This window comes from Citrobacter sp. Cpo126, assembly GCF_030332445.1.
GTDB classification, from domain to species: domain Bacteria; phylum Pseudomonadota; class Gammaproteobacteria; order Enterobacterales; family Enterobacteriaceae; genus Citrobacter; species Citrobacter portucalensis.
This window is the reverse complement of record NZ_JAOWHT010000036.1, coordinates 57672-468953: the sequence shown is the minus strand read 5'-3', so window position 1 is coordinate 468953 and position 411282 is coordinate 57672. Positions and strand designations below refer to the sequence as shown.

The window sequence follows — 411282 nt, the reverse complement described above, 5'->3', positions numbered from 1 at the left end:
GCGGCCATGTATCCCTGCGCAGGGCTCTGTACATGCCAGCGATGGTGGCAATAAGTAAAACGGAATGGGGGCGGGCGTTCCGCGACCGTCTGGCAGGAAACGGTAAAAAAGGGAAAGTGATAATAGGCGCAATGATGCGCAAGCTGGCGCATGTGTCTTACGGTGTACTGAAATCAGGTGAGCCGTTCGATGCGTCGAGACATGGGGTGATAACAGCCTGAAGGGAAGATGAATCAGGAAAAAACAGCGCCTGACGGCGCTGTGACTGGTCGTGCCTGCTATCCGTAACCGCGGAACCTGAAAAGGCTTGCAGGCGATAACAGTATCTACAGTTGTGTATCGAAAGTAGGCCGGATAAGGCGTTAAGCCGCATCCGGCACTATAAGCACCATCATTTCGCCATCGCCTTCTCGTTTTTTACCCGCAGCTTTTTCGCCCGACTCTCCAACAGCAAATAACACATCAGCGCCAGCAGTAGCGGAATAAAATAGTACAGCACGCGATACGCGAGCAGGGCAGCAATGATCGTGCCCTGAGACGTATTCTCTCCCGCCAGCAGCGCCATAAACACCGCCTCCAGCACGCCGATCCCCGCCGGAATATGCACAATAACCCCGGCAATACTGCTTACCAGCAGCACGCCAAGCACGAAGAAATAGTTAATATTCTGACCCAGCAACAACCAGATAATAGCCCCCATAACCATCCAGTTAGTCCCGGATATCGCCATCTGCGCGAGGGCAAATTTCCAGGAGGGGAGCACCAGCTTTTGGCCCTTGATGGTGATGTGACGATGTTTAGCGAAGGTGCAAAACCACAGATAAACAACAATAATCAGTAGCAGCGCTATGCCTAAAATGCGCAATGTGCCTTCATCGATATACCAGTGAGCGGGCAGTTCGACGACGCCGAAGGTAAATATAAAACCGCCCAGCAGAATATAGCCCAGCCAGTTAGTGGTAATGCTCAGCGAAAAAATCCGCGTTATTGTGCCCCCCGGCAACCCGAGACGCGAGTAGAGCCGATATCGCATCCCAATACCGCCCACCCAGGTGCTTAACGTCAGGTTGAACGCGTAACAGATAAACGACACCAGCATGACCTGGCGTTTTGCCAGCTTGTGCCCACAGTAGTAGCGCCCGAGCAGGTCATAACAGCCGTAAAGTAAATAACTGACGATCACCAACCCCACGGCACTGAGCAGGGCAATCCGATTATAATCGCGGATTACCGTCCACACTTCCTGCCAGTTGACCTTGCTGGCATAAACGACCAGCAATACGATCACCGCAATAAAAAAAAGCCATGTGAGGATCTTTTTCACTGACCGCCAGCGTCGGTGGTTTTTTGCCATCAGGTTTTCCCTCCTGCATCCTCAGTTTGTATACGGTCCTGAGTTTCCAGAGCGGGCTGCGCGGGCGGCTCTACCTCGGCCAGGTGCGGGGTATGCGCCGGAAGCCAGCCGACCAGCGCCGGGAAGTGGCGTAAAAAGTGGAAGGCCAGCACGCTCTTAGTCAGGTTCCACCAGGTGCGTTTTGGCAGCATGGATTCATCAACCCGTTTGCAGTCCTGCGCAATAATAGGGTTCAGGTTGTCGCGCAGGGTCTGGTTAAACGTGCGGTCATGAATAATCAGATTCGCTTCCAGATTCAGCGACAGGCTCAGCGGATCAAGATTGCTGGAGCCCACCGTCGCCCAGTGATCGTCCATCAGCGCCACTTTGCCATGCAGAGGTTTACGGCGGTATTCGTAGACATGGACGCCACCTTTAACCAGATAGTTGTACAGTAGGCGGGCACCCACTTTCACAATCGGCATATCCGGTTCACCCTGCACAATGAGTTTTACCCGAACGCCGCGTCGTGCTGCTTTACGCAGGGCATGCAGCAGGCGATAACCGGGAAAGAAATAGGCATTGGCAATGATCACTTCCCGTCGGGCCTGGGTCAGCATTTTAAGATAGTGGCGTTCAATATCATCGCGATGCTCTTCGTTATCGCGCCAGACGAACAGCGCCTGCGCTTCTCCGGGGCGATGATTGTCAATTGCCCGGTGATGACGTCGCCACCAGCGTCGTACGGCGCTTTGCCCGGGCAGGTTTTCCAGTACAAAGTTCAGAATGTCAGCAACGACTGGACCTTCAACGCGCACGGCGTAATCCTGCTTGGCCTCCGGGCCGTAATCCGACATATGTTCAGCGGAGTAATTGATGCCGCCGACAAAGGCAACACGGTCATCAATGACCACTATTTTTCGATGCATACGGCGAAAGAGATTGGTGCGCATTCCAAAAAGACGCGGACGCGGATCGTAGTAGCGGAAAACAACACCGGCTACGGTCAGCTCTTCAACAAAACTGTCGCTCAGATCCGGCGAGCCGTAGCCATCCAGCAGCACCTCTGCTTTGATTCCTCGTCGGGCGGCTTCGAGCAACGCGGCATGCAGCTGTTTTCCTACCGCATCTTCAAACCAGATAAAAGTCTCAAGGATAATTTTTTGCTGTGCCTGCTCAATGGCGTCAAATACGGCGGGGTAGAATTGATCGCCGTTTTCCAGCAGTTGAATTTGATTGCCTTCACGCCAGCCATATTTCATAAATGAATCTCCGCACTCAGAGGGGCATGATCGGACAAATGTCGCCAGTGACGCAGCGCAAGCGTCGTTGGGGTACTGGCATTCGCGTTTTTCACATAGATCCTGTCCAGGCGCAGCAGGGGAAACTGCACCGGAAACGTTCGCGCCGGGCGACCGTGGGCGCGGGTAAAAATCTCGTCAAGCCCAGCTTTGGCTTTCAACGGGCGATTGGCCGTTTGCCGCCAGTCGTTAAAATCTCCAGCAATCACCACGGGCTCCGCGTTGGGCAGGGCGTTAACCCAGTCTGCCAGCATCGAGAGCTGAGCCTGGCGGTGAGCTTCACGTAGGCCGAGATGCACACACATCACATGAATGGGGAGGGAGAGCATTGGCGGTACGATGCGGCAGTAAAGGACTCCGCGCTTTTCACTCGCACCGACTGACACATCACGATTTTCATAATGCTCAATGGGATACCGCGACAGCACTGCATTACCGTGATGTCCCTGCGGGTACACGGCGTTACGCCCGTAGGCGAAATCGCTCCACATCGTGTCCGCCAGAAATTCGTAGTGGCTGGTATCCGGCCAGTTCTCAATGTGCAGCGAATGCGCTTCGTGCGCCCCCATGACTTCCTGCAGACACACAATGTCTGCGCCGACGGTTCTGACGGCTTCCCGTAGCTCAGGCAAAATAAAACGCCGGTTGAAGGCGGTGAACCCTTTGTGAGTATTAATGGTGAGCACATTGAATGAAAATTGAACTCCCGATCCGCTCATGAGCCTCCCGATGGCGTCACTTCCTAAATAAAATAGTGTAGTCGTCGTCACAAAAAGATGCGGTGTTGCGGAATTTTCCGTAAAGTCCGGTACTCTGAACAATTAGTCGAAAATCCTTCAGGAGAATAGCCATGAGGTGGCAACAACGTGTTCGTGTCGCAACGGGTCTAAGTTGCTGGCAGATAGTGTTGCATTTACTGGTAGTGGCGTTGCTGCTAATGGGCTGGATGAGCGGCAGACTGGTGCATGTCGGCCTGGGATTGTGCGTCGTGTACGGCGTTACCGTTTTATTGATGCTTGCATTGCAACGTCACCACGAACAGCGCTGGCGCGACGTGGCTGATGTGCTGGAAGAGTTGACCACGACGTGGTATTTCGGTGCCGCAATGATTGTGCTGTGGCTGCTGTCACGCGTGCTGCAAAACAACGTTTTGCTGGCACTGGCGGGGCTGGTCATCCTTGCCGGACCCGCCGTGGTCTCGCTGCTGGCGAAAGACAAAAAGCTACATAACCTTGCGTCTAAACATCGCATACGCCGCTGATCCGGTCGTGGCCGCTATCACTAACAGCGGCCACAAGCTTCCCCAGACAATCTGCAGACTCGCATCTTTCAGGTAAATCTGTTTCGTGATGTCCGTAAAATGGCGGATCGGGTTTATCCACGTCAGATTCTGCAACCAGACCGGCATGTTTTCTACCGGTGAGACATAGCCCGAGAGTAAAATCGCCGGCATCATAAACACAAACACCCCGATAAACGCCTGCTGCTGGGTGGCGCACAATGACGAAATCAGCAGACCAAAGCCGACCAGCGACAGCCCGTAAATCACCATTGTGAAATAGAACAGCCCCAATGAACCGGCAAACGGGATGTGATAAGCCCAGATGCCGATCGCCAGCACAATGGTGGCCTGAAAAGTAGCCACAATTAGCGCGGGCACAGCTTTACCGATAAAAATCTGCCAGGTGGTAAGCGGGGAAACCAGCAGTTGATCCAGTGTGCCTTGCTCGCGCTCGCGGGCAACCGAGAGCGAGGTGACGATCATTACGCCGATGGTGGTGATCATGGCGATCAGCGACGGAACCACAAACCATTTGTAATCCAGATTCGGGTTATACCAGTTACGCACCACCAGCTCGCTGTTGTTCGGTTTCGGCTTGCCGTCCATCAGCTCCTGCTGATACTCCTTAACGATTTGTTGCAGGTAATTCGCGGCAATTTGCGCGCTGTTGGAGTTACGTCCGTCGAGGATAATCTGCATGGGAGCCTGCTGGAAGGTATCCAGATTACGCGAAAAATTGGCCGGGAAACGCACCAACAGCAGGGCTTTTTGCGTGTCGATGGTGGGCTGGATCTCCTGCGGGCTTTTCAACAGCAGAACATGCGTAAAGGCGCTGGCGCGGGCGAAGCGCTGGGTTAGCTCAACCGAATGTTTACCGTTGTCTTCGTTATAGATAGCGATAGTGGCGTTGGTGACTTCCAGCGTTGCCGCGAACGGGAACAGGATAACCTGAATCAGCACCGGTAAAATCAGAATGGCTCGCGTCTGCGGTTCGCGTAACAGCGATTGCAGCTCTTTGCGAATTAATGTCCATAAGCGATGAAACATGCCTGTCCTCTCAGTCCAGTTTGTAGGCCTGATAAGCTAAGCGCATCAGGCATAATGCCGGATGGCGACGTGAACGCCTTATCCGGCCTACGGCTACAATTATCCATACACGAATTTAATCCAGCCGACGTTTGGTTTTAAGCCACGTCAGGCCGATAAACATCACCGCCGAAGCGATTAAAAACAGCACGTTGATAATCAGCACCACCGGAATATTTCCCGCCAGAAACAGGCTTTGCAGGGTACTGACGAAATAACGTGCCGGAATAATGTAGGTTACCGCCCGGATGATCGCGGGCATGCTGTCTATCTGGAAGATAAAACCCGACAGCATAATCGAGGGCAGGAAGGCGGCGTTCAGAGCGACCTGCGCGGCGTTAAACTGGTTGCGGGTGATGGTGGAAATAAGCAACCCCATACCGAGTGTACTGAGCAGAAACAGGCTGGTAATGAAAAACAGGATCAGCAACGAGCCGCGGTAGGGCACGCCAAGAATAAACACCGACACCAGCATACACAGCAGCATCGCCAGCATGCCCAGAAAGTAATACGGGATCAGTTTGCACAGTAGGAGTTCGACGCGGGTGACTTCTGTCGACAGCAGCGCTTCCATGGTGCCGCGCTCCCATTCGCGCGCCACCACTAATGAGGTGAGGATGGCGCCAATCACCGTCATGATGATGGTTACCGCTCCGGGAATAATAAAGTGCTGGCTGATGGCCGCCGGGTTAAACCAGTAGCGGGTTTGTACGTCGATCAAAGGTTTGAACGATTCCCCACGATCTTCTGCCCGCTGTTGCTGCCAGATTTGCCAGATGCCTTCGACATAACCCTGCACAAAGTTGGCGGTATTCGGTTCGCTGCCGTCGGTGATCACCTGGATCGGGGCGACATCGTTAGGTCGCGCCATCTGCTGGGCAAAATCCACTGGGATCACCACCAGACCGCGAATGCGCCCGGCCTGCATTTTCTCAATCAGTTCCTGGCGATTATCGCTGATGGTGGCGTCAATATACGGCGAACCGGTCATGGTATGGGTAAAATCCAGCGCCTCTTCACTCTGCTGTTCGAGCAAAATCCCTACCCGCAGCTTGCTGGAGTCGAGGTTGATCCCATAGCCGAAGATAAACAGCAGCAGCAGCGGGATCACCACAGCAATCAGCCAACTGCTGGGATCGCGGACGATCTGGCGCGTCTCTTTCACGCACAGCGCGCGGACGCGACGCCAGGAGAGAGCGGAGTTACTCATGCGTATGCTCCTTATCCCAGTCATTGATTAGCGTGATGAACGCCTGTTCCATGGTCGGGTCCGGCGTGTCGCTGTCGGCAGCCTGAGCCTTCAGGTCGTCTGGCGTACCGCTGGCAATCAGTTTGCCGCGATACACCAGCCCGATGCGATCGCAGTATTCTGCCTCATCCATAAAGTGGGTGGTCACCATCACCGTGACGCCTTTTTCCACCATGCTATTGATATGCAACCAGAACTCACGACGGGTGAGGGGATCGACCCCGGAAGTGGGTTCATCAAGGAACAGAATGTCGGGTTCATGCATCAGCGAGCAGGCCAGCGCCAGACGCTGCTTAAATCCCAGCGGCAGTTCATCGGTGGCGTGGGATGCGATACTCTTCAGGCCAAATGCCTCGCTCATACGATCGATTTTCTCTTTCTGCGCCCGACCGCGCAGGCCGTAGACGCCGGAGAAAAAGCGCAGATTCTGTTCAACCGTCAGGTTACCGTACAGGGAGAATTTCTGCGCCATATAGCCCAGATGCTGACGCGCTTTACCGGAGCTGACTTTCAGGTCCATATCCAGCACCAGCGCTTTGCCGGAAGTGGGGACCAGCAGGCCGCACATCATTTTAAAGGTGGTGGATTTGCCAGCGCCGTTGGGTCCTAACAGACCAAAAATCTCGCCGCGCTGCACGGCAAAGTCTACGTGGTCGGTAGCGGCAAAATCGCCAAATTTCTTAGTCAGCGCTTTGGCTTCGATCACCGTTTCGCCTGGCGTGCCTTCCACGGTATGCAGGATAGCGCCCAGTGGGGACTCCGATGTTCCGGCTCCGCCGAGTAAATCGATAAAGGCATCTTCGAAGCGGGGGGCTGTTTCGTTGATGGTTATCTCCGGCATGCCGTCAGCGTTTTGGATCTGCTGAGCCGTAGCCTCTTTTTTCAGGATTAAACGGACGGATTTCCCCTGAATCATTCCGTCGCTGACCAGCGGCAGCTTTAACGCGCGTTGCAGCAGTCGGCGGTTGTTTTCCTGCGGACTACTCATCAGGAAGCTGCGACCCGCCATGGTTTGCGTAAGCTGGGTGGGATCGCCCTGGTATAACAGTTCACCTTCGTTCATCAGCAGCACATCACGGCATTGCTCTGCTTCATCCAGATACGACGTACTCCAGAGGATCAGCATGCCGTCCCCGGCCAGCTCGTGGACCATTTGCCACAGTTCGCGACGGGAAATAGGGTCGACACCCACGCCTGGCTCATCCAGCAGCAACACTTTAGGTTCGCCAACCAGCGTACAGGCAAGCCCGAGCTTCTGTTTCATGCCACCGGAAAGCTTGCCAGCCAGTCGTCCGGTAAATGGTCCCAGCGAGGTGAATTCCAGGAGTCGGGCAAAGGTTTTTTCTCGCGCTTCACCGGTGACGCTGCGTAAGTCGGCATAGAGATTGAGGTTCTCCATGACGGTTAAATCTTCGTACAGACCAAATTTCTGCGGCATATAGCCCAGCACCGCATGTAGTGCGCTGTCGTCTTTGATGGGGTCAAAACCAATCACTTCAGCACTTCCGGCATCAGGTTTTAATAATCCCGCCAGCATTCGCATCAACGTAGTTTTGCCCGCGCCGTCCGGCCCGACAAGCCCGGTCACGTAGCCTGCATGAACGGTACAGTCGAGCGGGGCGACGGCCGGTTTTTCCATTCCGGCAAAGTTTTTCGTCAGCCCTTTAAGCGTAATGACGGCGTCATTCATGCCGTGCCTCATCGCCAAACTTTATCGTTACCGGCATTCCCTGACGCAGCGCATCGTCCGCGTCGGTCACCACAATTCGCAGGCGATAAACCAGGTCGGTACGCAGGTCAGGAGTCTCGACCGTTTTCGGGGTAAATTCGGCGGTAGGAGAAACGAAGCCGATTTTGCCGTGATACGGTTTGTCCGGGCGGCCATCGGTATAAAGCAGGATCTCACGTCCTGGCTGCGCCTGGCTCAGATTTCGTTCGTCAACGTAAGCACGAACCCAAACCGGACGCGTGAGCGACAGCGTCAGTACCGTGCCCCCTTCGTTCAGCATGCTGCCGGGTTCAACTGCACGGGTGAGAAGCGTGCCGTCAGACGGCGAGGTCAGCGTGGTGTCATGCAAATTCAGCTCTGCCTGTGCCAGCTCGGCCTGAGCTTGTTCGAGCGTGGCTTTTGCCTGCTCGATGTCCTGCACACGATTACCGCTGCGATATTGCGTGAGTTTATCCTGTGCGGATTTCAGCGAAGCTAACGCCTGATCGCGAGATGAACGGGCGTTTTCCAGATCGTTGGCTGAAATGGTGCGGCTTTTCCACAATCCGACCTGCCGATTGTAAAAGTTCTGCGCGTAATCATAGGCGGCCTGCGCCTGTTTGACTGCCGCCGCGGTTTGCGCGATCTCTTCTTCGCGATACCCTGCCAGCATCAGATCGTATTGTGCCTGTGCGGCGGCAACGTTGGCTTTTGCCTGCATCAATGCGTTTTCATACGGTGCGCGGTCCAGTTCACCCAGCACCTGACCGGCGGTAATCGCATCGCCTTCGTCAACCGCCAGCGAGGCCAGCCTGCCGCCGACACGAAAACTCAGGTTGACGCTACGGATATCGACATTGCCGTATAGCGTCAGGCCGTTATCTTGCCGACTCTGATACCACCACGTTCCACCGGCAATCACGGCAACGAGGGCCGCGATAACCAGCCCGAGAACGACAGGTTTTTTCATGACTCCAGACTCCTTTGCGTTAAACCTTGCAGAATAAGATCGATGTGACAGGTGATCGTTTGGTCAATCAGCGCGGTTTTATCCTCATCAAATTGTGACCAGCCTGTACGCAACAGAATGGTTTCTTTCCCCAGACGAAAAGCCAGCACCTCGCCGAGTATGGCGTGGGTGTGCAGAATCATTTGGGTATCATTGGCATCTCCGCCCGTATAGGCGGCAATCAGGCGCGTCAGATGTGTATGTAGCGGATTGATAACCTGGTCGTGCACCAGTTGATAAGCCGCGGTGGGGGAAAGCTGTTCGCGCGAGATAAATTTGCTCAGGTTAACGGTGTCGTCCTGAGTTAACAGCATGATCATATTTTTGCAGGCGCGCAGGATCAGTTCGCGCATCGCGCCACGGTCCGGCTCAGGCTGGGCGAATAAACGCTCGGCCTCTTCAGCGTGCGGGCGAAACTGTGCACCGATAAAATCCGCAATCCACTGGGCGCAGGCGAGATATAAATCCTCTTTTGAGCCAAAATAGTAGGTGATAGCCGCAATGTTTTGCCCGGCCTGTGCAGCGATATCGCGCGTCGTGGCGTGCAGACCATACTCACCGAATTGCGCCAATGCGGCGGCAATGAGCTGGTTCTTCGCCTGTTCACCTTTGGTTGTCATGGTGGGTGTATTCATGGCACGACTCTGATCTTAATCAATCGATTGATTAAGATTATGACTGATGTGCAGCCTTGTCCAGTCCGGAGCGTTATTTTCCAGTGAAGGGATAATTTATGCGGCACATCACAAAAACTGCTACACTCCGCCCCTTCATGACATTGTGGTTTTTGTCATCTCTATTGTATGTATCTCCCTGAAAACGACACCGGTAACGGTCAGGGCGGTTCGGAGTTGTTATGTCTTTTGATTCCCTTGGTTTAAACCCTGAAATTTTACGTGCCGTTGCCGAGCAGGGTTACCGTGAACCTACCCCTATTCAGCAGCAGGCTATTCCTGCCGTGCTGGAAGGCCGCGATCTGATGGCCAGCGCCCAGACCGGTACGGGGAAAACGGCAGGTTTTACCTTGCCGCTGTTGCAGCACCTGATCACCAATCAGCCGCATGGTAAAAGCCGTCGTCCGGTTCGTGCGCTGATCCTCACGCCAACCCGCGAACTGGCGGCCCAGATTGGCGAAAACGTCCGTGATTACAGTAAGTATCTGAATATTCGCTCGCTGGTGGTCTTCGGCGGCGTCAGCATTAACCCGCAGATGATGAAGCTGCGTGGCGGCGTAGATGTGCTGATCGCCACTCCGGGTCGTTTGCTCGATCTGGAACACCAGAATGCGGTGAAACTGGATCAGGTTGAGATCCTGGTACTGGATGAAGCTGACCGCATGCTGGATATGGGCTTTATTCACGATATTCGTCGCGTTCTGGCGAAATTGCCGACAAAACGTCAGAACCTGCTGTTCTCGGCAACGTTCTCTGATGACATTAAATCGCTGGCCGAAAAACTGTTGCACAACCCGCTGGAAATCGAAGTGGCGCGTCGTAATACCGCGTCAGAGCAGGTTACTCAGCACGTTCATTTCGTTGATAAAAAACGTAAACGCGAACTACTGTCGCAGATGATTGGTCAGGGCAACTGGCAGCAGGTGCTGGTGTTTACCCGTACCAAACATGGCGCGAACCATCTGGCAGAGCAGCTGAATAAAGACGGCATCCGCAGTGCGGCTATCCACGGTAATAAATCTCAGGGTGCGCGTACGCGTGCGCTGGCTGATTTTAAATCCGGTGATATTCGCGTGCTGGTAGCGACCGATATTGCCGCGCGAGGTCTGGACATTGAAGAGTTACCGCACGTGGTGAACTACGAGCTGCCAAACGTCCCGGAAGACTACGTGCACCGCATTGGTCGTACCGGTCGTGCGGCCGCTACCGGCGAAGCGTTGTCTCTGGTGTGCGTCGATGAACACAAGCTGTTGCGTGACATCGAGAAGTTGCTGAAAAAAGAGATCCCGCGTATTGCAACGCCAGGCTATGAGCCAGACCCGTCCATTAAAGCTGAGCCGATCCAGAACGGTCGTCAGCAGCGTGGCGGCGGCGGTGGTCGTGGGCAGGGCGGAGCAGGGCGTGGACAGCAGCCGCGTCGTCAGGATGGCGGAGCGCCAAAAGCGAAGCCGCGTAATGGCGAAGGCAAACCGGCAGGTGATAAACCTCGTCCACCGCGCCGTCCGCGCAAACCGTCTGCAGCGCAGTAATTTACCTTGCTGTATGGCAGTATAAACACGCTAGCTGGCCTACACACTGTGTAGGCCGGCTAGGTCAATCACTCCCCCGAACTTTGCGATTTCAGCACGATTGAGCAGGTATATCGTCCTGCCGGGTGAATCGAAATCGTCGTCTCAAATACTTTCCCGTCCCTGTCCAGATAACGACGCACGATTCTCATCGCTGGTGAATCAGGTGCAACATTGAGGATCTTTGCCACCTTTTTTGGCACGCCGACAGCCGTAATGGTCTGGTGCACCTCATGACTTTTGATACCGTAATGGGTTTCGATCAAATCGCTGATTAGCGAGTGTGGGTCGTCACGGATGTACGTACGCAGCTTGGCGTAATCCGTGCTGGCATAACTGTCCGTCCAGCAGATTGGCGCATCGGGGTTTTGCGCATCTTCGCGAGTGCTGGCAATGTGCAGCCAACGGGAACCTGGTGGGCAGCCAATCATCTGGGACAGCTCTATGTCCGCCACAATCTCATCGATTTTCTTGATGACGCGCAGATTGTTTTTGGCTAGCAGCAACAGATCCTCAAGATGCGATAGCGGGTGATTGACGCCGTTAGCCTTAGGTTCGCGAACGCGAGTTCCCGCGCCTTTACGCCGTGATATCAGACCTTGCTCTGTTAATTCCCTTAGCGCCTCACGCATGGTGTGGCGGCTGACCTGCCATGTTTCACACAGTTCCATTTCCGTAGGAAACAGCGAACCGGGGGCAAAGGTTCCCACCGCAATTTGCTGCGCCAGTTCACGTGCTATTCGCTTGTACAGAGATTCTTTCATCGCAGTTTCATCAAAATATTAGTGATCTTTATCACGAAAATTTGTACGGACTATTCCCTACATTTCTTATGAATACTATAAATGTCCGTACATTCAAATGTACGGACATTTGTTTATGTCTGGACATTGTGGCGGCATTTGAATATCCAACAAACTGCCGTAAACACGCATCTTATCATTATCAGATTTTCCAGGGGGATTTATGGCTTCGAATGTACTTGATTCTGTTCTGTTCAGGGATTCTTTCGGCACACCGGCGATGCGCGCGGTGTTTGACGATCGCGAGCTGGTGCGCAAATACGTGGAAGTGGAAGTGGCATTAGCTAAAGCTCAGGCACGCTGCGGTGTGATACCCGAGGCTGCGGCACAGGAAATTGCTGAAAAATGTAATGCCGACACGCTCGATTTTGATTTATTGCGCCATGAAACCGAAATTGTGGGTTATCCGATCCTACCGCTGGTCCACCAGATTTCTAAACAGGCTGGCGAGTCTGGCGGTTATGTGCACTGGGGGGCCACCACTCAGGACATTATGGACACCGCAGTGGTTCTGCAAATTCGTGATGCTTTTGCGCTCATTGAGTCCGATATGGACAAACTCCGCGCCACGCTGGCCGATCTTTCACGCCGCTACCGTGATACGCCGATGGCCGGGAGAACCCATTTACAACAGGCTTTGCCCGTGACATTCGGTTACAAAGCGGCCATCTGGCTGGATATGTTTGAACGCCACGCGGAACGTCTTTCCCAGGCGCGTCCTCGTGTATTGGTCGGCGAATTTGCAGGAGCGGCCGGTACGCTGGCATCGCTGGGGGATAAAGGGCTGGCGGTACAAAAAGCGATGATGGAAGAGCTTGGGCTAAATGTCCCAACATCCACCTGGCACGTCGCGCGTGATGGTTTTGCCGAAGCGGTGAACCTGTTAGCGGTGATTACCGGGTCGCTGGGCAAGATTGCCTACGACGTAATGCTGCTGGCAGCAAATGAGTTTGGCGAACTGTATGAGCCGTTTGTTAAAGGGCGTGGCGCCAGCAGTACCATGCCGCAGAAACGCAACCCTATTTCCAGCGAGTTGATGCTGGCCTGTGCCAAAGGCGTTCGCCAACAGGCAGGGTTGATGCTTGATGCGATGGTGCAAGATCTGGAGCGTGCAACCGGGCCGTGGCATGCCGAATGGATTGCTATCCCAGAAAGTTTCGTGCTCAGCGCGGGGGCATTGCATCAGGCCAATTTTATGCTGGCGGGGCTGGTGGTCGATGAAGAGGCGATGAAACGTAACCTCGGCATGACTAATGGATTGATTGTGGCTGAAGCGGTCATGATGGGGTTGGCTCCGTATATTGGTCGTCAGGATGCACATGACGTGGTGTATGACGCCTGTCGTATCGTCAACGAACAAGGTGGACGATTGGCTGATGTGCTGAATGCGATGCCATCTGTCTCTGAACGACTGGACCCACAGTTGATTGAAAAACTGACCGACCCGGCAAATTACCTTGGAATGGCACCGGCGATGGTGGATCAGGTATTAGCAAGATACATGTCGCGGAAATGAATGCTCTCGGGCTAACGGAATAAGGATCTTTTTATGTCAACGAATTCTGTCACGGGAAAATCCATTCTGTCGTTCCTGATACCGCTGGCGATAGGCGCGATCATTTGGTTTTATCCTGTTCCTGATGGTCTGACGCCTCAGGCCTGGCATATGTTCGCGATATTTGCCGCGACCATTGCCGCCATTCTCACTCAGCCGCTCCCTTCGGGGGCGGTGATGTTGATTGCGCTTTGCGTGGTTATTTTCACCAAAACGTTGCCAGAGGCAAAGGCGCTGTCAGGGTTTGCGTCCGGTACGGTATGGCTCATTTTCTGCGCCTACGTCTTGTCTCTGGGGTTTGTGACGTCAGGACTGGGGAAACGTATTGCGTATAAAATGTTATCGCTCTTTGGCGGCAGCAGCCTGGGTATTGCTTACTCACTGGGGGTTTCCGATCTGATTATGGCCCCGGCAATGCCGTCAGTAACTGCGCGGTCCGGGGGCATAATTTTTCCCATCACGCGTTCCATCAATGATGTGTTGGGCTCCGCTCCAGGGGTAACGGGCAAACGTATTGGCGATTTCTTAACCATGGTGTGCTTCCAGTTTACGCCGATTACCGGGGCGATATTTCTCACCGGGATGGCGGCGAATCCGCTGGTAGCGAGCCTGGCGAAATCGTCATTGGGTATGGAGATAACCTGGGGCGGATGGTTTATTTCCGCAGTAGTCCCTGCGATGGTTTGTTTCTGTCTGATGCCGCTACTGGTCTATAAATTATTGGATCCTGAGCTTAAGCGTACGCCAGAGGCAAAAGCGATGGGTAAGCAGGCGTTCGGTGAGCTCGGTTCGATGAGCAGCAACGAGAAAAAGGTCGCGTTTGGTTTTGTGCTGGCGCTGGTTGGCTGGGGCACCAGTTTGATTACTGGATTGTCTGCCACATCTGTCGGGCTGGGGCTGGCTGCTTATCTGTTTGCTTCGGGTGCTGTTAGCTGGAAAAGTTTGCTTAATGACCATGCAGCCTGGGATACGGTTATCTGGTTTAGCGTCATCATTAGCCTGGCGACCGGACTTGCCGATCTGGGTTTTATTAAATGGATGACAGTAAAGTTAGGCAGCGGTATGCAAGGGTTTGGTGCGATTGAGTCCTTTATTGTGCTGGGGATCCTTTACATTTATGTCCACTATCTCTTTGCTACGGCTACCGGGCACGTAGCTGCGCTGTATGCTCCTTTCGCGGCCACGGCGATCGCTGCGGGTGCACCGCCGATGATGGTCGCTATTTGCTTCGGCATCTTTAGTAATCTGATGTGGGGGAATACCGAGTATGGTGGCGGACCTGGTCCTATTTATTTTGCCCAGGGCTATTTTGAACGACCGCGTTTTTACAAAATTAACCTCTGTGTGGTAACGGCAAATGTGATTATCATTTTTGCAGTGGGCATGCTGTGGTGGAAGCTGCTGGGATACTATTAACCGACACGTTTATTCGGCCTGCAATATACCTGACTGTAGGCCGGATAAGGTGTAAGCCGCCATCCGGTAATTTAAGCCAGAGCTGCGAAGCGCTTTCCAGAATGGGGGAAAAAGGTACATCCAACGCCTGAAATGTGCCACAATAGTGGCTGTTTATACAGTATTTCAGGTTTTCTCATGGCACTTACGGCTGCGCTAAAAGCGCAAATCGCCGCCTGGTACAAGGCGCTTCAGGAACAGATCCCCGACTTTATCCCCCGTGCGCCGCAGCGGCAGATGATTGCTGACGTCGCGAAAACGCTCTCCGGGGAAGAAGGGCGGCATCTGGCGATTGAAGCACCGACCGGGGTGGGGAAAACCCTGTCGTATCTGATTCCCGGTATTGCCATCGCGCGTGAAGAACAAAAAACGCTGGTGGTCAGTACCGCCAACGTCGCTTTGCAGGACCAGATCTACAGCAAAGATTTACCGCTGCTGCGCAAAATTATCCCCGACCTGCGTTTTACCGCTGCGTTTGGTCGCGGACGCTATGTCTGCCCGCGTAACTTAGCGGCGCTGGCCAGCACTGAACCCAATCAGCAGGATCTGCTGGCTTTTCTCGACGATGACCTGACGCCCAACAACCAGGAAGAACAAAAGCGCTGTGCCAGGCTAAAAGGCGATCTCGACAGCTACAAGTGGGACGGGCTGCGCGACCACACCGATATCGCCATTGATGACGGACTCTGGCAACGTCTGAGCACCGATAAAGCCAGCTGTCTGAATCGCAACTGTCACTACTATCGTGAATGCCCTTTTTTTGTCGCCCGCCGGGAGATTCAGGAAGCTGAAGTGGTCGTGGCTAATCATGCGCTGGTAATGGCGGCCATGGAAAGCGAAGCCGTCTTGCCGGAGCCGAAAAACCTACTGCTGGTACTTGATGAAGGCCACCATTTGCCGGATGTCGCGCGCGATGCGCTGGAGATGAGCGCAGAAATCAGCGCCCCCTGGTATCGACTTCAGTTGGATCTATTTTGCAAATTAGTGGCTACCTGCCTGGAGCAGTTTCGCCCGAAGACCACGCCGCCACTGGCAAATGCCGAGCGTCTGAACGGTCACTGTGAGGAACTGTATGAGCTGATTTCATCGCTCAATAACATTCTTAATCTGTATATGCCCGCTACCCAGGAGGCAGAACACCGCTTCGCGATGGGCGAATTGCCTACGGAAGTGATGGAGATTTGTCAGCGTCTGGCAAAGCTAACAGAAATGCTGCGCGGTCTGGCGGAACTGTTCCTCAACGATCTCAGCGAAAAAACCGGCACTCACGATATCGTGCGTCTGCATCGGGTTATTTTGCAGATGAACCGGGCGCTGGGCATGTTTGAGGCGCAAAGCAAACTGTGGCGGCTGGCATCGCTCGCGCAATCGTCAGGCGCGCCGGTGAGTAAATGGGCGACGCGCGAGGTGCGTGACGGGCAGATCCACGTCTGGTTCCACTGCGTGGGGATCCGTGTGAGCGATCAGCTCGAACGACTGCTGTGGCGTAGCGTCCCGCATATTATTGTCACTTCCGCAACGCTGCGCTCGCTCAACAGCTTCTCGCGTTTGCAGGAGATGAGCGGTCTGAAAGAAAAAGCAGGGGACCGGTTTGTCGCGCTGGATTCACCGTTTAATCACGTTGAACAGGGCAAAATAGTCATTCCGCAGATGCGCTACGAACCGTTAATTGATAACGAAGAGCAGCATATCGCGGAAATGGCCGCCTATTTTCGCGAACAGCTGGAGAGTAAAAAGCATCAGGGCATGCTGGTACTTTTTGCCAGCGGTCGGGCGATGCAGCGTTTTCTTGAGCACGTTACCGATCTGCGCCTGCTGTTGTTGGTGCAGGGCGATCAGCCGCGCTACCGTCTGGTGGAGTTGCACCGCAAACGGGTGACCAACGGCGAGCGCAGTGTGCTGGTTGGGCTGCAATCTTTTGCTGAAGGTCTGGACTTGAAAGGCGACCTGCTGACTCAGGTGCATATTCACAAAATTGCTTTTCCGCCTATCGACAGCCCGGTGGTGATCACCGAGGGCGAGTGGTTGAAAAGTCTGAACCGCTACCCCTTCGAGGTGCAGAGCCTGCCTGCGGCGTCATTCAATTTGATCCAGCAGGTTGGGCGACTCATCCGTAGCCATGGCTGCTGGGGAGAAGTGGTTATTTATGACAAGCGTTTATTGACCAAAAGCTATGGCAAGCGTTTACTGAACGCGTTACCCATATTTCCGATAGAGCAACCTGCTGTGCCAGACGTTATAGTAAAACCAAAAGAAAAAGCGAAACCCACGCGCCGCCGTCGGCGTTAACGATGCGAGCAACAGGCAAGGAGTTATCGATGGATTACCGCAAAATCATTAAAGAGATTGGGCGAGGAAAAAATCACGCGCGTGACCTGGATAAGGATACTGCTCGCGGACTGTATACCCATATGATGAACGGCGATGTACCTGACCTTGAGATGGGCGGGGTACTGATTGCGCTACGTATCAAGGGCGAAGGTGAAGCGGAGATGCTGGGCTTTTACGAAGCGATGCAAAACCACACCATTCGCCTGACTCCGCCGGTAACCAAACCCATGCCGATTGTCATTCCCAGCTATAATGGCGCACGCAAGCAGGCGAATCTGACTCCGTTGCTGGCAATTTTACTGCACAAGCTGGGTTTTCCAGTAGTGGTGCACGGCGTCAGTGAAGATCCAACCCGCGTGCTGACAGAAACCATTTTCGAACTGATGGGCATTACGCCAACGCTGCATGCGGGACAGGCACAGGCAAAGCTGGATGGTCATGAGCCGGTGTTTATCCCGGTGAGCGCGCTGTGTCCTCCGCTGGAGAAACAGCTGGCGATGCGCTGGCGCATGGGTGTGCGTAACAGTGCACATACGCTGGCTAAATTAGCCACGCCGTTTGCTGAAGATGCCGCGCTGCGTCTTTCCAGCGTGTCCCACCCGGAATATGTTTCGCGCGTGGCAAAGTTCTTCGGCGATATCGGTGGGCGCGGCCTGTTGATGCATGGTACCGAGGGCGAAGTGTATGCCAACCCGCAGCGCTGCCCGCAGATAAGCCTGATAGATTCATCCGGTGTGCGAGTGCTACAAGACCGACAGAGCGAGATGCCTGACGAGCCGGTACCGCTACCGGTAGCAAAAGATCCGGAAACCACCGCGCGCTGGATTGAGCGTTGTCTGGCTGGCAGTGAGCCTGTTCCGGCATCGTTGAAAATCCAGATGGCCTGCTGCCTGGTGGCAACCGGTGAGTCCGCCTCGCTGGCTGAAGGACTTACCCGCGTCGAGCAAAGTTTCTAAACCATTTGTTATCCCGACGGGCCTGTTGCCTGGCCTGTCGGTTCTCTCTTTTCGGCAATGTGAAATTTCTGCACGTTTATTGACCTCCAGCGCACCGTGGCGCAGCATAGTTTGTTGAAAAATAAGAAACACAACAAACACGCGACACAACAGGAGATAACAATGAACAGTGGACATCGCTTCCATGTGCCAACGCTGCACGCCTTTATCCAGGCCGTTTTTCATCAGATGGGATGCAATGATCAGGAGGCGCGGCTGGTGGCCGACCATCTGATAGCCTCTAACCTCGCCGGTCACGACTCCCATGGCATCGGTATGATCCCAAGCTATATTCGTTCATTCTCGCAGGGGCATCTGCAGATCAACCGTCATGCCAAAGTGGTAAAAGATGTGGGGGCGGTGATTACGCTTGACGGCGACTGTGCGTTTGGTCAGGTGGCGGCGCACGAGGCAATCACGCTTGGAATCGAAAAAGCGCGTCAGTACGGAATCGCTGCCGTGGCATTACATAATTCGCACCATATCGGCCGTATTGGCTACTGGGCGGAGCAATGTGCGGCGGCAGGTTTTGTCTCGGTACACTTTGTGAATGTGGTGGGGATCCCGATGGTCGCACCGTTTCATGGGCGCGATAGCCGTTTTGGCACCAATCCTTTCTGCGTCGTGTTTCCACGTAAAAATACCTTCCCACTGTTGCTGGACTATGCAACCAGCGCCATCGCGTTTGGCAAAACCCGTGTGGCATGGCATAAGGGCGAGCCGGTGGCTCCAGGATGCCTGATTGATGTGGCGGGTGTTCCCACTACCGATCCTGCGGTAATGCAGGTTTCTCCGCTGGGGTCGTTGCTGACCTTTGCCGAGCACAAGGGGTATGCGCTGGCGGCGATGTGCGAAATTATGGGCGGTGCGCTTTCTGGCGGTAAAACCACACATGAAGAGAGCCTGCAGACCAGCGCGGACGCCATCATTAACTGTATGACCACCATCATTATGAATCCACAACTGTTCGGCGCGCCGGACTGCGACAACCAGGTCGCGGCATTTGCTGAGTGGGTGAAAGCGTCGCCGCATGCTGAAGATGCCCCGATCCTGTTGCCTGGGGAGTGGGAGGTGAACACTCGCGAGGAACGGCTGGAACACGGTATTCCGCTGGATGCCGGAAGCTGGCAAGCGATTTGTGAGGCGGCACTGCAAATTGGGATGCCAGACGCCGTGTTGCAGGAATTCTGCCAACGGCTGGAAAAATAGGCAAAAAAAAGCCCGTCCAGTGGCGGACGGGCAAACAAAGGGTAACAAACAGGGTCAATGAGGGTTGGAGCATTGGGTCGTACAGGTAATCTTTCGGTTATTTATAGATAACCGCGGTACCGCTCATTTTGTCTTTGCCGATAGCGGAAGTGATGCTGTAGCCAGTTGCGCCAGCTGCATTCGCTTTCTCAGCCAGTTTGGCTTCCAGTCCGTCCAGCGTAGTGGCGCCGTCAGCAGATACCACACCAATTTTGTTCATGTTTTGCGCCTGAGTAGAGGAAACCGGCTCGGCAGCGAAAACGCCAAATGACAGGGTAGACAGGGCGATGGCAGCAACAGCAAATTTGATATTTTTCATGATTAATCTCTCGCAGGGTTGTTCTGTTAGTCAGTGTTCTTTAAGAAGACGTTGTTCCGTCGATGTGATAAGTATCACGTTTTTTTTGGTGAGAGAAAATCGAATAGAATTGACGACATCAATCAAAAAAATTGAATGACAAATAACTTATTGAATATTAATAAATTCGAGTAAGGGATTTACAGTTCTTGTCATTGCGCTTTACAGAGAAGGCGACAACGGCACATTTTGCTACACAGGGTGCAAAAAAGCGTGCTCGTAAAGGAAATCGTATGCGCTGAAACTTTTGGTAAAGATAAGTCAACGTAGCTGGCTGTCTTTCGAACCTCTGCGATTATATCCTGAAAATTATGCGCTATGTGAATCTTTATCCTGTTGGCAGGCGATGCACAAGCGTACACCAGGCACGGCCTCACGTCTGGCCTGAGGGATAGGATTGCCGCATTCTTCGCATTCATACAGACTTTCTCCCGTCGGTAACTCACCGCGAGCGCGGGCAACAGCATCTTCAATAGTATTGTTGATCTGTTCGTTAACCGCGTCGTCATTTGCCCATCCGGATGCCATGTGTACCTCCTGCTGATGTCTACAGACTAAGTATAGCGAAGGTGATGGCTGAAAAACGACCACGCGCCAGCAGTATCAGATTTCAGACCATTCACGCAGCAGGTTATGGTAGAGATTGAGTAATGACAGGATCTCGCTGCTCTCCCCATGGCGAGCCTTCAGGGATTGAATGTTTTTATCCAGTTCAAAAAGCATGGCGCGATTTTTGTTGTCACGGACCATCGACTGTATCCACATAAAAGACGCTACACGAACGCCATGGGTCACTGGCGTGACGCAATGTAGGCTGCTGGAAGGGTAAAGCACCAGATCCCCTGCCGGAAGCTTAACCGCATGCTGGCCGTAAGTATCATTGACCAGCAGTTCTCCCCCTTCATAATCATTCGGGTTACTCAGGAATAAAGTTGCGGAAAGGTCCGTGCGCATCCAGCCGTTTTGCGGATGGCTACGCACCGCACCGTCAACGTGAAAACCGTAGGTCTCGTTGTCCTGGTAGCGATTAAACAGCGGTGTGGAGAGCGTTTTCGGTAGTGCTGCGGCGAAGAAAAGCGCGCTGTTATTTACCGCAGTCTGTACCGCCTGTTGTAAAACGCCGTAGCGTTCACTTTGCGTATTCACCTGCTGGTTGTTTTTAACCTGCGCCCCCTGAGCGCCGGTGGTTGCGCGGCCATCAACCCAGTCGGCAGCGTCCAGTTGTTCGCGAAACCAGGCTACATCCTGCGCCGACAGAACGCCGGGAATGTGGTACATCATCAGTGTTTCTCCTGAAAGTGGGGCTTACGCCCCACGCGATGGATTAGAAATGCATATTGGCGGTGAGCAGGAAAGATCTTGGCTCGCCCGGATGATAACGGTATCCACTCTTGTTTATGGAGGATACATAATCGGTGTCGAACAGGTTATAGACGTTTAGTTGGAAATCGAGATTGCGATTCACGCGATAGCCCAGTTTGGCGTCAGCGACCCAGTAACCTTCAGTGTAGGATGGCGTCCCCACCGCACCATCGGAACCGCGATGCATACTGCCCACGTAGCGAGCGCCTGCGCCAACGGAGATATCATCGGTAGCCTGATACTGGTTCCACAGCGTGAACGCATGTTCCGGTGTATATGGCAGGGAAGAGGATCCATCCTGAGCAACGTTTTTACCGCTGTGGATGGTCGCGCGTTGTTGCGTGTAACCCCCAATAATCTGCCATGCGGGGGTGATGTTACCTGCTACCGAGAGCTCGTAGCCTTCAACGCGTTTCTCTCCGTACTGGGAATAGGTACCGTCGTCGTTCTGCTCAACTTCATTCTCAATATCTGTGCGGAAAATCGCGGCGGTTAACAGCAGGCGCTTATCCAGCACCTCCCATTTGGTGCCGATCTCGCTGGTTTTCGCTTTCTGCGGTTTGAAATCGGTACGGTTCGCACTGTTACCGCTGCCGCCCTGAGCAAGAGCAAAGTTGCTGCCGCCCGGCGGTTGCTGAGAAACGGCATAGTTGATGTACACGTTACCGTTATCGGTCAGGTGATACAGCGCGCCAGCTTTCCAGTTCACCAGATTGCCTGATTTGGCAGTATCTACAGTGGTGACCGGGGAACCTTTAGCCACGCCTGTCGGGCACGCGACTGCGCCGCGACCGGAAGCGCCGCAAGCGGTGGCGCTGTCATATTCAGTCCGGTAATTGTCGAGGCGAATACCACCGTTCAGCTCGAATTCACGGGTAATTTGTAGCGTATCAAAAGCGTATACACCGAAGGTATCTGTTTGCCCGTTAGCGTTGGCGCCGTTGCGAGACAATCCGCCGATATTCACATTGCTGTCGGGGTGATAGATATTCACCGGTGGTGGGGTGATCGGCGCCACGCCATAGTTGGTTTGTGTTTCGCGCGTCAGCTCCACGCCGGTGCTGATGTCGTGACCGATGGATCCCGTGTAGAACGTTGAGGTCAGGTTGGTCTGGTTGGTCAAGATCTTATTGCTGACATCCTTGGTATTTGCCAGGCGTGACCAGGTCCAGCTGTCGACGCTGCTGGTGGGTTGGGTGATGTTAGACGCGCCGCCCATCACCGCCGTCATCAGATAATCCTGTTTAATACGCGACCAGCGGGTGGTGTTGCGAATAGTGGTGCTGTCGTTCAGGTCATGTTCAAAACGCATCGTCGCGGTATCGGTTGTCGAATCGTCATAATCCGAGTTGGTACCGTAGAAATTATGCGTATCCACTTTGCCTGAATGATTCAGTGCAGAAGTCCCCGCAGAAGGTGCGGAATATCCCGGCAAGCCAATGGTAGGGATGCCGCCATCCGGCGTGTTGTGCTGGGTGACATGTAAATAGTTCAGGTACAGTCGATTCTCTGTGCCTAAGCCAAAAGCGAGAGAGGGGGCCACACCGTAGCGTTCATTCTTAACATTATCGCGACCAGCATCATGCGTTTTTTCACCCATCAGGTTTAAACGTGCGGCGGTGGTCTCGCCGATGACCTGGTTAATGTCCAGCGTACCACGGCGGAACCAGGCGCTACCGACGCTGGCCGATGCATCGATTCCTGAGTCGGTGCGTGGCTGTTTGCTGATCATATTGATAGAGCCAGTCGGTGCGCTACGTCCATAGTCGGTACCGGAAGGACCTTTGATTACTTCCACCTGTTCGGTATTGAAGGTGTCGCGCGTGACGCTGCCAATATCACGGATACCGTCGATATAAATACTGTTCGAGGTATCCGCACCACGCATGTAAACCGCGTCACCGGTGCTGGAGTTACCGTTCTCACCGGCGAAAAATGCGCCAACGCCCGGGACGTTTTTCAGCGCGTCGGTCAGATTTGTTGCGCCTTGATCCTTAATCACCTGCTCAGAAATCACCGTCATGGTGCGGGTTGTATCCGCCACCGGCCGGGAGAATTTAGGGTCGGCAGACTGTGTTGGGGCGTACAGCGAAGGTTTGGCCGCTTCAACGACCAGAGTGTCTTCTTGTTTTTTATCCTGGTCGTCCGCAGCGACAGCCTGAGCTATAGGGGACAGGCCAATGCACAGACCGGCAAAAAAAGTCAGTGAGTGAAAGCTACTGGACGGCAAGTTGCGATTTTTATCCATGTTAATGAGTGACTTATTATTGTTTGAGTGGACGGTTTCACTCACGCGAAGGGACATCTCTAAGGATGTTATACCCTGCAGGCCTCGCGGAAATGAATGTGTAATTGATAATGATTTTGATAAGCATTACTAATCAGTGCGACGTTTTAGCATTCATTACTTCAAAAATAAATACATTTGTTTACATTGGATTCAAAATTACTACACGGTGATTACAATTCGCACCGGGAATGACGTGAATTGCGGACAGAAAACTGCATTCGGGTTGAATGCAGTTGGGCTGAGATGGGGGTTACTTATAGATGGTTGCGGTGCCGTACATCTGATTTTTGCCGCCCGCAGAATCAACGACAAAGCCTTTTGCCCCTTGCTCTTTCGCTTTCTCTGCCAGCTTGTCTTCGAGGTCGCTCAGGTTAGAGGCGCCGGTAGCGGATACTGTGCCGGAAGCTTGTAGCTGACCGGTAGCTGGGCTGGTGTATGGCTGTGCAGCAAAGGAGGCAAATGTCATACCGGAAAGTACGGTAGCAGCAAGTAATGTGAGGCATTTCTTCATGGTGATATCCTCTGAAAAACAACAGGTGTGCCTGATAAGTTTAGGTCGTCAGCGGATGACATTTACCGCAAAAAATTGGTGATGAGCTGTCTGTTTTTTGAACAATTAGTAAAGCGTCAAACAGGTGTAAAAAATCAAATTTCCTTGTTGTGTGTGTTTACCGCGTGGCGTTATGCGGGTATCTTACGCCGCTGTTAAAAGGAGAATGCTATGTCCGCCCTGAAACCGGGATTACACCCACGCAACCGCCACAATGGCCGTTATGATCTTGCGACTTTATGCCAGGTTACGCCCGAGCTGACGCAATTTCTCACCCTCACGCCCGGCGGCGAGCAGAGTGTTGATTTCGCGAATCCGCAGGCAGTAAAGGCGCTCAATAAAGCACTGCTGGCGCATTTTTATGCGGTGAAAAACTGGGATATTCCAGATGGTTTTTTGTGTCCGCCGGTGCCTGGTCGTGCTGACTACATACACCATTTGGCCGATCTGTTGGGTGAAACCAACGGAACCATTCCGGCAAATGCGAGCGTGCTGGACGTGGGAGTGGGGGCAAACTGTATTTATCCACTGATCGGCGTGCATGAATACGGCTGGCGATTCACGGGTAGTGAAACCAGTAGCGAAGCGTTTAACAGCGCTCAGGCGATCGTCAACGCCAATCCGGGATTAACCCGTGCTATTCGTCTGCGTCGCCAGAAAGATGCAACGGCAATCTTCAACGGCATCATTCACAAAAATGAGCAGTATGAAGCCACATTATGTAACCCGCCATTCCATGATTCTGCGGCCTCAGCCCGTGCCGGAAGCGAGCGCAAACGCCGTAATCTGGGACAGGACAAAGACGATGCGCTGAACTTTGGCGGACAGCAGCAGGAGCTGTGGTGTGAAGGCGGTGAAGTGGCGTTCATCAAGAAAATGATTGCTGAAAGCCAGGCCTTTGGTCGCCAGGTGATGTGGTTCACCACGCTGGTGTCGCGCGGTGAGAACTTGCCTCCGCTGTATCACGCGTTAACGGATGCGGGCGCGGTGAAAGTGGTCAAGAAAGAGATGGCCCAGGGGCAAAAGCAGAGTCGCTTTATTGCCTGGACCTTTATGGATAACGATCAGCGTCGTCGTTTTATGGCGCGTAAACGCTAAAGCGTTGGCTCGGTTGGCGGTAGTGGTTCGCTTGCCGCCGACGCAGGACCATTCCCTGGTGCAGGTAACACTTGATACGTCTGTACCGGGGCGCGTATGTTGGCTAGATCGAAGTATTTCTTCACCTGGCTGTCGAGCGCAAAACGTACCGTCCACTGCTTCAGCGGCAAGGTGGTAAACGAGACCCGTAGCGTGAATGCCGTATTGGTTAATCCTACAATCCCGGCAAACGACGGCTCGCCGATAATCAACCCGCGAATATCATCTTTTTCCATCACCGCAGCAACCGCGTCTTTCAACGCCTGATTCGCTTTATCCGCATCCTCATGGCGGTCTACGTCGTAATTGGCGACGACCGATCCAATTCCACGCACAAAGTTGGCGAAGGTCGTAATCGATGACCAGGGAATGATATGGTACGCCCCGGTGTCCTGACGCACGCCCACAGAACGAATGGACATTCGTTCAACCGTACCGGTGAGTGGACCGATGGTCACCAGATCGCCGGTGTTCATGCCATTTTCAAACTGAATAAAAATCCCGGTAATAATATCTTTTACCAGCGTTTGCGAGCCGAAAGAGATAGCCAGCCCCAGCGCCCCTGCCCCGGCCAGTAAGGGGGCGATATTAACGCCAATTTCCGACAGCACAATCATGATGGTGATCGTGCTGATGATCACCGCCAGCGCATTGCGAAACAGCGTCAACAGGGTGCGGGTACGAGCGCTGGGTAGCGGGCGTCCGTGAATATCGGAAGCCAGACGGTTTTCAATCAGGCTGGCAAGGATCGTCCAGCCGATGGCGGAGAAGAATAAAATCAGCGCGATACGGATCAGAATATCCACCGTTTTTTCTCCTGCGCCGTAATGCAGCCAGTTCCAGAAGTCGAACAATCCCCAGGCATTCAATAGCAGCATCACCGCAACGCACACCGTCAGGATCCTGGCCACGCTTAACGCCGTCGACAGCCAGCCATTCAGTCGTTTTTGTAATTCCGGATAGCTGCGCTGGGTGTGTGGCGAAAGGGTAATAGTTTTGGCTATCCAGCGGGAAAACATGCCGGAAACAAAGGCGGCAATTCCAATGATTACCAGGCTGCGCAGCGTAGCGCCCATCATGAATTTCAGGCTGTTGCCCGGATCAAACAGCGAAAAGAAAAACAGCACAATGAAATAGGCGCTGGCCAGCCAGTACCATACCAACGCAAAGGCGCGGATAAACAGGCTGAAAAAAGCTAACGATCTTTCTGCCAGATTCTGTAAATGCAGCGTTATCTCTTTCTTATTTCTGAAAATCAGGTACAGCGCCCATAGCGTGATACACAGCATGATGATGACGTTGGCCATCGCGCCGACCTGCACATTGACCTGATTGGAGATAATGGGAACGGCAACTATAAGCCCGTAACCAATCAAACTGCTTAATGAACTCAAACGCCGATTCCAGTAGCGCGCACCGGTATCCTGAATGTTAAACGGACGCAGTTCGGCCACCGTTGGGCAAAATATCAGACGCAGAATGGCTTTGAAGAATTCAATCAGGGCAAAGGCATTGAGAAACAGGCTTTGCTGAAAGGCGATGGTGCGACTGCCGGCGTTCATTCTGTCGCTCAGTATCTGCCCGACAAACAATGTCAGCGCCAGCAGAAGCAAATCAATAATGAATGCGCCAACGATCATCGCCGGAAGCTGCAGCCAGTTGCTGCGTTCGCGGTTTTTCCGCCGCGCCCATTGCCCCATTTTGCGATACAGCGGCAGCGCGCACAGGCGGATCAGCCAGTAAAACCCGAACACTGACGCCGCCAGCATTAAAAAATGAGTCAGGGCATTGGTGAACGTTTGCGGGTTAAAGGTCTTGTGCGGTGCATCGGTAATATTGCGATAAAGCTGGGCAAAGCGGCTGGAGAGCGCCTCACCGTAGTGCCGGGTGACATCGGTGACGTTTTCCAGCACCGTTTTTTCTTCCGTTAACGTGGGTGGGACAATAGTTGGCACCGGTTCGGCTGGAGGAGTTGTCGCCACTTTGCGTAACTGATCGATCAGTTCTTTCCGCGAGGTGTCATTTTCCAGCACATCAGCCAGTGCGCCGTAGGCCGCTTTCTTCTGTTCAACATCCGGCTCCTTTGCCGGGGCGGTTTGTGCGTTGGTTGACGTTGGCGTGGTGACGCCAGGTATCGTCACTGCCTGAGTCGGAAGACTCAACAGACAAACAAAGATGAACAGGATCCAGCGCATGACTCCTCCCATGAGAAAATAAATTCAAAAGGATAAGTATAGATGTCAGGGCGGGAGGGACTTGAAATGAGAGGATTCTGGTGAAAAACCTCCCTTCGGGCGAAGGGAGGTTGAGCTATCAGGAAACGTGCTGCAAGAATTCCTGTAAGCGTTGGCTGGGTGGATTTTCAATCAGGGCCTGCGGATTACCGTCTTCGGCAATTCGTCCCTTATCAATGAAAATCAGGCGTGAAGCCACTTTTTCGGCAAAGCCGATTTCGTGGGTCACAATCACCATGGTCATCCCTTCTTCCGCCAGGTCCTGCATCACTTTCAGAACTTCATGGCGCAGTTCAGGGTCGAGTGCTGAGGTTGGCTCATCAAACAGCATCATTTTCGGTTTTACTGCCAGCGCACGGGCGATAGCCACACGCTGTTGTTGACCACCGGACAGTTCAGAAGGGTAGTGATGTGCACGTTCGGCCAGACCCACTTTTGCCAGCAGCTCTTTCGCCAGTTTCTCGGCCTGTTCTTTATTCGCCCCGCGTACGCGCTGCGGTCCGAACATGACGTTTTCCAGTGCCGTCAGATGTGGGAACAGGTAAAACTGCTGAAACACCATTCCGGCTTCCTGACGGATTAAGCGCTCGTCTACCTTCGGATCGTTTACTTTCAGACCATCGACGATCAGATCGCCGGAGGTTATCTCTTCCAGTTTGTTAATGCAGCGCAGCAGGGTAGATTTACCGGATCCTGACGGCCCGATAATCACCACGACTTCACCCTGCTGAATGTTCAGGTCAATATTGTGCAGCACCTGGGTTGGACCAAAGTGCTTAGAAACGTTTTTAAATTCAATCACAGGATTTTCATCCTTCTTTCCAGACGACGCAGAATGAAGCTCAGCACCAGCGTAATGATCAGATAGAACACCGCAACGGCGCTCCAGATTTCCAGTGCGCGGAAGTTACCGGCAATGATTTCCTGGCCCTGACGGGTCAGTTCAGCGACGCCAATGACAATAAACAGCGAGGTATCTTTAATGCTGATGATCCACTGGTTGCCCAGCGGCGGCAGCATACGACGCAGTGCGAGAGGTAAAATAACGTGGCGGATAGTCTCTGTGCGTGAAAGTCCAAGCGCCAAACCGGCTTCGCTGAACCCTTTATGGATTGAGAGCACGGCACCGCGGGTGATTTCCGCAATATAGGCCCCGGAGTTGATCATGATGGTGACAACGGCGGCGCTAAAGGGGTCAATGCGTAAATCGTTAAATGCCATTGGCAGAGCGAAGTAAATAAACATTACCTGCACAACGATTGGCGTACCGCGAATGACTTCGATAAACACCAGCGCTACGTGGTTGGCGATCCAACCGCCGAAAGTGCGCGCAAACCCTGCTGCAAGTCCGATTATCAGACCGCCAGCCAGACCGAGGACCGAGATCCACAGGGTCATTTTGGCGCCTTCAATCAAAAGCGGGATGGCGGGCCAGATGGCACTCCAGTCAAACTGCATATGTCGTTCCTGTTACCGTGGTGTAAATATTCAAATGCCCGTTTTGCCGGATGTGCTGTGCTTATCCGGCCTACAGGTCTCAAAAATCCAGGCGTAGGCCCGGTAAGCATCACGCTACCGGGCAACGCTGCCGGTTATTATTTAGGTTCAGTACCGAACCATTTTTTGTAGATTTCGTTGTAAGTACCGTTCTCTTTCAGCGTTTTCAGCGCGCCGTTCACTTTCTCACGCAGGTCGTCGCTGCCTTTCGGGAAGGCGATACCGTACTGCTGGGCTTCCAGCGATTCGCCTACAGCTTTGAACTGACCATTGCCTGCTGTTTTGATGAAGTAAAGAATGTTTGGTGTGTCGTGCAGTACAGCGTCTGCGCGGTTGGTGCCCAGTTCCATATATGCGTTATCGATATTCGGGAACTGACGCAGGTCTTTGGTTTTGATATTCGCTTTCGCGTAATCAACGGAACCGGTGCCGCTCTTAACTGCAACGACTTTACCATCCAGATCTTTTACGCTTTTGACGTCGTTGTTATTCGCTTTCACCATCACTAACAGACCGCTTTTGTAGTAGCCGTCGGAGAAGTCGATCGCTTTTTTACGCTCTTCGGTGATGGTGATACCTGCCAGTGCCAGGTCGATATTTTTGGTTTGCAGAGCCGGGATGATGCCGCTGAAATCCATCGGTTTCAGTTCATAATCCAGTTTCAGTTCTTTGGCCACGGCAGCCCACAGATCCACATCAAAACCAACGTATTTGTCACCCTGTTTGAATTCAAACGGTACAAACGCGGTGTCGGTTGCGACAACCAGTTTCTTGTCTGCGGCATGGGAGGACACCGCAAAAGCCAGGGTAAGTGCAGCCAGTGAAACTTTTAATACAGACTTCATAGGATTTCCTTTTATATCCACGGGGCGATCCCCTGCGAGAACATATGGCTTAATGAAAAAATCGTGCCAATTTTGCAACTCATTGTTTTAACAAGAGGGTGTCTCGTTTCTCTGCACAATAAGTAGGGCATAGCGAATAATCTGCACTGTTTTGGGGCACTCATTTGGTGCGAACCAGTCACGGTGCAAACGGTATGACTATTTAGCGTAAAAATTGTTGATAAAACAATCTTTCGTTAACGATTGTGTGAGGTGATTATTACAAATAATTTACTTTGGAGTGACGAATGATCAATGTTATGCACCATAGATGTGCAAAACCCCCGCCGGAGCGAGGGTTATATAGGTAATTCTTATGTCTGCTGTTACTCAATGTTGGCTTCGATAAACCACAGGAATTTATCGAGGTCGCGAGAAGCTGCGGTAAAGATATCCGCGGTATCTTCGTCTTTTGCTTCGCTGATAGCTTTACGTAAGCTGTTTGCAACTACGGCATAACGTTCGGCCAGCTCTTTTAAGTGGTCCTGTACGCTATGGATATCCAGCGGGTAACTTTTCAGAGGCGTTTTGCTGTTAATAACCTGAGTTGTGCCCAGTGCCACACCGCCCAACTGTACGGCGCGTTCAGCCATGGTGTCGAGGTGATCGGTCAGAGCTGTACGGAAGCCATCCAGCATTTCATGTACTGCAATGAAGTTTGCACCGCGCATGTTCCAGTGAGCCTGTTTGGTGATCAATGACAGGTCAATGAACTGGATTACTTGCTGATTCAGCAGTTCTACGGTCGCTTTCTTTTCGCTATCAGACACATCGTTGCGGGTATAAAGGAGGGCGGATGCTTTTGTTTTTACCAGTTTCGCGGTACTCATATTTTCATATCCTCTTGATATTTATGTCCCAACTCTTCAACGGAATTAAGTATAGCGCTAAATTTGGATTTTTGTTTCCGGTGTTGCCTATCACTTTAATAGTGAAGACGAGGGTGAATATAAAATATCAAATAAAATCAATGTGATGAGGGTTTTGTTACTTGCGCGGTGTTATTTTTATGTTAATTTTAAGATTAAATGAAATATGCGGATGAGAAAATTATATTTATTAGAATTATTATCACGCAGATTTACAATTGGATATTCTGCATGATTATGCAAACCATGCAGAATAATACGTGGTTAATTCACGTCGACTTGTTTTATTTGTGGCTCTTTACGAATAGTGAGCGTAGAGCCCATTGATGCGACAATAATGGCGCCCAGAGCGAGCGTCTGGATAAGCGTCAACGTTTCACCGAGGAAGATCATTCCGGAAACCGCTGCCAGCGCGGGTTCCATGCTCATCAATGTACCGAAAGTACGCGTAGGCAGGCGCGTCAATGCAATCATCTCCAGTGAATAGGGAAGCGCAGTAGAGAGGACTGCAATGGCCAGACCTAACGGCAGTATGGACCAGTGCCACAGGGCATCTCCGGCTTGGAGTGCGCCGATTGGTACAAATACCAGAGCTGCAATGAATGACCCTACTGCGACGGTTGCCGGACCGTGTTCCGCCCCGGCTCGCTGCCCGGTAAGAATATAGATGGCCCAGCAGGCGCCAGCCCCCAGCGCCAGCGCTGCGCCGGTTAAATCTACGTGAGAAACGTCCTGACCCAGAGGCAGCAGGAACCAGAGCCCGAGCACTGCCAACGCAACCCAAATGAAATCCACCGGGCGTCGGGATGAAAACAGTGCTACCGCGAGCGGGCCGGTAAATTCCAGCGCCACGGCGATTCCCAGTGGGACGGTTTGGATTGACAGGTAGAAAAGGTAGTTCATCCCGCCCAGAGACAGGCCATAAAACAGTAGCGGCAGGCGTTGTTCTTTAGCGAATCGTAAACGCCAGGGCTTAAAGAAAGCGATAAGAATGAGCGTACCCAGCGCAAGGCGCAGCGCGGTAACGCCCGGCGCACCGACGAGTGGAAACAACGATTTTGCCAGTGATGCTCCGCTTTGAATGGAGGACATAGCAATAAGCAAAACCAAAATAGGCAACCAGACTGGCGCTTTACGTGACAACCCCGGCATCCTTTCTCCTGTCAAATGATGATTACACGTCTCCATCTGTGCCACGCTTCAGCATTGTTACGACGCAGATGATTTTATGTATAGAAAAGTAAAACAGCGAGTGTAATGGAATTACGCTCAACTGGTTGAGTATTCGTTGAAAAAAAAATTGCTCAGTTCCGTACAATGGCATGAAAATGATGGATTAATAATCTGTGTGATTAGGAATGTTCTGGATGAATGTGCCATATTGTGCGCGCAATAATGGTATTTTCAGTTGAAAAAGTGGTGTTAATTGAAAGAGATAGCGGGTTTTTGAAATGTTCTGTTACATGAAAGACCCCGTTAGACATCGCGAATCGCAAAGAGTTTCCCATCAATTTTTGGTATATTTAAAACTTAAGATTTACTTGAAGCACATTTGAGGTGGTTATGAAAAAAATTGCATGTCTTTCAGCACTGGCCGCTGTTCTGGCTTTCTCCGCAGGTACTGCTGTAGCTGCTACTTCTACCGTTACCGGTGGTTACGCTCAGAGCGATGCTCAGGGCGCAGCAAACAAAATGAACGGTTTCAACCTGAAGTATCGCTACGAGCAGGACAACAACCCGCTGGGTGTCATCGGTTCCTTCACTTACACTGAAAAAGACCGTACCGATGCTTCTGGCGACTACAACAAAACCCAATACTACGGCATCACTGCTGGTCCGGCTTACCGTCTGAACGACTGGGCAAGCATCTACGGCGTTGTGGGTGTTGGTTACGGTAAATTCCAGAACGTAGAATCTTCGACTTACAACCACAGCACCAGCGACTACGGTTTCTCTTACGGTGCGGGCCTGCAGTTCAACCCGATTGAAAACGTTGCTCTGGACTTCTCCTACGAGCAGAGCCGTATTCGTAGCGTTGACGTTGGCACCTGGATTGCTGGCGTGGGTTACCGCTTCTAATCACTTCGGTGATATGAAAAATCCGCCTCTTGGGGCGGATTTTTTTGCGTGTAATGCAGGAAGGAATGTCGTTGTAGGCCTGATAAGCGCAGCGCATCAGGCATCGGTAGCAAAATGCCTTATCCGGCCGACAACGTATTATTTGGTTGAGAAAATATCGGTACCCAGATGGTTGTAGTCCACCTTCTGCAGTTTGAAGTTGGTGATGTACACCGGCCCGGCTTTTTTCTCTGAGATAAAGCGGTAGCTGTTGGTGATTTCCTTTGCGCTGATCCCTGTCCACTGCGAGAAAAAACTGAGGAAATCATTGGCGGAGCGACGGGCTTTAATCACCCGATGCGCTTTATCATCGCTCGACAGCACCATGAAAGGCACCTGGAAATTCTGCTGGAACTGATCGTCATGCGCCAGGTACTGCACCTCTTTTCCCCGCTCTTTAAACGCGAGGCCATGATCGGAGAAATAGACCATCGAGAAGCTATTACCGCTGTTACGTAACTGCTCGTAAAGCTGGCGCAGCAGGTTATCCGTCTGTGTCATTGTGTACAGATAACAAGATGTCTCTTTTGACTGGACGAAAGTCTCGTATTTACCCTGTGTTCGGTCACAGGCCTGCGGATGCGAGCCCATTAAATGCAGCACGATTAGCTGTGGCTGGGTGCGCTCGGTTGCCAGCACCTGGGCAGTCATCTTCAACAGCGCTTCGTCACGGGTGTTTTTATCCGCTTCGAAGTCACCGCTTTTGAGGAACTGAACCTCATCAGCTCGCTTCGCAATGCTGGCGATGGCCGTATCGTATTCACCAATCTGTCCCTGATTGGAAAACCACCATGTCTGGAAGCCCGCGCGGTTAGCCAGGGTGACAAAGTTATCCTGGAACTGGGGTTTATTATCCACTACCCGATTAAGCGTTAAGCCGAGCGATTTTTGCGTTGAACCGCTGGCCGCAATGTAATCCGCGAAGATATAGCCGTTAACGGAGCTGGCAAACGGGGTGTTATCCCAGTGGCCGCCAAACGCCCCTAACGCATCGCGGCGGGCGCTTTCGCCGATCACCACGACGTAGGTGTGATACTTCGGTTTAACGGCGGTTACCGTCCAGCTGTCTTTTACGCTCGACAGTTTCGCCATACGCTCTTGTTCGTCGAGCACTTCGTTGTTATTGACGATAACGTCCTTGGCGAAACGGAAAACCGGATAACCGGTATCTTTCAGCTTAAACACGCCGCCCCAGGCCAGGTTTTGTACCGGGGTAACAAAGAATGCGACAACGCTAAACAGCAAACAAATGCTGTCGAACTTATTCCAGCTGCGCTGCTGCACATCTTTTTTACGGCGTACGGCGATAACGCCAAGGGCAAAAATAAACACTCCAACCAGATAACTGTACCAGGGGAAGATGGTCAGGATCTCGGTTGACTCTTCCATATTGGTTGAGTGCAGCGCCAGTAAGGTATTGAAGTTCGGTGAGCCGTAAGCCTGGCCGAACGGAAAGTACATTGCCGCAATGAGTGAGCAAATGCCAATCAGTGCCTTCTGCGCGCGCGGCGCGCTACGCCACAGCAGCATCAATATACATGTGAAAGCAACGCTATAGAGCAGGCTAAGCGGATAGCCCAGAGCAAGGTTTATTAGCAGAGACTGTAAGAAATAGAGGCCAGTCCACGGACTAATAGCCCGACTGCGAGCAATGATTGAATCTTTGAGGGTTAAATTCATACGCCACTAATACAAAAACGCCATGTGCTTACCCTGGCGCTAAGGGTCATTGCCTGCCTGAGAGAGCGAGAAGAGGGATAGGGTCCGCATCCGCGAGCCGCAATATACGCAGGGCTGCGAAAAGATAGAGTGTGCGCAAGAGAAGGTCAACTACTACAAAGAAATTGTTTTGCGAGGGACGTGGCAAAACTGACAAAAAGAAGGGTTATTGAGACGAAAACCACCACCGTACCCGAATGACGGCAGGAAAATGAAGCGGCGTACCGCGACGCCGCATTATTTTTCTGAAGGTTTATCCTGCTCTGGTTTGCTGTTAATCATGTCACACAGCATAGAGATCAGCATCAACCGTACTTTAAAGGGAGAGTGACTAAACACGCGTATGCACCTCTTAAATTCATTCATGTAAACCTCCTGACTTCACAATCCCATCAGTCCTTGAGGGATGTCTTTATTATATACAGATATAGCACAGGCTATATTATATAGCTATTGCTAAAACGTTAATTTTTTGTGCCCACGCAACTCTGGTTTACAATGAGCGCTCTCTAATCAGATGCCGTTAACGCGTCACAGTAACGAGGAAGCAGAATGAGTCGTCGCGCAGGTATGCCAACAACAAAAAAAGTGACGCAATTGGTGAATGTCGAAGAACACGTTGAAGGGTTTCGTCAGGTCCGGGAGGCGCATCGCCGCGAACTGATTGATGACTACGTAGAGCTGATTTCCGATCTCATTATTGAGGTGGGTGAAGCGCGCCAGGTGGATATGGCTGCGCGACTTGGGGTTTCCCAGCCGACGGTTGCTAAAATGCTTAAGCGCCTTGCTTCAGTCGGATTGATTGAAATGATCCCGTGGCGTGGGGTGTTTTTAACCGCAGAAGGTGAACGACTAGCCCAGGAGAGCCGGGAACGTCATCAGATTGTAGAAAATTTCCTGTTGATGTTAGGCATCAGCCCGGAAATTGCCCGTCGTGACGCGGAGGGGATGGAGCATCACGTCAGTAAGGAAACGCTGGAGGCTTTTAGCCGGTTTACGCAACAGCAAGGAACTGGCTCTGAATGAGTTTTCCTTTATTACGTGCCTTACAGCGCGATCGTTTTTTCCAGCTGTTAATCATCGTTGGGGTTGTACTGAGTCTGTTCACGCCATTTACGCCCCGGTCCTGGCCAGGGGCAATTGACTGGCACACGATTATCACGCTTAGCGGGCTGATGTTACTGACCAAAGGCGTGGATCTAAGCGGTTATTTCGATGTGTTAGGGCGCAAGATGACCCGCCGCTTCAAAACAGAGCGCCAGCTGGCGATATTTATGGTGCTGGCGGCGGCGTTGTTGTCGACGTTTCTGACCAACGACGTTGCATTGTTTATTGTTGTTCCGCTGACCATCACCCTGAAAAAATTATGTGCCATTCCGGTGAATCGCCTGATTATCTTTGAGGCGCTGGCGGTAAACGCCGGATCGTTGCTCACGCCAATAGGTAATCCGCAAAACATTCTGATGTGGGGACGCTCAGGCTTATCGTTTACCGCGTTTACCTGGCAAATGGCGCCGCTTGCGGGGGCCATGATGCTGACGCTGGTGGTGCTGTGCTGGTTCAGTTTCCCGCATAAAGCGTTGCACTATCATACCGGTACGCGCGCGCCTGACTGGCAACCACGCCTGGTATGGAGTTGTCTGGCGCTGTATATCATCTTCCTGGCGGCGCTGGAGTTAAAGCAAGAGCTGTGGGGTCTGGCTATTGTGGCGGCAGGGTTCATGGTACTGGCGCGTCGCGTGATCCTCAGCGTGGACTGGACGTTGCTGTTAGTATTTATGGCGATGTTCATTGATGTGCATTTGCTGACGCAGCTCCCGGCCTTGCAGGGGATTTCCCACCAGATTGGCACGCTCTCAGCACCGGGACTTTGGTTAACGGCTATTGGCCTGTCGCAGTTTATCAGTAATGTGCCCAGTACGATTTTGCTGCTGAACTATGTCCCGCCGACGTTGCTGCTGGCCTGGGCGGTTAATGTGGGCGGCTTTGGTCTGTTGCCGGGATCGCTGGCGAATCTTATTGCGTTACGGATGGCAAACGACCGACGGATCTGGTGGCGTTTTCATTGGTATTCGGTACCGATGCTGATATGGGCGGCGCTGGTGGGGTATGGTTTGCTGCTGTTGATGTAATTGATGTGATGTGCCGGATGGCGGCTGGCGCCTAATCCGGCCTACTGCGTTGGTAGGCCCGATAAGCGTAGCGCCATCGGGCATATATAGCAGATTAGTTCAAACGAACCGGCATACCTGAACGGTTCTGTACCGCCTGCTCAACGACGGCTTGATCGACGTCAGACTGGCCGGTGATGCTGGTAATGCTCTTGGTCAGGGTAATCGGTACGATTTCTCCGCCTTCGAACTGTGCTTCAGTCGTAGACAGTGGGTTATGTACTTCGATGTAACGGCTGCCGTCTGGTTCGGTAGTGGCTTTTACCGGCTCATCAATAAACTGTACGCGGGTGCCGACTGGCACATTTTCAAACAGGAATTTGATGTCGTCGTTACGCAGACGCACGCAACCGTGGCTGACGCGTAAGCCTACGCCGAAGTTAGCATTGGTGCCGTGGATGGCATACAGGCGACCGATATACAGCGCGTACAGTCCCATCGGGTTATCCGGACCTGCCGGAACAACGGCTGGCAGCGGCTCGCCCGCAGCGCGGTATTCCGCATGCATTTTCGCCGTTGGCGTCCAGGTTGGGCCTGCTTTTTTACGTTCTACTTTGGTTGTCCAGTTGATTGGCGTGTCTTTGCCCAGCTGGCCGATACCGATCGGCAGAACAATTACGGTGTTGGTGCCTTTCGGGTAGTAGTACAGACGCATTTCAGCGCTGTTGATAACAATACCTTCATGCACGGTATCCGGCAGGATCAACTGCTGAGGAATGTTCAGCACGGTGCCGCCTTTCGGCAGGAAGGTATCCACGCCCGGGTTGGCTTCCAGCATGTTAGACAGACCCATCTGATACTCTGCCGCAAAATACTCCAGCGGTTGGGTGTTGCCTTCAGGAATAGTAATGACCTGGTTTTGGCCAATCAAACGGCTACCATCAGTCGGCAGCGGGTACGTGACGGCTGAAGCGGTATTACAAAAACCAACTATTGCGAGTGCCGCCGCGAAAAGCGTTGTTAATTTCATATTCATATTCATGTATGCGAGATTCAGTGCCAGGCAGGCTAGTGGGTTGAGATTTATGTAGTGTTGGGCACGCATTATATGTGCAATCTGAGCAACAAGGAATTCGGATGTGTACTAAATCACATTTTTTTCCTTTTGGTTTCACTTTTCCCCTTCCGCATGAAGACGCGATCTTCTTGTAGACTTATGGCATAATAAGCGGTTTGTCACATATTTCTTTCTCTTTCAGGATACGCCAGTGTTAGTTTCCAGCAACGTCACCATGCAGTTCGGCAGTAAGCCGCTGTTTGAAAATATTTCCGTCAAATTTGGCGGCGGCAACCGTTACGGCCTGATTGGCGCGAACGGTAGCGGTAAATCCACTTTTATGAAAATTCTCGGCGGCGACCTCGAACCGACGCTGGGTAACGTTTCCCTCGATCCTAACGAGCGCATTGGTAAGCTGCGCCAGGATCAGTTCGCCTTTGAAGAGTTCACCGTACTTGACACCGTGATCATGGGTCACGCTGAACTGTGGGAAGTGAAGCAGGAGCGCGATCGCATTTACGCTCTGGCCGAGATGAGCGAAGAAGACGGCTATAAAGTTGCTGACCTCGAAGTTCAGTATGGCGAAATGGACGGCTACTCTGCGGAAGCGCGTGCGGGTGAACTGCTGCTGGGCGTAGGTATTCCGGTAGAACAGCATTACGGCCCGATGAGCGAAGTCGCGCCCGGCTGGAAGCTGCGTGTGCTTCTGGCACAGGCGCTGTTCTCTAACCCGGACATTCTGCTGCTCGACGAACCAACGAACAACCTGGATATCGACACCATCCGCTGGCTGGAGCAGACGCTGAACGAGCGTGACAGCACCATGATCATCATTTCGCACGACCGTCACTTCCTGAACATGGTCTGTACGCACATGGCGGATCTGGACTACGGCGAACTGCGCGTTTATCCGGGTAACTACGACGAATACATGACGGCGGCAACCCAGGCGCGTGAACGTCTTCTGGCTGATAACGCCAAGAAGAAAGCACAGATTGCCGATCTGCAATCCTTCGTCAGCCGCTTTAGCGCCAACGCGTCTAAATCTCGACAGGCGACTTCTCGTGCGCGTCAGATTGATAAGATTAAGCTCGACGAAGTGAAAGCGTCCAGCCGTCAGAACCCGTTCATTCGCTTCGAACAGGATAAGAAACTGTTCCGTAACGCGCTGGAAGTGGAAGCGCTGGCGAAAGGTTTTGATGAAGGCCCGCTGTTTAAAAACTTCAACCTGCTGCTGGAAGTAGGGGAGAAGGTTGCCATCATTGGTGCCAACGGCGTGGGTAAATCCACCATGCTGAAAACGTTGGTTGGCGACTTGCAGCCGGACAACGGTACCGTTAAGTGGTCTGAAAACGCCCAGGTCGGTTACTACGCGCAGGATCATGAATACGAGTTCGAAAACGATCTGACTGTTTTCGAATGGATGAGTCAGTGGAAGCAGGAAGGCGATGATGAGCAGGTCGTACGTAGCTTCCTTGGCCGTCTGCTGTTCAGCCAGGACGATATCAAGAAACCTGCAAAAGTCCTCTCCGGTGGTGAAAAAGGACGCATGCTGTTCGGTAAGCTGATGATGCAGAAACCGAATATCCTGGTTATGGATGAACCGACCAACCACCTGGATATGGAATCTATCGAGTCGCTGAACATGGCGCTGGAAATGTACCAGGGCACGCTGATCTTCGTTTCTCATGACCGTGAGTTCGTCAGCTCGCTGGCAACCCGCGTGATTGAAATTACGCCGGAACGCGTAATCGACTTCACCGGTAACTACGAAGATTACCTGCGTAGTAAAGGCGTCGAATAAGTCTCCCGTCGTTCTCGTGTTACAGGTGTGATGGTTGCACCTGTAACACGAGATACTTAGGGATAAGGGGATATAAAATTAAACAATCCCCAGCGCGCGTTTACCGTGGATATTCAAATCCTCCAACGTGAAGCGTCCTTCCCAGTTAGTTTCATAATCCTCCCGTGGAAAATCACCCGGTGATGCACCTTTTTCCAGCGCGGCCTTCACTTTGTGGGCGTAGGCCAGATTCTTTTCGCACATCGGTGCGGCAGGAATGTACATCACGTTACCCCAACCCTGCTGATTTTCCACCGGTGCGACGGAGTGAATCACATCACAATGCCACCAGACGGAGTCTCCGGCGTCCAGTTGTGGAATGCTGGTTAACGCTTCAATCAGCAGAGGATGCCATTGCGTGGAAATCGGCAGCACCCGGCCGGGCGCGACGCCGCAAAGTTCATCTTCCGGCACATCGTCAAGCAATGGGCGTAAAAGCACATACGCCATCGCTTCAGGGATCGGGACCACATGCAACAATCCCTGACCTGGCAGCATATCGGACAGTGCAGTCCAGCCCTGGAAGGTACGGAATACCGAACATTTGGTGGTGTTATCCACCGTGTACTCTTCTACCTCAGTGCGATGCGCCGCCTGCCACGGATCGTAATCTTCCAGCTTGCCATTGAAAACATGAGCAAAGACCTGCTGATATGCCGGAAGAAGCCAGCGTTCCAGCGCGCCGGAATCCGTATGCGCGCCCAGCCCTTTGGACGTGGTTCCCGGCGGTCGACGGCGAATACGGTCAGGGTAAATAACGCTGATATCCGGGTTAAACCATTGTTTACCTTCGCTTGTAAAGGTCCACAAACGATTGAGGAACGACTGTGCATTGGCCATTTCTTCACTCTGGCGGGCCTGCATCTGCGCCTGGGACCAGTAGATGGGGTAGATTTCAGGCCGTGATGCGCTCAGAGTACCGAAGAAATTATCGCCGGGTCCTTTATAGACGTCGTCAAAGTGGTTGCGGTCCAGATAGTCCAGCATTGAGCTGTCCCATCCGAGAGCCTGTTCGCGAGGGAAATGACCTTTAATGACCGCGCATCCGCGACGCTTAATTTCTTCACGCTTCTCAGCACTTACGTGGCCCGCTTTGATATCTGCATAAGATATCACTGGCCACACCGGGGCACCTTGCGCTTTGAGGGCGTTGATTTCCGCCACGCGGGTGGCGATAGCATCGCTCAACTGATTGAAGATTAACTGAACATCCCCAAGCTGTGCCCGCAGTTGCTGTTTCATCTGCCGGATTGCCGCTTTGTGATCGGCGGGCAGCGTGTCGCTGGTAAAAGTAAAAGCCATATCCACCTCGCATTAACTTTCATTCGAAACTCAACTAACTTACAGGTGATAATATAAGTTAAAATTTAGTTAACGCAAGTTTAAAACTTGATGGAGTGAGCAAAATAGAAAAAGAGTGAAAACCGGGATGAGGGATACCCCGGTTGGCAGGATTAGACGTTAAAAGGGGAGGTGTTATCCAGCACAGCCTGAATTACGTTCAGCGCGCCCTGATGGTTATTGTCGTCGGTCTGATAGCGAGCAATCGCTTTGATATTCTCTGCCGCGTTGGCCATGGCGAAAGAGTAGTGCGCCATTTTCAGCATTTCCGCGTCGTTTCCGCTATCGCCAATGGAGACTACGTTTTGCGGTGACAGGTTCCAGCGTTTAAGCAGGCGGCTGATCCCGTTGGCTTTATGTAAGCCCGGAATGATCAGATCGATAAACCCGAAGCCGCTGGTGACGGGCTTCATGATGCCGTCCAGCGCAGCATGCAGGTGATCGATAACCAATGGGATTTGTTGGTCCGGTAAATTTAGCGAGAACTTGAACAGCACATCGTCGATATCCTGATAATCCTTTACGGGTTTCAGGCGATGGTAGTGTTTTGACATCAATGCGACAAAGGACTCCGGCGCATTTTCGCTAACGTAAGCGCTTTGCAGCCCACAAGCCACAAAGTTGAGCTGCTTATCTTTTAGCAGTTCACCAATGACAATACGGGATTCGTGGCGGGTAAGCTCGCCGTGAAACAGCTGTTTGCCATGTTCAAAGACCAAAGCCCCGTTCTCAGCGACAAAAGAAATTTCGTCTTTAAGCTCCGGGAAAAAGGAGATCAACTGGTAATACTGGTTACCGCTGGCCACGACAAATTCGATATTTCGTTTTTTCAGTTCCTGATACTGCGCCATAAAACGTGCACGATCGTATTTCTTGGCGTCGTCGAGAAAAGTTCCGTCCATATCGGTGACGATAACTTTGATGGTCATAAAGATAGGCTCCTGGCGATTACTGCAACCAGAAACATTCTAATAACAATGTGACCTGTAGCACAAATTTAATTTCGAATGAAAGTAAAAAGCCGGATGGTAGCTTCGCCTTACCCGGCTACGGGAAGAATCGTTGTAGGCCGGATAAGCGTCAGCGCATCCGGCAATGGGGAGGGTAGCGTGCCGGATGGCGGTGTGGAATCTCATCCGGCCGACATTATTGTTTACAGCATATGTTCAGTACGGGCGATGATGTCGTCTTGCGCATCCGGAGACAGGGCGGTGAAGAAGGCGGAATAGCCTGCGACACGCACCACCAGGTCACGATATTGATCCGGGTGTTTTTTGGCTTCCAGCAGCGTTTCACGGGAGACAATGTTGTACTGAATATGCCAGCCTTTGTGCTCTTCGAAGAAGGTACGCAGCAGGATCATCAGCTTTTGCTTATCGGATTCATTTCCCAGCGTGGCCGGGTTGAGCTTCTGATTTAACAGCACGCCGCCGAGAATCGAACCGGTAGGCAGTTTACCCACCGAACCAATTACCGCCGTTGGGCCGAGATGGTCCGTACCGGAAGCCGGGCTTGCGCCTTCTGCCAGCGGAGTGTGTGCTTTACGGCCATCCGGCGTTGCCATCGTTGCTGCGCCGAACGGCACGTTTGCCGAAATAGATGAGGTCCCGGCGTAGTAATTGCCGCCAACCGGGCCACGTCCGTAACGCGGATTATGATACTGTTTCAGTTCATCGATATAGGTCTGATAAGCGCGGGCCAGCAGCGTATCAACGCTATCGTCATCGTTGCCGTATTTCGGCGCGCCGTTGATCAGTCGTTGGCGTAACTGCTCATGGGTCAGACCGTCAAAATCATCGGCCAGCGCGGCGGCCAGCTGTTGTTGACCAATAGCGCCCTGTTCAAAGACCAGTTTCTTCACTGCTGCCAGGCTGTTACCGAGGTTGGCAATACCCACCTGCAAACCCGATACCCAGTCATACTTCGCGCCGCCTTGCTTAATGCTTTTCGCCCGTTCAATGCAGTCGTCTACCAGCGCAGAACACAGAATATCGTGCACGTTCTCTTCCAGCATGGTGTCGACGACATACTCAATTTCTATGGATTTACGCGTGTAGTAGCGGATCTGCGTATCCCAGGCATCCATCACTTCGTCGAAATTGTTGAAGTTACCAGCCGAGAGCGCTTTTTCCTGTGGCAGAAAGACTTTGCCACTGGTGGCATCGCGCCCACCTTCCAGTGCCGCCAGCATCACGCGGGCAAAGTTAATAAAGCTCATGCCGGTGCAACGGTAGCCCCATTTCCCGCCAACTGCGGTTTCGATACACCCAATGGCCGCATAGTCATAGGCATCCTGCGGTTCAATGCCCAACTTAATGAATTCCGGTATGACGATTTCATCGTTGTTAAAGGCAGGCATCCCGAAGCCGCAGCGGATCACCTGCACGCAGGCATCAAGGAAGTCATTACTCATCCCCGCGTGATAACGTACGCTCAGGTTTGGCTGCGTAGAACGCAGACGGCCACAGGACTCCAGAATCGCGTAGGAGAGCGGGTTGACGGCATCCATCGGCTGGCCGTTGACCAGGTTTTGACCACCAATGGTCACGTTCTGATACAGCGGACTGCCCGCTGAGGCTTTCGAATGGGAGCCGGAACGGATTTTATTCACTTCCAGCAGTTTCAGCCAGCAGCTGTGCAGCAACTCAATAGCGTGCTCACGATCCAGACTCTGGTTCAGCTCGACGTCGCGACGATAGAACGGGTAGAGGTATTGATCCATACGACCAAACGACACCGAGTGACCGTTTGATTCAATTTGCAGGATCAACTGGATGAAATAGCACAGCTGCAGCGCCTGCCAGAACGTTTTTGGCGGCTCATGAGCGATCACATCGCAGTTTTCCGCCATGGTCAGCAGTTCATCTCGACGGCTGGTGCGGGTTTCCGTGGACGCCATTTTACGCGCCAGCGCGGCAAAGCGCTCAATGTGCAGACTGACGGCTTCCAGCACGATATCAATCGCTTTCAGGAACTGATCGCCATGGAGGTCTTCCAGACATGTCAGATTGATGCGGGAGCGACGTTCATCGACTTTGTGACGCAGGCCGTCGAGACCTTTTTCCAGCAGCAGCGGGAAGTTTACCGCCAGGTGTGCGTCGCCGGAGGTCATGTTACCTTCGGCTTTGATAATACCGGTTTCCAGCAGCCCTTTCTGCTCATCAGTGAACATCCCGTAGCAGCGATCCTGCACGGTTTGACCACGCCACCATGGGCACACCTCATGCAATACACGTTTGTTCTCTTCGCTTACCGCAAAGCCTGCGCCCGGTCTGTCGGCGAGGTCGTCGATCTCTTTTTCAATCCAGGAGACGGTGTATTCCGGGAAGATAGGCGCGGCACGCACTTCGCTTGCCTGGTTACCAATGATCAGTTCGTCATGTTTGATCCAGATGGTGCGTTCCGCCAGATGATGGGCTAGCGCCAGTGCGCGACGTACCGGGATAGGCTTATCCAGGTGTTGCTGATACATCTCGGTATAGTGCTGGGCGCGCTCGGTACAAACCGGTGGTTTCACGATGTGGATCAGGGCCGTTTTATGCGCTTTGATACGGTCGCTGAGTGTGTCCAGTTTCAGAGTGGTCATGGCAATTATCCTCGTAGGGTCGCAGTTAAACCTTTAAGGCTGGCGTACTGCTGGGCAAATTCGAGCAGTGCTGGCGCATCAAGCGGTTTATCCGGTGCGTTGTAGGGTTGACTGAGTAAGTGGTATTTGTTGATGCCCAGGGTGTGGTAGGGCAAGAAATGGATCTCACCGACGTGAAGCTCATCGGCGGCAAAATCGGTAATGGCCTGAATAGCAGCTTCGTCTGCGTTAAATCCCTGAATCAGCGGTACGCGGATAATCATTTTTTTACCGGCGGCAGCCAGTTTTTTTAGATTTTCCAGTACGCGAGAGGCACGCCCATCGGTCCATTGTTTAAACGGCGCATCTGCAACGTGTTTTAGATCTGCCAGAAACAGATCGACGTCAGGTAATGATGGTTCAATATACTTCCACGGGACATGCAAACAGGTTTCCACTGCGGTATGAATGCCTGCGTCGTGGCTGGCTTTGAGCAAAGCAGCTGCCAGCTCTGGCTGCATAAACGGTTCACCGCCGGACAGGGTGAGGCCTCCGCCACTGCGGTCGTAAAACGGTTTATCTCGCAATACGGTGGCCATGATATCGTCCACGCTTTTTACCTCTCCGCAGACGGTTAACGCCTGAGTCGGACAGCAGTCGGTCAGTACGGTGAGAGCGTCATCGGTCAGTTTTTCGCGATGAATAAGTAATCCGCCCAGCGCCCGTTCAATCACCGCGGGTGCAGCCTGAGCACAGAGATCGCAACCGTCGAGGCACAAACGCGCGTCATAAAGCAGGTCCTGCGTGCGGGCGCGGCTTTCCGGATTCTGGCACCACCGACAGCCCAGGGAGCATCCCTTAAGGAACACCACGGTACGAATACCGGGGCCATCATGCGTGGAGTAGCGCTGGATATTGAAAATCATAAGCGACCTCTTTTCTTTCGTATAAAGATTAAATTACTTTCGAATGAAAGTTATATTGACATGCGTCAACTAACCGTGAGGTTTCGCCGTGCTACCTTTTATTCATGCTAATTATTCGTTTGAGGAAAGGTTATGGAACTCTATTTAGATACGTCTGATGTTGATGCGGTAAAAGCTCTGGCGCGCATTTTCCCGCTGGCAGGGGTGACCACTAACCCGAGCATTGTGGCGGCAGGGAACCAGACGCTGGAAGTACTACTGCCGCAACTGCAGGAAGCGATGGGAGGGCAAGGGCGTCTGTTTGCTCAGGTGATGGCGACCACCGCCGAAGGGATGGTCAGCGATGCGCGTAAGCTGCGGGCAATCATTGCTGATATCGTGGTCAAAGTGCCGGTGACAGCAGAAGGTCTGGCGGCTATAAAATTGCTGAAAGAAGAAGGGATCCCGACGTTGGGTACTGCGGTATACGGTGCAGCTCAAGGGTTATTGGCTGCTCTGGCGGGTGCGGAATACGTTGCGCCATACGTTAACCGCGTGGATGCGCAAGGAGGGGATGGCATTCAGACGGTGACCGACCTGCAGACGTTACTGAAAATGCATGCCCCGCACGCCAAAGTACTGGCAGCCAGTTTTAAAACACCGCGTCAGGCGCTGGATTGTCTGCTGGCGGGCTGCGAGTCCATCACGCTACCGCTGGACGTTGCTCAGCAGATGATTAGCTCTCCGGCGGTTGATGCTGCCGTCGCGAAGTTTGAGCACGACTGGCAGAGCGCATTCGGTCGCACGTCGATCTGATGCTGTTGCCGGGTGGTGCTAACGCTTACCCGGCCTACGTTCGAGCCGTTGTAGGTCGGGTAAGGCGAAGCCGTCACCCGACTTTTTTACCGACTACAAACCTCACACCCCGGGTTGCGCATCAGCTTCATTTCGCGAAACTGGCAGGTCATGGCATCGTACATGACGATTTTTCCGGATGCCGGTTTACCGTAGTTTGTCAGTAGCTTAATGGCTTCCATCGCCTGTAACGATCCGATCACGCCGATCAGCGGGGCCATCACTCCGGCTTCTACGCAGGTCAGGGCATTTTCACCGAACAGACGACTCAGGCAACGGTAGCAGGGCTCACCGTCCTGGTATGTAAATACGGTAATTTGTCCTTCCATGCGAATAGCTGCACCAGAAACCAGCGGGACTCTGGCGGCAAAACATCCGGCATTCAGCTGATTGCGGATGCTGACGTTATCCGTACAGTCCAGCACCAAATCGTGTTCGGCAATAAGCGCGTGAATCTCGCTATCGTCAAGCAGCGCATTCACCGGCGTAATAGCGATATAAGGGTTAATCCGCGCCAGCGCGTCACGGGCGGATAGCACTTTGGGTTGCCCGACGGTTGCATCGCTGTGCAGCGTCTGGCGTTGGAGGTTCGACACGGAGACCGTGTCAAAGTCGAGCAGCGTTAAATGCCCGACGCCAGCGCCCGCAAGGTACTGGGTTGCTGCGCATCCCAGCCCCCCCAGACCAACGACCAGTACCCGCGCATCTTTGAGCGCTTCCTGACCTTCGAAATCGAAGCCGCGCAGAATGATTTGCCGGTTATAGCGCATCATCTCCTGGTCGCTGAGTTCTGCCATTACAGGCCTCCAAACAGTGCGTTAAACGGCTCGACCTCAACCCATTCTCCGGCCTCAACGTTACCGCGATCGCGCTCCAGCACGATAAAGCAGTTGCCCTGGCTAAAGGAGCTAAAAATATGCGAGCCCTGGTGTCCGGTGGTGGTGACTTCCAGTTCGCCTTCCGCGGTACGCTGCAATACACCACGTTGAAAATCCAGACGCCCTGGCGTTTTCTTCAGGCGTGAGGCTGTGCGCACGCGCTGGCGCGGAGGTAACCCACAGGCGGTGTTGCCGCTGAGTTTCGCCAGCAGCGGTTGCACCAGTTGATAAAAGGTGAGGGCCGCAGAAACCGGATTACCCGGCAGGCCGCAAAACCAGCTGTTGCTCAGTTTACCAAACGCGAACGGTTTACCGGGTTTGATGGCCAGCTTCCAGAAGGCAATTTCTCCCAGCTCTTCCAGAATGGTTTTGGTGTAATCCGCTTCGCCTACCGAAACGCCACCAGAGCTGATGACGACATCGGCCTGGCTGTCGGCTTCGATAAACGCGGCCCGCAGCGCGTTGGGATCGTCGCGAATAATTCCTAAGTTGATCACTTCGCAGCCCAGCTGCTGCAGCATCAGGTGAACGGTCAGACGGTTTGTATCATAAATCTGCCCGTCGCCCAGCGGTTGACCCGGCAGTTGCAGCTCATCACCGGTGGAAAACAACGCCACGCGAACTTTGCGAACGACCGGTACTTCGGCAATGCCGAGCGAGGCCAGAACCGGAAGCTCGGCGGTTGTCAGACGAGTTCCGGTGGGGAATACCACCGCGCCGTTTGCGATATCTTCACCGCGCAGACGAATATTTTGTCCGCTGCGGACCTCGGCGGTAAAACGCACACCGTCGTCAGTTTGTTCCGTTTGCTCCTGCATCACCACCGCTTCACAACCGGCAGGCACCGGGGCACCGGTCATAATGCGGATGCAGGTTCCCGCAGGCCACTCGCCGTGGAATGGTTGACCAGCAAAGGCTTTGCCAGCCACCGCAAGAGGCTGGTCTGATTGTAAATCGGCTAATCGCACCGCATAGCCATCCATTGCCGAGTTATCGAATCCCGGCACATCAATCGGGGAGATGACGTCGGTGGCCAGAATGCGGCCAAAGCATTGAACCAGCGGCAGCGTTTCGACGGCGGTGAGTGGGGTAATACGCGAAAGCATCTGAGAGAGAGCCGTTTCAAGCGGCATCAGTCCGGCGGTAAATTCCATGAGAAGACTCCTGCGGGGCAAAATCGAATCCGCTCATTATGTCAGAAAATGGACGCGGACAGTATGCTACCTCAGGCTTAGGATCCGATCTGAGACAGGTTTTCTGCCAGAGAATAGCGCTACAGGAAAAATGCAGTATAGACTCATTATTTCTGCTTTTTTCCAGGAGGCTAAATGGCTGCGACTATCCCGAATTCAATTCGACAACAGGTGAATGCCGCCAGTGCACTGATTGCGCGGATTATAGAGGGCGACCTGGTTGCTGTTCATTTGTATGGCTCTGCTGTTGAAGGTGGCTTAAAGCCCCAAAGCGATATCGATTTACTGGTTACCATTAGGCAGCCACTGAATACCCGGCAAAGAAAAGATCTGATGCAGGGTTTTCTGGAAATATCAGCACCGCCTGGCAGCGTTGATAGCTATCGGGCGCTGGAAGTGACCATTGTGGTCAATTCACAACTTGTGCCGTGGCGATTCCCACCGTCAAGAGAAATGCAATTTGGCGAATGGTTGCGTGACGGTATTCGCGCGGGAATTGTTGAACCGAGACAGGTGGATCCTGATCTTTCGATCCTGCTGACCCAGGCCCGGCGCGCCAGCGTAGCGTTGTTCGGTGAACCCGCTGAGACGTTATTCAACGTCATCCCTTTTAGCGATGTCGTGCAAACGTTTCGGCATATCCTTGATATGTGGCAGAAACCGGGCGATTTAGAGGGTGACGAGCGAAATATCATCCTTACTCTGGCGCGTATTTGGTACAGCGTAGTTACGGGCAATATTGTCGCTAAAGATGAAGCTGCCTCCTGGCTTATACCGCAATTACCCGATGAGTATGCTGATACGCTGCAAGCCGCACGTGCAGAATACCTGGGGTTAACCAAAAAGAACTGGGCTGCGTCTATGCCATCTGTTGAACGCTTTGTGTTTTATGCAAAAAAACAGATTGCCGATCGGCTTGAATAATATATTCAACGATGTTGGAAGATACTCTTTCTGTTTAACTCATCTAAATAACCTGATGGGATGGGGCGTGAGGTACGGGCCTTAACCTTTACATGACGTCTGCATCTTTCTATATTCAAAAATCGAATCAATAAGTCACAGAAATTCTGATATTTATAACCCCGGTACCTGCCACCTAATGGACGAAAAAAATGGGTAAAGCAGTCATTGCAATTCACGGCGGCGCAGGGGCTATCACCCGTTCGCAGCTGAGCCAGGAGCAAGAGTTGCGTTATATACAGGCGCTGTCGGATATCGTTGAAACCGGCCAGCGGATGCTTGAAGACGGTCGTAGCGCACTGGATGTGGTGACCGAAGCCGTGCGCTTACTGGAAGAGTGTCCGTTGTTTAATGCCGGAATTGGCGCGGTGTATACCCGTGATGAAACCCATGAACTGGATGCCTGCGTGATGGACGGTAACACGCTTAATGCGGGAGCCGTCGCCGGAGTCAGCCATTTACGCAATCCGATTCTTGCGGCGCGCCTGGTAATGGAACACAGCCCACACGTCATGATGATAGGTGAAGGGGCTGAAAACTTTGCCATTGCGCAGGGTATGGAGCGCGTATCAGCGGATATTTTCTCGACGCCAGAACGCTATGCTCAACTACTGGCGGCGCGAACAGCGGGTGAAACGGTACTGGACCATAGCGCGAGCCCGCTGGATGAAAACAACAAAATGGGTACCGTGGGGGCGGTCGCGTTAGATATGTTTGGCAATCTGGCGGCCGCAACATCGACCGGGGGGATGACCAACAAATTACCTGGGCGGGTGGGTGACAGTCCGTTGGTCGGCGCAGGCTGTTATGCCAATAACGCAAGTGTGGCAGTCTCCTGCACTGGAACCGGGGAAGTCTTTATTCGTGCGCTGGCGGCCTATGACATTGCGGCGTTGATGGACTATGGCGGCCTGAGTTTATCCGAAGCGTGTGAACGCGTAGTAATGGAAAAATTACCGGCGCTTGGCGGCAGTGGCGGTTTAATTGCTATCGATCATGAGGGCAACGTGGCCTTGCCGTTTAATAGCGAAGGCATGTACCGCGCCTGGGGATATGCAGGCGATACGCCAACCACCGGTATTTATCGGGAAAAAGGAGATAGCGTTGCCACACAGTGATGAGCTTGATGCCAGCGACGTGCTGGCAGTCAGCAATCTGAATATTGCCTTTGAACAGGAGCAGCAGCGTGTCAGCGCAGTGCGTAATCTGTCATTTCGCCTGAAGCGTGGCGAAACGCTGGCGATTGTTGGTGAGTCCGGTTCAGGAAAGTCGGTGACGGCCCTGTCGCTGATGCGTCTGATTGAACAAGCAGGCGGCGAGGTAAGCTGCGATGAAATGCTGCTGCGACGCCGCAACCGGCAGGTTATTGAGCTGGGTGAACAGAGCGCATCACAAATGCGTCACGTGCGCGGTGCGGATATCGCGATGATCTTCCAGGAGCCTATGACATCGCTCAATCCGGTGTTTACCGTGGGCGAGCAAATTGCTGAGTCTATACGCTTGCACCAGGGCGCCAGCCATGAAGAGGCGATGGTAGAAGCGAAGCGGATGCTCGATCAGGTGCGTATCCCCGAGGCGAAGGCGATTTTATCGCGTTATCCACACCAGCTTTCCGGCGGTATGCGCCAGCGGGTGATGATTGCCATGGCACTGTCGTGTCGCCCTGCGGTTTTAATTGCCGATGAGCCGACGACCGCGCTGGATGTCACCATTCAGGCGCAGATCCTGCAACTGATAAAAGTGTTGCAGCAGGATATGTCGATGGGAGTGATCTTCATTACCCACGATATGGGCGTTGTGGCGGATATTGCTGACCGCGTGCTGGTGATGTATCAGGGCGAGGCGGTAGAAACCGGCAGCGTTGAACAAATTTTTCACGCTCCCCAGCATCCCTATACCAAAGCGCTGTTGGCAGCCGTGCCGCAGCTTGGGGCGATGAACGGGCATGAGCTTCCGCGCCGTTTCCCGCTCATTTCATTGCACGATCCCAGTCATGTCGAACCGCAAACCGAGCAGGACACCGTGGTTGAAGGCGAGCCTATCCTACGGGTACGCAATCTGGTGACGCGTTTTCCTCTGCGCAGCGGTATTCTAAATCGCGTGACTCGCGAGGTGCATGCAGTGGAAAACGTCAGCTTTGACCTGTGGCCGGGAGAAACGCTCTCACTGGTGGGGGAGTCGGGCTGCGGGAAATCCACCACCGGGCGGGCGCTGCTGCGCCTGGTTGAGTCTCAGCGTGGGGAAATCATTTTCAACGGACAGCGTATTGATACCCTTGCTGCCAGCAAGTTGCAGCCGCTGCGTCGGGATATTCAGTTTATCTTCCAGGATCCGTATGCTTCGCTCGATCCGCGCCAGACCGTGGGATATTCCATTCTGGAGCCGCTACGGGTACATGGGTTATTGCAGGGCGATGCGGGGTCAAAACGGGTTGCATGGTTGTTGGAACGTGTAGGCTTGCTACCTGAGCATGCCTGGCGCTATCCGCACGAGTTTTCCGGCGGTCAGCGTCAGCGTATCTGTATTGCACGGGCATTGGCGCTCAATCCCAAAGTGATTATTGCCGATGAATCTGTCTCGGCGCTGGATGTTTCAATTCGTGGGCAAATCATCAACCTGATGCTCGACCTGCAGCGAGAATTGGGGATCGCATATCTGTTTATTTCCCACGATATGGCGGTAGTGGAACGGATCAGTCACCGTGTGGCGGTAATGTATCTGGGGCAGATCGTTGAGATAGGCACTCGTCGGGCGGTGTTTGAAAATCCGCAACATCCGTACACTCGCAAGCTGATGGCGGCGGTTCCGGTCGCCGATCCATCCCATCACCGTCCCCAGCGCGTGCTGTTGTCGGACGATATCCCCAGCAATATTCGTAAACGTGGCGAAGAGATTTCCCCCGTATCACTCCAGTTAGTTGGTCCGGGGCATTATGTTGCGCGTCCGCTACCAGAAAATGCGCTTTCGCGTTTATAACAGGCAGGCAGGGTTTAAGGAGAATAACATGACAAAAATTGTTGCTCGAAAATGGCTGGTTGCTGTGGGAGTGGTCTCTGCACTGGCCGCATCGCCTGGCTGGGCCGCCAAAGATGTAGTGGTAGCCGTGGGGTCCAATTTCACGACGCTCGACCCCTATGACGCGAATGACACGTTGTCGCAGGCGGTAGCGAAGTCGTTTTATCAGGGGTTGTTTGGCCTTGATAAAGAGATGAAACTGAAAAATGTGCTCGCGGAGAGTTATACGGTTTCTGATGATGGGCTGACCTATACCCTTAAGCTGCGCCAGGGCGTGAAGTTTCAGGATGGAACCGACTTCAATGCCGATGCGGTAAAAGCTAACCTCGATCGGGCCAGTAACCCGGAAAACCATCTGAAACGTTACAACCTGTATAAGAATATCGATAAAACCGAAGTCGTCGATCCGTCGACGGTGAAGATTACGCTGAAACAGCCGTTCTCTGCCTTTATCAATATTCTGGCGCACCCGGCAACGGCGATGATTTCTCCCGCCGCGCTGGAGAAATACGGTAAGGAGATCGGTTTCCATCCTGTGGGGACCGGGCCGTACCAGCTTGATACCTGGAATCAGACGGATTTTGTGAAGGTTAAGAAGTTCGCGGGCTACTGGCAGCAAGGGCTGCCAAAGCTGGATACGATTACCTGGCGTCCGGTGACCGACAACAACACGCGTGCGGCCATGCTGCAAACTGGGGAAGCGCAGTTTGCCTTCCCGATCCCATACGAGCAGGCGTCGCTGTTGGCGAAGAACAAAAACCTGGAACTGGTGGCCAGTCCGTCTATTATGCAGCGTTACATCAGCATGAACGTCACGCAAAAACCGTTCGACAACCCGAAGGTGCGTGAAGCGCTGAATTATGCCATCAACCGCCAGGCGCTGGTGAAAGTGGCTTTTGCTGGTTACGCAACGCCGGCAACCGGCGTTCTCCCCCCGTCGATAGCCTATGCACAAAGCTATACGCCATGGCCATACGACCCGGCGAAAGCGCGCGAACTGCTGAAAGAAGCAGGTTATCCGAACGGCTTTACCACTACGCTATGGTCATCGCATAACCACAGTACCGCGCAGAAAGTGCTGCAATTTACCCAGCAGCAGCTGGCGCAGGTGGGCATTAAGGCTCAGGTTACAGCGATGGATGCCGGTCAGCGCGCCGCGGAAGTTGAAGGGAAAGCGCAGAAAGAGAGCGGGGTACGGATGTTCTACACCGGCTGGTCTGCTTCTACGGGCGAAGCTGACTGGGCGCTGTCACCGCTGTTTGCATCACAAAACTGGCCGCCGACACTCTTTAATACGGCGTTCTACAGCAATAAACAGGTGGACAGTGATTTAGCGGCAGCCTTGCTAACTAACGATCCGGCGCAGAAAGCGAAGCTGTACAAAGACGCGCAGGATATTATCTGGAAAGAGTCGCCGTGGATCCCGCTGGTGGTGGAAAAACTGATTTCGGCGCACAGTACCCGGTTGACCGGGTTCTGGATTATGCCGGATACCGGATTTAGTTTTGATGATGCGGATTTAAAATAAGCTATGCATTCGGCCCCTTAGCACAGGGGCCGACGAAGGGAGCCTGATGCTTAACTATGTTTTCAAGCGCCTGCTGGGGTTGATTCCAACTCTGTTGATTGTTGCGGTGCTGGTATTTTTATTTGTTCACCTGCTACCCGGCGATCCGGCCCGGCTGATTGCCGGACCGGAAGCTGACGCCGAGGTTATTGAACTGGTGCGCAAGCAGCTGGGTCTGGACCAGCCGCTGCATGTTCAGTTCTGGCATTACATGACCAACGTGTTGCAAGGCGATTTTGGCACCTCGATGGTTTCTCGTCGCCCGGTATCTGAAGAGATAGCCAGTCGTTTTATGCCATCACTATGGCTGACTATTGCCAGTATGGCGTGGGCGGTATTGTTTGGTATGACGGCGGGGATCATTGCTGCCGTATGGCGCAATCGTTGGCCGGACAGATTAAGCATGACGCTGGCGGTCACCGGGATCTCGTTCCCGGCGTTTGCGCTTGGCATGCTGCTGATGCAGATATTCTCCGTTGAGCTCGGTTGGTTGCCTACCGTGGGCGCAGACACCTGGCTGCACTACATCCTCCCGTCTATTACGCTGGGCGCGGCGGTGGCTGCGGTGTTAGCCCGATTTACTCGCGCCTCGTTTGTTGATGTGCTTAGCGAAGATTATATGCGCACCGCGCGGGCTAAAGGGGTGAGTGAAACCTGGGTGGTGTTAAAACATGGTCTGCGTAATGCGATGATCCCGGTGGTCACCATGATGGGACTACAGTTTGGCTTTTTGCTTGGTGGATCAATCGTGGTTGAGAAGGTGTTCAACTGGCCCGGGCTTGGGCGACTGTTGGTGGACTCCGTCGAAATGCGCGACTACCCGGTGATTCAGGCCGAGGTACTGTTGTTTTCTCTGGAATTTATTCTTATTAACTTAGTGGTGGATGTGCTCTACGCTGCCATTAATCCGGCTATCAGGTACAAGTAAGGATGCGATTTTTTAACTGGCGCCGACAGGCGATTTTAAATGCGATGCCCCTTGTTAAGCCAGAGCAGATACGCACACCGTGGCATGAGTTCTGGCGTCGGTTCCGTCGACAGCACATGGCGATGGTCGCTGGGCTGTTTGTATTGCTCCTGATCGTGGTAGCGATTTTTGCCCGCTGGCTGACGCCATTTGATGCCGAGAATTACTTCGATTATGACCGTTTGAATGATGGGCCGTCGATGCTGCACTGGTTTGGCGTTGACTCACTGGGACGGGATATCTTTAGCCGCGTGCTGGTTGGTGCGCAAATCTCGCTGGCGGCAGGAGTCTTTGCCGTATTTATTGGCGCGGCGATTGGTACTGTACTGGGGCTGCTGGCGGGATACTACGAAGGCTGGTGGGATCGACTGATCATGCGAATCTGCGATGTGCTGTTCGCCTTTCCGGGGATATTGCTGGCGATAGCCGTGGTCGCCGTGCTGGGCAGCGGTATTGCTAACGTGATCATTGCCGTAGCCATTTTCTCCATTCCAGCCTTCGCGCGCCTGGTGCGTGGGAATACGCTGGTGCTGAAGCAACAGACGTTTATTGAGTCTGCGCGCAGTATTGGTGCCAGCGATGCGACCATCATCTTCAACCATATTCTGCCTGGAACGGTCTCATCGATCGTGGTCTTTTTTACCATGCGAATTGGCACGTCGATCATCTCTGCCGCAAGCCTGTCATTTCTGGGATTAGGCGCACAGCCGCCGACGCCGGAGTGGGGGGCAATGCTTAATGAAGCGCGCGCTGATATGGTGATCGCGCCGCACGTGGCGATTTTCCCGGCGGTAGCGATATTCCTGACGGTGCTGGCGTTTAACTTACTGGGAGATGGTCTGCGCGACGCGCTGGACCCGAAGATAAAAGGATAAACCGTAGGCCTGATAAGACGCTTCAGCGTCGCCATCAGGCATTGCCGGATGCGGCATAAATGCCTTATCCGGCCTACGTTGGGTTACGCTAATTAAACGCGGGTGCCCCACAGATCGTATTCATCTGCGTTTTCGACCTTCACGCGGATGATATCGCCAGGTTTCACCTTGGTTTCACCATTCAGGTATACCGCGCCGTCGATTTCTGGAGCATCAGCCATGCTACGACCAATTGCGCCTTCTTCGTCAACTTCATCAACGATAACCAGAATCTCGCGGCCCACTTTCTCCTGCAAACGTTCAGCAGAGATCTGCTGCTGCAATTGCATAAAGCGGTTCCAGCGTTCTTCTTTCACCTCTTCCGGGATTTGATCCGGCAGGTCATTAGCGCCAGCGCCTTCTACCGGGCTGTATTTAAAGCAGCCCACGCGATCCAGACGCGCTTCCTTCAGGAAGTCGAGTAACATCTGGAAGTCTTCTTCCGTTTCACCCGGGAAACCAACAATGAAAGTGGATCGCAACGTCAGTTCAGGGCAGATTTCACGCCACTGCTTGATGCGCGCCAGCTGCCTGTCCACGGAGCCCGGGCGTTTCATCAGTTTAAGAATACGCGGGCTGGCATGCTGTAACGGGATGTCCAGATACGGCAGGATTTTGCCTTCCGCCATCAGCGGGATCACATCATCAACGTGCGGGTAAGGGTAGACGTAATGCAGACGCGTCCAGATCCCCAGTTTTGATAACTGTTCGCACAGATCAACCATGCTGGTTTTGACCGGCTCGCCGTTATGGAAACCGGTACGATGCTTCACATCTACACCGTACGCAGAGGTATCCTGAGAGATTACCAGAATCTCTTTCACGCCCGCATCGACCAGACGCTTGGCTTCGCTAAGGACGTCGCCAATCGGACGGCTCACCAGATCGCCGCGCATGGATGGAATAATGCAGAACGTGCAGCGGTGGTTACAGCCCTCGGAAATCTTCAGATAGGCGTAATGGCGAGGAGTCAGCTTAACGCCCTGCTCAGGAACCAGACTCTGGAACGGGTTGTGTTTTGGTTTTGGCACATAGTGGTGAACGTGCTCCAGAACCTGTTCATAGCTATGCGGCCCGGTGATTTCCAGTACCTTCGGGTGGACTTCACGGATCTGATCGACTTTCGCGCCCAGACAGCCGGTGACGATCACCTTACCGTTCTCGTTCAGCGCTTCGCCAATTGCTTCCAGGGACTCCTGAACCGCACTGTCGATAAAGCCGCAGGTATTAACGATAACCATATCCGCGTCGTCGTAGCTTGGCACAACATCATAGCCTTCGGTACGAAGTTCGGTCAGGATGCGCTCAGAATCGACGAGGTTTTTCGGACAACCTAGTGATATAAAACCAATTTTTGCCATTTTCTTATACTGTACATTGCTCGTAATCGGGGGATTATACAGATGCCTTCACGGTACATCTATATCTGATCAGCATAAGACGGAGAGAATAAAGAGCGATACCTATAAAGAGTAGATCGGTCAGTGAAAGGTGTTTAGTGAGTCTAATTCCGGCTTTAAGTGCCGCTTCTTGGCTATAGACAGTCATTATCGTAAATTTTATCTCGTCGAGCGTTACTAATGAGGTTAAATTTGAAAGATATTGTTTTGAAGTCGAAACTTGAAATGGCTAAAACTCTTTATGCTAATGGTGTGAGTTTATATTATATCTCACTTGCCACAGGCTTAAGTTGGCGTGTATTAATGACAGAATTAACGTTCATCGCCAGTCATGAAAATATTCGACAAAAAGCTAACGCTCACGTACCCAAACTTTAAATAATTCACCTGTCTATTACCATCCTACAAAATTTGAAAGGTAACGTTAATATGTATATTTCGCCACTTCCGGTCGCCACGGACTCTGATGTTGATAAACTTAGAGATGATATTGCTAATAAACTTTTATTCACTATTGGCAAAGATCCCGCAATCGCCACGAAACGGGAGTGGCTTAATGCGACGTTATATGCGGTACGCGATCGGATGGTCGAGCGCTGGCACCGTTCTAATCGGGCGCAATTCTCTCAGGATGCGCGCCAGGTATATTATCTGTCGATGGAATTTTTAATTGGTCGTACGCTATCCAATGCATTGCTCTCTTTAGGTATTTATGACGAAGTCAGAAGCGCGCTGGAGGCAATGGGGCTTGAACTGGAAGAACTGATTGACGAAGAAAACGATCCCGGATTAGGTAATGGTGGTCTCGGTCGTCTGGCGGCCTGCTTCCTTGATTCACTGGCGACGCTTGGGTTGCCGGGATGTGGATACGGTATTCGTTATAACTACGGTATGTTCAAACAAAATATCGTTAACGGTGTACAAAAAGAGTCGCTCGATTATTGGCTGGAATACGGTAATCCCTGGGAGTTTAAACGTCATAATACGCATTATAAAGTACGTTTTGGCGGGCGTGTTCAACAGGAAGGGAATAAAACCCGCTGGCTTGAAACCGAGGATATTCTGGCCGTGGCACATGATCAAATTATTTCAGGTTATGCGACGGACACGACTAATACGTTACGCTTGTGGAACGTGCAGGTGAATAGCGAAGTTAATGCGGGCAAACTGAATCAGCAGGCCGACTTTGCTACTGAAGTGGAAAACAAATACCACTTCGATCGTATCTCGCGGGTTTTGTACCCTGATGATTCCACCGATGCGGGGCGTGAATTGCGTTTACGCCAGGCCTATTTCCTGGCCTCGGCGACGATCCAGGATATTCTGAGTCGTCATTATCAGTTGCACAAAACATACGACAATCTGGCCGATAAAATTGCGATTCACCTTAATGATACGCATCCGGTACTGGCGATCCCTGAGTTGATGCGTTTATTGGTTGATCATCATCAGTTTAGCTGGGATAACGCGTTTGACGTGACCTGTCAGATTTTTTCTTATACCAACCATACGTTGATGAGTGAGGCGCTGGAGACCTGGCCAGTAGAAATGCTAAGTCGAATTTTGCCGCGCCATTTGCAGATTATTTTTGAGATTAACGATCGTTTTCTGAAGACATTACAGGAACGTTATCGTAATGACAGCGATCTACTAAAACGTGTGTCGTTAATTGATGAGTCCAATGGTCGTGTGGTGCGTATGGCCTGGCTGGCGGTAGTTGTCAGTCATAAGGTAAACGGCGTGTCGGCATTGCACTCAAAACTGATGACCGAATCACTGTTTGCAGACTTCGCGCGTATATTTCCCTTGCGTTTCACCAACGTAACCAATGGTGTGACTGCGCGTCGTTGGTTGGCGCTGGCGAATCCACCGCTTGCCAAAGTGCTGGACGAAAATATCGGTGACAGCTGGCGGACTAAATTAATGCAGTTGGGCGAGCTGAAGCAGTTTATAGATTATCCGTCGGTGAATGAGGCTGTGCATCGTGCGAAACGTGAAAATAAGCAGCGGCTGGCGCACCATATTGCCACCCACTATGGCGTGGTGGTGAATCCTGATGCGCTGTTTGATGTGCAGGTGAAACGCATCCACGAGTACAAGCGGCAACTCATGAATGTGCTCCACGTTATTACACGCTATAACCGGATTAAAGCCGCGCCGGATACCAACTGGGTACCGCGAGTGAATATCTTTGCCGGAAAAGCAGCCTCCTCTTATCACATGGCAAAACAAATTATTCGCTTGATTAACGATGTGGCGCAGTTAGTCAATAACGATCCGCAGATTGGCGGCAAACTGAAAGTAGTATTTATTCCGGATTACAGCGTCAGTCTCGCTCAGCTAATTATTCCGGCAGCCGATCTGTCAGAGCAAATTTCCCTGGCCGGGACGGAAGCCTCCGGGACCAGCAATATGAAATTCGGTATGAATGGTGCGCTCACTATCGGTACGCTCGACGGTGCGAATATCGAAATGCGCGAATACGTTGGGGAAGATAACATCTTTATCTTTGGCAATACGGCTAATCAGGTTGAAACTCTGCGACGTGATGGCTATGACCCGAGGCACATCTTTGAAAAGGATGAGGAACTTCATCAGGTGCTGACGCAAATCGGTACAGGGGTGTTCAGTCCGCAGGAGCCAGGGCGTTATAGAGACGTGTTGGATTCATTGATTAACTTCGGCGACTACTATCAGGTATTGGCAGATTATCGCAGCTATGTAGATTGTCAGGATGCGGTGGACGAGTTGTATCGAACTCCCCGGGAGTGGACGACAAAAACCATGCATAATATTGCTAATATGGGGTATTTCTCGTCGGACAGAACGGTTCAGGAATATGCCGACCATATCTGGCGCATAGCAAAAATACGCGTGTAGCCAGTATTTCTAACGCTCAGCCTCTCTGGTTTTCATAACAGGGAGGCTGTTTGCAAATCAGCCAGAATAGGTGAGAGGATTTTGTGGGTATTGCTTTCTTTGCGCGATGAGGCAAACACGCTAAATTGTGGCAAGGGAAACGGAGTGTTTATTTTTTTTAGTCCATACAGCTGAGCGTGTGTTTCAAATACCTTTTCCGGGATCACCCCTAAACAATGGGTATTGGACACAATCGTCAGAATCGCCGTAAACGATGAGGTAAGCAGGCAGCGTTCTCCGGTTCTGAATTTTTTATCCACAATACTGCGATGATAAATGATTTTCTCATTCTTAGTATTGTAACCGACCAGGTTAGCGTTTCTGAATTGCGCTTCACTGATGGTGTTACCATATAAAGAATTATTCTGCGAGGCCGCCAGTACCAGGCGCATATCGCATATTTTCTGGCATGAAAGACTTGCTGACTCTACGGCAAAGGTAGAAAAAACGGCATCTGCCTGACGCATATTCAGCAGTTCAATAATACTCTGTTCATTCAGGTCGGCGGTAAGGTGCAGGAGGCTGATATCGGCGTCAGTCTCGATTATTCTGGCGGTGACATCTGGAATAACGATAGGGGAAATAAAAGATTCCGTATAAAGCGTTAACCTTTTTTTGGCGGCAGGCGTGGAAAGCGGCATCAGCGTTGATAGCTTATCGATAATTGGGATTGTATTATCATACAGTTCATCAGAATAGACTGTCGGTAACAGTGCATTCCCGCTACGGACAAAAAGATTATCACCCATCATTTCGCGCAGTTTTCTTAATGACTGGCTGACGGCGGAAGGTGAGATGTTCAGCATGTCAGCGACTCTGGAAATGCTACCCACGCTATAGATCAAACAGAAAATGGTCAGCAGATTGAGATCTATTTTTGATAGTGTGCGTATTTTTTCTGCATCATTTGCTTTCGACATAGACCCCTCATCATCAACACCATGGCAGTAACCACATCAGGTATAGCAAAAAAAGTCAGGCGAGTCAGACACAGAGCGCCTTCGATAAGCGTACAGAATGAAGTTGTAACATTGTAAATTATGTTAATCAATTGGGCTTTATTGATGTAGGACATCTATTTGTTCAAAAAACAACCATACTATTAAGTTGCACCATAGTTGGAAAGAGGAGGAACAAAGTATGGTTGTTGACAGACTGAGAACCGATCTTCTCAACAAATTGATAAACGCCCGTATCGAACTTGCCGCTTATCTGCAGTTGAGAAAAGCGAAAGGCTACATGTCAGTTAGCGAGAGCGATCGCCTGCGTGATGTTTTTTTTGCACTGAATCGCGAATTGCACGAGCAATCACAGCTTCACGGTATGCATCTTGATCAGGAAGAGTGGAATGCCCTTCATCGTGCTGAAGGGGCGTTAGCCGCCGCCGCTGTTTGTCTTATGAGTGGACATCACGATTGTCCAACGTTTATCGCCGTTAACGCAGAGAAACTGGAAAACTGCCTGACAACGCTGACGCTAAGTATCCAGAGTTTGCAATCTTACCCAACACTGGAACACGTCTGAATCAGGGGGAGGGCGCTCCCCCTTTTCGTCAAGGTTATGTAAATGTAGCGGGATAATTCCCCTTGCTGGCTACGCTTTATGCAGAGCCATTAAGGAGGTGTTATGCGTCGACTCTTTCTCTGTGCTATTCCACTTGCGCTATTTTCCACTTATGCCGCCGCGGTAAAAGTGGAAGTGCTGCAAACTAAACTCGATCACCCATGGTCACTGGCTTTTTTACCCGATAACCGCGGTATGCTCATTACGCTCAAAGGTGGACAGCTTCGACTCTGGCAGCCTGATAAAGGGCTTTCCGACCCGCTGATCGGCGTACCCAAAGTTTGGGCAAATGGTCAGGGAGGACTGCTTGATGTGGCGTTAGCACCGGATTTTGCACAATCTCGCCGGGTATGGCTAAGCTTCGCTGAAGCCGACCGCGAAGGCAAAGCGGGCACTGCGGTAGGCTACGGGCGATTGAGTGACGATCTCAAACATCTGCAAGGATTTCAGACCGTTTTTCGCCAACAGCCAAAGCTTTCCACCGGGAACCATTTTGGTGGACGTCTGGTATTTGATGGTAACGGTTATCTGTTTATTGGCCTGGGGGAGAATAATCAACGCGCTACCGCCCAGGACCTGGATAAATTGCAGGGCAAATTAGTCCGACTGACCGACGAGGGAAAAATTCCGCCGGATAATCCGTTTGTGAACATGGCGGGAGCGCGGGCAGAGATTTGGTCGTATGGCATCCGCAACCCGCAGGGGATGGCGATGAATCCGTGGAGTGATGTGCTGTGGCTCAATGAGCATGGTCCACGCGGAGGCGATGAAATCAATATCCCCGAGAAAGGGAAAAACTACGGCTGGCCTATCGCGACCTGGGGTGTTAACTACAGTGGTTTGAAAATTCCCGAAGCAAAAGGTCAAATTGTTGCTGGCACGGAACAACCCATCTTTTACTGGGAAAAGTCGCCGGCGGTTAGTGGTATGGCTTTTTACAATAGCGATACCTTCCCGCAGTGGCGGCAGAAGTTGTTCATCGGCGCGTTGAAAGATAAAGAAGTGATCGTGCTGAGCATTAAGGGGAATACGGTCACTGAGGATGGTCGTCTGTTGCAGGAAAGGGGGCAGCGGATCCGTGATGTGCGCGTCGGACCAGACGGTTATTTGTACGTGTTAACCGACGAGTCCGACGGGGAATTACTGAAAGTGAGTCCCTGATTTGGTTAGCTGACCGGGATCATCACGATTTTTTGAAACGCCGGTCGCTCGGTCAGTTGTTGATACCAGCGTTCCAGATGCGGGCGCGGGGTCCAGCTCAGACCAACGTTGAACAGGTTATAGATGAACGGTGCAACAGCGATATCCGCCGTGCCAAATTCAGCCCCGGAGAACCATGGCTGGTCTGCCAGCGCGTTATCCAGAATGGCAAACAGGTTATCGCAAACTTGCTTACTTGCCTCAATGGCCGCCATATCGCGCTGATCGGCAGGTGTTCTGACCAGACCAAATAAGATAACCCGATGCGCAGGGCTTAGCGTCTGATTTGCCCAGTCCATCCATTTTTCACCGACTGCGCGCGCGGCCGGGGCGTCAATCCACAAACGTTTTTGTCCGTACTGAGCGGCCAGATAGCGGACAATGGTATTGGATTCCCACAGAACAACGTCTGTTTCATCATCGCGTAGCAGCGGGACCAGTCCGTTCGGGTTCAGTGCCAGATAGTCGGCATCGCGGTTACCGCCATGCTGCCCGCCCGCCAGAATTTGGTTATACGGCAGTTCCAGTTCCTCGAGCGTCCACAATACTTTTTTTACGTTGGTCGAGTTATTGCGACCCCACAGTGTAATCATAGTAACCCCGCAAATTAATTGAGCAGCTTTATGGCTGCAGATGCCATCTGACTAGCTCACATGGTGGGGTAAACCTAATATTTACGCAACAAAGTCTAAAAAAATCGTGCCAGGAGCAGCGCACCGCGGCGTTATTGCATAAACTTTAAAAACTTTACCAACTTACGGTTTCTTTAAGCTCGTTAGTGCGTTATTACTCACCGCACTTATTTTACACGTCATCCATCAGACTTTTTCTGCATGGGTTGGTCGAGGTCGCTTGGCCGGTTTTGTGTAAACACGGTGTGGTATGACGTGGTTTTTTGGAATGGATACTCGGGTGGCATTTATGACGCAATACTTCTCTTCACTTCGCAGCTTTGCTGCAGGTTCTGCACTCTTAATCCTTTTGGCGCCGACCGTACAGGCGGCGGAGCAACCGACGGCCCCGCCGAGCGTGGACGCGCGTGCGTGGATTCTGATGGATTACGCCAGTGGTAAGGTGCTGGCGGAAGGTAATGCTGATGAGAAACTGGATCCTGCCAGTCTGACCAAAATCATGACCAGCTATGTGGTTGGGCAGGCGCTGAAGGCCGGAAAAATTAACCTCAACGACATGGTCACCGTGGGCAAAGACGCCTGGGCGACCGGTAATCCAGCCCTGCGCGGTTCGTCGGTCATGTTCCTCAAGCCCGGCGATCAGGTCGCGGTATCCGATCTGAATAAAGGCGTTATCATTCAGTCAGGTAACGATGCCTGTATTGCACTCGCTGATTACGTTGCCGGTAGCCAGGAATCCTTTATTGGTCTGATGAACGGCTATGCGAAAAAACTGGGGCTGACCAACACGACTTTCCAGACGGTACACGGCCTGGATGCGGCAGGACAGTTCAGTACCGCGCGTGATATGGCGTTGCTCGGGAAGGCGTTAATCCACGATGTGCCGGAAGAGTACGCTATTCACAAAGAGAAAGAATTTACCTTCAATAAAATACGTCAACCGAACCGCAACCGTCTGTTGTGGAGCACCAACCTGAACGTGGACGGTATGAAAACCGGGACCACTGCCGGGGCGGGATACAACCTGGTGGCCTCTGCGACCCAGGGCGATATGCGCCTGATCTCCGTGGTGCTGGGAGCAAAAACCGACCGCATTCGTTTCAATGAGTCAGAAAAACTGCTGACCTGGGGTTTCCGCTTCTTTGAAACCGTTACGCCGATCAAGCCGGACGCGACTTTCGTCACCCAGCGCGTCTGGTTTGGCGATAAGAGTGAAGTGAATTTGGGCGCCGGAGAAGGGGGTTCTGTGACCATTCCGCGTGGACAGCTCAAAAACCTGAAGGCCAGCTTTACCCTGACTGAACCACAGCTAACTGCACCGCTGAAGAAAGGTCAGGTTGTGGGCACTATCGACTTCCAGTTGAACGGAAAATCCATTGAGCAGCGTCCGTTGATGGTGATGGAAGATGTGGAAGAGGGTGGTTTCTTTAGCCGCATGTGGGACTTTGTGATGATGAAATTCCACCAGTGGTTTGGTGGTTGGTTCTCTTAATCTTATCTATTGCCGGATGGCGCAATCGCCGTCCGGCAGTATCTGTTAGTACTTCAGCGTGATACGTTGTGCTTTAGCGTACTCAACAAATGCCTCGTCAGGACGGCTGTCGCTGATGATGGTATCAAAGCGTTTTAATTCCCCCATCCTCGCAGGTCGCACCTTGCCAAACTTGCTGTGATCGACCACCAAAACGTGATGCTGCGCCATCGACATCGCCCAGTGCTTCACCGGCAGTTCTTCCAGATTAAAACAGGTCGCGCCTTTTTCGATGTGAACACCTGCAGCGGAATAAAAGGCGATATCCGGACAGAGGTTGTTCAGCGTTTCCTGGAAATCGAGCGGTTTAAAAATCGCGTTACTGGCATGGAATTCACCACCACACAGAATGACGCGGCACTGCGGTTTTTCCTGCAGCACCAGAAACGTATTCAACGAGTAGCAGATTGCAGTGAAGGGCAGTTCATTGTCGATCGCTTCAATGATCCACGGCGTGGTCGTACCGCAATCGAAAAAGATGGTCTGATGCGCCTGCACGAGACTCGCCGCCTGCTGGGCAGCGCGACGCTTTTCATCAACCAGACGGGATTTTTGATCGCTGATTAAATAGTGGTTAGCGCTGCGGGGTTCCAGAACAATATAGCCCCCGAGCAGCACGACGGGAGCATCATGATTATTCAGGTCGCGACGAATGGTCATCTCAGATACGCCCAGCAACGTCGCGGCTTCTTTGAGGTGTAATTTATCGCTGCGTTTCAGCGCCTGCAGTAATTGACCAATACGCTCGTCGCGTCGAGTTTCCATAGTTCCCCTGGAGAATAGAATAAGTGCTTAGTTTCGCGCTTAATACTACTCTTTTTACCGCGGGTTAGTCACGTACCCAACCTTTACGGATGGGGAGAGCGAAGCAGGTGCGATAGCACGTCTGCAGGCCGAGGTACAAGGTTGTGCCGAACCGTTGCCAGATCATCTGGGCGCTCAGACAGCCGATCAACCCGGCCAGTAATCCGCCCAGCATATCCAGCGGCCAGTGAACGCCAAGGTAAACACGTGACCAGGCAATCGCCACGGCGACAACCATCAGCAGAGCACCCGTCCACAAGCGATGCCAGAACAGGAAGGCCAGAGCAAAGGTAAAGATAACCGTACCGTGGTCGCTTGGGAAAGAGTCATCTGCCGCATGGTGCAGGAAGTTATAGCCGATGTGGTTAACGAACGGACGATCGTGGGGGAAAAGATGCCCCATCAGCCAAGAAATCGTCAGACCGACTACCAACGCAATGGCCATTTTGATGACCAACTGGCGCTGGAGCGTAACTTGACCACGAGGTCCCCAAAGCCAGAGCACAACGGCTAACAGCGGCACAATGCTGATCAGATCTTTGGCAATGAAAATGGCGAGCGAAATTGCCCATTGCGCAGAGTCGGGTGTTGCATTGATCAAGTAAAAAAGCGAATTGTTCAGATTTTCCAGCATAACGTCCAGACTCAGTGTAATCGTTAAATAGACCCATTTGGGGAGAGCATAAAATTGCTTCCACGGGATAAAAAGCGGTCTTGTCTTATTTGCCTGTTAAATGACGATTTTTAAGACAATTAATGAGACTTATTGAGCATGATAGCGGTCTCAACTTAAATTAACCTTAAAGCAAAATGTTCTTGAGCAAATGAGTGTAAAAATGTGCGCATTTTGCTTTCAAATCACATAATTCACTATCACCAGTACGGCGCATTTATTACACTTTGCGCGATTTTTCTATAGTTAAGAGATTGCATGCAGAACCGTTTATCTTCAGGCGTCCGTTTGGGGCGTCAGGCATTACTTTTCCCGCTCTGTCTGGTGCTTTACGAATTCTCCACTTATATCGGCAACGATATGATCCAGCCCGGAATGTTGGCGGTGGTGGCGCAATATAATGCCGGATTAGATTGGGTACCTACGTCCATGACCGCCTATCTGGCAGGCGGCATGTTTTTGCAGTGGTTGTTAGGACCGCTGTCGGACCGTATTGGTCGTCGTCCGGTAATGTTAACCGGTGTGATCTGGTTCATCGTTACCTGCCTTGCAACCCTGCTTGCACAGAATATTGAGCAATTTACCTTCCTGCGTTTTTTACAGGGGATAAGCCTGTGCTTTATTGGTGCAGTGGGTTACGCCGCCATTCAGGAATCCTTTGAAGAAGCGGTCTGCATAAAAATTACCGCGCTGATGGCAAACGTGGCGCTGATTGCGCCACTGCTGGGTCCGTTGGTAGGCGCAGCCTGGGTACATGTTCTGCCGTGGGAAGGGATGTTTATCCTGTTTGCTGCTCTGGCAGCCATCTCCTTTTTTGGTCTGCAACGCGCGATGCCGGAAACGGCAACCCGGCTTGGTGAAAAGCTGTCCATTAAAGAGTTGGGCAAGGATTATAAGCTGGTGCTGAGGAACGTGCGCTTCGTTGCAGGCGCACTGGCGTTGGGTTTTGTCAGCCTGCCGTTACTGGCGTGGATTGCGCAGTCCCCGATTATTATCATCAGTGGTGAACATCTCAGCAGCTACGAATATGGTCTGTTGCAGGTGCCGATTTTTGGCGCGTTGATTGCCGGTAACCTGGTGCTGGCGCGTCTGACTTCGCGAAAAACCGTGCGTTCGCTAATTATCATGGGCGGCTGGCCAATCGCCGTTGGCCTGATTATTGCTGCTGCGGCCACGGTAGTGTCATCTCATGCATATCTATGGATGACGGCAGGTTTGAGTATCTATGCGTTTGGCATTGGCGTGGCGAATGCGGGGCTGGTGCGCCTGACGCTGTTTGCCAGCGAAATGAGTAAGGGTACTGTTTCTGCCGCAATGGGTATGTTGCAGATGCTGATTTTTACCGTCGGTATTGAGTTGAGCAAACACGCGTATCTGCTGGGAGGGAACGGCTTGTTCAGCTTGTTCAATCTGGCAAGCGGCGTACTGTGGCTGATTCTGATGGTTATCTTCCTGAAAGATAAACGGGTAGGGAATTCCCGGGAAGGTTAAGGCCCGGTTGTCCGCAATCCAGCGCAGATAAGCATAATGACGCCGATAAATTCATCATTATGTTGATAATAGAATCACGCTGTAGGCCGGATAAGCGAAGCGCCATCCGGCGGCCTGTAGCAAATTGCCGGATGGCGGCGTAAACGCCTTATCCGGCCTACCGCTCACCAAAGATCTTAACTGACCAGTATTACGGTTGTCTGGGCCTGGCGATAACTTAGTGGTGGTCGTCAATCTGATGTTCGATAACCATCCCTTCACCGACGCTTGCCACATGTCGCGCATAAGGATGTGCGCGATAGACAGGGGCCGGAGCAGGCGCTGGAGCAACATATACCGTTTGTGGTGCGGTCGTTACGCTGACTGCCTGCGGGACGCTGACGGAAGAGGGCACTACCACCACTTTATAACCGCTGGGGACATCAACGGTAACGCTCTGTGCAAATGTTGTCCCCGCAAAGCCCAGCAACAATGTCGCCATCAGTACACTTTTCTTCATGATCCGCTCGCCTGAAATATTCACTGGAAGTAATAATCCAGCGGGTTAATTTGAGGCGGATTATGAATAGATCATGCCATCATTTTGTTGCCGTCTGTGCTGAGCCGTTAATACGTAAACGGTGCTTCATTCTTTAACACGCGATCGATAACATCCAGCACGCCCTCTTCGTTGTTCGAGCCTGCACGATATTTTGCCGCCTGGACAACCGGTTCGTGAGCGTTGGCCATTGCGAAACTAAATCCCGCCTGACGCAGCATCTCAATATCATTTCCGCCATCGCCAAACACAACAACCTCGTCGTCGCTAATATTCCAGCGTTGTTGCAGCAGGCGCAGACCGTTAGCCTTATGCACGCCGGGAATTATTAAGTCGATGCTGCCGTAGCCGGTATGCACCGGTACCATAATATCGCCAATCGCCTCGTGGAGATCGGCCTGTACCTGTGGAATTCGGTCGTCGGAAATATTCAGCCCGAACTTGAAGAAAACGTCGTTAAGATTGTCAAAATTATCTACAAACTCGAGACGATGATAGTACATGGCGGAAACGTTCTTATGCTCATCGCTGTACTGCTTCAACGTATAGGCGCTGTTTTTACCACAGGCAATAATGTCGATATCGGCGCGGGTCAGTAGATGATCCACGATGGCATGGAAATCGTCTTTAGCCAGTTCGCCGTTAAAAACATCTTCTCCTTCACTGACCACCCAACCGCCGTTTTCGGCGACAAATGAGATTTCATTGGCCAGTTCGGGGAAAAAGGAAATCAACTGATAATATTGGTTACCGCTGGCGACCACAAAGCGGATCCCTTGTTCTTTTATCTGGCGGTATTGCGCCATAAAACGCTCGCGGTTATAGGTTTTTTGGTCGCTTAAAAATGTGCCGTCCATGTCGACCGCAATTAATTTGATACTCATTAGCTGTTCTCCATCACCGTAGTATTTTTGAGATCCGGTTTCGCTACCGCTTTCGCGACGACGGCGGCGACAAGCACCAGCGCCAGCACCACCAACATAGCGCTGCGCAGGCCATAGTGTTCACCCAGATAGCCCAGAAGCGGCGGTCCAACAAGGAACGCCAGGTAACCGGTGGTCGCCACGACGCTGACGCGGGTCGGGGCATCGGGGCCGGTGTCGCTGGCGGCTGAAATGGTCAGCGGGAAACCGAGCGATGCGCCGAGTCCCCACAGAATAACGGACACACCCGCCACCCAGGAGCTGTCGACAAAAATAATCAGGCTAATCCCGAGAGCGCCCATCAGCGCACTGGCGCGCACCACCGCAACGCGGCTGTAACGGTCGATGAACCAGCCACCGGTAAATCGCCCAACGGTCATACCCAGCGTAAAACCGGCATAAATCAGCGAGCCTGATGTCGGGCTAAATCCATGTCCGTCCACCATTAACAGTGGAAGCCAGTCGTTGGCGGAACCTTCAGCAAATGCCATCGCCAGCACTACAACGCCGATCAGCAATAGCTGGATATCACGATAAAAAGGCAGTCCTTTTTCACCGGAGTGAGAACCGTCAGCGGCATTTTTGCCCGTGCCGTCAGGAATAGCTTTGATGGCGATGAAAATAGGTGTGATAGCAACCATTGCAGCCAAAAGAATATGCGCGGTAGCCGGGACGCTGAAGGCGGTAAGCATCATTCCAACTCCAGCCCCTGCCAACGTTCCCAGGCTGTAAAAACCGTGCATCATCGGCAGCACGGTTTTGTTCATTTCGCGCTCAACTGCCGCACCTTCGACGTTGATGGCAACTTCTGCCGCGCCAAAGCTGGCGCCAAATACGCTCAGGCCAAACGCGAAAAGCCATGCGGAATGCAGCCAGAGCGCTACGCTGAGGATCGCCATTCCGAGGACTGCACAAGACATGGTGGTGCGGATGACCTTACGCGTGCCAAATCGTTTCACCAGCCAGGCCGAACAAAGTATGCCACTCATCGAACCAATAGAGAGCCCAAACAACACTGCACCCATTTCGGCAGTGGAGATGGAGAGGATATCTCTGATGGCAGGGGTACGCGTTGCCCAGGAGGCCATTAATAATCCTGGTAAAAAGAAGAACGTGAACAGCGCCCAGGTGCGACGTCTTAAGGCTTTGCGTGATGAGATGCCAGTCATGAATTCGAGCCAAAGAAAAGAGGGAAGGAGACAACATTAGCAAGACTGTGTACATTTGTACACAAATGCAAGAAGAGGAAATGTAGTGCGACGTGCAAACGATCCGCAGCGGCGGGAAAAAATAGTTCAGGCGACTCTGGATGCAGTAATAGCTCATGGTATTCATGGGGTTACACACCGTAAAATCGCTATGATTGCCGAGGTGCCACTGGGTTCTATGACCTATTACTTTTCGGGAATTGATGAGCTTTTGATGGAGGCATTTGGCCGTTTTACTGACAGGATGATGCTGCAGTATCAGGACTTTTTTGCCGATGTTAAGGATGCGTCGCAGGCTTGCCATGCCATTACCGATATGATTTACGGCTCTCAGGTCACAACGCCTGATAATATGGAGCTCATGTATCAGCTGTATGCTTTTGCCAGCCGTAAACCAGCGTTGAAAACGGTGATGCAGAACTGGATGCTACGCAGCCAACAAACGCTGGAGCAGTGGTTTGACCCGGTTACGGCGCGGGCGCTGGATGCGTTTATTGAAGGAATGACGCTGCATTTTGTCACGGACAAAAAACCACTGCAGCGAGAAGATATCTTGCTGATGGTGGAGCGTATTGCAGGGATACCCGCGACAGTCAGCTGTGCGTAGCGCCTCCGGTAATATTCACTACCGTCGCGGTCATGGCGCTGGCATGGTCTGAAGCGAGAAAGGTCATGACCTCAGCGATTTGTGCAAGCGTAGGCAGGCGCACGAGCATGGTACTTTGCGCCGCACCCCCTAACCATTGATCGACGGTTAAACCCATTGACTGTGCTTTGGCGGAGAAAATTTCTCCGGTATAGGAGCCAGCTGCAACAGCATCCACAATCGCATGCGAGCGCACGCCGACGACCCGGATATTTGCCGGTCCTACCTCGCTGGCGAGCGCTTTAATAAAAGCCTCTGTTCCTGCACAACCAACAATATGACCCAGATGACCAGGCATCGCCATCGGGGCCGCGGGGGCAACAACGCTGAGAATGACGCCCGCACGATTGCCGCCCATGTGCGGCGTTACGGCTTTAGCGATATTGAACTGCGCCGAGAGGAAAGGGGTGATGCCGCTCATAAACTCAGAGAGGGATAATGCGTTAATGCGTTTGCCCTGTTCGTGCATAAATCCCGTTGCGTTAACCACCACATCTATTCCACCGGTTTGCTCTACAAGGCGGGTAACTTCCTTCGATGCGTTGTGCTCGTCGAGTACATCGGTGATAAAGGTTTCGACTGTACCTCCTGCCATTCGGATAATACTGGCCGTCCGATCAAGCTTTTCCTGGCTGCGAGCACCCAAACACACATGGGCTCCTTCGCGCGCCATGGCCTGCGCAACCGTACTACCAATAGCCCCGCTGCCACCAAAAATTACTGCGACTTTGCCAGTAAGCAACATGACTAACCCCCATCCCCGATAAAGCACCGTTTTAAAGTATGTGCCATAACCGGCATGCTGCAAATTTGGGAGGTGTTTCAGAGGTGGAAGGCGATGAACGCAAATTTCAGGCAACAAAAAACCCATTTATGTAAACGGGTTAGTAAAAATAACGACTTGTAAGATAATCAATAAGTTAGTTTGGTGGGGATAGGTGGCGACTACGGGGCATTGCCAACCGCTGCCGCCATTTTGTCGCCACTAACGTTTAACTAACTAATGTCATAAGAGTGCGCGTATTAAAATACCACAACACCTTTGACGGGAGCGCCTGCACCACGGATTTCGCCGCTTCCATAAGAGACGACTTTCCCGTTTTCAAAGGTAACGTAGTAATCACCCTTATCCCATCCCCAACCAGATGTTAACCGGTTGCTGTACTGGATTTGTTCGCTGTTACCTTTAACTGCATCACCATCAGGCGTTCCAAGCAAATCAAGTACTTGTTGTTTTGTCATGCCAACCTGAACATTGTGAATTTTTTCACCAGTAGTACAGCTTGCTAAAACTGCTACGGTAAAGCCGATCATCATTAATTTTTTGAAGTTCATTTCTCAGTCTCTATGGATTGTGAGCAGTAATTATTTACCAACCAATATTATGTGATATTGATCACGCACTAGAGGACTTAATGATTCCATGAATAATTTTTAATAATCTGGTACAGGATGGGCACTCTAAATCCGGGGCATGTCAAAGTTTGTTTGTGCCATAGGCAATGTCGCCAGGGGATTAAAACGCAATGCTGTTTCCAGGTGGTCAGGTGCTAAGTGTGCGTAGCGCATGGTCATTTTTATGTCGTGATGCCCAAGGATTTTCTGCAGGGCTAGGATGTTTCCGCCAGACATCATAAAGTGTGCTGCGAACGTATGACGCAGAACGTGTGTTAGCTGGTCGGGCAGCGTCGCCCTGTCATTGTCTTTGGCGAGCAATCTGCAAGCGCTGACGCAAATGACTGGATCGACCTTGTACAGGCTGACGTGGAAGCCGTGGGTTATGTCTTCGGGGCGAGCGCGTTTCCGGCTGCGAGCGTCGGTACCCCGAACATCCGGGACAGAACTTATTGGGTGGCCCACACCAACAGCGAATACCTGGAAGCATCCCAGCAACGCGGGCCGTCAGGGAGGATTGAACTTGCAGACAGCTGCGCAGCTTTCGGGCTGGACGACTCCGAGCGCCAGCGACAGCAGGCGGGGAGGGCGAGGGATTACCGAGGGCATGTCCGGCAGCAGCCTTACGCAACAGGTAAAAATGGCTGGCTGGCCCACGCCAACAGCCAGCGACCACAAAGGGGGATATCCTGGGGGGAGAATTCGCAACGGGAAAATATCGACAGAGCGTCTGGATGTGGTGGCGCAGATTGCAGGCCCGATCCGGTTAACGGCTTCTGAAAAGATGCTGACTGGCTCAAATGCACAGATGGAAAATGGAGGCCAGTTAAATCCGGCCTTGAGCCTCTGGTTAATGGGGCTGCCTCCAGAGTGGGACGAATTCGAACCTACGGAAACGCCTTAAACGCAGAGGCGGCTGTAGTTTTCATCTGGTCTTACATGATGGGGACTGGCCAGTGAAGTTCACCAGTCTCAAAATGGTAGCGACCGGCGGCTCTGACGAGTCCGCCGTGGCCTTTCCATGGAATACCCCAAAAAAAGCGGTTAATCCGTATCTGGACCCGGCGGACGTTGCGCCGGAGTCTGCGCTTTCAAACCTCATCACTCTGTATGCTGCGGATAACGAGCAGGAGCATCTGCGCCATAAGGCGCTGAGTGATGAGGGTTGGGAGCGCTACTTCTTTAATGAATCCCGTGATCCTGTCCAGTGTGAAATGGAGCAGGATCGGCTGATTAGCCATGCCAAAATGGCCCGCGAACAGCAGCGCGTTAATCCCGATTTGGTGATTATTGCCGATGTAAGCGCCATGCCTGCCCATATCAGCAAGCCTCTGCTGGAGCGTATTAAATACTTCCATAGCCTGGGCAGAGCTAAAGCTTATTCCCGTTATCTGCGCGAAACAATCAGACCGTGTCTTGAGCAGCTGGAACGTGTGCGTGACAGCCTGGTGTCTGCGTCTTTCCGGTTCATAGCGAGCCAGGACGGGCTGGAGGGGCTGCTGGTACTGCTTGAAATGAATCAGGAGCAGGTCAAACGCCTTTCCACGCTGGTTGCGGCATATATGAGCATGTGTCTTGATGCGGCTTGCGGTGATCTGTTTGTCAGTGACGATGTTAAACCAGAAGAAATCCGCCAGGCATGGGAAAGGGGTGCTGCAGAAGCCATGCGCACTAGGTTAGTGATTCTAGCCAATGTTTTAAGATTTACATCTCACCTAGATGTTGATGAAGTCCTTCTATAACCATATGATCAGCAACGATGTTGTACCGCAAAATCAAAAAATATATAGGGAATGTATGAAAACCAATAAGATTATTTTATCAATGTCTCTTGCTGGGGTTTTGACTGGTTGCGCTCCAAATATCCCTCGTCCTGTAGGAACTCCTGTGGAGGTTATTAAACCTGCTGTAGGGCAGACAGCTACGGCATATATGGGAAACCCAATCATCAAGTCAGCAACAGGGATAAAAACTGATGTTTTGGAGCTAGGGGCTGCTAATGGAGCTATGTCATCTATTGCTGCGGGTACTTACTGTAATGTTGGCAATGGCGTATACCGTAATCATCAGAACCCACAGTCTGTGGCTTTAAAGAACATTTATGGTCAAGTTGCTGGTTATGTTGATTACGTAAGCTATAACTCTGCGAAAAACGAAATCTCACCACCAAATGGAACATCTTACACGGCTGCTGAAATATCTATCAAACGGGTACCTGATGGACTGTGCCGAGTAGATAATTCTCTTGTAAAAACAATTGAGTATAATGGTAATGCTGGCGGAGTGATGAAATTTACTTACCGTGAGTTCGCAAACGATATGGCTCGTGCAGCATTCACCACTGATTTTTCTGTAGATTCAAAAATCAGCGATGTCATTACTTACAAAGGCGCTAAGTTTAAGGTAAGGAATGCTGATAACTCGTCTATTTCGTATACAGTGATCTCAGGTTTTGATGAAGCAACTAGCTTCTAAATGAAGTCATAGCAGCACCCATGAGCGATTGTCATGTTGTGCATGCCTATGCCGCATGAAATTGCATGATCGTTTGAGGATCATCTTTGCTGAGGCCCGTCATAACTGGCGGGCGTTTGCTTATCCCATGCAGGTGCATGAAAACCTGTACATAAAGCGGGCAGGCGTGGCGGGGATACGAGCGCGCGCTGAGGTGGAGAATTGCTTGTTGTCTATTTTTTTCTGAGTAATGATTATCAAATCTTGATCAACTACATGGGTAATGAAAATGGCGATGGCGATGGCGATGGCGATGGCGATGGCGATGGCGATGGCGATGGCGATGGCGATGGTGGGGCTTGGTGCAATTGCTGCGTATCTTGGCAAAGCTGCTGGGGCCAACAGCTGACTACTTAGGTGGAGAATTAAGAGATTTTGCGCAAAAGCGCGTTGAGAACGTTGGTAAGATTTTTGCCAATGCATCACAGAAGATTTCTGAAGAAAAAGAATCTAGTGGCTCGGTGCCACCCAAAGTGTTAAGAAGTATTCTCAACGAAGGGTCTTATTCCACTGATGGCATGGGAGTGGAGTATTTTGGTGGAATACTTGCTTCTTCAAAATCAGAGGAAGGACGTGACGATCGTGGGGCTAGACTAGCTCTGAAGGTTGCTTCACTCACTGTATACCAGCTTAGAGCGCATTGTTTACTATATTACGCGCTTACTTTGGCATTAAAAGGTAAAAACTTATTTTTTTATCCTGACAGAAAAGGTATGCAGACTTTTGTTACCATGAATAGCTTTTTAGAATGTATGGATTTCAGTAAAAAAGAGTACCAACAAATAGACTCTCTTTATTCACATATTTTCAGTGGGTTAAATCAAGAAGGACTAATTGAGTAGGATTACAGTTATGGTCAAGTTGATTTCATAAAAACTAGATACCCCAAGTTAAATGAATCAGGGGTTTTATTTATCCCTACTTTAGCTGGAGTTGAGCTATTTTTATGGGCATTTGGCTATGGAGAAAAACACATTAACTATTTTTTTTGATTCTGAATTCTCACCTAGTATTAATGACATTAATTGTGATGCTTTGATGGCTAAAGCTATTATTGATTTCTAGTTACTAAGGGGCGGTTTAAATCAGCCCCTTGAATTAATAATGGTTATATTAAATTATATTGCTCAAAAGAAATGACATCATCATTCAACCAGCTATTTAATTCTATCAACCTCTTCTGCAATGGTAGTAACTCGTTCCTTACAAATACATTTGCTGCCTTCTCAACACCCCAACATTACTCGGCATAATCCCCATCATCTGCGGCGGTACGCGGTGTGCTGCCATCATGTCATCGCGGCTCACGTTCTTGATATTCAGAAACTCATCCTTTGCCGCCATTTCTGACAGTGGGATGATCTGAATGCCATCCTTTTTGCCGTTGGGTGAGTACATAAACAGGTTGCGGAAGTTACCCGGACCTTTGGCGCTTTTCATGGCCTGGCGGATGTTGTTCACGTCCTCCTGGTTCTGTGCGGCGTCAGTCATATACATGATGAAGCCTGCGTGGCTGCCGTTAATGTAGTACTTCCGGCGGAACAGTGTTGCGGACTCATTCAGCAGGGCGGAAGGGATGGCTGACAGATATTCCGGCAGGCCGTAAATCTCCTGGTTTAAATCCGGCTCCATCAGGTGAAAGATGCTGCCTTTGGTAAACCCGTAGGGCTGCGTGGTCATGCCGTATTGCACAAACCAGTAAGTGTCGAGATCGATCCCGCGTCGTGTGTATTTCGCCAGTGATGGCTCCAGCGATAGAATACCGCCCAGCCGGTTGGTCCTTTTCTCTAGGTAGGCGTTGCCAAACACCAGTCTTTCAGGTTGCTGCGCGATGGCAAAATTTCACGGGGGGAATATGAATCCTTCAATCGTTAAGCGCTGCCTTGTCGGGGCTGTGCTGGCTATCGCCGCCACGCTGCCCGGCTTTCAGTCGCTAAAAATCTCCGTTGAAGGGCTGAAACTAATTGCAGATTACGAGGGGTGTCGTCTGCAGCCGTATCAGTGCAGCGCAGGGGTTAATAAACAATGTGTTACTGACTGAAAAAAGGCTGGATGCTTGCCTGACGGTTAAGCCCCCGCAACATGTCTACGATGCGCTGGTGAGTATTGGTTTCAATGTGGGGACCGGCGCGATCTGCAGGTCAACCATGGTGTCATATATCAATCGCAAGCAGTGGTGGCAGGCATGCAACCAGCTACCGCGCTGGATTTACGTTAACGGTGTGAAAAATAAAGGTCTGGAGAACCGCCGCACGCGGGAAATGGCCTGGTGCTTAAAAGGAACTGGGGCATGACGCGCTTGCTGGCGGTAGTGCTGGCGCTGGCTATTGTGGCGCTGGGCTGGCAGTCGTGGCGGCTTAACAATGCCAGTCACACCATTGAGACGCAGAGCGCGGCGCTGAAAAGAAAAACGCAGGAACTGACGAAGAAAAACAGTCAGTTGATCGGCCTGTCTATTCTGACGGAAACCAACAGCCGGGAGCAGACGCGGCTATATGTGGCAGCGGAACAGACCACCGCTCTGCTGCGAAGCCGCCAGCGCCGGATCGAGGAACTGAAGCGTGAAAACGAGGATTTACGCCGCTGGGCTAACGCTCCTTTGCCTGCTGACATTATCAGGTTGCGCGAACGTCCGGCCCTTGCCGGAGGTGCAGCTTACCGTGAATGGCTGTCCCAGAGTGACGCAGTGCCGCCTGGAAAGGTCAGCGCCGCGCAGTAACGGTGATCTGAATGCGGTGCTGGATGAAACAGAGGCCGCCTGGGCGGTCTGTGCTGACAAAGTCGACACGATAGTTGCGTGTCAGGAGCGAGAGAGTGAACAAACCGCAGTCCTTACGCAGCGCCCTGAATAAAGCGGTTGCCTATGTCCGTGACAACCCGGACAAGCTGCACCTTTTCGTTGATAACTGCTCTCTGGTGGCAACCGGTGCCAGCTCCATGTTATGGGAATACCGCTACACCCTGAACGTGGTGATCGAGGATTTCAGCTGCCACCAGAATCTGCTGATGGCTCCCGTGTTGCTATGGCTCAGCGAAAATCAACCGGACGCCATCAACAACACGGAGCTACGCGAAAAACTGTTCACCTTTGAAGTGGATATTCTGCGCAATGATGTATGCGATATCAGTCTGAATCTGCAACTGACGGAGCGTGTACTGGTCAGTACCGATGGTGCTATCTCGACGGTTGAGGCAGAGCCAGAACCCGACGAACCAGAAGAAATGTGGACGGTGAAACGTGGATAATCTGCATCAATTGGATGAGTGGCTGACAGCGCTGCTGGCTAATCTGGAGCCTGCCGCACGCCAGCGTATGATGCGCGAGCAGGCGCAACAGCTGCGCCGGAATCAGCAGAACAACATCCGCCTGCGGCGCAATCCTGATGGCACGGGTATGAGCCGCGAAAAGTTACGGCCCGAACCAAAAAGGGGCGCATCAAGCGGCAGATGTTTACGAAGCTGCGTACGGCGAAATACCTGAAAACTGCAGCCAGCACAGACACTGCCAGCGTGCAGTTTGCGGGGCAGGTGCAGCGGATTGCCCGGGTGCATCATTACGGCTTACGTGATCGTATAAGCCGTCGGAGGCCGGAGGTGCGTTATGCAGAGCGGAAATTGTTGGGTGTAAATAGTACAGTGAAAGACGAGTGTACAATTTATTGATTAATGCGATTAAATAATTATTACGGCCTATTGAAATCCGCCAATGCTCATCTATCTTGTAAATATGATAAAAAAGTTCGCTCGGGTTCTCATATGATTAATGTGATATAAATGAGGGCTTTTTTGTATGTAATTGATGCGGTTCTTATTCCTTTCTTGAACTCATACAGCTTGCTCTGGAGTTGAATATGGCTAGATTCGCTTTCGCTGTTATTCCTATCCTTTTCCTTACTGGGTGTGCTTCAAAAACTATAGATGACAGTAATAATCTTGCTGATGCTGGAATCGTTTATTCATCCTCAATGGATAATTTTTTTGGTAAGGTTATTGGTTATACGACAGAATATAGTAATTTCGCATTATTGCATTATAGTAAGGTTCCAGTAAATCAAACACCAAGTAAGTTGTCTTCACAAATGAAGCTTGAAGATGATAAAACTATAACTGAAGCAAAAGATCTTGAAGCGATTAAAGTTCGAGTTGCATTAACATCAGGGTATTTCACGTCATTAAAGAAAATGGCCAACGATAAGTCCGATAAGGAAATTTCTGAGGAAAGTGCATCACTTGTCACGAAGGTTGACTCAGGCAATAAGGTGTTTGGGACTAATAAGTTAAGTGATGAGGATAAAGGTTACATTGATCAGATTACATCAAACGCAGCTAAAGCGTACAAGGCAGGTAAGATTAGTACATCCTTAAAACAAGCTACGCCATACATAGCAAAAGAGTTAATCATCCATAAAAAAGCTCTCGCTGCATTTAGTAGTGTATATATAGGTAATCTCAAGGATTATTCTGACAATAACTATGCTAATAGTGTAAAAGAACCATATATAAAACATGTGAAAGATCTAAATGCAGAGTCATGGGGGAAAGAACGAAAGGAATGGATAACTATTCAATCTAAATTAGCTCATTTTGACATTGTTAAAACAGCTCCAGATACAATGTTAGATCTGCTTTATAAAACTACTAATGGTGAAGGAGCTTCAATTTCAGCATTGCAAGATAGAGTCGAAATTCAGCAGTTTGCAGCATTTGTGGATTCTTTATCTACTGATACATCTGCGGGGGTTAAAAATGACTGAGCAAGAGCAGCAACTAATTCAGTATACTGTGGATAGTTTAAGGAATGTGAGGAATAAATTTTATCAATACTCTGATGCCGAGCTGACATCCATGAGTTTAAAGGATCAGGCACTGTACAGTGATAACCTTACGAAATTAATAGAGGCTATTGCCATACTGGATCATGCTAATTATCAAGCGATTATTGATGAATTTTCAAGAAACACATCAAAATTACAGGAGGCAATTGAAAGGAATAATGAGTTTTTAGCACAATCTAATAATGTGGTTCAGGTTGTTAGGGGAATTAATGAATTCTTAGCTATAGTATTGCCAATAATTTTGCTTCTTATGTGATCAAGAGAAACCATCTTGTACTGGAAGTACTAAATATATTATTAATGCCGCTTACTCAATGTCTGTGAGTAAGCGGCCTATTCATTGTGTAGATAACAAAACAATTCGGTTCAGTTGCCCAATCTAAGCGTAACAAGTCAACATTCCTTCATGAACGCACAACTCACCGAAATCATGCGCCTTATCACCAACCTGATCCGCACCGGAACTGTAACGGAAGTGGACCGGGTTAACTGGCTGTGCCGGGTGAAAACGGGCGACCTTGAAACCAACTGGATTAACTGGCTGACCTGCCGTGTCGGGAAATCCCGACATGGTGGAAACCGTCTGTAGGTGAGCAGGTAGTGCTGTTCAGCCTGGGTGGCAATCTGGAAACCGCCTTTGCCCTGCCTGCCGCCTACTCAAATCAGTTTCCGCCACCCTCAGACTCTGAGGACGGCAACGTGACGGCGTATGACGACGGCGGCTGGTTTGAATACGAACCCTCCACCGGATGCTGGTACGTGCGTGGCATCAAATCCATGGTGATCGAGGCATCAGACAGCGTCACCTACAAAACCAGTGAGTTTGTGGTGGAGGCTGACACCACGCGCATTAACAGCGAGGTGGTGATCAATGGTGGCGTCACTCAAGGCGGTGGCGCGATGATTTCCTGCGGTATCGTAGTTGATGACCATGAGCATACTGGTGTTCTGAAAGGCGGCGACAACACGGGGGGACCGGTATGACGTTGTATATCGGTATGAGCAGGAATGACGGGCAGGCCATTGCAGATACAGACCATCTGCGCCAGTCGGTGCGGGATATTCTGCTGACGCCGCAGGGCAGCCGTCTTGCCCGTCGGGAATATGGCTCCCTGCTGTCTGCTCTGATTGACCAGCCGCAGAACCCGGCGCTGCGCCTGCAGATTATGTCTGCGGTCTATGTGGCGCTGAACCGCTGGGAACCGCGCATTACGCTGGACTCCATCACTATCAACGGTAATTTTGACGGCTCTATGGCAGTTGAACTTACCGGACACGGCAATAACGGCGCACCGGTTTCCCTTTCCGTATCAACAGGAGCAGACAATGGCAGTCATTGACCTTTCCCGGCTACCGCCGCCGCAGATTGTGGACGTGCCGGACTTTGAGGCATTGCTGGCAGAACGCAAGGCCGCCTTTGTGGCTCTCCATCCGGCTGATGAACAGGAGGCCGTTATGCGCACGTTAGCGCTGGAGTCAGAACCCGTCACCAAACTGCTGCAGGAGAATACTTACCGCGAAATCCTGCTGCGCCAGCGAATTAATGAGGCTGCGCAGGCGGTCATGGTGGCCTATTCCATGGGAAATGACCTTGAGCAACTGGCAGGCAACTGCAACGTGAAGCGCCTGACGGTAGTCCCTGCCGATAATGACGCGGTACCGCCGGTCGCCGCAGTGATGGAAAGTGATGAAGCATTACGCCAGCGCATTCCTGCAGCATTTGAGGGGGTGTCTGTTGCCGGGCCGACGGGAGCCTATGAGTTCCATGCCAGAAGCGCCGACGGACGCGTGGCTGATGCCAGCGCAACCAGTCCTGCTCCGGCAGAGGTGGTGCTTACCGTACTGAGCCGCGAGGGTGACGGTACGGCAGGGGCTGACCTGCTGGCAGTGGTTGAGCAGGCGCTTAACAGTGAAAAGGTTCGCCCGGTGGCAGACCGCCTGACGGTGCGCAGCGCTGAAATTATTCCGTACAGCGTGGACGCAACGATCTTCCTTTATCCGGGGCCGGAGGCTGAGCCGGTGATGGCAGAAGCAAAAGCCAGTCTGCAGAAATACATCGCCAGTCAGACGCGGCTGGGACGTGATATCCGCCGCAGCGCCATTTATGCCGCGTTGCACGTAGAGGGTGTCCAGCGTGTGGAGCTGACGTCCTCTCTGGAGGATGTGGTACTGGATAAGACGCAGGCGGCGTCCTGTACAGAGTGGAGCGTCACCAACGGGGGTACGGATGAATAGTCTGTTGCCGCCGGGTTCGTCGCCGCTTGAGCGCAGACTGGCGCAGACCTGCAGCGGGATTTCCGATCTGCAGGTATCGCTGCGTGATTTGTGGAATCCGGCAACCTGTCCGATCAGATTCCTGCCTTATCTGGCCTGGGTGTTTTCTGTTGACCGCTGGGATGAAAGCTGGACAGAAAGCGTCAAGCGCCGTGTTGTGCAGGACGCTTTTTATATTCATCATCACAAGGGGACAACCAGCGCCGTGCGGCGCGTGGTGGAGCCATTCGGCTTCCTGATCCGCATCATTGAGTGGTGGCAGACCGGCGAAACGCCGGGGACGTTCCGTCTGGATATTGGCGTGCAGGACCAGGGCATAACAGAAGAAACCTATCTGGAGTCGGAGCGCCTGATCGGTGACGCCAAACCGTGCAGCCGTCATCTGACAGGCATGTCCATCAACCTGCAGACAGGTGGCCCGTATTTTGTGGCCGCAGCCACCTACACCGGCGAAGAAATCACGATCTACCCGTATATCAATGAAACCATTATTTCCGGCGGCACCGCATACGAGGGCGGGGCGGTCCATGTTATTGACACGATGAGAATGAACCCATGAGCGCAAAATTTTACACCCTGCTGACGGATATCGGCGCGGCGAAACTGGCAAGCGCCGCCGCGCTCGGTGTCCTGTTGAAAATTACCCATATGGCGGTGGGTAGCGGTGGCGGTGTGCTGCCCACACCAACGCACAACAGACAGCATTAGTTGCTGAGGAGCGCCGTGCAGCGCTGAATATGCTGTATATCGACCCGCAGAACAGCAGCCAGATTATTGCTGAGCAGGTGATCCCGGAAAATAAGGGCGGGTGGTGGATTCGTGAAGTCGGCCTGTTTGATGAAACTGGCGCACTGATCGCTGTGGGAAACTGCCCGTAGAGCTACAAGCCGAAGCTGGCGGAGGGCAGCGGACGCACGCAAACCGTGCGTATGGTACTGATTACCAGCAGCACCGATAACATCACCCTGAAAATAGATCCTGCAGTGGTTCTGGCAACCCGCAAATATGTGGATGACAAGGTGCTGGAGCTTAAGGTGTATGTGGATGACCTGATGGCAAAGCATCTTGCTGCTGTTGATCCTCATTCGCAGTATGCACCAAAAGACAGTCCGACACTCACCGGCACGCCAAAAGCGCCGACGGCGGTGGCAGGCAATAATTCCATGCAGCTTGCAAACATGGCCTTTGTGCAGGCAGCTATTCTTGCCCTTATTGGTGGCGCACCGGCAACGCTGGATACTCTGAAAGAAATTGCAGCAGCTATCAATAATGACCCGAATTTCAGTACCACCATTAACAATGCGCTGGCATTGAAAGCCCCGCTGGCAAGCCCGGCTCTGACCGGAACGCCAACAGTTCCTACTGCAGTTCAGTCGACTAACAATACACAGATTGCCACTACCGCGTTTGTGAAATCTGCCGTCGCCGGGCTGGTCGGTTCGTCGCCGGAGGCGCTGGAAACACTGAATGAACTGGCGGCTGCGTTGGGAAACGATCCAAATTTTGCCACCACTATGACAAATGCCCTTGTCGGGAAAATGGATAAAGCCGCTAATGGTGCTGATATTTCAGACGTTTCAGCGTTTCTCAAAAACCTTGGTTTAGGAGAGGCGGCGAAACGGGAAGTGGGAACTGAAGCAAATCAGATACCCGACATGAGTTTTTTACGCTGACGGGTAAAGGGTCTGATAATCTGCTGGTTAAAGGGCCAAACGGACTCATTATTCAGGTATTCAGGCGGAACCTCCCTAACAGCACGACTATCGGCGTTCCTCAGTCGCTCGCCGTTACCTACCCGACACCATTCCCGAATGGAGTGTGGGGGGCCTTCTGTACAAAAATGACATACGCACAAATTGTTACCTCATGCGAGAGCGTAACAAACACAGGGTTTGATGCCGTTACCTGTCTGGCGTCAGGTACCAGCCCTGACGCCAAAACGTCTGATGCTGTCTTTTTTGTGCTGGGGTACTGACTATGACCAACGAAAAATCAAAAGCTGAATCTAATCGTATTGATGGTTATATCTGGGATGTAAAAAATATTCGATTGCTGGCGTATTTTTTGAAACCGGAATATGAGGCGAACGGGATGTGGCCCGAGGAAGGTATTGATGTTGCATTATCTGTTTCAGATGAATATACAGGTCAGCCACCTGACGGGAAAGTTCTGGGGGCAGGTGTTGATGGGATGCCAGCTTGGGTTGACGCGCCGCCACCATCACAGGATGAACTGGTTAAGCAGGCCACTGCAGAAAAAGCAGCGAGAATAAACCAGGCTAATGCGTACATAAACGACAGACAATGGCCTGGAAAAGCTGTGCTCGGACGACTTGATGCAAATGAAATGAAAATGTATAACGTATGGCTTGACTATCTGGACGAGTTAGAGGCTGTTGATCCATCAAAAGCCTCGAATGTGGTTTTTCCGGCAAAGCCGTTGTTAACGAAATATTTTTAGAAGTGGGTTGACAATTATTTTATCAAGAGTGAGGCTTAAAATAAGGCTTATTAAAAATATAACAAGGGATAGGGATGTTGTTTTTAATAAAATATTGTCCACTATAAAAGGTATATTGAATTGTTTCTCTAAAACCCTAAAGACGCATACATGTATTAGATAAACACCATATGTAAGAGGTGCTATTTTTTCAATTAGCAAAGTGGCTGATTTGTTAGTGCTAATTGTTATTCTGGAAAACAACAATAATATAGCTGAGCATATAAGCAACATATTCAATCCAGAATCATAAGGGAATATGTTAAAGTTATATTTATTGACGCTTAGATACACTGTTGCAACATGAATTAAAAATAAGGCTGGTATGCTGTAAATTACAATGTTTGTGTTCATTTGAATCCTTTTCAAAAGACCGCCAATAATGAAGTATAACACCCATGTGTCTAAGTTTTGTACGGGGATTAAATGATGGTAGTATGTAAAAGATTGACTGAATGAATACGAATATAATGAATAGTAAAATAGAATTGATAAAGCTATTATTACTTTAAAACTATCGCTCTGTGGAATTTTGTTAATGATGTACTGTATCGCAGGTGCTATTAAGTACAGGCCGGTAATAGCATAAACAAACCAAAAGTGTACTGATAATGATACGGTGCTTTTCGATATTAAGATTAAATATTCAATAACACTTGTGGGCGTTCCGTTATTCCAGTTAATTATGTAGTAATGCGCAAGGGAGTATATTATAAATGGTAAGATAATAGCAGGTAATCTTCTTCTGTAGAAACTTAAAGGATTGCTGTCGTTTCTGTTAAGTAGATAGTATCCACTTAACATGAAAAATATTGGTAACCCAATACGCACAAAGGATTGGGTGAAAAGAGTTTGAATTTGAACACTCTCACTTTGATGGCTGGTAACAGTATAGGCATAATCAGGTGTAACATGAATACCTATTACAAAAATACAGCAAATTATACGTAACAGATCTAAAGATATGTCTCTTTTCATATTGTACGTGAGTTCGTCTGACTGGAAAGAAGGTGCTTAATAGTACCATCAATAGGGATATAAAAAACAATATAAATTCATGTGGGTTTGGTTGATTTACATGTTTTTCCCCATTCGAATAACCTGTTGTGTCATTTTCTATACAACCTGCACAGCGTGTGCCGCACGTAAAAGATTAGGAACATAAGCAGACCCCCTGTAAACCGGAGAGACTGCCTTATGGCTCAGGATTACCACCACGGGGTGCGCGTTGTTGAAGTCAACGAGGGCACCCGATCTATCACCACGGTGAGCACCGCTATCGTGGGCATGGTCTGCACCGGCGATGATGCTGATGCGTCCGTATTCCCTCTCAATAAGCCGGTTCTGCTGACGGATGTGCTGGAGGCCAGCGGTAAAGCAGGCGAGTCCGGCACGCTGGCCCGTTCGCTGGATGCGATTGCCGACCAGTCAAAACCCATGACGGTTGTTGTGCGCGTGGCGCAGGGCGAAACCGAAGCGGAAACCACCTCCAATATTATCGGTGGCGTCACGTCCGACGGTAAAAAAACGGGTATGAAAGCGCTGCTTTCTGCGCAGTCGCAGCTGAAAGTTAAGCCGCGAATTCTCGGTGTGCCGGGGCACGACACGCAGGCGGTTGCCACTGAGCTGATGAGTGTTGCACAGAGCCTGCGCGGGTTTGCCTACCTGTCCGCCTATGGCTGCAAGACGGTGGAAGAAGCCATTGCTTACCGGGACAATTTCAGCCAGCGAGAAGGGATGCTGATCTGGCCTGATTTCATCAACTTTGACACCGTGCTAAAAGCCGATGCAACGGCTTACGCCTCCGCCCGTGCGCTCGGTTTGTGCGCCAAAATCGACGAACAGACCGGCTGGCACAAAACCCTGTCCAACGTGGGTGTGAACGGTGTCACCGGTATTTCAGCCGATGTGTTCTGGGATCTGCAGGACCCGGCAACGGATGCGGGACTGCTGAACCAGAATGACGTCACCACGTTGATCTGCAAAGACGGCTTCCGCTTCTGGGGTTCCCGCTGCCTCAGTGACGATCCCTTGTTTGCGTTTGAGAACTACACCTGCACGGCGCAGGTGCTGGCTTACACGATTGCAGAGGGGCATATGTGGGCGGTGGATAAGCCACTGAATCCGTCACTGGCCCGCGACATTATCGAAGGTATTTGCGCCAAATTACGCAGCCTGGTGAATCAGGGATACCTCATCGGGGCTGACTGCTGGCTGGATGAGTCAGTGAACGATAAAGACTCTCTGAAAGCCGGGAAGCTCACCATCGACTACGACTACACGCCTGTGCCGCCGCTTGAAAATCTGATGCTGCGCCAGCGCATCACCGCTCGCTACCTGGTCGATTTTGCCAGCCGTGTCAGTGCATAAGGGGGATACATGGCATTACCACGCAAGTTAAAACATTTGAACCTGTTCAACGACGGGAACAACTGGCAGGGGATCGTTGAGTCCCTGACCCTGCCGAAATTCACCCGCAAGTTTGAGAAGTATCGCGGCGGCGGTATGCCGGGCGCGGTGGATGTGGATATGGGGCTGGATGACGGTGCCCCTGACCGGCTGACCATCCGGTCGCGTAGCGCAGATTTCCGTGAAACCCTCAATACACGGCGCGAAAAATCATGGCATCAGACAACGGTGGGGGAGGTGGTAAAGGAAATCGCCGCCCGGCATAACCTCAAAATGGCGCTGGGTAAAGACCTGACGGATAAGGCGCTGGATCATCTGGACCAGACCAATGAAAGCGATGCAAGTTTTCTGATGAAACTGGCGAGACAGTATGGGGCGATTGCTTCCGTTAAGGACGGGAATCTGCTGTTTATCCGGCAGGGACAGGGAAGAACGGCAAGCTGTAAGCCGCTGCCGGTTATCACCATCACGCGCAAAGTCGGTGACGGTCATCGGTTCACCCTTGCTGATCGTGGTGCCTATACCGGTGTTATTGCCAGCTGGTTGCATACGCGTGAACCCAGGAAAAAAGAGACAACTAGTGTTAAGCGTCGTCAAAAGAAAACCACCACCCCCAAAGAGCCGGAAGCAAAACAGGGAGATTATCTGGTGGGAACGGATGAAAACGTGCTGGTTCTTAATCGTACCTATGCCAACCGGAGCAATGCAGAGCGCGCAGCAAAAATGCAGTGGGAACGTCTGCAGCGTGGGGTTGCTTCATTTTCCCTGCAGCTCGCTGAGGGGCGGGCTGATCTCTATACGGAAATGCCGGTGAAGGTGACGGGGTTTAAGCAGCCGATCGATGATGCAGAATGGACCATTACCACCCTGACGCATTCTGTCAGCCCGGATAATGGATTTACGACCAGCATGGAGCTTGAAGTGAAAATAGATGAGTTCGCAATGGAATGATTAGTTCCAAATTGCGAACAATGATGTATCATTATTGCGAACTGGTTAACAATTAGGGCTGATTATTATGATGAATTGTCCTATGTGCGGGCAGGCTGCACATACCCGAAGCAGCTTCCAGGTTTCCAATGAAACCAAAGAACGCTACAACCAGTGCACTAACATCGAATGCGGGCATACTTTCGTGACGCATGAGACTTTTGTGCGCTCAGTATGCCGTCCTCAAAAAATCAGCGCAGCACCGCCTCATCCAAAGGGTATGCAGGAACAATTTGCTTACTAATACTGACCCGCCGCTGGCGGGTTTTGTACGTCTGGTGCCGCCATAACAAAAGCGCTGTCGCCATTTTGTCGCCACACATGAAAAAGAAGTTATCTAAGTGGTTGATTGGAAGGGGGATGAATTTCAGACAACAAAAAACCCATCAACCTTGAACCAAAACGGCGGGGTTGATGGGCTCCACAAATTGGGGACATCAAAGAAAAGCAGTGGCAATAGTTATGACTGACGCCTTGAAGAAAAGTTCTGCTTACCTGCAAAAATTTTTCAATTAAGGGAATATTTCAGCGCTAACCAAGGCCTGGCCAGACAATGACTATGAGTGTCCCCGCTAATGTCAGCAGAACGTTGGCAATCGCGTAGGTCCCTGCATAACCTAACGCAGGGATGTTGCTGCGTGCGGTGTCGCTGATGATTTCCATTGCCGGAGCACAGGTACGTGCGCCCATCATGGCACCAAACAGCAGGGCACGGTTCATGCGCAATACGTAAGCACCAAACAAGAAACAGATGACAACCGGAACCAGGCTGACTACCAGACCGGCAATCAACATTTGACCACCGACGGCACCCAGGCCATTACCAATGCCACTGCCTGCGCTTAAACCGACGCCTGCCATGAATACCATCAGGCCAAACTCTTTCACCATATTCAGCGCACCCTGTGGGATATAGCCAAATGTGGGGTGGTTGGCTCGCAGGAAGCCCAGCATGATCCCAGCGAACAGCAGTCCAGCCGCATTCCCGATGCCGAAGCTGAAATTACTGAACTGGAAGGTGATCATCCCGATCATCAGACCGATGATAAAGAAGGCGCAGAAGGCCAGCAGATCGGTCACCTGACTGTGAATGGAAATGAAGCCGATACGATCGGCAATGGTTTTCACGCGACGAGCATCACCGCTGACCTGCAACACGTCGCCTTTATTGAGTACGACGTTGTCATCAATAGGCATTTCAATCTGGCTACGGATCACGCGGTTCAGGAAACAACCATGGTCGGTCAGTTTCAACTGGGCCAGGCGACGACCAACGGCATTGTGGTTTTTCACCACAATTTCTTCAGTGACGATGCGCATATCGAGCAGATCGCGATCGAACACCTCTTTACCGTTACGGAAGCTGGGATCGAGGCGAGCATGGGCGTCCGGATAACCCACCAGGGCTATCTCATCGCCCATTTGCAACACCGCATCACCATCCGGGTTGGCCAGAATGCCGTTGCGACGGATGCGTTCAATGTAACAACCGGTCTGGCGATAAATACCCAGTTCGCGCAGATTTTTGCCATCGGCCCATGCCACTAGCTCAGGGCCAACGCGATAGGCGCGGATCACCGGGAGGTACACTTTACGATTGGCGTCGGTGTCCAGACCTCGTTCACGCGCGATTTGTTGGGCGCTGGTTTGCAGATCCTGATGCTGGAGTTTCGGCAAATAGCGCGCACCAACAATCAGGCTGACCAGACCAATCAAATAGGTGAGGGCGTAACCCAGGCTCAGGTTATCGAGAGCGCTTGAAAGTTGTGTCCCTGTCATTCCTGAATGGCGCAAGGTATCACCCGCGCCGACCAGCACCGGCGTTGAGGTCATCGAGCCAGCCAGCATACCCGCCGTCAGGCCGATATCCCAGCCAAATAGCTTACCCAGCCCCAGCGCGATCAGCATTGCGCTACCGACCATCACCAGGGCAAGCATTAGATAATTTTTCCCATCGCGAAAAAAAATCGAAAAAAAGTTGGGACCGGCTTCGACGCCGACGCAAAAAATAAACAGCATAAAGCCGAGATTTAATGCATCGGTGTTAATACTAAAGTGCTGCTGACCTAATAATAGGGAGACCACTAAAACGCCAATGGAATTACCTAGTTGGACTGAACCCAGACGTAATTTGCCCAGACACAGGCCCAGAGCCAGGACCACAAATAATAACAGGATGTAATTCCCATTTAACAAATCTGCGACGTTTATATTCACGGAGACTAACTTCTTGTTTACTAGTAAGCTATTGAAAGAAATGGCAATTTACGCTAATGTTTTTGCCAGAAATTAAGGGGCGATAGCATCGTACACAGCCCCGAATAATGCAGCATAACAATATATGCGGTTAGTTTAATCTCATTACGTATCAACGGCTATAAGAATCGTGTGGGTGTGTTTTTGGCATGGAATGCCGAGTTACTTTATCTGACTGGACGCCTGCGGGCGAAAAGAGTGTTCGATAGAGAATGTGTCAGGAGGAACGATTGAAACATAAGCAAAGTTGGGCGAGTGCGGTCTGCTGCTTTGTGCTCTTTATTGTGGTGTGTCTTTCATTAACGCTGAACGTGAAAGGGGCATTCAGAGCGGCAGGGCATCCTGAGGTCGGATTGTTGTTTTTTATCTTACCTGGTGCTGCGGCAAGCTTTTTTTCCCATCGTCGGGAAGTGCTCAAACCCCTGCTTGGTGCAATGTTGGCGGCGCCGTGCTGCCTGTTACTGATGCGGTTCGTTTTTATGCCGACGCGTTCATTGTGGCAAGAGCTGGCGTGGTTGTTTAGTGCGGTGTTTTGGTGCGCACTTGGCGCATTATGTTTTTTATTTATCAGTAGCTTATTCAATCAGCATCAACGGCGGAAAAAGAACTGATGACGCCCTCAAGGTGAGGGCGTAGAAACCGCTATCAGGCGAACAGATTCATGTTCTCTTTTGCCCAAGCTTCAAAATCCGTGCAGCCGCCGATGTGTTTTTGATCGACAAAAATCTGCGGAACGGTTTCAACTGGCTTACCTACCGTCTTTTCCAGATCTGCTTTGGTAATTCCTTCAGCATGGATATCAATGTAGCGGAAGTTAAAATCGTCATGCTCACTGCTTAATTTTTCTGCTAATTCTTTTGCGCGCACGCAATACGGGCACCCTGGGCGACCAAAAATAACGGCAAACATCTCTTTCTCCTCGAACTTATCAGGCCGGATGGCAATACTGGTTATGATGCCGCGATTTGTGACGGATGGAAAGCAGGTTCAGCCTGTTGCTTTGATATCCTCAAGCTATATCTGTTAAACACGGCAAGCCGGAACGTTTTATAATGGAAGCCATTTCGCCGGGAGGCCGCGTATGCGCACAATTGGTGTATTACCCAAAAGCGTATTGATGCTGGAAATAATTGGGATGGTTTTGTTATCGCTGGCGCTGCTATCGCTTAACGATTACCTCACCTTGCCCGCACCGCTTAACAGCCCGTTAGCCTGCGTGGTGATGATATTTCTGGGCGTACTGCTGATGCTCCCTGCTGCGGTGGCGTTGATGTGGCGTGTTGCTCAACTGCTGGCACCGCAACTGATGTCTCGCGCACCCGGTGATTCAACTGATTCAGAAAGAGACAAAAGAGATGACTCCAACCATTGATTTACTCCGCAGCCACCGTTCCATTCGCCATTTTACTGATGATGCCATTTCGGATGCACAGCGTGAGGCGATTATTGCCGCCGCTCAGGGAACGTCAAGCTCCAGTTTTCTACAGTGCACGACGATCGTTCGCATAACGGATAAATCCCTGCGTGAATCACTGGCTACCTTATCTGGCGGCCAAAAGCATGTGGCTCAGGCCGCTGAGTTCTGGGTGTTTTGCGCTGATTTTAACCGTCATTTGCAGATTTGCCCTGACGCGCAACTTGGGCTGGCGGAACAGCTGCTGCTGGGCGTGGTTGATACTGCAATGATGGCGCAAAATGCATTGACGGCGGCAGAGTCGCTGGGACTTGGCGGCGTGTTTATTGGCGGTTTGCGTAACAATATTGAGCCGGTCACCGAACTGCTGAAGCTTCCGCAACATGTTCTGCCGCTCTTTGGATTGTGCCTCGGCTGGCCTGCAGATAACCCGGATATCAAGCCGCGGCTGCCCGCGTCGCTTGTGGTGCATGAAAACCAATACCAGCCACTCAACAGTGATGTGTTGGCGCAATATGATGAGCAGCTCGCGCAGTACTATCTGACCCGAGGCAGCAATACCCGCCGCGACACCTGGAGCGATCATATTCGCCGTACCATCATTAAAGAAAGTCGCCCCTTTATCCTGGAATATTTGCATAAACAGGGATGGGCCACGCGCTAAAGATTTTAACCCAGTGTATGATACGCCAGCTTTTACCAGGTCATTCAGAGAGGTGCAGGGTGAAAATTGCCATTTTGTCCCGGGACGGAACGCTCTATTCTTGTAAACGCCTGCGTGAAGCGGCGATGCAGCGCGGTCACCTGGTTGAAGTTATCGATCCCCTTTCTTGCTATATGAACATTAGCCCGGCGGCATCCTCTATTCATTACAAGGGCCGTCAGCTTCCCCATTTCGACGCGGTGATCCCGCGGATTGGTTCCGCGATTACCTTTTATGGGACGGCGGCGCTGCGCCAGTTTGAGATGCTGGGTAGCTATCCGTTGAATGAATCGGTAGCGATTACGCGAGCGCGCGATAAGCTGCGTTCTCTACAGCTGCTGGCGCGTCAGGGAATTGATTTACCCATCACCGGAATTGCTCACTCTCCGGACGATACCAGCGACATGATTGACATGGTTGGCGGTGCGCCGTTGGTGGTGAAACTGGTTGAAGGCACCCAGGGTATTGGCGTGGTGCTGGCGGAAACGCGGCAGGCTGCTGAAAGCGTGGTAGATGCGTTTCGTGGGGTGAATGCCCATATCCTGGTTCAGGAATATATCAAAGAAGCGAAGGGGCGCGATATCCGCTGTTTCGTGGTGGGCGATGAAGTAGTGGCCGCCATTGAACGACGGGCTAAAGAGGGCGATTTTCGTTCTAATCTCCATCGCGGTGGTGTGGCGACTATTGCGAGTATCACGCCGCGCGAAAGAGAAATTGCGCTCAAAGCCGCCCGGACGATGGGCCTGGACGTTGCAGGCGTTGATATTCTGCGCGCTGATCGAGGGCCACTGGTCATGGAGGTCAACGCGTCTCCGGGGCTGGAAGGCGTGGAGAAAACCACTGGAATAGACATTGCCGCGAAAATGATCCAGTGGATCGAGCGCCATGCTACTCCTGAATTTTGTCTTAAAATCGGCGGCTAAGCGCAATATCGATTGCGATCGTGGTATGACACGCTCTTTTTGCGTAAGCTGCGCCGGTATTTTTTTCATCAATAGAGGTCGCACATTATTATGACATCACTGGTCGTTCCCACTCTGGATACGTTGCGTCAATGGCTCGACGACCTGGGCATGAGTTTTTTTGAATGCGATACCTGTCAGGCGCTGCACTTGCCACACATGCAGAATTTTGACGGCATCTTTGATGCAAAAGTTGATTTGGTCGATAACGTCATTCTGTTTTCTGCGATGGCGGAAGTCAGACCTTCTGCATTGCTGCCACTGGCAGCCGATCTGTCTGCGATCAATGCCAGTTCACTGACGGTGAAAGCGTTTCTGGATATGCAGGATGATAATCTGCCAAAGCTGGTGGTTTGCCAGTCTTTATCCGTTACGCCGGGCGTAACCTTTGAGCAGTTTGAATGTTTTGTTCGCCAGAGCGAAGAGCAAATATCGATGGTGATCCTCGAAGCCGGAGCGCATCAGCTGTTATTTAATGCTGAAGAAGATGCGCAAAACAGTACCGCTGAAATTCATTTCCTCCATTAATTCTTCCTGAATCTGGACATATATTGCGCAGCCGCTGCCAGAGCGGTTGCGTATTGCCTGTTTTTATTCTGCATTTAACCTTTCATTAAAGAATTATTCACCTCGATTCAGCGCCTTCCGCTTTATGTCATAGACAATTCCTGCATAAAAAATTGATAAAAGACGTTTTTTAATCTGGGCTATATCCACAATTCCTGGCTAAAGTTATTCTTGCGAAGCTTACCAACGTCATCATTTAAACAGCCCCTTGTGACCTGACCTGTGGCCACAATGTGTGTTGAATGCATAGGCGGATGCCAGCGAGCAACAGCGGCATGAGGAGAGGTCTCTCTTTTCATCGGTGCCGCATGAAAGAATATGCACGTTTCTTGCATATCATTAGAGTGTGACATTTTTGTTCGTTTGTTAACGAACTTTCAGAAGGAAAGAGATTATGACCGCCTTAAATAAAAAATGGTTATCAGGCCTGGTTGCGGGTGCTCTGATGGCCGTCTCTGCCGGCACGCTCGCTGCTGAACAAAAAACGCTGCATATTTATAACTGGTCTGATTATATTGCCCCGGATACGGTGGCTAATTTTGAAAAAGAGACCGGAATTAAAGTTATCTATGACGTATTTGATTCCAATGAAGTACTGGAAGGTAAGCTCATGGCTGGCAGTACCGGCTTTGACCTTGTCGTTCCTTCAGCCAGCTTCCTTGAGCGTCAACTGACTGCGGGCGTATTCCAGCCGCTGGATAAGAGCAAATTGCCGGGCTGGAAAAATCTTGATCCTGAACTGCTGAAGTTGGTGGGTAAACACGATCCGGACAACAAGTTCGCGATGCCGTATATGTGGGCTACGACCGGTATTGGCTATAACGTGGATAAAGTCAAAGCGGTGCTTGGGCCGGATGCGCCGGTTGATAGCTGGGATTTGATCCTCAAGCCAGAAAATCTGGAAAAACTCAAAAGCTGCGGCGTCTCTTTCCTCGATGCGCCCGAAGAGGTGTTTGCCACGGTGCTGAACTATTTGGGTAAAGACCCAAACAGTACCAAAGCGGATGATTACACCGGGCCAGCAACCGATCTGCTGTTGAAGCTGCGCCCAAATATTCGCTACTTCCACTCCTCGCAATATATTAACGACCTGGCAAACGGTGATACCTGCGTCGCGATTGGCTGGGCAGGGGACGTATGGCAAGCGGCAAACCGTGCGAAAGAAGCGAAAAATGGCGTCAATATCTCATTCTCCATTCCTAAAGAAGGTGCAATGGCGTTCTTTGACGTGTTCGCGATGCCAGCCGATGCGAAAAACAAAGATGAAGCCTATCAGTTCCTCAATTACCTGCTGCGCCCTGATGTGATTGCGCATATTTCTGACCACGTGTTCTATGCCAATGCCAACAAAGAAGCGACAGCACTGGTCAGCCAGGAAGTTCGTGACAACCCGGGCATTTACCCGCCTGCGGATGTTCGCGCCAAGCTGTTCACACTGAAAGTACAGGATCCGAAGATCGATCGTGTACGTACCCGCGCATGGACGAAGGTAAAAAGCGGAAAATAAACCGATGTTTGGGACATGACCCGGCAGGATTTTTGCCTGCCGGGCAGCGTTGAGCCCGGACACATATAACCCGGCAATACGCACCGTTATGGTGCGTTATTTGCACCGTTTCTTTGTTTTATGCCGGAGAGCACCTGAGTGAATGATGCAACCCCACGCCCACAAGCGAAAATCCGCAAAGCGCTGACCCCGCTGCTTGAAATTCGCAATCTGACCAAGTCATTTGACGGTCAGCACGCCGTTGATGACGTCAATCTTACTATCTACAAAGGTGAAATATTTGCTCTGCTCGGCGCGTCCGGCTGTGGCAAATCGACTCTGCTACGGATGCTGGCGGGATTTGAACTGCCGACTACTGGGCAAATCATGCTTGATGGCGTCGATTTAGCGCATGTCCCGCCTTATCTGCGTCCGATTAATATGATGTTTCAGTCCTACGCTTTGTTTCCGCACATGACTGTCGAGCAGAACATTGCCTTTGGCCTCAAGCAGGACAAACTGCCGAAGGCTGAAATCGCCAGTCGGGTGAATGAGATGCTGGGACTCGTGCATATGCAGGAGTTCGCCAAACGCAAGCCACATCAGCTTTCTGGCGGCCAGCGTCAGCGCGTGGCATTGGCGCGCAGCCTGGCAAAACGTCCGAAACTGCTGCTGCTGGATGAGCCAATGGGGGCGCTGGATAAAAAACTCCGAGACCGCATGCAACTGGAAGTAGTGGATATCCTTGAACGCGTCGGCGTGACCTGCGTGATGGTGACACACGATCAGGAAGAAGCCATGACGATGGCGGGCCGTATTGCGATCATGAACCGTGGCAAATTTGTCCAGATTGGCGAGCCTGAAGAGATCTATGAGCATCCGACTACGCGTTACAGCGCAGAGTTTATCGGTTCGGTAAACGTTTTTGAGGGACTGCTAAAAGAACGCCAGGAAGACGGTCTGGTGATTGAGTCTCCTGGTCTGGTGCATCCGCTGAAAGTGGACGCTGATGCTTCTGTTGTCGATAACGTCCCGGTGTATGTTGCGCTGCGTCCGGAAAAAATCATGCTCTGCGAAGCCCCTCCGCCAGAGGGTTATAACTTCGCGGTAGGCGAAGTGGTGCACATTGCCTATCTGGGGGATTTGTCTGTGTACCACGTACGTTTGAAAAGCGGCCAGATGTTGAGCGCCCAGCTACAAAATGAACATCGTTATCGTAAAGGGTTACCAACCTGGGGTGACGAGGTCCGTTTATGTTGGGATGCGGACAGTTGTGTGGTGTTGACGGTTTAAGGAGCGAAGATGAGTACACTTGAACCTCCGGCACGCGTAGATAAAGCGGGGCGATTCACGCTGTTTATGTCGCGGCTGCAAATGAAGCACGGGCGCAAGCTGGTGATCGCGCTGCCGTATGTGTGGCTATTGCTCCTGTTCCTGCTGCCGTTTCTGATCGTCTTCAAAATCAGTTTGGCTGAAATGGCGCGCGCTATTCCGCCGTATACCGACCTCGTTTCATGGGCTGATGGTCAGCTCTCCATCACGCTCAACTTAGGCAATTTCCTGCAACTGACGGACGATCCGCTCTATTTTGATGCGTACCTGCAATCGTTGCAGGTGGCGGGAGTTTCGACTGTCTGTTGCCTGCTGCTGGGATACCCGCTGGCATGGGCCGTTGCGCACAGTAAACCCTCAACGCGTAATATTCTGCTGTTGCTGGTGATCCTGCCGTCCTGGACCTCGTTTTTAATTCGCGTATATGCCTGGATGGGGATCCTAAAAAACAACGGCGTGCTGAACAACTTCCTGATGTGGTTGGGCGTCATCGACCAACCGTTGACGATTTTGCACACCAATCTGGCGGTCTACATCGGTATTGTTTACGCCTATTTGCCCTTTATGGTGCTGCCGATTTATACCGCGCTGACCCGTATCGATTACTCGCTGGTGGAAGCGGCGCTGGATTTAGGTGCCCGGCCGCTGAAGACCTTCTTTAGCGTGATTGTGCCGTTGACCAAGGGCGGCATTATCGCCGGGTCAATGCTGGTGTTTATTCCCGCTGTTGGCGAGTTTGTGATCCCGGAACTGTTGGGCGGCCCAGATAGCATCATGATTGGTCGCGTGCTGTGGCAGGAGTTTTTTAATAACCGCGACTGGCCGGTGGCTTCTGCTGTCGCCATTATTATGCTGCTGCTACTGATTGTGCCGATCATGTGGTTCCACAAATATCAGCAAAAAAGCGTGGGGGAACACGGATGAATAACTTACCGGTCGTTCGCTCGCCGTGGCGTATTTTTATCCTGGTAGTGGGCTTTACCTTCCTGTACGCGCCTATGCTGATGTTGGTTATCTATTCGTTTAACAGCTCGAAGCTGGTGACGGTCTGGGCGGGGTGGTCAACACGTTGGTATGGCGAGCTTTTCCACGATAGCGCGATGATAAGCGCCGTCGGCATGAGTTTAACGATTGCTGCGGGTGCTGCGACGATGGCGGCAATCCTTGGCACCATCGCCGCCGTGGTAATGGTGCGCTTTGGTCGTTTTCGTGGTTCGAATGGTTTCGCCTTTATGATCACCGCGCCGCTGGTCATGCCGGATGTCATTACCGGTTTGTCGCTGCTGCTGCTGTTTGTTGCGTTGGCTCACGCCATCGGCTGGCCGGCGGATCGCGGCATGCTGACCATCTGGCTGGCGCACGTCACTTTCTGTACGGCGTACGTAGCGGTGGTGATTTCTTCACGCTTGCGCGAACTGGATCACTCCATTGAGGAAGCGGCGATGGATCTCGGCGCCACGCCGCTGAAGGTCTTTTTCGTCATCACCCTGCCGATGATTATGCCGGCGGTGATTTCCGGTTGGCTATTAGCCTTCACGCTGTCACTCGATGATCTGGTTATTGCCAGCTTTGTCTCTGGTCCTGGCGCCACAACGTTACCGATGTTGGTGTTCTCCAGCGTACGTATGGGGGTGAACCCGGAGATCAACGCCCTGGCGACGCTGATCCTTGGTGTGGTAGGAATTATCGGATTTATCGCGTGGTATCTGATGGCGCGAACAGAAAAACAAAGGATCCGCGATATCCAACGTGCAAGACGCGGCTGAAAAAACTAAAATCTGCCAACCTGTCTATACGGCGCAGCTGTGGTGGTTGCGCCGTTTTCATGGAAGACGACGCGTTGGGATTTTTTAAGAAATCATCCACATCACATGCTCGCTTAAACGTCCCTGCTTTGGTGCAGGTGGCGGCGCTGGCTATTATCATGATCCGCTGTCTCGATCTGTTGATGATTTTTAATACGCTTGGGTTTCGTGGAACCAGTGAGTTTATTCATCGCAGTGTGCAGACCTGGAATTTGACGCTGGTGTTTCTGGGCAGTCTGGTGCTGCTATTTATCGAAATTTACTGCTCATTTTCGCTGGTAAAAGGACGGAACTGGGCACGCTGGATCTATCTGTTGACCCAGATTATCGCCAGCGTCTATCTGTGGGCGGCTTCGCTGGGCTACGGATATCCCGAACTGTTCAGTATTGCGGGGGAGTCCAGACGCGAAATCCTGCATACTCTGGTAATGCAAAAACTGCCGGATATGCTGGTATTGCTGCTGCTGTTTGTTCCTGCGTCCAGCAGGCGGTTCTTCCGTTTGCAATAACGTGTATAATCTTGGCCCCCGGTTAATTTGTAGGTCTTTGTATGCAGTGCGCACTATATGACGCCGAACGCTGCCGCTCCTGTCAGTGGATAACACAGCCTGTCGCCGATCAACTCTTCGAAAAAACAGCCGATCTGCAGAATCTGCTGGCCGAGTATCCGGTCGGAGAATGGTGCGCGCCGGTCAGTGGTCCGGAAAGCGCGTTTCGTAATAAAGCCAAAATGGTAGTCAGCGGCAGCGTGGAAAAACCGCTGCTGGGAATGCTGCATCGTGACGGTACGCCTGAGGACTTGTGCGACTGTCCGCTCTATCCTGCGTCTTTTGCGCCCGTATTTGCCGCGCTTAAGCCGTTTATCGCTCGGGCGGGGCTGACGCCCTATAACGTGGCGCGCAAACGCGGGGAGCTGAAATATCTGCTGTTAACGGAAAGCAGATTCGATGGCGGTATGATGCTGCGTTTTGTCCTGCGTTCTGACGCAAAACTGGCACAGCTGCGCGCGGCGCTACCCTGGTTGCAGGCACAACTCCCACAGTTAAAAGTGATCACTGCCAATATTCAGCCGGTGCATATGGCGATCATGGAAGGGGAGACAGAAATCTTCCTGACGGAACAACAGGCGCTGGCGGAACGCTTTAACGATGTGCCGTTGTGGATCCGCCCGCAGAGTTTCTTCCAGACCAATCCGGCGGTAGCGGGGCAATTATATGCCACGGCGCGTGACTGGGTGCGTCAGCTTGCGGTTAATCATATGTGGGATTTGTTTTGCGGCGTCGGGGGTTTTGGTCTGCACTGTGCTACACCGCAAATGAAACTGACGGGGATTGAAATCGCGCCAGAGGCGATTACCTGCGCGAAGCAGTCAGCGCAGGAGCTTGGATTGCAGAATCTGCATTTTCAGGCGCTGGATTCAACCCAGTTTGCTACCGCTCAGGGCGAAGTACCTGACCTGGTGCTGGTGAATCCGCCGCGTCGCGGGATTGGAAAGCCGCTGTGCGATTTTCTCTCCCGCATGGCACCGCATTATATCGTTTATTCCAGCTGTAATGCGCAAACCATGGCGAAGGATATTCGTGAGTTGCCCGGGTATCGCATTGAACGCGTCCAGCTTTTCGATATGTTCCCACACACTGCGCATTATGAAGTGCTAACGCTGCTCAGCCGACAATAACTGCCATGCCTGATGGCGCTTCGCTTATCAGGCCTACGGAGATATTCAGGGCTGTAGCAATGTAGGCCGGATAAGGCGCTTGCGCCGCATCCGGCAAATGCAACATGCGAAAAAAAAGCCCGTACTTTCGTACGAGCTCTTCTTAAAATATGGCGGTGAGGCGGGGATTCGAACCCCGGATACGTTGCCGTATACACACTTTCCAGGCGTGCTCCTTCAGCCACTCGGACACCTCACCATATTGTATTGCTGCCTGACCGCTTGGGGGGCAACGGGGCGCTACTATAGGGAGTTGCGCTAAAACGGTCAAGCAGAATTTACGTGTTAACTCTCGTTTGGTTACGCAATATACATATTCCTCCGCCCAGGCAGGCGCGGAGGAAAGGATTAGCGCTGAGAGTCCAGTTTTTCGCCGCTGGTCACGACTTCCTGAGCTTTGCTGTAGCTTTCGATCAGCAACTGATAAGCCGGGAAGACTTTGGTATACACTTCCGCCCATTCGGCGGCGTCTTCACGGTTCCAAGTGCCCTGAATTTCAGAAGCGACTGCGGCGGTATCCATCGGCACGACGCCAGCCTGAACAACACGAGCCAGGGTGATTTCCTGCGCCATTTTGCTGTAAGTACCGGAAGCGTCGATCACTGCGAAGACCTTATAGCCTTCCGCAACCGCGCTGATAGCCGGGAAAGCCATGCACACGCTGGTAATCGTACCGGCGATAATCAGCGTTTTACGACCCGTTGCTTTGACCGCTTTCACGAAGTCTTCGTTATCCCAGGCGTTGATTTCGCCTTTACGCGCCACATATTGGGCATGCGGCGCATTGGCGTGGATCTCAGGGATCAGCGGGCCGTTAGGTCCCTGCGGTACGGATGCCGTGGTAATCACCGGCATCTTCGCCAGAGTCGCCATTTTAGCCAGCGCGGCGGCACGCGCACGCAGTTCTGGCATTGGCATGTCGCCGACGGTCTGGAACAGCCCGCTCTGATGATCGATAAGCAGCATGACGGAATCATTCACATCGATGACCGGACGTGAACCATTAAAGTTTGCAGGACTGGACATATTCTTCTCCTTCGATTCAGATTTGGCCAAAGCGGCCGGAGTTAAAATCGCGTACGGCTTCAGCGATTTCTTGTTTCGTGTTCATTACAAATGGACCGTAACCTACAATCGGCTCGTTCAACGGTTCTCCAGAAAGCAGCAGCACGCTGGCGTCGCTGGAGGCTTCAATATGCAGCGTTTTCCCCTGCTGGCTCAGCACCACCAGTTGCGCTTCGCTGGCAGACGTAGTGCCGTTTACGGTGATATTCCCTTTCAATACCACCAGGGCAGTGCTCCATCCTTCCGGCTGGGACAACGTGAGCTGATGATTACGTTGCAAACGCATATCCCAGACGTTCAGCGGAGAGAAGGTATGTGCCGGGCCTTTTGTATCCTGATAGCTGCCCGCAATCACACGAACGCTCCCTGCTTCATCTGGCAGGGCGACAGTGGGGATCACATCGCTGCTGATGCCCTGGTAACCCGGAACGGCCATTTTGTCTTTTGCTGGCAGATTGACCCACAGCTGTACCATTTCCAGTTCGCCACCCTGACGGGTAAATTCAGGTGAATGGAACTCTTCGTGTAATATTCCTGCTCCTGCGGTCATCCACTGCACGTCGCCGGGGCCGATAATGCCGCCGCGACCGGTTGAATCACGGTGTTCAACTTCGCCGCTGTAAACGATGGTCACCGTCTCAAAACCACGGTGAGGGTGTTCACCTACGCCGCGTTTTTCGTTACCCGGCGTAAACGTATGTGGACCGGCGTAATCCAGCAGCAGGAACGGACTTAGCTGTTCAGCATGAGACTGGTAAGAAAACATCGAGCGAACCGGAAATCCATCGCCAACCCAGTGCGGGCGAGGTGCGGTGTAGACGCCTGTTACTTGTTTCATATGTGTCTCCTCTGTGGCGTTATCTTGATGTGAATAAGCTTATATTCATGACAGCGAGCTGAGTAGTAGCTAAAATAGTCCTCACTGTCTCATTAATAGGACAATAAAATGACAAAGCCGGATCTCAATGATTTTGCATGGTTTGTGCATGTTGTAGAGGAAGGGGGATTCGCGGCGGCGGGTCGGGCGCTTGATGAACCGAAATCAAAACTAAGCCGACGGATAGCGCAACTGGAAGAGACGCTGGGAGTTCGACTGATTCAGCGAACCACCCGCCAGTTTAACGTGACGGAAGTTGGGCAAACCTTTTACGAACACTGTAAGGCGATGCTGGTGGAAGCGCAGGCAGCGCAGGATGCGATTGCCGCGTTACAGGTTGAACCGCGTGGCGTGGTGAAGTTGACGTGTCCGGTCACGCTGCTGCATGTGCATATCGGGCCAATGCTTGCCCGTTTTATGGCGCGTTATCCTGACGTATCAGTGCAACTGGAAGCCACTAACCGCCGCGTGGACGTTGTTGGAGAGGGCCTGGACGTGGCGATTCGCGTCAGGCCCCGACCATTTGAGGATAGCGACCTGGTGATGCGTGTGCTGGCGGACAGGGGGCATCGTTTGTATGCCAGCCCGCAGTTAATCGAGCAAATGGGAACGCTACATTCTCCGGCGGAGCTGACGCGTTGGCCGGGCCTGAGTCTGGCGACGGGTAAACATGTGCATCGTTGGGAATTATTCGGGCCGCAGGGCGCACGTGCGGAGGTGCATTTCACGCCGCGTATGATCACCACCGATATGCTGGCGTTACGTGAAGCCGCAGTTGCCGGTGTGGGGGTAGTTCAACTTCCACAGCTGATGGTAAAAGATCAAGTAGCCGCGGGTGAACTGGTGGCATTGCTCGACGGCTGGGAACCGAAGCGAGAAATAATTCACGCAGTCTTTCCATCACGCAGGGGATTATTGCCGTCAGTACGCACATTAGTGGATTTCTTAACGGAAGAATATGCGCGGATGATTGAGGATTAAATACCTGACCTTGGCCCACAAAAAAGGCCGGTTAAACCGACCTTTTATTATCTGGACGCCATTCGGGCGTTAAAAACAATCAGCGACTACGGAAGACAATGCGGCCTTTGCTCAGGTCGTACGGGGTCAGCTCAACAGTCACTTTGTCGCCCGTCAGGATGCGGATATAGTTTTTACGCATTTTACCGGAGATGTGTGCAGTAACCACGTGACCGTTTTCTAACTCTACGCGGAACATGGTATTAGGTAACGTATCGAGAACGGTACCCTGCATTTCAATATTGTCTTCTTTGGCCATCTAATCCTCTGGGGTATCACTACCGTAATTTGAACCGGCAAGATAATGCCGAAGTTCTTTTAATAAGTAAAGATTTGTGCGTTTAAAACACAGCAAATCGGGTTTGGCGCATTACTCTAACCACACACGGCAAAGCCGCACTTAAAGCGCAACGTGTAAGGGAACGAGGAGATAAACGATAGGCGTTGCCTGACGCGAACTGTTCCTTAACGGCGGCGGGGTAATGGGCTAAACCAACTCTGCGCGACAATTATAACACCCCGACAAAAAATGTGCCGAAAACATTCACCTCTGAGGCGAAAATAACGTCCTGGGAACCCAGAAATGGCTCGGTAGCCGCTGCTGGCGCAGTCTGCTCAGGTGTTCAAGGTACTCCCGACGTGGGGTTTCGACGGCGCCCAGCGAAGCTGTGTGGCTATTTAATACCTGGCAGTCGATTAATTTTCCGCCCTGACGGATAAATTCAGCGCAAAAAACAAGCAGTGCGGTTTTGGACGCATTTTCCTGACGGCTGAACATTGATTCGCCACAAAATAGCGTACCTTGCGCCACGCCATACATACCGCCCACTAATTCATTTTGTCGCCATACTTCAATGGAGTGCGCATGGCCCAGCTCGTGCAGGCGATGGTAGGCGTCCACTACATCATGCGTTATCCAGGTACCTTCTTCCCGGTCGTTGGCGCAGCCTTCAATCACCTGACCGAACGCGTAATTGAGCGTCACGCGATAAGGCGAATTTTTATGAAAGCGTTTCATGCTGCGGCTGAGATGAAATTTCTCGGGCCAAAGAATGGCGCGTGGATCGGGCGACCACCAAAGGATGGGGTCGCCAGGTGAAAACCACGGGAAAATTCCGCGCTGGTAGGCCATTAACAGTCGAGCTGGACTGAGATCGCCGCCAAGCGCCAACAAACCGTTAGGCTCGCGTAAAGCGCCTTCCGGTGAAGGGAAGGCTATAGAATGGCGGGACAATTGCACCAGGCGCATGACAGCGAAACTCCACTACGCGAGTTTGATCGTTCAATAATAGCTTACAGACGTTGCTTAAACTGGTAATAACGCCCCTGCCGGGCTAGCAAATCTGCGTGATTACCTTGCTCAATAATGTGTCCGTTGTCCATCACTATTATTTGATCAAAACGTGACAAGCCGCGCAGACGATGTGTCACCATCAGCACGGTTTTATCGCGCATGACATCGCCAATTAATTCAAGCATTTGGCTTTCTGTTGTGGCATCAAGCCCTTCGGTCGGTTCATCCAGCAGCATCAGTGGGGCATCGTGCAATAAGGCGCGAGCGATAGCCAGACGACGGAGTTCGCCGCCAGAAAGCTGACGACCGCCTTCGCCTAACCAGGCATTGAGTCCATCACCCTCTAGCAGTTTGTCCAGACCGACGCGGCACAGCATTGCGGATAATGTGTCATCACTGGCGTGCGGTGCTGCCAGCAGCAGATTATCGCGAAGCGTCGCGCTGAACAGGTGCACGCGCTGTGGCACGACGCTGATGCTCTGGCGCAGCGCGGCTTCACTGAGGGCTGAAATCGGCTGCTCATTAATCAGAATTTCGCCATGCTGCGGATCCCATGCGCGGGTCAGCAATTGTAGTAACGTTGACTTACCGCAGCCAGTGCGACCGAGAATCGCAATGTGTTCACCGGGCTGAGCCTGCAGCGAAAGGGTGTCGAGCGCTTTTTGTGTTTGCCCCGGATAGCTGAATGAAACATCGCGTAGCGTGAGAGTGACCTGCTCAGAAACTGGAGAACCGGCATCCGGGAAGGTGACTTCTGGCTGCTGTTCGGTCAGTTCGGTGATGCGCAGCGCAGAGGCAATAACCTGTCCGAGATGCTGAAATGCCCCGGTGACGGGTGCCAAAGCTTCAAACGCGGCCAGCGCACAGAAGACAAACAGCGCGATCAGCGCGCCAGGCTGGGTATTGCCACCCACGCCGCCGGAGGCCATCCATAACATCACAACCACTGCCAGTGCGCCGACTAACAGCATGACCGCCTGTGATAGCGCCGTTAATTCAGACTGACGTCGTTGGGCTTCATGCCACTGCAACTCGGTGGCTTCCATTTGGGCGCGGTAACGTTCACTGGCGCCAAAGATGGTCAGTTCAGCCTGGCCCTGCAGCCAGGATGTTAACTGCTGACGATACTGCCCACGTAAATGCGTCAAACTTTGCCCGGTGCTTTTACCTGCCTGATAAAAGAGTGGGGGCAGGATAAATAAGGTCAGCAGCATAATACCGCCGAGAGTGATAGCCAGCGTGAAATCGAGAACGCTTAGCCCCAGCGTGACCACCATGATGACGACAAAAGCGCCCACAAGTGGGGAGAGCACGCGCAAATAGAGATGATCGAGCGTGTCGACATCCGCCACCACGCGGTTAAGCAATTCACCTTGTCCATAACGGGACAGGCCAGCAGGGGAGAGCGGCAGCAGTTTGCTGAAGGTATAAATACGCAAATGTTGCAGCACGCGGAACGTCGCGTCGTGGCTGACCAATCGCTCGAAATAGCGGCCCGCGGTTCGGGTGATTGCCGCACCGCGTACCCCGGCAGCAGGGAGCATATAGTTAAAACTGTAAATCCCGGTGACACCCACCACAGCAGAAGCCGACAGGAACCAGCCGGAAAGCGTCAGCAAACCAATACTTGCCAGCAGTGTGACGATCGCCAGAACGATCCCCAGGGTTAACATCCATTTGTGACGTTTATACAGCGTCAGATAAGGTAGCAAAGCGCGCATTTAAATGTCCTCCTGACGATGAGCCAGTAATGTCGCAAACGCCCCGTTGGCTGCGCTAAGTTCGGCATAAGTGCCTTGTTCAACGATCTGTCCGTCCTGCATCACCCAGATAACGTCCCAGTCGGCAAGATCTTCAAGTTGGTGTGTCACCATCAGCGTGGTCTGGCGGCGTGACGCTGCTTTCAACGCCTGCATCACGCGTTGTTCGCTATGTGCATCAAGGCTGGCGGCGGGCTCGTCAAGCAGCAACAACTGACATGGATTGAGTAAGGCGCGAGCCACGGCAACGCGCTGCGCTTGTCCGACAGAAAGTCGAGCAGCCTGATCGCCTACTGGTGTATCCACACCCTGTGGCAGAAGTGGTAAAAACTCACTGACCCAGGCGCTGTCGAGTGCGGCTTGCAGCTGTTCTTCGCTGGCATCGGGGCGAGCGAGCAGCACGTTATCGCGTAACGTGGCGGCAGGGAGCTGCGGGTTTTGTCCAACCCAGGACAGCTGTTTGCGCCAGCAATCAGGCGACAGGTCGCGCAGCTCAAAGCCGTTAATCCGCAGCGATCCCTGATAAGAGAGAAAACCGGACAGGACATTGAGCAACGAACTTTTGCCGGAGCCGCTGCGGCCAACCAGCACCGCGCGTTGGCCCGCTGGCAGGGTAAAGTTGAGCGGACCTGCAAGCACTTTACCTTCCGGCGAGGTGATGACCAGATCTTCTGCTTCAATTGAAACTGCGTCTTTTGTTGTCAGCTCAATATCACCACGCTCAGGATGTGCAAGCGGGGTTTCCATGAAGGTTTTCAGACTGTCTGCTGCACCAACGGCTTGTGCTTTGGCGTGATAAAACGTGCCCAGATCGCGCAGGGGTTGGAAAAATTCCGGCGCCAGAATGAGCGCCAGGAAGCCAGCTGCCAATGTGACGCCAGTCCCGTAGTGGCCAAAATCGAGTTCACCGAGGTAGGAAAAACCGAAGTAAACCGCGACCAGTGCGATGGACAGGGAGGTAAAGAACTCAAGGACACCGGATGACAGAAACGCCAGGCGCAGGACTTCCATGGTGCGCTGGCGGAAATCCTGTGACGCTGCGCGGATGCTTTCTGTTTCAGCTTCACCGCGGCCAAAGATTCTTAGCGTTTCCATGCCCCGCAGGCGATCGAGGAAATGGCCACTGAGGCGAGCAAGAGCCTGAAAGTTGCGGCGGTTAGCATCGGCTGCACCCATACCAACCATCGCCATAAATAACGGGATCAACGGGGCAGTTCCAAGCAGAATAAGAGCGGCTACCCAGTTTGACGGGAATACCGCCGCCACGATCAATAAAGGGACGCATACAGCCAGCGCCATTTGCGGCAGATAACGTGCATAGTAATCATGCATGTCATCAATCTGTTCCAGGATTAGCGTAGCCCAGCTCCCGGCTGGTTTGCCTTGTATCCAGGCGGGACCTGCTTGTTGCAGACGGTCAAGCACCTGGCGGCGAATCTCAAAGCGGATATGTTGGCCAGCATGAAACCCGACGCGTTCGCGTAACCAGACGACCCATGCCCGCAGGATGAAAATCAATACCAGCACAATGAAAGGGAGCAGAAGCGCCTCTCTGGGGATATTGTCCATGATCATATGGTCGAGAATTCGGGCCATGAGCCAGGCCTGAGCGACAATTAACAGGCCGCTCACGAACCCCAACAGGCGTGAAATGTTCAGCCATCGTTGGGAAATTACACTTTGCTGTTTTAACCAGCGGGTCAGCTCTTTTTGACGGGTTTTATTCATTGCACGCTTAGCAGGTGAGTTATTGGAATTTTTGGGCAGGACAATGTTACAACGAGGCAAAAATAAAGGCGACTTATAGTCGCCTTTTTTACTTTTGTTACTGATTTGTAAAACTTATTTGCAAGCGTCTGCCAGACCGTCGAGATAACGCTCTGCGTCAAGCGCAGCCATACAACCGGTGCCTGCTGAAGTGATCGCCTGGCGATAAATATGGTCCATCACGTCACCGGCGGCGAATACACCCGGAATGCTGGTTTGGGTGGCGTTACCATGAATCCCGGACTGAACTTTGATGTAGCCATTTTCCAGTTCAAGCTGACCGTCAAAAATGGCGGTATTCGGGCTGTGGCCGATAGCGACAAACAAGCCTGCAACGTCAAGTGACTCGACGTTGTCAGTGTTTTGCGTATCGCGCAGGCGCAGTCCGGTTACGCCCATTTGATCGCCGGTCACTTCTTCCAGTGTGCGGTGGGTATGCAGCACGATGTTGCCGTTTTCGACTTTATCCATCAAACGCTTGATCAGGATTTTCTCGGCGCGGAAGCTGTCGCGACGGTGAATCAAATGCACTTCAGATGCGATATTCGCCAGGTACAGCGCTTCTTCAACAGCAGTGTTGCCGCCGCCGATCACCGCAACTTTTTGGTTACGGTAGAAGAAACCGTCGCAGGTCGCGCAGGCGGAAACGCCACGGCCTTTGAAGGCTTCTTCTGAAGGCAGACCCAGGTAGCGTGCTGACGCACCGGTGGCGATGATCAGTGCGTCACAGGTGTATTCACCGCTGTCGCCGGTCAGACGGAAAGGGCGGTTTTGCAGATCAACTTTGCTGATATGATCAAAAATAATTTCAGTTTCAAATTTGGTCGCATGTTCGTGCATGCGTTCCATCAGCAATGGGCCTGTGAGATCGTGCGGATCGCCAGGCCAGTTCTCCACTTCTGTTGTTGTGGTCAACTGACCACCTTTTTCCATACCGGTAATCAGTACCGGTTGCAGGTTCGCGCGTGCAGCGTAGACCGCAGCGGTATACCCCGCAGGGCCAGAGCCCAGAATAAGAAGTTTACTGTGTTTGGTTGCGCCCATGAGATCCCCATAGTTGTTAGCAGGCAATGAGCAGGATTGTAGGGAATTTACAGGCGTAAAAAAAGAGTATGGCGATTTTGTTAACAATATGTGTAATAGCGGGAACCGATGAGCGGCAGAATTAGTCGTAATACTATAACGATTTCTACTTAAAATCGGTCAGTTATAAGGTGATAAAATGACGATTTTCCATCACTGCGAATGAATAACTGGCATGTTGTACTAAAAATCGATGTTTTGCTTTGACAATCCCCTGCTGTTTTGCGAAAACATTCAAGGAAGAAAAAAACTGTGTCATGTATATGCTGCATAATCATGCATGTAGATACCATGTTTACCGTGTTAGCGAAATCTACGCATGGTGTGGACAGATGCCATTCGTGATGTCGATAGCCGCCGACAGGCAACGGTCTTCTCACCATAAACCCAGACATTGCGAACCGAAAATCCCTCTGGGTTGCGGTTTATTTTGATGGGTAGCGACTCTGAACAGTGATGTTGGTAGAGTCAGGCAGGAGTAGGGAAGGAATACAGAGAGACAATAATAATGGTAGATAGTAAGAAGCGCCCTGGCAAAGATCTCGACCGTATCGATCGTAACATTCTTAATGAGCTGCAAAAGGATGGGCGTATTTCTAACGTCGAGCTTTCTAAACGTGTGGGACTTTCACCAACGCCCTGCCTTGAGCGTGTGCGTCGGTTGGAAAGACAGGGTTTTATTCAGGGCTATACAGCGCTGTTAAACCCGCATTATCTGGATGCATCACTTCTGGTTTTTGTTGAGATTACTCTGAATCGTGGCGCCCCGGATGTGTTTGAACAATTTAACTCTGCAGTACAAAAACTTGAAGAAATTCAAGAGTGTCATTTGGTTTCCGGTGATTTCGACTATTTGCTGAAAACACGCGTACCGGATATGTCGGCATACCGTAAGCTGTTGGGGGAAACCCTGCTGCGTCTGCCTGGCGTGAATGACACACGTACTTATGTAGTAATGGAAGAAGTCAAACAGAGCAATCGTCTGGTAATTAAGACGCGCTAACACGGAACAGGTGCAAAATCGACGCAGTTTGATTACACTCCTGTTAATCCATACAGCAACAGTGCCGGGGCAACCCGGTGCTGTTGTCCGTTTTAGCATCGGGCAGGAAAAGCCCGAAACCTGGAGAGCCGTTTTTGAGCCAGGAATACACTGAAGACAAAGACGTCACATTGACGAAGTTAAGCAGCGGGCGCCGACTTCTGGAAGCGCTACTGATCCTTATTGCCCTTTTTGCCGTCTGGTTGATGGCTGCCTTACTCAGCTTTAACCCTTCGGATCCCAGTTGGTCGCAAACCGCGTGGCATGAGCCTATCCATAATCTGGGTGGAATACCTGGAGCATGGCTGGCGGATACGCTGTTCTTTATTTTTGGCGTCATGGCCTACACCATCCCCGTCATCATTGTCGGTGGCTGCTGGTTTGCCTGGCGACATCAGGCCAGCGACGAATACGTCGATTATTTTGCCGTCTCGCTACGCATTATTGGCGTTCTGGCGCTGATTCTCACTTCCTGCGGGCTGGCCGCAATTAACGCCGATGACATCTGGTATTTCGCCTCTGGCGGCGTGATCGGCAGTCTGCTCAGCACCACGCTACAACCATTGCTGCACAGCAGCGGCGGCACGCTGACATTGTTGTGCATTTGGGCAGCGGGATTAACGCTGTTCACCGGTTGGTCATGGGTGAGCATTGCGGAAAAACTGGGCGGCTGGTTACTCAATATCCTGACGTTTGCCAGCAACCGTACCCGCCGCGACGATACCTGGGTCGATGACGAAGAGTATGAAGACGAAGAAGAGTCTGTCGACGCCGCTGATGGCAAACCCCATGAATCGCGCCGAGCTCGTATCCTGCGCGGTGCGTTAGCGCGCCGTAAACGTCTGGCGGAGAAATTTACCAACCCGCTTGGTCGTCATACCGATGCGGCGCTGTTCTCCGGCAAACGCATGGATGATGAAGACGAAATTGAATACAGCGCCCGTGGCGTGGTTGCCGATCCTAATGATGTGCTGTTTTCCGGTAATCGCGCGACGCTGCCTGAATATGACGAACTTGATCCACTGCTTAACGGCCACTCGGTGACCGAGCCTGTGGCTGCAGCAGCTGCAGCTACAACAGCCGCTCAGGCCTGGAGCGCACCGGTCGATCCGTTACTGCAAACGTCACCCGTGACCAACACTGTTATGGAGCAACCGGTCCCAACTGTGGCCTGGCAACCCGTGCCTGGCCCGCAAACCGGTGATGCCGCGATTGCACCAGCGCCTGAAGGTTATCCGCAGCCAGCCCAGTACGCGCAACCTCCGGTGCAGCAGCCATATGAGCCATGGCAACAACCGGTTGTGGAGCAGAGTCCGCAGCCGCAATATTACGCACAGCAGCCCGTTGAACCTGTTTATACGCAGCCTGTCGCGCCGCAGCCGGAACCTGTTTATCAGCCGGAGCCCGTGCTGCAACCTGTCTATCAACAGGATCCGACCTCTCAACAGAACGCCGCATTCCAGCAGCCTGGTTATCAGCTGGAGCCTGTGCAGCAACCTGTTTATCAGCAGGATCCAACTTTTCAACAGAGCACTACGTTCCAGCAGCCTGTGGTTGAACAACCAACAGTGGTGGAACCTGAGCCGGTGGTTGAAGAAGTTAAACCGACTCGTCCGCCGCTCTATTACTTTGAAGAAGTCGAAGAGAAACGTGCGCGTGAGCGTGAGCAACTGGCCGCATGGTATCAGCCGATTCCAGAACCTGCTCAGGAGCCTGAGCGTGTTAAGCCGTCTACGCCATCTATGCCGGCGACTGCATCCATACCACCCGTTGAGTCTGTTGCTGCCGTTGCACCGCTGGCCGCTGGCGTAAAAAGCGCCGCGTTAGGGGCAGGTGCCGCTGCCGCAGCACCTGTCTTTAGCCTTGCAGGCAGCGGTACGCCGCGTCCGCAGGTGAAAGAGGGCATTGGCCCGCAGTTGCCGCGTCCGAATCGTGTGCGCGTGCCTACTCGTCGTGAACTGGCTTCATATGGCATAAAACTGCCGTCACAGCGTATGGCTGAAGAGAAAGCGCGCGAAGAGCAGCTTGATACAGATGCGTACAGTGACGATGAAATGGATGCAATGCAGCAGGACGAGCTGGCACGTCAGTTCGCTCAGTCGCAGCAGCATCGTTATGGCGAAGAGTATCAGGACGAAACCCACCAGACTGATGACGAAGATTCAGCCGCAGAAGCGGAACTGGCTCGCCAGTTTGCTTCTTCTCAGCAGCAGCGTTATTCCGGTGAACAGCCTGTCGGAGCGAATCCGTTCTCCCTCGATGACTTTGAATTTTCGCCAATGAAAACGCTGGTGGATGAGGGGCCGCATGAGCCGCTGTTTACGCCTGGCGTAATGCCGGAGCCCGCGCCGCAGTACCAGGAACCAGTTGCGCCGCAGCAGCATTATCAGCAACCGGCGCAGCCAGTTGCACCGCAACAGCACTATCAGCAACCGGCACAGCCAGTTGCACCACAGCAGCATTATCAGCAACCAGCGCAGCCTGTTGCACCGCAGCAGTACTACCAGCAACCGGTGCAGCCAGTTGCATCGCAGCAGCATTATCAACAGCCAGCGCAGCCAGTTGCACCGCAGCAGCATTATCAGCAGCCAGCGCAGCCTGCTACACCGCCGCCGCAGGATAGTCTGATCCATCCGCTGCTGATGCGTAATGGGGATAGTCGTCCGGCGCACCGTCCAAGCACGCCGCTGCCATCGTTAGATCTGCTCACGCCGCCGCCGAGCGAAGTTGAGCCGATAGATACGTTCGCACTGGAACAAATGGCACGTCTGGTGGAAGCGCGTCTGGCGGATTTCCGCATTAAAGCCGATGTGGTGAACTACTCTCCTGGCCCGGTGATTACCCGCTTTGAGCTTAATTTGGCTCCAGGGGTTAAAGCAGCGCGTATTTCTAACCTGTCACGAGATCTGGCGCGTTCATTGTCGACCGCGGCGGTACGTGTGGTCGAGGTTATTCCAGGCAAACCGTATGTCGGACTGGAGTTACCGAACAAAAAACGTCAAACCGTCTATCTGCGAGAAGTGCTGGATAACGCTAAATTCCGTGATAACTCATCTCCGCTGACTGTGGTGCTGGGCAAAGATATTGCGGGCGAACCGGTGGTGGCCGATCTGGCTAAAATGCCGCACCTGCTGGTGGCAGGGACAACCGGTTCCGGTAAGTCTGTTGGGGTGAACGCCATGATCCTCAGCATGCTGTACAAAGCGCAGCCGGAAGACGTTCGCTTTATCATGATTGACCCGAAAATGCTGGAACTTTCTGTTTATGAAGGTATTCCACATCTGCTGACTGAAGTTGTGACCGACATGAAAGATGCCGCCAATGCCTTGCGTTGGAGCGTCAATGAAATGGAACGTCGCTACAAACTGATGTCGGCGCTTGGCGTGCGTAACCTTGCCGGTTATAACGATAAGATTGCTGAAGCCGCCCGTATGGGACGTCCGATTCCAGACCCATACTGGAAGCCGGGCGACAGCATGGATGTTCAGCATCCGGTGCTGGAAAAACTGCCGTATATCGTGGTGTTGGTGGATGAATTCGCTGACCTGATGATGACCGTTGGCAAAAAGGTGGAAGAACTAATCGCTCGTCTGGCGCAAAAAGCGCGTGCGGCGGGTATCCACCTGGTGCTGGCAACCCAGCGACCGTCAGTTGACGTTATCACTGGTCTGATTAAAGCGAACATCCCGACGCGTATCGCCTTTACAGTGTCCAGTAAAATTGACTCGCGTACCATCCTTGACCAGGGCGGCGCGGAATCGCTGTTGGGTATGGGTGACATGCTTTATTCTGCACCAAACTCGACGATCCCTGTACGTGTACACGGCGCCTTTGTACGCGATGAAGAAGTTCACGCGGTAGTTCAGGACTGGAAAGCGCGCGGCCGTCCACAATACGTTGATGGCATTACCTCTGACAGCGAAAGCGAAGGCGGCGGTGGCGGCTTTGATGGTGGCGAAGAACTGGATCCGCTGTTCGATCAGGCTGTGAACTTTGTTACTCAGAAACGCAAAGCCTCAATCTCCGGCGTCCAGCGTCAGTTCCGTATCGGTTACAACCGAGCGGCGCGCATCATCGAACAGATGGAAGCGCAGGGAATAGTCAGCGAACAAGGGCATAATGGTAATCGTGAAGTGCTGGCTCCGCCGCCCTTCGAATGATTGCAAAGTTAAGTAATTCAGTATTTTCTACTTTCCTCATGCTGATTTTTGGCCTGAAATGGATAGCAGAGGGATCTCCCCGTTGGGAGTGACGTATTTTGAGGAATAATGATGAAAAGAATCGCAATCACCTGTGCATTACTGTCTAGCTTTGTGGTGAGCAGCGTCTGGGCTGATGCTGCCAGCGACCTGAAAAGCCGTCTGGATAAAGTCAGTAGCTTCCATGCCAGCTTTACTCAGAAGGTCACGGACGGTAGCGGCGCGGCGGTGCAGGAAGGTCAGGGCGACTTATGGGTTAAACGCCCTAATCTGTTTAACTGGCATATGACGCAGCCTGACGAGAGCATTCTGGTTTCCGATGGTAAAACGCTGTGGTTCTTTAACCCGTTTGTTGAGCAGGCGACTGCGACCTGGTTGAAAGACGCCACGGGCAACACGCCGTTCATGCTGATTGCGCGTAACCAGGCTAGCGACTGGCAACAGTACAACATTAAGCAAAACGGCGACGATTTCGTGCTGACGCCAAAAACCAGCAGCGGTAGCCTGAAGCAGTTTACTATCAATGTTGGGCGGGACGGGACGATCCATCAGTTCAGTGCCGTTGAGCAAGACGATCAGCGCAGCAGCTATCAGCTGAAATCTCAGCAGAATGGTGCGATTGAACCTTCGAAATTCACCTTTACCCCGCCGCAAGGTGTAACGGTTGACGATCAACGTAAGTAGAGGCGTGTGAGTGAGCAATCTGTCGCTCGACTTTTCTGATAATACCTTTCAGCCACTGGCCGCACGTATGCGGCCAGAAAATTTAGCGCAGTACATCGGCCAGCAGCATCTGCTGGCTGCGGGTAAACCCTTGCCGCGCGCCATCGAGGCCGGGCACCTGCACTCTATGATTTTATGGGGGCCGCCGGGGACGGGGAAAACCACGCTAGCCGAAGTTATTGCCCGTTACGCTAACGCCGATGTTGAACGAATTTCGGCGGTCACGTCTGGTGTAAAAGAAATTCGTGAAGCGATTGAGCGGGCGCGTCAGAATCGTAACGCGGGTCGACGTACGATCCTGTTCGTGGACGAAGTTCACCGTTTTAATAAAAGCCAACAGGATGCGTTTTTACCGCATATTGAAGACGGTACCATCACGTTTATTGGCGCCACCACTGAAAATCCCTCGTTTGAACTGAACTCGGCACTGTTGTCGCGGGCGCGTGTTTATTTACTGAAATCGTTAACCACCGACGATATTGAACAGGTGCTGGACCAGGCGATGTCAGATAAAGCCCGGGGTTACGGCGGCCAGGATATCGTACTGCCACCAGAGACGCGTCGGGCGATTGCCGAACTGGTTAATGGTGACGCACGGCGAGCGCTGAATACGCTGGAAATGATGGCCGATATGGCCGAAGTTGATGATTCTGGCAAGCGCGTATTGAAACCAGAATTGCTCACTGAAATTGCCGGTGAACGCAGCGCACGCTTCGATAATAAAGGCGATCGTTTTTACGATCTCATCTCCGCATTACACAAATCGGTTCGCGGCAGCGCCCCGGATGCGGCACTTTATTGGTATGCGCGCATCATTAGTGCAGGCGGTGACCCGCTGTATGTAGCCCGTCGCTGTCTGGCAATTGCCTCTGAAGATGTGGGCAATGCCGATCCTCGCGCCATGCAGGTGGCAATTTCCGCATGGGACTGCTTTACCCGCGTGGGACCCGCGGAAGGTGAACGAGCGATTGCTCAGGCGATTGTTTATCTGGCCTGCGCGCCGAAAAGTAATGCGGTTTACACCGCCTTCAAAGCCGCGCTGGCTGATGCCCGCGAACGTCCGGATTACGACGTGCCAGTCCACCTGCGCAATGCGCCAACTAAGCTGATGAAAGAAATGGGCTATGGTCAGGAGTATCGTTACGCCCATGATGAACCAAATGCCTACGCCGCCGGAGAAGAGTACTTCCCGCAGGAAATGGCACAAACGCGCTATTATCACCCCACAAACAGAGGTCTTGAAGGCAAGATTGGCGAAAAGCTCGCCTGGCTCGCCGGACAGGATCAAAATAGCCCTATAAAACGCTACCGTTAGTGTTATCGTTGCGGTAATGTTGTCTCTGTATCCCTGTGACCGCAGGCTGTGGTCACTTTCTCCTATTTTAATTCGATAAGCACAGGATAAGCATGCTCGATCCCAATCTGCTGCGTAATGAGCCAGACGCAGTCGCAGAAAAACTGGCAAGCCGGGGCTTTAAGCTGGATGTAGATAAGCTGCGCGCTCTTGAAGAGCGTCGTAAAGTTCTGCAGGTACAAACTGAAAACCTGCAGGCAGAGCGTAACTCTCGATCGAAATCCATCGGCCAGGCAAAAGCGCGCGGGGAAGATATCGAGTCTTTACGTCTGGAAGTGAACAAACTGGGCGAAGAGCTGGATGCCGCGAAAGCTGAACTTGATACCTTACAGGCCGAGATTCGCGACATTGCGCTGACCATTCCTAACCTGCCAGCGGACGACGTTCCGGTGGGTAAAGATGAAAATGACAACGTTGAAGTCAGCCGTTGGGGTACTCCGCGTGAGTTTGATTTCGAAGTGCGCGATCACGTTACCCTGGGTGAAATGCACACGGGTCTTGATTTTGCCGCTGCGGTTAAGCTGACCGGCTCTCGTTTCGTCGTGATGAAAGGGCAGATCGCCCGCATGCACCGTGCGCTGTCTCAGTTCATGCTGGATCTGCATACCGAACAGCATGGTTACAGCGAAAACTACGTTCCGTATCTGGTTAACCATGACACGCTGTACGGAACAGGGCAACTGCCGAAATTTGCTGGCGATCTGTTCCACACCCGTCCGCTGGATGAAGAAGCTGACAGCAGCAACTATGCGCTGATCCCAACGGCAGAAGTTCCGCTGACCAACCTGGTTCGCGACGAAATCATTGACGAAGATGCGCTGCCGATCAAAATGACCGCGCATACGCCGTGCTTCCGTTCTGAAGCAGGTTCTTACGGTCGTGATACCCGTGGTCTGATCCGTATGCACCAGTTTGATAAAGTTGAAATGGTGCAGATCGTTCGCCCGGAAGACTCTATGGACGCGCTGGAAGAGATGACCGGCCATGCCGAGAAGGTTCTTCAGCTGCTGGGCCTGCCGTACCGTAAGATTATCCTGTGCACAGGCGACATGGGCTTTGGCGCATGCAAAACGTACGATCTGGAAGTGTGGATCCCGGCGCAGAACACCTATCGCGAAATCTCCTCTTGCTCTAACGTGTGGGATTTCCAGGCTCGTCGTATGCAGGCGCGTTGCCGCAGCAAATCCGACAAAAAGACCCGTTTAGTACATACGCTGAACGGTTCCGGTCTGGCGGTTGGACGTACGCTGGTTGCGGTGATGGAAAACTATCAGCAGGCTGATGGCCGTATTCAGGTTCCGGAAGTGTTACGTCCGTACATGAATGGCCTGGAATTTATCGGCTAAGCTACCTTTCTTTGCTAAAAAAGCGCCTCAGGGCGCTTTTTTTATGCCCGTTTGACGTCGGACAATAACGCCTACCTCCATAGGAGTAATACTGCCTTCGAATGAAAGTCAGTATTTATCTCTGTCTTTTCGCAAATTCAGTATCTACCAGTCTGTATATTGATATTAATGCTATATAAAAATCTATATAACGAGTATTTCTCTTTTGTTTATTGTGAGCAGCAGAGTGAGCCACTATGAAAACTAAGATCCCCGATGCCATGCTGGCAGCTGAGGTTAGTCGCCGAGGTTTGGTGAAAACGACGGCGATAGGCGGACTGGCGGTGGCCAGTAGCGCGTTTACCCTGCCATTTACCCGTATTGCAAATGCTGCAGAAGCCCTTAATCCGACACAGGCCAATGAGAAAGTCATATGGAGCGCGTGTACGGTGAACTGTGGTAGCCGCTGTCCTCTGCGTATGCACGTGGTAGACGGTGAAATAAAGTATGTTGAAACCGACAACACCGGTGATGACAACTATGACGGCTTGCACCAGGTCCGCGCCTGTCTGCGTGGTCGCTCCATGCGTCGTCGCGTTTATAATCCCGACCGGCTGAAATACCCGATGAAACGCGTCGGCAAACGTGGAGAAGGCAAATTTGAGCGCATCAGCTGGGATGAAGCCTACGACATCATTGCCAGCAATATGCAGCGTCTTATCAAAGACTACGGCAACGAGTCTATCTACCTGAACTACGGCACAGGTACGCTGGGCGGCACCCTGACACGTTCCTGGCCGCCAGGCAAAACGCTGGTAGCACGTCTGATGAACTGCTGTGGCGGCTACCTGAACCACTACGGTGACTACTCTTCAGCGCAAATCGCTGCCGGGTTGAACTACACCTACGGCGGCTGGGCAGACGGTAACAGCCCGTCCGACATTGAAAACAGCAAGCTGGTGGTTCTGTTCGGGAATAACCCAGGTGAAACCCGTATGAGCGGGGGTGGGGTAACCTATTACCTTGAACAGGCGCGACAGAAATCCAATGCCCGCATGATTATTATCGATCCTCGCTACACGGATACCGGTGCGGGTCGTGAAGATGAATGGATCCCGATCCGCCCAGGTACCGATGCGGCGCTGGTGAATGGTCTGGCGTATGTGCTGATCACCGAAAACATGGTCGATCAACCGTTCCTTGATAAATACTGCGTGGGTTACGACGAGAAAACCTTACCGGCCGACGCACCGAAAAACGGTCACTATAAGGCGTATATTCTTGGGCAGGGCAAAGACGGTATCGCCAAGACCCCGGAATGGGCAGCGCAAATTACCGGTATTCCTGCTGATCGAATCGTCAAACTGGCACGTGAAATCGGTAGCGCTAAACCGGCATATATCAGTCAGGGGTGGGGACCGCAGCGCCATGCTAACGGTGAAATAGCGACTCGTGCCATTTCTATGCTGGCAATCCTTACCGGTAACGTTGGGATTAACGGCGGCAACAGCGGGGCGCGTGAGGGCTCATACAGTTTGCCGTTTGAACGTATGCCTACGCTGGAAAACCCAGTCGAAACCAGCATCTCTATGTTTATGTGGACGGACGCCATTGAGCGAGGTCCGGAGATGACGGCGCTGCGTGACGGTGTTCGTGGCAAAGATAAGCTCGATGTTCCGATTAAGATGATCTGGAACTATGCCGGTAACTGTCTGATTAACCAGCACTCTGATATCAACCGCACACATGAAATCCTACAGGATGATAAGAAGTGCGAAATGATCGTTGTCATCGACTGTCATATGACCTCCTCGGCGAAATACGCGGATATTTTGCTGCCGGACTGCACCGCTTCGGAGCAGATGGACTTCGCACTGGATGCCTCCTGCGGAAATATGTCGTATGTGATTTTCACCGATCAGGCGATCAAACCACGCTTCGAATGCAAGACTATCTACCAGATGACCAGTGAGCTAGCGAAACGCCTTGGTGTTGAGCAGCAGTTTACAGAAGGTCGTACTCAGGAAGAGTGGATGCGTCATCTGTACGAGCAGTCGCGCAAAGCCATTCCTGAACTGCCAACGTTTGAAGAATTCCGCAAGCAGGGGATCTTTAAACAGCGCGACCCGCAGGGACATCACGTGGCCTACAAGGCGTTCCGTGAGGATCCTAACGCCAATCCGCTGACCACGCCGTCAGGTAAGATCGAAATTTATTCGCAGCAGCTTGCCGAGATCGCGTCAACCTGGGAGCTGCCGGAAGGTGATGTGATTGATCCACTGCCGATTTATACCCCAGGTTTTGAGAGCTTAAACGATCCGCTGGTGGAGAAATTCCCTCTGCAGTTGACCGGCTTCCACTATAAGTCTCGCGTTCACTCGACCTATGGCAACGTGGATGTTCTGAAAGCATCCTGCCGTCAGGAAATGTGGATCAACCCGATGGATGCACAGCGACGCGGCATTAACAACGGCGACAAGGTGCGCATCTTTAACGATCGTGGTGAAGTGCACATCGAGGCGAAAGTAACTCCGCGTATGATGCCTGGCGTGGTGGCATTGGGCGAAGGGGCGTGGTATGACCCGGACGCAAAACGCGTGGACCAGGGCGGTTGTATTAACGTCCTGACGACCCAGCGTCCGTCTCCTCTCGCGAAGGGGAACCCATCACACACGAACCTTGTTCAGGTTGAAAAGGTGTAAGGAGTAACCGATGACAACCCAGTATGGATTTTTTATTGATTCCAGCCGTTGCACCGGTTGCAAAACCTGCGAACTGGCGTGCAAAGATTTCAAAAATTTAACCCCTGAAGTCAGCTTCCGCCGCATTTATGAGTACGCGGGCGGTGACTGGCAGGAAGACAACGGCGTCTGGCATCAGAACGTCTTTGCCTATTACCTCTCCATTGCGTGTAACCACTGTGAAGACCCGGCCTGTACCAAAGTGTGTCCGAGCGGTGCGATGCACAAACGTGAAGATGGCTTTGTCGTTGTCGATGAAGATGTGTGCATCGGCTGCCGCTATTGCCACATGGCCTGTCCTTACGGTGCACCACAGTACAATGCTGACAAAGGGCACATGACCAAATGCGATGGCTGCCATGAGCGCGTCGCTGAAGGTAAGAAACCTATTTGCGTCGAGTCCTGTCCACTGCGTGCGCTGGATTTTGGCCCAATTGATGAACTGCGCAAAAAACACGGTACTTTGGCTGCGGTTGCGCCATTGCCGGGCGCGCACTTTACCAAACCGAGCATTGTCATCAAACCTAACGCCAATAGCCGCCCGACCGGGGATACCACAGGTTATCTGGCTAATCCGAAGGAGGTGTAAGATGGGAAGTGGATGGCATGAATGGCCGCTGATGATCTTCACGGTCTTCGGACAGTGTGTGGTTGGCGGTTTTATTGTTCTGGCGCTGGCGTTGATGAAAGGGGGCTTACGCCCAGAATCGCAGCAACGCGTAATTACCTGCATGTTTGGGCTGTGGGTATTAATGGGCATTGGTTTTATTGCTTCCATGCTCCACCTGGGCTCACCGATGCGCGCCTTTAACTCACTCAATCGCGTTGGGTCATCTGCGTTGAGTAACGAAATTGCCAGCGGCTCACTCTTCTTTGCCGTTGGCGGTATCGGCTGGCTGCTGGCTATGTTGAAGAAAATGTCGCCCGCATTACGCAATCTGTGGTTAGTTGTCAGCATGGTGCTGGGTGTGGTTTTTGTCTGGATGATGGTGCGCGTGTATAACACCATCGATACCGTACCGACCTGGTACAGCGTCTGGACACCGCTGGGCTTCTTCCTGACGATGTTTATGGGCGGTCCGCTGCTGGGATATCTGTTACTGAGAATTGCTGGCGTGGATGGTTGGGCGATGCGCCTGCTGCCGGCTATATCAGTGCTTGCTCTGGTCGTGAGTGCCATCATGTCGGTAATGCAGGGGACTGAACTGGCGACAATCCACAGTTCGATTCAACAGGCCTCTGCGCTGGTTCCGGATTACGGTTCGCTGATGGCGTGGCGGATCGTGGCGTTGGCGTTAGCGCTGTGCTGCTGGATAGTACCGCAAGTGAAGGGTTACCAGCCTGCCGTTCCGTTGCTTTCCGTCGCGTTTATTCTGCTGTTAGTCGGCGAGCTGATTGGTCGTGGCGTGTTCTACGGGCTGCATATGACAGTCGGTATGGCGGTGGCGAGTTAATCCATAATATGCCGGATGGCGCCTCGTGCTTTAACAAGCCTACAATATCCGTAGGCCTTAAAGCTGCGCGCTATCCGGCTACATGTCAGGCCAGGGTTTTGCCCCAGTCTTTACTTCTGCTTAGTTAACGTGTCATAGCTGGTCATCAGATTGCGATAATCCGGAATGTGATTAGAGAACAACGTCGCCAGACCTTCGACATCGTTGCGCCAGTCGCGGTGCAGTTCGCATGCTACTCCGAACCATGTCATCAATTGAGCGCCTGCCTGAGACATCCGATCCCATGCTGAATGGCGGGTAATTTCATTAAACGTGCCTGAAGCATCGGTGACAACAAAGACGTCAAAACCTTCTTCAATAGCCGAGAGCGCTGGGAAAGCGACGCAAACCTCCGTCACGACACCAGCGATAATCAGCTGCTTTTTGCCGGTCGCTTTTACTGCTTTCACGAAATCTTCGTTATCCCATGCGTTAATGTTTCCTGGGCGAGCAATGTAGGGCGCATCGGGAAATTGAGCTTTCAGTTCCGGTACCAGCGGTCCGTTTGGTCCTGTCTCAAAACTGGTTGTCAGAATGGTTGGGAGGTTGAAGTATTTTGCTAAGTCACCGAGCGCAAGCACGTTGTTTTTAAATTTATCGGGATCGATATCCCGAACCAGAGAGAGCAGGCCAGCCTGATGGTCGACCAGCAGTACTGCCGCATTGTCTTTATCAAGTCTTACGTAAGGTTTAGTCATGGTATTTCTCCTGTTCAGTATCAGTGGGGGAAATTTGATGAGTTTAAGTCTACGAAAAGAACGATATTTGGATTAGATAGATAAATAAGAACTCACTGTTCTATTTTGAAGACAATGCAGCTCAGCATCCCGCATAGAGTTTAGTAAGAAATAAAAGTAAGGGGAGTCCATGAAATTTTTCGACTGAACGTAACGCGAGATTTTTGTTTTAGATCAATAAAAACAAGCAGATGTGTTTTTGTGTTTTTTATCTATTCACATTAAGAATCAGTAATGCAAATCGATCGACCAGAAAGCGCCTCAGCCCTCTGATTCCGCCGATTGACAATGTTTTTAGCAGTGGCATGATGCGCATGAAATTTGAACTTCCTCACGGTTTTTATTCATGTCCACCTATACCCGTCCCGTCATGCTATTGTTGTGCGGGCTACTTCTGTTGACCCTGGCGATCGCCGTGTTAAACACGCTCGTCCCGCTTTGGCTCGCCCATGAAAATCTGCCCACCTGGCAGGTAGGCGTGGTGAGCTCGTCTTACTTTACCGGTAATCTGGTAGGGACGTTGCTGACAGGGTATTTAATAAAACACCTTGGTTTTAACCGCAGCTATTACATCGCCTCGCTTATTTTTGCCGCGGGCTGTGTCGGGCTGGGGATTATGGTGGGATTCTGGAGCTGGATGACATGGCGTTTTATCGCCGGTGTTGGCTGCGCCATGATCTGGGTGGTCGTGGAAAGCGCGCTGATGTGCAGCGGGACGTCACGTAATCGCGGACGGTTACTTGCCGCCTATATGATGATCTATTATGTGGGAACGTTTTTAGGCCAACTGCTGGTTAGTAAAGTATCAACAGAATTGATGAACGTCCTGCCGTGGGTGACGGGTACTATCCTGGCGGGTGTTTTGCCACTGCTCTTTACGCGCATTGCTAATCAGCAGGGCGATGAACTGCAGTCTACGCCTATTGTCTCCATGCTGAGGTTGCGTCAGGCGCGCCTGGGCGTTAATGGCTGCATTATTTCCGGGATCGTGCTGGGGTCTTTGTATGGCCTGATGCCGCTGTATCTCAACCATCAGGGGGTGAGCAACGCCAGCATTGGTTTCTGGATGGCGGTTCTGGTAAGTGCCGGTATTCTGGGGCAATGGCCGATTGGCCGTCTGGCGGATAAGCTGGGACGTCTGCTGGTTTTACGCGTCCAGGTCTTCGTGGTGATCGTCGGGAGTATCGCCATGCTGAATCAGGCGGCGATGGCGCCCGCGTTGTTTATGTTGGGTGCGGCAGGCTTTACCCTCTATCCGGTCGCGATGGCCTGGGCCTGTGAAAAGGTGGAACATCATCAGCTGGTCGCCATGAATCAGGCATTGTTATTGAGCTATACCGTGGGCAGCCTGCTGGGACCTTCATTTACTGCGATGCTGATGCAGAATTATTCAGATAGCTTGCTGTTTATCATGATCGCCAGCGTATCGTTTATTTATTTACTAATGCTGCTGCGTAAGACGGGCCATACGCCCAATTCTATTGCGCACATTTGACCTGATTTAACAGAATATGAACAGGTTCCCATACATACTGTTTATGTATGCTTTATGGGAACCTGCATTATTTAATCGCACACGTCTGCCCTGAAAATAAAGTGTGCAGAAGGTTATAGTTTTACATCCTGCCGTTTCCGCTCGCTCATTTTACCGCGCATAATCCCACGCCTCATATATTGATAATCAAAAAGCTTCCACAAAGGATTGCGTATGGCTGGTGTGCAGGAAAAACAATTGCGATGGTACAACATTGCATTAATGTCATTTATTACCGTCTGGGGTTTTGGTAACGTCGTCAACAACTATGCTAATCAGGGATTGGTTGTTGTCTCCTCCTGGATATTTATTTTCGCGCTCTATTTTATTCCTTATGCGTTGATCGTCGGGCAGCTTGGTTCAACCTTTAAAGAGGGTAAAGGCGGCGTCAGTACCTGGATTAAACATACCATGGGGCCAGGGTTGGCCTATCTTGCTGCCTGGACCTATTGGGTTGTTCATATACCTTATCTGGCGCAAAAACCGCAGGCTATTCTGATTGCGCTGGGATGGGCGCTGAAGGGCGATGGTTCGTTGATTAAAGAGTACACCGTCGTGGCGTTACAGGGGCTGACGCTGGCGCTGTTTGTCTTTTTCATGTGGGTTGCGTCCCGTGGCATGAAGTCGCTGAAAATTGTTGGGTCAGTTGCTGGCATCGCGATGTTTGTGATGTCCATTTTGTATGTCGTGATGGCGGTAACCGCGCCTGCAATTACGGATGTGCAAATAGCGACAACCAATATCACCTGGGAATCGTTTATCCCGCACATCGATTTTACCTACATTACTACGATCTCCATGCTGGTCTTTGCCGTGGGCGGTGCGGAGAAAATTTCGCCATACGTTAATCAGACACGTAATCCGGGCAAAGAATTTCCAAAAGGGATGCTCGTTCTGGCTGTTATGGTGGCGGTATGCGCGATTCTCGGTTCGCTGGCTATGGGAATGATGTTTGACTCCCGGCATATTCCAGATGACCTGATGACGAATGGTCAATATTACGCCTTCCAGAAATTGGGTGAGTATTATGGTATGGGTAATTCGCTGATGGTTATTTACGCGATTGCCAATACGCTGGGACAGATTGCGGCATTGGTATTTTCTATTGATGCACCGCTTAAAGTTCTGCTGGGTGATGCTGATCGTAAATATATTCCCGAGAGCCTGTGTAAAACCAACGCTTCCGGTACGCCGGTAAATGGTTATATTCTGACGCTGGTGCTGGTGGCGATTTTGATTATGTTGCCAACACTGGGAATTGGCGATATGAACAACCTGTATAAATGGCTATTGAATCTTAACTCTGTCGTGATGCCATTGCGTTATTTATGGGTGTTTGTGGCGTTCATTGCCGTTATTCGCCTGGCGCAAAAATATAAATCGGAATATGTCTTTATTCGCAACCGCTCGCTTGCGATGACCGTGGGGATCTGGTGCTTTGCCTTTACCGCATTTGCCTGTCTGACCGGGATTTTCCCGAAAATGGAAGCCTTTACCCCTGAGTGGACATTCCAGCTCACGCTGAATATCGTGACGCCATTTGTGCTGGTTGGGCTGGGATTGATTTTCCCGCTACTGGCGAGAAGAGGACGCTAAAGACAAGTGTGGCAGAAGAGCAGGAGATAGTGATGCTATCTCCTGCTTTGCCTCTCAAAACAACGGGGACAGTTCTTTTGGGATGGCATACTGTTTGCCATCATAACGCAGTACCCAACTGGCTTTCCCCGGTTTATCCTTTGATGCGCACTGCTCGTTGGCATCTGTATAGGCCGTTGATTCCACGTTTTTCTCGTTTACCCGAATATCGATGTACCCATTATGTGAATCAGGCGCAAGGGCAAGGATGCGTTTAATATCGTGGAATGTTCCCACACAGTTCCCGTCCCATTCACCGGTGCTATTCTCAAGTACGATTCCGTTTAATACCGCCCGTAGTTGATTATTTTCAATAACAAACAGCGATAGCGCATCTTCGCTAAAAGGATTTACACGGGAACTGCCGGTGCGGGCGACTCGTAACCCAAATGCGGTCTGATCTGGGGTAACTTTCCAGCGCGCAGTATCCAGCGCCAGAGCGGTAATTTGAATGGCATCGTCATTCATACGTTCGGGGAGGCGTAGCCGCTGTTTTACGTCGAGGCTTGTGGAATCCAGTACCAGAAGCTCCAGATCGCCAATGCGATCGTAATCGCTATATTGTTGTGCCATCAGCGGAATCGCCGCTAAGGTCAGTTCCGGGTGGGCTGGCCAGACACGGCAAATTGCGCTTTGCGGTGAGTTACCTGTGATATCGATAACCTGATTATGCTGTGTGAGTAGCTTGCCTTCCGCTGTCGGTTTTGCATCCGGCCACGCATGTTGCACAATGGCGTTGATATCACAGTTGCTGGCGGCATTTACGTATTGGGCAGATAACAGCAACATGCCAGAAATGAATAACCGCATGGCGTCCTTTCCTTTAATTCGAGTGGTTGTCGCTTAGATAGCAAAACGGCTGCCGTTCAGGGCAGCCGTTTCGTGGTGGCTAAAACTCAATACATCACTTTATGTCCATATTGCTCGAGAATGCCCTTCACGCGCTCCATGGTCTCTTTCTTCGGTGGTTTGACGCCATCCAGTTTGTACTCTTCGCCCATTGCTACCCATTTGTGTTTGCCCAGCTCGTGGTAAGGCAGCAGCTCGATTTTTTCAACGTTACCCATATCGCGGGTAAATTCGCCGAGGCGGTGTGCGGAGTCATCGTCATCAGACCAGCCAGGTACGACAACATAGCGGATCCACACTTTGATGTCTTTGTTTGACAGGTAACGCGCGAACTCCAGCGTACGATGGTTAGATACGCCGACCAGATTCTGATGGATTTCATCGTTCATCTGTTTGAGGTCGAGCATGACCAGGTCGGTGACTTCCAGTAGCTCATCGATCACCGGATCGTAGCGGCGAACAAAACCGTTGGTATCCAGACAGGTATGAATACCTTCTTTTTTACAGGCGCGGAACCAGTCACGTACGAATTCAGCTTGCAGGATAGCTTCGCCGCCAGACGCCGTCACGCCGCCGCCGGATGCGTTCATAAAGTGGCGATAGGTCACCACCTCTTTCATTAATTCGTCGACGGTGACTTCTTTACCGCCGTGTGTATCCCACGTGTCGCGGTTATGGCAATACAGGCAGCGCATCAGGCAGCCCTGAAAGAAGGTAATAAAGCGGATGCCCGGGCCATCAACAGTGCCACAGGATTCAAAGGAGTGAATGCGACCAATAACTGACATTGCGGTGTTTCTCCAGGTGTGGCCCATCCGGGGCCAGTGTTAGTGCACAGTTATTAACTGTGTCGAGTCTGTTTTGGCTGCTATCCATACTTTTCGTCTTTCAAGCTGCATCTTTGTTAGCTTCCTTCGCTCACCCCAGTCACGTACTTCTGTACGCTCCAGGGGATTCACTCCGTTGCCGCCTCAATGCAACTCGAAATCCATCGAGTATATAAGTATAGATAGCTGACAAAGCAGGCTATTAAAAAGGCCCCACTTACGTGGAGCCTTTATTGTACGCTTTTTAAAGTACGATTTCAGTCAAAACCAATTACATGGTCTGAGTGAAGGTACGAGTAATAACGTCCTGCTGCTGTTCTTTAGTCAGGGAGTTAAAACGTACTGCGTAGCCAGAAACGCGGATGGTCAGCTGCGGATATTTTTCCGGATGTTCCATCGCATCCAGCAGCATTTCGCGGTTCATGACGTTCACGTTCAGGTGCTGACCACCTTCGATGGACGCTTCGTGGTGGAAGTAACCATCCATCAGACCAGCCAGGTTGGTCTTACGAACTTCGTCGTCTTTACCCAGTGCGTTCGGAACGATAGAGAAGGTGTAAGAAATACCATCTTTAGCGTAAGCAAACGGCAGTTTAGCAACGGAGGTCAGAGAGGCAACAGCACCTTTCTGGTCACGACCGTGCATTGGGTTAGCACCCGGTCCGAACGGCGCGCCAGCACGACGACCATCTGGGGTGTTACCAGTTTTCTTACCATAAACCACGTTAGAGGTGATGGTCAGAACAGACTGAGTCGGGATAGCGTTACGATAAGTAGTCAGTTTCTGAATTTTCTTCATGAAACGTTCTACCAGGTCAACCGCCATGTCATCAACGCGAGAGTCGTTGTTACCAAACTGCGGGTATTCGCCTTCGATTTCGAAGTCGATAGCCAGACCGTCTTCGTCACGAATCGGTTTAACTTTCGCATATTTGATTGCAGACAGGGAGTCAGCAGCAACGGACAGACCAGCGATACCACACGCCATGGTGCGGATAACGTCACGGTCGTGCAGCGCCATCAGAGAGGCTTCGTAGCTGTACTTGTCGTGCATGTAGTGGATAACGTTCAGCGCGGTGACGTACTGTTTAGCCAGCCAATCCATGAAGTGATCCATGCGGTCCATAACTTCGTCGAAGTTCAGAACGTCGCCTTTGATCGGTTCAGATTTAGGACCAACCTGCATTTTCAGTTTTTCATCAACGCCACCGTTGATTGCGTACAGCATGGTTTTCGCCAGGTTTGCACGCGCACCGAAGAACTGCATTTGTTTACCAACAACCATCGGGCTTACGCAGCAAGCGATAGCGTAGTCGTCGTTGTTGAAGTCCGGACGCATCAGGTCATCGTTCTCGTACTGCAGAGAAGAGGTGTCGATGGACACTTTAGCGGCGAATTTCTTGAAGTTCAGAGGCAGTTTTTCAGACCACAGAACAGTGATGTTCGGCTCCGGAGAAGGACCCATGGTGTACAGGGTGTTCAGGAAGCGGAAGCTGTTTTTGGTAACCAGAGTACGGCCATCAACGCCCATACCACCGATTGATTCAGTTGCCCAAATCGGGTCACCGGAGAACAGTTCATCATATTCAGGAGTACGCAGGAAACGAACCATACGCAGTTTCATGACCAGGTGGTCGATCATTTCCTGTGCGTCTTGCTCGGTGATTTTGCCTGCTTTCAGGTCACGTTCGATGTAAGCATCCAGGAAGGTGGATACGCGACCGAAGGACATTGCTGCACCGTTCTGAGATTTAACTGCGGCCAGGTAGCCGAAGTAAGTCCACTGGATAGCTTCCTGAGCGTTGGTAGCCGGACCAGAGATATCGCAGCCATATTTAGCAGCCATTTCTTTGATCTGACCCAGAGCGCGGTGCTGTTCAGCGATTTCTTCACGCAGACGGATAGTTGCTTCCAGGTTTACGCCGTTTTCCAGATCGGACTGCAGAGAGACGAACTGAGCGTATTTGTCTTTCATCAGGTAGTCGATACCGTACAGCGCAACGCGACGGTAGTCACCGATGATACGGCCACGGCCATACGCATCTGGCAGACCAGTCAGAACACCGGATTTACGGCAGTTCAGAATGTCTTTGGTGTAAACATCGAACACGCCCTGGTTGTGGGTTTTGCGGTATTCGGTGAAGATTTTTTTCAGCATCGGGTCCAGTTCGCGATTGTACGCTTTGCAGGAACCTTCAACCATTTTGATGCCGCCAAACGGAATGATCGCACGTTTCAGCGGAGCTTCAGTCTGCAGACCAACAATCTTCTCGAGCGCTTTGTTGATGTAGCCAGCGTCGTGAGAAGTGATGGTAGAAGCAACGGAGGTGTCAAAGTCAACAGGCGCGTGAGTGCGGTTTTCCTGTTTAACGCCTTCCATCACGCTGTCCCACAGTGCAGTGGTCGCATCAGTTGCGCCAGCCAGGAAGGACTCGTCACCCTCATACGGAGTGTAGTTTTTCTGAATGAAGTCACGTACGTTTACTTCATTCTGCCAATCACCTTTGGTAAAACCTTCCCAGGCTGTGGCTAACTTTTCATTAAGCTCGGACATGTAACACCTACCTTCTTAAGTGGATTTTTTATTTACTGCGTGTAATGGGCATCAACAGATTAATGATGATCGTTACCACGCAGATAAATGACCCAGTATGTCAACCCGACCAACAAACCGCCGCCGATAATGTTACCGATCGTAACCGGAATCAGGTTATCGGTGATGAAATTCATCACGGTCAGGTGAGAAAAATTCTCCGGAGAAGACCCAACTGCGGTCCAGAATTCCGGGGTGGCGAAATCGCGTATTACAATACCCATAGGGATCATAAACATGTTTGCGATACTGTGCTCAAAACCGCTGGCAACAAACATTGCGACCGGTAATACCATGATAAACGCTTTGTCCATCAGGCTGCGGCCCGAGTAGCTCATCCATACGGCCAGACACACCATCAGGTTAGCCAGGATACCAAGGCTCACTGCCTCAACAAAAGTATGGTGCACTTTGTGGTCGGCTGTTTGCAGAACGTTGAGCCCCCATGCGCCGTTGGCGGTCATATACTCGCCAGAAAGCCACATGAGTAACACAAAGATCAGGGCGCCAATCAGGTTGCCGACATAAACGTTAAGCCAGTTTTTCGCTAACTGACCCCAGGTAATACGACCACTGGCTTTAGCAACGACGATCAGTACGGTTGAAGTGAAGAGGTCTGCACCGCAGACAACACAAAGGATCAGCCCCAAGGAAAAGCAGATACCACCTACTAATTTCGCCATGCCGAAAGGCATAGTACCAGTGCCGGTTGTGGCGGTGATATAGAAAACAAAGGCAATTGAAATGAATACACCGGCAGTAATTGCCAGATAGAACGTCTTAAGCGGATGTTTCGTTGCTTTATAGACGCCTGCTTCTTCGGCAACTTTGGCCATTGCAGCAGGTAGAATAAGATCAAAAGGGTTGTCAGCTTTCACACTAACTCTCTCTTTATTAAGTCGGCGACGAGATACTAACAAAGCATTATAGATGAGAATTTGATATAGATCATATCTCGCCTGGCTTATAGGCCCGTAAGACGCATGGTTTTTATGCGATTACGGTGTAACATGTTGATTATCCATATAAAAATAAATTTTAAAAATTATAAAGTGAGTTGAATTTTTTCTTTCAGCCTCCTATGGGACGGTTAATTAAAATGGAGTAATTGAGATAAAAAACCACATTAATAAGCTAATTTTTTTAATATCAACTACTAATATTTAACCTTGCCTTTACATTTATTTTTTGGTTTGACCAAAATAAAAAACGGGGCGCTTTAAGCGCCCCGTAATATAGCTCAGACAATACATTTAGCCTACTCGAGGCAAGTTGTTTGTCACTATTTTGACCAGTGTGCCGCTTTCGCGCGTTGCAATTTCTCATAGGCTTTCAGCAGAGACTGATGTGCCGGGAATGCGTGCAGATCGCTGTCTACTGGCTGAAGTCCATAAAACGGCGCTTCACCGCTCAGTGCCGCACTTGCCGCTTCAACCGCCTCAGCGCCGTACATGCGGACGAATGCGTTCAGATACTGCAGCGGCTGACGGTCTTCTTCCTGAGACAGTAGCAACAATGTTTGCAGGCAGCGATAGTAGTTTGCACGTTCCGCGCTAAAGACGGAGGCGTTAAATTCCATCGTCCATTCGGTCCACACCAGGGCCTGCTCCAGATCGCCACCGGCCAGCGCCAGCATCACTTTAAGCTCGCCAATACGCAGGGTGTACCAACCGTTATCCGCACCGGTCGCCAGACCGAGCAGCTCGCGCACGCGGGTGAAGTCGTCAAAACCTTCTTCATCCAACTGTTCAATCAGATTGAGGTAGTCTTCTTTATCCCACTCACTGCCTGGCAGAGAGAGAATGGTGTCACGCAGATGGGTGCCCATAGCGTTGTTGGCTAACCACAGATCTTCTGCCGGATAGATGTCAGACATTCCCGGAACAATAATGCGGCACGCGTAAACGCCCAGGTGCTCATAGTCAGCGATATACACTTCTTTCTCTTCAGCATTGAAGATGGCCATCAGGGTGGCGAACTCTTCTTCCGTGGTGCCGGAGAAATTCCAGTCAACGAACGGATAGTCGGCATCCTGCTTGAACAGATCCCAGGAGATCAGACCGCTGGAATCGATGAAGTGAGTTTCAAGGTTGGTATGTTCTGCCACTTCCTCATCGTCGAAGGTCGGTGGGGTGAAGACATCAAGATCCTTCAGACCACGGCCCTGCAGCAGTTCAGTCACGGTACGCTCCAGCGCAACGCCGAAATCCGGGTGTGCGCCGAAGGAGGCAAAGCAGGTACCGTTGGCTGGGTTGAACAGGACAACGCAAATCACCGGATACTTGCCGCCCAGCGAGCCATCGTAGGCAAAAATTGGGAAACCTTCCGCTTCCAGTGTGGCGATGGACTCCACCACTGCCGGATAGCGCGCCATCACCTCGGCCGGGATTTCCGGCAGGCTGATGCTTTCGGCGATAATACGGTTCTTCACATGGCGCTCAAAGACTTCAGACAGGCCCTGAACGCGAGCTTCGTTAGGTGTGTTACCCGCAGACATGCCGTTAGAAACATACAGGTTGCCGATAATATTCATCGGAATGTAGACGGTCTGGTTATCAGACTGGCGGGTAAACGGCAGGCCACAGACGCCACGCTCTTCATTACCAGACTGTAGATCGATAAGCATGCTGCCGGTCAGTTCGTTATCTGGATCGTAAAATGCACGCAGACGCGCATCCAGTAAACCTTCTGGAACATCGTCTTCTTCAGTCAGCGGGAACCATTTTTCGTTCGGGTAATGTACGAACGGGCCATTGGCGATAGTTTCGCCCAGCCAGAAATCTGCAAAGAAGTAGTTAGTCGACAGACGCTCAAAGTATTCGCCCAGCGCAGAAGCCAGCGCCGCTTTTTTTGTCGCGCCTTTACCGTTGGTGAAGCACAGCGCGCATTCTTTGTCGCGAATATGTACAGACCAGACGTTAGGGACGGGATTCAACCACGAAGCTTCTTCAATTTGAAAACCAAGGTCGAGTAATTTTTGCTGGAAGCGAGCGATGGAGTCTTCCAGAGCGGCATCTTTGCCGGGAATAAATGTTTGCGTCATGAAAATCACTTTTGTCGTACGGAAAGCGCGCAATGATACGGGTTTTCAATGAACGGCGCTATCGCCGCCGGAGCCCATGCGTAAATAAAAGCATTGGCTATGCTTTCTTACAGCCAATCACGTTTAGAGCATATTAATGAAAGCTTTCGATTTACACCGTATGGCGCTTGATAAGGTGCCCATGGATTTTCTGGGGGAAGTTGCGCTACGCAGCCTTTACACCTTTATATTGGTTTTTCTGTTTTTAAAAATCACCGGACGTCGTGGCGTACGCCAGATGTCGCTTTTTGAAGTCCTTATCATCCTTACGCTGGGTTCCGCCGCGGGAGACGTGGCGTTTTATGACGATGTTCCGATGCTGCCGGTGCTGGTGGTCTTTATTACTCTTGCTGTGCTGTATCGGCTGGTAATGTGGCTAATGGCGCATAGTGAAAAAATGGAGGACCTTCTGGAGGGCAAACCCGTCGTGATCATTGAAGACGGCGAGCTGGCATGGTCAAAGCTCAATAGCGCCAATATGACGGAATTTGAATTCTTTATGGAACTGCGTTTGAACGGCGTGGAGCAATTGGGACAAGTGAAACTGGCTATTCTGGAGACGAATGGGCAGATCAGCGTTTACTTCTTTGCCGATGAAGACGTAAAACCGGGTCTTAGCATTCTGCCTAAACATTGTACGCAGCGATTTAAGGTGGTACCTGAAACAGGCGACTATGCATGCGTACGGTGTAGTGAAGTGGTGCAAATGAAGGCCGGAGATCATCAATTATGTCCGCGCTGTGCAAATCCAGAATGGTCGAAGGCCAGCCGGGCAAAACGGGTTACCTGACAGCAAAAATCTCGGTTTTTACCCGTCAATCCGATAGATTCTGTTGTGTGACCGATGACACATTTTTACCCTTGCCAGTTTTACCCATTGCGGCGCGTGTCACTGAATGATAAAACCGATATCCACAGGAATAACTTATACCAATGTCTGTCACCGGATTATCGTCAATGACAGGATGTTGATTGGACAACAACACAACGTGGTGAGGGGAAATGGCTCAGGTCTTCAATTTTAGTTCAGGTCCGGCAATGTTACCGGCAGAAGTACTTAAACTGGCTCAACAGGATCTTTGTGACTGGAACGGTCTTGGCACGTCAGTGATGGAAATTAGCCACCGTGGCAAAGAATTCATCCAGGTCGCAGAGGAAGCGGAGCAGGATTTTCGCGATCTTCTCAGCATCCCCTCCAACTATAAAGTGTTGTTCTGCCATGGCGGTGGTCGCGGGCAGTTCGCGGGTATCCCGTTAAATATTCTGGGCGATAAAACCACCGCGGATTACGTCGATGCCGGTTATTGGGCCGCCAGCGCAATTAAAGAAGCGAAAAAATACTGCACGCCAAACGTTATTGATGCCAAAGTCACCGTGGACGGCCTGCGTGCTGTTAAGCCGATGAGTGAATGGCAACTTTCTGATAACGCGGCATACCTGCACTATTGCCCGAACGAAACCATCGATGGCATTGCGATCGATGAAACGCCGAATTTTGCCAGCAACGTTGTGGTCACGGCGGATCTGTCCTCTACCATTCTTTCCGCACCGCTTGACGTTAACCGTTATGGCGTAATTTATGCCGGGGCACAGAAAAATATCGGCCCGGCCGGTCTGACGATTGTCATCGTCCGTGAAGATTTGCTGGGTAAAGCTCATGTCTCATGCCCGTCAATCCTCGACTATACCGTGCTGAATGACAACGATTCCATGTTCAATACGCCGCCAACCTTTGCCTGGTATCTGTCTGGCCTGGTCTTTAAATGGCTGAAAAAGCAGGGCGGTGTTAATGCGATGGATAAAATTAACCAGCAAAAAGCGGAATTGCTCTACGGCGTAATCGATAACAGCGATTTCTACCGTAACGATGTGGCGAAATCCAACCGTTCACGCATGAACGTACCGTTCCAGTTGGCTGACAGCGCATTGGATAAACTGTTCCTGGAAGAGTCTTTTGCTGCGGGCCTGCACGCGCTGAAAGGGCATCGTGTAGTCGGCGGTATGCGTGCGTCCATCTACAATGCCATGCCGCTTGAAGGTGTTAAAGCACTGACCGATTTCATGGTCGATTTCGAACGCCGCCGCGGCTAATCTGCTGTACTTTTCATCCCCACAGCCCGTCTGTGGGGTTTTTATGTCTGTTTTTGAGAGTCGAGTTTCATGGAATCCCTGACGTTACAACCCATTGCGCGGGTGGATGGCACCATCAATCTGCCTGGATCCAAAAGTGTTTCTAACCGCGCTTTGCTGCTGGCTGCATTAGCCAATGGCACCACTGTCCTGACCAATCTGCTGGACAGCGATGATGTTCGCCATATGCTCAATGCTCTGAATGCGTTAGGGATTAGCTATACCCTTTCTGCCGATCGTACCCGCTGCGAGATAGTTGGCAATGGCGGTGTGTTGCACGCAGAAGGTGCAGTTGAGCTGTTCCTTGGCAACGCCGGAACCGCAATGCGCCCGCTGGCCGCAGCGCTATGTCTGGGCAGCAATGACATCGTGCTGACGGGCGAACCGCGCATGAAAGAGCGCCCGATTGGCCATCTGGTTGATGCGCTGCGCCAGGGCGGAGCCAAAATTGACTATCTGGAGCAGGAAAACTATCCACCTTTACGTCTGCGCGGTGGCTTTACCGGAGGCCAGGTTGAGGTAGACGGTAGCGTTTCCAGCCAGTTCCTCACTGCGTTGCTGATGACTGCGCCGCTGGCGCCGCAGGATACGACGATCGCAATTAAAGGTGACCTGGTATCCAAACCTTACATTGATATCACACTGAACCTGATGAAAACGTTTGGTGTTGAAATTGAAAATCAAAACTACCAGCGCTTTGTCGTGAAGGGGCTGCAGCAGTATCAGTCACCGGGTGCATATCTGGTTGAAGGTGATGCTTCTTCCGCTTCCTATTTCCTCGCGGCAGGTGCTATTAAAGGCGGTACGGTAAAAGTTACCGGGATTGGCCGCAACAGCATGCAGGGTGATATTCGTTTTGCCGATGTACTGGAGAAAATGGGCGCAACCATTACATGGGGCGACGATTTTATTGCCTGTACTCACGGCGAGTTGAACGCAGTGGATATGGATATGAACCATATTCCTGATGCGGCGATGACCATTGCAACGGCGGCGCTGTTCGCTAAAGGCACCACGACATTACGTAATATCTACAACTGGCGCGTCAAAGAGACCGATCGTCTGTTCGCGATGGCGACGGAGTTACGCAAAGTGGGCGCGGAAGTGGAAGAGGGGCATGACTTTATCCGCATCACCCCGCCTGCAACATTGCAATTTGCGGACATCGCGACCTACAACGATCACCGCATGGCGATGTGTTTCTCGCTGGTGGCGCTGTCTGACACGCCGGTGACCATTCTTGACCCAAAATGTACCGCCAAAACCTTCCCGGATTATTTCGAACAGTTGGCTCGTATTAGTACATCTGTCTGATTTTATTGCCGCACTTTCGGGTGCGGCACATTCTGACATCTTCGATTGCCTATTTATTCTACACTCAGCTTCAATGATTCTGCATTTTTCACACAAAGATAACGATCGTTGGCGTTGGCGCGTATAATGCGCGGCGTTCACGTTAATGTACGCCCGTTTAAGGAGAAAAAGATGACGGCAATTGCCCCGGTTATTACCATTGATGGCCCAAGTGGTGCAGGTAAAGGCACCTTGTGCAAGGCAATGGCGGAAGCATTGCAGTGGCATCTGTTAGATTCAGGCGCGATCTACCGCGTACTGGCGCTCGCAGCGTTACATCACCATGTTGATGTCACATCTGAAGATGCTCTGGTACCGCTTGCCTCACACCTTGATGTGCGTTTTATCTCAACAGACGGCAACCTGGAAGTCATTCTTGAAGGTGAAGATGTCAGCGGTGAAATACGTACTCAGGAAGTAGCGAATGCCGCCTCTCAGGTTGCGGCGTTTCCCCGCGTGCGTGAAGCGTTATTACGTCGTCAACGCGCATTTCGCGAATCCCCAGGTCTGATTGCTGATGGACGTGATATGGGCACCGTGGTGTTCCCGGATGCGCCGGTGAAAATTTTTCTGGACGCCTCCTCGCAAGAACGTGCGCATAGACGTATGCTACAGTTGCAGGAGAAGGGCTTTAGTGTTAACTTTGAACGCCTTTTGGCCGAGATCGAAGAACGCGATTATCGCGATCGTAATCGTGCTGTAGCGCCGCTGGTTCCCGCTGCTGATGCTTTAGTTTTGGATTCAACCCGATTAAGCATTGAGCAAGTGATTGAAAAAGCGTTACAATACGCGCGCCAAAAACTGGCTCTCGCTTAAGTGCGACCGAATTTGCAGTACCCCCGTTGCAATGGATTGACAGCGGGTATGTTAAACAACCCCATCCGGCATGGAGCCAGGTGGACGTTAAATATGAAACCTGAAGATTAAACATGACTGAATCTTTTGCTCAACTGTTTGAAGAATCCTTAAAAGAAATCGAAACCCGTCCGGGTTCCATCGTTCGTGGTGTTGTTGTTGCTATCGACAAAGACGTAGTACTGGTTGACGCTGGTCTGAAATCTGAGTCCGCCATTCCGGCAGAGCAGTTCAAAAACGCCCAGGGCGAGCTGGAAATCCAGGTTGGTGACGAAGTTGACGTTGCTCTGGATGCAGTAGAAGACGGCTTCGGTGAAACCCTGCTGTCCCGTGAAAAAGCTAAACGTCACGAAGCTTGGATCACGCTGGAAAAAGCTTACGAAGAAGCTGCAACCGTTACTGGTGTTATCAATGGCAAAGTCAAGGGTGGCTTCACTGTTGAGCTGAATGGTATTCGCGCGTTCCTGCCGGGTTCCCTGGTAGACGTTCGTCCGGTCCGCGACACGCTGCACCTGGAAGGCAAAGAGCTTGAATTCAAAGTAATCAAGCTGGATCAGAAGCGTAACAACGTTGTTGTTTCCCGTCGTGCCGTTATCGAATCCGAAAACAGCGCAGAACGCGATCAGCTGCTGGAAAACCTGCAGGAAGGCATGGAAGTTAAAGGTATCGTTAAGAACCTCACTGACTACGGTGCATTCGTTGATCTGGGTGGCGTTGACGGCCTGCTGCACATCACCGACATGGCATGGAAACGCGTTAAGCATCCGAGCGAAATCGTAAACGTTGGCGACGAAATCACTGTTAAAGTGCTGAAGTTCGACCGCGAGCGTACTCGTGTATCTCTGGGCCTGAAACAGCTGGGCGAAGATCCATGGGTAGCTATCGCTAAGCGTTATCCGGAAGGTACCAAACTGACTGGTCGCGTGACCAACCTGACCGACTACGGCTGCTTCGTTGAAATCGAAGAAGGCGTTGAAGGCCTGGTTCACGTTTCCGAAATGGATTGGACCAACAAAAACATCCACCCGTCCAAAGTTGTTAACGTTGGCGATGTAGTGGAAGTTATGGTTCTGGATATCGACGAAGAACGTCGTCGTATCTCCCTGGGTCTGAAGCAGTGCAAAAACAACCCATGGCAGCAGTTCGCGGAAACCCACAACAAGGGTGACCGTGTTGAAGGTAAAATCAAGTCTATCACTGACTTCGGTATCTTCATCGGCCTGGACGGCGGCATCGACGGCCTGGTTCACCTGTCTGACATCTCCTGGAACGTTGCAGGCGAAGAAGCAGTTCGTGAATACAAAAAAGGCGACGAAATCGCAGCAGTTGTTCTGCAGGTTGACGCAGAGCGTGAGCGTATCTCTCTGGGCGTTAAACAGCTCGCAGAAGATCCGTTCAACAACTGGGTTGCACTGAACAAGAAAGGCGCAATCGTAAACGGTAAAGTCACTGCAGTTGACGCTAAAGGCGCAACCGTAGAACTGGCTGACGGCGTTGAAGGTTACCTGCGCGCTTCTGAAGCTTCACGTGACCGCGTTGAAGATGCAACTCTGGTTCTGAGCGTAGGCGACGACGTTGAAGCTAAATTCACCGGCGTTGATCGTAAGAACCGTGCAATCAGCCTGTCTGTTCGTGCTAAAGACGAAGCTGATGAGAAAGATGCAATCGCAACTGTTAACAAACAGGAAGATGCTAACTTCTCTAACAACGCAATGGCTGAAGCTTTCAAAGCAGCTAAAGGCGAGTAATATCGAGTGCTCTAAATCCTTTGTGCTGTTAACGGCACAAAGGGTGACGAGTAGCTTGACAGATTACAGGATTCGTCCTGTAATCAATGACAAAGGGCGGCTACGGCCGCCCTTAATCAATGCAGCAGCTAATTATGCCTTTAAGGAACCGGAGGAATCATGACCAAGTCAGAATTGATTGAAAGACTTGCAACCCAGCAACCTCATATTCCCGCGAAAGCGGTTGAAGATGCAGTTAAAGAGATGCTGGAACATATGGCCTCGACTCTTGCGCAGGGCGAGCGTATTGAAATCCGCGGTTTCGGCAGCTTCTCTTTGCATTACCGCGCACCACGCACCGGACGTAATCCGAAGACCGGCGATAAAGTGGATCTGGAAGGGAAATACGTTCCGCACTTTAAACCAGGTAAAGAACTGCGCGATCGCGCCAATATTTACGGTTAAGTTTTTAGCGAGACTTAACGCCGAGAAAAGCACCCAAATGGGTGCTTTTTTCATTTCTGTCCACCTATCCTGGAATCCTCATCCCAGTTAATTTGTACGTTACAACCATCACTAAATGTCTGCGGAACTCAGGTCGTATAACGATAAATTGATGCCAGACAACCGTCGAAGAGTACTGCACACTCCCTGTAACAGGGAGGTGATTGATGAAAATAACAACGGTGAGTACCTGCGCATTACTCGGCATTCTCCCACTCATGCTATTACCTATGCTGCCAGGCATGTTGTGTATCGGCATTGTATTTTGTCTGGCATGTCTGCTCTGTTTTCTCCCCTACAAATATATGCGTTCCGCCGGACTAACCCTGCTGTTTTTTCTTTGGGGAATCCTGGCCGCGAAAGAGGCTATGTGGGCCGGTAATACGCTGCCTGCGAAAACCCAGCAAGCCATTGTGCGGATAACCGGAACTGACAATATGACAACGCACTACGGCCAGATCACCCACCTTCAGGGGAAACGAATCTTTCCTGAGCAAGGAATCGTCTTGTACGGGCAGTATTTACCCGGTGATGTTTGTGCGGGTCAGACATGGGCGATGACGTTGAAAGTCCGCGCTGTACACGGTCAATTAAACGAAGGCGGATTTGATAGCCAGCGTTACGCATTGGTACAGCATCAACCGCTGACGGGACGATTCTTGCAGGCTTCGGTAATCACACCACAATGCAGTTTGCGTTCGCGGTATCTCTCCTCGCTGAAAACGGCACTCACCGACTATCCCTGGCAGCAGGTCATACTGGGTCTGGGAATGGGGGAGCGCTTGTCTGTGTCACAAGAGGTGAAAACGATTATGCGTGATACCGGCACGGCTCATTTGATGGCTATCTCCGGGCTGCATATTGCGTTTGCTGCATTACTGACCGCAGGATTGATACGTGCTGGACAATTTTTTATGCCAACAAGGTGGATTTGCTGGCAGATGCCATTAGTGGGTGGAATTGTCTGCGCCACATTTTATGCCTGGCTGACGGGGCTGCAACCCCCGGCATTACGAACGGTTGTTGCGCTGCTAGTCTGGGGGGCGCTGAGACTTAGCGGCAGGCAGTGGAGTGGATGGTCGGTCTGGATTTGCTGTCTGGCAGCCATCGTGGTGGTGGATCCTGTTGGTGTTCTTTCGCAAAGCCTATGGTTGTCTGCATCCGCCGTTGCGGCACTGCTGTTCTGGTACCAATGGGTACCGCTCCCGGACTGGCCGCTGTCGCGTGCTGGACGTCAATTTCTGGCGCTGGCTCATCTGCAATTGGGTATTACGCTTCTGCTTCTTCCCGTGCAAATCGCAATGTTTCACGGTTTTAGTCTGACCTCGTTTCTGGCTAATTTGTTTGCCGTCCCTTTGGTCACGTTTGTTTCCGTACCCTTGATATTAGCAGGCATGATCATGCATTTAGCCGGGACGGTGATGGTTGAATCAAGCCTGTGGTATCTGGCGGATCGTTCTCTGGCGCTGCTATTTTGGGGGCTCAGAAGTCTGCCTGAAGGGTGGATCAATATTGATGCACGCTGGCAATGGCTCGCATTTTTACCCGGAATGATGATTATCGCATGGCGACTAAATATCTTGCGTACGCTACCGGTGGTCTGTTTCTCTGTGCTCCTTTTACTGAGTGGGCCGCTTTGGCGTGCACCGCGTACTGATGTGTGGCAAGTGCATATGCTGGATGTCGGGCAGGGGCTGGCAATGGTGATCGCGCGAAATGGGAAAGCGTTGCTTTACGATACCGGTCTGGCATGGCCTGAAGGCGATAGCGCAGAACATCTGATTATTCCCTGGTTGCGTTGGCATAATCTGGAGCCAGAAGGAATTATTTTAAGCCATGAGCACATGGATCACCGCGGCGGGTTGCACTCCTTACAACAAGCCTGGCCGTCGCTATGGGTAAGAAGTCCGCTGAGCTGGAAAGGTCATCTCCCGTGTTTTCGCGGAGAGCATTGGCAATGGCAAGGGTTAACCTTCAGTGCGCACTGGCCTGTGCGTGGAAATACAGACCAGGGGAATAACCACTCCTGTGTGGTTAAGGTCGATGACGGATATCAGAGTATTCTGCTGACCGGCGATATCGAATCTCCTGCTGAACAAAAAATGCTAAGTCACTATTGGCAGCACCTTCAGTCGACGGTGATGCAGGTTCCACATCATGGCAGCAATACTTCATCATCACTGGCACTCATTCAGCGGGTTGACGGGCAGGTCGCACTCGCCTCTGCATCCCGTTACAACGCCTGGCGTCTGCCGTCCTGGAAAGTGAAGCAACGTTATCGGCAACAAAATTATCAATGGCTGGATACCCCCCATCAGGGACAGATTACGCTGGATTTTTATCAAAAAAACTGGCGCATACGCAGCATGCGGGATCAGATTTTACCTCGTTGGTATCATCAGTGGTTTGGCGTGTCGGAGGATAACGGGTAGAATATGCGGCTATTCTAACAAATGCTGGTTTTTTGAATGCATAACGATAAAGATCTCTCTACGTGGCAGACGTTTCGCCGACTATGGCCAACCATAGCGCCTTTTAAATCGGGTCTGATCGTGGCGGGTATAGCGTTAGTCCTTAACGCGGCCAGCGATACCTTCATGTTATCGCTCCTTAAACCATTACTGGATGATGGTTTTGGTAAAACTGATCGCTCGGTGCTGCTGTGGATGCCGCTGGTGGTCATTGGGCTGATGATAGTTCGTGGCTTAACCAGCTATGTCTCCAGCTACTGTATCTCATGGGTGTCAGGCAAAGTGGTCATGACCATGCGCCGCCGCCTGTTTGGCCATATGATGGGCATGCCCGTCTCCTTTTTTGATAAACAGTCTACAGGGACATTGTTATCGCGTATTACCTATGATTCAGAACAGGTTGCGTCATCGTCTTCCGGTGCGCTGATCACCGTGGTACGTGAAGGGGCCTCAATTATTGGCCTGTTTATCATGATGTTCTATTACAGCTGGCAGCTGTCACTGATCCTGATTGTACTGGCGCCAATTGTGTCAGTGGCAATCCGTGTGGTTTCCAAGCGCTTTCGTAGCATCAGTAAAAACATGCAAAACACCATGGGTCAGGTTACGACCAGTGCGGAGCAGATGCTGAAAGGCCACAAAGAAGTTCTGATTTTTGGTGGTCAGGAAGTCGAAACCAAGCGCTTTGATAAGGTCAGCAACAAGATGCGTTTGCAGGGTATGAAGATGGTTTCCGCTTCTTCTATCTCCGACCCTATCATCCAGCTGATTGCGTCTTTGGCACTGGCCTTCGTGTTATATGCGGCTAGCTTCCCAAGCGTAATGGAAAATCTGACAGCAGGGACAATTACGGTTGTCTTCTCCTCAATGATCGCATTAATGCGTCCGTTGAAATCGCTGACCAACGTCAACGCGCAGTTCCAGCGCGGTATGGCGGCATGCCAGACCTTATTTACGATTCTGGATAGCGAACAGGAGAAAGATGAAGGTAAACGTGTGATCGAGCGTGCTACCGGCGATCTCGAGTTCCGCAACGTGACTTTCACTTATCCGGGACGTGAAGTACCGGCTCTGCGTAACATCAACCTGAATATTCCCGCGGGTAAAACTGTTGCTCTGGTCGGTCGTTCGGGCTCAGGGAAATCCACCATCGCCAGCCTGATTACGCGCTTCTACGATATTGATGAAGGGCAGATTCTGATGGACGGACACGATCTGCGCGAATATACCCTGGCATCACTGCGCGATCAGGTTGCGTTGGTTTCGCAGAATGTGCACTTGTTTAACGATACGGTTGCCAACAACATCGCCTACGCGCGTACCGATATGTACAGCCGTGAGCAGATCGAAAAAGCGGCACAGATGGCCTACGCCATGGATTTCATCAACAAGATGGATAATGGCCTGGATACGGTGATTGGTGAAAACGGCGTCCTGCTTTCCGGCGGACAACGTCAGCGTATCGCTATCGCCCGTGCCTTGTTGCGCGACAGCCCAATTCTGATCCTTGATGAAGCAACATCGGCTCTTGATACTGAATCTGAACGCGCGATTCAGTCTGCGCTGGATGAGCTACAGAAAAACCGTACTTCTCTGGTCATTGCTCACCGTCTTTCAACCATTGAACAAGCCGACGAAATCATCGTGGTGGAGGATGGTCTGATTGTCGAACGCGGAACCCATAGCGAGCTGATTGAGCAGCGCGGGGTGTATGCGCAATTACACAAAATGCAATTTGGTCAATGATCGCACGTATCTGGTCTGGTGAATCGCCGCTGTGGCGATTGTTACTTCCACTCTCCTGGCTGTATGGCCTGGTGAGTGGCGCGATCCGCTTATGCTACAAGTTGGGGCTTAAACGCGCATGGCGCGCGCCAGTCCCGGTAGTGGTGGTCGGAAACCTTACTGCGGGCGGAAACGGTAAAACGCCGGTGGTGATTTGGTTGGTTGAACAACTGCGACAACGCGGGATTCGCGTGGGTGTGGTGTCGCGTGGTTATGGCGGGAAAGCGACTGCTTACCCGCTGTTGCTAACCGCTGATACTACTACCGCAGAAGCGGGCGATGAACCTGTGCTGATCGCCCAACGTACCGGCGTGCCGGTAGCGGTATCCCCGGTAAGATCGGATGCGGTAAAAGCCATTTTGGCCCAACACGACGTGCAGATTATTGTGACGGACGATGGACTACAGCACTATCGTCTGGCGCGAGATGTTGAAATCGTAGTCATTGACGGCGAACGTCGGTTTGGCAACGGCTGGTGGCTTCCCGCTGGTCCAATGCGGGAACGCGCAGGTCGCCTTAAATCGGTGGATGCGACTATTGTTAACGGTGGCGTTGCGCAACCAGGGGAAATCCCTATGCGACTTGAACCGGGGCTGGCCGTTAATTTACGTACAGGTGAACGCCGTGATGTGGCGCAATTGTCCAATATTGTCGCCATGGCGGGCATTGGTCATCCACCGCGTTTTTTTGCCACGCTGAAAGCATGTGGTGCCAGCGTGCAAAAAAGCATTGCGCTGGCAGACCATCAGTCTCTGACCTACAGTGACGTCAGTGCGTTTGTAGACGCCGGGCAAACGCTGGTCATGACGGAAAAAGATGCGGTTAAGTGCCGGGCATTTGCCGATGAAAACTGGTGGTATTTACCTGTTGATGCACATTTGTCAGGCGATCGGCCTGATGTATTGCTGAATAGCTTAATCTCGCTGACTCGCTAACTGATTCACGCTGCGGCAGCGAATCATTTATGAGGCCATAAATGTCGTTGCCGCGCCTTTCTCTGACGGATGCCCGTCATCTTCACCTTGCTGCTCAAGGTCTGCTGAAAAAAACACGCCGCCGGGCAACCCCGGCAGATATTCTCGCGACCATTTTGCGCATGTCGTTACTGCAAATCGACACCATCAATATTGTGGCGCGCAGTCCTTACCTGGTGCTGTTTAGTCGTTTAGGCGATTATTCCCCCCAATGGCTGGACGACTCGTTACAGCAGGGCGAACTGATGGAATACTGGGCGCACGAGGCCTGTTTTTTGCCGCGCAGCGATTTTATGCTGATACGTCACCGCATGTTGGCCCCGGAGAATATGGGCTGGAAATATAAAGCGGCGTGGATGAAAGAACATGCGCATGAGATTGAGCAACTGCTCCAGCACATCCAGCATAACGGGCCGGTACGCTCAGCTGATTTTGAGCATCCACGCAAAGGGACCAGCGGCTGGTGGGAATGGAAACCGCAGAAGCGTCATCTTGAAGGGTTGTTCACCGCCGGGAAAGTGATGGTCGTGGAACGGCGTAATTTCCAGCGAGTGTATGATTTAACCCATCGCGTCATGCCGCACTGGGACGATGAACGCGACCCACTTTCGCAGGAAGATGCGGAAAGTGTCATGCTGGATAACAGTGCCCGCAGTCTGGGGATTTTCCGCGAACAATGGCTGGCAGACTACTACCGCCTGAAGCGCCCGGCGCTAAAAAACTGGTGCAACGAACGGGCGGAACAGCGGCAGATTATTCCTGTCGACGTTGAGGGGCTAGGAGCCTTGTGGCTGCATAGCCACCTTCAGCCGCTGCTTGAACAGGCGCTGGCGGGCAAATTAACGGCGACTCACAGTGCAGTATTATCACCTTTTGATCCGGTGGTCTGGGATCGTAAACGGGCAGAGCAGCTATTCGATTTTAGCTATCGGCTGGAGTGTTACACGCCAGCACCGAAACGTCAGTATGGTTATTTTGTCTTGCCGTTGCTGCATCGTGGACAGTTGGTTGGGCGGATGGATGCCAAAATGCACCGCAAAACAGGTGTGCTGGACGTTATTTCGCTGTGGTTACAGGATGGGGTTAAGCCTGGAGTGACGTTGCAAAAAGGATTGTTTCAGGCGATTGACGATTTTGCCCGCTGGCAACAGGCAACACGCGTGACGCTGGGACGTTATCCTGAAGGTTTATTTGCTGATGCACGCCATGGTTGGGAAATAGACCCAGCCCTTTAAGCGATTATGTTAATATTTACGGATTCACAATCCGGTCCATCTGGAGGAACTATGGATCATCGTCTGCTTGAAATCATTGCCTGCCCGGTATGCAATGGCAAACTCTGGTTTAACCAGGAAAAACAGGAACTGATTTGTAAACTGGATAACCTTGCTTTCCCACTGCGTGATGGCATTCCCGTGTTACTGGAAACCGAAGCCCGCGTTCTGACTGCTGATGAGAGTAAATCATGAGTTTTGTGGTCATTATTCCTGCGCGCTATGCGTCCACACGTCTGCCTGGTAAGCCGTTGCTGGATATCAACGGTAAACCGATGATCGTGCATGTACTGGAGCGTGCGCGTGAATCTGGCGCTGAACGTATCATCGTTGCCACCGATCACGAGGATGTCGCTCGCGCGGTAGAAGCGGTGGGTGGCGAAGTGTGCATGACTCGCGCCGATCACCAGTCTGGTACGGAGCGCCTGGCGGAAGTCGTCGAGAAATGTGGTTTTAGCGATGATACCGTTATTGTGAACGTACAGGGTGATGAGCCGATGATTCCTGCGGTCATTATTCGCCAGGTGGCTGAGAATCTGGCGCAACGTCAGGTCGGTATGGCGACTCTTGCGGCTCCGATTCACAGTGCGGAAGAGGCATTTAATCCGAATGCGGTAAAAGTCGTGTTGGATGCTGAAGGATATGCTCTCTATTTTTCACGCGCGACCATCCCATGGGATCGAGATCGTTTCGCCAAAAGTCTGGAAACGGTGGGGGACACCTTCCTGCGCCATCTGGGCATTTACGGCTATCGCGCCGGTTTTATTCGCCGCTATGTTAACTGGCAGCCTAGCCCGCTTGAGCATATCGAAATGCTGGAGCAGCTGCGAGTGCTGTGGTACGGCGAAAAAATTCACGTTGCCGTCGCAAAAGAAGTCCCGGGTACCGGCGTAGACACAGCCGAAGATCTTGAGCGCGTTCGCGCCGAAATGCATTAGTTTTTCTCACGGCACTCCCCCCATATTGAGGCGTATTTTTGGGAGGAGTGTCGTATCGTTGCGCTTTCCCTCCACTTTTCTTTTCATCAATTGATCTCATCCGGGTGACATCTGTCTGCACGACGCTCATTATGAAAGCAGTAGCATTTATGAGGGCAATCTGAAATGGAACAGTTGCGTGCCGAACTCAGCCACCTGCTGGGCGAAAAACTCAGTCGCATAGAATGCGTGAATGAAAAAGTGGATACGGCCCTGTGGTCACTGTACGACAGCCAGGGAAATCCGATGCCGCTGATGGCGAGAAGCTTCACCACGCCAGGTATGGCGCAGCAGCTGGCATGGAAAACCTCCATGTTGGCGCGCAGTGGTACGGTGCGAATGCCCGTCATTTACGGGGTCTTAACCCACGAAGAGCATCCCGGTCCCGATGTGCTACTGCTTGAGCGTTTACGTGGCGTGCCGGTGGAAGCGCCAGCCCGAACGCCCGAACGCTGGGAACATTTAAAAGATCAGATCGTAGAAGGTCTGCTGTCATGGCATCGGCAGGATAGCCGTGGCTGCGTGGGAATGGTGGATAACACGCAAGAGAATATCTGGCCATCCTGGTATCGTCAGCGTGTTGAAGTGTTGTGGACCACTTTAAATCAGTTCAACAATACCGGGCTGACGATGCAGGATAAGCGGATCCTGTTTCGTACCCGTGAGTGTTTGCCCGCTTTATTTGAAGGATTCAATGATAACTGCGTGCTGATCCACGGTAATTTTAGTTTACGTAGCATGCTCAAAGACGCCCGTAGCGATCAGCTTCTGGCGATGGTCGGACCGGGTTTGATGCTGTGGGCGCCCAGAGAGTATGAATTGTTCCGTTTAATGGATAATGCACTGGCGGAAAGTCTGCTTTGGCAATACCTGCAACGCGCGCCCGTGGCGGAGTCCTTCATCTGGCGGCGCTGGCTGTATGTGTTATGGGATGAGGTGGCGCAACTGGTCAACACCGGACGTTTTAATCGATCTAACTTTGACCTGGCCACGAAATCACTGCTGCCGTGGCTCGCCTGATGAACATGTGAACGCCTTATCCGGCCTACAATTCTGCGCTGAACACGTAGGCCTGATAAGACGCGTTAGTGTCGCTATCAGGCAACATTCCTGTCAATGTTCCGATCCCTTTAGCCACTGCCAGATTCGCCCCAACGTTTCGTAACCAACACGATCGCTATGCATCAACCAGACGGGAGAGGGGATCGCGCGCTCCCACGGATTAAGCGGTGAGTCAATCGCTAACTGGTTGGCTGGCGCGGGCAACGGATGTAGTCCGGCCTGTTGGAAGAAAATCATTGCTCGCGGTAAGTGCGATGCGGAGGTCACCAGCAGGAACGGCGCGCTGCCGATGGCCTGCTTAACCGCTGCGGCTTCTTCTTCGGTGTCTTTAGGTTTATCCAGCGTGATGATATCACCGGGCGGCACACCCAGTGACTGCGCTACGCGGGCTCCCGCTTCTGCAGTACTGACGTTATTGCTCTTTGCCGCAGCGCCGGTAAAGATAAGCTTCGATCCCGGGTTAGCACGCCAAAGGCGAATACCTTCATTCAGACGCGGAAGACTGTTGCTGATCAGGTTTGAACTCGGCGCCCACTGTGGATTCCAGGTATACCCTCCGCCCAGCACCACAATGTATTCCACTTTTTGTGTATCCTGCCAGGTTGGATAGCTATCCTCAATCGGTTTCAGCAGACTGTCGGCGACGGGCTGCAAGCTTAGAAGTAACAGTGCCAGCCAACTCAGGCTAATGCACACTTTCCCTGTTTTTTGAAAGCGGCTAAACCAGAGCAGCGCCAGGCCTATGCCCATGATAATGAGCATTAGCGGAAGTGGCAGCATCATACCGCCAATCACTTTCTTCAGCGTAAAAAGCATCCTTTTTGGTTCCTTTTTTAACCATACAGCAGGGGATCAGCAGGGATATTACACCAGGAAGGTTCATTCTCGGCGTGGGTGTGACAAAATAGCGGTTTTACTTAGTCACCCTAAAGCCAGCATGTGGAGAGCCCGATGCGGGATCGCAATTTTGATGACATTGCAGAGAAGTTTTCCCGTAACATTTACGGCACCACCAAAGGTCAGCTTCGTCAGACGATCCTCTGGCAGGATCTGGACAAACTTCTTGCCGACTACGCGGGCCAAACGTTGCGTGTGCTTGATGCGGGTGGCGGAGAAGGGCAGACAGCCATTCTGATGGCGCAGCGGGGCCATCACGTCACCTTGTGCGATCTTTCTGCTGAGATGGTGGCGCGAGCGCAACGGGCGGCAGAAGAGCAAGGTGTGAGCGACAACATGCATTTTATACATTGTGCCGCTCAGGACATCCCACAGCATTTGGATTCTCAGGTTGATCTGATATTGTTTCATGCTGTGCTGGAATGGGTGGCCGATCCGCAAGCCGTCTTAAAAACATTGTGGTCGATGTTACGCCCGGGCGGTGCTTTATCGCTGATGTTCTACAATGCAAACGGTCTGTTGATGCGTAATGTGTTGGTCGGTAATTTCGGCTATGTACAGCAGGGAATGTATAAAAAGAAACGGCGCACGTTGTCTCCCGATTTTCCGCGCGACCCTCAGCAGGTCTATGGCTGGCTGGAGGAGATTGGCTGGGAGATAACCGGTAAAACGGGCGTGAGGGTGTTTCATGATTATCTGCGTGATAAACAAAAACAGCATGACTGTTTTGATGCTTTAACAGAAATAGAAACACGTTATTGCCGCCAGGAACCGTATATCAGCCTTGGGCGCTATATTCATGTCACCGCGATTAAACGTCCGGCCCGAGCCGCAGATGCAAGGATAACCTATGAGTGAATTTTCCCAGACAGTCCCCGAACTGGTTGCCTGGGCCAGAAAAAATGACTTCTCCATCTCTCTGCCGGTAGACAGACTTTCGTTCCTGCTGGCTGTTGCCACACTAAACGGTGAGCGACTTGACGGTGAGATGAGTGAAGGTGAACTGGTGGATGCGTTCCGCCATGTGAGTGATGCGTTTGAGCAAACCAGCGAAACCATCGGCGTCCGCGCCAACAACGCGATCAACGATATGGTGCGTCAACGTCTGCTGAACCGCTTTACCAGCGAGCAGGCTGAAGGCAACGCCATTTACCGTTTAACGCCGCTCGGGATTGGCATCACAGATTACTATATTCGTCAGCGCGAATTCTCTACGCTGCGTCTTTCTATGCAGCTGTCAATTGTGGCAGGCGAACTGAAGCGCGCGGCTGATGCGGCAGCGGAAGGTGGTGATGAGTTCCACTGGCATCGCAACGTCTATGCGCCATTGAAATACTCGGTGGCGGAGATTTTCGACAGTATCGATCTGACCCAGCGCATCATGGATGAACAGCAGCAGCAGGTAAAAGACGACATCGCACAGTTGCTAAACAAAGACTGGCGGGCGGCGATTTCCAGCTGTGAAATGCTGCTGTCTGAAACATCTGGTACGCTGCGTGAGCTGCAAGATACGCTGGAAGCGGCAGGGGATAAGCTGCAGGCTAACCTGTTACGCATCCAGGACGCCACGATGACGCATGACGATTTGCATTTTGTCGATCGGCTGGTGTTTGATTTACAAAGCAAGCTCGACCGCATTATTAGCTGGGGCCAGCAGTCAATTGACTTGTGGATTGGCTACGATCGTCACGTGCATAAATTTATCCGTACCGCGATCGACATGGATAAAAACCGCGTCTTCGCCCAGCGTCTGCGCCAGTCCGTGCAGACCTACTTTGACGACCCATGGGCGCTGACCTATGCCAACGCCGATCGTCTGCTGGATATGCGTGACGAGGAGATGGTGCTGCGTGACGAAGAGGTCACCGGTGAACTTCCGGAAGACCTGGAATATGAAGAATTTAACGAGATCCGTGAGCAGCTGGCGGCGATCATCGAAGAACAGCTGGCTATCTACAAATCCAGACAAACACCACTGGATCTCGGCTTGGTAGTGCGCGAGTATCTGGCGCAATACCCACGTGCGCGTCATTTCGACGTCGCGCGTATTGTTATCGATCAGGCGGTACGCCTTGGCGTAGCGCAAGCAGACTTCACCGGACTGCCAGCCAAATGGCAGCCGATTAATGATTACGGAGCCAAGGTACAGGCGCATGTCATTGACAAATATTGAACAAGTGATGCCGGTAAAGCTGGCGCAGGCGCTGGCGAATCCGTTATTTCCGGCACTGGATAGTGCCTTACGTTCGGGCCGCCATATCGGTCTGGATGAACTGGATAATCATGCCTTCCTGATGGATTTTCAGGAATATTTTGAAGAGTTTTACAGCCGCTATAACGTGGAATTGATCCGTGCGCCGGAAGGGTTCTTCTACCTTCGTCCGCGTTCAACGACGCTCATTCCGCGTTCGGTCCTGTCTGAACTGGACATGATGGTGGGTAAAATTCTTTGCTATCTCTATCTCAGCCCGGAACGCCTGGCGAACGAAGGGATTTTTACCCAGCAAGAGCTGTACGACGAGCTGCTAACGCTGGCAGATGAAGCGAAGTTACTGAAGCTGGTGAACAACCGTTCAACCGGTTCTGACGTTGACCGCCAGAAGCTACAGGAAAAAGTGCGTTCTTCGCTCAACCGCTTGCGCCGCTTAGGCATGGTGTGGTTTCTGGGCCACGACAGCAGCAAATTCCGTATTACGGAATCTGTCTTCCGCTTTGGTGCGGATGTGCGTAGCGGTGACGATCCGCGTGAAGCACAGCGTCGCTTAATTCGTGATGGTGAAGCGATGGCGGTCGAGAACCGTCTGCAGCTCAACGATGAGCCCGAAGAGAATCAGCCGGACAGTGGAGAAGAAGAATAATGATTGAACGCGGTAAATTTCGCTCACTTACGCTGATTAACTGGAATGGTTTTTTTGCCCGTACGTTTGATCTCGATGAGCTGGTCACCACGCTGTCCGGTGGTAACGGTGCGGGTAAATCCACCACCATGGCGGCATTTGTTACGGCGCTTATTCCGGACTTAACCCTGCTGCATTTCCGTAACACCACCGAAGCCGGTGCAACCAGCGGTTCACGTGATAAAGGCCTGCACGGTAAGCTGAAAGCAGGGGTTTGTTATTCAATGCTCGACGTCCTCAACTCGCGTCATCAGCGCGTGGTCGTGGGGGTGCGTCTGCAACAGGTTGCTGGTCGCGATCGCAAAGTGGATATCAAACCGTTTGCCATTCAGGGGCTGCCGATGTCGGTACAGCCAACCCAACTGGTGACGGAAACGCTGAACGAACGCCAGGCGCGCGTACTGTCTCTACCTGAGCTGAAAGAGAAGCTTGATGAGATGGAAGGCGTGCAGTTTAAGCAGTTCAACTCAATAACCGATTATCACTCATTGATGTTCGATCTGGGCATCATTGCCCGTCGTCTGCGCTCTGCGTCCGATCGTAGTAAATTCTACCGTCTGATTGAAGCCTCGCTGTACGGCGGTATCTCCAGCGCCATTACGCGTTCACTGCGTGACTACCTGCTGCCGGAAAACAGCGGCGTACGTAAAGCGTTCCAGGATATGGAAGCCGCGCTGCGTGAAAACCGTATGACGCTGGAAGCGATTCGCGTAACCCAGTCTGACCGCGATCTGTTTAAGCATTTAATCAGTGAAGCGACCAACTATGTGGCCGCAGATTATATGCGCCACGCCAATGAACGTCGCATCCATCTGGATAAAGCACTGGAATATCGTCGTGAACTGTATACCTCTCGCAAGCAGCTGGCGGCAGAGCAGTACAAACACGTGGATATGGCGCGTGAACTGGGTGAACACAACGGTGCGGAAGGCGATCTGGAAGCTGATTACCAGGCCGCGAGCGATCACCTGAATCTGGTGCAAACCGCGCTGCGTCAGCAGGAAAAAATTGAACGCTACGAGGCGGATCTCGAAGAATTGCAGGTCCGTCTTGAAGAACAAAACGAGGTGGTCGCGGAAGCCGTTGACCGCCAGGATGAAAACGAAGCCCGCGCAGAAGCCGCTGAGCTGGAAGTGGATGAGCTGAAAAGCCAGCTTGCCGATTACCAGCAAGCGCTGGACGTCCAGCAAACGCGAGCCATCCAGTATACTCAGGCGATCCAGGCCCTAAACCGGGCGAAAGAACTCTGCCACTTACCGGACCTGACAGCCGACAGCGCCGCCGAATGGCTGGAGACTTTCCAGGCCAAAGAGCAGGAAGCCACTGAAAAACTGCTGACGCTTGAACAAAAAATGAGCGTGGCGCAAACCGCGCATAGCCAGTTCGAACAGGCTTATCAGCTGGTGGCGGCTATCAACGGCCCGCTGGCGCGCGGTGAAGCCTGGAGCGTGGCGCGTGAACTGCTGCGCGAAGGCGTGGAGCAGCGCCACCTGGCGGAACAGGTTCAGCCGTTGCGTATGCGACTGAGCGAACTGGAGCAGCGTCTGCGCGAACAGCAGGATGCCGAGCGTCTGCTGGCCGAATTCTGCAAGCGTCAGGGTAAACAGTTCGATATCGATGAGCTGGAAGCGCTGCACCAGGAGCTGGAAGCGCGCATCGCCGCCTTGTCGGACAGCGTCTCGTCTGCCAGCGAACAGCGTATGACGCTGCGTCAGGAGCAGGAACAACTACAATCCCGTATTCAGCATTTGATGAAGCGGGCACCTGTCTGGCTGGCTGCGCAAAATAGCCTGAATCAGCTTAGCGAGCAGTGTGGCGAAGAGTTTACCTCCAGCCAGGAAGTGACTGAGTATCTGCAACAATTGCTGGAGCGCGAGCGTGAGGCCATTGTTGAGCGTGATGAAGTCGGTGCACGTAAAAATGCAGTTGATGAAGAGATTGAACGTTTAAGTCAACCGGGCGGGGCGGAAGATCAGCGTCTGAACGCGCTGGCGGAACGCTTTGGCGGCGTACTGCTGTCAGAAATTTATGATGACGTTAGCCTTGAAGATGCACCGTACTTCTCTGCGCTATACGGTCCTTCGCGTCATGCCATTGTGGTACCGGATCTGTCGCTGATTACCGAACAGCTTGAAGGGCTGACGGATTGCCCGGAAGATCTCTATTTCATCGAAGGGGATCCGCAGTCGTTTGATGACAGCGTCTTCAGCGTTGATGAACTGGAAAATGCGGTGGTGGTGAAAACTGCCGAGCGTCAGTGGCGTTATTCTCGCTTCCCGACGGTGCCTATTTTTGGGCGTGCAGCACGTGAAAGCCGTATCGAAACCCTGCATGCCGAGCGTGAAGGGCTGTCTGAACGTTTCGCCACGCTCTCCTTTGACGTCCAGAAAACCCAACGTCTGCATCAGGCGTTCAGTCGCTTTATCGGCAGCCATCTGTCGGTGGCGTTTGAAGCCGATCCAGAAGCGGAAATTCGCCAACTGAATAGCCGTCGCGTTGAACTGGAACGTGCGCTGACCAATCATGAAAATGATAACCAGCAAAGCCGTATGCAGTTTGAACAGGCGAAAGATGGCGTCTCTGCGCTGAACCGCCTGCTGCCGCGCTTGAATCTGCTGGCAGATGATACGCTAGCCGATCGCGTAGACGAAATTCGCGAGCGTCTGGATGAAGCTCAGGAAGCCGCGCGTTTTGTACAGCAACATGGCAATCAGTTGGCGAAACTGGAACCTATCGTTTCGGTTCTGCAAAATGACCCTGAGCAGTTTGAACAGCTGAAGGAAGACTATGCGTATTCCCAGCAGATGCAGCGCGATGCGCGTCAGCAGGCTTTTGCGCTGACCGAAGTCGTACAGCGTCGGGCGCACTTTAGTTATTCCGACTCAGCCGAAATGCTGAGCGGCAATAGCGATCTGAACGAAAAATTGCGTGAACGCCTGGAACAGGCGGAAGCCGAACGTACCCGCGCTCGTGAAGCGCTGCGCAGCCACGCCGCACAGTTAAGCCAGTACAACCAGGTCATGGCATCGCTGAAAAGCTCTTTTGACACCAAAAAAGAGCTGCTGAACGATTTACAACGTGAACTGCAGGATATTGGCGTTCGTGCGGACAGCGGTGCCGAAGAGCGCGCGCGTATTCGCCGTGACGAACTGCATGCGCAGCTCAGCAACAACCGTGCACGCCGCAACCAACTTGAGAAAGCACTGACCTTCTGCGAAGCGGAGATGGAAAACCTGACCCGCAGACTGCGCAAGCTGGAACGTGATTATCATGAAATGCGCGAGCAGGTAGTCACCGCCAAAGCCGGCTGGTGTGCAGTCATGCGGATGGTGAAAGATAACGGTGTGGAACGTCGTCTGCACCGCCGCGAGTTGGCCTATCTTTCCGGTGACGAACTGCGTTCGATGTCGGATAAGGCGCTCGGTGCGCTACGTCTGGCGGTTGCGGATAACGAGCACCTGCGCGATGTGTTGCGTCTGTCTGAAGATCCAAAACGTCCAGAGCGCAAAATTCAGTTCTTCGTCGCGGTTTACCAGCATCTGCGTGAACGTATTCGCCAGGATATTATTCGTACCGATGATCCGGTTGAAGCCATTGAACAGATGGAGATTGAGCTGAGCCGTCTGACGGAAGAGTTAACCTCACGCGAACAGAAGTTGGCGATCAGCTCACGCAGCGTGGCGAACATTATTCGTAAGACCATTCAGCGTGAACAGAACCGTATTCGCATGCTGAACCAGGGGTTGCAAAGCGTGTCGTTTGGCCAGGTCAACAGCGTTCGCCTGAACGTCAATGTGCGTGAAACACATGCTACCTTGCTGGACGTACTTTCAGAGCAGCATGAACAGCATCAGGATTTGTTTAACAGCAATCGCCTGACCTTCTCAGAAGCGCTGGCGAAGCTGTATCAGCGTCTGAATCCGCAGATAGACATGGGGCAACGCACGCCACAAACCATTGGTGAAGAGCTGCTGGATTATCGTAACTATCTGGAAATGGAAGTTGAGGTTAACCGTGGCTCTGACGGCTGGCTGCGTGCTGAGTCTGGTGCGTTGTCAACGGGTGAAGCGATCGGGACCGGGATGTCTATTCTGGTGATGGTGGTGCAAAGCTGGGAAGATGAAGGCCGCAGATTGCGCGGGAAAGATATCTCTCCTTGCCGCCTGCTGTTCCTTGATGAAGCTGCACGACTCGATGCGCGTTCTATTGCGACCTTGTTTGAGCTGTGTGAGCGTTTGCAGATGCAGCTGATTATCGCTGCGCCGGAAAACATCAGCCCAGAGAAAGGCACCACCTACAAACTGGTGCGTAAAGTCTTCCAGAACACCGAACACGTTCACGTGGTGGGGTTGCGCGGATTTGCGCCTCAGTTACCGGAACCGCTGCCGGGGACTGAAGATGCCTCCTCGCAGGCAAGCTAAGTAATAAGTAAAAAGGCGGCTACATGGCTAATGCTCATCAGTTAAGCATGTATGATGAACATGTGATTCTTGCTCAGGGTTCCGTTCACCTCAGTGGTGTCATTTCTCTGAAGCGCAGATACCTGTGAACGTGCAAGGGAGGCTCACCGCCACCTCCCTTGCAACCCAGGCTCCCGGCGGGAAAATCGTCGCTGCGCGAGTTATTCGTCTTATGCCGTCTGCCTGTCGGGTCGGGGCCGAGCCTGCATCCATGCAGGCCATCCCCTCTGCCCGCATCCCTGCGGGCAGTCCCGGGCAGACGTCAACGCCTCATCGATTTTCAGCCGGACAGGGGTCATCGCTTCAATGCCCTGACTTTCAGTAAAAGCTGTTTTGCTGTTTAAACAAAAACGCAGATGGTCAGGTGTGGGCTGGTCCGGCTGAAAATTGCCGACGTGTTTCCGTAAGGCCGGGAGAGCCAGCATGGATGCTGGCTCAGGGCGCGCTTTGCAGGGACGCTTCCTCGCGCCCGGCCCGGTAGCCAGGAGGAATAAGCGGAGGGTATTGCGTAGCAACAATTTTCCCGCCGGGAGCCGGGATTGTAAAGGGCGTGGCGGAGAACGCCCTTTACACGTTCACGGGAATCCGTGTTTCAGAGAAACAATGAGCATGAGGTGAACGGAACTCTATTTCCGAGATAGCATGTTCTTTACCTCCGCCAGTTTACTGAAACTGAGGCGCTAACTGACTGGCATTACGGCTACATGGCCGCCTTATCTTTTTCCGAAAAGACTTCATGCCTGGTGTAATTTCTTTAGACTTCTTTACATTAGGTTAGGCAAAAAGTTTTTGATGTTTATATACTAAAGGTGAGCCTAACGCGTCACAGGCTTGCTCGTCATACTTCAGTTTGTATCGGCGTTTTACAGGTCCGACCCTCGTCAGAATAAAGGGGAATACAGACGGCCTGGCTATTCAGAGTATGATAAAGAAAACAGGGGGCAAGGGATGTTGCTTAATAAAATGTGTGGTCGTCGGCTGTCGGCAATCAGTTTGTGCCTGGCCGTAACATTCGCTCCACTGTTCAATGCTCAGGCCGATGAGCCTGAAATGATCCCTGGCGATAGCTCTGCGACCGTCAGTGAACAGCCAACAGCGTTATCGCAGCCGCAGGTTCAATCTTCTGCGACGGCTATCATGGCGGGTATTCAACCGCTGCCAGAAGGCGTGTCTGTCGATAAAGCCCGCGCCGAAATACACTCTCAACTGCCAGCAGGTTATACGCCGGTTTACATGAGCCAGCTGGAACTGCTGTATGCCGCACGCGAAATGAAGCCGATGTGGGAAAATCGTGATGCGGTAAAGGCATTTCAGCAACAGTTAGCCGAGGTCGCAATTGCCGGCTTTCAGCCGCAGTTCACTACCTGGGTTGCACTTCTGACTGACCCGGCAGTAACCGGTCAGGCGAGAGACATCGTGCTCTCTGATGCGATGATGGGGTATCTGCACTTTATCGCTAACATCCCTGTCAAAGGTAATCGCTGGCTTTACAGCGATAAGCCCTATGCGCTAACGACGCCGCCGATTTCCGTCATCAACCAGTGGCAGGTCGCACTGGATAACGGTCAACTGACTTCATTTGTGGCCAGCCTTGCGCCTCAACATCCGCAGTATGCAGCCATGCATGAATCACTGCTCAAGCTGGTGGGCGATACACGTCCCTGGCCGCAGCTCACCAGTACAGCAACGCTGCGTCCGGGGGAGTGGAGTAATGACATCCCCGCGCTGCGTGAAATTTTGCGCCGAACCGGGATGCTGGAGCCTGCCGTCAGTACGTCTGGCAAAGAAGGTCGTGGCACCTACGATCGTGAATTGGTTGATGCGGTAAAGCGCTTTCAGACGTGGCAGGGACTTGGCGCAGATGGCGCGATTGGCCCAGCCACACGTGACTGGCTGAACGTGACGCCTGCTCAGCGTGCGGGCGTGCTGGCGTTAAATATTCAGCGCTTGCGCCTGCTGCCGAGTGAGCTGTCTACCGGTATCATGGTGAACATTCCTGCCTATTCGCTGGTTTATTATCAGAATGGCAATCAGGTGCTGGCCTCGCGCGTTATTGTCGGGCGTCCCGATCGTAAAACGCCGATGATGAGCAGTGCGCTGAATAACGTGGTCGTTAACCCACCGTGGAACGTGCCGCCAACGCTGGCCCGAAAAGATATCCTGCCTAAGGTCTGGAATGATCCGGGGTATCTTGAGCGTCACGGTTATACCGTGATGCGCGGCTGGAACAGCAAAGAAACGATAGATCCGTGGCAGGTAGACTGGGCTACCATCACTGCCTCCAATCTGCCGTTCCGCTTCCAGCAGGCTCCGGGAGCGCGTAACTCGCTCGGACGCTATAAATTCAACATGCCGAGTTCGGACGCTATTTATCTGCACGACACGCCGAACCACAATCTGTTCCAGAAGGATACGCGGGCATTAAGCTCCGGCTGCGTGCGGGTGAATAAGGCCTCTGAGCTGGCAAATATGCTGCTACAGGATGCGGGCTGGAATGATACGCGCATCTCGGATGCCCTGAAGCAAGGGGATACGCGGTACGTGAATATTCGTCAGAATATCCCGGTCAACCTCTACTATCTGACCGCATTTGTCGGCCCTGATGGGCGCACGCAGTATCGTACAGATATTTACAATTACGATCTGACAGCGCGATCCAGCGCACAAATTGTGTCAAAAGCCGAGCAATTAATCAGATAAATGAAGCAGTTCGAGGAAAATGATTGTCGTAAGTTATGCTGGAAACGGGGCAAAATGGCTGTGAGCCCCGTATTTCCTGGGGTTGGGAGCCTTGACGTGGACTACTTAGCCAGATAAGGTTTCCCGCGTGCGCTAGAGCATACATACGATAACATTGACCTTGTAGACCTTAATACCATGGACAAATTTGACGCTAATCGCCGCAAACTGCTGGCGCTTGGTGGTATTGCCCTCGGCGCTGCCATCTTGCCTACGCCTGCGTTTGCAACACTCTCTACCCCACGTCCGCGTATATTGACTCTGAATAACCTGCATACCGGTGAGTCAATAAAAGCAGAGTTTTTTGATGGCAGGGGCTATATTCAGGACGAATTAGCAAAACTTAACCACTTTTTCCGTGATTTTCGGGCCAATAAAGTGAAATCCATTGACCCGGGACTGTTTGATCAACTCTTCCGTCTGCAGGGCCTGCTGGGCACGCGTAAACCCGTACAGCTGATTTCAGGCTATCGCTCTATCGATACCAATAATGAACTCCGTGCACGTAGCCGTGGTGTGGCCAAGAAAAGCTACCACACTAAAGGTCAGGCCATGGATTTCCATATTGAAGGCATCGCATTAAGTAATATTCGCAAAGCTGCGTTATCTATGCGCGCAGGTGGTGTAGGATACTACCCCAGCAGTAACTTTGTGCATATTGACACCGGCCCTGCACGGCACTGGTGATCCATAAGCTTAATGAAACAGGAGCTGTATGAACTATCGTATTATTCCGGTCACTGCATTCGCCCAGAACTGCTCGCTAATCTGGTGTGAGCAGACTCGTCTGGCCGCGCTGGTCGATCCCGGCGGCGATGCCGAGAAAATCAAACAGGAAGTGGATGCCAGCGGTCTGACGCTTATGCAGATCCTGCTTACCCATGGTCATCTTGATCACGTAGGCGCGGCGGCTGAACTGGCACAGCATTATGGTGTACCGGTTATTGGCCCGGAAAAAGAAGATGAGTTCTGGTTACAGGGACTCCCTGCTCAGAGCCGCATGTTTGGCCTGGGAGATTGTGAGCCGCTGACGCCCGATCGCTGGTTGAATGAAGGTGACAGGATAAGCGTTGGCAACGTGACGTTACAGGTTCTGCATTGTCCGGGTCATACACCGGGACATGTGGTCTTCTTTGATGAGCAATCAAAGTTACTGATTTCTGGTGACGTGATTTTCAAAGGTGGCGTAGGGCGCAGCGATTTCCCGCGCGGTGATCACAGCCAACTGATCGATTCGATTAAACGTAAACTATTGCCGTTAGGCGATGACGTAACGTTTATTCCGGGGCACGGCCCACTTTCTACGCTGGGTAACGAACGGCTACATAACCCGTTCCTGCAAGATGAAATGCCTGTCTGGTAATTCGTTTAATAAATAAAAAGGCCGCATTTGCGGCCTTTTTTGTGCGCGATAGATTACAGTACTGCGACAATCGCTTCGCACAGTGGCGCCATGTTATCTGGCGTCATTCCTGCCACGTTTACGCGTCCGGAAGCGACAGCGTAGACACCAAACTCTTCACGCAGACGCAGAACCTGCTCTTTGGTCAGGCCGCTAAACGAGAACATGCCGTTCTGTTTGATGATAAAGCTGAAGTCGCGGTTTGCACCTTTCTCTTGCAACGTATTCACAAACAGTAAACGCATGCGCTGAATGCGCTGGCGCATATCAGTCAGTTCTTGTTCCCAGATGGCACGCAGCGCGTCGTTGCTCAGAATCGTGGCCACTACGGATGCACCGTGTGCTGGTGGGTTGGAATAGTTAGCGCGAATGGCTGATTTCATTTGGCTGAACGCACGGTCAACGGTTTCAGCATCGGCAGCAACCAGCGTACAGGCGCCTACACGCTCATTGTACAGTCCAAAGTTCTTGGAGTAGGAGCTGGCAACGATCAGCTCTTTGTGCAGAGCCGCAAATGCGCGCAGACCTTCTGCATCTTCTTCCAGGCCACGGGCAAAGCCCTGGTATGCGAAGTCGAACAGCGGTAACCAACCTTTTTCGACAGACATCTGCGCCAGCGTTTGCCACTGTTCCAGCGTAGGATCGATGCCGGTAGGGTTATGGCAGCAGCCGTGGAATAGCACCACGTCGCCAGCCTGCGCTTCGCTGAGGCTTGCCAGCAGCGCATCAAAATCTAACGAGTGGTTTGCTGCATCGTAATAGTTGTATTCACAAACTTCCAGGCCTGCAGAGTTAAAAACGCTCTTATGGTTCGGCCAGCTTGGATTGCTCACCCATACGCGTTTAGCCGACGTATTTTTTGCCAGGAAATCAGCTGCCACACGCAGTGCACCAGTGCCGCCAGGGGTCTGTGCGGTACGTGCACGCTTATCGTTGATCAGCGAACTTTCTTTACCAAACAGTAATTCCTGAGTGCAGCGACCAAACTCTGGAATACCGTCAATGCTAAGGTAATTTTTGGTGGTTTCATTTTCCAGTATATATTGCTCGGCTTTTTTAACGCTGGTCAGCACCGGCGTTTTGCCTGTCTCATCTTTATATACACCGATCCCGAGGTTTATTTTTCCAGGGCGGTCATCGGCACGAAACAAATCAGCCAGACCCAAAATGGGGTCGGCAGGAGCGGCGGTAATGTTCTCAAACATGACGAGGTTCCATAGTGATTACAGAAGGGAAGTCCGCTATCAGGTTAACGGTAGATTTACAAAATGCCAACCGTTACTGACGAAAAGCTGAGGTGTTTTTTTAAGACGCAAGAATTCGCTAGCAGATATAAAAAAACAGGACCGAAGTCCTGTTTTATAGGCATTTAACAAAGAGGTCTGCTATTAGAACTGGTAAACGATACCGACTGCTACGGTGTCGTCAGAGCCTACGCCCAGTTTGTTGTCAGAATCGATCTGGTTGATGATGTAATCAACATAGGTGGACATGTTTTTGTTGAAGTAGTAAGTCGCACCCACTTCGAAGTAGTTCACCAGATCTACGTCACCGATACCTTCAATGTCCTTACCTTTAGATTTGGTATAGGCGAGGGACGGACGCAGGCCGAAGTCGAACTGGTACTGAGCAACCAACAGTACGTCTTCAGTTTTGTTAGCATAACCGTTAGAGATACGGGTAGCGTTACGGGTTTCGCTGTAGTTCGCCGCCAGGTAGATGTTGTTCGCATCGTATTTCACACCAGCAGCCCACTGCTCAGCTTTTGCACCGCGACCATAGGTCAGCGTTTCTTGCGCGTTGGTACGGTCAGCTGCGCCGTAAGCACCCACGATACCGAAGCCATCCATTTCGTAGCTTACTGAGCCGCCAACACCATCACCGTTAGAGCGACGCGCGTCATCACGCTCATTTTTGCCCAGGTACTGAACGGCGAAGTTCAGGCCTTCAACCATGCCGAAGAAGTTAGAGTTACGGTAGGTTGCGAGACCGCCGTTACGCTGGGAGAAGAACTGGTCAGAAGCAGCGGTATCACCACCGAATTCTGGCAGCATATCGGTGTAACCCAGTGCATCGTATACGACGCCGTAGTTACGACCGTAGTCGAAGGAGCCCGCGTCGCCGAATTTCAGACCGGCAAATGCCAGACGAGTTTTGTTACCGTTCTGAGCGTCACTACCACCTTCGGAGTTATTGCCGCTGAACTGGTATTCCCACTGGCCGTAACCGGTCAGTTGGTCGTTAATCTGAGTTTCCCCTTTGAAACCAAGACGGGCGTATGTCTGATCGCCGTTAGCAGCGTAGGCATTTTCACCGTTGTGCTTGGAAAAATAGTGCAGACCAACGGCTTTACCGTATACGTCTACTTTGTTGCCATCTTTGTTATAAACTTCTGCAGCGTTAGCTGCCCCGGCTACCAGCAGAGCAGGGATAACCACTGCCAGAATATTGCGCTTCATCATTATTTATTACCCTCATCGGTTTTTATATGACACCTGCCACTGCCGCCAATAAATTCCGTCAATCAAAATTTACGGAACTATTGATGAGAGTTTGGTGTCTTTATGTGTCTGACAGGCATCTTTCCATTCAAACTACCGTTTCGCTACCGTCAAAGTGCTACAAATATAAAGATTTAGTTTCAAGAAGAAAAAATGTGTAACAAGATGTTATTTTTGTGCAACTTTGTGAACAGCGTCAAACTTCGAATGCCCCTGCGCTTAAAATTCTCGTTTTTATTTCTATTTATATGATTTTCTTATGTTTAATTTTGCTAAGGTCATTTTTTATCCGTTATGCCGGAAAGTTCGGATTTTACAGGTAACGATTTTTGGACGTCTGGAATGCCGTGCGAGAGGTTAAAAAATGTACTATTTAATCAGAAAATGCTAATCCACAATAAAATTGCTGATTATTTTTTGTGCAAATGTGTTGCAATGAAATATTACGTAACAGGTGGAGGGGATTGAAAGGTTGTGTTTAACGTGAGATGGGTATCCAGATAGCACTAAAAGGGTATAAAAAAGGCCAGCAATGCTGGCCTTTGAAACAATAACGCACGTTTAGAAGGTGGCGTTACGTGGAGTACGCGGGAACGGAATAACATCACGGACGTTCTGTACGCCGGTGACGTAAGCGATCAGACGCTCGAAGCCCAATCCGAAGCCGGAATGCGGAACGGTACCGTAGCGACGCAGGTCGCGATACCACCAGTAATCCTCTTTGTTCAGACCCATTTCCAGCATACGGGCATCCAGCACGTCCAGGCGCTCTTCACGCTGAGAACCACCGATGATTTCACCGATTCCCGGGGCCAGTACGTCCATTGCAGCAACGGTTTTACCGTCTTCGTTAAGGCGCATATAAAACGCTTTGATATCTTTCGGGTAGTTTTTCACTACCACCGGCGCTTTAAAGTGCTCTTCAGCAAGGTAACGTTCATGCTCAGAAGACAGATCCACACCCCAGTAAACAGGGTTTTCGAACTGTTTACCGCATTTTTCCAGAATGCTTACCGCGTCGGTGTAATCCACCTGTGCGAAGTCAGCGTCAATGAAACGTTCCAGGCGTGAAATCGCGTCCTTGTCGACACGTTCAGCGAAGAATTTCATATCATCCGCACGCTCTGCCAGTACGGCTTTAAACGCGTACTTCAGCATCGCTTCAGCCAGGCCTGCAACATCATTCAGGTCAGCAAAAGCCACTTCTGGTTCCAGCATCCAGAACTCTGCCAGGTGACGACTGGTGTTAGAGTTTTCTGCACGGAACGTCGGGCCAAAAGTATAAATTTTAGACAGGGCGCAGGCGTAGGTTTCACCGTTCAGCTGACCGGAAACGGTCAGGAAGGCCTCTTTACCAAAGAAGTCTTTGTCGAAATCGACTTTGCCCTGATCGTTACGCGGCAGGTTTTCCAGATCCAGCGTAGAAACACGGAACATTTCACCGGCACCTTCCGTATCGGAAGCGGTGATCAACGGAGTCGATACCCAAAAGAAACCCTGCTCGTGGAAGAAACGATGCAGAGCCTGCGCCAGCGTATGACGTACACGCGCTACCGCACCAATCATGTTGGTACGCGGACGCATGTGCGCCACTTCACGCAGATACTCAATGCTGTGACGCTTAGCTGCCATTGGGTAAGTGTCAGGATCTTCAACCCAGCCCGTTACTTCAACCTCAGTGGCCTGAATTTCAAAGCTCTGTCCTTGTCCAGGAGATGCAACGACTTTACCCGTTACGATAACTGAACAACCCGTCGTCAGGCGCAGTACGTCCTGATTGTAATTGGGCAGAGAATTATTGATGACGGCCTGTACAGGATCAAAGCAGGAACCGTCATAAACGGCGAGGAAGGAGATGCCAGCTTTTGAATCTCGGCGGGTACGCACCCATCCGCGCACGGTGACTTCGCTGTCAACGGCTACGCGGCCCTGGAGTACGTCGGCTACAGGCACAACGCTCATAATATTCTCTCTGTTAATAGTCGGATATATAAACACATGTCCACCCGTAATGGGGGGATACCTATGTTACCTGGCATCTGCAATCAGACAAGCAGAATTCGTAGCTGGAGTGAAAGATTTCGGAAATAAACGCGAAAAAGGGAGCCAAAATGGCTCCCTGGAAGGCTTAACTGGCTTTTTTGATATGCGGGAGATCGAAGGCTTTGCGCAGTGCACGAACAAATGCTTTATCGTGGCAGATGGTTTTACCCGGGCTGTCAGATAACTTCGCCACCGGTTTGCCGTTACATTCCACCAGCTTGATCACAATATTGAGTGGCTTAACCTGCGGAATGTCGCATGTTAGCCGTGTCCCAATACCAAAACTCAACTGTACACGGGAAGAGAAGTGGCGGTAGAGTTCAATCGCTTTTTTCAGATCGAGATTATCTGAGAAGACCAGCGTTTTGCTTAGCGGATCAATACCCAGTTTTTCATAATGGGCGATGGCTTTTTCACCCCATTCCACCGGATCGCCTGAGTCATGGCGTAACCCTTGGTAGCGGGTAGCGAACTCAAAGCCAAAGTCGCGTAAAAATGCGTCCATGGTGATGCAATCGGTCAATGCAATGCCGAGTTGATCAGGGTATTCATTTAACCAGGCTGCCAGGGCTACGCGCTGGCTGGTGGCAAGTTCTGGACTGATTTGCTGATGAGCCTGGAACCACTCATGCGCCTGCGTACCCATTGGGGTTAATGACAGGCGGCGGGCCAGATCGTAGTTACTGGTGCCGACAAACCAGGGCTCTTGCTGCAGGCGTTTAACGATAGCCTGCTGTACTTCGCGCGAAAAACGACGGCGCGTACCGAAATCCATCAGATGGAAGCGGGACATATCGACATCTTTCGTTAAAGCAGAGAATTCTACTAGTTTGCTTTCCAGCTCATCGAGTGCCTGCGGGACGCCTGATTCGGGCGAACGGTAACGGTGCACCAGTTCACTGATAACCGCCAACAGCGGAACTTCCCACATGATTACTTCACGCCACGGACCGGTTAAGCGGATGTTCAGCTTGCCGTTATCATTGGTGACGTGAACCTGTTCCGGGTTATAGCGGAAATCACGTAACCAGGTGAGGTAATCAGCTTTAAAGAATGGCAGGCCGGAGAGCCACTGGTACTCATCCTCCTGCAGTCGCAGGTGCTGCATAGCATTCACCTGCTCACGAATAGAATCGGCATAAATACCGAGCAGGTCATCGCCACGGCAACGAAATTCAGCCGCTACTTGTACATCATAGTAGTGGTGAAAAACGGCTTGCTGCATATGCAACTTATAAGCGTCTGTATCCAGCAGCGAGTGCAGAACAGGAGAAGCGAATTGTGTCATAGGTGCGCAGTAGCATCCTCTCACGGGAGCGTTTAGTACAATAAACAACTAAGAAAACCGCTGGAGTATACCCTGTTTAGCGATTTATTGAACCCCGATCACACCATAAGCTCTCTTTCTGGTCGAGGGCAATTCGTGCCACGTGTTATGAAAATGTAGCAAAAAGGGTGTTTGTGCCTGAAAAGATGAACATTCTGCGTAGCGCGATTTACGCAACAGGAATAGACTGAAGCCGAGACTCTATTAAAGATGCTAAAGGTTTTTTTATGACACAACAGCCACAAGCCAAATACCGTCACGACTATCGTGCGCCGGATTACCAGATTACTGATATTGACTTGACCTTTGACCTGGATGCTGAAAAAACCGTGGTCACCGCAGTGAGCCAGGCTGTCCGTCATGGCGCGTCTGATGTGCCCCTGCGCCTGAATGGCGAAGATCTGACCCTGGTGTCGATCCACGTGAACGACGAGCCGTGGACAGAGTATAAAGAAGAAGAGGGCACTCTGGTCATTAGTCAGTTGCCGGAGCGTTTTACGCTGCGTATCGTGAATGAAATTAGCCCGGCGGCCAATACTGCGCTGGAAGGGCTGTACCAGTCTGGCGAAGCGCTGTGCACCCAGTGTGAAGCAGAAGGGTTCCGCCATATTACCTGGTATCTCGACAGACCCGATGTTCTGGCGCGTTTTACCACCAAAATTATCGCCGATAAAACCCAATTTCCGTTCCTGCTCTCCAACGGTAACCGTGTGGCGCAGGGCGAACTGGAAAATGGTCGTCACTGGGTACAGTGGCAGGACCCGTTCCCGAAACCGTGCTATCTGTTTGCGTTGGTAGCCGGTGATTTCGACGTTCTGCGCGATACCTTTATCACCCGTTCCGGGCGTGAAGTGGCGCTGGAACTGTACGTCGATCGCGGCAACCTTGACCGCGCGCCGTGGGCGATGACCTCGCTGAAAAACTCCATGAAATGGGATGAAGAGCGCTTTGGCCTCGAGTATGACCTCGACATCTATATGATTGTCGCCGTGGATTTCTTCAACATGGGCGCGATGGAGAATAAAGGTCTGAACATCTTTAACTCCAAATATGTGCTGGCACGTACCGATACCGCCACCGACAAAGACTACCTCGATATTGAGCGCGTTATCGGTCATGAGTATTTTCACAACTGGACCGGCAACCGTGTGACCTGCCGTGACTGGTTCCAGTTGAGCCTGAAAGAAGGCTTAACCGTGTTCCGCGATCAAGAGTTCAGTTCCGATCTTGGCTCACGCGCGGTAAACCGCATCAGCAATGTGCGCACCATGCGTGGTCTGCAGTTTGCTGAAGATGCCAGCCCGATGGCGCATCCTATCCGTCCGGATATGGTCATTGAAATGAACAACTTCTATACCCTGACCGTGTACGAAAAGGGCGCTGAAGTCATTCGTATGATCCACACCCTGCTCGGTGAGGCTAACTTCCAGAAAGGGATGCAACTTTACTTTGAGCGTCATGACGGCAGTGCTGCAACCTGTGATGATTTCGTGCAGGCGATGGAAGATGCTTCTAACGTTGATCTCTCCCATTTCCGCCGCTGGTACAGTCAGTCCGGTACGCCGATTCTGACCGTGCGTGATGACTACAATCCGTCAACTGAGCAGTACACGCTGACGATCAGCCAGCGCACGCCGGCCACGCCGGATCAGGCCGAAAAACAGCCGCTGCATATTCCTTTCGCCCTCGAGTTGTATGACAACGAAGGGAAAGTGATCCCGCTACAAAAAGGCGGGCACCCGGTGAATTCTGTACTCAACGTCACCCAGGCAGAGCAGACGTTTGTCTTTGATAACGTCTACTTCCAGCCGGTTCCGGCGCTGCTGTGCGAATTCTCCGCGCCGGTAAAACTGGAATACAAATGGAGCGATCAGCAGCTGACCTTCCTGATGCGTCATGCGCGTAACGATTTCTCTCGTTGGGACGCGGCGCAAAGCCTGCTGGCGACCTATATTAAGCTTAACGTTGCCCGTCATCAGCAGGGACAACCGCTGTCGCTGCCGGTACACGTGGCTGATGCATTCCGCGCAATTTTACTGGATGAGAAAATCGATCCGGCGCTGGCGGCAGAGATCCTGACGCTGCCTTCAGTAAATGAAATAGCCGAACTGTTCGACATCATCGATCCGGTGGCGATAACCGAAGTACGCGAAGCGTTAACCCGCACGCTGGCGGCCGAGCTGGCAGATGAATTCCTCGCCATCTATAACGCTAATCATCTTGATGAGTACCGCGTTGAGCATGCCGATATTGGCAAGCGTACGCTGCGTAACGCCTGCCTGCGTTTCCTGGCCTTTGGCGAAACCCATCTGGCTGACACGCTGGTAAGCAAGCAGTATCGTGAAGCGAACAATATGACCGATGCGCTGGCGGCGCTATCCGCGGCAGTGGCGGCGCAGCTACCTTGTCGCGACGCGCTAATGCAGGAGTATGACGATAAGTGGCACCATGACGGTCTGGTGATGGACAAATGGTTTATCCTGCAATCCACCAGCCCGGCGAAAAACGTGCTGGAAACGGTACGCGGCCTGCTGAAGCATCGCTCTTTCAGTATGAGTAACCCGAACCGAATTCGTTCGCTGATCGGTGCTTTTGCAGGTAGCAACCCGGCGGCATTCCATGCGGAAGATGGTAGTGGATATCAGTTCCTGGTCGACATGTTGACTGAGCTTAATAGTCGTAACCCGCAGGTGGCGTCACGTCTGATTGAGCCGCTGATTCGCTTAAAACGTTATGATGCAAAACGTCAGGCGAAAATGCGTGCGGCGCTGGAACAGCTGAAAGGTCTGGAGAATCTCTCCGGCGATCTGTTCGAGAAGATTGACAAAGCGTTAGCCTGAAACGTTGACCTGTAGTTTAGTAGGCCGGATAAGGCGGTAACGCCGCCATCCGGCAAAAGGCCCGGTAAGCGCTACCGGGCCTGGTTTTCTGAGCGGTTATCCATGTCGAAGGATCGGTTGTTCCGTCTCGCCGCGTTTCATAACCCGGTTCAACACTTCCGCTTCCAGATCGGCTAACCGTACCGATCCCAAACGGCGGGGGCGCTGAATATCCACCGTCAGATCCAACCCGATTTTTCCGTCCTCAATCAGCAACACGCGATCGGCCATTGCCACCGCTTCACTGACGTCATGAGTGACCAGCAGTACGGTAAAGCCGTGCTCTTGCCATAAAGAGACGATCAGATCCTGCATTTCAAGGCGGGTTAGGGCATCCAGAGCGCCGAGGGGTTCATCCAGCAGCAGCAAACCGGGGCGATGAATTAATGCCCGTGCCAGGGCTACACGCTGTTTTTGTCCACCGGACAGCGCAGCCGGCCATTCGTGAGCACGACTCTCCAGCCCAACGGCGGCCAGCGCATCTCGGGCCGCATCGCGCCACTGACCTTTCAGACCCAGGCCCACATTATCGATAACCGTCTTCCATGGCAGCAGACGCGCATCCTGGAACATCATACGCGTATCATCCTGAATTTCCGCCAGTGGGGTGGTTCCGGCAAGTAATGCGCCTGAGGTCGGCGATTCCAGCCCTGCCAGCAGACGCAGCAACGTACTTTTACCACCGCCGCTGCGGCCAACCACGGCAACAAACTGTCCGGCCGGAATATGCAAATCTAATTGATTGAGCACTGTATTGGCGGCGTATTGTTTTGTCACGGCGCTCAGCAACAGCGGTGTACCCTGGTTCAGGCGAGCGGTATTCATACGGTAGCCTCCTTTACATGGTAAGCCGGATGCCAGCGTAGCCAGACTCGCTCCAGCAATTGGGCGCTGACGTCGGCAAGTTTGCCGAGCAGGGCGTAGAGAATAATGGCCACCACGACCACATCGGTTTGCAGAAATTCGCGGGCGTTCATCGCCAGGTAACCAATACCTGCATTGGCAGAAATAGTTTCCGCCACAATCAGCGTCAGCCACATCAGCCCGAGAGCAAAACGCACGCCGACCATAATCGAGGGCAGGGCGCCGGGGAGGATCACATGAACAAACAGTGAAAAGCCGGATAATCCATAGCTGCGCGCCATTTCTACCAGCCCACGATCGATACTACGGATCCCATGCCAGGTGTTGATGTAAATTGGGAACAGCGTGCCCAACGCCACGAGAAAGATCTTGGCGGATTCATCAATGCCGAACCACAAAATCACCAGCGGGATCAGCGCCAGATGCGGTACGTTACGCAGCATCTGCACCGAGGTATCCAGCAGGCGTTCTCCCCAACGCGAAAGACCGCTGATAAGTCCCAGTGTCAGGCCAATCGATCCACCGATGGAGAATCCGATCAGCGCGCGCCAGGAACTGATGGCCAGATGCTGCCAAAGCTCGCCGCTGGCGGAAAGCGTCCAGAAAGCTTCGATAACACCTTCCGGAGAGGGCAGAATGCGAGTGGACAGCCAGCCCATTGAAGATGCGAGCTGCCAGAGCGCCACCAAACCTACCGGTAAAAACCAGGGCGCGAGGCGTAATAACCACCTGTTTTTCGGCGTTGCCATTAGCCGCTCCTTAGCTTTGCGCGACTTTGCGCGGGATAAATTCGTTTGCCACCGCTTCACCTTGTTGTTGCAGGTATTGCGGCTGCGGAATTTCCGGTATAGCAACATCCAGATGCGGGAACAGCAGCTCGCCAACCTTGTATGCCTCTTCCAGATGTGGGTATCCGGACAACACAAAGCTGTCGATTCCCAGCGCGGCATACTCGTTGATACGCGCCGCGACAGTCGGACCATCTCCGACCAGCGCGGTACCCGCGCCACCGCGTACCAGTCCAACGCCTGCCCACAGGTTCGGACTAATTTCCAGTTTGTCGCGATTACCATTGTGCAGTGCAGCCATTCGCTGCTGACCAACCGAATCCGTTCTTGAGAAGGCGGCCTGGGCTTTGGCAATGGTGTCGTCATCAAGGTGGGCTATCAGACGATCCGCTGCCTGCCACGCCTCGTGGGTTGTCTCCCGTACGATCACATGCAGACGAATACCAAAGCGGATCTTGCGCCCGAGCGCCGCTGCTTTGGCCCGCACCTGTTCAATCTTCGCTTTCACCTGTTCCGGCGGCTCGCCCCAGGTCAGATAGAGATCAACCTGCTCGGCAGCAAGGTCTTGTGCGACATCAGACGAGCCGCCGAAATAAAGTGGTGGCCGGGGTTGTTGAACGGGAGGGAAAAGCAGCTTCGCGCCGCGGACATGAATATGTTTGCCGTTGAAATCCACCGTTTCACCTTGCAGCAAGCGCCGCCAGACCTGAGTAAATTCAGCAGAGGCTTCATATCGTTCTGTGTGATCGAGGAACACGCCGTCACCTGCCAGCTCCTGCGGATCGCTGCCGGTCACCAGGTTAAATAACGCCCGGCCATTTGAGAGTCTGTCGAGCGTCGCAGCCTGACGTGCGGCAACCGTTGGCGAGGTGACGCTTGGGCGCAGCGCGACCAGAAACTTTAATCTCTGGGTGACCGGGATCATCGAAGCGGCGACCAGCCAGGCATCTTCGCAAGAGCGACCGGTTGGGATCAGGACGCCGGTAAATCCAAGACGATCGGCCGTTTGCGCGATTTGTTGCAGATAACTGTGATCGACCGGGCGCGAACCTTCTTCCGTTCCAAGATAATGACCGTCACCGTGGGTGGGTAAAAACCAGAACATATTCAGACTCATAATTTTTCTCCTGCCTGCTGAGTGGGTTGCCAGATACGCTGGCGAATATCGATTTTTTTCGGCACCAAACGGTTGTCATAAAACAGATCGGCGGTTTGTTGTTGCAGGGCAGCAACAGAGGCGTTGACTGGCACAATGGTGGTTGGCGGACGGTGATCCAGATAAGACGCAATCACCGGTTCGGGCAGCCCCATGGTTTTGGCCAGCAGGGTAATGCTTTGCTGGCGCTGACTGAGCGTTAACGCATCGGCCTGGCTAAAGGTATCCAGTACGCCAAGTACAAAAGCGCCATTTTTCTCGGCATAAGGACGGGCGGCGAGATAAAACGAACCGGTTTGCTTGAGGTCTGAGCCGTCCTTCAGTACGCGTACATCACCTTGCAGTAACGCGGCGGAATAATAGGGATCCCAGATAGCCCACGCATCCACGTTTCCTTGCTGAAAGGCCGCTCGCGCATCGGCGGGAGTCAGATACGTTGGTTGAATATCGGTAAATTTCAGTCCGGCCTGTTGCAGCGCCCGGAGCAGTAAATTGTGGGCGCTGGAGCCTTTCTGGAAGGCGACTTTATGTCCTTTAAGCTGCGCGACGCTCTGGATCGGGCTATTTTTTGGCACCAGAATCACTTCGGCTTTTGGTTTAGGCGGTTCAACGCCCACGTAAACCAGATCGGCTCCGGCGGCCTGGGCGAAAATCGGCGGAATGTCACCGGTACTGCCGAGATCGATACTGCCGATATTGAGTGCTTCCAGCATTTGCGGCCCAGCCGGGAATTCAACCCACGAGATTTTGGTCTGCGGGTAGCGTTTCTCCAGTAGCTGATGGCTTTTAGCCAGCACCATACTGACGCTTCCTTTTTGATAACCAATGCGCAGGGCATCGGGGGCCGATTCTGCGGCATGCCCCAGGGTTGACAGTGACAACAGCCCGGTCAGTGCCAGCCAGGACGTGTGACGCTTGAGAAGATCAAGCATGGGCGGCACCTCGCAGGGTGTTCAGTTGAGGGAGTTGGATATCGCGACGATGCAACGCCAGCCAGAAGGTGTCGAGCGCACTGTCCAGACGCTGCTGCAGGTTGGGCGTAAACTGCGGTTTATGTTGATAATCGATGACCTGTGAATCATCAGCAAACACACCGTGCAGGATCTCCTGAGCTTTTAACGCGCTCAGGACCGGTTTCAGGGCGTAATCGACGGCCAGTAAATGCGCTACGCTGCCGCCGGTCGCCAGCGGCAAAACCACTTTTCCTTCCAGCGCCCGCTCGGGGAGCAAATCGAGCAGCGTTTTCAGTGCGCCAGAGTAAGCGGCTTTATAGACCGGGGTTGCGACAATCAGCCCGTCAGCATCCTGCAGTTGTTCGATAAATGTGTTCAGCGCCGGACTGTCGAAACGGGCATAGATCAGGTCTTCCGGGGTAAAGTTGTGCAGATTCCAGTGAAAGATTTCGACATCCTGATCGTTTAGTTTTTCTCGGGCATATTCCAGTAACGCACTGGAGCGAGAAGGAAAGCGAGGGCTCCCCGCCAGAGTGATGACGCGCATAATTTCATTCTCCCCTTATAACTAATTGTTTGCTTTTGGTTAACATTGATAACAATTTGAGCAGTCTGGCAGAGAGATTTTGTTTATCGAAATGATTTATACGGCATAGAAAAGTTGGAAATTGAATAAAAAGGCAGAGGCGAGGAAAACGATTGCTATTTATTGCCGCAGGTCAATTCCCTTTTTGCTCGCGATCGCACATAATACGCCCCCGGTTTGCACACCGGGAATCCAGGAGAGTTCATGTACTACCCCTTCGTTCGTAAAGCCCTTTTTCAGCTCGATCCAGAGCGCGCTCATGAATTGACATTCCAGCAATTACGTCGCATTACCGGCACACCGCTTGAAGCGCTTGTGCGCCAGAAAGTACCGGCAAAACCGGTTACCTGTATGGGGTTGACGTTTAAAAATCCGCTCGGGCTTGCTGCCGGACTGGATAAAGACGGGGAGTGCATTGATGCGCTCGGCGCGATGGGATTTGGTTCCATTGAGATTGGTACCGTGACGCCACGCCCTCAGCCGGGTAACGATAAACCGCGTCTGTTCCGTCTGGTCGATGCAGAAGGTTTGATCAACCGCATGGGGTTTAATAACCACGGGGTTGATAACCTGGTTGAGAACGTTAAAAAATCGCATTTCGACGGTATTCTGGGTATTAATATTGGTAAGAACAAAGATACCCCAGTAGAGAACGGCAAAGATGACTATCTGATTTGTATGGAAAAAGTCTATGCTTATGCTGGTTATATCGCGATTAATATCTCTTCGCCTAATACGCCGGGATTACGTACGCTGCAATACGGCGAGGCGCTGGACGATCTCCTGACGGCAATTAAAAATAAGCAAAACGATCTGCAAGCGATCCACCATAAATATGTTCCGGTGGCGGTAAAGATCGCGCCGGATCTTTCTGTGGAAGAACTGATCCAGGTCGCCGATAGTTTAGTTCGTCATAATATTGATGGCGTAATTGCGACTAACACCACCCTCGATCGTTCTCTTGTTCAGGGAATGAAAAATTGCGATCAAATGGGTGGTCTGAGCGGTCGACCGTTGCAATTAAAAAGTACAGAAATTATTCGCCAGTTGTCTCAGGAATTAAAAGGTCAGCTGCCGATTATTGGCGTTGGTGGTATCGACTCGGTGATTGCTGCACGTGAGAAAATAGCTGCTGGTGCAACCCTCGTACAGATTTATTCGGGCTTTATTTTTAAAGGTCCGCCGTTGATAAAAGAAATCGTCAGCAATATCTGAATGCTACCTTAATCACAAACCAGGGCTTTATTTCTAGCCCTGGTTGTTTTATATTCCTTTACTGTTGCTTATTTAAACATTCTGAGCTTTTATTATTAGGGCAATAAACGAAGCGGCAAAAGGATACTGTCGTAACGGTGATGATTAAGGAAAGGAGAGAAACTGATGCGAATTAAACCCGACGATAACTGGCGCTGGTATTATGATGAAGAGCACGATCGTATGATGCTCGATTTAGCCAATGGCATGTTATTCCGTTCGCGTTTTGCTCGTAAAATGCTCACTCCTGATGCATTTTCTCCGTCAGGTTTTTGTGTTGATGACGCCGCGCTTTATTTTTCCTTTGAAGAAAAATGTCGCTACCTGGATTTAGCCAAAGAACAAAAAGCGGAACTGGTGCTTAATGCGCTGGTGGCGATTCGTTATCTCAAACCGCAAATGCCAAAAAGCTGGCACTTTGTCGCACACGGTATTAACTGGTCGCCGGTCGTGGGTGACGCAGCCTGTGTTGATTTAAGCGATACCGATGAACAGGTAAACCTGTTAGTGGTTGAACCGGGTGAAAACGCCGCGCTTTGCCTGCTTGCGCAACCTGGCGTGGTTATCGCCGGGCGTACGATGCAGCTTGGCGATGCGATTAAAATAATGAATGACAGGCTGAAACCGCAGGCCGTTGTTGACAGTTTCAGCCTTGAGCAGGCGGTTTAGCTCTCCAGCCTGATTGCCGTTTTGGGAACACAGCTACAGCACAGAATCGTTCCGTCGTCCCCCATCGCTGATTTCTTCAACGGGCTAACTTCGCCTTCTACCAGTCGAATTCGACAGCATCCGCAAATGCCTGCCCGGCATGAATAGGGAACCCGGATACCCTGGTTTTCCAACTGCTCAAGCAATACCTGCTGATTATTTCCGCGAAAGGTCTGTCCCTGCCAGTCAATAAGCAACGTGGCATCAGGTTGTTGTTCGGGTGTAGTTTCGTCTGATTCAGCCGCGCCGTACGCTCTGGCGGGGCCGGTTGCCAAAATTTCTACCTCATCGCCGACGCGAATAACGCCACTGTTACGCGCGATAAGATTCTGACCGAAATCGACATCGCCGTTATCTACCGCAGTGCGGAAGGTTTGCAATGTAGCAAGCGGTTCACCGGATGGATGTTTCTGGCCTTTTTCCGGGCTAACTGTCGTGAAAATACAGCGGCTACAGGGTTTTGCTACATCAAAAATGACGTCGCCAATACGAATCACTTTCCAGGTATCTTCTTCCCAGGCACCAGCTCCCGAAACTACTATATTGGGGCGAAACTGTTCCATTTTGACGCTTGCCGGACAGCGCTGTTGCAGATCGCGCAGGGATGCTTCGTTGGCCAGCAGATAGGGATAACCATCAGCGAAGGATAAAGGAACATCAACATGGCGTTTTACACGGCGCGTCAGCTGCGGGCCGACCCAGCGTAACTGCACGTTACGGGAGAAAAAGCCGCTAAGCCACTGATTGATAGCCGCTGGCGCAATACGCGCGGTAAAATGGTTTCCCCATACTTCCGTCGGCGCATCCTGGCTAGCGAAATCGGCAAATCGCACGAGCGCGCTGCTGCCATCTGGAGCTGTAAGATGCAGCCCATCGTGGAATGGGGAAGGCGTAAAACGGACCATTTGTGGGAACTGGCGGGCAGTTATGAACGTTCCGTCAGGTTCAGTGATCATAAATATGCGATCAAAGGCGAGACCGCTAATATCTGCCAGGGCATGCGTAAGCCCAATGCCGCGCATTGATTTAACCGGATGAATAAAAAGTCGGGTTAACGTGACCACTGTACAGCCCCTCGAATGAAAATAAGCCTTCAACTTTATGACATACAGCCCATATTAGCTATAATGCGCAGCAATTTTCTTGGAGTAAAAGTGACATTATGAATTCTCTGTTTGCCAGTACGGCCCGCGGGCTGGAAGAGCTGTTAAAAACTGAACTGGAAAACCTCGGCGCGCTGGAGTGTCAGGTCGTTCAGGGTGGGGTCCATTTTAAGGGCGACACGCGGCTTGTTTACCAGAGCCTGATGTGGAGCCGCCTGGCCTCGCGCATTATCCTGCCGATGGGAGAGTGCAAGGTCTACAGCGATCTTGATCTGTACCTCGGCGTTCAGGCAATCGACTGGACAGAGATATTTAACCCTGGTGCTACGTTTGCCGTCCATTTTAGCGGACTGAACGAGACCATTCGTAACAGCCAGTACGGCGCACTGAAGGTCAAGGATGCGATTGTCGATGCCTTTACCCGCAAAAATATGCCGCGTCCGAATGTGGATCGTGAATCTCCGGATCTGCGCATCAACGTCTGGTTGAACAAAGATACTGCCAGCATTGCGCTCGATCTGAGCGGTGACGGTTTGCATCAGCGTGGCTATCGCGATCGCGCGGGTCAGGCACCGATTAAAGAGACGCTGGCCGCGGCAATTGTTATGCGTTCTGGCTGGCAGCCGGGAACCCCGTTACTCGATCCGATGTGTGGTTCCGGCACGCTGCTGATTGAAGCGGCAATGTGGGCGACCGATCGCGCGCCGGGTCTGCACCGTGGATACTGGGGCTTCAGCGGTTGGGCGCAACACGACGAAGCTGTCTGGCAAGAAGTTAAAGCCGAAGCGCAGGTGCGTGCGCGTAAGGGACTGGCTGACTATACCTCGCATTTTTATGGATCCGATAGCGATGCGCGCGTGATTGAAAAAGCGCGTAGTAATGCTCGCCGCGCCGGTATCGCCGATCTGATGACGTTTGACGTGAAAGATGTCGCCAAACTGAGCAATCCGCTGCCGAAAGGACCGTATGGGACAGTTATCAGTAACCCGCCTTACGGCGAACGTCTGGATAGCGAACCGGCGCTGATTGCCCTGCACAGCCTGCTGGGCCGTACGATGAAAAACCAGTTTGGCGGCTGGAATTTGTCGCTGTTCAGCGCCTCGCCGGATCTGCTCAGCAGCCTGCAATTACGTGCCGACAAGCAGTTCAAAGCGAAAAACGGCCCGCTGGATTGTGTGCAGAAGAATTATCACGTTGCAGAGACCACTGCGGACAGCAAGCCGGCTACGGTAGCGGAAGATTATGCCAACCGCCTGCGCAAGAATATTAAGAAGCTGGAAAAATGGGCGCGTCAGGAAGGCATTGAATGCTATCGCCTGTATGACGCTGACCTGCCGGAATACAACGTTGCAGTAGATCGTTACGGTGATTGGGTCGTGGTTCAGGAATACGCACCGCCGAAGACGGTTGATGCGCAAAAAGCACGTCAACGCTTGTTCGACATCATTGCCGCCACGCTGTCAGTACTGGAAATCGCGCCAAACAAACTGGTGCTGAAAACCCGTGAGCGTCAGAAAGGCAAGAATCAGTATCAGAAGATGAATGAGAAGGGTGAATTCATTGAGGTAAGCGAGTACAACGCGCGCCTGTGGGTTAACCTGACTGACTACCTTGATACGGGTTTATTCCTCGATCACCGTATTGCGCGCCGCATGCTGGGGCAGATGAGTAAAGGTAAGGACTTCCTCAACCTGTTTTCCTACACCGGTAGCGCCAGCGTACATGCAGGATTGGGCGGCGCGCGTAGCACCACGACGGTCGATATGTCGCGTACCTATCTGGAATGGGCGGAACGTAACCTGCGCCTGAACGGATTGAGCGGTCGCGCTCATCGTTTAATTCAGGCCGATTGCCTGGGCTGGCTGCGTGATGCGAATGAACAGTTTGATCTGATTTTCATCGACCCGCCGACGTTCTCTAACTCAAAACGTATGGAAGATTCGTTTGATGTGCAGCGCGATCATCTGGCGCTGATGAAAGATCTGAAACGTCTACTGCGTAAAGACGGCACGATCATGTTCTCCAACAACAAACGTGGGTTCCGTATGGATCTCGACGGTTTGGCTGAACTGGGATTGAAAGCACAAGAAATTACCCAAAAAACGCTTTCCCAGGATTTTGCCCGTAACCGTCAGATCCACAATTGCTGGCTGATTACCGCAGCCTGAAAGGATAAATAAATGTCATTGATCAGTATGCATGGTGCATGGCTGTCGTTCAGCGATGCGCCACTTCTTGATAATGCAGAACTGCATATCGAAGATAACGAACGCGTCTGTTTGGTTGGCCGTAACGGCGCAGGTAAATCGACGCTGATGAAGATCCTGAACCGTGAGCAGGGGCTTGACGACGGGCGTATCATTTATGAGCAGGATCTGGTTGTGGCGCGTCTGCAACAGGATCCGCCGCGTAATGTTGAAGGCAGCGTGTATGATTTCGTTGCCGAGGGTATCGAAGAACAGGCCGAGTATCTCAAACGTTATCACGATATTTCGCGTCTGGTGATGACTGATCCGAGCGACAGAAATCTGAATGAGATGGCGCGGGTTCAGGAAATGCTCGATCATCACAATCTGTGGCAGCTCGAAAGCCGTATTAATGAAGTGCTGGAGCAGTTGGGGCTGGATCCAAACGCCGCACTTTCTTCGCTTTCAGGCGGTTGGCTGCGTAAAGCGGCGCTGGGCCGCGCGTTAGTGAGCAATCCGCGTGTACTGCTGCTGGATGAACCAACAAACCACCTGGATATTGAAACCATCGACTGGCTGGAAGGGTTCCTGAAATCTTTCAATGGGACAATCATCTTCATTTCCCACGACCGTTCGTTTATACGCAATATGGCGACGCGTATCGTCGACCTCGATCGTGGCAAGCTGGTGACCTACCCGGGGAATTACGATCAGTATCTGCTGGAAAAAGAAGAAGCGCTGCGCGTAGAAGAGTTACAAAATGCAGAGTTTGACCGCAAGCTGGCGCAGGAAGAGGTCTGGATCCGTCAGGGGATCAAAGCGCGCCGTACCCGTAATGAAGGCCGCGTGCGCGCACTGAAAGCCATGCGTCGCGAGCGTGGCGAACGCCGCGAAGTGATGGGCACGGCGAAGATGCAGGTCGAAGAGGCGAGCCGTTCAGGCAAGATTGTTTTCGAAATGGAGAACGTGGATTACCAGGTTGATGGTAAGCAGCTGGTAAAAGATTTCTCCGCACAGGTACAACGTAGCGACAAAATTGCGCTAATCGGACCGAACGGCTGCGGCAAAACAACGCTGCTGAAGCTGATGTTAGGCCAGCTTCAGGCTGACAGTGGACGCATTCACGTCGGCACCAAGCTGGAAGTGGCCTATTTCGATCAGCACCGCGCCGAACTGGATCCAGATAAAACCGTGATGGACAACCTGGCTGAAGGTAAGCAAGAGGTGATGGTTAACGGTAAACCTCGCCATGTGCTGGGTTATCTGCAGGACTTCCTGTTCCATCCGAAACGCGCGATGACGCCAGTGCGAGCGCTCTCTGGTGGGGAACGAAATCGCCTGCTGTTGGCGCGTCTTTTTCTGAAACCCAGCAATCTTTTGATTCTCGATGAACCAACGAACGATCTTGACGTCGAAACGCTGGAACTGCTTGAAGAACTAATTGATAGCTATCAGGGGACTGTACTGCTGGTAAGCCACGACCGTCAGTTTGTGGATAATACTGTAACTGAATGCTGGATCTTCGAGGGCGGTGGTAAAATTGGTCGTTATGTCGGCGGTTATCATGACGCGCGCAGCCAGCAATCTCAGTATGTGGCGTTTAAACAACCGGTCGCGAAAAAAACAGAGGAAGCTGTTGCTCCTAAAGCAGAAATTGTCAAACGTGGTACGAGCAAACTAAGCTATAAACTGCAGCGCGAACTGGAGCAGCTCCCCGCTCAGCTTGAAGAACTGGAAGCTAAACTGGAAAGACTGCAAGCGCAGGTTGCTGACGCCGCTTTTTTCAGTCAGCCACATGAGCAAACACAGCAGGTATTAGCTAATCTGAACGAAGCGGAACAAGAACTTGAGCAAGCCTTTGAGCGCTGGGAGTATCTTGAGTCTTTGAAGAACGGCGCATAATTTAAAGGAGCACATATGTGCGAACATCACCATGCCGCGAAGCATATTTTGTGCTCGCAGTGTGACATGCTGGTGGCGTTACCTCGCCTTGAGCATGGTCAGAAAGCGGCATGTCCACGATGTGGCACTACGTTAACGGTTGAGTGGGACGCGCCGCGGCAGCGTCCTACCGCCTATGTATTAGCAGCATTGTTCATGCTGCTTCTGTCAAATCTCTTCCCCTTTGTGAATATGAACGTCGCAGGGGTGAGCAGCGAAGTGACGTTGCTGGAGATCCCCAGCGTTCTCTTTTCTGAAGACTACGCCAGTCTCGGCACCTTCTTTTTATTATTCGTGCAGTTGGTCCCCGCGTTTTGCCTGCTGACTATCTTGCTGCTGGTGAATCGGGTGCAGATGCCCGCCAGACTTAAGGCGGGTCTTGCACGCGTCCTGTTCCAGTTAAAAAGCTGGGGGATGGCGGAAATCTTCCTCGCTGGCGTGCTGGTCAGCTTCGTTAAGCTTATGGCTTACGGCGATATTGGCGTGGGCAGCAGCTTTATTCCGTGGTGCTTCTTTTGCGTTTTGCAACTGCGCGCATTCCAGTGCGTTGACCGTCGCTGGCTGTGGGATGATATTGCGCCAATGCCAGCGATTAAGCAGGAGTTAAAACCAGGTGTGCCCGGCATTCGACAGGGACTGCGTTCCTGCTCTTGCTGCACCGCGATTCTTCCCGCTGATGAACGGGTGTGTCCGCGCTGCCAGACGAAAGGCTATGTGCGGCGTAAAAACAGTCTGCAATGGACGTTGGCATTACTGTTCACGTCGATCATGCTTTATCTTCCTGCCAATATTTTGCCGATTATGATTACCGATCTGCTCGGGTCAAAGCTGCCATCAACGATACTTGAGGGGGTGGTTTTAATCTGGAGCGAAGGCTCTTATCCGGTGGCTGCGGTTATTTTTATCGCCAGTATTATGGTGCCGACGTTGAAAATGATCGCCATTGCCTGGCTATGTTGGGATGCCAAAGGGCACGGCAAACGCGACAGCGAACGTATGCACCTGATTTATGAAGTTGTGGAATTTGTCGGTCGCTGGTCAATGATCGACGTCTTTGTGATTGCGGTACTCTCTGCGCTGGTACGCATGGGAGGGTTAATGAACATTTATCCTGCAATGGGTGCTTTGATGTTTGCTTTAGTCGTCATTATGACAATGTTTTCTGCGATGACATTTGATCCGCGTCTGTCGTGGGACCGTGAACCAGAACCAGGCCATGAGGAGTCCTGACAGCATGGAATCTAAAAGTGGGGAAGCCAAAGTGCAAAAGGTAAAAAACTGGTCGCCCGTGTGGATATTCCCTATCGTCACTGCACTCATTGGCGCGTGGGTACTGTTTTATCACTACAGTCATCAGGGGCCACAGGTCACGCTGATTACCACCAATGCCGAAGGTATTGAAGGGGGCAAAACGACGATTAAGAGCCGCAGCGTGGATGTCGGTATCGTCGAGAGCGCAACCCTGACTGATGATTTGACCCATGTGGAGATTAAAGCGCGTCTTAACTCCGGAATGGAAAAGCTGCTGCATAAAGATTCTGTCTTTTGGGTGGTGAAGCCGCAGGTTGGACGTGAAGGTATCAGTGGGCTCGGCACGTTATTGTCCGGGGCTTATATTGAACTGCAGCCCGGCAATAAAGGCAGTAAGCTGGAAAATTACCAACTGCTGGATTCACCGCCGCTGGCTCCGCCAGATGCAAAAGGGATCCGTGTGATTCTGGACAGTAAAAAAGCCGGTCAGTTGAGCCCAGGCGATCCGGTGCTTTTCCGCGGCTATCGTGTGGGCTCGGTTGAAACCAGCACGTTTGATGCGCAAAAGCGTACGATCAGCTATCAGCTTTTCATCAATGCGCCTAATGATCGTCTGGTGACCAGCAATGTACGTTTCTGGAAAGACAGCGGGATCGCCGTAGATCTTACCTCAGCAGGTATGCGCGTAGAAATGGGATCGCTCTCCACGCTGTTTGGCGGTGGTGTAAGTTTTGATGTGCCCGAAGGGCTGGAACAAGGTCAACCGGTTGAGCAGCAGGCCTCATTTAACCTCTATGACGATCAAAAAAGTATTCAGGATTCCCTGTATACCGATCATATTGATTATCTGATGTTCTTTAAAGATTCGATTCGTGGCCTACAGCCTGGTGCACCGCTGGAATTCCGTGGCATCCGCTTGGGTACGGTGAGTAAAGTACCTTTCTTCTCACCGAATATGCGTCAGGTATTTAACAATGATTACCGCATTCCGGTGCTGGTGCGTATTGAACCTGAACGTCTGAAGGCACAGCTGGGAGAAGATACCGATGTTGGCGCTCATCTGGCGGAATTGCTTAAACGCGGATTACGGGCATCGCTGAAAACCGGGAACCTGGTGACCGGCGCGCTGTATGTCGATCTCGACTTCTACCCGAAAGAGCCGCCGATTACCGGTGTACGCGAATTCAATGGTTATCAAATTATTCCGACCGTGAGCGGTGGTCTGGCGCAGATCCAACAGCGTCTGATGGAAGCGTTGGATAAGATTAACAATCTGCCGCTGAACCCGATGATTGAGCAGGCAACCAATACGCTGTCGGAAAGCCAGCGCACAATGAAACATCTGCAAACCACGCTGGATAACATGAACAAGATCACGTCCAGCCAGTCGATGCAGGATCTGCCGGCGGATATGCAAAACACGCTACGTGAACTGAATCGTAGTATGCAGGGCTTCCAGCCTGGTTCCGCGGCCTACAACAAGATGGTGGCGGATATGCAGCGTCTTGATCAGGTACTGCGTGAACTGCAACCGGTACTGAAAACGTTGAACGATAAGAGTAATGCGCTGGTATTTGAAGCGAAGGACAAAAAAGATCCAGAGCCGAAGAGGGCGAAACAATGAAAAAGTGGCTAGTGGTGATGATGGCGGTCTGGCTGACGTCATGCAGCTCCAGCGGAGAAAATAAAAGCTATTACCAGCTCCCTATCGCACAAGGCGGAGTGCAGAGCTCTGCCAATCAGGGAAACCGTCTGCTGTGGGTTGAACAGATTGCGGTACCTGATTATCTGGCCGGTAATGGGGTGGTTTACCAGACCAGCGATGTGCAATATGTGATAGCAAATAATAATCTCTGGGCCAGCCCATTAGATCAGCAATTGCGCAATACACTGGTTGCGAACCTCAGTATGCAGTTGCCTGGCTGGGTTGTCGCTTCACAACCGCTTGGAAGCACTCAGGATACGCTGAACGTTACCGTAACCGGCTTCCACGGTCGGTACGATGGTAAGGTTATTGTGAGCGGTGAATGGTTGCTGAATCATCAGGGACAACTGATCAAACGTCCATTCCACATCGAAGCTGTACAGACCAAAGACGGCTACGATGAGATGGTGAAGGTTCTAGCCAATGCCTGGAGTCAGGAAGCGACGGCCATTGCTCAAGAGCTGAAACGCATCCCTTAAGCTTAAATAATTGTAAATTATGCCGCCCCTGGTTCATTGCCCGGGGCGGTTTTTTTATTTTTTTAGCCGTGAAGATAGCTGTTCTGACTGACTATTTTTGTACAAATGATTTAGAGGCTAGCTCACAAATATGACACTGGCGTGAATTTTGCGCATTGACGAGCCTGATGTTTAGGGGTATTCGTTTAGTGTGATTGCACACTTAGTAATCACTGTTTTCTTTTCCACCAGACCCAAAAATGAGGGAAACGAGGCATGAAGAGACAAAAACGAGATCGCCTGGAACGGGCACATCAACGTGGATATCAGGCCGGCATTGCCGGACGCTCAAAAGAAATGTGTCCCTATCAGACGCTGAATCAGAGGTCATACTGGCTGGGAGGCTGGCGAGAAGCCATGGGGGATAGGGTTTTAATGGCCTGATTCTGTCTCTTTAGATAAAAGAAACCTCCGCAGAGCGGAGGTTTCGCCTTTTTGCACACCAGATAAAACGAAGAAACGTTAATGTCTGGCTGCTTCCCAGTTCTGGATTAGAACGCGGAAGTGTCCTGGAAAAGACCCACTTTCAGATCGTTTGCGGTATAGATCAGTCGACCATCAACCAGCACTTCACCATCTGCCAGGCCCATGATCAGGCGACGGTTAACGATGCGTTTGAAGTGAATGCGGTAAGTGACTTTCTTCGCGGTCGGCAGAACCTGGCCGGTGAATTTGACTTCGCCTACGCCCAGCGCACGGCCTTTACCTTCGCCGCCCAGCCAGCCGAGATAGAATCCAACCAGTTGCCACATGGCGTCGAGACCCAGGCAGCCCGGCATCACCGGATCGCCGATAAAGTGACAACCGAAGAACCACAGGTCCGGGTTGATATCCAGTTCAGCTTCAACATAACCTTTGTCAAAGTTGCCACCGGTTTCGGTCATCTTGATGACACGGTCCATCATCAGCATGCTTGGTGCTGGCAGTTGTGGCCCTTTAGCGCCAAACAGCTCACCGCGACCAGAGGCAAGAAGGTCTTCTTTCGTATAGGATTCGCGTTTATCTACCATGTTCTCTGTAAGCCTTATTTTATTGAAGCACGCAGGATAGCTAACACGTGTACGCTGAACAAGTCCGATCAGTTCGGAATAATCCAGTTCAGCCAACGTAGCGGCCATGGGAAACGGTGACGACCTTCCTGTTGCGTTGCCGTGGCAATACGCTCCTGAATGGTTTGCATCAGCGTTGTCTGGCCTTCGCCATCCCACACCAGATTTAACAACAGTGGCAGCGCATCGGTCACGTCGTCCACCGCCCAGATAGTGAATTTTTCTTCTTCTATGGCCTGTAGCAGCGCAGGCTGCAGGCTGAGGTGTCTGACGTTAGCCGAAGGAATGATGACGCCCTGTGTGCCTGTCAGCTCGCGCTGCTGGCAGATGGCGAAGAAACCTTCAATTTTCTCATTCAGACCACCGACAGGTTGTGCCCGACCAAACTGATCGACAGAACCGGTAATGGCGATACTTTGATTAACAGGAACGTCGGCGAGGGCGCTAATCAATGCGCACAGTTCTGCCATGGACGCGCTGTCACCGTCCACCTCACTGTAAGATTGCTCAAAGGTCAGCGAGGCAGAGAAGGGGATCTGTTGCTCCAGCTGGAGTTCCGACATCAGGAACGCCTGCATAATCATCATACCCTTGGCATGAATATTTCCGCCAAGCTCGGCTTTGCGCTCAATATCCGTAAACTCGCCGTCGCCAATATGCACGACGCAACTGATACGAGAAGGCTCGCCAAATGCGCGTGGGTGGCCTGGAAACTCAATCACCGACAAGGCGTTGATCTGGCCAATACGCTCGCCTTCTGTCTCGATAAGGATTTGCTCTTGCAGAATTTCATCCTGCATGCGTTCAGCCAGGAATCCCTCACGCCATTCGCGCTGAGCCAGCATCAGGCTGAACTGCTCAGCGTTGCAGGTTTCGCCCTCGCATAACGGTGCCACCTCTTTGAACTGTCGGGTGATCCACAGCGGGTTAAGCGGCAATGTATCCTGTTCACCGGTATAGCGAACGGCTTCACGGATCAGAACCTGCCAGGCATCGGGAGCGGGGTAAGGCAAATTATTGCGCATGGCAGTATGCGTGACCCATTGACACCACTGCGTCATGGTTTCGGCATCCACAATCTGCAGATTATCTTCAAACTCGCTGTAAATGGCCTGCTCAGCCAATTCTGGTTCCATGTCCTGGAAATCCGCCAGCGATTCACGCTCACCCACCAAAATCACTTTCAGTTTAAGCGGCATAGGCGGAACGGAGACAGGCAGCGGGCGAGACTCATCAAAAGCCACCCAATCAAAACGCTCGTGGCTGACAATGGCTTTCAGGCGCATCCATAACAGCGGTTGGGCCAACAGCGTGCGCAATGAGATAACCAGCACACCTCCATTGGCCTGATGTACCAGACCTGGCTGTAGCGTGATTTCACCATTGAACTGACGTAGACAGCCGAACAGTTGTTCGGCTTCGGCCCAGTCAGCGCTGACCACCTGCGTTAACGTCGCAAAATTGTCTTCCGTTTTCTCAGCTGTACGATAACGAATAGTGTGACCGGAGATGTCGTAATGACCGCCAGTCAGGCTTCCTGCATCCGTGTGCAAGGGACGTGCAGCCTTTGCAATAAGGTTGAGATACTCAAGCTCTTCCGGTGCTTTTACCAACATGAACGAGGATGTTGTCCAGTGCTGAAGAAGCTGCTCTAGCGCGAATTGTAAACGTGGCTGAGTATCACTAAGTAAGGTGTCGGTGTCGTCAGTGACGTGCGGCTGTGCAAATACTTCCTGATAACTGTCGGTATCAGGAACCAGATCACGCCATGCAAGTTTCGTAATGGTCAAAGTTGATGTTTTTTAGTCTGTTGTAAAAAACGAGATTATACCGTAACCCTCACCACTAAACACCTGGAAAGCACCGCGAAACGGTTGTGATGACGCGCGACAGTTCACAGGCTGGATATTCTTTTCTTCAGATGCCGAAAAAGCTGATATTCTGATAAGAGTTACACGGTAACATTGAGATCGCAATGAAATATCAACAACTTGAAAACCTTGAAAGCGGCTGGAAATGGAAGTATCTGGTGAAGAAGCATCGTGAGGGGGAATTAATCACCCGTTACGTCGAGGCCAGCGCTGCCAAAGAAGCCGTTGATTTATTGCTAACCCTCGAAAATGAACCGGTTCGGGTCAATAGCTGGATTGAAGAACACATGAATCCTGCGCTGCTTAATCGTATGAAACAAACCATACGTGCCAGGCGCAAGCGGCACTTTAATGCTGAGCATCAGCATACCCGGAAGAAATCCATCGATCTGGAATTTATGGTCTGGCAGCGTCTGGCAGGTCTTGCGCAGCGGCGCGGAAAAACGCTTTCTGAAACTATTGTGCAGCTGATTGAAGACGCAGAGCATAAAGAGAAGTACGCGAACAAAATGTCGACATTGAAACAGGATTTACAGGCGTTGCTGGGGAAAGAGTAGCGGTCGGCTGGTTGAATGCGTGGCTTACTTTGGATGAAAACAGATGAAAAAAAACCCCGCTATGCGGGGTTTTTTATAAGACGATAACTTAAGCCTGAGGCTGAGTTACAACGTCTTTGATGCCTTTAACTTCGATCTCAACACGACGATCCGGAGCCAGGCAGTCGATCAGTGCAGCGCGAGCTTTCACGTTGTCACAGGTGTTGCCAGTAACTGGGTTGGATTCACCCATACCACGTGCAGAGATTTTGTCAGAAGGAATACCTTTAGAGATCAGGTAATCAACAACGGACTGAGCACGTTTCTCGGACAGACCCTGGTTGTAAGCGTCAGAACCGATGCGGTCAGTGAAGCCCAGAACCACTACGGAACCGTCTTTCGGATCCAGGTTGCTCAGCTGGCTGTACATCTGGTCCAGAGCCTGCTGGCCTTCTGGTTTCAGAGTTGCTTTGTTGAAGTTGAACAGAACGTCAGACTTCAGAGTGAAGTGCTTGGTCTGTACTTCTGGAGCCGGAGCCGGAGCAACAACTACTGGAGCTGCTTCTTCCTGCTGACCGAAACGGTAAGAAACACCAACGCTCAACAGGCCGTTATCCGGACGACCGCCAACGGTGTTCGCGTCACCGATGTTGTTGGTCCACTGGTATTCCAGACGGGTAGCGATTTCAGGAGTAATTGCATACTCTACGCCACCAGCGAATACTGGGGATACACCAGTGTCGTGGTCTTTGAAGCCATCGTTGTTTTTAGCGTCTGCACGCCAAACCATACCACCCAGACGGGTATAAACGTCCAGATCGTCAGTGATTGGGTAACCCAGTTTAGCGGTCAGTTGAACGCCCTGAGCTTTGAAAGCGCCATTCTGCTCGCTGCCTTTGTATGGCATACGGCCTAACCAGTCGTAACCCATTTCGAAACCAACGTACGGGTTAACCTGATAACCACCGAACGCACCGGCACCCAGTTGGCTTTCGTGGGTCGGACCGTTGTTGTCGATACGGTTGTTGCCAATATCATGGAACTGAGACCAGCCCAGTTTAGCACCAGTATACCAGGTGTTATCTTTCGGAGCGGCCTGCGCCACGGTAGCGAAACCAGCCAGTGCCACTGCAATTGCGATAGCTGTCTTTTTCATTTTTTGCGCCTCGTTATCATCCAAAATTCGCCATGAATATCTCCGAAGAGAGATAACACGGTTAAATCCTTCACCCGGGGACCAGTTCAATAGTTACTCTACCGATATCTGCGGCTTACGCCGAGCACCCCTGGCGATGTAAAGTCTACAACGTAGTTGAAAACTTACAAGTGTGAAGTCCGTCAGGCATATGAAAAAAAAAGGCTTGTATACACAATATTTAACATTTATAGCTGAATAAATGTACTGAGGATATCCTGAAAACCGCTTCAGACAAGCGTTCAGACGAAAAACACATTACAGCTCAAAGACAAATTGAGAGATGAAAAAAAATTCCAGGATAAATCCTAATTTTACTCAATGATACAAATTCGAGTGAATTTTTAGCCCGGAATGCTGTCTGCCCGCAAGTGTCTGGGCGCGAACCGGACGCATGATAAAACCCATCGCATTACCTTCATCAGCCGCTTTGACCAGTTCGGCATGTTCATCTTCCGTTAATTCTTCCGCCAGCCAGCCAATGACAACACTGTAATTACCCGTGCGTAGCGCACGAATCATCGATTCCAGCGTATTGCAGGGGGAGAGCTGACTAATTTGCATGACTTTCGTCAATGGAAGTCCAGCTGACTGCACCCACTCCCGACTTAATTTTTGCTGAGGCGTCAGCCACAGCTGCCAGCGTGATTGTTGCCCTAACTGTTGCAGCAGGGGAAGCAGCAGCAGTTGTGTCATCATGGGCTGGTCCTCGCGATAGACAACTTCACTGATAAGCCCAGCGGTTGCGTTCTCTGATGAAACGCGCGCAATGTTGCTTGATGTGGAAGAGAACGACGATGAACGATTTGCATAGCCTGAAGTGTACATAATCAATCCAGCCCTGTGAGTTACTGTATAGATATACAGTAACCCTGCAATCAACAAAGATCAACCTTATTTTCGGAAACAGGTTCGCAATTTTTAGTCGTCGTCACGGGAAAAATAAAATTCATCTTGCCCCATACGCATAAGTTGCCTATTTTCGTCATTAACGGATCCGCTACTGAAAATCATTTTCTTACGTTATGATTTAAAAAGGATTTTTATGAAAGAGCTTTCTTATGCAAGGATCTATAAATCGCAGGAATATCTGGCTTCTCTGGGGACAATTCACTATCGCTCACTGTTTGGTGGCTACAGTCTGACGGTTGGCGATACGGTCTTTGCCATGGTCGCTAATGGTGAGCTGTATCTTCGCGCCTGTGAGCAGAGCGCCCAGTATTGTGTACAAAATTCTCCTGTCTGGCTGACATTTATTAAGCGCGGACGTCCTCTTGTACTTAATTATTACCAGGTGAACGATGCCCTGTGGCAAAACCAGCAGCAGCTGGTGTCGCTATCGCGATATTCGTTGGATGCAGCGGTTAAGGAAAAACAGAGTCGCTTTGCCCTGCATCGTCTGCGGGAATTGCCGAATATGACGTTTCATCTGGAGACTCTGTTGAATGAAGCTGGAATTAAAGATGAGGGGACCATGCGATCGTTGGGAGCACAAATGTGCTGGCTGAAACTTCGGCAAAATAACCCGGCTCTGACGGTAAAAGTACTCTATGCCCTTGAAGGCGCGGTAGGGGGGATACATGAAGCCGCGCTCCCGGCGACGCGTCGCCAGGAGCTAGTTGAGTGGGTAAGTTCTCTTACGCCGGAGCCGGGGTATTAGACGGCAGCACGTCAATTTGCTGCTGTAATCGCCGGATCTCTGGGAGCAGGGCGATCAATAGCCCAACTTGCTGAACGACCAGCGGCTCTTTACTGTCCGGGCGTGGTTCCAGGTGCTGAATTCGCTGCTTCAGCCCTTCTAACGCCTGATATACACGCTGCTCGTCAGCGGGTTGATGGTGAAGGGCATCATCAACATAGCAAACAGCGTCATCCAGCAATGCCAAAACGTCTGGATTGGTCAGCTGTTCGCGATGTGCGCCCAGCGCAGAAATATAGCTGGTAAACGTATGGTTGAGACACAGTAAACGGAACGCCGTTTCGCGGGTTTGGGCCGTGACATCCGGCTCGCTCGACATGTTTGATACCACGGAGGCGAGTTCAGCATCACGATTATGCGCATCACGGCGAGCGATACGGTAGGCCAGACGATTATCACGACCCTGATGATATTGCTCGAGAATAGCATCAAGGTAGCGGCAGTTAGCGTCAGTCGCCCGTTCAATTACCCGTGGTAGGTTACGAAAACGCCAGTCTGGCCAGATGAAACTGACAGCAGCCCAGGCGATAGCACAGCCAATTAGCGTATCGATGACACGCGGCAGTGCAACCTCAAAGCCTTCGCCGAGCAGGTTAAAGCACAGTAACACCAGCAGCGTGATAAACATGGTGGCGTGTGCATACTGGACGTTGCGAAAGGCAAAAAACAGCACACCAGTGATCACCAGGAGTATCAGCTGCCCTTCGAGAGAGGGTACAAACCACAGGATCGGTAAACCAATGGCAATCCCAACCAACGTGCCGATAATCCTGAGCGCCAGGCGATGTCGGGTGGCGTTGTAGTTTGGCTGACAGACAAACAGGCTGGTCAGCAAGATCCAGTATCCGTGATTCATGCCGGTTATCTGGATAATGGCGTAACCAACACAGAGCACTAACGACATGCGAACGGCATGGCGAAACAGAGCAGACTCAGGGGTGAAATTACGGCTCAGACGTAACCAGATATCACTGAATCCATGGGGACTGTCATCGGCAAGCTGATTTTCAGTCTCATTGCGCGAGAGTACCTGAGCCTGTTCAGACTCTATGGTAGCAAGCTGCGCGTCGATTGCCCGTAGGTTTGACAGTAAAAAACCCAGCGTATTGAGCAGGTCGGCAGGTTCACCACTGGCACGCATGCGCTCAAGTGCGGCATCTATATGGGTGAAGGCGCGCTCAAAGTGCGGATCGTGCTGGTAAGGCGTGCGCAATAAAATACAGCGAGATAATTGTGAACAGGCTTGCCCTTGCATCGACATCAACCGCTGGAAACGGAACATCACATCGCTGTGACGGAAATGATCGCGTAGCGTTTGATACTGAATATGTGAAGAGCTTGCGCGTTCATGAATATCCTGCGCCACAAAATAGTAATGTAGCGTGCGACGTGTTCCCCGTTGTCCACGGTCACCGCGCAGGCGGGTCAGCAGCGACACTTTAGTCTGATTCAGCGTTGCCATCAGTTGGCCATTCGCGAGAGCTAAATCATACAACGGTGCCTGGCTTTCATCTTCTATGTCGGGGTCAAAAAGACGCGATTTCAGTTCCAGGTAGTGCGCTAACTGTTCGTAGCTGCGTGCCAGATTGTCCTGTAAGGGGCGGATGGGGAACAGAAGATGTCCGGTGAGCGTCAGCAGGTTATACCAGATAGCGCCAGCGAGCAGCAGGATGGGTTGTTGATACCACTGATCGTAAAGCGAGGTGCCCAGCATCGTGTAAATGGCGATCAGCAATGCACCAAAAGCAATAGTTGCATAGCGCTGGCCTAATCCCCCCAGCAGAATAAAGCCGCTGGTGGAAAGCGTTAAACCAATAGCAAACAGCCATGGCCATGGGAAGAGCAGTTCAACGGAGGCTGAGGCAATAAAAAAGCACACCAGTGTGATGATTAAATTGCGCAATCGGCCCGCGAGACGATCGTCCAGATCGGTAAGTGCGGCAGCGACCATACCCAGCGTGAGTGGGATAGTCAGCTTGACGTCACCCAGCCACCAGGGTAGCGCCGTTGTGCCGCATAGCGCGATAAAAATCCGCACGTAGTACAGCCAGGTGCTGTTCCAGGTATAGCGTTTGAGCAGAGGACTTAACATAAAGGCCATCGGTCCTGATTATTCAAAACGACGACGCGCATTGGCTTCACGCGCTGCACGGGCAACTTCTACTGAAACCACCCGGCGACCCACCGGCCAGAGCGCAATGGCAGCGATTTTAAAGTTTGCAATGCCAACCGGAATACCAATAATCGTAATGCACTGAGCAATACCAGAGATAATGTGCATCAGGCACAACCACCAGCCGAAGAAAATCAGCCAGAAAATATTGAGCACGGTGCCGCCGGTATTTAACAGGACGCTTTTACCGGCCGGATTCAGTTCATCGACATGAATCGCTTCGTTACCATAGGGAAACAGCGAAAGTCGGGTTATCTCCCAGCATGAACGGGTCAAGGGTAAAGTAAAAATAAGCACGACACTGACCAGCGTTGCCAGTAACCAGGCCAGGGTGGTGGCGAACCCCCCAAGCACAAAATTTAAAATATTCAGAACAGTACGCATAAACCCTCGGTTAACTCTGGTTTTCTGTGAATTCGGCAATTGTAACGTTTTTTTGGGCTGGAGCACGTTTTCTCTGGCGGTTACACTGATAAGCAAACCTCTTCGTGTGGATCCGCTTGAGTCTTATGGAACTGAAAGCAACTTCTCTTGGAAAACGTCTGGCACAACACCCTTACGATCGGGCCGTTATTCTCAATGCCGGGATTAAAGTTTCCGGCGATCGTCACGAGTATCTTATTCCCTTCAATCAGTTACTGGCTATTCATTGCAAACGCGGCCTGGTATGGGGCGAGCTGGAGTTTGTACTCCCGGATGAGAAGGTGGTTCGTCTTCACGGTACAGAGTGGGCGGAAACCCAGCGCTTCCATCATCATTTGAATGCGCTCTGGCAACAGTGGAGCCAGGAAATGAGTGACGTTGCTGCCGGGGTTTTACAGCAGCAATTGGATGCGATAGCGGCGCGTACTAGTGAAAGTAAATGGCTGACGCGCGAACAAACGTCAGGGCTGCAGCAGCAGATTCGCCGTGCCTTTGCCGCGTTACCGCTCTCGGTTAATCGGCTGGAGGAATTTGAAAATTGCAGGGAGGCGTTACGTCAATGCCAGGCATGGTTGAAAGACATTGAAGCCTGTCGCTTACAGCACAATCAGGCGTACACCGATGCAATGCTGGAAGAGTATGCCGAGTTTTTCCAGCATATTGAATCTTCGCCGTTGAACCCTGCTCAGGCGCGCGCGGTGGTGAACGGTGAGCAATCATTGTTGGTACTTGCTGGTGCTGGAAGCGGTAAAACATCTGTGTTGGTTGCCCGGGCTGGTTGGTTGCTTGCACGAGGAGAAGCCGCACCAGAACAGATCCTGTTGCTGGCGTTTGGACGCAAAGCCGCCCAGGAGATGGATGACCGCATCCGTGAGCGTCTGCATACGGATGAGGTCACCGCACGGACGTTCCATTCACTCGCGTTGCACATTATTTCGCAAGGCAGCAAAAAAGTCCCAACGGTAAGCAAGCTTGAAAATGATGCTATCGCGCGCAACAAACTCTTTATAACAACCTGGCGTCAGCAGTGCAGTGAGAAAAAGGCTCAGGCTAAAGGCTGGCGACAATGGTTAGAAGAAGAAATGCAGTGGTCTGTACCCGAAGGTAATTTCTGGGATGACGAAAAATTACAGCGCCGTCTGGCCTCCCGGTTGGATCGCTGGGTTAGTTTGATGCGAATGCATGGCGGAGCACAGGCGGAGATGATTGCTAATGCTCCGGAGGAGATCCGTGATCTGTTCAGTAAACGCATAAAGCTAATGGCGCCGCTGCTCAAGGCCTGGAAGAGTGCCCTGAAGGATGAGAATGCCGTCGATTTCTCCGGGTTGATCCATCAGGCTATTGTCATTCTGGAGAAGGGGCGGTTTATCAGTCCGTGGAAACATATTCTGGTCGATGAATTTCAGGATATTTCCCCTCAGCGCGCCGCCCTGTTAGCCGCCTTGCGTAAGCAAAACTCGCAGACCACGCTGTTTGCCGTGGGAGATGACTGGCAGGCAATTTACCGGTTCAGCGGAGCACAGCTTTCTCTGACAACCGCATTTCAGCAAAATTTTGGTGAGGGCGATAGCTGTAATCTGGATACGACTTACCGTTTTAATAGCCGTATCGGCGAAGTCGCAAACCAGTTTATCCAGCAAAACCCACACCAGCTCACAAAACCGCTGAACAGTCTGGCGACCGGTGATAAAAAAGCCGTCACGTTGCTCGACGAAAGCCAGTTAGATCTGTTGCTGGATAAGCTGTCGGGTTTTGTAAAAGCCGAAGAGAGAATTCTGGTGCTGGCGCGATACCATCATCTCAAACCTGCCAGCCTGGACAAAGCGGCCACCCGCTGGCCCAAGCTGCAGCTGGATTTTATGACTATTCATGCCAGCAAAGGGCAGCAGGCGGATTATGTCATTGTGATGGGGCTTCATGAAGGGAATGACGGTTTCCCGGCTCCGGCTCGCGAGTCGATTATGGAAGAGGCGTTACTCCCGGCTGTTGAAGATTTTCCTGATGCGGAAGAGAGACGGTTGCTGTATGTGGCGCTAACGCGTGCGCGGCATCGGGTATGGCTACTGTTTAGCAAAGACGCGCCATCATGCTTTGTTGATGAGCTTAAGCAATTAGACGTTCCGGTGACCAGGAAACCCTGAAAAGCAGGCGGCAATTACCGCCTGCTTAGCGTTTATTTGAGGCGTTCTGCCAGATAACGGGCGTAATCCGGGATCAAGATATCTGTTGCGTCGTTGAAGTTTGGCGACTGGATAATAAAATCAGCCGTTGACACGTTGGTGGCGACTGGAATGTTCCAGACCGTGGCCAGGCGTAGCAGGGCTTTGACATCAGGATCGTGGGGAACGGCGTTGAGCGGATCCCAGAAGAAAATCAGCACATCAATTTTCCCTTCTGAAATCAGCGCACCCACCTGCTGGTCCCCCCCCATCGGGCCGCTCAGCATGGCGTTGACGTCCATTCCTGTCGCGCGTTGAATTAAGTTTCCTGTTGTTCCTGTTGCATACAGAACGTGTTTTTCCAGTAATGGCTGGTGGCGTTCAACCCAGCTCATCAACATCTTTTTGCAGTGATCGTGTGCGACCAACGCAATATGTTTCTGCGCTGGCAATGTGCGAGTCGTTAATTCCATAGTACAGCTCCCAAGTTAACCTTGTTACAGAGTACTGGAAGCACTTGACGCTGCAAGAGAAAGACAAAAAAAATGCGTATACGAACATAAATGTCACGATGGGGGTTGTTTCTCCGCCCATTGTAAGAAGTTACTTCGCGTTTGTGCGTCAGCCTGTTGAAACCAATATTTTAAGCGCTGCTCGGTCAGTGTTTGCGACTGAGGCGGCACGCGATCCAGTTCTGACACCCCGGAAAGCAGCGAACTGTCATCGGCCATCATTGTGGCAAATTGCGGTAAAGACGCATGCTTAGCCGCTTTGTTATAGCGCTCTGTTTCCATTTCATAATCTACGATTTTTGCGGTGGACGTGATTGACAGAATATCCAGCTTAACCGGTATAGGCATGGAGTCCCCATCCAGCAGTTCTACGCGCGGGGCATCATCAAAATGCGTTGCATCCCGCTCGTTGCTCAGACGTGGGAGGTGGAAATTAACCTGACTGACGAGTTGGGTATCAAAGCTGATGACCAACGGAGGCGAAATATACAGACGTTCTTCGTGGCTGGACAGGCGAATGGTTTTTTCTACGCGAAACACGAGCTGGTGCCGACCATTTTCCAGCTCAATACTGTCGGCACCACGCAGTAATGAGCTGGAGACTTTTTTTCCGTCCAGTACCAGAAGGTCAATATCATTAGACAGACGTAAAGAGGTAGCAAAAACGGTTACCGGCAAACATAGGGCAATCAAGGCTGTCACAATGCCGGCTTTCATAGGTTTCTCCTGTCCAGAAAATATCTCTATAAGATGTATCTAAATTTTTCGATAATCATGTTTACTAACATATAGACATATTTTTGAGTTTAGCTCTCATGCGCCAGTATGGGATGAATGGTTGCAAAGTCAGGTTTGTCGTACACTTTGCTAAACAGCCTGGAGGAAAACGATGAAAGAGACCGATATTGCTGGCATTTTGACAACGACCCGTACGATTGCGCTGGTGGGGGCAAGCGATAAACCCGATCGTCCAAGCTATCGGGTGATGAAATATTTACTCGATCAGGGCTATCACGTTATTCCTGTTTCACCGAAGGTTGCCGGAAAAACGCTGCTGGGGCAGCAGGGTTATGCGACGCTGGCAGATGTACCAGAGAAAGTGGATATGGTAGATGTCTTCCGTAATTCTGAAGCGGCGTGGGGTGTTGCTCAGGAGGCAATTGCCATCGGCGCGAAGACGCTATGGATGCAGCTCGGCGTGATTAACGAGCAGGCAGCCGTGCTGGCTCGCGATGCAGGGATGACGGTGGTGATGGATCGCTGCCCGGCGATTGAGATCCCGCGGCTGGGACTGGCGAAGTAAGGCTGATCTGTAGCCGAACAAAACGCACAGGCCCGATTAGCGAATCGCCATCGGGCCTGTGTTAGCATCAATTGCGCAGGCGCGGGGCCTGAAGCTGTTTTCGAATTGTTCGCGCCAGTTCATCCATCGACGGTTGCTCCGGATGTTCTTCCTGTAGCTCACTACTCAGTTGTGCTTCGGCCAGATACGTATGCACTGGCAGACCATTATCGTCTTCCATCACCACGTGATACCAGGGAGCGGCGCGAAGTTCGTCGTTAACCGCCAACTCATCGGCTGACGGTTGATCAAGCGAATATTCCGGGTCGATATCCACGACCACTCCGAGGTAACCTAACAGGGAATGGCGGACCTGCTGGCCGATACCGAATTTGCTGGCAATCATAGTCACCTCCCGGGAAATAGATACCCTTTATGTAAGGGTAATATTCCACTTTTCAAGTTACATGATGCGACAGGCAAACCCTTTCAGATACAGCCCTTCCGGGTAGGTAGCGATCACCGGGTGATCGGCGGCCTGACGGAACTGCTCTATAAATTGTACATCACGACCAGCATCTATTGCGGCATCAGCGATGATTTTCTGAAATAAATCGGTGGTCATTAGCCCAGAGCAGGAGAAAGTCAGCAGCACACCGCCAGGATTGAGCAACTGAATAGCCAGCATATTGATGTCCTTATAGCCGCGGCAGGCACCCATCAACTGGCTTTTGTTTTCGACAAATTTCGGCGGATCCATCACGATGACGTCGAATTTCTCACCACGATCGCGATAAGCACGCAGAAGTTTGAACACATCATCACGCACGAACTCAGCTTTGCTCAGATCCAGCTTGTTCAGTTCCACGTTCTGGCGGGCAATATCGAGCGCTTCCTGAGAGGTGTCAACGCTGACGACCTGACGGCATCCGCCCATTAATGCTGAGACCGCAAAGCCGCCGGTATAAGAGAAACAGTTCAGTACACGCTGATTTTCCACATAACGACGCGTGGCCAGGCGGCTGTCGCGTTGATCGAGGTAATAGCCGGTTTTGTGACCATGCTGAATATCAACCAGCAGCTTCATTCCGTGCTCTTCAATCGGCAGCAGGGCTGGCGGAAGCTCACCCGTTACTGGCCCTTGAGTCAGCTCCATACCTTCTTTTTTACGTACGGCCACATCGCTACGGTCATAAATGGCGCAGTCCGGGAAAACAATTTGCAGAGCGCTAATCAGCGCGGCGCGTTGGTATTCAGCCCCCGCACTGAGCAACTGCAACACCAGGAAGTTGCCGAAGCGGTCAATGGTGATGCCCGGCAGGCCATCGGATTCTCCGGCGATCAGACGGTAACTGTCCAGACCGTCTTTTTTCGCCAGCCAGTCACGCCATGTTTGCGCTTGTTGTAGACGACGGGTGAAGAAATCAATATCGATGGACTCAGACTTGTCGAATGTCCAGACGCGTGCACGGATCTGCGACGCGGGTGAGTACGCGCCGCGTGCTAACCATTTACCCTGATGGTCAACAATATCGATGGTTTCACCGAGGTTGGCTTTACCTTCCATACGTGCGACAGCACCGGAAAATACCCACGGATGGCGGCGCAGTAATGATTTTTCGCGCCCTTTGGCTAACACTAAACGTACACTCATAATTTACTATTCTGTCAATTCAAAGAAATGGGCGCCATTGTCCTGAGTTTTACGCATATTTGCAACGCGCGCTGTGATGATAAGGAGAACCGCAATGTCGAAAGTCTGCATAATCGCCTGGGTCTATGGCCGGGTTCAGGGGGTAGGATTTCGCTACACCACCCAGCATGAAGCACAACGGCTGGGGTTGACCGGCTACGCGAAGAATATGGATGACGGCAGCGTAGAGGTTGTCGCCTGCGGTGAAAGCGACCGGGTAGAACAGCTGATGAAGTGGTTGAAAGCCGGGGGGCCGAGCAGCGCCAGGGTTGACCGGGTTCTCAGTGAACCACATCGTCCTGGCGACGAGCTAAAGGGATTTAGTATCCGCTATTAAATACATTTCACCGGTTTCGGCAGGCCGGCAATTTTAGTCGCCTGCTTGGCCGGACCTTTCGGGAACAGGCGGTAGAGATAACGGCTGTTGCCTTTCTCTTCGCCAAACTTGTTGGCCATCGCTTTTACCAGCATGCGGATAGCGGGGGAGGTATTAAACTCCAGATAAAACTCGCGGACAAAACGCACCACTTCCCAGTGTTCCGCGGAGAGCGTAATGCCTTCGTTTTCGGCGATTCTCTCCGCCAGCGCCTCGCTCCACAGCGTGGTATCTTTCAGATAGCCTTCGCTATCGGTACTGATTTCTTTACCTTCAAAGATCAACATAATTCGTCACTGCGTTAGTCAAACTGGCGGCAGTTTACCAAAAAAGAAAGCCCCGCATAAGCGGGGCTGGATAATGCGTGTGGACATCTTAATCGCGGCTGGCGAAGCCCAGAATACTCAGCAGGCTGACGAAGATGTTGTACAGCGAAACATACAGGCTAACGGTGGCACGAATATAGTTGGTTTCACCGCCGCGGATGATATTGCTGGTTTCAAACAGGATTGCGCCTGAAGAAATCAGAATGAACACCGCGCTGATTGCCAGATGTAATGCTGGCAGTTGCAGGAAGATATTGGCAACCATACCAATCAACACCACTACAACACCCGCCATCAGCATACCGCCGAGGAAGGACATATCTTTACGCGTGGTCAGCACATAGGCCGAGCAGCTGAAGAAGACCAGCGCCGTACCGCCCAGCGCCATGGCGATAACATCACCCATGCCTGCGGACAGGTATGTATTCAGCATCGGTCCCAAGATGTAGCCCAGGAAGCCAGTGAAAGCGAAAGCTGACAGAATACCAACCGGTTTATCCGCCGTTTTATAGGTCAGGAACATCAGACCATACATACCCACCAGCGTCAGGATAAGTCCCGGAGAAGGTAACATCAGTACGGTACTGGCGGTTGCGGTGATCGCTGAAAACGCCAGCGTCAGGCTGAGCAGGAAATAGGTATTGCGCAGCACCTTATGCGTGCTGAGTAGCGATGTACGCTCGCGCGAAGAACTAATAATACGATCCATGAGTCACTCTCTTATGACAGATGTAATTAATGATGGAGGATAATGAAATCAAGAGGAATGACACAGCGGTTTTACCCATCTTTACGCATTTTAGCCCGCCAGACTTAAGCATATTATTTCAACAAAAGTTCCCGAATTAGATGTTAGCACTGTATGTGCAAAAATGTCAGATCGCTATCTACCAGGTAACTGAAAAATATTGCGTTATTCCTGAATCTCTCTGACAGTGACATCGGTGTCTACATAAAACAGAGCAATAAGGTAAAGGGAATGATTCAACATAAATCGAAGATATTGACGTTTACGCTGTTGGCTGTCTGTTTGATGTCTATAAACGGCGCGGCGAGGGCGGCAAATGTTCCCGCAGGAACACTACTGGCAGAAAAACAGGAACTGGTCAGAAACAACGGCAGTGAGCCGGCATCGCTGGATCCGCATAAAGTTGAAAGCAACGTTGAGTTTAATTTAATCAGCGATATGTTCGACGGTCTGGTGGCTGTCGAGCAGGATGGGTCTATCGAACCCCGTCTAGCCGCGTCCTGGGAGAATAAAGGCAACGCTGTCTGGACCTTCCATTTACGCCCGGGCATAACCTGGTCAGATGGATCTGCTATTACCGCACAGGATGTCGTCTGGAGCTGGCAGCGTCTGGTCTCGCCGCAAACGGCTTCACCTTATGCTTCGTATCTGGGCAACATGCACGTTGCGAACGCGGTTGATATTGCCCAGGGGAAAAAAGATCCCGCTACGCTGGGAGTCAAAGCCCTGGATGATACCACGCTGGAAATTACCCTGACGCAACCGACGGCGGCGTTTCTGGCGATGCTGGCGCATCCATCTCTGGTCCCGCTGGATAAAGTGTTGATAGGTCGTTTTGGCGATAAGTGGACCCGGCCAGAGCATTTTGTCAGCAGCGGGCCGTACAAATTATCGCAGTGGGTGGTTAATGAGCGCATCGTTGCCGAGCGTAACCCACATTACTGGGACGATCGGCATACGGTTATTAATAAAGTTACTTATTTGCCTATTAGCTCAGAGTCGGCTGACGTAAATCGCTATAAGGCCGGTGAAATCGACATTGTGTATAGCGTACCGGTTAACCAGTTCGCGCAACTGAAAAAAACAATGGGGGATGAACTGCATGTCTCGCCTCAGCTTTCAACGTATTACTATCAGTTCAATACAACCCGCGCGCCGTTTAATGATCCGCGCGTGCGCCGGGCGCTGAATATGGCGTTGGATAAAGACATCATTGCGCAAAAGGTGATGGGGCAGGGGCAGCGAGCAGCGTGGGTTATCAGCCAGCCGGAAATAGGTGGGGTGAAACTGCATGCGCCGGAGTATGCGTCATGGCCGCTCGAAAAACGTATTGCTGAAGCCAAAAAACTGCTGGCTGAAGCCGGTTTTGGTCCTGAGCATCCGCTTAGCTTAAATCTGCTCTACAACACCTTCGAAACGCACCAGCGTATTGCGATTGCCGCATCGTCGATGTGGAAGAAAAACCTTGGCGTCGAGGCGAAGCTGCAAAACCAGGAATGGAAAACCATGCTGGACACTATGCACACCGGTAATTTTGACGTCGTGCGCTATGCGTGGATAGCCGACTATGATGATGCCTCAAGTTTCCTCAATATCTTCCGGACCGGTGATAGCGAGAACACCACCAAGTACAGTAACCCCGCCTTTGATGAAGCGATGCGTAATGCGGCAAAAGCAAGTTCACTGGAAGAACGCGGTAAATATTATCAGCAGGCTGAAGACCTTTTAGGTGAGGATGTGCCCGCGATTCCGGTTTACCACTATGTCCGCACGCATCTGGTGAAGCCGTGGGTGGGGGGATTTGCGCCGGATAACCGGGGAAATTACTACACCAAAGATATGTACATCAAAAAACATTAAGCGCTATAGCCGGTATTCGTGCTGAATAAATGGTCAATTTGTTGTTATTTCAGTCGATTAACAACATTTTGGCTGTTTTTCAGGCAAACGAACACATTGGTGCTTTACAGGTCCGTTCGGGATGTTTATAGTGCGCCTCATTGGAAGCGTGGCCGAGCGGTTGAAGGCACCGGTCTTGAAAACCGGCGACCCGAAAGGGTTCTAGAGTTCGAATCTCTACGCTTCCGCCAAACATAAACCCCAAGCTATAAAATAGCTTGGGGTTTTTTCATTTTGCTCGGTTTATATTTTGCCTTCCTTTACTCGTCTTACTCGCGCAAGGGCAACTGCGCACCTGACCGGTTGAATGCTGGTGAACTGAGTAATCCCCCGCCTCGCAAGACCTACATGAGCGAACGTCTCTTCATTAGTCGTGCTATCCATAGCAAGCCCAGCATAATAGCCAGATAGCCCATAACGTAATTTCCCTGTTGCTTTCGTTCAGAAATCGTCGGGTCGGCAGCCCATGCCAGAAAGGCGGTAACATCCCTGGCATATTGCTCCTCAGTTTCAGCTTTTTTCGACGCTGGGCTCCATTGGATCTCCCCACTTGTCAGCGGTTTTGGCATGTTAATCACACCGCCAGGAAAATAGCGATTAGCCTTCAGTTCGGGATCGGCAGGCAGATAGCCGGTTAGCAGCGCGTAAACGTAATCTGCCCCCTGGTCCGTGTAGGGCAGAAAAGCATCTAACAAAAATTGTGGGAATCCGCGATCGTATGAGCGGGCACGGACGATATAGCTCAGGTCAACGGGTTCAGCGCCATTATTAAGGTAGCGTGCTTCCCGGTCGTTTAGATATGGTGATATAAAGCTGTCATTTAGCGTACCGTCGCGCTCACCTATCTGGCCGTCATCCTGAATCGCAGGAAACTGATAGCCGCTGGCGATACTTCTTGCTTCTTCAACCGTGAGTTCCAGACCACCGGGTCTGGTCAACGTCCGAAAGGTAAGGTGTTTCATGCCGTGACAAGCGCGACACTTCTCTTCATAAACCTGCAGACCACGTCTAAGCTGTTCCTTATCATATTGACCGGTAATGCCGCTGAAGCTCCATTCCTGGCGTTCAGGTGTGGCTTCCTGCGCATATGAGGAACCCAGCCCCAATAGAGAAAAGGACAGGACGCTGAATTTCAATAGTTGTTTCATCCTCAATCCTGTTTTTCCAAAAAACGACGGCAAGGTAAGACGATTAAAAACCAGGCAAACCAAATCAGTGTCGAAAGCTGGGATGCGGCACGAATCCAACCCTCTTCATTACGAAAGCCATCAAGAAGATCTGGGCCAACCAGCGCTTTCGACCCTAACCAGCCTAAAAAGCAGGCATTAATAACCCATAGCCAGTATCCGCACTTAACCAGTTTGCTGTAATGGCGAAAACGAGCTCGGGAAGTATCAAGCCAGGGCAGAAAATAGAAAATCAGTATCGAACCGCACATCGCGGCTAGTCCCACGAATTCATTCGGGAAGCAGCGCAAGATGGAGAAGAAGGGAAGGAAATACCATTCCGGCGCAACAATCGCGGGTGTAATCGTTGGGTCCGCAGCAATAAAGTTGTCGGCGCTGCTCAGATAGTGCGGTGCGAAGAATAAAAACCAGGCGAAAACCATCAAAAAAAGAGTGATTTTGATAGCATCGAGATCGGTAATTTTGTAATCGAACAACAGGCTCCTGGACTCTTTCTCGCTAAACTTCTTTTTCATCGCTTGGGCAAACGCCGACTGTACGGTACGTATATGGATAACCGTGGCGACGATAATCACGATGGGAAGAATAAAGTGGATAACAAAAAAGCGGCCAAGCATCGGTGTCCCCGGCGTATGGCTGCCGACTAAATATGCGTAAATTGAATCACCCACCAGCGGGATAGCCTGGGCAAAACGGGTAATTACAGTTGCCGCCCAGTAGCTTTTTTGCCCCCAGATAAGGCTATAACCAAGAAACGCAGTTATCATCAGCAGGATATACAGCGTGACGCTAACCATCCACATTGTCGTCCAGGGCTTGCGGTAAACGTTGTAGTACATACCACGAAAAATATGCAGATAGCAGGCAAAGAAAAAGAGCGACGCGCCAATAGCATGCATGTTGCGTAACAGCTCTCCATGGCGAACCGCGCGCATAATATGAATAATGGAGTCAAATGCCAGCTCAGCCGTCGGCACGTAAAACATCGCCAGCACAATACCCGTAAGGATCTGCACCCCGAGCATAACCAGCAGGATAGCGCCGATTGCAAATACCCAGAGTCCAGCAACAGAGCGAGGAAAAGGGATACGCCCGCGAAGCGAATAGACAAGCTCATTCCTCATTTCAGACTTCCTTCGTGCCGATACGCACGACCTGCCCATCGGAATGAATAACGTAGTCTGGGATTGCCAGGTTGGCAGTCGCGGGCCCGCGTGTCACGCGCCCGGAGGTATCAAACTCAGAACCGTGGCACGGACAAATCCACCCCTCCCCTCCCGGTCGGGCGTTGGGTACACACCCGGCATGTGGGCAATAACCTTGAACTACCAGCCATTGAGGATGGGCTGCAGAGACCCTGGCGCTGTCTGGCTGTGGGTCGATAAGCGTATCCAGGTCGGCACTTCTGGCAGTAATGATTTCATCCGTGGTGCGATGGTGAATAAGAATCAACTTTCCTTGCCATACGCGTCTGACGGTTTGTCCAGCAGCAACACCTGCAAGAGAGACATCAATCGGTTCATTTTCCCCAAGCGCTTTTTCATCCGGACCCAAGGCCGAAACCAGCGGCCAGACTGCAGCCGCGATGCCTGTTGCACCGACAAATTTTGTCAGTTTACACAGGCATTCCCTACGTTGTTCCTGGATTTCGCCGTCTGGAAGTTTATTCTCTGCCACCTCGTATACCTCCCTGAGTATCGCGGATTAACGTTTGTCGATACGCGCGTAAATTTCCTGAAAGCGCTTGTCAGCAATACCTGGTGCTTTGAACGCTCGGTAGCTTTCTGGTAACGAGGCATCTCCAACCTTAATCAGCATCACCATGCCCTGTGCGTAATGCGGTGTACATTTGATGCCGTAAAACCCGCCATTGTCATAAGTAACTTCGATCTCTTCATCTATTTTTCCCATAAATCCAGGATAGCCAGCCGGAGACAATTCAGCGATTGAAGCCGCGTTGTGGCTCTTATGTTTACGGATAAACTTCACCGTATCCCCTGGCTGGATCTCCAGATAATCTGGCTCATAGACCATTGGTCCCCCAGCCCCACGATTTTTCATCAACACTTCGTGAGTTTGTGCGAAGGCAGAAGAGGCGAAGGCGAGTAAACACAAAATTTGCAGACTCTGTTTGAGGTATTTCATTGATTCTTCCTTAAAATTCATCAGGCCGTTGATAACGAATAAAACAATTTTCACCACCCGCATCCTTTTCAATGATGGCGTTGATTCCAAACCAGGTGTGGAGGTTTTCGCGGGTAAAAACGGTGCAAGGTTTCCCCTGCATCGCCATATGTCCGGACGTCATTACGATGATGCGATCGCAGAACATCGCGGCATGATTAAGATCGTGCAGAGCGGCAATCACCGTGAGCTTTTCACGTTTAACCAGACTCAGCAGGCCAATCTGATGTTGAATGTCGAGGTGGTTGGTGGGCTCATCCATCAGCAACAACTGCGGTTGTTGCGCCAGCGCCCGGGCGATATGCAGGCGCTGTTTTTCTCCCCCTGAAAAGGTATGCCAGCAGCGATGCTGTAATTCACTGAGATCGACCTTTTCCAGCATAGTTTGCACAATATCGTCATCTTTGGCGGACCAGGGGGAGAGCATGCTAAGCCAGGGGGTTCGCCCCAGAGAAACGGCTTGTAAAGCAGTAAGACGCTCGCTGGTTTCAGCCTGTTGTTCGACCAGCGCCACCTGTTGCGCAAGATGACGCCGCGAATAATGCTGTAGTGCCTTATGCTGCAGAGTGATATACCCGGAGGTCGGCTTCAGCAAACCGGCCAGCAGTGAAATCAGTGACGTTTTGCCCGAGCCGTTGGGACCAATGATGCCGACAAACTCACCGGGCGTAACGCTGAGTGAAATATCATCAACAATCGTCTTACCTTTTACCTTCCAGCGCAGATTACAGGCTTCAATAACGGCTTGTGCAGAGGTCACAAGGGGGGATTTGAGATTCACCGTCATTTGTTCTGGTTTCCTCTAATCAGAATGATTGAAAACGCAGGGGCGCCAACCAGAGCTGTGATCACGCCTATTGGTAGAACCTGGCCGGGGAGTAACGTGCGGGAAATAACATCTGCGATAATGAGGAAAATCGCGCCGGTAAGCGCACTCACTGGCAGCAGTCGATGATGCTGGTTGCCGACCAGCAGACGAGCGGCATGCGGGATAACCAGACCGACGAAGCCGATCGCACCAACAATGGAGACCATAATTGCCGTCATGCCGGTGACGGCGGCAATCAGTACTGCACGGGTACGTTTTACTGGAATGCCCAACGATGCCGCAGACTCAGCGCCAAAGGAGAAGGCGTCGAGATGACGGGCATAACAGAAGCACAGCACAATACCGACCAGAGCGGTAGGAATGGCTAAGACAACATCGGGCCAACGTACACCGCTCAAATTACCTAACAACCAGAACATAATTCCACGCGCTTGCTCGGCATTTGCTGAGCGGGTGATGATGAGCGACGTAATTGCATTGAAAAGCTGCGAGCTGGCGATGCCGGCAAGAATGATTTGGGTTGTCACACCGCCGCCTTGTCTACCGCCAGCAGCCATTGCCAATAGTGCAACGAACATAAATGCCGTTAGCGCGCCAATGAAAGCCCCCAATGACATGCTGATAACGCCGGCCCCAAGCCCGGTGAGAGCAATCAGCACCGCTCCGGTGGATGCTCCGGCAGAAATCCCCAGTAGATAAGGTTCGGCGAGTGCATTGCGTAGCAGCGACTGTAACACTACGCCGGAAACAGCCAGGCAGGCACCGCAACTGGCAGAGACCAGCGCTCGGGTCAGGCGATAGTTCCAGACGATCCCTGCATCCAGCGCATCGACAGGATAGTGGGTATCAAAAAGATGATTTGCCAGCGTACTGAGCACATGCCGCCAGGGGATCAGCGTTTCGCCGATGGAAATCCCCGCCAGCAGTACGCAGCACATCAGCGCACTGACCCAGACGGTATGCCCACCGACTCTCACTGCAAGCAGACCAAAGGCACGACGCATCCTGCGTGGATCACTCATGATTATCTGCGTTCCTGAGTAACAGAGATGCGCTATACCGCGCAGGATATAGCGCAAAACGTAGATTAATGAGCAGCCTGCGGATGAGCTAAGCCATATTCAACCAGGGCATCAGCCAGTTTTTCTAGCCCATCAATAGTTCTGATCCCAGCATTCATTGTCTGTACGTCGATGACCGGCAGATGGTTTTCCTTAACGGCAGGAACCAGCGTGGTGACAGGATCGGACTTGAGGTATTCCATCTTGATCTTCCAGTCATCTGCCGGGAAGCGGCGACGGCTCATCTCGCCGAGCACAATGACAGAAGGATTAGCTTTAGCGATAGTTTCCCAGCCCACTGTTGGCCATTCTTCGGCAGAATCAATCACATTCTTCACACCCAGTGTTTGGGCTATCCATGCTGCTGGGCCAAACTTTCCGGCAACGTAAGGATCGAGCTGTAAATCGGCACTTGAAAACCAGAACACGGCAGAAACATTCTTATCAATACCGGTAATTTTATTTTTCGCTGCGGCTTCACGTGCTTTAAGGCTGGCAATCAGCGCTTCGCCTTTATCCTGAACATCGAAGATTTTTGCCAGATCGGCGACTTCCTGATACACCATGGTTATATCAAACATCCCTTTACGGACACCATCACCACCATCTTCGTTATCTTTCGCACAGTCAGCTGGCGCGGTGTAAACAGGAACCTTCAGTTCACTAAACTGTTCATAAGAGGCAACCGTGCCAGCTGGGCCGATTTGCCACTCAAACTGGCTGGCGACCAGATCCGGTTTTTTAGCCAAAATCCCTTCAAAGCTCGGAATATTTTGCGCAATAACGGCAACTTTTTCATTTTCTGTTTTATAGGTGTCCAGTACCGGGCCAAACCACAATGAAGTACCGACGACGCGATCGGCAAGCCCTAATGAATAGAGGATCTCGGTACTGTTCTGACCCACCGTTGCCACGCGCGTTGGTGCCTGATTAAAGGTAATATCGCGGCCGCAGTTTTTAATCGTCAGAGGATATTCAGTTTTTGCCGCGTTAGAAAAACCGGAAGCGAGCAGCAGAGCAGTGGTACCAAAAATAGCCAGAAGCGTTTTTTTAGAGGAGTAAAAGGTAGAATTAGCGTGCATTGTCATCGTCCCGTTGATGCCAGAATCTTAAGGTCTGGTCATGGCTCATTTCATTCCATATATCGGGAGGAGACATGAAGATAGATGACATTGAATCGTGAAATTTAAGAATAAAGATATGCGAAAAATGCAAATAATCCTGACTTAGCCAAAATCTTATTCATAAATACACTACTGCTTGTGTCAAATAATTCATCCCATGGACCATCCCGTCCACTCAATGGTATACATCATTGACAGCAGGTCTCCTGACTCACGGTAATCAGAATATCAGCCTTCCCATAAAGATAAACTTTACAGTGACCAGTGGCTTATTAGCCACACAAGGATATTCTGCATCCGCCTACAGTTGCGGGGGCAGTTATGGAATTGAATTAAATAATTCTCACCATATTCCTATTCATACACAAAATGTAATGAAATGCTGTCGAAAGTGACTCTAACGGCAATTGTTAACAAGGTCAACCACGGAATGTAAGAGGTAAAGAGATAATGCCGTTCTGAAAATGATCAGTAAAAACAATAGGATGTAGATGCATTCCTCTGTGTGTTGCTATAAATGAAAATAACAACAGAAAGCTAAATGAGAATTGATTGATGTTGATCAAACTACGAGCATGATTCAATCTCTGCGTATGAAACATATTGATCACCATCAAAAATGCTGCGGATTGGTGTTTGAATCATTTTTTTATGAACTCTCCATATGTACCAATTGCCATTCATCCTGCATATCCATAATCACCTTAAAATTATTACGCAACCAGAAGTGATATCCTCCGGGTAAAAAATGATGGGTGTGAAGATACAACGTTTTATATTGATGTTGCTGGCAGAATACATCTGCTAAAGCAAACAATTGGCTACCAATTCCCTGTCTACGATAGCGTTCATCCACGTAGCAACGACAAATTTCTGCCGTTTCACGCAAGTTGTAACGCCCACGCAGTTCAGTAATACGATCATTATATTGACATACCGCCAGTGTGGCGATTAATTCTTGGTTTTCACTCCATGCGCAAAGCAATAAATTTCTTTCCTGTAACAGATACTGTTGTTCGAGATCAAAGAGATCTTCTTCGGCAGAAGGCATGGATCTGCCGGCATTGAAGAATAAATTAAGATGCTCAATAAGGAACGACTGAACAGCAGGAATATCGGCGTGAGTCATCTCACTAAATCTAAATGGGATCATGGCATGCATAACTCAATCTTAGAATGGAAAACGATAATAACAATAAGCCTCCTTTAAAAACAATATTGAGCGGCAAGAGTCAGAAATGCAATTATCTTTGGCGCTATTCTGCATACGGATTATAAATGGGAATCGTAAGTCCCTGCTGCTGGCGACGGTAGTGACCACGCCGCTGAAGGGATTTGGGGGGCCACAATCGGATGGTGAGGCGCTTGCTTGTGACTGGTTCCCGTCGCAGCCGTCGCCTTCATCTGGCAGTGCGAATTTGCCATGAACAACGTACTGCTTCTTTGCGTCGGGATGCTGACGTTACTCACCGCACGCCAGAAGACCAACACGCTGTGTTCCGTTTTACCACTTACCTGCACCACTAACTCTCAAAAATGAGAGGCCGATCCTCTGAGCAGGACTTTTGTCCTCAATCACCTCACAAACGTCTGGTTACAATCCCTGCATATCTTCAATACCCATAATTCAGGAATTGTTATGACTGCACATATTAATGCCAAGCCAGGTGATTTCGCTCCAACCGTTATTATGCCGGGCGATCCGCTCCGCGCTAAATTTATTGCCGAAAATTATCTAATGGATTACCGCGAAGTCACCAATGTACGTAATATGCTGGGTTATACCGGTTTATATTTTGGGCAACCTGTTTCGGTGATGGGACATGGAATGGGCATTCCTTCAATGACGCTTTATGCCCATGAACTGGTACATGATTTTGGTGTGCAAAGAATTATTCGCGTCGGCAGTTTAGGGGCAACACAACATCATGTCAAAATGCGCGATATTATCCTGGCCGTCGCAGCCGGAACGGATTCAGTCACAAATTTAAAACGTAGCGCAGGCTATGCGATGGCAACATCCGCCTATTTTCCATTATTGCAGCAGGCGTGGACGCTGGCACAGAAGGCCGGTATCGATATTAAAGTCGGCAATGTTTTTAGCGGCGATCTTTATTACGATCCTGACGAAAATTTAATACCGGCACTGGAAAAATTCGGTGTGCTCGGTGTGGATATGGAAGTAGCAGGCTTATACGCTTTAGCGCATCAGTTTAATATTGAAGCGCTGGCTATTTTAACTGTCTCCGATCATTGCCTGACCGGAGAAGAAACAACCGCAGAAGAACGACAATTGACCTTTAACAACATGATTGAGCTGGCGCTAAATACTGCTGTTACCGCTTAGTTCCGGCTTTTAATTGAACCAATCAGAGATGGCATTATATGAAGAATAAAATAGCACTTACGCTGATTAGTTTTCTGGCAAATTTTATTATGGCAGGGTTTGCCAGTCAGTTCGGTATGCTAATCGAACCGATTGCAGTACGCTACGGTGCCGATGTGAATACCGTTGCTTCGATATTTTCGTTGCTCAATGGTGGAGCATTAGCCGGCACCATCGCCGCCTTTTTCCTGATTGAGAAAATCGGTGTGAAGCGTATGACGCTCATTATCTATTCGATAGTGTTCCTTTGCGCTCTGGTAATGCATTTAAGCCCTGGCTTATGGCCAGTGATGGTCGCCATGACCCTGGTGGGTTTTTGCGGTGGGATCGGTCTGTGCGTGGCGGGAACGATTGTGGTATCGGTCTGGCAGGATCGTATTCAAAGTACGATGCTGGTGGTGCAGGACGCCACTTTCAACGTTGCGGGCGTGGTTTTTCCGCTGATCACGACCTTCGCCCTGACGCACAATATGTCGTGGAGTTACAGCTATCTGAGCGTAGGTATGGTGGCCTTACTCACGCTGGGCGTTGTGGCGCTCACCCGCTTTACTGCCTGCGAGACGGCGTCCACGGCAGATCGGACAGACAAGGTAAAATCGGAGTGGAATCCAGGGATCATCAGCGGAGGCATTGGCCTGTTCTTAGGTATGCTGGCGCTGTACACCTTCCTGACCTGGGCACCATTATTTGTGAAGAACAAATTTGGCATTCCCTTTGAAGAAGCAGGAAATATTATTACGCAATACTGGGGCGCTGCGCTGATCGGGGCATTAGTATCAACCGTCATTGTTTCTCGGGTGAAGATACATTATTTCCTGCTAAGTATTATTCTGCTGGCTAGCATTATTACCACAATTATCGTCACGAAGGATAATATCTCTGGGCTTGATTATCTGGCATACAGTTACGGGTTTGTCTGTGCTGCGCTGTATAACTCATTTATTGCCTATGGTGTTTCTTTCGTGAAGCGTGCGAGCAGTCAGAACGTTTCTTATATTTTAATTAGCGGCAGTGCCGGGGCCATGTTTAGTCCGGCGATCAGCGCGCTCATGGAAAAAACAATGGGATTGCAGAAAATTATGTACGCGATACCGGTGTTGTATTTAATTATCTTTGTCATGTTGATGGTGACATTAAAACTCAAACGTAATTAAAAGCACTGATAACACTTACCTCTTTAATTAAATAGCCAGTCGCCACACCATTTATATGGTGGGGCGATACTCAACCTTACTCAAAGGAATTGAAAAATGCTGAAGAACAATAAGTTAATGATTAAAAAAACAATCCTGGGTGCAGTAGTGGCAATGAGCTGTATGCAAGCATTCGCGGCTGACTATACTGATGGCAACATCCGTAAAAATGATTTTAACTGGATGCAGATGAACTTAATGCAAAGTGTGGACGCGAAAGTGCCATATGGTATTCGCAATGACACCTATCTGGAACTGGAGTTTGGTGCACGCTCTGGCATTATCGATCTGTACGGTTATGTGGATTTTTTTGATATTTTGGATCGCGAGCAGGACGATCGTCACGGCGGTGATAACTTCTTTGCCAAGATATCTCCGCGTTTTTCCCTGGACGCCATTTTTAATAAAGATTTATCCGTTGGGCCGTTTAACGAATTCTATATTGCAACGGTAAATAACATTGGCGACCGGGAATTATTTGAACATTACGTTGGCCTGGGTACAGATGTGAAGATCCCGTGGTTTGGTCTGGTGGGAATGAACATCTATGCGCATTATGTTCGTGAAAACTACGGTGCGGATAACGAAGGAAAGTGGGATGGCTATATGTTCTCGACTAACTGGTCGACGCCATTCTATACCTTTGCCAACGGCAGTTATCTGAACTATCAGGGGTACTTTGACTACCAGTTCGCCGCGAATAAGATTGCTAATCAACCGTTATACAGTAATAACGCGATTGAATGGTATAACGGTATCTACTGGCATTCAGAGCATTATGCAGTCGGTTATGGCTTGAAGTATTTCCGTAACATGGCATTGATGGAAAACCACGGCGGAGCAGGGCGTACCACCGGGCTCGGTCACTATTTCAGCCTCACCTATAAGTTCTGATTGCGCCGAAATGACACACCAATGTTCTGTTAACGAGCGTTGGTGTGTCAGTCAATGATGTCATTGCCGAGAAATTTACGCAGCCCATCCAGATCCTTAATTTCCAGTCCTTGCTTCGTTCGCGTTACCAGCCCGGCATCCGTCAGCGCTTTAACCGCCCGCCGATAGACCCGGTCGGTAGTACCGAATCGCTCAGCTTCCTGGTATTTTTTATGGAAACCATCCATCGGCTGCTTGTTCTGATGCTGGCGATACAGGTCATACGCCACGTTATGTACGATAGGGTAGAGCATCCGGTGCAGGAAGATTTCCAGCATATCCTGATAATCAATCGCCATTGCACTGGCAAAAAATATCGCCAGTCTGGGGTGCTGATTCAGCGCTTCTTCCAGACGGTCACAGCTGCACACCGCTACGGTCAGTGGTTCTTCCGCGACGATATCAAGCTGGCAGAGATACCCGGTAAAAAACTCCATTTCACCAAACAGCTGCTCGTCGCATTCCATGGCGCCCAACTGGAATCGGCGACCATTCTCCGCGCTGTAACGCAGCGAAATTCTTCCGGATTGCACCATGATCAGTCGATCGACAACTTGTCCCTGGCGGTATAGATACTCATCTTCCTGGATAATCTGCGTTTCAGAGAGCAGTTCCTGAAATATCTTCTCAATCAAGGCATCATCCTGCTGCCAGATGTTGTGAAAACGACCTTTCGTGAGGGGTTTAAGCTGCATGACTCAACGTCTTATTGTTTAAGATAATTCTTATCTCAGACTGTATGCCATCTGCTGGGCAATGTCATTAAGAGCGCGGGGCGGATAATAAAAGGACCAGCACCATGCTGGTCCTGACACACTAAGGATGGCTGATAAAGCGAGACAGGCGCTGGCGCAGCAGGCGGTTTTCCTGGCGTAACTGAGCGTTCTCCTCCAGCAACGTCAGCGCAACGGCAATCCCTGGCCAGTCAAGTTCCAGCTCCTGACGCAGGCGCACCGCGCGACGCATTACTGTCAGCGCATGATCGTCAAACGTCTCGTCTTCATGAGGTTCTATCACCCCTAAGCCGACAATCTCATGCAGTTCTTCTTCTGACACACCGGTGTACAGACAAAATTCTGTAATGGTAAAAGTGACGGTAACGTTAGCCATTATGCTTTCCCCCACTCTTTGCGCGGATCAAAGGTCTTTTGTGCATCCGCCAGTTGTTGCCACAGGGCGGCACTGGCGTCGTCAGGTTTCGGTGGCATGACGATCTTGATCACCGCATACAAATCGCCGGTATGTTTTTTACTTACCAGACCCTTGCCCTTAATGCGGAGTCGCTGGCCGGCCTGACTGCCTGCAGGAATGGTCAGCAGGATGCTCTCTTTCAACGTCGGAACGGTTACTTTCGCACCCAGCGCAGCTTCCCACGGCGCGAGGGGAACGACAACTTCCAGATCCTGATTAACAATATCGAACAGCGGATGCGGCGCAATATGAATCACCAGCCACAAATCACCGTTCGGCCCACCGTTTTCGCCGGGGGTACCCTGGCCTTTCAGACGGATACGCTGACCGTTACCGACGCCAGCCGGAATTTTCACATTCAGCGTTTTAGGAATTTCTCGTTCTACCATGCCAAACGCATTATAGACTGGCAGGTTGTAACTGATAGTGCGGCTATGCTCAGTAAGCGTTTCTTCGAGGAATACGGCAACTTCAATTTCAATGTCGTGCCCGCGGCTGGCAGGGCGCTGGCGCGACTGGTGCGCACGCTGGCCAAAAATGGAGGAGAAGATATCGTCGAAATCTTCGGCGCTGTAGCTTTGATTCTCTCCTTGCTGGAATTGACGGCTGAACTGTGGGTCGTTGCGGTGCTGCCACAGCTGGTCGTACTCGGCGCGTCGCTGCTCATCACTCAAAACTTCCCAGGCTTCTGCAACCTCTTTAAACCGGGCCTCTGCGTCAGTCTCTTTGCTGACATCAGGATGATATTTACGGGCGAGTCGACGATAGGCGGTCTTGATTGTCTTGAGATCGTCTGTCGGTTTCACGCCCATAATGGCGTAATAATCCTTTAATTCCATAGCGTTCTCTCGTGTAAATCAACACTTGCAGAAGGTGAACCCTGACAACAGGTATCACCGCTAAGTTTAGGGTAATCCTGATAACGGCGAATGCCAACCGGGAAGGGAGGATATTGCGATAAACGATGCAGGCATTGCACCACCAACAGCGCAGTTGAGGTTATGGCATCTGTTGTGTGGTGCGAAAAATGAGATTAGCTAAACATCAGGATTTGCTTATCAGGAAGCGGACCGTATCAGCATAGTTTTGCACGAATGCATTAAGATCATCTGACTTCAGTCCTTTTGGATTGATCATATATTTTCCGTTGATAAAAATGGCGGGCACACCGGTTAAATCAACTGCCTTCGCCATTTCTTGCTGCTTAGCGGTCAGTGATTTCACGGCAAAGCTATTCCATGCCGCATCATAATCACTGGCGCTGACGCCCGCGCTGATAAATACGTTACGAATATCGTCCGCTGTTTTAACGGTTTGTTTTTTCTGAACGGCATCAAAAAGCAACGGCTTAACTTTATCTTGTACGTTCAACAGCATGGCGACGGACCAGGCGTGGGTCATGTCTTGCCCCAGCGGACCTAAAAAGTCGACGTGGTATTCGGTGAGTTTGACATCTGCAGGCAATACTTTTTTCACGTTATCAGTGATTTCAAAAACTTCATCGTACTGATAACAGGAAGGGCAATAGAATGAGAAAAACTTCAGTGCGGCTGGAGCGGAAGCGACAGGTTTTTCCAGTGAGATATACTCTTTGCCGTCGGTAAATGATGCTGCCTGAGCGCTAACTGTAAAAAGTAACCCAATCAGGGGTAATAAATATTTTTTCATTTCCATATACTCTAAATAACATTTAATAAACAAATTATCTGCTAATGAATACGTTATTCATTGCATCTGAATATAATAAGGAAATTCTCTGGAAATGCGCTGACCCTTACTTTCATTTACGCATCAGTACGTGGTGGGCATTATCCGTGTGCTGTCATGGAAATATCTTTCGGCATTCTTCGTAAATAGTGAATGATAACTTGCGTGATATTTTCAGGGGTGTTTTTAGCAATGTTATAGTGTAATAAATAAAGGCGGGAATATGATTAATTATCATTTCGTTTTTAAAGCGTGAATTGCAGGTTGTTGCGTTAAGTTCTGCAAATAACTCCGTAGATTTTCTTTTTCTTGTCGCGCGTGAATGAATAGGGTAAGTGTCAGAGATGAGCAACCCAAATGGATATCGCTATGATCGACCACCTGGATCACCTGGTACTAACCACCAATCATGAAGAGGCTTGCGTACGTTTCTATGTCGAGCTTTTAGGCATGAGGCTGGAAACCTTCGCGCAAGGTCGGAAAGCCTTCGTCTTTGGCAATCAGAAAATCAATCTCCACATTCGGGGAAAAGAGTTTGAACCCAAAGCCTACGCGCCAACGCCGGGGGCGCTGGATTTATGTTTAATCACCACGCGTACGCTGGAAGAGGTGATGGGGACGTTTCAAACCCACGGGGTCGAGATTATTGAAGGGCCCGTTGCACGTACCGGTGCGACAGGACCTATTCGCTCGGTGTATGTCAGGGATCCCGATCTCAATCTGATTGAAATCGCGGTATATCCAGCAGATGGCAGGACATAACTTTACAGCGTAAAGGTTGCCAAAACCTGGCGAGTGGTTAAGATAACTCGCATCAATGAGTGAGGGTATAATGGCGAAACGTCAACGGATGGGATGGTGGTTCCTCTGTCTGGCATGTGTTGTGGTGATGGTTTGCACCGCACAACGCATGGCGGGCCTGCACGCGTTGCAGATGGACACCGCCGTTACAAGCGTTGTCGCCAGCGCACAAGTGCAGACCGCTGAGGCCTCACCCGTTACCCCTTGTGAACTGAGTGCGAAATCATTACTGGCTGCGCCACCAGTACTGTTTGAAGGTGCTATTCTGGTGCTGTGCCTGCTGCTGTCGTTGCTGGCGCCAGTGCGGGCGTTTCGTCTACCTTTTTTCCCACCGCGAGCCATCTCGCCGCCCACTCTCCGGGTGCATCTCCGATTTTGCGTCTTCCGTGAATGACAGAACAGCAGTTGCTGACTGTTAGATAATTATTCACGGAGAAAAACTATGATGACTGTTTTCAGACAGGCGCTGCTCTGTCTGTTATTGCTATGGCTGCCCGTATCCTGGGCGGCTGAACCCGGCTGGCTGCGTTCACCCGATAACGATCACGCCAGCGTGCGGTTACGCGCTGATACGTCCGCAGGCGGAGAAACCCGTCTGTTGCTGGATGTCAAACTGGAGGACGGCTGGAAAACCTACTGGCGTTCTCCAGGCGAGGGGGGCGTTGCGCCTGCTATCGCCTGGAAAGGGGAAATGCCCGCGGTCGACTGGTTCTGGCCAACCCCTGCTCGTTTTGAGGTCGCCAATATCACTACTCAGGGGTATCACGATAAGGTGACGTTCCCGATGGTGGTGCGCGGTAGAGCGCCCGCCATGCTTAGCGGCGTTTTGACGCTATCCACCTGTAGCAACGTTTGCCTGTTGACGGATTTTCCTTTTTCCGTGAAGCCCACAGCCCAGGACCCGACTTTTGCACATGACTATGCTCAGGCGATGGGACAGATCCCACTTGCCAGCGGCCTGACCGATGTTCTGAGCGCTGGCGCACGGGCGGGAGAGTTAGTCGTCGAGGCTCGCCGTGCGGGAGGCTGGACTGAACCAGGGCTATATCTGGATGCTGTTGATGATGCGGATTTTGGCATGCCGCAAATTCATGTTGAGGGGGATACGTTACGCGCTACGGTACCTGTACATGACGGTTGGGGAGAAGGCGCGCCGGATCTGCGTGGTAAGTCAGTCACGCTGGTGCTGGCAGATAACGGTGTTGCCCAGGAGAGTCGTCTTGCGATTGGCGAAGCCCCGGTTGTTGAGAACGCCTCACTCCCACTGTGGCAAGTGGTGCTCATGGCACTGCTGGGTGGTTTTATCCTCAATCTGATGCCTTGTGTGTTACCGGTTCTGGGCATGAAGCTGGGCTCTATTTTGCTGGTCGAGGAAAAAAGTCGTCGCCAGATCCGTCGTCAGTTCCTCGCATCGGTAGCCGGAATACTGGTCTCGTTTATGGCTCTGGCGCTATTGATGACGGTGCTGCGTTTAACCAATCAAGCCCTTGGCTGGGGGATCCAGTTTCAGAATCCGTGGTTCATTGGCGTCATGGTATTGGTGATGCTGACATTTAGCGCCAGCCTGTTCGGGTGGTTTGAATTCCGACTCCCTTCTGCGATGACCACCACGCTGGCGACTCACGGCGGCAACGGACTGTCGGGACATTTCTGGCAAGGTGCATTTGCGACACTGCTTGCCACGCCGTGCAGTGCCCCGTTTCTGGGAACGGCGGTGGCGGTAGCATTGACTGCTTCGCTGCCGACGTTGTGGGGATTGTTTATCGCACTTGGGCTAGGGATGAGCTTACCGTGGCTGCTGGTGGCCCTGCGTCCCGGTCTGGCGCTGCGTTTGCCGCGGCCAGGGCGGTGGATGAATATTTTGCGGCGTCTGCTTGGCGTGATGATGCTGGGTTCGGCTATCTGGCTTGCGACGTTGTTGCTCCCACACTTAGGGGTTAGCGGACAAAGTAGCGCTAAAGAAAGCGTGAACTGGCAACCGCTAAGCGAGCAGGCGATTGAGGATGCGCTGGCGCAACATAAGCGCGTGTTCATTGACGTCACAGCCGACTGGTGCATCACCTGTAAGGTAAACAAATACAACGTGTTGCATAAAGAAGACGTACAGGCCGCATTGCAACAGCCGGATGTGGTGGCGCTGCGCGGCGACTGGACACTCCCTTCTGAAGCTATTACCGAATTTCTAAAAAAACGCGGCCAGGTTGCTGTGCCGTATAACCAAATTTATGGCCCCGGTCTGCCGGATGGCCAGGCGTTACCCACGTTGTTAACCCGCGATGCGGTACTGCAAACGTTGAATGATGCCAAAGGAGTAACCCCATGAAAATGATGATTGTTCTGTTGTTAACCCTGTTTTCTGCCATCAGTATCGCGAAAGAGCCTGCGCCGTTTACCCCGGAACAGGAAAAGCAAATTGAAGCATTAATTCAGGAAGCCTTGTTTAACGATCCCAACAGCCCGCGGATTGGCGCGAAGCAGGCGAAACTGACCCTGATAAACTTCACCGATTACAACTGCCCATACTGCAAGCAGTTGGATCCAATGCTGGAAAAAATTGTGCAGAAATACCCTGACGTGGCGGTAGTGATTAAACCGTTGCCGTTTAAAGGTGAAAGTTCGGAACTGGCGGCGCGGACCGTGCTGACGACATGGCATGAGCATCCGCAACAGTCCCTGGCATTACATGAAAAATTGATGCAGAAGAAGGGCTACCATACCGACGTCAGTATCAAACAGGCGCAGGAAAAAGCGGGGGCCAGTCCGGTGACGCTGGACGCCCAAAGTGCTGAAACGCTGAGCACTAACCTGCAACTGGCGCGACTGGTGGGGGTGCAGGGAACCCCGGCAACGATTATTGGTGATGAACTTATTCCCGGCGCGGTGCCGTGGGAAACCCTTGAGGAAGTGGTAAAAGAAAAACTGGCGGCGGCCAATGCTCAGTAAACTGCGCCGCTGGTTGCGCGAAGGGCTGATCTTACTGGCACTGTTGGCGGGGGCAATGCTGCTGATGGATGTCTGGCGCGCGCCGCAGCTCCCTGCCTCCTTTGACAGCACGCCTTTACAAACACTGGATGGTGAAACCGTCACGCTGGCGGCGCTCAGCAAAGACGAGCCGGTGTTGCTTTATTTCTGGGCGAGCTGGTGCGGCGTATGCCGCTTCACGACGCCGGAAGTCGCCAGGCTGCGTTCGGAAGGGGAAAATGTGATGACCATTGCGTTACGTTCCGGAAATGAAGCTGAGGTATCTCGCTGGCTGTCGCGTAAAGGCGTGGACTTTCCGGTCATCAATGATGCGAACGGGGCCATTTCCCGCAGTTGGGCAATCAGCGTCACGCCAACGCTGGTGGTGATGTCACAAGGTCGGGTAGTATCAACCACCAGCGGCTGGACCAGCTACTGGGGCATGAAACTTCGGTTGTGGTGGGCGAAAACGTTCTGATAAATGTGCCGGGGAAACCCGGCATTTTTTATGGCGTCGCCCTCCCCAGGAAGGCATATTTCGTTGCCTGACGAAGCAAACACGGTGATTAACGTCCAGAATCAGTCATCTTCTCTTTTCCAGGAAAGTGCAACATGACGAGTTCTTTAGCGTTTGGACCCGCCCTGGTGGTGATGATTGCCGCCACATTTGTCCTCGCCGGGATGGTGAAAGGCGTTACGGGTATGGGGTTACCCACCGTGGCTATGGGGATCCTCGGATCGCTTATTTCGCCAGTTGCCGCGGCGGCCATGCTGTTATTGCCTTCGCTGATAAGCAATTTGTTCCAGTTTGGCGGTGGTGGAAATACACGGCAATTACTCAAACGACTGTGGCCAATGCTGCTGACAGTAGTGGTGGCGACACTGCTTGCCAGCGCCTGGATTACCGGTGGTGACACCACCCGAACTCAGTTTGCACTCGGCGTAGCGCTGGTGGCCTACGCTATCTGGACGCTGGCGGGAAAGAAAATCGTGGTGGCCCCGCAGCGTGAAAAACCGTACTCCCTCGTTATTGGATTTGTGACCGGCTTATTGACCGGCGGAACCGGGGTGTTTGTGATGCCCGCCGTGCCCTGGATCCAGTCCCTCGGCTTTGAGAAAGATGAACTGGTGCAGGCGCTCGGGATCTCTTTTACCTTTTCGACCCTGGCATTGGCGCTGGGTCTGTGGTGGCACAACGCGCTGCCCATACAATCGCTAAGTTTGTCGGCTTTGGCCATTGTTCCTGCGCTGATTGGCCAATGGATAGGTACCCGTGTGCGAAGGGTTATTTCTCCGCTCGTGTTTAAACGCTGTTTTCTGTTTTGTCTGGTCGGGTTGGGTACAGAGATGATGCTGCGTGCTGTGTGATCGGTGCGGTGACTTTGCGCGACTTTCATGGCATCGTTAATTCAGATATTCAGGGCCAATGAGGTCGTTATGGCATCCGTGATATTACATGAAGAAGAGGGCGATCTGGAGTCGAAAATGGCACTCACTGCGGCAGTGATGGCCGATAAATCGCGCTCGCGTATGTTGTGCGCCCTAATGGATGGCTGCGCCTGGACTGCAACTGAGCTCAGCGCGGTGGCGGATATATCCGCGTCGACCGCCAGCGCGCATCTGGCGCGTCTGTGCGAACAACGTTTTGTTGTCGCGTTGGCGCAGGGCAGACATCGTTATTTTCGCCTTGCAGGTTCCGATATCGCTGAACTGCTGGAACGCCTGATGGGCGTTGCGTGGGCGACATCAACGCCCCGCAGAATCACTACACCGCCAGGTTTGCGCCATGCCCGCACCTGCTACGACCATCTCGCCGGAGAGGTTGCGGTGAGGTTGTTCGATACGCTGGTTTCCCGTCAGTGGTTAACGCCGGATGGTGAAACGCTGACTCCTCTTGGGCAGGAAAAGCTGGCACAGATGGGGATTGTCCTGGCGGCTGGCTCATCCCGGCGGAAGTTAACCTGCGGTTGTCTGGACTGGAGCGAACGACGTTATCATCCTGGTGGTGTGCTTGGCGCAACGCTGCTGCGCTGGTTCAGTGAACAGCGATGGATAAAAACCGAACAGGGCAGCCGTCATGTCATCTTCACACCTCTTGGCATTCGTAAACTCGAAACCGAGTTTGGTGTTAAAACGACACGCTAGATGGTCTGTTTTGCGAAAGCGTTCCCGGAAATATGTCATATTTCTGTCACACTCTGTTGTGATTGATAACAACAAGAGGTCGTAGGGATGAATAAATCGTTAATCGCCACAGCCGTGGCAGGGGCTGTCTTATTGTCAACCGCCGCGCAGGCGCAGACCGCGCCGGAAGGCTATCAGCTTCAGCAAGTATTGATGATGAGTCGGCATAACTTACGCGCACCTTTAGCCAATAATGGCAGCGTTCTTGAACAGTCCACCCCCAAACAATGGCCAGAATGGGATGTCCCCGGCGGACAACTCACTACCAAGGGCGGTGTGCTGGAAATCTATATGGGCCACTACATGCGAGAGTGGCTGGCAGAGCAGGGGATGGTGAAATCGGGCGAATGCCCGGCACCGAACACGGTCTATACCTATGCTAACAGCCTGCAGCGTACGGTCGCCACGGCGCAGTTCTTTGTTACCGGTGCTTTCCCTGGTTGCGATGTTCCGGTCCATCATCAGGAAAAAATGGGCACCATGGATCCCACCTTTAACCCGGTGATCACCGATGATTCCGCCGCCTTCAGCCAGCAGGCCGTTCAGGCCATGGAGAAAGAGCGCAGCAAAATGCAGCTCAACGATAGCTATCAGTTGCTTGAGCAAATGACCGACTACAAAGACTCTCCGTCCTGCAAAGATAAACAGCAGTGTTCCCTGACCTATGCCAAAGATACGTTTAGCGCGAAGTACCAGCAGGAGCCAGGCGTTTCGGGGCCGCTGAAGGTGGGAAATTCGCTGGTTGATGCCTTCACGCTGCAATATTACGAAGGCTTCCCGATGGACAAGGTTGCCTGGGGCGAGATTAAATCCGATCAGCAGTGGAAGGTTCTGTCGAAGCTGAAAAACGGCTATCAGGATAGCCTGTTCACCTCCCCGGAAGTGGCGCAGAACGTCGCCAAACCGCTGGTGAAATATATTGATAATGCGCTGGTTACTGAACGCACGAAAGCACCGAAAATAACCGTGCTGGTGGGGCATGATTCAAATATCGCTTCGTTGCTCACCGCGCTGGATTTTAAACCGTACCAGCTTCACGATCAGAACGAGCGTACGCCGATTGGCGGGAAGATTGTCTTCCAGCGCTGGCATGACAGCAATGCAAATCGTGATCTGATGAAAATCGAGTATGTGTATCAGAGCTCGCAGCAGTTGCGTAATGCAGACGTTCTGACGCTGAAATCCCCGGCGCAGCGCGTAACGCTGGAGCTGAAAGGATGTCCGATAGATGCGGATGGTTTTTGCCCGATAGATAAGTTCGATAGCGTGCTGAATGAGGCGGCTAAGTAAAAGAAAACTCCCCCGTGTTCGCGGGGGAGTCAGCGCGCTAGACGTTTTTGCGTTCGATAGTCTGTTCACCCCAAAAGAGCGAATCTTTGTCTGTTTTTTCAAAGGCTTTGATGAGTACCTCATCGCTACCTTCTTCCCAAATTTTTTCCGCCAGTTTCTCGTCATAATGTGCGACTTCAAAAATGGCTTCGGCTATTTCCGGCGATGTATTGCGCAGACTTGCCCATTCGCCGACGCGATGGGCTTTCGCTTCTTGAGTTGGCATTCGAATCCTCCTGTTGAAGATTAGCCGTTGAGTTTTACTGCCAGACCTGCGACATATTCACCCTGATAGCGGGCGATAGATAACTCTTCCTGACTTGGCTGGCGGGAGCCGTCGCCTCCGGCAATGGTGGTTGCACCGTAAGGGGTACCGCCGCGAACTTGAGAGACATCAAACAGCTCTTGCGCCGCGTAACCGATAGGTACAATCACCATCCCATGGTGGGCAAGCGTAGTCCAGGTTGATGTAATGGTTTGTTCCTGACCGCCGCCGGTTCCCGTTGAGCTGAATACGCTGGCGAGTTTGCCGTACAGGCCGCCAGAGGCCCACAGCCCGCCAGTCTGGTCGAGGAAGGTACGCATCTGACCGGACATATTGCCAAAGCGCGTGGGGGTACCAAAAATGATGGCGTCGTAATCAGCCAGTTCTTGCGGGGTTGCGACTGGTGCGTTTTGTGTTTTGCCGCCAGCCTTAAGGAAAATCTCGGGCTGCATGGTCTCTGGTACACGCTTAATAATCACTTCCGCGCCATCTACCTTATTTGCGCCTTCTGCGACTGCGTGGGCCATAGTTTCAATGTGTCCGTACATGGAATAATAAAGCACCAGAACTTTTGCCATTTTACACTACTCCTCGAGTTAACCGTGTCCGTAGCGATTCGCTACCTACCTTTAAAGATATGACGTACTGTCAGGAGTGCAAATTTCACAATCACTTCTTTGATTTATAACAATTTTTATAACAACCTTCTTTGTAGCAAAATGATACATATTTAACCGGGTAGAATTCGGTAGTCATAAGAAAGACTTATTGATTTCTTATGGTGATTATTTCTTTGTCACTCCTGATCCTGTTGCAGGATATTACAGTTAGCGTCTGCCCTGGCCACACTTCACTATGCTTATTCCCACGCAGTTATTTTCAGGGCCTCGCCCGTAACGCTGCGTGAGGTATCACTCCTCAGTACCTATGCAATATGATGTCTAATCAATGACGGAGGTCAGTAATGGCAAACCATCGGGGCGGTTCCGGCAACTTTGCGGAAGACCGCGAAAGAGCATCAGAAGCAGGTCGAAAAGGTGGCCAGCACAGCGGGGGCAACTTCAAGAATGACCCGCAACGCGCTTCAGAGGCAGGCAAAAAAGGGGGCAAAAATAGTCACGGCAACAACAAATCGTAATTGTCGGGCTATCTGTCAGATATGTCGTGACGGCTGAGAGTCAGAGACAGACGTTACGTAGCCACCGCCGCCGGGTCTTTCCGGCGGTTTTTTTTGTCTGCAAGGTTGAACTGTAACAAAACGCAACGCAGACTAATGACATTCAGTTAATCGGGTGTCTCATGTCATTACTTTCTCGTTATTCCTTCTCTGTTAAACCTCAGGAAGCGATCCTCATTGTGATCACCATGTTCTGGGGTGGCACGTTTTTGGCGGTGCAATATGCCGTTACCCTGAGCGGCCCTTTTTTCTTTGTCGGTGTGCGTTTTGCCACTGCCGCGCTGGCGGTCGCGCTTTTGTCATTACACACACTGCATAAGCTGACGTGGCTGGAAGTCAAAGCAGGGGTTGCAATAGGTATCGCAATTGCGCTGGGTTATAGTCTGCAAACCTGGGGGTTACAGTTTATTCCCAGCAGTAAATCGGCGTTTATTACCGCGATGTACGTACCGTTGGTGCCGCTTTTACAATGGTTGTGTCTGGGACGCATGCCAGGTCTGATGCCGTGCGTCGGCATTGTGCTGGCCTTTATCGGATTGATATTTCTTGCCGGACCGGGAGGCAATTTACTGGCTTTAGGCGAAGGCGAGTGGATCACGCTCGCCGGTGCGGTGGCGATTGCGGCAGAAATTATCCTGATTAGCGCGTGGGCGGGAAAAGTGGATGTACGTCGGGTAACGGTAGTGCAACTGGCAACCGCTTCGATAGTGGCGTTTATGGCGATGGGACCGGCCGGAGAGACCGTACCACCAATGTCTACCGGATTGCTGGTGGTGGCGCTGGGGCTGGGTATTTTTAGCGCGATTATTCAGGTCACCATGAACTGGGCGCAGCGCAGCGTTTCGCCGACGCGCGCGACGGTTATTTATACCGGTGAACCGGTGTGGGCGGGGATCTTTGGCCGTCTGGCGGGTGAACGCTTACCGCTACTTGCATTGCTTGGTGCGGCATTCATTATTGTTGGCGTACTGGTCAGCGAGCTGAAGTTCAAAAAGAAAAAAGCGCTTGGACAAGAGGCGCCGCCGGAATCGCTTTAATTTAACCATTCACCGTGTGATTTGGTATGCTGACGCCCTCACAAGAAGGAGAGGGCGCATGGTCCAACGCGCAGAGAAAAAAACAGGTAAGCGCTCGCAGGCCGTCAGTGCAAAACGCCAGGCTATCTTAACCGCGGCATTAAATATCTTCTCCCAATATGGGATCCACGGCACGCGCCTGGAGCAGGTGGCAGAGCAGGCGGGCGTGTCAAAAACCAATCTACTTTATTACTACCCGTCAAAAGAGGTGCTTTATATCGCCGTTTTACGGCAGATCCTCGACATCTGGCTGGCTCCATTGAAAGCTTTTCGCGAAGACTTTGCGCCGCTGGTGGCCATTAAAGAATACATTCGCCTTAAGCTGGAAGTGTCGCGCGATTACCCTCAGGCCTCACGGCTGTTTTGTATGGAGATGCTGGCCGGAGCGCCTTTATTGATGGCAGAACTGGAAGGGGATCTCAAAACGCTAATTGATGAGAAATCCGCGCTGATTGCCGGTTGGATCAAAAGCGGAAAACTGGCTCCGGTCGATCCGCATCATCTGATTTTTATGATTTGGGCTTCAACTCAGCACTACGCCGATTTTGCCCCACAGGTAGAGGCGGTGACGGGTGCAACGCTGCGTGATGAAGCCTTTTTTAACCAAACGGTGGAGAGCGTACAGCGGATGATTATTGAAGGGATCCGCGTGCGTTAACTGGCCGGCGGTAACGGGCAGCTTAAATCGCCTTCTTCACACTGCAAAAGTGAGGCGAGAAACGCTTCGCGCTCGTTGGTCTTATCCGTCAGGCACTGGCTGGAAATCATCGCCTGAACGCTACCGCCTTCAGTGCCAGAACTGATTAACGCACAGTCCGCATCGCGCAAAGTTATCCAGGATATTTGCGCTTTTTTCAGTAAATCGCGCTGGGTTGGGGCGGCGCGCTTCAGCGCATTCTGATAAGTTTCATTAAGTTTGGCGTCGGCCGCCTTATACTGCTCTGCCGCACAGGTGTTCATCTCAATCTGCGTGTTCGCGTTGGCGCAGTCATCCGCCAGCGCCTGGCCGCTAAGCAGCAGCGCTGCACATGTCAGTACGATTCGTTTCATGCTTCCCTCTGGCTTCATAAAAAAAGGCCCCGTTACCGGAGCCTTAATTAACCACAACCTTAGCCGATTGTCATCAGGCTGGCGTTTCCCCCAGCAGCGGCGGTATTGACGCTCAGGGAGCGCTCAATATACAACCTTTCCAGTAGGATATTGCTTTCGCCGCGGGCAAAGCCCTGGACCGACACAATCGCCCCTTCGCGGGCCGCCACCGCTTCACACAGTGCGCGAAGCTGATCGGAATCACCGTGGAAAATAACCGCATCAAACGGCTGCGTAGTGATGTTGTCCGCTTTGGCAAACTGGATGCGCCCGGAAACTACTGCTGGCAGGCGTTTTGCCAGGTCGCGATGGAATGTATCATCTGGCCACAGGATTAAGCTACCAACGGAAGTTACAGCGGCAACCTGTACCAGCGCATCCTGTTCATCATCGGCGATACACAGCACGCGTTCGCGCGGCAACAGCGTCCAGGTATTGCGCTCGCCGGTGGGTCCTGGCAGCAGGCGTTGCGTTCCGGCCTGCGCCAGTTCACCAAACTGTTGGCAGAGCGCACGCAGTGCTGGACGATCGGTTGCCCATTCGCTAAGCGCTTCCAGCGGCTGAACGAGCGCCGTTTTAAGCTGTGCATCGACAGGGTATTCGGCATCCTGACGGGCAAGCGTAATGCCTAACGCATTTTCCGGACGGTTTGCCAGCAGGCGGTACAGATACAGCGGTCCACCCGCTTTTGGCCCGGTTCCTGACAAGCCTTCGCCACCGAATGGCTGCACTCCGACGACGGCGCCGACCATATTGCGGTTAACGTACAGGTTACCCACATGTGCCGAACCCGTGACCTGGGCGATGGTTTCATCGATACGGGTGTGCACGCCCAGCGTCAGGCCGTAGCCGGAGGCATTAATTTGCTCAATCAGGCTGCCCAGATTGTTGCGGGTGTAACGCACAACGTGCAGTACTGGACCGAACACCTCTTTTTGCAATTCGTCGAAGCTTTCCAGCTCGATAAGCGTCGGCGCGATAAAGGTACCGGTTTGCCATTCACGCGCATCGTCGCTGTTTTCGCGCGCGGCCTGGAACACCGGACGCCCTTTGGCGCGCATGGCCTGAATATGGCGCTCAATATTGGCTTTGGCTTCTTCATCGATTACCGGTCCAATATCGGTGGTCAGGCGGCCCGGGTTACCCATGCGGCATTCCGCCATTGCGCCACGCAGCATTTTCAGCGTATGGTCGGCGACATCGTCCTGCAGACACAGGACGCGAAGCGCGGAGCAGCGCTGTCCGGCGCTGTCAAAGGCAGAAGCCAGAACGTCGACCACGACCTGTTCCGTTAACGCAGAAGAGTCGACGATCATGGCGTTCATCCCGCCGGTTTCGGCGATAAGCGGGATTGGACGCCCCTGAGCATCAAGGCGGGTCGCGATATTACGTTGCAACAGCGTGGCGACTTCCGTTGAGCCGGTAAACATGACGCCGCGTACGCGCTCATCGGAAGTGAGCTGTGCCCCGACCGTTTCACCTTGACCAGGCAACAGTTGCACCACGCCTGGCGGCACGCCTGCTTCGAGTAAAATGGCAATACCCTGGGCGGCAATCAGCGGAGTTTGTTCCGCGGGTTTTGCCAACACGCTGTTGCCCGCCGCCAGCGCAGCGGCAATCTGCCCGGTGAAAATGGCCAGCGGGAAGTTCCAGGGGCTGATACAGACCACCGGCCCTAACGGACGATGGGTTTCATTATCGAAGTCATCGCGGACCTGACCGGCATAATAGTGCAGGAAGTCTACCGCTTCGCGCACTTCCGCAATGGCGTTGCTGAAAGTTTTTCCCGCTTCGCGCACCAGAATGCCAATTAACTGCTGCATCTGGCCTTCCATCAGAACGGCGGCGCGATGCAAAATAGCGGCGCGCTCTTGTGGCGGTGTGGCGAACCAGATCGGCGCGTTATTTACCGCGTTCTGCAATGCCTGTTCCACTTCGCTGTGAGTCGCTTCACGCACGTAACCGACAATGTCTTTCGGTTCGGCCGGGTTGACGACTGGGGTCATTTCACCGTCAGCAACCGGATGTTCGAGCATCGGTTTAGCGTGCCATTTTTGCAGCGCGCTGTTGAGCAGGGCGGAGGACAGTGAGGCCAGACGATGTTCGTTCGCTAAATCCAGTCCGCCTGAGTTTTCGCGGCCTTTACCGTACAGGTCACGCGGCAGGGCAATCTTCGGATGTGGCAGACCAGCCTGGCCTTCCTGCTGCGCCAGTTTTTCAACGGCTTCGACCGGATCGGCGACCAGTTCATCCAGCGGCAGGGTAGTGTCTGCAATGCGGTTGACGAACGATGTGTTGGCGCCGTTTTCCAGCAGACGACGCACCAGGTATGCCAGCAGCGTTTCATGCGTGCCTACCGGTGCATAAATGCGGCATGGACGATTCAGTTTGCCATCGGCAACTTTACCGGTGACCTGCTCATACAGCGGTTCGCCCATACCGTGCAGGCACTGGAACTCGTACTGACCCGGATAGTAGTTTTGACCGGCCAACTGATAAATCGCCGCCAGCGTATGGGCGTTGTGGGTGGCGAACTGCGGGTAGATCAGATTCGGCACCGCAAGCAGTTTTTTCGCACAGGCCAGATAGGAAACGTCGGTGTAGACCTTACGGGTATAGACCGGATAACCTTCCAGACCGTCCATTTGTGCACGTTTGATTTCGCTATCCCAGTAGGCGCCCTTAACCAGACGGATCATCAGGCGACGGCGGCTGCGCGTGGCGAGGTCAATCAGATAGTCGATAACATACGGGCAGCGCTTCTGGTAGGCCTGAATAACAAAGCCGATACCGTTCCAGCCCGCCAGTTCAGGTTCAAAGCACAGTTTTTCCAGCAGATCGAGGGAGATCTCCAGTCGGTCGGCCTCTTCAGCATCGATATTGATACCGATGTCGTACTGGCGGGCCAGCAGAGTAAGCGACTTCAGACGCGGATAGAGTTCATCCATCACGCGGTCATACTGCGCGCGGCTATAACGCGGATGCAGCGCTGACAGCTTGATAGAAATGCCCGGCCCTTCATAGATGCCGCGGCCGTTAGAGGCTTTACCAATGGCGTGGATTGCCTGTTGGTACGAAACCATATAAGCCTGGGCATCGGCGGCAGTCAGAGCTGCTTCACCCAGCATGTCGTAAGAGTAGCGGAAACCTTTTTCTTCCAGTTTACGCGCGTTAGCCAGCGCTTCGGCGATAGTCTCTCCGGTGACGAACTGCTCGCCCATCAGGCGCATTGCCATGTCGACGCCTTTACGCACCAGTGGTTCACCGCTCTTGCCGATAATACGGTTGAGTGAGCGTGAGAGGCTGGCTTCATTATGCGTAGAAACCAGACGACCGGTAAACAACAGCCCCCAGGTCGCCGCGTTGACGAACAGAGACGGGCTGCGTCCAATGTGCGACTGCCAGTTGCCGTTGCTGATTTTGTCGCGGATTAACGCATCGCGGGTTGCCTTATCAGGAATACGCAGCAGGGCTTCGGCCAGGCACATCAGCGCGACCCCTTCCTGCGAAGAAAGTGAGAATTCCTGCAATAAACCTTGTACCATCCCGGCGCGGCCGCTGGCGGTCTTCTGGTTACGCAGTTTGTCGGCCAGATCGTACGCCAGCTTGTGCGCTTGCTCCGCGATGGGTTGCGGCAGACGAGCCTGCTCCATCAGCATCGGCACAGCATCGGTTTCGGCTCGGCGGTACGCGGCGGTGATTGCTGCGCGGGAAACTGACTGCGGCAGGATCTGTTCGGCAAATTCCAGGAAAGGCTGATGCGCTTCATTCTGCGGCGTGGTTGACTCCTCACCCTCATTCGCGGCACCCGCCAGCAGGGCCGGCAGTTCAGGAAGCGCGTCGTCATTTTCCAGTCTTTCGAGATAATTAAAGATGGCTTGCTTGATCAGCCAATGTGGCGTGCGATCGATTCGTGATGCTGCTGTTTTAATACGCTCGCGAGTGGCGTCATCCAGTTTAACCCCCATCGTGGTGGTTCCCATGCCGTTTACTCCTGTTGTACTGAAATACGGGTCTGATAGTTACCGAGAAATATCCACTATGTTGCAACTTTGTGCAACCGTGTTAAATGTGACTTGGTTTGCAAGCTTGGAAATGAATGAAATGTTAATGAATATGAGTTTTATGATGTGGGCTGTAAAAATTACAGAATCTTTTTCTCTGCGGTAGTTAACACTTTTAAAAGGTGCAACCGAAAAAAATGTGAGAGAGTGCAACCTACAGAAAAATGCTATCTACTCTGGATCAAATTTGATGTAAATGGTGTGTTAAATCGATTGTGAATAACCATCGCTTCCGGCAGGATACGGTCGCCCTGGTCAACATAGATATCTTTGCCACGTTCCGGCAGGGTAATAAAACGGCAAGCCACGGCATTGCTGATACATAATTTTGGAGAGTTTTGATGGCTATTAGCACACCGATGTTAGTGACATTCTGTGTCTATATTTTCGGCATGATATTGATAGGGTTTATTGCATGGCGTTCAACCAAAAACTTTGACGATTACATTCTGGGTGGACGCAGTCTGGGTCCATTCGTGACCGCGTTATCCGCCGGGGCATCTGACATGAGCGGCTGGTTGCTGATGGGTCTGCCTGGCGCGATTTTCCTGTCGGGGATTTCAGAAAGCTGGATCGCCATCGGCCTTATTTTGGGCGCCTGGATCAACTGGAAGCTGGTGGCCGGACGTTTACGCGTACACACCGAATACAATAACAATGCGCTGACGTTACCGGATTACTTTACCGGTCGCTTTGAAGATAAAAGCCGAATTCTGCGTATTATCTCCGCGCTGGTTATTCTGCTGTTTTTCACCATCTATTGTGCTTCCGGTATTGTGGCAGGGGCACGTCTGTTTGAAAGCACCTTTGGTATGAGCTACGAAACAGCACTGTGGGCGGGCGCGGCCGCGACGATCATTTATACCTTTATTGGTGGTTTCCTGGCGGTTAGCTGGACCGATACCGTCCAGGCCAGCCTGATGATCTTTGCTTTGATCCTGACGCCGGTGATGGTAGTCATTGGCGTGGGTGGATTCGACGATTCGCTGGAAGTGATTAAACAAAAGAGCATTGAGAACGTGGACATGTTCAAAGGGCTGAATTTTGTTGCCATCATTTCCCTGATGGGCTGGGGTCTGGGCTACTTTGGTCAGCCGCATATTCTGGCGCGCTTTATGGCTGCAGATTCCCACCATAGCATCGTTCATGCTCGCCGCATCAGCATGGCCTGGATGATTCTGTGTCTGGCAGGTGCTGTGGCCGTGGGCTTCTTTGGTATTGCTTACTTTAACAACAACCCACAGCTTGCCGGTGCCGTTAACCAGAACGCCGAGCGTGTGTTTATTGAACTGGCGCAAATCCTGTTCAACCCGTGGATTGCCGGTATCCTGCTGTCTGCGATCCTCGCTGCGGTTATGTCGACCCTGAGCTGCCAGCTGCTGGTGTGCTCCAGCGCAATCACCGAAGATTTGTACAAAGCGTTCCTGCGTAAAAATGCCAGCCAGAAAGAGTTGGTGTGGATTGGCCGCATCATGGTGTTGGTCGTGGCGCTGGTGTCTATCGCGCTGGCGGCGAACCCGGAGAACCGTGTACTTGGTCTGGTAAGCTACGCCTGGGCGGGCTTCGGCGCTGCGTTTGGTCCGGTAGTCCTGTTCTCCGTAATGTGGTCGCGTATGACCCGCAACGGTGCGCTGGCAGGGATGATCATCGGTGCGGTGACGGTAATCGTCTGGAAGCAGTTTGCCTGGTTGGGTCTGTATGAAATCATCCCGGGCTTTGTTTTCGGCAGCATCGGTATTGTGGCCTTCAGCCTGTTGGGTAAAGCGCCTTCAGCTGCTATGCAGCAACGTTTTGCCGAGGCTGATGCGCATTATCACTCAGCTCCGCCATCGCGTTTACAGGCAGAATAATCTGCCTCTGTCTTCAAGCCCGCCGCGTGCGGGCTTTTTTATTGCTTCCGTTGTAAACCTGCTATAACCATTACCCGCCTGGCCTTTTACATTCAGTCATCATTCTCAAAACATTCTGCTTGAGTTTTTCTTTGCTGTAATGATAATCACTATCACTGTAATTTACTTTTCTTTTCATCAATTGACTGAGAATAACGTTTAAGGGTTCTTCGCATGTTTGTTCCATTTCTAATTATGTTGCGCGAAGGGTTAGAGGCCGCGCTGATTGTCAGCCTGATTGCCAGCTACCTGAAACGGACTCAGCGTGGTCGATGGATTGGTGTGATGTGGATTGGTGTTCTGCTGGCGGCGGCGTTATGCCTGGCGTTAGGGATTTTCATCAACGAAACCACCGGTGAATTTCCGCAAAAGGAACAGGAGCTTTTTGAAGGCATCGTGGCGGTCATTGCCGTGGTGATCCTCACCTGGATGGTGTTCTGGATGCGTAAAGTTTCGCGCAACGTCAAAGTCCAGCTTGAACAGGCTGTCGATAACGCGTTGCAACGCGGCAACCATCACGGCTGGGCGCTGGTGATGATGGTCTTTTTTGCTGTTGCCCGTGAAGGGCTGGAGTCGGTGTTCTTTCTACTGGCAGCATTCCAGCAGGATGTAGGTATCTGGCCGCCGTTAGGCGCGATGCTGGGACTGGCTACCGCGGTGGTACTGGGTTACCTGATTTACCTCGGCGGTATTCGCCTCAACCTCGGGGCATTCTTTAAATGGACCAGCCTGTTCATTTTGCTGGTGGCTGCCGGTCTTGCCGCTGGGGCAATCCGCGCTTTCCACGAAGCCGGGTTGTGGAATCATTTTCAGGATGTGGCGTTTGACCTGAGCAGCGTGCTGTCGACGCATTCACTGTTTGGCACATTGATGGAAGGCATTTTCGGCTATCAGGAAGCGCCAAGCGTTAGTGAAGTCGCTGTCTGGTTTATCTACCTGATTCCGGCGTTGGTTATGTTTGCGTTACCGCCGCGTTCAGGCACTACGGCATCGCGTACCGCACCTTGATAAAAACGCGATGCAGAATACTTTTTAGTTACAACATACTTATTTATAGGGATAGGTTATGACGTTTAATTTTCGCCGTAGTGCGCTGCAGCTAGGTATCGCCGCGCTGTTTGCCTCCGCTTTTAATGCACAAGCTGCCGATATTCCGCAGGTGAAAGTCACGGTTAACGACAAACAATGTGAACCGATGACTATCACGGTTAATGCCGGGAAAACGCAGTTCATCATCCAGAACCATAGCCAGAAAGCGCTGGAGTGGGAGATCCTCAAAGGCGTTATGGTGGTTGAAGAGCGCGAAAACATTGCACCAGGCTTTAGCCAGAAAATGACCGCTAACCTCCAGCCTGGCGAATATGATATGACCTGCGGTCTGTTGACTAACCCGAAAGGCAAACTGATCGTAAAAGGTAGCGCAACGGCGGATGCCGCGCAAAGCGATGCTCTGCTGAGTCTGAGCGGCGCGATTACCGAATACAAAGCCTATGTGACAGCCGAAACCGCGCAGTTGGTTGCGGGCACTAAAGCCTTTACCGATGCGATTAAAGCAGGCGATCTGGAAAAAGCGAAATCGCTGTATGCGCCAACCCGTCAGCATTATGAGCGTATTGAACCGATTGCTGAACTGTTCTCCGATCTCGACGGCAGCATCGATGCGCGGGAAGATGATTACGAACAAAAAGCCGCCGATCCTAAATTCACCGGCTTCCACCGCCTGGAGAAAGCGCTGTTTGGCGACAATACCACCAAAGGTATGGATAAGTACGCCGACCAATTAAACAGCGATGTTCTTGACCTGCAAACGCGTATTAGCGAGCTGGCTTTCCCACCGTCTAAAGTTGTTGGCGGGGCAGCAGGACTGATTGAAGAAGTTGCTGCCAGCAAAATCAGTGGGGAAGAAGATCGCTATAGCCATACCGATCTGTGGGATTTCCAGGCTAACGTCGATGGTGCGCAGAAAATTGTCGATCTCTTGCGTCCTCAGTTGCAAAAATCCAATGCTGAACTGCTTGCGAAGGTGGATGCGAACTTCAAAAAGGTCGATACCATTCTGAGCAAGTACCGTACCAAAGACGGCTTTGAAACCTATGACAAACTGACTGATGCCGATCGTAATGCACTGAAAGGGCCAATCACGACGCTGGCGGAAGATTTGTCGCAATTACGCGGTGTTCTGGGTCTGGATTAAGCACTATGCAGCAAGATAATGAAAACGGCGTGAGCGAACCGTCACGCCGACGTTTACTGAAAGGGATGGGCGCCCTGGGTGGGGCGCTGGCGCTGGCGGGTGGGTGTCCGGTTGCCCACGCGCAAAAACCACAAAGCGCGCCGGGCACGTTGTCTCCGGATGCACGTAGTGAAGCGCAGCCGTTTTATGGTCAGCATCAGGCGGGGATCCTGACGCCGCAGCAGGCATCAATGATGCTGGTGGCGTTCGATGTTCTCGCCAGCGATAAGGCCGATCTTGAGCGTTTATTCCGGTTGCTGACCAGCCGATTTGCGTTTCTGACCACCGGTGGACCGGCGCCGGATACGCCGAATCCGCGTCTCCCCCCTATGGATTCAGGTATCCTCGGCGCATACATTGCGCCAGACAACCTGACGATGACGTTGTCAGTCGGCTCCTCGCTGTTTGATGAACGCTATGGACTGAAATCGCAGATGCCGAAAAAGCTGCAAAAAATGACCCGTTTCCCGAATGATTCGCTGGATGCGGCGCTGTGCCATGGCGATGTGCTGCTGCAGATTTGTGCCAACACCCAGGACACCGTCATCCACGCGTTGCGCGATATCATTAAACATACGCCCGATCTCCTTAGCGTGCGCTGGAAACGTGAAGGTTTTATTTCCGACCACGCCGCACGTAGTAAAGGCAAAGAGACCCCGGTCAATTTGCTTGGCTTTAAAGACGGCACCGCGAATCCGGACGCTACGGATGCGAAGTTGATGCAAGACGTGGTGTGGGTTACGGACGGTCAGGGCGAGCCTGCCTGGGCGCAAGGCGGAAGCTATCAGGCCGTCAGGCTCATTCAGTTTCGCGTTGAGTTCTGGGATCGTACGCCGCTGAAAGAGCAGCAAACGATTTTTGGTCGCGATAAACACACCGGCGCACCGCTGGGTATGCAGCATGAGCATGATGTGCCTGACTATGCCAGCGATCCTGAAGGCGAGGTGATTGCGCTCGACAGCCATATCCGTCTCGCAAATCCGCGTACGAAAGAGACCGACTCCAGCCTGATGATGCGTCGTGGCTACAGTTATTCGCTCGGTGTGACTAATTCCGGTCAGCTGGATATGGGGCTGTTGTTTGTCTGCTATCAACACGATCTGGAAAAAGGTTTTTTGACAGTGCAGAAACGTCTGAACGGTGAAGCGCTGGAAGAATATGTCAAACCGATTGGTGGGGGATATTTCTTTGCTTTGCCGGGTGTTAAAACTGCAGATAATTATCTGGGACAGTCTCTGCTTGAAGCCTGATGATTATGCCCCGCAGTACAGCGGGGTTTTTCCTGACATCTTGATGAAGGAACAAACTATTTTTTATGATCGGTATGCGACTGAAATAATTCTGTCATCTTTCTGCAAGAGACTGTCTCTGGTGATAAGATAGAATTTAAGTTAACAACAAGTAAAAATATTGTTGCATTAGCGAAAGGTTATGATGTACTTATAAGTAATAGCGGTAGTTCCCGGCGGTGATTGTCATTCACTATGGAGATCGCGAATGGAAAAGTCCTGTATTGGACACGTTTTTCACAGTAACAGCAGTACCTTACGCGGACGTTTCTCTTCCGGTAGCCTCCTCGTCACCGCTAAATCTCTCTCTCATTCACTTCTTATCTTCGCAACTGACGCCCTGTACGGTGCGCGTAGCTGTGCGTGGCGTCTTATCCGAAAGCAAGCAATGGCTTACAAGGAAGCCAACCCTCAGATGTTCGTGCGCATAATCGTGCCGCCAACGGCGCGTGTGATGTATACCTACAACTCAAGGTGCTATCCATGGGAAGACAAAAAGCAGTGATCAAAGCTCGTCGTGAAGCAAAACGTGTGCTGAGGCGGGATTCGCGTAGCCATAAGCAACGTGAAGATGAATCGGTCACCTCGCTTGTGCAGATGGGCGGCGTAGAAGCGATTGGTATGGCGCGTGACAGTCGCGACGCCTCGCCAATCACGGCGCGGAATGAAGCTCAGGCGCACTACCTGAATGCTATCGAGAGTAAACAGCTGATCTTCGCCACCGGTGAAGCCGGGTGTGGTAAAACCTGGATCAGCGCGGCAAAAGCAGCAGAGGCCCTGATCCATAAAGATGTGGACAGGATCATTGTAACCCGTCCAGTTCTGCAAGCTGATGAAGACCTCGGCTTCTTACCTGGAGATGTTTCCGAGAAGTTTGCTCCCTATTTTCGCCCCGTGTATGACGTGCTTGTCAAACGGCTGGGAGCCTCCTTCATGCAATATTGCCTGCGACCTGAGATTGGTAAGGTGGAAATCGCGCCGTTCGCCTATATGCGTGGACGTACATTTGAAAATGCAGTGGTCATTCTTGACGAGGCTCAGAACGTCACTGCTGCGCAAATGAAGATGTTTTTGACCCGCCTCGGGGAGAATGTGACGGTGATTGTGAATGGGGATGTGACCCAGTGCGATCTACCAGCCCACGTTCGCTCAGGGCTTAGCGATGCGCTGGCCCGTTTCGAAGAAGATGAGATGGTTGGGATTGTTCGTTTCAATAAAGACGATTGCGTCCGCTCTGCGCTCTGTCAGCGGACGCTCAACGCTTACAACTGATAAGTACTCTGTCTTCAAGGCCCGGGAAACCGGGCTTTGTTGTTTGACGTTAACACATGACCGGTCGGGGCTTCTCATCCCCCTCGTAGATGTGCAACATGCGAAAAAAAAGCCCGTACTTGCGTACGAGCTCTTCTTAAAATATGGCGGTGAGGGGGGATTGACTCGCTTTGCTCGCCCTTCGGGCAGCCCACTCACTCCGTTCGCGGTCTGTCCAGCTGGCTGCGCCAGCAGTCGAACCCCGGTCGGGGTTTCTCATCCCCCCGTAGATGTGCAACATGCGAAAAAAAAGCCCGTACTTGCGTACGAGCTCTTCTTAAAATATGGCGGTGAGGGGGGGATTCGAACCCCCGATACGTTGCCGTATACACACTTTCCAGGCGTGCTCCTTCAGCCACTCGGACACCTCACCATATTGTTGTTCCTGTGCTACCGGAACGGGCGCTAATGTAGGGGAAACACCGCCCCGCCGTCAATCAACTTTTTGAAAAAAATGTGCATTTACACAAACTTCAAGCAACATGGAGCATAAATAAGCGGGAATTGTTTTTTTTGCCAGCACCCTAAAATTTGCTACTCTGATGTTCCCTCGAAAAATGATGATAATAAGTGCGAGAAAGTTCCGCACAACAATGTTCAGGAGACAATATGGATATAATTTTCTATCACCCAACATTCGATACGACCTGGTGGATTAATGCGTTGGCAAAGGCAATACCTGGTGCGAACGTACGTGAGTGGAAAGCGGGTGATAATGCACATGCTGACTATGCGCTGGTCTGGCATCCGCCGGTTGAAATGCTCGCAGGACGAAAATTAAAAGCCGTATTTGCGCTGGGAGCGGGTGTCGATTCTATTCTCAGTAAACTCAATGCTCATCCGGAAATGTTGGATGCGTCGATCCCGCTTTTCCGTCTGGAAGATACGGGTATGGGCCTGCAAATGCAGGAATATGCTGTCAGTCAGGTGCTGCACTGGTTTCGTCGCTTTGATGATTATCAAGCATTGAAAAATCAGGCGAAATGGCAGCCGTTGCCAGAATATACTCGCGAGGAGTTTACCGTCGGGATCATGGGGGCTGGGGTATTGGGCGCAAAAGTTGCCGAAAGCCTGCAGGCATGGGGATTCCCACTGCGCTGCTGGAGTCGTACGCGTAAATCCTGGTCTGGCGTGGAAAGCTTCGCCGGTACTGAGGAACTGGGCGCGTTTTTGAGTCAAACTCGCGTGCTGATCAACCTTCTGCCTAATACGGCAGAAACCGTAGGCATTATTAACGCTGATTTACTTAGCCAATTGCAGGATGGCGCCTACGTGCTGAACCTTGCACGCGGTGTTCATCTCAATGAAGACGATCTTCTGGCATCGCTGGAAAGCGGCAAGGTGAAGGGGGCCATGCTGGATGTTTATAGTCGTGAACCGCTGCCAGAAAACAGCCCATTATGGAAACATCCGCGTGTGGCGATGACGCCACATATTGCCGCAGTTACCCGTCCGGCAGAAGCGGTGGACTATATCTCCCGCACGATTATGAACCTGGAGAGCGGGCAAGTCGTAACAGGTCAGGTCAATCGCGTTCGGGGATATTGATGGTAACCCGGCAAGTACCGGGTTTCAGCTAAAATACCCGTCATACTTCAAGCTGCATGTGCGTTGGCTACGGTTGTTCACCTGAATCACCTACGTAAGTAAGTGATTCAGGTATCACTCCCTTGCCACCTGCCTGCGACTCGAATTTTAGGGTATTAATGGCGGCGATACCTGCTATCCTTGACGGAAAATGACTACAGGAGAGAGTTATGTATCCCGTTGACCTGCATATGCATACCGTCGCCAGCACCCACGCCTACAGCACCTTAAGTGATTACATCGCGGAAGCTCGTCGCAAAGGCATCAAGCTATTTGCCATTACCGATCATGGACCGGACATGGCGGATGCGCCTCACCACTGGCACTTTATCAATATGCGTATTTGGCCACGTGTCGTGGATGGCGTGGGGATCCTGCGCGGAATAGAAGCCAATATTAAGAATATTGAAGGTGAAATTGACTGTTCAGGTCCGATGTTTACCTCCCTGGACCTCATTATTGCGGGCTTCCATGAGCCGGTTTTTGCACCTCACGATAAAGACACCAATACCCAGGCAATGATAGCTACGATGGCCAGCGGTAATGTGCACATCATAAGTCATCCGGGAAATCCCAAATATCCTGTTGATATTAAAGCAATTGCGCAGGCGGCGGCAAAGTACCAGGTTGCACTGGAAATCAATAACTCTTCGTTTTTGCATTCGCGTAAGGGCAGTGAGGATAATTGCCGTGCGGTTGCTGCGGCTGTGCGTGATGCTGGTGGATGGGTGGCGTTAGGGTCGGATTCACATACCGCTTTCACGCTGGGAGAATTTGGCGAATGCCGTAAAATCCTGGATGATGTTAATTTCCCTGAAGACAGAATTTTAAACGTCACACCTAAACGTCTATTGGCGTTTCTGGAATCGCGAGGCATGGAGCCGATCGCGGAATTTGCTGAACTGTAATTGTTACTAACTGGAATATATCAATGAACGAGTTTTCTATCCTGTGTCGTGTACTGGGCTCGCTGTTTTACCGCCAACCGCAGGACCCTTTACTGGTTCCCCTGTTTACCCTGATTAGTGAAGGTAAACTGTCCGCCAACTGGCCGCTGGAACAGGACGAACTGCTCACCCGTTTACAGAAGAGCTGCGATATGCCCCAGTTGGCTGCAGATTACAACGCGCTGTTTGTCGGTGACGAGTGTGCAGTGCCGCCTTATCGTAGTGCCTGGGTAGAAGGGGCGAAAGAATCCGATGTTCGTGCATTTCTTTCAGCCCGGGGCATGCCGCTTGCTGATACACCGGCAGATCACATTGGTACGCTGTTGCTGGCGGCTTCATGGCTTGAGGACCAGTCTGCGGAAGATGAAAGTGAGGCGCTTGAAACCTTGTTTGTAGACTACTTGCTGCCCTGGTGCGGTACGTTCCTTGGTAAAGTTGAAGCGCACGCGAACACGCCTTTCTGGCGTACGATAGCACCGCTGACGCGTGATGCCATTGGTGCGATGTGGGACGAATTGCAGGAAGATACAGACGAATAAATGTGATGTACGTCACTTAAAAGTGCAACTCAATTTATAAGCTTGCATAAATTGTGTGCGCGATCTCATTACCATGCCGTTTTTCTGCTAAGATGCGCGGCATGAACATACTTCTCTCAATTGCAATCACAACGGGCATTCTCTCCGGGATCTGGGGATGGGTGGCCGTTTCTCTTGGTTTACTCAGTTGGGCTGGCTTTCTGGGTTGCACGGCTTATTTCGCCTGCCCGCAAGGTGGGTTAAAAGGACTGTGGATCTCGGCGTGTACGCTGCTAAGCGGTGTGGTGTGGGCGTTGGTGATTATTAACGGTAGTGCGCTTGCTCCGCATATGGACATTATTGGTTATGTCATGACAGGAATTGTCGCGTTTCTGATGTGTATCCAGGCAAAGCAATGGCTGCTTTCATTTGTACCGGGCACGTTCATTGGCGCATGTGCAACATTTGCAGGGCAGGGCGACTGGCGACTGGTTGTACCGTCACTGGCACTGGGCCTCGTATTCGGCTATGCAATGAAAAACAGTGGTCTGTGGCTGGCATCTCGCCGTGAAAATAGAATATCGTCGACGCTGACCAGTAAATAAAAAAGCGTGAGGGTTTTCCTCACGCTTTTTATGCTGTATAGACCCATCAGGATTCTGGCGGTACCGACATATGACGGTATTTAACCAGGATGTCATTATCAACTTGTTTCTTATCCTGCAAATCCCACAATCCGCGATCGATGCCGTCATTAATCAGGAAGATAACGCCCGTTTCAATCGCTGACATCAGACAAAGCATAACCGGTTCGTTAGAGGTGTAGCCAATTTCACCTTCCAACAGACGCTGGTAGTCAATAAAGCGGAACACCCCAGCCTGTACTTCATAAGACAGAATGGTTTTACTGGTATTCACTGACGACAGGATCTCACCGGTGCTGACGTTAACTACGCGCAGGTTTACCGCTATCTGGTCGAGCTGGTATTGCGTATCGGCGCCAATACCAAAATAACGTGCACCGACACCACCCGATTTAACGTTGCTTTCATAACCGATAATTGATCCTTCCACCATGACGTTTGCCGCGGTCAGGGACTGTAGCGGGATCCGGTTATTAATCGCAACCGTACCGTTTTCCTGAGCTGCACGAATGATTTTGCGTTCGTTAAGCAAGTTCTGTAACCCCTGACGTTCCAGTGGGATGAACCAACGAGAATCTTTCAATGCGGTGACAAGCATAGCCGTGGCGCTTTGCGGGACGGCGGTTGAGAAGTTACTTGCCGGGTAAGGTTTAAATTGGCCAGTCTCATCCTGAATGTTGTATACCGACACAAAGATCTTACCTGTAGGCATAGGCAGATGCGTCAAGTCTTTATAGCTTTGGGCTCGGGGCATTAATGTCGGCTTAGCGGCTTCTTGAGGCGGAGCTGTTAAACATCCGCTGAGTAAAATTACTGCCACCATGATAAGTAAACGCTGCATGATTATTTCCTTTCGTGGCTATAACTTAGAAGTCGGTCGACTGTGTTTGTAAACCCGACACTTCAATTGTCGAAGTTTTCCCCGATTTCCTGTCGGTGACATTCAATTGCAGTTGTCCGTCCCGGTTGGCGATATCAATGATAAAATCATTGGTCACCATTCTTCCTGGTTTACCGGTATTAATGTTGGTGAGTAGGCCACCGAGAATTTGTGACTGAATCGCCTGAGTAAAGTTATCCAGAGCTGACGGGGTTTCAATACCGTAATCGTCATAGCTTGGATCTTTATATGAGTTCTGGGCCTGGGCGCTGTTCAACAGAAAAGCACCATTATTCGGGTTTCCACCAAAGTTTGGGTTGCGAAACTGGAACGTCATGTTTCCGGCCCAACTTAATGGTGAAATTAGCATGAGCAAAACCACTGCATGTTTAACACGCATGAAAGCCTCCGGACAAAATCATGTTTTAGAATTCATCACGCGCTAAATCGCTAGTGCTTAATAGTGTTTGATCTATTTGCCGGCGATTTAATGCTTCCTCAGTTTGTGCCAATGCGAAGACTACAATTTTGTCGAAGTCTTTTTTCGTCGGAAATAAAAAAGTCTGGAAGATAACGTCCTGATTGACCGTTATGGTGATCCAACTTCCCCAACGCGCACTGGGTCTTTCATTAATGGTTAAGTTTCCTGTGTACTCGCTTTCCCACTTATCACTAAAGGCCCGATAAAAATCATGCCCGATTGAAGAGACAGTGTGGTCAGTTAACAGCCCGGGAACCTCCACCTCTACGGTTGTCGCTGCGTGCAGACTCCCGGCAGCAAAGAATAAATTTGCTGCCACAATCCAGGTCAAATACCGTTTCATGGCTTTATCGCCTGAGGTTATCATTGGCCCATGAGACCGCCTGCGTACGGTTTTTGACAGCTATCTTTTTGAAAAGATTATAAAGATGTGTTTTTACCGTATTTTCACTGATAAACAGTGAGCGAGCGATTTCAATATTTGAGGCGCCGATACGCAATTTATTAAGGATCTCTTTTTCACGGTGCGTCAGCAGTGCCGACTCCGTGCTGTTATAACGATAATTTCCAGAGTGCGTGATCAGATAACTGGCAAGTTTTTGCGTGAAGTAACATTCACCGCGCAAGATACCCTGCAAGCCGCTTACGACACGCTGCTCGTCTTCAGTTGCGTAAAAAACACCATTGATATGCGGCCAGTTTTCGATATCCCGATAAGGGTAATCATCAGGAGTATTCAACAATAACGTCTTTATATTGTTGTTTTTTCTACTCAAATTATCTTGCCAGTAATGGATCAGTTTTTTATCTGCCTCCATCATATCCAGTAAAACAATGCAGCTGGAGGATATATCATCCAGAGAACGTTGAATATTATGTAGTTTTCCGGTGAGTGCCAGTGATTGTTTTAAATGCTGTAATAATGCAGTTGCCTGCAAAGAAGGTTTTGTGATCAACAATAATGTATGACCATGAATACTATGGACTTCATTAAACATGATGAAACTCCACTTTTTAGTCGCACACCTGACAGCTGTCTCTACTAAAATAGAGGCACCAGAAGTACTGACAGATGTTGCACTGCTGTGTAGATATAAAATATCGACCCAAAGGGGTGAAAATATTAAAACAAATGGACTTCAACTGATTTCAATCTAGCTATTACAAATCTTAAAGCAAGTGTTAAACATGTAACAACTTGTAAAATTATATATTAAAATGTGATTTTATGGTTTTATTAGAGTTTAGATTTGATAGGAAAGTTGTACATTTTACCTTTGCTGCATAGATTTAAAAAATCATACAAATTATAGTAACACATTGATTTTAAATCAGTTAATTAATGGTTGTTGAGTTTTAGATTTCTAATGAATTCTAAAATCCTTGTCTCAATTTACGTTGGTCAATTTTAGATGGAAAAAAATGACCTTTGTCACGACTTGTACCGATGTCTATCTCGACGTTGTACTGAGAGGCCCTGATATCGTGCAAAATGCACTTTCTCAGTGACTGCATAGAAATTCATTACTGATAGCAAAATAAAAATAAAAGCCAGACCTGAAGCGGTGTTATTCACTGTTAATTAGTACTTTGGTGTGAATCCGGATATAAAAATACCACTCGCGGGTGAGTTATTTAAAATGTTTCCACAGACATACTCTTCATCGTAACGTGGCGTTAACAAATGTAAGTCATGTTAACAACAATTTGAGTGGTAATTAATTTAACTTCATGTACGACCAGGTCCAGGGTGACAACATGAAAAACAAGTTGTTATTTATGATGTTTACAATACTGGGTGTGCCTGGGATTGCATCCGCAACCAGTTATGATTTAGCTAATTCAGAATATAACTTTGCGGTAAATGAATTAAGTAAGTCTTCATTTAATCAGGCAGCCATTATTGGTCAGGTTGGTACTGCTAATAGTGCAAATACTCGCCAGGAGGGCACCAAGTTATTGTCGGTCATTTCGCAAGAAGGTTCAGGTAACCGGGCGAAAACAGATCAGACGGGATCAAATAACTTTGCATATATTGATCAAACGGGTAGCTCTAATGATGCGAGTATTAAACAAAGCTCTTACGGTAATACGGCGATGATTATCCAGAAAGGCTCTGGTAATAAAGCCAATATTACCCAGTACGGTACACAAAAAACAGCAGTTGTGGTGCAGAGACAGTCGCAAATGGCAATTCGCGTTACTCAACGCTAATCCATAAACGACGTTTAAATCAATCCGATGGGGGTTTACCATGAAACTTTTAAAAGTGGCAGCATTCGCAGCAATCGTAGTTTCTGGCAGTGCTCTGGCAGGTGTTGTTCCGCAATGGGGCGGTAATCATCATGGTGGCGGTAGCAACTATGGCCCAGACTCTTCAATGAGTATTTACCAATTTGGCTCAAGTAACGTTGCGAATGCGCTGCAAAGTGATGCACGTAAATCAGACGTGACTATCACACAACACGGACATGGTAACGGTGCGACCGTCGGCCAAGGTGCTGATGACAGTACCATTAGCCTGAAACAGACCGGCTTCCAGAACAGTGCTGATATCAATCAGTGGAATGCAAAAAATGCTGATATCAGCGTAACTCAGTTCGGTGGTCGTAACGGTGCTGTGGTTAATCAGACAGCGTCTGACTCCAATGTGCTGATTCAGCAGGTTGGTTATGGCAACAATGCTACAGCTAACCAGCACTAATTCAGTTTTCTGACTGATAATAAACAGGGCGAAAGCCCTGTTTTTTTTCGGGAGAATATTATGCACACGCTATTACTCATTGCCGCGTTGGCAAACCAAATAACATTCAATACAACTCAGCAAGGTGACATGTACACCATTATTCCTCAGGTGACATTAGCTCAACCGTGCGTATGTGAAGTGCAAGTCCTTGCCGTACGTAAAGGAAAGGGCGGACAAAGTCAGTCACAGCAGAAAACAAGCCTTTCGGTCCCTGCTAATCGGCCAATTGAATTAACAAAAATGAGCTTTAATATTTCACCGGAGGATTCGGTCAAAATTATCGTTACCGTTTCTGACGGGCAGTCTCTGCATCTGTCGCAACAATGGCCTGACTCAAACAGTCACCCATAATTTTTTGCCGGATTTGCATTAAGGGTGTGGCTGGGAGTGCAGTGCTGTTCTATGAATATAGAAACGAACAAACGTTTTATTTGATCGTAACTCGCAGCGGTGAAGGATCATTGCGATCCCTCAAGGATGATTAATCATTGAGGAACCCTTATGTGTACATCATTAAAGCGTATTTTAAATACCGGTTTGTGGGCTTTTTCTCTTTTAACCCTCCCCGCAATGGCGACGCAAATCTTACCCGGCGGGGTTATTCATTTTCGTGGTGCAATAGTTGAAGCACCTTGCGACGTTAACACTCGACAACAACAGATTGAATTGTCATGTATGCGTGATGGCACGATGAGTAATAGTCTCTACGACCTGCAACAGGTCACGACAGCGCCTCAGAGTGTGGAACAAATTGCCACGGTGAAAATGCATTACCTCAATGAACAGAAAAGCATGGCTATTCTGAATATTGAATATAAATGAATCATTCTGGCGTAGGTATGCACGCTTATGGCTAAAAAGTGAGATTTCAAGGAAAACCCTGCTGTACACTTAACGGAGAGTGTTTTGTCAGGGGGAACTTATGCAATCGCGTATTCATGTGTTACAGGGCGACATTACGACGATCGCGGTAGATGTGATCGTCAATGCGGCCAACTCCTCGTTACTGGGAGGAGGTGGAGTCGATGGCGCGATTCATCGTGCTGCCGGGCCTGCGTTGTTGGAGGCCTGCAAACAGGTTATACAACAACAGGGAGAATGCCCGACCGGGCATGCCGTTATCACGCTGGCTGGCGCGCTTCCGGCAAAAGCAGTTATTCACACCGTAGGACCCGTCTGGCAAGGCGGTGATCACCACGAGGCTGAACGACTTGAAGAGGCCTATTTAAATACATTACAACTGGCCTTAGCCAATGGTTATCAATCCATTGCTTTTCCAGCTATAAGCACCGGAGCTTATGGTTACCCACGTGCTGCAGCGGCAGAGATCGCGGTGAAAACGGTGTTGAAATTTATCACCCGACGTACGCTACCTGATCAAATATACTTCGTGTGCTTTGATGAAGAAAACGCTCGACTATACAAGAGATTACTTACCCAACAAGGCGATGAACGCACGGACTGATATGACGCGACTTGAGCGTGCCATCACGCCGCTATGCGTAAACCACCCGGGAGAATGCGGCATTCTGACGTTGGATGACAGCCTGGATGCGTTTGCTGCTCGCTATCGGTTGACAGAAATGGCGGAACGTACCCTGGATGTTCAGTATTACATCTGGGAAAGCGACATGTCCGGGCTATTGTTATTTTCCGTTTTGCTGGCCGCAGCGAAGCGGGGCGTCCGGGTGCGTTTGTTGCTGGATGATAACAACACGCCAGGTCTGGATGACACGCTGCGTTTGCTGGACAATCACCCTAATATTGAAGTCCGCCTGTTTAATCCCTTTTCCTTTCGCATCCTGCGTGCCCTGGGCTATTTAACCGATTTTGCCCGGTTGAATCGACGTATGCACAACAAAAGTTATACCGCTGACGGCGTCGTAACTCTTGTGGGGGGGCGAAATATAGGCGATGCCTATTTTGGCGCAGGCGAACAACCACTGTTTTCCGATCTGGACGTTATGGCTATTGGACCGGTTGTCCAGGATGTTGCAGACGACTTTGAGCGTTACTGGCACAGCCGCTCGGTTTCAACATTGCAAAACGTACTTGAGGTGGCTGAACCAGCTTCTACGCAAAAAATCGAACTTCCCGAATCCTGGTATAATGATGACATCACGCGTCGTTATCTACATAAGCTGGAAACCAGCCAGTTTATGACCCATCTCGATCAGAGGTCGCTGCCGCTAATTTGGGCGAAAACGCGCTTGCTGAGTGATGATCCTGCAAAAGGAGAGGGGAAAGCGCCGCGCCACTCACTATTACCACAGCGTTTGTTTGACGTGATGGGATCTCCCACCGAGCGTATTGATATTATTTCCGCCTACTTTGTACCAACTCGCGCCGGTGTGGCGCAGCTCCTGAGACTGGTGAGAAAAGGCGTTAAGATCGCAATTTTAACTAATTCTCTGGCAGCGAATGATGTCGCGGTTGTTCACGCAGGCTACGCGCGCTGGCGAAAAAAACTCTTGCGCTACGGTGTGGAGTTATACGAGCTCAAACCAACCCGCGATCGCGTTTCAGCAGTTCATGACCGGGGATTAACCGGTAATTCAGGCTCCAGCCTGCATGCGAAAACCTTCAGTATTGACGGTCGTAAAGTGTTTATAGGATCGCTTAATTTTGATCCCCGTTCAACGTTGCTCAATACGGAAATGGGGTTTGTGATTGAGAGTGAAGTACTGGCCGAGTTGATTCATAAACGTTTTATGCAAAGTCAGCGTGACATGGCCTGGCAACTACGTCTTGACCGTTGGGGCAGAATCAACTGGGTTGATCGGCTTTCTGGCAGCGAACAGGTACTGAAAAAAGAACCCGCTACAGGATTCTGGAAGCGGGTTCTGGTGAGGCTTGCATCCGTGTTGCCCATTGAATGGCTGCTCTGAACCATTCAATGCAAGAAAACTAACCGGCTACCGCCTTGTTTTTATCCTGCTTAATGGGCGGTTTACCCGAAAAGAGAAACTTCAGCACCGGGATCCGTAAATGGATTTCGTACAGTATGACCGCAATTCCAACCACAAAAAGCAGACCGCAGAGAAAACCCAGCAGATTCGACTTGATATGCGGTGTGATATACGCGCCAAAAAACAGCGTTAACGGGTGGTGCACCAAATAGATGAACAGCGACGCGTTGACAAAATAGGTCACGCGAGCCGACTGGAAATTCAGTAAACGGTGGCCAAGCGAAAAGACGACATTCACCATCCATAGCCCCATGATCATGGTAATGACATATTCGGTTTCATACATCCAGGCATCGCCGTTGCCGTAACGTTGATTGAGCAGGTATGCGACAAATGCGAATGCGGCGCCTAGCGTGCAGCCGCGCGATGGCGTGGTAAACAGTGCTTTCAGATTCGGATTGATAAACGCCAGCGCACCGAGCATAAAGAAAGGCACATAGAACAGCGTTTGCATAACGATAAAATTAAACATGCCATCGCTGAGAATCGAAGGGTAGAGGATGAAAATCGTTCTTCTGACGGCGGCATAGCCGACACCCAACAATATAAAAATCAGCGTTAATTTGGTCATCGACACCCCCGATGCAGAGGTACCGTCTCCACGCGATAGTCTGTTTTTCATCTGGGTAAATACCCACATGCTCAGGGTCGTTAACACCACCAGAACCAGCAAAAACCACAGATGGGAAATCAGTTCCCAGGCCAGCGCATTGTATTTGTCGTAGCCGCTGAGGGTATGCCAGCTGTCTGCTTTTCCCTTCACGTATTGCAGCATGATAAATTGCGGCAGCGTAAGCAGCGGAATCGCGGTCAGCATAGGGATCCCCACGCGTTCTACACGCACCTTCCACCAGCGTTTTAACGGATAGCGCAAAAAAAGCATGTAGGAAAAATAACCTGAAATGACAAAGAAGACCTGCATGCGAAATGCATGGATAAAGTCGTTAAAAAGGGTTAACCACCAAGACGGTTCTGCGCTGTTCACGTGCCAGGTGTGGGTGGAGTAGATCAATGAAATATGGAATGGGATCCCTAACAACATTAGCCAGGCACGGATGGAGTCAAGAAAATATTCACGTGGTGGTGATACAGAGCTCATAGACAGTTACGTATTCTCAGACTTTTCGTCTTATCCCTAAGACGAATAATGGTTACATTCGAGGGCAACCCTACACGAAGTCCAACAACCTGTCTCCAGGATAAGCACGCAAAGTGAAAACAGGCAGATGAACCTGCTTAAACCATGAGCCAGCGCGCGAACAATACAGGGATTCAGTTGTCGGAGTACCCGATTATCCATTAAAATGGATCGGATCAATATAAGCACACAAAGGGGGAAGTGCTTACTAATTATGAAACATAAACTACAAATGATGAAAATGCGTTGGTTGGGTGCAGCAGTCATGTTAACGCTGTACACATCATCGAGCTGGGCGTTCAGTATTGATGATGTTGCAAAACAAGCTCAATCCTTAGCCGGGAAAGGCTATGAGGCGCCAAAAAGTAACTTGCCCTCCGTTTTCCGCGACATGAAATATGCGGATTATCAACAGATCCAGTTCAATCGCGATAAAGCGTACTGGAGCAATCTCAAGACCCCATTTAAGCTCGAGTTCTACCACCAGGGTATGTACTTCGACACGCCGGTCAAAATCAACGAAGTTACCGCCACGGCGGTGAAAAGAATCAAATACAGCCCGGATTATTTTAATTTTGGCGATGTTCAGCATGATAAAGACACGGTAAAAGATCTCGGCTTCGCCGGGTTCAAAGTGCTGTATCCGATCAACAGCAAAGATAAAAACGATGAAATCGTCAGCATGCTCGGTGCCAGCTATTTTCGCGTTCTGGGTGCAGGTCAGGTCTACGGCCTGTCAGCGCGTGGCCTCGCGATTGATACCGCTCTGCCTTCTGGTGAAGAATTTCCCCGCTTCCGTGAGTTTTGGATCGAGCGTCCGAAACCGACTGATAAACGTTTAACCATTTATGCTTTGTTGGATTCTCCGCGTGCAACCGGAGCGTATCGTTTTGTCATTATTCCAGGCCGTGACACGGTCGTGGATGTTCAGTCCAAAGTTTACCTGCGCGACAAAGTGGGCAAACTGGGTGTGGCACCGTTAACCAGTATGTTCCTGTTTGGACCGAACCAGCCGTCTCCGGCGACAAACTATCGTCCGGAACTGCATGATTCTAACGGTTTGTCTATCCACGCGGGCAATGGGGAGTGGATTTGGCGTCCGCTGAATAACCCGAAACATCTCGCGGTGAGCAGCTTCGCAATGGAAAACCCGCAAGGATTCGGACTGTTGCAGCGTGGCCGTCAGTTCTCGCGTTTTGAAGATATCGACGATCGTTACGATCTGCGCCCAAGCGCCTGGATCACGCCAAAAGGTGAATGGGGTAAAGGTAAGATTGAGTTAGTTGAAATCCCAACTAACGATGAAACGAACGATAACATCGTTGCGTACTGGACGCCGGATCAACTGCCTGAAGCGGGCAAAGAGATGAACTTCAAGTACACTTTGACGTTCACGCGTGATGAGGACAAGCTTCATGCGCCGGAAAGCGCCTGGGTACAGCAGACTCGTCGTTCTACCGGTGATGTAAAACAGTCCAACCTGATTCGTCAGCCTGACGGTACCATCGCGTTTGTGGTGGACTTTACCGGCACAGATATGAAAAAGCTGCCGCAGGATACCCCGGTTACCGCACAAACCAGTATTGGCGACAACGGTGAAATCGTTGAAAGCACTGTGCGCTATAACCCGGTATCTAAGGGTTGGCGTTTGATGCTGCGCGTGAAAGTGAAAGACGTGAAGAAAACCACTGAAATGCGTGCTGCCTTGGTCAATGCCGATCAGACGCTGAGTGAAACCTGGAGCTACCAGTTACCTGCCAATGAATAAGACAACTGAGTATATTGACGTAATGCCGCTTTCGGATATCGAGAAAGCGGCACTGCCGAAAACTGACATCCGCGCCGTTCATCAGGCGTTGGATGCCGAGCATCGTACTTACTCGCGCGAAGATGATTCACCGCAGGGTTCTGTGAAAGCTCGCCTTGTGCAAGCATGGCCGGATTCTTTGGCTAAAGAGCAGTTGGTTAAGGACGATGAGGGCCGCGATCAGCTGCAGGCGATGCCAAAAGCAACGCGTACCTCTATGTTCCCCGATCCCTGGCGTACCAACCCGGTTGGTCGTTTTTGGGATCGCTTGCGTGGGCGCGATGTGACGCCGCGTTATCTTTCGCGTTTGACGAAAGAAGAACAGGAGAGCGAGCAAAAATGGCGTACCGTAGGCACCATCCGCCGCTATACGCTGTTGATTCTAACGCTGGCGCAAACGGTCGTAGCAACCTGGTATATGAAGACGATCCTCCCGTATCAGGGGTGGGCATTTATTAATCCGGTAGACATGATGGGGCAGGATTTATGGGTCTCCTTTATGCAATTGCTGCCCTACATGCTCCAGACCGGCATTCTTATTTTGTTTGCTGTGCTTTTCTGTTGGGTGTCTGCGGGATTCTGGACTGCGCTGATGGGCTTCTTGCAACTGTTGATTGGACGAGATAAGTACAGTATCTCGGCCTCAACGGTTGGGGACGAACCGCTGAATCCTGAACACCGTACCGCGCTGATTATGCCTATTTGTAACGAAGACGTTGATCGCGTATTTGCGGGACTGCGCGCTACGTGGGAATCGGTCAAAGCAACGGGCAACGCCGAACATTTCGATGTTTATATCCTGAGCGACAGCTACAACCCTGATATCTGCGTGGCAGAACAAAAAGCGTGGATGGAGCTGATTGCCGAAGTGCAGGGCGAAGGGCAGATCTTCTACCGCCGTCGTCGTCGTCGCGTGAAGCGTAAAAGCGGCAACATTGATGACTTCTGTCGTCGCTGGGGAAATCAGTACAGCTACATGGTGGTGCTGGACGCTGACTCAGTGATGAGTGGTGACTGTCTGAGCGGCCTGGTGCGTCTGATGGAAGCGAATCCGAATGCCGGGATTATCCAGTCTTCACCGAAGGCTTCCGGTATGGATACGCTGTATGCGCGCTGCCAGCAGTTTGCGACCCGTGTTTATGGACCGCTGTTTACCGCCGGGCTTCACTTCTGGCAGTTAGGGGAATCACACTACTGGGGCCACAACGCAATTATCCGTGTGAAGCCATTTATCGAGCACTGTGCGCTCGCGCCGTTACCGGGCGAAGGCTCGTTTGCGGGATCGATCCTCTCCCATGACTTCGTGGAAGCGGCATTGATGCGTCGTGCTGGCTGGGGCGTGTGGATTGCCTACGATCTGCCGGGCTCTTATGAAGAGCTGCCGCCGAACCTGCTGGATGAACTCAAGCGTGACCGCCGCTGGTGCCACGGCAACCTGATGAACTTCCGTTTGTTCCTGGTGAAAGGGATGCACCCGGTTCACCGTGCGGTATTCCTGACTGGTGTAATGTCCTATCTGTCTGCGCCGCTTTGGTTTATGTTCCTCGCGCTCTCTACCGCATTGCAAGTGGTGCATGCGTTGACGGAGCCGCAGTACTTCCTGCAACCGCGTCAGCTGTTCCCGGTATGGCCGCAATGGCGACCTGAACTGGCGATCGCGCTGTTTGCTTCAACGATGGTGCTGTTGTTCCTGCCGAAGCTGCTGAGTATTTTGCTCATCTGGTGTAAAGGGACGAAAGAGTACGGCGGGTTTATCCGCGTCACGCTGTCGCTACTGTTGGAAGTTCTGTTCTCCGTGCTGCTGGCGCCGGTGCGTATGCTGTTCCACACCGTCTTCGTCGTGAGTGCCTTCCTCGGTTGGGAAGTTGTGTGGAATTCGCCGCAGCGCGATGACGATTCGACCCCGTGGGGTGAAGCGTTTATGCGTCACGGTTCTCAGTTACTGCTGGGGCTGGTGTGGGCTGTGGGTATGGCCTGGCTGGATCTGCGTTTCCTGTTCTGGCTGGCACCGATTGTCTTCTCGCTGATCCTGTCACCATTTGTTTCCGTGATTTCCAGCCGTTCCACGGTGGGGTTACGTACCAAGCGCTGGAAGCTGTTCCTGATCCCGGAAGAGTATTCTCCGCCGCAGGTGCTGGTGGATACCGATACCTATCTGGTGATGAACCGTAAACGTACGCTGGACGATGGCTTTATGCATGCGGTGTTTAATCCGTCGTTTAACGCACTGGCCACGGCCATGGCGACTGCACGCCACCGCGCCAGCAACGTGCTGGAGATTGCACGCGATCGTCATGTGGAACAGGCACTGAACGAAACGCCGGAGAAACTGAATCGCGATCGTCGCCTGGTGTTGTTGAGCGATCCGGTGACCATGGCGCGTTTACATTACCGTGTCTGGAATTCACCTGATAAGTATTCTTCGTGGGTGAACTACTATCAGGGACTGACACTGAACCCGCTGGCGCTCAGGAAAAAATAAGCGTTCTGTAACGTGAAAATACCGGCCTGGTGCCGGTATTTTTTTATATTGAATAGAATGAGTCGTGAGGTAGCAGGTGCGAATATTGGCTGTAGGAATAATGATCTTCTTCCTGAGCGGATGCGGCAGCATTATTAGTCGTACCATCCCAGGGCAAGGACACGGAAACCAATACTATCCTGGCGTGCAATGGGATGTTAGGGACTCCGCATGGCGCTACGTCACTATCCTCGATCTGCCATTTTCGCTGGTGTTTGATACGTTGCTGCTGCCGCTCGACATACATCATGGACCTTACGAGTAATTATCGCTCATCCCATTCATCGGCTGCGGTCTGTCCCTCTTCAGTATCAAGGGGAGGTTCCAGCTGGAATTCACCTTCATCCCATTCGTGAAGCGTATTTTCTTCCTGCCACTCCTGGCGGATTTCAATTTCATCATAGTCGCCATCAAAAACGCTCTGGGCCGCTTCTCCGCTCAGGATTGGAAGGCATTCACCATCTACATCATCCTCGTCAGCAAAGAATTCCGCCTGCCACATAATGTCGCCATCCTGTAGCACGTATTTTTGGACGCTTAGCTGTTGAACGCTGGCGTCGTCTGACTCAAGGTCAGGGTTATCAGCCAGAAACACTTCACGAGCTGCATCAATAGCCTCTTCCAACGTGGCATAAAAATTCATGTCATTCTTTGCCATATTTCTTCTCCTAAGGCGAACAGTAAAGGGGGGATAGATTCAATCTATAGACGGCGATCCGCAGAGCGTCAAACCCGTTAGCTGCATGGCTCACTCAATCAGATGATGACTGCCTGCAATGCCTACGAGACTGGGGGGAAGTAACTTCGGTTGTTTATGAAAAATTTACATTGGCAGATACTGAAGCCGACGTAATATCAGGAAAAAAATTCAAGAAAAAATAGTAATGTATGTGTTTCTCAATGTAGTAATGAAAATCGAAAAATTAAAAAATGACGATATATAAGGAAATCTTCAGTGTTAAACGTTATTTTTTATGTTTTTTAGAGGGGGAATCCGATCGCTTATGACGTAATATTTCATAACTTAATAAAAATAAAGAAGAAAATTAATGCACAATACGGAAGTGTCGCAGGGGCAATCAATGAAAGTGGCTAAACTTAGTGGTGTCTCTGGTAGTGACAAAGTATCTTTTGTGTATGGGGGCTGTGAATGGTGTGAGTGATACTTAAATAGTATACATAATAAAATATTATTAATGACAAAGGTTATAAATCTATAAGAAACCATTAAATAAGAAATGAATTAGTGTCATTGAATCTGTGCAGATATAATAGTTTGCAAAATCTTATGCTTTATTATATAAAATGCAAAATCAAGAAAGCCCTTAAGGTTGTTATGGATAACGGCAATTCAAATAATAGAAGGTTAATGGCTTTCTATATAATCTGTTTGGCTAGCTATGTTCTTGGTGGAGTGTGTCTTACACAATTTAAATTAACGATACAAAGTGTCCCGCAAACAGTATATCTGATTATAATTGTAGGGTTGTTCTTTTTATATGGGATAATCTTCCTGTTTATGTTATTCCAGTATCTTTGTAGAAAAGATCTCACCTGCCTCATGATATTAGGTATGGCGTTTCTTGGGAATAACATATTTTTCATCGAGACTATCTACATCGTTCAGGGCTTGATTAATGATTATGCCTCAATCGAAAAAAGAACTAACGACATAGCCATATTCTATTACTTTCGGCAGATTAGTTTCATCGCTCTGCTATTTGTTTCATTAAAATCTTATAAAGCATCCTCGACAGTTATTGAAACCAAAGAAAGAGAACCTTGCTATATCGTTCTGTCTTTTTTAATCATGCTTGTTATCTCAGTGGTGGCGCACGCTCTGGCCAGTTACAACCCTAATTTTACACTCGAGATCACAAGCCTGAAGCCTGATAATGTCACTGTGCACTGGCATATTGGGTACATTTATTCGCTTATTGTATCCTGGGGACTGGTCCTGTTGTATTTAATCATTAAAACCAGAACGCATAACATCTTGTGGAAAAGTATAGGGCTACTGTGTTGTTCAGCAATATTGACCAATGTACTACTTCTGAGCCTGGATGAATATAGCATGTATATTTGGTATGTAAGCCGGGGGATTGAGGTGATAAGTGCCCTGTGTATAATCTCAATACTGATGTACAACACCTTCATCATCTTAAAAAAAGAAACGGATTCAGCTATTAAAGACGCAATGACTAAAATATATAATCGTAAACTATTCTATAAGTCATTAAAATCATCATTAGCAAAAGGCGCAGTATGTGTAATGGTTCTGGATATTGATAAATTCAAACGGATTAACGATACCTACGGTCATCAGGAAGGTGACAGAGTGATAATCAGTATTGTTGATATTATCAATAAATCAATCAGAGATACGGATATTTTTGCCAGAGTAGGTGGCGAAGAATTTGCGATCCTTCTTAAGTGTAACGATAAAGATGAGGCAATTGTTGTTGCAGAGCGAATTAGGCGAAATGTAGAGAATGGTACGACAATACCAAACTCATATGAGTTAAAGGAAAAAATGACGATCAGTATCGGTGTATATTGCAGCAAAATTGATGATGAATCAGCGGATAAAGTTGTTTCATACGCCGATGCCGCATTGTATGAAGCCAAAAATTCTGGCAGAAATAAGGTGTGTTACTATTATCATTAAGGTTGAAATATACGCCGTGTAAGATAAGTTTATTATTCCGAACCGGCGAATACAAATACACAAATCATCCCACGACCTCTGTACTCCGACGACGGCGCAGGCTATTCCACGAGTACAGGGCGTTAAACAGTACGACGCCCGCGGTCACACAGAAAACGGCACGAAAACCGTAGTTGGCGGATATCGCTGCCCCCATTAGAGGTCCTGTTACGTTACCGATATCGCGAAATGACTGATTATAACTGAAAATACGTCCAGCTATTTGATTGGTCGAGTTGTAAACCAGCAGCGTTTGTACCGCCGGGAGCAGAGCGCCGTCGGCCGCACCCAATAAAAAGCGCAGAACACCAAGCTGCCAGGGCGTATGTACAAATGACATTGGAATAAGCAGTAACACAGAAACGATCAGCGCGACGAGCAGGATCTTCTCCGGGCCAATTCGATCGCCTAATCTGCCAAGTTTTGGGGCGCTGATTAATGCCGCAACGCCGGGGACAGAGGCTATCATCCCACTGATAAACGCAATATTGCTGACGTTGCCAGCCAACTCTCGAACGTACAGGGTCAGTATTGGCGCGATAGAACCGGTGGCTACCTGAATGATCAAAGTGGTGATAAACAGGCTCAGCACCAGTTTGGGGTTCTTTAAAGAGGCCACGACTTCACGAATGTGCAGCATCTCCTTCTTGCTCACCGGCTGGAAACGCTCGCGGATAAAAAATAGCGTCAGGATGAAGCAGACCAGCAGCACGCTGGCGGTGATGAAAAATACCGGGCGTAATCCGTACTGATCCGCGAGCAGCCCGCCAGCTAGCGGCCCGAGCAGTGCGCCACTAACGCCACCGGTTGAAAGCGTTCCCAGTGCCCAGCCGCTTTTATTGCGTGGAACCTGGGTGGCGATCAGTGCATTCGCATTGGGGATGAATCCACCAAGCAGCCCTAACAAGGCGCGCAGGATTAAGAACTGCCAGATATTTTGCGCCAGTCCCATCAGCAGCATCACAATTGCCATGCCCAACGCGGAACGCAGTAGCATGATTTTTCGTCCTTTGCGATCGGCAAGGCCACCCCAGAAAGGAGAGGCAATGGCTGAAAAGAGAAAGGTGATGCTGAAGACCAGGCCTGACCACATATTCAGGGCGCTATGACCCGTGACGCCGAGACTCTCGACGTAAAGAGGCAAAAAGGGCATGACCAGGCTAAATGCTGCTCCGGTTAAAAAACAACCTAACCAGGCAACGGTGAGGTTGCGTTTCCAGTTTATGGGGGCATCTGAGGGTGACATAGCGATCCGCAGTGTGATGCGCTGTTTGCGCTATCGATTGAATATAAGTAAGCAGGCTAATTATGCGCCTGGTTGATAGTTGCTGCAATGCGGATAGCAGTTAAACCTAAAACGGGTTGGGAGGGTGTTGCAGCCCACTGGACTGCAACACTGCGTCAGTACAGAGAAGGGGAGCCTTCAGGACGCGTCTTGAAGCGACGATGCAGCCACATATACTGCTCTGGCGCCATCATTATGCATTGCTCAACAATTTTGTTCATCCACGCAGCAGTGGTTTCTGCGTCGTCCAACGGTGGTGAGCATTCTGGAGGCAACATAATCAATTGATACCCTTTACCGTCAGGTTTGCGGCGGGGAACAAACGGTACCAGGCAGGCATTGGACATGCGCGAAAGCATCCAGGTCCCTGAGGTTGTTGCGGCTTGTTCAACGGCAAAAAGTGGTACAAACACGCTGGCGCGAGGGCCGTAATCATGATCCGGCGCGTACCAGACCACTTCGCCCTTTTTCAAGGCTTTAATCATCCCTTTCAGGTCTTTACGATCGAGCATTGATTTATTCGAGCGCATGCGGCCCCAGGTTTGTAGCCAGTCCAGCAGCGGATTGTCATTAGGGCGATACACACCAATACCCGGCTCCTGCAAGCCAAACTGGCGCGCACCCAGTTCCAGAGTCAGAAAGTGCAGACCCACTAACAGAATCCCGCGTTTTTGCGCCTGAACATCACGGATATGTTCCATTCCTATCACTTCCGTCCAGCGCGAAATACGCTTATCGGACCAAAACCAGGCCATCCCGGTTTCCATTACGCCCATGCCTACTGATTCAAAGTTCTTGACGACCATCTGCTGGCGTTCCTGCTCACTCATCTGCGGGAAGCACAGTTCCAGATTTCGGGAAACAATTTTTGCCCGACGTTTCATCAAACGTAGCGCCAGTCGACCTAATGCACAGCCCAACTTAAAGAGGATGGGGTAGGGTAACTGCACGATTAACCAAAGGATGCCAATACCCAGCCAGGTTAACCAATAGCGTGGATGCAGTAACGCAGCCGAAAACTTGGGTAAATTCGTCATGTCTATCCTGTCTTCAAACGACCAATTCCCTGTATTGTCGCATTTTTTCGCGCGTATCAAAAATTTGTGACGGGAGAACGGTGATTAATTCCGCAATTGTTGTTGCGATTTTATCGTGAAGTATGAAATGTAGCGTAAAATGTGTGGATGTAAATTGGCGATGTTTGCTTTATTATGCCGCCGATTTTCATTTATTCCTTATTTGCAGGATACGTACACCATGCCAGTGCTACACAACCGCATTTCGAACGACGCCCTCAAAGCCAAAATGCTGGCCGAGACCGAGCCGCGCACGACGATCTCATTCTATAAATATTTCACCATTGCCAATCCTCAGCACACGCGTGATGCGCTGTACCAGATGTTCACCGCATTGAACGTCTTCGGGCGAGTATATCTTGCCCATGAAGGAATTAACGCGCAAATCAGCGTACCGCAAAGCAACGTCGAGGCATTTCGCCAGCAGCTCTATGCGTTTGATGCTGCATTGAAGGATTTACGTCTGAATATTGCGCTGGATGATGACGGTAAATCGTTCTGGGTACTGCGTATGAAAGTCCGCGAACGTATCGTGGCGGATGGTATTGACGATCCAGACTTTGACGCCAGCAACGTGGGGGATTATCTCAAGGCTGCAGAAGTAAATGCCATGCTGGACGATCCTGAAGCGGTATTCATTGATATGCGCAACCACTATGAATATGAGGTGGGTCATTTCGAGAATGCGCTGGAGATCCCGGCAGACACGTTCCGCGACCAGTTGCCGAAAGCTGTTGAAATGATGCAGGCGCATAAAGATAAAAAAATCGTGATGTACTGCACGGGTGGGATCCGCTGTGAGAAAGCCAGCGCCTGGATGAAACACAATGGATTTAGCAAAGTCTGGCACATTGAGGGCGGTATTATTGAGTATGCCCGCAAGGCGCGTGAACAGGGACTTCCGGTACGTTTTGTCGGTAAAAACTTTGTCTTTGATGAGCGTATGGGCGAAAGGATCTCTGAAGATGTTATCGCGCATTGCCATCAGTGCGGCACGGCGTGCGATAGCCATACTAATTGCAAAAATGATGGCTGCCATCTGTTGTTTATTCAGTGCCCGGCTTGTGCGCAGAAATATAAAGGCTGCTGTAGCGAGCTGTGTAGCGAAGAGAGTGAGTTGCCGGAAGAGGAACAACGGCGTCGTCGTGCGGGACGTGAAAATGGCAATAAAATCTTCAATAAATCACGCGGTCACCTGAATACCAAACTGGGTATTCCAGACCCTGCGCAATAACATGATGCCGGATGAGGGGCAGAACCTCATCCGGTAATTCATGCGTTACTTCTGCTGAACACCTTCCACTGAGATGATCAAATCGACTTCCTGCGATGCAGGTCCGAGATCGGTGGTGATGTTGAAATCCTTCAGCTTAATCTTACCTTGCGCTTCAAAACCAGCGCGCGTACCGCCCCAGGGATCGCCACCCTGACCGATGAGCTTCGCGTCCAGCGTAACCGGTTTGGTAACGCCGTTCAGGGTCAAATTACCGCTGATATCTAGGTCATTCCCCTCTTTTTTCACGCTGGTGGAGCTGAAGGTCGCCTGCGGGAATTTTGCCACGTTAAGGAAATCTGCACTGCGCAGATGCTTGTCGCGTTCGGCGTGATTAGTGTCAACGCTGTTGGTGTTGATGGTTACGTTAACCTTATCGGCTGCGGGATTTTTCTCATCAAAGGTAAACGTACCGTCGAAATCTTTGAAAGTGCCGTACAGCCAGCTGTAACCCAGATGCTGAATACGGAAATTAACAAAGGCATGCTGTCCTTCCTTGTCAATTTTGTAATCTGCCGCCACGGCCGACCCGGTGGTGAATAAAAGAGAAGCGAGTGTAAGTCCCAGCAGGTTTTTTTTCATTTTAAGCTCCATAGTCAGATGACGATTTTCCCAACATGCGATTGAGGGTATCGTCGTTATCAATAAAGTGATGTTTCAGGGCCATCAGTCCGTGTAGTAGGGATAAAATCACCACGGTCCACGCAAGCCACAGGTGCAAGCTACCGGCGAGGTCGGCCTGGGAACCCGCATTGGCCAGGGTGGCGGGAATGTCGAACCAGCCAAAGACGCTTATCGCTTTGCCATCTGCGGTGGAAATCAGATATCCGCTGATGACTATTGAAAAGAGCAGCAAATAAAGTGCGAGGTGACCCATTGCCGCGGCGATACGGGTTAAACGGGAGTAGCTTGCCAACGCAGCAGGCGGAGGGGAGAACAACCGCCAGATAACGCGGATAACCAGTCCCATCATGAGTAGGATGCCGATGCTTTTATGCAGTTCGGGGGCCTGGTGATACCAGCCATCATAGTAGCTAAGCGTGACCATCCATAACCCCAACGCAAACATGCCATATACAGCAATCGCAATCAGCCAATGTAATGTGGCTGACACTACGCCATAGCGCTGTGGAGTATTATTGAATTGCATAAGTACACCGATTGATATTTCAGAAGTGAATGAAAATGGCGTGTAAAAGACATTAATGCAACTAATAAATAACAATAGTGATGATATTTATTTTTTGTTCAATTAAGTTGACTGATTGTTGAGGTAATCATCAAGGGATTAGTGCGAAAATATGTGGCGGGGCTTAGTCTATGGGATGTTATGGTTTTTGTTATTGTTCAGTTTATTGCAATGAAAATTAAGCTAATCTCAATTTTTGTCAATTATTGTCAGCGCGCAGGAATCAGAAAAACATAATATATATTACATCCATAATGGCCAGCAGTGACCATAAAATAATGTAGAGCATAAGATGCTCGCGAATATTATTAACCAGATAGTGAAAGATACGGCGCATTGACGTTATTCCTGTCATTAAAAATGGCCTCACCAACGAGGCCATTCATTTATTATCACTTAAAACGGCTTAGCCTGAAGGGGGTCAGGTCAAAGTCAGACGGTTTGTCCTGAGCGAAGTCTGCCGCAATCTCTCCCAGTACAGAGGCAAACTTAAAGCCATGTCCGCTCAGTCCGGTAATGATCAGCGTGTTGTCATGTTCCGGCAGAGTATCAATTATAAAGTCTTCATCTGGTGAATTATCGTAAGTGCAGGATGCGCCGTGCAGGCAACAGCCAACGCCAGGCAGAATTGTGCGCAGGAATGGGAAGGCTTCAGAACCGTCGCTGGCTACAGCGGCAAATGGCTTACGCTCTTCTGCAGAATGGATTACCTGTCCGCCATTGTGCTTACCAATTTTCAGCTCGTCGTTTTCAGCCGGGAAACCGTAGTATTGATCGCCATTTGGCAGCTCGCCGGTGAAAGCCGGGAAGTTATTCTTAACGCTGTAGCGCCCATCGGCCTGATACCAGGCGAACACTTTGCGCACCGGTTGTATCGGTAGTTCAGGGACTAAAGCCTGCACCCAGGTACCGGCGCTGATCACTGCTTTTTTCGCATGGTAGTCACCGTCAGCCGTTTCTACCGTGATGCCATCATCACCGTGATGAATTGCGCTGACCGGGCATTTAAACAGTTGCGCACAGCCTGCTTCTTCCGCCAGACGGATCCAGGTTTTAATTGCTAACTCACTGCGTAAAAAACCGGACTCCGCTTCAAACAGACCGATATAGTTGTCAGGTACGCGAATTTCCGGCCAGCGAGCCATGATGGCCGCTGCATCTAATTGTTCAACGTTAAGTTGCCACTGTTTTGCGCTTTGCGCTGCAGTTGCTATGAAGGTTGACTCTGCCGGACCGAGGTTGATAACTCCGGAGCGAACAAAAATCGGTTCTTCATTATGGGTGGACAGTTCATCCCACAATGTTTGCGCACGTAGCACCAGCGGAACGTATTTTTCGCCTTCGCCATAAGCATGACGAATTAATCGAGTATCGCCGTGGTGGCTGCCCTGTTGATGTGGTGGCATATGCGCATCGATCATCAGAACCTTCAGACCGGCACGAGTGGCATAGTATCCAGCTGCGGCGCCTACCGAACCGCTGCCAATAATGATTAAGTCGTATTTCATCCGCTTCTCTCTGCAATCGCGATAGTAGAAGGGTAAATAACTGACCTGGAATATTCAACCTGGAAATAAGAAAGGCACCGCTAAGGTGCCTTTGATGGTTGGATGTATCAGGTTTAATGTCGCTGATACTCATTTACCTGGTAATCGCCAGATTCAATTTTGGCGATTCCTGCTTCTAATATCGAAATAAATTGCCTGGCAACATCAGTGGTTAACCAGAGCGTTTGACCAACTTCAGTCCCATCCGGGTCAGGGCGGTTCGGGGTTTGGTAGTGCAAACGCAGCATCAGCGCATCGTAGCTATCAACAGTGCTGATGTCCCACCCTACAAGCGGATGAGTCTGAATGACTTCATTATTCTTTTCCATCATGCCCCCTAATTCGTGTTACTAGACAACGGTTTTCGAGGTTCAATGCGTTTTTTTCTGAAGCAACTTCAGTATATCAATAAATAAGGGTATTCATTGAAAATTTAAAGAGGGAAGGGCATAAAATTTTTGTTTTCAGCGTTATCTGACTAAGAAACCGACATGTTATTCATTTTTTTTTAGTATGTTGCACAATTATTTTGTTGTTTTGGTTAAAAGATAATCGGTGGGTTAATATTAAATTAAATGCTCGTCAGAAGAAATGCGCGATTGATTACAAGATAGCGTGTATAAAAAAGCCGGGGCGACCCGGCAAACAAACATCACTGCATATCATTATTTATTCGTTGATGAACCAGTCATCCGCGCTTTCCCAGGTTTCCTGTAGGATTTCGCTGATGCGTTCTTTGTCCTCTTTGGTCGCGCCAATAACCGACAGATTGTTTGCGCCGGCATAACGGACGGTAACGTTACCTTCGTTATCCGGAAAATGGTGCTGAATACGGCGGGAGAGTTCACCTGCCAGTGCGTCAATTGCACCGGCAGGTAAAGGTGAAGTTTTGGCAATAGTGACTTCAATACGCATAGTAGCCCCCTGTGGAATATACTGGTTATTTATACAGTTATTCGAATCGGTTGGCTACACTTTTTTTAGCTTTTTACTGACCAGCGTACCGTTTCGCCACCCAGGAAAGGCACCAGCGTATCGTCTTCCAACGCTATGCTCTCAGGAATCAGGTGCTCCACGCGTTCCAGCTCAATAAAGGTCTCATTTACCGGCAAACCATAGAACTGTGGGCCGTTGAGTGAGCAGAAGGCTTCGAAATGGTCCAGCGCATTCATCTCTTCAAACACGGTGGCATAGCTGCCTAGTGCGGTCGGTGCATTAAAGCATCCAGCACAGCCACAGCTTGACTCTTTGCGATGACGTGCGTGCGGCGCTGAGTCGGTACCGAGGAAGGCGCGCGTAAACCCGCTGGCAACCAGTTCACGCAGCGCCTGTTGGTGGACGTTACGTTTGAGGATCGGCAGGCAGTACAGGTGAGGACGAATCCCGCCAACCAGCATGTGGTTGCGGTTAAACATCAGGTGCTGTGGCGTAATAGTCGCTGCCAGATGCTCGTTACCGTCGCGCACGTATTCGGCAGCATCTTTGGTAGTGATATGCTCGAACACTACTTTCAGCGAGGTCAAACGCTGGCGCAGCGGTTCCATCACCGTTTCAATAAAGCGCGCTTCGCGATCGAAAATATCGATATCTGCATGCGTCACTTCGCCGTGCACCAGCAGCGGCATATCCAATTTTTCCATCCTCTCCAGCACCGGCATGATGGCGTCAATAGAGGTTACGCCATGCGTCGAGTTGGTGGTGGCATTGGCCGGATAGAGTTTTGCTGCGGTGAATACGCCTTCGTTAAATCCACGTTCCAGCTCGTTGGGATCCAGCGTATCCGTTAAGTAGCAGGTCATTAATGGTGTGAAGTCGTGTCCAGCAGGTACCGCGTCAAGAATGCGCTGGCGATAAGCGATAGCCGCGTCAACCGTGGTGACGGGCGGTGCCAGGTTCGGCATGACAATGGCGCGACCATAAATTTCACTGGTGTAGGGCACGACAGTTTTTAACATGTCGCCATCGCGAAAGTGAAGATGCCAGTCGTCTGGGCGGCGGATCTTTAAAACCTGGGATGGTGCAGTCATTAATATGCTCCGGCTGAGGATAGTCTTTTTTGCCGGAAACAAAGGATAAGCGGAAACGTTTTCGTTTGCACGAAAAAAAAGGGCGCATCGGCGCCCTCAGTTTTATTAGTCGGTGAACGGGATGATGATTTCCCCCGGTTTCACCTCAATTCCCTTCGCCAGTTTTTTCGCCAGTGCTTCACCCTGGCTACTGTCATCCTGCAGAATGTAGGCTGGCTGCTGGTTGAAATAGTTACGCAGCGACTGGTTTAAATAAGGCATCAGCGTTTGCAGTACCGACTGCATTTTTTCTGGTGTAACGGTCGCATCCACGACTTCCATCTCTTGCAGATAAATTGCGCCTTTCTCTTTGTTGAATACCGGTAAGGCTTTTAACTTCAGCTTCATGGTCGCTTTTTGGCTGCCAAACAGGGAATTCATGTCCAGGTTGGCATCACCGGTCAGCGTCACTTTATTGGGTTCTTCACGGCCAATCTGACTGGCGAGATTATTTAGTACGATGTGTGCTTCAGCAACGCCGGGCAAGCCGATATCTTTAGAAAAGTTATTATGCTTTGCCAGGGCCTGATTAATTTCTTGCTCGCTAACCGTGTATTGCGTGAGTTGATTACAACCAACCAACAGGCCGCTGACAATCAGTGCAGCGGCAAAAAAAAACTTTTTCATGGGGTTCCTCAACATGATGCATGTGGCGTAATCGTGACACAAAGCATCATCGAGTACCAGCGCCCCGGACGCCAGCAGAAAAAACTGAAAAGCGCCCGGACGCAGGTTCGGCTATCAGGCGTCTGGCTCCAGCATGCCTCTCGTTGGGCGTTTGAGACTGAATTGCCAGCCCAGCGCCAGGAAGGTGATGAGGCCGATAATACCGAGCATCATCCAGGGCAACTCAGGCTGTGCCAGGGCTTTGCCCATGTCAAACAGCCAGCCGCCGCCGATATATCCAATTGCGCCGCCGATAGCGAGCCCCAGTCGACTGAAGCCCATATAGCTTCCTCTGGCACGTGCATTCGCCAGTGAGGCGCTAAGGGTTTCACGCGCGGGTTCGGCGATGATCGAGCCAATATAGAACGTACAGATCAGGGTGAACAACTGCTGCAAATTCCCCACCAGACCGATCGGCATCATGCTCAGAGACATCACCAGCAGACCGGCCATCAGACGATGTTCAAGGCGAAAACGTTTTTCACTCCAGCGGGCAATTGGGTAGAGCAGCGTCAATGAGAGGCATGCCTCGATGGCATACATCCATTTCACAGCGGCCGGTGAACCTGCGATGTCGTTCACCATGATTGGCAGCATCAGCATCACCTGTACCGCCAGCATGTAATAGCCCGCCAGTGTCAGCACATAGGTGACAAAGCGCTTGTCATGCATCACGTGGCTCATCCCTTCGCGCACTGGAATTTTCACTGTCGACAGCTTCCATGCCGGGAGCAGCCAGGCGTTAAACGCCGCGCACAGAACGAACAAAATTGCGCCGGTGGCACAGACAAGACGGAAATCGTATTGCAATAACCAACTGCCAAGCAACGCGCCAACCACGGCCCCGGCGCTATCCTGCATCATCAGAATAGAGAAAAAGCGCCCGCGCTTTTCCGGTCGGATCAGTTTAACCACCAGCGCCGAACGGGGTGGGTCGAATAGTGTACCGCCCAGTCCGGAGAGAAAGCAGGAAAACCACAGCAGCCACGGCTCATGGGCAATGCCCATGGTGGCGAACCCGGCAGCGCGCATCAGCATGCCGGTGACGATCATCGGTTTTGCACCGAAACGGTCCGCAATAGCACCGCCGAAAATACCCAACCCCTGCTGGATAAATTGACGTAATCCTAGTGCAATACCGACCATCACGGCGGCCCAGCCCATTTGGTCGACGAAACGAATTGAGATCAGCGGGAAAACGACGAAGAAACCCAGCACGACCAGCATATTATCGATGAGAAGGAAGTATTTACCCAGGTTCCTTGCCTGCGAGACTTGCGACATTTCCCCTCCAGGGAAAAACTCGTCACTCTGGATAGAGTTTAAAAGATAAGCACCTCCTATTCTGCGGTGTCGTCATCGCTTTTCCCACCCTTCGCGGGACAATATTTTTTTATCAAAAGTCCGTCTTGATAGAGAGTTTTCATCAAAATGTGTGAATAATTCAAAAAATGGCATTTTGCTCTTTTCACAGGGCGTATTCGCACAGGTATAGTAATGCGAATAGCGTATTGAAGACGTTACGGGAAGGAGTAGGTATAGAATGTTTGGCTATCGCAGTAACGTGCCAAAAGTGCGCTTAACCACCGACCGCATGGTCGTGCGTTTAGTGCATGAGCGTGATGCCTGGCGTCTGGCAGATTATTACGCAGAAAATCGTCATTTCTTAAAACCCTGGGAACCTATTCGCGATGAAAGCCACTGCTATCCGTCCGGCTGGCAGGCGCGTCTGAGCATGATCTCTGAGTTTCATAAACAGGGCACCGCCTATTATTTTGCGCTGCTCGATCCGGACGAAAAAGAGATTATCGGCGTTGCGAACTTCTCAAACGTGGTGCGGGGATCCTTCCATGCCTGTTATCTCGGCTACTCCATTGCGCAGAAATGGCAGGGGCAGGGGCTAATGTATGAAGCCTTAACCTCGGCCATCCGTTATATGCAGCGCACGCAGCATATTCACCGCATTATGGCTAACTACATGCCACATAATAAGCGCAGCGGTGACCTGCTGGCGCGACTGGGTTTTGAAAAAGAAGGGTATGCCAAAGACTACCTGCTGATTGACGGGCAGTGGCGCGATCACGTGCTGACGGCGTTGACCACATCAGAATGGACCCCCGGCCGCTAAGTTTCAGATGCAGCCATGATTAATGGAGAAGACGATGAAATACGAATTAACCGCCACCGAAGCACGAGTGATTGGCTGTTTATTAGAAAAACAAGTGACCACGCCGGAACAGTACCCACTCTCCGTTAATGGAGTCGTAACAGCCTGCAATCAAAAAACGAATCGTGAACCGGTGATGAACCTGTCGGAATCGGACGTGCAGGAGCAGTTGGATAACCTGGTTAAGCGACATTTTCTGCGCACGGTGAGCGGTTTTGGCAATCGCGTCACGAAATATGAGCAGCGTTTCTGCAACTCTGAATTTGGCAATCTGAAGCTTAGTGCCGCAGAGGTGGCCATAATCACCACACTGCTGCTGCGGGGCGCTCAGACGCCTGGTGAACTGCGTAGCCGCGCATCCCGTATGTACGAATTCAGCGATATGGCCGAAGTGGAGTCGACGCTGGAAAATCTGGCGAACCGGGAAGATGGGCCTTATGTGATCCGCCTGGCGCGTGAGCCGGGCAAACGTGAAAGTCGCTATATGCACCTGTTTTGTGGTGAGGTTGATGAAGCCATTGCCGCGGCAGATGAACCCCCTGTAGCCTCCGGTGATCTGCAGGCGCGCGTGGAAGCGCTGGAAACGGAAGTCGCAGAGCTTAAGCAGCGACTTGATTCCTTGCTGGCGCACCTGGGAGACTAACGTGAAAAAATTACGTATCGGCGTAGTCGGCCTGGGAGGTATTGCACAAAAGGCCTGGCTACCCGTGCTAGGCACCTCCGCGGACTGGACGCTGCAAGGCGCATTTTCACCTTCACGCGATAAAGCACAGCGTATCTGTGACACCTGGCGAATACCCTACGTGGATTCATTGAAGAATCTGGCGCAAACCTGCGACGCGGTTTTCGTCCATTCCAGTACCGCGACGCACTATGCGGTAGTTAGTGAATTGCTGAATGCCGGAGTTCACGTGTGTGTGGATAAACCGCTGGCGGAAAACCTGCACGAGGCTGAGCAACTGGTCGAGCTGGCCGCGCGGAAAAAACTCACGCTGATGGTCGGGTTTAACCGTCGATTTGCACCGCTGTACCAGGATCTCAAAACCCAGTTGGGCACCGCAGCGTCAGTACGTATGGATAAGCACCGTACGGATAGCGTTGGGCCGCACGATCTGCGCTTCACTCTGCTGGACGACTATCTGCACGTGGTCGATACCGCTTTGTGGCTGGCGGGAGGGCAGGCGCAGTTAAATAACGGCACGCTGCTGACCAATGAATCTGGTGCGATGCTCTACGCCGAGCATCATTTTTCTGTCGGTCAAATGCAGATAACGACCAGTATGCATCGCCGTGCCGGTAGCCAGCGCGAGAGCGTGCAGGCGGTGACGGACGGCGGCCTGATTGACGTCACTGATATGCGGGAATGGCGGGAGGAGCGTGGGCAAGGTGTTGTTCATAAGCCGATAGCGGGCTGGCAAACGACCTTAGAACAGCGTGGTTTTGCCGGATGTGCGCGTCATTTCATTGAGTGCGTGCAAAATCAGACGGTTCCCCAGACGGCAGGCGAGCAGGCGCTACTGGCCCAGCGTGTTGTTGAAAAGCTGTGGCGGGAGGCGATGGCTGAATAACCCCCTGTAACATCTGGCGGTAGTAATTCATTGTAATCCAGGTACTATATGCCCACTCAAAATAACACCTCTTTTCAACCATAGGCTGGTTTGTCGGCCTGATAAGGTGCCAGGGTGTCGCCATCAGGCACAGCAAAAGTGTCGGATGGCGGCGAGAATGCCTTATCCGACCTACGGGCAGGTTTGTCGGGGTTTTGCCTCAGAGTCTGGAATACAACATAGATGAATTTATTAAAGTCGCTGGCAGCCGTCAGCTCGATGACGATGTTTTCACGTGTGCTGGGTTTTGCGCGTGATGCGATTGTCGCCAGAATCTTTGGTGCAGGGATGGCGACAGATGCCTTTTTTGTGGCATTCAAACTTCCTAACCTGTTGCGCCGAATTTTTGCCGAAGGCGCATTTTCGCAGGCATTTGTGCCGATTCTTGCTGAGTACAAAAGCAAGCAGGGGGAAGATGCTACCCGCGTGTTTGTTGCCTACGTTTCCGGACTGTTGACGCTGGCGCTGGCCGTGGTGACGGTAGCCGGGATGTTGGCTGCGCCATGGGTGATATTAGTCACCGCGCCGGGATTTGCCGACACAGCGGATAAATTTGCGCTGACCACTCAACTGCTGCGGATCACTTTTCCCTATATTCTACTGATTTCACTGGCCTCACTCGTTGGTGCGATCCTTAATACCTGGAACCGCTTTTCCATTCCTGCGTTTGCCCCGACCTTTCTGAATATCAGCATGATCGGCTTCGCGCTATTTGCGGCACCCTATTTTAACCCGCCGGTGCTGGCGCTGGCGTGGGCCGTTACGGTTGGTGGCGTGCTACAGCTGATTTATCAGCTTCCGCACTTGAAGAAAATTGGCATGCTGGTGCTGCCGCGCGTGAACTTCCGTGATGCGGGGGCGATGCGTGTCGTCAAGCAAATGGGCCCGGCGATCCTTGGGGTATCGGTCAGCCAGATTTCACTGATCATCAATACGATTTTCGCCTCGTTTCTGGCCTCTGGCTCAGTTTCATGGATGTATTATGCCGACCGTCTGATGGAGTTTCCGTCCGGTGTTCTGGGCGTGGCGCTGGGGACTATCCTGCTGCCATCGCTGTCCAAAAGCTTTTCCAGCGGTAATCATGATGAATATTGTCGCCTGATGGACTGGGGCCTGCGCTTGTGTTTCCTGTTGGCATTACCGAGTGCCGTAGCGTTGGGTATTCTGGCCAAACCGCTGACGGTGTCTCTGTTCCAGTACGGTAAATTTACCGCCTTTGATGCCGCGATGACCCAGCGTGCGCTGGTGGCGTACTCGGTAGGTTTGATTGGCTTGATCGTGGTGAAAGTGTTGGCTCCGGGCTTTTACTCGCGCCAGGATATTAAAACGCCAGTGAAGATTGCCATTGTGACGCTGATTATGACCCAGGTGATGAACCTGGCGTTTATCGGGCCGTTAAAGCATGCCGGATTGTCGCTGTCGATTGGTCTGGCGGCATGTCTGAACGCTTCACTGCTGTACTGGCAACTGCGGAAACAGAAAATCTTTACCCCACAACCGGGCTGGACCTGGTTCCTGGCGCGTCTGGTGATTTCCGTGCTGGTGATGTCTGCGGTGCTGGTTGGGATGCTCTACATCATGCCGGATTGGTCGCAGGGAACGATGTTGTGGCGTCTGCTGCGTCTGATGGCGGTCGTGGTGGCAGGTATTGCCGCTTACTTCGCAGCACTCGCCGTACTGGGCTTTAAAGTAAAAGAGTTTGTGCGCCGGACGGCGTAATGGATCAATGCCGGATGGCGGCATAACGCCGTATCCGGCCTACAAAAGGCGTAGGCCTGATAAGCAAAACGTTATCAGGCTGACATCAAATAGAGAATTTTTTCCCGCCGCGGTGCGCAGCAGAGGTTTGACCGTTTGCGCCATACAACGCCGGTTCCTGGTGCGGTTTCAGCACTTGTATTGCTTGTTGATTACGCTCGATCTGCCCTTCCAGCAGCCAACCGTTGTGCTGGTTGAGGTCGCGTAAATGCTGTGTTTTCTTGGTGATAGTCTGCCAGCGTTCAGCAATCTCATCATTGGCGCTGCGCGTGGCGTCATGTTCCAGGCGGCGCTGCTGCTCAAGATAATCAAGGGTTGCCAGCAAGGAGCTTTTTTCTTCTGTAATACGCTGTAGCTGGCTGCCGTTGATATGCCCTGCGGAAAGCTGCTGCTGTTCAGCATCCATTACCGTTTTCAGGTCATTGAGGACGGTCGTCATCTGGTCAAGTATTTCTGACAAACGAGTCATACTTTATTTACTCTGTAGGTAGCTCTGCGCCTCGCGAATCAGCGAGTCGGCAATTTTTCCGGTATCCATTTTCAATTCACCGTTACGGATTGCGGTTTTCAGTGCTTCCACACGTTCCATATTGATGTCATTGGTGCCGGGCTGCATCAGTTTGGCCTGAGCGTCGCTCAGCATGACGCTGGTGCTGGTGGTCGCGGTGGTTTTTTCCTTCCGCGCTTTTTGCACCGGCGCATCGCTGGTTTCACGCGGCTGAACGGTGCTTACTGGCTTCAATGGTGAGGTACGATCAATGCTCATTTTATTTTTCCTCATCGAGGGGTTACGCTATAGCGGCCCGCTGTAATCATTGGTTGTTTATCTATCGGCACACGCTAAAAAATCTTTAACCTATTATAGGTTAATAAGAATATTCCCATCAGAATCGACGACGCCGCTCACCACCTGGCCTGAAATCATCCGCACTCGCGCATTCTGTGCGACAGCGGCGTTGTTCAGCGCTTTACCTTCGGCATTGACCCGAAAGCCATCTCCGTTAGCAATTACCAGCACGCGCTGACCGGCCTTGATCCGCCATGCCTGGCGCAACATCGAAAGCTGTATCGGTTGGCCCGGCACCAGATCGCGCAGGCTCACTGCATCCTGCACCTGACTCATATCCAGCACCGCGCGCGGCGGTAGTTGGTCCAGTCGACCACGTTTCAGCGTTACGCTGGCTGGGGTCAAGGTGCTACCTCGCGCTACGGACGCAGCGGCAACAACGTAGTTTCCCGTCGCCTGCACGTTCACTTGCAGATAACGTTTTTCGTTGGCACAGCGGGCCAGCACATTCACATTGCCCCACAGTTTCGCGCTACCTGACACGCTTAATGCTGGTTGTTCGCAGTTGGGCAATAAGTTTGGTGACGTTCGGATAGTGACCACCACCTCATCGCTAAATCCGGCCAGGCGCTGGGAAAACCATGCCGTTAGCTGCGAATTCAGGTCTTGCGCCAGCGTCATAGGGCTGAACAGCAGTGCTGCCACGACTATTCCACGTTTAAACGTTTGCATCAAAACCTCGCGCTTTTTCAGGTAGTGGCAGGATTTTACCTGTGTGACGCAGTCATCAACGCAACAAATAGCGACGCATTTTGCGTTTATTCCGGCGATAACGCGCGCGTAATGGGATTTAAGCTGTCGGCTGAATTTTGTCATTTGCGGAGGAGATATGCTCGATAAGCTCGACGCCGCCTTACGTTTTCAACAGGAAGCGCTGAATTTGCGCGCCCAACGCCAGGAAATATTGGCGGCCAACATTGCCAATGCCGACACGCCGGGGTACCAGGCGCGCGATCTGGATTTCGCCAGTGAATTAAAAAAAGTCATGGTGCGAGGACGGGAAGAAACCGGCGGCGTTTCGTTGACGCTGACCTCTGCACAACACATCCCAGCCCAGACCGTTTCTGCGCCGTCTACGGAGCTGCTCTACCGTATTCCTGACCAGCCGTCTCTTGATGGCAACACGGTAGATATGGACCGGGAGCGCACGCAATTTGCAGACAACAGCCTCAAATATCAAATGGGGCTGACGGCGCTGGGTGGACAAATCAAAGGCATGATGAACGTGCTGCAAGGAGGGAACTAATTCGTGGCGCTGTTAAATATTTTTGATATCGCAGGTTCTGCGCTGACGGCTCAGTCTAAACGCCTGAACGTCGCGGCCAGCAACATGGCGAATGCGGATAGCGTCAGCGGACCCGACGGTCAGCCGTATCGCGCGAAGCAGGTTGTTTTTCAGGTAGATGCTGCGCCAGGTGCGGCAACCGGTGGCGTAAAAGTTGCTGACGTCATTGAAAGTCAGGCGCCGGATAAGCTGGTTTATGAACCCGGTAATCCGCTGGCCGATGCGAACGGCTACGTAAAAATGCCGAATGTGGACGTTGTTGGCGAGATGGTCAACACCATGTCTGCCTCACGTAGCTACCAGGCAAACGTCGAAGTGCTCAACACCGTGAAAAGCTTGATGCTTAAAACGCTGACGCTAGGCCAGTAAAGGAGGCGCACATGTCTATTGCTGTAAAAATGAATGACCCGAGCACGACGGGAGTTAATGCCGCCACGGGGAACAGCTCCCTGACGGGCAGCAACGCCGCTGACCTGCAAAGCAGCTTTCTTACGCTGCTGGTTGCACAACTGAAAAACCAGGACCCTACCAACCCGCTGCAAAACAACGAACTGACTACCCAGTTGGCGCAAATCAGTACCGTGAGCGGGATTGAGAAACTGAACACCACGTTAGGGTCGATCTCCGGGCAGATCGACAACAGTCAGTCGCTGCAGGCCAGTACGCTGATTGGCCACGGTGTCATGATCCCGGGTACCACCATCCTGACCGGTAAAGGGACAGAAGAGGGTGCCAAAACCACGACAACACCATTTGGAATTGAGCTGCAGCAACCGGCAGATAAGGTTACCGCAACCATTACCGATAAAGACGGCAAAGTGGTGCGCACCATTGACATTGGCGGGTTGAAAGCAGGCGTTCATACCTTCACCTGGGACGGCACCATGACCGATGGCACGGATGCACCAAGCGGTTCTTACAACGTGTCAATTGCTGCCAGTAATGGCGGAACGCAACTGGTGGCCCAGCCGCTTCAGTTTGCGCTGGTGCAGGGCGTTATTCGCAGTAACGGCGGTAATACGCTGGATCTGGGCACCTATGGAACCACCACCCTCGACGAAGTACGGCAGATAATTTAAGCCTTCACACTTATCAGGAGTAAGTCATGGCCTTTTCTCAAGCGGTCAGCGGTCTGAACGCTGCAGCGACCAACCTCGATGTCATTGGTAACAACATCGCCAACTCCGCCACCTACGGTTTTAAATCTGGCACGGCATCTTTTGCCGATATGTTTGCCGGTTCGAAAGTCGGTTTGGGCGTTAAAGTTGCGGGTATTACTCAGGACTTTACCGACGGTACGACCACCAACACCGGACGTGGTCTGGATGTTGCTATCAGCCAGAACGGTTTTTTCCGTATGGTAGACAGCAACGGTTCCGTTTTCTACAGCCGTAACGGTCAGTTCAAGCTCGATGAAAACCGCAATATCGTTAACATGCAGGGGCTGCAGCTGACGGGCTATCCGGCTACCGGTACACCGCCAACCATACAGCAGGGTGCGAACCCGGCACCGATCACTATCCCGAATACGCTGATGGCGGCTAAATCAACCACCACTGCGTCAATGCAGGTCAACCTGAACTCCACTGACAAAGTGCCAGCCAAGACCCCGTTTAATCCAAGCGATGCGGATTCCTACAACAAAAAAGGCACCGTTACCGTTTTCGATAGCCAGGGTAACGCCCATGACATGAACATTTTTTATGTCAAAAACGCAGAGAGCAACACCTGGGAAATTCGCACTCAGGATGCTTCAACTGGCGAAGCTGCAAAATCAGCCGGGTTTATGAAGTTTAACAACAATGGCGCGTTTTTAGGGATGAGCGCCACGGCAACTGGGACGCCAGCAGGAACGGATATCAAAATTACAACCGGTCCGATCAATGGCGCAGTTCCGGCGAACTTCTCCCTGAGCTTCCTGAACTCCATGCAGCAGAACACCGGTGCCAACAACATCGTTGCCACGAATCAGAACGGCTACAAGCCGGGCGATCTGGTGAGCTACCAGATTAACAATGACGGTACGGTGGTCGGTAACTACTCCAATGAACAGCAACAGGTTCTGGGGCAGATCGTGCTGGCAAACTTTGCCAACAACGAAGGTCTGGCGTCTCAGGGCGATAACGTTTGGGCGGCGACTCAGTCTTCCGGCGTGGCGCTGCTGGGTACCGCAGGCGAAGGCAACTTCGGCAAGCTGACCAACGGTGCGCTGGAAGCGTCAAACGTGGATTTGAGTAAAGAACTGGTGAATATGATTGTCGCCCAGCGTAACTATCAGTCGAACGCGCAGACCATCAAAACCCAGGATCAGATCCTCAACACGCTGGTCAACCTGCGCTAAGCGCCTGACGGGATGGCTTAATGGATCACGCAATTTATACCGCCATGGGCGCGGCCAGTCAGACGCTGAATCAACAGGCGGTGACGGCCAGCAACCTGGCAAACGCCTCCACGCCAGGGTTTCGTGCGCAGCTCAATGCACTGCGCGCGGTTCCTGTAGAAGGATTGTCTTTACCGACGCGTACGCTGGTGGTGGCCTCCACGCCGGGGGCTGATATGACGCCCGGTCAGATGGACTATACCTCCCGCCCGCTGGATGTGGCGCTGCAACAGGATGGCTGGTTGGCTGTGCAGACCGCAGACGGTAGCGAAGGATATACCCGTAACGGCGCTATTCAGGTAAGTCCAACGGGTGAACTGACTATTCAGGGACACCCGGTAATTGGCGAAGCCGGACCGATAGCCGTACCAGAAGGCTCGGAAGTCACCATTGCGGCGGACGGGACAATTTCTGCACTTAACCCAGGCGATCCGGCTAATACGGTCGCGCCAGTGGGACGGTTGAAGTTGGTGAAGGCTACAGGGCTTGAAGTGCAACGTGGCGATGACGGTATGTTCCGTCTGACCCAGGCCGCGCAGGCTACCCGCGGTGCAACGTTACAGGCCGACCCCAGCATCCGTGTGATGTCGGGCGTGCTGGAAGGCAGTAACGTTAAACCGGTTGCTGCGATGAGCGACATGATCGCCAACGCCCGCCGCTTTGAAATGCAGATGAAAATTATCAGTAGCGTGGATGATAACGCGGGCCGCGCCAACCAACTGCTGTCGATGAGTTAATACAGGACATTTTATGATCAGTTCATTATGGATCGCCAAAACCGGCCTGGATGCACAGCAAACCAACATGGATGTGATTGCCAACAACCTGGCAAACGTCAGCACCAACGGATTTAAACGCCAACGTGCCGTGTTTGAGGATCTGTTGTACCAGACGATTCGTCAGCCTGGCGCACAGTCTTCTGAGCAGACCACACTGCCGTCTGGTTTGCAGATTGGTACCGGTGTACGTCCGGTTGCGACCGAGCGTTTACACAGTCAGGGTAACCTGTCGCAGACTAACAACAGTAAAGATGTGGCGATTAAAGGCCAGGGCTTTTTCCAGGTCATGTTGCCCGATGGTACGTCCGCTTATACCCGCGACGGTTCTTTCCAGGTGGATCAGAACGGTCAGTTGGTGACGGCGGGTGGTTTTCAGGTTCAGCCTGCCATCACCATTCCGGCTAACTCGCTCAGTATCACCATTGGACGCGACGGTATTGTCAGCGTGACCCAACAGGGGCAGGCGGCACCTGTTCAGGTAGGACAGCTTAACCTGACAACCTTCATGAACGATACCGGTCTGGAAAGCATTGGTGAGAATCTGTACACCGAAACGCAGTCATCCGGTGCGCCGAATGAGAGCACGCCGGGGCTGAACGGCGCGGGTCTGCTGTATCAGGGCTATGTTGAAACCTCTAACGTCAATGTGGCGGAAGAGCTGGTAAACATGATCCAGGTTCAGCGCGCTTACGAAATCAACAGTAAAGCGGTATCGACCACCGATCAGATGCTGCAAAAACTGACGCAACTCTAAAGTGGAGTCCGGTGGGGTGAAAACCTCACCGGCACACTGATTTTGAAGATGACCGCAATGCGAAAATACGCGCTTCACCCATACCCAATTTTAGCCCTGCTGGTGGTTTCACTAACAGGATGTGCCTGGATCCCGGCCACGCCGCTCGTGCAGGGCGCAACGTCTGCTCAGCCGGTTCCAGGCCCGACGCCGGTGGCGAATGGCTCAATCTTCCAGTCGGCACAACCGATTAACTATGGTTATCAGCCACTCTTTGAAGATCGTCGTCCACGCAATATTGGCGATACGCTGACCATCGTATTGCAAGAAAACGTCAGCGCGAGCAAAAGCTCCTCGGCAAACGCCAGCCGCGACGGCAAGACCAACTTTGGTTTTGATACCGTACCGCGCTACCTGCAAGGGCTGTTTGGTAACGAACGTGCCGACGTAGAAGCCTCCGGCGGCAACACCTTTAACGGTAAAGGCGGCGCGAACGCCAGCAATACCTTCAGCGGTACGTTGACCGTGACGGTCGATCAGGTACTGGTGAATGGCAATTTACATGTCGTGGGTGAAAAACAGATCGCCATTAATCAGGGCACTGAGTTCATTCGCTTCTCCGGGGTCGTTAACCCGCGCACCATCAGTGGCAGCAACTCCGTACCGTCAACCCAGGTTGCGGACGCGCGTATTGAGTACGTCGGTAACGGCTACATCAATGAAGCGCAGAATATGGGCTGGTTGCAGCGTTTCTTCCTTAACTTGTCGCCGATGTAAGCGAGGTACCCAGTGTTTAAATCTTTTGTTGGAATGGTACTGGTGCTGATAACCACCTTTGCGCATGCTGACCGTATTCGTGACCTGACAAGCGTTCAGGGCGTGCGGGAAAACTCGCTGATAGGTTATGGGCTGGTAGTCGGTCTGGATGGTACGGGTGACCAGACCACCCAGACGCCGTTTACGACGCAAACGCTCAATAACATGCTTTCGCAGTTGGGGATAACCGTGCCAACTGGCACCAATATGCAGCTGAAAAACGTGGCGGCGGTGATGGTTACCGCGTCGTTTCCTGCATTCGGTCGTCAGGGACAAACCATTGACGTGGTGGTTTCCTCTATGGGGAATGCCAAAAGCCTGCGCGGCGGTACGCTGCTGATGACCCCGTTAAAAGGGGTCGATAGTCAGGTGTATGCCTTGGCACAGGGGAATATTTTGGTGGGCGGTGCGGGCGCGGCTGCAGGTGGCAGTAGTGTGCAGGTTAACCAGCTCAATGGTGGACGCATTACCAACGGCGCGATTATCGAACGTGAATTACCCAGCCAGTTCGGCGGTGGTAACACCATTAATCTGCAGCTTAATAATGAAGATTTCACGATGGCGCAGCAGATTACCGACACCATCAACCGCGCGCGTGGCTTTGGTAGCGCAACGGCGTTGGATGCCCGAACCATTCAGGTTCGCGTACCAAGCGGCAACAGCTCGCAGGTGCGTTTCCTCGCTGATATCCAGAATATTGAGGTGAACGTCACGCCGCAGGATGCGAAAGTGATTATCAACTCGCGCACCGGATCTGTCGTCATGAACCGTGAAGTGACGCTGGATAGCTGTGCCGTGGCACAAGGCAACTTGTCGATCACGGTGAACCGCCAGGCGAACGTCAGCCAACCGGACACACCGTTTGGTGGTGGACAAACCGTGGTGACGCCACAAACCCAGATTGACCTGCGCCAGAGCGGTGGTTCACTGCAAAGCGTGCGTTCCAGCGCCAACCTGAACAATGTGGTGCGTGCGCTGAATGCGCTGGGGGCAACGCCGATGGATCTGATGTCCATTCTGCAATCGATGCAGAGCGCGGGTTGCTTACGCGCCAAACTGGAAATCATCTAATGATTGGTGACAGCAAACTGCTGACCAGCGCGGCCTGGGATGCGCAATCACTGAACGAACTGAAAGCGAAAGCGGGTCAGGATCCGGCGGCGAATATCCGTCCGGTCGCCCGTCAGGTTGAAGGGATGTTCGTGCAGATGATGCTGAAAAGCATGCGTGAAGCGCTGCCGAAAGATGGCGTGTTTAGCAGCGATTCAACGCGCTTGTATACCAGTATGTATGACCAACAAATTGCGCAGCAAATGACCGCAGGCAAAGGTCTGGGGCTGGCTGAAATGATGGTCAAGCAGATGACTGAAGGGCAAGCGCAACCTGCGGATGACGCGCCGCAGGTGCCGATGAAGTTTTCACTGGAAACGGTGACCAGCTATCAAAATCAGGCATTGACGCAACTGGTCCGCAAAGCCATCCCCCGGGCGACGGAAAGCAATGATGAGCCGCTGTCAGGTGACAGTAAAGACTTCCTCGCCCAGCTATCGCTGCCGGCTAAGCTGGCCAGCCAGCAAAGCGGCGTCCCGCATCATCTGATTCTGGCACAGGCGGCGCTGGAATCCGGATGGGGGCAGCGACAAATTCGCCGTGAGAACGGTGAACCGAGCTTTAACATTTTTGGCGTGAAGGCTTCAGGAAGCTGGAAAGGTCCAACCACTGAAATCACCACGACTGAATATGAGAACGGTGAGGCGAAAAAGGTGAAAGCCAGATTCCGCGTCTATAGCTCTTACCTTGAGGCGTTGTCGGATTATGTCGGTCTGATATCGCGTAACCCGCGCTATGCGGCAGTGACCGCTGCCGCGACAGCCGAGCAAGGGGCGCAGGCATTGCAAAATGCGGGTTACGCCACGGACCCTAACTATGCGCGAAAATTAACCAGCATGATCCAGCAGTTGAAATCGATGAGTGAAAAAGTGAGCAAAACCTACAGCACGAACATCGATAATCTCTTTTAAATAGCTCAAGTCTACCGACCTGCTGCCGATAATAACGAGTATTGAAGGATTACAAGGAACCTCCATGTCCAGCTTGATTAATAACGCGATGAGTGGACTCAGCGCAGCGCAGGCCGCGTTGAATACTGCCAGTAACAACATCTCCAGCTATAACGTTGCCGGATATACCCGACAGACGACAATTATGGCGCAAGCGAACAGCACGCTGGGTGCGGGGGGCTGGGTAGGCAATGGTGTCTATGTTTCTGGTGTACAACGTGAATATGACTCCTTTATCACTAACCAGTTGCGAGCAGCGCAGAACCAGAGCAGCGGTCTGACGACACGTTATGAGCAAATGTCAAAAATCGACAATCTGCTCTCCAGCAAAACCAGTTCTATTTCGACCTCCATGCAGGACTTTTTTACCAGCCTGCAAACGCTGGTCAGCAACGCCGAAGATCCGGCGGCACGCCAGGCGCTAATCGGTAAAGCTGATGGATTGGTAAATCAGTTTAAAACGACCGACCAGTATCTGCGCGATCAGGATAAGCAGGTCAATACCGCGATTAAAGCCAGCGTTGATCAGATCAACAACTATTCGAAACAAATTGCCAGCCTCAACGACCAGATTTCTCGTATGACAGGCGTCGGCGCAGGTGCGTCTCCTAACGACCTGCTTGACCAGCGCGATCAGCTGGTCAGTGAATTGAATCAGATTGTCGGTGTTGAAGTCAGCATTCAGGATGGAGGCACTTACAACCTGACCATGGCCAACGGCTATTCGCTGGTGCAGGGCAGCAATGCGCGTCAACTGGCGGCAGTGCCTTCCAGCGATGACCCTAATCGTACAACCGTGGCCTACGTTGATGGCGTTGCCGGAGCTGTTGAAATTCCGGAGAAACTGCTGAATACCGGTTCACTGGGCGGACTGCTCACCTTCCGTTCTCAGGAGCTGGATCAGACGCGTAATACCCTCGGCCAACTGGCGCTTGCATTTGCCAGTGCATTTAACGCCCAGCATAAAGAAGGTTTTGATGCCAACGGCGATCAGGGTAAGGATTTCTTTGCTATCGGCAGCCCGGAAGTCTTCAACAACGCGAAAAATACGGGTACAGGATCGTTAAGCGCTAAGATCACTGACAGCTCCGCTGTGCAGGCGACAGATTATAAAATCGTTTTTGATGGGACGGACTGGCAGGTTACTCGCCTGGCGGATAATACCAGCTTCAAAGCCACCGTGACCGGTGGAAAAATGTCCTTTGACGGGATGGAAATCACCGTTAATGCTGGCGCGAAAGCTAATGACAGTTTTACTGTAAAACCCGTGAGTAACGCTATCGTTGATATGAAAGTTATGGTGACCGACGAGTCGAAAATCGCCATGGCTCAAGTGTCTAAAAATGATACGGACCCCACCATCGATAAAGGCAAGAGCGACAACCGTAACGGTCAGAAACTGTTAGATCTGCAAACCAAAGCGACTGTCGGCAATAAGACCTTCAACGATGCATATGCCACGCTGGTAAGCGATGTCGGGAACAAAACCGCTACGCTGAAAACCAGTGCCACCACCCAGAACAACGTGGTGACACAGCTTTACCGGCAGCAACAATCTATTTCCGGCGTTAACCTCGACGAAGAGTACGGTAATTTACAGCGTTTTCAGCAGTATTACCTGGCTAACGCGCAAGTGCTGCAGACCGCGAATGCGTTGTTTGATGCACTGATTAATATCCGCTAAGGGAGAGGGACACAATGCGTATCAGCACCCAGATGATGTACCAGCAGAATATGCGTGGCATCACTAACTCTCAGGCTGAATGGATGAAGTTCGGCGAGCAGATGTCAACGGGCAAACGCGTGATCAACCCATCAGACGATCCGATTGCCGCCTCGCAGGCCGTGGTACTTTCTCAGGCTCAGGCGCAGAACAGCCAATATACGCTGGCACGCTCATTCGCGACGCAAAAGGTGTCGCTGGAAGAGAATGTTCTGAGCCAGGTGACGACGGCAATTCAGGCTGCACAGGAAAAAATCGTTTATGCCGGGAACGGAACGTTAAGTGATGATGACCGTGCATCGCTGGCCACCGACCTGCAGGGGATCCGCGATCAGCTGATGAACCTGGCAAACAGTACCGACGGTAATGGTCGCTATATTTTCGGTGGATATAAAACAGAATCCGCACCGTTTGCCCAGGCAGATGGCGCTTACAGCGGCGGTACAACAAACGTTACCCAACAGGTCGATGCCTCCCGAACCATGGTGATTGGTCATACTGGCGATAAAGTATTCGCCAACCTGACCAGCAACGCTGTACCGGAACCTGGTGGCGGCACTCAGGAAAAGAACCTGTTCAAAATGCTGGATACCGCTATTGATGCGCTCAAAACCCCTATTGAGGGTAATGACGTGGCAAAAGCTACCGCCGCTGCTGCCATTGATAAAACCAACCGTGGCCTGAAAAACTCGTTGAATAACGTCCTGTCCGTTCGTGCAGAATTAGGTACGCAGCTGAGTGAATTAAGCTCGCTGGATTCACTGGGTGCCGATCGTGCATTAGGCCAAACTCAGCAGATGAGTAATCTGGTGGATGTCGACTGGAACGCCGCGATCTCGTCTTATGTCATGCAGCAAGCTGCGCTACAGGCATCATACAAAGCGTTTACCGATATGCAGGGAATGTCGTTGTTCCAGCTCAATCGTTAACGCCTCGTTTTGAAACATATCTTGAAACTGGGTATGTTTGTCTGCCCGCTCCTTTAACACCCCGGAGCGGGCATTTTTTTAGGCAACCGACGTATTACTAAGCGACGGGTTCCCCGTCAGTCTTATGACCAACGCAATTGCACTGCTGAAGGTAGCCAACGCAACGACACCTTCCCAATTGGCCAGGGCGTAGACCTGACTTCCGAGAACCGAACCCAGCGCCATACCGATAAACACCATCGTAAACAGCAGAGCGTTCAATCGTCCTCGTGCCAGAGGTTCCAGGCTATAGACCAGATTCTGGTGGGCAACCAGGCTGGATTGCAATCCGAGATCAAAACCTACAGCCGAAAGGGCGATGAGCAGCCACTGCCCCTGAACGGGCAGGGCGGGTAACAAAAACATCAGTGCGAAAGATACCGTTACCAGCAAAGCACCCAATTGCGTCACTTTTGCCGCACCCACTTTATCGGCAAGATGGCCCGCCATCGGTGCGGCAAGCGCTCCGGCTGCCCCCGCGATACCAAAAGCACCCGCTATAGCGCTACCCATGTGGTAATGCTCAGATAACATTACCGCCAGCGTAGACCAGAAGGCGCTAAAGGCTATGGACAGAAAGCCTTGTGCCAGTGCTGCGCGGCGCAAGGTGGAATATCGTTGCCAAAGTTGCGCCATTGAGAGCATTAATGATGGATAGCTCAACGTGGAATGGACCGTAAAGCGAGGCAGTACTTTCCACATAATCGCGGTAATTACGGCAATGCTGACGGCAGCGAGTTGGTACATCTCGCGCCAGCCAAACGCTTCGCCCACCAGTCCACTGACGGTACGTGAGAGTAAAATCCCCAGCAGAAGGCCCGTCATCACCGTGCCCACCGTTTTTCCCTGCTTGCCTTCGGGCGCCAGTATTGCCGCCGCAGGCACAATATCTTGTGCCATGGTTGCCGCCATTCCCATCAGCAGGCTCACCAGTAATAGCGAATGCAACTGACCGGTAAAGCTACAGGCCAGCAGCAGCGCGGCAAGAGAGATGCTTTTCAGCAGGATTAATGTCCGGCGGTCATAACGATCGCCTAATGGCAATAAAAACAATATACCTAACGCATATCCCGCCTGGGTCAGCGTCGGGACCAACCCCATACCGGTGAGACTTAAGGCCAGATCTTGACCCATTAAAGGCAGAAGAGGCTGGGCGTAGTAGATAGCGGCCACGCTGAATCCGGCGCCCATTGCCAGAACAAAAATGACCCAACGGGAAAGTGCGGTATGTGTGTTCACAAATGATTCCTCAATCACAGGATGTGCGGCTATTTTTATCCTTCAGCGAGTGGCGCGGTAGCGAGCGCAGTGGTAAAACAGTTATACGTCAGGCGTATGATGAAACTGAAAATGATAAAAAATGAGCGTATAGACAGGGTGGAGCTGATGCGTACGTTTGTACGTATTGTTGAAGCAGGATCGCTTTCGGCAGCGGCAAAACAGATAGGGACGACGCAGGCGACCGTTAGCCGACGGCTGCAATCGCTGGAAACGCTGCTGGGTGTGAAACTGCTTATGCGTACCACGCATGCGATGAAATTGACCGACGATGGCGAAAGAGGCTATCAGCATGCTAAGAAGATTATTGATGCCTGGCTGGCGCTGGAAGATGGACTTAATGTCACAGAAGATGAACCGGTGGGGACGTTGCGAGTCCGCGCACCGCATGCCTTCGGGCAACAACAACTACTTGAGCCACTTTTGCAGTTTCTTTCGCGCTATCCCCAGTTGGCAGTAGAGTGGATGCTCAACGATAAAACCGTTGATTTTCTGAGCGATAATATTGATTGTGCGATCAGGGTTGGTGCTGAGGTGGATCCGGCCACGGTTTCCGTCTTACTGGCTGAAGTTCCCCGTAGTATGGTGGTGAGTCCAGGACTGCTGGAGCAATATGGCGAGCTTTCTCATCCTGAGCAGTTATCAGCGCTGCCCTGGATTGCCGTGAACACGTTTTATCAGCATAGCATTTCGTTGTTGCACCAATTGCGTAATGAGCCAGTCACGCTGAATATTTCACCCAGATTAAGCACAGACAGTATTTATGTCGCAAGAAATGCCGCGCTGGCGGGGTTGGGAGTGACAATTGTTTCAAGCTGGATGGTGGCGGAGGATATTGCCAATGGACGTCTGGTTGCGTTGCTACCTGAGTGGCATGCGGCGCCGTTGCCTGTACATTTGGTTTATCCGTGGGCGCGTTACTATCCGACCCGCTTACGCAAGTTTCTGGCCCTAATGAAGGATGTTATGCCGCAGCTGACGGGGATGAAAGGTGTAGATCAGATATAAAAAAGCCGACCCGAGGGCCGGCTTTGATATTGATTATGGCTTACTCAACAGGCTGTGGACGTGTTGCTGGCGCAGTCGCTTGATGCGTTGCGCTGTGTCCACCTGCGGCACCTTTGCCTTCAAAGGCGAATGCCGGACGCTGCCAGTCGCTATGACGCGGCGCTTCTGGCACATATTCCGGTGCCGGAGCGCGGGTCATTGGCGCGGTTGCATGGCTGTGCAGGTGTTCAGCATCAGCGCTGGCTGCGACAACTTCAGCCTTAACGACTTCAGTTTCGACGACAGGCGCGGCAACAACGTCTTTCGGCGCTGCAACCTCTTCAACAACTGGCGCTGTTTCCACAACCTCAGTAATCTCTTCAACCACTTCTGGCTGGGGAATAACCACCTCTGCAGGCTCTTCGGCAACTGGTGCAGTCACAACGTCAGCCACAGGTTCGGCTTCAGCGGCGATTTCTTCTGCTACGGGCGCATCAGATGCAGCGATAATTTGCGGTTGTTCCTCGACCGGGGTCGCAATCACTTCCGGATGCGTGGTTTCAACCTGTGTGGTTTCAACAACGGCGGACTGAGGCTCAGCTACGACAACCTCTGGTTGCACGGCTTCAACCGGCGCAGGGGTATCCACAATGTGTTCAACGGCAGCGGCAGCAACCTGAGGTTCTACGGCGACAGGTGCAGCTTGCTGCTGGACCATTTCCTGTTCACGCTGTTCTTCAACCTGCTGATCCTGAGGACGTGCGACAGGGTAGCGGATCCAAACTTTACCGGACGCTAATTCAGGAGATGCGCAGGCGACCGTTAACGGCATCGGTGACTGAACCGGATAACGCTCGTCACGGTAACGACGACGACGCTGTCCACTGACGCGCAGATGGCGAGGAGAGCGGCGAGAACGACGCGGCATACCGTTGGAGTCACGAGCTTCGCTGTTGTCTTCCTGCTCAGTCGCAACGACGGCTGGCAGATCAACTTTCGCCAGTTCGGTGCGCTGTGCCGGTACCGGCTGTTCTGTTGGTTGAGCAACAGCAGTTTCAGCGATTGCAGCAACAGTAGCCACTTCGGCTTCAACCGCCGGGCTGTCTGTGAAACGAACTTTCTGAGTCAACTGACGCTGTTTGCGGCGGGTTTGAGGCTGACGTACGCGCTCTTCCTGCTCAGTATCCTGCACAGGTTGTTCAGCCTGGTTCAGCTCTTTAACTTCCTGCTGAGCCTGACGCTTGTCATCGTTACGACGGCGGTTGCGTTCGCGACGCGGCGCCTGCTGTTCATCACCGGATTTCGCTTTGTCTGCAACATCAGTGGTTTGCTGGCGGTTATCGCGAGCTTCCGCATTTTGCTGCTGGGACTGACGACGGTTACGGCGGTTATCTTCACGGTTTTCGCCGTTTTCTGAACGTTCGCTACGGTTGTCGCGGTCACCGCGATTATCACGGTTATCACGACGATCGTTACGGTCGCGACGATTGTTCTGACGCGGTTTACGACGATCCTGCTGGCGTTCGGTTTTCTCTTCAGCTTTCGGCGCAGGTTGTTCAACCGGTTTCACTTCTTCGCTACCACCGAAGATGGACTTCAGTGCGCCAAAGAAACGGCTAATCAAACCGGGCTGTGCGGCAACGGCTGCGGTTGCTGCTGCAGCTTTAGGCGCGGCGGCTTTCGCGGCAGGTTCCTGCAGAGCAGGGGCTGGCGGAACGTCTGGCATAGCGAAGGTGGCCAGCGCCGGTTGCTCAGGCTGTTTACGCTCGACGTACTCTTCTTCCGTCGGCAATGCCATTGCCTCTTCATGCAGTTTCGGCAGCAGGTAGCTCAGGGTCGGTGTTTCTTCCCCTTTGCGTACGCGCAGCACAGAATAGTGCGGGGTTTCCATCTGATCGTTTGGCACAATCACACAGCGCACGCCATTCTGACGCGTTTCGATAGCATTAACCGCGGTACGTTTTTCGTTAAGCAGGTAAGAGGCGATTGGCACAGGAACAATAGCATGAACTTCTTGCGTATTTTCTTTCAGTGCTTCTTCTTCGATCAGACGCAGAATAGACAGCGACAGTGATTCGTTATCACGTACGGTACCGGTGCCGGAACAGCGCGGGCACACGTGATGGCTGGATTCACCCAGAGACGGGCTCAGACGCTGACGAGACATCTCCAGCAGACCGAAGCGAGAAATATGGCTGATCTGAATACGCGCTCTGTCCTGGCGTACGGCCTCGCGCAGACGGTTTTCAACCGCGCGCTGGTGGCGAACCGGCGTCATATCAATGAAGTCGATTACAATCAGACCGCCGAGGTCGCGCAGACGTAGCTGACGGGCAATTTCATCGGCTGCTTCAAGGTTAGTGTTGAACGCAGTTTCTTCGATGTCGCCGCCGCGAGTTGCACGCGCGGAGTTGATATCGATAGCGGTCAGGGCCTCTGTGCTGTCAATAACGATTGAGCCGCCGGACGGCAGACGTACTTCGCGCTGGAATGCGGACTCAATCTGAGACTCGATCTGATAGTGGCTGAACAGCGGGATTTCGCCGGTGTACAGTTTAATTTTGCTGCTGAAATCCGGACGACCCAATGCGGCGATGTGCTGACGCGCCATCTCCATCACTTTCGGGTTATCGATAAGGATTTCGCCGATGTCCTGACGTAAGTAGTCACGGAAAGCGCGAACGATAACGTTGCTTTCCTGGTGGATCAGGAACGGAGCAGGGCGGCTGTCAGCGGCTTTTTGAATCGCTTCCCAGTGCTTCAGGCGGAAGCTCAGGTCCCACTGCAGCGCTTCGGCGGATTTGCCGACCCCTGCGGTACGCACGATAAGGCCCATGCCATCAGGCAGTTCCAGGCTTGCCAGCGCTTCTTTTAATTCGGTACGGTCGTCGCCTTCAATGCGACGGGAGATACCGCCCGCGCGCGGGTTGTTCGGCATCAGAACCAGATAACTACCCGCCAGGCTGATAAAGGTAGTCAGCGCAGCGCCTTTATTGCCGCGTTCTTCTTTATCGATCTGAACGATGACTTCCTGACCTTCGCGCAACACGTCTTTAATGTTGGGACGACCATGGGAGTTGTAGTTAGCGGGGAAGTATTCGCGGGCAATTTCTTTTAACGGGAGGAAACCGTGACGTTCAGCGCCGTAATCAACAAAAGCAGCTTCCAGACTCGGTTCAATACGGGTAATTTTGCCTTTATAGATGTTGGCTTTTTTCTGTTCGTGTCCAGGACTTTCGATATCCAGATCGTACAGACGTTGCCCATCTACAAGGGCGACACGCAACTCTTCCTGCTGAGTTGCGTTAATTAACATTCTTTTCATCGTAACTTACTCATTATTCTTACATTGACGACTAAGCTGCGGGCAGAGTAATGCCTTTCCGGGTGTGAACCGATGGCCTCGTGTCTATTCGCGTCGCCAACCTCACGGTTATCGTCAGCTCAAAGAGGCGCAGAGTGTCGGTTGCCTGCATTTCATACGGAAACACAGCGCAATTATCAGGGGAACAGTCTGGGTGTTACTCTCCAGAAAAGCTTCCATATTACCGGTAAGGACTGCAACCCGCAGCCCGCTAACTGCCTGAAAGATCAATACGTCTTACGCCATTGCTGCGTTGATGATCGGTCGGGCAAAATTGGGTCATTCCGGAAAAGTTCTTGTTTTAACAAGATTCAACACGGAAACAACCTCATTATTCCACTGCTAACCTTGTTATAGCAAGATGACTTTTGCCATTTATCACCCGGTTACTCACAGTTTTTTCACTTCCGCGTAGTGATTGCTTTAATAACCACCAAATCGGCTATGTCAAACTTAAGTAATAGGGTATAGCAGTTAATATAAGCATAGAAAAATGTGTGGCGCGAATCTTGATGGCTATTTAAAATCGGCCCCCATGAAAACAGAGACTCCAGCCGTAAAAACAGTTGCCATTACTGCCGACGAAGCAGGGCAACGCATCGATAACTTTTTGCGCACCCAGCTTAAGGGCGTGCCGAAAAGTATGATTTATCGCATTTTGCGTAAAGGCGAAGTGCGGGTGAATAAAAAACGCATTAAACCCGAGTACAAACTCGAAGACGGGGATATTGTGCGTATTCCACCTGTGCGTGTCGCTGAACGTGAAGAAGAGGCCATTTCACCGAACCTGCAAAAGGTCGCGGCGCTGACCGACGTCATTTTATATGAAGATGACCACATTCTGGTGCTTAACAAACCTTCAGGTACGGCCGTACATGGCGGAAGCGGGTTAAGCTTTGGCGTCATTGAAGGATTACGAGCACTGCGCCCGGAAGCGCGTTTCCTTGAACTGGTGCATCGCCTCGACCGGGATACCTCCGGCGTGCTGCTGGTTGCCAAAAAACGCTCAGCCTTGCGTTTATTGCATGAACAACTGCGTGAAAAAGGCATGCAGAAAGACTATCTCGCGCTGGTTCGAGGTCAATGGCAGTCGCATGTCAAAACCGTGCAGGCGCCGCTGTTAAAGAACATTCTGCAAAGTGGCGAGCGTATCGTGCGGGTGAACCAGGAAGGCAAACCGTCAGAAACACGTTTTAAAGTGGAAGAGCGCTATGCGTTTGCCACGCTTGTGCGCTGTAGCCCGGTGACCGGACGTACGCACCAGATTCGTGTGCATACCCAGTATGCCGGTCATCCAATTGCTTTTGACGATCGCTACGGTGACCGTGAGTTCGATAAGCAACTGGCGGATACGGGGTTGAATCGACTTTTCCTGCACGCCGCAGCGTTGAAATTTACCCATCCTGGAACGGGTGAAGTGATGCGTATTGAGGCGCCGATGGATAAGCAATTGAAGCGCTGCCTCGAGGTTTTACGCAGTAAAGCCTGATGCGCGTTGCTTATCAGGCCTACAACCGTGTGATGCACCGTAGGCCTGATAAGACGCATCGCGTCGCCATCAGGCAGATCAATCAGGCATTCAACGGGTTCATCTCTTCCCGCCGCAGCATTTGACACAACGCGATAAGCGGCAAACCGATCAGGGTATTTGGGTCACGACCCTCCAGGCGTTCAAAGAGTGCAATACCTAACCCTTCACTTTTGAAACTACCTGCACAATGAAGCGGGCGCTCTTTGCGCAGATAATCATCAATTTCCGCCTCGCTTAAATGACGGAAATGGACGTCAAAAGGTTCTACTTCAGTTTGTAAATGTCCGGTCGCAGAATTATACAGCGCCAGTCCGGTGTAAAACGTCACAATATTGCCACGGGCTTTGAGTAATTGTTGGCGGGCATTTTCTTCAGTTAATGGTTTGCCGGTTATTTCACCATCAAGAACACAAATTTGATCGGAGCCAATAATCAGATGCGATGGGTAACGGTGGGCGAGAGATTGCGCTTTTTTCTGCGCCAGTCGCAAGACTAAATGGCGTGGTGCTTCGCCGGGCAACGGCGTTTCATCAACCTCTGGCGCAGCGCATTCAAACGGGATTGCCAGTTTTTCGAGTAAAGCGCGACGCCAGGGGGAGGTAGAAGCAAGAATAAGTTGAGGCATATTTTTTCCCTCGCATATAGCGTATTGATGAGAGCCATTTTAAACTATGGACTTCGACCTACAAGCTGGCTGTAGTGGCTTGTCTTGAGTGATTTTAAGTCGATGACCCGCAATGTGTGCGAATTATTGGCAAAAGGCAACCACAGGCTGCCTTTTTCTTTGACTATATGACGTTACAAAGTTAATATGCGCGCCCTATGCAAAAGGTAAAATTACCCCTGACTCTTGATCCGGTTCGTACGGCTCAAAAACGCCTCGATTATGAAGGTATCTATACTTCTGATCTGGTTGAGCGCGTCGCCGATTCTGTAGTCAGTGTGGACAGTGATGTGGAATGCTCCATGTCGTTCGCTATCGATAACCAGCGTCTCGCCGTTATAACCGGTGATGCGAAGGTATCGGTTACGCTCGAATGTCAGCGTTGCGGGAAACCGTTCCCACTTCATGTTCACACAACATATTGTTTTAGTCCTGTCCGTTCTGACGAGCAGGCTGAAGCACTCCCGGAAGCGTATGAGCCGATTGAGGTTAACGAATTCGGTGAAATCGATCTGCTTGCAATGGTTGAAGATGAGATTATCCTCTCCTTGCCGGTAGTTCCGGTGCATGATTCTGAACACTGTGAAGTGTCCGAGGCGGACATGGTCTTTGGCGAATTGCCTGATGAAGCGCAAAAACCAAACCCATTTGCCGTATTAGCCAGCTTAAAGCGTAAGTAATTGAGGAGTAAGGTCCATGGCCGTACAACAGAATAAACCAACCCGTTCCAAACGTGGCATGCGTCGTTCTCATGACGCTCTGACCGCAGTCACCAGCCTGTCTGTAGACAAAACTTCTGGTGAACAACACCTGCGTCACCACATCACTGCCGACGGTTTCTACCGTGGCCGTAAGGTAATCGCTAAGTAATCACGCATGACTCAATGGCTTTCCCACTTCTGGTGAGAAAGACAAAGAGTGAACGCGTGATGAAGCTTAGTGAGGCTTTCCCCGGGTAACTGGGGAAACACCTAACCGGGCAGCGACGATACCTTGACACGTCTAACCCTGGCGTTAGATGTCATGGGGGGAGATTTTGGCCCTACCGTGACAGTGCCTGCAGCATTGCAGGCACTGAATTCTAATTCGCAACTCACACTTCTTTTAGTCGGGGATCCCGATACAATCACGCCATTACTTGCCAAAGCTGACTTCGAACAACGTTCGCGTCTGCAGATTATCCCTGCTCAGTCAGTTATTGCCAGTGATGCCCGGCCCTCGCAAGCTATTCGCGCCAGTCGTGGAAGCTCAATGCGTGTTGCCCTGGAGCTCGTGAAAGAAGGTCAGGCACAAGCTTGTGTCAGCGCCGGTAATACGGGCGCACTCATGGGACTTGCGAAGTTATTGCTCAAACCTCTTGAGGGGATTGAGCGTCCTGCGTTGGTGACGGTGTTACCTCATCAGCAAAAGGGCAAAACGGTGGTGCTGGATTTGGGCGCCAACGTAGATTGTGATAGCACGATGTTGGTGCAATTTGCCGTCATGGGTTCCGTGCTGGCAGAAGAGGTTGTTGGCATTGCCAATCCTCGCGTAGCGTTACTCAACATCGGCGAAGAAGAAACGAAAGGTCTCGACAGTATTCGAGATGCTTCAGCTGTGCTAAAAACAATCCCTTCCATTAATTATATCGGCTATCTTGAAGCCAATGAGTTACTGACTGGCAAAACCGATGTGTTGGTCTGTGACGGTTTTACAGGTAATGTCACATTAAAGACGATGGAAGGTGTTGTCAGAATGTTCCTTTCACTGCTGAAATCTCAGGGTGAGGGCAAAAAACGGTCGTGGTGGCTGCTGTTATTAAAACGTTGGTTACAAAAAAGCCTGACAAGGCGATTTAGTCACCTCAACCCCGACCAGTATAATGGCGCCTGTCTGTTAGGATTGCGCGGCACGGTGATTAAGAGTCATGGTGCGGCCAATCAGCGAGCATTTGAAGTCGCGATTGAACAGGCAGTGCAGGCGGTGCAGCGACAAGTTCCTCAGCGAATTGCCGCTCGCCTGGAATCTGTATACCCAGCTGGATTCGAACTGCTGGACGGTGGCGAAAGCGCAAAATCACGAGCACACAGATAACGGTGCGTTTGTGAATGTGGCCAACGTATCAGCGATTTGCTCGTAGCGGTATATAACCAAAAAGTGACTGAGCGTACATGTATACGAAGATTATTGGTACTGGCAGCTATCTGCCTGAACAAGTGCGTACTAACGCCGATTTGGAAAAAATGGTTGAGACGTCTGATGAGTGGATCGTCACTCGTACAGGTATCCGTGAACGCCATATTGCAGCGCCAAATGAAACAGTTGCGACGATGGGCTTTGCCGCCGCAAACCGTGCGATTGAAATGGCGGGCATCGACAAAGAACAAATTGGTCTGATTGTGGTTGCTACCACATCATCCACTCACGCATTTCCAAGCGCGGCGTGCCAGATCCAAAGTATGCTGGGGATCAAAGGCTGTCCAGCGTTTGACGTTGCAGCCGCTTGTGCTGGCTTCACTTACGCCCTGAGCGTTGCCGACCAGTACGTTAAATCTGGCGCAGTTAAGCATGCTCTGGTCGTTGGCTCCGATGTCCTGGCCCGTACCTGCGATCCAACCGATCGCGGAACGATCATTATTTTCGGTGATGGGGCTGGTGCGGTTGTACTGAGCGCATCAGAAGAGCCAGGCATTCTCTCCACGCATCTGCACGCTGACGGTCGCTACGGCGAACTGTTGACGCTGCCTAACGCCGATCGCGTGAACCCGGAAAACCCGATCCACCTGACGATGGCGGGTAACGAAGTATTTAAAGTCGCGGTGACCGAGCTTGCGCACATCGTTGATGAAACGCTGGAAGCCAATAATCTCGACCGTTCTGCGCTGGACTGGCTGGTGCCGCATCAGGCTAACCTGCGCATTATCAGCGCGACAGCTAAAAAGCTGGGTATGTCGATGGATAATGTTGTCGTGACGCTCGACAGACATGGTAATACCTCTGCTGCCTCCGTACCGTGCGCGCTGGACGAAGCCGTCCGCGACGGGCGTATTAAAGCTGGGCAGTTGATATTGCTTGAGGCCTTCGGGGGTGGATTCACCTGGGGCTCCGCGCTGGTTCGTTTTTAGTATAAGGATTTAATCATGACGCAATTTGCATTTGTGTTTCCGGGGCAGGGTTCCCAGACCGTTGGGATGTTGTCTGAAATGGCAGCAAACTACCCAATTGTTGAAGAAACATTTGCTGAAGCATCAGCTGCACTGGGCTATGATCTGTGGGCGTTGACTCAGCAAGGTCCGGCTGAAGAACTGAATAAAACCTGGCAGACGCAGCCCGCGCTGTTGACCGCATCCGTTGCGCTTTATCGCGTATGGCAGCAGCAGGGGGGTAAAACACCTGCGCTGATGGCGGGTCACAGCCTGGGCGAATATTCTGCGCTGGTATGTGCGGGTGTTATCGGTTTTGCCGATGCCGTACGTCTGGTTGAACTGCGTGGCAAATTCATGCAGGAAGCGGTTCCGGAAGGCACTGGCGGCATGTCTGCTATTATCGGTCTGGACGATGCCGCTATCGCTAAAGCGTGCGAAGAGTCTGCCGAAGGCCAGGTGGTTTCACCGGTAAACTTTAACTCACCGGGTCAGGTGGTTATTGCCGGGCATAAAGAAGCCGTAGAACGTGCTGGTGCTGCATGTAAAGCCGCGGGTGCTAAGCGTGCGCTGCCGCTGCCGGTCAGCGTTCCTTCTCACTGCGCGCTGATGAAGCCTGCCGCTGAGAAACTGGCCGTTGAGCTGCAGAAAATCACCTTTAACGCGCCGACTGTTCCGGTTGTGAACAACGTCGACGTGAAGTGCGAGACCACGGCAGACGCAATTCGCGATGCGCTGGTTCGTCAGCTGTATAGCCCGGTTCAGTGGACTAAAACCGTTGAATTTATGGCATCCCAGGGCGTAGAGCACCTGTATGAAGTCGGTCCGGGTAAAGTTCTGACCGGTCTGACGAAACGTATTGTTGACACCCTGACTGCTTCGGCACTGAATGAGCCGGCGGCACTGTCTGCGGCGCTAGAGCAATAAAAGAGGAAGACCATGAGTTTTGAAGGAAAAATCGCGCTGGTTACCGGTGCAAGCCGTGGCATTGGCCGCGCAATTGCTGAGACACTTGTTGCCCGTGGCGCGAAAGTTATCGGTACTGCTACCAGCGAAAGCGGCGCGCAGGCCATTAGCGATTACTTAGGTGCAAATGGTAAAGGTCTGATGTTGAATGTGACCGATCCGGCATCTATCGAATCTGTTCTGGAAAATATTCGCGCAGAATTTGGTGAAGTCGATATCCTGGTCAATAATGCCGGGATTACTCGTGATAACCTGTTAATGCGCATGAAAGATGACGAGTGGAACGATATCATCGAAACCAACCTGTCATCTGTTTTCCGTCTGTCAAAAGCGGTAATGCGAGCTATGATGAAAAAGCGTCATGGGCGTATTATCACTATCGGTTCTGTGGTTGGTACCATGGGAAATGCGGGTCAGGCTAACTACGCTGCGGCGAAAGCGGGTCTGATCGGCTTCAGTAAATCACTGGCGCGCGAAGTTGCGTCTCGTGGCATTACTGTAAACGTTGTTGCTCCGGGCTTTATTGAAACGGACATGACGCGTGCGCTGTCTGATGATCAGCGTGCGGGTATTCTGGCGCAGGTTCCTGCGGGTCGCCTCGGTGGCGCTCAGGAAATCGCCAGTGCGGTTGCATTTTTAGCTTCTGACGAAGCAAGTTACATCACAGGTGAGACTTTGCACGTCAACGGCGGGATGTACATGGTTTAACCACGATGAAAAATATTTGCGTTATTGTAGGTCTTGGCCTCAAAATAACGTAAAATCGTGGTAAGACCTGCCGGGATTTAGTTGCAAATTTTTCAACATTTTATACACTACGAAAACCATCGCGAAAGCGAGTTTTGATAGGAAATTTAAGAGTATGAGCACTATCGAAGAACGCGTTAAGAAAATTATCGGCGAACAGCTGGGCGTTAAGCAGGAAGAAGTAACCAACAATGCTTCCTTCGTTGAAGACCTGGGCGCAGATTCTCTTGACACCGTTGAGCTGGTAATGGCTCTGGAAGAAGAGTTTGATACTGAGATTCCGGACGAAGAAGCTGAGAAAATCACTACCGTTCAGGCTGCCATTGATTACATCAACGGCCACCAGGCGTAAGTGAACATCTCCAGGCGGTCATTCGACCGCCTGAGTTTTATCTTTTTATCCCACTTGAATTATTTTCCCTCCCTGGAGGACAACCGTGTCTAAGCGTCGTGTAGTTGTGACCGGACTGGGCATGTTGTCTCCTGTCGGCAATACCGTAGAGTCTACCTGGAAAGCTCTCCTTGCCGGTCAGAGTGGCATCAGCCTGATCGACCATTTCGATACTAGCGCCTATGCAACGAAATTTGCTGGCTTAGTAAAGGATTTTAACTGTGAAGACATTATCTCGCGTAAAGAACAGCGCAAGATGGATGCCTTCATTCAATATGGAATTGTCGCTGGCGTTCAGGCCATGCAGGATTCTGGCCTCGAAATTACGGAAGAGAACGCTCATCGTATTGGCGCCGCTATCGGCTCTGGTATTGGCGGTCTCGGTCTTATCGAAGAAAACCATACCTCACTGGTAAACGGTGGACCGCGTAAGATCAGCCCGTTCTTCGTTCCGTCGACGATTGTTAACATGGTGGCTGGTCACCTGACCATCATGTACGGCCTGCAAGGGCCAAGCATCTCCATCGCGACCGCCTGTACTTCAGGCGTGCATAACATCGGTCATGCCGCACGTATCATTGCATACGGCGACGCAGACGCGATGGTTGCGGGTGGTGCTGAAAAAGCCAGTACGCCGTTGGGTGTGGGTGGCTTTGGCGCGGCACGTGCACTGTCTACGCGTAATGATAATCCACAAGCGGCAAGCCGCCCATGGGACAAAGAGCGTGACGGTTTTGTGCTGGGCGACGGCGCTGGCATGGTGGTACTGGAAGAGTACGAGCATGCGAAAGCGCGCGGTGCAAAAATCTATGCTGAAGTCGTTGGCTTCGGTATGAGCAGCGATGCTTACCACATGACGTCGCCACCGGAAAACGGTGCAGGCGCTGCGCTGGCAATGGTCAACGCACTGCGCGATGCGGCTATCGAAGCGGGTCAGATTGGCTATGTCAACGCACATGGTACGTCTACGCCTGCAGGCGATAAAGCTGAAACCCAGGCAGTGAAATCTGTCTTTGGCGATGCGGCAAGCCGTGTAATGGTAAGCTCCACTAAATCCATGACCGGACACCTGTTGGGTGCGGCGGGCGCGGTAGAGTCAATTTTCTCTATCCTGGCGTTGCGCGATCAGGCTATTCCGCCAACCATCAACCTGGATAACCCGGATGAAGGTTGTGACCTGGACTTCGTACCTCACGAAGCGCGTCAGGTTAGTGGTCTGGAGTATGCGCTGTGTAACTCCTTTGGCTTCGGTGGTACCAACGGCTCTTTGATCTTTAAAAAGATTTAAGTCCGTCAGGTGATGCGCTAGCATCGATAGCAAATTGAAAAGGTCCGCTTGTCGGGCCTTTTTTTATTCGGTTTTCCGCCCTTGTCCTGTGTTACTCATCCTGCCAAACTAGCGGACCAGAAATAAGGAGCCACCATGTTCTTAATTAATGGCTGCGAGCAAGATATGCTGGCCGCAAGCGATCGAGCGACCCAATTTGGTGATGGCTGTTTTACCACTGCCTGTATTATCGACGGTGAAATCCCTCTCTTTGCAGCGCATCTTGAGCGTTTACAAGACGCTTGCCAAAAACTGCTGATCTCTTTTGAAGATTGGTCCGAGCTGCAAAATGAAATGAAAATGCTGGCGAAAGGGCACGTACGCGGTGTGTTGAAAGTGATTATCAGCCGTGGCAGTGGAGGCCGGGGTTACAGTGGCAAAAATTGTCATAGTGCCACACGCATCCTCTCCGTTTCAGCCTGGCCCGATCATTACGATCGTTGGCGACAAGAAGGCATTACGCTGGCGCTAAGCCCAGTGCGACTGGGGCGTAATCCGCTACTTGCCGGACTTAAACATCTGAATCGACTGGAGCAGGTGTTGATTCGCTCTCATCTTGAGCAGACGGACGCAGATGAAGCGCTGGTCCTTGACAGTGAGGGATGGGTTACGGAATGCTGTGCGGCTAATTTGTTCTGGCGTAAAGGCGATGTGGTTTACACGCCCCGGCTGGACCAGGCCGGAGTGAACGGTATTATGCGACAATTCTGTATCCGGATGCTGGCACAATCGCCATTCAGTATTGTCGAAGTGTATGCCGGGTTGGAGGAGGTAATGCAGGCTGATGAAATCGTCGTCTGTAACGCGTTAATGCCCATTATTCCCGTGCGTGCCTGTGGCGACACGTTGTTGTCTTCACGTTTGTTATTCGATTATTTAGCCCCACTTTGTGAGCACCCGAATTAGTCATGAAAAAACTGTTACTTGTTGTCCTGTTATTGCTGGTTGTGCTGGGCATTGCCGCTGGAGTGGGAATGTGGAAAGTTCGCCATCTGGCGGACAGCAAATTATTGATTAAAGAAGAAACGATTTTTACGCTGAAAGCGGGGACGGGCCGTCTGGCTCTCGGCGAACAGCTGTATGCAGACAAAGTTATCAATCGTCCGCGCGTGTTCCAGTGGCTGCTGCGTGTGGAGCCCGAGTTGTCGCATTTTAAGGCCGGAACATATCGCTTCACGCCTGACATGACGGTGCGGGACATGCTGCAACTGCTGGAAAGCGGCAAAGAGGCGCAGTTCCCGTTACGTCTGGTTGAAGGGATGCGCCTGAGCGATTACCTCAAACAGCTGCGTGATGCGCCGTATATCAAACATACGTTAAGCGACGATAGCTATGAGACCGTGGCCGAGGAACTTAAGCTGGAAAACCCGCAATGGGTAGAAGGCTGGTTCTGGCCAGATACCTGGATGTATACCGCCAATACTACTGACGTAGCGTTGCTAAAACGCGCGCATCAGAAAATGGTTAAAGCGGTGGATACTGTCTGGGAGGGGCGCGCTGATGGCCTGCCTTATCAGGACAAAAATCAGCTGGTAACCATGGCTTCTATTATTGAAAAAGAAACTGCGGTTGCCAGCGAGCGCGACCAGGTGGCTTCGGTCTTTATTAACCGCTTACGTATCGGTATGCGTTTACAAACCGATCCGACCGTGATTTACGGGATGGGTACACGGTATAATGGCAAATTGTCGCGTGTGGATTTAGACACCCCGACCGCCTATAACACCTATACCATTACGGGACTGCCGCCTGGCCCGATTGCCATGCCGGGAGAGGCTTCATTGCAGGCCGCGGCGCATCCGGCAAAAACGCCGTATCTCTATTTTGTGGCTGACGGTAAAGGCGGCCACACGTTTAACACCAATCTTGCCAGCCATAACCGGTCCGTGCAGGATTACCTGAAAGTGCTTAAGGAAAAAAATGGGCAGTAACTATATCGTCATTGAAGGCCTGGAAGGCGCCGGAAAAACCACCGCGCGTAACGTGGTGGTGGAGACACTTGAGCAACTCGGTATTCGTGACATGGTTTTCACCCGTGAACCTGGTGGAACGCAGCTGGCTGAGAAACTAAGAAGTCTGGTGCTGGATATTAAATCGGTCGGTGACGAGGTCATTACCGATAAAGCCGAAGTTCTGATGTTTTACGCGGCGCGTGTACAGTTGGTCGAAACCGTTATTAAACCTGCACTGGCGAAAGGCGCGTGGGTAATTGGCGATCGTCACGATCTGTCGACCCAGGCGTATCAGGGCGGCGGACGCGGTATCGATCAAAACATGCTGGCAACCCTGCGTGATGCGGTGCTTGGTGATTTTCGCCCGGACCTGACGATTTATCTGGATGTGACACCAGAAGTCGGGTTGAAGCGTGCCCGTGCCCGCGGCGAGCTGGATCGTATTGAGCAGGAATCTTTCGACTTCTTTAATCGTACTCGCGCGCGCTATCTTGAGCTGGCTGCCAAAGACGCCAGCATTCGTACTATAGACGCTACGCAGCCGTTGGAGGCTGTGATGGCTGATATCCGTCATACCATCACCCAATGGGTGAAGGAGCAGGGCGCATGAAATGGTACCCATGGTTACGACCAGATTTTGAAAAACTGGTAGCTAGCTACCAGACGGGTCGTGGTCACCATGCGTTACTGATTCAGGCGTTACCCGGAATGGGCGACGACGCGCTGATTTACGCCCTCAGCCGCTATTTAATGTGCCAGCAGCCGGAAGGGCATAAAAGCTGTGGACAGTGCCGCGGCTGTCAGCTAATGCAGGCGGGGACGCACCCTGACTACTATTCGCTGCTGCCGGAAAAAGGCAAAAGCACGCTGGGGGTTGATGCGGTACGCGAAGTCAGTGAAAAGCTGTACGAGCATTCGCGTCTCGGCGGTGCGAAAGTGGTGTGGATCCCGGATGCCGCCCAGTTAACCGATGCCGCCGCCAACGCCTTGCTGAAAACGCTGGAAGAACCCCCGGCACAAACCTGGTTTTTCCTCGCCAGCACAGAGCCAGCTCGCTTGCTGGCGACATTACGCAGTCGTTGCCGGTTACATCATCTTGCGCCACCTCCGGAGTCGTATGCGATCTCCTGGCTCGCTCGTGAGGTGACTGCGTCGTCAGAAGCGCTGCTTAGCGCGTTACGCCTGAGTGCTGGTTCGCCTGGCGCGGCACTTACGTTGTTACAGGCTGAAAGCTGGGCGCACCGCACAGATTTTTGTGCGGCACTGGGGAACACATTAAATGCAGGCGACTGGTATATCTTGCTCGCGGCGTTAAACCACGATCAGGCTGCCGCCCGTTTACACTGGCTGGCAACGTTGTTGACGGATGCGTTGAAACGTCCGTATGGGGTTTCCCATTTAACGAATCCTGATGCGCTGGACCTGATATCTTCTATCGCAGAACGGTTATCCGTTGCCCAGATACAGGCGATACTCGGTGACGTTTGTCATTGTCGTCAGCAACTGCTGAACGTAACAGGCGTAAACCGTGAGCTGGTGTTAACCGATCTTATTCTTCGTATTGAGCATTACCTGCAACCAGGCACCGTACTGCCTGTTCCCCATCTTTGAGAGAGACATTATGTTTTTAGTCGACTCACACTGCCATCTTGATGGCCTGGATTATCAATCTCTGCATAAGGACGTGGATGACGTGCTGGCGAAAGCGGCCGCACGTGATGTGAAATTCTGTCTTGCCGTTGCGACCACTCTGCCAGGATATCGCAGTATGCGCGAACTGGTCGGTGAGCGTGATAATGTGGTTTTCTCCTGCGGCGTGCATCCGTTAAATCAGGATGAAACCTATGATGTTGAGGACCTGCGTCGTTTTGCCGCCGAAGAGGGGGTTGTGGCGATGGGAGAAACCGGGCTGGACTATTTTTACACGCCGGAAACAAAGGTGCGCCAGCAGGAATCTTTTATCCACCATATTCAGATCGGCCGTGAGTTACAGAAGCCGGTTATCGTGCATACCCGCGATGCGCGAGCCGATACGCTGTCTATTCTGCGCGAAGAAAAAGTGACGGATTGTGGCGGCGTACTACACTGTTTTACAGAGGACAGAGAAACGGCGGGCAAATTACTGGACCTTGGATTCTATATCTCGTTTTCCGGCATAGTCACGTTCCGAAATGCTGAGCAGCTCCGTGATGCCGCCCGCTATGTTCCTCTGGACCGGTTATTGGTCGAGACGGATTCTCCCTACCTTGCGCCTGTACCGCATCGTGGAAAAGAGAACCAGCCCGCCATGACTCGTGACGTTGCAGAGTACTTGGCCGTAGTGAAAGGTGTTGCCGTTGGAGAACTGGCGCAGGCAACCACTGATAACTTTGCCCGCCTGTTTCACATCGACGCTTCTCGCCTGCAATCTGTTCGTTAACTGACTTTTTTTAAAGCTCGTAATTAATCACTAATGCGAGTAAAGTTCACCGCCACAAAATGGGCGGTGAATAATCAGTTTGACACATTCAGAAACTCATTTTATCGGAATGTGCGGATTTTGCGGCCATTCACGACTGAACTGTGATAGCCGTCAAACAAAAACAAACTGAATTATTTTACTCTGTGTAATAAATAAAGGGTACTTAGATGCCCTGTACACGGCGAGGTTCTCCCCCCTCGCCAATGCGTGAGAACGTAGAATACACAAAGTCAATCAAGCTGCATCAAGGCGGCAAGTGAGTGAATTGCAGGAGCTTACTAGAGTAAGTGACTGGGATGAGCGAGCGCAGCCCGCCCTGAGGCGGTTTGAAGGATGAAGTGTATAAGCACAAATACTCAGGAGCACTCCTAATTATGTTTAAGAATGCATTTGCTAACCTGCAAAAGGTCGGTAAATCGCTGATGCTGCCGGTATCCGTACTCCCGATTGCAGGTATCCTGCTGGGCGTCGGTTCCGCTAACTTCAGCTGGCTGCCAGCCGTTGTATCGCACGTAATGGCAGAAGCAGGCGGTTCTGTTTTTGCGAACATGCCGCTGATTTTTGCTATCGGTGTTGCGTTAGGCTTCACTAATAATGACGGTGTATCTGCACTGGCATCCGTTGTTGCTTACGGCATCATGGTTAAGACCATGGCTGTTGTTGCGCCGCTGGTTCTGCATTTACCTGCTGAAGAGATCGCCGCTAAACACCTTGCTGATACGGGTGTTCTCGGGGGGATTATCTCCGGTGCGATTGCAGCGTATATGTTCAACCGTTTCTACCGTATCAAATTGCCTGAGTATCTTGGCTTCTTTGCGGGTAAGCGTTTCGTTCCTATCATTTCTGGTCTGGCTGCCATCTTCACAGGTGTGGTTCTGTCCTTCATTTGGCCGCCGATTGGTACTGCTATTCAGACGTTCTCTCAGTGGGCTGCATACCAGAACCCGGTCGTAGCGTTCGGTATCTATGGCTTCATTGAACGCTGCCTGGTACCGTTTGGTCTGCACCATATCTGGAACGTTCCATTCCAGATGCAGATCGGTGAATACACCAACGCTGCGGGTCAGGTGTTCCACGGTGATATTCCTCGCTATATGGCGGGTGACCCGACTGCGGGCAAACTGTCCGGTGGCTTCCTGTTCAAAATGTACGGTCTGCCGGCTGCTGCTATCGCTATCTGGCACTCTGCTAAACCAGAAAACCGCGCGAAAGTGGGCGGTATCATGATCTCCGCGGCGCTGACCTCGTTCCTGACCGGTATTACCGAGCCGATCGAGTTCTCCTTCATGTTCGTGGCGCCGATCCTGTACATCATCCACGCGATTCTGGCTGGTCTGGCATTCCCGATCTGTATCCTGCTGGGTATGCGCGACGGTACGTCGTTCTCCCACGGTCTGATCGACTTTATCGTTCTGTCCGGTAACAGCAGCAAACTGTGGCTGTTCCCGATTGTCGGTATCGGTTATGCGATTGTTTACTACACCATCTTCCGTGTGCTGATCAAAGCGCTGGACCTGAAAACGCCAGGTCGTGAAGATGCTACCGAAGACAGCAAAGCAGGTGCGACCGGTGAAATGGCTCCGGCTCTGGTTGCTGCATTCGGCGGTAAAGAAAACATCACTAACCTCGATGCGTGCATCACTCGTCTGCGTGTCAGCGTGGCTGACGTTGCTAAAGTGGATCAGGCTGGCCTGAAGAAACTGGGTGCGGCAGGCGTTGTGGTAGCTGGTTCCGGTGTTCAGGCTATCTTCGGGACTAAGTCCGATAACCTGAAAACTGAAATGGATGAGTACATCCGTAACAGCTAAGCAGTAAGAAGTTGGGGAGAACTAAGGCAGCCTGCGGGCTGCCTTTTTTATTGCATTAATTAGCCTGAACGCGAATCGGTGCGGTGGCAGCGAACAGCCAGGGACGTGCCTCTGCGTTCACGCGCGGGGATAGCGTCTCTCTGACCTGCTGGTGGTAATCATCAATCCACTGTTTCTCAGCATCACTCAGCAGATGCAGTTCGACCAGATTCAAATCAATCGGTACCAGCGTCAGCGTTGAGAAACGACAGAAACCAGGACGACTGTTGATAATCTCCACCTGATTCTCAATACGGATCCCATATTGTCCGGCCAGATAATAACCCGGCTCGATGGTGATGATGTTGCCTGCGACCAGTGGCCACGGGTTTACTTTTTTGGCGATGCGATGGGGTTGCTCATGAATAAGCAACTGGTGACCCACGCCGTGTCCCGTACCATGATCAAAATCCAGACCCAGCTCCCACAACGCCCGGCGGCTAAAAGCATCCAGTTGATGGCCCTGAGTCCCGCTGGGAAACTGCAGCGAAATAAGCGACAAAAAGCCTTTCAACACGGCAGTGTAATGCAGGCGACGTTGCGGATCTTGTGGGCCAAATGCGAGGGTACGCGTCGTATCCGTCGTACCATTGTGATACTGGCCACCGGAATCATTCAGATACATGGCCTGTGAGGTAATTGGCGTATTGGTTTTTTCACTGGAGTGGTAATGGCACATTGCGGCATTGCTGGCAGAGGCCGAAATCGTACTGAAACTTTGCTCGATAAATCCCGGCTGCTGCTGGCGAAATTCCAGTTGCTTGGCCTGCGCTTCCAGCTCGGTGACCGGATTGCCTGCCGCTTCGCGCAAAGGAACTTCATGGGCCAGCCAGGCAAGGAAGTTTACCCAGGCTGCGCCATCTTGTTCATGGCATTCACGATAGCCTGCCAGTTCAACGTCATTTTTGTGGGATTTCATCAGAGTGATGAGATCGGGCGCCCAAAGAACGTTGCCACCGTGTTCTTCAATGGCAAAACGCAATGCGACCGGGGCGTAGTCTTTATCGACCAGGAAACGCTTCCCATTAGCTAATTGCTGGCAGCGAGTCAGAAAATTCTCTTGCGGGGCCAGTGTAAGCGTATCCAGCAGTGATGCGGGGAGCTGTTGCGTTTTATTGCTATCCACAAACCATTCCAGCTCACCGCTGCGATGGAGCAGGGCAAACGAAAACGGCACTGGTACCATGGCCAGATCCGAACCGCGCACATTCAATAACCAGGCAATGTTATCCGGCAGGGTAATTGCCAGCACGTCAGCCTGGTGTTGAGCGAGTTGTTCCACGACGCGGGCACGCTTTTGCGTGCTGCTTTCCCCGCTGATTTCAATGGGCATTTCACGAATGATGCTACAGGGTGCCGCCGGGCGGTCGAGCCACACCTGGTCGAAAGGATCCTGTGCAAGAGGCACCAACTCGCAATGCGTTGCTGAAAGCGCTTCAAACTGGCTATTGACCATCAGCATCGGTTCAAAGCCGATACGTTTACCTGCTGCAACATGAGACTGCAAATAGTCGGCCAGCGGTTCATCGTGTAAATGATGAATTTCAAAATCATCCAGCGAGACTTCATTGTGCACCTGGACCTGATAACGTCCATCGACAAACATTAATGCGCGGTCTTGCAGGACCAGCGCGAGTCCCGCAGAGCCGCTAAAACCGGTCAGCCAGGCCAGCTTATTGTCATGCGGCGTACAATCTTCGCTTTGATGAGCGTCGGCGCGCGGGACAATCATGCCATCCAGCCCCTGCGCTATCAGCAGGTTACGCAGGGCGGAAAGAGGAGTTGAGTTGTGCATAGTTACCTTCAGGCCTTAACGGAACGGCGGTTCGTTGAACGTACGTAATTTACGGGAGTGCAGTCGGTCGCCTTCAGCACGCAGACGATCGATAGCCCGGATACCTATTTGCAGATGCTCAGAAATGGCACCTTCATAAAAACGGTTGGCCTGACCAGGCAGTTTGATCTCACCGTGCAGCGGCTTGTCGGAAACGCACAGCAGCGTGCCGTACGGAACGCGGAAACGATATCCCTGGGCGGCGATGGTGGCGCTTTCCATATCGATAGCCACCGCGCGGCTGAGGTTAAAGCGTAGCGCAGAAGCGGAATAGCGTAGCTCCCAGTTGCGATCGTCAGTGGTGACGACGGTACCGGTACGCAGGCGCTGTTTAACCTCTTCGCCGGGCATACCGCTGACTTCTTTGGTGGCGTCATACAGTGCGCGCTGCACTTCCGCGATGCTCGGAATTGGAATATCTGGCGGCAGTACGGCATCCAGCACGTGGTCGTCACGCAGATAAGCGTGGGCCAGAACATAGTCGCCAATCGCCTGGCTTTCACGCAGCCCGCCACAGTGACCAATCATCAGCCAGACATCAGGACGCAGTACGGCCAAATGATCGCAAATGGTTTTGGCGTTAGACGGGCCAACGCCGATATTAACCAGCGTGATCCCCTGACCGTCGGCGGTGATTAAATGCCAGGCGGGCATCTGGTGTTTCTTCCAGGCGAGATCGGAGATGGCTTCTTCAGGCGCTTCAGTTTCAGCGGTGATCCAGATCCCACCCGCACAAGAAAGCGCGATATACGGGCTGTCCGGGTCGAGGATCTGGCTGCAACCCCAACGCACAAACTCATCGACATAGCGGGTGTAGTTGGTGAACAGCACAAAAGGCTGAAAATGTTCAACCGGTGTTCCCGTGTAGTGGCGTAGTCGAGCCAGCGAAAAATCTACTCGTCGGGCGTCGAAGTGCGACAACGGGGAGAATTCCGCCGGATGATAGGTACCGTCGGCTGTTTCATCGCCAATCTGTGACAACTCGGTTGTGGGGAAATGGCGCGTTAGGCCGGCGCTCATCGAGCGGTCGAGCGTCAGTTCAGAACCGTCAATGACATACGGATAGGGAATTTCATGCTGCGACGGCTCAACTGAGATATGCGCATCATAATCCTGATACAGCAGCGTGAGTTGTTCTTCAAGATACGGACGAAAAAGCGACGGACGGGTAATCGTAGTGGTGTAGCAGCCCGCATGGGTAAAACGACCATAGGCGCGGGTTTTCGGGGGGTTGGTGGCGCTGCCATCCCAGGTGACACACAGTGATGGGTAAACAAAAAGACCGTTATGGCGGGCGATTACGTCAGGGAGCGTCCCTGTTTCAATATACTTACCAATGGCGCTACGCAGTGCTTTAACCGACTGCTCGTACAGCGCGTCCAGTTTATCCAGTGCCTGAGCTGGGGTCAGGCTGGAGCCCTTATTGTTCATGTCTGTCTCCTTGTTCCACAGATGTACTGCTCTCCCGATAGTATGTCACAGGAATGTGAAACAAAAGTCAGACGTTGAGGAAGATTGTGCGAAGACCGGACGGCCTCCGCACCCTGGCTTAACCGTGCTGCTTATCCCGCATCAGCAATGCTGTAGTGGCGGAAATAAGACAACCCGCCATCAGATAAATGGCCACACTGTGCCAGTCTCCGCCGGAGAATGTTACCAGCGCAGCAGCAATGAAGGGGGTAAAACCGCCGCCAACCACGCTTGCTACCTGATAACCAACGCCCGCGCCGCTGTAGCGGTAGCTTGCGCCAAACAAACCGGTAAACATAGGTTGCTGCACGCAGACCACCATATCGTGTGCAATGTTGGCCAACATAATCGCGAAGAACACGATCCAGAAAATGGATTGCGCTTCTAACGCCATAAAGAACGGGAATGCGCTGAGCGTCCCGACCAGTGCGCCGGTAATGTAAACGCGCCGGCGACCAAAACGGTCGGCGAGCCAGGCGAAGCAGGGGATGGTCAGACAGCTCAGCCCACCCACCAACAAGCCGATATTCAGAAACAGTTCACGGGGTAAGCCCAGATTCTGCGTGGAGTAATTTAGGGCAAACGCAGTGACGATATACATCGTCAGCAGTTCACACAGGCGCAGAGCGATAATTTTCAAAAAGGCACCTGGATGACGGATTAACGCCTCGACTACCGGTAGTCTCTTTTTCTCTGGTTGCGGCGCCTGTTGCTGCTGTTCGAATTCGGCCGATTCATCCATTCGGTTACGCATCCACAACGCGCCCAATACCAGCACGATGCTGAACAGGAATGGAATACGCCAGCCCCAACTCAGGAACTGCTCATCGGTGGTTTGCGAGCTAATCAGCGAGACCAGACCGGTAGAAAGCAGTAACCCGACGCCATAACCGACCTGAACACCGCTGCTGTAGAAGGCTTTTTTATTTTTCGGCGCGCTTTCGACCGAGAGCAACGCCGCCCCGCCCCATTCACCGCCAACGGCGAATCCCTGAATAGCACGCAGCGTCACCAGCAGAACGGGAGCCCACCAGCCAATGGTGTCAAAGGAAGGAATAATCCCTATCAGTGCAGTGGCGATCCCCATCATCCAGACGGTGAGCATCAGCATACGTTTACGCCCCAGGCGATCGCCGAAGTGGCCGAAGATCACCCCGCCTAACGGACGGAACAAAAATCCGACGCCAAAGGTAGCAAATGCGGCAAGTGTCCCCATTGCCGGGCTGACCTGCGGGAAGAACTCGCGGTTAAAGACCAGTGCGGCAGTGATGCCGTAAAGCAGAAAATCATACCAGTCGACCACGGCACCCGCGAAGCTACCAAGCGCAGCGCGTCGGGCGCGGTTAAGTGAAGAGGCGTCCTGTTGGGGACCCGTGGAGGTGAGGGAGGAATCCATAGTTATCCTGTCTGTACTGTTTTTTAGTTATTAGTATTTGAGTTGGGTTACACACATTGCAGTCGCAATATTAACGACCGTTATGAGATTACCGCGACAGACGGGAAGTGAAAACGATTATCTCCCTCATCTGATGGCAACATGAAAAATAAGATGAATGAGAAAACAGAAAAGCAAAAAAACCGCTCGAAAGCAGGGTGTTCAAAAATTGTTGCCTTTTGTTCAAAGTGTGCGCGGTAGATGCGGTAGCCCAGCGCATTAAGCAACATCGCGTCGGCAGGTGTGGCTTCACGGATTTGTAATGTCATGAATGATTCCTGTCCTGGTAATAAATTAACGATTACTGAACTATATCAAAACTGTCAGTGATACAGTGGTATGCGAATATTTCAGAGGCTTATCAGTATGAAGATTGTTTTTATCCCTGCGTTGATCGCCGTCCTGATTGATAAAGAACAGGACATGGGACGGGAATTGACCCGCGATGAGGTTGAGTCCATCCGCGATGGCGCTACAGCCATCCGCCTGCCGGCCGAAGCAGCCGAGGGCATAATCAGAGAGCGCGGCTACCGCGATATTGATCCTGAGAATGTCTGGCGCGAGTGGCAGGCGTATAAAGCTGACTGAATGTTGATGGGAACACACTGCTTTATTGACACATGAAAATTGTGCACTTACACGGATGGGTTTACTCCGCACCTGTCGTGGAGCTGAGGGTCAACTTTGAGCGACATGCAGCCAGTCAGTTTTGAATAAAATTTAACGGCTAAATCGACGCCCCGTAATTTTTATAAGTGGGGCATTTTTATCTTCAGAAACTATTAACTCCAGCCTTGTTTACTACGACGGATATAAGGTAATACGGATAATAAAGCCAGAACCGCTAATACCATTCCAATCCATAGAGCTGAACGTAAACCGAATCCAGATGAAATTGCCATTCCACCTAAATAAGAACCGCCACCTAATCCAATATTGATCACGGAAGTATGAACAGCATTGACCATTGGCCCTGGATGTGCCACGCTGACAATTCTTGCCATCATTGCCGGATTCATTGGCACGCCAGATAAACCGATAAGTATAACAGCCAGAATAGCAATGACCTGATATTGAACAAATAGCGCCATGCCGAGCAAAGAAATACTCAATATTGTTAAGCCGACAACCATAACAGTTAAACTATGGCGATATGCAAGACGTCCAGTTACCATATTCCCGATGATATTGGCTAGTCCATAAAGCATCAGAATGAAGGGAACCGTCTGCATTGTAAATTCACTGACATCAGTCAGCACGGGAACAAAATAACTGAATGCCGCAAAACTTGCTCCCAAAATCAAACAGCTGGTTGCACAGGCTTTCCAATAGGCTTTATTTTTAAATGCCTTAATCTCTTCAGCCATCTTGATAGCACCGCCGCCGCTCATATGTGGCAATAAACGTACTAATGCTAGCAGGCATATGAAAACCAGGACCGCAACCAGCCCAAAACTCATTTTCCAGCCCCAGTGCTGGTCAATGATTGTCGCGATAGGTACACCAAAGACATTGGATACCATAAAACCTGCTATCACTATTGATGCGGCACGAGGGCGATTTTCTACAGATACAAGAGCCATACTTGTCGCGAGTGAAAGACTTAAACACCCTGCACATAAAATACCTGTCACGATGCGAATGGCAACTAACACATTGTAATCAGAGGCAAAGACGCTTAATCCTTGTACGATAACATATAACCCTAACAGCCATAATAATGTTGAGCGATAGGGCGCTTTAAACTTAAGAAAGGTGTAGGTTAATACCGGGCCACCTAGCATTACACCGAATGCATAATATGAAATCAAATGCCCGACTTCGCCGACTGTAACACCAAATGCTTCAGATAGCGTGGTCATCATACCCGCCACCATTAACTCTGCTGTACCTAATGAAAAAATGGCTAACCCTAAAATATAAACGACTAATGGCATGTTTTTTTATTTTTCCTTGTATTGGAATGATCGTTACAAAAATGAGTGCAAGTAAATAATGAATTTTTCCGCTTAAATTTATAAATTGATTAACAGACCAGCGACGACATCTTCGAGGATTTTTCTATCTGAAATGTTTTTATTCAGTACACGTAAACCGTAATAGCCTGCCATAAAGCCTCTCGCCATTTCGACGGCTGATGCTTTATTGTTCAGTTCGCCGCTTCGTTGGCCTTCGATGAATACCGACACCAGCGTTTTTTCTAAATGCTGACGATATTCATTATTCAGGCTCGCAACGGCTTCATCTTTACTGCCCATCTCCAGGGCTGAAAATAAGACCATCGCATCATGCTGCTCTGGCTGAGAAAGATCTTCGGCAATACCCCAGAGCAGAAGGGTATGCAATCGCTCTTTTACCAGACCTGGCTGTGTGAGTATTGTTAACTGTGCTGACATAGTTTGTTCGTGGCTGCGCAACAAAGCTTGCTCGTACAGGGCTTGCTTGCTTCCAAAGGCATTGTATAGGCTTCCCCGCCCTAATCCCGTACCATTGCATAAATCTTGCGCAGAGGTGCCTGCATAACCATTGGCGCTGAAAACAGCGACGGCAGCATCAATGACATCCTGATCTTCGAACTTTCGTGGACGACCTGGAAAGGTTGGTTTTTCAGCACTCATAGGGATGTGGGACTTGAAATGAGTTGAGGCGGCATAGTATTGATTATGGAACGATCAGTCAAATAATTTTCATAAATAAATCAGCGATGACGCGCAGACAGATTTTCTTATGAATTGCTATGCGTTTCTGTAGAGGGATGTGTGGATTTTATCCTTTCCAGGATAGTACGTTGATACAACGGCAACCACGCGTAATGGTTAATCATCACACCGGAATCTGCCGTATTCTAGTGAACGTCCAACGTCCCCCTTCGATTAAGGATAGTGTTGCATCGACCGATTGAACTCACAGGGCAGAGTAAAGTCATCGCAGCGTGAGTGATATGACAGGCGACCTGTTGAAGCCATGGTACCATTACAGACTGTATCATCTACCTCACTACACACATCGGCCTGCCAGATACTGGTTCGGGGTGTATCTCCGTATCCACGCTGAATACGGTTCTCAGCAATCCAGGGTTCATCACCTCTTCTGGTGTGCCTTGCGCCATAACATGTCCGTTCGCCATGACCACCAGATGGTCGCAGTACCGGCTGGCCTGATTAAGGTCGTGCAGCACGGCGACCACCGTTTTCCCCTGAGCCCGGAGTTCGCCCATCAGCCGCATCAGTTCCACCTGATGATTGATATCGAGATAGGTGGTTGGCTCATCGAGTAGTACAACGGGCGTATCCTGCGCCAGGACCATCGCCAGAAATGCGCGCTGTCGCTGACCGCCAGAAAGATCGGTTAACCGTCGGTCAGCAAGATGTTGGATCCGGGTCTGGCTCATAGCATCATGGACCCGCGTATTGTCTTCAACGGAGAGACGCCCCCAGAGTGACAACCACGGGTTGCGACCGTACGAAACAAGCTCCTGGACGGTGATCCCCTCGGGAGTTAAATGGTGCTGGGGCAGCAGCGCCAGCGTGCGGGCTAGCTGGCGTGATGAGAGCGTATTGATGGCACTATCGCCGAGAAATACGCCGCCGGACTGCGGCGTTAACAGTCGTGAAAAACAGTTTAACAACGTTGACTTCCCGCAGCCGTTAGGGCCGAGCAGGGCGGTTGTCTTCCCCGCTGGTAGGGTGAGTGAAACGCCATCAAGCACCTTGTTTGTACCGTAACAGACCGTCAGATTTTCAGTTCGTAATGTCATTTATCGCATTCTCACAAGCAGCCAGACAAACCATGGTGCACCGATAATGGCGGTCAGCACGCCAGCCGGAAGTTCCAGAGGAGGATGAATAATTCGCGCCAGCAGGTCGGCAACCACCAGCAGTAACGCACCTGTCATGGCTGAAACGGGCAGCAGCCAGCGGTGACGTCCACCGGTAATGCTGCGCACCATATGCGGTACCACAAGACCAATAAAGCTAATTGGGCCGCAGACGGCCACGCCGGTCGATGTCATGGCGACGGCCAGTAGTAAAGCCTGGAGCCGAATACGCGGCACCGACACACCGAGCGTGGTGGCGCGCGCATCGCCCAATGCCAGGAGGTCGAGATCGCGGCAAAAACGCAGACTCAGCGGCAGAAACAAAATCAGCAGTGGGGCGGCTATTTTCACAAAGCTCCAGTCACGGCCCCATAAGCTGCCGGTCAGCCACAGCAGGGCGTTGTTCACATCCTGCGGACGCGAAAGCATCAGATAATCCGTCAGGCTGGCCCAGCAGGCAGAGAGCGCAACACCCATGAGCGCCAGCTTCATCGGCTGGCTGGTGTTCGCCAGTATTCTCAGCAGGATCAGGCCCGCCATGCCACCGGCAAAGGCCAGTAGCGGCAGAGTAATCACCGGTAGTGACGGTAAGAGAAGCAGCGCGCCCACAGAGGCAAGATTAGCAGCATGGTTTACGCCGAGGATATCCGGTGATGCCAGAGGGTTACGCACGATCCCTTGCACCAGCACGCCTGCCACTGCGAGGGCTGCACCAACAAGCATCGCCAGCAGCAGTCGCGGCAGGCGGTACGACGTTAATACGAAATGATATTCGCGCCCGGTCTGCCAGTCGCTCAGCAGAGCACGCCAGGGAACGGCGATCACCCCCATTTGTAGTGACAAAACCGAAAGTCCTGCCAGCGCGAGGGCGATGAAAATGACGAACGCAATTTTCATCCACGCCTCCTGACCAGCCAGACAAAACAGGGTGCACCAATCAGCGCCACTACTGCCCCCGCGGGCAATTCGCCAGGGAAGGCCAGCGCTCGGGCCAGAACATCAGCCAGCAGCAGCAGCGTGGCGCCCATAAGCATGCTCATCGGCAGGACCTTGCGCTGATCGAATCCTACCCAGAAGCGAGCCAGATGCGGCATCAGCAGACCGATAAACGCCACCGGACCTGCCACGCTGACGCAGGTACCGACCAGAAGCAGCACCAGAACATTGATGATCAAACGGAGCTTAGGCAGATTCACCCCCAGCGTGCGGGCGGTGCTGTCACTGACGTTAAGCAGGTTCAGTTGATTAGCCAGCAGCAATACCACCGGTACAGCAACCACTACCATTGGGAAAAGCTGCCAGAACTCCTGCCAACGTGCGTGGGATACGCCTCCCGCAAGCCAGTAAAAAATGCCGTAGGCGTGATCTTCCGTCAGCAGCAGAGTGATGCGGCTAAGGGCCATGCAGAAAGCCGAGAACGCGATGCCCGCGAGGATCAGTTTGTTTCTGTCCTGGGTGTGGCGAAATCCACCACCTGCGGTCATCACCATCAGCCAGCTTACGCCACCGCCGCAGGCGGCGATAAAGGCGATGGAGTAACCCGTAACGGGCGCAGGGCTGATAGCGCTGGTAAGCGCCATCGTCAGCGCTGCGCCACTGTTAATACCGAGTAGTGAAGGGGAGGCCATTGCATTATGCGTCAGGGTCTGCAGCAGCGTTCCCGCCAGAGCCAGGCTTGCGCCGATCAAAATAGCGACCAGGCTTCTCGGCAAACGAAGGTTTTGCACCAGCGCTTGTGGAAGCGTCGGCGTATGGCCTGGTAGCAGGGCGTCAATGGCGTCAACGCCGGAAACAGGAATGGCCGAGTAGCAAAATAGACTCAGCCAGAAGATAGCGATAAGCGCGACAAGGGGAAGCCCCCACTGTAGCGCTGGATGTTTGAAAATTGTCATTTCACATCGGATAAAGGCTGGTGGTGAAAGATTTTTACCGTGTCGCTGGCAATGCGTTCGGCTGCGAAAATGCCGCGCATCCGCGCCCAGGCGTTACTGTCGACCGACGCCGTCTGCTGTTTTTGCGCCGCAGTTAACATCTGCCACAGCGGGTCTTGTTGCCAGCGTTTCACGATGCTCTCTTCACGATAGTGCGCGACCAGCAGCCATGCCGGATTGAGCGCCAGCAGCTGTTCCAGACCGATGGACGGCATAGACGAACCCGCCATAGCTGCAGGCACCGTCAGCCCCAAAGAGGTCAGGACGCCCCCGGTCCAGGTCTCCTGAGTATGCAGGTTGAACTGCTGCTCCCTGGACGTACCAAACACCACCATTGTGTCTTTTGGCAGTTGGCTGGCCCACGCTGACATCTGTTGTTGGTGTTGCGCCAGGCGTGACTGCATCTGTGCTTTTTTACCCACAATTTCACCGATGATGGCCGCAGATTGCAGATTTTCAGCGTAAGTTTCATTGCGAGACTTGAGCAGCAGCACAGGTGCGATTTGCTGTAAGGCGCTGTAAATACCCGCATGGCGGCTGCTGTCGGCAATGATCAGATCCGGTTTCAGCGCGCTGATGGCTTCTAAACTCGGCTGCGCACGCGTGCCGACAGACTGCCAGGGTTTCAGATGGGCACGAACCTCTGGAAGAATGCGCATGGCATCGTTATCGTCGGCAATGCCGACCGGACTGACATCGACAGCAGCCAGTGCGTCCGCGAACGACAGTTCCAGCACCACTATCCGTTGTGGCGTTTTATCAAGCGTAAAGGTGCCATGTTCGTCATGAACCGTGGCGGCAAAAGCATGGCCGGTGAGCAGCAGAGCGGCGAATAGCGTGCGTAATGGTGTGAACATGTAAATTGCCTGTGTCGGGTGGCGTTTCGTTTGCCCGACCTACAAAACAGCATGCAGGCCGGGTAAACGGGGTTTAGAACTTCAACGAACCCTGCATATACAGCGTGCGCGGCTGGCCTGCGTAGATGCCTTTGTTGTTGTCGTCGTAAGAGCGGGTGAAATACTCTTGGTCGAAGATATTTTTCACGCCAAACGCCAGGTTCAGGTCTGCCATCTGCGGACCAAAGTCATAGGCCATGCGTGCGCCCCAGAGCATAAAGCCAGGGATGCGACCGGTACTGCCGTCAGCGCTCTCTTTAACGGTGTTGGTGTTGTCCGCAAACTGGCTGGACTGGAAATCGCTGTTCAGGTTGAAGGTCCAGCTACCCGGCTTATAGTCCACGCCCAACGTGCCTTTGTGTTTTGGTGAGAAGGGCACCTGATTGCCGTAGGTATCGCCTTTCTCGCGGATCTCAGCGTTCACATACGCATAGCTTGCGTAGACTGAAACGTTGTCGAGCGTTGGCGTCAATGTGCCGAGATCATAGCGAGTCTGAGTTTCCAGTCCGGTATGGCGCGTTTTACCGCGTGCGGTAACGGTGTCGTTGGTTTGGTTGGAGTCGTACTGATTATTAAAGTTAATCAGGAATAGCCCCATTTCCGCCGTCAGCGCGCCATCGTCGTACCGGGTTCCGAGCTCCCAGGTTCGCGCTTTTTCCGGTTCCACATTGCCGCTTTGCACAGCCTTGCCAATTTGGCTGTACTGTACGGTGCCGAATGAGCCTTCAGTGTTTGCATAAAGATTCCAGCTATCAGTCAGGTGATAAAGTACGTTTAGCGCCGGAAGTGGGGCGTTGTAGCTTACTTCCTCATGTGTGCCTTTGATGGCGTTGTTCTGGTATGACTCGATATGTTCAAAGCGCATACCCGGTGTGATAGTCCAGTTGCCAATGTCGATTTTGTCATCCAGATACCAGGCGTGCGCTTCGGTGCCCGAACGAGTGTCGCGATCGTAAGGGCTGGCGCTGGACGGCAGTTGTCCGCTGCTGGTGGCCGTGTAGTAACGCATTTCATGCGTCGACTCGCTCACATAACGGTATCCCACGCCCACTTCGTGCGCGGAAGGACCCACCATAAAGCTCTGACTGTAGCGTGGTTCAATGCCGCGTACCCAGTAGTTACGCGGTGAAAGGGTGAAGCGTTTTCCCTGTTCCAGGTAGCCGCTGCGCAGGGTTTCAGTGTAGAAGCCCTGAATATTGAATTTATGTTGGCTGTCCGGCTGGAACTGATAGCCGAGGCTTGCCAGCTTGCGGCGCCCCCAGAAGCGATCGTAAGGGCGCGTGGATTGCCAGCGGTCGGCATCGTAATCCGCGCGAGACAGGCCGCCGGGCATGTCAGCTTCACCGTCGTAGTATTGCAACAGACTGTTGAAGGTATGCACTTCGTTTGGCGCATATTTGCTTTTCAGCATCAGGTCGTCGATGCGGGTCGCGCTGTGTTCGCGCCAGTCGCTTCCACGTGTACCGGAGTAGAGCAGGGCGGTACCAAAACCGTTATCCGCCGTGCCACCCACCATCAGGTTGTGCGTTTCTTTTGGGTTATTTTGTGAAGATGTTGGGCTGAGCTGGCCTTCCACGCCGGCTTCCATGCCGAAGTCTTGCGGAATAGCGCGGGTAACAAAGTTCACCACCCCGCCCACGCTCTGTGGCCCGTAACGCACCGCGCCACCGCCGCGAACCACGTCGATGGCGTCCATATTTCCGAGTGAGACGGGCGCCAGTGAAAGCTGCGGCTGGCCGTAAGGGGCAAACGGCACGGGAATACCGTCCATCAGCACCGTTGAACGGCTGGCCAGGCGCGGGTTCAGGCCGCGAATACCAAAGTTCATTGCCAGATCGTGGCTACCGGTGCCGTTGTTTTCTGGGGCGGTAACGCCAGGAATGCGGTTCAGTACCTCGCGCATGGATGTTGCGCCGGTTTTGGCAAAATCCTCACGGCGGATGACGTCACGTGCGCCGGCATGCTCGAATACGTCGTTTTCGCGCGCATCCCCCAGCCAGTCGCCCACCACGGTCAGGGCATCTTCTTGCGGTGTTGGTGCGGGCTCCAGCGTCCAGCTATTATTACCCAGCGATTTCACCTGCAGGCCACTACCGTTCAGCAGGTGTTGCAGGCCAGTTTCGACGTCGTAGTCACCGTGAAGACCGTTACTCTGTTTGCCGCGCGTCAGGCTGGCGTCAACCGACAGGGTAATTCCGCTGAGCGCGGCATACTGATTAAGGGCTTTGTCGAGCGAACCCGGTGCAATATCAACCTGCGCTGCGAAGGCGGATAACGACAGCCCGGCCAGCGGCAGCAGGCTCAGGCGAACGGCGTTAACCAAAGGTGTTGTTTTGCGAAAAACGCATAAAGGCGTCATACCTTCTCCATCATCATTTTTGTTGTGTTCATCTATGAGTCGGATGAGGAGGGGAAAAAGGACAATCGAAATGAGAATTATTTTTCTTACAATGCAGAAATATTTACCCAGTATCGCGTAACTGACTGAATTTTCACTGGAAGAGTCTTGGCAATAACATCCAGGATTGCATCAGTATTTTTCAGCGGGAAAGTGCCACTCAGGCGTAACCCGGCTACAGCCGGATCGCAGCGCAGCACGCCGTTGCGATAACGGCTCAGCGTGGCAATCACTTCACCCAAAGGTTTATCGCTGAAGCTCAGAATGCCCTGCGTCCAGGTGGCGCTTTCATCATCCGCTGAGGCTACTGCACCAAATTCAGACGCGCTAAACTGCAGGCTCTCGCCAGCGCTGACGATGCGTTTTTCCTGCGGACGATTTGCCAGTAAGACTTCAACAGCGTGTTGTTGAACGACAACGCGTGTGACGTTGTCCTGCTGGTAGACGGTAAATTCTGTGCCTAATGCGGTGAGCTGGCCCTGGCGGGTCACAACGCGGAAAGGTCTCTGCTGCGCGTCTTTTGCGGTAGTAATAGCAATTTCGCCGTACCAGAGATGGACAGCGCGTTGACGCGTATCAAAACGAACGTCCGCGGCGCTTTGTGTGTTGAGCGTCAGCAGCGAGCCATCTTCCAGCCGCTGATGGCTGACCGCGCCTTTAGCGGTGCGGTAATCCGCGCGCAGACCTTCACCGGCTTCAGACTGCCAGAGCTGCCAGCCGCCGCCTACGCCGAGCAGCAGCAGTAGCCCTTTCATGACATGACGACGGGTAAGGCGCGTATCGTGCAGCGCCCGGCTGGCGACATCGCCCGGTACGCGGCTGAGCTGGCTGCGCAGGTTTTCAACCTGTTGCCAGGCCCACTGATGATCTTTGTCCTCTTCGTACCATTGTTGCCAGCGCGCTTCTTGCTGTGGGCTGACACGCTCGCCGCTCAATACAGCATACCAGTGCGATGCCGAGCGCAATGCCTGGCGGCGAGAATCGGTGATAGAAGCGTTCACAGACCGTGCTCCAGACGAAACAGCAGACAATGTTCGATAGCCTTTGCCATATACTTTTTCACCGAACTGACGGAGATACCGAGCTTCAGCGCGATCTCGCTGTATGTCAGACCATCCAGTTGCGAAAGCAGAAACGCCTCTCGTGTTTTTCCGTTCAGCCCGTCAAGCATGCTGTCGATGAGTTGCAGGGTTTCGAGCTGGCTCTCGCGTTCCTCGGGGGAAGGCGCGAGCGCCTCCGGCATAAGCGCCAACATCTCCAGATAGGCTTTTTCCAGCGCGTTTCGGCGAAACAGGTCGACCATCACCCGTTTGGCGAGAGTGCACAGAAAGGAGCGCGGATCGCGGATCGTCGAGAGCGAGTCGCTGCCCATTACCCGTAGAAAAGTGTCCTGGGCAATGTCATCTGCATCAAAGGCGGACTGGAGTTTGCGCGTCAGCCAGCTTTTCAACCAGCCGTGATGTGCGCCATAAAGCGACTCGAGCGTAAAGGAAGCAGTGGTAGTGGCGTGGTCAGACATGTGGAATGTATCAAAAGTTAATTATCACGCGATTATAGTAATATGAGAATGGTTATCATTACAATTAGAAATATAATTGTATTACGTTGAACTTCTTAATGCGTTGTTATTTATAAAAATGTTATGAGGTGGATATCGGATGGGGAAGGGGAGTCTGCTTCTGGCATGTGACGGTTGGAATGACATCTGACCATGTCTGCTGTGAGCATGGAGCAGACGAATGCTTTAAAGCATGCTGAACTCTTTAAAAGTAAACCGTCTTGGGAGGACACCGAGAGCAGAGCAGCTGTTACTTTTCGGGAAAAGGTGAGTTGCGGATCAGGAAATGCTCAATCGAGTCGATTAAACCGGGAGCTAAGGGGAGCGCGGGTTCAGCGTATGTCGCGATATTCGCTTTGCGATCGTCCGAAGTCACCTCTTTCATAACATGGTTCATATTGGGCAGTATAACCAGGGACGCTTGAGGATTCGCGGCCTTAAGCAGTCTTGCATCCGTTTCTTCCACCTGGAGATCGCGTTGCCCTTGTAGCACTAACACGGGTTTGGAAATACTCGAAATGAGATGACCCGGATTATATGAAAACGCATTGATCAAAAACCCCTGAACAGCGGGATTAAAGATACTTTGCAGTGCTGGGTGAATATTCGTAATATCGACTCGCCGCCGATGCTCCAGAGCATCAATTATCGGCAGCGCCTGCTTTAATAGAATTTCATTTTCCGGATTAGCGTTAAGTTGCCCCCTCAACACCTCGCCCATCGGCCTCCCAGGCGTTGCGATAAGAACCACACCGCACACATTCTCTTCTTGAGCCGAGGCAAGTGCGACTACGCCCCCTTCGCTGTGTCCTAAAATCCAAACACAGGGAGTATGCATGTGACGTCTAAGCACGTCTACCCAGGATCGAACGTCGTCAACATAGTCAGCAATCGTCACCGCATTGGCATCCTCTACGGCCATTGCGCTAGCGAACATTCCACGTTTGTCGATACGAAGTGTCGCAAAACCTTTGGCAGCAAGGCCTTCAGCAAGAAGTCGGTAAGGCGATGCATTCACACCAAGTGGGTTGTTTCCATCCCGATCGGTTGGCCCGGAGCCAGGAACGATAAGAACAACGGCTGTTGGTTTTGAATTCGGGGTGAGTAACGTGCCTTTCAAAGGGCCTTTTGGCCCTGCGGCATCCAGGACAGTTTCGGAAAAGGTCTCCGGTACTGCCGCCAGACTCACAAATGGGCAAGCGCCCAAAAGGGCAATTGAGGCGGCAATATTCATTGGAGATGTTCCTGTAAAATTCAGCGTACCCGTCAATTTATATTATAAATATGGCCTGCTCTACATTGATTAATATATCAGCAGTGATAGAAAAGTCCTCTGCTGGCACAGAGCGAAGGTACTGGGTGAGTTTAAAGTCTACTGTGAGCGAAGAGTGGACATCTCAACTCATTGTTGTTCCTGTCTATTAATATGGAAGCCCGAAACGGCAAGCGTCTGGAACAAATACCTGAGGCTATTATGAATGAAGTGTTGGCCAGACTAAGTTGAGGTTTTGATATGCGCAATGAGCAATGGCATAAAAGCAAAAAGCCTGCTTAGTTTCCTAAGCAGGCTTCTTAAATATGGCTCCTCTGACTGGACTCGAACCAGTGACATACGGATTAACAGTCCGCCGTTCTACCGACTGAACTACAGAGGAATCGTTTGAACGAGGCGCATATTAGCGAGGGTGGTGAGGCTTGTCAAAGGGGTAAATACATTTGTGTGTTCGTTTGCTGACAAAATCAGCAAAGCGGCGATCTTTCCGTCTTTTTATGCTTTTGCCCCATTCTGGTGCGTGTCTACCTCTACCAGGGCAGCCTGAATGAGATACTTAGGTGCGCAGAATGATCTTCCTTCGCTTTTACTCCTGACTTTACGCGGCTTTAACCGTAAAACACCGTTTTAGACGAAAGTGGCAAGCATCTTGCAATCCTGAATTTAATGACTGCCAGCACGGGTTCTGGTATTCCGACAGGAGGCAAAATGAACTTCAGACGACTGAAATATTTCGTGAAAATCGTCGATATTGGTAGCCTGACCCAGGCAGCGGAAGTGTTGCACATTGCGCAACCCGCGCTGAGCCAGCAGGTCGCTACGCTGGAAGGTGAGCTGGATCAGCAATTGCTGATTCGTACCAAGCGTGGCGTCACGCCGACGGAAGCAGGAAAAGTGCTATATACCCACGCCCGGACGATTTTACGTCAGTGCGAACAGGCGCAACTTGCGGTTAATAACGTGGGCCAGACCTTGAGTGGACAGGTCTCTATCGGTCTTGCGCCGGGGACAGTCGCGTCATCCATTACCATGCCGTTATTGCAGACGCTACGTGCCGAACTGCCTGATGTGCTGGTCTATTTGCATGAAAACAGTGGGGCAGTGCTGAATGACAAGCTGCTCAGCGGGCAATTAGATATGGCAGTGCTCTATGAGCGTTCTCCTGTGGCGGGCATCAGCAGTCAACCGTTGCTTAAAGAGGATCTCTACCTGGTCGGCACGCGTGAGTGTCCTGGCCAAAGCGTCGATTTAGCCGCAGTGGCGCAGATGAATTTGTTCTTGCCACGGGATTACAGCGCGGTTCGCCTGCGCGTGGATGAAGCTTTTTCGCTACGTCGCTTAACGGCTAAAGTGATTGGCGAAATTGAGTCTATCTCCACCCTAACGGCCGCCATTGCCAGTGGTATGGGTGTCACAGTGTTGCCTGAGTCGGCCGCCCGTTCATTATGCAATGCGGCTAACGGCTGGATGGCGCGCATCACAACACCGTCGATGAATCTGCCATTATCGTTGAACGTATCCGCCAGAGGGAGCTTATCGCCCCAGGCGCAGGCCGTGAAGGAGATCCTGTTGTCGCTGGTCAGCCGTCCGGCGCTGGAAAATCGCGAGCTGCAACTGGTCAGCTAAACCTTATTCCCGCAAGGAATAAGATGCAGGTTTTTATTATTTGTTATGCCGGGCATCAGACTTTAACAATAGCGTAATGTCTGATGTGCCCGGAGCGAAACGTGAATTTCCAGCAACTTAAAATAATCCGCGAGGCGGCCCGTCAGGATTACAACCTGACAGAGGTCGCGAATATACTGTACACCTCGCAGTCGGGCGTCAGCCGACACATTCGTGAACTTGAAGATGAACTTGGCATCGAGATTTTTATCCGTCGCGGTAAACGCCTGTTGGGCATGACCGAACCGGGTAAAGCCTTGCTGGTTATTGCCGAGCGTATTCTGAATGAGGCCAGCAATGTTCGTCGACTGGCGGATCTGTTTACCAATGACACGTCCGGCGTTCTGACGATTGCCACCACGCATACCCAGGCACGCTATAGCTTGCCTGCGGTGATAAAAGATTTTCGTGAGCTGTTCCCTGAGGTGCGTCTGGAACTTATTCAGGGTACGCCACAGGAGATTGATGTCCTGCTACAAAATGGCGGGGCAGATATCGGAATTGCCAGTGAGCGGCTGAGCAGCGATCCATTGTTGGTGGCTTTTCCCTGGTTTCGTTGGCACCACAGCCTGCTTGTTCCTCATGACCATCCGTTAGTGAAAGCCTCTCCGCTCACGCTGGAGTCTATTGCTCACTGGCCGTTAATTACCTATCGTCAGGGGATTACAGGGCGTTCCCGCATCGATGAAGCATTTGCTCGCAAAGGGCTGATACCGGATATTATTCTCAGCGCCCAGGACTCGGATGTGATTAAAACTTACGTGTCGCTGGGGTTGGGGATTGGGCTGGTGGCAGAGCAATCCAGCGGCGAGCAGGAAGAGGGGACCTTAACTCGTCTGGATACCCGGCATTTGTTTGATGCAAATACCGTTTGGCTGGGGCTTAAACGCGGACAGCTGCAGCGCAACTACGTCTGGCGATTCATCGAGCTATGCAATGCAGGGTTATCCGTCGATGAAATTAAGCGTCAGGCGATGGAGCCAGATGAGGTGGTGATTGATTATCAGATTTAACTACAAAAGCCCGTGAGTAAACGGGCTTCTCTGACGTCACCGAATGGCGGGTAGAAAGCTGCGTTACCTCAAGGTCTCCAGCCTCAGATCCTGCGTCGGCACCCGCGACAATATCGAACAAGACACCGCCCGTCCCGAATCCGCATAAATAAACTGAAATCCATTCTTCACCGAAAGAACATCTCGATTGGTAAACGTATAGAATTTATTACTCTGACTACGCCGGGCATCGGAAACATAAAAACTATTGTTTTCCCACAGCACGCTAACGTGCTGGAACAGATGAAATGTCACCTCCGCCCAGCCTCTGTCCGGGCAACGTAGCGTGACTTTCTCACCGGCTATTGTACTCAATGGAATTACTAATAAAGCGGTTAGCGCTGCTTTCAGCAGTATCGGCATGGGCAAGTATGGGTCTCATTCTGATGTCGTTGCACGATAAGATACTTAACCATGACGTTAACGAATTGGATCATAGAGACATTTTGCATAAGCAGACGGACATTCTCCTGTCGGCACTATGGAAAAAACTGGTGTGGAGTGAAGCGCTCTACCTGGCTAATGGGATCGCAGAAAAGCAAAAAGCCTGCTTAGTTTCCTAAGCAGGCTTCTTAAATATGGCTCCTCTGACTGGACTCGAACCAGTGACATACGGATTAACAGTCCGCCGTTCTACCGACTGAACTACAGAGGAATCGTTTGAACGAGGCGAATATTAGCGATGCCGCTCAGCGTTGTCAAAGCCTGAATGGATAAATGCGATCGTTTGCTGAAATATTCCCCATTTCGCCGCTTATTCAGACGCAACCGGTTGTTTTATGCACTTTTCGCGTTCGGGGCGCGGGTATTTCCACAACCAGCGGCCGGTGACCATACGCCAGTAAAATAACGCGGCGCGTACGGCCCAGTCGAAGAACATACCTAACCAAACGCCGACAACTCCCCATCCTAATACGATACCCAGGGTGTAACCCGCGACTACGCGGCAGCCCCACATGCCCAGCATCGATACCCACATAGCAAAACGTGCATCTCGCGCACCTTTAAAGCCTGCTGGTAATACCCAGGAGGCTGCCCATATCGGCATAAATGCTGCGTTGAGCCAAATCAGGATGACTATGACCTCTTTTACATCCTGATCGTGGGTATAAAATGAGGCCATCACCCCGGCGAAAGGAGCGGTTAACCAGGCAATTGCCGTCAGGCCGATCGTCGACAGCCAGAATACATGCCGTAGCTGGATTTCAGCCTGGGCAATCTGGCCATTTCCCAAACGCCTGCCGGTAATGATTGTCGACGCGGAACCTAAAGCATTACCCGGTAAGTTGATAAGCGCGGCGATAGAAAATGCAATAAAGTTCCCGGCGATAACGCTGGTTCCCATGCCTGAAACAAACATCTGCGTCAAAAGTTTACCGCCATTGAACAGCACTGACTCGATACTTGCCGGAATGCCGATCCCCATCACCTCCCAGATAATGGCGAGATTGAGTGGCTTAAAATAGCTTTTGAAGGGAATTCGCAGCGCGGGGTTAAAACCAATCATCAGTACCCAGATGATGGCAATCGCCCCGATGTAGCGCGAAATGGTCAGTCCCAGGCCTGCTCCCACAAATCCCAGACCTTGCCAGGAAAAGATCCCGTAAATCAGGATGCTACTGATGATGATATTCAGGATGTTCATGCCGCCGTTAATCAACAACGGTATTTTTGTATTTCCGGCTCCACGTAGTGCGCCACTGCCAATCAGCGCAATGGCTGCTGCCGGGTAGCTGAGCACCGTCAGCTCCAGATAGGTGAGTGCCAAAGCTTTAACGTCTGGCGTTGCTTCACCTGCGACAACGTCAATAATCTGTTGACCAAAATAGTGAATGACAGCTGCCAGAACGGTAGCAAAAATTGTCATGATCACCAGTGATTGTCTGGCCGCGGCTCTGGCCCGTCGACGATCTCGTTTCCCGAGGCTAAATGCTACAACCACGGTGGTGCCCAGATCGATGGCGGCGAAAAATGCCATGATGACCATATTAAAGCTGTCGGCGAGTCCGACACCGGCCATCGCTTCTTTTCCCAACCAGCTGACCAGGAAGGTACTGAGAACACCCATCAATAGCACACAGGTGTTTTCCAGAAAAATGGGGACAGCCAGCGGAGTGATTTCGCGCCAAAAGAGAACCTTATAACTCTTGCGTTTGGCATACCAGGGCGTGCGGGAAGCGACCTGGCGTAAGGCAGCGGAGACGTTCAAAGTGGACCTTAACGAAGAAAGTTGAAACCTCATTTCAAATGATGAGGGAGAATCAAAAAAGCTGCAAAGTTTTTTCTATTTAAAATGTCTGTAAATGCAACAAACTGTCGAGAGAAGCATCAATTGATTCGCATTCGAGGAAATGGGGTTTGACAAAATTTTTTTCGCCGCTAAGATAAGCCTCCACAACGATTCCTCTGTAGTTCAGTCGGTAGAACGGCGGACTGTTAATCCGTATGTCACTGGTTCGAGTCCAGTCAGAGGAGCCATATTTAAGAAGCCTGCTTAGGAAACTAAGCAGGCTTTTTGCTTTATGTTTCAAGCCTGATCGAGCGAAGCTACGCCGGAATCTTACGCCGGGAAATCCCCATGCTGACGCGCAACCAACGTCAGAATGGAATACAGCGCCACCGCCTGCTGGTGCTGATTAAAGATCTCCACCGACCACTCCACCACGCCGGTCGCTTTTTCTTCGGCATTGCGCTGACGTTTCACCGTTTTGCGTTTGCAGGTTAAACGCACCTGGATAGTGTCGCCCGGCTTAACCGGCTCGATAAAGCGCAGGTTTTCCATGCCATAGTTGGCAATCACCGGACCGACGCCCGCGTCAACAAACAGACCGGCTGCGGCGGAAATCAGGAAGTAACCGTGCACCACGCGCTCGCCGAAAATGGAATCGGCTGCTGCAATCTTGTCCATATGGGCGTAGAAGTGGTCACCGCTGAGGCAGGCAAAGTTAACGATATCCGCTTCGGTCAGTGTACGACGTGGCGTCAGCAGGCTGTCGCCCGGCTGGATCTCTTCGAAGTATTTACGGAACGGGTGAATACGATCTTCCTCCACCCGAGCGCCACGCACCCACTGTTGGCTTACCGCCGCGAGCATGGTTGGGCTGCCCTGAATGGCGGTGCGTTGCATGTAGTGTTTCACCGCGCGCAGACCACCCAGCTCTTCACCGCCGCCTGCACGTCCAGGCCCGCCGTGGACCAGCTGTGGCAGCGGAGAGCCGTGACCGGTCGATTCCGCCGAGGACTCTTCGTTCAGCACCTGAATACGCCCGTGGGCGCGGGCCGCACCGAGGACAAACTCTCGCGCCAGTTCGCCGCTCGCCGTCACCAGTGTTCCTGCCAGACTGCCTTCACCGGCGCGCGCCAGCGTCATGGCATGCTCGGTATTTTGATACGGCATCAGCGTGGCGACCGGACCAAAGGCTTCAATTGCATGTACCGCGGCAATTTCATCCGGCTGCGGACAAAACAGCAGCGTTGGCGGGAAGAAAGCCCCGGCCGTGCTCAGATCTGCTTTTCCGCCCAGCAGCACCTCACACCCGGCTTCAACCAGACGATTCACATTATCCTGCACGTCCTGACGCTGATCGTTATTCACCAGCGACCCCATCTTCACGCCTTCCTGCGCCGGATCGCCCACTACCACTTTTTGCAGACGGGTAATCAGCGCCTCGCTGACCGCTTTCACCTGCGCCTGTGGCACGATAATGCGGCGGATAGCGGTACATTTCTGCCCGGCTTTGGTCGTCATCTCGCGCACGACTTCACGTACAAACAATGCAAACTCAGGCTGTTCTGGGGTGACGTCATCACCCAGCACGCAGCAGTTGAGTGAATCCGCTTCCATGGTGAAAGGAACCGATTTAGCCACCAGATTGGGGTGCACGCGCAGCTGCTGTCCGGTATGAGCAGAACCGGTAAAGGTCACCACATCCTGGCTGTCGAGGTGATCGAGCAGGTCACCCGCGCCGCCGCAGATAAGGCTAATTGCGCCGTTCGGTACCAGGCCACTGTCGATAATCGCTTTCACCATTGCCTGAGTGAGCTGCGCGGTGGCGGTTGCAGGTTTGATAATGGCTGGCATCCCGGCAAGCCAGGTTGGCGCCAGCTTCTCTAACATACCCCAGCAGGGGAAGTTAAAGGCGTTGATATGCACCGCAACACCGGATTTGGAGGTCAGCACGTGGCGTGCGGCAAAACCGCCCTGTTTGGACAGCGGGATCAGTTCGTCTTCCGGCCACAGCGTATCGTCCGGCAGCTCGCGGCCACCGAGACTGGCATAAGTGAAAAGCGTGCCAATACCGCCTTCGATATCGACCCAGCTGTCACCGCGCGTTGCTCCGGTTTGCGCGGATATGGCATAGAAATCGGCTTTCAGTTCCATTAAATGCTTCGCCACCGCTTTTAGCATCGCGCTGCGCTCAATAAAACTCATTGCCTGTAACGCTTTGCCGCCGTGCTCAATCGCAAAGCGGCGCGCCTGCGCCATATCCAGTCCAACGCTTGTCACTTCCCAAAGCGCTTCACCGGTAAGGGCGTGGTGGATGGTGCGGGTGCGGCCCCGGCCTGTCTGCCAGGCACCGGATAAATAACTGGCTAACTGCTGCATCGTTAATCTCCAGATGTGTTCCGTAATATCTCTTTAAATAGTTCTTTTATGAATCACAAAATGCAAGTGAGATTTTAATAATTTGTTAACAATGAGATCGCGAACACTTTACCTTTATTGGTTATCTATCTGTTATTAATGAATAAACAAAAACCATTTGCGACAAGTATCGCAAAATCAGCAAACAAAATTTGTGGTTTTATTTAACCAAGATGTAACTTTTATAAAACAAAGTGATTCGCAAATATTGATTTGTTGAAATTATCGGAATCATAAGGTGATGACGTGACAGAAGAACAACGCTTTGACCAGCGCATCGCGCAGGAAACGGCCATCGAGCCGCAGGACTGGATGCCGGACGCATACCGTAAGACGCTGATCCGCCAGATTGGCCAGCATGCACACTCGGAAATTGTCGGCATGTTACCGGAAGGCAACTGGATAACCCGCGCACCTACGCTGCGGCGTAAGGCCATTCTGCTCGCAAAAGTACAGGACGAGGCCGGACACGGTCTGTACCTCTACAGCGCGGCGGAAACACTGGGCTGCGCGCGTGAAGATCTGTACCAGAAGATGCTCGACGGCCAGATGAAATACTCCTCCATCTTCAACTACCCAACCCTCAGCTGGGCGGATATCGGTGTGATCGGCTGGCTGGTCGATGGCGCGGCGATTGTTAACCAGGTGGCGCTGTGTCGTACCTCCTACGGCCCGTATGCCAGGGCGATGGTCAAAATCTGCAAAGAAGAGAGCTTCCATCAGCGTCAGGGCTTCGAAGCGTGTATGGCGCTGGCTACCGGTAGCGAGGATCAGCGTCAGATGCTGCAGGACGCCATCAACCGTTTCTGGTGGCCTGCACTAATGATGTTTGGCCCGAACGACGACAACTCACCGAACAGCGCCCGCAGCATGGCGTGGAAAATCAAACTGCACTCCAACGACGAACTGCGTCAGCGCTTTGTTGATAACACGGTCCCGCAGGTAGAAATTCTCGGTATGACCGTGCCGGACGCCGACCTACAGCTTGATGAAGCGACGGGGAAATATCGATTCGGTGAGATCGACTGGCAGGAATTTAATGAGGTCATCAACGGTCGTGGTGTCTGTAACCACGAACGTCTGGGCGCAAAGCGTAAGGCCTGGGAAGAAGGGGCATGGGTGCGCGAGGCCGCACTGGCGCACGCCGAAAAGCAACAGGCCCGCGACGCGGCGTAAGGAGAGAGTCATGAGCAAAACATACTGGCCGTTATACGAAGTTTTTGTCCGCAGCAAACAGGGGTTATCACACCGTCACGTTGGCAGTCTGCATGCCGCCGATGACCAGATGGCGCTGGAAAATGCACGCGATGCCTATACACGCCGCAGCGAAGGCTGCTCCATCTGGGTGGTGAAAGCCAGCGAAATTGTTGCGTCACAGCCGGAAGAACGCGGTGAGTTTTTTGACCCGGCGGAGAGCAAAGTCTATCGCCATCCCACGTTCTACACCGTGCCGGACGGCATGGAACATATGTGAGGCAACGATGAATAACCTGAATCCCGTTGCAACCTATGCCCTGCGTCTGGGCGATAACGGCCTGGTGCTGGCTCAGCGTCTGGGGGCCTGGTGCGGTCATGCGCCGGAGCTGGAGATTGATCTGGCGCTGGCTAATATCGGCCTCGACCTGCTGGGGCAGGCGCGCAACTTCCTCAGCTACGCAGCCGAACTGGCGGGTAGCGGCGACGAAGACACGCTGGCTTTTGGCCGTGACGAGCGTCAGTTCCGCAATCTGTTGCTGGTGGAACAGCCTAACGGCAACTTTGCCGACACGATCGCTCGCCAGTTCTTTATCGACGTCTGGCATGTGGCGCTGTTCACTCGTTTGGTTAACAGCCGCGATAAGCAGATTGCCGCTATCGCTGCCAAAGGACTGAAAGAAGTGCGTTACCACCTGCGCTTCAGCCGCGGCTGGCTGGAACGACTGGGGAATGGTACTGATTACTCCGCGCAACTGATGCAGAAGGCGGTGGACAATCTGTGGCGTTACACCGGCGAATTGTTTCTTGCCGACGAACTGGAGCTCGCTCTGGCCAGGCAGGGTATTGCCGTCGATCCGCGCGAACTGCAAACCGAATGGCAAATGACGGTACACACTGCGCTGATTGATTCTGGTTTACAGGTTCCGCAAGAGGCGGCGTTTCGCAACGGCGGTAAGCAGGGGCTACACAGCGAACATCTCGGGCCGATGTTGGCCGAGATGCAGTACTTGCAGCGTGCGTATCCTGGGCAGCAGTGGTAGCAGGAGGTGGCTATGCAACGTCTTACCGCAATCGCACCCCCGGAGGTGCGTACCGTCTGGGGATTGCTAAGCGCCATTCCAGACCCGGAAGTCCCGGTGTTGACCATTACCGACCTCGGCATGGTGCGCCGCGTTGAGCGCTGCGGCGACGGCTGGGTAATCGGCTTTACGCCGACGTACTCCGGCTGCCCGGCCACCGAGCATCTACTGGGTGAAATTCGCATGATGATGGCGGAGCACGGCTATACGCCAGTACATATCGTCCTGCAGCTTGACCCACCGTGGACCACTGACTGGATGAGCCCGGACGCCCGCGAACGCCTGCGCCAGTATGGTATCAGCCCGCCGCAGGCCCACGCCTGCCATGCCGAAATGCCAACTGACGTACAGTGCCCGCGCTGCGCCAGCACCCATACCTCGGTGATTAGCGAATTCGGATCCACGGCCTGTAAAGCGTTGTATCGCTGCGACAGCTGCCGTGAACCTTTTGATTACTTTAAATGTATTTGAGGTTGCGATGACAACATTTCATTCGCTTACCGTGGCCAACGTCGAAGCGGAAACGCGCGATGCGGTGACCATCACTTTCACCATTCCTGACGCGCTGCGTAATGACTACGCCTTTCGACCGGGCCAGCATTTGACGCTGAAAGCTCACCTCGGTGGAGAAGAGCTGCGTCGGTGTTACTCCATTTGTCGCAGCCGCTCGCCGTCGGAAATTAGCGTCGCGGTTAAAGCTATCGACGGTGGGCGTTTCTCCCGCTATGCCCAGCAGGATATCCAGCAGGGTATGGCGCTGGAAGTGATGGTGCCGCAGGGGCACTTCGGCTACCAGCCGCAGGCCGAGCGCGAAGCCGAATATCTGGCGATTGCCGCCGGGTCCGGCATTACGCCGATGATGGCGATTATTGAAGCGACGCTGACGACCGAACCGGCCAGCCAGTTCACGCTGATCTACGGCAACCGCAGCAGCCACAGCATGATGTTCCGTCAGGCGCTGGCCGATCTGAAAGACCGCTATCCGCAGCGTTTACAGGTGGTGCACCTGTTCAGTCAGGAGTCGATGGACAGCGATCTGCTACAGGGTCGTATTGACGGCGACAAACTGCGTGCGCTGGGCAAAAACCTGCTCGATTTCAGCCGCTTTGACGACGCCTTTATCTGTGGCCCATCGGCAATGATGGATGAAGCCGAAGTGGCACTGCGCGAACTGGGCATAGCGGAAAAATCCATTCACCTTGAGCGTTTCAATACGCCGGGGACCAGCGTGAAACGCGCCACCGGCGTGCAGGCGGAAGGCCGCACGGTCACCCTTCGTCAGGATGGGCGCGATCGCCTGATTTCACTGAATGCGGAAGATGACAGCATTCTCGACGCCGCGCTGCGCCAGGGCGCTGACCTGCCGTTCGCCTGTAAAGGCGGCGTGTGCGCCACCTGCAAATGCAAGGTGGTCAGCGGCGAGGTGGCGATGGCCGCCAACTATAGCCTTGAAGCCGATGAACTGGCGGCGGGCTATGTGCTGAGCTGCCAGGCGCTGCCAACCAGCGGTGACGTAGTGGTCGACTTCGATGCGCGGGGGATGGCATGAGCGAACTGCTGATTTCCCGTCACGACCGTGTACTGCAACTGACTCTGAACCGTCCGCAGGCGCGTAACGCCCTGAACAATGCGCTGCTAACGCAGATTGCTGACGCGCTGGAAAGCGCGGCGGCGGACGCCAGCATCAGCGTTTGCGTGATTGGCGGCAACCCGCGCTATTTCGCCGCCGGGGCCGATCTTAATGAAATGGCGGAAAAAGATCTGCCCGCCACTTTCGACGATGTTCGTCCTCGCCTGTGGGCACGTATTGATGCCTTCAACAAGCCGCTGATCGCGGTGGTTAACGGTTACGCGCTGGGCGCGGGCTGCGAGCTGGCGCTGCTGTGCGACCTGGTGATTGCCGGGGATAACGCGCGCTTTGGTCTGCCGGAGATTACTCTCGGCACCATGCCAGGGGCGGGCGGTACGCAGCGGCTTATCCGTTGTGTTGGTAAAGCGCTGGCCAGCCGAATGGTGCTGAGCGGTGAAAGCATTGATGCAGAACGAGCGCAACAGGCCGGGCTGGTGAGTGACATTCACCCGGTGAATCTCTCCGATGAATACGCGCTCAAGCTGGGGGCGACCATCGCCCGTCACTCACCGCTGGCGCTGCGGGCGGCAAAACAGTCTCTACGCGCTGCGCAAGAAGTGGGGCTCCAGGCCGGTCTGGTGCAGGAACGTCAGCTGTTTACGCTACTGAGCGGCACCGAAGATCGTCGTGAAGGCGTCAGCGCCTTTTTAGAAAAACGCACACCGGAATTTAAAGGACGCTAATCGTGGACGCATTTATTCTCAGCGAAGTGGAGCAGGGCGTGATGACTATCACCCTGAACCGCCCGGACCGACTCAACAGCTTTAACGACGTGATGCACCAGCAGCTCGCCGACTGCCTGAAACAGGCCGAGCGCGACGACACCATTCGTTGCCTGCTGATCACCGGTGCCGGACGCGGATTTTGCGCCGGACAGGATCTGAACGACCGTAACGTTGACCCGAGCGGCCCCGCGCCGGATCTGGGCATTTCGGTGGAACGCTTCTACAACCCGCTGGTGCGCCGCTTAGCCGCGCTGCCGAAGCCGGTTATCTGTGCCGTCAACGGCGTTGCCGCTGGTGCCGGTGCCACACTGGCCTTGGGCTGCGACATCGTCCTCGCCGCGCGCTCGGCGAAGTTTGTTATGGCCTTCAGCAAACTCGGCCTGGTGCCGGACTGCGGCGGAAGCTGGGTGCTGCCGCGCGTAGTCGGTCGCGCTCGCGCCGTGGGTTTGCTGATGCTTGGCGATAACCTCAGCGCCGAACAGGCCGCGCAGTGGGGCATGATCTGGCAAGTGGTCGACGATGCCGAGTTGAAAGATACCGCGTTGACCATGGCGCGCCATTTCGCGACGCAGCCGACCTATGGCCTGGGGCTGATTAAGAAAGCCTTGCAGCTTTCCGAAACCAACACGCTGGATCAGCAGCTTGAGCTTGAGCGCGATTACCAGCGCATGGCCGGTCGCAGCGACGACTATCGCGAAGGGGTCAGCGCCTTCCTCGCCAAACGTCCACCACAGTTCAGCGGGAAATAAGCCATGACGCAAACTCTTCCCCGCGTTGCCGTGATCGGCGGCGGAACAATGGGTGCAGGCATTGCCGAGGTGGCTGCCAGCGCCGGACATTCGGTCCTGCTGTATGACATTTCCGCTGAGGCGATTACTCGCGCCATTGAGGGTATTCGCCAGCGACTCGACGTTCGTGTTGGTCGTGGAAAAATCAGCGCGGAACAGGCCAGTGAGCTGCTGGCACGGATCGCACCCGCGACTGAACTGAATCAGCTTGCCGATGCACAACTGGTGATTGAAGCCGCTTCCGAGCGGCTGGAAATTAAAAAAGCGCTGTTTAGTCAGTTGGCGGAGATCTGTTTGCCGTCAACGCTGCTAACCAGTAATACCTCGTCGATCTCAATTACCGCAATTGCGGCGGGAGTGAAGCATCCGGAACGTGTGGCGGGGCTGCACTTCTTTAACCCTGCACCGGTGATGAAACTGGTGGAAGTGGTGAGCGGCCTTGCCACCTCAACCGAGGTAGTCGAGCAGCTTTGCCAGTGCGTAATCGCCTGGGGCAAGCAGCCGGTGCGCTGCCGCTCAACGCCGGGTTTTATCGTCAACCGCGTGGCACGTCCGTATTACGCTGAAGCCTGGCGCGCGCTGGAAGAACAGGTTGCGTCAGCGGAAGTGATTGATGCGGCACTGCGCGACGGCGGCGGCTTCCCGATGGGACCGTTGGCGCTGACCGACTTGATTGGCCAGGACGTCAACTTTGCCGTGACCTGTTCGGTGTTTAACGCCTTCTGGCAGGACCGCCGTTTTCTACCGTCTTTGCTGCAACAGGAGCTCGCTCTGGCGGGGCGTCTGGGCAAGAAGAGCGGCCACGGCGTCTATCGCTGGCCTGCTGAAGTATCGCCTGAACTGGCTGTTGCAGCGGTAGCGCCTGAAAATGCAGCAAAAAATATCAAGCGTGACGTTGTCACTGAACTGGATGATGTGCTGCTCCTTGAAACTACCGGTGAAACCGCGCTGGCCTTAAGCGTGCAGCACCAGCGCCCGGTGGTGGTGTATGACCATGCTGCGGGCGACACCGTCGTGCTGGCAAGCGCACCAACCAACCCGGCTTCAGCCACCGACAAAGCAGTGTACTACTTCCAGCAGCAGGGCAAAAAGGTGCTGCGTATTGCCGACTACCCAGGGCTGCTGGTATGGCGCACGGTAGCGATGCTGGCGAACGAAGCGCTGGATGCGCTGCAAAAAGGAGTCGCCAGCGCCGAGGATATCGATACCGCCATGTGTTTGGGGGTCAACTACCCGCACGGGCCGCTGGCCTGGGGTGAATCGCTCGGCTGGGGACGTGTGCTGCGTCTGCTGGAAAATCTACAACAGCACTATGGCGAGGAACGCTATCGCCCGAGTGCGCTGCTGCGCCAGAAAGCGCTGATGGAGATGCGTCATGAGTAATGAAGCCTGGCGCAACGCCCGCGCCATGTATGTGAAAGACACCTGCGCGCAGGCGCTGGGGATTGAAATTATTGAGATGGACGACGGTTATTCGCAGATGACCATGACCGTGTCGCCGTCGCAGCTGAATGACCATCAGACCTGTCACGGCGGGCAACTGTTTTCACTGGCGGATACTGCCTTTGCTTACGCCTGCAACAGTCAGGGACTGGCAGCAGTAGCCTCAGCGGGCAGTATCGACTTTCTGCGCCCGGCCTTTGCAGGTGACAAACTGACCGCCACCGCGCGGGTCAAGCAGCAAGGCAAACTCACTGGCGTTTACGACATTGAAATTGTCAATCAGCAACACAAAACCGTGGCTCTGTTTCGCGGCAAATCCCACCGCATCGGTGGCACGATTACAGGAGAAGTCTAATGCGTGACGCATTTATTTGTGACGGTATTCGTACCCCGATTGGTCGCTACGGCGGGGCGCTGGCAGGCGTGCGTGCCGACGATCTGGCGGCCATCCCGTTGCGTGAATTACTCAACCGCAACCCACGCCTGGATCCCAGCGCTATTGACGATGTGATCTTCGGTTGCGCCAACCAGGCGGGCGAGGATAACCGCAACGTGGCGCATATGGCGACCCTGCTGGCGGGTTATCCGCACAGCGTTGCCGGCACGACCATCAACCGTCTGTGCGGCTCCGGGCTTGATGCGATCGGCTTCGCTGCTCGCACGATCAAAGCCGGTGATGCCGACCTGCTGATCGCTGGTGGTGTTGAGTCAATGTCCCGCGCGCCGTTCGTGATGGGTAAGGCAACGACGCCATACCAGCGTCAGGCAGAAATGTTTGATACCACCATTGGCTGGCGTTTTGTGAACCCGCTCATGCAGCAACAATTCGGAACTGACAGCATGCCGGAAACGGCGGAGAATGTAGCTGAATTGTTAAATGTAAGCCGAGAAGACCAGGACGCCTTTGCGTATCGCAGCCAGCAGCGCACGGCGAAAGCCCAGCGTGACGGCATTCTGGCGCAGGAAATTGTGCCGGTACAAATCATTGGCAAGAAAGGGGCAGTTAGCGCAGTACGTGAAGATGAACATCCGCGTGCAGAAACCACGCTGGAGCAACTCGCACAACTGAAAACACCGTTTCGTAAGAACGGCGTGGTCACCGCAGGCAATGCCTCTGGGGTGAACGACGGCGCGGCAGCAATGATCGTAGCCAGCGAGCAACACATAAAGGCCCAGGGACTAACGCCGCGTGCACGCATTGTCGCGATGGCGACGGCGGGCGTGGAGCCGAAGTTTATGGGGCTTGGGCCAGTTCCTGCGGTACGAAAAGTGCTGGAGCGCGCCGGGCTGAATATCAACGATATGGATGTGATTGAGCTGAATGAAGCCTTTGCCGCCCAAGCGTTGGGTGTGATGAGACAGCTTGGACTGGCAGATGACGCAGAACACGTGAATCCCAATGGGGGGGCTATCGCTTTAGGTCACCCGCTGGGGATGAGCGGTGTGCGGTTAGCGCTGGCCGCAACGCTGGAGCTGGAACGACGCAATGGACGTTATGCGCTGTGTACGATGTGTATTGGCGTGGGTCAGGGCATTGCCATGATCCTTGAGCGAGTGTGAGCTAATTGACCTGCGAGTGCCCTACAAAATGACAACGACAACAACAAAATTAGATCCGATTGAAACCGCATCGCGTGACGAATTACAGGCTTTGCAAACCGAGCGTTTGAAATGGACGTTAAAACACGCCTATGAAAATGTCCCGATGTACCGCCGTAAGTTCGACGCGGCGGGGGTTCACCCGGATGATTTCCGTGAGCTGAGCGATCTGAGCAAGTTTCCCTGCACCACCAAGCAGGATCTGCGTGACAACTATCCCTTCGACACCTTCGCGGTACCGATGGAGCAGGTGGTGCGTATCCATGCATCATCCGGCACCACGGGTAAACCGACAGTGGTGGGCTATACGCAAAATGATATCGATACCTGGGCTAACATCGTCGCCCGCTCGCTGCGTGCCGCAGGCGGTACCGCGAAAGATAAAATCCACGTCGCTTATGGCTATGGCCTTTTCACCGGCGGACTGGGCGCGCACTACGGCGCGGAACGCCTGGGGGCAACGGTTATCCCGATGTCCGGCGGTCAAACCGAGAAACAGGCGCAGCTGATTCGCGATTTCAAACCTGACATGATTATGGTTACGCCATCCTACTGTCTGAACCTGATTGAAGAGCTGGAGCGCCAGATGGGCGGTGACGCGCGGGGTTGTTCGCTGCGTACCGGTGTCTTTGGCGCAGAGCCGTGGACAACGGGGATGCGCGCGGAGATCGAACGTCGCCTGGGTATTACGGCGCTGGATATTTATGGCCTCTCGGAAGTGATGGGGCCGGGCGTGGCGATGGAGTGCATCGAAACGGGTGATGGTCCGACAATATGGGAGGATCATTTCTTCCCGGAAGTGGTCAATCCGGATGACGGTACGCCACTGGCCGACGGAGAGCACGGCGAACTGCTGTTCACCACGCTGACGAAAGAAGCGCTACCGGTCATTCGTTATCGTACCCGCGACCTGACGCGCCTGCTGCCGGGTACCGCACGCACGATGCGTCGTATGGATCGCATTAGCGGGCGCAGCGACGATATGCTGATTATTCGCGGCGTCAACGTCTTCCCATCGCAGGTGGAAGAAGAGATCCTCAAGATTGAACATCTGGCTCCACATTACCAGTTGGAAGTGGATCGCCGAGGGCATCTTGATTCGCTTTCGGTACGCGTGGAGCTTAAAGAGAGTAGCCTGGTGCTAAGCCATGAGCAGCGCTGCCAGATTTGCCATCATTTGCGTCATCGTATTAAGTCGATGGTCGGTATTTCAACGGACGTAAGCATTGTTAACTGCGGCAGCATCCCGCGCTCAGAAGGAAAGGCGTGCCGGGTGTTCGACCTGCGCAAAGTTGCCGCCAACGGTTAAGACTCGTAGGCCTGATAAGCGCTGCGCCATCAGGCGAGAGCGCACAAGTTACCGGATGGCGGCGTTGCCTTATCCGGCCTACAAATTCCTGCCATATCGCGCAAATTTTCCTGTGCTATGATTCAAAAAGGACAAAAAAGACAACAGTATGAATCATATGGAAAAACTCGATAGTTTTATTCAGCAGGCGGTAACCGCAATGCCGGTCAGCGGCACCTCGCTTATCGCCTCGCTTTACGGGGACTGTTTATCGCAACGCGGTGGAGAAGTCTGGCTCGGTAGTGTTGCCGCGCTGCTGGAAGGGCTTGGCTTCGGTGAACGTTTTGTACGTACCGCGCTGTTTCGCCTTAATAAAGAAGAATGGCTGGACGTAGTACGTATCGGCCGCCGCAGTTTCTACCGCCTGAGTGATAAAGGGCTACGCTTGACGCGCCGAGCCGAGAGCAAAATCTACCGTGCCAGCGCCCCTGAGTGGGACGGTACCTGGCTGCTGCTGCTGTCGGAGGGGCTGGAGAAAAATACCCTGGCCGAAGTTAAAAAGCAGCTGTTATGGCAAGGTTTTGGCGTACTGGCGCCGAGTCTGCTGGCGTCGCCTTCGCAAAAGCTGGCGGACGTACAGTCGCTGCTTCATGAAGCTGGGGTAGCGGAAAACGTCATCGTTTTTGAGGCGCATTCGCCGTTGGCACTCTCCCGCGCTGCGCTGCGTGAGCGGGTAGAAGGGTGCTGGCACTTAACCGAACAAAATACCATGTACGAGGCGTTTATCACGCTGTTCCGTCCGTTGTTACCGCTACTGCGTGACGCCGGGCCGGACGAACTTACGCCAGAGCGCTGCTTCCAGATCCGCCTGTTGCTCATTCACTTCTATCGTCGGGTTGTGCTCAAAGATCCGCTGTTGCCGGAAGAATTGTTGCCTGCTCACTGGCTGGGTCAGACGGCGCGTCAGCTGTGCATTAATATTTATCAACGTGTTGCGCCCGGCGCCCAGGTTTTCGTCAGCGAAAAAGGCGAGAGCTCGGTGGGGGAACTGCCCGCGCCGGGTCCGCTCTATTATCAACGCTTCGGCGGATTAGCCGAGGTGTAACAGGAGAAGCCATGCCGATTTACCAGATTGACGGGATGATCCCGGTAGTTCCTGCAGAAAGCTATGTTCACCCAACCGCAGTGCTGATTGGCGATGTCATTCTCGGCAAAGGTGTTTATGTTGGTCCCAACGCCAGCCTGCGCGGAGATTTTGGGCGTATCGTGGTTAAAGATGGGGCGAATATCCAGGATAACTGCGTGATGCACGGATTTCCCGGCCAGGATACGGTGGTGGAAGAGGACGGACATATCGGCCACGGCGCGATTCTGCACGGCTGTGTGATTGGGCGTAACGCGCTGATCGGCATGAGCGCGGTGATTATCGATGGCGCGATCATCGGTGAAAACAGTATCGTTGGTGCTTCGGCGTTTGTGAAAGCGCGCGCTGAGATGCCCGCCAACCATCTGATTGTCGGCAGCCCGGCGAAAGCGATTCGCATGTTAACTGAGCAGGAACTGGTGTGGAAAAAACAGGGCACTCGCGAGTATCAGGTGCTGGTGGGGCGCTGTCAGCAGACGCTTGCAGAAGTGGAGCCGCTGACTGCGGTAGAACCCGACAGAAAGCGGCTGGAGTTTGATGAGAATTTGCAACCTAAGTCAGCGAGTTAGCGATTCTACGCAATACCCGGTGTCAGAACTGATAGCTGGCGGTAACGCTGACGTTGCGCGGCTCACCATAAACGATAGAACCGTCGATATTCGTGTCGTAGGTTTTATCGAACAGGTTATTAAGGTTACCCTGCACTGAGAAGTTTTTTGTTACCTGGTAGCGGGTGAACAAATCTACCAGGGCGTAGCTTCCCTGTTCTGCGCGGAATGTGCCATAAGGCGTGACCGTATCGCTGTAAACACGATTCTGCCAGTTAACTCCACCGCCGACGGTCAGTTCCGGCATGGCTGGCAGGCGATAACGGGTAAACAGTTTGACCGTGGTCCGCGGCAGATTCGGGTTTACTGCATTGCCTTCGTTGTCTTCAGCAACATAGCGTGTCGCACCAAACGTCATCTGCCAGTTATCGGTGATCGCACCGTTAATCTCGAATTCGACCCCTTTGCTGACCGTACCATCCATCGCTTTAAAGGCCGTGTCGCCATTGCTACCGGCGATTGGCACGCCGGTTGATTGCGCTACGTTATCCTGTTCAATGCGGAACACCGCGAGCGTGGTGGTTAAACGGCTGTTCATCCAGTCGGACTTCAGGCCAAGCTCATAGTTGTTGCCGGTGATCGGAGAGAGATATTTACCGGAACTGTCGCGCTTGTTCTGCGGCTGGAAGATTGAGGTATAGCTGGCGTAGGTAGACCAGTTATCGTCAATGTCATAGACCAGACCCGCATACGGCGTGGTGTGGTTTTGCTCCATGCTGTAGGTCAGGGTGTCGATACGCCAGTTGGTGTAACGTGCGCCAACAATCAAATGCAGTGGGTCGGCCAGCGAAATACGCGTTGCGGCGTACAGCGATTTCATGTGCGTGGTATCGTCCTGAGCCAATGACTGCGGGTTCCAGTTGGTTTCAGGGAAGTTACCATCATAGGTATAGAAGCTGCCGATTTCGTTGGGGAAAACGTTCGCCCACGAGCTTTCATAACGGTTATTCTGTTTACTGTAGCTGCCGCCCAGCATCAGATTATGCTGACGACCAAACAGATCGTAACCGCCGTCGGCAAATAGATCGACAGCATCCACTTTACGTTTGCCGCTGTTCCAGCCGGTTCCTCCGACGTAGTCATATCCCGGACCATAGTTGCCATATGGGCCAATCAGCGTGCCGTCGGCCTTATTAACATAGGCATCGACGTACATCATTTTACTGTCGAACTTGACCTCGGAGTGGGTGGCGTTCATGGTCGCCTGCCAGGTATCGGCAAAACGTTGTTTGATGGTGACAAACACTTTGTTGAAGTCTTTATCGTTGTAAGCCCAGTCCGGCGCAGTGCTGCGCGAACGGTCGTAGCTGTTTTTACTGCCATCGGTATTCCAGCGCGGCAATCCACCCCAGGTTGGGCTGTTGATATCAATGCGCTGATATTCATAGCCCGCAGACAGGCTGGTGGTGTCACCCAAATCGGCATCGACAATCCCGGAGAAGAACATTTTTTCGCTATTGTAGCGATCAAGCCAGGAGTCGTTATTCTGGTAACCCGCCACGATGCGACCGCGCACGTTGCCGTCTGCCGTAAGCGGGCTTTGCAGATCGGTCACATAGCGTTGTTTGTTCCAACTGCCATATTCCGCTGAAACATTACCGGTGAACTCGCGGCTGGTGGCATGCTTACGGATCACGTTAATGGAGGCTGAAGGGTTACCCGTCCCGGTCATTAGCCCGTTTGCGCCACGGACCACTTCGACACGCTCAAAAAGGGCGGCGTCAGAAAGGGAGTCACCGAGATTCCAGCGGGATTCAAAATAGGTCGGGATCCCATCGACCATATAGTTATCAATCTGAAATCCGCGCGAGTAATAGCTGCTGCGATCTGAATCCGCCTGGCTTTTGCTTATCCCCAACGTGTTGTCCATCACATCGCCCAGCGTTTGCAATTGCTGATCTTCCATGCGTTGCTGGCTGACAATGCTGACCGATTGCGGAATATCGCGCTGTGTCATTTGCATTTTTGTGCCAGCGGTCGTTGATTTAACGCTGTAATCTTGCTCCTCACTGGATGCCGAAGGAGCAGAACCTTCCACGATCACTGTCTCTTCTGCAGGGGCTGCGAGGCTGGTGGAAGGTAAAAGGGCTAGCGTGATGCATGCTGCCAGCAAAGAAGGGGCAAGCCCCGGTTGGCGTTGAACATTCCCGTTGAGTGTTGTGAAAGACATCGAAAAGTCCTTGATAATTATTAATATTAAGTTCGAATCACCGGTAGTTGTGATGAACCCTTTGGTTGTAAACTATTAAATGCGCATGTAAATACAAATGCGAAATATACGCATTAGCAATTAATGTGTAAACAGATGCTACGACATAAATGAAATATTGTTTCAGTACTATGCTTGAGCAATAGCGCAGGAAAATGGTTATAAGAGCAGCACTGACTGAGGTTTTCGCTTAAAAAATCGAGGGTTAAAGTTGAAAGAGCGTGAGGAACTCGCTCATACTCTATACTCGCAGAGTTACCCGGCGTAGCATGGCAAAACGCTTGGGCTGTTAATGAAAAAGGAAAACGTCGTGGCAGAAGAAACTATATTCAGCAAAATTATTCGTCGTGAGATTCCGTCGGATATCGTATACCAGGATGAACTGGTCACTGCGTTTCGTGATATTTCCCCTCAGGCACCAACGCATATCCTGATCATTCCTAACATTCTGATCCCAACTGTCAACGATGTGACGGCGGAACATGAACAGGCATTGGGCCGCATGATCACCGTTGCGGCGAAAATTGCTGAGCAGGAAGGCATTGCTGCAGATGGGTACCGCTTAATCATGAACACCAACCGCCACGGGGGGCAGGAGGTGTATCACATTCATATGCACCTGCTGGGTGGACGTGCGCTTGGCCCAATGCTTGCGCATAAAGGTCTGTAAGCATGACCAGAGGATGCATTGCGCTTTCACTGGGCTTGTTGTTGCTGGCGGGTTGTCGTTCACACCCTGAAATCCCAGTAAGTGATGAACAGTCGCTGGTGATGGAATCAACAATTCTGGCGGCGGGTATTACAGCAGAGCAGCCCACGTTAACAACGTCTGATATTCAGGCTTCGGCATCCTCGCGACTCTATAACGAAAGACAAGAACCCGTTACCGTTCATTATCGGTTTTACTGGTATGACGCCAGAGGGCTGGAAATGCACCCTCTGGAAGCGCCACGCAGTGTGACTATTCCGGCTCATTCGTCGGTGACGCTGTACGGCAGCGCCAATTTTCTGGGGGCGCACAAGGTTAGACTTTATCTTTATTTGTAAGGGGTGAATCTTGATGAACAAAATGAATCGCTACGCACTGATTGCCGCGCTGGCGATGTTTCTCTCTGGCTGTGTGGCGCAACGTGAGCCCGCGCCGGTAGAGGAAGTGAAGCCGGTACCGGAACAGCCTGTGCAGCCGCAACAGCCGGTGCCGGTTGTGCCAACGGTGCCAAGCATACCGCAGCAACCGGGTCCAATTGAGCATGAGGACCAAACGGCGCAGCCGACGCCACGTCAACGTCACTATGACTGGAACGGGGCTATGCAGCCGATGGTCGGCAAAATGCTGCAGGCAGACGGCGTCAAAGCGGGCGGCGTTCTGCTGGTTGATAGCGTGAATAACCGCACCAACGGCTCGTTGAACGCGGGTGAAGCCACCGAAACCTTACGTAACGCGCTGGCGAATAACGGTAAGTTTACGCTGATTTCTGCCCAACAGCTGGCTGTCGCCAAACAGCAGTTAGGTCTGTCGCCGAATGACAGTTTGGGAACGCGCAGTAAAGCGATTGGTATCGCCCGTAACGTTGGCGCGCAGTATGTGCTTTATTCCAGCGCATCCGGCAACGTCAATTCGCCTGCGCTGCAAATGCAATTAATGCTGGTACAAACTGGCGAGATAATCTGGTCAGGTAAAGGTGCCGTTCAGCAACAATAACAGACTCACGCGCGGCGAAGTGTTGTCGCGCTATTTCCCGCAGTATCATCCCGTCGCAACCAGCCAAACCGGCCTGAGCGGCGGGAGCTGCATCATTGAACACCGTTCCCACCGGCTGGTACTGCGCTGCCATCACGACCCTGACGCGCCGGAATCTCATTTCTTACGCCAATATCATGCGCTAAAACACCTGCCAGAAAGCCTTGCGCCACGTCCTCACTTTTATACGCGTGGGTGGATGGCAGTCGAGTTTTTTCACGGTAAGGTAGAATCCAGATTACCGGACGCCGACGAACTCGCAGGCTTACTGTATCATCTGCACCAGCAACCCCGATTGGGCTGGCGAATCAACCTGCTTCCGCTACTTGAACAGTACTGGCAGTGTGGCGATCCGGCGCGTCGTACACCATGCTGGCTGCGCGCGCTGAAGAGGCTAAGGAAACGAGGTGAGCCTCGACCTTTGCGTCTGGGGCCGCTGCATATGGATGTTCACGGTGACAACATCGTACATACGGCATCAGGACTGCGGCTGATTGACTGGGAATACGCCGGAGACGGTGATATTGCCCTGGAACTGGCGGCAGTATGGGTTAGCGATGAATCCCAGCACCAACAGTTGGTTAGCACCTACGCCCAACGAGCGCACATTGAGCCAGACGTTTTGTGGCGACAGGTCAGACAATGGCAACCCTGGATAATGATGCTGAAGGCGGGGTGGTTTGAGTATCGCTGGCGGCAAACCGGCGATCGACAATTTATCAGGCTGGCCGATGAAACCTGGCGGCAGCTAACAATGAAAGGATAAGGAGAGCAGTGTGGGCCCAGTAATGTTGGATGTCGAAGGGTATGAGCTGGACGCTGAAGAGCGTGAGATTCTGGCACATCCGCTGGTAGGTGGGTTGATCCTCTTTACCCGAAATTATCATGACCCGGAACAGCTGCGTGAATTAGTGCGTCAGATCCGGGCTGCGTCACGTAACCATCTGGTGGTGGCTGTAGATCAGGAAGGCGGACGCGTACAGCGTTTTCGTGAGGGCTTTACCCGCCTGCCTGCGGCTCAATCCTTTGCTGCGTTGCACGGCCTGGAAGAGGGCGGCAAACTGGCTCAGGACGCCGGGTGGTTGATGGCCAGCGAAATGATCGCGATGGACATTGATATCAGCTTTGCACCCGTGCTGGATGTGGGCCATATCAGCGCGGCAATCGGCGAGCGTTCTTACCATGCCGATCCGCTAAAAGCGCTGGCGATGGCCACCCGCTTCATTGACGGGATGCATGCTGCTGGCATGAAAACGACCGGTAAACATTTCCCAGGACATGGGGCGGTGACGGCGGATTCACACAAAGAAACGCCAACCGATCCACGCCCAGAAGCCGAGATTCGTGCGAAAGATATGTCCGTGTTCCAGACGTTGATTACGGAAAACAAACTGGATGCCATTATGCCTGCGCATGTCATCTACAGTGATGTCGATCCGCGTCCGGCGAGTGGCTCACCTCACTGGTTGAAAACGGTGCTACGCCAGGAGCTTGGCTTCGATGGTGTCATTTTCTCCGACGATTTGTCGATGGAAGGGGCGGCGATTATGGGAAGCTATGCGGAGCGTGGACAGGCATCGCTGGATGCAGGTTGCGATATGATCCTGGTCTGCAATAATCGTAAGGGAGCGGTCAGTGTGTTAGATAATCTGTCGCCGATCAATGCAGAACGTGTTACACGTTTGTATCATAAAGGTTCATTTTCACGTCAGGAACTGATGGACTCGGCACGCTGGAAGACGGTAAGCGCTCAGCTTAACCAACTTCATGAGCGCTGGCAGGAAGAGAAAGCAGGTCATTAACGCAAGTTTGGCGAGGATGCGATGATTATCTATTTACACGGTTTTGACTCTAACAGCCCGGGCAACCATGAGAAGGTGTTGCAGCTGCAATTCATCGACCCGGATGTCAGGCTGATTAGCTACAGTACGCGGCATCCTAAACATGATATGCAGCATCTGCTGAAAGAAGTGGACAAAATGCTGCAGCTGAATGTGGATGACCGTCCGCTGATTTGTGGTGTGGGGCTCGGGGGATATTGGGCTGAACGGATTGGTTTCCTGTGTGATATTCGTCAGGTAGTGTTTAATCCCAACCTGTTCCCGTATGAGAACATGGAAGGCAAAATCGACAGACCTGAGGAGTATGCAGACATCGCAACAAAATGCGTGACCAATTTCCGTGAGAAGAATCGCGATCGCTGCCTGGTGATCCTGTCACGTCATGATGAAGCGCTTAACAGTCAGCGTTCGTCGGAAGAGCTGCATCATTTTTACGAGATAGTCTGGGACGAAGAGCAGACGCATAAGTTTAAGAATATCTCTCCGCATTTGCAGCGCATCAAAGCGTTCAAGACGTTAGGTTAATCCTTATTGAGTGTGTAAAAAACCAGCCATCGGGCTGGTTTTTTTGTTCTTAAAGTTCCGGTTGTCTATCTTTTCAGCATCAAAACTTGATACATATCAATTTTGGTATGACCAATGCACCGTTCGTGTTATTCTCACTCTCGAAGAACATTTTCATTACCGTAACTTGTTGTTAATTAAAGGCTATGTTCATAACTTTTAATTAACAATTGGTTAATAAATTTGAGGGGGTCACGTTGACTACACCATTGAAAAGGATCGTGATTGTCGGCGGCGGTGCTGGCGGACTGGAAATGGCGACGCAGCTGGGTAAAAAACTCGGGCGTAAGAAAAAGGCCAAAATCACACTAGTAGACAGAAACCACAGTCACTTGTGGAAACCGTTACTGCATGAAGTGGCGACGGGTTCACTGGACGAAGGTGTGGATGCGCTGAGTTATCTGGCTCATGCTCGTAACCATGGCTTCCAGTTCCAGTTAGGCTCGGTGGTGGATATCGATCGTGAAGCGAAGACCATTACTCTCGCTGAGCTGCGCGATGAGAAGGGTGAGCTGCTGGTTCCTGAGCGTAAAGTGCCGTATGACACGCTGGTGATGGCGTTGGGCAGTACGTCCAACGATTTCAACACCCCTGGCGTGAAAGAAAACTGCATTTTCCTCGATAACCCGCATCAGGCGCGTCGTTTCCACCAGGAGATGCTGAATCTGTTCCTGAAGTATTCCGCGAATCTGGGCGCTAACGGAAAAGTGAATATCGCCATTGTGGGCGGCGGTGCGACGGGTGTTGAACTCTCCGCTGAGCTGCACAATGCGGTAAAACAACTGCACAGCTATGGTTACAAAGGGCTGACCAATGACGCGCTGAACGTTACGCTGGTCGAAGCCGGTGAGCGTATTCTGCCTGCGTTGCCGCCGCGTATTTCCGGTGCTGCGCATAATGAGTTAACCAAACTGGGCGTACGCGTACTGACCCAGACGATGGTAACCAGCGCTGACGAAGGGGGACTGCACACCAAAGATGGCGAATACATTAAAGCCGATCTGATGGTGTGGGCGGCGGGTATCAAAGCGCCAGACTTTATGAAAGACATTGGCGGTCTGGAAACGAACCGTATTAACCAACTGGTGGTTGAGCCAACTCTGCAGAGCACGCGCGATCCTGACGTGTACGCGATTGGCGACTGCGCTTCCTGCGCTCGCCCGGAAGGCGGTTTTGTGCCTCCGCGCGCTCAGGCAGCACACCAGATGGCGACCTGCGCGATGAACAATATTCTGGCACAGATGAACGGTAAGCCGCTGAAAGCGTATCAGTACAAAGATCACGGCTCTCTGGTCTCGCTCTCTAACTTCTCTACCGTGGGTAGCCTGATGGGCAACCTGACCCGTGGTTCGATGATGGTGGAAGGACGTATTGCGCGCTTTGTGTACATCTCACTGTACCGCATGCACCAGATTGCTTTGCACGGCTACTTCAAAACCGGCCTGATGATGCTGGTCGGCAGTATCAACCGGGTGATTCGCCCGCGTCTGAAACTGCATTAATATCGACCTGTGGCGTCGGATGATTTTACGCATCCGACGCCTTCCTTCAGAGTTGTCTGAATCATTCCGCTTTCGCTCCACCTCCCGCTATTTTCATCCGTAATCTGATTGGCATTCCTTACCTTCTGTTGCAAAGTTGTTGCTAATAGCAAAAAAGGAGGTAGTCCCGTGAATAAATCAATGTTGGCGGGTATAGGGATTGGCGTAGCTGCTGCGCTGGGTGTTGCAGCGGTGGCCAGTCTGAACGTTTTCGAGCGTGGCCCACAGTATGCGCAAGTTGTCTCTGCAACACCGATTAAAGAGTCGGTAAAAATACCGCGTCAGGAGTGCCGGAACGTAACGGTCACCCACCGCAAGCCGGTACAAGATGAAAACCGTATCGCGGGTTCCGTACTGGGCGCGGTTGCGGGTGGTGTTATTGGGCATCAGTTTGGCGGTGGACGTGGTAAAGATATTGCTACCGTGGCCGGTGCTTTAGGCGGCGGCTATGCAGGTAACCAGATTCAGGGTTCGATGCAGGAAAACGATACTTACACCACCACGCAGCAGCGTTGTAAAACGGTGTATGACAAATCTGAAAAGATGCTGGGCTACGACGTGACGTACAAAATTGGCGATCAGCAGGGGAAAATCCGTATGGATAAGGACCCCGGCGCGCAAATTCCGTTGGATAACAACGGACAGTTGGTACTGAATAACAAAGCGTAAAATAGCATTATCCTGAACATTAGCCCCCCATTCGCTCAGGCTGGGGGGCTTTTTTTATCAGAAGGTTAAGGCGTAGTTCAGACCAAATGTACGACCCCGGCCCTTGTATTCATACAGTGACGGGCTGCCGTAGGTTGGGCTATACAGCAGTGGCGCACGTTGTCCCCACAGTGTGGTGTACTCTTCATTCAGCAGGTTTTCCACGCTGAAGGTCAGTTTACCCAACGGGAGCTGATAGCTGCCGATAAAGTCCATCGTGTTATAGCCATCCAGCTTGTTACCGCTGGCGTCGGTCAGATCAAATGTTTGCTGGCTCTGTACGCGCAAGGTCCACGGTTCTGGTGCCCAGCCGACCCACGCGGTTGCTTTGGACGGTGAGGCCAGCGTGACATCCCATTTTTGCCATTTACCGTTCTGTTTCACTTCCGATTTAATGACGTTGAAGTTGCCACCCAGACTCCAGTCCGTGTCCGCAATGAAATAATCTACTGCACCTTCAAGGCCATAAATGCGGCGATCGTCGGGCTGAACGTTAATGGTCATATCGCTACGGTTGATAACGATCGATTTATCCGAAGTCGAGTAGTAAGCGGCCAGTTGCGTGCGCAGACTATCGCCGGTGTAGCGCCACCCCAGTTCGTACGAGTTAACTTTAATCCCTTCCAGACGTGAATCCGCCACGTTGACGCTGCGCTGGAGCTGGTAATGATCCCCAACCAGCGAATAGGTACCGTTACCGTAATATTTCCCTGGGTCCGGAAGCTCCACGCCCTGAGAAAAGTTAAACCACGTTTGCTGACGGTCGGTCAGGTGGGCAAGTATACCGGCGTTGAACAGGAAATTATCGTAATCGGTTTTGCCGCCCGGAATGGTATCGGCAGAGTTCGCAAGCCCGGTCGCGATTCCCTGCTGTTGAGCATAGCCAACGAAATCATCAACCCTGTTTTCGGTCCACTGATAGCGCACGCCGCCGCTGAGGGTAAAAATGTCGTTAATGTCATAGCTGTTTTGCAGGAAAGGCGCGAAGTTGGTGATGCTGTAACCGGGGTAACGCCCGGTGGTATAAGCGGTACGGTTGTCCATGCCGCCGGAGGGCAGGGACCAGGCCAGATCGAAGAATTTCTGATTGGAGTCGAAGGTTTCGTGATCGGCATCGACACCCCACGTCAGCTCCCAGTTATCCATCAACTGGCTGTTGAGGGTAATTTTGGCACCAAACTGGTCGGTGTCCTGCTGTGATGCGGAGAAACTGGTGACTTTGCCTTTGCTGAGCGTAGGGAAGGGGTAGAATTTCAGCGATTCGTCACGGTAATAGATTTGGCTGACCAGGTTCTGGCCAAAAAAATCTGCATCTGAATATTGCAGACTAATAAGATGACGTTCGGTGCCGGGAATACGATCGGAATTCAGTCCGCTGCTGGTGTATGCTTTGCCGTTTCCGGTTACGGCGGACATGTTCTCGCCGAGATCCAGCCCGTAATCGTCATCCCCCTGACTTTTATAGTACTGCGTAACCAGTTGCAACTGACGGTTGTCGTCAAGTTCAATCGTCCCTGTGCCCATGACGTCCAGGCGATCGGAGTGCTGTAGCCCGGTTTGGGTGTTATCGAGCAGCAGGGCATCGTGATTACCGTCATACCAGCCGCCAAATCGTTGATACGCGACGGACATACGCCCGGAAGCGCGATCGGTTCCGCCACTCACCGCCGCGGCAACGCGTTCATCATGATCGTTGCTATTGTTAAAGCCGCTTTTGCTCCCCAGTTCGAGTTCTACTTCACGCTCCGGCTGACCTTTTTTGGTGACAATGTTGATTAATCCGCCGGTACTGCCACCGCCATAAAGAGAGGTTGCGCCTGAAATGACTTCAATGTGCGCAATGTTAAATGGGTCAATGGAGTCAAGCTGACGGCTGTCGGTTCGCGAGGAGTTCAGACGGACACCGTCAATTAGCACGACAATGGCGCGACCGCGCATGTTCATGCCGTAGTTTGTGCGTCCCTGGCTACTAACATCGATTCCTGGGATTAGCTGAGCAAGAACATCCTTGAACTCTTTACCTCCCTGAACCTGTTGTTCAATCTCGCTTCCTTCAATAACCCAGGTCGTTTGCGCCATTTCTGCCACTGTGCGCTGGCTACGGTTGGCGCTGACGATGAGGTTCTCTTCCTCAGCCGCAACAGCGGGTAGAGTTAAAGATAACAGGAGAGGATTGAGCACCCAGAGACGCTTATGCATTTGTATTCCTTTTAAAAAAGTCGGTCTGTTTTTGTTATAGCGGTAGAGAAACCGATGGTTACATTGTGAAACAGGCATTAAAACAAATGCGAATATTGCTGATAATAATTGTCGTTATCAATACTTTTTACAAAAAATGATCGGGTAACACGATGAAAACAATGAGAAATGTAGGGACAATAGAACGGGAATCTAACCGGGGGCTTTATCAGCTCCCGGTGGTGTGAGTACAGCGGGGAATTGCGGGAAAGGCTTAAGCTTTGACGAGTTCGGGCCACAGCCGCAGAGTTGTGTGTGCGATCTGCATCAGTTTTTCAAACGTTGCGCCTTCACGGGCGCTGATCGACATACCTTGTAAAATACAGTTCAGGTATTCGGCCAGTTTTTGCACGTCGCAATGGGCCGGAATTTCGCCTCGTTGCTGGCGCTGGTGAAGGAACTGGGTAAGCGTCTGTTCCTGCATTGCATGGCGGGATTTCACCGTGTGTGCAATATCGCGGGAAGAGGCTGCCAGCGTCGCAGAAGTATTAATCATGAAACATCCTGCCGGGGTGTCCTTGCTGGTAAAGCAGGTCGCTATAGCGGTGAAATAGTCTTCCAGAGCGGACTCAAGGCTTTTTTCTTCACAAAACAGCTGGGCTTCGTGTTTCGCCGCAAAGCGGGTGATGTAGCGGTCCAGTACGGCACGGAACAACCCTTCTTTATTGGTGAACTCCGCATACAGCGTAGGCGCTTTTGCGCCGGTGGCTTCCACGAGATCGGCGAGCGAGGTCGCTTCATATCCGTGCTGCCAGAAGAGTGTCATGGCCTTATCAAGCGCGGCTTCCCTGTCGAACACTTTTGGTCGGCCACGGCTTTTTTTTGCACAACCTGTCGTTTCAGTTGTCATGGTGCCGATGTACCTTTGTTGGGTTTATTGAATAACCATTATAAAAATATTCGACTGCACACTCCAGCGGATTCACGATAAAAATAATTTATAGCTATTAGCATGAAAAATAAGACCTTTATATTTTATATAACGATCATTATAAAAAATGTTGACGTGTGACCTGGATCACATCTATGATTTACCTATCGATCGTTAAGTTAATCTTTTCGACACCTATTCATCTGCTAAAGGTCACTATCATGAAAAACGTAAAAACACTGTTTGTTGCTGCTGTTCTTAGCTCGCTGTCATTTGCAAGCTTTGCCGCTGTTGAAGTTCAGTCCACCCCTGCGGGTCAAGAGAAAGTCGGTACTATTTCTGCGAATGCGGGGACTAACTTAGGTTCTCTGGAAGATCAACTGGCGCAGAAAGCCGATGAGATGGGTGCGAAGTCTTTCCGTATTACTTCCGTTACCGGTCCTAACACTCTTCACGGAACTGCAGTTATCTACAAATAAGATTTAACCCATCGCAATGCCACTGCGAGTTAAATAAAAAACCCCCGCGGAATAAAATCCAGCGGGGGTTTTTTTATACACTACGTTTACAGCGGTTGTTGAGCAACGTCATGATGACGGGTCACATCGACCGGCATGCCTGAGCGAATCTCCATCGCATGATCCATGACGGCGGTATCTGTTTGCGCCGCATTTTTAAATGTCTGCATGGACGCGTTCAGCACGATCGGCAGCAGTTGCGGGTCGTCATTGATTTTTTCGGACAGCGGTTGGTGTACTTCCACCAGGCGCACGCCGTTAGGCTCAACGGATGCTTTGATCGGCGTATTGATAATATTGACCTTAGTTCCGGGCGTTACCTGACGGAACAGGGTTTCTATATCACCGTCGCGCAGACGAATACAGCCGGAGCTGACGCGCATTCCGATGCCAAAATCAGCATTTGTACCGTGCAACAGGTACACGCCGCCGTATGCCGCTAAGCGAATCGCATGATGGCCCATCGGGTTATCCGGACCGGCAGGCACAACGGCAGGCAGGTCAATCCCGTTTGCTTTGTATCGCGCGCGGATATTTGCCGTCGGCGTCCAGGTGGGGTTGGCGCGTTTATCAGAGATGGTGGTTACCATCGTAGGCGTCAGCGTGTCACCACCTAACTGGCCAATACCAATAGGATACACGGTCACCGAATTGGTCCCCGGCTGGTAATAATAAAGACGCAGTTCGGCGAGGTTGATAACAATACCTTCGCGCGGGGCATCAGGTAGCAGAGTTTGTAACGGGATCGTCAAAACGCTGCCCGGACGTGGTACGTAAGGGTCAACGCCAGGGTTGGCCTGCAGCAGCGCGAGAAAGCCGACATTGTACTTTTTCGCAATCGCTTCCAGAGAACCGCCATTGTCTTCAACAACGTGAACGGCATTCTGACCCACCAGACGGCTTCCCGGTGGCGGCAGCGGCCAGGTGTTTGCCTGAGCCGGAAGTGCTAACGCGAATGTCGCTGCAAGCGTAAAAAACGCGAGCCAGCGAGAGAGTCGTTTATTGTTTAACATCACCATAAATCCATTGTTTTTACGTGGTTTTTATTATGTAAAAGTAAACGAGAATTATGGCTGTTTGCTGTGTCGGGAAGTGCAGGGAAGTGCAAAGAGTTTGTAAATTCATCAGGCCGGGTGAGTGGTGTGCTCACCCGGCCTGTTCACTATGCTTATGCTACGGCGTTTTCTTCAAGCTGACGCATAAACTGGCGGACCCAGTCGATCCGCGTTTTACGCTCGCTCAACTCCTGCATGAATTTCAGCCGGGTTGGACCGTCCAGACGGAAGTGCTGCGGCTGCTTTTGCAGTAAACCAATCAGCCAGACCGGGTTGACGTGGTTTTTCTCGGCAAATTCAATGGTACCGCCTTTTTCATTGCCTTCGAGCTTTCTGATCCCCAGTTTCTGCGCCTGCTGGCGTAAACGGGCGATATCCAGCAGCGTACGAGCCGGGTCGGGCAGCAAGCCAAAACGGTCTATCAGCTCAACCTTAATTTCTTCCAGTTCGTTTTCGCCTTTCGCACTGGCAATGCGCTTGTAGAACGATAGTCGGGTGTTTACATCCGGGATATAGCCATCCGGCAGCAGAGACGGCATGCGCAGCTCAACTTCGGTTTGCTGGCTGGTGAGATCTTCCAGTGACGGCTCACGCCCTTCTTTGAGCGCATCGACCGCGTTTTCCAGCAGTTCCATATACAGTGAGAAGCCGATGCTTTCCATGGAACCACTCTGATCTTCACCCAGTAACTCCCCGGCGCCGCGAATTTCGAGGTCGTGGGTCGCCAGCGCAAAACCTGCGCCCAAATCTTCCAGCGAGGCGATGGCTTCCAGACGTTTTTGCGCGTCGGTGGTCATTGCTTTCGGATGCGGCGTCAGCAGCCAGGCGTAAGCCTGGTGGTGAGAACGTCCCACACGACCGCGCAACTGGTGTAATTGCGCTAAACCGAAGTGATCCGCTCGTTCGATGATGATGGTGTTAGCGGTGGGGATGTCGATCCCGGTTTCGATAATGGTGGTACACACCAGCACGTTAAAACGCTGATGGTGGAAATCATTCATCACGCGTTCCAGTTCGCGCTCGCGCATTTGTCCGTGACCGATACCAATACGCGCTTCCGGCACCAGTTCAGCTAATCTGTCAGCGGTTTTCTGGATGTTTTCGACGTCGTTAAACAGATAATAAACTTGTCCCCCGCGCAGAACTTCACGCAGGATCGCCTCGCGTACCACCAGGTTGTCGTATTCGCGCACGAAGGTTTTGACCGCCAGACGACGAGCGGGCGGCGTGGCGATAATCGACAGATCGCGCATGCCGCTCATTGCCATATTGAGCGTACGTGGAATTGGCGTTGCCGTCAGGGTCAGAATATCGACATCTGCGCGCATCGCCTTGATGCGTTCTTTGTGGCGAACGCCGAAACGGTGCTCTTCATCGACAATCAGCAGACCCAGATCTTTTAACTTTACATCCGCTTGCAGCAGTTTGTGCGTGCCGATGAGAATATCAATTTTTCCCTCGGCAACTTGCTCCAGAATCTGCGCTTGCTCTTTGGCGCTACGGAAACGGGACAACATCTCAATGCGTACCGGCCAGTTGGCAAAGCGGTCGCGGAAGTTGTCGAAGTGCTGCTGTGCGAGCAGGGTGGTCGGCACCAGCACGGCAACCTGCTTGTGGTTCTCTACGGCGAGAAAGGCCGCGCGCATCGCGACTTCGGTTTTACCAAAGCCGACGTCGCCGCAGACCAGGCGGTCCATGGCCAGCGGTTGACACATATCGCTGAGTACCGCGTTAATCGCCTGCGCCTGGTCAGGCGTGGTTTCAAACGGGAAGCTGTCGCAAAACAGCTGATACTGTTCACGGTCATGCTTAAAGGCAAAGCCTTCTTTCGCCGCGCGCTGGGCATAAATATCCAACAGCTCTGCCGCAACATCGCGCACCTTCTCAGCGGCTTTCTGTCGGGCACGTGACCAGGCATCGCCGCCAAGTTTATGCAGCGGCGCATTCTCTTCTGCGCCACCTGCATAGCGGCTGATGAGATGCAGTGACGACACCGGCACGTACAGTTTGGCGTCGTTGGCATAGGTGAGCATCAGATATTCACCGGTTATGCCGCCCGCTTCCAGCGTGGTCATACCGGCATAACGACCCACGCCATGCTCCAGATGCACCACCGGCTGACCGGGATGCAGCTCTGCGAGGTTACGAATTAACGTATCCGGGTTGATGGTGCGACGAGAATCCTGGCGGCGGCGCGCCACGCGTTCCCCAAGCAGATCGCTTTCACAAATCAGCGCCAGATTGCGTTTGCTATCGATGAAGCCGTGCTCAGCTGCGCCAATCATCAGATAACGACCGTTATCTACGGCTTCATCGAGTCGCAATATCCGCTTCGGCGCCACTTTGATACGGGCGAGCAGTTCGCCAAGTGCTTCACGGCGGCCTTCACTTTCCACCGAGAAAATCACCGGACCGGTGAAGCCTTCAAGGAATTTACGTAACGCATCTAACGGCGCTTTTTGCTGTGCCTGAACGGCGATATCCGGCAGCTTCTGGAACCCGAGGTTAGTATTCGCTGCTTTGTTCGCCAGACTCTCGGTTTTCAGTTGAACGCGCGGCCAGCGTTTAAGTTCAGAAAACAGCTCATCAACCCGCAGCCACAGCGATTCCGGCGGCAGAAGCGGGCGCATCGGATCAACACCGCGATTTTCAAAGCGCGACAGGGTATCGGCCTGGAAGCGTTCTGCGCTGGTCTCGATATCACCGGTATTCACCAATAACGTATTGGCGGGGAAGTAGCTGAACAGCGGCGGCAGCGGCTCGCTGAAAAACAGCGGTTGCCAGTATTCAATACCCGCAGGTAACGTGCCTTTGCTGACCTGCTGGTAAATATGTTCGGCGTCGCGTTTCACCTCAAAGGTATCACGCCACTGGCTGCGGAATAGCTCGATGGCCGTTTTGTCAGTCGGGAATTCGTGTGCGGGAAGCAAATTAATGGCATCGACTTCTTCCAGCGTGCGCTGGGTGTCGGTATCAAACAGACGCAGGCTGTCGATTTCGTCATCAAAGAAATCCAGACGATAAGGCAACTCGCTGCCCATCGGGAACAAATCCAACAACGCGCCGCGTATGGCGTATTCGCCGTGTTCCATGACCTGATCAACATGGCGATAGCCCGCACTGTCCAGCTGTTCACGCAGAGCGTCACGTGAAAGTCGCTGGCCCTTTTTCATGACCAGCGCATGACCGTGCAGATAGCTGTGCGGACAAACGCGCTGCATCAGTGTATTTACCGGAACGATCAGCACGCCGCGCTGCATGGCAGGCAGTTGATACAGCGTGGAGAGCCGCGAGGAGATAATCTCCTGATGGGGAGAAAAGCTGTCGTAGGGTAGCGTTTCCCAGTCGGCCAGGTTCATCACCATCTGGTCAGTAAACTGACGAATTTCATCATGCAAACGCAGCGCATTTTGCATGTCCGGCGCGATCAGGACCACTGGACCCGCGTGATGTTCGGCGATTTCGGCGACCAGCGTTGCGCAGGCGGCACCGGTAAGCTCACCTAACTGGCGCTGATCGCCAGCTTTCGCCGGGAGAGTGTAACGATGTTGTTCAGGCATTCGGTTGTCAGGATCTCGTTTAGATATACATCTGATAAGCAATGTTCTTTATTATCCGTGATCGTTTCTCATAAGCAAATTGATTCGCCCCCTGATGGGGGCAAAAAGCGCGTAGGGGCTAGTGCGAGACAGCCGATAAAGAAGGCGGGGAAAAGAGCAGGTCGGCCACTGTTTTTTGTGAAATTTTACGTACCAACAGGCCAAACAAGGTGCACAGTAGCAGGCAGGCGAACGGATACACCAGCAGCAGGGCCAGCTCCGCATATGCTGGCCAGGCGGTATGATTGATTTTGGGGATTAGCGTTAAGCTGAACAGCTCAACCAGAATACGGTGGGTGGTGTAGATGGCGATGGTATTGGCACCAATCACGCTTAACGGGCCGGACTCACGCATACCAAAGCGCAGCTCAAATTGATAAAACAGCTTCATGATCAGCACAATGGAAAGCAGAGAAAGTAATAGTGAGACATTTGCCAGCCACGCGACGACGGCGGCGATTGCGCTAACCAGAACAATGACCGCATGGCGGCGCAGGGGCACCTCCTTGATCCATACCATCAGCGTTGCACCAAACCATGCACCGAGGCTGTACCAGGGCAGATTGCGAATCACGCTGTTCATTCCCCACCACGGCGTCGGGACAAAATTGATCGCCACGCTCAGCACCACAAATAACGCCAACAGCGGCACCGCCCAGCGGCTGAAAATCTTACACAGAACAAAATAGACAATCAGCGCGTACAGATACCACAAGCTGGTGCTGGCGGTCAGCATTCCGTGGGTAAAACCTGTGATCGAATCGGCATACGCAGCGTTGGCGGCATGGCTCAGATCGCGCTGTGGGGCCAGCCAGTTATTGAGCGCGACTAACGCCAGCCATTGCACCACTCCCCAAAGCACCAGCACCCAGGCAATGCTCCAGATCCGCTTATCCACGCAGGTTGTCCACGGGACGCTATCAATGTAGCGACGGATCAGATACCCCGAAATAAAGAAAAAGACCGGCATGCGAAACGGCGCCAGGTACAAATTGAGGTAAATCCAGCATTTGCTCAGCAGCTCTGAAAGCGGATGCTGAAAAGTAGTGAGGTGCGGGTAAAACGTGATTACCGAGTGGTAAATTACCACCAGACAAATACATAACCCTTTGATTTGATTAATCCATAGTTCTTTTTTCTTCATCGAGACGGCGTATCCATATTGTTGGCTATAGCCTGCCATCCTGCGCAACCCGCTGTGCGCTGTAATGCGTAACTGTCTGCATTTTGTTTTTTTAAGATAAAGATCAGGGACCCGGGCTGAAGGAAAGAGGGACAACTTTAGCGAATTGATTTATTTATACTTTTAGGAATAGTGCTGACGAACACTTACGGTTCAGTCATTTACCCATTCCGCTTTCGCTTATATACTCGTGACTTTGCTAACAGCAACCAGACGGATTTCATGTACCAACCTGTCGCTCTATTCATCGGCCTGCGTTATATGCGTGGGCGTGCAGCAGATCGCTTCGGTCGCTTCGTTTCCTGGCTCTCCACCATAGGCATTACTCTCGGGGTAATGGCGCTGGTCACGGTGTTGTCGGTGATGAACGGTTTCGAGCGCGAGCTGCAAAACAATATTCTTGGCCTGATGCCTCAGGCCGTACTCTCGTCTGAACAGGGTTCCCTCAACCCGCAACAACTGCCGGAAAAAGCGGTGGCGTTGAACGGCGTCAACCGCGTTGCACCCATAACTACGGGAGATGTGGTGCTGCAAAGTGCGCGTAGCGTGGCGGTCGGCGTGATGCTCGGTATCGATCCGGCGCAAAAAGATCCGTTAACGCCGTATCTGGTCAATGTGAAGCAAACAGATCTGCAACCGGGTAAGTATAATGTCATCCTCGGCGAGCAGCTTGCCGGGCAGTTGGGCGTGAACCGTGGCGATCAAATCCGTGTGATGGTGCCCTCGGCCAGCCAGTTTACGCCGATGGGGCGTTTGCCGAGCCAGCGTTTGTTTACGGTGATTGGCACTTTCGCCGCCAACAGCGAAGTCGATGGCTACCAGATGCTGACCAACATTCAGGATGCCTCGCGTCTGATGCGCTATCCGGTGGGTAATATCACTGGCTGGCGTCTGTGGCTGAACGAACCGTTAAAAGTTGACACGCTGAGCCAGCAAACGCTGCCGCAAGGCACCAAATGGCAGGACTGGCGCGAGCGCAAAGGGGAACTGTTCCAGGCCGTGCGCATGGAAAAGAACATGATGGGGCTGCTGCTTAGCCTGATCGTGGCGGTGGCGGCTTTTAATATTATTACCTCGCTGGGTCTGATGGTAATGGAGAAGCAAGGGGAAGTGGCGATTTTACAAACGCAGGGGCTAACGCCGCGGCAGATAATGATGGTGTTTATGGTTCAGGGGGCCAGTGCCGGGGTGATTGGCGCGCTGCTGGGCGCTGTACTGGGTGCATTGCTCGCCAGCCAACTGAACAATCTGATGCCAATTATTGGTGTGCTGCTGGATGGCGCTGCGCTGCCGGTCGCCATTGAGCCGCTACAGGTTATCGTCATTGCGCTGGTGGCGATGGCCATCGCGCTGCTGTCTACGCTTTATCCTTCCTGGCGCGCTGCCGCCACTCAACCCGCTGAGGCTTTACGTTATGAATAAGATCCTGTTGCAATGCGACAACCTGTGCAAACGCTATCAGGAAGGCACTGTGCAGACCGATGTACTGCACGATGTCAGTTTTTGCGTCGGCGAAGGTGAGATGATGGCGATTGTCGGCAGCTCCGGCTCCGGCAAGAGTACGTTGCTGCATCTGTTAGGTGGGTTGGATACCCCGACTTCCGGCGACGTCATTTTTAGCGGTCAGCCAATGAGCAAGCTCTCGTCGGCGGCGAAAGCGGAACTGCGCAATCAGAAGCTGGGCTTTATTTACCAGTTCCACCATTTGCTGCCGGATTTTACCGCGCTGGAAAACGTAGCGATGCCGCTGCTGATCGGCAAGAAAAAACCGGCTGAAATCACCGAGCGCGCACGGGATATGCTGAAAGCGGTAGGGCTGGATCATCGTGCCAGTCATCGCCCGTCTGAACTGTCTGGCGGCGAACGCCAGCGGGTGGCCATCGCGCGTGCGCTGGTGAATAACCCGCGTCTGGTCCTGGCGGATGAGCCAACGGGTAACCTGGATGCGCGTAACGCGGACAGCATTTTCGAGCTTCTGGGTGAGCTGAACCGCTCTCAGGGCACGGCATTTCTGGTGGTGACGCACGATCTGCAACTGGCGAAGCGGATGAGTCGCCAGCTTGAAATGCGCGATGGTCGCCTGACGGCTGAACTGAGCCTGATGGGAGCAGAGTAATGGCTTCGCCTTTATCGTTATTGATTGGTCTGCGCTTTAGCCGTGGTCGGCGGCGCGGCGGTATGGTTTCGTTAATTTCGGTGATATCTACCGTTGGCATCGCGTTGGGTGTGGCGGTGTTGATCGTCGGTTTAAGTGCCATGAACGGATTTGAGCGTGAGCTGAACAACCGTATTCTGGCCGTAGTCCCACACGGAGAGATTGAAGCCGTAAATCAGCCGTGGAATAACTGGCAGGAAGCGCTCGACAAGGTACAAAAAGTGCCGGGTATTGTCGCCGCGGCGCCTTATATCAACTTTACCGGACTGGTGGAGAGCGGGGCGAACTTACGCGCGGTGCAGGTGAAGGGCGTAGACCCGAAACAGGAACAGCGTTTAAGCGCGTTGCCATCCTTTGTGCAAAACCACGCCTGGGATAATTTTAAAGCCGGTGAACAACAAATCATCATTGGTAAGGGTATTGCCGATGCGCTGAAGGTGAAGCAGGGCGACTGGGTGTCGATTATGATCCCTAACGCCAGTGCGGATCATAAGCTACAGCAGCCTAAACGCGTGCGTTTGCACGTGACGGGGATCCTGCAACTTAGTGGTCAGCTCGATCACAGCTTTGCCATGATCCCAATGGAAGATGCGCAGCAATATCTTGATATGGGAACCAGCGTTTCCGGGATCGCGCTGAAGGTTAACGACGTGTTTAACGCCAATAAGCTGGTGCGAGACGCGGGTGAAGTCACCAATAACTATGTTTACATCAAGAGCTGGATCGGCACCTACGGCTATATGTACCGCGATATTCAGATGATCCGCGCCATTATGTATCTGGCTATGGTGCTGGTGATTGGCGTGGCCTGTTTTAATATCGTTTCCACGTTAGTGATGGCGGTAAAAGACAAAAGCGGCGATATTGCGGTATTAAGAACCCTCGGGGCGAAAGATGGGTTGATCCGTGCCATTTTTGTCTGGTACGGCCTGCTGGCGGGTCTGTTCGGTAGCCTGATAGGCGTCGTCATCGGGGTGGTTGTGTCGTTGCAACTGACGCCGATCATAAACGGGATTGAGGCGCTTATCGGCCATCAGTTCCTGTCCGGCGATATCTATTTCATTGACTTCCTGCCATCGGAATTACACTGGCTGGATGTGATTTACGTGCTGGTGACAGCACTCGTGCTGAGTCTTTTGGCAAGTTGGTATCCGGCGCGTCGCGCCAGCAATATTGATCCTGCGAGAGTACTTAGCGGCCAATAACAACAATAATACACGACAGCATTCATGCTGCATCAAGGCGTAACTAACGTAGAGGCATCTTGAAGGATGACGTGTATCAAGGAGCGGTGATGTATTACGGATTTGACATCGGCGGGACCAAAATTGCGCTTGGCGTGTTTGATAAGCAACGTCGTTTGCAATGGGAAACTCGCGTTCCTACGCCTCGCGACAGCTACGACGCTTTCCTTGATGCGGTCTGCAATCTGGTGACGGAAGCGGATCAGCGGTTCGGCATCAAAGGTTCGGTAGGCATCGGCATTCCGGGCATGCCGGAAACCGAAGACGGCACGCTGTACGCGGCCAATGTTCCTGCCGCAAGTGGCAAACCGCTCCGCGCCGATCTCAGCGCTCGCCTTGACCGCGATGTGCGTCTGGATAACGATGCGAACTGTTTTGCTCTCTCCGAAGCCTGGGATGACGAGTTCACCCAATATCCGCTGGTGATGGGGTTGATCCTCGGTACGGGCGTCGGCGGCGGCCTGGTGCTTAATGGGAAATCCATCACCGGACGCAGCTATATCACCGGTGAGTTTGGTCATATTCGTTTGCCGGTCGATGCGCTGACGCTGATGGGCTTTGATTTCCCGCTGCGCCGCTGCGGATGCGGTCAACTGGGATGCATCGAAAGCTATCTTTCCGGCGGTGGATTTGCGTGGTTGTATCAGCATTACTACCATCAACCGCTGGATGCCCGCGAAATTATCGCGCTGTGGGAGCAGGGTGATGAACACGCGCGTGCCCACGTTGAACGCTATCTGGATTTGCTGGCAGTGTGTCTTGGGAATATCCTGACTATCGTCGATCCTGATTTGGTGGTGATTGGCGGAGGCTTGTCGAATTTTACCGCTATTACGACGCAACTGGCGGATCGACTGCCACGTCATCTGCTGCCGGTTGCCCGGGTACCGCGTATTGAGCAGGCACGGCACGGTGATGCCGGCGGGATGCGCGGGGCTGCTTTCCTACATCTTACCGATTAATACAAAGAGGTTGTTATGCTGTCGCGTCGGGGTCATCGGTTAAGCCGCTTTCGTAAAAATAAACGCCATTTGCGCGATCGCCTGCGTCAACGAATCTTTTTCAGAGACAGAGTGGTGCCTGAATTGATGGAAAAACCAAGAGTGCTGGTACTGACTGGAGCGGGAATCTCCGCTGAGTCAGGAATTCGAACATTCCGCGCGGCGGATGGTCTCTGGGAAGAACATCGGGTAGAGGACGTTGCGACTCCGGAAGGATTTAGTCGAAACCCGGAACTGGTTCAGTCGTTTTATAACGCCCGTCGCCATCAGTTGCAGCAGCCTGAAATCCAACCCAACGCGGCGCATATCGCACTGGCAAAACTCGAAGCCGAGCTGGGCGATCGTTTTTTACTGGTGACGCAGAACATTGATAATCTGCATGAGCGTGCGGGCAGCCAGAACGTTATCCATATGCACGGCGAGTTGCTCAAAGTTCGCTGTTCGCAAAGCGGGCAGATTCTGGAATGGACGGGCGATGTGACCCCGGAAGATAAATGTCATTGCTGCCAGTTTCCGGCACCGCTGCGACCACACGTCGTGTGGTTTGGTGAAATGCCGCTGGGAATGGATGAAATTTATATGGCACTGGCAATGGCAGATGTGTTCATTGCGATTGGCACATCGGGACATGTTTATCCGGCAGCGGGTTTTGTGCATGAGGCGCGGCTGCATGGGGCACATACGGTAGAACTCAATCTCGAACCGAGCCAGGTAGGCAGCGAGTTTGAAGAGAAGTATTACGGTCCGGCAAGCCAGGTGGTGCCTGAGTTCGTTGAGAAGTTATTAAAAGGGCTGTAACGGCTATCCGGATAATACTGTTTAAGCCTGTACAAGCTGGCGGTCCTCACGCAGGGCCGCCATAATCAAAAATCCAACGATGTAAAAACAACAGATCAGCCCCAGTGCGCTCAGCCATATGGGTAGTCGGGTAATGTAAACCAGGCTGCACGAGATAATCACCAGAATAATTCCGGTATACATGGGGTGCGCAATCCAGGCAAAAATGCCGCGCGTAACCCTTTTTGCACGAGGTAAATAGTAGCCTGTCCATGTGTGGCTCTCCCCCAAATCCCATTTTCCTTTGATGACCAGCGCGTTACCTACGATCGCCAAAATCATACATCCCCACTCCACCGGACCAATCTGATGACTGAAAAACAGGCTATAACCAAAAACCAGGATCGGTATTAAAAAGGTGAGCCGTAGCAGGCGGGTTGCGGTGACAGGCAGCAAAGGACGAGCGTTTACCGGCTGCTTACGTGGGAGAATCACCAGCGTAAATACGATCAGATTAGCCAACTCAAGTAGCAGCCAGAGCGTTGTCATTGGAAGCCTCAGAAGCCGGCCTGGAATACTGTAAGCATAGCCAGAAACTGGGGAGCGGGAATCAGTCGAAAGGCGTAAAAAGTAGGGATTGGCAGGTAGCAACCCGGCGCAGCGACGCCTGCCGGGTTGCACGAGTATTAGCGTCCTGCTTTTAGCTTCTGATAATACTCTTCGTAGATAGCGCTGGCGGAACCGACATCGTTTTGCCATTCCCCTTTGTTGATGGTTTCCGCGTCAGGGTAGAGCGTTTTGTCGTTCGCGACCTCAGGACTTAACAGCTTGCGTGCTGCCAGGTTCGGCGTCGGGTAACCGATAGTTTCTGCGACTTCTTTTGCGACGTCCGGGCGCAGCAGGAAGTTAATCAGCTTCAGCGCACCTTCTTTGTTTTTCGCGTTAGCCGGAATAGACAGGCTGTCCATCCAGAAAATGCCACCTTCTTTCGGCCATACCACTTCCAACGGTGTGCCCGCCTGACGCGCAACATACGCGGAGCCGTTCCACACCATCCCCAGATTAACTTCGCCTTCCATATACGGGTTGGCCGGGTTGTCAGAGTTAAATGCCGCAACGTTAGGCATCAGCTTCTTCAACTCGTTATAGGCGGCTTCAATCTCTTTAGGATCGGTGGTATTGCCGGAATATCCCAGCTTGCGCAGCGCCATCTGGAACACTTCTCGCGCATCATCCGTTAACAGCAGACTGCCTTTGTACTCCGGCTTCCACAGATCGGCCCAACTGGTGACGGTTTTCGGATCGATAGCATCGCTGTTGACGCCAATGGCCGTTGCACCCCAGATATACGGGATGGAGTAGTCATTGTTTGGGTCAAACGGCTTGTTGAGCATTTCCGGATCGAGGTTGTGGAAGTTGGTCAACGTCGACTTGTCGATCTTCTGGATCATGCCTTCTTTACGCATTTTATCGACGTAATAGGTGGACGGGACCACCAAATCGTATGCGCCGTCTTTATAGGTTTTGAGCTTGGCGTACATGGTTTCATTCGACTCGTAGGTCGAATAGATAACCTTAATGCCGGTTTCTTTGGTGAACTGTTCCAGCAGACCCGGTGGGACGTATTCAGTCCAGTTATAGAAATAGAGCGTGTTGTTGTCATTCGCGTGAGCGGCGCTCATGCCCAGTGCCAGAGCACCCGCCGCGAGCAGGTGGCGTGACCATTTTTTCATCATTTAACGTCCCCTGAATTAAGGGCCTTAGCGGCCCTTGGTTTTATCACGTGCAATAAGCTGGCTGGCAATCACCATAACCAGCGACAGAACCAACAAAATGGTCGCCAGCGCGTTCACCTCTGGTGATACGCCGACTTTAACCATTGAGTAGATTTTTAATGGCAAAATTTCATAACCCGGTCCGGTGACGAAAGATGAAACAACAACATCATCCATCGACAGCGTAAAACTCAGCAACCAACCCGCAGCCACCGCAGGCATAGCCAGTGGCAGTATTATCTTGCGCAGAATAGTTACTTCGCTGGCACCCAAATCTTTAGCCGCCTCAAGCATGCGGACATCAAAACCTTTCAGGCGAGAATAAACCGTCACCACCACAAAAGGCAGACAAAAAGTGATATGCGAGAACAGCAGCGACCAGAAGCCCAGTTGAATGCCGATCAGCATAAACAGCACCAGCAGAGATATTGCCATCACAATATCCGGCGACATCATCACCACGAACAGCATGCCACTGACGAACGGCTTACCGCGAAAACGGTAACGATAAAGCGCGACCGCAGTAAGTGAACCGATCAGCGTGGCGAACGTGGCGGAGAGCACCGCCATGGTCAGCGAGTGCTGCGCCGCCTGCAGCAGGCTGTCGTTGTTCACCAGCAGACCGTACCACTTGGTCGTAAAACCTTGCCAGTTGATGCCAAAGCGCGAGCTGTTAAAGGAGTTCACAATCAAAATAATGATTGGAATGTACAGATACGCGTAGATAGCGGTCATAAAACCGCCGCGAAGCAGTCGACCGATCATTCGAGTTCTACCCTCTTATTCAGCAGGCGGGAGGCGCGCCAGTAGACCAGCAGCATCAGCCCCATCACGATAGTCAGCGTTATGCTGGTGGCGGCGCCAAACGGCCAGTCGCGAATGTTCAGGAACTGAACTTTAATTACGTTACCAATCAGCAGGTTTTTCGCTCCGCCCATTAAGTCGGAAACGTAAAACAGCCCCATTGCGGGCAGCATGACCAGCAGGCATCCGGCGATAATCCCCGGCATCGTTAACGGAATAATGATGCGGGTGAAGGTCTGAAGCTTACTTGCGCCTAAATCGCGTGCGGCTTCCAGCAGCGGTTTATCGAGCTTTTCAATGCTGGAATAGAGCGGCATCACCATAAACGGCAGCAGGATGTATACCAGCCCGATAATCACCGCGCTGGGGGTAAACATAATGCGAATGGGTGTATCGATAACGCCGAGCCATAACAGAAACTCGTTGAGATAGCCTTTGGTACTGAGGAAAATTTTGAGTCCGTAGATGCGAATCAGAGAATTGGTCCAGAACGGAACAATCAGCAGGAACAGCAGCAGCGGGCGTACTTTTTCCGGCAGTTTCACCAAAAACCAGGCAAACGGGTAGCCGAGTACCAGACAGGCGAGCGTGGCAATCAGCGCCATATTGAGGGAGTGAACCAGTACCTCAAAATAGAGCGGATCGAGCAGGCGCGTATAGTTCTCCAGCGTAAAGACCATTTTGACGAAATTGGCGTCGTCACGGGTCAAAAAGCTGGTGCCGATGATCATCAGGTTGGGCAGAAAGACAAATAACACAAGCCAACCGACAATGGTGAAGATCACCACACTCTGGAATTTACTTGTGCTCTTCATCAGCCAGTACGACCTCCCAGCTTTCTACCCAGTTAATTGCCATTTTCTGGTCGAGCGAGTGGTCAAAGTCAGGATCGTCTTCGTTGAAGAATTCGCTGACCATCACCATCTTGCCATTTTCCAGTTCTACAACCGACTCCAGCGTCATGCCTTTGTAGTTGCGTTCGCGCACGTAGCCGATCAGGCCTTCGATATGATTATCATCATTGATTTCATCAACGCGCAAATCTTCAGGGCGTAACAGGACGTGCAGCTTTTGTCCGGGAACTACCGCGAAGTTGACATAAATATTGCACTCGCGGCCTTCAACGTTAGCACGAACACGCTGTTCATCCAGACGTTCAATCACCGTGGCGTTAAACATATTGATCTCACCGATAAACCCGGCGACAAACAGATTCTTTGGCTCTTCGTAGATTTCGCGCGGCGTACCGTCCTGCTCAATCTTACCATCGCGCATCACCACGATGCGGTCGGACATGGTTAGCGCTTCTTCCTGATCGTGTGTGACAAAGACAAAAGTGATACCAAGCTTACGCTGCAGTGCTTTCAGTTCATTCTGCATCTGCTTACGCAGTTTGTAGTCCAGCGCAGAGAGGGATTCATCTAACAAGAGTAAGCGGGGTTTGTTGACCACTGCTCGGGCAATCGCTACGCGCTGCTGCTGTCCGCCGGAAAGTTGATGCGGTTTTCTCTGGGCGAACTCTTCCAGTTGCACCATGCGCAGGGCTTCGGTAACGCGGGGAGAAATGTCGGCTGCGGGCGTTTTTTGCATGCGCAAACCAAAGGCCACATTTTCAAACACAGTCATGTGGGGGAATAGCGCATAGCTTTGGAAGACGGTATTCACGTAGCGATTTTCCGCTGGAACGTGAGTGATGTCCTCGTTGTCCAACAAAATATGACCGGAATCAACCGTTTCCAGACCGGCAATCAGGCGAAGAACGGTTGTTTTACCGCAGCCAGAGGGGCCAAGCAGCGTAAGAAACTCGCCATTATTGATGGTCAAATCCAGGCTGGAAATCACCTCTTTGCCATCGAAACTTTTGCGAATTCCCGCTAATTGCACCAGTGGAGAAAGCGAACGCGGTTGTTTATTCAATTTTTTACTCTGTCCCATGTAAACGCAACGGATGGCTGACCGATGCGGGGTTTGTGGTTAACCACCTTGATGACTCTTAATGAGGGCCGTTATTCTACGGCAAACCATTGTAATCGCCAATCCTTGTTGCGAATTACTGACTTAGCCCTATAGTCAGAGGGGATGTCAGGGCGAAATATTCTCACTTGCGGGGATAAAAGTGACCTGACGCAATATTTGTCTTTTGTTGCTTATTGATAATGTTGTCACAAAAAGTGAGGGTGACTGCATGGATAAACTACTTGAGCGTTTTTTACACTACGTGTCGCTGGACACCCAATCAAAATCGGGCGTGCGGCAGGTTCCCAGCACCGAAGGACAGTGGAAATTATTACAACTGCTCAAACAACAGCTCGAAGAGATGGGGCTGGTTAATATTTCACTGAGCGAAAAAGGTACGCTGATGGCAACGTTACCCGCGAACGTTGCTGGCAATATTCCCGCGATCGGCTTTATTTCCCATGTGGATACCTCACCGGATTTCAGCGGTAAAAATGTCAATCCGCAAATCGTTGAAAACTATCGCGGTGGCGATATTGCGTTAGGCATTGGTGATGAAGTTTTATCGCCGGTGATGTTCCCGGTGCTGCATCAACTTCTGGGTCAGACGCTGATCACCACAGACGGTAAAACGTTGCTGGGCGCGGATGATAAAGCAGGCGTGGCGGAAATCATGACCGCGCTGGCTGTGCTTATCCAAAAAGATATTCCGCACGGTGATATCCGCGTGGCCTTTACGCCGGACGAAGAAGTGGGTAAAGGGGCGAAGCATTTTGATGTTGCGGCATTCGATGCGCAGTGGGCCTATACCGTTGACGGTGGTGGCGTAGGTGAGTTGGAGTTTGAGAACTTCAACGCCGCGTCGGTTAATATCAAAATTGTTGGCAACAATGTGCATCCCGGCACCGCAAAAGGGGTGATGGTGAATGCGCTGTCGCTGGCAGCGCGTATTCATGCAGAGGTTCCGGCAGATGAAAGCCCGGAAAAGACGGAAGGCTACGAAGGCTTTTATCATCTGGCGAGCATGAAAGGGACGGTCGATCGGGCGGATATGCACTACATTATTCGTGATTTTGACCGTAAGCAGTTTGAAGCGCGTAAACGTAAGATCATGGATATCGCCAAGAAGGTCGGCAAAGGGTTACACCCGGACTGTTATATCGAATTGGTGATTGAAGACAGTTACTACAATATGCGCGAAAAAGTGATTGAGCATCCGCACGTGCTGGATATCGCCCAGCAGGCGATGCGCGATTGCGATATTGAGCCGGTGCTGAAACCAATCCGTGGCGGCACTGACGGCGCACAGCTGTCATTTATGGGATTACCGTGTCCGAATCTGTTCACCGGCGGCTACAACTATCATGGCAAGCATGAGTTTGTAACCCTGGAAGGAATGGAAAAAGCGGTGCAGGTGATTGTGCGTATTGCTGAATTGGCCGCGAAACAAAAATAAAATATGTGTAGTTGCCGGATGGCGCTTTGCTTATCCGGCCTACAATATTTCACTCCAGTAGGCCTGATAAGACGCATGGCGTCGCATCAGGCACAGTCCGCATTACCCTTCGAAGAACCAGTACCCGCTGTTGACCAGCGCGGCAAGCATGGCAAGGAAAGAAGGATCTTCCAGCGCATCCTCAAAGTTCTCAGCCGTCAGCACAATATGACTGGCCAGCGCTTCCAGCGCAGGACGATGCGGTGAATCAATTTTCTCACCGTTAGCGTAGACGTCGTCGCCAATGCGCAATACGCGCAATCCGCCCAGACGCACTAACACATCACCTTGTTTCAGGGCATCATAAATTTCGTCTGGCTGATACGGTGGCTCCGGCGGGGCAATATCCAGCTCATGACGAGACTGAGAAATAAACTCGCCAAACCACTGCTGGAAATGTTCTGGCTGATTAATCAGGCCCAGCATCATTTCGCGCAGCTTGTCCATTTCCTGCGGCAGAACATCTGCCGGATGATCGCGCGGAGGCAGATCAGGATCGCTGTAATAGGTGCTGCCCAGTTCGCGTTGTAAAACGTAATCGGCGAACCCGCTGATCAGCTCGCGAGTGTTTGGCGCACGGAAGCCAACCGAATAGTTCATCGCGTTTTCTAACGCATAGCCTTCGTGCGGGAATCCCGGTGGAATGTACAGGATATCGCCGGGTTCCAGCTCTTCATCGATGATAGCTTCAAACGGGTCGACCTGAAGGAGATCCGGGTGAGGGCAGTGCTGCTTCAACTGCAGTTTTTCGCCTACGCGCCAGCGACGACGACCGGTTCCCTGAATGATAAATACATCGTACTGATCCAGGTGCGGGCCAACGCCGCCGCCGGGTACAGAGAAAGAAATCATCAGATCGTCGATGCGCCAGTCCGGTAATTCACGGAACGGGCGCATCAGCGCGGCGGTAGGTTCGTGCCAGTGGTTGACCGCCTGCACCAGCAAAGACCAGTTGTTCTCGCCAAGATGGTCGTAGCTTTCGAAGGGACCGTGGCTAACCTGCCATTTACCATCCTGATGGCTGACGAGTCGGCTGTCGACTTCGCTTTCCATTGCCAGTCCAGCCAGTTCGTCAGGAGAAAGAGGATCAATAAAGTTGTTAAACCCGCGTTTTAAGACCACCGGGCGTTTCTGCCAGTGGCGTTCAAGAAAATCGGGCCAATTAAGTGTGAGTTGGTATTCCATAGTGAGCATCCCGCAGGCTGGTATCTGCAACCGATTATAACGGATACTTAACCTCAAGCGTGAAGTCAGTACATATTTATTACATGCGATGATTACTCGTCTTTCTGGCCCGGCTGCTGGCGGCCAAAAATAACTTCCATGCGCGCACCACCCAGCAGGCTATCACCAGCAATAATCTGCCCGTCATACTGTTCGGTGATTTCTCGCGCCACCGCCAGACCGACGCCTTGTCCTGGACGTAGCGTATCTACGCGCTGTCCGCGGTCAAACACCACTTCCCGTTTGCTTTGCGGAATACCAGGACCATCGTCTTCGACCAGAATATGCAGCTGATCCTCAGACAGTTGCGCCGAAATCTCGACAAACTCCAGACAATATTTACAGGCGTTATCCAAGACGTTGCCCAATACCTCGACAAAATCATTCTGTTCGCCCACAAAGCTTATCTCAGGTGAGATATCGAGATTAATGTTGACCCCTTTGCGCTGATATACCTTATTCAGCGCCGAGGTGAGCTTATCCAGCAACGGCGCGACCGGGTGCAGCTCGCGGCTGAGTAGGGCACTGCTGCCACGCATACTGGCGCGATGCAGGTAATAGCCTATCTGTTGGGAAATACGGCTGATTTGTTCCAGCATGATAGGCTCTGCGTCGCTGACGTTCATCTTTTCATTACGCATTGAGCGCAACGTACTTTGCAGTACCGCCAGTGGCGTTTTCAGGCTATGAGTGAGATCGGTTAACGTGGTGCGGTATTTATCGTAGCGCTCACGTTCACTTTTTAAAAGTCGATTGAGATTACGAACCAGGCTGGTCAATTCGCGTGTGGTGGCGGGGTTTAGCATCTCACGATGATGTTCCTCAAGCTCACGGACTTCACGCGCCAGTGATTCAATCGGCCGTAGGCTCCACCACGCAGCCACCCATAACAACGGAATGACCAGCAACAGATTGGCGACCAGCACATAAATAAACCAGCTCCAGACCATATACGAGCGCTTTAGCTCTATAGGAATAGTGTCGACAACCACAATGGTCAGTTGCGGCATTCTGGCGGTGGCGGGGTAGACGTTCACCGCCACGGAGTGGGTCATTTCGGCGTCGTCATCATCTTCTCTGACTTCTTTTAACTGCTGCTGAGCGGAGTGATCTTCGCCCAGTAAAGTGCTGGTGGCGTCTACATTGGCTTCAATTTCATGAAAACCGTTGGTTTTTAGCCAGTCCGGTTGGATACTTTTCGTCAGCCAGGGAACATTGCGCTGCGCCCACAACAATTCACCGCTTTCGTTATAGATCAGCGACATTGTTGGGCTTTGCATATCGAGATGTTCAGGCAGCTCGACGTTTATCTTGCCGTTTTCCCACTTTGCCAGGGTATAAAACAGATTACTTTCACCCCGCAGCAGGCGAAACGTTGTCTTATCAAAGCTGACGCTGTAGCCCACCAGAGCAACCATGCCGTAGGCCAGCGAGAGCACCAACACCACGCCTGCGGTTGCCAGTAAAAAGCGCAACCGCAGCGATAGCGGGAAAAAATGACGCAATAGTTTATTCATTAGCGCAGTTCAAAAAGATATCCCTGACCACGCACGGTGGTGATGACGTCGTCCGGATACTGCGCCTGAATTTTCTTACGCAGACGCCCCATTAGAACATCAATGGTGTGACTTTCGCGCAGCTCGGCATCCGGGTAAAGCTGCAGCATGAGCGAATCTTTACTGACCACTTTGCCATTATTACGGATGAGGGTTTCCATAATGGTGTATTCAAATGCAGTGAGCTTGATAACTTCATCATTGACGGATAACTCGCGTCGAGAGAGGTCCACCTGAAAAGGCGGAAGGGAGATAATTTGCGATGCCAGACCGCTGTTGCGGCGCATCAGTGCCTGCATGCGCGCAGCCACTTCTTCGATGTGAAACGGTTTGGTGACGTAATCGTCAGCGCCAGCGCTGAGGACTTCCACTTTATCCTGCCAGCCTTCACGCGCGGTTAATACCAGAATCGGCAGCGAAACCTCATTACTGCGCCAGCGGCGGATCAGCGACAAACCATCTTCATCGGGGAGTCCTAAATCAACGATCGCGATATCCGGCAGATGTTCATTCAGATAATAGTCCGCTTCCTTCGCATCTTCTGCATCATCCACCTGATGCCCTAAATCCTGTAACTGAACCTTGAGGTGGTGGCGTAATAAAGCATTATCCTCGACAACCAGTACGCGCATCATCGTTTCTCCCTAAAATAATGGTATGAATAGTTTAACGCTGATTATGTGGATTGAAAGCAGCGCTATGAAATTAAATAACTTTTCTCATGTTCCCCTGCCCGTGGGGGCGCCCTGGGGGCAGTGCTGTTGGCATCTGATTGTTCAGCATGTTGACCTGATCCTGGTTCATGTCGCCAATCCACTTGGAGTAAACCTCGTACACCATGCGCGCATCTTCATGTCCCATCTGACTCGCTATGAATGACGGGTTCGCTCCGGCCATCAACGTCCAGCATGCGTAGGTATGCCGTGACTGATAAGGATTCCTTTCGCGGATATTTGCAAGTTTAGTGCCTCGCTTCCAGCCATAGGCAATCGAGTTCTTGGAGAAGTAACTGCCTTTTTTTGACGAATATGCTGTCGGTGAAAAAACGAAGCGAAGAGATTGCTGCTCAGTTTTTCCGATCTCCCGATGGTGAAATCGAATTTCTTGCTTCGGATTAGCACCGGTGATTTCGTATTGTTCCTTCAGTGCATCCAGAGCAGGTCTAAGCAACGTTATCGTCCTTATTCCGGCATCTGTCTTAGGAGGCACAAATACTCGCTTATTCGTCAAACTTCTGGATACGTGGATTTCACCTTTTACCAAATCAATATCTTCCCATGCCAGGGCGCATATCTCGCCCGGCCTCATCCCCGTATGTACGGCAACAATGATGATTAATGCCTGGCTACGGGGAAGGGCGGCTATCAGTGCCTGGTACTCATGAAGTAAAAGTGGGTCGGGATCATTTTTAGATAACTTGAGTCGCGACACTCCTTCATAAGGAGCATGCAATATAAACTGGCTTCGGTTTGCGAGCTTAAGCATTTCTGATAAAACTGCCATCTGTTTATTGACTGTTGAGGGCGCGCGGCCCTGCCTGGCCAGATTCGGCATTGCCGGGTTAATAATTGTCCCGGTCAATAACTCCTTTCGGTAATGCAAAATATCGGCATGCTCAATATCTACCAGACGGGTATTTTCTCCGATTACACGCAGTAACGTATTTACGACCGAAGTAAGCGATAGCAGTGTTGCACCAGATACCTCTAAGGCTTTGGTGTCTGTAAAAAAATCACTCAGTTCTTTAAACGTAGTGATTTTTTTGGTTGTGATGAACTTCTTAAGCGCTTTGGATTCCGGGAAGCGTTCCGCATAGTCGAACTTACCGAGCTGTATTTCACTTGTGATGAGCGCGCGAAGATTTCCAGCTTTTTTGATGTTGCTGCTGTTCACCGTCCAGCCCCGAAGGACTTCGCGGCAACGTTTGCCGCGATAGGTAAATGTGATCCGTATTTTTCCATTATGCAGCTCAACGCCGGTTGGAAAGTCCATCATGCTTCCTGTACTAATTGGTTAATCTTTGGATAGTTGTACCAAAGCAGACCTTTCGAATTGTCAGTTTCCCCGAGAGCTGTCAGATGTTTGAAATGCACGCCTTCGATCCACAAATTCAACCGATAACTTTTAATTTGTCTTTCCGACAAGCCGGTCTTTTCTGTTAGTCGCGCTTCAACCATCCACTCTTCGCTGAAAATGAGTTGCGACATACATAACTCCGATGCCGCCAGCCACAACAGTACATGCTGCAGCTGGCTGTAAGTGAAAACCTAAAATCAGTTTTTTGTCAGGTGCTGCCAGATTGCAGATACGTATTTGACCTGATGCCGGGCGTCAGAAAGCGCATTGTGCATGTCGCCTTCAAACGGGATGTCGAAGCGCGGGTTGATACCGACAGATTTACCCAGTTCAACCATGGTCCTTACGTCCCTGTCATTCCAGAACGGAACAGCGAAGGGAGTTTCTGTTAATGCATATGCGCGGCGGAGAATGACGTTATCAAACGAGCATCCATTACCCCACAGCTGAACAGTGTGGCTACCGTTAGCAGCATTTTCAGCAATAAAGTCAGCCAGTAGTTCAAGGGTTTCACGCAGCCCCATGGCCTCATCAACCAGAATTGCAGAACGGGCTTCAGATGATTGTTTCAACCACCACTGAATTGTTGACGCATCCGGTTTCATGCCAAACGACATCGATGATTCAAGACTGACAACCTGGTAAAATTCGGCACCAGTGTTACCAGTTGAAGGATCAAAATATACGGCGCCGATAGAGACTATTGGTGCATCAGGACCGCTGCCCATAGTTTCCAAATCAACCATCAGGTGAGTATAAAAAGCGTTCAGGTGATCCGTATCTATATGGTGAACGGGTTCATTATTCAGGGAAGATGGAGGCTCACCAGTTGCATCCGTGCTTTCAACTGGCAAAGCTGCTGCTTCGCCCTGAGGCACATCAGGATTGGCTTTGATTTCGCTGTTGTCAGTTTTTTCCATCTGCACATCGCTGGTGGTTTCCTCGGTATTGGCTTGATGTAATTTTTCTTCGACGGCGCGCTGGCGTACCTGGTCTACGACAGAAAGCGCTGGCGCCGGCTGGTTACCCATCAGGCCATCAATGGAGAAAACACCGTTGCCCATGTTGGCGATTTCTGGTTGCTCGGTTATTGCCTTCTGTTCAGCTGTGGGCTTCTCTTTAATCTCGTTTTCCCAGCTTTTTTCTGGTACGTGACCGGCTGCCGCCAGGGTTTCTTCAGTTGGGTGCTGGTGGTCGGTTTCAGTCAGGTTTTTGTTGATGTAACGGCTCAGCAGTTCCGGGAAATGGTGAGTGTTTTCTTCTGCACTACGAATAAGCGCGAAAATAGCGGCGCGGGAATAATCCAGGATGCCAGCGCGTTTGCGCAGGGCGGCGGACCACTCTTTGAACGGGCTTTCGTTTTTAGAAATGATCTCTTTTGCACGACGGAAAACGCCACCAGGAATATCGTAGATGTTGAAATCCATTGGAAGTGTGGCCAGCGCAATATCAATGTCCAGAGTATCCAGCGTGTGGACAAGTTGCGGGTTGCGATCGGTCTTATTGCCTCCACCAGCGTTGGTTCCGGAGTCAGTGCGTTGAATCTGCGACACACGATTGCCCTTACACCACTCTTTAACCAGCAGCCCACGGTCAATGTGTTCAGTGTTGAACCAGGCCTTAAAGAACTGAATGACGGTGACCAGATCAACTCGTTTTCCATCAACCGGAAAAACGGTTTTCAGCGCGCTGACAATCTTCCAGATATCGATCTCTGGCGCTTTCCTGAATGGTTCTACATTCTCGGAGGCAAGCAGCAGGTTCTGCACATAGCTGTTATCCACATCCAGCTCGAGTTCTTGAATGGTTTTCTTCTGCTCAGTATCAATATGGTAAGCATATTCTTCAGAAATAAACTGAGCTAAGAGGCGCTGGCGTAGCGGCAGAGTCGCAACGGTAATAAGCTCTGGCGTTACAGGTGGAGTGGCATGTTCATCACCCGCAACTCCTGCTTTCTTTTGATTAACCCACTCCTGAACGGTAAGAGCTCGCTTTTCTGGTTCTGCAATCCATTCGGTAATAAATTGCTCAAATGAAGCAACGGTATAGACCTGTTCACGGTCGAAGACTTCTTTTACAGCGCTTGCCAGCTTCCACTCGACATGAGCAGAAAGCTCTTTCACCGCTGGCATATTCGCAACGGCCTGTAACAGGTTTTGCACATAGAGATCATTTTCATCCAGTTCCATCTGTCCGATCTGGATGTGCCGCGCTTCACTGATTTCCTTCTCTTCACCGTCATTTAACAGGTGTGCAATCAGCCGCTGAGACAGGCGCAGGCGAGATATGGGACGGAGCAATGCTGGCGCATCGCTGGTGGGTACATTGGCACTGGAAGTTTCAGGTTTTTGCTGGCTGGAAGTCTCCTGATTTTCATCATCAGTCCTCTGTTTCAGTTGCCACGTCTGCTGGTCTTCTGCCAGTTCGTAACGATCGCACCATGTGTCATCAAGTGTGCTTTCCTCAGGAAGATCGTCAACAACAAACCAGTTGGTGCGGACTGGTAATTGATAATCGGCACCACGACCGACGGCAATACCATTGTCTTCGAGAATATTGAGGATTTCGCGTTCTGCACGGGAATCTGATTTCGCAGAGAACCAGCAAAACAGGTTTTTTGCCTCAGTTGCTTTCGCTTTGGCTTTAATAAGATACGCATACGTTAACATTGCGTTCGGGCTCCGTAGGATTGTAAGATACCCGGCAGCTGATGATCGCCGCCTAAGGTAGTGGTTATTGGTCAAAACTCGTTCCGGAAAGCTTTGGTCGGCTGACCGGGTACTTAACCCGCCTTGCGCGGGTTTTGTGCTTTATGGGGTAGGGGATTTTCCCTGCACCAGCTGTGCGACGGGAACCCACTCCAGAGCATTCAGCACAGGCTCAAATGAATCAGGCGTGTGAGTAACGGCACGAACGACGTCAGCCACGCTGGGGTTTGCTTTGCTAAGGTGGTATCCGCCACCAGCGCCACGCTGGCTGGTCACGATTTCACTACTGCGCAGTTTCGAGAAAATCTGCTCGAGATAAGACACAGACAGCTTTGATTCCTTGCTGATTGATGCGATGGAAACCGGGCTGCCGTTGTAAATTCTGTTGAGGATGGCAACGACCTGAACTGAAGCCACCACACGTTTTATTCCAAACTCCATAGTCACTTCCTTACTGATGCTGGCAACAGCCATTGGTCAAACTCGTTATGAACGAACTGCAGTCTGTTGGTCGGCAGACGGGTCGCCCTTCTGGGCGAGCGTGTAACAAATCAGTCGAATGATTACTTCAATGCGATTTAGATGTACGGCCTGACACCGCACTGGTTTACGCGCAAAATCAATCATTTTGGTTTCCTTGTTTTACCGGTCATTTCTCCATTTCAGGCTCGGTGGTAAGCTGGTATTTCCCATCTAGCCAGCAAGGACATAAAAATGGCCGCTCGACCAATAAGTGTTTTTTGGTTCAAGAACCGCGCACAGTATGATTCCTGTAAAGAAGTTCTGACCGATTCGTGGGTATTACCTGATGACTATCGGGACTGGCTCATCCGTTTCAATCAAATGATTGAGCGTTACGAACGTAGCGGTATCCAAGTTATTAAAATAGAGATAGAGCCCAACGAGTTCTCCGTTTGGTGCCTCTCCAATGGCTGTGAAATAAGCACCAAGAGCTGCAACGATTTCGCTGTTTTCCATGGCAGTAGCTATGCGATCCGCGACAGAGAACTTGATAGGGGATATGACTAAGCAAACCTTGCCTCCAACTTTAGTTATTTCGATCCTCATAATGTTTCCCTCAACATTCTGTCCCTGTGTCCAGTAACAGTGATACAGGGGGTTCTTCATTTAGCCTTATCGCTGGCAAGCGGAACGGTACTGACTGCTGCGCATTAATGTTCGCCATCTCATCCGGTGATTCGTATGCCGCCGGCAGCTACTTCGTGGGCGTCCTGCCTAGATGACGTTTTCGATAGAATGATTAAATCATTGGTTTAATGTTTGTGTCAATCATCAATTGATGATGAGGCAAACATTTGCTTTATCAGGCGTGAAAAACTAAAGGGAGGGAGGTTCTGATGAAAGGGCGAAAAAAAACCGGCAAACGCCGGTTTCAATGGATGGGAATAAACTCTTAGTTCACATCGTTAGCCTTAAAACGACCACGAAGATATTTCTCAACGTAATCATCAATTTCTTTTAACCGCAGTGCAAAGGTATCGATCATTCGCTCTTGCTCTGCCTCTGGTAGCTGCCTAAACAAGTTAAGCATTTTGCTCTCGTTAGGCTTGAGACCTGAATCTTCTGATACTTTCTCACCTAACAACCAAGTAACGGACACGTTGGCGGCTTCCGCAATTGCTATGGCGGACTTCTTACTGATAACTCCCTTCTTAAACCACCCATTCACAGCTTGAGGCGTAACTCCTGCAATGCGAGCCATATCAGCTTTGCTGATCCCTCTTTGAGTAATTTGTTCTAAGCGGGCTACCAGTTGGTTATTGAGATCGTCAGTGTTTTTCATACACCCATTGTAAATGTTTGGTTTATAGTCACAATAAATTTAAAGTTTGCAATTTATGTAAACCTATGGTTTATTGCTCCCAATTTAAAAGGAGATAGTTATGACAGCCATTGATAACGCAATTCGAGTAGCTGGCTCAGCCAATAAATTAGCTTGCACGATTGGTGTAAGCGGAATGGCAGTAAGTCAGTGGAAAGCAAAAGGTATTGTTCCTTCGTCACGGGTACTTCAAGTCTTTAGCGCTACAGGGGTTACCCCCCACGAACTTAGACCCGACTTATACCCAAATCCAACGGATGGATTACCTAAGGAGTGACCATGCAAACCATCTCTTTTAAAAACCATACCCCGACGATGGTGAGAACTCAGAAAACAAAAAATCAGTTTTCTGTTTGTCGCCGGGATTGGATGAAGTGCAAAAAAATCTGGGTTGCCGTTCGTGAATGGGAATCGACCTTACCAGGACAGGCACAGGAACGAATCGCCCAGCTGGTGGCTGAAGAGTGGGCCAAAGCAGATGGGCGCGGAATTGCTGTTAATAAGCAGAATTTATTCCGATATCTGAAAAATGAAGGGGGGTCAGAAAAGTACACGGCTTACGTTATGCAGCTGTCAGACTCAATCATTGCTGCTATGCCAGTTCAGATTGCCAGGAAGCACGGGTTAAGTAATGCGAGCACAGAAGCGGAGCTGGTGGCGAACGCTATCAAAGAGTGCAGTGAGGCACACCATGCGAAATTAATTGGCGCTCCATTACAAAAGCTCGAGAAGGAAATTCGTGAGGCGGCAATCGCATTGTTCAACATGCTACCTGCTGACGCGGTGGGACCACTACTGGCGAGTATAAGCGCCGTAGCGCCGCAATTGTTTTAATCGAGTTTTGACCTATGACCATTATTACTGCAACTCGCGGGGTGAAGTATGCCTAATCCTTTGGCTAAGGCCATGCCTAAGAGTAAGGCTAGTAACGAGCCTTACCGTAAGGTGAAGATCACCATGTGGGATGATCCTAAGTTTCGAGCCTTATCACCACTCCCGCCAAGTGGGCAGAGTCTGTTTATTTACCTGCTTACAGGTCCATTCACAGGGATTATTCCCGGGCTTTATAAGGCGGGAAGGGCGGCTATGGCCGAAGAATTAAACTGGGATGTCGAAGCCTTCGACTTAGCCTTAGGTGAAGCCATAGCGTTAGGTATGGTGGAAGCCGATCTTAAAGCCAGAGTTTTTTGGTTGCCTAATGCGGTGAAACATAATCCGCCAGCATCAGTAAACGTGATCAAATCCTGGGCAAGATCGTTTGAATTACTGCCCGAATGTTCACTGAAAGATAAAGCTTATGAAGCTCTCAAAGTCGCCTGCTTCGGGGTTTCTGACGCTATGGGGATGGCTTTTGATAAGGCTTTCGCCTTGCCTAAGGATAAGGCTAAGTCTTTGGCTAAACCTTTGCCATCAGGTATCCAGAAAGCAGTTAGCAGTAAACAGATCTTAACCCCCTCTCTTAACGCGGGCGCGATGAAAAATCCGAATGGGGAGGAACTGCCATCCCCGTCCATGCCCCGGTACCTGGACGGTGTTGATGAACCGATCGGGAAATTCAGCATGGCAGATAGCTGGCTTCCCTCCAGAGACTTCCGACAGCGCGCCGCATCGTGGGGTATCTCCCTGCCTGAACCAGATTACCTTCTGACTGAACTCGCAGAATTCACCGCGTATTGGGAGTCGGAAGGGAAAGTTTTTACTCAAATCCAGTGGGAACAAAAATTTGCCCGACATGTAGCCCGGGTGAGAACGCAGGTAAAACCAGAAACCGGAGGTAACAGTCATGTGGGAGCAGGATCAGAACCAACAGCATCCCGGGCAGTTCAGCAAATTCAGTCAGCACACGCAGAGTGGCGCCGCAGGAATGGACTTGATGGCGACGGAAACAGCCTGGCGACTGTGGCAGGTCATGGGGGAGGTGTATTCGAACCGATGGACCCAGAAGAACGGGGCGGAGCCTTCGCCTATCTGGATAGCCCAGATAGGTTCGATGACTGAACCTCAAATTCGGCTGGTCTGTCAGCAATGCATGGAGCGCTGCGCGATGGGAAATACATGGCCGCCTGACCTGGCTGAGTTTGTTTCTCTGGTTTCAGAGAGTGGGGCGAATCCATTCGGACTGAAATCGGAGCAGGTTATGACGGAATACCGGCGCTGGCGCAATGAGTCATATCGGTATTCAGGAAGCGATAAATATCCATGGCCTCAGCCCGTGCTGTATCACATCTGCATTGAAATGCGGAGAACGGGCGTAGAACGACAAATGACAGAGGGGGAGCTGAAACGACTGGCAGAAAAGTTACTCACGAAGTGGTCGAAGCATGTTGGTAATGGACTAAGTGTCCCACCAATTCGACGTCAACTGGAAGCGCCGCGCCATCCGGCAGGACCAACGCCAGCACAATTACTGATAGATGAATACAGGCGTCGAAAAGCGGCAGGATTAACAAATTGAATAATGAACAATCAGTAAATCTGATATTAAAACCACATAGCCATCATATTCGAATTTTCGAATGTGATGGTTGACGACACTCAACTATTGCAGGAAACTACGGAGAGAATTCAGGAGACTAAAATGGCTGAACTAACTTCTCTACAACTCTTCAAAAACCTTTCCGATGAAACTCGGCTGGGCATCGTGTTGCTGCTTAGAGAAATGGGAGAGCTATGCGTGTGCGATCTCTGTACTGCGCTGGATCAGTCGCAGCCCAAGATCTCCCGTCATCTGGCAATGCTCCGGGAAAGTGGATTATTACTGGATCGCAAGCAGGGCAAGTGGGTTCACTACCGCTTATCTCCGCATATTCCGTCATGGGCTGCTCAGGTAATTGAGCAGGCTTGGTTAAGCCAACAGGACGACGTACAGGCCATCGCCCGTAAGCTGGCATCGGCAAACTGCTCTGGTAGCGGTAAGGCTGTTTGCATCTAAAAAATTTGCCTGAACATATATGATTTTTCGAATGTGAGGTATTCAGAATGAAGACGTTAACGGTGTTTGACCCGGCAATGTGCTGCAGTACCGGCGTATGTGGCTCAGATGTCGATCAGGTTCTGGTTGATTTCTCTGCTGATGTGCAGTGGCTGAAAGGACGTGGCGTACAGGTTGAACGTTATAACCTGGCGCAGCAGCCCATGAGCTTTGTTCATAATGAGAAAGCGAAAGTATTCCTCGAAGCATCTGGAGCAGAAGGGCTTCCGCTACTGCTGTTGGACGGTGAAACGGTGATGGCTGGGCGATACCCAAAACGCGCTGAGCTGGCTCGCTGGTTCGGTATTCCGCTGGAGAAGGTAGGGTTAGCTCCCACCAGCTGCTGTGGTGGTAATACTTCCTGTTGCTGAATATGTCAGGAGGACATATGAAATTCTTAGAGAATATCCCGCCTTACCTGTTTTTTACTGGCAAGGGTGGCGTAGGAAAAACGTCCATTTCCTGCGCGACGGCTATCCGCCTTGCCGAACAAGGTAAGCGGGTTTTGCTGGTCAGTACAGATCCAGCCTCCAATGTCGGTCAGGTATTCGACCAGGCTATCGGTAACACCATTCGCTCTGTGACAGCAGTTACTGGACTTTCCGCTCTGGAGATTGACCCTCAGGAAGCCGCCCAACAATACCGCTCCAGAATCGTTGATCCTATCAAAGGTCTTCTGCCTGAAGACGTTGTTAACAGTATCAGCGAGCAGCTTTCAGGAGCCTGTACGACTGAGATTGCGGCGTTTGATGAGTTCACCGGCTTATTGACAGACGCTTCCCTGCTGACCCGCTTCGATCACATCATTTTTGATACAGCGCCGACGGGCCACACGATTCGCCTTCTCCAGCTTCCCGGTGCCTGGAGTAGTTTCATTGAAAGTAATCCGGATGGTGCTTCCTGTCTTGGCCCAATGGCCGGGCTGGAAAAGCAGCGTGAGCAGTATGCTCATGCGGTAGAGGCGTTGTCCGATCCTGAACGTACCCGCCTGGTTCTGGTTGCACGACTGCAAAAATCTACGCTGCAGGAAGTAGCCCGCACCCATGAAGAACTGGCCGCAATTGGCCTGAAAAACCAGTACCTGGTTATTAATGGTGTGCTGCCTAAAGCCGAAGCTGAACATGACGCGCTGGCTGCTGCGATATGGCAACGGGAGCAGGAAGCACTGGCAAATCTTCCTGCTGGTTTATCTGAGCTACCGAGAGATACCTTATTACTCCAGCCAGTAAATATGGTTGGTGTGTCTGCGTTGAAGGGGCTGCTGGATACCCGTTTTGATGCATTACCGCTCCCGGTAACGAACGTCCTGTACACGCCTGAAAACTTATCGCTCTCTGACCTGGTCGATGATATCGCCCGCAGTGAACATGGCCTGATTATGTTGATGGGCAAAGGTGGTGTAGGGAAAACCACGATGGCTGCTGCCATCGCCGTAAGGCTGGCAGACATGGGATATGACGTGCATCTCACCACCTCTGATCCCGCTGCGCACCTGAGTACAACGCTGAACGGCAGCCTCAAAAACCTGCAGGTCAGCCGCATCAACCCTCACGATGAAACCGAACGCTATCGCCAGCATGTTCTTGAGACGAAGGGAAAAGATCTGGACGAAGCAGGGAAACGGCTATTGGAAGAAGATTTACGTTCTCCCTGTACTGAAGAAATTGCCGTGTTCCAGGCTTTTTCCCGAGTGATTCGTGAAGCAGGTAAGCGGTTTGTTGTCATGGATACAGCTCCCACTGGGCACACGCTGTTGTTGCTGGATGCTACCGGGGCTTACCACCGAGAGATTGCCAAAAAAATGGGGGAGAAAGGTCATTTTACTACCCCAATGATGCAGCTTCAGGACCCGGAACGAACCAAAGTTCTGCTGGTCACTCTGCCTGAAACCACACCGGTACTGGAAGCGGCAAGCCTACAGGCTGACCTTGAAAGAGCGGGGATTCATCCATGGGGCTGGATTATCAATAACAGCCTTTCCATCGCGGATACGCGTTCTCCGTTGCTTTGCCAGCGCGCTCAGCAGGAACAGCCTCAGATTGAGGCTGTTAAGAATCAGCACGCTGACCATATAGCGCTCGTTCCGGTACTGGCTTCTGAGCCAACAGGTATTGAAAAACTCAGAGAGTTGGCGAGTTAATTTTTTGTTTATACAGGGCGGCAGATCCGCCCTGTCAGGAGGGTGTATGTTACTGGCAGGCGCTATTTTTGTCCTGACCATTGTCTTGGTTATCTGTCAACCGAAAGGATTAGGGATCGGCTGGAGTGCAACGCTGGGCGCGGGCCTGGCTTTGATTTCTGGCGTTGTGCATATAGGCGATATTCCGGTGGTGTGGAATATCGTCTGGAACGCGACAGCGACCTTTATTGCGGTGATTATCATCAGCCTGCTGCTCGATGAATCAGGCTTTTTCGAATGGGCGGCATTGCATGTTTCACGCTGGGGTAACGGTCGTGGCCGTTTGCTCTTTACGTATATCGTTCTGCTAGGTGCAGCGGTGGCGGCACTGTTTGCCAACGATGGCGCGGCATTGATTCTGACTCCAATTGTCATCGCCATGCTGCTGGCATTAGGTTTCAGTAAAGGTACTACGCTGGCATTTGTCATGGCCGCCGGGTTTATTGCCGATACGGCCAGCCTGCCGCTTATCGTGTCGAACCTGGTGAATATTGTTTCGGCGGACTTCTTTGGTCTGGGATTCACCGAATATGCCTCGGTGATGGTACCGGTCGATATCGCCGCCATTATTGCCACACTAATTATGCTGCATCTGTTTTTCCGCAAGGACATCCCGCCAAGTTACGATCTGGCCCTCCTAAAGAAACCAGCAGAAGCAATAAAAGATCCGGCTACATTCCGCACTGGTTGGATAGTTCTGATTCTCCTGCTTGTTGGTTTCTTCGTCATCGAGCCGCTCGGTATTCCCGTTAGTGCGATTGCAGCGGTTGGGGCGATAATTCTGTTTGCAGTGGCGAAACGAGGCCATGCCATTAACACTGGTAAAGTGCTACATGGTGCACCCTGGCAGATCGTCATCTTCTCATTGGGGATGTACCTGGTGGTTTACGGTCTGCGCAACGCAGGGCTAACCGAATATCTTTCAGGTGTTCTGAACGTGCTGGCTGATAAAGGACTCTGGGCCGCGACGCTGGGTACTGGCTTCCTGACGGCTTTCCTGTCTTCCATCATGAACAACATGCCTACCGTGCTGGTTGGCGCTCTTTCTATTGATGGCAGTACCGCAACCGGCGTCATCAAAGAGGCGATGATTTATGCCAACGTGATTGGCTGCGATCTGGGGCCGAAAATCACACCTATTGGTAGCCTGGCAACGCTGCTCTGGCTACATGTACTTTCACAGAAGAATATGACCATCACGTGGGGATACTATTTCCGCACCGGGATTATCATGACTCTGCCTGTGCTGTTTGTAACGCTGGCAGCGCTGGCGCTACGTCTCTCTTTCACTTTGTAATGAGATACTGATATGAGCAACATCACCATTTATCACAATCCAGCCTGCGGCACGTCGCGTAACACGCTTGAGATGATCCGCAACAGCGGTAATGAGCCGACCGTGATTCTTTACCTCGAAACTCCACCTTCACGTGATGAGCTGGTCAAACTCATTGCTGATATGGGTATTTCCGTCCGGGCTTTGCTGCGTAAGAACGTCGAGCCGTATGAGGAACTGGGTCTTGCCGAAGATAAATTTACTGACGACCAGTTAATTAACTTTATGTTGCAGCATCCGATCCTGATTAATCGCCCCATCGTTGTAACACCGCTGGGAACCAAACTGTGCCGTCCTTCTGAAGTTGTTCTGGATATCCTTCCTGATGCTCAGAAAGGGGCTTTCGCCAAAGAAGATGGCGAGAAAGTCGTTGATGATGCAGGCAAAAAATTGAAATAAGCGACAGGAGAGCCGCCTGTTATTTAGGCGGCTCCTTTATCAAATAAAAACAATGGATTGCCTCGATTTAAATCTTTGGACTGTTGATGCAACATTCTTCGCGTAGAAAATCAATAATCGATTCTAACTTGTCATATTGAGAAACGCAGATTAAGGAGCGGCTTTCGCGATTTTGTTTGACCAGACCAACGGAAACAAGAGCGGATATATGATGACTCAGTGTTGAAGATGGAATCGCAAGTTGTTTTTGTAGATCACCTACAGGTAAACCTTGTTCACCGGCTTTAACAAGGTGTTTGAAAATAAACAAACGTGTCGGATGTCCTAATTCTTTCATAGCTTTAGCTACTTCTTCTAGTTGCATGGTGCCTTCCTCGTCTAGTGATATTTCGATAATACCAGAAATATGTTGATCTAACCTCAATAATTCGATTATTCTAGAAATATAGTTTATGGGGGGTTTCATGAATAGCTGGATTTCTATGTTTACTAACGCGGCAGAGATGTTCTTGTTTCTTGCTGTCGAGTTGTCTGCGCTTTTTTTTCTGATTAGTGCGGGTGTTAGCCTTATCAGGCAAAAAATTCCGGACCAAAAGATTCAAAGAATGTTAGGGGCGAGAAAGGGGAGAGGTTACATACTTGCATCGCTGTTAGGAGCTGTAACACCGTTTTGCAGCTGCTCTACAATTCCCATGTTACGCGGACTGTTATCAGCAAAAGCAGGCTTCGGTCCAACACTTACATTCTTGTTTGTTTCACCTCTGCTTAACCCGATAATCATTGGTCTGATGTGGATTACTTTTGGTTGGAAAGTTACTCTGCTATACGCTGTTATAGCTGCAACAGTTTCCGTACTGGCAAGTATTTTGTTAGATGTGCTTGGTTTTGACCGACATATTGTCGAAACATCAAAACCGCTGGCTAGCTGTTGTGGTGTTAGCAGTGGAAAAACTCTTGAAACTAAACTACGGAGTGTTTCAGCTTGCTGTTCTGTATCAAATCAACAGGACATAGGGGCTAATAGTTGTTCTAAACCACAAGAAACGTTTAAGAGTTTCTCAGCATTTCGGGGCACAAATTGTGAATTGAGCTGCGAGACAGGTCAAACAAATAAACAATTCTTCCCGAAAAGTGTAGTAAGAGATCCTGGTGCGATACGTCTGGCATTTCAGGATGCCTGGACTCAATTTAAAGATGTATTACCTTATCTGATGTTAGGTATTGTTATAGGGTCGTTTATCTACGGTTTTATACCTGCAGAGTGGATTGCTGCTCATGCCGGGCATGATAATCCGTTTGCGATTCCATTAAGTGCAGTTATTGGAATACCTTTGTATATACGTGCTGAGGCAGTAATTCCGTTGGCATCAGTCTTGATGGATAAAGGCATGGGAACGGGAGCAGTAATGGCTCTGATTATTGGTAGCGCTGGAGCTAGTCTGACGGAAGTAATACTGCTTAAATCAATGTTCAAAACACCCTTGATTGCTGCATTCCTGACCGTTATTTTGGGCATGGCGATTATTATGGGATACCTGACACAGTTGCTATTTTGATTGGGTATGTTAGACAGAACCAGAAAACGTTGCAGGGGGGGCGAGCGTATGAAAGTTGTGCAATCAATCCCCATCAATACAGTTATCCAAATTTAAGGACGTTGATATCTCCATACTTACTATGGTGTTCAAACAACAAGTCCGCATTGGATTGAACCCGCTTCGGCGGGTTTTTTTGCATCTAATTGATAGGCTAAGGTTAGCAATTTGTGCTCTTAAGTCATTGATCATTTCAATGTATCGGTGTACTGTACAAATATACAGTATTGCAGTGGAGGCTAATATGAAAGTTGAACTCACCATTGATCGTACTAAAGAACTTCCAAAGGGAGCAGTTCCGGCTCTGGAGAAAGAGTTACTTAAAAGGTTGGGCAACCACTATGAGAACTGCAGCCTGAGCATACGGCGTACAGGCTCCGATGGTTTAAGCGTGTTTGGGGGGGACAAGGAAGATAAAAAGCAAATAGAGACTATCCTCCAGGAAACATGGGAAAGCGCTGACGACTGGTTTTATTAATTATTTTGGGTGTTACTTTGATCCCGTTTGCATGGGGGGGAGTTTAAGTGAAAGAAAAATTAGAATTGCCCAAAAAAGGCTACGCAGTCATCAGATGTCACGATGGGGTCATCGTTGCCAGGCTGCAATCATTTCCTGAGTGTGAGCGCGCCCTGATGTATAGGCGCGGTAGTATGGTGTCATTTATGCCACTTCAGGATGATGAAATTATCGGCACGCCAACATTGTTTACCCGGATGTTAGAAAGGGCTGGTTATCGTGTTTCCTTGGGAGTAGGTAGATGCTCTTAAATGTGGTAATGAGTATTGTTATGCTATGAATTAATTATCATAAAACTATTAACCCCAGTCGTATACTTATGCCATTGGGGTGTGTGGCCTTAACGAAAGGTAACAGGCTTACGCTACAATATCACTTCATTTGCAGTACATCACTGAAACAACTCGATGATTTATATATCAGCCTTCCATTAATAATTTAGTAACCTTGCTGTAAATAACCTTCAACTTTTCATGTAGCCAATAGTTATAGCTGTATATTTACGAGTGAATGTTTACTTTGGTTTGCACGTAAAATGTAGAGTCAGAATATTCTCATTAAGTGGTAGGTGATTAAAATAATTTGCATGCCTCATATAAATAGTGATATCTATCACATAACAAAACATGTGCATCATTTGCATCTTAATGAGTTTGATTGATGAGCTAATATGCTGTCACTGCATGCGTGGTAACCTTATGTTATTATTGGGTTTCAATAACGGAGTATACATTAAAGCATCATTTTATAATGTTTAATTGCGGGATTGTTATGAAAGTAGATATTAAAAATATTCATTGAGAAATTTAATAACCATCTGCTTCTTTGTGGACTTAACTCCCACGCCCCACGCAGTAGTGGGGTTTTTTAAAGAATTATCTGGTCTGTTTTGCAGTACCTGCACCTATTTAAAGATAGACCAGATAAAGGCAGTCAGTTTGTGTTTTCACCAATCCAATGAGGTTGTCTATGAGGATGGTTTTGATTTTTCCAGTATTAATACTTGTGTTGTCGGGATGTTCCCAACAACCAGGCGAGGAAACGTCGCAGGAAAAAGTACAAAACATATTCAAAGAAGCAAATATAACGCCAAGTTCTGTCGAACTTGAATCAACAGCAAGTTTGCTTGATGAATGCAGCATTAATGGGCGTAAGGCCAAAGCCGAGGGGCAATCAATTTCAGATGTAATATCAAAGGCTAACAAAGATACGGATACAGCTCTGGCAGGGTTCAATTCAGTTATGAATTCAAAAGGTATGTCTAAAAAACCGGAAGGTAAAAAGGCAGAAGAGTTGCTGCGTCTCACTTTGTTAGCCTGCACAGAAACGGAAATTCAGGCATATCGCACGAGTGTCGTAAGTACTAACAATCCAGTAAGAGGTAAACCATGAAAAAGTTAATTGCTTTTGCCATTGTAGCTGCAATTCACTCATCACCGGCATTAGCTATTAATGCACAATACCGCGCTCAGCTTGAGCGTTCCGGTTGTACTGAAATGAATGCAGGAACTACTTGTGATATTCACAAAACTGCGGAGCAGAATGAACGAAATGCCCGTCGCCATGGAGGTAATAATTCTCCGGATGTAATCCGCGCTCATTTAAATCAGATGGTGGTTGGATCTTTCCGTGGAGAGGCAGTCGATGTAATGGAGTCTGACGGATGGACGCGTATTTCTCAGGACGGCACTAAATATCGTAAGGGGGAGCATTATGCAACCCTGGTCTGGGGACAGGACGATGCGGTTGCATCGGTAGTTGTACGCTGATTAATAATAAAAGAGACACAACACATGAAAAAAACAATCACATTTATTGCACTCACAGCTTTATTATCTGGCTGTTCTGCAGATTTTGCACAACGTTACGCTGATGCGAAACGCGAGCAGGACCGTAAGGAACACCATCATCACCATCATGACCGCCAGAATGACGATTACACCAGCTCCGATGGATATCGCATGATCACTAAGCAAGGTGTAACTCTTCCTGATTGTGAGGAACTGCCTGATGCCAGTCAGGCGGATAATGGTGGACGCTGCTGGTACAGGTAAGGATGAAATTCTTACGGTCAGAACAGCTTTTACGATAATCCATCATTCTGTTAGACTTCAGTCTCAGGCCTGAACAACCTGAACCTGCTGCGCCATAGGAGAGAACCAATGGCGCAAATTGACATCCAAAAACTCCCCGCACTGACGTTAACCAACGCCAGCGATTTTCTTTTTGCCTCATCCAGAGGTGCGTTATGAAGAAAAGCTGGTTTCAACATACTCAACTCACCACTGAGCAGGCTGATGAACTGGAAGCCCGCTATCGCGCAAAGCAGATAAAGACAGAGCGTAGTCTGGATAATGACTTCATTCACTGGACGATCAGCGCGTTCTTGCCAGAAGCATCTAAGCCTCCGCGTCAGGAGAGAACCTGGCAACAACGGATCTGGAGGTGAATGTGAAAGTCTATGATATCACCCCAATGGGCAAGCCCAGAATGACGCGCGCTGACAAATGGAAAAAGCGCCCCGAGGTTCTGCGTTACCGGGCTTTCTGTGATGAAGTTCGTCTGCAGGGTGTAGAGCTGCCGGAAAGCGGTTCGCATGTCACCTTCATTCTTCCTATGCCAGCGAGCTGGAGCAATAAGAAACGGACTGGGTTCAATGGTAAACCACACCAGGCTAAACCTGATTTCGACAATATGATGAAAGCCCTGATGGATGCTATTTACGAAGATGATGCTCACATCTGGGATTCACGCATCACTAAGTTATGGGGAGAGAAGGGACAAATAATTATCGGGGAGATTGCAGAATGAGGGCGTTGCTGAAGCCGGTGATTGCACGTGAGCTTGGAATTGTGCTGCTCAAGCCGGGCAGCGAGCTGATGTCATTATTCAGGTGTGAGCGTGTGCTGGTGGAAAGTCAGCCTGCAAGCATGGAAAGGTTGCCTGCAGGCCGTGTTCCTGACGTTCGCCAGCCGCTAGCCAGTGACGAGTCCCTGTGGCCGTTCTTCCAGGATGAAAAAGTTATAAAGGCTGCTGGTGGTTTTAGTGGTCTTGATTACTGGCTTCTGCGTTATGGCGGTAGCTGCTGCCAGTGGCCACACAGCAATTACCATTACCACGAGTTAACCACTCTGCGTCATGGACCCGGATCGGTTCTCCTGTGTGGACATTGTGATAACCATCTTCGTGACCACTACAGCAAACAACTTGCAGAGCTGGCGAGACGTAATGTTATTAACTGGATTATTAACAGCATCATGGTGGCGCTGAATCTGGATCCTTCCAGAGAACTGTCGCTGGCGGAGCTTTGCTGGTGGGCTGTTCGTATGGGTGTTACCGACGTAATTCCCGAATCAGTAGCCAGCCGGGCGCTTCGTTTTCCTTCGGAAGAACATCAGTCAGTCATGCGTGAATGTGATATCGAACCGGGTGTGACCGCCACCAGCATCGTTACAGCCAAAGCCAGCACAGTAACCGTGAACATGCCGCTAGCGCAGATACCTGCGGTTAAACCCGTAGTTGGTGTTCTGGTCGATCCTGAGTCCCCGCAAACCTATATGAAACGTCCAAAGCGGATCCGCTGGACGGCCCCCGGATATCTTGAATGGATTAAAACACAGCCCTGCGAATGCTGCGGTAAACCATCAGATGACCCACACCATTTAATTGGCTGGGGGCAGGGAGGGATGGCAACGAAGGCGCATGATATTTTCGCGATCCCTTTATGTCGCCAGTGCCATACAGAACTACATAACGACCCGGTGAAGTTTGAGCAAAAACATGTTCCTCAGCCGGTAATGATTATCAAAGTGCTGGACCGGGCTTACGGGCTCGGCGTTCTGACGTAATTGGAGAATATTTAATGATAAATCCTTCTGAGATTGGTAAATCAGGCGAGTTGGTCCGTCTACGTACACTGGAAAGCATCTGGATACAGGGTAAGTTGCGTATGTGGGGGCGCTGGTCTTATATCGGTGGTGGTAGTGGTGGAAACATGTTCAACCAGCTTCTTGCATCCGGGAAAATCACCAAAACTGCAATTAAAGAAGCGCTACGCCGCATGAAGAAATCCGGCATAACTAAACCTGAGCTTGAAGCATACCTTCGCGAAATTCTCGAGAGCAAAAACAAAAGCGGCCTGGCGTTCTGCTCAGACGAAGAGGGACTTAAGGTGGATGGTGTCATCGCTTCGGTCCTGATGAATAATGACTACCGGGGACTCTATAGCGTTATCGTCGACCGTCACCGTCTGCGTAAGAGCAAGTTGCAAATGGCTAACGAGCTAAATGCAAAACACCCTGACTGGACGCTTGTCACATGCCGTCGCCGAATTGATTCTTGGTTAAGTCTGGCAGAATCGATCCTGTACGCTCCACTTTGTGACTCTTTTGGCACAAATAGCGACAGATTTAAGTTGCAGGGTGAGCAAGGAAGTGCTTAAATTGTGCTAGGCTCGGGACAGTAAAGCGTACTGAGCAACAGAGAAAAACATAAACCCGCCAATGTGCGGGTTTTTTGCTATGATGACCAATAAAAATTTAGGGACTGCCAATGGACATCATTAATTTAATCGAATTGTTAAAACCACAAGATCATCTTGTTACTGTAAGAGTGAGTGCTGAAGTTAGTTTTTGGTCTGAGGTTGGAAAATTTATAGTTGCTTTGTTACCTGCTGCAATATCTTTATTTGCTCTTTTTTTTTCTTATTTGCAATTCAAAGAGAATATTAAAAGCCAAACATTTCAGTTTATAGAAAATACCAATCATCAAATTAAGATTGCTGAGCTAAATGCAAAACTCAATACTGAAATAGATCTTATCAAAAATAGGTGTGATTCCGTCAGAAAGATTAGTGTCCAGTGCATAGAGCTTGCAACCGCTGTCTTTGAAGGCTTTGCCGTAGGAAGGGATTATGATGAAGTATATGATGACCAAATAAAAAAAACAGAAGCTATTAGAAAGAAAATATTAGCAAACAGTGAAAAGAGAATTGCAAATTTTGATAAATTAATCTCAGAGCAAGCCATGCTCATGACATATCTAGATAATGATGATGATAACTTATTCATAAAGTCATTGGATGATCTTTGTGATTTCAAAAGATTATCGCAAGTGGATGTGAAGGTTATGGCGAGATTGCGAGGTGAATTTCTGATGCAGTGTAGAGGATATTTAAAGAAGAAGGATAGAGAGATAATAGAAATGGCAAAGTTATCTACAAATAACTAGCTGATGAAATGAAAATATAACCGCCATATGGCGGTTTTTTATTCCTTTTTTTGAGAGAACTCACAGCAATAAGGTGAGTCAAATTCCTTTTATAGTTTTGAACGTAATGCTCTAAAAGCTGATGCCACAAAGTTGCTGCTTAATTCAACATGTAGAATTTCTAATGCCAACTGCAACGTTGAAGGCATATACTGCTTTGTAACTAGGGCGGGATGGACACGCATATGAAAGAGGGCTATTACTGGATTCAGCATGTTGGCATTGTACAGGTGGCGTACTACACGAATGACACTGTTGATGATCTGGAGACGGGTAAAACAATCACAGGTGTCTGGCATTTGACCAGAGGCGATGACATTTGCCATAACGGTGAAGCAGAGGTGTTAGAAGGTCCTCTCTCTCCGCCAATGTAAACAATTTAACTCACTTCGAGGCTGCCAACTGGCGCCCTTTTTTTATTCCGCTCATTCTGGGAGGACTCACAGCAATTAAGAGGGGTTAAATATCCGATCCGATTTTCGGTACTGGGCTGGCTGGTGGTGTCCTGACGGGGATCTGTGCTTATTGGATGCAATGAATCGCGAAACCCAGGGTACTTGTAGAAAGTGCTGTAGTGTGTTAATGGTGATGACTTAAAAAACAACTAAATCAAAGATCAAAGAACCCAAACAGCAGATTATTATGGACTTTCCCCTGGGAGACAGTTGGTTATGGAAAACAATGAAAGCGTCTACGACTTCTATGAGAGTAACTTCGACGAAGCAAACCGCTTCAAAGTAAATCAGCTGGAATTTATCCGCTCTCAGGAGATTATTAAGCGATTTTTAACGCCTTCCCCTATGCTTATCGCTGATATCGCCGGCGCAAATGGTTTTTATTCATTTTGGCTGGCAGAGAAAGGGCATCATGTACATCTGTTGGACCTTTCCAGCAAACATATTGAGCAGGCCAGACAGCGCGGACAACAAAGTGCTTTCAAGTTGCAATCGTACACCTGCGGCGATGCGCGAAAACTACCATGGGATGGTAACACTTTTGACATGGTGATGCTGATGGGGGCTCTGTATCACCTGCAGGAAAGCGTTGACAGGATGCAATGCATTGAGGAATGCCTTCGTGTTCTGAAACCCGGCGGCATAGCTATTTTTACATATATATCGAGGTCAGCATCGCTGGTGGATGGATATAAATACCAGTTTATAAATGACCCGGTGTTTCAACGTATAGTGGAAACCGATCTGCTGACGGGAAACCATGAAAACCCTTATGGCACCCCAAATTATTTCACTACCGCTTTTTTTCATACCCCGTCATTAATTATGCAGGAGCTTCAGCAAACAGGGTTTCAGGATATCAGACTGTTCGCTGTAGAGGGGTTTGCCAGCATCATTGATACGGATGAGATAATGCAGGTAGAGGACAAAAAGGCCCTGTTGCTGAAGTATCTGCGCTTAACTGAGGAATTTCCTGAATTGCTGGGTATTTCGTCGCATCTGCTGGCAGTCGCAAGAAAAGCCTAAGTCCGTTAGAATCGCCATTATTAATCACATTCACTTTGAGGCTGCCATTCGGCGGCCTTTATCATTCAGGCTCACGGGAATCATCCGCTACGTGCTGTTTGATAAATTCAGCCCGTGAAGCCTGCCACTTTCAGAATAATAGTGCTATTTGTTTGCAGGCTTTTCTCATTATTTCTAAAGTTATAGAGTATCCAGTAAAAGCTCTTGTTTTGAAGTGGTTGTGATGAGTCCTCCCCAAACGGATGGGTGAAACTGACAGCAAACAGTGTCAGGGAATGACATGCTTAGCGCTCACGGGGCATGGTTTGTCAGCCAAAGGACCACCGGGAGACACCCGGCACCACAACTGAACTTAAACCAGTCATACTGTTATCATCGTGGTGGAGAGATAGCGTTATGAAAATGCCCTTCAGAAATACCGTGATCGGGCTCAGCCTATCGATAGGCATTGCACTAATTATTGTTTCCCTGGTTGTTGTTCTGAATGGCATTGGATTATGGTAACCCGCACTCTTAGCGTTCTGGAAACCGACATTTTTCGGTGCCTTTCATTTTCGGGCTGACGTTACATAATTAACAATAAAATCATTTATTTTCTGTCAGGGCTTTCGTTATCAAGGTTGATAGTGCTTCAAGCTGGATTGCAAGCTGGATACTTAGCCAGACATATCCATGAACGGCACTTTCCATTACCTCATCACTTTCATTTGCGAGTAAAAGGCCATGCAACTCTTTTGTGATCTCAATAAGATGCTCGCTGTTTGATGCTATTGGTGACGGGTTACCTTCATGCAGCGCATGAGCCAGCGTACTGAGAGTGTTGCGAGTCATTTGTTCCATGTCGGAAAGTGTATGCGAGTTCAATATCAGAAACCGGCTACCGCGCGATGCCCAGTGGGCATTAATCTGAAATTTTTGGGCTGCTATCATATCTCGGGTTATTGACTGAATATCCTCAAGCAGACTCTTTGCAATCTTTGTTTCTTTATTCACTGGTGTAATCAGACCGCGCATTTTGACGACATTAGTTAACGCACGTGTTTGAAGCCCGGTCATTCTGGGCTGGTTCAGAACGTTTCGTGAGACCCCGGCTGAAGTAATTTTTAAGTAATCAGCAAGAAAGTCAGCAAGTTGGATACGCCAGTTAATGAATGCTCTTTGGGGATAAATACTGGTAAACAGCATAGCCAGAATACATCCCAAAATAATATTGGTGCTTCGCCATAATGCTGTCTGTAAGTCCCCGGCAGGAGCACTGCTGACTACGGCAAGCGTTATCCCAACAAGTAATGCAGCATACGGGCGTTTACTCATGGCCAGATAGCCGCAAAGGAAAGCAGCGCATCCACACCAGAGCATCATCAGAGTAAGAGAGTACATTTCAATGTGTAATGCAATGATCCCCAGAATTGCACCACCTACAGTTCCTGCCATTCGCTCAAGTGCTCTGGGGATAACGTTACCCATGTAGCTTACAGGTCCCATGACGACTACGAGTGTAATCAGGGGCCACGAGTGGTCTGGCAAATTCAACATTCTTATCAATAAGAACGTAATAACGAACGCTACAGCAATTCGTATCCCATGCACTATACGGTAGTTGCGGTAGATCTTTAGTTCTAAAGGACTTATCGGTTTGTTCCGTTTAACGGAAAAAATGTTCTTTTTCATTGTTTAAAGTCTTTAACTAAGAGCAAACGATAAAGAATATTCAGGTATACACTGAAAAAAACAGCTAGTCTTACTTTTTTAAATTTTAAAACCGCTGCGTGCTATTCAGGCTTACTGTTGTTAATTAGTTGCTAATTGAGTGATTAAGATGGGAGCATTCTGTAATACTCATTTTATCTTTGGGATTATCATTATGAGTATAAGTGCAGAGAACAGATTGAATGATAACCTGACATAAATTTAACTTGTTGACTTTAATCATTATTAAATTGTTGTGTGGTTTCCGGAAAATGGTTAGCATGGTTCAGATGAAGTACCTTCTTCGGTCAGGTAAATCTGCTTTAATGGTGTCTCTGGACGATTTCAAATCGGCAACAGTATCTGGGTAAAATGCAGGATGAGCAAATACAAAATAGCAGCTCTGATGACTACAGCGTCAACGGTCGCACTGTTCTGGACAGTGGCATTAATCTTTGGGATGCTTCATTCTTTGGGTCTGTAGTCGAAATTGATTTAAAGCTTATAAAACATAACATTACACTGGCAGTTATGAGACGAAGGGGTATTGATATTAGAATGTCTGATATTCTTATCGCTGTATATTTTTATGAGCTAAGGTTTGAGCCAAAGCTCATTATATAAAATAAAGTTATATTAGAAAAAGGTATGCAATTAAACGATGCGTATCATCGAAATGCAACTGTATAAAGAGAAAGTGCAATAGCCAGAAATATCCAGTATTGAGAATGATAATGGAAAAGTTTAAGCATTAATATCCTCCACAGAGTTGGTTGTTAATTAATGGCAGATTTAAATGTCAACAACAAACAAAAAATCATGCTCACTGATTATTTAATTATTTCATAATGTTTCAGCCAGGCTCTATGGAGGTGCAATTGCACCAGTGATGGGATTTTTGCATCATTATGGTGAGATTAATGGCAGATGTACTTTATGAACTGCTCAATCTACCGATACAGACGACAATTATCATTCGAGGCTGCCAAACGGCAGCCTCTTCTTTTTCAGGCTCACGGGTATCACTCACTACGTGCTTTGTTGATAAATCCAGCCCGTGAAGCCTGACCCTTTAATCACACACAACACCATCCGAAAAATCGGAGGTAGGGCTATGACCAGAATGAGCACCATTTACAGCAGACTTTCATATGGAACAGGAACCACGCTGACCGGCTGCGGTGTATCAGCGAAGGCATATGCCGAAACAGCTAAAACAGCAAAAGAGGTGTCCTGGATGTTGGCCGACAGAATTGCAGGGTTAAGCCTGAGTGACTGGGCAATTATTGTTGGTATCGCATGCACCGTTATCACCTGTGCTGTGAACTGGTATTACAGGAAAAAGGAAAGGGAGGACCGGCTTAATGGCAATGTCACCAAAGCTGAAGAATAAACTGAGCGCAGCGGTCGTTGGTTTGATTCTTGCCGGGGCTTCCGCCCCCGTGATTCTCGATCAGTTTCTGGATGAGAAAGAGGGTAACAGCCTGACAGCATATCGCGACGGCGGCGGAATCTGGACTATTTGCCGTGGCGCCACGATGGTTGATGGTAAGCCAGTAGTTCAGGACATGAGGCTTTCTGCTGAGAAATGTGCCCAGGTAAACGCCATAGAACGCGACAAGGCGCTGGCGTGGGTTGAGCGAAATATCAAGGTACCACTGACCGAACCACAGAAAGCCGGGATCGCGTCCTTCTGCCCATATAACATCGGCCCCGGAAAATGTTTCCCATCTACGTTCTATAAGCGAATTAATGCGGGCGACCGTAGAGGTGCCTGTGAAGCGATCCGCTGGTGGATTAAAGACGGTGGCCGCGACTGTCGTCTGACCAAAGGCCAGAAAAGCGGCTGCTACGGACAGGTTGATCGAAGAGACCAGGAAAGCGCTCTGACATGCTGGGGGATAGGCCAGTGAGTAAAACATTTGCTGTGTTTCTACTGCTGGCTGGTGCGTTTATTGCCGGAAGTGTCTGGAGCGACCGGGGCTGGCAAAAGAAATGGGCGGAACGTGATAGTGCTAAGTCTTCGCAGGTTGCGAACGCGCAGACCGCCGCCCGCATGATTGAGCAAGGGCGCATAATTGCCCGTGATGAGGCTGTAAAAGATGCACAAGCACAAGCCGCTAAATCTGCTGCCACTGCTGCTGGCCTGTCTGCCACTGTTAACCAGCTGCGTACCGAAGCAACAAAGCTTGCCACCCGCCTGGACGCCGCAAAGCACACCGCAGATCTTGCCACTGCCGTCAGAAGCAAAACAGCCGGAGCCGACGCCGCAGTGCTCGCCGACATGCTCGGACGCCTTGCAGAAGAAGCTCGATATTATGCTGAGCGATCTGACGAACGCTACCGGGCAGGAATGACGTGTGAGCGCATTTACGACTCAGTGAGGCAGTCAAACAACAACAGGGTTAGACGATGAACGCAGAAAACCTAAGTGAAGCGTATTACCTCAATAACGATATAAAAGAACTACAACTTCAGAAAAGCATACTGGAAAGTGGTGCCGGACTTGGTGTGACAATCCAGTCTACCTATCAGGATAACGCCTTTCTTGATGCCATACGCCCGCATGCAGTGGCTGAACTTGATCGCCGTATTGTGGAGAAGAAAAAAAACCTCTCCACTCTGGGTGTTACATTCTCTTAAATAAGAACAACAATAAAAGGTTATGTCTGCTTTGCCACATTCTGAGAGTATGAGTTTTATTTGGTAGTCAATCAGTTACTTTATTGGTTTGCTTTCCGATGGAAGATAGATGTTTCCACAGAAGGGGCAAATTAACGTTATATTGTTTTTTATTCTCGACAGACTGTGCTTTGACTGGCGGGAGCAATGAGGACAAGTACTTTTCACATGGCGTAAAGTACGCATCTTGATATCTTTGAGTATCGACATGTTGATTGTCCTGGTGGGCGGTTAACAACCATACACCACATGTTGGCTAATAGCTTCTTTTATAACCGTTACGATGTAGTCGTTAGCCATAATCAATCAAGCCTCGCAATAGCGGGGCTTTTTAACAACTGAGGAATGAGCATTACAGTAGTTCTTACAGCTAAGCAGATTGAAGACCTGGCTGCCTTCGCAAAAGAAGATGGCCAGCCACAATACACCATCACTACCGGAACAATCCCTGAGTTCGAAGCGGATGATGGCGAGGTTATCCCTGAGTACACCGGGCTGATTGCCTATTCCAAGTCGCTAGAGCATAGCGTTCTACAGCTCGATAACTAACGAATCAACAAAACTTTCCATCCGCCATGACACCACAATGCTCGTAGACATGCCAGGAAGCCTGACAGAAGAAGCTCGATACCATGCTGAACGCGCTGATGAAAACTACCGGGCAGGAATGACATGTGAGCGGAATTATGAGTCCGTAAAAATACTAACAATGAACCGTAGAGGAAAAATAATAGCTCTATAAATTAAGATGTTGACGGTTTTCGTGGATAAATTTGTGAATTTTTACTATGAAGGAAATACGACTCTTCCTTGAGTCAAAATCCCTGACAACTTAGGGTGATAGATAAAGGTCTTACGCAGCATGACATAATTTTCGATTTAAGCTATTTAAATTAATTTTTATGATCAAAACCCACTGAGATTTACTTACAAAACTAAACCTTGCTATGTTTGGTTAATCATGCGTTAATGAATGTCTGGTTTGTAACGAATTTATCTGAAGCAGTCGCTGTAATAATTTTATTCCTTGTTCCTGTTGAGATTTCCTTGTTAGCTTTTCTCTCTGATAATTTTTTTCGGACCATTCTGCCCAAGGGCTTACTCAATAAAGGTAATGTTTATGTCTAATAAAATGACTGGTTTAGTTAAATGGTTTAATCCTGAAAAAGGTTTTGGTTTTATCACTCCAAAAGATGGTAGTAAAGATGTGTTTGTTCACTTCTCTGCTATCCAGAGTAATGATTTCAAGACGCTGAATGAGAATCAGGAAGTTGAATTTAGTGTTGAACAGGGACCTAAAGGCCCCACGGCAGTTAATGTCGTGGCTGTATAAGGTAACTGTTATTACTAATAATATTCACTTCAGATGTCCGTGTTGCCACGGATCTCAGTACCGAACGTCAAACTTTGATGTTACTGAAAAAAATCCTTTCGGAGCAAAATGTATTTTTTGCAAATCAACAATGATTACATTTGATAATATTGCATTGTACATTCGTTCTGGTCAGTCTTCGTTAGAATTCAGAAAATAAATTTCAGGCTCCTTATGGAGCCTTTTTTGTATGCTGAACCGACAATCTCTGTAAGAGACATCACGGTAAAATTATGAAAAAAGTCATCGTTTTTTTTAATGCAGAACCAGCAGTTGTTGTAACCGTAATGAAAGGTATTACTACGATAATGCGTGAGTTTCCCAATGGGGAAAAAGCACACCTACCCGTGATGTCAGCGGGATTTCCATCTCTGACAGGAGACCATAAAATAGTTTATGTAGCCTCTGATCGTGATGTCAGTTCAGAAGAGATCCTCGAGGCAGCCTCGAAGCTTTTGAAATGAGATCTGGTTGTTTCGTGACCGACCCGAATTTTAGTACAGTGGTTTGTGTGGTCGCGAGCTCTTTTACATGAAGATTGTACTGCAAACTATTGATAATTGAGTCTTTCTATTCTATCTTTTAAACATATCAGCGCTTATACAAGTGCTCTACGGGGAATGTAACATGCTTGGCGTTGATACGTTAGAGATCAAGAGAGGTAAACAATGAACGTCGAAGATTTAAAAAGAAAAACTGAAGCGGATATTTCTGAATTCATGACAAAAAAAATTATTGAACTCAAAAAAAAGACAGGAAAAGAAGTTTCCGATATCCAGTTTAATGCTCGTGAAAAAATGACTGGGCTTGAAAGCTATGATATTAAAATCACATTAATCTAATTGTTATAAGACTCAGTTCGAGTGAAAAAGCATTATCTTGAAAGGTAATGCTTTTTTATTTCTGTCATAAAATTTAGAACGTTGTCAAAGCCTTCACTTCTAACCACAGATTTTCTGCTTACCTTTTAACGGGTCCTCCTTGACGATTCTGACCATCGAGGGGCAGCAGCGGCGCGGGATTTGGAGCATTTTTGATTCTTCACGCAACCATTTCAGCATTTGATGCTGATGACGGAACACTATCCCCGAATACACTGGGTTTGTTGCATTCTCTGATTCAAAAGAACACGGTGTGCTTCAACTTGGCTGAGCAGGCATTACAGCAGACATTCACTGAGTGCCTGCTGTAATGTTAAACATTAAAATTTGTATTTATTTCTTATCGTTACAATCAGGGATCATCTTCAAAAGAGTGTTATCTTTCTGGACGTAGTGATGGAATAACGCTGCACCAGCATGCGCTGCGATTAAAAAATATCCGATGTTTGCCAGTGTTTCGTGAGTATCTTTGATAAGTGATTTTTTTTCCCCGTCAGGAGTAACGAACGATGCAACGTTAAAACCTAATAAACTCCAGTCCTTTCCACCGTAAGCCATAATTGCAATACCTAATAATGGTAGAGCCAAAAAAGAAATGTACAGCAGGATATGCATTATTTTAGCAGCCATCATCTGCCAGGCTGGTGGGGGGGGAGTGATAGCTGGATCATGATACTTATGTTTAATAATTAATCGTATTATCATTAAAAACCAGACAAACACCCCAACATTGTAATGTGTTTCTTTCATGAGAAGGTAGGTGTTACTGCCTTTGGGAAACCAGCCACGAAGCTCCATAGCTGCATAGGTTATCGCTATTAATATCAGGGTTAGCCAGTGTAAGCGAATCTGAAGTTTTGAGAATTTGACCATTATTCTTGCCTCAAACGGTGTATTACATCGACCATAAATCATGAAGCTTAACAAATCCTTATTTTTGTTGAGAGATTAAGAGTTTGTTATTCCAGCGATCGCACTTGAATGTTTTGATAATAATTCTCATTTTTATTTCTTTCTGATAATCCTTGATGTTACGGGGCAAGAACCGCGCAGATTCTCGCTATTTATGAGAACTTTCAATCAACTACAGGTTCATTTTTACTTTCCGCCTATTACACAATTTGTATCCAACAAACAGGACTATGCCGATGCCAGCACGTGCTAAACGCCCATGCCGACACAAAGGGTGTGCGGCAATCACCAACGATGTCAGCGGATATTGTGACCAACACCGAAAGCAGCATGCTGGTGACGGCTGGCGGAATTATCAGTCAGGAAAGAGCAGACAAGAACGTGGATATGGGCGGCTCTGGGAAATTAAACGAGCGCGTATCCTTCAGCGTGATAAATACCTGTGTCAGAACCATCGCCGGCAGAAGATAGCGAAGAAAGCGGCAAGCGTTGACCACATCATTCCAAAAGCTCATGGCGGTACTGATGACGATTCCAACCTTGAGTCGTTGTGCTGGGAATGCCACAGAGCAAAGACAGCAAGAGATCGTATTCGATGAGTTATGCCCATTACATATACTGTGGGCTGAGTGCCTATTTTTCGAATACCTGTTCGCACAATGCGAGCAGTTGTAGTCGCCGCAATCTGAATTACGATTTTCATCTCGATTAAATCAGACGGATGTCTGGGGAAGGGGGGATCAAATCCCTGACTCCTTTCGCACTTCAGGACTGCCCGCTTCCTCGTATTTTTATACCCGCGAAAAATGAAATTTAACCAGGAGTGTCGCTTATGGCTGGAACGGCGGGGCGTTCCGGGCGTCGCCCCAAGCCAACGGCGCGCAAGGAGCTGGCAGGGAACCCCGGCAAACGAGCCCTGAATAAAGAGGAACCTGTATTCACACCGATTAAAGGTGTGGCACCACCTGACTGGTTTTCTGAGGATGATGGTCTGCCAATGGCGGCCGTCATGTGGGAACTGACCACGAAAGAATTATGTGGACAGGGATTACTGTGTGTTACCGATCTTGCCGTACTTGAGCGCTGGTGTGTTGCATATGAGTTCTGGCGCAGGGCGGTTAAAAATATCGCCAGAGAAGGGCTAACTATCACTGGTGCTATGGGGGGGAAGATAAAAAACCCTGAGCTAACCGCAAAGAAAGAGCAGGAATCGGAGATGAGCTCTACCGGCTCCATGCTTGGCCTTGATCCCAGCAGTCGACAACGCCTAATCGGCCTTGCCGGACAGAAGAAAACCTCTAACCCATTCCTGAAGATGATCAACTCATGAGCCGGAAATCGTACCCCAACGTAAACGCCGCGAATCAATACGCCCGCAACGTTGTGCGGGGGAAAATTCCGGCGTGCCAGTTTGTCATTCAGGCCTGCCAGCGTCATATCGATGACATGGCGGCTGAAAAGAGTAAGAAATTTCGTTACCGCTTCGATAAAGACATGGCAGAAAAGGCCGCGAAATTTATCCAGTTGTTGCCACATACAAAAGGAGAGTGGGCATTCAAGCGGATGCCGATCACTCTGGAGGCATGGCAACTGTTTATTGTGTGCTGCGCCTTTGGCTGGGTCCAGAAAGGGTCGAAGCTTCGACGATTTCGCGAGGTTTACACGGAGATACCGCGTAAAAATGGGAAATCAGCTATTTCGGCAGGTGTGGCGCTGTACTGTTTTACCTGTGATAACGAGTTTGGCGCTGAAGTATATTCCGGGGCCACAACTGAAAAACAGGCGTGGGAAGTATTCAGACCAGCTCGTCTGATGTGTAAGCGCACCCCGCTGCTGGTGGAAGCGTTCGGGATTGAAGTTAATGCGTCCAACCTGAACCGGCCAGAAGATGGCGCGCGTTTTGAGCCGCTGATTGGTAACCCTGGGGACGGCGCTTCACCGCACTGTGCGATTGTTGACGAGTATCACGAACATCCCACAGATTCGCTCTACACCACTATGCTGACGGGTATGGGGGCGCGGCGACAACCACTAATGTGGGCGATCACGACGGCGGGTTACAACATTGAGGGTCCATGCTACGACAAACGGCGTGAAGTGATTGAGATGCTGAACGGCACAGTACCGAATGAGGAATTGTTCGGCGTGATATACACCGTCGACGAGGGGGATGACTGGACCGATCCTAAAGTGCTGGAAAAAGCTAACCCGAATATGGGCGTGTCGGTCTATCGTGACTTTCTCCTCAGCCAGCAACAGAGAGCTATTAATAACGCCCGTCAGACTGGTGTATTTAAAACTAAACACCTCAACATCTGGGTTGCAGCCCGTGCCGCTTTCTACAACCTGGTTTCCTGGCAGAACTGTGAGGATAAGACACTTACGCTGGAGCAATTCGAAGGACAGCCATGTGTTCTGTCTTTCGACCTGGCGCGCAAGCTGGATATGAACAGTATGGCGCGCTTGTTCACCAGGGAAATTGACGGCAAGACACATTACTACAGCGTTGCTCCCCGCTTCTGGGTTCCCTACGACGCAGTATTCAGCGTTGAAAAGAACGAAGATCGTCGTACTGCGGAGCGATTTCAGAAATGGGTTGAAATGGGACTGCTTACAGTTACTGATGGCGCTGAAGTTGATTACCGCTACATCCTTGAAGAGGCCAAGGCGGCAAACAAGCTCAACCCAGTCAGTGAGTCACCGATTGACCCGTTCGGCGCGACGGGGCTTTCACATGATCTGGCGGATGAAAGCCTTAATCCGATCACTATCGTTCAGAACTACACCAATATGTCTGATCCGACGAAGGAGCTGGAAGCTGCCATTGAGTCAGGCCGCTTTCATCACGACGGGAACCCGATTATGAGCTGGTGTATCAGCAACGTCGTCGGGAAATATTTGCCCGGTAATGACGATGTGGTTAAACCCATCAAAGAGCAGAACGAAAACAAAATCGATGGCGCGGTTTCGCTGATTATGGCAATCGGACGGGCAATGTTGAATAGCCGGGCGAGTAATTCATCCGTTTACGACGAGGAAGATGTAGCATGCTAATGACGTTTTTAAGTTTTTTTATCGGCCTCGCCGGAGCCGCATTACTGTCTGCCGGTGCCTGGCTTATTTCACCTGCTGCCGGGCTTATTACTGGCGGTTCAATCTGCCTGCTGTGGTCATTTTTAATCGCGAAATCAATGTCTGCCAGCGTAATTAAATCAGGGGGTGAATAATGTTCATTCCCCAGATGTTTCGGGGTAAATCTCAGTCTGGTGGTAGTTTCTGGCAGGCGATGCTGGGTGGTGTGAGTTCCAGCCAGAGCAAGGCGGGGATCATTATCACTTCTGAAACCGCAATGGCGTTATCGGCGGTCCGGGCATGTGTAACGCTTCTGGCAGAATCGGTGGCGCAACTGCCGTGTGAACTTTACAGGCGAGGCGCTAACGGAGGCCGTGAACGGGCGACTGACCACCCTGTTTATGATCTGATTCATTCCCAGCCCAACAAAAAAGACACTTCATTTGAATACTTTGAACAGCAGCAGGGCCTGCTTGGTCTGGAGGGGAATTGCTACTCGATCATCGACAGGGACGGGAAAGGTTATCCCCGCGAATTAATCCCGGTTAATCCCCAAAAGGTCATTGTCCTGAAAGGCCCGGATGGGATGCCATATTATGAACTACCCGAAATTGGCGAAACGTTGCCAATGCGCATGATGCATCATGTGAAGGTCTTCTCACTGGATGGCTATATCGGCAGTTCCCCAATACGGACGAACGCGGATGTTCTTGGGCTAAACCTTGCCGTGGAAGAGCATGCTTCTCAGGTCTTTCGCCGTGGTACAACGATGAGCGGCGTTATTGAGCGTCCAAAAGACGCTCCGACGATCAAAAGCCAGGATGCTATCGACCGCCTGCTGGCAAAGTGGACGGACAGATATTCCGGCGTCAGAAACGCCTTCTCGGTTGCATTGCTTCAGGAAGGGATGAGCTACAAGCAGTTATCTCAGGACAATGAGAAAGCGCAGCTGTTGCAGTCCCGTCAGTGGGGCGTGGAGGAAGTGTGCCGACTCTATAAAATCCCGCCTCATATGGTGCAGATGCTGGCGAAAGCCACGAATAACAACATTGAGCACCAGGGGCTGCAGTTTGTGATGTACACGCTGTTGGCCTGGCTGAAGCGTCATGAAGGCGCATTAATGCGCGATCTGCTTTTACCCAGCGAGCGCGGTGATCTGTACATTGAATTCAATGTTTCTGGCCTGCTGCGCGGTGATCAGAAGTCACGCTATGAATCTTATGCATTAGGCCGCCAGTGGGGCTGGTTATCGGTTAACGACATTCGCCGCATGGAGAACCTTCCACCCATCGCCGGAGGGGACAAATACCTGACGCCTCTGAATATGGTCGACAGTAAACAAATCTTACCTGGCAATAACGAGCCAACAGCTAAACAACTGGCAGATATCAACTCTATTCTGTCCAGCAACTGAATATCACCCGCAGTGCGGGCTGACCTGGTAAACATCATGACAAAAAATTTAATTAATCTGCCGCATCTGGCGGCTATGGTCTTTGGTGTTCCACATTACGTGACACGACAGACAATGGATTCTGTAAAAGCTGTGCTGGTTCCCCGTATTCAGGGATTATCAGAAGAGGCTGGAATTCACATGACGCAGGATCCTGATAACAATCAGGCGCCAGATTTGGTTCAACCAGCTGGTGGAATGGCAGTTATTCCTGTTCACGGCATTCTGGTTCCGCGTCGTGGGCAAATTACTGCAATGTGTTCTGAACTTACCAGCTATGAGCGCATACGTAGCCAGGTGCATGCTGCATTAAATGACCCTTCCATCAGTGAAATTGTGCTGGATATAAATTCTGGTGGTGGTGCGGCGGTTGGATGCAAGGAACTGGCCGATTATATTTTCCAGTCACGTCAAACTAAGCCTATTACTGCAATTGTGAACTACAGCGCCTATTCTGCGGCTTACTTTATCGCTTCGGCCTGCAGCAAAATTGTAGTCAGCCAGACCAGTGGAGTCGGCTCGATTGGAGTGATCATGGAACACCTGGATACTTCCAGGATGGAAGAGCAAATGGGGTTAACATTCACCACGATTTTTCGGGGAGATAACAAAAATAACGGTACACAACATGAGCCACTGAGTGAAGACGCTCGGGGAATGTTCCAGAGGATGATTGACGATATGTACGAGACGTTTATTACCTCTGTAGCGGAATACCGGAATCTTGCCCCTCAGACAGTGATTAACACACAGGCCGGAATCTATTTCGGCGCTGATTCCATTTCTGCTGGTCTTGCCGATGAAGTTTCGGATCCTCAGTCTGCGATTAATGCCATTGCAGTAAAGTACAAACAACCTCAACGAACCACTTCCATAAAGTTGCAGGCCGCCGCGATGGACCTGCAAACCAGAATGTGACCCGGCGCTAACGCGTCATTACCAGAAAGCAGCCCGTTGGCTGCTTTTTTTATGCCAAAAAGAGAGAAAACTATGCCACAGATTGAAGAATTACGTCGTCAGCGTGCGGGTATTAATGAACAGGTACAGACCCTGGCCACGATTGAAACTACCGGTGGAACGCTGACAGCGGAGCAGTTAACTGAATTTACCAGCCTGCAGCAGCAGTTCACGGATATCAGCGCCAAGATTGAGCGTCTGGAAGCGGCTGAACGTGCGGCAGCGCTTGTCGCCAAACCGGTTAAAGGCACACAGCAGGCTCCAGGTATCAGCATTAAGGCTGAGCCAAAGCAATATACCGGCGCAGGCATGACCCGTCTTGTGATGTCGATTGCGGCAGCACAGGGTAACGTCCAGGACGCTGCAAAATTTGCAGCTGAAGAACTGAATGACCAGTCTGTCTCGATGGCCATCAACACTGCCGCCGCGTCAGGTGGCGTTCTTATTCCGCAAAACCTGCACAGCGAGGTGATCGAACTGCTGCGCGATCGCACTATCGTTCGTAAGCTGGGCGCGCGCTCCATTCCGCTGCCGAACGGCAATATGGCGCTGCCGCGTCTGGCCGGTGGTGCGACGGCGAGCTACACCGGGGAAGGCAAGGATGCGAAAGTATCAGAAGCCCGCTTTGATGATGTGAAACTCACTGCGAAAACCATGATTGCGATGGTGCCAATCTCCAACCAGCTGATTGGTCGTGCTGGCTACAACGTGGAGCAGCTGGTCCTGCAGGATATTCTGACCGCGATTTCTGTTCGTGAAGATAAAGCCTTTATGCGCGATGACGGTACCGGTGATACGCCTGTCGGTATGAAAGCGCGGGCAACTGAGTGGAACCGCCTGCTGCCGTGGGAAGCTGCTGCAGAGGTTAATCTGCAGACGATTGATACCTATCTCGACAGCATCATCCTGATGGCTATGGACGGCAACAGCAACATGATCAGCTGCGGCTGGGGTATGTCGAACCGTACCTACATGAAACTGTTCGGTCTGCGCGACGGTAACGGTAACAAGGTCTACCCGGAAATGGCCCAGGGGATCCTGAAGGGATTTCAGATTCAGCGTACCAGCGCTATCCCGGCAAACCTCGGTGACGCAGGCAAAGAGTCGGAAATTTACTTCGCTGACTTTAATGATGTGGTTATCGGTGAAGACGGCAACATGAAGGTGTCGTTCTCGCAGGAAGCCTCCTACCAGGACGGGGATGGCAATCTGGTTTCCGCGTTCTCCCGTAACCAGTCGTTGATCCGCGTGGTGACGGAGCACGATATCGGCTTCCGTCATCCGGAAGGTCTTGTTCTCGGGACAAAAGTGCTGTTTTAACCGGTCCTGCACTCTGTGCGACCACGGTCGCACAGCGTAAAAGCACGTAATCCCCCAAGCCCGCAGCAGCGGGTTTTTTCTTTTCAGGAGCAAAACGATGACGACGAAAGCGGCAAAAGCAGCGGCAGCGGCGGCTGCAGCCGGTGATGTGAAAAAGCCGGATGAACTGACGCCGGAAAATACAGTGGACGGGGATGGCGGTCAGAATACTGCAGCGGGTTCAGGTGATACAGGTGTTGATCTGACCGGAAGTGAAACAAACGGGGCCACGGGCCAGACGGGAGCAGAAGTGGCGCGGAAAGCAGTTTTTTTCTTGGGACCCTATCATCGTTATTCACGCGGTGATACGGCCTGTTTTGATGCTGAGTACGCAGAGAAACTGGTTGAACGCCATATTGCGGTATGGCCAGAAGATGCGGAAAAGGCGCTGAGTCCCCGCAAGGGAGCCGATGACCATGATACTGACATTGGATGATGTGAAAACCCAGCTCCGTCTGGAGCCGGATTTCACGGAGCATGACGACATGCTCACTAAAATGGTGGCGGCAGCGCAGAAGAGTATTGAGCGTGACTACTACTGCAAACTGGTGGGAAGCGATGACGAACTGCAGGCGCTGCCGGAAGGGGTACGCGGTTTTGTGGCGGATGAAGATATCCAGCTGGCCATGCAGTATCTGGTCGGGGATGCGTATCTGAATGGTTTCACTGGTCAGTGGCTGGAGACGGCTGCGGTCCGGCACCTTCTTTTCCCGTTGCAGGAGAACACGGTATGAGCCTGAAGCCGGAAGAAATGACCTGCCGTCTTTCGATTGGGTATATGCAATCCGGCCGGGGGCCGCTGGGTGAACATCTGCCGGAACAACTGGTCGCGACCGGGAAAGCCTGGGCGAAGCGCGAGCTGGTATCGGGCAGAAAGGTCCGCACACTGGATCAACAGCAGGTTGTTGAAACGTGTCTTTTTACCACTCATCCGAACCTGAATATTGATATCGACTGGAAAATAACGACGTCTGACCGGGTTTATATCGTTCGTAACGTCGAACGTCTTGCGGACCGCATCATCATCACAGGGGAGGCAAACGCACGTCATGATCGAGCTGGCATTAAAGACAGCACTTGAACGCCTGACCGGGCTGGATGTTTATCCTCTGCTCCTGCCTGATGAGCTGCAGGAGGGGATTACTTACCAGTGTATTTCCGATCCGGAGCTGTACGCCGGACTGTTGCGCACAGGTCTGATTGCGGGCCGCTTCCAGATAGCGATTCATCTGCTTAATGACTACACCCGCCTGTTACAGTTGGATAAGAAGATCAGCGCGGAATGGACCGCTATCGTGCATGGCCAGCTGGAGGGTTTTCCCGTGCAGAATGTGGTCCGGGGTGGAATACAGCAGAGTAAAACGGTACTGACCAGCGGCAATATTCAGTACCGGCTCGTGCGGGATTTTACCTTTCACTACCGGGACGCCTCACCATGATCACTATGGACGTAAAAGGGCTGGACGAGCTGGAGCGGCAGCTTACTGCGCTCGGTGAAAAGGTCGGCACGAAGGTGTTACGTGATGCAGGGCGTGAGGCGCTGAAAGTGGTGGAAGAAGACATGAAACAACATGCCGGCTTCGACGATGCGTCCTCTGCAGAGCATATGCGTGATTCCATCAAAATTCGTTCATCCACCCGGAAAGGTCGCGGAAATACGGTGGTCATCCTTCGGGTTGGCCCCAGCAAAAAGCATTACATGAAAGCGCTGGCCCAGGAGTTCGGTACGGTGAAACAGGTTGCCGATCCGTTCATCCGTCCGGCGCTGGATTACAACGTCCGGCAGGTTCTGCGCATTCTGACCGTAGAAATCCGCAATGGCATTCAGAACAGGTAGCAACCGCTGCCCACTATTTAAGAGAGAATCATTATGGCTGATGAAAATAACACGCCAAAATCATCCCCTGAGTACGCAATGCTTCCTGCCGGGACGGTGGTGAAGTTTGGGGAGGTTGGAGCCGCTGTAGCGGCGTTGAAACCGCTGATTAACTGCAAGGCGCTGGGCGCGACAGGTCAGACGGGAGGATTTGTCGACTGTACCACCCTGCTGGACAAGAGTAAGCAGTCGGTGTCAGACCTGCCCGAAGGGCCGGAGAAATCGCTGGGTTTCATTGACGACCCGGAAAACGAAGATTTCACTGCATTCCTCAATGCTGCGGAACAGCGTAAGACCGTTCAGTTTTATATTGAGCTGCCGAACAAACGAACGGCTTCAATGATCCTTGCGCTTTCAGGCTGGCAGATGAACGAAATCACAGCGCCTGCCAGTGAGGTTATCCAGATTACGGTGCAGGGTAAGCAAAATAACATTAAATGGGGGATTGCCGCCCCGGCGCCAGATGCCGGAGCGTAATCCGTTTCCCGTTACACACCGCCTCCGGGCGGTTTTTTTTCGTCTGAAAAACAGGATACACCATGTCTGAATTTAGCCTCTCCGCACTGAAAAATGCACTGCTCAAAACGAAATCCACGCCTACTGAAACTGAAATTTTAGGCACAAAGGTTTACCTGCGTCGGCTGACGGCGGCTGAGCTTATTGATCATGAAGATGCACTCATCGAGGCGCAGGCCTCTGGCAATGCCCGCATGGCGTCTGAGCTGAGCGTACAGATTGTTATCGACAGTCTGGTTCAACCTGACGGCTCGCCGATTAAAGCCAAAGACAAACCCACGGCGAAGGAGCTGCTGGCGGCACACGATAACGTTGTGCTTCTGGATGCCATCGACAAAGTGAAAAAGCACGCCATCGGTAAGCTGGAAACCGCCGAAAAAAACTGAGTGACTCGCCCTGGTTGGAGCTGATTTTCTGGCTGGCCGACCGCTGGGGCGAGCCTGACCCGTCAAAAATTGCGGCGCTTCCGGCTGACACGCTTTTCCACTGGCGTGCTTTCTTCCTCAAACAGGGCATTTTCAAAAAGCCTTCGCCAGAAGGTTCTGACAATAACCCGCCCCCTGTTAAATCCACCACCGCCGCTGTGAATCCGAGTCTGGATGCGCAGTGTGCGGCAGTCATGAAGGTATTAATGTAATGGGTGACGTTGCCTCT

General features: G+C 51.5%; 400 protein-coding genes, 6 tRNA genes, 1 other RNA gene, 12 pseudogenes and 1 riboswitch (1 of these 420 cut by a window edge). Of the genes and pseudogenes, 255 read left to right on the top strand and 164 right to left on the bottom strand.

The features are described 5' to 3' along the window. Positions 1–221: pseudogene (locus tag OGY17_RS16670) on the top strand (IS110 family transposase); the annotation flags it as partial. A 170-nt stretch (positions 222–391) separates the two neighbouring features. Here the strand turns inward: OGY17_RS16670 and OGY17_RS16665 are convergent. From OGY17_RS16665 to OGY17_RS16655, 3 genes are read right to left on the bottom strand one after another with little or no spacing between them, the layout of a single operon-like run. Next, positions 392–1354, bottom strand: a complete 963-nt coding sequence (locus OGY17_RS16665) for a lysylphosphatidylglycerol synthase domain-containing protein (RefSeq protein WP_218659430.1) — start codon at positions 1352–1354, stop codon at positions 392–394. Next, positions 1354–2595: a cardiolipin synthase ClsB gene (gene clsB / locus OGY17_RS16660; RefSeq protein WP_032942766.1), complete on the bottom strand. Its 1242-nt coding sequence runs from the start codon at positions 2593–2595 to the stop codon at positions 1354–1356. The genes OGY17_RS16665 and clsB overlap by 1 nt, the downstream gene beginning before the upstream one ends. Beyond that, positions 2592–3353 carry an endonuclease/exonuclease/phosphatase family protein gene (locus OGY17_RS16655; RefSeq protein WP_100272730.1) on the bottom strand — a complete coding sequence of 254 codons (762 nt, stop codon included), beginning with the start codon at positions 3351–3353 and terminating at the stop codon, positions 2592–2594. The genes clsB and OGY17_RS16655 overlap by 4 nt, the downstream gene beginning before the upstream one ends. Before the next feature lie 131 nt (positions 3354–3484). On the opposite strand from OGY17_RS16655, the gene OGY17_RS16650 reads away from it, so the two are divergent. After that, positions 3485–3895, top strand: a complete 411-nt coding sequence (locus tag OGY17_RS16650; protein ID WP_286607828.1) for a YbhQ family protein — start codon at positions 3485–3487, stop codon at positions 3893–3895. Here the strand turns inward: OGY17_RS16650 and OGY17_RS16645 are convergent. From OGY17_RS16645 to cecR, 5 genes are all read right to left on the bottom strand, one after another. Continuing rightward, positions 3857–4963: an ABC transporter permease gene (locus tag OGY17_RS16645; protein ID WP_008784194.1), complete on the bottom strand. Its 1107-nt coding sequence runs from the start codon at positions 4961–4963 to the stop codon at positions 3857–3859. The two genes, OGY17_RS16650 and OGY17_RS16645, sit on opposite strands and share 39 nt — an antisense overlap. 115 nt (positions 4964–5078) lie before the next feature. Then, on the bottom strand, positions 5079–6212 hold the full coding sequence (locus OGY17_RS16640; protein ID WP_003831545.1) for an ABC transporter permease: 1134 nt from the start codon (positions 6210–6212) through the stop codon (positions 5079–5081). Beyond that, on the bottom strand, positions 6205–7941 hold the full coding sequence (locus OGY17_RS16635) for an ATP-binding cassette domain-containing protein (RefSeq protein WP_060682507.1): 1737 nt from the start codon (positions 7939–7941) through the stop codon (positions 6205–6207). The genes OGY17_RS16640 and OGY17_RS16635 overlap by 8 nt, the downstream gene beginning before the upstream one ends. After that, positions 7934–8929: a secretion protein HlyD gene (hlyD, locus tag OGY17_RS16630; protein WP_008784196.1), complete on the bottom strand. Its 996-nt coding sequence runs from the start codon at positions 8927–8929 to the stop codon at positions 7934–7936. Before hlyD ends, OGY17_RS16635 begins: the two co-directional genes overlap by 8 nt. After that, complete coding sequence (gene cecR, locus OGY17_RS16625) at positions 8926–9603, bottom strand: transcriptional regulator CecR (protein WP_003831550.1); 678 nt, start codon at positions 9601–9603, stop codon at positions 8926–8928. The genes hlyD and cecR overlap by 4 nt, the downstream gene beginning before the upstream one ends. Before the next feature lie 221 nt (positions 9604–9824). Here cecR and rhlE point away from each other — a divergent pair, with 221 nt between their 5' ends. Beyond that, entirely contained in the window at positions 9825–11171 is a 1347-nt protein-coding gene (gene rhlE, locus OGY17_RS16620) for an ATP-dependent RNA helicase RhlE (protein WP_286607826.1), read from the top strand. Between the two features lie 68 nt (positions 11172–11239). On the opposite strand, the gene OGY17_RS16615 is transcribed toward rhlE, so the two are convergent. Further along, positions 11240–11974, bottom strand: coding sequence for a GntR family transcriptional regulator (locus OGY17_RS16615; RefSeq protein WP_286607824.1), 735 nt, complete (start codon positions 11972–11974; stop codon positions 11240–11242). Positions 11975–12176: 202 nt separating this feature from the next. Between OGY17_RS16615 and OGY17_RS16610 the strand changes: the two genes are divergently transcribed. From OGY17_RS16610 to OGY17_RS16590, 5 genes are all read left to right on the top strand, one after another. Next, positions 12177–13529 (top strand): class-II fumarase/aspartase family protein, encoded by a 1353-nt coding sequence (locus OGY17_RS16610; RefSeq protein WP_008784199.1) that lies wholly within the window; start codon positions 12177–12179, stop codon positions 13527–13529. Positions 13530–13562: 33 nt separating this feature from the next. Further along, positions 13563–14984 carry a DASS family sodium-coupled anion symporter gene (locus tag OGY17_RS16605; RefSeq protein ID WP_286607821.1) on the top strand — a complete coding sequence of 474 codons (1422 nt, stop codon included), beginning with the start codon at positions 13563–13565 and terminating at the stop codon, positions 14982–14984. A 177-nt stretch (positions 14985–15161) separates the two neighbouring features. Further along, positions 15162–17312, top strand: a complete 2151-nt coding sequence (gene dinG / locus OGY17_RS16600; protein ID WP_071445151.1) for an ATP-dependent DNA helicase DinG — start codon at positions 15162–15164, stop codon at positions 17310–17312. A 29-nt stretch (positions 17313–17341) separates the two neighbouring features. Continuing rightward, positions 17342–18310, top strand: a complete 969-nt coding sequence (ybiB, locus tag OGY17_RS16595) for a DNA-binding protein YbiB (protein WP_032942772.1) — start codon at positions 17342–17344, stop codon at positions 18308–18310. A gap of 162 nt (positions 18311–18472) precedes the next feature. Further along, positions 18473–19558: a malate/lactate/ureidoglycolate dehydrogenase gene (locus tag OGY17_RS16590; protein ID WP_252431106.1), complete on the top strand. Its 1086-nt coding sequence runs from the start codon at positions 18473–18475 to the stop codon at positions 19556–19558. Positions 19559–19655: 97 nt separating this feature from the next. Here the strand turns inward: OGY17_RS16590 and ybiJ are convergent, their stop codons facing one another. The 5 genes from ybiJ to mcbA form a co-directional block, all read right to left on the bottom strand. After that, the gene (gene ybiJ, locus OGY17_RS16585; protein ID WP_003831561.1) at positions 19656–19916 is read right to left on the bottom strand and encodes a DUF1471 family protein YbiJ; all 261 of its coding nucleotides are present in this window, start codon (positions 19914–19916) and stop codon (positions 19656–19658) included. A 348-nt stretch (positions 19917–20264) separates the two neighbouring features. Next, entirely contained in the window at positions 20265–20483 is a 219-nt protein-coding gene (locus tag OGY17_RS16580) for a DksA/TraR family C4-type zinc finger protein (protein WP_286607818.1), read from the bottom strand. A 75-nt stretch (positions 20484–20558) separates the two neighbouring features. After that, on the bottom strand, positions 20559–21236 hold the full coding sequence (ybiX, locus tag OGY17_RS16575) for a PKHD-type hydroxylase YbiX (RefSeq protein ID WP_008784205.1): 678 nt from the start codon (positions 21234–21236) through the stop codon (positions 20559–20561). Positions 21237–21279: 43 nt separating this feature from the next. Beyond that, the gene (locus OGY17_RS16570; RefSeq protein WP_008784206.1) at positions 21280–23565 is read right to left on the bottom strand and encodes a catecholate siderophore receptor Fiu; all 2286 of its coding nucleotides are present in this window, start codon (positions 23563–23565) and stop codon (positions 21280–21282) included. A 292-nt stretch (positions 23566–23857) separates the two neighbouring features. Then, positions 23858–24118: a DUF1471 family periplasmic protein McbA gene (gene mcbA / locus OGY17_RS16565; protein WP_003831565.1), complete on the bottom strand. Its 261-nt coding sequence runs from the start codon at positions 24116–24118 to the stop codon at positions 23858–23860. 210 nt (positions 24119–24328) lie between these two features. On the opposite strand from mcbA, the gene rlmF reads away from it, so the two are divergent. Further along, complete coding sequence (gene rlmF, locus OGY17_RS16560; RefSeq protein WP_008784207.1) at positions 24329–25255, top strand: 23S rRNA (adenine(1618)-N(6))-methyltransferase RlmF; 927 nt, start codon at positions 24329–24331, stop codon at positions 25253–25255. Here the strand turns inward: rlmF and ybiO are convergent. The 6 genes from ybiO to rhtA form a co-directional block, all read right to left on the bottom strand. Continuing rightward, positions 25252–27489: a mechanosensitive channel protein gene (gene ybiO / locus OGY17_RS16555; protein WP_125363316.1), complete on the bottom strand. Its 2238-nt coding sequence runs from the start codon at positions 27487–27489 to the stop codon at positions 25252–25254. The genes rlmF and ybiO overlap by 4 nt on opposite strands. Before the next feature lie 118 nt (positions 27490–27607). Further along, complete coding sequence (gene glnQ, locus OGY17_RS16550) at positions 27608–28330, bottom strand: glutamine ABC transporter ATP-binding protein GlnQ (RefSeq protein ID WP_003035246.1); 723 nt, start codon at positions 28328–28330, stop codon at positions 27608–27610. Then, positions 28327–28986 carry a glutamine ABC transporter permease GlnP gene (gene glnP / locus OGY17_RS16545; RefSeq protein ID WP_003035248.1) on the bottom strand — a complete coding sequence of 220 codons (660 nt, stop codon included), beginning with the start codon at positions 28984–28986 and terminating at the stop codon, positions 28327–28329. The genes glnQ and glnP overlap by 4 nt, the downstream gene beginning before the upstream one ends. 137 nt (positions 28987–29123) lie before the next feature. Beyond that, positions 29124–29870, bottom strand: coding sequence for a glutamine ABC transporter substrate-binding protein GlnH (gene glnH / locus OGY17_RS16540; protein WP_048235778.1), 747 nt, complete (start codon positions 29868–29870; stop codon positions 29124–29126). 365 nt (positions 29871–30235) lie between these two features. Beyond that, positions 30236–30739 (bottom strand): DNA starvation/stationary phase protection protein Dps, encoded by a 504-nt coding sequence (dps, locus tag OGY17_RS16535; protein ID WP_286607816.1) that lies wholly within the window; start codon positions 30737–30739, stop codon positions 30236–30238. A gap of 303 nt (positions 30740–31042) precedes the next feature. Continuing rightward, entirely contained in the window at positions 31043–31930 is an 888-nt protein-coding gene (rhtA, locus tag OGY17_RS16530) for a threonine/homoserine exporter RhtA (protein WP_008784209.1), read from the bottom strand. Positions 31931–32341: 411 nt separating this feature from the next. Between rhtA and ompX the strand changes: the two genes are divergently transcribed. Then, entirely contained in the window at positions 32342–32857 is a 516-nt protein-coding gene (ompX, locus tag OGY17_RS16525; protein WP_003831579.1) for an outer membrane protein OmpX, read from the top strand. Positions 32858–32995: 138 nt separating this feature from the next. On the opposite strand, the gene OGY17_RS16520 is transcribed toward ompX, so the two are convergent. Further along, positions 32996–34576 (bottom strand): phosphoethanolamine transferase, encoded by a 1581-nt coding sequence (locus OGY17_RS16520; RefSeq protein ID WP_057067342.1) that lies wholly within the window; start codon positions 34574–34576, stop codon positions 32996–32998. A gap of 276 nt (positions 34577–34852) precedes the next feature. Beyond that, positions 34853–34981, bottom strand: coding sequence for a manganase accumulation protein MntS (mntS, locus tag OGY17_RS16515; RefSeq protein ID WP_003831584.1), 129 nt, complete (start codon positions 34979–34981; stop codon positions 34853–34855). Positions 34982–35167: 186 nt separating this feature from the next. Here mntS and mntR point away from each other — a divergent pair, with 186 nt between their 5' ends. Beyond that, entirely contained in the window at positions 35168–35641 is a 474-nt protein-coding gene (gene mntR, locus OGY17_RS16510; protein ID WP_003831586.1) for a manganese-binding transcriptional regulator MntR, read from the top strand. Continuing rightward, positions 35638–36747, top strand: a complete 1110-nt coding sequence (locus OGY17_RS16505) for an anion transporter (RefSeq protein ID WP_286607815.1) — start codon at positions 35638–35640, stop codon at positions 36745–36747. Before mntR ends, OGY17_RS16505 begins: the two co-directional genes overlap by 4 nt. A 94-nt stretch (positions 36748–36841) precedes the next feature. On the opposite strand, the gene ldtB is transcribed toward OGY17_RS16505, so the two are convergent. Then, positions 36842–37762 carry a L,D-transpeptidase gene (gene ldtB, locus OGY17_RS16500; RefSeq protein WP_008784213.1) on the bottom strand — a complete coding sequence of 307 codons (921 nt, stop codon included), beginning with the start codon at positions 37760–37762 and terminating at the stop codon, positions 36842–36844. Between the two features lie 232 nt (positions 37763–37994). Between ldtB and OGY17_RS16495 the strand changes: the two genes are divergently transcribed. Next, positions 37995–39587 carry an ABC-F family ATPase gene (locus OGY17_RS16495; protein ID WP_008784214.1) on the top strand — a complete coding sequence of 531 codons (1593 nt, stop codon included), beginning with the start codon at positions 37995–37997 and terminating at the stop codon, positions 39585–39587. Positions 39588–39665: 78 nt separating this feature from the next. Here OGY17_RS16495 and OGY17_RS16490 read toward each other — a convergent pair whose 3' ends face one another. The 4 genes from OGY17_RS16490 to OGY17_RS16475 form a co-directional block, all read right to left on the bottom strand. Then, positions 39666–40928, bottom strand: a complete 1263-nt coding sequence (locus OGY17_RS16490) for a DUF1479 domain-containing protein (protein ID WP_191215015.1) — start codon at positions 40926–40928, stop codon at positions 39666–39668. A 152-nt stretch (positions 40929–41080) separates the two neighbouring features. Next, complete coding sequence (locus tag OGY17_RS16485) at positions 41081–41896, bottom strand: Cof-type HAD-IIB family hydrolase (protein WP_286607812.1); 816 nt, start codon at positions 41894–41896, stop codon at positions 41081–41083. 224 nt (positions 41897–42120) lie between these two features. Then, positions 42121–44553, bottom strand: a complete 2433-nt coding sequence (locus tag OGY17_RS16480) for a glycyl radical protein (protein ID WP_212024023.1) — start codon at positions 44551–44553, stop codon at positions 42121–42123. Positions 44554–44558: 5 nt separating this feature from the next. After that, positions 44559–45458, bottom strand: a complete 900-nt coding sequence (locus tag OGY17_RS16475) for a glycyl-radical enzyme activating protein (protein ID WP_008784219.1) — start codon at positions 45456–45458, stop codon at positions 44559–44561. A 132-nt stretch (positions 45459–45590) separates the two neighbouring features. Between OGY17_RS16475 and fsa the strand changes: the two genes are divergently transcribed. Then, on the top strand, positions 45591–46253 hold the full coding sequence (gene fsa / locus OGY17_RS16470; RefSeq protein WP_003836983.1) for a fructose-6-phosphate aldolase: 663 nt from the start codon (positions 45591–45593) through the stop codon (positions 46251–46253). An 86-nt stretch (positions 46254–46339) separates the two neighbouring features. Here fsa and moeB read toward each other — a convergent pair whose 3' ends face one another. Then, positions 46340–47089: a molybdopterin-synthase adenylyltransferase MoeB gene (gene moeB, locus OGY17_RS16465; RefSeq protein WP_008784220.1), complete on the bottom strand. Its 750-nt coding sequence runs from the start codon at positions 47087–47089 to the stop codon at positions 46340–46342. Next, positions 47089–48324, bottom strand: a complete 1236-nt coding sequence (gene moeA / locus OGY17_RS16460; RefSeq protein ID WP_008784221.1) for a molybdopterin molybdotransferase MoeA — start codon at positions 48322–48324, stop codon at positions 47089–47091. The genes moeB and moeA overlap by 1 nt, the downstream gene beginning before the upstream one ends. Before the next feature lie 174 nt (positions 48325–48498). On the opposite strand from moeA, the gene OGY17_RS16455 reads away from it, so the two are divergent. From OGY17_RS16455 to gsiD, 6 genes are all read left to right on the top strand, one after another. Beyond that, a complete protein-coding gene (locus tag OGY17_RS16455) occupies positions 48499–49287 on the top strand; it encodes an aminoglycoside nucleotidyltransferase ANT9 (protein WP_008784222.1) in 789 nt (262 codons plus the stop codon). A gap of 191 nt (positions 49288–49478) precedes the next feature. After that, positions 49479–50444, top strand: coding sequence for a beta-aspartyl-peptidase (gene iaaA, locus OGY17_RS16450; protein WP_003836974.1), 966 nt, complete (start codon positions 49479–49481; stop codon positions 50442–50444). After that, positions 50431–52302 carry a glutathione ABC transporter ATP-binding protein GsiA gene (gene gsiA, locus OGY17_RS16445; RefSeq protein ID WP_032941808.1) on the top strand — a complete coding sequence of 624 codons (1872 nt, stop codon included), beginning with the start codon at positions 50431–50433 and terminating at the stop codon, positions 52300–52302. Before iaaA ends, gsiA begins: the two co-directional genes overlap by 14 nt. A 28-nt stretch (positions 52303–52330) precedes the next feature. Continuing rightward, positions 52331–53869, top strand: coding sequence for a glutathione ABC transporter substrate-binding protein GsiB (gene gsiB, locus OGY17_RS16440; protein WP_218659424.1), 1539 nt, complete (start codon positions 52331–52333; stop codon positions 53867–53869). 46 nt (positions 53870–53915) lie between these two features. After that, positions 53916–54836 carry a glutathione ABC transporter permease GsiC gene (gsiC, locus tag OGY17_RS16435; RefSeq protein WP_032942797.1) on the top strand — a complete coding sequence of 307 codons (921 nt, stop codon included), beginning with the start codon at positions 53916–53918 and terminating at the stop codon, positions 54834–54836. 2 nt (positions 54837–54838) lie between these two features. Continuing rightward, entirely contained in the window at positions 54839–55750 is a 912-nt protein-coding gene (gsiD, locus tag OGY17_RS16430; protein ID WP_032942798.1) for a glutathione ABC transporter permease GsiD, read from the top strand. A gap of 92 nt (positions 55751–55842) precedes the next feature. On the opposite strand, the gene rimO is transcribed toward gsiD, so the two are convergent. After that, positions 55843–57150, bottom strand: coding sequence for a 30S ribosomal protein S12 methylthiotransferase RimO (rimO, locus tag OGY17_RS16425; RefSeq protein ID WP_003831616.1), 1308 nt, complete (start codon positions 57148–57150; stop codon positions 55843–55845). Between the two features lie 468 nt (positions 57151–57618). On the opposite strand from rimO, the gene glgP reads away from it, so the two are divergent. After that, complete coding sequence (gene glgP / locus OGY17_RS16420) at positions 57619–60069, top strand: glycogen phosphorylase (protein WP_186413563.1); 2451 nt, start codon at positions 57619–57621, stop codon at positions 60067–60069. A 32-nt stretch (positions 60070–60101) separates the two neighbouring features. Here glgP and OGY17_RS16415 read toward each other — a convergent pair whose 3' ends face one another. Beyond that, positions 60102–61028: a LysR family transcriptional regulator gene (locus tag OGY17_RS16415; RefSeq protein WP_032942801.1), complete on the bottom strand. Its 927-nt coding sequence runs from the start codon at positions 61026–61028 to the stop codon at positions 60102–60104. Positions 61029–61248: 220 nt separating this feature from the next. On the opposite strand from OGY17_RS16415, the gene bssR reads away from it, so the two are divergent. Together bssR and OGY17_RS16405 are read left to right on the top strand one after the other, a co-directional pair. Further along, the gene (gene bssR, locus OGY17_RS16410) at positions 61249–61632 is read left to right on the top strand and encodes a biofilm formation regulator BssR (RefSeq protein WP_008784229.1); all 384 of its coding nucleotides are present in this window, start codon (positions 61249–61251) and stop codon (positions 61630–61632) included. Between the two features lie 102 nt (positions 61633–61734). After that, entirely contained in the window at positions 61735–62832 is a 1098-nt protein-coding gene (locus OGY17_RS16405) for a PQQ-dependent sugar dehydrogenase (RefSeq protein WP_186413562.1), read from the top strand. 5 nt (positions 62833–62837) lie between these two features. Here OGY17_RS16405 and OGY17_RS16400 read toward each other — a convergent pair whose 3' ends face one another. Further along, entirely contained in the window at positions 62838–63464 is a 627-nt protein-coding gene (locus OGY17_RS16400; protein ID WP_003831628.1) for a glutathione S-transferase family protein, read from the bottom strand. Between the two features lie 328 nt (positions 63465–63792). Between OGY17_RS16400 and dacC the strand changes: the two genes are divergently transcribed. Next, positions 63793–64995: a serine-type D-Ala-D-Ala carboxypeptidase gene (dacC, locus tag OGY17_RS16395; RefSeq protein ID WP_020996521.1), complete on the top strand. Its 1203-nt coding sequence runs from the start codon at positions 63793–63795 to the stop codon at positions 64993–64995. A 45-nt stretch (positions 64996–65040) separates the two neighbouring features. On the opposite strand, the gene deoR is transcribed toward dacC, so the two are convergent. Together deoR and ybjG are read right to left on the bottom strand one after the other, a co-directional pair. Next, positions 65041–65799 (bottom strand): DNA-binding transcriptional repressor DeoR, encoded by a 759-nt coding sequence (gene deoR / locus OGY17_RS16390; RefSeq protein WP_032942805.1) that lies wholly within the window; start codon positions 65797–65799, stop codon positions 65041–65043. 64 nt (positions 65800–65863) lie between these two features. Next, positions 65864–66472, bottom strand: coding sequence for an undecaprenyl-diphosphate phosphatase (gene ybjG / locus OGY17_RS16385; protein ID WP_003831635.1), 609 nt, complete (start codon positions 66470–66472; stop codon positions 65864–65866). Between the two features lie 297 nt (positions 66473–66769). Between ybjG and OGY17_RS16380 the strand changes: the two genes are divergently transcribed. Beyond that, positions 66770–68002, top strand: a complete 1233-nt coding sequence (locus OGY17_RS16380) for an MFS transporter (RefSeq protein WP_008784235.1) — start codon at positions 66770–66772, stop codon at positions 68000–68002. A gap of 217 nt (positions 68003–68219) precedes the next feature. Here the strand turns inward: OGY17_RS16380 and OGY17_RS16375 are convergent, their stop codons facing one another. From OGY17_RS16375 to OGY17_RS16365, 3 genes are all read right to left on the bottom strand, one after another. Beyond that, on the bottom strand, positions 68220–68501 hold the full coding sequence (locus OGY17_RS16375; protein WP_003831642.1) for a hypothetical protein: 282 nt from the start codon (positions 68499–68501) through the stop codon (positions 68220–68222). Positions 68502–68608: 107 nt separating this feature from the next. Continuing rightward, on the bottom strand, positions 68609–69424 hold the full coding sequence (locus OGY17_RS16370; protein ID WP_286607805.1) for a Cof-type HAD-IIB family hydrolase: 816 nt from the start codon (positions 69422–69424) through the stop codon (positions 68609–68611). Continuing rightward, positions 69424–70632: an MFS transporter gene (locus tag OGY17_RS16365; protein WP_008784238.1), complete on the bottom strand. Its 1209-nt coding sequence runs from the start codon at positions 70630–70632 to the stop codon at positions 69424–69426. The genes OGY17_RS16370 and OGY17_RS16365 overlap by 1 nt, the downstream gene beginning before the upstream one ends. 85 nt (positions 70633–70717) lie before the next feature. On the opposite strand from OGY17_RS16365, the gene OGY17_RS16360 reads away from it, so the two are divergent. Then, positions 70718–71278: a TetR/AcrR family transcriptional regulator gene (locus OGY17_RS16360; protein WP_003831648.1), complete on the top strand. Its 561-nt coding sequence runs from the start codon at positions 70718–70720 to the stop codon at positions 71276–71278. Here OGY17_RS16360 and OGY17_RS16355 read toward each other — a convergent pair. The 3 genes and pseudogenes from OGY17_RS16355 to OGY17_RS16345 all read right to left on the bottom strand — a co-directional run. After that, positions 71265–72062: an SDR family NAD(P)-dependent oxidoreductase gene (locus OGY17_RS16355; RefSeq protein ID WP_286607803.1), complete on the bottom strand. Its 798-nt coding sequence runs from the start codon at positions 72060–72062 to the stop codon at positions 71265–71267. The genes OGY17_RS16360 and OGY17_RS16355 overlap by 14 nt on opposite strands. 278 nt (positions 72063–72340) lie before the next feature. Then, positions 72341–72652, bottom strand: a complete 312-nt coding sequence (gene bamE, locus OGY17_RS16350; RefSeq protein ID WP_234102572.1) for an outer membrane protein assembly factor BamE domain-containing protein — start codon at positions 72650–72652, stop codon at positions 72341–72343. A 126-nt stretch (positions 72653–72778) separates the two neighbouring features. Next, a pseudogene (locus OGY17_RS16345) lies at positions 72779–72994 on the bottom strand (tyrosine-type recombinase/integrase); the annotation flags it as partial. A gap of 241 nt (positions 72995–73235) precedes the next feature. On the opposite strand from OGY17_RS16345, the gene OGY17_RS16340 reads away from it, so the two are divergent. The 5 genes and pseudogenes from OGY17_RS16340 to OGY17_RS16320 all read left to right on the top strand — a co-directional run bounded on the left by OGY17_RS16340 (position 73236) and on the right by OGY17_RS16320 (position 76068). Continuing rightward, on the top strand, positions 73236–73616 hold the full coding sequence (locus tag OGY17_RS16340) for a hypothetical protein (RefSeq protein ID WP_234102571.1): 381 nt from the start codon (positions 73236–73238) through the stop codon (positions 73614–73616). Between the two features lie 73 nt (positions 73617–73689). Further along, positions 73690–74394 (top strand): annotated as a pseudogene (locus OGY17_RS16335) (replication endonuclease); the annotation flags it as partial. 115 nt (positions 74395–74509) lie between these two features. Beyond that, a complete protein-coding gene (locus OGY17_RS16330) occupies positions 74510–75187 on the top strand; it encodes a hypothetical protein (protein WP_234102570.1) in 678 nt (225 codons plus the stop codon). A gap of 262 nt (positions 75188–75449) precedes the next feature. Then, a complete protein-coding gene (locus tag OGY17_RS16325) occupies positions 75450–75575 on the top strand; it encodes a hypothetical protein (protein ID WP_286607800.1) in 126 nt (41 codons plus the stop codon). Continuing rightward, complete coding sequence (locus OGY17_RS16320; RefSeq protein WP_234102569.1) at positions 75529–76068, top strand: hypothetical protein; 540 nt, start codon at positions 75529–75531, stop codon at positions 76066–76068. Before OGY17_RS16325 ends, OGY17_RS16320 begins: the two co-directional genes overlap by 47 nt. A gap of 266 nt (positions 76069–76334) precedes the next feature. Here the strand turns inward: OGY17_RS16320 and OGY17_RS16315 are convergent. Then, positions 76335–77038 (bottom strand): annotated as a pseudogene (locus tag OGY17_RS16315) (phage portal protein); the annotation flags it as partial. Here OGY17_RS16315 and OGY17_RS16310 point away from each other — a divergent pair. The 14 genes and pseudogenes from OGY17_RS16310 to OGY17_RS16245 all read left to right on the top strand — a co-directional run. Then, a pseudogene (locus tag OGY17_RS16310) lies at positions 77030–77101 on the top strand (hypothetical protein); the annotation flags it as partial. The pseudogenes OGY17_RS16315 and OGY17_RS16310 sit on opposite strands and share 9 nt — an antisense overlap. Next, positions 77082–77520 (top strand): annotated as a pseudogene (locus OGY17_RS16305) (glycoside hydrolase family protein). The pseudogenes OGY17_RS16310 and OGY17_RS16305, both read left to right, overlap by 20 nt. Then, positions 77517–77945 carry an Rz-like lysis system protein LysB gene (gene lysB, locus OGY17_RS16300; protein ID WP_234102568.1) on the top strand — a complete coding sequence of 143 codons (429 nt, stop codon included), beginning with the start codon at positions 77517–77519 and terminating at the stop codon, positions 77943–77945. The pseudogene OGY17_RS16305 and the gene lysB overlap by 4 nt, the downstream one beginning before the upstream one ends. After that, positions 77830–78078, top strand: a complete 249-nt coding sequence (gene lysC / locus OGY17_RS16295) for an Rz1-like lysis system protein LysC (RefSeq protein WP_234102659.1) — start codon at positions 77830–77832, stop codon at positions 78076–78078. Before lysB ends, lysC begins: the two co-directional genes overlap by 116 nt. Further along, entirely contained in the window at positions 78041–78472 is a 432-nt protein-coding gene (locus OGY17_RS16290) for a phage tail protein (protein WP_234102561.1), read from the top strand. The genes lysC and OGY17_RS16290 overlap by 38 nt, the downstream gene beginning before the upstream one ends. Continuing rightward, positions 78465–78811: pseudogene (locus tag OGY17_RS16285) on the top strand (phage virion morphogenesis protein); the annotation flags it as partial. The gene OGY17_RS16290 and the pseudogene OGY17_RS16285, both read left to right, overlap by 8 nt. A 266-nt stretch (positions 78812–79077) precedes the next feature. Then, positions 79078–79980: a hypothetical protein gene (locus tag OGY17_RS16280; RefSeq protein WP_234102560.1), complete on the top strand. Its 903-nt coding sequence runs from the start codon at positions 79078–79080 to the stop codon at positions 79978–79980. Continuing rightward, positions 79973–80317 carry a hypothetical protein gene (locus OGY17_RS16275; RefSeq protein ID WP_286607796.1) on the top strand — a complete coding sequence of 115 codons (345 nt, stop codon included), beginning with the start codon at positions 79973–79975 and terminating at the stop codon, positions 80315–80317. Before OGY17_RS16280 ends, OGY17_RS16275 begins: the two co-directional genes overlap by 8 nt. Before the next feature lie 150 nt (positions 80318–80467). Further along, positions 80468–81045: pseudogene (locus OGY17_RS16270) on the top strand (phage baseplate assembly protein V). After that, a complete protein-coding gene (locus tag OGY17_RS16265; protein WP_234102556.1) occupies positions 81042–81401 on the top strand; it encodes a GPW/gp25 family protein in 360 nt (119 codons plus the stop codon). The pseudogene OGY17_RS16270 and the gene OGY17_RS16265 overlap by 4 nt, the downstream one beginning before the upstream one ends. Beyond that, positions 81388–82296 (top strand): baseplate assembly protein, encoded by a 909-nt coding sequence (locus OGY17_RS16260; RefSeq protein WP_234102548.1) that lies wholly within the window; start codon positions 81388–81390, stop codon positions 82294–82296. Before OGY17_RS16265 ends, OGY17_RS16260 begins: the two co-directional genes overlap by 14 nt. Continuing rightward, complete coding sequence (locus OGY17_RS16255; RefSeq protein ID WP_234102546.1) at positions 82289–82894, top strand: phage tail protein I; 606 nt, start codon at positions 82289–82291, stop codon at positions 82892–82894. The genes OGY17_RS16260 and OGY17_RS16255 overlap by 8 nt, the downstream gene beginning before the upstream one ends. After that, positions 82891–84310 (top strand): annotated as a pseudogene (locus tag OGY17_RS16250) (phage tail protein). Before OGY17_RS16255 ends, OGY17_RS16250 begins: the two are co-directional and overlap by 4 nt. A gap of 2 nt (positions 84311–84312) precedes the next feature. After that, a complete protein-coding gene (locus tag OGY17_RS16245; RefSeq protein WP_234102544.1) occupies positions 84313–84795 on the top strand; it encodes a tail fiber assembly protein in 483 nt (160 codons plus the stop codon). On the opposite strand, the gene OGY17_RS16240 is transcribed toward OGY17_RS16245, so the two are convergent. Continuing rightward, a complete protein-coding gene (locus tag OGY17_RS16240; protein WP_234102542.1) occupies positions 84778–85812 on the bottom strand; it encodes an acyltransferase in 1035 nt (344 codons plus the stop codon). The genes OGY17_RS16245 and OGY17_RS16240 overlap by 18 nt on opposite strands. Positions 85813–86031: 219 nt before the next feature. Here OGY17_RS16240 and OGY17_RS16235 point away from each other — a divergent pair, with 219 nt between their 5' ends. The 3 genes and pseudogenes from OGY17_RS16235 (at position 86032) to OGY17_RS16225 (ending at position 88477) form a co-directional block, all read left to right on the top strand. Further along, on the top strand, positions 86032–87204 hold the full coding sequence (locus OGY17_RS16235; RefSeq protein ID WP_234102540.1) for a phage tail sheath protein: 1173 nt from the start codon (positions 86032–86034) through the stop codon (positions 87202–87204). 3 nt (positions 87205–87207) lie between these two features. Then, positions 87208–88194, top strand: a pseudogene (locus OGY17_RS16230) (contractile injection system protein, VgrG/Pvc8 family); the annotation flags it as partial. A gap of 67 nt (positions 88195–88261) precedes the next feature. Then, positions 88262–88477: an ogr/Delta-like zinc finger family protein gene (locus OGY17_RS16225; RefSeq protein ID WP_058842448.1), complete on the top strand. Its 216-nt coding sequence runs from the start codon at positions 88262–88264 to the stop codon at positions 88475–88477. A gap of 287 nt (positions 88478–88764) precedes the next feature. Here OGY17_RS16225 and OGY17_RS16220 read toward each other — a convergent pair whose 3' ends face one another. After that, positions 88765–90450: an aspartate:alanine antiporter gene (locus OGY17_RS16220; RefSeq protein WP_003831652.1), complete on the bottom strand. Its 1686-nt coding sequence runs from the start codon at positions 90448–90450 to the stop codon at positions 88765–88767. A 269-nt stretch (positions 90451–90719) separates the two neighbouring features. On the opposite strand from OGY17_RS16220, the gene OGY17_RS16215 reads away from it, so the two are divergent. Continuing rightward, positions 90720–91100 (top strand): inner membrane protein YbjM, encoded by a 381-nt coding sequence (locus OGY17_RS16215; protein WP_003035356.1) that lies wholly within the window; start codon positions 90720–90722, stop codon positions 91098–91100. 34 nt (positions 91101–91134) lie between these two features. Here OGY17_RS16215 and OGY17_RS16210 read toward each other — a convergent pair whose 3' ends face one another. After that, positions 91135–91398: a GrxA family glutaredoxin gene (locus OGY17_RS16210; protein ID WP_003035358.1), complete on the bottom strand. Its 264-nt coding sequence runs from the start codon at positions 91396–91398 to the stop codon at positions 91135–91137. Between the two features lie 172 nt (positions 91399–91570). Between OGY17_RS16210 and OGY17_RS16205 the strand changes: the two genes are divergently transcribed. The 10 genes from OGY17_RS16205 (at position 91571) to rlmC (ending at position 100436) form a co-directional block, all read left to right on the top strand. Then, positions 91571–91861, top strand: a complete 291-nt coding sequence (locus OGY17_RS16205) for a YbjC family protein (protein ID WP_208744495.1) — start codon at positions 91571–91573, stop codon at positions 91859–91861. Next, positions 91845–92567: a nitroreductase NfsA gene (nfsA, locus tag OGY17_RS16200; protein ID WP_008784243.1), complete on the top strand. Its 723-nt coding sequence runs from the start codon at positions 91845–91847 to the stop codon at positions 92565–92567. The genes OGY17_RS16205 and nfsA overlap by 17 nt, the downstream gene beginning before the upstream one ends. A 59-nt stretch (positions 92568–92626) precedes the next feature. After that, a complete protein-coding gene (gene rimK / locus OGY17_RS16195) occupies positions 92627–93529 on the top strand; it encodes a 30S ribosomal protein S6--L-glutamate ligase (protein ID WP_003831660.1) in 903 nt (300 codons plus the stop codon). Positions 93530–93619: 90 nt separating this feature from the next. Beyond that, the gene (locus tag OGY17_RS16190; RefSeq protein ID WP_003831662.1) at positions 93620–94096 is read left to right on the top strand and encodes a type III secretion system chaperone family protein; all 477 of its coding nucleotides are present in this window, start codon (positions 93620–93622) and stop codon (positions 94094–94096) included. Between the two features lie 433 nt (positions 94097–94529). Beyond that, positions 94530–95642 (top strand): spermidine/putrescine ABC transporter substrate-binding protein PotF, encoded by a 1113-nt coding sequence (potF, locus tag OGY17_RS16185; RefSeq protein ID WP_125363330.1) that lies wholly within the window; start codon positions 94530–94532, stop codon positions 95640–95642. Between the two features lie 138 nt (positions 95643–95780). Continuing rightward, a complete protein-coding gene (gene potG, locus OGY17_RS16180) occupies positions 95781–96914 on the top strand; it encodes a putrescine ABC transporter ATP-binding subunit PotG (protein WP_003831665.1) in 1134 nt (377 codons plus the stop codon). Between the two features lie 9 nt (positions 96915–96923). Continuing rightward, entirely contained in the window at positions 96924–97877 is a 954-nt protein-coding gene (gene potH, locus OGY17_RS16175) for a putrescine ABC transporter permease PotH (RefSeq protein ID WP_043015734.1), read from the top strand. Beyond that, the gene (gene potI / locus OGY17_RS16170) at positions 97874–98719 is read left to right on the top strand and encodes a putrescine ABC transporter permease PotI (protein ID WP_008784246.1); all 846 of its coding nucleotides are present in this window, start codon (positions 97874–97876) and stop codon (positions 98717–98719) included. The genes potH and potI overlap by 4 nt, the downstream gene beginning before the upstream one ends. Positions 98720–98778: 59 nt before the next feature. After that, entirely contained in the window at positions 98779–99267 is a 489-nt protein-coding gene (locus tag OGY17_RS16165) for a YbjO family protein (RefSeq protein ID WP_267452225.1), read from the top strand. A 41-nt stretch (positions 99268–99308) separates the two neighbouring features. Beyond that, the gene (rlmC, locus tag OGY17_RS16160) at positions 99309–100436 is read left to right on the top strand and encodes a 23S rRNA (uracil(747)-C(5))-methyltransferase RlmC (RefSeq protein ID WP_286607786.1); all 1128 of its coding nucleotides are present in this window, start codon (positions 99309–99311) and stop codon (positions 100434–100436) included. Positions 100437–100586: 150 nt separating this feature from the next. Here the strand turns inward: rlmC and OGY17_RS16155 are convergent. From OGY17_RS16155 to OGY17_RS16145, 3 genes are all read right to left on the bottom strand, one after another. Further along, positions 100587–100674, bottom strand: a tRNA-Ser gene (locus tag OGY17_RS16155). A 149-nt stretch (positions 100675–100823) separates the two neighbouring features. Continuing rightward, complete coding sequence (locus OGY17_RS16150) at positions 100824–101501, bottom strand: isochorismatase family protein (RefSeq protein WP_003831673.1); 678 nt, start codon at positions 101499–101501, stop codon at positions 100824–100826. Positions 101502–101517: 16 nt separating this feature from the next. After that, the gene (locus tag OGY17_RS16145) at positions 101518–102378 is read right to left on the bottom strand and encodes a pirin family protein (RefSeq protein WP_003831674.1); all 861 of its coding nucleotides are present in this window, start codon (positions 102376–102378) and stop codon (positions 101518–101520) included. Positions 102379–102486: 108 nt separating this feature from the next. Between OGY17_RS16145 and OGY17_RS16140 the strand changes: the two genes are divergently transcribed. After that, the gene (locus tag OGY17_RS16140; protein ID WP_003831675.1) at positions 102487–103398 is read left to right on the top strand and encodes a LysR family transcriptional regulator; all 912 of its coding nucleotides are present in this window, start codon (positions 102487–102489) and stop codon (positions 103396–103398) included. Positions 103399–103477: 79 nt separating this feature from the next. Here the strand turns inward: OGY17_RS16140 and infA are convergent, their stop codons facing one another. The 5 genes from infA to trxB form a co-directional block, all read right to left on the bottom strand. Next, positions 103478–103696 carry a translation initiation factor IF-1 gene (infA, locus tag OGY17_RS16135; protein ID WP_002211347.1) on the bottom strand — a complete coding sequence of 73 codons (219 nt, stop codon included), beginning with the start codon at positions 103694–103696 and terminating at the stop codon, positions 103478–103480. Between the two features lie 285 nt (positions 103697–103981). Next, the gene (gene aat / locus OGY17_RS16125) at positions 103982–104686 is read right to left on the bottom strand and encodes a leucyl/phenylalanyl-tRNA--protein transferase (protein WP_048235731.1); all 705 of its coding nucleotides are present in this window, start codon (positions 104684–104686) and stop codon (positions 103982–103984) included. 44 nt (positions 104687–104730) lie between these two features. After that, the gene (cydC, locus tag OGY17_RS16120; RefSeq protein ID WP_048225901.1) at positions 104731–106452 is read right to left on the bottom strand and encodes a heme ABC transporter ATP-binding protein/permease CydC; all 1722 of its coding nucleotides are present in this window, start codon (positions 106450–106452) and stop codon (positions 104731–104733) included. Next, positions 106453–108219 carry a heme ABC transporter permease/ATP-binding protein CydD gene (gene cydD, locus OGY17_RS16115; RefSeq protein ID WP_003831887.1) on the bottom strand — a complete coding sequence of 589 codons (1767 nt, stop codon included), beginning with the start codon at positions 108217–108219 and terminating at the stop codon, positions 106453–106455. Positions 108220–108333: 114 nt separating this feature from the next. Continuing rightward, on the bottom strand, positions 108334–109302 hold the full coding sequence (trxB, locus tag OGY17_RS16110) for a thioredoxin-disulfide reductase (protein ID WP_003831889.1): 969 nt from the start codon (positions 109300–109302) through the stop codon (positions 108334–108336). A gap of 547 nt (positions 109303–109849) precedes the next feature. On the opposite strand from trxB, the gene lrp reads away from it, so the two are divergent. From lrp to OGY17_RS16070, 8 genes are all read left to right on the top strand, one after another. Then, on the top strand, positions 109850–110344 hold the full coding sequence (gene lrp, locus OGY17_RS16105) for a leucine-responsive transcriptional regulator Lrp (RefSeq protein ID WP_002439523.1): 495 nt from the start codon (positions 109850–109852) through the stop codon (positions 110342–110344). A gap of 134 nt (positions 110345–110478) precedes the next feature. Continuing rightward, positions 110479–114543 (top strand): DNA translocase FtsK, encoded by a 4065-nt coding sequence (gene ftsK / locus OGY17_RS16100; protein WP_286607784.1) that lies wholly within the window; start codon positions 110479–110481, stop codon positions 114541–114543. Positions 114544–114654: 111 nt separating this feature from the next. Beyond that, positions 114655–115266 (top strand): outer membrane lipoprotein periplasmic chaperone LolA, encoded by a 612-nt coding sequence (gene lolA, locus OGY17_RS16095; protein WP_286607844.1) that lies wholly within the window; start codon positions 114655–114657, stop codon positions 115264–115266. A gap of 10 nt (positions 115267–115276) precedes the next feature. Then, the gene (gene rarA, locus OGY17_RS16090) at positions 115277–116620 is read left to right on the top strand and encodes a replication-associated recombination protein RarA (RefSeq protein ID WP_003836910.1); all 1344 of its coding nucleotides are present in this window, start codon (positions 115277–115279) and stop codon (positions 116618–116620) included. A 92-nt stretch (positions 116621–116712) separates the two neighbouring features. Further along, a complete protein-coding gene (gene serS / locus OGY17_RS16085; protein ID WP_003831902.1) occupies positions 116713–118005 on the top strand; it encodes a serine--tRNA ligase in 1293 nt (430 codons plus the stop codon). 236 nt (positions 118006–118241) lie between these two features. Further along, positions 118242–120686, top strand: a complete 2445-nt coding sequence (dmsA, locus tag OGY17_RS16080) for a dimethylsulfoxide reductase subunit A (RefSeq protein WP_008784257.1) — start codon at positions 118242–118244, stop codon at positions 120684–120686. 10 nt (positions 120687–120696) lie between these two features. Further along, positions 120697–121314 (top strand): dimethylsulfoxide reductase iron-sulfur subunit DmsB, encoded by a 618-nt coding sequence (gene dmsB, locus OGY17_RS16075; protein ID WP_003831905.1) that lies wholly within the window; start codon positions 120697–120699, stop codon positions 121312–121314. 1 nt (position 121315) lies between these two features. After that, positions 121316–122179 (top strand): dimethyl sulfoxide reductase anchor subunit family protein, encoded by an 864-nt coding sequence (locus tag OGY17_RS16070; RefSeq protein ID WP_286607780.1) that lies wholly within the window; start codon positions 121316–121318, stop codon positions 122177–122179. Positions 122180–122289: 110 nt separating this feature from the next. Here the strand turns inward: OGY17_RS16070 and ycaC are convergent, their stop codons facing one another. Beyond that, positions 122290–122916 carry an isochorismate family cysteine hydrolase YcaC gene (gene ycaC, locus OGY17_RS16065; RefSeq protein WP_020996517.1) on the bottom strand — a complete coding sequence of 209 codons (627 nt, stop codon included), beginning with the start codon at positions 122914–122916 and terminating at the stop codon, positions 122290–122292. A gap of 385 nt (positions 122917–123301) precedes the next feature. On the opposite strand from ycaC, the gene OGY17_RS16060 reads away from it, so the two are divergent. Both OGY17_RS16060 and OGY17_RS16055 read left to right on the top strand, forming a co-directional pair. Continuing rightward, entirely contained in the window at positions 123302–124450 is a 1149-nt protein-coding gene (locus OGY17_RS16060; RefSeq protein ID WP_060682475.1) for an MFS transporter, read from the top strand. A 213-nt stretch (positions 124451–124663) separates the two neighbouring features. Further along, positions 124664–126085, top strand: a complete 1422-nt coding sequence (locus tag OGY17_RS16055; protein ID WP_003035749.1) for an amino acid permease — start codon at positions 124664–124666, stop codon at positions 126083–126085. A gap of 54 nt (positions 126086–126139) precedes the next feature. On the opposite strand, the gene OGY17_RS16050 is transcribed toward OGY17_RS16055, so the two are convergent. From OGY17_RS16050 to ycaO, 5 genes are all read right to left on the bottom strand, one after another. After that, on the bottom strand, positions 126140–126934 hold the full coding sequence (locus OGY17_RS16050; RefSeq protein ID WP_249418829.1) for a PA3715 family protein: 795 nt from the start codon (positions 126932–126934) through the stop codon (positions 126140–126142). 86 nt (positions 126935–127020) lie between these two features. After that, complete coding sequence (gene pflA / locus OGY17_RS16045; RefSeq protein WP_003035751.1) at positions 127021–127761, bottom strand: pyruvate formate lyase 1-activating protein; 741 nt, start codon at positions 127759–127761, stop codon at positions 127021–127023. A 310-nt stretch (positions 127762–128071) separates the two neighbouring features. Beyond that, the gene (gene pflB, locus OGY17_RS16040) at positions 128072–130354 is read right to left on the bottom strand and encodes a formate C-acetyltransferase (protein WP_003035753.1); all 2283 of its coding nucleotides are present in this window, start codon (positions 130352–130354) and stop codon (positions 128072–128074) included. 59 nt (positions 130355–130413) lie between these two features. Next, entirely contained in the window at positions 130414–131271 is an 858-nt protein-coding gene (gene focA / locus OGY17_RS16035) for a formate transporter FocA (protein WP_003831909.1), read from the bottom strand. 404 nt (positions 131272–131675) lie between these two features. Then, complete coding sequence (ycaO, locus tag OGY17_RS16030; protein WP_234102485.1) at positions 131676–133436, bottom strand: 30S ribosomal protein S12 methylthiotransferase accessory factor YcaO; 1761 nt, start codon at positions 133434–133436, stop codon at positions 131676–131678. Between the two features lie 136 nt (positions 133437–133572). Between ycaO and OGY17_RS16025 the strand changes: the two genes are divergently transcribed. The 13 genes from OGY17_RS16025 (at position 133573) to OGY17_RS15965 (ending at position 148545) form a co-directional block, all read left to right on the top strand. After that, positions 133573–134265, top strand: coding sequence for a DUF421 domain-containing protein (locus tag OGY17_RS16025; RefSeq protein ID WP_100272702.1), 693 nt, complete (start codon positions 133573–133575; stop codon positions 134263–134265). 212 nt (positions 134266–134477) lie between these two features. Continuing rightward, complete coding sequence (gene serC, locus OGY17_RS16020) at positions 134478–135566, top strand: 3-phosphoserine/phosphohydroxythreonine transaminase (RefSeq protein WP_208744486.1); 1089 nt, start codon at positions 134478–134480, stop codon at positions 135564–135566. Between the two features lie 69 nt (positions 135567–135635). Continuing rightward, complete coding sequence (gene aroA / locus OGY17_RS16015; protein WP_286607776.1) at positions 135636–136919, top strand: 3-phosphoshikimate 1-carboxyvinyltransferase; 1284 nt, start codon at positions 135636–135638, stop codon at positions 136917–136919. Positions 136920–137090: 171 nt separating this feature from the next. Continuing rightward, entirely contained in the window at positions 137091–137774 is a 684-nt protein-coding gene (cmk, locus tag OGY17_RS16010; RefSeq protein WP_003831921.1) for a (d)CMP kinase, read from the top strand. A gap of 113 nt (positions 137775–137887) precedes the next feature. Further along, a complete protein-coding gene (rpsA, locus tag OGY17_RS16005; RefSeq protein WP_003035776.1) occupies positions 137888–139561 on the top strand; it encodes a 30S ribosomal protein S1 in 1674 nt (557 codons plus the stop codon). Between the two features lie 159 nt (positions 139562–139720). Continuing rightward, positions 139721–140005 (top strand): integration host factor subunit beta, encoded by a 285-nt coding sequence (ihfB, locus tag OGY17_RS16000; RefSeq protein ID WP_003035780.1) that lies wholly within the window; start codon positions 139721–139723, stop codon positions 140003–140005. Positions 140006–140211: 206 nt separating this feature from the next. Then, positions 140212–142476: a ComEC family protein gene (locus OGY17_RS15995; RefSeq protein WP_234102468.1), complete on the top strand. Its 2265-nt coding sequence runs from the start codon at positions 140212–140214 to the stop codon at positions 142474–142476. A 36-nt stretch (positions 142477–142512) separates the two neighbouring features. Next, entirely contained in the window at positions 142513–144261 is a 1749-nt protein-coding gene (msbA, locus tag OGY17_RS15990; protein WP_048214571.1) for a lipid A ABC transporter ATP-binding protein/permease MsbA, read from the top strand. Next, a complete protein-coding gene (gene lpxK / locus OGY17_RS15985) occupies positions 144258–145235 on the top strand; it encodes a tetraacyldisaccharide 4'-kinase (protein WP_032942888.1) in 978 nt (325 codons plus the stop codon). Before msbA ends, lpxK begins: the two co-directional genes overlap by 4 nt. Before the next feature lie 41 nt (positions 145236–145276). Beyond that, positions 145277–146509, top strand: a complete 1233-nt coding sequence (locus OGY17_RS15980; protein ID WP_191226213.1) for a winged helix-turn-helix domain-containing protein — start codon at positions 145277–145279, stop codon at positions 146507–146509. Positions 146510–146560: 51 nt separating this feature from the next. Next, positions 146561–146743, top strand: coding sequence for a protein YcaR (gene ycaR / locus OGY17_RS15975; RefSeq protein ID WP_003035793.1), 183 nt, complete (start codon positions 146561–146563; stop codon positions 146741–146743). Beyond that, positions 146740–147486 (top strand): 3-deoxy-manno-octulosonate cytidylyltransferase, encoded by a 747-nt coding sequence (kdsB, locus tag OGY17_RS15970; RefSeq protein WP_003831932.1) that lies wholly within the window; start codon positions 146740–146742, stop codon positions 147484–147486. Before ycaR ends, kdsB begins: the two co-directional genes overlap by 4 nt. Positions 147487–147651: 165 nt before the next feature. Further along, a complete protein-coding gene (locus OGY17_RS15965) occupies positions 147652–148545 on the top strand; it encodes a YcbJ family phosphotransferase (RefSeq protein WP_003831934.1) in 894 nt (297 codons plus the stop codon). 93 nt (positions 148546–148638) lie between these two features. Here OGY17_RS15965 and elyC read toward each other — a convergent pair whose 3' ends face one another. Beyond that, a complete protein-coding gene (gene elyC, locus OGY17_RS15960; protein WP_003836882.1) occupies positions 148639–149403 on the bottom strand; it encodes an envelope biogenesis factor ElyC in 765 nt (254 codons plus the stop codon). Positions 149404–149538: 135 nt separating this feature from the next. On the opposite strand from elyC, the gene cmoM reads away from it, so the two are divergent. The 7 genes from cmoM (at position 149539) to OGY17_RS15925 (ending at position 160943) form a co-directional block, all read left to right on the top strand. Then, complete coding sequence (cmoM, locus tag OGY17_RS15955; RefSeq protein ID WP_003035803.1) at positions 149539–150342, top strand: tRNA uridine 5-oxyacetic acid(34) methyltransferase CmoM; 804 nt, start codon at positions 149539–149541, stop codon at positions 150340–150342. After that, complete coding sequence (gene mukF / locus OGY17_RS15950) at positions 150335–151657, top strand: chromosome partition protein MukF (protein WP_003831939.1); 1323 nt, start codon at positions 150335–150337, stop codon at positions 151655–151657. Before cmoM ends, mukF begins: the two co-directional genes overlap by 8 nt. Further along, positions 151638–152342 (top strand): chromosome partition protein MukE, encoded by a 705-nt coding sequence (gene mukE, locus OGY17_RS15945; protein ID WP_003035809.1) that lies wholly within the window; start codon positions 151638–151640, stop codon positions 152340–152342. Before mukF ends, mukE begins: the two co-directional genes overlap by 20 nt. Further along, entirely contained in the window at positions 152342–156802 is a 4461-nt protein-coding gene (gene mukB, locus OGY17_RS15940; protein WP_153753419.1) for a chromosome partition protein MukB, read from the top strand. The genes mukE and mukB overlap by 1 nt, the downstream gene beginning before the upstream one ends. Positions 156803–157789: 987 nt before the next feature. After that, on the top strand, positions 157790–159541 hold the full coding sequence (gene ldtD / locus OGY17_RS15935) for a L,D-transpeptidase (protein ID WP_032941806.1): 1752 nt from the start codon (positions 157790–157792) through the stop codon (positions 159539–159541). A gap of 177 nt (positions 159542–159718) precedes the next feature. Further along, positions 159719–160267, top strand: a complete 549-nt coding sequence (gene mepK, locus OGY17_RS15930) for a peptidoglycan L,D-endopeptidase MepK (RefSeq protein WP_003831948.1) — start codon at positions 159719–159721, stop codon at positions 160265–160267. Between the two features lie 28 nt (positions 160268–160295). Then, on the top strand, positions 160296–160943 hold the full coding sequence (locus OGY17_RS15925) for an MBL fold metallo-hydrolase (protein ID WP_003831949.1): 648 nt from the start codon (positions 160296–160298) through the stop codon (positions 160941–160943). Between the two features lie 53 nt (positions 160944–160996). Here the strand turns inward: OGY17_RS15925 and aspC are convergent, their stop codons facing one another. The 4 genes from aspC to pncB form a co-directional block, all read right to left on the bottom strand. After that, positions 160997–162187 carry an aspartate transaminase gene (aspC, locus tag OGY17_RS15920; RefSeq protein WP_032942893.1) on the bottom strand — a complete coding sequence of 397 codons (1191 nt, stop codon included), beginning with the start codon at positions 162185–162187 and terminating at the stop codon, positions 160997–160999. A gap of 183 nt (positions 162188–162370) precedes the next feature. After that, the gene (ompF, locus tag OGY17_RS15915) at positions 162371–163444 is read right to left on the bottom strand and encodes a porin OmpF (protein ID WP_032942894.1); all 1074 of its coding nucleotides are present in this window, start codon (positions 163442–163444) and stop codon (positions 162371–162373) included. A 600-nt stretch (positions 163445–164044) separates the two neighbouring features. Continuing rightward, positions 164045–165445, bottom strand: coding sequence for an asparagine--tRNA ligase (gene asnS, locus OGY17_RS15910; RefSeq protein WP_020996514.1), 1401 nt, complete (start codon positions 165443–165445; stop codon positions 164045–164047). 166 nt (positions 165446–165611) lie between these two features. After that, a complete protein-coding gene (gene pncB / locus OGY17_RS15905; protein WP_286587863.1) occupies positions 165612–166814 on the bottom strand; it encodes a nicotinate phosphoribosyltransferase in 1203 nt (400 codons plus the stop codon). A gap of 266 nt (positions 166815–167080) precedes the next feature. On the opposite strand from pncB, the gene pepN reads away from it, so the two are divergent. Further along, positions 167081–169693, top strand: a complete 2613-nt coding sequence (gene pepN, locus OGY17_RS15900; protein WP_286580977.1) for an aminopeptidase N — start codon at positions 167081–167083, stop codon at positions 169691–169693. A 96-nt stretch (positions 169694–169789) separates the two neighbouring features. On the opposite strand, the gene ssuB is transcribed toward pepN, so the two are convergent. From ssuB to ssuE, 5 genes are read right to left on the bottom strand one after another with little or no spacing between them, the layout of a single operon-like run. After that, the gene (gene ssuB, locus OGY17_RS15895) at positions 169790–170557 is read right to left on the bottom strand and encodes an aliphatic sulfonates ABC transporter ATP-binding protein (RefSeq protein WP_032942896.1); all 768 of its coding nucleotides are present in this window, start codon (positions 170555–170557) and stop codon (positions 169790–169792) included. After that, complete coding sequence (gene ssuC, locus OGY17_RS15890) at positions 170554–171345, bottom strand: aliphatic sulfonate ABC transporter permease SsuC (protein WP_048235702.1); 792 nt, start codon at positions 171343–171345, stop codon at positions 170554–170556. The genes ssuB and ssuC overlap by 4 nt, the downstream gene beginning before the upstream one ends. 10 nt (positions 171346–171355) lie before the next feature. Beyond that, positions 171356–172501: an FMNH2-dependent alkanesulfonate monooxygenase gene (gene ssuD / locus OGY17_RS15885; protein WP_284884404.1), complete on the bottom strand. Its 1146-nt coding sequence runs from the start codon at positions 172499–172501 to the stop codon at positions 171356–171358. Further along, positions 172498–173472 carry a sulfonate ABC transporter substrate-binding protein gene (locus tag OGY17_RS15880; RefSeq protein ID WP_100272693.1) on the bottom strand — a complete coding sequence of 325 codons (975 nt, stop codon included), beginning with the start codon at positions 173470–173472 and terminating at the stop codon, positions 172498–172500. Before OGY17_RS15880 ends, ssuD begins: the two co-directional genes overlap by 4 nt. Further along, positions 173465–174040, bottom strand: coding sequence for an NADPH-dependent FMN reductase (gene ssuE / locus OGY17_RS15875; protein ID WP_008784278.1), 576 nt, complete (start codon positions 174038–174040; stop codon positions 173465–173467). The genes OGY17_RS15880 and ssuE overlap by 8 nt, the downstream gene beginning before the upstream one ends. Positions 174041–174283: 243 nt before the next feature. Here ssuE and pyrD point away from each other — a divergent pair, with 243 nt between their 5' ends. Both pyrD and zapC read left to right on the top strand, forming a co-directional pair. After that, entirely contained in the window at positions 174284–175294 is a 1011-nt protein-coding gene (gene pyrD, locus OGY17_RS15870; protein WP_003831973.1) for a quinone-dependent dihydroorotate dehydrogenase, read from the top strand. A 165-nt stretch (positions 175295–175459) separates the two neighbouring features. Next, positions 175460–176002: a cell division protein ZapC gene (gene zapC / locus OGY17_RS15865; RefSeq protein WP_003035852.1), complete on the top strand. Its 543-nt coding sequence runs from the start codon at positions 175460–175462 to the stop codon at positions 176000–176002. Here the strand turns inward: zapC and OGY17_RS15860 are convergent. Continuing rightward, positions 175999–177105 carry a YcbX family protein gene (locus OGY17_RS15860; protein ID WP_286607770.1) on the bottom strand — a complete coding sequence of 369 codons (1107 nt, stop codon included), beginning with the start codon at positions 177103–177105 and terminating at the stop codon, positions 175999–176001. The two genes, zapC and OGY17_RS15860, sit on opposite strands and share 4 nt — an antisense overlap. Positions 177106–177203: 98 nt before the next feature. Between OGY17_RS15860 and rlmKL the strand changes: the two genes are divergently transcribed. The 6 genes from rlmKL (at position 177204) to rmf (ending at position 185129) form a co-directional block, all read left to right on the top strand. Then, positions 177204–179312 (top strand): bifunctional 23S rRNA (guanine(2069)-N(7))-methyltransferase RlmK/23S rRNA (guanine(2445)-N(2))-methyltransferase RlmL, encoded by a 2109-nt coding sequence (gene rlmKL, locus OGY17_RS15855; RefSeq protein ID WP_003831977.1) that lies wholly within the window; start codon positions 177204–177206, stop codon positions 179310–179312. A 12-nt stretch (positions 179313–179324) separates the two neighbouring features. Continuing rightward, positions 179325–181232, top strand: a complete 1908-nt coding sequence (locus OGY17_RS15850; protein ID WP_008784281.1) for an ABC transporter ATP-binding protein — start codon at positions 179325–179327, stop codon at positions 181230–181232. Positions 181233–181247: 15 nt separating this feature from the next. Further along, positions 181248–182501: a membrane integrity-associated transporter subunit PqiA gene (gene pqiA, locus OGY17_RS15845; protein WP_060682458.1), complete on the top strand. Its 1254-nt coding sequence runs from the start codon at positions 181248–181250 to the stop codon at positions 182499–182501. A 4-nt stretch (positions 182502–182505) separates the two neighbouring features. Further along, on the top strand, positions 182506–184146 hold the full coding sequence (pqiB, locus tag OGY17_RS15840) for an intermembrane transport protein PqiB (RefSeq protein ID WP_234102445.1): 1641 nt from the start codon (positions 182506–182508) through the stop codon (positions 184144–184146). Next, positions 184143–184706: a membrane integrity-associated transporter subunit PqiC gene (gene pqiC, locus OGY17_RS15835; RefSeq protein WP_003035868.1), complete on the top strand. Its 564-nt coding sequence runs from the start codon at positions 184143–184145 to the stop codon at positions 184704–184706. The genes pqiB and pqiC overlap by 4 nt, the downstream gene beginning before the upstream one ends. 255 nt (positions 184707–184961) lie before the next feature. After that, positions 184962–185129, top strand: a complete 168-nt coding sequence (gene rmf, locus OGY17_RS15830) for a ribosome modulation factor (protein WP_003035871.1) — start codon at positions 184962–184964, stop codon at positions 185127–185129. A 107-nt stretch (positions 185130–185236) separates the two neighbouring features. On the opposite strand, the gene fabA is transcribed toward rmf, so the two are convergent. Together fabA and OGY17_RS15820 are read right to left on the bottom strand one after the other, a co-directional pair. Then, on the bottom strand, positions 185237–185755 hold the full coding sequence (gene fabA, locus OGY17_RS15825) for a bifunctional 3-hydroxydecanoyl-ACP dehydratase/trans-2-decenoyl-ACP isomerase (RefSeq protein ID WP_003035875.1): 519 nt from the start codon (positions 185753–185755) through the stop codon (positions 185237–185239). Between the two features lie 68 nt (positions 185756–185823). After that, positions 185824–187584, bottom strand: a complete 1761-nt coding sequence (locus tag OGY17_RS15820) for an AAA family ATPase (protein WP_032942904.1) — start codon at positions 187582–187584, stop codon at positions 185824–185826. Positions 187585–187769: 185 nt separating this feature from the next. On the opposite strand from OGY17_RS15820, the gene matP reads away from it, so the two are divergent. Then, complete coding sequence (gene matP, locus OGY17_RS15815; RefSeq protein ID WP_032942905.1) at positions 187770–188222, top strand: macrodomain Ter protein MatP; 453 nt, start codon at positions 187770–187772, stop codon at positions 188220–188222. An 88-nt stretch (positions 188223–188310) separates the two neighbouring features. On the opposite strand, the gene ompA is transcribed toward matP, so the two are convergent. Together ompA and sulA are read right to left on the bottom strand one after the other, a co-directional pair. Beyond that, a complete protein-coding gene (ompA, locus tag OGY17_RS15810) occupies positions 188311–189357 on the bottom strand; it encodes a porin OmpA (RefSeq protein WP_020996510.1) in 1047 nt (348 codons plus the stop codon). A gap of 357 nt (positions 189358–189714) precedes the next feature. Further along, entirely contained in the window at positions 189715–190224 is a 510-nt protein-coding gene (gene sulA / locus OGY17_RS15805) for an SOS-induced cell division inhibitor SulA (protein ID WP_008784287.1), read from the bottom strand. 217 nt (positions 190225–190441) lie between these two features. Between sulA and OGY17_RS15800 the strand changes: the two genes are divergently transcribed. Next, positions 190442–191056 carry a TfoX/Sxy family DNA transformation protein gene (locus OGY17_RS15800; protein WP_008784288.1) on the top strand — a complete coding sequence of 205 codons (615 nt, stop codon included), beginning with the start codon at positions 190442–190444 and terminating at the stop codon, positions 191054–191056. On the opposite strand, the gene yccS is transcribed toward OGY17_RS15800, so the two are convergent. Both yccS and OGY17_RS15790 read right to left on the bottom strand, forming a co-directional pair. Further along, entirely contained in the window at positions 191034–193187 is a 2154-nt protein-coding gene (gene yccS, locus OGY17_RS15795; protein WP_234102438.1) for a YccS family putative transporter, read from the bottom strand. The two genes, OGY17_RS15800 and yccS, sit on opposite strands and share 23 nt — an antisense overlap. Before the next feature lie 18 nt (positions 193188–193205). Beyond that, a complete protein-coding gene (locus OGY17_RS15790) occupies positions 193206–193652 on the bottom strand; it encodes a YccF domain-containing protein (protein WP_003831998.1) in 447 nt (148 codons plus the stop codon). Between the two features lie 125 nt (positions 193653–193777). On the opposite strand from OGY17_RS15790, the gene helD reads away from it, so the two are divergent. Continuing rightward, the gene (gene helD, locus OGY17_RS15785) at positions 193778–195832 is read left to right on the top strand and encodes a DNA helicase IV (protein WP_286607764.1); all 2055 of its coding nucleotides are present in this window, start codon (positions 193778–193780) and stop codon (positions 195830–195832) included. A gap of 32 nt (positions 195833–195864) precedes the next feature. On the opposite strand, the gene mgsA is transcribed toward helD, so the two are convergent. Together mgsA and csgI are read right to left on the bottom strand one after the other, a co-directional pair. Continuing rightward, complete coding sequence (gene mgsA, locus OGY17_RS15780) at positions 195865–196323, bottom strand: methylglyoxal synthase (RefSeq protein WP_003035897.1); 459 nt, start codon at positions 196321–196323, stop codon at positions 195865–195867. 93 nt (positions 196324–196416) lie between these two features. Next, positions 196417–197079, bottom strand: a complete 663-nt coding sequence (gene csgI, locus OGY17_RS15775; RefSeq protein WP_016149882.1) for a curli synthesis inhibitor — start codon at positions 197077–197079, stop codon at positions 196417–196419. Positions 197080–197251: 172 nt separating this feature from the next. Between csgI and OGY17_RS15770 the strand changes: the two genes are divergently transcribed. Further along, on the top strand, positions 197252–197665 hold the full coding sequence (locus OGY17_RS15770; RefSeq protein WP_032942909.1) for a CoA-binding protein: 414 nt from the start codon (positions 197252–197254) through the stop codon (positions 197663–197665). Between the two features lie 67 nt (positions 197666–197732). Here OGY17_RS15770 and hspQ read toward each other — a convergent pair whose 3' ends face one another. Together hspQ and rlmI are read right to left on the bottom strand one after the other, a co-directional pair. Continuing rightward, on the bottom strand, positions 197733–198050 hold the full coding sequence (gene hspQ, locus OGY17_RS15765) for a heat shock protein HspQ (RefSeq protein ID WP_003035905.1): 318 nt from the start codon (positions 198048–198050) through the stop codon (positions 197733–197735). 57 nt (positions 198051–198107) lie between these two features. After that, on the bottom strand, positions 198108–199298 hold the full coding sequence (rlmI, locus tag OGY17_RS15760) for a 23S rRNA (cytosine(1962)-C(5))-methyltransferase RlmI (protein ID WP_008784294.1): 1191 nt from the start codon (positions 199296–199298) through the stop codon (positions 198108–198110). Between the two features lie 94 nt (positions 199299–199392). On the opposite strand from rlmI, the gene yccX reads away from it, so the two are divergent. Beyond that, positions 199393–199674, top strand: a complete 282-nt coding sequence (gene yccX / locus OGY17_RS15755) for an acylphosphatase (protein ID WP_020996508.1) — start codon at positions 199393–199395, stop codon at positions 199672–199674. On the opposite strand, the gene tusE is transcribed toward yccX, so the two are convergent. Beyond that, positions 199671–200000, bottom strand: a complete 330-nt coding sequence (gene tusE, locus OGY17_RS15750) for a sulfurtransferase TusE (protein ID WP_008784296.1) — start codon at positions 199998–200000, stop codon at positions 199671–199673. The genes yccX and tusE overlap by 4 nt on opposite strands. An 88-nt stretch (positions 200001–200088) precedes the next feature. Continuing rightward, entirely contained in the window at positions 200089–200748 is a 660-nt protein-coding gene (gene yccA, locus OGY17_RS15745; RefSeq protein ID WP_008784297.1) for an FtsH protease modulator YccA, read from the bottom strand. 270 nt (positions 200749–201018) lie between these two features. Here yccA and OGY17_RS15740 point away from each other — a divergent pair, with 270 nt between their 5' ends. Beyond that, a complete protein-coding gene (locus tag OGY17_RS15740) occupies positions 201019–202647 on the top strand; it encodes an ABC transporter substrate-binding protein (RefSeq protein ID WP_204557578.1) in 1629 nt (542 codons plus the stop codon). A 142-nt stretch (positions 202648–202789) separates the two neighbouring features. Continuing rightward, positions 202790–202877, top strand: a tRNA-Ser gene (locus OGY17_RS15735). Positions 202878–203030: 153 nt separating this feature from the next. Here the strand turns inward: OGY17_RS15735 and OGY17_RS15730 are convergent. The 8 genes from OGY17_RS15730 to OGY17_RS15695 all read right to left on the bottom strand — a co-directional run bounded on the left by OGY17_RS15730 (position 203031) and on the right by OGY17_RS15695 (position 210224). Further along, positions 203031–203834 carry a cytochrome c1 gene (locus tag OGY17_RS15730; protein ID WP_008784299.1) on the bottom strand — a complete coding sequence of 268 codons (804 nt, stop codon included), beginning with the start codon at positions 203832–203834 and terminating at the stop codon, positions 203031–203033. 2 nt (positions 203835–203836) lie between these two features. Continuing rightward, positions 203837–204997, bottom strand: coding sequence for a cytochrome b (locus OGY17_RS15725; RefSeq protein WP_057067672.1), 1161 nt, complete (start codon positions 204995–204997; stop codon positions 203837–203839). Between the two features lies 1 nt (position 204998). Continuing rightward, a complete protein-coding gene (gene petA / locus OGY17_RS15720; protein WP_057067671.1) occupies positions 204999–205550 on the bottom strand; it encodes a ubiquinol-cytochrome c reductase iron-sulfur subunit in 552 nt (183 codons plus the stop codon). A 27-nt stretch (positions 205551–205577) separates the two neighbouring features. Further along, positions 205578–206018 carry a pseudoazurin gene (locus tag OGY17_RS15715; protein ID WP_057067670.1) on the bottom strand — a complete coding sequence of 147 codons (441 nt, stop codon included), beginning with the start codon at positions 206016–206018 and terminating at the stop codon, positions 205578–205580. 10 nt (positions 206019–206028) lie between these two features. Further along, positions 206029–206844, bottom strand: coding sequence for an ABC transporter ATP-binding protein (locus OGY17_RS15710; protein ID WP_048235686.1), 816 nt, complete (start codon positions 206842–206844; stop codon positions 206029–206031). After that, positions 206841–207908 (bottom strand): FecCD family ABC transporter permease, encoded by a 1068-nt coding sequence (locus OGY17_RS15705; protein ID WP_020996505.1) that lies wholly within the window; start codon positions 207906–207908, stop codon positions 206841–206843. The genes OGY17_RS15710 and OGY17_RS15705 overlap by 4 nt, the downstream gene beginning before the upstream one ends. Positions 207909–207973: 65 nt before the next feature. Then, positions 207974–209029 carry an ABC transporter substrate-binding protein gene (locus OGY17_RS15700; RefSeq protein WP_008784305.1) on the bottom strand — a complete coding sequence of 352 codons (1056 nt, stop codon included), beginning with the start codon at positions 209027–209029 and terminating at the stop codon, positions 207974–207976. 221 nt (positions 209030–209250) lie between these two features. Then, positions 209251–209473, bottom strand: a riboswitch (cobalamin riboswitch). Between the two features lie 247 nt (positions 209474–209720). After that, positions 209721–210224, bottom strand: a complete 504-nt coding sequence (locus OGY17_RS15695) for a GNAT family N-acetyltransferase (protein ID WP_020996504.1) — start codon at positions 210222–210224, stop codon at positions 209721–209723. Between the two features lie 218 nt (positions 210225–210442). Here OGY17_RS15695 and OGY17_RS15690 point away from each other — a divergent pair, with 218 nt between their 5' ends. The 4 genes from OGY17_RS15690 to OGY17_RS15675 all read left to right on the top strand — a co-directional run bounded on the left by OGY17_RS15690 (position 210443) and on the right by OGY17_RS15675 (position 213544). Next, positions 210443–210598, top strand: coding sequence for a hypothetical protein (locus OGY17_RS15690; RefSeq protein WP_156183252.1), 156 nt, complete (start codon positions 210443–210445; stop codon positions 210596–210598). 112 nt (positions 210599–210710) lie between these two features. Next, the gene (gene deoD / locus OGY17_RS15685) at positions 210711–211418 is read left to right on the top strand and encodes a purine-nucleoside phosphorylase (RefSeq protein ID WP_032942921.1); all 708 of its coding nucleotides are present in this window, start codon (positions 210711–210713) and stop codon (positions 211416–211418) included. Positions 211419–211456: 38 nt separating this feature from the next. Then, a complete protein-coding gene (tsgA, locus tag OGY17_RS15680; protein ID WP_286607761.1) occupies positions 211457–212611 on the top strand; it encodes an MFS transporter TsgA in 1155 nt (384 codons plus the stop codon). Positions 212612–212707: 96 nt separating this feature from the next. Continuing rightward, entirely contained in the window at positions 212708–213544 is an 837-nt protein-coding gene (locus OGY17_RS15675) for a nucleoside-specific channel-forming Tsx family protein (RefSeq protein ID WP_048235681.1), read from the top strand. Positions 213545–213591: 47 nt separating this feature from the next. Here OGY17_RS15675 and OGY17_RS15670 read toward each other — a convergent pair whose 3' ends face one another. From OGY17_RS15670 to dsbA, 4 genes are all read right to left on the bottom strand, one after another. Then, positions 213592–214278 carry a Crp/Fnr family transcriptional regulator gene (locus OGY17_RS15670; RefSeq protein ID WP_048235680.1) on the bottom strand — a complete coding sequence of 229 codons (687 nt, stop codon included), beginning with the start codon at positions 214276–214278 and terminating at the stop codon, positions 213592–213594. Between the two features lie 121 nt (positions 214279–214399). Further along, positions 214400–214693, bottom strand: coding sequence for a chaperone modulator CbpM (gene cbpM, locus OGY17_RS15665; protein ID WP_003832033.1), 294 nt, complete (start codon positions 214691–214693; stop codon positions 214400–214402). Beyond that, on the bottom strand, positions 214693–215613 hold the full coding sequence (cbpA, locus tag OGY17_RS15660) for a curved DNA-binding protein (protein WP_003832035.1): 921 nt from the start codon (positions 215611–215613) through the stop codon (positions 214693–214695). Before cbpA ends, cbpM begins: the two co-directional genes overlap by 1 nt. Before the next feature lie 205 nt (positions 215614–215818). Continuing rightward, positions 215819–216442, bottom strand: coding sequence for a thiol:disulfide interchange protein DsbA (gene dsbA / locus OGY17_RS15655; protein ID WP_008784313.1), 624 nt, complete (start codon positions 216440–216442; stop codon positions 215819–215821). Between the two features lie 396 nt (positions 216443–216838). Between dsbA and OGY17_RS15650 the strand changes: the two genes are divergently transcribed. The 8 genes from OGY17_RS15650 to agp all read left to right on the top strand — a co-directional run bounded on the left by OGY17_RS15650 (position 216839) and on the right by agp (position 223717). Next, positions 216839–217243: a VOC family protein gene (locus OGY17_RS15650; protein ID WP_286607756.1), complete on the top strand. Its 405-nt coding sequence runs from the start codon at positions 216839–216841 to the stop codon at positions 217241–217243. 70 nt (positions 217244–217313) lie between these two features. Further along, positions 217314–217676 (top strand): hypothetical protein, encoded by a 363-nt coding sequence (locus OGY17_RS15645; RefSeq protein ID WP_048235678.1) that lies wholly within the window; start codon positions 217314–217316, stop codon positions 217674–217676. A gap of 48 nt (positions 217677–217724) precedes the next feature. Continuing rightward, the gene (locus OGY17_RS15640) at positions 217725–219605 is read left to right on the top strand and encodes a cytochrome c biogenesis protein CcdA (protein ID WP_286607754.1); all 1881 of its coding nucleotides are present in this window, start codon (positions 217725–217727) and stop codon (positions 219603–219605) included. Next, complete coding sequence (locus OGY17_RS15635; protein ID WP_048235676.1) at positions 219602–220225, top strand: DsbA family protein; 624 nt, start codon at positions 219602–219604, stop codon at positions 220223–220225. The genes OGY17_RS15640 and OGY17_RS15635 overlap by 4 nt, the downstream gene beginning before the upstream one ends. Next, a complete protein-coding gene (locus OGY17_RS15630) occupies positions 220215–220721 on the top strand; it encodes a protein disulfide oxidoreductase (RefSeq protein ID WP_048235675.1) in 507 nt (168 codons plus the stop codon). The genes OGY17_RS15635 and OGY17_RS15630 overlap by 11 nt, the downstream gene beginning before the upstream one ends. 134 nt (positions 220722–220855) lie before the next feature. Beyond that, a complete protein-coding gene (locus tag OGY17_RS15625) occupies positions 220856–221611 on the top strand; it encodes a sulfite exporter TauE/SafE family protein (RefSeq protein ID WP_286607751.1) in 756 nt (251 codons plus the stop codon). A gap of 69 nt (positions 221612–221680) precedes the next feature. Continuing rightward, positions 221681–222388 carry an ArsR/SmtB family transcription factor gene (locus OGY17_RS15620; protein ID WP_079934905.1) on the top strand — a complete coding sequence of 236 codons (708 nt, stop codon included), beginning with the start codon at positions 221681–221683 and terminating at the stop codon, positions 222386–222388. An 87-nt stretch (positions 222389–222475) separates the two neighbouring features. Continuing rightward, positions 222476–223717, top strand: coding sequence for a bifunctional glucose-1-phosphatase/inositol phosphatase (agp, locus tag OGY17_RS15615; RefSeq protein WP_204557593.1), 1242 nt, complete (start codon positions 222476–222478; stop codon positions 223715–223717). 37 nt (positions 223718–223754) lie between these two features. Here the strand turns inward: agp and OGY17_RS15610 are convergent, their stop codons facing one another. Beyond that, a complete protein-coding gene (locus tag OGY17_RS15610; RefSeq protein ID WP_003036015.1) occupies positions 223755–223982 on the bottom strand; it encodes a YccJ family protein in 228 nt (75 codons plus the stop codon). 20 nt (positions 223983–224002) lie between these two features. Continuing rightward, complete coding sequence (gene wrbA / locus OGY17_RS15605) at positions 224003–224599, bottom strand: NAD(P)H:quinone oxidoreductase (protein ID WP_003832057.1); 597 nt, start codon at positions 224597–224599, stop codon at positions 224003–224005. A 386-nt stretch (positions 224600–224985) separates the two neighbouring features. Here wrbA and OGY17_RS15600 point away from each other — a divergent pair, with 386 nt between their 5' ends. From OGY17_RS15600 to rutR, 3 genes are all read left to right on the top strand, one after another. After that, the gene (locus tag OGY17_RS15600) at positions 224986–225159 is read left to right on the top strand and encodes a con-10 family general stress protein (protein ID WP_003036022.1); all 174 of its coding nucleotides are present in this window, start codon (positions 224986–224988) and stop codon (positions 225157–225159) included. A 161-nt stretch (positions 225160–225320) separates the two neighbouring features. Next, on the top strand, positions 225321–226235 hold the full coding sequence (locus OGY17_RS15595) for a DMT family transporter (protein ID WP_003832060.1): 915 nt from the start codon (positions 225321–225323) through the stop codon (positions 226233–226235). Between the two features lie 58 nt (positions 226236–226293). Further along, the gene (gene rutR, locus OGY17_RS15590; RefSeq protein ID WP_003036026.1) at positions 226294–226932 is read left to right on the top strand and encodes an HTH-type transcriptional regulator RutR; all 639 of its coding nucleotides are present in this window, start codon (positions 226294–226296) and stop codon (positions 226930–226932) included. On the opposite strand, the gene OGY17_RS15585 is transcribed toward rutR, so the two are convergent. Beyond that, positions 226929–227324: a lysozyme inhibitor LprI family protein gene (locus tag OGY17_RS15585; RefSeq protein ID WP_032936250.1), complete on the bottom strand. Its 396-nt coding sequence runs from the start codon at positions 227322–227324 to the stop codon at positions 226929–226931. The genes rutR and OGY17_RS15585 overlap by 4 nt on opposite strands. A 59-nt stretch (positions 227325–227383) precedes the next feature. Further along, complete coding sequence (gene putA / locus OGY17_RS15580; protein ID WP_079934903.1) at positions 227384–231346, bottom strand: trifunctional transcriptional regulator/proline dehydrogenase/L-glutamate gamma-semialdehyde dehydrogenase; 3963 nt, start codon at positions 231344–231346, stop codon at positions 227384–227386. 422 nt (positions 231347–231768) lie between these two features. On the opposite strand from putA, the gene putP reads away from it, so the two are divergent. From putP to phoH, 6 genes are all read left to right on the top strand, one after another. Continuing rightward, entirely contained in the window at positions 231769–233277 is a 1509-nt protein-coding gene (gene putP, locus OGY17_RS15575) for a sodium/proline symporter PutP (protein WP_125363398.1), read from the top strand. A gap of 213 nt (positions 233278–233490) precedes the next feature. Beyond that, the gene (gene efeU / locus OGY17_RS15570; protein ID WP_032942940.1) at positions 233491–234324 is read left to right on the top strand and encodes an iron uptake transporter permease EfeU; all 834 of its coding nucleotides are present in this window, start codon (positions 233491–233493) and stop codon (positions 234322–234324) included. Between the two features lie 58 nt (positions 234325–234382). Beyond that, positions 234383–235510 (top strand): iron uptake system protein EfeO, encoded by a 1128-nt coding sequence (efeO, locus tag OGY17_RS15565; RefSeq protein WP_003832073.1) that lies wholly within the window; start codon positions 234383–234385, stop codon positions 235508–235510. A 5-nt stretch (positions 235511–235515) separates the two neighbouring features. After that, the gene (gene efeB / locus OGY17_RS15560; protein WP_008784328.1) at positions 235516–236799 is read left to right on the top strand and encodes an iron uptake transporter deferrochelatase/peroxidase subunit; all 1284 of its coding nucleotides are present in this window, start codon (positions 235516–235518) and stop codon (positions 236797–236799) included. Positions 236800–237046: 247 nt separating this feature from the next. After that, positions 237047–237343, top strand: coding sequence for a hypothetical protein (locus OGY17_RS15555; protein WP_172111178.1), 297 nt, complete (start codon positions 237047–237049; stop codon positions 237341–237343). Then, entirely contained in the window at positions 237322–238110 is a 789-nt protein-coding gene (phoH, locus tag OGY17_RS15550) for a phosphate starvation-inducible protein PhoH (RefSeq protein WP_003832078.1), read from the top strand. The genes OGY17_RS15555 and phoH overlap by 22 nt, the downstream gene beginning before the upstream one ends. Positions 238111–238254: 144 nt before the next feature. Here phoH and OGY17_RS15545 read toward each other — a convergent pair. Further along, positions 238255–238390, bottom strand: a non-coding RNA gene (locus OGY17_RS15545) — RtT sRNA. Positions 238391–238434: 44 nt separating this feature from the next. After that, positions 238435–238522: transfer RNA gene (locus OGY17_RS15540), tRNA-Ser, on the bottom strand. Between the two features lie 236 nt (positions 238523–238758). Between OGY17_RS15540 and ghrA the strand changes: the two genes are divergently transcribed. From ghrA to OGY17_RS15520, 4 genes are all read left to right on the top strand, one after another. Continuing rightward, positions 238759–239697: a glyoxylate/hydroxypyruvate reductase GhrA gene (gene ghrA, locus OGY17_RS15535; RefSeq protein ID WP_057067489.1), complete on the top strand. Its 939-nt coding sequence runs from the start codon at positions 238759–238761 to the stop codon at positions 239695–239697. A 209-nt stretch (positions 239698–239906) separates the two neighbouring features. Further along, complete coding sequence (locus OGY17_RS15530; RefSeq protein ID WP_008784332.1) at positions 239907–240644, top strand: phosphatase; 738 nt, start codon at positions 239907–239909, stop codon at positions 240642–240644. 23 nt (positions 240645–240667) lie between these two features. Further along, positions 240668–241222, top strand: a complete 555-nt coding sequence (locus tag OGY17_RS15525; RefSeq protein WP_003832084.1) for a TorD/DmsD family molecular chaperone — start codon at positions 240668–240670, stop codon at positions 241220–241222. 101 nt (positions 241223–241323) lie between these two features. Beyond that, positions 241324–241806 (top strand): DUF1097 domain-containing protein, encoded by a 483-nt coding sequence (locus OGY17_RS15520; protein WP_032934412.1) that lies wholly within the window; start codon positions 241324–241326, stop codon positions 241804–241806. Positions 241807–241852: 46 nt separating this feature from the next. Here OGY17_RS15520 and csgG read toward each other — a convergent pair whose 3' ends face one another. From csgG to csgD, 4 genes are read right to left on the bottom strand one after another with little or no spacing between them, the layout of a single operon-like run. Further along, the gene (gene csgG / locus OGY17_RS15515; protein ID WP_008784335.1) at positions 241853–242686 is read right to left on the bottom strand and encodes a curli production assembly/transport protein CsgG; all 834 of its coding nucleotides are present in this window, start codon (positions 242684–242686) and stop codon (positions 241853–241855) included. Between the two features lie 25 nt (positions 242687–242711). Next, the gene (gene csgF, locus OGY17_RS15510; RefSeq protein ID WP_003832089.1) at positions 242712–243125 is read right to left on the bottom strand and encodes a curli production assembly/transport protein CsgF; all 414 of its coding nucleotides are present in this window, start codon (positions 243123–243125) and stop codon (positions 242712–242714) included. Between the two features lie 25 nt (positions 243126–243150). Then, positions 243151–243549 (bottom strand): curli production assembly/transport protein CsgE, encoded by a 399-nt coding sequence (gene csgE, locus OGY17_RS15505; RefSeq protein ID WP_008784336.1) that lies wholly within the window; start codon positions 243547–243549, stop codon positions 243151–243153. 4 nt (positions 243550–243553) lie between these two features. Beyond that, a complete protein-coding gene (gene csgD, locus OGY17_RS15500; protein WP_003832092.1) occupies positions 243554–244204 on the bottom strand; it encodes a biofilm master transcriptional regulator CsgD in 651 nt (216 codons plus the stop codon). Positions 244205–244964: 760 nt separating this feature from the next. Here csgD and csgB point away from each other — a divergent pair. The 6 genes from csgB (at position 244965) to OGY17_RS15470 (ending at position 248840) form a co-directional block, all read left to right on the top strand. After that, on the top strand, positions 244965–245420 hold the full coding sequence (gene csgB, locus OGY17_RS15495; RefSeq protein WP_032941802.1) for a curli minor subunit CsgB: 456 nt from the start codon (positions 244965–244967) through the stop codon (positions 245418–245420). Between the two features lie 40 nt (positions 245421–245460). Beyond that, entirely contained in the window at positions 245461–245910 is a 450-nt protein-coding gene (gene csgA, locus OGY17_RS15490) for a curli major subunit CsgA (RefSeq protein WP_008784338.1), read from the top strand. 60 nt (positions 245911–245970) lie between these two features. Further along, a complete protein-coding gene (gene csgC, locus OGY17_RS15485) occupies positions 245971–246303 on the top strand; it encodes a curli assembly chaperone CsgC (protein WP_020996502.1) in 333 nt (110 codons plus the stop codon). 150 nt (positions 246304–246453) lie between these two features. Next, positions 246454–246774: a YmdA family protein gene (locus tag OGY17_RS15480; RefSeq protein WP_286607749.1), complete on the top strand. Its 321-nt coding sequence runs from the start codon at positions 246454–246456 to the stop codon at positions 246772–246774. Positions 246775–246874: 100 nt separating this feature from the next. Further along, positions 246875–247417, top strand: coding sequence for an O-acetyl-ADP-ribose deacetylase (gene ymdB, locus OGY17_RS15475; RefSeq protein ID WP_234102402.1), 543 nt, complete (start codon positions 246875–246877; stop codon positions 247415–247417). Next, positions 247350–248840: a phospholipase D family protein gene (locus OGY17_RS15470; protein WP_370458776.1), complete on the top strand. Its 1491-nt coding sequence runs from the start codon at positions 247350–247352 to the stop codon at positions 248838–248840. Before ymdB ends, OGY17_RS15470 begins: the two co-directional genes overlap by 68 nt. 19 nt (positions 248841–248859) lie before the next feature. Here the strand turns inward: OGY17_RS15470 and mdoC are convergent, their stop codons facing one another. After that, positions 248860–250020 (bottom strand): glucans biosynthesis protein MdoC, encoded by a 1161-nt coding sequence (gene mdoC, locus OGY17_RS15465; protein ID WP_191214906.1) that lies wholly within the window; start codon positions 250018–250020, stop codon positions 248860–248862. Positions 250021–250291: 271 nt separating this feature from the next. Here mdoC and mdoG point away from each other — a divergent pair, with 271 nt between their 5' ends. From mdoG to OGY17_RS15450, 3 genes are all read left to right on the top strand, one after another. Beyond that, positions 250292–251827 (top strand): glucans biosynthesis protein MdoG, encoded by a 1536-nt coding sequence (gene mdoG, locus OGY17_RS15460; RefSeq protein ID WP_095533147.1) that lies wholly within the window; start codon positions 250292–250294, stop codon positions 251825–251827. Continuing rightward, positions 251820–254348 (top strand): glucans biosynthesis glucosyltransferase MdoH, encoded by a 2529-nt coding sequence (gene mdoH, locus OGY17_RS15455; RefSeq protein WP_204557628.1) that lies wholly within the window; start codon positions 251820–251822, stop codon positions 254346–254348. The genes mdoG and mdoH overlap by 8 nt, the downstream gene beginning before the upstream one ends. Positions 254349–254424: 76 nt before the next feature. Then, positions 254425–254652, top strand: a complete 228-nt coding sequence (locus OGY17_RS15450; protein ID WP_003832117.1) for a YceK/YidQ family lipoprotein — start codon at positions 254425–254427, stop codon at positions 254650–254652. Here OGY17_RS15450 and OGY17_RS15445 read toward each other — a convergent pair whose 3' ends face one another. Further along, a complete protein-coding gene (locus OGY17_RS15445) occupies positions 254653–255030 on the bottom strand; it encodes a MysB family protein (RefSeq protein WP_008784346.1) in 378 nt (125 codons plus the stop codon). A gap of 693 nt (positions 255031–255723) precedes the next feature. Between OGY17_RS15445 and OGY17_RS15440 the strand changes: the two genes are divergently transcribed. Then, positions 255724–257055 (top strand): sensor domain-containing diguanylate cyclase, encoded by a 1332-nt coding sequence (locus OGY17_RS15440; protein WP_118262469.1) that lies wholly within the window; start codon positions 255724–255726, stop codon positions 257053–257055. Positions 257056–257119: 64 nt separating this feature from the next. Here the strand turns inward: OGY17_RS15440 and mdtG are convergent, their stop codons facing one another. Further along, on the bottom strand, positions 257120–258340 hold the full coding sequence (gene mdtG, locus OGY17_RS15435; RefSeq protein ID WP_008784348.1) for a multidrug efflux MFS transporter MdtG: 1221 nt from the start codon (positions 258338–258340) through the stop codon (positions 257120–257122). Positions 258341–258495: 155 nt separating this feature from the next. Then, complete coding sequence (locus OGY17_RS15430) at positions 258496–259416, bottom strand: Kdo(2)-lipid IV(A) acyltransferase (RefSeq protein WP_003036136.1); 921 nt, start codon at positions 259414–259416, stop codon at positions 258496–258498. Between the two features lie 220 nt (positions 259417–259636). Between OGY17_RS15430 and trhO the strand changes: the two genes are divergently transcribed. Continuing rightward, positions 259637–260689 carry an oxygen-dependent tRNA uridine(34) hydroxylase TrhO gene (gene trhO / locus OGY17_RS15425; protein WP_003832128.1) on the top strand — a complete coding sequence of 351 codons (1053 nt, stop codon included), beginning with the start codon at positions 259637–259639 and terminating at the stop codon, positions 260687–260689. A gap of 45 nt (positions 260690–260734) precedes the next feature. Here trhO and OGY17_RS15420 read toward each other — a convergent pair whose 3' ends face one another. From OGY17_RS15420 to mdtH, 9 genes are all read right to left on the bottom strand, one after another. Continuing rightward, entirely contained in the window at positions 260735–261310 is a 576-nt protein-coding gene (locus OGY17_RS15420; RefSeq protein ID WP_008784351.1) for a YceI family protein, read from the bottom strand. A gap of 1 nt (position 261311) precedes the next feature. Continuing rightward, entirely contained in the window at positions 261312–261878 is a 567-nt protein-coding gene (locus tag OGY17_RS15415) for a cytochrome b (RefSeq protein ID WP_008784352.1), read from the bottom strand. 262 nt (positions 261879–262140) lie between these two features. Beyond that, a complete protein-coding gene (locus OGY17_RS15410) occupies positions 262141–262254 on the bottom strand; it encodes a YceO family protein (protein ID WP_003036148.1) in 114 nt (37 codons plus the stop codon). A gap of 55 nt (positions 262255–262309) precedes the next feature. After that, positions 262310–263425: an N-methyl-L-tryptophan oxidase gene (gene solA, locus OGY17_RS15405; RefSeq protein WP_128317507.1), complete on the bottom strand. Its 1116-nt coding sequence runs from the start codon at positions 263423–263425 to the stop codon at positions 262310–262312. Between the two features lie 113 nt (positions 263426–263538). Beyond that, positions 263539–263793, bottom strand: coding sequence for a biofilm formation regulator BssS (gene bssS / locus OGY17_RS15400; protein WP_003036154.1), 255 nt, complete (start codon positions 263791–263793; stop codon positions 263539–263541). Positions 263794–264133: 340 nt separating this feature from the next. Further along, positions 264134–264379, bottom strand: coding sequence for a DNA damage-inducible protein I (dinI, locus tag OGY17_RS15395; protein WP_003036157.1), 246 nt, complete (start codon positions 264377–264379; stop codon positions 264134–264136). A 65-nt stretch (positions 264380–264444) separates the two neighbouring features. Then, positions 264445–265491 (bottom strand): dihydroorotase, encoded by a 1047-nt coding sequence (gene pyrC, locus OGY17_RS15390; protein ID WP_286607743.1) that lies wholly within the window; start codon positions 265489–265491, stop codon positions 264445–264447. A gap of 105 nt (positions 265492–265596) precedes the next feature. Continuing rightward, complete coding sequence (locus OGY17_RS15385; RefSeq protein WP_020996498.1) at positions 265597–266157, bottom strand: lipoprotein; 561 nt, start codon at positions 266155–266157, stop codon at positions 265597–265599. A gap of 114 nt (positions 266158–266271) precedes the next feature. Beyond that, positions 266272–267480 (bottom strand): multidrug efflux MFS transporter MdtH, encoded by a 1209-nt coding sequence (gene mdtH / locus OGY17_RS15380; RefSeq protein WP_003832142.1) that lies wholly within the window; start codon positions 267478–267480, stop codon positions 266272–266274. 259 nt (positions 267481–267739) lie between these two features. Here mdtH and rimJ point away from each other — a divergent pair, with 259 nt between their 5' ends. The 4 genes from rimJ (at position 267740) to murJ (ending at position 271689) form a co-directional block, all read left to right on the top strand. Further along, positions 267740–268324: a ribosomal protein S5-alanine N-acetyltransferase gene (gene rimJ, locus OGY17_RS15375; protein ID WP_100272651.1), complete on the top strand. Its 585-nt coding sequence runs from the start codon at positions 267740–267742 to the stop codon at positions 268322–268324. Positions 268325–268358: 34 nt separating this feature from the next. Then, positions 268359–269006 (top strand): YceH family protein, encoded by a 648-nt coding sequence (locus OGY17_RS15370; RefSeq protein ID WP_020996497.1) that lies wholly within the window; start codon positions 268359–268361, stop codon positions 269004–269006. A gap of 1 nt (position 269007) precedes the next feature. Next, positions 269008–269931, top strand: coding sequence for a Gfo/Idh/MocA family protein (locus OGY17_RS15365; protein WP_032942955.1), 924 nt, complete (start codon positions 269008–269010; stop codon positions 269929–269931). A 222-nt stretch (positions 269932–270153) separates the two neighbouring features. Beyond that, positions 270154–271689, top strand: coding sequence for a murein biosynthesis integral membrane protein MurJ (murJ, locus tag OGY17_RS15360; RefSeq protein ID WP_008784357.1), 1536 nt, complete (start codon positions 270154–270156; stop codon positions 271687–271689). An 85-nt stretch (positions 271690–271774) separates the two neighbouring features. Here the strand turns inward: murJ and flgN are convergent, their stop codons facing one another. The 3 genes from flgN to flgA form a co-directional block, all read right to left on the bottom strand. Further along, positions 271775–272197, bottom strand: a complete 423-nt coding sequence (flgN, locus tag OGY17_RS15355; protein WP_003036178.1) for a flagella biosynthesis chaperone FlgN — start codon at positions 272195–272197, stop codon at positions 271775–271777. 3 nt (positions 272198–272200) lie between these two features. Continuing rightward, a complete protein-coding gene (gene flgM / locus OGY17_RS15350) occupies positions 272201–272494 on the bottom strand; it encodes a flagellar biosynthesis anti-sigma factor FlgM (RefSeq protein ID WP_003832153.1) in 294 nt (97 codons plus the stop codon). 93 nt (positions 272495–272587) lie between these two features. Then, positions 272588–273247, bottom strand: coding sequence for a flagellar basal body P-ring formation chaperone FlgA (gene flgA, locus OGY17_RS15345; RefSeq protein ID WP_008784358.1), 660 nt, complete (start codon positions 273245–273247; stop codon positions 272588–272590). A gap of 157 nt (positions 273248–273404) precedes the next feature. Here flgA and flgB point away from each other — a divergent pair, with 157 nt between their 5' ends. From flgB to flgL, 11 genes are all read left to right on the top strand, one after another. Then, the gene (gene flgB / locus OGY17_RS15340; RefSeq protein WP_003036189.1) at positions 273405–273821 is read left to right on the top strand and encodes a flagellar basal body rod protein FlgB; all 417 of its coding nucleotides are present in this window, start codon (positions 273405–273407) and stop codon (positions 273819–273821) included. 3 nt (positions 273822–273824) lie between these two features. After that, positions 273825–274229: a flagellar basal body rod protein FlgC gene (gene flgC / locus OGY17_RS15335; protein WP_003036191.1), complete on the top strand. Its 405-nt coding sequence runs from the start codon at positions 273825–273827 to the stop codon at positions 274227–274229. A gap of 11 nt (positions 274230–274240) precedes the next feature. Then, positions 274241–274939, top strand: a complete 699-nt coding sequence (flgD, locus tag OGY17_RS15330) for a flagellar hook assembly protein FlgD (RefSeq protein WP_008784359.1) — start codon at positions 274241–274243, stop codon at positions 274937–274939. Positions 274940–274965: 26 nt separating this feature from the next. Continuing rightward, positions 274966–276201: a flagellar hook protein FlgE gene (gene flgE, locus OGY17_RS15325; protein WP_286607740.1), complete on the top strand. Its 1236-nt coding sequence runs from the start codon at positions 274966–274968 to the stop codon at positions 276199–276201. A gap of 20 nt (positions 276202–276221) precedes the next feature. Continuing rightward, positions 276222–276977 (top strand): flagellar basal body rod protein FlgF, encoded by a 756-nt coding sequence (locus tag OGY17_RS15320; RefSeq protein ID WP_003832161.1) that lies wholly within the window; start codon positions 276222–276224, stop codon positions 276975–276977. Positions 276978–276990: 13 nt separating this feature from the next. Then, complete coding sequence (gene flgG / locus OGY17_RS15315; RefSeq protein WP_003036202.1) at positions 276991–277773, top strand: flagellar basal-body rod protein FlgG; 783 nt, start codon at positions 276991–276993, stop codon at positions 277771–277773. 57 nt (positions 277774–277830) lie between these two features. Further along, on the top strand, positions 277831–278529 hold the full coding sequence (gene flgH / locus OGY17_RS15310) for a flagellar basal body L-ring protein FlgH (protein WP_016152630.1): 699 nt from the start codon (positions 277831–277833) through the stop codon (positions 278527–278529). A 33-nt stretch (positions 278530–278562) separates the two neighbouring features. Beyond that, positions 278563–279639: a flagellar basal body P-ring protein FlgI gene (locus OGY17_RS15305; RefSeq protein ID WP_050579918.1), complete on the top strand. Its 1077-nt coding sequence runs from the start codon at positions 278563–278565 to the stop codon at positions 279637–279639. Then, positions 279639–280589 carry a flagellar assembly peptidoglycan hydrolase FlgJ gene (gene flgJ, locus OGY17_RS15300; RefSeq protein WP_016152632.1) on the top strand — a complete coding sequence of 317 codons (951 nt, stop codon included), beginning with the start codon at positions 279639–279641 and terminating at the stop codon, positions 280587–280589. Before OGY17_RS15305 ends, flgJ begins: the two co-directional genes overlap by 1 nt. 64 nt (positions 280590–280653) lie before the next feature. Continuing rightward, positions 280654–282312 (top strand): flagellar hook-associated protein FlgK, encoded by a 1659-nt coding sequence (gene flgK / locus OGY17_RS15295; RefSeq protein WP_008784364.1) that lies wholly within the window; start codon positions 280654–280656, stop codon positions 282310–282312. Between the two features lie 14 nt (positions 282313–282326). Then, the gene (gene flgL / locus OGY17_RS15290; RefSeq protein WP_008784365.1) at positions 282327–283280 is read left to right on the top strand and encodes a flagellar hook-associated protein FlgL; all 954 of its coding nucleotides are present in this window, start codon (positions 282327–282329) and stop codon (positions 283278–283280) included. A 78-nt stretch (positions 283281–283358) separates the two neighbouring features. Here flgL and OGY17_RS15285 read toward each other — a convergent pair whose 3' ends face one another. Further along, on the bottom strand, positions 283359–284558 hold the full coding sequence (locus tag OGY17_RS15285) for an MFS transporter (protein WP_020996496.1): 1200 nt from the start codon (positions 284556–284558) through the stop codon (positions 283359–283361). 21 nt (positions 284559–284579) lie between these two features. Between OGY17_RS15285 and OGY17_RS15280 the strand changes: the two genes are divergently transcribed. After that, positions 284580–285605: a LysR family transcriptional regulator gene (locus OGY17_RS15280; protein WP_071845196.1), complete on the top strand. Its 1026-nt coding sequence runs from the start codon at positions 284580–284582 to the stop codon at positions 285603–285605. A gap of 40 nt (positions 285606–285645) precedes the next feature. On the opposite strand, the gene rne is transcribed toward OGY17_RS15280, so the two are convergent. Continuing rightward, the gene (rne, locus tag OGY17_RS15275; protein ID WP_008784368.1) at positions 285646–288909 is read right to left on the bottom strand and encodes a ribonuclease E; all 3264 of its coding nucleotides are present in this window, start codon (positions 288907–288909) and stop codon (positions 285646–285648) included. A 574-nt stretch (positions 288910–289483) separates the two neighbouring features. On the opposite strand from rne, the gene rluC reads away from it, so the two are divergent. Next, complete coding sequence (gene rluC / locus OGY17_RS15270) at positions 289484–290437, top strand: 23S rRNA pseudouridine(955/2504/2580) synthase RluC (protein ID WP_219987824.1); 954 nt, start codon at positions 289484–289486, stop codon at positions 290435–290437. Positions 290438–290519: 82 nt separating this feature from the next. Here rluC and OGY17_RS15265 read toward each other — a convergent pair whose 3' ends face one another. Continuing rightward, positions 290520–291104, bottom strand: a complete 585-nt coding sequence (locus tag OGY17_RS15265) for a Maf family protein (protein WP_003832177.1) — start codon at positions 291102–291104, stop codon at positions 290520–290522. A gap of 197 nt (positions 291105–291301) precedes the next feature. On the opposite strand from OGY17_RS15265, the gene yceD reads away from it, so the two are divergent. The 14 genes from yceD to ptsG all read left to right on the top strand — a co-directional run bounded on the left by yceD (position 291302) and on the right by ptsG (position 303917). Next, positions 291302–291823, top strand: coding sequence for a 23S rRNA accumulation protein YceD (gene yceD / locus OGY17_RS15260; RefSeq protein ID WP_003036239.1), 522 nt, complete (start codon positions 291302–291304; stop codon positions 291821–291823). A gap of 16 nt (positions 291824–291839) precedes the next feature. Then, a complete protein-coding gene (gene rpmF / locus OGY17_RS15255) occupies positions 291840–292013 on the top strand; it encodes a 50S ribosomal protein L32 (RefSeq protein WP_003036242.1) in 174 nt (57 codons plus the stop codon). A 123-nt stretch (positions 292014–292136) separates the two neighbouring features. Continuing rightward, positions 292137–293216 carry a phosphate acyltransferase PlsX gene (gene plsX / locus OGY17_RS15250; protein WP_071846967.1) on the top strand — a complete coding sequence of 360 codons (1080 nt, stop codon included), beginning with the start codon at positions 292137–292139 and terminating at the stop codon, positions 293214–293216. A 77-nt stretch (positions 293217–293293) separates the two neighbouring features. Next, positions 293294–294247 carry a beta-ketoacyl-ACP synthase III gene (gene fabH / locus OGY17_RS15245; protein ID WP_003832181.1) on the top strand — a complete coding sequence of 318 codons (954 nt, stop codon included), beginning with the start codon at positions 293294–293296 and terminating at the stop codon, positions 294245–294247. 15 nt (positions 294248–294262) lie between these two features. After that, on the top strand, positions 294263–295192 hold the full coding sequence (fabD, locus tag OGY17_RS15240) for an ACP S-malonyltransferase (RefSeq protein WP_003832182.1): 930 nt from the start codon (positions 294263–294265) through the stop codon (positions 295190–295192). A gap of 12 nt (positions 295193–295204) precedes the next feature. Beyond that, the gene (gene fabG, locus OGY17_RS15235) at positions 295205–295939 is read left to right on the top strand and encodes a 3-oxoacyl-ACP reductase FabG (RefSeq protein WP_003036255.1); all 735 of its coding nucleotides are present in this window, start codon (positions 295205–295207) and stop codon (positions 295937–295939) included. A gap of 154 nt (positions 295940–296093) precedes the next feature. Beyond that, on the top strand, positions 296094–296330 hold the full coding sequence (gene acpP, locus OGY17_RS15230) for an acyl carrier protein (protein WP_000103754.1): 237 nt from the start codon (positions 296094–296096) through the stop codon (positions 296328–296330). Between the two features lie 85 nt (positions 296331–296415). After that, positions 296416–297657: a beta-ketoacyl-ACP synthase II gene (gene fabF / locus OGY17_RS15225; protein WP_003036260.1), complete on the top strand. Its 1242-nt coding sequence runs from the start codon at positions 296416–296418 to the stop codon at positions 297655–297657. 135 nt (positions 297658–297792) lie between these two features. Beyond that, positions 297793–298602 carry an aminodeoxychorismate lyase gene (pabC, locus tag OGY17_RS15220; RefSeq protein WP_032942963.1) on the top strand — a complete coding sequence of 270 codons (810 nt, stop codon included), beginning with the start codon at positions 297793–297795 and terminating at the stop codon, positions 298600–298602. 2 nt (positions 298603–298604) lie between these two features. Next, the gene (gene yceG, locus OGY17_RS15215) at positions 298605–299627 is read left to right on the top strand and encodes a cell division protein YceG (protein ID WP_125363414.1); all 1023 of its coding nucleotides are present in this window, start codon (positions 298605–298607) and stop codon (positions 299625–299627) included. Next, positions 299617–300258, top strand: coding sequence for a dTMP kinase (gene tmk, locus OGY17_RS15210; protein WP_048214457.1), 642 nt, complete (start codon positions 299617–299619; stop codon positions 300256–300258). Before yceG ends, tmk begins: the two co-directional genes overlap by 11 nt. Continuing rightward, a complete protein-coding gene (gene holB / locus OGY17_RS15205) occupies positions 300255–301259 on the top strand; it encodes a DNA polymerase III subunit delta' (protein WP_286607735.1) in 1005 nt (334 codons plus the stop codon). Before tmk ends, holB begins: the two co-directional genes overlap by 4 nt. 10 nt (positions 301260–301269) lie before the next feature. Further along, the gene (locus OGY17_RS15200; RefSeq protein WP_286607733.1) at positions 301270–302067 is read left to right on the top strand and encodes a metal-dependent hydrolase; all 798 of its coding nucleotides are present in this window, start codon (positions 301270–301272) and stop codon (positions 302065–302067) included. A 416-nt stretch (positions 302068–302483) separates the two neighbouring features. Beyond that, complete coding sequence (ptsG, locus tag OGY17_RS15195) at positions 302484–303917, top strand: PTS glucose transporter subunit IIBC (protein ID WP_003836725.1); 1434 nt, start codon at positions 302484–302486, stop codon at positions 303915–303917. A gap of 55 nt (positions 303918–303972) precedes the next feature. Here the strand turns inward: ptsG and OGY17_RS15190 are convergent, their stop codons facing one another. From OGY17_RS15190 to OGY17_RS15175, 4 genes are all read right to left on the bottom strand, one after another. Beyond that, on the bottom strand, positions 303973–305751 hold the full coding sequence (locus OGY17_RS15190) for an aminopeptidase P family protein (RefSeq protein ID WP_286607731.1): 1779 nt from the start codon (positions 305749–305751) through the stop codon (positions 303973–303975). 15 nt (positions 305752–305766) lie between these two features. Then, positions 305767–307221, bottom strand: a complete 1455-nt coding sequence (locus tag OGY17_RS15185) for an AMP nucleosidase (protein WP_032942969.1) — start codon at positions 307219–307221, stop codon at positions 305767–305769. Between the two features lie 118 nt (positions 307222–307339). Continuing rightward, positions 307340–308656 carry a shikimate transporter gene (gene shiA, locus OGY17_RS15180; RefSeq protein ID WP_003832199.1) on the bottom strand — a complete coding sequence of 439 codons (1317 nt, stop codon included), beginning with the start codon at positions 308654–308656 and terminating at the stop codon, positions 307340–307342. A gap of 80 nt (positions 308657–308736) precedes the next feature. After that, positions 308737–308964 carry a hypothetical protein gene (locus OGY17_RS15175; RefSeq protein ID WP_240949844.1) on the bottom strand — a complete coding sequence of 76 codons (228 nt, stop codon included), beginning with the start codon at positions 308962–308964 and terminating at the stop codon, positions 308737–308739. Positions 308965–309061: 97 nt separating this feature from the next. Here OGY17_RS15175 and OGY17_RS15170 point away from each other — a divergent pair, with 97 nt between their 5' ends. Beyond that, on the top strand, positions 309062–309283 hold the full coding sequence (locus tag OGY17_RS15170) for a hypothetical protein (protein WP_128611808.1): 222 nt from the start codon (positions 309062–309064) through the stop codon (positions 309281–309283). A gap of 194 nt (positions 309284–309477) precedes the next feature. Here OGY17_RS15170 and OGY17_RS15165 read toward each other — a convergent pair whose 3' ends face one another. The 10 genes from OGY17_RS15165 to OGY17_RS15120 all read right to left on the bottom strand — a co-directional run bounded on the left by OGY17_RS15165 (position 309478) and on the right by OGY17_RS15120 (position 320529). Further along, positions 309478–310632, bottom strand: a complete 1155-nt coding sequence (locus OGY17_RS15165) for an MFS transporter (RefSeq protein WP_048235640.1) — start codon at positions 310630–310632, stop codon at positions 309478–309480. Positions 310633–310710: 78 nt separating this feature from the next. Then, complete coding sequence (locus OGY17_RS15160; RefSeq protein ID WP_100272629.1) at positions 310711–311313, bottom strand: TetR/AcrR family transcriptional regulator; 603 nt, start codon at positions 311311–311313, stop codon at positions 310711–310713. Between the two features lie 371 nt (positions 311314–311684). Next, complete coding sequence (gene fecE, locus OGY17_RS15155) at positions 311685–312452, bottom strand: Fe(3+) dicitrate ABC transporter ATP-binding protein FecE (RefSeq protein ID WP_286607726.1); 768 nt, start codon at positions 312450–312452, stop codon at positions 311685–311687. Beyond that, positions 312453–313409, bottom strand: a complete 957-nt coding sequence (fecD, locus tag OGY17_RS15150) for a Fe(3+) dicitrate ABC transporter permease subunit FecD (RefSeq protein WP_286607724.1) — start codon at positions 313407–313409, stop codon at positions 312453–312455. It lies immediately after the preceding gene. Further along, a complete protein-coding gene (gene fecC, locus OGY17_RS15145) occupies positions 313406–314404 on the bottom strand; it encodes an iron-dicitrate ABC transporter permease FecC (protein WP_286607723.1) in 999 nt (332 codons plus the stop codon). Before fecC ends, fecD begins: the two co-directional genes overlap by 4 nt. Then, complete coding sequence (locus OGY17_RS15140) at positions 314401–315300, bottom strand: Fe(3+) dicitrate ABC transporter substrate-binding protein FecB (protein WP_153753333.1); 900 nt, start codon at positions 315298–315300, stop codon at positions 314401–314403. Before OGY17_RS15140 ends, fecC begins: the two co-directional genes overlap by 4 nt. A 73-nt stretch (positions 315301–315373) precedes the next feature. Then, positions 315374–317698, bottom strand: a complete 2325-nt coding sequence (gene fecA, locus OGY17_RS15135; protein WP_286607720.1) for a TonB-dependent Fe(3+) dicitrate receptor FecA — start codon at positions 317696–317698, stop codon at positions 315374–315376. A gap of 86 nt (positions 317699–317784) precedes the next feature. Beyond that, positions 317785–318738 (bottom strand): ferric citrate uptake sigma factor regulator FecR, encoded by a 954-nt coding sequence (gene fecR / locus OGY17_RS15130; protein ID WP_008784387.1) that lies wholly within the window; start codon positions 318736–318738, stop codon positions 317785–317787. Beyond that, positions 318735–319256 carry a ferric citrate uptake sigma factor FecI gene (gene fecI, locus OGY17_RS15125; RefSeq protein ID WP_008784388.1) on the bottom strand — a complete coding sequence of 174 codons (522 nt, stop codon included), beginning with the start codon at positions 319254–319256 and terminating at the stop codon, positions 318735–318737. The genes fecR and fecI overlap by 4 nt, the downstream gene beginning before the upstream one ends. Positions 319257–319545: 289 nt before the next feature. Further along, entirely contained in the window at positions 319546–320529 is a 984-nt protein-coding gene (locus OGY17_RS15120; RefSeq protein WP_286607717.1) for an alpha/beta hydrolase, read from the bottom strand. A gap of 183 nt (positions 320530–320712) precedes the next feature. On the opposite strand from OGY17_RS15120, the pseudogene OGY17_RS15115 reads away from it, so the two are divergent. Continuing rightward, positions 320713–320799: pseudogene (locus OGY17_RS15115) on the top strand (type II toxin-antitoxin system PemK/MazF family toxin); the annotation flags it as partial. 75 nt (positions 320800–320874) lie between these two features. Here OGY17_RS15115 and OGY17_RS15110 read toward each other — a convergent pair. Next, positions 320875–320950 (bottom strand) — tRNA-Asn (locus OGY17_RS15110). A 326-nt stretch (positions 320951–321276) separates the two neighbouring features. On the opposite strand from OGY17_RS15110, the gene nac reads away from it, so the two are divergent. Both nac and cbl read left to right on the top strand, forming a co-directional pair. Further along, on the top strand, positions 321277–322194 hold the full coding sequence (gene nac / locus OGY17_RS15105) for a nitrogen assimilation transcriptional regulator NAC (protein WP_008784390.1): 918 nt from the start codon (positions 321277–321279) through the stop codon (positions 322192–322194). 101 nt (positions 322195–322295) lie between these two features. Further along, the gene (gene cbl, locus OGY17_RS15100) at positions 322296–323246 is read left to right on the top strand and encodes an HTH-type transcriptional regulator Cbl (protein WP_286607715.1); all 951 of its coding nucleotides are present in this window, start codon (positions 322296–322298) and stop codon (positions 323244–323246) included. A gap of 618 nt (positions 323247–323864) precedes the next feature. Here the strand turns inward: cbl and OGY17_RS15095 are convergent. Next, positions 323865–323940 (bottom strand) — tRNA-Asn (locus OGY17_RS15095). A gap of 99 nt (positions 323941–324039) precedes the next feature. Continuing rightward, entirely contained in the window at positions 324040–325527 is a 1488-nt protein-coding gene (locus OGY17_RS15090) for an EmmdR/YeeO family multidrug/toxin efflux MATE transporter (protein WP_003846749.1), read from the bottom strand. A gap of 160 nt (positions 325528–325687) precedes the next feature. Between OGY17_RS15090 and OGY17_RS15085 the strand changes: the two genes are divergently transcribed. Further along, positions 325688–325763: transfer RNA gene (locus OGY17_RS15085), tRNA-Asn, on the top strand. Positions 325764–325845: 82 nt separating this feature from the next. On the opposite strand, the gene paaZ is transcribed toward OGY17_RS15085, so the two are convergent. Then, a complete protein-coding gene (paaZ, locus tag OGY17_RS15080; RefSeq protein WP_125362943.1) occupies positions 325846–327891 on the bottom strand; it encodes a phenylacetic acid degradation bifunctional protein PaaZ in 2046 nt (681 codons plus the stop codon). Positions 327892–328176: 285 nt separating this feature from the next. On the opposite strand from paaZ, the gene paaA reads away from it, so the two are divergent. The 13 genes from paaA (at position 328177) to paaY (ending at position 339392) form a co-directional block, all read left to right on the top strand. Then, positions 328177–329106, top strand: a complete 930-nt coding sequence (gene paaA / locus OGY17_RS15075) for a 1,2-phenylacetyl-CoA epoxidase subunit PaaA (protein ID WP_008784410.1) — start codon at positions 328177–328179, stop codon at positions 329104–329106. Between the two features lie 10 nt (positions 329107–329116). Then, positions 329117–329404 carry a 1,2-phenylacetyl-CoA epoxidase subunit PaaB gene (paaB, locus tag OGY17_RS15070; RefSeq protein WP_032943000.1) on the top strand — a complete coding sequence of 96 codons (288 nt, stop codon included), beginning with the start codon at positions 329117–329119 and terminating at the stop codon, positions 329402–329404. A gap of 7 nt (positions 329405–329411) precedes the next feature. Continuing rightward, positions 329412–330167: a 1,2-phenylacetyl-CoA epoxidase subunit PaaC gene (gene paaC / locus OGY17_RS15065; protein WP_286607713.1), complete on the top strand. Its 756-nt coding sequence runs from the start codon at positions 329412–329414 to the stop codon at positions 330165–330167. Positions 330168–330179: 12 nt separating this feature from the next. After that, positions 330180–330677, top strand: coding sequence for a 1,2-phenylacetyl-CoA epoxidase subunit PaaD (gene paaD, locus OGY17_RS15060; RefSeq protein WP_286607710.1), 498 nt, complete (start codon positions 330180–330182; stop codon positions 330675–330677). 7 nt (positions 330678–330684) lie between these two features. Beyond that, complete coding sequence (gene paaE, locus OGY17_RS15055) at positions 330685–331755, top strand: 1,2-phenylacetyl-CoA epoxidase subunit PaaE (protein WP_008784414.1); 1071 nt, start codon at positions 330685–330687, stop codon at positions 331753–331755. Then, positions 331752–332519 (top strand): 2,3-dehydroadipyl-CoA hydratase PaaF, encoded by a 768-nt coding sequence (gene paaF / locus OGY17_RS15050; RefSeq protein ID WP_286607708.1) that lies wholly within the window; start codon positions 331752–331754, stop codon positions 332517–332519. The genes paaE and paaF overlap by 4 nt, the downstream gene beginning before the upstream one ends. Positions 332520–332521: 2 nt before the next feature. Next, on the top strand, positions 332522–333310 hold the full coding sequence (gene paaG / locus OGY17_RS15045; RefSeq protein WP_286607705.1) for a 2-(1,2-epoxy-1,2-dihydrophenyl)acetyl-CoA isomerase PaaG: 789 nt from the start codon (positions 332522–332524) through the stop codon (positions 333308–333310). A gap of 3 nt (positions 333311–333313) precedes the next feature. Next, positions 333314–334732 carry a 3-hydroxyacyl-CoA dehydrogenase PaaH gene (gene paaH / locus OGY17_RS15040; RefSeq protein WP_286607703.1) on the top strand — a complete coding sequence of 473 codons (1419 nt, stop codon included), beginning with the start codon at positions 333314–333316 and terminating at the stop codon, positions 334730–334732. Beyond that, complete coding sequence (gene paaI, locus OGY17_RS15035; RefSeq protein ID WP_286607701.1) at positions 334725–335147, top strand: hydroxyphenylacetyl-CoA thioesterase PaaI; 423 nt, start codon at positions 334725–334727, stop codon at positions 335145–335147. Before paaH ends, paaI begins: the two co-directional genes overlap by 8 nt. Beyond that, positions 335147–336352, top strand: coding sequence for a 3-oxoadipyl-CoA thiolase (gene pcaF, locus OGY17_RS15030; protein WP_079934868.1), 1206 nt, complete (start codon positions 335147–335149; stop codon positions 336350–336352). Before paaI ends, pcaF begins: the two co-directional genes overlap by 1 nt. A gap of 28 nt (positions 336353–336380) precedes the next feature. Then, positions 336381–337700, top strand: a complete 1320-nt coding sequence (gene paaK / locus OGY17_RS15025) for a phenylacetate--CoA ligase PaaK (RefSeq protein WP_003832244.1) — start codon at positions 336381–336383, stop codon at positions 337698–337700. A gap of 157 nt (positions 337701–337857) precedes the next feature. Further along, positions 337858–338784, top strand: a complete 927-nt coding sequence (gene paaX, locus OGY17_RS15020) for a phenylacetic acid degradation operon negative regulatory protein PaaX (RefSeq protein WP_286607699.1) — start codon at positions 337858–337860, stop codon at positions 338782–338784. A gap of 11 nt (positions 338785–338795) precedes the next feature. Beyond that, positions 338796–339392, top strand: coding sequence for a phenylacetic acid degradation protein PaaY (gene paaY / locus OGY17_RS15015; RefSeq protein ID WP_279850534.1), 597 nt, complete (start codon positions 338796–338798; stop codon positions 339390–339392). A 22-nt stretch (positions 339393–339414) separates the two neighbouring features. On the opposite strand, the gene fhuE is transcribed toward paaY, so the two are convergent. Next, complete coding sequence (gene fhuE, locus OGY17_RS15010) at positions 339415–341601, bottom strand: ferric-rhodotorulic acid/ferric-coprogen receptor FhuE (RefSeq protein ID WP_286607697.1); 2187 nt, start codon at positions 341599–341601, stop codon at positions 339415–339417. A gap of 349 nt (positions 341602–341950) precedes the next feature. Between fhuE and hinT the strand changes: the two genes are divergently transcribed. The 8 genes from hinT to OGY17_RS14970 all read left to right on the top strand — a co-directional run bounded on the left by hinT (position 341951) and on the right by OGY17_RS14970 (position 347996). After that, positions 341951–342310, top strand: coding sequence for a purine nucleoside phosphoramidase (gene hinT, locus OGY17_RS15005; RefSeq protein ID WP_003030826.1), 360 nt, complete (start codon positions 341951–341953; stop codon positions 342308–342310). 2 nt (positions 342311–342312) lie between these two features. Next, the gene (locus OGY17_RS15000; RefSeq protein WP_048214425.1) at positions 342313–342687 is read left to right on the top strand and encodes a YcfL family putative periplasmic lipoprotein; all 375 of its coding nucleotides are present in this window, start codon (positions 342313–342315) and stop codon (positions 342685–342687) included. A gap of 13 nt (positions 342688–342700) precedes the next feature. Then, entirely contained in the window at positions 342701–343342 is a 642-nt protein-coding gene (gene lpoB / locus OGY17_RS14995) for a penicillin-binding protein activator LpoB (RefSeq protein WP_204557679.1), read from the top strand. Beyond that, positions 343323–344147, top strand: coding sequence for a thiamine kinase (gene thiK, locus OGY17_RS14990; protein ID WP_103285047.1), 825 nt, complete (start codon positions 343323–343325; stop codon positions 344145–344147). The genes lpoB and thiK overlap by 20 nt, the downstream gene beginning before the upstream one ends. A 10-nt stretch (positions 344148–344157) precedes the next feature. Continuing rightward, positions 344158–345183, top strand: coding sequence for a beta-N-acetylhexosaminidase (gene nagZ / locus OGY17_RS14985; RefSeq protein ID WP_032943019.1), 1026 nt, complete (start codon positions 344158–344160; stop codon positions 345181–345183). 21 nt (positions 345184–345204) lie between these two features. Further along, a complete protein-coding gene (gene ycfP, locus OGY17_RS14980; protein WP_003030817.1) occupies positions 345205–345747 on the top strand; it encodes an alpha/beta hydrolase YcfP in 543 nt (180 codons plus the stop codon). Positions 345748–345983: 236 nt separating this feature from the next. After that, on the top strand, positions 345984–347288 hold the full coding sequence (gene ndh / locus OGY17_RS14975) for an NADH-quinone dehydrogenase (RefSeq protein WP_003832263.1): 1305 nt from the start codon (positions 345984–345986) through the stop codon (positions 347286–347288). A 168-nt stretch (positions 347289–347456) separates the two neighbouring features. Next, entirely contained in the window at positions 347457–347996 is a 540-nt protein-coding gene (locus tag OGY17_RS14970) for a glycine zipper 2TM domain-containing protein (RefSeq protein ID WP_204557691.1), read from the top strand. Positions 347997–348053: 57 nt separating this feature from the next. Here the strand turns inward: OGY17_RS14970 and OGY17_RS14965 are convergent, their stop codons facing one another. Next, on the bottom strand, positions 348054–350234 hold the full coding sequence (locus OGY17_RS14965; RefSeq protein WP_048214422.1) for a TonB-dependent siderophore receptor: 2181 nt from the start codon (positions 350232–350234) through the stop codon (positions 348054–348056). Between the two features lie 253 nt (positions 350235–350487). Further along, positions 350488–351123 carry a TetR family copper-responsive transcriptional repressor ComR gene (comR, locus tag OGY17_RS14960; protein WP_008784432.1) on the bottom strand — a complete coding sequence of 212 codons (636 nt, stop codon included), beginning with the start codon at positions 351121–351123 and terminating at the stop codon, positions 350488–350490. A gap of 242 nt (positions 351124–351365) precedes the next feature. Between comR and bhsA the strand changes: the two genes are divergently transcribed. Continuing rightward, entirely contained in the window at positions 351366–351623 is a 258-nt protein-coding gene (bhsA, locus tag OGY17_RS14955) for a multiple stress resistance protein BhsA (RefSeq protein WP_003030810.1), read from the top strand. 86 nt (positions 351624–351709) lie between these two features. On the opposite strand, the gene ldtC is transcribed toward bhsA, so the two are convergent. From ldtC to OGY17_RS14940, 3 genes are all read right to left on the bottom strand, one after another. After that, positions 351710–352675: a L,D-transpeptidase LdtC gene (ldtC, locus tag OGY17_RS14950; protein ID WP_032944376.1), complete on the bottom strand. Its 966-nt coding sequence runs from the start codon at positions 352673–352675 to the stop codon at positions 351710–351712. Between the two features lie 155 nt (positions 352676–352830). Further along, positions 352831–356277 carry a transcription-repair coupling factor gene (mfd, locus tag OGY17_RS14945; protein ID WP_286607693.1) on the bottom strand — a complete coding sequence of 1149 codons (3447 nt, stop codon included), beginning with the start codon at positions 356275–356277 and terminating at the stop codon, positions 352831–352833. A gap of 118 nt (positions 356278–356395) precedes the next feature. Continuing rightward, entirely contained in the window at positions 356396–357460 is a 1065-nt protein-coding gene (locus OGY17_RS14940) for an acyltransferase family protein (RefSeq protein ID WP_286607692.1), read from the bottom strand. 261 nt (positions 357461–357721) lie between these two features. On the opposite strand from OGY17_RS14940, the gene lolC reads away from it, so the two are divergent. The 5 genes from lolC to cobB all read left to right on the top strand — a co-directional run bounded on the left by lolC (position 357722) and on the right by cobB (position 362697). Then, the gene (gene lolC / locus OGY17_RS14935; protein WP_213786346.1) at positions 357722–358921 is read left to right on the top strand and encodes a lipoprotein-releasing ABC transporter permease subunit LolC; all 1200 of its coding nucleotides are present in this window, start codon (positions 357722–357724) and stop codon (positions 358919–358921) included. Beyond that, entirely contained in the window at positions 358914–359615 is a 702-nt protein-coding gene (lolD, locus tag OGY17_RS14930; protein ID WP_003832278.1) for a lipoprotein-releasing ABC transporter ATP-binding protein LolD, read from the top strand. Before lolC ends, lolD begins: the two co-directional genes overlap by 8 nt. Then, positions 359615–360859: a lipoprotein-releasing ABC transporter permease subunit LolE gene (lolE, locus tag OGY17_RS14925; RefSeq protein ID WP_003030804.1), complete on the top strand. Its 1245-nt coding sequence runs from the start codon at positions 359615–359617 to the stop codon at positions 360857–360859. Before lolD ends, lolE begins: the two co-directional genes overlap by 1 nt. An 89-nt stretch (positions 360860–360948) precedes the next feature. Then, complete coding sequence (nagK, locus tag OGY17_RS14920; RefSeq protein ID WP_020996481.1) at positions 360949–361860, top strand: N-acetylglucosamine kinase; 912 nt, start codon at positions 360949–360951, stop codon at positions 361858–361860. Between the two features lie 15 nt (positions 361861–361875). Beyond that, positions 361876–362697, top strand: a complete 822-nt coding sequence (cobB, locus tag OGY17_RS14915; RefSeq protein WP_003832281.1) for a Sir2 family NAD+-dependent deacetylase — start codon at positions 361876–361878, stop codon at positions 362695–362697. Between the two features lie 21 nt (positions 362698–362718). On the opposite strand, the gene OGY17_RS14910 is transcribed toward cobB, so the two are convergent. From OGY17_RS14910 to potA, 5 genes are all read right to left on the bottom strand, one after another. Beyond that, on the bottom strand, positions 362719–363225 hold the full coding sequence (locus OGY17_RS14910) for a methyltransferase family protein (protein WP_286607690.1): 507 nt from the start codon (positions 363223–363225) through the stop codon (positions 362719–362721). Positions 363226–363362: 137 nt separating this feature from the next. Next, complete coding sequence (gene potD / locus OGY17_RS14905; protein WP_003030797.1) at positions 363363–364409, bottom strand: spermidine/putrescine ABC transporter substrate-binding protein PotD; 1047 nt, start codon at positions 364407–364409, stop codon at positions 363363–363365. 27 nt (positions 364410–364436) lie between these two features. Further along, positions 364437–365216 (bottom strand): spermidine/putrescine ABC transporter permease PotC, encoded by a 780-nt coding sequence (gene potC / locus OGY17_RS14900; protein WP_006684943.1) that lies wholly within the window; start codon positions 365214–365216, stop codon positions 364437–364439. After that, the gene (potB, locus tag OGY17_RS14895) at positions 365213–366070 is read right to left on the bottom strand and encodes a spermidine/putrescine ABC transporter permease PotB (RefSeq protein ID WP_008784439.1); all 858 of its coding nucleotides are present in this window, start codon (positions 366068–366070) and stop codon (positions 365213–365215) included. The genes potC and potB overlap by 4 nt, the downstream gene beginning before the upstream one ends. Continuing rightward, positions 366054–367190: a spermidine/putrescine ABC transporter ATP-binding protein PotA gene (gene potA, locus OGY17_RS14890; protein ID WP_003832287.1), complete on the bottom strand. Its 1137-nt coding sequence runs from the start codon at positions 367188–367190 to the stop codon at positions 366054–366056. Before potA ends, potB begins: the two co-directional genes overlap by 17 nt. Before the next feature lie 250 nt (positions 367191–367440). On the opposite strand from potA, the gene pepT reads away from it, so the two are divergent. Further along, a complete protein-coding gene (gene pepT, locus OGY17_RS14885; RefSeq protein WP_020996480.1) occupies positions 367441–368667 on the top strand; it encodes a peptidase T in 1227 nt (408 codons plus the stop codon). A 102-nt stretch (positions 368668–368769) separates the two neighbouring features. Here the strand turns inward: pepT and roxA are convergent, their stop codons facing one another. The 8 genes and pseudogenes from roxA to OGY17_RS14845 form a co-directional block, all read right to left on the bottom strand. Then, on the bottom strand, positions 368770–369891 hold the full coding sequence (gene roxA / locus OGY17_RS14880; RefSeq protein WP_003030786.1) for a [50S ribosomal protein L16]-arginine 3-hydroxylase: 1122 nt from the start codon (positions 369889–369891) through the stop codon (positions 368770–368772). 92 nt (positions 369892–369983) lie between these two features. Then, positions 369984–371447, bottom strand: coding sequence for a two-component system sensor histidine kinase PhoQ (gene phoQ / locus OGY17_RS14875; protein ID WP_003832291.1), 1464 nt, complete (start codon positions 371445–371447; stop codon positions 369984–369986). Continuing rightward, complete coding sequence (phoP, locus tag OGY17_RS14870) at positions 371447–372118, bottom strand: two-component system response regulator PhoP (RefSeq protein WP_003846709.1); 672 nt, start codon at positions 372116–372118, stop codon at positions 371447–371449. Before phoP ends, phoQ begins: the two co-directional genes overlap by 1 nt. A 73-nt stretch (positions 372119–372191) precedes the next feature. Then, entirely contained in the window at positions 372192–373478 is a 1287-nt protein-coding gene (locus OGY17_RS14865) for a site-specific integrase (protein ID WP_234103690.1), read from the bottom strand. Next, positions 373478–373693 (bottom strand): excisionase family protein, encoded by a 216-nt coding sequence (gene xisR / locus OGY17_RS14860; RefSeq protein ID WP_003832298.1) that lies wholly within the window; start codon positions 373691–373693, stop codon positions 373478–373480. Before xisR ends, OGY17_RS14865 begins: the two co-directional genes overlap by 1 nt. Positions 373694–373759: 66 nt before the next feature. Next, positions 373760–376231 (bottom strand): 3'-5' exonuclease, encoded by a 2472-nt coding sequence (locus tag OGY17_RS14855; protein ID WP_234103660.1) that lies wholly within the window; start codon positions 376229–376231, stop codon positions 373760–373762. A gap of 141 nt (positions 376232–376372) precedes the next feature. Further along, complete coding sequence (locus OGY17_RS14850) at positions 376373–376711, bottom strand: RrF2 family transcriptional regulator (protein ID WP_234103659.1); 339 nt, start codon at positions 376709–376711, stop codon at positions 376373–376375. Positions 376712–376756: 45 nt separating this feature from the next. Further along, positions 376757–376900, bottom strand: a pseudogene (locus OGY17_RS14845) (hypothetical protein); the annotation flags it as partial. An 84-nt stretch (positions 376901–376984) separates the two neighbouring features. On the opposite strand from OGY17_RS14845, the gene OGY17_RS14840 reads away from it, so the two are divergent. Then, complete coding sequence (locus OGY17_RS14840; protein WP_071681809.1) at positions 376985–377299, top strand: hypothetical protein; 315 nt, start codon at positions 376985–376987, stop codon at positions 377297–377299. A gap of 385 nt (positions 377300–377684) precedes the next feature. On the opposite strand, the gene OGY17_RS14835 is transcribed toward OGY17_RS14840, so the two are convergent. Next, positions 377685–378074, bottom strand: a complete 390-nt coding sequence (locus OGY17_RS14835; RefSeq protein ID WP_234103658.1) for a helix-turn-helix domain-containing protein — start codon at positions 378072–378074, stop codon at positions 377685–377687. 100 nt (positions 378075–378174) lie between these two features. Between OGY17_RS14835 and OGY17_RS14830 the strand changes: the two genes are divergently transcribed. The 9 genes from OGY17_RS14830 to arsC all read left to right on the top strand — a co-directional run bounded on the left by OGY17_RS14830 (position 378175) and on the right by arsC (position 384998). Continuing rightward, a complete protein-coding gene (locus tag OGY17_RS14830) occupies positions 378175–378390 on the top strand; it encodes a transcriptional regulator (protein ID WP_234103657.1) in 216 nt (71 codons plus the stop codon). Between the two features lie 2 nt (positions 378391–378392). Then, entirely contained in the window at positions 378393–378947 is a 555-nt protein-coding gene (locus OGY17_RS14825; RefSeq protein ID WP_234103656.1) for a toxin YdaT family protein, read from the top strand. Between the two features lie 48 nt (positions 378948–378995). Next, positions 378996–380111, top strand: a complete 1116-nt coding sequence (locus OGY17_RS14820; protein WP_234610575.1) for a DnaT-like ssDNA-binding domain-containing protein — start codon at positions 378996–378998, stop codon at positions 380109–380111. Beyond that, positions 380023–380568 carry a replication protein P gene (locus OGY17_RS14815; RefSeq protein ID WP_127785720.1) on the top strand — a complete coding sequence of 182 codons (546 nt, stop codon included), beginning with the start codon at positions 380023–380025 and terminating at the stop codon, positions 380566–380568. The genes OGY17_RS14820 and OGY17_RS14815 overlap by 89 nt, the downstream gene beginning before the upstream one ends. A gap of 123 nt (positions 380569–380691) precedes the next feature. Beyond that, a complete protein-coding gene (arsR, locus tag OGY17_RS14810) occupies positions 380692–381045 on the top strand; it encodes an As(III)-sensing metalloregulatory transcriptional repressor ArsR (protein WP_044700602.1) in 354 nt (117 codons plus the stop codon). A 47-nt stretch (positions 381046–381092) separates the two neighbouring features. After that, on the top strand, positions 381093–381455 hold the full coding sequence (gene arsD, locus OGY17_RS14805; protein ID WP_038641374.1) for an arsenite efflux transporter metallochaperone ArsD: 363 nt from the start codon (positions 381093–381095) through the stop codon (positions 381453–381455). Positions 381456–381472: 17 nt separating this feature from the next. Continuing rightward, positions 381473–383224, top strand: a complete 1752-nt coding sequence (arsA, locus tag OGY17_RS14800) for an arsenite efflux transporter ATPase subunit ArsA (RefSeq protein ID WP_133086185.1) — start codon at positions 381473–381475, stop codon at positions 383222–383224. A 46-nt stretch (positions 383225–383270) separates the two neighbouring features. Next, complete coding sequence (gene arsB, locus OGY17_RS14795) at positions 383271–384560, top strand: arsenite efflux transporter membrane subunit ArsB (RefSeq protein WP_234103655.1); 1290 nt, start codon at positions 383271–383273, stop codon at positions 384558–384560. A 12-nt stretch (positions 384561–384572) separates the two neighbouring features. Further along, on the top strand, positions 384573–384998 hold the full coding sequence (gene arsC / locus OGY17_RS14790) for a glutaredoxin-dependent arsenate reductase (RefSeq protein WP_038641366.1): 426 nt from the start codon (positions 384573–384575) through the stop codon (positions 384996–384998). A gap of 67 nt (positions 384999–385065) precedes the next feature. On the opposite strand, the gene OGY17_RS14785 is transcribed toward arsC, so the two are convergent. Continuing rightward, positions 385066–385362, bottom strand: a complete 297-nt coding sequence (locus tag OGY17_RS14785; protein ID WP_038641364.1) for an ArsR/SmtB family transcription factor — start codon at positions 385360–385362, stop codon at positions 385066–385068. Positions 385363–385462: 100 nt separating this feature from the next. Here OGY17_RS14785 and OGY17_RS14780 point away from each other — a divergent pair, with 100 nt between their 5' ends. From OGY17_RS14780 to OGY17_RS14720, 13 genes are all read left to right on the top strand, one after another. After that, a complete protein-coding gene (locus tag OGY17_RS14780; RefSeq protein ID WP_133086187.1) occupies positions 385463–386554 on the top strand; it encodes a permease in 1092 nt (363 codons plus the stop codon). Between the two features lie 283 nt (positions 386555–386837). Continuing rightward, on the top strand, positions 386838–387071 hold the full coding sequence (locus tag OGY17_RS14775; RefSeq protein ID WP_133086188.1) for a DinI family protein: 234 nt from the start codon (positions 386838–386840) through the stop codon (positions 387069–387071). A 47-nt stretch (positions 387072–387118) separates the two neighbouring features. After that, positions 387119–387361: a hypothetical protein gene (locus OGY17_RS14770; protein ID WP_133086189.1), complete on the top strand. Its 243-nt coding sequence runs from the start codon at positions 387119–387121 to the stop codon at positions 387359–387361. Positions 387362–388079: 718 nt separating this feature from the next. Beyond that, positions 388080–388502, top strand: coding sequence for a hypothetical protein (locus OGY17_RS14765; RefSeq protein WP_234103918.1), 423 nt, complete (start codon positions 388080–388082; stop codon positions 388500–388502). Beyond that, positions 388499–388879 (top strand): hypothetical protein, encoded by a 381-nt coding sequence (locus tag OGY17_RS14760; protein ID WP_128611842.1) that lies wholly within the window; start codon positions 388499–388501, stop codon positions 388877–388879. The genes OGY17_RS14765 and OGY17_RS14760 overlap by 4 nt, the downstream gene beginning before the upstream one ends. Positions 388880–388903: 24 nt before the next feature. After that, the gene (locus tag OGY17_RS14755; RefSeq protein WP_149281596.1) at positions 388904–389164 is read left to right on the top strand and encodes a membrane lipoprotein lipid attachment site-containing protein; all 261 of its coding nucleotides are present in this window, start codon (positions 388904–388906) and stop codon (positions 389162–389164) included. Between the two features lie 194 nt (positions 389165–389358). Further along, on the top strand, positions 389359–389559 hold the full coding sequence (locus OGY17_RS14750; protein ID WP_003832333.1) for a hypothetical protein: 201 nt from the start codon (positions 389359–389361) through the stop codon (positions 389557–389559). Positions 389560–389561: 2 nt separating this feature from the next. Next, positions 389562–389921, top strand: a complete 360-nt coding sequence (locus OGY17_RS14745; protein ID WP_234103919.1) for a RusA family crossover junction endodeoxyribonuclease — start codon at positions 389562–389564, stop codon at positions 389919–389921. Then, the gene (locus OGY17_RS14740; protein ID WP_234610572.1) at positions 389918–390958 is read left to right on the top strand and encodes a DUF968 domain-containing protein; all 1041 of its coding nucleotides are present in this window, start codon (positions 389918–389920) and stop codon (positions 390956–390958) included. Before OGY17_RS14745 ends, OGY17_RS14740 begins: the two co-directional genes overlap by 4 nt. Before the next feature lie 14 nt (positions 390959–390972). After that, positions 390973–391551 (top strand): DUF1133 family protein, encoded by a 579-nt coding sequence (locus tag OGY17_RS14735; RefSeq protein ID WP_234102972.1) that lies wholly within the window; start codon positions 390973–390975, stop codon positions 391549–391551. A 110-nt stretch (positions 391552–391661) separates the two neighbouring features. Further along, on the top strand, positions 391662–392339 hold the full coding sequence (locus OGY17_RS14730) for a hypothetical protein (RefSeq protein WP_234102969.1): 678 nt from the start codon (positions 391662–391664) through the stop codon (positions 392337–392339). Between the two features lie 224 nt (positions 392340–392563). Further along, positions 392564–392752 carry a hypothetical protein gene (locus OGY17_RS14725; RefSeq protein ID WP_047497672.1) on the top strand — a complete coding sequence of 63 codons (189 nt, stop codon included), beginning with the start codon at positions 392564–392566 and terminating at the stop codon, positions 392750–392752. A 297-nt stretch (positions 392753–393049) separates the two neighbouring features. Next, entirely contained in the window at positions 393050–393859 is an 810-nt protein-coding gene (locus tag OGY17_RS14720; protein ID WP_234102968.1) for a class I SAM-dependent methyltransferase, read from the top strand. Between the two features lie 585 nt (positions 393860–394444). Here the strand turns inward: OGY17_RS14720 and OGY17_RS14715 are convergent. Continuing rightward, entirely contained in the window at positions 394445–395530 is a 1086-nt protein-coding gene (locus OGY17_RS14715) for an FUSC family protein (RefSeq protein WP_234102967.1), read from the bottom strand. Between the two features lie 1132 nt (positions 395531–396662). Between OGY17_RS14715 and OGY17_RS14710 the strand changes: the two genes are divergently transcribed. The 4 genes from OGY17_RS14710 to OGY17_RS14695 are packed head-to-tail and all read left to right on the top strand — an operon-like array spanning position 396663 to position 398191. After that, positions 396663–396941 carry a phage holin gene (locus OGY17_RS14710; RefSeq protein WP_003832349.1) on the top strand — a complete coding sequence of 93 codons (279 nt, stop codon included), beginning with the start codon at positions 396663–396665 and terminating at the stop codon, positions 396939–396941. Continuing rightward, positions 396913–397461 (top strand): lysozyme, encoded by a 549-nt coding sequence (locus OGY17_RS14705; RefSeq protein ID WP_127674307.1) that lies wholly within the window; start codon positions 396913–396915, stop codon positions 397459–397461. Before OGY17_RS14710 ends, OGY17_RS14705 begins: the two co-directional genes overlap by 29 nt. After that, positions 397440–397964: a DUF2514 domain-containing protein gene (locus tag OGY17_RS14700; protein WP_185655669.1), complete on the top strand. Its 525-nt coding sequence runs from the start codon at positions 397440–397442 to the stop codon at positions 397962–397964. The genes OGY17_RS14705 and OGY17_RS14700 overlap by 22 nt, the downstream gene beginning before the upstream one ends. Next, the gene (locus OGY17_RS14695) at positions 397961–398191 is read left to right on the top strand and encodes a hypothetical protein (protein WP_000990801.1); all 231 of its coding nucleotides are present in this window, start codon (positions 397961–397963) and stop codon (positions 398189–398191) included. The genes OGY17_RS14700 and OGY17_RS14695 overlap by 4 nt, the downstream gene beginning before the upstream one ends. Before the next feature lie 75 nt (positions 398192–398266). Here OGY17_RS14695 and OGY17_RS14690 read toward each other — a convergent pair whose 3' ends face one another. Continuing rightward, positions 398267–398440, bottom strand: coding sequence for a YnfU family zinc-binding protein (locus tag OGY17_RS14690; RefSeq protein WP_213083834.1), 174 nt, complete (start codon positions 398438–398440; stop codon positions 398267–398269). Between the two features lie 141 nt (positions 398441–398581). Here OGY17_RS14690 and OGY17_RS14685 point away from each other — a divergent pair, with 141 nt between their 5' ends. The 6 genes from OGY17_RS14685 (at position 398582) to OGY17_RS14660 (ending at position 400444) form a co-directional block, all read left to right on the top strand. Then, positions 398582–398779, top strand: a complete 198-nt coding sequence (locus tag OGY17_RS14685; RefSeq protein ID WP_044700634.1) for a hypothetical protein — start codon at positions 398582–398584, stop codon at positions 398777–398779. A 37-nt stretch (positions 398780–398816) separates the two neighbouring features. Further along, positions 398817–398972: a DUF2514 family protein gene (locus OGY17_RS14680; protein ID WP_086538886.1), complete on the top strand. Its 156-nt coding sequence runs from the start codon at positions 398817–398819 to the stop codon at positions 398970–398972. 378 nt (positions 398973–399350) lie between these two features. Further along, positions 399351–399563 (top strand): cold shock protein CspG, encoded by a 213-nt coding sequence (gene cspG / locus OGY17_RS14675; RefSeq protein WP_000066494.1) that lies wholly within the window; start codon positions 399351–399353, stop codon positions 399561–399563. A 10-nt stretch (positions 399564–399573) separates the two neighbouring features. Beyond that, positions 399574–399762, top strand: a complete 189-nt coding sequence (gene ymcF / locus OGY17_RS14670) for a cold shock small protein YmcF (RefSeq protein WP_057069020.1) — start codon at positions 399574–399576, stop codon at positions 399760–399762. Positions 399763–399835: 73 nt separating this feature from the next. Continuing rightward, positions 399836–400066, top strand: coding sequence for a hypothetical protein (locus tag OGY17_RS14665; RefSeq protein ID WP_000756041.1), 231 nt, complete (start codon positions 399836–399838; stop codon positions 400064–400066). A gap of 204 nt (positions 400067–400270) precedes the next feature. Continuing rightward, a complete protein-coding gene (locus OGY17_RS14660) occupies positions 400271–400444 on the top strand; it encodes a GnsA/GnsB family addiction module toxin (protein WP_286607672.1) in 174 nt (57 codons plus the stop codon). Positions 400445–400816: 372 nt separating this feature from the next. Here the strand turns inward: OGY17_RS14660 and OGY17_RS14655 are convergent, their stop codons facing one another. Then, positions 400817–401356 carry a cytochrome b gene (locus OGY17_RS14655; protein WP_234102958.1) on the bottom strand — a complete coding sequence of 180 codons (540 nt, stop codon included), beginning with the start codon at positions 401354–401356 and terminating at the stop codon, positions 400817–400819. A 275-nt stretch (positions 401357–401631) separates the two neighbouring features. Between OGY17_RS14655 and OGY17_RS14650 the strand changes: the two genes are divergently transcribed. The 16 genes from OGY17_RS14650 to OGY17_RS14575 form a co-directional block, all read left to right on the top strand. Further along, positions 401632–401994: an HNH endonuclease gene (locus OGY17_RS14650; protein WP_234102957.1), complete on the top strand. Its 363-nt coding sequence runs from the start codon at positions 401632–401634 to the stop codon at positions 401992–401994. Between the two features lie 233 nt (positions 401995–402227). Beyond that, positions 402228–402725, top strand: coding sequence for a phage terminase small subunit P27 family (locus OGY17_RS14645; RefSeq protein WP_003832359.1), 498 nt, complete (start codon positions 402228–402230; stop codon positions 402723–402725). Continuing rightward, entirely contained in the window at positions 402722–404449 is a 1728-nt protein-coding gene (locus OGY17_RS14640; RefSeq protein ID WP_234102956.1) for a terminase large subunit, read from the top strand. Before OGY17_RS14645 ends, OGY17_RS14640 begins: the two co-directional genes overlap by 4 nt. Next, positions 404443–404622 (top strand): hypothetical protein, encoded by a 180-nt coding sequence (locus tag OGY17_RS14635; RefSeq protein WP_003832363.1) that lies wholly within the window; start codon positions 404443–404445, stop codon positions 404620–404622. The genes OGY17_RS14640 and OGY17_RS14635 overlap by 7 nt, the downstream gene beginning before the upstream one ends. Further along, positions 404622–405881 carry a phage portal protein gene (locus tag OGY17_RS14630; protein WP_234102955.1) on the top strand — a complete coding sequence of 420 codons (1260 nt, stop codon included), beginning with the start codon at positions 404622–404624 and terminating at the stop codon, positions 405879–405881. Before OGY17_RS14635 ends, OGY17_RS14630 begins: the two co-directional genes overlap by 1 nt. 36 nt (positions 405882–405917) lie before the next feature. Further along, positions 405918–406838: a S49 family peptidase gene (locus OGY17_RS14625; RefSeq protein WP_234102954.1), complete on the top strand. Its 921-nt coding sequence runs from the start codon at positions 405918–405920 to the stop codon at positions 406836–406838. A gap of 72 nt (positions 406839–406910) precedes the next feature. After that, positions 406911–408197: a phage major capsid protein gene (locus tag OGY17_RS14620; RefSeq protein ID WP_234102953.1), complete on the top strand. Its 1287-nt coding sequence runs from the start codon at positions 406911–406913 to the stop codon at positions 408195–408197. A 97-nt stretch (positions 408198–408294) separates the two neighbouring features. After that, positions 408295–408672 carry a hypothetical protein gene (locus tag OGY17_RS14615; protein WP_174770424.1) on the top strand — a complete coding sequence of 126 codons (378 nt, stop codon included), beginning with the start codon at positions 408295–408297 and terminating at the stop codon, positions 408670–408672. Continuing rightward, a complete protein-coding gene (locus OGY17_RS14610; protein ID WP_003832371.1) occupies positions 408653–408970 on the top strand; it encodes a head-tail connector protein in 318 nt (105 codons plus the stop codon). Before OGY17_RS14615 ends, OGY17_RS14610 begins: the two co-directional genes overlap by 20 nt. Next, positions 408967–409317, top strand: a complete 351-nt coding sequence (locus tag OGY17_RS14605) for a head-tail adaptor protein (protein ID WP_061381145.1) — start codon at positions 408967–408969, stop codon at positions 409315–409317. Before OGY17_RS14610 ends, OGY17_RS14605 begins: the two co-directional genes overlap by 4 nt. Further along, positions 409286–409675 carry a hypothetical protein gene (locus OGY17_RS14600; protein WP_042309009.1) on the top strand — a complete coding sequence of 130 codons (390 nt, stop codon included), beginning with the start codon at positions 409286–409288 and terminating at the stop codon, positions 409673–409675. Before OGY17_RS14605 ends, OGY17_RS14600 begins: the two co-directional genes overlap by 32 nt. Continuing rightward, entirely contained in the window at positions 409672–410073 is a 402-nt protein-coding gene (locus OGY17_RS14595) for an HK97-gp10 family putative phage morphogenesis protein (protein ID WP_061381146.1), read from the top strand. Before OGY17_RS14600 ends, OGY17_RS14595 begins: the two co-directional genes overlap by 4 nt. A gap of 33 nt (positions 410074–410106) precedes the next feature. Beyond that, a complete protein-coding gene (locus OGY17_RS14590) occupies positions 410107–410589 on the top strand; it encodes a hypothetical protein (protein WP_003832379.1) in 483 nt (160 codons plus the stop codon). 62 nt (positions 410590–410651) lie between these two features. Further along, positions 410652–411014, top strand: a complete 363-nt coding sequence (locus OGY17_RS14585) for a phage tail protein (RefSeq protein ID WP_038641329.1) — start codon at positions 410652–410654, stop codon at positions 411012–411014. Positions 411015–411028: 14 nt separating this feature from the next. Beyond that, positions 411029–411265 (top strand): hypothetical protein, encoded by a 237-nt coding sequence (locus OGY17_RS14580; protein WP_230592241.1) that lies wholly within the window; start codon positions 411029–411031, stop codon positions 411263–411265. Next, positions 411265–411282: the 5' portion of a phage tail tape measure protein gene (locus OGY17_RS14575; RefSeq protein ID WP_234102951.1), read on the top strand. It continues 3285 nt past the right edge of the window; the window shows 18 of its 3303 coding nt (coding positions 1–18); its start codon is at positions 411265–411267; the stop codon falls past the right edge of the window. The genes OGY17_RS14580 and OGY17_RS14575 overlap by 1 nt, the downstream gene beginning before the upstream one ends.

Coding starts and splice junctions, on each gene's coding strand:
- lolD (WP_003832278.1), top strand. CDS start 358,914: ATGAATAAGATCCTGTTGCAATGCGACAACCTGTGCAAACGCTATCAG.
- OGY17_RS15740 (WP_204557578.1), top strand. CDS start 201,019: ATGATTCAACATAAATCGAAGATATTGACGTTTACGCTGTTGGCTGTC.
- OGY17_RS16405 (WP_186413562.1), top strand. CDS start 61,735: ATGCGTCGACTCTTTCTCTGTGCTATTCCACTTGCGCTATTTTCCACT.
- ptsG (WP_003836725.1), top strand. CDS start 302,484: ATGTTTAAGAATGCATTTGCTAACCTGCAAAAGGTCGGTAAATCGCTG.
- phoH (WP_003832078.1), top strand. CDS start 237,322: ATGGGAAGACAAAAAGCAGTGATCAAAGCTCGTCGTGAAGCAAAACGT.
- pcaF (WP_079934868.1), top strand. CDS start 335,147: ATGCGTGACGCATTTATTTGTGACGGTATTCGTACCCCGATTGGTCGC.
- murJ (WP_008784357.1), top strand. CDS start 270,154: ATGAATTTATTAAAGTCGCTGGCAGCCGTCAGCTCGATGACGATGTTT.
- aroA (WP_286607776.1), top strand. CDS start 135,636: ATGGAATCCCTGACGTTACAACCCATTGCGCGGGTGGATGGCACCATC.
- OGY17_RS14720 (WP_234102968.1), top strand. CDS start 393,050: ATGGAAAACAATGAAAGCGTCTACGACTTCTATGAGAGTAACTTCGAC.
- OGY17_RS16140 (WP_003831675.1), top strand. CDS start 102,487: ATGACAAAGCCGGATCTCAATGATTTTGCATGGTTTGTGCATGTTGTA.
- flgK (WP_008784364.1), top strand. CDS start 280,654: ATGTCCAGCTTGATTAATAACGCGATGAGTGGACTCAGCGCAGCGCAG.
- OGY17_RS15880 (WP_100272693.1), bottom strand. CDS start 173,472: ATGCTTGATCTTCTCAAGCGTCACACGTCCTGGCTGGCACTGACCGGG.
- tmk (WP_048214457.1), top strand. CDS start 299,617: ATGGGCAGTAACTATATCGTCATTGAAGGCCTGGAAGGCGCCGGAAAA.
- pqiC (WP_003035868.1), top strand. CDS start 184,143: ATGAAAAAGTGGCTAGTGGTGATGATGGCGGTCTGGCTGACGTCATGC.
- OGY17_RS15715 (WP_057067670.1), bottom strand. CDS start 206,018: ATGAAATACCTCAAACAGAGTCTGCAAATTTTGTGTTTACTCGCCTTC.
- OGY17_RS16380 (WP_008784235.1), top strand. CDS start 66,770: ATGCAGAACCGTTTATCTTCAGGCGTCCGTTTGGGGCGTCAGGCATTA.
- flgJ (WP_016152632.1), top strand. CDS start 279,639: ATGATTGGTGACAGCAAACTGCTGACCAGCGCGGCCTGGGATGCGCAA.
- OGY17_RS16325 (WP_286607800.1), top strand. CDS start 75,450: ATGAAAATGGCGATGGCGATGGCGATGGCGATGGCGATGGCGATGGCG.
- lysB (WP_234102568.1), top strand. CDS start 77,517: ATGACGCGCTTGCTGGCGGTAGTGCTGGCGCTGGCTATTGTGGCGCTG.
- OGY17_RS14785 (WP_038641364.1), bottom strand. CDS start 385,362: ATGCAACTAGAAGAAGTAGCTAAAGCTATGAAAGAATTAGGACATCCG.
- dps (WP_286607816.1), bottom strand. CDS start 30,739: ATGAGTACCGCGAAACTGGTAAAAACAAAAGCATCCGCCCTCCTTTAT.
- OGY17_RS16235 (WP_234102540.1), top strand. CDS start 86,032: ATGGCTCAGGATTACCACCACGGGGTGCGCGTTGTTGAAGTCAACGAG.
- cmoM (WP_003035803.1), top strand. CDS start 149,539: ATGCGGGATCGCAATTTTGATGACATTGCAGAGAAGTTTTCCCGTAAC.
- OGY17_RS15925 (WP_003831949.1), top strand. CDS start 160,296: ATGAACTATCGTATTATTCCGGTCACTGCATTCGCCCAGAACTGCTCG.
- OGY17_RS16635 (WP_060682507.1), bottom strand. CDS start 7,941: ATGAATGACGCCGTCATTACGCTTAAAGGGCTGACGAAAAACTTTGCC.
- OGY17_RS14680 (WP_086538886.1), top strand. CDS start 398,817: ATGCTCGTAGACATGCCAGGAAGCCTGACAGAAGAAGCTCGATACCAT.
- lolA (WP_286607844.1), top strand. CDS start 114,655: ATGAAAAGAATCGCAATCACCTGTGCATTACTGTCTAGCTTTGTGGTG.
- fhuE (WP_286607697.1), bottom strand. CDS start 341,601: ATGTCTTTCACAACACTCAACGGGAATGTTCAACGCCAACCGGGGCTT.
- OGY17_RS14865 (WP_234103690.1), bottom strand. CDS start 373,478: ATGGACTTTCCAACCGGCGTTGAGCTGCATAATGGAAAAATACGGATC.
- cydC (WP_048225901.1), bottom strand. CDS start 106,452: ATGCGCGCTTTGCTACCTTATCTGACGCTGTATAAACGTCACAAATGG.
- OGY17_RS15320 (WP_003832161.1), top strand. CDS start 276,222: ATGGATCACGCAATTTATACCGCCATGGGCGCGGCCAGTCAGACGCTG.
- OGY17_RS15725 (WP_057067672.1), bottom strand. CDS start 204,997: ATGAGGAATGAGCTTGTCTATTCGCTTCGCGGGCGTATCCCTTTTCCT.
- mntS (WP_003831584.1), bottom strand. CDS start 34,981: ATGAATGAATTTAAGAGGTGCATACGCGTGTTTAGTCACTCTCCCTTT.
- mgsA (WP_003035897.1), bottom strand. CDS start 196,323: ATGGAATTAACGACTCGCACATTGCCAGCGCAGAAACATATTGCGTTG.
- OGY17_RS16330 (WP_234102570.1), top strand. CDS start 74,510: ATGAAAACCAATAAGATTATTTTATCAATGTCTCTTGCTGGGGTTTTG.
- paaH (WP_286607703.1), top strand. CDS start 333,314: ATGACGCAAACTCTTCCCCGCGTTGCCGTGATCGGCGGCGGAACAATG.
- zapC (WP_003035852.1), top strand. CDS start 175,460: ATGCGAATTAAACCCGACGATAACTGGCGCTGGTATTATGATGAAGAG.
- paaK (WP_003832244.1), top strand. CDS start 336,381: ATGACAACGACAACAACAAAATTAGATCCGATTGAAACCGCATCGCGT.
- potF (WP_125363330.1), top strand. CDS start 94,530: ATGACCGCCTTAAATAAAAAATGGTTATCAGGCCTGGTTGCGGGTGCT.
- cbpM (WP_003832033.1), bottom strand. CDS start 214,693: ATGGCTAACGTTACCGTCACTTTTACCATTACAGAATTTTGTCTGTAC.
- OGY17_RS14705 (WP_127674307.1), top strand. CDS start 396,913: ATGGCAATGTCACCAAAGCTGAAGAATAAACTGAGCGCAGCGGTCGTT.
- yccA (WP_008784297.1), bottom strand. CDS start 200,748: ATGGATCGTATTATTAGTTCTTCGCGCGAGCGTACATCGCTACTCAGC.
- OGY17_RS14660 (WP_286607672.1), top strand. CDS start 400,271: ATGAACGTCGAAGATTTAAAAAGAAAAACTGAAGCGGATATTTCTGAA.
- ybiO (WP_125363316.1), bottom strand. CDS start 27,489: ATGCGCTGGATCCTGTTCATCTTTGTTTGTCTGTTGAGTCTTCCGACT.
- pqiA (WP_060682458.1), top strand. CDS start 181,248: ATGTGCGAACATCACCATGCCGCGAAGCATATTTTGTGCTCGCAGTGT.
- OGY17_RS15090 (WP_003846749.1), bottom strand. CDS start 325,527: ATGAGGTTTCAACTTTCTTCGTTAAGGTCCACTTTGAACGTCTCCGCT.
- roxA (WP_003030786.1), bottom strand. CDS start 369,891: ATGGAATACCAACTCACACTTAATTGGCCCGATTTTCTTGAACGCCAC.
- OGY17_RS14755 (WP_149281596.1), top strand. CDS start 388,904: ATGAAAAAAACAATCACATTTATTGCACTCACAGCTTTATTATCTGGC.
- bssS (WP_003036154.1), bottom strand. CDS start 263,793: ATGGAAAAGAATAATGAAGTCATTCAGACTCATCCGCTTGTAGGGTGG.
- OGY17_RS15595 (WP_003832060.1), top strand. CDS start 225,321: ATGTCATTACTTTCTCGTTATTCCTTCTCTGTTAAACCTCAGGAAGCG.
- rlmI (WP_008784294.1), bottom strand. CDS start 199,298: ATGAGTGTACGTTTAGTGTTAGCCAAAGGGCGCGAAAAATCATTACTG.
- OGY17_RS14630 (WP_234102955.1), top strand. CDS start 404,622: ATGTTCATTCCCCAGATGTTTCGGGGTAAATCTCAGTCTGGTGGTAGT.
- paaY (WP_279850534.1), top strand. CDS start 338,796: ATGCCGATTTACCAGATTGACGGGATGATCCCGGTAGTTCCTGCAGAA.
- OGY17_RS14665 (WP_000756041.1), top strand. CDS start 399,836: ATGAAAAAAGTCATCGTTTTTTTTAATGCAGAACCAGCAGTTGTTGTA.
- OGY17_RS16650 (WP_286607828.1), top strand. CDS start 3,485: ATGAGGTGGCAACAACGTGTTCGTGTCGCAACGGGTCTAAGTTGCTGG.
- OGY17_RS16255 (WP_234102546.1), top strand. CDS start 82,289: ATGAATAGTCTGTTGCCGCCGGGTTCGTCGCCGCTTGAGCGCAGACTG.
- OGY17_RS14735 (WP_234102972.1), top strand. CDS start 390,973: ATGATAAATCCTTCTGAGATTGGTAAATCAGGCGAGTTGGTCCGTCTA.
- OGY17_RS16190 (WP_003831662.1), top strand. CDS start 93,620: ATGACATCACTGGTCGTTCCCACTCTGGATACGTTGCGTCAATGGCTC.
- efeB (WP_008784328.1), top strand. CDS start 235,516: ATGCAGCAAGATAATGAAAACGGCGTGAGCGAACCGTCACGCCGACGT.
- flgN (WP_003036178.1), bottom strand. CDS start 272,197: ATGACTCGTTTGTCAGAAATACTTGACCAGATGACGACCGTCCTCAAT.
- trhO (WP_003832128.1), top strand. CDS start 259,637: ATGCCAGTGCTACACAACCGCATTTCGAACGACGCCCTCAAAGCCAAA.
- OGY17_RS14850 (WP_234103659.1), bottom strand. CDS start 376,711: ATGGAGTTTGGAATAAAACGTGTGGTGGCTTCAGTTCAGGTCGTTGCC.
- csgG (WP_008784335.1), bottom strand. CDS start 242,686: ATGCAGCGTTTACTTATCATGGTGGCAGTAATTTTACTCAGCGGATGT.
- potA (WP_003832287.1), bottom strand. CDS start 367,190: ATGGGACAGAGTAAAAAATTGAATAAACAACCGCGTTCGCTTTCTCCA.
- solA (WP_128317507.1), bottom strand. CDS start 263,425: ATGAAATACGACTTAATCATTATTGGCAGCGGTTCGGTAGGCGCCGCA.
- rne (WP_008784368.1), bottom strand. CDS start 288,909: ATGAAAAGAATGTTAATTAACGCAACTCAGCAGGAAGAGTTGCGTGTC.
- cydD (WP_003831887.1), bottom strand. CDS start 108,219: ATGAATAAAACCCGTCAAAAAGAGCTGACCCGCTGGTTAAAACAGCAA.
- wrbA (WP_003832057.1), bottom strand. CDS start 224,599: ATGGCAAAAGTTCTGGTGCTTTATTATTCCATGTACGGACACATTGAA.
- glnP (WP_003035248.1), bottom strand. CDS start 28,986: ATGCAGTTTGACTGGAGTGCCATCTGGCCCGCCATCCCGCTTTTGATT.
- pflA (WP_003035751.1), bottom strand. CDS start 127,761: ATGTCAGTTATTGGTCGCATTCACTCCTTTGAATCCTGTGGCACTGTT.
- ycaR (WP_003035793.1), top strand. CDS start 146,561: ATGGATCATCGTCTGCTTGAAATCATTGCCTGCCCGGTATGCAATGGC.
- ssuC (WP_048235702.1), bottom strand. CDS start 171,345: ATGGCAACGCCGAAAAACAGGTGGTTATTACGCCTCGCGCCCTGGTTT.
- fabA (WP_003035875.1), bottom strand. CDS start 185,755: ATGGTAGATAAACGCGAATCCTATACGAAAGAAGACCTTCTTGCCTCT.
- csgB (WP_032941802.1), top strand. CDS start 244,965: ATGAAAAACAAGTTGTTATTTATGATGTTTACAATACTGGGTGTGCCT.
- ssuD (WP_284884404.1), bottom strand. CDS start 172,501: ATGAGTCTGAATATGTTCTGGTTTTTACCCACCCACGGTGACGGTCAT.
- OGY17_RS15170 (WP_128611808.1), top strand. CDS start 309,062: ATGAAGATTGTTTTTATCCCTGCGTTGATCGCCGTCCTGATTGATAAA.
- OGY17_RS14605 (WP_061381145.1), top strand. CDS start 408,967: ATGAGCCTGAAGCCGGAAGAAATGACCTGCCGTCTTTCGATTGGGTAT.
- OGY17_RS15585 (WP_032936250.1), bottom strand. CDS start 227,324: ATGAAACGAATCGTACTGACATGTGCAGCGCTGCTGCTTAGCGGCCAG.
- arsD (WP_038641374.1), top strand. CDS start 381,093: ATGAAGACGTTAACGGTGTTTGACCCGGCAATGTGCTGCAGTACCGGC.
- mdoC (WP_191214906.1), bottom strand. CDS start 250,020: ATGAGCTCTGTATCACCACCACGTGAATATTTTCTTGACTCCATCCGT.
- moeA (WP_008784221.1), bottom strand. CDS start 48,324: ATGGAATTTACCGCCGGACTGATGCCGCTTGAAACGGCTCTCTCTCAG.
- yceG (WP_125363414.1), top strand. CDS start 298,605: ATGAAAAAACTGTTACTTGTTGTCCTGTTATTGCTGGTTGTGCTGGGC.
- ldtD (WP_032941806.1), top strand. CDS start 157,790: ATGTTGCTTAATAAAATGTGTGGTCGTCGGCTGTCGGCAATCAGTTTG.
- mfd (WP_286607693.1), bottom strand. CDS start 356,277: ATGCCTGAACAACATCGTTACACTCTCCCGGCGAAAGCTGGCGATCAG.
- OGY17_RS16370 (WP_286607805.1), bottom strand. CDS start 69,424: ATGAGTATCAAATTAATTGCGGTCGACATGGACGGCACATTTTTAAGC.
- rluC (WP_219987824.1), top strand. CDS start 289,484: ATGAAAACAGAGACTCCAGCCGTAAAAACAGTTGCCATTACTGCCGAC.
- arsA (WP_133086185.1), top strand. CDS start 381,473: ATGAAATTCTTAGAGAATATCCCGCCTTACCTGTTTTTTACTGGCAAG.
- OGY17_RS14825 (WP_234103656.1), top strand. CDS start 378,393: ATGCAAACCATCTCTTTTAAAAACCATACCCCGACGATGGTGAGAACT.
- glgP (WP_186413563.1), top strand. CDS start 57,619: ATGTATATTTCGCCACTTCCGGTCGCCACGGACTCTGATGTTGATAAA.
- OGY17_RS16490 (WP_191215015.1), bottom strand. CDS start 40,928: ATGGCTTTTACTTTTACCAGCGACACGCTGCCCGCCGATCACAAAGCG.
- ompX (WP_003831579.1), top strand. CDS start 32,342: ATGAAAAAAATTGCATGTCTTTCAGCACTGGCCGCTGTTCTGGCTTTC.
- OGY17_RS15410 (WP_003036148.1), bottom strand. CDS start 262,254: ATGCGCCGTATCTTTCACTATCTGGTTAATAATATTCGCGAGCATCTT.
- deoR (WP_032942805.1), bottom strand. CDS start 65,799: ATGGAAACTCGACGCGACGAGCGTATTGGTCAATTACTGCAGGCGCTG.
- ybiB (WP_032942772.1), top strand. CDS start 17,342: ATGGATTACCGCAAAATCATTAAAGAGATTGGGCGAGGAAAAAATCAC.
- ycfP (WP_003030817.1), top strand. CDS start 345,205: ATGATTATCTATTTACACGGTTTTGACTCTAACAGCCCGGGCAACCAT.
- mntR (WP_003831586.1), top strand. CDS start 35,168: ATGAGTCGTCGCGCAGGTATGCCAACAACAAAAAAAGTGACGCAATTG.
- fecD (WP_286607724.1), bottom strand. CDS start 313,409: ATGAAAATTGCGTTCGTCATTTTCATCGCCCTCGCGCTGGCAGGACTT.
- paaD (WP_286607710.1), top strand. CDS start 330,180: ATGCAACGTCTTACCGCAATCGCACCCCCGGAGGTGCGTACCGTCTGG.
- flgA (WP_008784358.1), bottom strand. CDS start 273,247: ATGCAAACGTTTAAACGTGGAATAGTCGTGGCAGCACTGCTGTTCAGC.
- OGY17_RS15200 (WP_286607733.1), top strand. CDS start 301,270: ATGTTTTTAGTCGACTCACACTGCCATCTTGATGGCCTGGATTATCAA.
- ycaO (WP_234102485.1), bottom strand. CDS start 133,436: ATGACGCAAACATTTATTCCCGGCAAAGATGCCGCTCTGGAAGACTCC.
- OGY17_RS14760 (WP_128611842.1), top strand. CDS start 388,499: ATGAAAAAGTTAATTGCTTTTGCCATTGTAGCTGCAATTCACTCATCA.
- OGY17_RS16605 (WP_286607821.1), top strand. CDS start 13,563: ATGTCAACGAATTCTGTCACGGGAAAATCCATTCTGTCGTTCCTGATA.
- OGY17_RS15645 (WP_048235678.1), top strand. CDS start 217,314: ATGGCGAAACGTCAACGGATGGGATGGTGGTTCCTCTGTCTGGCATGT.
- OGY17_RS14590 (WP_003832379.1), top strand. CDS start 410,107: ATGGCTGATGAAAATAACACGCCAAAATCATCCCCTGAGTACGCAATG.
- bamE (WP_234102572.1), bottom strand. CDS start 72,652: ATGAACTTCAAAAAATTAATGATGATCGGCTTTACCGTAGCAGTTTTA.
- OGY17_RS15790 (WP_003831998.1), bottom strand. CDS start 193,652: ATGCGTACTGTTCTGAATATTTTAAATTTTGTGCTTGGGGGGTTCGCC.
- OGY17_RS15770 (WP_032942909.1), top strand. CDS start 197,252: ATGAAAGAGACCGATATTGCTGGCATTTTGACAACGACCCGTACGATT.
- OGY17_RS15695 (WP_020996504.1), bottom strand. CDS start 210,224: ATGATCCCATTTAGATTTAGTGAGATGACTCACGCCGATATTCCTGCT.
- nagK (WP_020996481.1), top strand. CDS start 360,949: ATGTATTACGGATTTGACATCGGCGGGACCAAAATTGCGCTTGGCGTG.
- OGY17_RS15280 (WP_071845196.1), top strand. CDS start 284,580: ATGTGCGGCTATTTTTATCCTTCAGCGAGTGGCGCGGTAGCGAGCGCA.
- OGY17_RS14690 (WP_213083834.1), bottom strand. CDS start 398,440: ATGTCGATACTCAAAGATATCAAGATGCGTACTTTACGCCATGTGAAA.
- OGY17_RS16025 (WP_100272702.1), top strand. CDS start 133,573: ATGAAAGCTTTCGATTTACACCGTATGGCGCTTGATAAGGTGCCCATG.
- OGY17_RS15710 (WP_048235686.1), bottom strand. CDS start 206,844: ATGACGGTGAATCTCAAATCCCCCCTTGTGACCTCTGCACAAGCCGTT.
- trxB (WP_003831889.1), bottom strand. CDS start 109,302: ATGGGCGCAACCAAACACAGTAAACTTCTTATTCTGGGCTCTGGCCCT.
- dinI (WP_003036157.1), bottom strand. CDS start 264,379: ATGCGTATTGAAGTCACTATTGCCAAAACTTCACCTTTACCTGCCGGT.
- OGY17_RS15445 (WP_008784346.1), bottom strand. CDS start 255,030: ATGAATTTTTATGCCACGTTGGAAGAGGCTATTGATGCAGCTCGTGAA.
- OGY17_RS14620 (WP_234102953.1), top strand. CDS start 406,911: ATGCCACAGATTGAAGAATTACGTCGTCAGCGTGCGGGTATTAATGAA.
- OGY17_RS14650 (WP_234102957.1), top strand. CDS start 401,632: ATGCCAGCACGTGCTAAACGCCCATGCCGACACAAAGGGTGTGCGGCA.
- tsgA (WP_286607761.1), top strand. CDS start 211,457: ATGAAGAATAAAATAGCACTTACGCTGATTAGTTTTCTGGCAAATTTT.
- glnH (WP_048235778.1), bottom strand. CDS start 29,870: ATGAAGTCTGTATTAAAAGTTTCACTGGCTGCACTTACCCTGGCTTTT.
- lolE (WP_003030804.1), top strand. CDS start 359,615: ATGGCTTCGCCTTTATCGTTATTGATTGGTCTGCGCTTTAGCCGTGGT.
- OGY17_RS15620 (WP_079934905.1), top strand. CDS start 221,681: ATGGCATCCGTGATATTACATGAAGAAGAGGGCGATCTGGAGTCGAAA.
- rpsA (WP_003035776.1), top strand. CDS start 137,888: ATGACTGAATCTTTTGCTCAACTGTTTGAAGAATCCTTAAAAGAAATC.
- OGY17_RS16375 (WP_003831642.1), bottom strand. CDS start 68,501: ATGAAGAAAAGTGTACTGATGGCGACATTGTTGCTGGGCTTTGCGGGG.
- potI (WP_008784246.1), top strand. CDS start 97,874: ATGAATAACTTACCGGTCGTTCGCTCGCCGTGGCGTATTTTTATCCTG.
- OGY17_RS16570 (WP_008784206.1), bottom strand. CDS start 23,565: ATGGATAAAAATCGCAACTTGCCGTCCAGTAGCTTTCACTCACTGACT.
- cspG (WP_000066494.1), top strand. CDS start 399,351: ATGTCTAATAAAATGACTGGTTTAGTTAAATGGTTTAATCCTGAAAAA.
- pncB (WP_286587863.1), bottom strand. CDS start 166,814: ATGACACAATTCGCTTCTCCTGTTCTGCACTCGCTGCTGGATACAGAC.
- matP (WP_032942905.1), top strand. CDS start 187,770: ATGAAATATCAACAACTTGAAAACCTTGAAAGCGGCTGGAAATGGAAG.
- OGY17_RS14595 (WP_061381146.1), top strand. CDS start 409,672: ATGATCACTATGGACGTAAAAGGGCTGGACGAGCTGGAGCGGCAGCTT.
- phoQ (WP_003832291.1), bottom strand. CDS start 371,447: ATGAATAAACTATTGCGTCATTTTTTCCCGCTATCGCTGCGGTTGCGC.
- iaaA (WP_003836974.1), top strand. CDS start 49,479: ATGGGTAAAGCAGTCATTGCAATTCACGGCGGCGCAGGGGCTATCACC.
- OGY17_RS15670 (WP_048235680.1), bottom strand. CDS start 214,278: ATGCAGCTTAAACCCCTCACGAAAGGTCGTTTTCACAACATCTGGCAG.
- mepK (WP_003831948.1), top strand. CDS start 159,719: ATGGACAAATTTGACGCTAATCGCCGCAAACTGCTGGCGCTTGGTGGT.
- ymdB (WP_234102402.1), top strand. CDS start 246,875: ATGCAATCGCGTATTCATGTGTTACAGGGCGACATTACGACGATCGCG.
- ldtC (WP_032944376.1), bottom strand. CDS start 352,675: ATGTTAAACAATAAACGACTCTCTCGCTGGCTCGCGTTTTTTACGCTT.
- OGY17_RS15965 (WP_003831934.1), top strand. CDS start 147,652: ATGGAACAGTTGCGTGCCGAACTCAGCCACCTGCTGGGCGAAAAACTC.
- ssuB (WP_032942896.1), bottom strand. CDS start 170,557: ATGAATACCGCTCGCCTGAACCAGGGTACACCGCTGTTGCTGAGCGCC.
- comR (WP_008784432.1), bottom strand. CDS start 351,123: ATGACAACTGAAACGACAGGTTGTGCAAAAAAAAGCCGTGGCCGACCA.
- OGY17_RS15185 (WP_032942969.1), bottom strand. CDS start 307,221: ATGAACAATAAGGGCTCCAGCCTGACCCCAGCTCAGGCACTGGATAAA.
- elyC (WP_003836882.1), bottom strand. CDS start 149,403: ATGCTTTTTACGCTGAAGAAAGTGATTGGCGGTATGATGCTGCCACTT.
- rimJ (WP_100272651.1), top strand. CDS start 267,740: ATGTTTGGCTATCGCAGTAACGTGCCAAAAGTGCGCTTAACCACCGAC.
- ybiX (WP_008784205.1), bottom strand. CDS start 21,236: ATGATGTACCACATTCCCGGCGTTCTGTCGGCGCAGGATGTAGCCTGG.
- OGY17_RS15650 (WP_286607756.1), top strand. CDS start 216,839: ATGGATATCGCTATGATCGACCACCTGGATCACCTGGTACTAACCACC.
- flgG (WP_003036202.1), top strand. CDS start 276,991: ATGATCAGTTCATTATGGATCGCCAAAACCGGCCTGGATGCACAGCAA.
- aspC (WP_032942893.1), bottom strand. CDS start 162,187: ATGTTTGAGAACATTACCGCCGCTCCTGCCGACCCCATTTTGGGTCTG.
- deoD (WP_032942921.1), top strand. CDS start 210,711: ATGACTGCACATATTAATGCCAAGCCAGGTGATTTCGCTCCAACCGTT.
- cbpA (WP_003832035.1), bottom strand. CDS start 215,613: ATGGAATTAAAGGATTATTACGCCATTATGGGCGTGAAACCGACAGAC.
- OGY17_RS14815 (WP_127785720.1), top strand. CDS start 380,023: ATGGGGGAGGTGTATTCGAACCGATGGACCCAGAAGAACGGGGCGGAG.
- OGY17_RS15305 (WP_050579918.1), top strand. CDS start 278,563: ATGGTACTGGTGCTGATAACCACCTTTGCGCATGCTGACCGTATTCGT.
- potD (WP_003030797.1), bottom strand. CDS start 364,409: ATGAAAAAATGGTCACGCCACCTGCTCGCGGCGGGTGCTCTGGCACTG.
- mukB (WP_153753419.1), top strand. CDS start 152,342: ATGATTGAACGCGGTAAATTTCGCTCACTTACGCTGATTAACTGGAAT.
- OGY17_RS16365 (WP_008784238.1), bottom strand. CDS start 70,632: ATGACTGGCATCTCATCACGCAAAGCCTTAAGACGTCGCACCTGGGCG.
- OGY17_RS16665 (WP_218659430.1), bottom strand. CDS start 1,354: ATGGCAAAAAACCACCGACGCTGGCGGTCAGTGAAAAAGATCCTCACA.
- OGY17_RS15705 (WP_020996505.1), bottom strand. CDS start 207,908: ATGAGTGATCCACGCAGGATGCGTCGTGCCTTTGGTCTGCTTGCAGTG.
- rmf (WP_003035871.1), top strand. CDS start 184,962: ATGAAGAGACAAAAACGAGATCGCCTGGAACGGGCACATCAACGTGGA.
- OGY17_RS14700 (WP_185655669.1), top strand. CDS start 397,440: ATGCTGGGGGATAGGCCAGTGAGTAAAACATTTGCTGTGTTTCTACTG.
- mcbA (WP_003831565.1), bottom strand. CDS start 24,118: ATGAAGAAATGCCTCACATTACTTGCTGCTACCGTACTTTCCGGTATG.
- fabH (WP_003832181.1), top strand. CDS start 293,294: ATGTATACGAAGATTATTGGTACTGGCAGCTATCTGCCTGAACAAGTG.
- bhsA (WP_003030810.1), top strand. CDS start 351,366: ATGAAAAACGTAAAAACACTGTTTGTTGCTGCTGTTCTTAGCTCGCTG.
- fsa (WP_003836983.1), top strand. CDS start 45,591: ATGGAACTCTATTTAGATACGTCTGATGTTGATGCGGTAAAAGCTCTG.
- OGY17_RS16205 (WP_208744495.1), top strand. CDS start 91,571: ATGCGCACAATTGGTGTATTACCCAAAAGCGTATTGATGCTGGAAATA.
- fabD (WP_003832182.1), top strand. CDS start 294,263: ATGACGCAATTTGCATTTGTGTTTCCGGGGCAGGGTTCCCAGACCGTT.
- ompA (WP_020996510.1), bottom strand. CDS start 189,357: ATGAAAAAGACAGCTATCGCAATTGCAGTGGCACTGGCTGGTTTCGCT.
- csgC (WP_020996502.1), top strand. CDS start 245,971: ATGCACACGCTATTACTCATTGCCGCGTTGGCAAACCAAATAACATTC.
- OGY17_RS15175 (WP_240949844.1), bottom strand. CDS start 308,964: ATGACATTACAAATCCGTGAAGCCACACCTGCCGACGCGATGTTGCTT.
- rhlE (WP_286607826.1), top strand. CDS start 9,825: ATGTCTTTTGATTCCCTTGGTTTAAACCCTGAAATTTTACGTGCCGTT.
- OGY17_RS16615 (WP_286607824.1), bottom strand. CDS start 11,974: ATGAAAGAATCTCTGTACAAGCGAATAGCACGTGAACTGGCGCAGCAA.
- lpoB (WP_204557679.1), top strand. CDS start 342,701: ATGAACAAAATGAATCGCTACGCACTGATTGCCGCGCTGGCGATGTTT.
- dacC (WP_020996521.1), top strand. CDS start 63,793: ATGACGCAATACTTCTCTTCACTTCGCAGCTTTGCTGCAGGTTCTGCA.
- OGY17_RS15995 (WP_234102468.1), top strand. CDS start 140,212: ATGAAAATAACAACGGTGAGTACCTGCGCATTACTCGGCATTCTCCCA.
- infA (WP_002211347.1), bottom strand. CDS start 103,696: ATGGCCAAAGAAGACAATATTGAAATGCAGGGTACCGTTCTCGATACG.
- rlmF (WP_008784207.1), top strand. CDS start 24,329: ATGTCCGCCCTGAAACCGGGATTACACCCACGCAACCGCCACAATGGC.
- OGY17_RS14855 (WP_234103660.1), bottom strand. CDS start 376,231: ATGTTAACGTATGCGTATCTTATTAAAGCCAAAGCGAAAGCAACTGAG.
- OGY17_RS16640 (WP_003831545.1), bottom strand. CDS start 6,212: ATGAGTAACTCCGCTCTCTCCTGGCGTCGCGTCCGCGCGCTGTGCGTG.
- OGY17_RS14940 (WP_286607692.1), bottom strand. CDS start 357,460: ATGAAGAAAAAAGAACTATGGATTAATCAAATCAAAGGGTTATGTATT.
- ybiJ (WP_003831561.1), bottom strand. CDS start 19,916: ATGAAAAATATCAAATTTGCTGTTGCTGCCATCGCCCTGTCTACCCTG.
- OGY17_RS15640 (WP_286607754.1), top strand. CDS start 217,725: ATGATGACTGTTTTCAGACAGGCGCTGCTCTGTCTGTTATTGCTATGG.
- putA (WP_079934903.1), bottom strand. CDS start 231,346: ATGGGAACCACCACGATGGGGGTTAAACTGGATGACGCCACTCGCGAG.
- paaX (WP_286607699.1), top strand. CDS start 337,858: ATGGAAAAACTCGATAGTTTTATTCAGCAGGCGGTAACCGCAATGCCG.
- OGY17_RS14765 (WP_234103918.1), top strand. CDS start 388,080: ATGAGGATGGTTTTGATTTTTCCAGTATTAATACTTGTGTTGTCGGGA.
- dsbA (WP_008784313.1), bottom strand. CDS start 216,442: ATGAAAAAATATTTATTACCCCTGATTGGGTTACTTTTTACAGTTAGC.
- OGY17_RS15850 (WP_008784281.1), top strand. CDS start 179,325: ATGTCATTGATCAGTATGCATGGTGCATGGCTGTCGTTCAGCGATGCG.
- OGY17_RS15520 (WP_032934412.1), top strand. CDS start 241,324: ATGAACATACTTCTCTCAATTGCAATCACAACGGGCATTCTCTCCGGG.
- OGY17_RS16260 (WP_234102548.1), top strand. CDS start 81,388: ATGGCAGTCATTGACCTTTCCCGGCTACCGCCGCCGCAGATTGTGGAC.
- bssR (WP_008784229.1), top strand. CDS start 61,249: ATGGTTGTTGACAGACTGAGAACCGATCTTCTCAACAAATTGATAAAC.
- OGY17_RS16415 (WP_032942801.1), bottom strand. CDS start 61,028: ATGTCGAAAGCAAATGATGCAGAAAAAATACGCACACTATCAAAAATA.
- rlmKL (WP_003831977.1), top strand. CDS start 177,204: ATGAATTCTCTGTTTGCCAGTACGGCCCGCGGGCTGGAAGAGCTGTTA.
- OGY17_RS15160 (WP_100272629.1), bottom strand. CDS start 311,313: ATGAGTGCTGAAAAACCAACCTTTCCAGGTCGTCCACGAAAGTTCGAA.
- paaB (WP_032943000.1), top strand. CDS start 329,117: ATGAGCAAAACATACTGGCCGTTATACGAAGTTTTTGTCCGCAGCAAA.
- OGY17_RS14635 (WP_003832363.1), top strand. CDS start 404,443: ATGCTAATGACGTTTTTAAGTTTTTTTATCGGCCTCGCCGGAGCCGCA.
- putP (WP_125363398.1), top strand. CDS start 231,769: ATGGCTATTAGCACACCGATGTTAGTGACATTCTGTGTCTATATTTTC.
- OGY17_RS16480 (WP_212024023.1), bottom strand. CDS start 44,553: ATGACCACTCTGAAACTGGACACACTCAGCGACCGTATCAAAGCGCAT.
- OGY17_RS15530 (WP_008784332.1), top strand. CDS start 239,907: ATGTATCCCGTTGACCTGCATATGCATACCGTCGCCAGCACCCACGCC.
- OGY17_RS15385 (WP_020996498.1), bottom strand. CDS start 266,157: ATGAAAAAGTTTTTTTTTGCCGCTGCACTGATTGTCAGCGGCCTGTTG.
- OGY17_RS14910 (WP_286607690.1), bottom strand. CDS start 363,225: ATGACAACGCTCTGGCTGCTACTTGAGTTGGCTAATCTGATCGTATTT.
- OGY17_RS16610 (WP_008784199.1), top strand. CDS start 12,177: ATGGCTTCGAATGTACTTGATTCTGTTCTGTTCAGGGATTCTTTCGGC.
- OGY17_RS15600 (WP_003036022.1), top strand. CDS start 224,986: ATGGCAAACCATCGGGGCGGTTCCGGCAACTTTGCGGAAGACCGCGAA.
- OGY17_RS14830 (WP_234103657.1), top strand. CDS start 378,175: ATGACAGCCATTGATAACGCAATTCGAGTAGCTGGCTCAGCCAATAAA.
- OGY17_RS14640 (WP_234102956.1), top strand. CDS start 402,722: ATGAGCCGGAAATCGTACCCCAACGTAAACGCCGCGAATCAATACGCC.
- paaZ (WP_125362943.1), bottom strand. CDS start 327,891: ATGCAGCAGTTAGCCAGTTATTTATCCGGTGCCTGGCAGACAGGCCGG.
- OGY17_RS16580 (WP_286607818.1), bottom strand. CDS start 20,483: ATGGCATCCGGATGGGCAAATGACGACGCGGTTAACGAACAGATCAAC.
- nfsA (WP_008784243.1), top strand. CDS start 91,845: ATGACTCCAACCATTGATTTACTCCGCAGCCACCGTTCCATTCGCCAT.
- OGY17_RS15700 (WP_008784305.1), bottom strand. CDS start 209,029: ATGCACGCTAATTCTACCTTTTACTCCTCTAAAAAAACGCTTCTGGCT.
- flgM (WP_003832153.1), bottom strand. CDS start 272,494: ATGAGCATTGATCGTACCTCACCATTGAAGCCAGTAAGCACCGTTCAG.
- OGY17_RS14820 (WP_234610575.1), top strand. CDS start 378,996: ATGCCTAATCCTTTGGCTAAGGCCATGCCTAAGAGTAAGGCTAGTAAC.
- OGY17_RS16645 (WP_008784194.1), bottom strand. CDS start 4,963: ATGTTTCATCGCTTATGGACATTAATTCGCAAAGAGCTGCAATCGCTG.
- aat (WP_048235731.1), bottom strand. CDS start 104,686: ATGCGCCTGGTGCAATTGTCCCGCCATTCTATAGCCTTCCCTTCACCG.
- fecE (WP_286607726.1), bottom strand. CDS start 312,452: ATGACATTACGAACTGAAAATCTGACGGTCTGTTACGGTACAAACAAG.
- flgL (WP_008784365.1), top strand. CDS start 282,327: ATGCGTATCAGCACCCAGATGATGTACCAGCAGAATATGCGTGGCATC.
- OGY17_RS16520 (WP_057067342.1), bottom strand. CDS start 34,576: ATGAATTTAACCCTCAAAGATTCAATCATTGCTCGCAGTCGGGCTATT.
- rimO (WP_003831616.1), bottom strand. CDS start 57,150: ATGGCAAAAATTGGTTTTATATCACTAGGTTGTCCGAAAAACCTCGTC.
- potC (WP_006684943.1), bottom strand. CDS start 365,216: ATGATCGGTCGACTGCTTCGCGGCGGTTTTATGACCGCTATCTACGCG.
- OGY17_RS16355 (WP_286607803.1), bottom strand. CDS start 72,062: ATGTTGCTTACTGGCAAAGTCGCAGTAATTTTTGGTGGCAGCGGGGCT.
- OGY17_RS14725 (WP_047497672.1), top strand. CDS start 392,564: ATGAAAGAGGGCTATTACTGGATTCAGCATGTTGGCATTGTACAGGTG.
- OGY17_RS16245 (WP_234102544.1), top strand. CDS start 84,313: ATGACCAACGAAAAATCAAAAGCTGAATCTAATCGTATTGATGGTTAT.
- OGY17_RS14710 (WP_003832349.1), top strand. CDS start 396,663: ATGACCAGAATGAGCACCATTTACAGCAGACTTTCATATGGAACAGGA.
- rpmF (WP_003036242.1), top strand. CDS start 291,840: ATGGCCGTACAACAGAATAAACCAACCCGTTCCAAACGTGGCATGCGT.
- kdsB (WP_003831932.1), top strand. CDS start 146,740: ATGAGTTTTGTGGTCATTATTCCTGCGCGCTATGCGTCCACACGTCTG.
- tusE (WP_008784296.1), bottom strand. CDS start 200,000: ATGTTGATCTTTGAAGGTAAAGAAATCAGTACCGATAGCGAAGGCTAT.
- mdoG (WP_095533147.1), top strand. CDS start 250,292: ATGATGAAAATGCGTTGGTTGGGTGCAGCAGTCATGTTAACGCTGTAC.
- fecI (WP_008784388.1), bottom strand. CDS start 319,256: ATGTCTGACCACGCCACTACCACTGCTTCCTTTACGCTCGAGTCGCTT.
- arsB (WP_234103655.1), top strand. CDS start 383,271: ATGTTACTGGCAGGCGCTATTTTTGTCCTGACCATTGTCTTGGTTATC.
- paaI (WP_286607701.1), top strand. CDS start 334,725: ATGAGTAATGAAGCCTGGCGCAACGCCCGCGCCATGTATGTGAAAGAC.
- OGY17_RS14780 (WP_133086187.1), top strand. CDS start 385,463: ATGAATAGCTGGATTTCTATGTTTACTAACGCGGCAGAGATGTTCTTG.
- OGY17_RS16225 (WP_058842448.1), top strand. CDS start 88,262: ATGATGAATTGTCCTATGTGCGGGCAGGCTGCACATACCCGAAGCAGC.
- yceD (WP_003036239.1), top strand. CDS start 291,302: ATGCAAAAGGTAAAATTACCCCTGACTCTTGATCCGGTTCGTACGGCT.
- hspQ (WP_003035905.1), bottom strand. CDS start 198,050: ATGATTGCCAGCAAATTCGGTATCGGCCAGCAGGTCCGCCATTCCCTG.
- pepT (WP_020996480.1), top strand. CDS start 367,441: ATGGATAAACTACTTGAGCGTTTTTTACACTACGTGTCGCTGGACACC.
- OGY17_RS15165 (WP_048235640.1), bottom strand. CDS start 310,632: ATGCCATTAGTCGTTTATATTTTAGGGTTAGCCATTTTTTCATTAGGT.
- pflB (WP_003035753.1), bottom strand. CDS start 130,354: ATGTCCGAGCTTAATGAAAAGTTAGCCACAGCCTGGGAAGGTTTTACC.
- OGY17_RS16265 (WP_234102556.1), top strand. CDS start 81,042: ATGACGTTGTATATCGGTATGAGCAGGAATGACGGGCAGGCCATTGCA.
- helD (WP_286607764.1), top strand. CDS start 193,778: ATGGAACTGAAAGCAACTTCTCTTGGAAAACGTCTGGCACAACACCCT.
- pyrC (WP_286607743.1), bottom strand. CDS start 265,491: ATGACTGCACCATCCCAGGTTTTAAAGATCCGCCGCCCAGACGACTGG.
- flgE (WP_286607740.1), top strand. CDS start 274,966: ATGGCCTTTTCTCAAGCGGTCAGCGGTCTGAACGCTGCAGCGACCAAC.
- ssuE (WP_008784278.1), bottom strand. CDS start 174,040: ATGCGCGTCATCACTCTGGCGGGGAGCCCTCGCTTTCCTTCTCGCTCC.
- dmsB (WP_003831905.1), top strand. CDS start 120,697: ATGACAACCCAGTATGGATTTTTTATTGATTCCAGCCGTTGCACCGGT.
- OGY17_RS15625 (WP_286607751.1), top strand. CDS start 220,856: ATGACGAGTTCTTTAGCGTTTGGACCCGCCCTGGTGGTGATGATTGCC.
- csgE (WP_008784336.1), bottom strand. CDS start 243,549: ATGAAACGGTATTTGACCTGGATTGTGGCAGCAAATTTATTCTTTGCT.
- hlyD (WP_008784196.1), bottom strand. CDS start 8,929: ATGAAAAAACCTGTCGTTCTCGGGCTGGTTATCGCGGCCCTCGTTGCC.
- gsiB (WP_218659424.1), top strand. CDS start 52,331: ATGACAAAAATTGTTGCTCGAAAATGGCTGGTTGCTGTGGGAGTGGTC.
- OGY17_RS16050 (WP_249418829.1), bottom strand. CDS start 126,934: ATGCGGTTATTCATTTCTGGCATGTTGCTGTTATCTGCCCAATACGTA.
- lpxK (WP_032942888.1), top strand. CDS start 144,258: ATGATCGCACGTATCTGGTCTGGTGAATCGCCGCTGTGGCGATTGTTA.
- OGY17_RS14840 (WP_071681809.1), top strand. CDS start 376,985: ATGGCCGCTCGACCAATAAGTGTTTTTTGGTTCAAGAACCGCGCACAG.
- OGY17_RS14750 (WP_003832333.1), top strand. CDS start 389,359: ATGAAGAAAAGCTGGTTTCAACATACTCAACTCACCACTGAGCAGGCT.
- OGY17_RS15370 (WP_020996497.1), top strand. CDS start 268,359: ATGAAATACGAATTAACCGCCACCGAAGCACGAGTGATTGGCTGTTTA.
- OGY17_RS14585 (WP_038641329.1), top strand. CDS start 410,652: ATGTCTGAATTTAGCCTCTCCGCACTGAAAAATGCACTGCTCAAAACG.
- pyrD (WP_003831973.1), top strand. CDS start 174,284: ATGTACTACCCCTTCGTTCGTAAAGCCCTTTTTCAGCTCGATCCAGAG.
- dinG (WP_071445151.1), top strand. CDS start 15,162: ATGGCACTTACGGCTGCGCTAAAAGCGCAAATCGCCGCCTGGTACAAG.
- csgI (WP_016149882.1), bottom strand. CDS start 197,079: ATGAAAGCCGGCATTGTGACAGCCTTGATTGCCCTATGTTTGCCGGTA.
- pqiB (WP_234102445.1), top strand. CDS start 182,506: ATGGAATCTAAAAGTGGGGAAGCCAAAGTGCAAAAGGTAAAAAACTGG.
- OGY17_RS16165 (WP_267452225.1), top strand. CDS start 98,779: ATGGAAGACGACGCGTTGGGATTTTTTAAGAAATCATCCACATCACAT.
- fabG (WP_003036255.1), top strand. CDS start 295,205: ATGAGTTTTGAAGGAAAAATCGCGCTGGTTACCGGTGCAAGCCGTGGC.
- mdoH (WP_204557628.1), top strand. CDS start 251,820: ATGAATAAGACAACTGAGTATATTGACGTAATGCCGCTTTCGGATATC.
- pabC (WP_032942963.1), top strand. CDS start 297,793: ATGTTCTTAATTAATGGCTGCGAGCAAGATATGCTGGCCGCAAGCGAT.
- OGY17_RS15190 (WP_286607731.1), bottom strand. CDS start 305,751: ATGCACAACTCAACTCCTCTTTCCGCCCTGCGTAACCTGCTGATAGCG.
- arsC (WP_038641366.1), top strand. CDS start 384,573: ATGAGCAACATCACCATTTATCACAATCCAGCCTGCGGCACGTCGCGT.
- gsiC (WP_032942797.1), top strand. CDS start 53,916: ATGCTTAACTATGTTTTCAAGCGCCTGCTGGGGTTGATTCCAACTCTG.
- pepN (WP_286580977.1), top strand. CDS start 167,081: ATGACACAACAGCCACAAGCCAAATACCGTCACGACTATCGTGCGCCG.
- rlmC (WP_286607786.1), top strand. CDS start 99,309: ATGCAGTGCGCACTATATGACGCCGAACGCTGCCGCTCCTGTCAGTGG.
- OGY17_RS16210 (WP_003035358.1), bottom strand. CDS start 91,398: ATGTTTGCCGTTATTTTTGGTCGCCCAGGGTGCCCGTATTGCGTGCGC.
- OGY17_RS15480 (WP_286607749.1), top strand. CDS start 246,454: ATGTGTACATCATTAAAGCGTATTTTAAATACCGGTTTGTGGGCTTTT.
- ihfB (WP_003035780.1), top strand. CDS start 139,721: ATGACCAAGTCAGAATTGATTGAAAGACTTGCAACCCAGCAACCTCAT.
- mdtG (WP_008784348.1), bottom strand. CDS start 258,340: ATGTCACCCTCAGATGCCCCCATAAACTGGAAACGCAACCTCACCGTT.
- clsB (WP_032942766.1), bottom strand. CDS start 2,595: ATGAAATATGGCTGGCGTGAAGGCAATCAAATTCAACTGCTGGAAAAC.
- OGY17_RS15635 (WP_048235676.1), top strand. CDS start 219,602: ATGAAAATGATGATTGTTCTGTTGTTAACCCTGTTTTCTGCCATCAGT.
- OGY17_RS15415 (WP_008784352.1), bottom strand. CDS start 261,878: ATGCAATTCAATAATACTCCACAGCGCTATGGCGTAGTGTCAGCCACA.
- paaE (WP_008784414.1), top strand. CDS start 330,685: ATGACAACATTTCATTCGCTTACCGTGGCCAACGTCGAAGCGGAAACG.
- OGY17_RS16145 (WP_003831674.1), bottom strand. CDS start 102,378: ATGAAACAAGTAACAGGCGTCTACACCGCACCTCGCCCGCACTGGGTT.
- OGY17_RS15800 (WP_008784288.1), top strand. CDS start 190,442: ATGAAAGAGCTTTCTTATGCAAGGATCTATAAATCGCAGGAATATCTG.
- OGY17_RS15140 (WP_153753333.1), bottom strand. CDS start 315,300: ATGTTCACACCATTACGCACGCTATTCGCCGCTCTGCTGCTCACCGGC.
- flgB (WP_003036189.1), top strand. CDS start 273,405: ATGCTCGATAAGCTCGACGCCGCCTTACGTTTTCAACAGGAAGCGCTG.
- sulA (WP_008784287.1), bottom strand. CDS start 190,224: ATGTACACTTCAGGCTATGCAAATCGTTCATCGTCGTTCTCTTCCACA.
- OGY17_RS16400 (WP_003831628.1), bottom strand. CDS start 63,464: ATGATTACACTGTGGGGTCGCAATAACTCGACCAACGTAAAAAAAGTA.
- OGY17_RS14600 (WP_042309009.1), top strand. CDS start 409,286: ATGATCGAGCTGGCATTAAAGACAGCACTTGAACGCCTGACCGGGCTG.
- OGY17_RS14655 (WP_234102958.1), bottom strand. CDS start 401,356: ATGGTCAAATTCTCAAAACTTCAGATTCGCTTACACTGGCTAACCCTG.
- OGY17_RS16485 (WP_286607812.1), bottom strand. CDS start 41,896: ATGACCATCAAAGTTATCGTCACCGATATGGACGGAACTTTTCTCGAC.
- csgF (WP_003832089.1), bottom strand. CDS start 243,125: ATGCGTGTTAAACATGCAGTGGTTTTGCTCATGCTAATTTCACCATTA.
- OGY17_RS14615 (WP_174770424.1), top strand. CDS start 408,295: ATGACGACGAAAGCGGCAAAAGCAGCGGCAGCGGCGGCTGCAGCCGGT.
- OGY17_RS14610 (WP_003832371.1), top strand. CDS start 408,653: ATGATACTGACATTGGATGATGTGAAAACCCAGCTCCGTCTGGAGCCG.
- mukE (WP_003035809.1), top strand. CDS start 151,638: ATGTCATTGACAAATATTGAACAAGTGATGCCGGTAAAGCTGGCGCAG.
- rutR (WP_003036026.1), top strand. CDS start 226,294: ATGGTCCAACGCGCAGAGAAAAAAACAGGTAAGCGCTCGCAGGCCGTC.
- OGY17_RS16240 (WP_234102542.1), bottom strand. CDS start 85,812: ATGAAAAGAGACATATCTTTAGATCTGTTACGTATAATTTGCTGTATT.
- OGY17_RS16150 (WP_003831673.1), bottom strand. CDS start 101,501: ATGTCCAGTCCTGCAAACTTTAATGGTTCACGTCCGGTCATCGATGTG.
- potB (WP_008784439.1), bottom strand. CDS start 366,070: ATGAAGAGCACAAGTAAATTCCAGAGTGTGGTGATCTTCACCATTGTC.
- serS (WP_003831902.1), top strand. CDS start 116,713: ATGCTCGATCCCAATCTGCTGCGTAATGAGCCAGACGCAGTCGCAGAA.
- mukF (WP_003831939.1), top strand. CDS start 150,335: ATGAGTGAATTTTCCCAGACAGTCCCCGAACTGGTTGCCTGGGCCAGA.
- csgA (WP_008784338.1), top strand. CDS start 245,461: ATGAAACTTTTAAAAGTGGCAGCATTCGCAGCAATCGTAGTTTCTGGC.
- moeB (WP_008784220.1), bottom strand. CDS start 47,089: ATGGCAGAACTCAGCGACCAGGAGATGATGCGCTATAACCGGCAAATC.
- OGY17_RS16655 (WP_100272730.1), bottom strand. CDS start 3,353: ATGAGCGGATCGGGAGTTCAATTTTCATTCAATGTGCTCACCATTAAT.
- ompF (WP_032942894.1), bottom strand. CDS start 163,444: ATGATGAAGCGCAATATTCTGGCAGTGGTTATCCCTGCTCTGCTGGTA.
- xisR (WP_003832298.1), bottom strand. CDS start 373,693: ATGTCGCAACTCATTTTCAGCGAAGAGTGGATGGTTGAAGCGCGACTA.
- OGY17_RS14730 (WP_234102969.1), top strand. CDS start 391,662: ATGGACATCATTAATTTAATCGAATTGTTAAAACCACAAGATCATCTT.
- serC (WP_208744486.1), top strand. CDS start 134,478: ATGGCTCAGGTCTTCAATTTTAGTTCAGGTCCGGCAATGTTACCGGCA.
- OGY17_RS15265 (WP_003832177.1), bottom strand. CDS start 291,104: ATGCCTCAACTTATTCTTGCTTCTACCTCCCCCTGGCGTCGCGCTTTA.
- holB (WP_286607735.1), top strand. CDS start 300,255: ATGAAATGGTACCCATGGTTACGACCAGATTTTGAAAAACTGGTAGCT.
- OGY17_RS16275 (WP_286607796.1), top strand. CDS start 79,973: ATGACTGAGCAAGAGCAGCAACTAATTCAGTATACTGTGGATAGTTTA.
- phoP (WP_003846709.1), bottom strand. CDS start 372,118: ATGCGCGTACTGGTTGTCGAGGATAATGCTTTATTACGCCACCACCTC.
- ghrA (WP_057067489.1), top strand. CDS start 238,759: ATGGATATAATTTTCTATCACCCAACATTCGATACGACCTGGTGGATT.
- OGY17_RS14965 (WP_048214422.1), bottom strand. CDS start 350,234: ATGCATAAGCGTCTCTGGGTGCTCAATCCTCTCCTGTTATCTTTAACT.
- paaF (WP_286607708.1), top strand. CDS start 331,752: ATGAGCGAACTGCTGATTTCCCGTCACGACCGTGTACTGCAACTGACT.
- yccX (WP_020996508.1), top strand. CDS start 199,393: ATGTCGAAAGTCTGCATAATCGCCTGGGTCTATGGCCGGGTTCAGGGG.
- paaC (WP_286607713.1), top strand. CDS start 329,412: ATGAATAACCTGAATCCCGTTGCAACCTATGCCCTGCGTCTGGGCGAT.
- flgD (WP_008784359.1), top strand. CDS start 274,241: ATGTCTATTGCTGTAAAAATGAATGACCCGAGCACGACGGGAGTTAAT.
- dmsA (WP_008784257.1), top strand. CDS start 118,242: ATGAAAACTAAGATCCCCGATGCCATGCTGGCAGCTGAGGTTAGTCGC.
- lrp (WP_002439523.1), top strand. CDS start 109,850: ATGGTAGATAGTAAGAAGCGCCCTGGCAAAGATCTCGACCGTATCGAT.
- OGY17_RS15000 (WP_048214425.1), top strand. CDS start 342,313: ATGACCAGAGGATGCATTGCGCTTTCACTGGGCTTGTTGTTGCTGGCG.
- ldtB (WP_008784213.1), bottom strand. CDS start 37,762: ATGAATATGAAATTAACAACGCTTTTCGCGGCGGCACTCGCAATAGTT.
- yccS (WP_234102438.1), bottom strand. CDS start 193,187: ATGTTAAGTCCTCTGCTCAAACGCTATACCTGGAACAGCACCTGGCTG.
- ycaC (WP_020996517.1), bottom strand. CDS start 122,916: ATGACTAAACCTTACGTAAGACTTGATAAAGACAATGCGGCAGTACTG.
- potH (WP_043015734.1), top strand. CDS start 96,924: ATGAGTACACTTGAACCTCCGGCACGCGTAGATAAAGCGGGGCGATTC.
- OGY17_RS16505 (WP_286607815.1), top strand. CDS start 35,638: ATGAGTTTTCCTTTATTACGTGCCTTACAGCGCGATCGTTTTTTCCAG.
- OGY17_RS15730 (WP_008784299.1), bottom strand. CDS start 203,834: ATGAAACAACTATTGAAATTCAGCGTCCTGTCCTTTTCTCTATTGGGG.
- OGY17_RS16475 (WP_008784219.1), bottom strand. CDS start 45,458: ATGATTTTCAATATCCAGCGCTACTCCACGCATGATGGCCCCGGTATT.
- lolC (WP_213786346.1), top strand. CDS start 357,722: ATGTACCAACCTGTCGCTCTATTCATCGGCCTGCGTTATATGCGTGGG.
- OGY17_RS15980 (WP_191226213.1), top strand. CDS start 145,277: ATGTCGTTGCCGCGCCTTTCTCTGACGGATGCCCGTCATCTTCACCTT.
- OGY17_RS16590 (WP_252431106.1), top strand. CDS start 18,473: ATGAACAGTGGACATCGCTTCCATGTGCCAACGCTGCACGCCTTTATC.
- asnS (WP_020996514.1), bottom strand. CDS start 165,445: ATGAGCGTTGTGCCTGTAGCCGACGTACTCCAGGGCCGCGTAGCCGTT.
- OGY17_RS16055 (WP_003035749.1), top strand. CDS start 124,664: ATGGCTGGTGTGCAGGAAAAACAATTGCGATGGTACAACATTGCATTA.
- ybjG (WP_003831635.1), bottom strand. CDS start 66,472: ATGCTGGAAAATCTGAACAATTCGCTTTTTTACTTGATCAATGCAACA.
- OGY17_RS15120 (WP_286607717.1), bottom strand. CDS start 320,529: ATGAATATTGCCGCCTCAATTGCCCTTTTGGGCGCTTGCCCATTTGTG.
- cmk (WP_003831921.1), top strand. CDS start 137,091: ATGACGGCAATTGCCCCGGTTATTACCATTGATGGCCCAAGTGGTGCA.
- agp (WP_204557593.1), top strand. CDS start 222,476: ATGAATAAATCGTTAATCGCCACAGCCGTGGCAGGGGCTGTCTTATTG.
- OGY17_RS16060 (WP_060682475.1), top strand. CDS start 123,302: ATGTCCACCTATACCCGTCCCGTCATGCTATTGTTGTGCGGGCTACTT.
- OGY17_RS16070 (WP_286607780.1), top strand. CDS start 121,316: ATGGGAAGTGGATGGCATGAATGGCCGCTGATGATCTTCACGGTCTTC.
- OGY17_RS14645 (WP_003832359.1), top strand. CDS start 402,228: ATGGCTGGAACGGCGGGGCGTTCCGGGCGTCGCCCCAAGCCAACGGCG.
- cobB (WP_003832281.1), top strand. CDS start 361,876: ATGCTGTCGCGTCGGGGTCATCGGTTAAGCCGCTTTCGTAAAAATAAA.
- OGY17_RS15420 (WP_008784351.1), bottom strand. CDS start 261,310: ATGAAAAAAAACCTGCTGGGACTTACACTCGCTTCTCTTTTATTCACC.
- OGY17_RS14695 (WP_000990801.1), top strand. CDS start 397,961: ATGAACGCAGAAAACCTAAGTGAAGCGTATTACCTCAATAACGATATA.
- fecA (WP_286607720.1), bottom strand. CDS start 317,698: ATGACGCCTTTATGCGTTTTTCGCAAAACAACACCTTTGGTTAACGCC.
- OGY17_RS14715 (WP_234102967.1), bottom strand. CDS start 395,530: ATGAAAAAGAACATTTTTTCCGTTAAACGGAACAAACCGATAAGTCCT.
- OGY17_RS16455 (WP_008784222.1), top strand. CDS start 48,499: ATGGCTGCGACTATCCCGAATTCAATTCGACAACAGGTGAATGCCGCC.
- OGY17_RS15630 (WP_048235675.1), top strand. CDS start 220,215: ATGCTCAGTAAACTGCGCCGCTGGTTGCGCGAAGGGCTGATCTTACTG.
- cecR (WP_003831550.1), bottom strand. CDS start 9,603: ATGAATACACCCACCATGACAACCAAAGGTGAACAGGCGAAGAACCAG.
- efeU (WP_032942940.1), top strand. CDS start 233,491: ATGTTTGTTCCATTTCTAATTATGTTGCGCGAAGGGTTAGAGGCCGCG.
- mdtH (WP_003832142.1), bottom strand. CDS start 267,480: ATGTCGCAAGTCTCGCAGGCAAGGAACCTGGGTAAATACTTCCTTCTC.
- OGY17_RS15525 (WP_003832084.1), top strand. CDS start 240,668: ATGAACGAGTTTTCTATCCTGTGTCGTGTACTGGGCTCGCTGTTTTAC.
- OGY17_RS15610 (WP_003036015.1), bottom strand. CDS start 223,982: ATGCCAACTCAAGAAGCGAAAGCCCATCGCGTCGGCGAATGGGCAAGT.
- OGY17_RS16280 (WP_234102560.1), top strand. CDS start 79,078: ATGGCTAGATTCGCTTTCGCTGTTATTCCTATCCTTTTCCTTACTGGG.
- msbA (WP_048214571.1), top strand. CDS start 142,513: ATGCATAACGATAAAGATCTCTCTACGTGGCAGACGTTTCGCCGACTA.
- csgD (WP_003832092.1), bottom strand. CDS start 244,204: ATGTTTAATGAAGTCCATAGTATTCATGGTCATACATTATTGTTGATC.
- gsiD (WP_032942798.1), top strand. CDS start 54,839: ATGCGATTTTTTAACTGGCGCCGACAGGCGATTTTAAATGCGATGCCC.
- rhtA (WP_008784209.1), bottom strand. CDS start 31,930: ATGCCGGGGTTGTCACGTAAAGCGCCAGTCTGGTTGCCTATTTTGGTT.
- efeO (WP_003832073.1), top strand. CDS start 234,383: ATGACGTTTAATTTTCGCCGTAGTGCGCTGCAGCTAGGTATCGCCGCG.
- arsR (WP_044700602.1), top strand. CDS start 380,692: ATGGCTGAACTAACTTCTCTACAACTCTTCAAAAACCTTTCCGATGAA.
- OGY17_RS15675 (WP_048235681.1), top strand. CDS start 212,708: ATGCTGAAGAACAATAAGTTAATGATTAAAAAAACAATCCTGGGTGCA.
- OGY17_RS15430 (WP_003036136.1), bottom strand. CDS start 259,416: ATGACGAATTTACCCAAGTTTTCGGCTGCGTTACTGCATCCACGCTAT.
- acpP (WP_000103754.1), top strand. CDS start 296,094: ATGAGCACTATCGAAGAACGCGTTAAGAAAATTATCGGCGAACAGCTG.
- OGY17_RS14775 (WP_133086188.1), top strand. CDS start 386,838: ATGAAAGTTGAACTCACCATTGATCGTACTAAAGAACTTCCAAAGGGA.
- OGY17_RS15440 (WP_118262469.1), top strand. CDS start 255,724: ATGGATAACGGCAATTCAAATAATAGAAGGTTAATGGCTTTCTATATA.
- OGY17_RS14625 (WP_234102954.1), top strand. CDS start 405,918: ATGACAAAAAATTTAATTAATCTGCCGCATCTGGCGGCTATGGTCTTT.
- OGY17_RS14835 (WP_234103658.1), bottom strand. CDS start 378,074: ATGAAAAACACTGACGATCTCAATAACCAACTGGTAGCCCGCTTAGAA.
- shiA (WP_003832199.1), bottom strand. CDS start 308,656: ATGGATTCCTCCCTCACCTCCACGGGTCCCCAACAGGACGCCTCTTCA.
- nac (WP_008784390.1), top strand. CDS start 321,277: ATGAACTTCAGACGACTGAAATATTTCGTGAAAATCGTCGATATTGGT.
- fecC (WP_286607723.1), bottom strand. CDS start 314,404: ATGACAATTTTCAAACATCCAGCGCTACAGTGGGGGCTTCCCCTTGTC.
- flgH (WP_016152630.1), top strand. CDS start 277,831: ATGCGAAAATACGCGCTTCACCCATACCCAATTTTAGCCCTGCTGGTG.
- OGY17_RS15555 (WP_172111178.1), top strand. CDS start 237,047: ATGGAAAAGTCCTGTATTGGACACGTTTTTCACAGTAACAGCAGTACC.
- OGY17_RS14740 (WP_234610572.1), top strand. CDS start 389,918: ATGAGGGCGTTGCTGAAGCCGGTGATTGCACGTGAGCTTGGAATTGTG.